This is a genomic window from Bradyrhizobium sp. 191, from assembly GCF_023100985.1.
Lineage (GTDB): Bacteria > Pseudomonadota > Alphaproteobacteria > Rhizobiales > Xanthobacteraceae > Bradyrhizobium > Bradyrhizobium diversitatis.
In genome coordinates this window covers 339,761-785,856 of the sequence record NZ_CP064692.1, presented here as the reverse complement: position 1 = coordinate 785,856, position 446,096 = coordinate 339,761, and the positions used below count along the sequence as shown (strand labels likewise).

Here is a 446,096-nt window from a genome sequence, read left to right as displayed (position 1 = left end):
TGACGCCGAGAAGGCCTTCACCGAGCTCGCCGCCACGGCTCCGTCCGGCTATCGCACCCTGGCGCGGCTGCGTGCCGCCGCCGAGGCCGCGAGCCGCGATCCCAAGGCCGCCGCGAAGATGTATGACGACATTGCCGCCGATCGCAGCGTCGGCGGGGAGTGGCAGGACCTGGCGAAGATCCGCGCCGCCGGCCTGCTGCTCGACAGCGCCAGCTACGCCGACATGCAGCAGCGGCTGGAGCCGTCCGCTGCGCCGAAGTCGACCTTCCGCCACAGCGCCCGTGAGATGCTGGCATTGTCGGCCTGGCGTAACAACGACTTGACCGCAGCCCGCAAATGGCTCGACGCGATTGACGGAGACGGCGAAACGCCGCCCGGCCTGCGCTCGCGCGCCGAGGCGCTCCAGGCCCTGCTGCCGCCCGTCGCCAAGAGCTGATGCCGGCCCTCTGACTTGAGACGAGAGACAAGATGCGCCGCACGCCACGCTTGATCGCAGCCGCCGTCCTGATCGCCTTCACGGGCGTGCTGGGCGGCTGCTCCAGCTTCGATCCAAGCGACATGCTCGACTTCCTCGACACCAAGAAGAAGCTGCCGGGCGACCGCAAGCCGGTCTTCCCGGAGGGCGTGCCGGGCCTCGAGCAGGGCGTGCCGAGGGAGCTGTACAAGGGCGCGCAGCAGCAGCCTGATCCGAACGCGCCTGCCGTCGCGGCTCTGCCCGCGGAGCCCCCGCCGGAACCCGCTAGGCCAGCGAAGGGGACCAAGGCGAAGCAGGCGAGGCAGCCAGCCGCAGCGGCGCCGGCTGAAGCGCCCGCCGGCGAGATCGACGGCGAGGCCCAGCCGGAGGCTGCGCCAGCCACGGCCGCTCCGCCGCCCAAGCACAAGATCGTCCGCAAGCGCACCACCGCACCGCCGCCGGATCAGCCCGTCCAGCAGGCGCAACCGGCCCAGACCACCCAGCAGCAATCGCAGAGTGCTTTCCCGGCGCCGCTGCCGAGTGGCAGCTTCTCGCGCTGATATTCTTCATTGCATTGACAGGCGCAGCCCCGGCAGCGCACGAATGACCGATGTCCTTCACAATCGCCATCATCGGCCGGCCCAATGTCGGCAAATCGACGCTGTTCAACCGCCTGGTTGGACAGAAGCTCGCGCTGGTCGATGACCTGCCGGGCGTCACCCGCGACCGCCGCGAAGGCGAGGCCAGGCTCGGCGACCTCCAGTTCACCATCATCGATACCGCCGGCCTCGACGAGGGCGCCAGGGGCTCGCTGACCGCGCGCATGCAGGAGCAGACCGAAACCGCGATCGCGCAAGCCGACGCGCTGTTCTTCGTCGTCGATGCCCGCATTGGTCTCACGCCCACCGATCGCGCCTTCGCCGATTTCGCCCGCAAAGCCAACAAGCCGGTGCTGCTGATCGCCAACAAGAGCGAAGGCAAGCATGGCGATGCCGGCGCGATGGAGGCCTTTGCGCTCGGCCTCGGCGATCCCATCCAGATCTCCGCCGAACATGGCGAGGGCATGGGCGAGCTCTATGACGCACTGGCCAAGCTGATGCCGGAGCCCGTTGACGAGGACGACGACGGCGAGGACGACGCGCCGATCTCGGAGGAGGAGGCCGCGACGCGTCCGATCCGGGTCGCCATCGTCGGCCGGCCCAATGCCGGCAAGTCGACGCTGATCAATCATCTGCTCGGCGAGGAGCGCTTGCTGACCAGCCCGGAGGCCGGCACCACGCGCGATTCCATCGCGGTCGAGATCAACTGGAAGGGCCGCGATTTTCGCGTCTTCGACACGGCAGGCCTGCGCCGGCGCTCGCGGATCGAGGAGAAGCTGGAGAAGCTCTCGGTCGCCGATGCGTTGCGCGCGGTGCGCTTTGCCGAGGTCGTCGTGCTGATGATGGACACGCAGAACCGCTTCGAGGAGCAGGACCTGCGCATCGCCGATCTCATCGAGCGCGAGGGCCGGGCGGTCGTGCTCGCCGTCAACAAATGGGACCTGATGGAGACCAAGGGCGGCGGCGCCATCTCGGGCCTGCGCCGCGATGCCGATCATTGGCTGCCTCAGCTCAAGGGCGTGCCGATCGTCGCCGTCTCGGGCCTGATGGGCGAGGGCATCGACCGCCTGATGCAGGCGATCCAGGACGCCTACGCGGTCTGGAACAGGCGCGTGCCCACCTCCGCGCTCAATCGCTGGTTCGAGCAGGCGGTCCAGGCCAATCCGCCGCCGGCGGTGTCCGGCCGCAGGCTGAAGCTGAACTACATCACGCAGAACAAGGCGCGCCCGCCGAGTTTCGTGCTGTTTTGCTCGCGCGCGGACGCGGTGCCGCAATCTTACTTGCGCTACCTCACCAATTCCATGCGCGAGACCTTCGATCTCCCGGGCACGCCGGTGCGGATCACGCTGCGCGAGAAGGCCAATCCCTTCGCGCACAAGCGCAAGCGGCCGTCGTGAGCGACGGCGCCGGCGAGGCGGTCGCGGCACGTGCTGCGCCGGCCCGGCGCGGCGCGGTCGCCTTCATCTTCGTCACCATCCTGCTCGACATGGTCGCGCTCGGCGTGATCATGCCGGTTCTGCCGAAGCTGATCGAGAGCTTCGTCGACAACGACACCGCACATGCGGCGCGCATCTTCGGCCTGTTCGGCACCGCCTGGGCCTTGATGCAGTTCGTGTTCTCGCCGGTGCTTGGCGCGCTGTCGGATCGTTTCGGCCGGCGGCCGGTTGTGCTGCTGTCGAATTTCGGGCTCGCGGCCGATTACGTCTTGATGGCGCTGGCGCCGTCGCTTGCGTGGCTGTTCATCGGCCGCGTGATCTCCGGCATCACCTCGGCGAGCATCTCGACCGCCTTTGCCTATATCGCCGACATCACGCCGCCGGAGCGGCGCGCGGCGATCTTCGGCAGGATTGGTGCGGCCTTCGGCGCCGGCTTCATCTTAGGGCCAGCGCTCGGCGGCCTGCTCGGCGATATCGATCCGCGCCTGCCGTTCTGGGCCTCGGCGGCCCTGAGCTTGGCCAATGCGCTCTATGGGCTCTTTGTCCTGCCGGAATCGCTCGCGCCCGACAAGCGCGCGCCGTTCCGCTGGAGGAATGCCAATCCGATCGGGGCGCTGCACCTGTTGCGATCCAACGCGGTGCTCGCCGCGTTGTCGGTCGTCAACTTCATCGCGCAGGTCGCGCATGTCGTGCTGCCCTCGGCGTTCGTGCTCTATGCGACCTATCGCTACGGCTGGGACTCCAAGACCGTGGGATTGACGCTAGCGATGGTCGGCATCTGCGCCATGGTGGTGCAGGGGCTCGCGATCGGGCCGATCGTGCGCGCGCTCGGCGAGCGGAACGCATTGTTGATGGGCCTGTGCTGCGGTGCGCTCGGCTTCGTGGTGTTGGGCGCTGCGCCGACCGGACCGCTGTCCTGGCTCGGCATTCCCATTCTGGCGCTGTGGGGCATCTCGGGTGCCGCCTCGCAATCGCTGATGACGCGGCTGGTCGCGCCCGATCAGCAGGGCCAGCTGCAGGGCGCGACCGCGAGCGTGCAGAGCGTGTCGCAGCTCGTCGGCCCGTTCCTGTTCACCCTGACGTTTTCGTATTTCATCGGCGCCAGCGCGCCGCTGCATCTGCCGGGCGCGCCGTTCCTGCTCGCAGCGGTGCTGATGGTGGTGTGCGTGGCGATCGCGGTGCGGACGCTGGGTGCGACGAAGACGGCCTGATTGTCCGTCATGGCCGGACTTGTCCCGGCCATCCACGTTCTTTCCCTCTGGCCTGAAACGTGGATGCCCGGGCCTTCGCCTCGCCGAAGCGGCTTCGGCCGCGCAGGCGGGACAAGCCCGGGCATGACGCCGTTAAGACCTTGCACGACCGCTACGCGGTCACTTCTTCACCAGCGGGCAGTCGCTGTCCTTGAGCGGCTTGGCCGCGTCTTCAGGCGCGATGGTGGCGACCAGCTTGTAATAGTCCCACGGGCCCTTCGACTCCTCGGGCTTCTTCACCTCGAACAGATAGGCCGGGATGAGGCGGCGTCCGTCCTGGCGCAGCGGTCCCTTGCCGAACAGCGGATCGTCGGTCGGCAGCTCCTTCATCTTGGCGACGACCTTGGCGCCGTCATGCGGATTGCTGCCGAGCGCGTCCATCGCCTTCAGGTAATGCAGGATCTCGGCATAGAGGCCCGCAACCGTCATCGAGGGCATCGAGCCCTTGGGCGAGACCTTCTGGAAGCGCTTCGACCATTCGCGGGTCTGGTCGTTGAGGTCCCAGTAGAACGACTCGGTGAAGGTCAGGCCCTGCGCGGTCTTCAGGCCGAGTGAGTGCACGTCGTTGATGAACAGCAGCAGCGCGGCGAGCTTCTGGCCGCCCTGGACGATGCCGAATTCGGCGGCCTGCTTGATCGCGTTGGTGGTGTCGCCGCCCGCATTGGCGAGGCCGATGATCTTGGCCTTGGAGGACTGCGCCTGGAGCAGGAACGAGGAGAAGTCCGCCGTGTTCAGCGGGTGCTTGACGCCGCCGAGCACCTTGCCGCCGGTGGCCGTGACCACCGCGCCGGTATCACGCTCCAGCGCGTGGCCGAAGGCATAATCCGCGGTGAGGAAGAACCAGCTATCGCCGCCCGCCTTGGTCAGCGCCTTGCCGGTGCCGTTGGCGAGCATGTAGGTGTCGTAGGTGAAGGACACGGTGTTGGGCGTGCAGGCCTTGCCGGTGAGGTCGGCGGTGGCGGCGCCCGAATTGAGCAGCACCGCGTTCTTTTCCTTGACGAGGTTGCTCACCGCGAGCGCAACGCCGGAGCTCGGCGTGTCCGCGATGGCGTCGACCTTGTCGGCATCGATCCACTGCCGGGCGATGTTGACGCCGATGTCGGGCTTGTTCTGGTGGTCGCCGGAGAGGACCTCGATGGTCCAGCCCTTGGCCTTGAGGCCGGAGTCTTCGACCGCCATCTTCACCGCCGCGACCGAATTCGGGCCGCCGATGTCGGCGTACAGGCTCGACATGTCGTTGAGCACGCCGATCTTGACGGTCTTGTCCTGGGCGTAGGCGGATGTGGCAAAACCGAAAGCGGCGCAGGCCAGAAGGGCCGCGGTGCGGCGTGCGAACGTCGTCGTCATGAAAGGTCTCCTCCAATGTCAAATATGCGGACGGCTCTCTTCCGGAGCCTTGTTTCCGGCTGATGGCTCTAGCCTGTCCCGCGGCCGGCGGCAATGCACCTAAAGCCGGATGACGCTGCGTCCTAGCGTCATCCGTCGGTTAACCTTTGGGCAAAATGCGTTGAGGCGCTAATCCAGCGCGTCCGTTGTCAGCTTGAATTTCCGGTGTCGACCACGGCGGTATAGACGTTACCCTTGACGTCATCGGCGTGGTGTCAATCAGGCCGGCGCGCGGAAACTCATCAGGGTGCGGGTCTTGTAGTCGTAGAACTTGCCGGTCTCGGTCCAGTCAGGGCCACACATCGGCACGATGAATTCTGCAACCTGCTCGGGCGTGTCGAGCGTCTCAGGATCCTCGCCCGGCATCAGCGTTGCGCGCATGCGCGTGCGGACCGGGCCGGGATTGAACAGATTGACGCGCAGCTTCGTATTCGCAGTCTCCTGCGCCCAGGCGCGGGCCAGCGTTTCCAGCGCGGCCTTGGACGCCGCATAGGGGCCGACATAGGCGGTCGCCTTGTTGGCGGCGCCGGAGGTGACGAACACGGCGCGCCCGGCATCGGACTGCCTCAGCAGCGGCTCCATGCAGCGGATCAACTGGAAATTCGCGGAGACGTTCACCGCCATCACGTCGTTGAAGGTCTTCAGCTCGATATGGCCGATCGGCGAGGATGGCCCAAGCACGCCGGCATTGCCGACGAGGATGTCGAGCTTGCCGTAACGTTCGTGCAGGCTGGCCCCCAGCCGCGCGATGCCGTCGGAATCGGTGAGGTTGAGCGGCACCAGGGTGGCGCTGCCGCCATCTTTCCGGATCTCGTCGTCGAGTTCTTCCAGCCCGCCCTGCGTCCGCGCCACCGCGACGATATGCGCGCCGGCTTTGGCGAGCGCGATCGCAGTGGCATAGCCGATGCCGCGCGAGGCGCCGGTGACGAGAGCGATTCGGTTGGCGAGGGGTTGTGTCATGGCGGGGTTTTACAGCCGTGGATGGCCGGGACAAGCCCCCATCCCGCCGTCATTCCGGGGCGGTCCGCAGGACCGAACCCGGAATCTCGAGATCCCGGGCTCGATGCTTCGCATCGCCCCGGGATGACGGCTCCGCCGTCAGCTCGCCTCGGCCAGCAGCGACAATTGCCGCGGCTGCGGCTCGGTCTGGGTCTGGTCGGTGAGGTGGGTCGGATAGGCGCCGGTGAAACAGTGGTCCGAGAATTTCGGGTTGGCGGGGTCGCGGCCGGGCTCGCCCATGGCGCGGTACATGCCGTCGATCGACAGGAAAGCGAGCGAGTCCGCGCCGATGATCTCGCGCATCTCCTCCAGCGAATGCGTCGCTGCGAGCAGGCCGCCGCGGTCGGGCAGGTCGATGCCGTAATAGTCTGGATAGAGGATCGGGGGCGAAGCGAGGCGGAAGTGGACTTCCTTGGCGCCGGCATCGCGCATCATGCGCACGATCTTCTTCGAGGTGGTGCCGCGCACCAGCGAGTCGTCGATCAGGATGATGCGCTTGCCCTCGATCGCGGCGCGGTTGGCCGAATGCTTCATGCGCACGCCGGATTCGCGGATGGCCTGCGTCGGCTGGATGAAGGTGCGGCCGACATAATGGTTGCGGATGATGCCGAGCTCGAACGGCACGCCGGAATGCTGGCTGTAGCCGACCGCGGCGGGCACGCCGGAATCCGGCACCGGCACGACGACGTCGATCGGCACGTGGCTCTCGCGCGCGAGCTGCGCACCGAAGGCCTTGCGCACCTCGTAGACCGAACGGCCGTGGACGATGGAGTCCGGCCGGGAGAAGTAGATGTATTCGAAGATGCAGGGACGCGGCGCCATCGGCGGGAACGGCTTGTGGATGTCCTGGCCGTTCTCGTCGAACACGATGACTTCGCCGGGCTCGATGTCGCGGACGAAGCGCGCGCCGATGATATCGAGCGCGCAGGTCTCGGAGGTCAGGATCGGACAGCCGTCGAGATCGCCGAGCACCAGCGGGCGGATGCCGCGCGGATCGCGCGCGCCGACCAGCTTCTTGTTGGTCAGCGAGACCAGCGCATAGGCGCCTTCGATCTCGCGCAGCGCGTCGATATAGCGCTCGATGAAGCGAGCGCGTTTGGAGCGCGCGACCAGGTGCAGGATCACCTCGGTGTCGGTGGTCGACTGCATCATCGCGCCATGCCGCACCAGCTCGCGGCGCAGCGTCAGGCCGTTGGTGAGGTTGCCGTTATGGGCGACGGCGAGACCGCCGGCATTGAGCTCGGCGAACAGCGGCTGCACGTTGCGCAGGATGGTGGCGCCGGTGGTGGAATAGCGGACATGGCCGACCGCGACATTGCCGGGCAGGCGGTCGATCACCTCGCGGCGGGAGAAGGTGTCGCCGACGAGGCCGAGGCGGCGTTCCGAGTGAAAGCGGCTGCCGTCGTAGGAGACGATGCCGGCGGCTTCCTGGCCGCGGTGCTGGAGGGCGTGAAGGCCGAGCGCGGTGATGGCGGCCGCATCGGGGTGACCGTAGATGCCGAACACGCCGCATTCCTCGCGCAGCGTATCCCCCTCCAGATCGTCCTGTAGCTCGATCGCTGCAGGCCCGGAGGGCCGGTTCAGGGCGAGATCGAATTGGGCGTCCTGGTCAGGGTGTCGCATCTCGTCCGCGCCTCTCTTTGGGCCTAAATCAACGCGCCGCAGGTTTCTCGATCAGCTTTTTCAGGCTGTCACGAGCAGGTTTACTGTATCCGTCGCCACTGCCCGAAGGCTGCTGCTCGGATTCAGCTTGGTCATCATCTGGTTTGTTTTTCTTGAATCTCTTCAAGATGGTGTTCTCGGGGTCGTCAGGCAAGAGGGCCATCAGCCAGTCCCCGGTTCCCTGGAGCACCACGCGGGACTTAGCCCCCGTGACCCAGTCCGGACGCTGCTTGTCCGGAACAAGCCAGGTGAAGAACAGGAAAGCGACCACGACGATCAAAAGGCCGCGAGCCAGGCCAAACAGGAAGCCGAGGGTGCGGTCCAGCGCGCCGATCCGCGAATCCAGGATCATGTCGGAGATCCGGACCGTGATCACGGAGACCACGACCAGGGTGCCCACGAACACGCCTGCGACGACGACCACGCTCGCGACCGTGTCGTTGTTGAAATAGGTCTTGGCGGTCGGCAGCAGCTTCGAGAACGAGTACAAGGTCACGATCGCCGCCGCGCCCCAGGCCGCAATCGACAGGATTTCGCGCATGAAGCCGCGGACCATCGCGAGCAGGCCCGAGATCAGCATCACACCGAGCAGGATCAGGTCGAGGAGTGTTACTGGCATCGGCTGGTCTGGTCCGCTCGTACTGTCAAAGGCGCTCAGCGAATCGGTGTTTGGCCGCTGCCCTAAAAGAAGGGCAGACGGCGTTCCCGGCAAGGCCGCAACCACGCAATCCCATGCTGCTTTTGTGACGGCTGTATAGCGGCGAGGGCCTCCGGCGTCACCTCCACCTAACCCTCTCCGCGGCGGAATCTTGCCGGTGTGGCATTTTTCTCTGCCGGGGCGTTCGATTCGCCTCGGCGGGAGCCCCGGGCGGCGATCTCGGCCACCAATGTCGTCAGGCTGTTCACCGCATTCAGCGACAATCCGGCATCGCCGGCGGTCTCGCCGCGTGCCGATTCGGGCAGCACGGCGCGCTGGAAGCCGAGTTTTGCCGCCTCCTTCAGCCGCGCCGGGGTCTGCGCCACCGGACGCACCACGCCGGAGAGCGAGATCTCGCCGAAATAAACGGCATCGGTGGGTAACTGCGCATTAACCAGGGACGACACCAGCGCCGCCGCGGCGGCGAGGTCGGCCGCGGGCTCGTGGATGCGCAGGCCGCCGGCGACGTTCAGATAGACGTCGTGGCCGGACAGCTTGACCCCGCAATGCGCCTCCAGCACCGCCAGCACCATCGAGAGCCGGCTCGGGTCCCAGCCGACCACGGCGCGGCGCGGGGTGCCGAGCGAGGTCGGCGCCACCAGCGCCTGCAATTCGACCAGGACGGGCCTTGTGCCCTCGATGCCCGCAAAGACTGCGGTGCCGGGCGTGCCGAGATCGCGCTCGGACAAGAACAGCTCGGAGGGGTTGGTGACCTCGCGCAGGCCGAGGCCGGTCATCTCGAACACGCCGATCTCGTCGGTCGGGCCGAAACGGTTCTTCACGGCCCGCAGGATGCGGAACTGCTGGGAGCCTTCGCCCTCGAACGACATCACCGCGTCGACCATGTGCTCGACGACGCGGGGGCCCGCGATCTGGCCGTCCTTGGTGACGTGGCCGACCAGGATGATGGCGGCGCCGGTCTTCTTCGCAAAGCGGATCAGCGCCTGCGCCGAGGCGCGCACCTGCGTCACGGTCCCGGGCGCCGATTCCACGGTGTCGGTCCACATGGTCTGGATCGAGTCGATCACGATCAGCCTGGGAACCGCGCCCTCCGATAGCGTCGAGACGATGTCCTCGACCGAGGTTTCGGCGGCCAGCTGCACCGGCGCATCCGACAGCCCGAGCCGCTCGGCGCGCAGGCGCACCTGGGCCACCGCCTCTTCGCCGGAGATGTAGACGACGCGATGGCCGGCGCGCGCCAAGAGGCTGGTTGCCTGCGTCAGCAGCGTCGACTTGCCGATTCCGGGATCGCCGCCGACCAGCAGCACCGAGCCGCGGACGAAGCCGCCGCCGGTGACGCGGTCGAGCTCGGTCATCCCTGAGGAGAGGCGCGGCGCATCCGGGCTTTTCCCGGCAAGGCTCTCCAGCGCAAACGTTCGGCCCTTGCGTTTGGAGCGGATCGATACCGGCACGCTGCCGCTGGTGTCTTCTTCCGCCAGCGTATTCCACTCGCCGCAGGACTCGCATTTGCCCTGCCAGCGGTTATAGGCCGCGCCGCAGTTCTGGCAGACGAAGGAGAGGGTGCTCTTGGCCATGGGGAAATAGCGGTCTCGGTGTAACGGGCGAGCAGTTCTTAGCACGAATAGGAGCTGCGAAGGCTGGGGTGCCGATGCATCCACCGCAAGCTTCAAGGGGTGACGTTAGCGCATGTCCAGATGCCGACGGGGCGCTCGAGGCCGCGAATGGTCTGGGCCGGCCGCTCGACGAGCGCTGCGAAATCGGTACTCGCGTGATTCGGTTCGGCGTGGGCCTGTTGTACCAGCGCGTCGCTGACGACGATAGCGCATCCGAATTCGCGGGTCAGCGCTTCGAGGCGGCTCGCCGCATTCACGGTGGTTCCGATCACGGCGAATTCGAGCCGGTTGAGGCCGATATCGCCCAGCACCACTTGCCCGTAGTGCAAGCCGACGCTGACCTGGATCGGCGGTTCGTTGCGATCGCTACGCTCTCTGTTCAACTTGGCGATCGAGGCGATCATGCCCCTCGCGCAACGCAAGGCGTTCAGCGCATCGGAATCGCCGACGAACGGCGTACCGAAAGTCGCCATGAGTCCATCCCCGAGATACTTGTCGAGCGTTCCGCCGTGCTGGAACACTTCCCGTTCCATTCGCTCATGGAATTGCCGCAGCGTCTCGATGACGTCCTTCGGGTCGCGTCCATCGGCATAGGCGGTGAATCCCACGATATCTGCAAACAGCACCGCGACGTCCTGCGTGCGGACCTTCGCGAGGGGCTCGTCATTGCCGGAGAGTTCATCGACCACATTGGGGGAGAAGTAACGCGCCAGATTGGCACGTTCGCGCTCGAGTCCGGCATGACTGATCAGGAGCGCATTGGAACGGCGCACCGCCAGCGCCAGGATAGCGGCGACGACGATGAACACGATCACTTGCTGGAAGCGCTCGCCGAAACCGATCGAGGAGGGGTCGAGGATGTTGAACATGCGAGTATCCGCACCGATCGCCTCCCTGACGCGCTCCGACAGCGCGGCATGGGTTTCCGGTTGCAGATAAGCCCAGCCGACGGCGATGGCCCAGAGTGCTCCGGTCCCCATGCCAATCGTGAGCACGGTTCGCCAGGAATAAGCGAGCGTGGCAGTGGCGAGGAAAATGAAGAAATAGATGAAGCTGTCGAATCGGAATTGCATTCCGATCGGCCAGTGAACGTTGCTCCAGGGATTGGGCACGACGCTAAGGAAGGCCAATAATGCCAGGTCGCAAAATATGAGGAAAAGTTCGGGACGCGAACGGCCGACCTTGCCGACCTTCAGTTGCGCCCAGCCGATGACGGCAAAGAAGCCAAGCATCAGGATGTAATAGACGACATCCCAGTTCGGGTTGATGAGCGACAGGGTAACGGCAGTAACCGCGAGCGCGACCCAGCGGGCCCGGACGGCCAGCAGCAGGCCATCACGCTTGCTGTCGGCAAGGGCAGATTCGGCGAATTTGAGGGTGTCTTGTTGGTGGTCGGTTCGCCCGGCCGCTTTGCTTCGGAGACTTGTGATATCGGCCGCTTCCGCCAGTACGCTCAAGACACATCTCCCCGGTCGAACATCAGATCGTGCGATCGTGCACGGAGCGTCGATCAACATGGCACGCCTGAGAACTCGCGGCCACCCAGCGATGGCTGAGGGCACGGAAGGGGATGCCTGATCGCCAACGCTTCGATTATCTCAATCCGACACGATAGATATACCGTTCATTAGCTCTGTGCCGCTGTGGCCGGGTTGATTTTGCAAAGTGTTAGCCGACGCGCGTCCAATCTCGGAACCGATCGGGTTGGGAATGGAAATGCCGAGATTCCGACGAATATTGCTTGCCGCGGGCATGGCCTGCAGCATTTTCGCGTATGCCGGCGGTAGCCTCGCCAAGCCCCTCGACATCGTCTTCGTCAATCCCGGCAAGACCGGCGAGGTCTACTGGGACATGGTCGCGCAGACCATGCAGGCGGCCGGCCGCAGGCTCGACGCGCATGTCGAGGTGCTGACCAGCGAGCGGAATTACCGCACCATGCAGGAGCTCGGTTTCGGCGTGGTGGCACGGCCCGACAAGCCCGATTTCCTCATCCTGTCGAACGAGGAGTCCGCCGCCGTCCCGATCCTGGAGGCGGCCGAGGCTGCGGGCGTCAAGACGCTGCTGCTCTCGAATACGCTGATCGGCGAGGATGCGGCGCGTCTTGGACCGCCGCGCGAGAAGCTCAAGACCTGGCTCGGCGACATCACGACCGATCTGCAGACTGCGGGTGCACGGATGGCCAATGCGCTGATCGGGGTGGCGCGTGCCGAGAAATCGCAGAGCCCCGACGGCAAGATCCACATTCTCGGAATCGGCGGCGACGAGATCACACCGGCCTCGATTGCCCGCAACGCCGGTCTCAAGCTGGCCGTGGATGCCGCGCCCGACGTCGTGGTGGACCGGCTGCTGTTCGCCAACTGGACGCAGTCGGAGGCCGAGCGGGTCACGGCGAATTATCTGGGCTGGGCTTCTCGCAAGGGAATCCGGCCCGCCGGCATATGGGCCGGCAACGATCCGATGGCGCTCGGCGCGCTCCGCGCGGCGATCGCTGCCGGCCTTGTGCCCGGTCGAAACATCCAGGTGGTGGGCCTCAACTGGTCGGAGGACGCGCTGCGCGAGATCAAGGCGGGTCGCCTGCTCCTGACCGACGGCGGGCATTTCCTGCTCGGCGGCTGGTCGATCGTTCTCCTGCGCGATTATGCTGATGGCTGCGATTTCGCAGCCGTTTCCCCCCACGTCGAGGTCAAGACGTCTGCGATCACGCGCGACAACCTCGCTTCGGTTGGCGACCTCGTCAGGACGCGTGCGTTCGACCGGATCGATTTTGCGCGGTTCCGTGCGAAGGCCGGACGCTGCGGCCAATATGACTTCTCCCTCGATGCGCTCATCTCGTCGCTGCCGCTTCCCGAAGGCGTTGCGGACTGATGCGGAAGGATGAGGCGGTGACGGAGCCGGATCGCAACGAGCAGGCGCCAGCACGCCTGGGCTCGGTCGTCCACGCGATGATCTGGGCCACCGTGCCCGTTCTGCTGCTGGTGCAACTGCTCGCCTCCGCCGGCGTCGAGGCATCGAGCTTCTGGTCGCAGGTCAGGCAGCTCGACGCCCGCATCGCCCGCGTCGCCGAGAGCCGGGCCGAGCTGATCGCCGAGCCGCTGTGGAAGATGCGTTACGACCAGGTCACCGGCGTGCTCAACGAGATCATGCACGACGAGACCATCGCCGCGGCGGCGGTCTATGACGATACCGGCGCCGCCATTGCCCGCGTGGTCGCGCGGGCCGAAGACCAGGCGGTCGCGGAAGTCTCGCGTCCGATCCACTACAGCAATGGCAACATGGCCGTTGAGGCCGGCCGCATCGCCATCGCTTATTCGCGTGCGACGCTGTACGCCGATGCGGGCAGCCGCCTGGTGCTGCTGCTGGTGGTCGGCCTGCTCGCGACGTTTGCGACCCTGATCGCCATGCGGATCTCCGCCAACATCTTCATCGGCCGGCCGCTGGCGGCCATGATGTCGGCGATACAGCGCAGCAAGCAGGATGGCCGCGCCTATCCGGCGGACGTCACGTCCTCGAACGAATTCGGCCAGCTCGCGCGTGCCTTCAACGCCATGCAGCACACGACGTCAGGCGCGCTGGACCGGCTCGGGCACATGGCGACGCACGATCCGCTCACGGGACTGCCGAACCGACGCTCCCTGACCGAGCGCCTGGCCGTCGCGAGCCGGGACGGAGGCTCGCCGGATACGCTGGTCGCGTTCTGCTTCATCGATCTCGACGACTTCAAGGGCGTCAACGACACCTTCGGTCACGAGGCCGGCGACAAGTTCCTGGTTCAGATTTCAGAGCGTCTTCGTAGTGCGGTCGAAGCGGAGGACTGGGTTGCCCGATTAGGCGGCGACGAGTTCGTCGTCATTCGTCCCGAGGTGAGCCACGAGCAGGCGGCGCAGGCATTCGCTCAGCATGTGCTGGAGGCCATTTCCGAGCCGATCCGCCTCCATGACAAGCAAGTGGTGCCGCGTGCCAGCATCGGCCTTGCCGTGCGCCGCGCCGACGATCCGGAGCTGTCGCATTTGCCGACGCTCGCCGACATCGCGCTCTATCATGCCAAGAGCAAGGCACCGGGCACGGTCGCCGTGCTGGACGAAGCGCTCCAGCGCGACTACCGTCGCCGCAGGGATCTCGAGCTCGCCATTCCCACCGGCTTCGCCGAGGGACAGTTCGAGGTCTGGTATCAGAGCCAGGTCGATCTCGAAACCCACGACATCGTCGGTCTGGAAGCGCTGATCCGCTGGCGCCATCCTGAACATGGCGTGATCGGCCCCGGCGAATTCCTGCCGCTGATCGAGCGCAGCGGCAACAACGCGCGGCTGACCCGCTACGTGCTGACCGATGCCTGCTGGGCCTTGCAACGGTTGGCCGCCGCCGGCAGGCCGCAGATCCGGATCGCGATCAATTTGCCGCCGTCCGAACTTGCCGACCATTCGCTCGCCGCCGAGCTGTGCGCGACCTGTGCGCGCTTCGACGTTCCGGCCTCATCTCTCGAGCTCGAGATCACCGAGGGGTCGCTGATCAACAACATCGCCAGCGCCTCCGAAACGCTGCATCGCCTGCGGCGCTTAGGTGCCACGATCGCGCTCGATGATTTCGGCACCGGCTACAGCTCGCTGGCTCACCTCAGGCGATTCCCGCTCGACAAGGTCAAGATCGACAAGGCATTCATCCGGGAGATTCCCGAGAGCGCGGAAGACAAGGCCATCGTCGGGGTGATCGCATCGCTCGCCGACACGCTGGGGCTGACCCTGGTCGCAGAGGGCATCGAGCGCGCCGAGCAGGCCGAGGCCATGCGTGACATGGGCGTGAGGTTCGGGCAGGGCTTCCTCTATCAGCGGCCGCAGCCGCTCGAGGTCCTGTTGCAATGGCTCAACAGGCAGTCGGCGGCGCCGAAACGCGGCGCCACCGGGAGCCCATCGGTCGCGCCGGAATTCGCCGCCTGAACGCGGCTGTCTTACGGCTGGGCCGCGCTCCAGAGCATCGAGAGCCCGGCTGCGATCATGATCGCATCCATCACCAGGCGGAACACGTCCGGCCTCAGATGCAGCACGAAGCGTTTTGCGATGAAGGCACCTGACATCAGCGAGGAGCCCGCGATCAGGCCCTTCACGAACACATCGCCCGTCAGCGCGCCGAAACGCTCGAAGGTCACTGATTTCGCGAAGTAGAGGCCGAGTGATGAGGCCGCTTCGGTGGCGAGGAAAGCGCCCTTGCTCAGCCCGTAAAACAGGAACAGCGGCACGCTGAGCGGGCCGGTCGAGACGACGATGCCTGTGAGATAGCCGATGACGGCGCCGCCGACGGCCAGATGCCAGAGATTGGCTTTGAGGTCATGCCGCGCCAGCCAGTGCCGCACCGGCACCATCGCGATCAGGAAGATACCGATGGCGAGATCGACGACGTGCGAGGGCAGCGCCAGCAATGTCCGCGCACCAAGCGCTGCGGCGGGAATGCCCGTGACCGAATAGGCCGCGCAGGCCCGCCAATCGACCTCACGCCACCAGGCCAGAATCCGCGAGAAGTTCGCCATCACGGAGGCGACCGCCATGATCGGCACGGCCTCCTTCGGCCCATAGGCATAGACCAGCACCGGCATCAGCATGATCGACGAGCCGGTGCCGACGATGCCTGAGATGGTGCCGGCGACGAGGCCGACGCTGAGGACGAAGAGAAAGGCCAAGACAGTCTCCACGAATCGGGAGAGTTTAGCCCTTGGCAGCGATACCGGCGATCCGCGCCGGGCGAGGGAACCTGTGCTTGCCGCGGGCTTTTCGAATTGCAATCATCGGTGCGAACCGGGATCATGATGCCGTGACCCTCACGTCTCTCAGAAGCAACGTGCGCGACCTTTACGAGGGTGCGACGTCGAGCGGCGTGCGCTTCCGCTATGCGCTGCTCGTCTTCGATATCGTGACGGTGCTGTTCATCATCGCAACCTCGTTCCTGCAGCCCAGTGAAATCATTGAAACGCTCGATGTCCTGTTCGGCGTCATGCTACTTGCCGACTTCTCGGCCCGGCTCCTCGTCGATCGGCATCCGTTTCGAAAATTCACTGAAATCGCAACGTGGGCCGACATGGTTGCGATCGTATCCTTCCTGGCGCCACTTGCCGGCGAGGCGGGCGGTTTTCTCCGGATCCTGCGAACCTTGGGGCTGCTTCGTGACTACCAGATGCTGGTGAGGTTGCGCATCGATTCTCCGTTCTTTCGTCGCAACGAAGACGTCATCTTCGCCGTCACGAACCTGGCAGTCTTCATATTCGTCATGACCGGGATCGTTTACGAGACCCAGAAATTTCGCAACGACGAGATCCGGAACTATGCCGACGCCCTGTATTTCACCGTCACGGCACTGACGACGACCGGCTTTGGCGACATCACCCTGTCGGGCACGGTCGGTCGCTTGATAACCGTCGTGATCATGATTTTCGGCGTAACGCTGTTCTTCAATCTCGCCCGCGCGCTCCTCAGTCCCAACAAGGTGCGATTTCCGTGTCCGGCTTGCGGGCTCCAGAGGCACGACGCCGATGCGGTGCATTGCAAGGCCTGTGGCAAGATCCTCAATATTCCCGATGAAGGGGCAACCTGAAGGGCTCTCACTGCCGGCGATGCGGGTGGACGTCTTTCGATGGTGACATCATGCCAGTGTTTTGCCCGACGGATCAATGTGTATTTCGGAATAGCCGCAAGTCATTGACCGGGCAGGGGGCGGCTACTGTGCATGGGGTTGTTTTTCACTTTTTTGCTTTGACCGTTCCGGTGCTGAAAGCAGCAGGGGCCGGCAACGACGATTTCGATCTGGATGCGGTGCCTGTAAACGTCATCGATGGCAGGAACTTGCGGTGAGGGTCACCGCAGCACCACCCATGCCGGCGCGTGATCGCTCGCGCCATCCTCGCCGCGGATCTTCCTGTCGACGCCGGCTCTTGCCAGACGCGGGGCGAGGGCAGGGCTGAGCAGGAGATGATCGAGCCGCAGCCCTGCGTCGCGCGGCCAGCGGTTTCGCTTGTAGTCCCAGAACGTGTAGATGCGCTGGCCCGGGTAGAGCTCGCGCACCGCGTCGCACCAGCCTTGTTCGACCAGCGATGCAAAGGCCGCGCGGCTCTTCGGCTGGATCAGCGCATCCTTGTCCCAGGAGCGCGTCGGGTAGATGTCGATCTCGGTTGGTGCGACGTTGTAGTCGCCGGCGAGCACCACGGGCAGATCCTGCTTGATGAACGTCTTGGCGTGGCGCTTGAGCCGCGCGAACCAGTCGAGCTTGTAGTCGAATTTCGGCCCCGGCTGCGGATTGCCGTTCGGCAGGTAGATGCTGGTGACGATGATGCCGCGCACGGCAGCTTCGATGTAGCGGGCTTCGAGATCGCCAGGTTTTCCCGGCAAGCGGTCGCGGGTGAGAATGGGCTCGGCATTGCGGGCAAGGATGGCGACGCCGTTCCATGTCTTCTGTCCACACCAGACCGCGCCGTAGCCGGCCTTTTCGATCGCAGCCGCCGGAAATTCGCCATCACTTGCCTTCAACTCTTGAAGCGCGACGACATCGGGCTTTGCGACGCGCATCCATGCCAACAGATTGGGCAGGCGGCGGTTGATGTTGTTGATGTTGAATGTCGCAATCTTCATGTAGAGCTACCGGCTCCTGCCTTCCGTCACCGGAGATACAATGTCCAGATTGAGCTTTGTTGCCATCGCACTCGTCGTCGCGTTCTCCGGAGGCGCATCGGCACAATCGTCCGATCCGCGCGGCGCGTGCAAGGCGGACTACGACAAATTCTGCGCCGGCATCGCGCCGGGCGGCGGCCGCGTCGTCGCCTGCCTCAACGGCAAGCGCGACCAGCTCAGCGACACCTGCAAGGCGGCGCTGGACAGCCGCAAGAAGTAAGTCAAGAAGTAAGTCAAGAAGTAAGTCTCGTGTCCCGGACGCGCGTAGCGCGAGCCGGGACCCAACAGAAGGCGACACAATGCACTGTTGAGATGTGGGCCCCGGCTCTGCAGCGCACTAAGCCGCGAAGTGCGGCGCTTCGCGCTGCGTCCGGGGCACGAGAGCATTGACTAGGACGGCAGCGGAGGCGGGGCAGCCGGCTGCTCGATCGGCGGTGGGGAAGGCGGCTGCCCGGCACTCGCCTCGGGCTCCGGCCTTGCCAGCGGCTCCACCACATCGCCGCCCTTGTAGACGCGCGCATAGCGGTGGCCGAGGCTGGTCAGCACCTCGTAGCCGATCGTGCCGAAATGGTGTGCGAGTTCGTCGACGGTGATGCCGTCGCCGAGCAGCGTGACCATGTGACCGCGCCGCGCCGCGTTCGGCGGCAGGTCGGTGATGTCGATGGCGATGAGGTCCATCGAGATGCGGCCCGCGATCGGGCAGCGCTTGCCGGCCACGATGACGTCGGCGCCGCGGGTGCCGTCATTGGAGCTGGCGGCACGGAAATAACCGTCGGCATAACCGACCGCGATGATCGCAAGTTTCGTCGGCCGCCGCGCGGTCCAGGTGCCGCCATAGCCGACGCTCTCGCCGCGCTCGATATTGCGGATTTGCACGATGCGCGCCTTGAGCTCGACCACCGGCTGCATGGGATTGTCGGCCTCCGGCGTCGGGTTGACGCCGTAGAGCGCAGCCCCTGGTCGGACCAGGTCGAACTGGAATGGCGCACCGAGGAAGATGCCGGAGGAATTCGCGAGGGCCGCCGGGACGCCCGTGAACTCGCTGGCAATGCTCCGAAAGGTCGCGAGCTGCTTGGCATTCATGGGGTTGTTGAGCTGCTCGGCCGAGACCAGATGGCTCATCACCAGCGTGATGCCGTGATCGCCGGCGTTGATGCGGGGGATGATGGCCTGCGCGTCCGCAAGCGTCAGGCCGAGCCGGTTCATGCCGGTGTCGATGTGAACAGCCGCGCCCCCGGTCCAGCCGCTGCGGCGGCAGAATACGTCCCATTCGGCGAGCTCGTTCAGATCGCCGATCACCGGACGGCAATTGAACTTGGCGTAGTGCTCGCCGGTGTTCTGGAAATAACCGCCGAGCACGTAGATCGTGGGCTCCGGCACGGCGGCGCGCACTTTGCGCGCCTCCTCGAGGGTGGCGACGAAGAAGGTCCTGCAGCCCGCTCTGCTCAGCGCCCGTGACACCTGCTCGGCGCCGCAGCCATAGGCGTCGGCCTTGATCACCGCAGAGCATTCGGCCGGCACCGCCGTCTTCTCGAGCTTGCGCCAATTGGCGATGATCGCATCGAGATCGACGGTCAGCACGCCGCCATAGGCCGCGAGCGCGGCAGCCTGATTGGCCTCCGCGGAGAGAAGGCCGGATTGCGAGAGGGTTTTCGGGTCGGACGCCATTGTCATGGCGCCGTTTTACGCAAGTGGCCGGTCCGGTTCAAGGAACTCAGTAGTCGTTGTCGCTGCGAGCCGGCAGCTGGCTGTCAGGCGCAAGATCGCCGAACCGCGTGACCGAGGCTTCGAACGCCAGATCGACGGTGCCGGTCGGGCCGTGGCGCTGCTTGCCGATGATGACCTCGGCCTTTCCGTGCGCAAGACTCATGTCGAGCTGCCACTTCTCGTGTTCAGGCGTGCCTGGGCGGGGCTCCTTCATCGCGAGGTAATATTCCTCGCGGTAAACGAACAGCACAACGTCGGCGTCCTGCTCGATCGATCCGGATTCGCGCAAGTCGGAGAGCTGCGGTCGCTTGTCGTCGCGGGATTCGACCTGGCGTGAGAGCTGGGACAGCGCGATCACGGGAACGTTGAGCTCCTTGGCGAGCGCTTTCAGGCTGGTGGTGATCTCCGTGATTTCCTGCACGCGGCTGTCACTGGCGCGCTTGCTCGAGCCCGAGAGCAGCTGGATGTAGTCGATCACGAGCAGATCGAGGCCCTTCTGGCGCTTCAGCCGGCGCGCCCGCGCCATCAGCTGCGCGATCGACAGACCGCCGGTGGCGTCGACATAGAACGGCAGCGATTGCAGCTCGATCGAGACCTCCCGGATCTTCTCGAAATCGGCTTCCGAGATGCCGCCGCGGCGGATGTGGGAGGAGGGAACGCCGGTGCGCTCGGCCACGATACGTGTGGCGAGCTGGTCGGCCGACATTTCGCAGGAGAAGAAGCCGATCACGCCGCCATTGGCAGCCTTCGTGGTGCCGTCGGCCTGGAGTTCCGGAACGTAGGCGCGTGCGACATTGTAGGCGATGTTGGTCGCGAGCGAGGTCTTGCCCATGCCGGGACGGCCCGCGACGATGATGAGGTCGGAGTGCTGCAGGCCGCCCATCTTGGTGTCGAGGTCGCGCATGCCCGTCGAGATGCCGGACAGTTTCCCGTCGCGCTGGAACGCCTTTGCCGCGAGATCGACCGCGACCGCCAACGCCTGCGAGAACTTCTGGAAACCGCCGTCATAGCGGCCGGATTCGGCGAGTTCATAAAGCTTGCGCTCGGCGTCCTCGATCTGCGCCCGTGGCTGGAAGTCGACCGGTGCGTCGTAGGCGACGTTGACCATGTCCTCGCCGATGCCGATCAGGTCGCGCCGCAACGAGAGGTCGTAGATGGTGCGGCCGTAGTCCTGGGCGTTGATGATGGTGGTAGCTTCGGCGGCGAGCCGCGCCAGATATTGTCCGATGGTCATGCCGCCGACATCGGTATCGGCTGGCAGGAACGTCTTCAGCGTGACGGGCGTCGCGATCTTGCCCATCCGGATCAGGCTGCCGGCGGTCTCGAAGATCGTCTGGTGCAGCGGTTCGAAGAAATGCTTCGCCTCCAGGAAGTCGGAGACGCGGTAGAAGGCGTCGTTGTTGACCAGGATCGCGCCCAGAAGGCTCTGTTCCGCCTCGATATTATGCGGCGCGCTCCGATAGGCGGGAGTCCCGGCATCGGGCGCGAGTTTGAGAACGTTCGAATCAGTCAGGGCCATGGTCGGAGGTGCTTAGCAATTTTCTTGGGCAGATGCGGGGCCGGGATAAAGCGCCGCCGCAGGCGAAAGCGGAAGCAAAAGCTGATCGCTATCAACCGCTCAGTTAAAATGGTGGATGATTAGCAGTCGCAGCATGCGCCGCGCTTGACGGATTTCCGCGGAACTCGCGCGGCGCGGCAGCGGCCGCGCCATCGAAAAATACTGAAACCCATGAACCCTATCGACTGGCGGGCAGACGTATTGAGAGCGCGCGAAATGACGCACGCTGGCCGCATTCGGCTCGGTTCAGACCAGCAGGAGGTAGACCAGCGCGACCAGGGCGGCCCCGACGCCGGTGACGATCAGGGCATAATCGGTGCGGAGGTCGTCCGGCACGTCGAATGAGGTTCGGGTCTCTTTGCTCATGGCGACGGTCTAAGACAGCCCCGACCAGACTTATGTGAAGCAGATCACATCTCCCCGGATTCTTTCGGGGATAATGCGGAACAGCCAGGCCGGCCGGGGATTGTCCTAACCCCCGCCAACAGGGACGTGAGGCAAGCGATGCAGCCAGAACGGCAGCACCAGAACTGGCGAAGCGAGGCTGGCAGCCGGCTTTGGCTGTCCGGGCTGATCGCGGCCATGGAGCACGCGGAACGGCCCGACGTCCGTCGCCAGCCGGTCGCACCCGAGATCCTGCTGCAGCTGCGCGCGCAACTGGCGCTGACGGCCTCTTCCCGGACCTCCCTGATGTCGACCCTGCGTCACTAGGACTTGGGGTCTATTCACCAGCCAGCTTGAGCCTGGGCATGGCCGAGGCCTCACGCGCCCGCAGCCGGGCTTCCTCCCGCTGGATGTAGTCGCGGGTCATCGGCACCACGCCCTGGCGACGGGTCAGCTGGATCTGGAAGTTCATCATGGCTTGCTTGCGGAACGTCATCTCGCAGGCCGCCAGATAGAACTCCCACATCAGGGCGAAGCGCTCGTCGTAGAGCTGCACCGCCTCCTCGCGCCGCGCCATGAAGCGCTCTCGCCAGGCCTTCAGCGTCTCGGCATAGTGCAGGCGCAGAATCTCGATGTCGCAGACCAAGAGGCCCGCCCGCTCGATCGCCGGCAGCACCTCCGACAGGGCGGGGATGTAGCCGCCGGGGAAGATGTATTTGGCGATCCAGGGATTGGTCGAGTCCGGGCCCTGCGAACGGCCGATCGCGTGCAGCAGGATGACGCCGTCCTCGCTCAGCAATTCGGCGCAGCGCTGAAAATAGGCATCGTAGAACCTTGCCCCGACATGTTCGAACATGCCGACCGAGACGATGCGGTCGAAGGTACCGTCAATGTCGCGATAATCCTGGAGCTGGAATCTGGCCGAGTCCGTCAGGCCCTTTTCGGCAGCGCGCGCATTGGCGACCTGCAACTGCTCGGTCGACAGCGTGATGCCGGTGAGGTCGGCGCCCGCGATCTCGGCGAGATAGAGCCCGAGGCCGCCCCAGCCGGAGCCGATGTCGAGCACGCGCTGGCCGTCCTTGATGAGGAGCTTCGCTGCAATGTGCCGCTTCTTGGCAAGCTGCGCGTCGTCGAGCGGCATCTCGGGCGTTTCGAAATAGGCGCAGCTATATTGCTTGTCGGCATCGAGAAAGAGCGAATAGAGCCGGCCGTCGAGATCGTAGTGATGGGCGACGTTGTGGCGGGCGCGGGTGCGGGGATTGAACTGCTTCAGGTGCCGCGTCAGGTAGCGCAGGTGCCACCACGGTTTAGCCCAGTGTGGCAATAGGTCGGGTTGATTGAGCAGGATCGCGAGGGCATCGGCTATGGTGCCGCGCTCGACCACGAACTCGCCGTCCATATAAGCCTCGCCGAGCCCGAGCTCGGGATTGATGAGGCTCTTCCGCTCCGCGTCCGCGGTAACGAAGCGCACCGCGACCGGCTCGCCGGAGCCGTCGCCGACGGTGAACTTCGATCCGCTTGAGCTGGTCACCGTCATCGACCCGCGCCGGATGAATTGAGACAGGAATCTGTGCAACAAACGGTCCATCGACATGTCCTCTCGAGCGAACCCGAAAGATGCGACTAACCCGGCCTTCACATCTGACGCCCAGGCGCCGCAACGGTTCCTATGCGTTTGCATCCAAATCTAGCGAGGCGGTTCCGGCTGCGCTATTGCGCTGTATTCAAAGCCGATATTCGAAAATGGCTTAATCACATCCTTGCGCGCGGAGCCTGCTTCCATTCGCAGCTTAATCGGTTAAAAGGTGACCGCCGCCGCGCCGGAGGCCGGCTGCATTCGCGGAATTCAATGGAGATGATGGGAATGTCGAGCCGAGCGCTCAGCCTCGCGACGGTATTGCTTCTGACCGGCTTCGGCGCGGCCGATACCGTTCTTGCGCAGGCGACGAACCTCGAGGCCGGCAAGACCCCGTCCCAGCTTTTCGCGCAGACCTGCAACGCCTGCCACAAGAGCCCGCGCGGACTCCTGAAGTCCGTCACGCCGAGCTCGTTGCCGGGATTCCTGCGCCAGCACTACACCACGAGCTCGGACATGGCGGGCGTCCTCGCCTCCTACCTGGTCTCCAACGGTGCCACCGACACCCGCTACCAGGCCAAGGACGGTAAGAAGGACGGCGCCAGGGAGAAGGAAGCCAACTCCGCTCCGGGCCAGTCGCCTGAGCATCAGGGCCGCCGCCACCGCTCGCAAGAGGCCGCCAGGCCGGAGGGCGAGGGTGCTACTCCGGCCCCCGAGGGCGCGCGCCAGAAGCGCGCGGCGCGACCCGCCGAGGAAGGTGCGACGCCGGAGGGACAGGCAGCGCCCGAGCCGCGCAAAGGCAAGCGGCGCGCCAAGCCGGGCACTGAGGAAGCTCCGAAGGTCGATGCCGCCGCGCCGGCGACCGAGGACAAGAAGAGCGAGCCAAAGCCTGAGGCCGTCAAGCCCGACAGCGTCAAGCCCGACAGCGTCAAGGCCGAGCCCGACAGCGGCAAGGCCTCCGACAAGCCCGTTGAGGCCAGGCCGGACAGTTCGAAGGTCGAGACGCGCGGCAGCGAAGCTCCGGCAATGCGACCCGACCCGGTCCCGCAGGTGGCGCCGGCTGCACCTGCCGCGGCAAAGCCCGCCGAACCAGCGTCGTCCAAGCCGGCGGACGAGGCCGCTTCCAAGCCGGCCGCGCCTGCAGCGAGCCCCGAGCCGGCGGCCAGGCCGCAGCAGGACCCGGCACCGCCCGCGACCGCTGCAGCCCCGCCGGCGCCGTCCGGCCCGCCGGTACCGCCGATCTCGCGCTAGATCCGCTACCTTCTCGCCGACATGCGGAGGCCGCTTTCAATGCGGTCTCCGCATCGCATTGACTACGACTAGAGTGCTACTCTAGAGTGATACTCTAAGGCGTCGATGGCTGCGAGCGTGCGAGACGATCTGTTGGCAGCCGGCCTGCTGGTGTTCGACCGCGTCGGCTTCGAAGCCGCGACGGTGGCCGCGATCCGCACCCGGGCCCGCGCCTCCAACGGCAGCTTCTTTCATGCCTTCGGTTCGAAGAAGGAGCTCGCCGGTGCGCTGCTCCTGGAGGTCTTGCGGCACTATCACGCCGCGGTGCTGGCCGCGCTCGATCCCGTGCCCGATGCGGAGCAGGGCATCGATCGCCTGATCCGGGCGCATCTCGACTGGGTCGTGACCAGCCGGCGCGAGGCGCGCTACCTCTTCGAGATTTCACGCAGCGAATGGGGCGAGGACGTGCGCGATGCCCAGCGCGCGCAGAACGCGCGGCTTGCCGAAGGCATCGAGCGCTGGCGGGCGCCGCTTGTTGCAGGCGGCGAGCTGCTGCCGATGACGCCGGTGATGTTCGTCAGCCAGCTCATCGGTCCGGCGCAGATCTTCTGCCGTGCCTTCCTGTCGGGGCGTGACCGCACCGATCCGCGCAGTGAGGCCGACACCCTGAGCGCTTGCGCCATTCGTGCGCTGAGGCCACTCGATCGCATCAACAAGCAATAGGGAGAGACCGCATGCGGGCCGAAGCTGATCCGGAATTCGCAGCCGTTGCCGAACGCATCCACGCCAATGTCGGCCGGCAGGGTTTCATGAACCTGGTGGGCGCCGAGCTCTCCGAATTGTCGCGCGGCACCTGCACCATCGCGGTGGAGCGCCGGCCGGAGCTGCTTCAGCAGCACGGCTTCTTCCATGGCGGCGTGACCGCCTTCCTGGTCGACAACGCCACGACGATCGCGGCCGCGACCTCGCGCGGCCAGGCGGCGCTGACGGCCGAATACAAGCTCAACCTGTTGTCGCCAGCGGTCGGTGAGAAGCTGATCTGCCGGGCAAAGGTGATCAAGCCGGGCCGACAGGTCGCTGTGGTTGCGGCCGACGTGTTCTGCGTCAGCGACGGAGTTGAGAAGCACACGGCAACCGCGCTGGCCTCGATCGCGATGCTGAGCGAGGATGTCGCCGGCAAAATGAAAAGCCCGGCCGCCTGAGGCGACCGGGCTTTCTTGTTCGTCATTCCGGGTTCGATGCTTCGCATCGCCCCGGAATGACGAGCTGGCGTACTTACTTCTCTTCCGCAGCCGGGGCCGGCTCGACTTCGTCGTGCTGGGCGTCCGGATCGAAGAACTCGCCGGCGGCGGCGATCGCCTCGGCAGCCGCATCGCGGTCCTCGTTGCGGGTCGAGATATCCTCGCCGCGGTTGATGCGCTCGGCCTCGTCCTGGCTGCGCGCGACCGTCACGGTGATCTCGACCTCGACCTCGGGGTGAACGGCGACGGTGATCGTGTGCTTGCCGATGGTCTTGATCGGCGCATCGAGCTGGATCTGCGGGCGAGCCAGCGAAACGCCATCGGCTTCGAACGCGATGACGATGTCACGCACGTTGACCGAGCCGAACAGCTGGCCGGCTTCCGACGCCTGGCGGATCACGATGATGTTCTTGCCTTCGATCTTCTCGGCGACCTTGGACGCCTCGGCCTTCGAGGCGAGGTTGCGGGCCTCGAGCTCGGCCTTCATGCCGTCATACTTGGCCCGGTTGTCGGCGGTGGCGCGCAGCGCCTTGCCGCGCTTGAGCAGGAAATTGCGGGCATAGCCGTCGCGAACCTTCACGACTTCGCCCATCTGGCCGAGCTTGTTGACGCGTTCCAGCAAAATGACTTCCATATTCGTTCTCCTCTTGAAGTGCTCTGTAGGTTTCAGTTTCGGGGTGACTTAAGGCGTTGGCAGTGGTGGCGGCTGCCGGCCGCGCAGGAAGCGCTCGCGAAAGCCGAACACGGCATCCGCAAGACCGAGGATGACCATCGCGAGCACGGGCCACCCGAACACGACGACGACAACGTAGGTCGAGCCGAGCCAGAATGTGCGGCTCTTCAGCGCGAGCGTCAGCGTATGCAGCACGGCGAAACCGGTCAGCGCATAGGCCATCATCAGCGCGGCCGTGGCGATCTGCGCGACGATGGCAAGCAGTCCGCCGGTGAAGCAGAAGGCCAGCGCGATGCAGAGCGCCACCAGGGTCATTGGCGGCAGTTCGGCCGCCATCAGATCCGGCCAGGGACGGCGCAGCCGGCCCGACGTCGCGGTCACCTTTGCGCTGAGCCAGAGGTTGAGAGTCAGCGTCATCATCGCGATGATCGTGGCGCCGGCCGGGACCATGCGCACCAGCGCGTCGACGAACTGGCTGGCTTCGCCCGAGGTTTGCGGGTCGGTGGTGCGGAGCAGGCGCATCAGCCCGCGCCGCAGCGTGCCGGTGATGGTCTCGGCGTCGCTGCCGAGCGTGAGCAGGGCGGCCATCGTGGTCAGTGTGGCGAAGCCTGCGATCCAGAGCAGGAGGCGGCCGACCGGATACCACTCGATCTCGGGGGCTGGCGCCGATTTGGCGGAGGCGGCGTCCGGCGCGAGACTTCCCACCGGCCGGCCGAGCAGGGCGAGATGGCCGAGCCACCAGGCCGGCAACGCGACGGTGACGGCGAAGGCGATGCAGTAGGGCAGGCCGAACAGGGCGCCGAGGCCGGTCGCAGCGGCAATGCCGCCGAGGCTGGCGCAAAGCGGTCCCCAGCCGATCGCGGCGACCATCAGCGGCAGCGGTGCGAGATAGAACAGGACGAGCGAGATCATCGCGCCCGAGATGATCGAGGCGAACATCAGGGCCGACGCGGCGCCGGCGATCAGGGCAATGAGTCCAAATGCCATCATCAGCTGTCCCGCTCCCTTCGAGCGGTTAGAGGCGTCGTTTGCCCCAACCATCGGCGACCGGACGACCCGGAAGCCTTATGAGTTCAGAAAGTCACGACCGGCGGCCCAGCGGCCGCCGGTCGAATTGGTCGTATCAGCGAATGACGTAGGGCAGGAGGCCCAGGAAGCGCGCGCGCTTGATGGCGCGGGCGAGTTCACGCTGCTTCTTTGCGGACACCGCCGTGATGCGGCTCGGCACGATCTTGCCGCGCTCGGAGACGTAACGCATCAGCAGCTTGGAGTCCTTGTAGTCGATCTTCGGCGCATTGGCACCCGTGAACGGGCAGCTCTTGCGACGACGGAAAAACGGGCGACGTGCACCAGCTTCAGCCATTGGTCTTACTCCCCATCCGTCGTGGTTTCAGCTTCGTCGCGCGGACGGCGCGGGCCGCGATCGCCGCGGAAACCACCCTCGCGGTCACCACGGAAGCCGCCTTCACGCTCGCCGCGGAAGCCACCGCCACGATCGTCACGCTCGCGATCGCGGTCGGCCTTGCGCATCATCGCGGACGGGCCTTCCTCGAGCTCCTCGACGCGGACGCTGAGATAGCGGATCACGTCTTCGCTGATGCGCTCCTGCCGCTCGATCTCGGCGATCGCCGCAGACGGCGCGTCGATGTTGAGCAGCACGAAGTGCGCCTTGCGGTTCTTGTTCATGCGGTAGGTAAGGGAGCGCACGCCCCAATTCTCGGTCTTGGTGATCTTGCCGCCGAGACCTTCGACGATACCGGTCATCTGCGCAGTCAGCTCTTCGACCTGCTGCGGGCTCGCGTCCTGGCGCGCAAGAAAAACATGCTCGTAAAGAGGCATGGACGTCCTTTCCTCATGTTGGCGCATCGCCCGGCGTCAAACCCTTAAGAGACCTTCGGAAAGGACTCTGGGATCAAGCTCAGAAGGCGGAAACACGGGACGACGGACCGACTGGCCCTGCCACACCAAAATCACGAATGATTTGCTGAGACCGTCCGTTCAGCTCCCGGCCGGGGTCTGCGGATGGGCGCCTTATACGGATTTTGGCTGGCTTTGCAAGGTTGGAGGGGCATTCTCAAGCCGAGCCGGGGGCCGCCCCTCCGACGGCAGCCAGACCCCATCCTCCGATACCAAAATTCGGCTTGATCTACTTGTTTGTATGACATACAAACAAGTCAGCGGAGATGATCCCATGGCGGAAACGTCGACTGATGAGCCGCTCGAGGCGGCGGGCGACCCCAAGCACGCCGCGCGTGCGACGCGTTCGGCCGGCCGCAAAATGCGGTCGCTGCTCCTGGATGCTGCGAGCCCGCTGTTTCGGGAGCGGGGGCTGTCCGGCACGGCAATCACCGACATCGCGGCTGCCGCGGACGCGTTCCCGAGCCAGATCACCTATTACTTCCGCACCAAGGAGGCGCTGTTCGTCGAATGCGCCTGCCGCGATCTGCTGTATCTGGCGCGTGCGGCCGAGCAGGCGGCGCTGAGGGCGCGCACGCCGCGGGAATATATCCACGCGCTGGCCGCGACGGTGACGGCGAGCGATTCGGTCGCTTTTTTCGCGGAAGCGCTGACATTGACGCGTCGTCGCCAGGATCTCGCACCGCTGGTCGAGCGGACCATCGAGCGCCTGCACGGTGAAGGCGCGCGCGCCTATGCTGGCCAGGTGGCGCGGCACGGCTGGCGCTCCCTGCGTGCGCCCGACGAAACCTCGCGGCGGTTCTGGGCCGTCGCCATCGGCGTCATTCTCGAAGGCTATGCCATGGGCCGTTCGCCCGAGGAGCTCTGCGCCGAGATGCTGCGCGTGCTGGGCGAGCAGGCGAAATCCACTGAAGACACCGGGCGCCTGCGTCTCGTCGAGGAGGCCGGCGCATCCAGCAATTCGAATGAGGAGGGTTAGGCCATGACCGCGCTTCGCATGCGTGCCCGCGATTTCCTGACCGACGATCAACTCGCCGACGTGCGCCAGCGCGTGACATGGAAAGGCGTGGCGCTGATCGCGCACGCCTGGACATTGATCATCGGTGCCATCGCCTTGGTCGCGTGGTGGCCCAATCCGATCACCTACGTCCTGGCCGTCGCCATCATCGGCTCGCGCCAGCTCGGCCTTGCGATCCTGATGCATGACGGTGCTCATGGCTGCCTGTCCGCCGACGAGAAGACCAATCTGGCGCTAAGCCAGTGGTTCTGCGCCTATCCGCTGTTTGCGGAGACGCGCAGCTACCGGCGCTATCACCTTCAGCACCATGCGCGCACCCAGCAGGAGGACGACCCCGATCTCGTGCTGTCGGCGCCGTTTCCGATCACCAGGCTGAGCTACCGCCGCAAGTTCATTCGCGACATCACCGGCCAGACTGGCTACCAGCAGCGCAAGGCGCAACTGCTCAACGCGCTTGGGCCAAAGGACTGGCCGTGGCGGCGGCGTGCGGCGCATTTCTGGGAGAAGCTTGGCCCGCAATGCATCGTCAACGCGATCATGTTTGCGGCGCTCGCTGCGGCTGGCGTGTGGTGGGCCTATCCGCTGCTATGGCTGGTGCCGCTCCTGACCTGGATGATGGTCATCACCCGCATTCGCAACATTGCAGAGCACGCCGTCGTCCCCGATAGCAGCGATCCCCTGCGCAACACCCGCACCACGCATGCCAATTTTCTCGAGCGCCTGTTCATCGCGCCGTATTACGTGAACTATCACCTCGAGCATCATCTGTTGTTCTACGTGCCCTGCTACAATCTGCCGAAGGTGCATCGCCTCCTCAGTGCGAGCCGGCACGCCGGCCGCATGGAAGTGCAGCCGAATTACGCGGCGGTGCTGCGGCTGGCGACGGCCAGGCCGAACCGCGAGGATCGGCCGGGACAACTCGTCAACAGTGCGCGCCGCGCGCAGTCCGGGGCGGACGTCGATGCCAACCAGACCGCCGGCGGGTTTTGAGGAGGCGCATTCCCCGTTGAATGCTGGTCGAAGCCCCCATCTCGGCTTGACAGTGCAGCCCCGGACGGTGTCTACGGCCCCCTTTGGAGCATGATCCGGAACCATGGCCTAAGGCCGTGCGCAATCGGCTGCCGGTTCTCGATAGGACCATGCCCGACAAGCAGGGAGCGCCGATGACGGCTGCATTCACATTTCCTGGGCAGGGTTCCCAGGCGGTCGGCATGGGCAAGGCCCTGGCCGACGCCTTTCCGGTGGCGCGCGCCGTATTCGACGAGGTCGATGCCGCGCTTGGCGAGAAGCTGACGGCCACCATCTGGGAAGGTCCGGCCGAAACCCTCCAGCTCACCGAGAACGCCCAGCCGGCGCTGATGGCGGTGTCCGTCGCCACGCTGCGCGTCCTGGAGGCCGAGGCTGGTTTTTCCGTGGGACGAGATGCCGCCTTCGTCGCAGGTCATTCGCTTGGTGAATATTCGGCGCTGGCCGCGGCCGGCAGCCTGACGGTTTCGGATACCGCCCGTCTGCTTCGCACGCGCGGTCTCGCAATGCAAAAGGCCGTCCCGGTCGGCGCCGGCGCGATGGCCGCGCTGCTCGGTCTCGACTATGAAGCCGCCATGGAGGTCGCCGGCGAGGCGGCGCAGGGGCAGGTCTGCCAGGCCGCCAACGACAATGGCGGCGGGCAGGTGGTGGTCTCGGGCGACAAGGCCGCGGTCGACCGCGCCGTCGAGATCGCCAAGGCCAAGGGCGCCAAGCGCGCGATGCTGCTGCCGGTGTCCGCGCCGTTCCATTGCAAGCTGATGCAGCCGGCTGCGGACGCCATGGCGGCCGCGCTGGCCGAGGTCACGATCAAGGCGCCGGCCGCGCCGCTGGTGTCGAACGTGCTGGCAAGCGCCATCACCGATCCCGACGAGATCCGCCGCCGCCTGGTCGAGCAGGTCACCGGCACGGTGCGCTGGCGTGAGTCGGTCGCTTACATGGCCGGGCAGGGCGTCACCCGCTTCTTCGAGATCGGCGCCGGCAAGGTGCTGACAGGTCTCGTCAAGCGCATCGCGGACGGTGCCGTGGGCGTTGCGGTCGGCGGTCCGAACGATATTGCCGCCGCCAGGGATGCATTGGCCGCTGCGAAGCAGGCTTGAAGCGCGATGAATGGTCGCCGCGCTTGAGTTCTCGAGTTGACGCATGATCTTTCCGGAAAACCGCTGCGCATTTTTCCGGGTCGTGCTTTGGAGGAGTTATCGATGTTCGATCTGACTGGCCGAAAGGCGCTCGTCACCGGCGCGACCGGCGGCATCGGCGGCGCGATCGCGCAGGCGCTGCACGCGCAGGGCGCCACCGTTGCGATATCGGGGACGCGGAAGGAAGTGCTGGACGAGCTTGCGGGCAAGCTCGGCGAGCGCGCCCATGTGCTGCCCTGCAATCTTTCCAAGGCCGACGAGGTCGAGGCGCTGGTGCCGGCTGCGGAAGCTGCGATGGGCCAGGTCGACATTCTCGTCGCCAACGCTGGCATCACGCGCGACAACCTCTTCGTGCAACTCCGTGACGAGGATTGGGATGAGGTCATCAATGTCAATCTGACCGCGACCTTCCGCCTGGCGCGCGCCGCAACCAAGCTGATGATGCGCAAGCGCTTCGGCCGCATCATCGCCATCACCTCGGTGGTCGGTGTCACCGGCAATCCGGGGCAGGGCAACTATACTGCGTCGAAGGCAGGCCTGATCGGCATGATCAAGACGCTGGGTGCCGAATATGCCAAGCGTGGCGTCACCGCGAACTGCATCGCGCCCGGCTTCATCAAGACGCCGATGACGGATGCGCTCAACGACAAGCAGCGTGAAACGATTCTAACCAAGGTTCCGGCCGCCCGCCTGGGTACGCCCGAAGACATTGCGGCAGCCGCGGTCTACCTGAGTTCGAACGAAGCATCCTATGTCACCGGGCAGACCATCCACGTCAACGGCGGCATGGCCATGATCTGACGCCTCGTGCCGCACTGCCGTCAAGGCGGTGCCGGATGCGGCAAACGGCCGTTTCCGGAGCGAAATGAGGCTTGTAGTCAAGGCAATTGAAGTATGATAACCGGACCTTCAACGGATGGGCAAAGAACGCCATTGCAGGTTTTTGAAACCCTGTATATTGGCGATGCGGAGCCTTTGGCCGTCGTTCGCCGGGCCTGCATCGGTTAGGATGGGCCAAATCAAGTTCGTAAGCGAAGGCAGTCAAACGACCACGACGGCTCGTATCGTCCCGGGGGGTCGGGTCTACAGGGAACAACACGAGGTTAAGCAATGAGTGACATTGGCGAGCGGGTTAAGAAGATCGTGGTCGAACACCTTGGTGTTGAGCCCGAGAAGGTTGTCGACAACGCGAGCTTCATCGACGACCTCGGCGCCGACAGTCTGGATACCGTCGAGCTGGTGATGGCGTTCGAGGAGGAATTCGGTTGCGAGATTCCGGACGACGCTGCGGAAACGATTCTCACCGTCGGCGACGCGACGAAGTTTCTCGAGAAGAACGCGAAGAGCTAAGCTCTTCATTTTCGCGGGGACAACATTGAAACCGGACGGGCCGCTTCGCAGCGGTCAGCCGGTTTCTTGTTATTGGCCGTGAGTCTTTCGATGCGGAGTTTTCGGATATGAGGCGGGTTGTCGTCACGGGTCTCGGCATGGTCTCGCCACTCGCCTGTGGCGTCGAGCCGACCTGGAAACGCATCCTCAACGGCGAAAGCGGTGCGCGCAGGATCGAGAGCTTCGATGTCTCCGATCTTCAGACCAAGATCGCCTGCACGGTCGTGCGCGGCGACGGGACCAACGGCAGCTTCAATCCCGACAAGTGGATGGAGCCGAAGGACCAGCGCAAGGTCGACGACTTCATCATCTTCGGCATGGCCGCGGCCGGCCAGGCGCTCGACGACGCCAACTGGCATCCCGAGACGGAAGAAGACAAGTGCGCGACCGGCACCATGATCGGGTCCGGCATCGGCGGCCTCAACGGCATCGCCGAAACCGCCATCCTCCTGAAGGAGCGTGGACCGCGCCGGGTGTCGCCGTTCTTCATTCCGGGCCGCCTGATCAATCTCGCCTCCGGCTACGTCTCGATCGCGCACGGGCTGAAGGGGCCGAACCATGCCGTGGTCACGGCCTGCTCGACCGGAGCGCATGCGGTCGGCGATGCTGCCCGCCTGATCGCACTCGGCGATGCCGATGTGATGGTCGCGGGCGGCGCCGAGTCGCCGATCAGCCGCATCGGCATTGCCGGCTTCAACGCTGCGCGCGCGCTCTCCACCGGTTTCAACGACACGCCCGAGAAGGCCTCGCGTCCCTACGACAAGGACCGCGATGGTTTCGTGATGGGCGAGGGCGCCGGCGTCCTCGTGCTGGAAGAGCTCGATCACGCCAGGCGCCGCGGCGCCAGGATCTACGCCGAGGTGATCGGCTATGGCCTCTCGGGCGACGCCTATCACATCACCTCGCCGTCGCCTGACGGCGATGGCGGCTTCCGCAGCATGTTGGCGGCGCTGAAGCGCGCGGGCCTCACGCCGTCCGATCTCGACTACATCAACGCGCACGGCACCTCGACGCCGCTCGGCGACGAGATCGAGCTCGGCGCGGTCGAGCGTCTGCTCGGCAATGCCGCTTCCAAGGTTGCGATGTCCTCGACCAAGTCGTCGACCGGCCATCTCCTCGGCGCGGCCGGTGCGATCGAAGCGATCTTCGCGATCCTCGCGATTCGCGATAACGTCGTGCCGCCAACGATCAACCTCGACAATCCCTCGGTCGAGACTGCGATTGATCTCGTGCCGCACAAGTCGAAGGAGCGTGAGGTCAACGTCACGTTATCGAACTCTTTTGGTTTTGGCGGTACCAATGCGTCGGTGATCTTCCGCCGCTTGGCCGGTTAGTTTGCGTTTGAGACGAAACCACCGTTTTGCCGCATTCGGCGATAGTCATGGACGTGGGCGCGTGCATTTTGGCAGGGCAAGCGATTGTCGGCCGCGATTGAACCGGCAGGATTCAGGTTGTCTCGATGAGTGAAAGGCCGCCCATTTCACCCCGGAGTCCGCGGGCAGCGCTCGAGCCCGAGCAGCTCCCGCCGCCGCCCAAGCGGTCGGACCGCGCGCGCAATCCGCTCGTGATCGTCGGCAACGCCATCATCACCCTTCTGCTGATCTCCATGCTGGGCGCCGGCGGCGTCTATTATTACGGCCGGCAGCTGCTCGAGGCACCCGGGCCGCTTACGGAGGACAAGATCGTCAACATCCCGCAGCGCGCGGGCAAGCGTGACATCGCCGAGACGCTGAACAGGGAAGGGGTGACCGACATCAATCCCTGGGTGTTCATCGCCAGCGTCGCCGCGTTGAAGGCGAGCTCGGACCTCAAGCCGGGCGAGTATTCGTTCCAGAAGAACGCGTCGCTGCGCGACGTCATCGCCACCATCGTCGAGGGCAAGGTGGTGCAGCATGCCGTCACGATTCCGGAAGGCCTGACCTCCGAGCAGATCGTGGCGCGGCTGTCCGACAACGACATCTTCACCGGCAGCGTGCGCGAGCTGCCGCGCGAAGGCACGCTGTTGCCGGAGACCTACAAGTTCCCCCGCGGCACACCGCGCGAGCAGGTGGTCCAGCGCATGCAGCAGGCGCACAAGCGCGTGCTGGCCGAGATCTGGGAGCGCCGCAATCCCGACATTCCGGTCAAGACGCCGGAACAGCTGGTCACGCTGGCGTCCATCGTCGAAAAGGAAACCGGCAAGCCCGACGAGCGCAGCCGGGTCGCCGCGGTGTTCGTCAACCGATTGAAGCAGAGGATCAAGCTGCAGTCCGATCCGACGATCATCTACGGCCTCGTCGGCGGCAAGGGCACGTTGGGCCGGCCGATCAAGCGCAGCGAGATCACGCAGCCCTCGCCCTACAACACCTATGTGATCGAGGGTCTGCCGCCGGGCCCGATCTCCAATCCCGGCCGGGCCTCGCTCGAGGCCGCTGCCAATCCGGCCCGCACCCGCGACCTCTATTTCGTCGCGGACGGCACCGGCGGGCATGCCTTCACCGAGACCTACGACGCGCATCAGAAGAACGTCGCGAAGCTCCGCGCGATGGAAAAGCAGATCCAGAACGACATGGTCGAGCCGGCCGAGGAGGCGCAGCCACCGGCGGCCAGCGCGCCGGCGGCCGCCGATACCCCGACCGCGACCACGCCGGCGCGGCCGAGCCAGCAGAAGAAACCGCCGGCCACTCGTCCCGCCAATCCTGCGCCGGCCCGGCAGGGCGCGGTGCAATCCTCTCCGCCGGTGGTCCAGCGCTAAAGCATGATCCGGAAAAGTGCGCAGCGGTTTTCCGAAAAGATCATGCTTAAACAACAACCTAAAGCGCGATGACGATTCATCCAATCGCATCGCGCTTTAGACTTGCGGGCCTTGCCTGCGGACATTGCGGATTCCACTTTCCGGCAAAATAGTCTTAAGATTCGCGTGGCTTGATAGCCTCGCGAATCCCGTGTTCCTGGAGAATCTGAACCGATGGCCTTGTCGTCCATGACCGGCTTTGCCCGAAGCCACGGCGCGAGCGGGCCGTACACGTTCGAATGGGAATTGAAGTCGGTCAACGCCAAGGGGTTTGACCTCAGGGTGCGGCTGCCGCAAGGCTTCGAGGAGCTGGAGGCCCATGCCAAGAAGCACGCCGGCGAGCTTCTGTCGCGCGGGACGGTCTATGCCAATCTCAACGTCAAGCGCACCAATGCGGCCGCCACGGTCCGCATCAACGAGGACGTGCTCAATGCGGTCCTCAAGGCCGCCGCGCTGATCTCCGGCAAGGTCGACGCGGTGGCGCCGAGCATCGACGGCCTGCTTGCCATCAAGGGCGTGGTCGAGATCGCCGAGCCCGAGGGCGACGAGGAGGAGGACAAGGCCGCGCGTGCCGCCGCGGCCGAAACCTTCGACAAGGCGCTCGCCGACCTCGTCGAGATGCGCAGGCGCGAGGGGATTTCGCTCGGGCAGATCCTGACCCAGCGTGTCGACGAGATCGAGCAGCTTGCGAGCAAGGCGGAAGCTGCGCCGGGCCGCAAGCCCGAGGCGATCAAGACCAGGCTCGCCGAGCAGATCGCAACCCTGCTCGACACCTCGGACCGGTTCGATTCCGACCGCCTGATGCAGGAGGCGATCCTGATCGCCACCAAGGCCGACATCCGCGAGGAGCTCGACCGCATCGCTTCCCACATCGCGCAAGCGCGCGAATTGATCGGCAAGGGCGGCCCGATCGGACGCAAGCTCGATTTCCTCGCGCAGGAGTTTCACCGCGAGGTCAACACCTGCTGCTCGAAGTCGAACGACATCGAGCTGACCAACACGGGGCTGGCCATGAAGAACGTGGTCGAGCAGTTCCGCGAGCAGGTCCAGAATCTGGAGTGATCGATGACGACGGGCGGTCACGGAACTGACGGTGTCGAGCGGCGCGGATTGATGTTCGTGCTGTCCTCGCCCTCGGGCGCGGGCAAGACGACACTGTCCCGGCTTCTGATCGAGCGGATGCCGGGCCTCAGGATGTCGGTCTCCGCCACCACGCGCGCCAAGCGCCCCGGCGAGGTCGACGGGCGCGACTATCTGTTCGTCGACAAGGCCAGGTTCGACGCCATGGTGAAGGGCGACGAGCTGCTGGAGTGGGCGACCGTGTTCGACAACAGCTACGGCACGCCGCGCGCGCCGGTCGAAGCGGCGCTGTCGGCCGGGCAGGACGTGTTGTTCGACATCGACTGGCAAGGCACGCAGCAGCTGCGCGAGAAGGCGCGCGCCGACGTCGTCAGCGTCTTCATCCTGCCGCCCTCGGCCAGCGATCTCGAGAAGCGCCTGCATTCGCGCGCACAGGATTCCGACGAGGTGATCCGCAAGCGCATGAGCCGCGCCAGCCACGAAATGAGCCACTGGGCCGAGTACGATTACATCGTGATCAACCACGACATCGACGAGGCCTTCGCCGAGGTGCAGTCGATCCTGAAGGCCGAACGTCTCAAGCGCGAGCGGCGGATCGGCCTCGTAGGCTTCGTGCGAAGTTTGCAAGGTCAGCTTCAAGGTTAGGCCGGGACAGGCGCGGTCCCTCCTTCGCCAGCTGTTCCAGCATCGTCGTGATGACGTCGACATCGACGGCATCGGCGTCACGGCCTGCCGGCGCGCCATCGTGGTCCTCGCCGATCTCGGCGGCGGGGAGCTGGGGAGCCGCGGCGACGGTCTCGATTTGCTTGCCGACCACCTTCATCTCGACCTTGTCGCTCTTGACCTCGACAGGGTCTGCGGCCATGGCGGCGGCCCGTTGCCTGCGCGCGTCGATCAGCTCGATCTCGCGGCCGATCGCGGCGAGTTTTGTCCCTCGTTGTTTCGGCTGCGGACGTACCGCATCGAAGTCGATGGGGTGCGGCGGCTGGGCGTCGGCCGGCGTTGAAGCGAGCCAGGGCGCACGGCTTCCGTCCTGGTCCTGCATCTCCGAATCGCGCCAATGTCCGTGACGGTCGGCGGATTGGAGGCGGACGCGCGGGCCGGCGAAGCGGTAGATCACGCTGCCGAGGATTCCGGCGAGCGCCAGCGCGCCGCCAACCACGAGCAGCAGCGTCTGGAGCGAGCCGGTCGGCTTGTCGGCCGTGCTGTCGGCCGCAGCGAGCGTCACCGGCGACGGGGATTTTGACGGCTTTGCGGCCGGCTGCGTGGGGGCTGCGACGACGGTTGGCGCCGGCGGAGCGGACGCTGTGGAGACATCGGGCCAGGGCGTAGCGGCGGCGGGTTGCTGCGCGTTGCCGTCCGCGGTCTGCTCCGCGGCTTGTTGGACCGGTGTTGCGGCGGGAGCTTGCGCGGGGGCGTTCGGCGTCTTCGGGGCGGCGCTGCTCCGCGGCGTCGGATATTCGGCGCGCGCGTCCTGCACAGCGTGTTGCTGCGGCGCCGGCGCATCTGCCGTCGGAGTATCGCTCGGAGCCTGCGCGGTCTGTGTTGTCTTTGCGCTGTCCTTGTCGCCGGCGGCACGCAGGTACCAGCATTGCCGCTTGGTGGTGCGTTCGAGGCGGTAGTACCAGTGCTGTCCCTGCGGCGCGGGGCCCTTTGGCGCTGCGAGGCAGTCGGAAGCTGTGCTGGCAGCGCTCGACGGAGCCGGCGCGTTCTGCGACACGGCAGCCAGCGGTGCGCCGGCAATGATGCCGCCAATAAGCGCAGATACGAATTTTGCGGTTCGGTTGGCCATGCTGGTCTCCCGGTTACGCATGACGCAACTCTCAACCAGCCCTTTCTCGTCAAAGAGTTGGGTGGCAATGAGCCGCAAATCCGGAGAGGATGTGGCTTGAATCGGGCCTGTGGCGCGATCGTTCCGCGGTGAGGTCAGGCTTTTTCGGCCTTACTGCTTGGCTGAAGTCCAGGTTCCGCCGCAGCCGTCGGAGCGACGCCACGTCCCGGACCCGCTGCGGCCGCCAAGACGGCCGGAGCCCGTGAAGGTCACGCCATCGCCTTGACCGACTGTCCTGACGGCGCCGGCGGGGCTGACGGTACCGCTGACCCCCTGGCCGATGACCTTGCCCGAGGAGACGACGACCGCACCGGACGTGGAGCCACCGCAGCCGACGCTGGTCACCACCCAGGCGCCGTCAAAGCCACCACCGCCACCGCCACCGCCTCGCCGGGACGACGAGCGCGGCTCTTCGGCCGGCTTGCTCCGGCGTGCGGACGGAGCCGGTTCGGCCGAGCGCTCCGAACGCGAGCCTGACAGCGACTTCTCGTCATTGCCGATCGAGCCGCCGGCGCTGCCGGATTGCGCGTACGCGGCTGACGAGGCGATGGCGAGGTTGAGGAGAAGGGCGAGGGCAGTCGTACGGATGACGGCATTGGGCATGAGAAAAAATCCAAACAAGAAAAATATATCAGCGGCCGGAGCCGTCGGCGCAGACGGATCCGATAATGCGGCAAGCTTTGCCAGCCTTGCCGCATTCGTCAAGCGCGGCGTCCCGGGCGCGCTGCACGCTGTCGCGCTGGACCAGCGACCACGACTTGTCGGAGATGGCGAAGGCGCCGCAGCTTCGGCCGTAGAACGAGAGCTCGATCGGGCATTTGGCGCCGGCGCAATTGCCACGCGCATCCGCGACCGAGGCACGCCGCGAGGCGTGATTCCACGACATGCCCCATTTGCTGCTGTCGGGCCCGTAGACGATCGAGCCCCAGGGCTTCAGATCCTCCATCTTGCGCATTCGCAGCAGCAGGCCTTCGGTTGCTTCACCGGTCGCGGCCATCGAAATCCGCTGCTGGAGTTTTGTGATCGCGCGCGTCAGGCCGTCGGGCGTGTCAGGATCGAAATTGAGCTCGTAGAGCCGCTCGCTCAGTTCACTGAGCAGCGCGGCATCGCGCAACGGCACGCGGTCGGGGTCGGCGCGCAGGCGCGCCGCGGGCAGGGGATCGGGCTGCATCGCCGCGACCTGCGGCGGCGGGCTTTGCGTCGGCGGCACGAAATAGAACGTGCCGTCGATCGGCGAGGACGACACCCAGGGCTGCTGCGCGCCCGCGGTGGCGCGTTTCACGGCAAGACCGACCTGGTTGAAGGTCTGAAACACGTCGAGGCCGGCGACCCGGATCGTGGTCGCCAGCGCCTTGGTATAGGGACTGTGGCCGTCGCTGCCGTCCTGGGCAACGTTGCCGGGCTGGGTCGCGTAGGAGATCAGCGTGCCCTCGGGCGCGCGCATCTGGGCCAGGCCGCCGTCCGAGGCGCGCAGGCCGCGTGAGCCAAAGGGGTTGTTGCGACACGCATCGAGGATCACGAGGTTAAGCCGCGTGCCGGAGCCCTGCATCTGGCGCAGCACGAGGTTGACATCGGTCATCTGGAAATCGACGTCGGCCTCGCGGGTCGGATTGGCGCCGACGGGCACGAGGTAGTTGGAGCCCGCCACCTGCACGCCGTGGCCGGCATAGTAGAACAGCGCGACGTCGGCGCCCTGGACCTGCCGGCCGAAGCTCTGCACCGCGAGGTCCATCGCGCCCTTGTCGAGATCGAGCTGCGCGCGTCCGCCGACCAGCGTGAAGCCGAGCGCGCCGAGCGTCTGCGCCATCAGGCTGGCGTCTCTCGACGGGTTGTCGAGCGGGGTGATGTTCCTGTAGGCGGAGTTGCCGACCACGAGCGCGATGCGCTTCTCGGCCGAGGCTCGAAGCGTCGTGGCAGCGAGCATGACGGCGACCAGCGCGGCCAACCCCAGGACGCGATTGAAAATCCTCGCGCGCATCAAAAATGCCTCAAAATAACGACGCCATCCTACCAGCCCGGCGCGCGGACGAAAAGCGGCGCGACATGCCGTGCGATGGCCCGATGGAGGCCAAAGGGCACATGGACACTGGCCTGCGACGACACCCGGACGCGGGGGACGCGTTCGCCTCGGCCGCCGCCTGTGACCGAAGCAGACGTTTCCTTCAGAGGGCAATCGTGCTTTCTGAAAAGTTCCGGTGTCGCCGACGCCTATGATCAGGCGGTGCTTGCGTTCATGGCGAAGCATTCGCGACTGCTCGTAGCCACCTGTGTTTCACGTCGTCTGGATCGTGCTTCAATGCGGTCCGCAGCTCAGCCGGAATGTGGCGAGGTGATCGAATGAAACGCCGCGAATTCATCACGCTTCTCGGAAGCACTGCTGCAGCATGGCCACTAACCTCGCGCGCGCAGCGACGCAAACCGAACGCGCGGGTCGGCGTGCTCTGGCATGCCGCCGACGCCAAGCAGGAAGAGGAATATCTGGTCGTCCTGATCAAGGCATTTCAGGAGCTTGGCTATTTCGACGGCAAGAATATTGAACTGGAGCACCGCTTTCCTGCCGAGCAACCTGAACGATTTCGCGCAATGGCGCAGGAACTTGCGGAAGGCAAAGTCGATGTGATCGTCGCTGTGACGGGACTTGGCGCCAGGGAGGCCAAACGAGCGACCAGCACGATCCCCATCGTGCTTGTCGCGGACCCGGATCCGGTCGGTCGTGGGCTCGTCGAGAGCCTCGCGCGTCCCGGTGGCAACGTGACCGGACTTTCACTGATGACCGTTGATCTCTCCGGCAAGCGGCTCGCGCTGTTCAGGGAAATCGTTCCGAAATTGACCCGCCTGGCCCTCGTGCTCGATCCGCGCGAGCCGTCTTCCAAGCCCACCGCCATCGCCAACGAAACAGCGGGGAGAGCTGCGGGATGCCTGATCAAAGTATTCGAAGTGACGACGGCGGATGAAATTGACCCGGCCTTTTCGGCCATTGCACGCGAGGGCTTTGATGGCGCATTTGCTGTTGGGCCGCCGATGTACAATGAACGGGTACAGGTGGGCGCCTCAGCCATGGCGCACAAGGTGCCGACAATTGCGTCAAACGCTGAACAGGTCCCTTACGGCCTGCTGCTTTCCTATGGACCGGATTTTCCCGATCATTTCCGGCGGGCGGTCGGCTATGTCGACAGGATCCTGAAAGGCGCAAAGCCCGGCGATCTGCCCATAGAGCAGCCCACGCGTCTCAAGCTGGTCATCAATCTGAAGACCGCGAAAGCACTCGGTCTCACCGTTTCGCATTCGCTGCTGGCCACGGCCGACCAGGTCATCGAGTGACGCCTCGGGAGTCCGGTTCCGGCCGACAGCGAACTGGCGAATCCCTCCCATGAATTCCGCTCATTGAGGCACGGCGGACTACATTTGCTCAGATTGAGTTCTTCGCATCTTGACCCGTTGCGGACCTCCGAGGGGTGGACCAAGGCCCGGCGCTTGGACGCCCCACTGCACACTCGGCACGCGCATCACGGATGGAAAGAGCAAGAGGCTATCGCCTTTGCGCAGTCGTTCGACGGAAGCATCGAAGTGATTTTCGACGTAGTGGATTACTTCGTTTTTTCCACCCGTGCGGGTTGTCGCGCAACGCGAGTTGCCGAAGAGCATTCCGTAACTCCATCACCGCAGTTTATGGTCCGTCGCGGACATTTTCTCAACGTTCGGCCGAGCCAGACAGGGCCGGCCGGCCGCGTGCATCCACGGGCGTGTGTCGTTCAGGGGCGAACGCGAATGATCGTATTTCCCTTGCGTCGCGTAGTCGGATTCAAGGCGGCAGCGGCGCCGTCGAGAGTCGAGACATTCCCGATGTTCGTCCGCAGTCGTCCATCCCGCACCCGCTGGACGATCTCACTCAGTTGGGCCCGGTCGGCCTCGACGACAAAGTCGACCGCCACACCGTCGGCGGGCCGTGCCTCGGCCGGCCCCACGATCGACACCAGCGTTCCTCCAGATCGAAGCAGGCCGACGGATCGCTTCTGGATGTCACCTCCGATAACATCGAACACCAGATCGACCTTGCCGACGTCGTTCAGGGCGTCGTTGTCGAGGTCGACGAACTCCTTAGCGCCGAAGTCGAGCACCGTCTGACGGTCGGCGGCGCGTCCGGTGCCGATGACGTGGGCGCCGGCCTCTCGTGCGAGTTGCGTCACCATCGAACCGACTGCGCCGGCCGCGCCGTGTGCGAGGACGCTCTGCCCCGCCTTGAGACGGCCGTGCTGGAACAGCCCTTGCCATGCGGTCAGGCCCGAGACTGGCAGGCTCGCGCCCACCGTGAAGTCGACGTCACCCGGTAGCGGCGCGAGGTTGCGTGCCTCGACCGCCACGTACTCGGCCAGCGTGCCGTCGCGGTACCAGTCTGTGAGGCCGAATACCCGCTGCCCCACCGATAATCCTGTAGTGCCATATCCGAGAGCGCTAACCACTCCAGCCAGATCGTGTCCTGGGATCGACGGTGTTCGGTCACGCTGGAGACGATCGGTCCAGGTCGAGGGCCACGTGAGCTCGGTCGGAACAAATCCCGACGCATGAACCTGAACAACGACCTCGTTTATCGATGCCATCGGATCGCGCCGGTTCACCAGCTTCAACCCGGCCGTTCCCGCGGCCTGTTCCGTTACGACGATCGCCTTCATGGGAATTATCTCCTCGGTCCTTGTCTCTTGGTGCAACTGTTGCAGCGAGCGGGAACGCGCCGGCTATCCACACGCCGCGGCGGCGTGGCAGTGTTGTCCGGGTGTCTGCGGTCTATTCGTCTGCATTGACCGGGGCTCCCAACTAAGACTGACTATCGGGATCGCTCCGGTCGTGGTTATAGCGAATAGATGCGTTGCGCCTCGTCACGAAAACAGTACCAAGATTGTGAATTTTGGCTGTACCAAGCGCGAGGGCTGCCCTCCGCGTCCGCTCTTGCCGGCTGCTCCCAATGGGCGTGACGCATCTTACGACGTCGCTCTCGCACAAGCGAAACTGCTGCACGCCCGGGAGCTCAGCTCCGTGGGAGGGGACTGAGTCCTTGCTCCCGATCAAGCGCCGTTCCACCTCGAAACTTCTCGCCTCCGCCGTCGTTGAATCGCGGCTGAGGAGCAGGCATGCCGGTCAAGGATCAGATCAAGAATTTTGCCAGGAAGCTCGTGGAGGAGCATCCCGACGCGGCGACGCTGCGGGCGCTGGTGCGGGCGCGGAAACCGACTGCCATCCATTTTCGCGACGATGGCATCGTGCCGAACAATCCGAAACTGCCGGCGCTGCTTTATCGCGGGGCGGTGAAGCTGAAGGGCCGGCGTTTTCCGCCCGAGGTCATCATCGACACGCTGTTCGCCACGAACGGCTGGGCCCGGTCGTGGCGCGACACCGTGTACGATTTCGTCCACTACCATTCGCAGATCCATGAAGTGATGGGCGTGGCGCGCGGCACGGCCAGGATCGAGTGCGGCGGCATCAAGGGTCGCATCCTCAATGTGAAAGCCGGTGACGTTCTGGTTCTACCCGCGGGCACGGGCCACCGGCTGATCGAGTCCGGCCGGGACTTTCTGGTCGTCGGAGCCTACCCGCAGGACGGCACGTACGACGAGTGCACCGACACGCGGGAGCGGACTGACGCGATCAAGCGCATCGCCAAGGTCCGCAAGCCGAAGACGGATCCTGTGCTGGGGGCCGGCGGTCCGCTGCTCAGACACTGGCGGCCGCATTCCTCGCGATCCTAGAGGGCGACCTGGCCAGCGCATCTTCGGCTTCCGCGGGAACGCCGGCGGCCTACGCGAGTTGCCGCACATGTCTCTCCCGAAGTCAAAGGGCTGGCTCACCGAGATCGGCGTCGCCACCTCGCGCCCGGCCGCGTTCGCCGTCTACGTGGTCTATGGCCTCGCCTGGATCACGCTGGGCAACGGACTCGAATGGCACTCGTTCGCGACGCTGGCGACATGGGGCATGACGCTGGTGATCCAGCGCGCCGAGCACCGCGACACCCAGGCGATTCACGCCAAGCTCGACGAGCTGCTCAAGGTGGCCGGCCGCGACCACGTCATGAAGGTCGACGACGAAGACGCCGAGGAGGTCGAATCCGAGCGGGAGGAGATTCGACGTACGAGCGCCTCGTGCGGCACTGCGCTCAGCACAGATAATCAGGCCTGAAATCCGCAAGCTTACGCAGTTCGTCGGGCTGCAGCAGTTCGATCTCGCTGCCCTCCCATGCAATCAGCCCGCGATGCCTCAGCTCCTGGATGGTACGATTGACGTGGACGCTCGAGAGCCCGCAGGCGTCCGCAACGTGCCGCTGGGTCATCGGAATCTGGAAACTGCCCTCCCTGACAAGGCCGACGACCTCCAGCCTTGCGGCAAGTTCGCAGATGAGATGCGCGACCTTGGGCAGCGCTGCCTGCGCGCCGAGGCGCGCGATCCATTGTCGCGAGATCGCCGCGTCGATCAGCGTCTCGCGCCAGAAGGCGCGGGTCAGGTGGATCGAGCCGTCGAGAAGCTGGCGCAGCTGGCTGTGCGCGACGGTGCCGACGATGGTCGAGCCGAGCCCGACGAGGTCCGCATCCAGCGGCGAGACCAGCAGCGTGTGCAGGCACGGCATGTCGCCGGGAACGTGGAAGGCGAGGATCTGGCTGCGATCGCCGACGATGCGGGCCTGGTAGAGGAAGCCGCTGACGACGAAGACGCAGCGTGAAGCGGTCTCACCCTGGCGCAGCACGATCTCGCCGTCCGCGACCTGGCGCAGCGTAGACGGCAAGCCTGCGATCTGCCGGCGTTCGTCCTCGGACAGGCCTTCGATCGCCTGGAGACGCGCGATGAACTTCGGATGCGGCATGAGCCTCGCGTGCTGCTTCAGACGTCTCGCGGCACCGACGCCGCGACGAAGCGCTGCGAGAGTTTTGCGAGGGTCCCGTCGGAGACCGGCGCGGAGCGGAACTCGCGGATGGCGCGGGCGAGTTCCTGATCGGACATTGGCCGGACCGGCTCTTTCAGCGTGCCAGCGACGATAGCACCGCAGATGCTGTCGAGGTGCTCGCTCGCATCTGATGTGAATAGCCTGCAGATGCGCTCCAGGATGGTCGTAGGGCTCATGAAGGGACGGCTCGTTCGCGGTCGAGGGGGACGGGTTGGATGCGACTTGGTACGGTGGCAAACCGGTCAGCAACCTGTGCTCTCGACACGCGTTCTAATCCGCTGAATGCAAGCCGGACGTATCATTTGATAGAACCGGCGCGATTTTTGGCGGCCCCATGGAAAAAGCCCACGACGTATTGATCCGGAACCTTTCCGAGCATACCGCTCTGGCAGAGGAGGACATCGCGGAAATCCGGGCGCTCACCTTCACGCTGCGCGATCTGGAGCCCAACGAGGATTTCATCCGTCAGGGCGACGAACCCGAACATTCGGTGCTGGTCGTCTCCGGCATGGTCGCGCGCTACCACCTGCTCGGGAGCGGGCGGCGGCAGTACCTGGCGTTCCATCTCACCGGCGACCTTCCGGATGCGCAGGGGCTGTTCATCGACCAGATGGACCACGGATTGAGCGCGCTGGGGCCGGCCTCAGTCGCCTTCATCCCGCATCGCGAATTGTTCATCGCCTTCCGGCAGCGGCCAACCTTTGCGCTGTCCGTGTGGCGCGAGACTTTGCTCGACGCGGCGATCTTTCGCGAGGCCATCACCAACAACAGCGCCCGGCCGATGCAGGCGCGCATGGCGCACCTGTTCTGCGAGCTGTTCTACCGCGCCCGCGCGGCGGATCTGGTCCGCGGCAATCGCTGCCGCGTGCCGATCAGCCTGGCCCAGCTCGGCGAGACGCTGGGCATGGCGATCGCGACGGTGAACCGTACGCTCGCCGACCTCAGGCGAAGCGGCGTCATGGATCTGCGCGAGGGGGAGCTGATCGTGCTGAAATGGCGCGAGTTGCAGCGGCTCGGAGATTTCAGTCCGGTCTATCTGCACCTGAAGCGGCAGTCGCCGCCGCTTGCGTGAGATGGAGGCATCAGCCCTCGGCGGCTGCCGCTGCGCCCCGCACCTCGTCGAAATACTTGTTCACCCAGTTGTTGCAACAGCAGGCTCTTGCTTCGAGTGCCGATGCGTCGAGGATCAGGATGGCGCCGCGGCGGGTCGCGAGGATGCGCCTCGCCTTGAACATCTGGATGACACGGCTGGCATAGCTGCGGGAGACGCCGAGCATGCCGGCGAGCTGCTCGTGGGTGAGAGGGATCTCGGCTCCGCCGATATGTTCCTGCGCGGACATGATCCACTTGGCGGCGCGCTGCTCGATCGAATGCGCAGCGTTGCAGGCCGCGGTCTGCAGCAGCTGCGCGAACTGGCAGTCGGCATAGCGCAAGAAGACCTCCTGGAGCGTTGCCGACCTCTGCTGCGCCTGCTCGAGCGCGCGCAGCGGCAGCCGGACCAGGGTGCCGCCGAGCTTCACGACGATGCGCGAATAGGCGAGCGAAGGCGTGCGGCCGGGGGAAATGCCCACCGCGCCCTCATGTCCCACCAGCAGGCTTTCGACCTCGCGATCGTCCTCGACCGGCACCGCAAAGGACACGAGCGCGGGACCGCAGGGGAAATGAACCGCTGCGACGTCGTCGCCGGCGTGATGCAGGATGTGGCTCGCCTCGAGTTCGACCGGCTGGAGGTACGGCGCGAGCAGTTCGAAGTCCTGGTGATTGAGCTGCCGGAGCAGATCGTTCTGGGGCCGACCGGTCACAATGTGTTCTCTTGGCGGGCCGGGAATCGGCGCCAGCGGGAAACCTACGTTTCCGCGGCGGAACCGACGGTTCCAAAGTGCACACAACGGACGTTCGGACGTGGAAAATTAGAGCACAGCGTCGCGGACTTCAGCGCAGGGCTATCGCTCATGAGATGTGGCTATGGGCACCGGCTGTCTCCACAGCGTCATGGCCGGGCATAACGACCTCTGCAATATTCAAATGCGATTGCCCTGGACTTCAGCGGGCTGGACGGCAGCGAGGATCGTCAGCCGCGGCGCGGTACGCGTCGATCGCCCTGTTGGCGAGCATCAATTGCCGGCGTTCACCGGTCCTGAGCTGCGCCTCGATCGCGTCGAGCAGGAAGTTCGCGCTCTCGTCCGGCGGACCGAGCTCGCCGCTCTTTTCCAGGCAGCTCCAGGCGATGAAGAATGCGCTTTCAACGGTGCAACGGATCGACATGCGCTGCCAACGCAGCGCAGCCGCAGGCGTTCCGTGCGGCGGGCCAGACTTGCGTCGTGCCCGCCGCGCTTCCGTCAGTTCTTCAGCACGATGCGGCCGACGACCTTGCCGGCACGCAATTCGTCGATCCATTTCTGGACGTCGCCCATCGGCTCCTCGCGCATTGGCGTCGGCTTGATCTTGCCCGCGCGCGCCAGAGCCATCAGCTCGTGGGCTTCGGCGAGCGTGCCCACCATGAAGCCCTCGATGGTCATGCGCTTGTAGACCCATTGCACCATGGGCAGCGTGAACTGGCCGCCCATCAGGCCGGAGACCACGATCTTGCCGCCGCGCGCGGCGACCGCAACCGCGAACGCCATCGACTTCTCGTTGCCGGCGAAATCGACGATCTCGTCGAAGCCGCCCTCGGTCTCCTTGAGGATGCGCTTGATGACGTCAGGCTCGGCCGGGTCATAGGCAAAGGCCGCGCCGTTCTTCAGCGCGGTCTCGCGCGCGGCCGGCGAGAGGTCGGCGACCGTGATCGGCTGCTTGAACATCGCCTGCGCGAACGACAGGCCCATCATGCCGACGCCGCCGAGGCCGATCAGCAGCAGGTTGCGCTGGCGCGGACGGTCGACCAGGCGCTTGAGCGCGCCGTAAGCGGTGACGCCGGAGCACATCAAGGTCGCGGCTTGGTTGACGGGAAGGGGATCGTAGTCGAGCAGGTATTTCGCGTCGGGCACCAGCACGTGGGTGGCAAAGCCGCCGTCGATGGAGACGCCGAGGAAGCGCTGCTTGACGCAGAGGTTCTCGTCGCCGTTCAGGCAATCGCGGCACTGGCCGCAGCCGATCCAGGGGAAGACGGCTTTCCTGGCACCGACGAGGCTGGCCGCGACATCCGGGCCGACTTCGTCGACGACGCCGGCGATCTCGTGGCCGAGCGTGAAAGGCAGCGTCATGCCGCGCGTGGTGTCGAGCTTCTTGCCGCCGCCGAGATCGGCATAGCCGTCCTGGATGTGCAGGTCGGAATGGCAGAGGCCGCAGCGCTCGATGCGCACCAGCACCTCGCGGCCCTGCGGCTTGGGCGTGTCCACGATGGTCTCGCACAGCGGCGCATCGAACTTGACCAGGGATTGCCGACGCATCAACGCCATATTCCTTCCTCCGAAATTCTGATTGTCAGGTTTCGCTGCGTATATCGGCCAATTCGCGCGCCATGGCAACAAAGCCTGGAATCGGGATGGTCTCGGCGCGCCGCGTCGCGTCGACGCCGGCCGCCTGCGCAAGCCGCGCGGGATCAACACCCAGTGATTTCAGGCTCTGCCGCAGCATCTTGCGGCGCTGCCCGAAGGCTGCGGCAGCGACCTGCTCGAGCAGTTTTCGGTCACATGGAAGCGGTTCTGCGCGCGGTATCAGGCGCACGACGGAGGAGGTGACCTTCGGCGGCGGCACGAAGGCGGACGGCGCAATGTCGAACAGGATCTTGGTCTCGCAGCGCCAGTTGGCGAGCACGCCGAGCCGGCCATAGGCCTCCTCGTCCTCGCGCGCCACGATGCGCTCGCCGACCTCGCGCTGGAACATCAGGACCATCATCTCGTACCAGGGCGGCCAGGGCTCGATGGTGAGCCAGTTGATGAGAAGCTGGGTCGCGATGTTGTAGGGCAGGTTGGCGACGATTTTGGCGCGTTCGCCTGAGAGCAGCGGGCGCGGATCGAACGTCATGGCGTCGCCATGCACGATCTCGAGCCGGCCGGGATAGCGCGCCGAAATATCCTGCAAGGCGGGGATCGCGCGCTCGTCATGCTCGATGGCGATGACGCGCCGGGCGCCGAGCGCGAGCAGCGCCCGCGTCAGCCCGCCCGGGCCGGGGCCGATCTCGACGATGGTCGCCTCGTCCAGCGGCGCAGCCGCGCGCGCTATGCGCGCGGTCAGGTTGAGGTCGAGCAGGAAGTTCTGGCCGAGCGATTTCCTGGCCGACAGCGCGTGCCGGCGAATGACCTCGCGCAGCGGCGGGAGGTCGTCGATCGCGCCCATCAGCTTTGGGAGGCGGCCATGCGGCGCGCAAGCCTGAGCGCCGCGATCAGGCTCGCCGGATTGGCCTTGGCCGTGCCGGCGATGTCGAAGGCGGTGCCGTGATCGGGCGAGGTGCGGATGAAGGGCAGGCCGAGGGTGACGTTGACGGCATCGTCGAAGGCGACCGTCTTGATCGGGATCAACGCCTGGTCGTGATACATGCAGACCGCACAATCATAGGTCTGTCGCGCAGCCTCGTGGAACATGGTGTCGGCGGGCAGCGGGCCCCTGGCTTCGATGCCCTCGTTGCGCAGCACCTTCAGCGCCGGGGCGATGACGGTCTGCTCCTCATGGCCGAGCGATCCGTCTTCGCCGGCATGCGGATTGAGGCCGGAGACCGCGATGCGCGGCCTTGCGATGCCGAAGCGGGATTTCAGTTCGGTGGCGACGATGCGGACGGTCGAGACGATCAGGGCGCTGGTGAGCTCTCCCAGCGCGTCGCGCATCGAGACGTGGATGGTCACGGGCACAACGGCGAGCTGTGGCGACCACAGCATCATCACCGGCTGCGGCACGCGGCCGTTCTCCGCGGCAAGCTCGGCGAGGAATTCGGTGTGGCCGGGATGACGGAATCCGGCGCGGTAGAGCACGCTCTTGGCGATCGGGTTGGTGACGACGGCGCCGGCGCGACCCGCGCGCACATCGACGACTGCCTGCCGGATCGAGGCGAGCGCGGCCGGCGCGCTGGATGCGTCGGGCTTGCCCGGCTCGGCGGTCGCGCGCTCGCCGGTCGCGACCACAGGCAGGGCATCAGTAAAGGCGGAAGCGGCCTCACTGGGGCTCAACGCGGCGATCCTGATATCGGCGCCGAGCGCCTTGGCGCGCTGCGCGATCAGCGCCTCGTCGCCGAGCAAGTAGAAGGCGGGCAGGTTCAGCTCACGGCGCCTGAGCCAGGCCGCGATCGTGATGTCCGGGCCGATGCCGGCGGGCTCTCCCAGGGTCAGGGCAAGGGGCTTGGCTGCGGACTCGGCTGCGGATTTGGCGGAAGGCTCTAGGAGGGACTTGGCCATCAGCGGTTGCGATATTCGATCATCGCGGCCTTGCGGAGGTCATCGAGATAGGCCTTCTGGGTCTTCTCGTACTTCTCCTGGTACATCTTCTCGCGGACCTCGCGCTTCTTCGGCGTGTCGATCATGGTCGGCTTGCGCGAGCACAGCACCACCATCTCGATGCCTGCCTTGGTCACCTCGGGCGCGGTCAGATGGCCGATCGGGGTGTCGTCGAGCACCTTGCGCAGCGGTTCGGGCAGCTCCGCGGTGGTCTTGGTGACGGTGTCGCGGATGGTGGCGTTCGGCGTCGAGCGGAACAGCGAATTGGCTTCCTCGCAGCTCCCGACGCGCGTGCGATAGGTCTCGGCTTCCTTCTTCCGCGTTTCCAGGAACGCAGCGGACGAGCCGCGGGGCACGATCAGCACGATCGGCTGCATCTTGTATTCGGTGCCCTCGACCTGAAGCTTCTCGCCGGTCTGGGCCTGCACGGCCTGCGCGACGTCGCGCTCGCCGACCTGGAGGCGCTCCTTGTAGCGGCCGCGCACCAGGCTGGTCCAGACCATCTCGGCCTTCATGCGGCCCTTCAGCGTCTCGGGTCGGACGCCCTTGGATTCGAGGGACTTGGTGAGCTGATCCGGCGTGATGCGCATGCGCTGCGCCATGCCTTCATAGGATTGGTTGATGTCGGAGACACCGGGGTCGACACCGTACTTCTTGCCCTCCTTGAGCTTCACCTTGTCGTCGATCAGCTCGTTGATGACCTCCTGCCGGCTTGGGGTCTTCTGCGTCGTCAGCTGGTCCAGCTTGGAGCGCTGCTCGATGTCGAAATCGGTGATCGGATCGCCGTTGACCATGACGACGATGTTCTGCGCGTGCGACGGCGAGGGCAGGCCGGTCAGCATCAGCCCCGCACCGAGGGCGAGAAGGAAGCGGAAGACAGTCGATGGGATCGTCATGATGTCGCTCGCAGGTCAACCGCGTCGTGATGAGGCATACGCGGCCGGCACTTCAAACCGTTCACTGGAGGCCGGTGGGACCGCTGGTCGTCGACGAGTTCGCCAGCGTGCGCAGGCCGATTTGGAACATGAACGCGTGGCTCAGCACGGGCGGTGCGGTGCCCGCCGAATAGCTATACGAAGTTACATAGTTCGCTGCCAGCACGAAGCAATCGTCGACATAGCCGGCCCCGACCACATACTGGTTGATCTTGTTGGCCTCGAGGTCCCAGCGCGCCGAGCCCGACACCACCCAGTTGGTCGCGATCTTCAGCGAGCCTGTGGTCAGGATGCCCTCGCGGCGGGTCAGATAGCCGAGCTCCGGCTGGGCCGCGTAGTTTCCGTACAGCATGCTGACCGACCAGCGATTGAAGTTGGCGCGGCCTTCCGCCTCGAAGCGCTGCACGTTCCAGGTCTGCTCGTCCATGCGGGAGCGGACGCTGAACGTGTAGGTGCTGTTGGGCGAATAGCTGGCGCCTGCGACGTAATCGGACCGCGGCTTGTCGAGGCCGGAATCGAGGCCGGTATTGATGGTGTCCTGGACCGCGAAGGAGTTCAGGCCGAACAGCTGGTAGGACTGGCCGAACAGCGCCTTGACGGCGCCGCCCTGGTCGAACTGCGTGGTGGACTGCACGCCGACATTGGCGCGGCCGCCGCCCTCGACGCGGTCGTAGCCGGAGAACTTGTCCACGCTGAACAGGTTCGAGGCGTCGAACACCATGCTCTGGGCGTCCTCGTTCGGCAGCTTGCCGGCATAGGTCTCGTTCGGGCGGATGATGATCTGCGCGATCGGCTCGACGGTGGTCGAGCCCCAGGGCTGGATGTTGATGAACGGATAGCGGTACTCCAGGCCTACGGTCGGCATCAGGCGGAACGCCTGGGTGTCGCCGACGGGCAGGTAGTTCGACACGCCGGGCTGGTTGGAGACCGAGGAGTTGATCGCGTCGGCGCGCAGGCTGGCGAACGGCGTCCAGATCTGGCCGAGCGGATCGGTGAAGGATTTGCGCCACTGCGCCTCCGCCGTGAGGCGGGTGTAGGTGCCGGGGAAGCCGCGCAGCAGGCACTGCGAGGGGGTACGGGCCAGCGGATCGGCCGACGCCGTGGTGCACAGGCTGCTGGTGTTGGCGACCGTCGTGATCGGATCGAACACCGCATCGTCACGCGACAGGTTCACGAAATTGGTCTTGTAGCTGAACTCGCCGCCGAACACCGGATAGTTGAGCACGTTGGAGTAGTCGATCACGGGATAGACGATCGGCACCTGGCTCTGGTTGCCCGAATAGCTCAGCCAGTACATCGTGCGCGCATCGAAGTAGCTGCGGTTGCCGACGCCGGTCAAATAGAGCTGCGACAGCGCTTCCGTCGGCAGCAGCAGGAACGAGCTGAGCGGGTCGCGGTACTGATAGAGCCGGTAGTCCGAGAAGAAATAATAGTCGGACATCAGGACGCCGTCCCAGCCCCAGACCCATTTGTCGTTCAATGCGAACTGACCCTTGGTGTCGATGGCGCCGCGGAAGTCGCGGTCGCCGGGCTGCCCGGCAAACGCTCCGGGATCGAGCTGGTTGATGCCGTACGCGCGGATCTGGTAGGCGCCGTCGATCAGGCGCTGTCGGAATTCGCCCTGCAGCAGCACGCCTTGCCGCGACAGGATGCGCGGGGTGAAGGTTGCGTCCATGTCGGGCGCGATCGCCCAATAATAGGGAACCTCGACGCCATAGCCCGTGTTGTCCGTGCCGGAAATATAACCCGGTATCAGGAAGCCGCTCTTCCGCTTCACGGTCGGGTCGGGCGTCGAGAAATAGGGCATGTAGGCGAGCGGCACGCCGAAGAATTCGAGCTGTGCGGTCTCGAAATACAGCATCTTCTCCTGCTGGTCGTGGATGATGCGCGCACCCTTGACCTGCCACAATGGCGGCTTCTTCGGATCGTCCTTGCACGGCGCGCAGGCCGTGTAGACGCCGTTCTCGAACACCGTGTAGTTGCCGCTGGAGCGGTCGGCGCGGCTCGCGGCCATGCGGGTCTGGTCGGCCGTGTCCACGCGCAGCGAATCGACGAAACCGTCGCGGTAATCGTCGGAGAGATCCAGGATCTCGGCATAGGTGATCTTGCCGTCGGCATCCGTCATGCGGATGTTGCCTTCGGCATGAAGCCGCTTGGTCTTCTGATCGTAGATGACCCTGTCGGCCTCGACGCTGGTGCCGTTGTAGAACAGCTGGACGTTACCGACCGCGGAGACGCGCGAATTGTTGTAGTCGTAGTCGACCTCGGTCGCCTGAACCAGCATCTGGTTGTCGTTGGCGACCCTCGGCGGCTTCGGACGCGGCGGCAGCGGATTGTAGGTGAAGCTCTGGGCGCTGGCCGGCGCCACGGTGGCAGCGCCGATCAGCCCGCCGAGCGAGGCGGCAGCGGCGACAGCGAGCAGGAGCCTGCGAATGGACCAGCCGCACCCGTCCGCACGCACCAACATGCGCCGCGTCAAACGAGACACGAGCCCTCGGTGGACGGCAGTCACTATCCGTCCTCCTGATAGAGCAAGGCCAAAAAGCCGGTGAGGCCGCCCACCACAACGGGCAACCACGCCGCAGCGATCGGATGCATCAACTCAGCCTTGCTCAAATCCTCAGTTACTTTCGACAGAACGTAGAGCAGAAAGCCTGCGCCCACGCCACTCAAAACCATCTTCTGCACGCCGCCCATCCGGAAGAAGCGCAACGACACGGAGGCCGCGAGCATCACCATGGCCGCAAGCAAAAACGGCTGTGCCAGAAGCTTCTGATACTGGAGTCGGTAACCGGCTGTCGCGAAGCCCGAGCTCTCGGAGGAGCGGATGTAGCTCGGTAGTTGCCAAAAAGACACAGTCTCGGGTGTGGAAAAGCTGTTGCGGACCTGCGCCTCGGTCAGCGTGGTGGGAATCTCCAGGCTGGCCTGCTCGATCGGCGGCGCGTCCAGCGAGAAGCGGCGGACGCCCTTGAACAGCCAACGGCCGGCCTCGAGCGTCGCCTCGCGCGCCTCGACCCGTTCCTTGAAGTGCTGGTCCGGGTCAAACCGGAACAGCGTGAGCCCCGTCAGCCGGATGCCCTGCTGCTCGCTCCGCGCCGCGTTGATGATGGTCTGGCCGTCGCTGGTCACCTGATTGAGCCAGAAGCCGGAGGCGTCCTGGATGCCGCCGCCGGGCGCCGAGCCGAACAGCTCGGCTTCCATGCGCTTGGAGGCTTCGCGCAAATTGGCCGACATCGGATTGTAGGCGACGGTGGCGATCACCCCGATCAAGAGTGCGCTGCCGAGCGCCGGCGAGATGAACTGCCATGCGGAGATGCCGGCGGCGCGCGCCACCACGAGCTCGAGCCGGCGGGAGAGGGCGAGATAGCAGGTCATGGCGCCGATCAGCATGCAGAACGGCGTCAGCTTCTCCAGCAGCTGCGGCACCCGGAACAGCGAGGTCTCGGCCACCATGATCGCGGAGGCGGAGGCGAGGCCCGAGGTCTTGCGCACCATCTCGATGTAGTCGACCAGCACCAGCAGCAGGAAGATGCTGGCGAACACGCCGAGCGCCGCCACCACGAAGCGGCCGGCGAAATAGCGCCCGAGTGTGTTGGTGAGCATGCTCATGCGGCGGCCGGGCGTCCGAACAGCCGCGCGATCCGTGCGTTCGACCTGTTGATGGCCTCCATCAGGCCAGGGGGCGGCTCGACCACGAGGCCGCCGACGATCATCCACAGCCCGACGCCGATGGCGCCCATGACCATCGCGTATTGGGCCAGCACCGCGCCTGGAGATTTCACCGCCATCACCGAGCAGGCGAAGCCGGCCATGCGCAGGCCGAACACCGCGATGATCGAGGAGCCGATCGAGAAATTGCGGCTCTGGCGGGTGGTGCGAGGCGCGCCCAGGAAGGCGAAGGTCAGTACCGCAAAGGCGAAGGGATAGATCGGCGCCAGGATGCTGTCGTGCAGGGCCGAGCGGAACTGGCCGGGAATCTGTTTGTAGACTGGATCGTCCTCGGACGGCGAGAACAGCTCCCAGAGATAGCGTTCGCGGATGCCGAGGGTGACGTCGCGGCCCTGGCCCGAGAACTTCGACATGTCGAAGCCGTAGCGGCCGAAGGCCACCAGCGCGGGATCGCGCTTGCCCGCCTCGAAGCGCTGCAGATTGCCGGTCTCCAGCACCAGGAACGAGCCGGTCTCGTTCTTCACGACCTCGCCATGCTCGGCCACGATCGAGACGCGCTCGTTGGGATCGCGGCGGTCGTCGATGAAGATGCCGGCGAGGATGCCGCCGGGCAGGCGCTCGCGGATCCGGATCGTGAGGTTCTTGTCGAGCTGGGCGAAGCGGCCGGGCTGGAGGATGTTGGTGAGCACGTCCGCGGTGATCTCGGCGTCCCATTGCTTGATCCGCCGCATGCCGTCGGGGGCGAGATAGGCCGCGATGAAGGCAACCAGCAGCGCCACCACGCAGGTGGCATAGAAGAACGGATAGAACAGCCGAAACGGCGAGAAGCCGGCGGCATTCATCACGATGATCTCGGAATCGGTCGCGAGCTTGTTGAGCGTGTGCGAGATCGCGATCATCAGCGCGATCGGCGAGATGATCAGGACCAGGGCCGGGATGACCAGGCTGGTGATGCCGAGGAAGGTGAGGATGGTCTGACCCTGGCTCGTCATCAGGTCGATGCCGCGCAACGCCTGCGTAATCCAGATCACGCCGGTGAGGCTGACCAGGACCAACGCAAACGACGCCAGCGTCGTGCGGAAAATATACCTATCGATCGACCCCATGCGCTACCGCACGAATCCCCATCAGCCCCGATGTCGACCAGAATTCCGGCTGTCCAACCAATCCCCCATCAGGGGATCCCCAAGGTTGGCCATCAGCTCTTCCGGTGGTTCACTTTCTCACTACCATCCCTTTGATCCGTCAACAAAATGGCTGCCCCGTGGCACCTTCAATATATGGTTAATATTTCGCTGGTTGTGGCCGGGCGGCCACGGCGGCGCTTGGCATCGGGCAGCCCGCTGGCCCATAGTAGGGCAAGCCCCAGTGAATCGCCGTTCAGCTTCGGCTGGGACCGGCACCGCCGAACGGCGAAAAGTTTCATGCATTAAAGGAGTTACCCATGTCCGATGCCATCAAGGTCGGCTTTGTCCCCTTGTCTGCCGCCCCCCGTGGCATCCTTGTGGTGTTCTGCGATGACGGCCTGAAGCTCGGCCCGGCGACGGCCAAGGCACTGGGCGGCGCTGTCGATCTTGTGAAGCGTGCGGCGGCCGCGGCCGCCTTCAAGGGCAAAAGCGGGGCAGCGCTGGACATTCTGGCGCCGGAGGGCGTGAAGGCGACCCGGCTGATCGTGATCGGCGCCGGCAAGGCGACCGGCCTGAAGGCGAACGATCTCCTCAAGTTCGGCGGGGTGGCCGCGAGCAAGCTGCCCTCCGGCACCAGCGCCATGACCATCATGGCGGAGCTGCCCGGCGGCGCGATGACGAGCGAGCAGGCGGTGGCGATCGCCTCGGGCCTTCGCTTACGCACTTACAAGTTCGACCGTTACAAGACGAAGAAGAAGGAGGGCGAGGAGGGCGGCACGCGCGCCGACGTCTCGCTTGCGGTGGGCGATGCCGGTGCTGCGAAGAAGGCGTTTGCCTCGGCCGGCCACGTCATCGACGGCGTGGTCATTGCGCGCGACCTCGTCAACGAGCCGCCGAACGTGCTTTTCCCCGAGGAGTTCGCGCGCCGCGCCGGTCAGCTCCGCAAGCTTGGCGTCAATGTCGAGGTGCTCGACGTCAAGGCGATGCAGAAGCTCGGCATGGGTGCGCTGCTCGGCGTCGGCCAGGGCTCGGCGCGGCCGAGCCGCACCGTGATCATGCGCTGGGACGGCGGCAAGAAAGGCGAGGCGCCGGTCGCTTTCGTCGGCAAGGGCGTCTGTTTCGACACCGGCGGCATTTCGATCAAGCCGGCCGGCAGCATGGAGGACATGAAGGGCGACATGGGAGGCGCGGCCTGCGTCGTCGGCCTGATGCATGCGCTCGCTGCGCGCAAGGCCAAGGTCAACGTGGTCGGCGCCATCGGCCTCGTCGAGAACATGCCCGACGGCAACGCCCAGCGGCCGGGCGACATCGTCACCTCGATGTCCGGTCAGACCATCGAGATCATCAATACCGACGCGGAGGGCCGCCTCGTTCTGGCCGACGTGCTCTGGTACGTCGCCAGGAAGGCGAAGCCGAAATTCATGGTGGACCTGGCGACGCTGACCGGCGCGATCATGGTGGCGCTCGGCACCGAGCACGCCGGCATGTTCTCCAACAATGACGAACTCGCCGACCGGCTGCTCGTGGCCGGCGTCGAGAGTGGGGAGAAGGTCTGGCGGATGCCGCTCGGCCCCGAATACGACAAGCTGATCGATTCCCAGTTTGCCGACATGAAGAACACCGGCGGCCGCCATGGCGGCTCGATCACCGCGGCGCAGTTCCTCCAGCGCTTCGTCGACGGCACGCCCTGGGCGCATCTCGACATCGCAGGCACCGCCATGGGCGCGCCGAAGACCGACATCAACCAGAGCTGGGGAAGCGGCTACGGCGTCCGCCTGCTCGATCGCCTGGTCTCCGACCACTACGAGCGCAAATGACCCGAGATGACTGAAGTATTGTTCTACCATCTCCAAAACATGACGGTGGAGAATGTGTTGCCGCCGCTTCTCGAGAAATCGCTCGAGCGCGGCTGGCGCGTCGTGGTGCAGTCGAGTTCGGAGGAACGCGCCGATGCGCTCGATTCGCATTTGTGGACCTATCGCGACGATTCCTTCCTGCCGCACGCGACGTGGCGGGTGAACGACGTCGCCGATCAGCCGATCGTGTTGGCGATCGAGGGGGGCAATCCCAACGGTGCCAATGTCCGCTTCCTGATCGACAATGCCGTACTGCCGGAGGACTCGCAGGGCTATGAGCGCATGGTCCTGCTGTTCGACGGCGACGATCCGGATGCGCTTGCGCTCGCCCGCGCGGCCTGGACCGATTGCAAGGCGCGGGGATTTGATGTCACCTACTGGCAGGCCGACGAGCGGGGCCGGTGGCAGAAGCGGAATTAGCGGCCGCCAGCAATTAATGATAATTTGCACTTTTCGGGCGATGCTGGCTTTTGTCACCTTCGTGCCGCAAAGGGATGTTGGGACAATCGCTTAGGGCTGGTCCTTCACGCGGGGAATTTGGTTTATCGTGCGACATCAAAAGCTTCCCGGCTCGCTCATGATTGCGTTGGCCGCCGTAGCACCGCTGCTCGCGGGCTGCTCGGGGACCGATCTGCTGTCGAAGGACGCAGAATGGTTCCAGAAGCCGGGGCGTCTCTTCATCAAGAACATCTCGATCGAATCGCCGCCGCTCACGCCTGACAAGCCGGTGGGAGCCGAGGACCTCGTCAGCGCCGACGGCGCCTGTCCGGGCATGGCGCCGCCTCCCGGGCCCGCCGACGCCAATGCGTCGACGACGACCCCCGCACCGATGGGCGGCACGGTCGCGCTCGGGCATACCGAATGCGACGTTGTGCGCGGCATCGGCGCGCCTTCGAACGTCAACCTGTCCACTGACGCCGTCGGCCGACGCGTCGCCGTCGTCACCTGGAGCACCGGTCCTCGCGCGGGCATCTACACCTTCACCTCCGGCCGCCTGTCCTCGATCGAGGGCAATCCCGAGCCGCAGCCGGTGCCGAGGGCGGCCAAGCCGAAGCCGAAGAAGGCGGCGACGTAAGGGCCGCGCGTCACGCGGCTTTTCGCCCTTTGATCGCCGTCGCCCAGGCGTGGACCGTGATCGCTCCTGTCGCGCTTGCCGGAAGTCTGTCCTGCAGCCGGCGTTTCAACTCGGCGCTCTCTGCATCGGACAGCTTTCCCACGACGCCGGTCGGACTGCTCACGACCATCGACAGCCAATAGTCGTCGAAGTTCACAAACGTCCGCTCGACGACGAGTTCGCGGGTTTCGACATCGCGGAGCCCCAGCTCTGCCCAGAGTGCCTTCAGGGCCGCAAAACGCGAGACATCCGCGCTCGGCGGGCGCGCCGTCGGCTGGCCCATGGCATCCAGTTCCTCCCACAAGGGCTGTGTCGGCGTGCCGCCGCGCGTGATGTCCCAGGTGTAGGACGCGACCATGCCGCCGGGCTTGGTCACGCGCACCAATTCGGCCGCACCCTTTTTGGGATCGGGCACGAAAAACAGCACCAGCGCCATGATAGCCGCATCGAAGCGCGCATCGTCATAGGGAAGCGCCAACGCATCGCCAACCGAAAGCTCGACCTGCTTCGCCGATATCCGCTGCTGTGCCGCTGCGATCTGAGCTTCGGACGGATCGATCGCGCTCACGTGCGAGGGAGCAGCTCCGGCGAGGATCATCTCCGTGAATGCGCCGTTTCCGCAGCCGACGTCGACCCATGACAGGTCTGGTCCCGGCGCCAGCCAATCCAGGAAAAGTGCCCCGGCCGATCGGCTCCAGGGTGCCATGAAGCGTTCGTAAGCCGCGCCGTCGGTGAACTTGATCGGTTCGGGTGTCGACATTGGAGCTATCCCTTCATCATTCCCTTGCTTGCAGATCGCTTGGGCTGGAAATCGGTTGGGCTGGAAATCGCTTGGGCAGAAAATGCCGATCGTCCTCGATCGTGGAGCCGGGTCATCCGCGATGCGCTGATGCAAATTCCGTCCAGCCTAATCCCAAATGCGCGGAAGCGACACGGGCCATTTGGTCGGCAGGCGCGGATGGTTCCCGAGCCATCGCCTCTCTGCCTCGCGTCGGACGCACGGACGGCCCTGCGGACACATCGCAGCGGGATCGATCGCGCTTGATCTGGATCATGGAGCTCTGTCGGCCATCAGTGCAGGCTGGAATAGTCCCCCGAGAGAAGGGGCTGCCGTCATGGCAACAGATTTCAGAGGATCATCCAGGGATCATTGACATGAGCAACCTCGCAAAGATTGAACGCGATCCGAATTACCAGGAGCTGGTGCGCCGACGTTCGTCGCTGGGCTGGCTGCTGTCGGCGATCATGCTTGTCATCTATTTCGGCTTCATCCTGCTGGTCGCCTACGCTCCCAAGTTTCTGGGAATACCGCTGGGCACCGGTGTGACGACGATCGGTATTCCGATTGGACTGTCCGTCATCGTGCTCGCCTTCGTGCTGACGGGCATCTACGTCCGCCAGGCGAACTCCAGCTACGACGTGCTCATCCGCAAAATCGTCGAGGAGAACCGCTCGTGAAGAAATTCACCTGGCTACCGGTCATTCTGCTCGCAAGCATTCCCACCATCGCGCTCGCGGCCGGCGCCGTCGAGGGCGGCTCGAAGCAGGCGACCAACTGGGCGGCGATCGGCATGTTCGTCGGGTTCGTCGGCCTGACGCTCGTCATCACCTATTGGGCCGCCAAGCGGACCGCGTCGGCTGCAGATTTCTACTCGGCCGGCGGCGGAATCACGGGATTCCAGAACGGACTTGCGATCGCAGGCGACTACATGTCGGCGGCGTCGTTCCTCGGCATATCGGGTCTCGTCTACACCTCCGGCTACGACGGCCTGATCTACTCCGTCGGCTGGCTCGTGGGATGGCCGATCGTCACCTTCCTGATCGCCGAGCAGTTGCGCAATCTCGGAAAGTTCACCTTTGCCGACGTCACTTCGTTTCGTTTAGGGCAGACCGAGATCCGGATCCTGGCGGCATGCGGCTCGCTGGTAACCGTTGCATTCTACCTGATCGCGCAGATGGTCGGGGCCGGCAAGCTGATCCAGCTGTTGTTCGGTCTCGATTACTGGATCGCGGTCGTCCTGGTCGGCGGCCTGATGATGATCTACGTGACGTTCGGTGGAATGAAGGCGACGACGTGGGTGCAGATCATCAAGGCGGTGCTGTTGCTCTCGGGGGCGACGTTCATGGCCGGCGCCGTTCTCTACAAGTTCGGGTTCAGTCCGGAAGCGCTGTTCGCCAAGGCAACGGAAGTGCATCCCAAGAAGCTCGCGATCATGGAGCCCGGCACCCTGATCTCCAATCCGCTCTCCGCTGTCTCGCTCGGCCTGGCGCTGATGTTCGGAACGGCGGGCCTGCCTCACATCCTGATGCGCTTCTTCACCGTGAAGGACGCCCAGGCCGCCCGCAAGTCGGTTTTCTACGCCACGGGTTTCATCGGCTATTTCTACATCCTGACCTTCATCATCGGCTTCGGCGCAATCACGCTGGTTTCGACCGATGCGATGTTCCTGGACGGGAGCATCCTCGAGAAGACCAAGAGCGGAATCGCGGCGATCAAGGGCGGCTCCAACATGGCGGCGATTCACCTCGCGAATGCCGTGGGTGGCAATCTGTTCCTTGGCTTCATTTCGGCCGTCGCCTTCGCCACGATCTTGGCCGTCGTATCAGGGCTGGCTCTGGCGGGGGCATCGTCCATCAGCCACGATCTCTACGGCATGGTGATCAAGGGCGGTAACGCGAATGAGCAGGACGAGATCCGCGTGTCGAAGATCGCGACACTGGTGCTTGGCGTACTTGCGATCGTCCTCGGCATCGTGTTCGAGAACCAGAACGTCGCCTTCATGGTCGGCCTTGCTTTCGCCATCGCGGCGTCCTGCAATTTCCCCGTGCTGGTGACGTCGATCTTCTGGAAGGGCCTGACGACTCGGGGAGCCGTGGTCGGCGGCTTCCTCGGTCTGATCAGCGCGGTCGTGGGCGTGGTGCTCTCGCCGGCAGTCTGGGAGGTGACGCTTGGCTTCGCCAAGGGCTCCGCTCCCATCAAGCTGGACAATCCGGCGCTGTTCTCGATGGCCATCGCCTTTGCGGGGATCTGGCTGGTCTCGATCCTGGATCGCAGCAAGCGTGCCGCGGTCGATCGCGACGGCTTTGATGCGCAATATGTCCGGTCCCAGACCGGTATCGGAGCTGCCTCGGCGACGGCTCACTGAACGAGGGTCCAAGGACACCGCTTCTGCACCGGCCGGGTCAGCTCGCCCCGCCGGTGCGGCTCGTTAGATGGTCGATCGTCGGGTGGATCGTCCGCATCTTCGAAAGGTCGAAATGCCGAAGGCGTTCGATATCAACAACCCGCCGTTCGATCGTCTGACGCCGAACGAGGCCGAGACGTTGCGGGCCGCGCTCGACATCGCCTACTTCAGTCCGGGAGAAGCGATCATCCGGCGGGACGCTCCGGCGGAGGCGCTCTATGTCGTGATCAAGGGCATCGTCGAGGAGCGGAGCGAGGTTGACCTGCTCGCATTGCTCGGCCCCAAGGACACGTTCGACAGTCGCGCGCTCGTTCACGATCACAACGGCCACCGGTTCATCGCCCGTGACGAGACGCTCTGCTACGTGATCCCCAGAAGGGTCGCCCTCGATCTGATCAGGGCAAATCCACGCTTTGCCGCGTTCTTTTACCGCGAGATATCCCAGAAGCTGGACGAGCTCGCCAACGACGAGGAGGCGCGACGTTACGGCTCCTTGATGCATGCCAAGGTCGGCGAATTGTTCCTGCATCCGCCGGTGTTTCTGGCTGCCAGCGATACGATCGAGACCGCCGGTCACCTGATGCGCGAGATCAACAGCAATGCGCTGTTCGTCCGGGACGGCGAGCGGATCGGCATCGTGACAGGCATGAATCTGTCCAAGGCCGTGGTGCTGCGGCGCCAGTCCATCCAGACTCCGGTCGGAACGCTCGCGAATTACGACATCGTGTCCTTGCGACGTGACGATTTCGTATCTTCGGCTCTCCTGTTGATGACGAAGCACAACAAGCGCAGGCTCGTCGTGCGCGAGGACGATGAATTCGTCGGAATTCTGGAGGAGATCGATCTTCTGGGATTTCTGGCCGGAAGCGCCCAGGTCACCGCCGGCCGCATCGACCGCGCCTCGAGCCCGCAGGACCTTGCCACCGCGGCGCGCGAGATCGAGACGCAAACGCGCGTGCTGCGGCGGCAGGGCGTCAAGGTGGAAGTCATTGCGGAGATCGTCTCCGATCTCAACCGGCGCCTCCTGTCGCGGTTGTTCGAGATGGTCGCGCCGGCCGAACTGCGCACCGGCAGCTGTCTGATCGTGATGGGAAGCGAGGGGCGGGGGGAGCAGACCGTACGGACCGACCAGGACAACGGCCTTATCCTGCCCGGTCCGGTGCAGGGTGAAGTCCTGGAGACGTTCCGTCACGAATTCTTCGCCGCGCTCCAGAGCTTCGGCTTTCTACCCTGTCCCGGCGACATCATGGTGCGCAACCCGGCATGGTCGAGGCCGCTCTCCGACTATCTCGCAGATCTGCGCCGCTGGATCGTGCTTCCCAGCCAGGACGGGCACATGAATGTGGCCATCATCTACGATGCGCAGGCGATCGCGGGCGATCAGCAATTGCTGGACGACGCCAAGTCGGCGCTGATCGACATGACCCGGGGCGAGCAGGCGTTCATGGCCCACTTTGCGCGCGCGGTCGACGCGTTCGAGACGCCGATCGGCCTCTTCAACAATCTGATCACGTCCGAGGGTACGGGAGACGCGCTCGACCTCAAGAAAGGTGGCATCTTTCCGATCGTGCACGGCGTTCGCAGTCTGGCGCTCGAACAGGGACTGCGCGAGACCTCCACCGACAAGCGCATCTCCCGGCTATGTGACCTCGGCGTGCTGCAAGCGGACTTTGGACGCGACCTGAAACAGGCCTTCCGTTTCCTGCTGATGCTTCGGCTCGACGGGCAGCTGGCCGCGTCCGCCGGCACATCGGGGACACTGGTGCGACCGGCGCAGCTGTCCAGCATGGAACGCCACCTTCTGCGCGATACGCTCCAGGTGGTGAAGAAGTTTCGCGAGATCGTCGGTCATCATTTCAAGCTCGGCATGTTCTAGAATGCTGCCTCGCGCGATCAAGCGGCTGTTGCACCAGGCGACCCTGAGCGACCAATCCTACCGCTTCATGTTCGGCCGTGCGCCTGACGACGAGTTCGTCGTCATCGATTGCGAGACCACCGGTCTGAACGTGCGAACGGACGACGTTGTCGCGATTGCCGCGATCAAGATCCGCGGCAACCGGATTGTGACCAGCGAGCGTTTCGAAGCCATCGTCCACCCTGACAGGGAGCTCGGGGCGGAGGCGATCAGAATTCACCATTTGCGCCGGTCCGACGTTGAAGCGGCGCCGATCGTCTGGAAGGTGCTGCCGAGCTTTCTGCACTTCATCGGGCCGCGCCCGTTGATCGGCTACTATGTCGATTTCGACATCGCCATGCTGAACAAGTACATCCTGCCGCTGGTAGGCATTGAGCTGCCCAACGAACGCATCGAAGTGTCGCGGCTTTACTATGACCGCAAATACGGCGACGCGCCGCCAAACACCTCGGTCGACCTGTCATTCGCCGCGATGCTGCGCGACCTCTGCATTCCGCCGCTCGGACAGCATGATGCCTTCAACGACGCATTGATGACCGCGATGATGTTCGTGCAGTTGCGCGACCTGACCCGGCGCGGCGCACGCATCGCGCGGCAACGCACCAGCCCGGTCTTCAATCCGACCGGGGCATGACACGGTGCCAGAGAGAGCTCGTCGCGAGCCTGCAGCTCAGGGCCCGCCGCTTTTCGCGCGTCGGCGGCGCGATCATGATCGTGATCGCCACACTGCCGATGAAGTCGCTTTCGTGATGGCCGCGCGGCCCGGAATGCGCTTTGATGGCGCCAACAACAATCCGGAGGAGACTATGCGGTTCATTGCCCTCGTATCGGCTCTGCTTCTGCCGTTTGGCGCGGCATTTGCCCAGGATTATCCGTCGAGAACCATCACCATGCTGGTGCCGTTCGCCGCCGGCGGACCGACCGACACCATCGCGCGTCTGACCGCGGCCGGCATGGCGAAATCCCTGGGACAGCAGGTCATCGTCGAGAACGCGACCGGCGCCGGCGGCACCATCGGCACGACCCGCGCCGCGCGCGCCCAGCCGGACGGCTACACGCTGCTGATCCATCATGTCGGCATCTCGACTGCCGCGACGCTCTACCGCAATCTCAGCTATGACACCAAGACGGCCTTTGCGCCGATCGGGCTCGTGACCAACGCGCCGATGACCATCATCGCGCGTCCCGATTTCCCGGCTGACACGCTCAAGGAACTGGTCGCCTACGCCCAGCAGCAGGGCGACAAGCTGACTTACGCCAATGCCGGGCTCGGCGCCGCATCACATCTGTGCGGCATGCTGTTCATGACGGCGATCCAGAAGCAGCTCACCACGGTGCCCTACAAGGGCAACGGTCCCATCATGAACGATCTGCTCGGCAAGCAGATCGATCTCACCTGCGATCAGGCCACCAACACCACCGGGCCGATCACGGCGAAGCAGGTCAAGGCCTACGCGATCACCACCAAGGAGCGGCTGAAGAGCCTGCCCGATCTGCCGACGGCCGACGAGGCCGGCCTCAAGGGTTTCGAACTCGGCGTCTGGCACGGGATCTATGCGCCCAAGGGCACACCGCCGGCAGTCGTTCAGAAGCTGACGGCGGCGCTCCAGGCCGCTCTTAAGGATCCCGCCTTGATCGCACGGTTCAATGACATCAACACCGAGCCGGTCCCGCAGGACAAGGCGACGCCCGAGGCGCTGGGTGCGATGCTGACGAGTGAGATCGACCGCTGGGCGCCGATCATCAAGGCAGCCGGGCAATACGCGGACTGAGCTAGCCCGTAAGAACATGCAGCTCAGTGACTTGTAGTTGGGTAATTTGTTACCTGTACTGTGCATGGGGTTGTTTTCGAGGTTTTGAATCTACCCCGCCGCCTCGTCGAACTGCGCGCTCGCCTCCAGCCATTGCTCCTCCGCGCGCGCCAGCGCGTCGGCGGCATTGGCGCGGGCCTTCGACAATTGCGCGGCCTGCTTGGGGTCGCGCGTAAAAATGTCGGGCAGGGCGAGCGCAGTGTCGATCTTCGTGATGATCTCGCTGACGCGGGCGATCTCGGCCTCGGCTTCCGCGATGCGCTTCTTCAGCGAGCCGCGATTGTCCGACCTTGGACGCTGCGGCTTCTCAGCCGGCACGCTGCGCTCGCGCGGGGCGTCCGCGTTGCGCGCCGACAGCACCAGGCGGCGGTATTCGTCGAGGTCGCCGTCGTAATTGGTCACGGTGCGGTCGGCGACGATCCAGAGACGATCGGCGCAGGCCTCGATCAGGTAGCGGTCGTGCGAGACCATGATCACCGCGCCGGGAAACTCGTTGATCGCTTCCGCCAGCGCGCCGCGGCTGTCGATGTCGAGATGGTTGGTCGGCTCGTCGAGGATGATCATGTTGGGGCCGAAGAAGGTCGCAAGACCCAGCAGCAGCCGCGCCTTCTCGCCGCCCGACAATTTGCCGGCCTTGGTGTCGGCGGCCTTGCCGGAGAAGCCGATCGCGCCGGCACGCGCGCGCACCTTGGCTTCGGGCGCATCGCCCATCAGCTTGCGGACGTGATCGTAGGCCGAGGCGTCCTCGTTGAGCTCGTCGAGCTGGTGCTGCGCGAAATAAGCGATCGACAGCTTGTCCGCGCGCGTCACCTTGCCCGAGAACGGCGCGAGGCGTCCGGCGAGCAGTTTGACCAGCGTCGACTTGCCGTTGCCGTTGGCGCCGAGCAACGCGATGCGGTCGTCATTGTCGATGCGCAGGGTGACGCGGTTCAGCACCGGGCTCGCCGGATCGTAGCCGACCGAGGCGTTGTCCACCGCGATGATCGGCGGCGACAGGATCTTCTCCGGCGCCGGGAAGCTGATCTCGCGCACGTCCTCGGTGACCAGCGCCGTGATCGGCTTCAGCCGCTCAAGCATCTTGACGCGCGATTGCGCCTGGCGCGCCTTGGAGGCCTTGGCCTTGAAGCGGTCGACGAAGGCCTGCAGGCGCGCACGCTCGGCCTCCTGGCGCCTGACCGCCTTCGCGTCGAGCAGCTCGCGCGCGGCGCGCTGCTCCTCGAACGAGGAATAGGTGCCCTTGTAGAGCGTGAGCTTGCCGCGCTCCAGGTGCAGGATCTGGTCGACTGAGCTTTCCAGCAGGTCGCGGTCGTGGCTGATCACGATCACCGTGCGCGGATAATGCGCGAGGTGGTCCTCCAGCCACAGCGTGCCTTCCAGGTCGAGGTAGTTGGTGGGCTCGTCGAGCAGCAGAAGGTCGGGGGCCGCGAACAGCGTCGCGGCGAGCGCGACGCGCATGCGCCAGCCGCCGGAGAATTCCGCGCAGGGGCGCAGCTGGTCGGCAGCCGAGAAGCCGAGGCCGGAGAGGATCGCGGCCGCACGGCTTGGCGCCGAATGTGCATCGATGTCGACGAGCCGGGTCTGGATCTCGGCGATCCGGTGCGGATCGGTCGCGTGCTCGGCCTCAGTGAGCAGCGCATCGCGTTCGAGATCGGCCTTGAGCACGACCGTGATTAGGCTTTCGGGGCCGTTCGGCGCCTCCTGCGCGAGGCTGCCGATGCGCCAGCGCGGCGGCAGGGTCACCGAGCCGTGTTCGGCCGCGAGCTCGCCGCGGATCACCTTGAACAGCGTCGACTTGCCGGTGCCGTTGCGCCCGACCAGGCCGACGCGTGATCCGGGCGTGATCTGCACGGAACTCTCGTCGATCAAAAGGCGTCCGGCGAGACGGATGGAGAGATCGGTGATGGACAGCATGCGGCCTTGTCACCGCAAGGCGCGTCGAACGCAACTCGTTTTTCCGTCAGTGCGGCTCCCGCTCGCGCCGCTGCAGCTCGTTCAGGAGCTGCTCGAGATGGGTCGGCAGGCGCGGCTCGGGCCGGAGGCTCTGCTGCAGCCGTTCGCCCACGGCATCGCAGATCGCGCGGCTGGTGCGCCGGTCGATCTGTTCGCTGTCATCGGCAAAAAGCCCAGCCATCGCAAGGTTCCGTGTTCTCGAACTAAGGACACCGTACCAAGTCATTGCCGGCCAAATGGTTTCGCTGGCTATGAGGAAAGCCGGGCATTCTCGTAAAAATTGTATGAGCGGTGCCTTGTACGCTCAAGGCAAAGCCCCGGCGAGGGAGCGCCGGGGCTTCTCCTGGAAGGTACCTGGGGGCTTGGGTACCCTCGGGAAGGTGCTGATGGGCTCAGTAGCAGCGGTTGATCAGCCGCCAGCGGGGTCCCCAGGGGGTCGGGACCAGCCGGCGCACATAGCAGCCGCCATAACCGTAGGAGACGGGGCCGCCGGCGTAGAAGCGCGGTCCGCCCCAGCCGTGGCCGTGGTGCCAGCCGCCGCCGTGCCAGCCCCGGCCGCCGTGCCAGTGCGCGGAGGCCGAGGTCGGTGCCAGCGCGGCACCCAGCGCGACCGCGGCGACGGCGGCAAGCGAAAGTTTCCTCCACATGGTGATCTCCTAAAGACTGCCGGCGCGGGGCTATCGCGCCGATGGTAAGGCCGCCGAAACGATCCGCCCGGTGATCAGGCTTCGGTTTCGATGGGGCCGACCTTACGCCGGTGAAGCTGAACCGATCCCTGACGGCGGTTTCAGATTGGGTTCATCTGGGTGAAATCGTTGTCATCCATGCTGGATTGGCAGCCGCCCCCGCGGCAAGCGCCGGTGCGGCCGTTTCGGCGGGTCGCTTGCCGTCCGGCAAAGGCGCCGATATAAGCCCCGCAACTCCGAACCGCCGCTTTCTTCTTCCCAAGGACAACATTATGGCCATCGAACGCACTTTCTCGATCATCAAGCCCGACGCGACCGAGCGTAACCTGACCGGTGCGGTCAACGCCGTGATCGAGAAGGCGGGCCTGCGTATCGTCGCGCAGAAGCGTATCCGCATGACCAAGGAGCAGGCCGAGACCTTCTACGCCGTCCACAAGGCGCGCCCGTTCTTCGGCGAGCTCGTCGCATTCATGACCTCCGGCCCGGTGGTGGTTCAGGTTCTGGAAGGCGAGGGCGCGATCGCCAAGTACCGCGAGGTGATGGGCGCGACCGATCCGGCCAAGGCCGCCGAGGGCACCGTCCGCAAGCTCTACGCAAAGTCGATCGGCGAGAACTCGGTGCACGGTTCGGATGCGCCGGAAACGGCCGCGATCGAAATCGCGCAGTTCTTCTCGGGCAACGAGATCGTCGGCTGATCGATCGGCCGACAGGTTAGGGACGACGGGCGAAAGGACTGATTGTGGACTGGCTTTGGCAGATCTTCGATCCCGCTACGATCGGGGCATTCTTCACCCAGTTCCGCAACGAGATGGCCGAACCGACCTTCTGGATTGCGGTCGGCAAGATCATCTGGATCAACATCCTGCTCTCCGGCGACAACGCGCTGGTGATTGCGCTCGCCTGCCGCGGTCTCTCGCCGCGCCACCGGCTCTGGGGCATGATCTTCGGCGCCGGCGCAGCGGTGATGCTGCGAATCATCTTCACCGGCATCGTCGCCACCCTGATGGGGTTGCCGTACCTCAAGCTCATCGGCGGTCTCGCGCTGATCGTGATCGCGGCCAAGCTGCTGGTACCGGAAAACGATGACGAGGACGACGTCGAGTCAGCCTCGCATCTGTGGCACGCCATCCAGATCGTCGTGGTCGCCGACATCGTCATGAGTCTCGACAACGTCATTGCGGTCGCCGCCGCGGCCAATGGCAGCGTGCCGCTCCTGATCCTCGGCCTCGCCATCAGCGTGCCGCTGATCGTCGCCGGCGCCGCGCTGATCATGGCGCTGCTCGCAAAGCTGCCGGTCCTGGTCTGGGCCGGTGCGGCGCTGCTCGGCTGGGTCGCGGGCGAGGTGATCGCGACCGACCCGGGCGTCGCGCCGAAGCTGCACACGCTGCTCGACGGCCCGCTGGGCACCTCGCTGGACAGCATGCTCGGCGCGCTGCGCATCCCGCCGCAGTTCGGACATGGCGGGGCAGGCGGCGAATATCTCTGTGCCATGCTCGGCGTCGTGGTCGTGCTGGTGGTCGGCTACATCTGGCGCCGACGCAGCCTGACCCAGGCAGCGCTCGAATCCTCCGAGCGCCACGCCAAGGCCTCGGCGGAGTGATGCTGCGGCTCTGATCGGCGCGGCCTTCCTCTCCGGCGATGAGAGGCGACCACATCACCGAGACGCGTGCCGCGTCGGCAGGACGCGAGCGATCACCGGCCACAGGTTCTTCGGCGCAGGCGCCCGAATCCCTCCATCGTTGCGTTCGTATGACCGGCGCGCATCGCGCTTCGCGGGAGCTCGCGTCGTGCGCGCGGACGTTGCGTGGAGAGTCGTCCTGCGCAACCCTCACGCGATTTAGATCTTGTCTCATTATAAACTACTGAGATTCAAGGGTACTTTCGTTGACTCGACGAAGGTTCCCACGGCACCTCGCCCCGACGTTCATGTTCATGAAATCGGAAGGTGCGATGTCGTCGAAAGTGCTTTGTCGTCCTTTTGCCGTTGTTGCCGCTCGCATCAAGACGCTTCTGACGTGCGCCAGCCCGAGAGCCTTCGCGATTTCCGTGGTCTCCATTGCCTTGTGCAGCGACGGCGTCCTGCACGGCACCAGCGCGCAGAGCGCCGCGCCCGAGGCGGCGGGGGGAAGCACGTTGCCGGCCGTGACCGTCACCGCCGACGCGCCGAAGCCGCGCGTGCGTCCACGGGCCAATCCAGTCAGGAGGGCGGGCCGCGGCGCGCCTGCGAATGATCGGGCCAAGTTGCAGGCGGAAGCGACCCCCACGGCTGCGAGGCCCGGCGCACTGCCGCCGACCTACGCAGGCGGGCAGGTGGCCCGCGGCGGACAGGTCGGCTTGCTGGGCAACAAGGATTTCATGGATACGCCGTTCAATATCACGAGCTACACGGCGAAGAAGATCGAAGATCAACAGGCCGTCACCGTCGCCGACGTCGTCAGCAACGATCCTTCGGTCCGTTTCACCGGCCAGGCCGGCGGCATCCTCGACTCCTTCTTCATCCGCGGCTTTCCGATCGGCGAGGGGAATGTCGGAGAGATTGCCTTCAACGGCGTCTATGGCGTTGCGCCGAACTATCGTGTGTTCACCGACTATGTCGAGCGCATCGAGATCATCAAGGGCCCGACTGCGCTGCTTTACGGCATGGCGCCAAACAGCAGCGTCGGCGGCACCATCAACATCGTTCCGAAGCGTGCAGGGGACGTCGACCTCACGCGGGTCACGACCGACTATGCGACGAGCACCCAGCTCGGCACCCATGTCGACGTGAGCCGACGGTTTGGCGAGAACCGCGAATTCGGCATTCGCGTCAACGGCAGCTATCACAATGGCGATACGCCGCTGGACAACCAGAGCCGGGAGGCGCATGTCGGCTCCGCGGCGTTCGACTATCGCGGCGAGAAATTCAGAGCCTCGCTCGACTTCATCGATCAGGAAGAAAAGTTCGACGCACCAACGAGGCCGTTCCTGGTCGCAACCGGCGTCGCCGTCCCGACGGCGCCGGTCGGGCGGCGCAATGTCACGCAGTCCTGGGAATGGGCCAAGGTTCACGACAACTCGCTGCTGGCGCGCGCCGAATACGATGTCACCGAGAGCGTGACGGTGTTCGCTGATGCCGGCGGCGGCAGGACCCAGGTCGATCGTCTGTTCGGCACGCCGACGATCCTGAACGCGGCGGGCAACACCACGTCGACCCCGGGGCGGTTCAAATTCGACATCGACAGGAATGTGGCCGACGCCGGCCTTCGCGCCCGGTTCGACACCGCGGCGATCAGTCACGCCGTGACCTTCCAGGGCAGCTATTACAAGGACGAGGTTTCGCGCGGCTCGGTGAACGGCACGCCGGTGCTCTCCAATATCTATGCGCCGATCGCTCGTCCCCAGCAGCTCGTTCCGGCTCCCGCGACCGTGCCGAAGCTGTCGGACACCGAGCTGACCGGTCTTGCGCTGGCCGATACCATGTCGGTTTTCCAGGAGCGGCTTCAGCTGACCGTCGGCGTCAGGCAACAGGGCGTCAAGTCGAACAACTACAACACCACCACGGGAGCCGTGACCTCCGCCTACGATCAGACGGCGTACACGCCGATGGTCGGCGTCGTCGTCAAGCCCTGGAGCCACGTTTCGCTCTACGCCAATTACATCGAGGGTCTCAGCAAAGGCGACATCGCACCGACGACGGCGAGCAATCAAGGCGAGGTCCTGGCGCCCTATTTCAGCAAGCAGAAGGAAGCAGGCGTCAAGGTCGATCTCGGCATGCTCGCCACCACGATCAGCCTGTTCGAGATCACCAAACCGTCGGGACAGCTGGGCCTCGACAAGATTTACCGGGCGGATGCCGAACAGCGCAATCGCGGCGTGGAATTCACCGTGTTCGGAGAAGTTCAGCCGGGCCTTCGAGTCCTCGGCGGCGTGACGCTGATCGACGCGGAGCTGACGAAGACCAGCACGCTCGCCAATCTAGGCAAGTCGCCGATCGGCGTGCCCCAGGTGCAGGCCAATCTGTCCACCGAATGGGACACCCCGTTCGCGCCAGGACTGACGCTGGTCGCAAACGCTGTCTATACCGGGTATCAGTATCTGGATGCGGCAAACGTGCAGGTCGTTCCCGCCTGGACTAGGCTCGATCTCGGCGCGCGCTATAGCACGCGCATCAACAACCGGCCCGTCACGCTGCGGGCCCTGGTCCAGAACGTGTTCGACACCAATTACTGGGCTGGCGTCGCAAGCTACTCGGCACTGGCGCAAGGGGCGCCGCGAACCCTGCTCTTGTCGATGTCGACGGATTTCTGAGGTGGTCTCAATAGATCGTGCCGAATTCGGCCACGGGAATCGTCCAATAGACGAGCTTGGTTCCGGCAAATGAGACCCGCAGCCGGTCGAGCAGGCTGCTGGCATCTCTCTCCGCCAGGATCATCTGCACGGTGGTCTGATCGGCGTGGCCCTTCACGCGTTCGGCGGCCGTCCGCAATCGAACGTCCGCGCCGTGACCCGCGCCGTGCGATGCGGTGAATCCCGAAACGAGGTCGGTCTGTTCGGCAACATAGTCGAACACCTCCTCGCGCAGCTGATGCGGCACAATCAGCGTGAGACAGACCGGCTGGTCGGTCATTTCGCCCCCTTCGACGTTCCGCCGTAGCGGCGATACAGGATCGGCAGGAGAATCAGGGTGAGCAGGGTGGAGGACAGCAGCCCTCCGATCACGACGACCGCGAGCGGCCGCTGCACTTCGGATCCTGGCCCGGACGCGAACAGCAGCGGGATCAAGCCCAGCGCGGTGATGCTCGCCGTCATCAGCACCGGACGAAGCCTGCGCATGGCACCTTCGACGACGATACGATCCTCGCTCAGGCCATGGGCCCGGAGTTGGTTGAAGTAGGACACCAGAACGACTCCATTGAGGACGGCGATGCCGAGCAGCGCGATGAATCCGACCGAGGCCGGCACCGACAGATACTCGCCCGTCAGGACCAGTGCGAAGACGCCCCCGATCAGGGCAAAGGGAATGTTGACCAGCACCAGCAAGGCCTGCCGGATGGCGCCGAATGTGGTGAAGAGCAGCAGGAAGATGAGACCGATCGCAACCGGGACCACGATGGACAGGCGTGCGGCGGCGCGTTGCTGGTTCTCGAACTGCCCGCCCCAGGTCAGCCGGTAGCCGATCGGGAGCGGAAGTTCGGTCGCAACCTTCTGGCGGGCCGCTTCGACGAAGCCGACCATGTCGCGGCCGCGGACGTTGGCGCGAACGACGCTCATGCGCGCGCCGTCTTCGCGGTCGATCTTCACCGGCCCGTCCACGCGCTGGATTCGCGCCACCTGCGACAGCGCGACATGCTGTCCGGACGCGAGCGTCAGCGGCAGGCTCGCCAGCAGCGTCGGCGCCTCCCTGGTCGTCTCGCTGCCGCGGACGAGAATGGGGGTGCGGCGGCCCTCCTCGAGCGCCGTGCCGATCGTTCGGCCCTCGATCTGGGTACGGAGCGAGTTCACGATGGAATCCACGGTCAGGCCGAGGCGGCCGGCCTCCATGCGATTGACCGCAACCGTGTAGTATTGAGCGCCTTCGTTCAGCGTGGTGTAGACGTCCTCGGCGCCGTCGATGCCGGACAGGATCGCCGACAGCTTGGCCGCGGCCTCGTTCAGCCTGGCAATGTCGGGCCCGAAGATCTTCACGGCGACGTCGCCACGCACGCCGCTGATCATCTCCTGCACGCGCATGTCGATGGGTTGGGTGAAGCTGAGCGAGATGCCCGGAAAGCCGGTGAGGACCTCGCGGAGCTTCTGCAGCAGAGCCTCGCGATTGTCGGTCTGCCTCTCGGCAGCGGGCTTGAGCACGAGGAACGTGTCGGTCTGGTTGGGCCCCATCGGATCGAGGCCGAGCTCGTCCGACCCGGTCCGCGCGACGATGCCGGCAATATCAGGCACGGCCAGAAGGGCCTTCTGTAGCCGGACATTCATCGCAAGCGACTCGTCGAGGTTGACGGACGGAAGCGTCTCCACGCTGACGATGACATCGCCTTCGTCCATCGTCGGCATGAAGGTCTTGCCGAGCCTGGTATAGGCGAATCCCGCGGCGATCAGGCCGACCAGCGCCGCGGCCATCACCTTGCGCTCGTTCTTCAGGGCCCAGTCCAACGCAGGCGCGTAGACCCGTTGCGCCGCACGAACCAGCACGGGATCGCGATGCGATCCGGACTTGAGTACATAGGAGGTCATGACCGGGATCACGGTGAGCGCCAGCAGCAGTGAACCGGTGAGCGCGAAGATGATGGCGAGCGCGACCGGGATGAACAGCTTCCCCTCCAATCCCTGCAGCGTCAGCAGGGGTATGAACACGATGATGATGATGAGAACGCCCGAGGCTACCGGTTCCAGGACTTCGCAAACCGAACGGTACACCAGGTGGATCAGCGGAGCAGCTTTGCCCGGTTCGTGCTTGCCGAGATTGCCGACGATGTTCTCGACCACGACGACCAGCGCGTCGATCAACATGCCGATTGCGATCGCAAGTCCGCCGAGGCTCATCAGGTTGGCTGACATCCCGACCACGCGCATGACGATCAATGCGAAGACGATGGCCAGCGGCAGGCTGAGAGCGATCACCAGCGAGGCCCGCCAGTTGCCGAGGAAAAGCAGCAGGAGAACGATGACAAGGGCGGTCGCCTCGCCGAGCGCCCGCACCACGGTGCCGACCGCGCGGTAGACCAGGTGGCTGCGGTCATAGAACACGTTGATGGAGACGCTTTTCGGCAGCGAGGGTTGCAGCTCCGCGAGCCGGGCGCGCACGTCGCGGACGAGCTGGCCGGCGTTGGCGCCGCGCAAGCCGAGGACGAGCCCCTCGACCGTCTCGCCGCTGCCGTCCGACGTGACTGCGCCATAGCGGGTCAGCGTTCCGACTTTGACGCTCGCCACGTCGTTGACCATGATGGGCACGCCCTCGCGGGTGTCAACGACGATCGCCTTGATGTCTTCGACCGATCGGATGCTGCCCTCGATCCGGACCAACGCGCTATCCTCGCCCTGGTTCACCCGTCCGGCACCGTCGTTGCGACTATTGGCTTCGATGGCGCGGCGAAACACGTCGTAGGAGATGCCGCGCGCGGCGAGCGCATCGTTGCGCGGCACGATCTCGAAGGCGCGGACGTAACCGCCGAGCGCATTGACGTCCGCAACGCCGGGGACCGTTCGCAGCGCGGGACGGATCACCCAATCCAGCAAGGTTCGGCGCTCGGCGAGCGAAAGCTCGGGACTGTCGATCGTGAACATGAACATCTCGCCGAGGGGGCTCGTGATCGGCGCAAGACCTCCGCTCACCCCCTCGGGGAAATCGCGCGCGATGTTCGACAACCGCTCCGATACCTGGTTGCGCGCCCAGTAGATGTCGGTGCCGTCCTCGAAATCGACGGTGATGTCGACCAGTGCATATTTCGTGGTCGAGCGAAGGACCTTCTTGTGCGGCAATCCGAGCAGTTCGAGCTCGACGGGGACCGTGATGCGCTGCTCGACCTCTTCGGGCGTCAGGCCCGGCGCCTTCATGATGATCTTCACCTGAACAGGAGAGACATCGGGAAACGCGTCGATCGGCAGGCCGGGCAGGAGGACGGCGCCGGCACCCACCAGCAGCAGCACACTCAGCAGAACGAACAATCGCTGTGAAAGCGCGAACGCAACCAGGCGCCGGAGCATCTATTGCCCCAGGCCCGAGAGAATGCCGCGAAGCGCCGAGATGCCGCCGATCGCGATCTCGTCCTGCTCCGTGATGGGACCGGACACCACGACATGGTCCTGGTCGTCCGCAACAAGCTTGACCGGGACCAGCCGGAAGCCACCGGCTGTGGCAACGAACACCGAGGTCCGTTCGCCCCGCCGGACCAGCCCATGATAGGGAATCTCCCACGCGCTTTCGCCGGCGGAGAGAAAGCCGATGCGGGCGGCGGCGGTCTGACCGGGATGCAGCTCTCCGTCGTTGGGGATTTCCGCACGAACCAAAATGGTCTGAGTTGCAGGGTCGATGGTCTCGGAGACCAGCACGACCTTGCCAGGGATGGAATAGCCCTCGATCTCGACTTTCGCGCCGGCGCGGATCGCGCGAATATTGGCTGCAGGAACCGCGATTTCCGCCCATAGCGGTGAGAGCCGCGCCAGCTTGACGAGCGGTGCGGATTGTTCGAGCCGCTGCCCCGGCGACACCGTGACCGCGACGACGGATGCGGTTTGCGGCGCATTGACCGTGAGTGTCGCGCTGATCGCCGCTTGCTGGGCGAGCCGAGAGATGGCTTCGTCGGACATCCCGCTCAGATGCAGCATCTGACGCCGCTCGGCGACCACGAGAGCGGCCTGGCGCGCTTCAGCCTGGCTGGCCTCCAGCGCGCGCTGCGGCACGGCCTTGCCCTCGAACAGATCGGCGTTGCGCTTCAGCTGCTGGCTGGCGAGATGCTCCTGGGCGATCGCGTGCAGGTAGTCGCGCTGCTGGGAGACGAAACTTGGGCTCTCCAGCGTGACGAGCGGTTGGCCGGCCGAGGCGTGGTCACCGCGCCCGACGAGGAGAGTGGCGACCATGCCGGCCACCGGCGCACTGACGACCCACATTTGCGGTGTGGGGATCACGATCTTGACCGGATAGGGCAGCGTCAGATCGGTCCGGATCGCGACCGGGTGGGTCACGCGCACTCCGAGATTGCGCGCCTGAGCATCGCTCAGCTTCAGCTCGTCCTGCGCCATCGATACGGAAGGCAACAAGCCGACCGCAACGGCGAGGAGTGTGCGAACGAACGCGCCCCCTGTCGAGGTGGGAAGGAGAGTATTGCGAAGGATTCGCATCAGGGATGTCCCACACCCACGGGCGGACGAAGCCCAGCCCGATTGCAGGTTTCGACTACTCCACCGGCGTTTTGGCGGGTTGATTTGCCTCAAGCGGGCCAGCCATCGTGGAAAGCCGCTCGCCGTTCGTGCAGCGTTTCGGTCACTCACGATGCACGCTTCCTTCCCGTGATCATCGCCTTCACCAGATTCTCGCTGTGCTCGAAGCTCGCCAACAGGACGCCAAGCACATGGACGACGACGAGGCCGATCGTGAGGTTGGCGAACGCCTCATGCATCTCCTCGACCCATTTTGCCCCCCAGAAGGTGCCGGTCGTCATCATGTAACCGGTGGAGCAGGTGACGATCAGCGTGACGATCAGCGCCACGACCATCGTGCCGCCGGCTGGATTGTGGCCGAGGTAACGCGGCGCCCTGAGCAACGCCACGTCGCGCATGTAGGCGAGTACCGCGCGCGGCGAGCGCACGAAATCGCTGAAGCGCGCATTGCGCGGCCCCACGAAGCCCCACGCGATCCGTAGCGCAAGCAATCCGGCAATCGTGTATCCGGCGGCGATATGGACGTTCTCGATCTCGTCACCCGTGGCATAAGCGAGCAGAAACAGCCCGACCAGCGACCAATGGAACACGCGCACGAAAGGGTCCCAGACCTTGACCGATGCCGGCGGCGTCTCGCCGCCGGCCTCGATCCCGTCGTTGATGGCGCTCATGGTGGCGCCCTCTACAGCTGGCCGACGATCTGGCCATTGGTCGGATCGACGAACAGTTCGACCCGGCTGCCGGACTTGTCGATCGCATAGAGTTCGCCACAGGCGTTCTTGAGCTTGGCCTTCTGAACCTTGTAGCCTTGGGCCTCGATCTTGGCCTGAAGTTCTTCGAGCGGCAGCCAGCGGGTTGCCGGGGCTGCCGTGCAGGGACGCCCGAGGCTGCCGGCATGAGCGGTCGCGGCGGCCGCGAGCAGGGCGCCGGCAGCTGCGGTGAAGATGGTGATCTTGCGCATGGTTCTCTCCGGTGTGCATGGCCCGGCCACATCATGCGGCAAGGCAATGCGTGGACACTGGCAGAAGCGCCCTGACCGCCGCCTGTTGATCCACGTCAGCGATCTGTCAGGTCGATTGCGGCATGCTTCATGGATGCAGCCGTCTCGCTTTCTGGAATTTCTCGCGGTGCCATTGCTGGTGGGAGTCCTGCTCCCGTCGGAGCCTGCGGCCGCAAGCGACCACGATAAAGGCGCGCCCGACGCAGTGCGCCACGCGGTCGAGGCAGGCGAGATCAAGTCACTCGCCGACATCCTCGCATCCGTCCGTGGCAAGCTGCCGGGCGAGGTTGCCGGCGTCGAAATAGAACGTGAGCGCGGCCGCTGGATCTATGAGTTTCGCCTCGTCGACGACAAGGGCCGCCTCTACGAAGCGTACGTGGACGCTCGTAGCGGCGAGATTGAACGCATCAAGGAGAAGTGATGCGGCTGCTGCTTGTGGAGGATGACCGACGGATCGCCGCCGATGTGGAGAGGGCGCTGCGCGCGGCCGGCTATGTCGTCGAAACCGTCCGCAACGGCGAGGAAGCCTGGTTCCGCGGTGACACCGAGGACTACGGCGCCGTCGTCCTGGATCTCGGCTTGCCCGGCATGGACGGTCTGGCGGTCCTCAAGCGCTGGCGCGCCAACGGAAGGTCGATGCCGGTGCTGATCCTGACGGCGCGAGGCAGCTGGGCCGAGCGCGTCGATGGGATCGACGCGGGCGCCGACGACTACCTGCCCAAGCCGTTTCGCATGGAGGAATTGCTGGCGCGGCTGCGCTCGATCGTGCGCCGCTCGGCGGGGCACGCCTCGCCACGGATCGTTGCGGGCGATGTCGAGCTCGACGAGCGTCAGATGAAGGTGACGTTGCGCGGCGTACCCGTCGCGTTGTCGCCGTTGGAATACCGCCTGATCGCCTTTCTCCTGCACCACCGCGGCCGCGTGGTGTCGCAGCAAGAACTCGACGAGAACGTTTATGGCCACGGCGAGGACCACGAGTCGAACGCGCTCGAGGTGCTGGTCGGCCGAGTGCGCAGGAAGCTCGGTGCCGACCTGATCGAGACGAGGCGCGGCTTCGGCTATCTGGTGCCGGAGATGCCGCCATGAGCTGGGGCTCGCTGCGGCTGCGACTGGTCGCCGGCGGACTTGCAGCTATCCTGATCGCGCTGACGATTGCCGGCGCGGGGCTGACGCTGCTGTTCGAACGCCACGTCACGCGCACCATCGGCGATGACCTCGACATCTATCTGAAGCAACTCGTCGCGGGTATTGACGCCGATGCGCGGGGCAAGCTGGTGGTGGGCCGGCCGCCGGCCGATCCGCGTTTTTCCGATCCGCTTTCGGGCTTGTACTGGCAGGTATCAGACGACGGTGGTCAGGTGCTGCGTTCGCGTTCGCTGTGGGACACGGCGTTGGACCTGCCGCAGGACGAGCCGTCGCCGAGCGAATTGCACCGTCATGTCATCCCCGGGCCGGCGAACGCACGGCTCCTGGTCAGTGAACGCCGCGTGCTGCTCACCGTCGGCGACCGCCGTGCGCCGGTGCGCGTCGTTGTGGCGGCCGATCTCGCTCGCGTGTCGGCCGCCGGCTCGCAATTCGCCAGGGAGCTGACGCTGGCGCTCGGCCTGCTGGGGCTGGTGCTGGCGGCGGCCACCTCGATCCAGGTCGGGCTGGGCTTACGTCCGCTCGACGCACTTCGCCGCGGCGTCGCGGAGGTCCGCTCCGGGCAACGCAAGCATCTTCCCGCTGATGTCCCTGCCGAGGTGACGCCTCTGGTGGAAGAGGTAAACAGCCTGATCGAGGCACAGGAACGCGAGATCGAGCGTTCGCGCAGCCGTGCCGCTGACCTGGCGCACGGGCTGAAGACGCCGCTCGCCGCACTCGCCGCCGATGTCGCGCTATTGCGCCGGCGAGGTGAGCAGGACGTCGCCCAGGCAATCGAAGCCGTCGGTGACACGATGAGCCGTCACGTCGACCGCGAGCTGGCACGCGCCCGGGCGCGGGGGACGGCACGACAGCGCGGCGGAATTTCCACGCCCCTTAGACCGCTCGTCGAGTCCCTGGTGCTTACGCTGGCGCGCACGCCCACTGCGCAGCGGCTCGAATTCAAGATCTGCATAACGGGCGAGCCGAGCGTGCCGCTCGATCGTACCGATCTGGCCGAAGTGCTCGGCAATCTCCTGGAAAATGCCGCCCGTCACGCCAAGAGCAAGGTGCGCATTGGCGCCGGTGCCACTGCGAATCCGGCGATCTCAGTCGAGGACGACGGGCCGGGAATCGCGTCCGCTGAACGCGCCCGCGTGCTCGAACGCGGTGTTAGGCTCGATGAGCGCGGCGAAGGCGCCGGCCTCGGCCTTGCGATCGTTCAGGACGTGCTCAGTGCCTATGGATGGCAGCTTGTTCTCGCCGATTCCGAACTCGGCGGACTGAAGGCCATCGTCGCGCCGCAGGACAGCCGACGCCTCGTCGCGTGACCAGCCTGCTTGTTGCGCGACCCCGACGGCCCGGCAGCGCCACTGTTTCTGTTCGTCAGCGCCTCACGATCGAGCCGGCACGGCCGATCAGGCGGGCGAGCTGGCGGAAGCGGCTGCCGACTCGGTCGGCGACGAGGTCTCCGAGCCGGTGCTCGAACACCAGCATCAATTTGCGGCCCTCGCTGCGGAAATGCGTGGCGGGCAGGACGCCCGGACGCGCCGCCGAGATCAGGTGGGCGACGCGGAATGCAGCGCCCAGCAGGCGCGCGCGCTCGAGCTGGGCTGGCGTCAACAGCTCCTGCATCGTGGTCGGCGGCTGGTTTTCCTCGCTCAGGCCGGCATAGCGATAGAACACGGACAGGCCGACGAAGGCGCGCTCGGTGTGGGTGATCGCGCCGAAATTGGCGTTGACGACCAGGCTGAGCGTCTGCTCGCCGCGATGGTCGGGATGCACGCGCCAGCCGATGTCGGACAGCAGGCACGCGGTGCGGCGCAGGCGGCGCTCCTCTTCGGTCTCGCGCAGCTTCACGACGCGCACAAGGCGGTCGGTCCAGGCGATCAGCTCGCGGGCGTGCTTCGCCGAGCGTGACAGCAACTGGTTCAGCTCCTCGGCCGCGCAGATCAGCCCGTCCTTGTTGCGTTCGGTCTCCGGCAGCTTCTCGTGCAGGAGGCCTTCGCGCACACCGAAGGTCGAAAACACAATGTTCTTCGGCTTTGCAACGCGGATGACGTGCTCGAGCACCAGCGCCGCATAGGTGAGGAGCGGGCGCCGCGCATCGGCGACGATCTCGATGTCGGCGAGCATGTCGGCGGCAGCGAGGCGCCGGAGACGGCGGGAGAAGTCGAGCGCCTCGGCGGCCGAAATCGAATAGCCGTGCATCACCTGGAGCGGATAGCCGCTCTGGATGATGTGGATGCGCGCGAGCGCGCGCCAGGTGCCGCCGACGGCATAAAAGGTGCGGCCGCGGCCCGCGGTGAGCTGCGGCACCTCGTCGAGCTCCTCGCGCACGATGCGATCGGCGCGCTTGAGCGATTTGTGCGCGAGGTCCTGAAGCGCGAGCCCGCCGAGCGGCAGCGTCACGCCGCTGCGCACGCTGTTCCTGCGCACGTCGATCAGCTCGAGCGAGCCGCCGCCGAGGTCGCCGACGATGCCGTCGGGAAGATGGATGCCGGAGATCACCCCGAGCGCCGACAGCCGAGCCTCGCGCGGGCCTGACAGGATCTCGATCTTCACCGCGCAGATGCGCTCGGCCTTGGCGATGAAGTCGGGGCCGTTGGAGGCGTCGCGGCAGGCCGCGGTCGCAATCGCGAACACGCGCCCGACCTGCATCACGCGGCACAATGCGCGGAAGCGCTTGAGCGAGGTCAGCGCCTTGTCGACGGCGTCGGGGGCGAGCAGACCCGTGCTCTGCACCTCGCGCCCGAGGCCGCACAGGGTCTTCTCGTTGAAGATCGGGATGAGGCTCCGCGTCAGTCCCTCGTAGACGACGAGACGGACCGAGTTGGAGCCGATGTCGATAACCGCGACGCTCGAGCCGCGCTTGCGCGGCCGCTTCACGTGGCAGATCCCCGATCAGGATGGATGACGTTCGTTCCGGCGCGTGAGACGACGCGGCGAGGATTCCTTGAGCGACTTTCCACGGCCAGACAGACTCGGATTTGTCATGAAGTAGTTGTGGACGTTGAAAGGCTCCTCGCCTTTCGCGGTCTTCATACGCGTTGACGACCCGTCCGGCAACAACTGCCAGCTCTGCTCATTGTCCTTCAGATTGGCGACCATGATCTGTTCGAGAACCTGCTGATGCACCGTTGGATTTTGCAGCGGGCACAGCACCTCGACGCGACGGTCGAGGTTGCGCGGCATCATGTCGGCGGACGAGATATACACAGCCGCTTTCGCGCTCGGCAGGCCCTGGCCCATGCCGAAGCAGTAGATTCGGCCATGTTCCAGGAAGCGCCCGATGATCGACTTGACCCGGATGTTCTCCGACAGGCCGGGGATGCCGGGCCTGAGGCAACAGATGCCGCGCACCACGAGCTCGACCTGGACGCCGGCCTGGGAGGCCTCGTAAAGCGCGTCGATGATGTCGGGGTCGACCAGCGCATTCATCTTCATCCAGACCGCGCCGGTCCGGCCGTGCCGCGCATGCGCGGTCTCACCCTGAATGTGCTCGATGATGCGCTTGCGCAAGGTCAGCGGCGACACCGCCATCTTCTCGAGGTCGCTGGGCGCGGCATAGCCGGTGATGAAATTGAACACGCGCGCGGCATCGCGGCCGATGGTCGGATCGGACGTAAAGTAAGAGAGGTCGGTGTAGATGCGCGCGGTGACCGGATGATAGTTGCCGGTGCCGGTATGGACGTAGGTCGTGAGGCTGCCGCCCTCGCGGCGCACCACCATCGAGAGTTTTGCGTGCGTCTTCAGTTCGAGGAAGCCGTAGACGACCTGCACGCCGGCGCGTTCGAGATCGCGCGCCCAGCGGATGTTGGCTTCTTCGTCGAACCGCGCCTTCAGCTCGATCAAGGCCGTGACCGATTTGCCGGCTTCGGCCGCTTCCGCGAGCGTGCGCACGATCGGCGAGTTGTTGGAGGTGCGGTAGAGCGTCTGCTTGATCGCGACGACATCAGGGTCGCGCGCGGCCTGCTGGAGGAACTGCACCACCACGTCGAAGGATTCGTAGGGGTGATGGACGACGAGGTCCTTCTGCCGGATCGCGGCAAAGATGTCGCCGCCATGCTCGCGCACGCGCTCGGGATGGCGCGGCACGTAAGGGGTGAATTCGAGGTCAGGCCGGTCGAGTCGCGTGAGCTGGGAGAGCTCGTTCATGGCGAGCACGCCGTCGACCAGGAACACCTCGTCATCGGCCGCCGACAGCGCATGCTGCACGAAGCTGCGTAGTTCCTCCGGCATCTTGGCGTCGATCTCGAGCCGGATCACGGATCCGCGCCGGCGGCGCTTCAGCGCGGTCTCGAACAGGCGGACGAGGTCCTCCGCCTCTTCCTCGATTTCAAGCTCGGAGTCGCGGATGATCCGGAAGGAGCCCTGGCCGTGCAGATTGTAGCCGGGGAACAGGCGGTTGATGAACAGGGCGGTCGCCTGCTCCAGCGAGATCAGGCGCACCGTGCCTTCGGCGGGCAGGCGGATGAAGCGGTCGATCTTGCCGGGCATGCGGATCAGCGCGTTCATCTGTTTGCCGTCGGCGGCGCGCGTGAGCTGGAGCGCGATGGTGAAACCGAGGCTCGGAATGAACGGGAAGGGGTGGGCCGGATCGATCGCGAGCGGCGTCAGCAGCGGGAAGACGTTGTTGAGGAAATAGTCCTCGATCCAGGTCCGTTCCGATTTGGAGACGTCCTTGCCGTCGACCAGCACGATGCCGACCTCGGCCAGCGTGCTGCGCAGGTCGCGCCAGATCGCCTGCTGGTCCGAGGCGAGCTGGGAGACGGTGCGGTTGATCAGGGCGAGCTGCTCCGACGGCGTCAGGCCGTCGGGGCTGCGTTCGGCAATGCCCTCGCGCACCTGGGCCTTGATGCCGGCGACGCGGACCATGAAGAACTCGTCGAGGTTATTCGCCGAGATCGACAGGAATCGCACCCGCTCCAGCACGGGGTGGTTGGGATTGACCGATTCCTCCAGGACGCGGCGGTTGAAATGCAGCCAGGACAGCTCGCGGTTGATGAACCTTTCGGGGCTGGATGCGATCGCCGGCAGGCCCTCGGCTTCCGGGGCTTTTTCTTTAATTTCAACGGCTTGCGCAGAGTCCATCAGAAGTCGGTCCATCCTGTCTCGCCTCACTTTGCGACTTATGCGCAAAACCCCGGGGAGCATGTGTTACAGCGATGACGTTTCGATGACATTGATGTTCCGCCGTTCCGCCGCGTCAAGCCGTTGCAGAAGGCGTCGGGCCTACGGGGCCGATCAGGGGTCCCGGAGCAGCTCGGCGGCGAGCGCCCGGGTCACGGGGCGGCCGAGCCGCAGGGCTTCGCTGTCGAGCAGCTCCACGGCCTGCCGGGCCGCGGCCGAGGACCGCTCCAGGCGGGTGGCGAGGTAGCCGACTACGCTCTCGTCCACGGTGAGCTGGCGGTCGGCGCAGAATTTGACGATGAGGCCGCGAAAGAGCTGGTCGTCGGGGGGCAGCAGCGCGACCACCGGAACGGCCCGCAGACGCGAGCGCAGGTCGCGAAGCTCGATCTCCAGCGCGGCCGGCACCTCGCGTCCGGTGAGGAGGACGTAGGCGCCGTCCTCGCGGGCGAGGTTCATCAGGTGAAAGAGGGCACGCTCGTCAAAATCCTTGGCCTTGAGATCTTCGACCACCAGCGCGCCGGTGGCGAGCGCGCCCGGAACGCCTGCCGCCGTCAGCGCATTGGCCGTGGTCGAGCGGGCGCCGGCTTCCTCGGCCCAGATCGCGGCGAGATGGCTCTTGCCGCTTCCTTCCGGGCCGGCCAGCCACATGATCCGGTTCGGCCATTCCGGCCAGCTGTCGATCAGGCCGAGACCGGCCGCATTGGCGGGGCCTTCGAGGAAGTTGTCCCGGCTGAGGCTCTCCGCATGCGGAAGCGCGAACGCCAATTGTCGGGGATGGACGCGGCCTGCCACGCTTGCTTTGCTCCATGCCGGCGCGCCGGCCCGTTTGAAGAGGTTCGACTTGATCGCGCGGGACTTGTTCGTGCGAGACTTGATCTTGTGAGACTTGGCCTTTTGCGGGGCCGCATCCCGGCTCATTTGGCCTCGATCGTGCTCATGTGCCGCAGCCACTCGACGAGATAGAGCGACACGGAGGAGAGCGTGAAGATCGTGACGAGGCCCATCAGGATGATATCATAAGGTGCCGGCTTGAAGCCGAAGGCAAGCGCTGCCAGCACCAGCGCCGCGAACGCCACCTGTGCCACGGTGTTGAGCTTGGATACCTTCGACGGCTTCATCTCGACCGGCCGGTCGAACAGCCAGGATACGATCACGGCGGCGACGATCATGATGTCGCGCGAGACCACCAGGATCACGATCCAGCGCGGGATCGCGCCCCAGATGCCGAGCGCCATGTAGATCGAGACCAGCAGTGCCTTGTCCGCGAGCGGATCGAGCAGGGCGCCGAGTTCGCTCGTCATGTTGAAGCGCTTGGCCAAAAAGCCGTCCACGGCATCGCTGATGCCGGCGATCAGGAAGACGGCGAAGGCGACCTCCATTTGGCTCGACACGATGGCCCAGACGATGATCGGGACCAGCATGATGCGGCCCAGGGTAATGATGTTCGGAATACTCACGAAAGCGCTTCCCGGCACCCGGTCTGACCTCGAATCCGGCCCCCGCGGGAGGCTGAACCGGTTGATATCTACATAGTATAGGCAGGAGCGCCATGCGAGCCATTGCGTGTCCCCGGAATTCGACGTAACCAGCCGCAAACCCACTGGAAATCGGGCATGACCGACCGCAAAAACGGCCTCACTTACGCCGATTCAGGCGTCGATATCGACGCGGGCAACCGCCTGGTCGACCTGATCAAGCCGATGGTGCGCGCCACCGCACGGCCGGGTGCCGACGCCGAGATCGGCGGCTTCGGTGGCCTGTTCGACCTCAAGGCGGCCGGCTTCAAGGATCCGGTCCTCGTGGCCGCGACAGACGGTGTCGGCACCAAGGTCAAGATCGCGATCGAGACCGGGCTGCATGGCGGCATCGGCATCGACCTCGTTGCCATGAGCGTCAACGACCTGGTGGTGCAGGGCGCCGAGCCGCTGTTTTTCCTGGACTATTTCGCCTGCGGCAAGCTCGATCCCGAGGCCACCGCCGCGATCGTCGCGGGCGTTGCGGAGGGGTGCCGCGAATCCGGCTGCGCCCTGATCGGCGGCGAGACCGCGGAGATGCCCGGTCTCTACAAGGACGGCGATTATGACCTCGGCGGCTTTGCCGTCGGCGCTGCGGAGCGCGGTACGCTGCTGCCGCGCAAGGACATCGCCGCAGGCGACGCCGTAATCGGTCTTGCTTCATCAGGCGTGCATTCCAACGGCTTCTCGCTGGTGCGCAAGATCGTGGAACAATCCGGTCTCGGCTTCGCGGCACAGGCGCCGTTCGCGCCCGTGATGACGCTCGGCGGCGCGCTGCTGACGCCGACGCGGCTCTACGTCAAATCCTGCCTGCGCGCGATCCGCGAGACCGGCGCGGTGAAGGGGCTTGCCCATATCACCGGCGGCGGCTTCACCGACAACATCCCGCGCGTGCTGCCGAAGGATCTGGGCGTCGGCATCGATCTGGCACGCCTGCCGGTGCTGCCGGTGTTCAAATGGCTGGCGGCGCAGGCCGGCATCGCCGAGCTGGAAATGTTGCGCACCTTCAATTGCGGCATCGGCATGATCGCGATCGTCGAGCCCGACAAGGTCGATGAGGTCGTCGAGGTCTTCACCGACGCCGGCGAAACCGTGGCGCAGCTCGGCACCGTGATCCCGGCCGAAGGCGAGAATCGCGTCGTCTATAACGGCCACCTCGATCTGGCGCTGTGATGAAGCGCCGCGTTGCCATCCTGATCTCCGGGCGCGGCTCCAACATGGCCGCGCTGATCAGGGCCGCCGCTGCCGCGGACTTTCCGGCGGAGATCTCGCTCGTCATTTCGAACAAGGCCGATGCGCTCGGACTGGAAAAGGCGAGGGCGAGCGGCGTCAACACGCTGGTGATCGAGAGCAAGCCGTTCGGCAAGGATCGCGCCGGCTTCGAGAAGGTGCTGCAGGCAGCGCTCGATCGGCACGGCATCGAGCTGATCTGTCTCGGCGGCTTCATGCGCCTGTTCACGGCCGAGTTCACGACGGCCTGGTACGGGCGGATGCTCAACATCCATCCCTCGCTGCTGCCGTCTTTCCCCGGCCTCGATCCGCACGGCCAGGCCTTGCGCGCTGGCGTCAAGCTGTCCGGCGCCACGGTGCATTTCGTCATCCCCGAGACCGATGCCGGCCCGATCGTGATGCAGGGCGCGGTGCCCGTCAGCGATCACGACACCGGGGATACGCTGTCGGAGCGCATCCTCGAAGTCGAGCACCGTATCTATCCCGAAGCGCTGCGGCTGCTCGCGACCGGCAAGGTCCGGATCGAAGGTGATGTCTGCAGGACGGAGGGCAGCGGGCCCTCGGAGAATTTTCTGGTTGCGCCGGTGGTGCGCTGAGCTGGGCACCTCAGGCTTACTCGACGTAACCTGCTTCCTCGCCATTGCGGACATATCCGTAGATGCGGAAACCCGCGGCCGTTTCCTTTCCGACAAACCGGATACGCTTCAGGATCGCGCGGACAAGTGTGCGCTGATGGGGCGCCGCAATAGATAGTTCAGCCCATTCCATCCAGTCCCATCCACCGCTGGTCCAGTGATAGAACCATTCGCCGTCCCACTGGCTCAGGTTTCCAGTTTCGAGGTTCTTGCAGCGAAATCTGGGTGGATCAGAAGACTTGAGGTTGAGTACAGCCTCGCGAAGCTCGCGCCATTTGGTATCATTCGCGACTGAGAAATAGTCTGACCGTTGCGCATCACTCAGTTCAAATCACGGTACTGAAAACGGCTCGAGCAACGATACGCCTATCGCCGCCATATCGGCAATGTTACGCGCAACGAGTGTCAGGCCGTGCACCTCGGCTGATCAAACACACCGTCAAACACGTCATCGGGAAGCTCGGAACCGAAGATGTCGAAGGCTGTCCTGACGTCGGGATTGAGGAGGGCTTTGACGAGCATTGATCGGAGCGCCGCGGCTCGCTCCGATTTGTCTCGCAGGGTCTCGGCCAATGCGCGGATGAGACTCGCGTCGTTCTTGGCTGCCTGCACTTCAACGCGCACCAAACCAACTGCCTCAGCACGGCGCCGATGGGTACGGGTGGCCTTTCGCTGGGATTTGGTTGTCACGAACTCATCTCAATCTCTGGTAATATAACCGGAAATTGACCTAGGGGCAATCGCGGGGTCATCGCCCCCAAACAAAATCCCCCGGCAGAGCCGGGGGCAACGTCATGATCTCTCGCTTGTCAAGCTCGAGAGAAATCAGGAGACCTTGAGGTTCTCCGCGGATGTCTTGCCGCGGTTCTCCACGAGGTCGAATTCAACCGCCTGGTTCTCGTTGAGGGTGGAGAGTCCAGCACGCTCGACGGCGGAGATATGGACGAATACGTCCTTGTCGCTGCCGTTCGGCTTGATGAACCCATAACCCTTGGTCGGGTTGAACCATTTGACGGTGCCCTTTTGCGGCATCGCTAGTCTCCTCCACTAGATAAAAAAGACGCGGCCGCTTTTCGCGTGCCACGCCACAAACGGGTTTTCCGGAAGCCTGTTCGAGTCTTGAGTCTCAATGTCGCGAAACGCACAGCAGAGCGGCCAATTCCGATTGTGTCCGATATTGCAACATGAAAATCGCGCGTTAGCAAGCAGAGTGCGAATTTCAAGTCCGGGGTGGGCACCGTCGTCTGCAATTTGCGACCTGTGGCCGCGGAACCACAATCGAGGGCAATAGCCTCGGAGACAGCAGGCCAACAGGTTGACCCTCCGTTGCAGTTCGGCACAAATCGCCACACGGCGCGAGCCGCTCGTGTTGCATTTTTGCGGGCCGCCTTTTGCTTTGGGATTTAGTCGTCATGCGCTGCACCTCGCAGCCGTCCGGGACACGGCAGACGATCGGCCCGGACCGCGTCCGCCGGATCGCGGCAGCGGTCGCCAACACGGTTGCAGCCATCGCGCTTGCGCTGGTCGTAACGATGTCGGCCGCGACATCCGTCCTCGCGCAAAGTCCGACACCCACTCCGACCCCGACACCCACGCCGACCCCGACGCCCACACCGTCGCCGACCCCGATCCCGATGCCGACCGCGATTAATTACGATCAGTCGGCCGGCAACAGCATGCTCAATTTCGGCTCGGGATTTCTGGAGCGGCTCGGCAACCAGGCCGCCAATGGTTTCAACCGGTCGTTCCGGACCAATCCCGGCGGCGGCGGTGCCTCCGCGAGCACGGAGGATCCGCGCTACCGTACCTGGTTCGAAGGCTACGGCATCTCGGTCCGCACCGAGGCGCAGGGCGATTTCGTCGGCGACAAGCGCAGGACGTTTGGGGGCGTCGCCGGCCTCGGCGCGCGGCTCGCGCCCGGCGTCAACATCGGCTTCTCCATCGACCAGAGCCACACCGACATCGACGTACCGCTCGCGCTCCAGTCGGCCACGCTCGACCTGACCCAGCTTGGCTTCAATGGTTCGGTCGACAAGGGTCCATGGACCTGGGCCTTTGCCGTGGTGCACGGTTTCGGCAAGGTCCGGTCCAGCCGCGATACCGGCCTTGGCCTTGCGACCGCCGGCTATCGCGCCGCGGTCGACGGCGCGCTGACCGAGATCAGCTATTACTGGACCAGGGACCAGATGCGCATCGTGCCCAAGGGCGCGCTCGAATATGTGCGCGCCACCAGTGCCGCGTTCCAGGAATCCGGCGGTCTCGATCCGCTCAGCGTCGGCTCGACGGCGCTCTCCCGTGCACGCGTGATGATCGGCGCCGAGATCGGCCGCTACTTCATCTTCGACCAGAAGATTCTGGACCTCTCGGCCTACGGCAAGCTCGTCGACAATTTCCACCAGGACCTGGGATCGATTCAGGTCAGCCTGGGCGCCCAGAGCATCGTGGTCCCCGGCATCGGCGAGAGCCGCTACGGCGCGGATGCCGGTGCCTCGGCTTCGCTCAGCCTGACCAGCGTGGCACGGCTTTACGTCAATTACGACGGCAAGTTCCGCAACGAGCTCACCTTGCACCAGGGCACTGTCGGCTTCGAATACAAATGGTGAGCTGAAGCTCGTCCACGCTCAGGTCGGTGTTGCCGCGACATAGCCCGCCAATCCAAACCCCTCGCGCGCGGCCGTCATCATCGGCACCAGCGCATTCGGATGGATGAACGCGTCGCGGAAGCAGGGATAGGTCCTGGCGTCGAAGATCTTCTTCAGCCAGTCGACCACAACCTTGTGACGCTCGGAGGTGCGGAACTCCCTGTGATAGGTGAGCCAGAGATCGGCGTGGTGGCTGACGCCGAGATCGACGGCAACGAGCGACGCACCGAGTGCGATCGACACCGTCGGCAGGAAGCCGATGCCGGCGCCGCGTTCGACGGCATAGAGCACGCCGACCGACGAATTGGTCTTGATCCCGACGATGCCCTCGAGCGAGTGCAGCCCGAGCACACGGGCATAGGCGCCGTCGTCGACCTGCGGCGCGCTCTGCTTGATGATGCGGTGGTTCTTCAATTCGGCGAGCGTTGTCGGCACGCCGTAGAGAGTCTCGTACTCCTTGGAGACGAAGGGATAGATGTGGAGACGGCCGAGCTTGGCGACGATCAGATCGGGATTGGTCGGCGGCTCGAGCTGGATCGCGATATCGGATTCGAGCCGCGCGACGTCGGCCTGCTCCATCGCGCAGCGCAGGTCGACCGTGATCTTGCGGTAGGTCTTCTGGAAGTCGATCAGTCGCGGCAGGATCCAGAAATTCCCGGGGCCTTCCGTCACCGCGACGCGCACGGTGCCCGAGGTGTCGTTCGACGATCGCGAGGCGCGGCGGAAGATGTTGAAGGCATGACGCTCCATATGCGCAACGTCGGCGATCATTGCGGTGCCTTCATCGCTGAGCGTGAGTCCGCTCTGGTCGCGCAGGAACAGCTTGCACCCGATCCTCTCTTCGAGCCGATCGACGCGGCGCATCAAGGTCGTGGAGGTGAGCCCGAGCTCTTCGGCCGCATTGCGGAAACTTTTATATTTTGCGCACGCTAAAAACAGCTTCAAATCGTCCCAGGACGCATCCAGGGCTTCTTCACGGTGCTGCATCATCGCAGCACCCCGGTGCAATAACTGCTGCATACTCCTGATCCCCAACCGCTAAGCTCGTCGTCATAGCGGGGCACGAAAGCCTCGAACGATAGAGGCGTGACATGAGTATGGAAAGGGGCCCGTTTGCCGCAAGGCACGATTTCGATGCCTTGCCGCTGAGCCCGGATGTCGACGTGCGCTGTGCGCAATTCTCCGAAATCGCCGCGCTTTCGGATATGGCGCATCGGCTGGTGCCGGGCGTGCAGATCGGCGCAGCGGAGCTTGCGAGGTACTTCACGTTCGATCCTCAGAGCATCCTGACGTTCAGCCGGAAGGGCAGCCTCGTCGGCGGCATGGCCTTCCTGTTTCTCAATGATCGCGGACACGATGCGCTGCTGCTCGACGAGATCTGCCTCACCGCGCCCGAGACGCGCCATCTCGCGTCGGCGGACGAAGACGTCGCGGCCATCTACATCTGGGCGATCGCGGCGACGGGTCGCGGCATCGCCGGTCTCGGCAAGGCCGCGGCTCATCTGCGGCAGATAAGGTTTCGCGGCGCGGATTGCTATGCGCAGCCGTCAACGGTGGCCGGACGCGACATCATGAAGGCGACGGGCTTTGCGCCTGTCCCGAGCTTCCAACCCGACCTTTGGTGCTACGAGCGTCCCTGGCATCGGCAGCCGATGCGCATGCCAGGCGCGATCATCCAATCAAGGAGCTTTGCAGATGCACGGTACTAGGATTCCTCTCGCCAAGCCCTGTTCCCGCGCCATCACCATCCGCCTCGCGCGCGATCCGAACGATCTCATGCTGGTGACCGCCATCCGCTCGGCGGTTTATCTCGCCGAGCAGGATTGTCCGTTCGAGGAGGAATTCGACGGCAACGACATGGTCGCCGCGCATTTCATCGGCTTCGTCGGCAACGAGCCTGCGGGCTGCCTGCGGGTGCGGTTCTTCGGCGATTTCGCCAAGGTGGAGCGGCTCGCGGTGCGTCACCAATATCGGCGCTCGCGCGTCTCGTTCAAGCTGGTGCAGGCCAGCGTCGACTATGTGAAGCGCAAGGGCTTTCGCAAGATCTACGGCCAGGCGCAGGACCGGCTGGTCGATTTCTGGGCCCATTTCGGCGCCAAGCCGCTCGGTCACAACCGCAAGATCACGTTCTCGGATTTCTCCTACACAGAAATGTTGCTGGAGATCGAGCCGGGTCCGGACGCCATCACGCTGGAGAGCGATCCCTATGTGATCATCCGTCCCGAGGGCGATTGGGACCGGCCGGGCGTGCTTGATGCCTCGGCGGGGCGGGCGGTGACCTCACCGCTGCGGGACCTCGCATTTGCCGACCGTTGAAACTGGTGCAGCTGCGCGCAACGAGATGCTGGCTTCCATGCATGATGATCCGCCGATACTGGTCTGTGCGGATCTTCAGGTCGAATATCTGACGCCGGGCCGTCGCCATGTCGTCCTCGACGCCGATGCGGTGACGGCGCGTTGCCTGGAACTCCTCACGCTGTGGCGCAGCAATTTGTGGCCGGTCATGCATCTGAAGCGTATCGCGCAAGCGGCCTGGTTCAATCCGGCATCCGGGCTGACCGATTGGATCGCGGAAACCAAGCCGCGGCCGGGGGAGATGACGTTCGAGCACCCGCTGCCGTCCGCCTACAGCTCGTCGCGGTTTGTAGACTACATGTCCAGTATCCGCACCACGCGCTGCATTCTGATCGGCTTTTCCCTAGACGAGACCATCCTGGCCACCGCCGTCGACGGGTTTCATCGCAGCCATCGCTACCAGGTCGTCACTGACGCCGCGGCCTGCCGGCAGCCGGGCACGGACGATGCCGCCGCCTACAGGCATGCGGTAGTGAATGTCATCGGAAACTTTGCTACAATGCAGTCCAGCGCCGAACTGATCAGAACCAGCGGCGCCGTTGCGGTGTAGGCGTCCGCAACCGGCGGATGGGGTGAGAGATTGTCACGGGGGGAGGAGCTCAAGGAGCTGGCGAGCGATCTGTCGCGTGCCGCCGAGAGGGCGCGCAGGCTTGGTCTGCCCACGACCCTCTACTTGCTCTCGATGGCGCTGGTGGAGGTGCGGGAAGCCAGTGCCGCCGCGGCCGACGACGAGGACGATGGCGACGACGGCGCGGCGTGAGAGCTGCCACCGTGCGGCTCTGTGATGTGCGGTCCTGTCATGTGCGGATTTGTGACATGCGGCTTTGTGCATCGCTGCTGAGCGTTTGCTGCCGACGAATTGGCGTTGCATGTTTTGCGCTGTCGCAATAGCCAAGGTACTTGCCATCAAGTGATGACGCCGGCTCTGCCTGCGACGTGACGCTTTCAAGGATCTTCGCAAATGTCCATGCTGCCCAATTCGCAAGAGGCCCGGGATGTAGCCTATCAGCTCCATCCCTACACCAACGCGCGCACGCATCAGCAGGCTGGCCCCCTCGTGATCGAGCGCGGCGAGGGGCCTTATGTCTTCGACGCGACGGGCAAGCGCTATTTCGAAGCGATGGCCGGCCTGTGGAGCGTCGGGCTCGGCTTCAACGAGAAGCGGCTGGTCGAGGCGGCGCACAAGCAGATGCAGGCGCTGCCGTTCTACCACACCTTCTCCGCCAAATCGCACGGGCCCTCGATCGACCTCGCCGAGAAGCTGGTCGCGCTCGCGCCTGTTACGATGAGCAAGGTGTTCTTCACCAATTCCGGCTCTGAGGCGAACGACACGGTGTTGAAGCTGATCGCCTATCGCTCCAACGCGCTCGGTCAGCCCCAGCGGAAGAAGGTGATCAGCCGCCTGCGTGCCTATCACGGAGTCACCATCGCCTCCGCGAGCCTCACCGGCCTTCCGAACAACCACCGCTCGTTCGACCTGCCGCTGCCGAACATCCTGCACACGGGCTCGCCGCATTTCTACAAGGACGGCGCCCCCGGCGAGAGCGAGGAGGATTTCGCGACGCGCCGCGCCGAGGAGCTCGATGCGCTGATCCAGAAGGAGGGGCCTGACACGATCGCCGCCTTCTTCGGTGAGCCGGTGATGGGAGCAGGCGGTGTCATCGTGCCGCCGGCGACCTATTGGGACAAGATCCAGAAGGTGTTGAAGAAGTACGACATCCTGCTGATCGCCGACGAGGTGATCTGCGGCTTCGGCCGCACCGGCAAGATGTTCGGCTGCGAGACCTATGGCATCAAGCCGGACGCGATCGTGGTCTCCAAGCAGATCACCTCGAGCTATTTCCCGCTGTCGGCGATCATCCTCAACGACCGCATGTTCGAGCCGATCGCGGACGAGAGCAACAAGATCGGCGTGCTCGGCCACGGCTTTACCGCGGGCGGCCATCCGGTCGGCTCGGCGATTGCGCTGGAGAACCTCAAGATCATCGAGGAGCGCGGCCTGGTCGCGCATGCCGCCGAGCTCGGCGGCTACATGCAGGGCAAGCTGCGGGAGCTGGCGAGCCACCCGCTGGTCGGCGAGGTCCGCGGCGTCGGCATGATCGCAGCGCTCGAGCTCGTGCTCGACAAGGGCCGCAAGACCGCCGCCAGCACGCCGGGCGCCGTGGGCGGCATCGCCAGCCGCATGCTCCAGGAGCGCGGTGTGATCTCGCGCAACATGCTGGATGCCATCGCCATCTGTCCGCCGCTGATCACGACCAAGGCCCAGATCGATGAGCTGGTCGGAGCGATCTCCGGCGTGCTGAATGACATGAAGGGCGAGGTGGCGAAGCTGACGCCGGCGTAAGGCTCTCTCCCCGTCATTGCGAGGAGCCCGCGCGAAATCGCGAAGCGATTTTGCGCTGGCGACGAAACAATTCAGACTGTCTCCGCGGAAAGACTCTGGATTGCTTCGCTTCGCTCGCAATGACGCTGCGGAAGCAGCCGACAGCTACGCCCGCTGCACCCCGATCACGCGGCCCTTCTCGATCGCCAGCGCCAGCTCGCCGCGCTTCAGTTTCAGCGCGGCATCGCCGAACAGCTCGCGGCGCCAGCCGCGCAAGGCCGGTACATCCGCTTCGTCGTCCGCCGCGATCTCTTCGAGATCGTCGACGGTCGCGATGACCTTGCTTGCGACCGCATGGCGCTCCGCGGTCATCCGCAGCAGCACCTTCAGCAGCTCGACGATGGCGGCGCCGTTGGAGTTGTTGCGCGGTTTCTCCAGCTTGGGCAGCTTGGTAAAGTCCCGCGCCAGCCCGCGCTCGACCGCGGCGATGATGTCCGCGCCCCATTTGGATTTCTCGAAGCCCTTCGGCACCGAGCGCAGATGGGCGAGCTTCTCGAGCGTGGTCGGCGCGTGGGTTGCGATGTCAGTGATCGCCTCGTCGCGCAGCACGCGGCCGCGCGGCACGTCGCGGCTCTGCGCCTCCTGCTCGCGCCAGGCCGCGATCTCCATCAGCACCGCGAGATCCTTGGGCTTGCGGACCCGCGTCTTCAGCCGCTCCCAAGCGCGCTCGGGGTGGAAGTCGTAGGTGCGGGGCGAGGTCAGGACCTCCATCTCGATGGAGACCCATTCGCTGCGGCGGCGCTTCTTCAGGTCGGCGTCGAGCGCGGCGAACACGTCGCGCAAATGGGTGACGTCGGAGACCGCGTAATGCATCTGCTCCTTGGTCAGCGGCCGGCGCGACCAGTCGGTGAAGCGGTGGGTCTTGTCCGGGCGGTGGCCGGTGACCTTCTCGACCAGCGCGTCATAGGCGATGCTGTCGCCGTAGCCGAGCACCATCGCAGCCACTTGGGTGTCGAACACCGGATGCGGGATGATATTGGCCTGGTGCCAGATGATCTCGATGTCCTGGCGGGCGGCGTGAAACACCTTCAGCACGCCTTCGTTGGCCATCAGCTCGAAGAACGGCTTGAGGTCGATCCCCTCGGCCAGGGTGTCGATGACAACGGCCTCCTCGGCGCTGGCCATCTGCACCACGCACAGCAGCGGGTAATAGGTGGTCTCGCGCAGAAACTCGGTATCGACGGTGATAACGGGGTGCTTGGCCAGCCGGCTGCAGGCAGCCGCGAGGTCAGCGGTGGTGGTAATCAAATCCATGAACGGCCCATGACACGTGATATCAGCCGTTCTGCCGAAAGTGCTGTGATGTCAAGGGGCTCGATGCGAATTCGAGCCTTGCTTTTGGGCCGGAGGCGCCATTTTCCGATGAAAATCCTATTCGTAGCGGACCCGCTGCGTGGATTTTCGCGCGCAGGGCAGCGCCACCACGAGGACGCACATGGCGACCAGAGCCAGTCCCAGGAACTCGATAACCAACAGATCCACGGCGAAACCTCCAGAAACATTGGTAGATTTGTCGGTGGCACGTTGAGGGTCTGTTAATTCTCGTGGTTACCGGCGGCGTGGGCAGCCGGATGGTGGACGGGGAGTTAATGGACAGACCCGCCCAAACGAATTCGGCGCCCCGCATGACGGAGCGCCGATGTTTGTTGCCGTTGTCGGCGGTCCTTACGGCAGCTTCAGCGAGGTCTCTGCGTTGTACGGCTTGAGCGTCTCGTCGGCGGCCTTCTGCGCGGCGGCGAGGGCTTCCTTCGGCTGCTTCTTGCCGTTCAGGACCAGCATCACCTCGTCCTCGAGGTTCTTGCGGACCGGCACGGTCTTGTAGGTCGCGAACCAGGGTTTTGCGACGTCGAGCTGCTCGACGGCGGTCTTCGCATCCGGGTTCTTGTTGAGGAAGTCGACCATGTCAGGCGTCTTGTAGGCGGCCATGTTCGGCGCGAAATAGCCGGTGGCGCGGCTCCACCAGGCGCTCTTCTCCGGCGAGGTCATCCACTTGATCAGCGTCCAGGCGGCCTTCTGCTTCTCCGCTTCGAGACCGGCCGGAACGATCAGCGAGGCGCCGCCGATCGGCACGGCGTTGCGGACGTTGCGCGGGATGAAGGCGACCTTGTAATTGAACTTGGCGTTGTCGCGCACGTAAGTGAGCGAGCCCGTCGACAGCATCATCATCGCGGCATTGCCGGAGATGAAGGAGGTGCTGACGGCAGGGCCGGGCGTCGCGCCGGGCGCGTGGACCTTGTGCTTGTAGACGAGGTCGTTCCACCAGGTGAGCGCACCGAGCATCGAGGGCGTGTCGTAATAGACCTCGCCGCCGAACTCCTCGTTGTAGTAGCGCCCGCCATTGCTCATGGTGAGCGTTTCCATCATCCAGCCGCAATAGTCGTAGGCGCAGGGGATCGCGATGCCCCATTGGGTCACCTTGTCGCCCTCGCGCTTGGTCAGCTTCTTGGCCCAGTCGGTGAGCTCGGCCCAGGTCTGCGGCGGCTTGTTCGGATCGAGGCCGGCTTCCTTGGCCTTGTCGGCGTTGATGTAGAGCAGCGGCGTCGAATTGTGGAACGGCACGCCGTAGACCGAGCGGTTGATCACGGCATTGCCCTGCAGCGCCGGGAAGAACTGGCCCAGGAATTTCTCCTTGGTGGTGCCGTCCGCAGCGATCAGGCTGTCGAGATTGGTGAGCTCGTTCTCGATCTGCATGTCGAGCAGGAAGTTCGCCGACATGATCACGGCAGCCGGCGGCTTGCCGGCCTTGATCGCGGCGCGCGTCTTGATCAGCGTGTCGTCATAGGAGCCGGTGTAGACCGCGGTCGCCTTGACGCCCGGATGGGTCTCGTTGAACTCCTTGATCAAGGTGCCCATGTCGCGGGCGAGCTTGCCGTCGACGGGGACGGGGAAGAACAGATCGATCTCGGTCGGGCCTTCGGCCATCGCCGGGACGGCGAGGGCGCCTGCCATGGTGCCTATCATGGCAAGGCCGAGCATGAGCCTGCGGGAGAACAGCATCGGACAATCTCCTATTTGATGCCTGAGGTGACGAAAGAGCTGATGAAGCGTTTCTGAAAGACCAGGAAGGTGAGGAGCAGCGGCGCGATCACCATCAGCGTGCCCGCGGCGATGGTGCCCCAGGCCTGCGTGCCTTCGGCGGTCTTGGTGAAGACCGAGAGTCCGACCGTGAGCGGCCGCTTGTCAGGCGAATTGATCACCATCAGCGGCCACAGGAAGTCGTTCCAGTGGCTGGTCACGGAGATGATGGCGAACGCGGAGAAGCTCGGCATCGACAGCGGCACGTAGATGTGGCGGATGCGCTGGAGCAGGCTGGCACCGTCGATCAGGGCGGCGTCTTCCAGCTCGGTCGGGATCGCTTCGAACGCCTGGCGCATCAGGAAGGTGCCGAAGGCGGAGGCGAAGAACGGCATCATCACGCCGGCGAGCGTGTCGTAGAGGCCGAGCTGCGCCACCAGCGACAGGTTCGGCACGATCAGCAGCACCGGCACCAGCATCAGCTGCATCAGGAACAGGTAGAAGATCACCGTCTTGCCGGCGAAGTCGAGGCGGGCGAAGGCAAAGCCCGCCAGCGTGATGGTGACGAACTGCACCAGCAGGATGCCGGTGCAGATGATCGTGGTGTTGAGCGTGTAGCGCGGGAAATCGCCGATCTCCCAGGCATCCCTGACATTGTCGAGCGTCGGCTTCAGGCTCGGCATCAGCTCGGCCATGGCGTTGATGCCGTCCGAGGCCGGGCGCAGCGTCGCCACGACCATCCACAGGAACGGGATCAGCCAGACCATCGCGAGCAGCACCGTCAGCAAAAAGCCGAGCTTCGGCGTGATCTCGCCCCTTGTGGCGAGCGGGGCGTCCTTCCAGAGCGTATCGATCAGCTTCATGACCCGCCCTCGCGGTTCGCCATGGTCCGGAAGGAGAGCGCGGTGAGGCCCATCAGCGCTGCCAGCGTCAGCAGCGTCGCCGCCGAGGCCTTGCCGATGTCGTAGTGCTCCACCGCCTGCTGGTAGATGTAGAACAGCACCAGATTGGTCGAATTTGACGGCCCGCCCTGGGTCATGACGAAGACGTGGTCGACCTGCGTCACGGCGTTGAGGATCGCGATGACGGTGACGAACAGGAAGGTGGGCTTGAGCTCCGGCAGGATGATGTGGCGCAGGCGCTGATATGGGCCCGCGCCGTCGAGATGCGCGGCTTCCATCACGTCCTCGGGTACGGCCTGGAGGCCGGCGAGGAAGAACAGCATGTAGTAGCCGGCGTTCTTCCAGATCGTGATGATCATGATCGCATAGAGCGCGATGTCGGGGTCTCCGAGCCAGTTCGGCAGCACCGGCAGCAGCCGGCCGATGTAGTAGTCGAGCAGGCCGACATTGGGCAGGAAGATGAACAGGAACAGCGCTGATGCCGCGACCATCGGAATCAGCACCGGCAGGAACAGCGCGGCGCGCAGCGCGCTGTTCACGGCATGGGTGCGCGCAAGCGCCAGCGCGAACAGCAGCGCGAGGGCGATGCTCGGCACCGCCGTGCCCACGGCGTAGATCAGGTTGTTGACGACGGCGCCGGTGAAGGCAGGATCGGCCAGCACCGATGCGATATTGTCGAGACCGACGAAGCGCAGCGGCGCCTTCGGCGTGGCGCGCTGATAGAGCGCATCGACGAGCACGCGGCCCATCGCGCCATAGGTGAACAGCGCGAGGAAGACCAGCGAAGGCAGCAGCAGCAGGTAGGCGGGCAACGAGGCTTTGAAGCGGTTGGAGAACCGCTTCAGGACGTGCAGACGCGGTGCCGCCGAAGTCGCGACCGGGAGAGCCGCGGGTTCAGCGAGGCTCATCTCATGGCGCTCGGAAATTGAGCGCGTAGTCGCGGCCGTCCACTCCCGCCGGTGGCTCGAAGGGGAAGCGCAGGCTGGTGTCGAGGAAGTCGTGGCTGTGCACGACGAGGTTCTCGTCGTCGATCAGCACGACGCCGTAGGCCGGCGGCTCGTGGCTGGCGAGGTGCGGCGCGCCCTGGTCGAGCTCGAACCAGACCTGGTGGTTGGTGCCGCGCAGGGTCGAGAACGGGATCCTGCCCCAGCTGCCGAAGATCGGCCGGTGCACATGGCCGAAGAAGAGATGGCGGATGCGCGCGCGATAAGGCGCGATCACCTCGGCGAATTCCGCGCTCTGCTTCAGCCCGATCTCATCCATCGCGTGCACGCCGACCGGGAACGGCGGATGGTGCATGAACACGACGAGCGGCATGTCCGCGGGCGCAGCCGCGAGCGTGCTCGCCAGCCAGCCGAGGCGCTTGGCACACATCTCGCCGGCATGGCTGGTCTCGTCCAGGGTGTCGATGAAGACGAACAGGCCGTGCTCGGTGGTGCGCGTGCCCTGGACGAAGCCGTTGGAATCGCGCGGCGCGGCCTTCAGCGCATCGAGGCAGGTGACGCGCTTGTCGTGATTGCCGACCATGGCGATGTAAGGCATCTTCAGCGCGGCCATCGCCTCGGCGAAATTGGCGTAGGATTCCGGCTCGCCCCAATGCGTGAGATCGCCGGTCACCACAGCAAACGCAGCGTCGGACTGATGCTTGTTGATGTCGGCGATCGCCGCATCCAGCCGGGCGCGGGGGTCGAGGCCATAGAGCGTCGAGCCGGGATTCGCGAGATGCGTGTCGGTGAGGTGGATGAATTTGAAGGGCATGGCGCGCTGTCGGAACGGTTGGAGGATGGACGTCTCCGGCAGACGACCCTGACAGGCGGTTAGAGCGCGTGTGTTTCAGTTTGATGACAGCGGTTCCGGCGTCCACAAGCGCCGATGTCGTAGGGTGGATTAGCGAAGCGTAATCCACCTCCTGTGAGCCAACTTCCAGTTGTGCTATTGATGGCTCATGTCCGACTATCGCCGCGCATTCGTCCCCGGTTCTTCACCGTAAACTTGCTCGATCGACGGAAGGGTCTTTTGATCGACCGGATCGAGATCCTGCGGGACGCGGTCGCAGCAACGCGCCGGAGCCATCCGTTCGAGATCGATGCGTTCGTGGTCCTGCCGGATCATCTGCACGCAATCTGGAAACTGCCGTCCGGTGACGCCGATTTTTCGGTGCGCTGGCGGTTGATCAAGACCCGTTTTGCCAAAGCACTTCCGGCGACGGAGCGGCTGAGCGCTGTTCGTTTCGCACGGAATGAACGCGGCATCTGGCAGCGGCGGTTCTGGGAGCATCTCATCCGCGACGAGGCCGACTATGCCCGCCACGTCGAGTATTGTTATTATAATCCCGTCAAGTACGGGCATGTGTCGCGGGTCTGCGAGTGGCCATACTCGTCGTTTCACCGTGACGTCCGCGCGGGATTGTTTCCCGAGGATTGGGGCGGTGACGTGAAGGCAGTCGGCGACTTCGGAGAACGGGCGTGATTGGTGCGACAGCTCGTAGGGTGGATTGGCGAAGCGCAATCCACCTCTTTCTAACCGCGTGTTGACAGAAATGGTGGATTACGCCTGCGGCTAATCCACCCTACGCACTGAGTTTGCGGCTACGTCCCGCAGAACGTCTGCAGCACCCGCTGGTCCGGCAGCGGCGGATCGGCGTAGGCCGCATATTCCGGCTGGTCGTCGAACGGCTTCGCCAGCACCTTCACCAGCTCCTCGAACGGCGCGTAATCGTCGTCGTTCACCGCCGCCTGGATCGCGGCTTCGACGCGGTGATTGCGCGGGATGAAGATTGGGTTGACGGCATGCATAGCGGCCTGCCGCTCGGCGGCGGTTTGCGGCTCCAGCGCGATGCGGGCGCGCCAGCGGGCGGCCCATTCGTCGAAGGCTGCGGGCTCCATGAACTGGGCGCGCACGTCGGCGGCGTCATCGCCGGCGGCCTCACCCAGCTTGCGGAAGGTGAGGGTGAAGTCGGCCTGGTTCTTGGCCATGGCATCCAGCAGGTCCTGGATCAGCGCATCGTCGCCGTCACGCTCCGTGAACAGGCCGACCTTCCTGCGCAGGCCGGCCTGATAGGCAGCGCTGAACGTGTCCGAGAAGGCGCCAAGAATGTCCTGGGCTTCCGCGACCGCCTTCTCCTGTTCGTCGGAGAACAGCGGCAGCAGGCATTCGGCGAGGCGCGTCAAATTCCACAGCGCGATGCGCGGCTGGTTGGCATAGGCGTAGCGGCCCATCTCGTCGATCGAGGAAAACACCTGCGCGGGGTTGTAGGCGTCCATGAAGGCGCAGGGGCCGTAGTCGATGGTCTCGCCTGATATCGACGTGTTGTCGGTGTTCATCACTCCGTGGATGAAGCCGACCAGCAGCCAGCGCGCCACGAGCTCGGCCTGGCGCGCGACGACGGCGGCAAGCAAATCGTGATAGGGGCGCTCGGCCTGGAGCAGGTCCGGATAGTGGCGGGTGATCACATGGTCGGCGAGCCGGCGCACCGCTTCGGTGTCCCGGCGGACGGCGAAGAACTGGAAGGTGCCGACGCGGATGTGGCTGGAGGCGATGCGGGTCAGCACAGCGCCGGGCAGCGCGGTCTCGCGGATGACGTGCTCGCCGGTGACGACGGCGGCAAGCGAGCGCGTGGTCGGGATGCCCAGCGCGTACATCGCTTCGCTGACGATGTATTCGCGCAGGACCGGACCCAGCGCGGCGCGGCCGTCGCCGCGGCGGGAGAACGGGGTGGGGCCAGACCCCTTGAGCTGGATGTCGCGGCGGATGCCGTTTTTGTCGATGACCTCGCCGAGCAGGATGGCGCGGCCGTCGCCGAGCTGGGGCACGAAATGCCCGAACTGGTGGCCGGCATAGGCCATGGCGATGGGATCGGCGCCGGCGGGAACCGTCTTGCCGGCCAGGATCTCGGCGCCCTCAGGGGTTTCCAGCAGGTCCGGATCCAGCCCGAGCTGGATTGCCAGCGGCCGGTTCAGCTTGATCAGCCGGGGGGCGGCGACCGGGGTCGGCGCGACGCGGGCAAAGAAGCTGTCCGGCAGCGCCGAATAGGAGTTCTGGAAGGGGAAATGTACCGTCATAGGCTCAAGATAGGGCTGGAACGCTTGATGGCAAAGGCTCGGCCCCTGAAAATGGGCACTTCCAGCTCAAAACAGGGCGTTCCCTTGGTTGCCGCCTTGGTCCTAGCGAGGTAAACCCTGCCGCAACTTCGGACCGGCCGTGACAGGCCGTTCGATTCGCATCCTCCGACATTGATTTTTGGGACGACCATGCATCGCTACCGGTCACATACATGCGGCGCGCTCCGCGAGAGCAACATCGGCGAGACGATCCGCCTCTCGGGCTGGGTCCATCGCGTTCGCGACCATGGCGGCGTGCTGTTCATCGACCTGCGCGACCATTACGGCCTGACCCAGTGCGTGGTCGACCCGGACTCGCCGGCGTTCTCGCTGGCCGAAAAGCTGCGCTCGGAATTCGTGGTCAAGATGGATGGCAAGGTCCGCCGTCGCCCCGAGGGCACCGACAATGACGATCTGCCGACCGGCAAGGTCGAGGTCTATGTCAGCGAGATCGAGGTGCTGGGCCCGGCCGGCGACCTGCCGCTGCCTGTCTTCGGCGACCAGGAATATCCCGAAGACATCAGGCTCAAATATCGCTTCCTGGACCTGCGTCGCGAAAAACTGCACCAGAACATCATGACGCGCGTCGAGATCATCAAGTCGATGCGCCGGCGCATGGAGGGGCAGGGCTTCTTCGAATTCAACACGCCGATCCTGACCGCGTCCTCGCCGGAAGGCGCACGCGACTTCCTGGTGCCCTCGCGCATTCATCCCGGCAAGTTCTACGCACTGCCGCAGGCGCCGCAGCAGTACAAGCAACTGCTGATGATGTCGGGCTTCGACCGCTATTTCCAGATCGCGCCCTGCTTCCGCGACGAGGACCCGCGCGCCGACCGTCTGCCCGGCGAATTCTACCAGCTCGACGTCGAGATGAGCTTTGTCACGCAGGAAGACGTGTTCGCGGCGATGGAGCCGGTGATCACCGGCGTGTTCGAGGAGTTCGCGAAGGGCAAGCCGGTCAGCAAGAACTGGCGCCGGATTCCGTTCGCCGAAGCCTTGCGCAAATACGGCAGCGACAAGCCGGATTTGCGCAATCCCATCGAGATGCAGGACGTCTCCGAGCACTTCCGCGGAAGCGGCTTCAAGGTGTTCGCGCGCATGCTCGAGGATCCCAAGAACCAGGTGTGGGCGATTCCGGCACAGGGCGGCGGCAGCCGGGCGTTCTGCGACCGCATGAATTCATGGGCGCAGGGCGAAGGCCAGCCCGGCCTCGGCTACATCATGTGGCGCGAGGGCGGCGAGGGCGCAGGCCCCCTTGCGAACAACATCGGGCCTGAGCGCACCGCGGCGATCCGCGTGCAACTCGGCGTGAAGGAGGGCGATGCCGCCTTCTTCGTCGCCGGTGATCCCGACAAGTTCTGGAAATTCTCAGGCCTTGCCCGCAACAAGGTCGGCGAGGAATTGAACCTCACCGACAAGGAGCGGTTCGAGCTCGCCTGGATCGTCGATTTCCCGATGTACGAGTACAACGAGGACGACAAGAAGGTCGACTTCTCGCACAACCCGTTCTCGATGCCGCAGGGCGGCCTGGAGGCGCTGAAGGGCCAGGATCCGCTGACCATCAAGGCGTTCCAGTACGACATCACCTGCAACGGCTACGAGATCGCCTCTGGCGGCATCCGCAACCATGTGCCGGAAGCCATGGTCAAGGCGTTCGAGATCGCAGGCTATGGCGAGCAGGAAGTGGTCGACCGCTTCGGCGGCATGTACCGCGCCTTCCAGTACGGCGCCCCGCCGCATGGCGGCATGGCCGCCGGCGTCGACCGCATCGTGATGCTGCTCTGTGGCACCACGAACTTGCGCGAGATCTCGCTATTCCCCATGAACCAGCAGGCCATGGACCTCCTGATGGGCGCCCCGTCGGAAGCCACGACGAAGCAGCTCCGCGAGCTGCACATCCGGGTGAACCTGCCGCAGAAGTGAGGCTTTCGCCTCTCCCCGCTTGCGGGTGAGGCCGCGTCGCATCGAAGATGCGGGGCGGTGAGGGGAATTCTCCGCGAGTCGATCTGGCTGATATTGGGTCCGCTCCCTCCACCGTCATTGCGAGCGAAGCGAAGCAATCCAGAATCGTTCCGCGGAGGGACTCTGGATTGCTTCGTCGCAAGGGCTCCTCGCAATGACGGGGAGGGACTTACGCCAGGCCAGCTGCCGCCTCTTCGCAGTGATAAGCGCCGCTACAGCCCCGTCGACGCCTCGATCCTGAACTGCGCCAGCGCGCTCTCCGGGTCGCTTTGCGAAAGCTGCATCAATTGCATCAGCGAGACCTTGGCGCGGGGCGTGAGCTTGATGGTCAGTGTCTGCCCCGACGTCTCGACGAAGCCGGCCAGCGCATCCACCGCCATCCTCACGTCGGCATTGGACGCCGCGATCCTCTCGCCTTGCGCCCGGATCGTCTGGACGATGGCGCTGCGCGCGGCGTCGCGGCTGACATTCTGCATGCGCGAGAACTGCGCGACGACGAGATCGACGACGCCGCTGTCGCGCAAGGAGAGCTCGATCGCACCGGTCTCGACCTGCGCCGCCTGACCCATCGCCTGCACTGGGTTGGTCGTGGTGAACAGGCCGCGCGGCACATTGGCGAGCGCGAAGCGGGCTTGCGCCTTGGCGAGGTCGCCGAGCTCGATGCTCGCCGGCGCGAGCGCGAACGCGCCGGACGATTCCGTCCAGGCGGCGCCGAGATCGAGGTCGATCGCGAGCTTGTCGACACCCGCCATGATCAGCGGCCGTAGCGCCGGATTGGCGGTATCCGTGGGCGTGACCATCTTCACGACCAGATTGGCCTTGCTGGGGATCGAGCCGACCAGCTGGCCCCAGTTCAGGCTGATTGTATCGATGGTAACGAATTGACGCGTGTTCTTGTATGGTGAGACGACGCCCTTGATCTCGGCGCCTTCGAGTACCCGGAACAGGCCCAGCATCTGGTCGGGCGAGGGCGGCTTTCCGGGACTGCTGAGACCGGAGGCCCAGCGCATGAAGTTCGGCATGCTGAAGGATTTGAGCGCGAAGCGCTCCATCTTGAACTGACCCTGCGGCGAGGGTGCATCGACGCCCTCGATTGCGAAGTCGCCCTGCCGGTAGCGGATCGCGTTGATCTTCCCGGTTCCCTGCGGTGTGCCGATCGAGGTCTTGCCGATCTCGGCCTTGCCGACGCGAATGCCGTCGTAGAATCCAGCGACCTTCTCCATCAGCTCGCGCGTTTGCGCCTGCGTTGGCGGGGTCGACTTGTCCTGCGGCAGCATGGCAAACATCTCGAACAAACGGAGCCTCGACGGCTGCACGTCGATGTCTTCCATGGCGAAGCCGTCGATATCCATACGCAGGCCCAGCGCGGACTTCAGCACATAAGGGCCGCTCGAGATTTGCCGGTAGACCCGGCGGTAGCTGTCGTCACCGCTCGCTTGTGGATCGAGTGCGGCGAGGATCGGGGTCGAGTCGAAATCGTTGACGATGAGGGTCGAGATCTCGCCAGTCAGCTTGTCCGCGTTGCCCGGCTGCGTCACGTTGATCGTGAAGGTGGCGCGGTCCGTCTTCATCGCATCGACCTTGCCGCGGCCGAGATTTTGCAGCGCGAGGCCGGAATAGAGCACTTCACCGCTGCCGCCGCTGCTGCCGGCGTCGAAATTGATGTTGATGGACGGGACCGTCACGGACGTTGCCGTCACGCTCGCGAACTGGACAAGCACGAACCGGTACGCGTCGATCAGAGAGCTCGATGTCGGTATGTTTTGAACGTGGAGGGAACCTGCATAGTCGCGCAGTGTCGTCTGCGGGACCTTGTAGGCCACTTTCAACTTGCCGGGGCCGACGTCGTCCAACGCAATCTCGACACCCGTGATGTCGATGCTGTCGGCCGAGAACCTGGCATCATCGATCAAGTGGACGCCTGTGCCCTTGATGCCGGCGATCTTGATCTTCGCCTGCGGCTGGTGGGCAGGCTCGACCGCGATGTCCTCGATCGTCAGCGTCCGGGTCGCGAACTCGAACGTGATCTTGCCATGGCTGGCCTTGCCGCCGCCCGCGCGCATCTGCTCGAAGGCTGCCTCGACCTCGCTGGTGGCCCGGTGCTGGACGTAGAGATTGAAGCCGAACCATCCGCCCGCGCCGAGCACGGCTGCCATGATCAGGCCGATCAGGATTCGCTTCATTCCCGGCTCCAGTTGCTCGTTCTACACCGCGCAACCTGCCATATTCGGCAAACGCCGCGCGGTCCAGGGAAAGCTATGGTTTTCAGACAGTTGACTGCGCGCCCTGTTGATGGGGTCGCAATCGGATGTTGCCACCGGGGCACCCGGCGTGCTTCATCCCGTTTCCATGACCCGGAAATACCGTTTCGCTTGGGCGGCAGCTCCGGATCATGCATTTTGATGCCGGTAACGTGAGGCGAGACTCCGCATGTCGTCCTATTCTGATGATCTCCACCAGGCGGCGCTGGCCTATCATCGTCTGCCGCGCCCCGGAAAGCTCGAGATTCAGGCAAGCAAGCCGCTCGCCAACCAGCGCGATCTTGCGCTCGCCTATTCTCCGGGCGTTGCCGCCGCCTGCACCGAGATCGCCAAGAACCCGGCCGAGGCGGCCACGCTCACCACCCGCGCCAACCTGGTCGCGGTGGTCTCCAACGGCACCGCGGTGCTCGGCCTCGGCAATATCGGCCCGCTGGCCTCCAAGCCGGTGATGGAAGGCAAGGCGGTCCTGTTCAAGAAATTCGCCGGCATCGATGTGTTCGACATCGAGATTGCCGCCGACACCATCGACCGTGTGGTCGAGACGGTGGCGGCGCTCGAGCCGACCTTCGGCGGCATCAATCTGGAAGACATCCGCGGACCGGAGTGTTTCGAGATCGAGACGCGCCTGAAGGAGCGCATGAAGATCCCGGTCTTCCATGACGACCAGCACGGCACCGCCATCATCGTCGCCGCGGCGATCACCAACGGCCTCAGGCTGAACGGCAAGAAGCTGTCGGAGGTCAAGATCGTGGCCTCGGGGGCAGGGGCCGCCGCGCTCGCTACGCTGAACCTGCTCGTCTCGATGGGCGCACAGCGGAAGAACATCTGGGTCTGGGACATCGACGGTCTCGTGCATGAGGGGCGCAACACCTCGATGGACCGCTGGAAGGCGGTCTATGCGCAGAAGACCGACAAGCGCACGCTCGCCGACGTCATCGGCGGCGCCGATATCTTCATCGGGCTCTCGGCACCCGGCGTGCTCAAGCCCGAGATGGCCAAGGCGATGGGTGACAAGCCCTTGATCATGGCGCTCGCCAATCCCGTGCCGGAGATCATGCCGGAAGAGGCGCGGAAGGCGCGCCCCGACGCCATGATCTGCACCGGCCGCTCGGACTATCCGAACCAGGTCAACAACGTCCTCTGCTTTCCCTTCATCTTCCGCGGCGCGCTCGACGTCGGCGCCACCGCGATCAACGAGGAGATGAAGCACGCCGCCGTCGAGGCCATCGCGCAGCTCGCGCGCGAGGCGCCGTCGGATGCGGTCGCGCAGGGTTTTGACACGGGCGAGACCCAAGGGTTCGGCCCGGGCTCGCTGATCCCGAGTCCGTTCGACCCGCGCCTGATTCTGCGCATCGCGCCGGCTGTCGCCAAGGCGGCGATGGAGTCGGGTGTCGCGACGCGACCCATCACCAATTTCGACGAGTACACCGCGCTGCTCGAGCGCTTCGCCTTCCGCTCCGGCCTCGTCATGAAGCCGATGTTCGCCAAGGCCAAGACCCAGCCGGTGCGGGTGATCTATGCCGAAGGCGAGGACGAACGCGTGCTGCGCGCGACGCAAGTCGTGCTGGAGGAGAACCTGGCGCGGCCGATCCTGGTCGGCCGTCCTTCTGTCGTGGAGGCGCGCATCAAGCGCTTCGGGCTCTCGATCCGCGCCGGCAAGGACTTCGACCTGGTCAATCCCGAGGACGATCCGCGCTACCGCTCCTATGTGCAGTCTTATGTCGAGGTCGCGGGCCGCCGCGGCGTCACGCCGGATGCCGCCCGCACGGTCGTGCGCACCAACAACACCGTGATCGCGGCGCTCGCGGTGACGCGTGGCGAGGCGGATGCCATGCTTTGCGGCGTCGAGGGCCGCTACATGAGCCATCTGCGCCATGTCCGCGAGATCATCGGCTTCTCGCCGGGGATCAGCGACTACGCGGCGCTTGCGCTGCTGATCACCAGCAAGGGCGCCTTCTTCATCGCCGACACGCAGGTTCGGCCCAACCCGAGCGCGGAAGAGCTCGCGGAGATCGCATCGCTCGCCGCGGTCCACGTGCAGCGCTTCAACATCAAGCCGAAGATCGCCTTCGTCTCGCACTCGGATTTCGGCAGCTACGACACCGAATCCTCGCGCAAGATGCGGCGGGCGACCCAGCTGTTGAAGGAGAAGCATCCGGAGATCGAGGCCGACGGCGAGATGCAGGGCGACACCGCACTCTCCGCCGCCGCGCGAAGGATGGTGCTGCCGCACTCCAAGCTGGAGGGCGAGGCCAACATCATGATCATGCCGACCCTCGACACCGCCAACGTCGCCTATCAGATGATCAAGTCGCTGGCGGACGCGCTCCCCGTCGGCCCGATCCTGGTCGGCCCGGCGCACCCCGCGCATATCCTGACGCCGTCGGTGACTGCGCGCGGCATCCTCAACATGACGGCTGTCGCCGTCGTCGAAGCCCAGGAGCGCGCGGCGAGGCAGCAGCCGACGTTGTTTACCTGAGACGGTCGCCGACGCTGCTTCGCCTCTCCCCGCGCGCGGGGAGAGGCCGGAATTTGCGACAGCAAATTCCGGGTGAGGGGGAGTCTCCGCGAATCCAGCTCTCACCGCGATTGCGGAAGCAGCCCCTCACCCCAACCCTCTCCCCGTAAGAACGGGGCGAGGGAGCGCAGCGCCCGAGCCTCTCGATCTCAATCTTTTCAAAACGGTTCTCCATTTCCCCGTTTGTAAACCGGCGCACGACTCTTCATAATCTCTTCAAGCGTTCCGTGCTGTAGCGCTTTGCCAAGAGGCCGATCATGCCAGCGTTCGTGACTTTCGGGCGAATCCTGTTCGCCGTGCTGTTCATCTACACGGGCGCGACCAAGCTCTTTGCCATCCAGGAGACTGCCGACTTCATCGCCACCAGGGTCGTGGTGCCTGATGTCATCGCGCCTTACGCCACGCAGGTCGAGACGGCGACGGCCATGACCACGCCGCAGCTGCTGGCGATCGCGGTCGGCGGACTCGAGGTCATCGCAGGGCTGATGATCGCGCTGAATTTCGGCGCGCGCTTCTTCGCGATGCTGCTGATCATCTACGTCGCCGTCGCGACCGTCCTGTTCTACGATTTCTGGAACCAGACCCCGCCGGACAACGCCAAGATGCTGGTCGACGCGCTCAAGAACCTGTCGATCATCGGCGCGCTCTGCATGATCATCGGCTACGGCCGCACCACGCGTCCGGCAGAGGCGGCCTACGGCGACGTGTAGCGATCAATGCGCCCTTGGGGGCGCGATCTCGCGCATCCAGCGGGAAATCGTTGCGCTGCTCGTTGCATCACCACCGATTGACATTCGTCGAGCGTCATGCGGGGCGCAAATTCGACCAGGGCGGTGAGATGTCCCGCCAGCAGCCTTGCGATCACGCTGCTGCCGGACAGGACCAGGCCGTGCAGGTCATCGACTCGCAAGAGATGGGTGCCGAACATCGGGCGCGGCACGACCAGCGTGACATTCTCGAAAGCCGTCGCCTTGGTCTCCAGAGTCTGGGCAAGGTCGAACAGGCAGATGTCGCCGGCGCGCACACGGATCGGCCGGGTGCCGGCGACCCCGTCGTAGCCACCCTTGAGATAGAGCTGGAGAATGATGTGGTCGACGCCGCTGCGCGCAATCGTTTCGGGGGTGCGGCGGAAACGCTGGCCGCTGGCACGGCTCAGCCCGATCAGCACCGGCCCCATGGCGTAGGAGCTGAGGTCGGCGCGAAACGGGACCGGTTCATCTGCGGCGAGCTCATCGACCTCGAACAGCGTGGCGACGGCTTCCCGCCACGCTGCGACGTTCGCCTCCGTCTCCATCTGATCGGCGCTGAAGCCGAATGCCGGCAGCAGGGACGATATCAGGGCGACATCATCATTCAATCCGGAGGCGTCCGTCGGACCTGTGGTCGTGCAGTCGTCGCTCATTCTGGCCGCGGTCAGTTTTGCGCTTTTGTCTCAGTCTATTTATGCGGTGTGTCTCAGTTGTCGGCTCGTATTGACGCCGCGCCTGGGACGTTGGCTATAGCGCCACGACCGCCGTCGGGGCCGATTATCAGGTCTCGGCAAATATGCTAGCCGGCTTTGCGCTGGCCGGCGGCGGGACCAATTTTAGCTCACAAAACCAGCAAGATACCAAATGGTATTCTGTTGCCGGTACTGTGCATGGGGTTGTTTTTCCAGTTTTGAGTTGGAGCCAGGCCGCGTCGCCGCTGTCGAGAGGTTAACCCGGCCGCCACGGGGTCACGGTCACCTCATGCGCCGCGTCGAGGAGATACGGCGCACCCGGCTTCATCCCGTGCGCAGCCAGCACCTCGTGAGGCGTCCGCTGGGGTACGCCGACGAAGCATCCCTCGCCGCCGGGCAGCCGCACATGCGGGGCCTCCGAGAGCCAGAACGTGTCGTAGCGGTCCATGAACAGGTCGAACACGAGTGGACCGCCGATGATGGCGATCATGCCGGAGGCGACGTCCGCGAAGGCGCAGGCCTCATCGAAGCTCGCGTGCTCAGGATTCCACAGCGTCGCATTCGGCATCTCCGGGTCGACGGTGAGGTCCCTGATCTTGCGGGTCAGGATCAGCCGCTTGCGCTTCGGCGAATTCGGCTGCTGCTCGTGCGAGTGCCGGCCATGCACGATCAGCGCGGCGCGATCGAGCGCCTGCTCGAAGAACAGCTTGTCGGCTTCGAACTTCAGGCTGTCGGGCATGACGCGATCGGCGTCGGCAAGCATGCCGTCCGCCGAGACGATGACGTAGCCTTCGATACGGAAAGACAACGGCCTTCTATTCGGAAACGGTCGTCACCACGGAATTGACCGGGCGCTGGCTCACCGTCGGCAGCTTGGCGTCCTTGAGCAGCTCCTGGTCGTATTCCGGCAGCGTCGATGCCGGGAACTTGGCGCGCATCGCCACCACCTTGTACCCGCCGGCCTTCAGCCGCTTGAGCAGCTCGGGCAGGGCCTCCGCGGTGTGCTTTTGGAAGTCGTGCATCAGGATGATGCCCTTGCCCTTGGTATCGAGCTTCTTCATCACGGTCTCAACCACCTTCTCGGGCTTGGAGGCCTTGAAGTCGAACGAGTCGATGTCGCAGGAGAAGATCGCGACATTGCGGTTGCCGAGATAGGTAACCATCTCCGGCGGATGCTGGAGCGCCGGAAAGCGGAAGAACGGCGAGGGCGAGATGCCGCCGAGCGCCCATCTCACGGCGCTGAAGCCCTTCTCGATCTCTTCCTTGCGCTGCGCTTCGGTGAGCTTCTTGTTGTTGAGGTTGGCGTGCGACCAGGTGTGAGCGCCGACGGTATGGCCGGCCGCGTAGACCTGCTTCAGGATCTCCGGCTCATAAGTCGCGTGCTTGCCGATGGAGAAGAAGATGCCGGTGGTGCACTCGTCGGCGAGCGCCTTCAGCACCGCGGGCGTGTTGCGCGGCCAGGGGCCGTCGTCGAAGGTCAGCACCACCTCCTTGTCGCGCAGGAAGTCGAGCTCCTTGAAATGCTCGAAGCCGAAGCCGGGACCGCCCGTGGTATCGATCTCGACGGTGCGGGCGACGCCGAGCGCGCCCGGCGTGTTGCAGGCCGCGCGCGCCGGCTGCGGCGGCTGCTTGGGCGGAGGCGGATTGACGAACCCTGCTGGCGCGGCGCCTGTCGCGGGAGCGGCGGCGGCCGGAGCCGTCGCGGGCGCCGATGCGACCGGCGTCGCCGCCGGTGCGGTTTGCGTCGCAGCTGCCGGCTTCGCGGCCGGTGTCTGCGACCATGCTGCGCCTGTCATCGCAACCGACATCGCGCCTGCCAGAATCAGTCCTGCCGCCACACGCATGGTGTTGTCCTCGAGATTGGCCCCGTTGTCCCGCCGCGGCTTTTCGCCTGCGGCAAAACCCATCCTGCCCAAACGATCCTAGCCTAGATGGTGGGCCATCGCCATTGCAACGGCTGTTTGACGCCCGGCCACAATTGTGCCCAGCCGGATGCGGCGCTTGCGTGAACTGTCGGCCAGCGCCCTGGCAATGTCCGTTTTGATTCGCGTGTCGGCCGGTTCGACCGCGGACGCAAAGATGTCGGCGATATAGCCGTCGCGGCCGATCAGGTATTTGTGGAAGTTCCACCTCGGAACTTCCTTCGGTCGCGCCTCGGCGGCCCATTTGTAGAATGGATGCGCTTTCGCTCCGACCACCACGGCCTTGGCCGTAACCGGGAAGGTAACACCATATTGGTGATGCGCGGTCTCCGTGATCTCGTTCGCGCCGCCGGGCTCCTGGGCCCCGAAGTCGTTGGAAGGTACGCCGATCACGGTGAGCCCGCGGGGACGGAATTCGTTCCATAGCTCTTGCAGGCCGGCATATTGCGGCGTGTAGCCACAGAGCGAGGCGGTGTTCACCACCAGCAGCGGTTTGCCGGTGAACGCGGCGAGGCGGATGTCGTCGCCAGACAATGCGGGGAAGGAGAAGGCGTAGGCCGAGATCCGGCTCATGCCGCCATCGGCGAAAGTGCGTGCTGCCGGCGCGATGGCGCCTGCAACCGTTGCGACGAGCATGGCCCTGCGATTCATCATGACGGCGTCCCCCGAAATGATCCGGGCAGCATGTTACCCCGCCGGCACGATCGGACTGCTCAACACCGCGTTATCGGGAGCGACGAAGCCTAGTACAGGCGGACGATGAAATCGGTGCCTTCGCCGGTCTCGCCCTGGTTGATGCCCTGGTCGGAGACGATGATCGAGCCGCCGGATGTCAGCATCTCGTTGATCCTCGCCATGGTCTCCGCGGGGATCGAGATGCGGTCGAGGGCCTCGGCCGGGCTGTCCGGCGTGACCACGGGCCTGACGGCGACGGGGATCACTGCGGCGCCACGCTGGCCGCGCGCGAGGCGGCTGTCGTCCGCGCGTGCCGCGGAACGGGCGGAGACGGGCAGCGACACCACCGACCAACGCAGCGAATTGGCATCGGCCTTGTCGACTTCGGCGGTGAAGACATGCGTGCCGAGCGGCCGGTCGCTCGCGGCGATCGTGACGGGGACCTCGAACAGCGGCGCAAAATTCTGCCGCACATAGAGCTTGGAATCCTTGCGGCTGATGAAGACGGCAATCTGGCCGGCCCGCTTGGGCGTTTCCGGTTTTGCAACTGGCGCCGGGTCAGCAACGCGGGTCTCGTCCTTCTTTGCGTCGGGCGAAGCAGTCATTGTCGGCGCCGTGGCCGGCGCATTGGGCGTCTTCGCGGAGTCCACCGCCTCCGTCTTGACCGGTTCGGCTTTGACCGCCTCGACCTTATCGGCGGGTTTGTCGTCGTGACCTGGCTTGATCGTACCGGATGCCTCGGCCGTCTTGGCCTTATCGGCCGGTGCGACGGCTTCCTGGCGTGCGGGCGCTCTGCCAGTGGTCACATCCGACATCACGGCGTGGCCGACCGACGCGCGCAGCTCGAGCATGCTGTCAGCGCTTGCAGTCTTCGTCTCCACGGGATTGGCTTCGGCGGCGCCCTTGTCGCCCTTCTCGCCGACCGTAGTCGTCTGCGGCTCGAGGCTCGCCACGGGTTGCGGCGGCACGCGCACGGAGGCGAGCAGGGGATGCGAGAAGCTGTGCGGCGTCATCTCGCCGGGCGCAACGATGACGCGCGCGCCCATCCTGGTCCAGTTCCACATCTTCACCGCGAACGACGTCGGCATGCGGATGCAGCCGTGCGAGGCCGGGTAACCCGGCAACACGCCGGCATGCATGGCGACGCCGGACCAGGTGATCCGCTGCATGTACGGCATCGGCGCGTCGCTATAGATGTTGGAGCGGTGGAATTTGTGCTTCTGGATGACGCTGAACACACCCATCGGCGTCGAATGACCCTTCATGCCGGTCGACACCGGGGATTCTGCGAACGCGCCCTTGCTGTCGTAGACCGTCACCTTCTGCCGGTCGATCGATACGACGATGACGAGCGGTCCTTGTGGCTTGGTGCCGGCTTCCTTCTCGGCGACTTCCTTCTTGCCGACTGTCTGGCGCTTCTGCGGCTTCTGGCGCAGTGGCTCGGGACGCTGCCGGACGTAATAGGAGCCGTCGGAATAATCCGTCCAATAGTAGAACGCCGCGTCTGCGTGGCTAGTCGTGCCGATCGCACCCGCCGCCGTCAAAATGGCGACCTGCCAAAGCCGCACCGACTTGGCGGAAGAACCCGACCCATTCACGCTATTCATCCTCGAATCCACAATTCCAAATCAGACGTTAGTCTCGCAAGGAGGATACGCGTTCACCAGCAGGGTGGTTCTGCGATCAGCTACTTTTGTCCAAGCCGTAGCAGAAAAGCCTCACGGAGCGGTAAACGGCGGCCGCGCCGGGCTGGCTGTCGTCTTCCTGTCGGGCCTTCGCGTTCCTACATTGCGGAGACGTGTTACCGGAGAACTTCATGTCATCTCGTTTCCCCGGTCTTTCGGGCATCCGCTTGAAAGGCCTCGCTTTATTCCTCCTGGCTCTAACTGCGCCAATGGCGTCGGCATCCGCCGCCGACGAGCCCGATCTGATCTTCCGCCGCTCGACCGTGTTCAAATGGATGAGCCCGAACGACAAGCTCGCGACCTATGGTCTCGACGATCCGGAAGTCGAGGGCGTCGCCTGTCATTTCACGGTGCCGGAGAAGGGGGGCTTCAAGGGGTGGCTGGGCCTTGCCGAGGAGGTCTCGGACATCTCGCTCGCCTGCCGCCAGGTCGCACCGATCAGGTTCAAGAACAAGATGGAGCAGGGCGACGACATGTTCCGCCAGCGGCGCTCGCTGTTCTTCAAGAAGATGCAGATCGTGCGCGGCTGCGACGCCAAGCGCAACGTGCTGGTCTACATGGTCTATTCGGACAAGCTGATCGAGGGGTCGCCCAAGAACTCGACCTCGACCGTGCCGATCATGCCGTGGGGACCGGCAGACGCGAACGTCCAGAAGTGCGGCGAGTTCTTCACTCAGTGACGCCCTAGCGTTCACTCAGTGACGCGCTTGCGTTCGCTCAAAGACGATCGCCCGGTTTCGCGAGATGCGAACCGGTCAGCCGCACGAACATCTGCGGTACAGCCTCGAAGCCGCGGCTCGATTGCAGCGCCATTTCGCCGGCGCTGCCGCGAACGGGGAGTTCGTCTCCGCGATCCCTCGGTGGATCCGCATCGCGCGGCGTTGCGCGATTTCCCGTCATCATGGCGGCCATTCCTCACGTGAACGCGCCCGATGAATCGGGCGTCTCGGTTTCGATGGCTTGGGTCGCGGCCGAACCGCGCCCGGTTCAATAGGATCGACCCGGCCCTCGTTTGCTGCCCCGTTCAGCAGAAAAACGTAAAATGCGTATGAAGCGCTTGAGGCGGGAGCATGACGGCGCCGGTGCAGGGGGCGTTTTCGGTGCTGGAGCCGGAACTTGCCGGGCCACTTTGAGCTGCACCCTGACCTCTCTGAAATGACTGGCATTTTCCGAAAATTGTTTCGTCGTCACGGACGGGACGAAACAATTCTCACGGCGACGAAACCATTTTCAGCTTTTCGCGCATCACGCGCGAAACCGCCCATGGTTATCAGCGTCACAACGACGACGGCGCACCGCCGGCTACCGAATTGGGATAAAAGATCATGCGCGCGCTCAGCTTCATCCTTGCTTTCGGTTTCGTGCTCGCCGGCTCCTCGTTCGCGGGGGCGCCTGACGGTAATCTCCCCGGTGTCGGGACCTTCCAGTACAGCGGCTCGCCCGTCACCATCACGCCAGCGCAGCCGATCGTGGTCGCCGCGCGCTTCTGACCGCACACAAGACAACAGCCGGCAAAGCCATCATGTTGCTTCGTCTCTGCGCCGCGGCGTTCGTGTCCCTTCTGACGGTCGGTTCCGTTCAGGCGCAGGTTCGCACACCCTCCCGGCTACCCGATCCACGCAGCGAATTCGTGCGCCAGTGCGCGCCGCGCATGCTCGGGCGCTGGGAGCATCCGGAAGCGGTTTGCAGCTGCCTCCACGACCATGCCGCCGCTGCCGTTGAGGACCGCGATCTGCGCGAGGCGCTGCTGCGCGGCATCACAGAGACCGGCGTGCCGACGATCGAGACCGATTGGGTACCTGTTTCCAAGCAGGGTGAGATCGGCCCGACCTTCACCAAGATCGCCAAACCGACCTTGCAGTGCATGTTCGATCCGGCGAAGTAGCTTCTCAGCTGATCATCTCGATTTCGGCCCGTGCCGCGGCACGCAGGATCTCGTGCGCGAGACACCCTTGTCCGTCATCTTGGCGCCGCGCACCTCCTTGACCTGACCGGCGGGGCAGGTTCCGTCATCCACGAGCACACGCTGACCGAGCTTCAGATCGACGATGTCCTGCTCGCGTCCGACGCTGCCAGCACCCGCGGTCGAGGCAAGCGCGGTGGCGATCAGGAGCGAACAGCAGGCGGTGCGAAGAAATGACATGACGGAAGCTCCCGGAATTGAAGCTGCAATGTAGGGGCCGGTCAGCGATTCTGATAGTGAAGCTTGGTCACGTCCGCCGTCCCGATCTGCTGTTCGCGCGCAAGGCCGAGCGCGATTCCCGCGCGAGCCGGTCGGCGGCCGCCACGAGTTGCGGAACTGCGTGCCCCGAAAATCCCAGCACGAATCCGGGCAGCGGACGCGCACGCGAATAAGTGTCGGCCAACAGCCAGCCCTCGGCGCCGGCCGCTCGTTTGGCCAGCGCTGCCACCGACAGGTCGACCGAAGGATCGAACCGGGCGACAAGATGCAGGCCCTGTGATGGCACCGGCACGGATAGAACGCCGTCGGACTTGGCCTCCAGCGTCTCGGCCAGCGCATCACGCGCCTCGCGATAGAGTTTTCGCACGCGCTTCAGGTTCGCGGCGAAGGCGCCGGAATTGAGCATGTCGGCCACCGCGCCTTCCATCAGCGTGCCGGGAAAGCGATCGAGCGCCGCGCGAGCTGCCGCCACGTCCGCGATCAGGCGTTCGGGCAGGGCGCAATAGCCGATGCGCAGGCCCGGAAACAGCGTCTTGGCAAACGTGCCCAGGTAGATCACGCGCTGGAGGCGATCGATGCCGGCGAGCGACATCAGCGGTGCGCCGTCATAGCGGAACTCGCTGTCGTAATCGTCCTCGAGCACGAAGGCGCCGGCCTGCCTTGCCCAGTCCAGAAGCTCGAGCCGCCGTGGCATCGACATCTGCACGCCAAGTGGAAATTGATGCGACGGTGTGACGTAGGCTGCGCGCGCGGACGGCGCCGCGATACGGCCGTTGGCGACACGCATCCCGTGCTCGTCGACGGGGACGGGTGCCGCGCGATAGCCGCAATGCGCGATGGTTTTTCGCGCGGCCGGATAGCCGGGGTCCTCGCACCACACCTGGTCGTTGGGCCTCAGGATCGCGCTCAGCACGATGCGCAGTGCGTGCAGCGTGCCCGACGTCAGCATGATCTGATCGGGATCGCAGCGCAGGCCGCGGGCCGACAGCAGATGATCGGCAATCGCCGCGCGGAGCTCGCGGCTGCCGCGGGGATCGCCATAATGCAGGTGCTCGGCCCCGAACGCACGCATGCGGCGGCCGACGAAGGCGCGAAAACGCTGCACCGCGCGCTCGTCGATGTGGGTGCAGCCGAGCGCGAACGCGCCTTGCCCGGGCGTTTCGACAACCACCTTCGGCTGATTCCGCTCGGCCACCCGCGCAGGGATTCGTGCGGCGACGAACGTTCCGGAGCCAACGGTTGCGTCGGCAAAGCCGTCGGCGATCAGACGCTCATACGCGGTGACGACGGCGTTGCGCCGGAAGCCGGTCTGCCTGGCCAGCGTCCGCGATGGCGGCAGCAGCTCGCCGGGCTTGACGAGGCCGGAGACGATCGTCTCGCACAGCGCCTGATAGAGCCGGTGCGCGGCGGACGCGCCGGCCGTGATGTGAGGCCCTGTGAGGTCGAGGGGAAGCTCGGTCTTGCCGGGCGCGGAGGAATTGGTTGGAATTTTTCGCATGGAATTGGAACTATCGCAGACCAAAAGCCCCGCTACAACTGCGCTGGAATTGTTCCAATCCGAGCGGGAGCGGCCGTGAGCCAGACTGAGACCTCAAATTCCTATCCGACGTCGGCGCGCAACCAGGTGAAGCGCCGGCATGACCGCGGCTTCTACGATCACGCCACGGTCCACCGCATCCTGGATGCCTCGATGCTGTGCCACGTCTCCTATGTGATCGACGGCCAGCCCTATTGCACGCCGACCTTCTTCTGGCGCGAGGGCACCAGGCTCTACTGGCACGGCTCGAGCGCCAGCCGCATGCTGCGCAATCAGACCAAGGGCGAGCGCGTCTGCCTGACGGTCGCCCATCTCGACAGCCTCGTGCTGGCGCGCTGCGGCTTCAACCATTCCGCCGATTACCGCGCAGTCATGGCATTCGGCACGGCCTATCTCGTCACCGACCCCGAGGAGAAGGAGCGGGCGGTGATCGCCATGGTCGACCGCTTCTTCCCGGATCGCACCGCCGGCCTGCGGCAGAGCACCGCGCAGGAGATCAAGGCGACGTCCTTCATCGCGATGGAGATCGAGGAAGCCTCGGCCAAGATCCGCGCCAAGGGTGTCGCTGACGACGACGAGGACTATGCGTTGCCGATCTATGCGGAGCGCATTCCGGTCCGCACCGTGCTCGGCGCTCCGGAGCCGTGCCCGCGCCTGCTCGACGGTGTGAGCCGGCCCGCGACGCTGAATGGCTATTCCGAAGGCCGGCTGCTCGAAGATGCATTGCGGGATGCTTATTTTGTGGAGTATCCGAACGGCTGAAATCGGCTAGTTTGCGCACTCCTTGAGAACCATTGAGATGCCTGGAGTTGCCCTGATGAATGCCGAAACGCAGCAGAGGATTCTTGACGCCGTCGACAGCGGCTTCGAAGCTCAGCTTGCAACCACCCGCGATTTCGTTGCGATCCCTTCGACCCGCGGGGCGGAGGGGCCGTGCCAGGACATGATCGGCGATCTCCTGCGGCAACGTGGCTACGAGGTCGACGATTGGCACATCAATGTCGACGATTTGAAGGATCTGCGCGGCTTCGGTCCGATCGAGCACGAATTTTCGAAGGCGCGTTCCGTGGTGGGCACTTACCGTCCCCAGACCAATGGCGGTAAATCGCTGATTCTGCAGGGGCACTGCGACGTGGTGCCGGCCGGCCCGCTGGAATTGTGGGATACGCCGCCATTCTCGCCGGTCATCAAGGACGGCAAGATGTTCGGCCGCGGCGCCTGCGACATGAAGTCGGGCACGATCGGTGCACTCTATGCGCTGGACGCGATCAAGGCCGCCGGCTTCAGGCCGACGGCGCGGATCCACTTCCAGTCCGTGATCGAGGAAGAGAGCACCGGCGTCGGCGCACTCTCGACCTTGCAGCGCGGCTATCGCGCGGATGCCTGCTTCATTCCGGAGCCGACCGGCGGCAAGATGGTGCGCTCGCAGGTTGGCGTGATCTGGTTTCGCCTGCGCGTGAAGGGCCATCCGACCCACGTTGCCTTCGCAGGTTCGGGCGCGAACGCGATCATGGCGGCGTATCACCTGATCCAGGCATTGCAGAAGCTCGAGATCGAATGGAATGAGCGCGCCAAGACCGATCGTCACTTCAAGACGCTCAACCATCCCATCAACTTCAACCCCGGCATCATCAAGGGCGGCGACTGGGCCTCGAGCGTGCCGGCCTGGTGCGACGTCGATTGCCGGATTGCGGTATTGCCGGGCTGGTCGATCGCCGATCACCAGAAGGAGATCATGGCTTGCGTCGCCGCCGCTTCGCGCAACCACCGCTTCCTCGCCAACAATCCGCCTGAGGTCGAATGGTCCGGCTTCCTGTCGGAGGGCTACGAGCTGACCGACGCGGCAGAGCCCGAGGCTGCGTTCGGCAGGGCGTTCAACAAGGTCTATGGCGGTATGCCGGAGGATCTCGTCTTCACCGCGCTGACCGACACGCGCTTCTATGGCCTCAACCACGGCATTCCGAGCTTGTGTTTCGGAGCCAGCGGAGGCGAGATGCATGGCTTCAACGAGTTCGTCGACCTGGAGTCGCTGAAGAAGACGACCAAGGCGATGGCGCTGTTCATTGCCGAATGGTGCGGCGTCGAGAAGGCTTAGGCCCTCCGCCGTCATTGCGAGGAGCCCTTGCGACGAAGCAATCCAGGCTGTTGCCGTGGAGGCAGACTGGATTGCTTCGCTGCGCTCGCAATGACGGATGATAGTCCTGTAAGGTGGACAAAGGCGTACTTGCGCCGTGCCCACCATCGTTTATCACCCGAATGAATTGGTGGGCACGCTCCCGCGTTACCTACCGTAGGGCGTCTCGTTAGGAGCGCCCAATGCCCAATCCACCGGCTCTCTATATCCTTTAAGCTTAAAATAAAGACTAGGATGCCGCCCCGACCGGTGGCAGACTGGCGCCCGGTCGCAAGACGAGTTCGCGGGAGTCACGATGCGCGATTGGGATGACGCCTATGCCAATTCGGCCCATATCCCGGGCGCGGACAAAATGCCGGCGCTGTGGGCGGAGCGGGCGGCGACGTACCGCGCCGGACTGACAGAGTTTCGTTCCGACATCGCCTATGGCGCCGGCGAGCGCCAGAAGCTCGACCTGGTCCTGCCCGACGGCGACAGCAAGGGCCTCGTCGTGTTCGTCCATGGCGGCTACTGGCTGCGCTTCGACAAATCGACCTGGACCGATCTCGCCGAAGGTGCGCGCCATCATGGCTGGACGGTGGCGCTGCCGAGCTACACGCTGGCGCCGGCCGCGCGCATCTCCGACATCACAGCCGAGATCGCCGCCGCGATCGCCAAGGCGGCCTCGCTGGTCGCAGGTCCGATTCGGCTCGCCGGCCATTCCGCCGGCGGCCATCTCGTCACCCGCATGCTGTGCGACGGCAGCCGCCTCGAGCCCGCCGTCTACAACCGCATCGCCGGCACGCTCTCGATCAGCGGCCTGCACGATCTGCGTCCGCTGCTGAAGACCAAGATGAACGAGACGCTGCGCATGACGATGGAGGAGGCGACGCTGGAAAGCGCCGTGCTGCATCTGCCGCGCGGGCATTCCCCTGTGACCGCCTGGGTCGGCGGCAGCGAGCGGCCCGAATTCATCCGCCAGTCCGATCTGATTGCCAATATCTGGACCGGCTTCGACGTGCCGACGCACCTCGTCATCGATCCCGGCCTCAACCATTTTACCGTGATCGACGGACTGAAGGATCCGTCGTCGCCGATCACCGCCCGCCTGATCGGCCTCGACTGACGAAGCATGGAAGATCGATCGAAAGGACTTGGCATGACGTCCAGCGATTACGATCCCACGAGCGAAGGCGCCGAGACCGATTTCGCACGGCGGATGTCCTACGGCGACTACCTTGCACTGGATGCGATCCTCGGCGCGCAGCACCCGCTGTCGGAGGCGCATGACGAGATGCTGTTCATCATCCAGCATCAGACCACGGAGCTCTGGATGCGGCTTGCCATCCACGAGCTCAGCGCCGCGCGTCGGGCCATCGCGAAAGACGAGGTGCAGCCCGCCATGAAGATGCTGGCGCGGATGTCGCGCATCTTCGAGCAGCTCAACGGCGCCTGGGACGTGCTGCGCACGATGACGCCCAGCGAATATACCCGCTTCCGCTCGCAGCTCGGGCAATCCTCGGGCTTCCAGTCGCGGCAATACCGGCTGATCGAATTTCTGCTTGGCAACCGCAACCACGCCATGCTGAAGCCGCACGCGCACGATGCGGAGACCACGAAGCTGCTCGAAGCGGAACTTGCAACGCCAAGCCTCTATGACGAGGTGTTGCGCCTCGCCGACCGCAACGGGCTCAAGATGCCTGCGGCAGTGCTGGCGCGCGATGTTCGCGAGACCCACAGCTTCAACGAGGGCGTGCTGCAGGCCTGGCGTATCGTCTACGAGGCGCCGGAGACGCACTGGATGCTCTACGAACTGGCCGAGAAGCTGGTCGATTTCGAGGACTATTTCCGGCGCTGGCGCTTCAACCATGTGACGACGGTCGAGCGCGTCATCGGATTCAAGCGCGGCACCGGCGGCACTGGCGGCGTCAGCTATCTCAAGCGCATGCTGGAGGTCGAACTGTTTCCCGAACTCTGGCGCGTGCGCACGATTCTGTAGGGGTGTCCATGACCCGGCTTCGCGTCTACGACGACACCAGGGCGCTGTTCCATTTGCCCGACGGCGTGATCTATCTCGACGGCAACTCGCTGGGTGCGCTGCCGCTGGGCGTTGCCGAGCGCGTTGGCCGCGTCATCACGGACGAGTGGGGCAACGAGCTGATCCGCGCCTGGAACACCGCGGGCTGGTACGCCCAGCCGCGTCATGTCGGCGACCGCATCGCGCTGCTGGTCGGCGCGGAAGCGGGCTCCGTGATGGTCGGTGACACGCTGTCGCTCAAGGTCTATCAGGCGCTCGCCGCCGCGCTCGACATGAACGCCTCGCGCAAGGTGATCCTGTCGGATACCGGCAATTTCCCGACCGACCTCTACATGGCCGAGGGCCTGATCGAAACGCTCGGGCGCGGCCATCAATTGCGCCTGGTGGCGCCGGAGGAGATCGAGACCGCGTTGTCGGAGGAGGTCGCGGTGCTCTACATCACCGAGGTTGACTACCGCACCGGCCGCCGTCACGACATGGCGAAGTTGACCACGAAAGCGCATGCCCTCGGCATCGTCACTGTCTGGGATCTCGCGCATTCCGCCGGCGCGCTGCCGGTCGATCTCGCCGGCAGCGGGGCCGATTTCGCCGCTGGGTGCACCTACAAATATCTCAATGCCGGTCCCGGCTCGCCGGCTTTCCTCTACGTCGCGCCGCGCCATGCCGATAGCGCGCGGGCCGCGCTGTCGGGCTGGATGGGTCATGCCAAGCCCTTTGCCTTCGAGCTTGCCTATGCCGCCGCCGGCGGCGTCGAGCGCATGCGCGTCGGCACTCCGCCGGTGCTGGCAATGGCGGCGCTGGAAGCCTCGCTCGACATCTGGGACCGCGTCGACCTCGCCGAGGTCCGCGCCCGCTCCCTGGCGCTCGGCGATCTCCTGATTGCCGAGGTCGAGCGCCGCTGTCCGTCCCTGAAGCTGGTGACGCCACGCGCTCATGAGCGCCGCGGCTCGCAGGTCTCCTTCGCATTCGAGGGCGGCTATGCCGCGATGCAGGCCCTGATCGCGCGTGGCGTCATCGGCGATTTCCGCGCGCCCGACATCATGAGATTCGGGATTACGCCGCTCTATGTCGGCGAGCGCGACGTTATGAAGGCGGCCGAGATCATCGAGGATGTCATCGTCGGCGATGTGTGGCGCCGGCCGGAGTACCAGGTCGTCAACGCGGTGACGTGAGGAAGGTCGCTTCCTCAGACGTCATTGCGAGGAGCGCTTGCGACGAAGCAATCCAGAATCCCTCCGCTGTGACACTGTGGATTGCGTCGCCTCGCGCGCATGACGGTAATAGATCTGGCGCGTTCATCCCCACAACGCCGCTACGATCGCATCGAGTCCGTCCGTCAGCGCCGCGGGTCCCGGCTGCAAAATCATCGCCGACTTGATCTCGACGATGCGATTGTCGCGCACGGCCGGGATGCCGCTCCATCCATCGCGCTGCTTGATGCGGGTGGGCACGACCTTCTTGCCGCACCAAGAGGCGAGGATGACGTCAGGTGCGGCCTCGCGCACCGCCTCTGTCGAAACGATGCGATCCTTTGCCGCCGGCCGATGCTTCAGTTCCGGGAAGACATCCATGCCGCCAGCGATCTCGATCAACTCGGAGACCCAGCCGATGCCCGAGATCAACGGATCATCCCATTCCTCGAAATAGACTTTTGGCGGCGGCGAGGGGCGGGGCGCTGCGGCGACTGCCGCAAGGCGCCGCTCGAAGCCTTGCGCGAGGTGTTCCGCGCACCCGGCGGCGCCGACCAGTGCACCCAGCGTGCGGATCATCGCCAGAATCCCGGCGATGTCGCGCTGGTTGAAGACGTGGACATCGATGCCGGCGCGGACGAGATCGGCCGCGATGCCGGCCTGGAGATCGGAGAATGCGAGCACGAGGTCCGGCTCCAATGCCAGGATCTTCGGGATGTCCGCTGAGACGAAAGCGGACACCCGTGGCTTCTCGCGCCGCACCTGCGGGGGCCGCACGGCGTAGCCGGAGACGCCGACGATACGGTCCTGCTCGCCGAGCAGATAGAGCGTCTCGACCGTCTCTTCGGTGAGACAGACGACGCGGCGGGGCGGGAAGTGGCGCATGGAGCGAGCATATGCGCAAACGCGGCTCATATGTCAGCACCGCCATTACCTCGGAGGTCATTGCTTTGCCGCGCGAAGCCATTCACGTTGAGACAACAATGAATTGGGAGGGCTTTTGATGACGCCGCTCGAGAAACTTAAAGCGATGAAGATGCCGTTCGCCGAGCTCAAGGGCGTCGAGTTCGTCGAGGCAGAGAAGGACCGCGTGGTGGCGCGGATGACGGTCCGGCCCGATCTCTGCACGCTTCACCACACCATCCATGGCGGGGCAGTGATGGCGCTCGCCGATTCCGTCGGCGCGGCGGCGACCGTGATCAATCTGCCCGAGGATGCCAAGGGCACGACCACGCTGGAGAGCAAGACCAATTTCATTGGCGGGGCCAAGGAGGGAACCACAGTCATCGCCACCGCCACTCCGGTTCATCGTGGCCGGCGGACCCAGATCTGGACCACCCGGCTGGAAACCGAGGATGGCAAGCTGGTTGCCGTAGTGACCCAGACGCAGCTGGTCCTGTAAGTCTACGGGAGTTTGATTTTATTAACGAATTAGTCGCTCCCGCTGCCTCTAACTTGGGCAGGTCTCCGTCTTGAAAATTATGGTGCGATGCACAATATAAGAGGCCTAGGGATTCGAACGCCTCCTCGAGGGACACCAAGAGGAGTTTCTGACGTGGTACTTGAAGAGACCGTCCGCACCGCTCCCGGCTATGTGCGGACCTTGATCCAGCAGGAAGAATTGCCGCTCCTGCGCGATCATCTGCTGAGGCTTGATGCCGGCAGTCGACACGACCGCTTCAACGGCTTTCTCGACGACAGCTTCATCGAGCGTTACGCCGCCCGCTGCGCCGAAGACGGCACCGTGATCGTGGCCTATATCGTCGATGGCGTGGTCCGTGGCGCGGCCGAGTTGCATCCGCCGGAGCATGATTGTTTGCCCGAAGTCGCCTTCAGCGTGGAAGCTTCCGCGCGCCGCCAGGGTGTCGGCACAGTGCTGTTCCGCCGCCTGATCGCGGAGGCGCGCTGGAAAGGCTATAAGCAGCTGCGCATCACGACGGGTGCCGAGAACCACGCGATGCGGGCGCTCGCCAGGAAGTTCGGGGCGCATCTGGCTTTCCGCCACGGCGAATCGACTGGTACGATCGACCTCGCGAGGACGCCTGAGGCCGAACTCGCCGATCTCGCGGCGTCGCCGTTCACGGCCGGGCGCGCTCTTCTCAGCTTCAACAGCACTTGCTGGAAGCTCATCTCAAGCATGTACGGCAGTCGCGCCGCATAGCCTGAAGGCACCGGACACGAATCAAAAAGCGGACCGGCACGGCCGGTCCGCTTTCGTATTCGGGGTGGTGAAATGAACGCTCAGGTGCCAGTGCGCTTGTCGTTGCCGAAACGGCGGACGACGCGGCGCTCGACCACCACGGAGCGCTGCGCGCCCTGTTCGCCAGCGATGACGCGCGTGGCCGTGATGCGGCTGTTGGTGCGGGCCTGCTTCTTCACCTCGGCCTGGACAACGTCGAGCGGCATTCCCATCAAGGCTGCGGCGATCTCGGCCTGCTGCGCCTGATCGTCGGTGATGCCGACGGCGGCGAAGATCGCCTCATCCAGGGTGGGCGGATCGTGGCGCACGCGCCGCGTGCCATATTTGGTGTTCCAGTCTGCGCTCATAACGGCCTCGTTTTGATGCCGGGATACCTAGTGCCCTGAATGTTGCATTGCAATATGGAATCGGCGTGGCAGCTCAGCTATGCACCGTTCGGGTGTCATGGCGGTGACACAGCACCTGCGACGACCCCCACACGTTGCTGAGGCCAGCGTTTCAGAGCTGCGTCTCCGGCTTCGGTGAGCCGGTAAATTCCCCGCTCAGTGCGTTCGAACCAGCCATACACATTGTTAAGCAAGATCTTGCCGGCATCGGGACAACGTTCCCGCAGCTCGCGCACGGGCTTCGGGCCTTCGGCGAGCGCCGACGCGCAGGCCAGTGCCTGCTGCCGATAGGCCGTCATGATCGGTGCGCGGGTGCTGCCGCCGAGCACGGGATCGCCCTGGCGCCGCTGATGCTCGGCGACGAGCCGCGAGCGCACCTTCGGCTCCCGGCGCGGCGCAGCGGTCGGCGGTTTCACCAGCACCTCGACCTGGCCGCGATCGGTCACCCCAAGCATGCCGAAGCCGAGACGGCGGCAGAGATTGCGGTAGCGCGCATCGCTCTCGCGTCCCTTGCCGCGCGCCGACATCTTGGCCGCGATCCAGACCTCGTCGCCGGCCGGCGCGCGGTCGACTGCCTGCAGGATCAGCTCGAGATTGAAGGCAAGCTTGAGCTCGCCGATGACCACGACCGGCGGATCGCCGGCGCTGAGACCGACGAGATCGCAGCCGCCGATCTCGCCCTTGACCGTGAAGCCAAGCTCTTCGAGGAAGCGTTTGACGGGCAGGTATAGCGCGGTTTCCAAGGCGGTTCCGATCGGAGAATCAGTTGCGGCTAGTCTAGTGCCTTCTCGCCTCTGATTGAATCAAGCCGGTGTTCGGACGATCAGATCAAAACGCAATCACACCCGACCACCTACCGGAATCAGCGCACCGGTGACGCCGCTCGCGGCGTCGCTGGCAAGGAACAGGATGACCTCGGCGAGTTCCTGCGGCGTCACCCATCTGGAGAAATCGGCCTTCGGCATGTCGGCGCGATTGGCCGCGGTGTCGATGATCGAGGGCAGCACGGCATTCACGGTGACCTTGCCCTTCCATTCGTTGGCGAGCGCCTCGGTGAGGCGATGCACGCCGGCCTTCGAGGCCGCATAGGGCCCCATGCCGCTGCCCGCCTGGAGCGCGCCCATCGCGCCGATATTGACGATGCGGCCGGCCTTGGACGCGGCGAGGTGCGGCAGCGCCGCGCGCGAGGCGTTGAGCGCGGTGAGCACGTTGAGCGCGTGCATGCGCTGCCACGTCTTGACGTCGCCGTCGCCGATGGTCTCGAAGGCGAAGCCGCCGGCAATGTTGATCAGCGCATCGAGCCGGCCGAATTGCTTTGCGGCCGTCTCAACGGCCGTCGTTGCCTGCGCCGGGTCGGACAGGTCGACGCCGCCGATCTCGATGCGGTCGGGCGTCGGGGGCACTTGCGAAGGCGCGTGATCGATGCCGGCCACGCGCGCGCCGCGCGCCAGCGCCGTCTCGGCGACCACCTTGCCGAGCGCGCCGAGTGCGCCCGTCACGAGAACCACTTTTCCGTGCACGTTGCTCTCCGTCGTTACCTCTTGCGCTCCGACATTGCGCGGGCCGAATTGGACTTGCAATGCCGGCGGCTTCAAGGCTGAATGAGTTCTGCAACCTTGAATAGCGTGAGGGTGTTGGTATGTCCGAAAGTCTGCCAGCCGTAGACATCCCGCAGGACATCATCGCGCTCAAATACCCGCTGCGACGCTTCTTTGAGGCTCTGCGCGGAGAAGGTCCGGCTCGCATCGTGGCGATGGGATCATCCTCAACGGCGGGACGTGCGGATGTCGTGCCTTACCCCGCCCGCCTGGAGATGTATTTGAGGCAGCACTACGCCGGCCCCTTGCCGAAGCTTCGCATCGACGTCCTGAACCGCGGCAAGGGCGGAGAGGAGGCGCCGACAGAACTCGATCGGTTCGACGCAGATATTTTCGCGGACCGGCCCGCGATGGTGCTTTGGCAGGTCGGGACCAACGCTGTCTTCCGCAAGAACGAGTTCAACTTTCAGCAGGTGCTGGACAGTATCGCCGAAGGCGTGCGCCGGCTGGGGCAGCATCCAATGGATGTTGTGTTGATTGATCCGCAATATGTCACCGCCATGCTCCGCGACGACAAGGCCGAGCTTTCGGAGCAGATGGTCTCGAAGATCCGGGAGATCGCGGAAGCTGCGAAGGTCAATGTGTTCCGACGTTGGGCCCTGATGCGGCATTGGCATGTGCAGAATGGCGTGCCATTCGACCAGATGGTCGATCCAACGGATCGGCCCGACATGCTTCACCAGAGTGACTGGAGCACGCTTGAGGTCTCCAAAGCCCTGTGTCAGGCGATCACCGACGCTGTCCCGCCGGGGACGTGGCTGACCGACCAAGCAACGTCCTGATCAGGCTTGCAGATAGCGCGCCTTCAGCGCGGCCCGCTCGGCTTCGCCGAGCTTGAGCCCGTCGCGCAGATAGGTTTCGAGATCGCCATACTCGCTGCCGACGGCCTCGAAGGCCGCAGCAAGATACGAGGTCTCCACGCTGCCGATGGCGTTGCGGACGTCCTCGGGCAGATCCGTGGCGGCCGTCGCATCGCGCTTGTAGTGACGGTTGGTCAAGAGGTAATCCTCGGCGATGATGTCGTCGGGCACGCCCAGCGCATGCAGGATCAGCGCGCTGGCGAAGCCGGTGCGGTCCTTGCCGGCGGTGCAGTGGATCACGAGCGGCGCGCGGTCTTCCAGCAAATGGCCGAACAGCGCACGAAAGCAGTGCGTGTTGTGGCGAACATAGTTCCGATAGGACTCGCGCATGAGCTCGAGCGCCACGGGCGCGGTGAGCGTGCCCCGGGTGAGCTCGGCGCGCAGCGCGGCGACGACGGTCGGCTCGATCGGCAGCGAATGCACCGTGATCTCGTTCACGACGCAGATGCCAGCTGCGCGCTCCTCCAGGCCACGGAAATCGAATGCGCTTCTGACGCCCAGCGCGCGGACGATCTCGACGTCGGCTGCGGTGAGCTGGCCGAGATGATTGGAGCGGAAGATGTGCCGCCAGCGCGTGATGCGGCCATCGGTGGTCGGATAGCCGCCGAGATCGCGAAAATTGCTGGCGCCTTGCAGGGCGAGATGGCGGGCAGGAGAGTCTGACATGAGATCAGCTTGGGTTATGTTCCATTGGACGCACGACGGGCGTTCTTAAGGGCTACTAGAGGGGGCGATCATGGGCTGCCACAAGGCCATTCTTTTGGCGGTCACCATGCTGGCGGGCGGAATTTGCCACGCGCCGCAGGCCGATGCGCAGACGTTCCGGACCTATCGCTGTGCCGATGGTACACGGTTCATCGTTGGTTTTTATGATGGCGACAAGCGCGCCTTTCTGCAGATCGACGGCGAGCCCGTAACGCTCGCGAAGCGGCTGGCGGTCTCTGGCGCGCGCTATTCGGGAGCCGGTATCACGCTGACCATCGGGAAGGCCGGGACCACCACGGTCAAGCATCTGAAGCGGCCGGTCACGGCCTGCGCGGTGATTTGATCGGCATGGTTCAGGCAGGAATCAAAAAGGGCCGAAACGCCGTTGTTTCGGCCCTTTTCAAACTGCCGCCGGGCGACTTCGAGAGCGCGGCGGTCTCAAACCAACGATAGGCATCAGCGATCCCATTTCGGCTTGGCTTCGTCGACCGCATCCTGGTGATACCAGCTGTCGCTGCAGATCGAGACGTTCGAGGGCAACGAGGCGTGATCGGCAGGAAGGCGGGTCTCGCCATAACGGCGTCCCCCGAGCGCCGCACGGCCGCCGACGGGGAATTGGTAGATCTTCGCAGATCCGTGACTAAGACCATTGTTCATCATTACGATTTCTCCTTGGTCGAAGCGCCTTGGCCTCCATGGTGCGCCCGACTCGTTCGATTGTGGTTACTGGAATCCCCATATCGGCCGGGCTTCCCGGATTGGAAAGTGCTGAAAAGAAAATCAGTTTTCGCCCAATTTGTGGGCAGGCAGCCTTCTGCATCGTCTAAGGCACGATCCCTCTGACCAACGCATGGGCCATTCCGAAGGTTGCGGTGCAGGGGGCGGATAGTTTGCGAAAATTGCCGGACGTTGATGCGCGTTTAGTCGGCAACTTCCGGGACGATGCTAGCTGCTCCAGAATCGGGCGTTTTCCGAGGAATTTTGCAGTGCAGCTTCACGTGAAGGTGCGCGGCTATGACGCACGGTGCCGTGAGTGGTTCGCCGGCGACGTGGGGAGATCGGCCGCGGTGGAAAACCGCCCGTACTGCGGCTTTTTGGCACGTAAAATGCTTGGGAAGCGCCGGCCGATGATGGCCGGGTACAAAACGTGCGGGGGCCTTCAGGCCCCCAACCTTTCGCATCATCTACAGAGAGGCTCAATGACCAAGTACAAGCTCGAGTACATCTGGCTCGACGGATATACGCCGACTCCGAATTTGCGCGGCAAAACTCAGATCAAGGAATTCGCGTCGTTCCCGACGCTCGAGCAGCTTCCGCTCTGGGGCTTCGATGGCTCCTCCACCATGCAGGCCGAAGGCCACAGCTCTGATTGCGTGCTGAAGCCGGTCGCGGTGTTTCCGGACGGCGCGCGCACCAACGGCGTGCTGGTGATGTGCGAAGTCATGATGCCGGACGGCAAGACCCCGCATCCGTCCAACAAGCGCGCCACCATCCTGGACGACGCCGGCGCCTGGTTCGGCTTCGAGCAGGAATACTTCTTCTACAAGAACGGCCGGCCGCTCGGTTTCCCCGAGGCCGGCTATCCGGCGCCGCAAGGTCCGTACTACACCGGCGTCGGCTATTCGAACGTCGGCGACGTCGCCCGCAAGATCGTCGAAGAGCATCTCGACCTCTGCCTGGCTGCCGGCATCAACCATGAAGGCATCAACGCGGAAGTCGCAAAGGGCCAGTGGGAATTCCAGATCTTCGGCAAGGGCTCCAAGAAGGCCGCTGACGAAATGTGGATGGCCCGCTACCTGATGCTGCGCCTGACCGAGAAGTACGGCATCGACATCGAATTCCACTGCAAGCCGCTCGGCGATACCGACTGGAACGGCTCGGGCATGCATGCGAACTTCTCGACCGAGTACATGCGGACGGTCGGCGGCAAGGAGTATTTCGAGGCGCTGATGGCCGCCTTCGACAAGAACCTGATGGACCACATCGCCGTCTACGGCCCGGACAACGACAAGCGTCTGACCGGCAAGCACGAGACCGCGCCGTGGAACAAGTTCAGCTACGGCGTTGCCGACCGCGGCGCGTCGATCCGCGTTCCGCACTCCTTCGTCAACAACGGCTACAAGGGCTATCTGGAAGACCGCCGTCCGAACTCGCAAGGCGACCCCTACCAGATCGCCTCGCAGATCCTGAAGACGATCGCGTCCGTGCCGACCGACAAGAAGGCCGCGGCCTAAGATCCTCCCGGCCCGGGCTGGGGGGCTGGCCCGGGTTGGTCTCAATCCGCCGGAGCTGCAAGGCTCCGGCGGATTTTTGCATTTGAATGACGGTCGTTTCCGTGTCTGCCGACCGCGGCTCCGCGAAACTTGTCCATTGCTGCCGAAAGCGGGATAGAGTGCTCCAGGATGCGGGCAGGGCCGGGGCACGGCTGGTGTTTGAAGGCTTCTACAAGGTGAGATTTCAGCTCGGCGATGCCATCGGCCGGAGCGTGATGCATGCCGGCAACGGCAAGATGCTCGGCGGCAATTCGGCCTTCGCTCATATCGGCACCTACGTGAAGACCGGCGAGGGCGTGGACGTCGTGATCAGCACCGTCCGCCATAACCCGGATCCGAGCTACCGCGCCATGGCGGGCACGGACGATGCGACCTTGATCGCGAAGGGCTGGGCGGACGGCGATCTCTATCGCTTCAAGGGTGAGCTGAAGGAGCTGCCCGGCGTGCCGTTCCAGTCGGTGATGACGCCGATCACGGATGACGAAGTACCGATCGCCGGCGGCGTCGGCGAGGCCGGCATCGCCGACGGCCTCTACTCGATCCATCTGCGGATGCTCGACGGTCTCGACGGAGGCCTCACCGGCGTGATGCTGCTCAACCAGGGCCGCATCCTCGGCGGCGACGCATCATTCCATTATCTCGGCAGCTACACCGCCGCGAACGGCCGCTGGAAGGGCCAGATTCTCAACCAGGAGCACACGCCGGCCAAGGACGATCCGATCTTCGGCGGCCACGAGGTCGGCATCGGCTTCTCCGGCAGCTACGATGCGGAGCACGCGGTGCTGGAGGCCACAGCGCTTGCCGGCAAGCGCAGCCTGCGCCTCACCGCCGCGCTGAAGCTGATGCATCGCGCCTGATCGCGCCAGGAACCGCGCATGGAAAATGTCCGCATGCTCTCGACGCTCGGCCTCATGGGCGCGATGCGCAGCCTGTCCTCGGCCTTCGAGACTGCAACCGGCATCCATGTCGATGCCGATTTCGCGCCGACCCTGGCGCTGCTGAAGCGGTTGCGCGAGGGCGAGGCCGCCGACCTCGTCATCCTCACCCGCGAAGGGCTCGACGAGATGATCGGCGAGGGGCGTGTGCTTGCCGAGAGCGCGGCCGATCTGGCGCGGTCCTTCGTCGGCATCGCCGTTCGGGCCGGGCACGCGCACCCCGACATCGGCAGCGAAGCGGCGCTGCGCACGACCCTGCTCGCAGCGCGGTCCGTCGCCTATTCGCGGCTCGGTGCGAGCGGCGTGTACTTCGCTGAGCTGATCGTGCGGATGGGGATCGCGGCGGAGATCAACGCCAGGGCCACCATCGTCGAGCAGGGATTTACGGCGGAGCGGCTCGTGACCGGCGAGGCGGACCTCGCCGTGCAGCAGATCAGCGAGCTGAAGCAGGTTGGCGGCATCGAGGTCGTCGGCCCGATTCCGCGCGATTTGCAGACGCCGGCCGTGTTCTCCGCCGGCCGCATGGCGAATGCGAAACATGCCGACGCCGCAGACCGGCTGCTGCGCTATCTGGCATCGCCTGATGTCGTGCCCGTGCTGCGCCAATCAGGACTCGAGCCTTGAATTTGCCGGGACGGGGACGCAACGTGACGACCATGCGGACTTACCTCCTTGCCATGCTGTTTGCGCTCGCCGTGCCCCTGACGGCGCAGGCGCAATCGGCCGACCTCGTTCTGTGCGACCGGGTCGCCGCCGATCCCAGCGATCCCGACAAGCCGGCCGACGTCAAGGGCGCGGCGGAGATTGCGGCCTCCGACATTGCGACCGCGGTCAGGTTCTGCAAGCAGGCCGCGCCATCCTCGCGGCGCGCGATGTTCGCGCTCGGCCGCGCCTATGCGGCCAACAGGCAGACGGCCGACGCGATCGCAGCCTGGCGCAAGGCCGCCGACAAGGGATCGAGCGCGGCCATGGTCGAACTCGGCGTGGCCTACGCCACCGGCGCGGGCGTTGCCAAGGACGAGGCGCAAGCGCGAAAGCTGTTCGAGAAGGCGGCGCAGGCCGGCAACCCCCGTGGCGTCAGCAATCTCGCCGCGCTCGGCGGCGCAGGTGGCGCCGCGCCGGCCGATCCCGCGCAGGCGCGCGCGCTGCTCGGCAAGGCTGCCGAGACCAACGCGGAAGCGCAGTACCAGCTCGGCCTGATGCTCTCCGAAGGCGCGGGCGGTGCGAAGGACGACGCCGCGGCGCGTGCGCTGTTCGAGAAGGCGGCGGCACAAAACCATCCCGGCGCATTGGAGCGGATGGGCGCCTTCGCGCAGGAAGGCCGCGGCGGGCCCAGGGACAAGGACGCCGCGAAGGCCTATTACGAGCGCGCTGCGGCGCTCGGCGACGAGGACGCGAAGAAGGCGCTGGAGCGCATTCGCTGTCCCTATGCGATCAAGGACAAGCAGGGCAAGCTCGTCACCACGCTGTGTTTCTGAGCAGAGCCGGGACCTGACGGAACCCGGCTCGCGCGTACGTCGTTGTCGTCCGGACAAAACGGAGCGCGATCATGATCCGCAAACTGGCATCGGGCGAATACCGCCTCTATTCACGCAAGGTGAATCCGAAGACCGGCAAGCGTCGCAATCTCGGCACGTTCAAGAGCCGTGCAGCCGCCGAGAAGCACGAGCGCGAGGTGCAGTACTTCAAGCGTCACTGACGCGTGAGGGCCTTTTCCGCGAGTCAGAGACAAAAGTCGAAAAACAACCCCATGCACAGTAGCCAAGCCGTTGAAATCACACGCATGCGGATTTTGCGAAGTCGATTTGACCCGTCGGGGCAAAACAGGGGCATAATGGCATCGTGGTGGACGTGCGTTCCGTGGCCGGTGCTGCGCGGAAAAGCCGGTGGCTTCAGTGCCGCGACGATGCTAGGTAGCCGACAATTGTTTTCCGATTTTGCGAGTTCAAGGCATTGCTGGACGGGCTCTACAAGGTTGAATACGGCGTCAACGACGGGTTTGGCCGCAGCATCATGTGCCTGCATGACGGCAAGATGCTGGGCGGCAATTCGGGCTTTGCGCATCTCGGCAGTTATGTCGAGCGTGACGGCGAGATCATCGCCCAGGTCATCACCGAGCGGCACAATCTGGACCCCAGCTACAAGCCGCTGATGGGAGCGGATGTCGCCTCGATCGCAGCGCGCGGCCGGCTCTACGGCAACCAGATCCGTCTCGAGGGCGGCGCGGACACCATGCCGGGCGCCAGGTTCTGGGCCAATCTCACGCGGCTCGACGACGAGGGGGGGCCGCCGAGCGGTGCGGTCGGGCCAGGCGGTATCGCCAACGGGCTCTACGGGATGAAGCTGAGCGCGCTGGACGGCATCGATGCTGGACTGTCCGGCGTGATGCTGCTGATCGACGGGCGCATCCTCGGCGGCGATGCGTTCTTCTACTATCTCGGCTCCTATTCCTCGGCGGACGGCCGGTGGAAGGGCGAGATGCTGAACCAGGAGCACACGCCGGCGAAAGGCGAGAACCCCGTGTTTGGCGGCTTCGAGGTCGGGATCGGCTTCTCCGGCACCTGCACGGCCGACAGCGGCGAGCTCGAAGGCATCGCGCTCGCGGGGAAGCGCAGCTTACGGCTTGCGGCGTCGCTCAAGCTGATGCGGCGGGCGTAGGACTGTTTCCCGGAATCAAGGATGCCTCACGCGTGGCCGGCGTGAATGGGCCCGGGGCTCCGGCAATTCGGAATCTGTTCTTACACGCCGGTGGTGACCCCAACGCGGCCGAGGCCTGGCAATTTGAGCGCCGGGCGCCGGATGTCGACGCCGAGCACGGCGCCGAAGAAATTGATCTCCAGGCCTTCGACCCAGCCGATCGAAAAGCCGATATATCCGGCAAGTGAAGCATAGATGCCTGTGCCGGACGCCGTTACGCCGAACCATCTGCCGGTATACGGGAAGTCCTTGCCGATCGCGGTCGGCGGCAGGACGGCTCGGAGCTCAGGGACGGAGTCGAGTGCGGCCTGCACGAAGGTGTTTGAATTGGGACCAGGCCAGACGCTGTAATCTCCATAGGATCGAAACCTGTAGTTTTCGATCACATCTCTGATCTTCGGGATCAGCGCCTCCGCGCGCGCTCCATCTACGGCCACAATGGTTTCCGGCGCAGCGCCGAACCACCGCCCGTCCGGAGCGAAGCCGTTGGTGCGGATCGGCTCGCCCCACGCCGTGTAGTCATACCGGGTGTAGGTCGCGGCATCCTTCTCTTTTACGACGATCCAGGTGTGAATTGCGAAGATGCTGCGCCATCTCACCGTTCTCGCCCCGAATACCCGTACGACGGCTTCGCGATGATCGGCCGCGGCGGCCAGAAGCCCCGCGCTCGACCGATCGGCCGTTTGCCAATTCTGGCGGCCATCGCCCAGCCAGAAATATCTCGCCGCTGATGCGGTAAGCGGTGCGATGACGAGGAACAGAAAGATGAGCAAGGGCTTCTTCAAGGGAGCGGTACGGCAGGGGCTTCGACGAAACTATATAGTTCGCATGAATGCCGCCGCCATAGCTGCTCCCATTGGTTCCCAACGCGCTTGTCAGCAGCGCCGGACGGGCACCCGAGATTAAGTCGTTGTTCCGCAACCGCACCAGCATTGGAGCGCGCCCATGGACATGAAGGAAGCCGCGGCCATGACGGAAGCCTCCGGGCTGACGGACGATCAGGGCGGCATACAGCAGGCTTCGAGCCCGCGGTCAGGTTCCGGAGAGCAAAGAGGCGCTTCCAGCCGGCAGCTCCACTCGCCCTCGTCGGATTCGGTGAAGCGATGGGCCGACCAGTTGCGCGAGGTGACAGTGAAGGCGCCTTTGGTGTCTTTGCTTGTTGCCTTTCTGGCCGGAGCATGGATCGCTCGCCGTCGATAGGAGCTGCGCGCTGCGCGATTTCATCACCAGGAACCCAGCGCTTTCGGAGCTGGCCGGAATCGGAGAGGACAAATGAGGCTTCTGGCGGCGGTCGTGACCATTCTTCTGGGCACCATTTCGTTCTCCATGGCGCAAAGCTCGGGAGGCTCTTCAGGCGGTTCTTCATCCGGCGGCGGCGCGAGTGCGGCTGGTTCGAGCGGCGCGGGCGGCTCGACGCTCTCGAATGGGACGACGCTCAGCGGAACAGGCGGTTCGCCAGGCCCCAACACGCTCAATGCAAAAAGCCGGGGAAGGACGGGCGCAAGACCCGGTGCTACCCCTTCTGATCAGGAAGGCGGTGGATCTCGACCGACCTACAACACGCCCGCCGCAAACGCTGCCATCCAGCAGCTCGGAAATACCAATACGGGCATCCTCAAGAAGTGACGATCATCAAGACCGGGCGGCGGCTCGACCACCAAGAGGTGGCTCATCGGGGGTTATAATCCCGAAAGCTGCGGTTTGAACGACGGTATTGCGGCCGGGTGGTGCGCTGGTCCCGGGCTTCCCCTGGAAGCCCGTATGGCCTATGACGCTGCAACGCAAAAATCCCCCCAAAAAGACCTCATGATCCGCCTCGACAACGTCAGCAAGCAAGCCGGCCACCAGATCCTGTTCATCGAAGCCTCCGCCGCCCTGAACAAGGGCGAGAAGATCGGCCTCGTCGGGCCGAACGGCGCCGGCAAGACCACATTGTTCCGGATGATCGCCGGCGAGGAGCTGCCTGACGAGGGGCAGGTCTCGACCGATCGCGGCATTACCATCGGTTATTTCAACCAGGACGTCGGCGAGATGAGCGGCCGCAGCGCGGTGGCCGAGGTGATGGATGGCGCCGGCCCCGTCAGCGAGGTTGCGGCCGAGCTGCGCGAGCTCGAGGCCGCGATGGCCGACCCTGAAAAGGCCGATCAGATGGACGAGATCATCGCGCGCTACGGCGAGGTGCAGCATCGTTTCGAGGAGTTGGACGGCTATGCACTCGATGGCCGTGCGCGCGAAGCGCTGTCCGGCCTCGGGTTCAGCCAGGAGATGATGGACGGCGACGTCGGAAAACTCTCCGGCGGCTGGAAGATGCGCGTGGCGCTGGCGCGTATTCTCCTGATGCGTCCCGACGTGATGCTGCTCGACGAGCCGAGCAACCATCTCGATCTCGAAAGCCTGATCTGGCTGGAAAAATTCCTGCACGATTACGAAGGCACGCTGCTGATGACCTCGCATGACCGCGAGTTCATCAACCGCGTCATCTCCAAGGTGATCGAGATCGACAGCGGCTCGCTCACCACCTACACCGGCAATTACGAGTTCTACGAGCAGCAGCGGGCGCAGAACGAGAAGCAGCAGCAGGCCCAGTTCGAGCGACAGCAGGCCATGCTGGCCAAGGAGATCAAGTTCATCGAGCGCTTCAAGGCGCGCGCCTCGCATGCAGCACAGGTGCAGAGCCGGGTGAAGAAGCTCGACAAGATCGAACGGGTCGAGCCGCCGCGCCGCCGCCAGAGCGTGGCGTTCGACTTTTTGCCGGCGCCGCGCTCGGGCGAGGACGTCGTGGCGCTCAAGAACGTGCACAAGGGCTATGGAGCTAAGCGCATCTATGATGGCCTCGACTTCATGATCCGCCGCAGGGAGCGCTGGTGCGTGATGGGCGTCAACGGCGCCGGCAAGTCGACGCTGCTCAAGCTGGTCGCCGGCGCGAGCGAGCCGGACCAGGGCACCGTGGCGCTCGGGGGCAGCGTCAAGATGGGCTATTTCGCCCAGCACGCGATGGACCTGCTCGACGGCGAGCAGACGGTGTTTGAGTCTCTCGAATATGCATTTCCGACCGCCGGGCAGGGCTCGTTGCGCGCGCTCGCCGGCTGCTTCGGCTTCTCTGGCGACGACGTCGAGAAGCGCTGCCGCGTGCTGTCCGGCGGCGAGAAGGCGCGCCTCGTGATGGCCAAGATGCTGTTCGATCCGCCGAACTTCCTGGTGCTGGACGAGCCGACCAACCATCTCGACCTCGCCACCAAGGAGATGCTGATCAACGCGCTGTCGGATTTCGAGGGCACCATGCTGTTCGTCTCGCATGACCGGCATTTTTTGGCGACGCTATCGAACCGGGTGCTGGAGCTGACGCCGGATGGCATCCACCAGTACGGCGGCGGCTACACGGAGTATGTCGCGCGCACCGGACAGGAGGCGCCGGGATTGCGGAGCTGATCCTGCCGATCCATTCCGGCGCCGACGGCCGGGCTCATCAAGTCGTTCGGCGCCGCGTTCGATTACCGTTTCAAGCGCGAGTAGCCTCTAATAGGCGAAGAACATCCGCTGAATTTCCTTGGTGTCGGTCGTCTTGGTCAACGCCAGCATCAGCAAAATGCGCGCCTTCTGGGGATTGAGCGTATCCGAGACGACGAAGTCGTGCTCATCGTCCTTGGCCTCGCCATTGCGCGCGACGATGCCGTTGCCGACACGGCTGCTACGAACGATCACCACTCCCTTCTTGCGGGCTTCGTCGAGCGCCGGCTCGACCGCGGGGCGGGCCAGGCTGCCGTCACCCACGCCGGCATGCACGACCCCCTTGGCGCCAGCGGCTACAAAAGCGTCGATCGCGACCCGGTTCATGTTGGCGTAGCCGTAGACGATGTCGACCTGCGGCAGAACATCGAGCTTGGACACGTCAAATTCGGAATCCGCCGTGTGCCGGCGGGTCGATTGCCGATAGAAATACGGCTTGTTGCCCTGCATGTAGCCGAGAAAGCCGAGTTCAGGCGTGCGAAAGGTGTCTGCCGTGGAGGTGTTGTTCTTGGTGACGTCGCGCGCGGCGTTGATCTGATCGTTGAGCGCGACGAGCACGCCCTTGCCGACGGCTTCTTCACTGCCTGCGAGGATCACCGCATTGAAGAGGTTGATCGGGCCGTCCGCGCTGATCGCGGTCGATGGGCGCATCGCACCGACGACGACCACAGGCTTCTTGCTCTTGACGACCAGATTCAGGAAATAGCTGGTTTCCTCGATCGTATCGGTCCCGTGCGTGATCACGATCCCGTCCACGTCGTCCTGCGCGAGCAGCGTATTGACCCGCTTGGCGAGCTTCAGCCAATAATCATTGTTCATATTCTCGCTGGCGATCTGGAAGACCTGCTCGCCCTTGACGTTGGCCACCGTTTTCAACTCGGGGACGGCGTTCAAGAGGGTCTCGATGCCCACCGTGGCTGCGGTATACCCGACGACGGTGGTGCTGCTCGCCCCGCTGCCGGCGATCGTGCCGCCGGTTGCGAGAACCACGACGTTGGGCAGGCCAGGGCCTCTTGCGTTGGCAACGTCAACAATCATGAGCAGCGTAAAGAGCACGCTCATCGTCGCCATCATGTGATCTCGCACGCGAAACTGCAACATCTCGCCCATCCTTTGCTGGAAGCCTCGTCGATGCCCCGGTTCACTCAGCGCGGCATGATCCGTCAGCCGCTGCGTTCTGTCTAGGGTCGCGGCGAGTTTGCTCCACGCGCTCGGCGCGTGTCGCACACTGGCGGCGGGGAGGCACAAAAAGCAAATGGCCGGGACATCTCGCGCGAAGACGCGCTTCTGCCCGGCCATGACGGCATTTCATTTGTGATGGCTTGCTGAAAAAGCCGGGAATGGACCGCGCGCTTACGCGCTGGTCTCGCACTTCTTCATGAAGCTGTTCTTGGCGGCACCGGCGAGCGGCTTGCCGTCGGAGCCGACTGCCTTGGGTGCGCAGGCATCCGCCTTGCACTTCTTCAGGAACGAGGTCTTGGCGGCGCCGGCCAGCGGCTTGCCGTCCTTGCCGATCGCTTTGCTCTCGCAGGTCTCTTGTGCGAATGCCGAGCCCGCTGCAAAGGCGGCAACGATCGCTGCGAGGAAAATCCGCTTCATCATGGGTGTCTCCTGAAACCAGAAATGGCCGGGAGATTGGAGCCGGGAATCATGGCGCAATCAAGCAGGATGAGCGGACGTCGTCCGGTCGACGTACCGATTTTTCGAGCGCGGTCGGCGGCGGCCCATCCTTGTTGCACTGCTCGCTGACCCCGTCGTGGGATGCTGCTAGCCTCGATCAGCTTAGCTGGATGGAGCATCGTCATGGACGCTACGATCTCGAAGGGCGCAGAGTCTGCCGACCGGCATTCCCACCTGGTTCGGCCCCAGGACATGGACTGGCAGAAGACCCGCTTTCCCGGCTGCGAGGCCAAGACGCTGCTGTTCGATCGCAGCACGGGCCTGATGACCGCCTTGATGCGCTTTGCGCCAGGATCGGTGCTGCCCGATCACGAGCATGTCGGCATCGAGCAGAGCTGGGTCATCGAAGGCGCGCTCGTCGACCAGGAGGGCCCGGCCAAGGGCATTGCCTGCAAGGCCGGCGAATTCATTTGGCGCGAGGCGGGCAGCCGCCACGCCGCCTGGTGTCCGGACGGCGCCTTGATCCTGGCGATCTTCCAGGTGCCGAACAAGTTCTTCGAAGCCGGCGGCCGCGTCGTCGACGCAGCCGGTCAGGATTGGGACGAGACCTGGGGGCATACCGGCGCGCAACAGGCATCTCGCGGCTAGCCCCCCTCAGGCGCCTCGCGCGAGCAACGCCTTGAAGTCGGCCCTCGCGCGCTGCGCTTCGGCGCGTGCGACGTCCGAGGCATCGCCCATGCCGAAATAGCCGTGGATCAGGCCGGGGCCCTCGTGGTGCTTGACGCGGACGCCGGCGGCCTCCAGGGCCCGCGCATAGGCGGCACCTTCGTCGCGCAAGGGATCGAACCAGGCGGTGGTCACGATGGCCGGCGCGACGCCCGCCAGTGAGGCGGCACGCAACGGCGAGGCGCGCCAGTCGGTGGCATGGCCGGGATCGGCGAGATAGTGGCCGCAGAACCATTCCATCGTCGCCCGCGTCAGAAAGTAGCCCTCGGCATTCTCCTCGCGGGAGGGATAACGCGCGTTCTCGCGCGCGTCCGCGTAGCTGCCGAGAACGTCGGTCACGGGATAGACCAGCATTTGCGCGGCGAGATTGATGCCGGCATCGCGGCAGGCGATCGCGGTGGTGGCTGCGAGATTGCCGCCGGCGCTGTCGCCGGCAACGCCGAAGCGCTTTGCGTCACCGCCAAATTCCGCGACGCGGCCAAACACGTCGCTCACCGCGGCGAAGGCGTCCTCGAAGGCGCCGGGAAAGCGCGTCTCGGGCGGGCGGCGATAGTCGACGGAGACGACGACCGCGCCGGTCTCGATCGCAAGGTTGCGCGCCTGCCGGTCGTGGGTTTCGAGATCGCCTGCAACCCAGCCGCCGCCATGGAAGAACACCACGGTCGGTGCCGGCGCGGTGCCGATCCGGTAGACCCGTGCAGGTAGCGGACCGGCGCCGCCTTTCACCCTGATATCCTCGACGCTATCGACCGGCGGCGGCGGAATGGCGGCACGTGAGGCAGCCAGTGCGCGCAAGGAATCGCGGGCGCTCTGTGGCGTCATGACCGTGGGATCGCGCATCGGCATGAGCGGAATGATCTGGGCGATGACGGGATCGAGCGGCGCGGCCATGACGGGTCCTCCAGGATTCTTGGTCTTGCTTGCGGGCCAGCATAGGTTTTGCGGGCCGCATCGGCAACCGGCCTGCGTCGCAACGCCGGACGAACGGGCAGGGAGGTTCACGAGGTGGAATTCGAGACGCTGGTCCAGTCGCGCCGCAGCGTGCGTGGCTTCAAGAACGAGCCGGTGCCGCGCGCGGTGATCGAGGCGATCATCGAGAGCGCCAAACGCGCGCCCTCGTCGATGAACACCCAGCCCTGGCATGTCCATGTGCTCACGGGCCATCCTCTGGAGGAGGTGCGTCGCCGCAACATGGCGGAGATGGCCGGCGGCGCCAAGGTCAAGCGCGACATCATCAGCCATGGCGAATACCAGGGCGTGCATCGCACCCGGCAGGTCGACATCGCCAAGAAGCTGTTCGGCGCGATGGGAATCGCGCGCGACGACAAGCCGATGCGGCAGGACTGGGTGCTGCGCGGCTTCCGCCAGTTCGACGCGCCGGTCTCGCTGGTGCTGACCTACGACCGCGTGCTCGATCCCGGCGCCGTCTGCCATTTCGATCTCGGCGCGCTCTGCTACGGCATCGTGCTCGCGGCGTGGGACCGCGGGCTCGGCTCGGTCATCAACGGGCAGGGCATCATGCGTTCCGACATCGTGCGCGAGGTCGCCGAGATTCCGGAGGACGAGGTCATCATGACCTGCGTCGCGATGGGCTATCCCGACGACGGCTTTGCCGCGAACGCGGTGCGTTCGGACCGCGAGCACAACCACCAGTTCGTGCGTTACGTGGGTTTTGCCGATTAGCACGACAGGAGGAGATTATTCTCTGGCGGAAATTTTTGGTGCGGAGTCCCAAGCGGCCTCTTGCAATCTCGAAGGTGCAGGAGGAACAATATGCGGACTGAGAGGTTTGTTGCTGGCGCGAGGGAATTGACATGCGGCGGCTGGCTAGCCTGGTTCGACGGTTCTTCGGTCCGCGACTCCGGCACAAGATCGATGACGATCCAAGTCTTCCTTTCACACCCGAAGAGTTCGGCCGGCTGATACGCAGCGGCCGGCACGAGGACATGAAGCTGCTGGCCGAGGGGCTGGCCTGCCGGTCCATCCCGCGCCGCGCCAGCCATCGCGCTACTCATTAGGCCGCGTTCGAGACCGGTCTGCCGCGCTCACCGCGTGAGCGCGACCTGCTTGAATGAGTGGACCAGCACCTTCTCCAGCTTCCCGTTCATCCCGCACAGAATATTGTAGGCGTCCGCGCGCGGCATGGTCGGCTTGTAGTGCCGGTGCTCGATCAGCGCCGCGAAGATGTCCGAGATCGTTAGAATTCGCACGATGTCGCCGATCCTCTCGGCGCAGAGCGCGTCGGGATAACCGCTCCCGTCGAGGTATTCGTGATGATGGCGAACGGCATCGAGTATCTCCGGCGAGATTCCGTCGTGTCCCTTGAGAAACTCGTAACCGGCGGCCGGATGCGTTTCGATCAGCGCGCGTTCGGCGGCATCAAGACGGCCCGGCTTGTCGAGGATGGCGAGTGGTATCTGCGCCTTGCCGATGTCGTGGAACATGGCAGCCGAGTAGAGACGTTCCAGGTCGGCTCTGCCGACGCCGAGGCTCAGTCCGAAGTCGATGGCAACGCCTGTCACGAGCAGGCAATGCTGATAGGTTCCTTCGTGATGGCGGCGCACCGTCATGAGCCACTCCGTCAGGCCATGCCGGGTGATACGGTCGGCAATCTGGCGACCGGCTTCCTTGGTGCCGTCGACGTCGAGCGGTTGGCCGAGGGTCACAGCCGTGAACATCGATGCGATCGCGGTCGCGGCGGTCTCGACGGCGTCGTCCGGTTGCGACGCGTCGCCTGACGAAGCGGATGGACCGTCGGCCGGATCGGCCAGCGCCGCCAGCAGCCTGGTCCGGCTGACCGTGCCGGGAAGGACCAGCGTCGCCCCGAGCGCGTAGGCTTGCGAGATGCAGACGTGGGAGGCGTGCTCGAGCAGGAAGATGCGCTTCCTGGCCTTCGCCAGCTTGCCGGCCCGCTTCTTGATCGCGGCGATGTTGTCGACGTCGCGCAGCTCCGCGCGGATGACGATGGCGGCCGGCGTCTGCGACAGCCTGGAATCGGCATCGAGTCGCTCGCCGGCAATGGTGAATTTCTCTTGGAGGATCGAGCAGACGCCCGAAAGCTTGTCGGACGTGTCGGCCAGCACATGCAGGAAGGGGCGATCGGTTCGTGTCTGACGGATACCGCCGTCACCATCGACCGGGCCGGATCTTGTTGGCGCGTGCTGCACGATCTGACCTACACTTTGCGACCGTATGAAAGTCAAACACCAGGTGGAATGTTCGAATCTATTTACCCTGAGCCGCGGTCTGCGCAGGCGCTGGTGCGCCTGCAGGCTTCTTCTTGCCGTCAGCCGTAACGAAGTGGACTCCAGCCGTGGTGCCGTCGATCCAGACCAGTTCGCAGCGCCGGTAGGCGAGGCCGGTCGACGACAGCAGCATGAAGAACTCCTTGGCCTGGAGCACGTCGAGTGTGCCCTCGACCTCGATCTTGGCGCCGCTTTGCGATACGTCCAGCAGGACGCAGCTGCGTCGCCAGGTCCCGTCCGAACCCATGAGATTGACCGGCTGCCTGTGGTCCATTTTCACACGAGCGGCTTTGCGACCGTCGAATTTCATCGGCTCATCCCCATCTTTGCGCCGCGATGTTCCCGACTGCTCTCCTTGGCACTTGCGGCAATTTCCCCCCAACGCACCGTCCACTGGCTGGTGGACAGGAGCAGTGTCTCAAAAATGTGCTGCGCGCGTTCGCGCTCGGCGAAGGAAAGCCTTCTGCCGCAGCGATTGCCCAAGATGGCCAACGTGGTCTGCCAGTTCAGCCGCGAGGCACGGCAGGCCATCACGAGACCCTCGCAATCGTCGTCGGTCATGACATGCTCGACGATTTCGATGGGAGCCCCCGAAAGCACCGATAGGGCCGTGACGAGGTTGGCGGTCTCGCCGCGGATGGCGAAGCGGTTCACCGTGGAATCGTTGAGCTTGCCGATGCGGTTGAGCGCAACGATCTCCGGCCGCGCGCCGGCATAGGCGGCCGCGCAGGGCAGCTTGGGGACGATTGGCGCGGCCGCTACCGCTTGAAGCGAGACGGTCGCCGTCGGCCCTGTGCCGGATTTCGGAGCCGGTGAGGCCGACAGCAACTTCCGCATGACCGTGTCGGGCGTGTCCGGCCTGAGTGCCAGCGCCTTCGTGAGCTCATCATCCGTCAGGCACTTCCCGACCAGCGCGGCGTAGGCGGCGTCCGAGAATCGTGCCTCCGTATTGGCGATCAGCGCAATAAGGACGCTGCGGAAGCCGCCTTCGATCAGCGTCTCGATCACCGGCGGATCGATCGGCGCGCGGGCGGCGATCGCGCATTGCTGCCGTTCGCCGCTCGAGGCCGCGATCGATTTGAGATCGGCGGTGGACAGTGACGGCGATCGCAGCAAGACGGGGCACGCCACCTCCGGATCGTGGTGAGAGGCGAGACGCCGCATGGTCTTCGGCGGAGCCACCGCGAGTTCCGCGAGTGCGGTGCTGAGCTCGATCAACGCACTGGCCTCAACCCGCTCCGTCAGCCGCAGCAGAACGCCGTCGACCACACTGGCGAGCAATTCCTGGGGCCGGTCGCGGCTGCTGGTGAGCAGCTGCATGATGCCGGAAAGAATGCGTGCGCAGCGGTCCAGCGGACACGTTGCGACCGCGTCCTCCAACTCGACCAGAACATCAGCAGGCGAATTTGCCGTCATGGCAGGGGCCTGAAATTCGAAATAACTTTGACGATCAAACGAGAGCTATTGCGCCTCAAAGTCGTTAATTTTGAATTTTAGATATCGAAGGTCAGGTAGCCTGGCACCATCACAGTGCGGGAAACGCTATCGAAATTCGGCGAGAGACAGACGTGGTCGCTTGTTCTTTCAACTGGCTCCTCGCCAATTTGTCAGGACACGTTAAGATTGATCCTTTCTAGGTAACGGAAAACCGAAGGGGAAACGAACCGGCGTCGCGGCCGGACGCACGTCTACGCCACGTCGCGTTTCATATTTCATGAACAGCATTGACGATGTGCCGAGACTGGCACTCAACACTTTTCGCTTTTCAGACGTCGACGAATTTCGAAGTGCGATACGCGGGCTGAATTTCGAATTCACGCCTTTCGTACGGAGGATTTCGGCTGAGCAGACAATCCTGTCGTTGCCCGGTTGCGACGTGAATTTGACGCGGACGTTTCCGCGAATGGTCGATGCACAGCTGGTCGAGAATTGCACGGCGGTCGGCTTCACGATGGACGACCTCGACGTGCCCGTTCGCTTCAATGGCTCGCAGCGCGCCCGACCGGTCGTGGTCATTGGCAGCGGCGGCGCCGCCTACACCACCGTTGAGGAGGTGCAGCGACAAATCGCCTCGGTGGTTTTCAGGCCGGAGGTGCGGGACCGCGGCTGGCCGGCCACGCTCTCGAGCTTCAAGATTTTTGAGGTCTCGGCGGCCGGCTTGTTCCGGCTGCGCACCGTGGTTCGTGAGGTGCTGGCCGAGGCGTCCGGCCCGGCCGAGGCGCCGGAGCTTTCGTTGAAGGGCGCGGCGATGAAGGAGTCCCTGCTCGGAGCCGTCGACGAGGCCTTCGAAAGCGTCGTCTCGGCCCGCTGGACCCTCGGCCCCAACGACGAGCGGAATTTCAGGATGTTCCAGGACATCCGCGCACTGCTGACCGAGGATTTGTCGCAGCCGATCTACAGCGATGAGATCGCGCGCAAGCTCGGGCTGTCCGTTCGCACCATGCACGACGTCGTCCGCCGCTATCGGGGCATGAGCCTGCACCGCTATTTGCGCCTGCGCCGGCTGTGGCTGGTGCGGCGGCAGCTTCTCGCCGGCGCCGATAGCGTCAAGGCGGTCGCGCTGGCGTTTGGCTTCTGGCATCTCAGCGATTTCTCCAGAAGCTACCGCGTCCAGTTCGGCGAGTCGCCGTCGCAAACGCTGGGCCGCGGTCGCGGACGATAGTCCGACAAATCGGGTAGGGACGAGCGCCGGTTTCGTGCTACCGTCCGGCCATGAGCAATCGCATTCTCGTTCTCTACGGTTCCTACCGTTCCGACCGCATGGGCATCCGCCTTGCGAATTTCGTCGTCGATCGGCTGCGCGGCCGCGGCGAGGAGGTCGAATTCATCGACGCCAAGGCAATCGGCCTGCCGATGCTGGACCGCATGTACAAGGAATATCCCAAGGGTTCGGCGCCCGAGGCGCTGGAGAAGCTGGCCGGGCAGATCCGCGGCGCCGACGGCTTCGTCTTCGTCACCGGCGAGTACAATTGGGGCATCCAGCCCGGCCTGAAGAATCTTACCGACCACTTCCTCGAAGAGTGGTTCTGGCGTCCGGCCGCGATCGTGAGTTATTCCGCCGGCCGACTGTCCGGCGCGCGCGCGGCGACGGCCTGGCACGGCACGCTGTCGGAGATGGGGATGGTGGTGGTGTCGAGCACCATCGGCGTCGGCCCGATCGCGCAGACATTGTCGGCGGAGGCCGAGCCGATCGGCGAGGGCGGCAAGGCGCTGGAGCGCTCGTTCCCCCGCTTTGCCGACGATCTCCTGTGGTGGATCGAGGCAGCGAAAGCGCAGCGGGCGCGGAAGGCGCCGCCGTACTAAAGCGCGATGCGACCGGGATGAACCGTCATCGCGCTTGAGGTTGTTGTTTCAGCATGAGCTGTTCGGAAAACCGCTGCGCGCTTTTCCGGATCATGCTTTAAGCGGTCCTGACCTCGCCGAGGAAGCGGTCGAACTGTCCGGCGAGATCGCGCGACTGCGTCGAGAGCTGCTCGGCGGCGCCCAGCACCTCCCTCGCGGCAGCTCCCGTGTCGTCGGCGGCGCGCTGCACGCCGGAGATGTTGCTGTTGACCTCCTGGGTGCCGCGGGCGGCCTCCTGGACGCTGCGGGCGATCTCCTTGGTAGCCGAGCCCTGCTCCTCGATCGCAGCGGCGATCGCGGTGCCGATCTGGTCGATCTCGCCGATGACGTCGGCGACGTTGCGGATCGCGGCCACGGTCTCGTCACTTGCCGTCTGGATCGCCGTGATCTGCTCGGAGATCTCGGTGGTGGCCTTGGCGGTCTGGCCGGCCAGCGACTTCACTTCGGAGGCGACCACGGCGAAGCCGCGGCCGGCATCGCCAGCGCGGGCGGCCTCGATGGTCGCGTTCAGCGCGAGCAGGTTGGTCTGTTCGGCGATGCTCTGGATCAGCGTGACGACGTCGCCGATCTTCTGGGCGCCCTCGGCGAGCGCGCGGGCGGTGTCGCCAGTGCGGCGCGCGTTGTCGACGGCACGGGCGGCGATCTCGGTGCTTTGGGCGACCTGACGGCCAATCTCCGCGATCGAGGAGGTCAGCTCTTCGGTGGCGCTGGCGACGGTCTGCACGTTGCTCGATGTCTGTTCGGAGGCGGCGGCGACCACCGCGGCCTGGCTGTTGGTCTGCGCCGCCGTCGAGGTCATCGACTGCGCGGTGCTTTCCATGGTCGCCGAGGCCTGGGACAGGCCGCCGACGAGCTCGGTGACCTTGGCCTCGAAGGCTCGCGTGAGGCTGTCGAGCGCCTGCGCGCGCCGCATCTTGCCGTCGTTCTCAGCCTGCTTCTCGGCGGCGAGCCGGTCGGCCCGGATCATGTTGTCCTTGAAGACCTGAACCGCCGCGGCCATCGCGCCGATCTCATCGGAGCGCTGGGCGCCGGGGATGTCGCCGGCAACGTCGCCATCGGCAAGCTGTGTCATGCGCGTCGTCAAGCCGACGATCGGGGCGCAGACGCGGCGGCGGACCATCACGATCAGGCCGGCGCTGGCGATCAGCACGGCGAGGAGAACGCCAAGGGCGATGATGAAGCTGGTGCGGGCGGCGGAAGATGCGCTGGCGAGAATCTGCTCGGCATTGTCGTAGAAGGCATCGCGAACGCCGATGATGGTGCCGAGGCCGCGCTGTGTCGCGGCGTAATAGGTGTCCATATCGTGCTCGTACTTGCCGGTGACGGCGCCGTCTTTCACCAGCTTGAGCTCGCGGCCGAATTCCTCGACATAGATCGCGTTGAACTTCTCCAGGGCCTCGGCGACGTTCGCAGGGGTTGACGGATTGCCGCGCAGTTCTTGCAGCGCCATCACGATCTGGTCGTTGCGGCCCTGTGAGCGGGCGATGTCGGCCTTTTCGGCGTCAGTCGCCGGTTTCTTGCCGCCGACGAGATTTTTGTGGAGGCTGGAATTGAAGCCGCCGACGTCCCGCAACGTCATGGCGATGTTGGCGTAGCTGGCCTGTCGGTAGGCATCGCCATTGAGGATCGCCATGCGGCGGACCTGCTCGTTGAGAAGCGCAGTCACACCTGCATTGAGCACGGCATTGTCGGCGACGATCTTCTTAGCCGCGTCCTTGCGGGCCTCCGCCGGTCCGGCGAGCGCCTTGTCGATGGCTTCGCGCAAGGCGGTGAATTTCGCATTGATCCCGTCGATATTGCTGCCGATGGTGCTGCCGTCCTCGAAGGAGCCGGGCAGCTCCTTGCGTCGTGCGTTCATCCTGTCGCGGGCGCCGTCGGTCTGCTTGCGCAATTTGTCCTGCTCAGTGAGCAGTGCCGGGTCGATACTCGCAGGGCCGTAGAGAATGTTGGTGGAAAAGCCGCGCTCCGGATTGAGATAGCGCGGGATATCGCTGACAGCGCGGACGATGGCCAGGCGGCCTTGCGCCTCGCCGACCCGTTCCATGGTCTGGTATTTCGTCACGGCGACGTAGACGGCGAGGCCGCCGCCGACGGTCGAGAGCGAGACGATGGCGCTGGTCAGGAGCGTACCGATTTTCATGATCTGTCCGGCAATGGCGTGCGACGAGAGTTAAATTTGCACGGACAATAGATACCCCGTGTTAATCTCGGGTTACGCCCCCGGCGGTAGGTTCAGCCGGATGCGCGGTCGAGCCGCGACAGGATCTCGAGCGTGGCGCCGTCGCGTTCACCAGCAAAATAACGGGCAATCGCCTGATCGAAGACGCGTTCGTCGGACACCGCGCCGAACAGAGTCATCGACGCGCGGAATTTGGCGTCATCAGGTGCGCCCAGGATCGCGTTGATGGTCCGGCCCTCGACGGCGAGCACGAGCCTCGTGCATTCGATCACGCGCGCCCCGAGGACGGGATGGGCGAGATAGGCCTCCGCCTCTGCGCGGGACCCGATGGCGTAGCGCTGCGACATGGCGCTGAAGCCGAGGCCTGCGACCTGCGGGAAGATGAACCACATCCAGTGAGTCTGCTTTCGACCCCGGGCCAGTTCGGCCTGGACCTCGCGATAGACCGGGTCCTGGGCCCGGACAAAGCGGTTGAGATCGAAGAGATCGGTCATTGGATACCTTTGGGAGGTTTTCCGGCCGCGATTATGCCTAACTTTTGGCTCCCAATGTGGTAGCTGGTATAGAGTCTCCGGGTGGGGGTGGGCACCCCCGGGGGTCGATTTTGGGGATCTGATGGTTTCCGACGCAGCAAACGCCGATAGGCTGTTGTCGCGCCGCCGTGTCGGGCGGGCCGAGACGATTTTACTGTCTGTGGCAGCGGTCGCGCTGGCGCTTGGCGCCGCCGCGTGGGTTTCTGACATCGGCGATTCGACTCCGCTGGTCTCCGCTGCGCTGCCGCCGGCCAATGCTTCTTCGTTCGAGGACCGTTTCGCGTCTGCTGCCGGCAGCCCGCCGGCGCGCGAGTTCGGCCTGCGGGCGCTTGAGCGCTCCGCGGTGAATGCGGTCCAGCTCAAGCTGCGAGATGCCAAGGAGATGCTCGCCCAGAAGCTCCAGGGCGACGACTGGCGCTCGATGCTGTCCGATGACGAGCAGTCTGCAGCCGAAGAGGCGAGGCCCTCGCAGCGTGCCGACGCCATCCCGATGCCGCGCTCGCGTCCGGTCCAGGCAGATCTGGCCGCCCAGATCGCCTCCAGCCAGGCCTATGCCGATACCGGTTCCAGGACCGACAACCGCAATTTCTTCGAAAAATTCACCGACAAGATCAAGCTGGCTTCGTTGACGCCGGATAGCGGGCTGCTGACAAAGGCGCCTGATCTAGCTTCCCTCGGCTACGACTCGCGAACCGCGGTCTACGACATCTCGGCCAAGGCGGTCTATCTGCCGAGCGGCGTTGCGCTGGAGGCCCATTCCGGCCTGGGTGCGCTGATGGACGACCCCGACCACGTCGACCGGCGGATGGTCGGCGCGACGCCGCCGGCGACCTACGACCTCAAGCCGCGCGAAAAGCTGTTCCACGGCGTCCGGGCACTGCGCATGACGCCGACTGAGGGCACCAGTGCGCTTGGGCGCGTCGGTCTGCTCACGCACAACTACCTGCTCGGGCCGCGCGGCGATTCCAACGGCTGCGTCTCGATCAAGGACTACGACCGTTTCCTGAAAGCCTACGACAATGGCGAGTTCAACCGCCTGGTCGTGGTGCCGAGCCTGCGCGGGACGGCCACCGCTTCGCAGCGCGCGAGCACCAATTCCTGACCTTGTCTGCGACGGCGGGGCTGCCGTTTCCCCTTCGTTAAGCCGTCCTCGCCCAGAAGCAGCCCATGAGTGATCCATCAAGTTCCGAAACCCCGCTGCGCACGACGTTCAAGATCAAGCTGAACGGTGACACGTTGGCGATCGCAACCGTCGGTCAGGCCTATCAATTCCTCACCAACTTCAAGTCGGTCGAGTGGATGGAATTTCGCTCCCTGCACGAGGACGCAGTCGCAGCCCTGGAAGGTGCCGCCGGTAACGCTATGCTGGCGGTGCAGGCGACCAACGCCGTGCGCGCGCTGTTCGTCAGCGCCAAGCTGCTCTGAGAGCTCCGTACGGGCCTTCTCCTCGCAACTTGAACTCCGCTATAGGAACGGGCAAACGGTCCGCGAAGGCCATCGCCACAAAACCATATGTTTGAAATCTACTTCCAGGGAGAGTCCACATCATGAAACGCCGTACATTCATCCAGGGCGGCGCGGTCGCCGGCGCGACGACGCTGGTTGCTGCACCTGCGATCGCGCAGAGCGCGCCCGAGATCAAATGGCGCCTGACCTCGAGCTTTCCGAGATCGCTCGACACCATCTACGGCACGGCGCAGACCTTCGCGAAATACGTCGCTGAGGCCACCGACAACAAATTCCAGATCCAGACCTTCTCGGCGGGCGAGCTCGTGCCCGGCCTCCAGGCGCTGGATGCCGTCAGCACCGCATCGGTGGAGATGGCGCAGACGCCGCTCTATTTCTACATCGGCAAGGAGCCGGCGCTGGCCTATGCCACCGGTGCGCCGTTCGGCATGAACCATCGCCATCAGGAGTCGTGGTGGCACTTCGGTGGCGGCGCCGCTCTCACCAACGAGGCGCTCAAGCCCTTCAAGGCGCACGCCATCCTGTGCGGCAATTCCGGCACCCAGATGGGCGGCTGGTTCCGCAAGGAGATCAAGACCGTCGACGATCTCAAGGGTCTCAAATTCCGCATCGCCGGCATGGGCGGCCACGTGCTGGCAAAGCTCGGGGTCGTCCCGCAGCAGATCGCGGGCGGCGATATCTATCCGGCGCTGGAGAAGGGCACGATCGACGCGGTCGAGTTCGTCGGTCCCTATGACGACGAGAAGCTCGGCTTCTACAAGGTCGCCAAATATTACTACTTCCCCGGCTGGTGGGAAGGCGGCGCCATGCTGCACATGATCGTCAATGACGAAAAGTGGAATTCGCTGCCCAAGCAATACCAGGCGATCGTCAACCAGGCGGGCGCGGCGGCCGGCGCCTGGATGCTCGAGAAGTACGACAGCGTCAATCCGGCCGCGCTGAAGCGGCTGATCGCGAGCGGCACGGAGCTGAAAGCGTTTCCGCAGCCGGTGCTGGAGGCCTGCTACAACGCCACCCAGGACCATCTGAACGAGCTCGCCGCCAAGAGCGACCTGTTCAAGCGGACCAAGGAGAGCCACGACGCGTATATGAAGGAGCTGCTCTTCTACACGCAGATCGCGGAGAACTTCTACGACAACTATCTGCTCAGCAAGATGCGCAACAAGAGCTGACGTAAGGGGCGCGGTGCCGCGATCGCGCCGCGCCCTCGTAGGGTGGGCAAAGGCGCACTTGCGCCGTGCCCACCATCACGTGCTTCACTTGCATTGGTGGGCACGCTCCGCTTTGCCCACCCTACGAGAATTTTCGTTTGGCGAATTACGCCGTCCCTAAGCCCAGCTTCGCATAGATGCGCCTTGCATAGGCGCCGAACGCGTCCGTCGTCTTCAGCGGAAGGTCGCGCGGAAAGGGCAGGTCGATCGCGAAATAGTCGGCCATCTTCGCCGGGCCCGCCGTCAGCACGGCGCAGTGCGAGGACAGGAACACGGCTTCCTGGATCGAATGCGTGACGAAGATGATGGTCTTGCCGCTCTCGCGCCAGATCCGCAGCATCTCCAGATTCATCTGCTCGCGCGTCAGCGCATCCAGTGCGCCGAACGGCTCGTCCATCAGGATCAGTTTCGGATCGTGGATGAAGGCGCGCGCGATCGCCGTGCGCTGCTGCATGCCGCCGGACAATTGTTGCGGATATTTCTGCTCGTAGCCGGAGAGCCCGACGAGGTTGAGAAGGTCGCGCGCCCGCTCGCGCGCGGCCTTCATCGGCAGGCCGACGATCTCGGCCGGCAGCAGCACGTTGTCCAGGATGGTCCGCCATTTCAGCAGCAATGCCTGCTGGAACACCATGCCGATATCGCGGGTCGGATCGAACGGGCTCGTGGCATTGCCTATCGTCACGGTGCCGCCGTCGGCGCCATGCAGGCCCGCCAGGATCTTCATCACCGTCGTCTTGCCGCAGCCGGACGGGCCGACCAGCGAGACGAGCTCACCTTCCTGCACGTCCATGGTGACGTCGGACACCGCCAGAAACTCGGTGCCGCCGCTGCGATAGACCTTTCGGACGCCTTGCAGGCTGATGAAGGGCTCTGAGCTCATGCCAGCCATTTGTTCAAATTCGCGGCGACGAAGGCATCGTCGCTGAGGTCGGCGTGCTCGCGGCAGACGCGATCGATCTCCTCCTTCTGGCCGGGGCTGAGACCCTCGTTTGGATCGAGGCACCACAAACCTTCCATCAGGCCCTGGCGCCGCAGCACCTCGTGGCAGCCGGCGATGCAGCCATGGAAATTGTTGGCGACGTCGAAGAAGGCGCTGTTGCAATCGGTGACGCGGGCATCGAGCGCCAGCAGGTCGGCGGGCACGGTGTCCTTGTGCCGCGCCGCCTTGCAGCGCTCGAACTGCTGGATGGCGCTCGCGGTCCAGACCGACCAGTGGCCGAGCAGGCCGCCCTTGAAATAGGTCCGCGTGGTGACGCCCTTGTCGCGGAGATCGAACGGCAGCATCAGGTCGAGCAGGATGTGGTCGTCATTGCCGGTGTAGAGCGCGACGCGGTCGAGCGCGCCGGCGGCCGCGACGCCGCGCAGAACATCGAGGGTACGGTAGCGGTTGAACGGTGCGATCTTGATCGCAATGACGTTGTCTATCGAGGCGAAGCGCTGCCAGAACCGGCTCGACAGGATGACGCCGCCCACGGCCGGCTGAAGGTAGAAGCCGACCAGCGGAATTTCGGCGGCCACGGCCGTGCAGTGCGCGATGATCTCGTCCTCGGAGGCGCTCTTCATCGCGGCGAGGCTGAGCAGGCCCGCGTGATAGCCGATGTCGCGTGCGGTGCGGGCCTCGGTGATCGCCTGGCTGGTTGGGCCGGCGAGGCCCGCGACCAACGCCAGCGGCCGCTGGGTCCAGTGTGCTGCGGTCTCCGCGGCGAGCTCGAGCACGGGACGGTAGAGGCCGACGTCGCGGATCGCGAATTGCGTAGTGTGCACACCGACGGCAAGGCCGCCCGAGCCGGCGTCGATGTAATAGCGCGTCAGCGCACGCTGATGAATCTTGTCGAGCTGTCGCTCGGCGGTGAGCGCGAGCGGATGCGCCGGCAGCACGGTGCCGTTGGCGATCAGCTTGCGGACGTCGCTATTGATCTGGCTGTGGTGCATGATGTCCTATCCGAATTCGGGGCCGGCGACGGCGAATGGCATTTCCTCGGCCATGGCGGTGGCGGGGCCGAGACGCATCCGCTGGAAGGGGCGTTCGATGGTCCAGCCGGACGCCGTCAGTCCGTCCAGGAATGCGGCTTGCGACGCGACGGCGTCGAGCAGGAGCGGTCCGTCCTGCGACCGCGCGATCGCGTCGACCAGGGTCAGCGCGACTGCGGTGTGATCGGCGAACAACGGGCCGATATGGCACGCGGCTCGGCCGTCCCGCACCAGCGCGATGGCGCCGTTCGCTGTGACGATGCGCGAGCCGGGTCGCTGTGCGAACGCCGAGAGCAGGGCGGTACGGTCGAGACCGGTCGCCCGCCGGTCCCGCGCGCGAAGTGCATCGAGCGTTGCGGCTGACGGAGCTTGCGCGGATCCGGACGTGGATTTCAACAGCTTCAGCCGGCGCAATTGCGAGGTCGGGGTGAAGCCGAGCGGGCCATAGACCCGGGCGCCGTCGGGCGTCGCATCGAGCCAGCACGTCAGCCTGTCCTTGCGCGCCGCCTCGAGGCAGGCATCGACGAGCCGCGTGGCAAGACCGCGGCGGCGATGGCTTGCCGTTACCAGCACCATGCTGATCCACGCATTGTTGCCGGAATAGGGCAGCAGCGCCGCAGTCGCGACCAGTCGCGCGCCGTCGTGGATGCCGAGGACGACTCCGTCGCGCAGGAAGATGCGCCAGTCTTCTTCGGTCTGGTTCCAGTGCGCTTCGGTCGAGAGCACAAGGCCAGCCGCGGCGTCCTCGACGCCGAGCCGGACGATGTGCGGACCGTCAGTAGCGACCATCGCGCACCTCGTATTTGGTGGGCTTGCCGAGGCTCGGCATGGCGCGAGAGACCCAATCCGCCGTCCAGGCGATCAGTTGCTCGGTGTCAACGACGGGCAGGCCGAACAGTTCGACCGCCTTCGACGTGTCGGTCAGCCACGCGGTCGGCACTTCCTTGCCCGTTAGCATCGGCGCGCGGCCGAATCTTGCGCCGAATTTTTGCGCGAGATCGCGGACCGCCAAAATCTCATGGCCGCTGACATTGATCGGCGAGGTCGGCGTCGTGCAATGCGCCAGGCAGCGCAGCGCCTGGGAGGACGCATCGCCCTGCCAGATGAAGTTGACATGGCCGAGGCTGACGTCGATCGGCGTGCCCGTCAGAACTTTCGTCGCGATGTCGTGCAGCACGCCATAGCGCATGTCGATCGCGTAGTTGAGGCGGAAAAGGCGCCCCGGCGTGCCGAACTTGCGCGAGAAATATTCGAACATGCGCTCGCGGCCGACGCAGGACTGGGCGTATTCGCCGGGCGGATTCGGCGCCATGTCCTCGCTCGAGCCTTTGCCGTCGACGGGGACGAACGGATAGATGCAGCCGGTCGAGAACGCCACGATGCGCGAGGAGGGGAAAGCCTGCGCGACCAGCGCCGGGACATGCGCGTTCATCGCCCAGGTCAGCGACAGATCGCCCTCGGCGCCGAACTTGCGGCCGGCCATGAAGACGATGTTCGGCGCTTTCGGCAGGGCCTGAATAGCCTTCTCGTCCATGAGGTCGCAGTTGATCGTCTCGACGCCGCGCGCGTGCAGCCAGTCCTTCACGCCGGCGTCGCTGAAGCGGGCGACGCCGATGATACGGCGATCCGGCGCGGCGGCCTTCGCAAGTCCTGCCAGCGTCGGGCCCATCTTGCCGGCGACGCCGAGGATCATGATGTCGCCCTCGACCTTCTTGAGATCGTCGATCAGGGCCTGGCTCGGCCGGCACAGGAGATCGTCGAGTGCAGCGGTGTCAGGGATGGTCTTCGGCAGCGTCTGGCGGGTGAGCAGCATGGATACGTCGTCCTTGGTCTTCAGGTCTGCCTGGTGTCGCCGACGACGAACATGCGTTCGAGGGCGAGCACCAGGCCGTAGAGAGCGACACCAAGCAGCGTCAGCAGCACGACTGCCATCACCATCGCGGGCGTGTCGAGCGAGGACTGCACCTGGATCATGAGGTAGCCGAGCCCGCGCTCGGAGGCGATGAACTCGCCGACGATGGCGCCGGCGACCGCGAGGATGGCGCCGACCTTCATGCCGGAGAAGATGTAAGGCAGCGATCCCGGCAGCTGGATCTTGCGGAACAGAGTCCAGCGCGAGCCGCGCAGCGATTTGACGAGATCGAGCAGGTCCGGCTCGACCTCGCGCAGGCCGCGCGCGGTGGTGAGCAGGATCGGGAAGAAGCAGATGCTGAAAGCGATCAGGATGTTCGGCACGATGCCGTAGGAGAACCAGACGATGAAGAGCGGGCCGAGCGCCACTTTCGGAATCATGTTCAGCGTGACGAACAGCGGCAGCAGCACGAGGCTGAGCAGCGGTGCCCAGCTGAAGATCACGGCGAGCGCGACGCCGACGAAGGCGCCGAGCGCGAAGCCGCCGAGGATCTCGACCGCCGTCACCAGCGTGTTGGCGCCCCAGGCATAGCCTGTGGTCCCCAACGTCTGAATTGTCGCAAGCGGGGAGGGCAGGATGAATTTCGGGACCTGGAAGGCGTCGACCGCGACCTGCCACAGCACGAGCACGGCGAGGTGCACGATCAGGATGATCGCAAAGCTGCGCGAGGTGCGTGCCCCGTCTCCTGCCACCGCCTGCTCCCTGTTGCCGACAGCCACCCTGCCGCGGGTCGCGAGCCTAGCCGGACTCGAGGGAAGTTTCAACCAATTGGTTGATTAGGGCCGGAGCGACTGGAGCACGAGGTCGGCGACGTGTCGGCGGCGGGCGCGCCGCTGGGCCCGGCTCGACAGGTCCTTGCCGAAGATCGCCGACAGCGTCGGCGTATTGGAGAAGAAGAAATAGCTGAGGCCCGCAATGGAGATGTAGAGCTGGACGGGATCGATCCCCTTGCGGAATACGCCAGATCGCACCCCCTCGTTGAGGATGTGGGAGACGCTTTTGACGAGCGGCGAGTGCATCGCCTCCAGCCGGGTCGAGCCGCGGACATGACGGGCGCCGCCGCGGTTCTCGTCGTTCAAAAGCACGATGAAATCAGGGTTTGCCGCCAGGTGATCGAACGATGCCTCGATCAGCTTGCGGATCGCCTTCTCCGGCGGCAGGCCTTCGAGATTGAGCCTGCGCTCCTGCTCGCGGATGTCCTCATAGACCCATTCGAGCACGGCGAGGTAGAGCGCGTCCTTGTCGCCGAAATAGTGGTAGACGAGTTGCTTGTTTACGCCGGCGCGCTCGGCGATCTCGTCGACACGGGCGCCCGCAAAGCCATGCCGGGCGAATTCCTGGCGTGCCGCGGTCAGGAGCTTCCTGCGGGTGGCGACGGGATCGCGGCGCTGCGGCACGGTGTCGCCAGATCGTTTTGCGGGCATTTCCAACCAAACAGTTGACAAGTGGAGGGCGGGCTTGTTGCATTGGTATCCTCACAAGGGGAGAGCGACAAGCCGGGTCGCGGCAACGAGGAGAGATGCGATGAAGCGTTTGCAGGCGGCGGGCTCGGCCCTGGTGTTGGCTCTCGGGCTCGGTGTGTCGGCGATGCCCGCGCATGCGGGAGAGGCCGTCAATCTGATCCTGAACTGGACGCCGACGGCCGACCACTCGCCGTATTACTACGCCAAGGCGCAGGGCTGGTACGAGAAGGCGGGCATCGACCTCACCATCGAGACCGGCAAGGGCTCCGGCGTCTCCGCGGCCAAGGTCGGCTCCGGCGGCTCGCCCTTCGGCGTCGCCGATCTCGCCACCATGCTGGTGGCCAAGAGCAAGGGCGCCGACACGGTCGCGGTGATGAGCGTCTATGCCAATACCGGCCAGACCTTCTACTGGCTGAAGAGCTATGGCGTGAACGGGGTGAAGGATTTCGCCGGGCACAAGATCGGCAACCCGCCCGGCGATGCCTCGCGCGTGATGTGGCCGGCCTTCGCCAAGGCGGCGGGGCTTGCGCCCGATTCCGTCGGCTTCGTCAATGTCGGACCGACCGCCAAGATCGCGGCACTGAAGAGCCACACCGTCGATATCATCAGCGACTTCTACAACGAGCACGACCTGAAGGTGATCGAGTTCGGCGGCGATCTCGGCTACGTCAACTGGAAGGACATCGGGCTCAACCCTTACGGCAATTCCTTGATCGTCAACGGCGCCTACTTGCAGAAGAACCCGAAGGTCGTCGAAGATGTCGTGCGCGTCACGCAGAAAGCCTTCGCGGCCTGCGTCGCCGACGTGGCCCCGTGCCTGAACGCGCTGCTCGAGCAGGTCTCGGGGCTTGACCGGGCCAATCAGGAACGGCAGTGGGAGCGCATCAAGTTTTTGATGACGGACGAGTTCACGACCACCAAGGGTCTCGGCTGGATCGACGGCGAGCGGATGAAGAAAGACTACGAACTGGTCCAGACCTATCTCGGCATGGAGAAGCCGTTCGACGTGACCACGGCGTTCACGACCAAGATGCTCGATCCGAACATCAAGATGGATGCGAGCAAGGTGAAGAAGTAGGGCGGTAGGCGTCGCCCGTTCTCCGCGCATGCCCCGGACGCAGCGCAGCGTCCCTTGACGGTGCGCTGCAGAGCCGGGGCCCATTTCACCGAGAGCACCATCCGCGCGGTCTGGGTCCCGGCTCTGCGCAGCAGCGTTACACGCTGCAGCGCGTCCGGGACACGAGAGCGAATCCCAGCCAGCCCGAGCCCCCAGCCTCCGTAACTCCATGGAGAATTAACCGGCTGTTAACCATATCCGCCGCATCGTTAACCATTCAATAACAGGGAACGAGTCGGCCGCTATGGAGGCTGCAGCAAAAGTCCAACGTCAAATGGTGCGCCTGCGCGGGCGCTCCTATGTGGCGTTCGTGTTTACGCCGACGGTTCCGGTCCAGGATTGGCTGCACGAGATCGACGCCACCATCGCGCGCTCGCCCGGCTTTTTCGCCGGTCGGCCCGTGGTGATCGACTTGTCGTCGGTCGATCTCAGCCAGGCCGGCATCGGCCATCTGCTCACCAGCCTTCAGGACCGCAACATTCGCGTGCTCGGCATCGAAGGGGTGGAGGAGGGCCGGCTGACCCCCATGATGCCGCCGCTCCTGTCGGGCGGGCGCAGCTGCGTGGTCGAGCCGAGCGCGCCGAAGAAGGCCGAGGTGAAGGCCGAGACCAAGCCGACCTCGCTGCTGCTCGAACACCCCGTGCGCTCGGGCCAGACCGTGATCTTCCCGGAAGGCGACGTCACCATTCTCGGCTCGGTCGGCTCCGGCGCCGAGGTCGTTGCCGGCGGCTCCATCCACGTCTACGGCGCGCTGCGCGGCCGCGCCATGGCGGGCGTGAACGGTCACACCAGCGCGCGCATCTATTGTCAGAAGATCGAGGCTGAACTGCTTGCAATTGACGGGTTTTACCAGACAGCGGACGACATCGACGCCGCCTTGCGCGGCAAGCCGGCGCAGGCCTGGCTACAGGGGAATACCATGCGAATTACAGCACTGAACTGACCAGCAAAGGAGACATTTCAGATGAGTAAGGTACTGGTCGTGACATCAGGCAAGGGCGGGGTCGGGAAGACCACGACGACCGCCGCGCTGGGAGCAGCGCTCGCGCAACGCGGCGACAAGGTCGTCGTCGTCGATTTCGACGTCGGCCTGCGCAATCTCGACCTCGTGATGGGCGCCGAACGCCGCGTGGTGTTCGATCTCATCAACGTGGTGCAGGGCGTTGCGAAGCTGCCGCAGGCGCTGATCCGCGACAAGCGGCTGGAGAATCTCTGGCTGCTGCCGGCCTCGCAAACCCGCGACAAGGACGCGTTGACGGAAGAGGGCGTCGGCAAGGTCATCGACGATCTGCGCAGCCGCTTCGACTGGGTGATCTGCGACAGCCCGGCCGGCATCGAGCGCGGCGCCTCCATGGCGATGCGCTTTGCCGACGAGGCCGTGATCGTCACCAATCCGGAAGTCTCCTCGGTGCGCGATTCCGACCGCATCATCGGCATGCTCGATTCCAAGACGGTGCGGGCCGAGAAGGGCGAGCGCGTCGAGAAGCACATCCTCATCACCCGCTACGATCCCTCGCGTGCCGCGCGCGGCGAGATGCTGACCATCGACGACATCCTCGAGATCCTGGCAACGCCATTGCTCGGCATCATCCCCGAGAGCCAGGACGTGTTGAAGGCGTCCAACGTCGGCACGCCGGTGACCTTGTCGAACGCGGATGGAGCGCCGGCGCGGGCCTATATGGACGCGGCCAAGCGCCTCTGCGGCGAGAACGTGACGATGCATGTTCCTGCCGAGCGCAGAGGTCTGATGGATCGCCTGCTGCGACGGAGGGCTGCATGAGCATGGGTCTGCTTCGACTTCTCCGCGGTAAGAAGGCCTCGGCACCCGTCGCGCGCGAACGGCTGCAGATCCTGCTTGCCCATGAGCGCGGAATGCGTGGCCAGCCGGATCTGCTCGGCGTGCTGCGTGAGGAAATTCTCGCCGTCGTGTCCAGGCACGTCACGCTGGATCCGACCAAGGTCATCGTGCGGCTCGAGCGCGGCGACGAGGTTTCGACCCTGGAGGTCGATATCGAGGTGCCGAACGATTTCGAGCGCAAGAAGGTGGCTGTCGCGTAGGGGGCGCGGCCGCGGACCTCCGTTTGGGGTGGGTGAGAAGGCGGTCCGCCGGGCATGGCGGGCCGCCTTTGTCTTGAGCTTGTCTTGGGCGGCTCACATCGACGGGACGGAACGAGCTCGGGGCCTCGATCGTTGTGAGACACCCGCGGTGGCAGTTGTGCGCTGCACCGCAGTTCCCTCAAGCGGGAGAGCGCCCATGATGTCCGAGGTCCAGGTTCATACCGTTGCCCGGCAGATGCTCGAACAGCACGGACTTGCTGCGATTGCGAAAGCCGCCGAGCAGGCCCGGGCCTGCGAGGGCCGCGGCGAGACCGACGAGGCCAGGGAATGGCGTCACATCGTGGACGCCATGAAGATCATGCGCGGCCCGCATCAGAGCTGACATTCGTAAGCGCGAGCGCCTTCAACGCTCCCCACGATCGCTGCCTTGCGGCGACGTGCGGTTCTGTGTCTGCGGCTGCCCGCGCTCGCCTGTCGCCTTGCAGGGGAGTGGCTCCCACGAGCCATCCGGCGCCTGCTGATAGGCACTGCACGAGGACGGGGTGGATTTTTCCTCGCCTTTTTGGGCGTCGGCATTCCTCGCCTGTGCGGGCGCGATCAGGACCGTGGCGGCCGCAATCGCGCCTGCGAAAACGAAATGGATACTCCGCATGAGGACCTCCTGTTCGAATTCGAAGAGGTCGCATGCTTTCGAGGATTGTGACGATTTTGGGCCGGGCCAGCGGTTCCGTCGCGGAGTGCTTAATGCGGCGAAAGCCAGGGCTCGCTAAAGCGCGATGCGAATAGGATGAATCGTCATCGCGCTTTAGGTTGTTGTCTAAGCATGATCTTTTCGGAAAACCGCTGCGCACTTTTCCGGATCATGCTTTAGCCGCCCTTGCTGCGGATCAGGCCGGCGAGGTTGGTCTTTTGGGCTTCGCACCAGCCGGGCATGCCGAGCCGGCGCTGGTCGAGGTCGGTAGCCTGGGTCGCGACCGCGACCTCGGCCATCAAGTCATCGTCCTGTTTCTCGCCCATCTTGCCGCCGGTGTGCATCCAGGCGATCGCTTTGCGCACCTTCTCGGTGGTGCCGTCGGGCAGGTGCATCTGCTGCGCCCTCTGCACGAGGTCCTGATAGACGAGGTCCGTGTTGGGGCACTCGACCTTGGCGGCGAAGGCCTGCAAGACCATCGTCACATAGGTCGACCGCGGCGGCGCGTCGCCAGCCTGGACCGGCGCAGCCAGCAGCAGCAACAGGCCCGTCATCAGAAAACCGGTGCGCATCCCTGGAACCTCCTCGTTTTTTTGGGAGGCTAGCGTCCGGCGCGCCGCTCCGCAATGGCGCGCTGCGCAATTGTCGTCGGTCCAGGCGGTGGGCTAACCTGCCGCTCCCCAGCCTCGGAGCACGACATGAGCCTGTTCAGCACGCCGTTCGATCCAGCACGCGACACCGCGCTCGTCACCGGCGCAGGCAATGGCATCGGCCGCGCGATCGCGCAGGCCCTGGTCGGTGAGGGCGTGCGGACCGTGTTTGCGGATGTGAGCGCGGAGCGGGTACATGCCGCGATCAGCGCCAGCGAGCAGCCCGCTCTGGCCGTGCCCTGGGTCGGCGATCTCGCCAGGCTCGAGGCCTGCGATGAGCTGCTGGCTGCCGCACACGCAGCGCTGGGCGAGGTCAGCCATTTCGTCCACAGCGCCTCGCCGCCGCGGCGCGAGGCCGATCATGCCCTCGCGGTCGATCGCAGGACCTGGCAGGAGATGCATGCCGTCAATCTCGATGCCGGCTTTCAACTGGGGCGTGAACTCGCAAAACGGCTGATCGCGGCGAAACGACCGGGCTCGTTCTTGTTTCTGACCTCGCTGCATGCGGGCACCCCGCGCAACCTGCCGCATTATTCGACGACGAAGGCGGGGCTGGCGATGCTGGTGAAGGAGTTGGCCAAGACGTTTGGCCGCCACGATATCCGCGTCAACGCGCTGGTGCCCGGCGCAATCGCGGCCGGCGGATTCGTTGCGGATCCCGCGCTGGCGCGGCACATTCCGCTCGGGCGTCTCGGCGAGGCCAAGGACCTCGTGCCGATGGCGCTCACGGTGCTGTCGAACAAGCTCTCCGCTTACGTCACCGGCGCGGCCTTCGTCGTCGACGGTGGGTTGTCGCTGACGAACTGGTTCGAGCCGCCGACGCTTGGAGAGTAAAGATCGTTCCGATTCCATCGGAACGAACTTTGGCGTCTTGGTTTGACGCGTTTCTCAACGCAACCCGGCATCCGCTTCGCTTGAAAGCGCTGTGCTTAGCAAAACGCTGTGCTTAGCGCTGCCAGGCCGGCACCGGATCGAGCGGTGTGCGATAGAGCTCGTTGTGATCGCGATCGGTGACGCGCACCGCGCAACCCTTCTGCTGCAGCTCCGGCTTCACCTGTGACAGCTCACACGCCAGTTGATCGGCGCGATCGGAGGCAACCTCGATGTCTTCGAGGATGATTCCCCCCTGGTTCTTGAACTCTTCACCAACCACGAGATCGAAATAGTAGTAGGGCATCTGAATTCCCCCGTGTGACGATCTGAGCTTCAGTGCAAGTCTCAACACATCCCGGATGATACCACTGAGTCGATAGTTGCCGAATGAACAGGCCGCGCAATCTCTGAGCTTATGGCGCAGAAATGATGTGCAGCATGTGGGCGCGTTAACATTTTATTAAATATGTCCGGGCGACCATGAGGCATGGAATTGCAGCAGAACCGGGCTCCGGGAACCGGCAGCTGCACGAGAAGGCCGGCGGCATAGATCCCGACGGCCTTTTCTCTTGATCGGAAGACGTGCAAGGCATCGCTTCCCGTAGTAGCCCGGACTCAACGCATTACATCGACTCGGACAGCGTGCGCGAGATCGCGACTAACGCAGCGGCATTGGCGGGCGCACGATAGGTCCATCGTCATCGGCAACGGCTTGCGTCGTCGTGGCCGGCGCAGCTGGCGGCGCGACCGCGGCGGCCTGCGATGGCGGCGGCGGAGGTGCGAGCGGCGCGGGCGAAGAGGCCGGCATGTAGTTCCGTGCCACGGCCGGTTTGGGCTTGCGAACCGGAGGCGCGGCAGGCTGCGGCGGAAGCGCAGCAGCGCGTGCGCGCGGATCGACCGGTGGCTTCGCTTCGGCTGCCGGCTTCGGTGCAGGCGGCTTCGCCATCTCACGCGCCATCTGCTCCTGCCCGGCCTTCAGCTCGGCGATGCTGGCCTTGAGCTGCTCGATCTGCTGCGCCATCGCGGCGAGATCGTGCGTCATCGATTGCACCGACTGCGTTGTGTCGACCGGCAGTGTCGCGGCAGGCGCGACTGCGGCAATTTGGGCGGCGGGCGGCGGCGCGGATTGGTTGGCCGATTGATCTGCCGTGGCTTCCACTGCGGCCGGTGGGGCCTGCGTGGCGGCGACCGGAGCGGTCTGCGACGTCGCAGGTAGCCACGAGGTCACAGGTAGCAACGAAGTCAGTGTCGGCGTCCATTCGGCCAGCATTTGCGTTGCCGTGTCGCCGTGCTTCTCCCAGGCGATGCTGGCGGCCACGCTGGCGCCGGCAAACAGGAACGCGACGGACGCACCGCGCAGCCACTTGCCGACCGAGGATCGCTTCTGCCTGACAGGAACGTCGCTGGACGTGACGCGGACAGCCGTGTCGACAAATGGTGCCGCGGCGGGCTTTCCGTAGACGACGTTGATGGTGGGCTCGGGCGCACGTGCCGGCTCCGGCGCGAACTTCGGCTCCAAAGTGAGCTTGGGCTCCGGAGTGAGCTTGGCCTCCGGGGTGAACCTGGGCTCCGGACGCGGCGCGATCTCCGGCGCCAGCGCAGGAGACGCGCTGGTGGGCCGGGAGGCCAGCACGATCTCGGGAGAGATCTGAACCGCGTCGTGAGGGTCGTTGTCCTTGACCGTGTCCTTCACGATCTCATCGACGATTTGCTTGGCATTCAGCGTCGCGAGCATCGCAACTCCTTTGAAGCCTGGTGTTTGAAGCCTAGGTCGTCCGCATTGGCGCGGCGCCGATCGGTTGAGGTGAGCCCATCCCGAGCCCCAGGGCGCACGAGTCCAGCCGGGTTTGACCAAAGCAAGGCGAGGGGATGGAGATGATGCGACGGTCTTCCGCCGTTTATGGTGATGGAACCCGGTTGATCGAACACGCGCACGTGTTCCTCTCCCGCCTTGTTTTCAGCGCGATTTTGGCGATATGTGGCGGTGCTGGGGGTGCTGCTATCCGCTATCGGGGGGCCGGCGGTGCCAAGATCTCTACTCGTTTTGTTCGTCGCAGCCTTGTTGCCGCTGGGCGGCTGCATGCAGACGACACTCTCGCCATCGACGGACGCGAGCATGACGCCGCGCGACCGTCAGTTGCTCGCGCATACGCCTTACGCTCAGGCGAAGGTGCCTGAGCAATATCTCCGCCATATCGTGGACTACCACCGCAAGGAACAGCCGGGCACGATCCTGGTCGATACCGATGCGCGCTATCTCTACTACGTGCTGCCCGAGGGCAAGGCGATCCGCTACGGCGTTGCGGTCGGCGAGGAAGCCATGGCGTTCTCCGGCGTCGCGCGGGTCGGCCGCCTGGCGGAGTGGCCGGACTGGGTTCCGACGGCGGACATCCAAGCGCGGCTCGGCCCGTATCCGGCGCGCGTTCCAGGCGGTCCCGCCAATCCGCTCGGCGCGCGGGGCATCTATCTGTATGTCGGCAACAAGGACACGCTCTACCGCATCCACGGCACGAACCAGCCCGAATATATCGGCCAGGCGATCTCGTCCGGCTGCATCCGGATGCGCAATGAGGACGTCATCGATCTCTACGACCGGGTAAAGCTCAATTCGACGGTCGTGGTGCTGCCGCCCGGGCAGAACGCGCAGGCCGAGACGGGTATGCGCTGGCGAAGCTGAGAGCTGTGCGAACGGTCGGTTCCGTCGCACAGGGTCGTCGGTGAGCCGGCGACGCTGCCGGGATGCGTTTTCCTACTCGGGCCGCGCGATCCGCCATTGCAGCGTCGTGGCATTGCCGTTGGCGTCGCCCGGCGCCTTGTCAGCGGGTGACGTGTAGAGCGGACGATAGCGGTAGGCCCACATCTTGCTGCCGTCGTCGCGGCTGATCACGGTGAAGTCGCCGACGGCCCTGGCGTCGGCCGTCGCGGCCAGCGGAACCCAGTTCTCGGTGCACTTACCGTTGCAATTCGAGGACTTTCCGGTGGTGTCGCGCTCGTAAATGTAAAGCGTCATGCCGTTGAGATCGACGAGCTTGCGACCCTGTTTGGTCAGGATCACCTTCGCTGGAGCCGTCGGCGCCTCGACCTTCGGCGGAGGAGGGTCGCCGCCCCCGTGGCCGCCTGCGACTGCATGACTGGTCGAGAGCGTCATGGCTGCCGCCATAACGAGGAACCTGAACATTCCGAACTCCGCCCCACAAAGTTAATCGCACGTTAAGTGCCCAATACGGCCGAGCTTAGCAGGCGAAGGTTAGTTCCTGGTTTCGTGCGCTGCGACAAATTCGGACGTGGTTTGGAGTTAGATTTGCGCATCGCGTTGCGGGGCGCGGCTGAGCTCGTTGCCGGCGGCGATGGCCTTGCGCAGCAGCCGCATCAGTTCCTCGCCCTCCTTCGCGCTGAGGCCGCCCAGCATGATGCGCTGCGCAGATTCGACGGCCGGCGTGATCTTGCGCAGCGTGCGCCGGCCTTCATCGGTGATTTGGAGCTCCCGCGCGCGGCGGTCGCGGCTGGAGGGGCGGCGCTCCGCGAGGCCCTTCTGGACGAGGCGATCGATCACGCCGGTGATGGTGGTGCGATCGTAGGCGATCAATCCGGCGAGCGTTACCTGGTCTAATCCCGGATTGGCCTTGATGGTCGCGAGCGCGGCGTACTGCACCGGCGTGAGATCGAAGCCGGCGTCTTCGACTTCGGCCAGGAACACCGCGACCGCGATCTGCTGGAAGCGGCGCGCCAGATGCCCGGGCATGTCGTTGTTGTCTTTCACCGACGTCTCCGCGGAGGCAGGGAGGTTTCGAGGGTCGTTGACAAGCATACTGATAGTCAGCATACTGAGCAATATCCAAATAGAAATTTGACGGGAGAGGTGCTCATGCAGTTCCATCTGAATGGATTTCAGCCGGGCGACCCCGAGATTGCCGATCCCGCCGAGCGTGTTCAGGCACCGGGCGCAACGGGCACCGTGCCTGACGAGGTTGATGTTCTCATCGTCGGCTGCGGACCTGCCGGTCTGACGCTGGCCGCCCAGCTTGCGCAGTTTCCTGACATCAAGACCTGCATCGTCGAGCAGAAGCCGGGCCGGCTGCTGGTCGGCCAGGCCGACGGCATCGCCTGCCGCACGATAGAGATGTTCCACGCCTATGGCTTCAGCGAGCGGGTGCTGAAGGAGGCCTATTGGGTCAACGAAACGACGTTCTGGAAGCCGGATGAGCTGACGCCGGAGAAGATCGCCCGCAGCGGCCGGGTTCAGGACGTCGAGGATGGGCTGTCGGAATTCCCGCACGTCATCCTCAACCAGGCGCGCATCCATGACTGTTTCCTCGACGTCATGCGCAGGTCGCCGGCGAAGCTCGAGCCGTATTACAGCCGACGCGTGCTTGATCTCCATGTCGATCCTGCTGCCGATCATGCCGTGAGCGTGCGCCTCGAACGCGTCGATGCCGCGCACGAGGGCAAGGTCGAGACCATCAGGGCGCGCTACGTCGTCGGCTGCGACGGCGCACGCAGCACGGTGCGCAAATCGATCGGGCGCGAGCTGCATGGCGATTCCGCCAACCACGCCTGGGGCGTGATGGACGTGCTGGCGGTGACGGATTTTCCGGACATCCGCTTCAAGTCGCTGGTCCAGTCGGCCAGGGACGGCAGCCTGCTGATCATTCCGCGTGAAGGCGGCTACATGGTCCGCATCTATGTCGAGCTCGCAAAACTCGATGTCGGCGAGCGCGTTGCGAGCCGCAACATCACCGCCGACGACGTGATCGCCAAGGCGCAGCGGATATTGAACCCGCATACACTCGAGGTGAAGGAGATCGCCTGGTGGTCGGTCTATGAGATCGGCCAGCGCCTGACCGACAAGTTCGACGACGTGCCGGAGACCGAGATCGACACGCGCCTGCCGCGCGTCTTCATCGCGGGCGATGCCTGCCATACGCACAGCCCGAAGGCGGGGCAGGGTATGAACGTCTCGATGCAGGATGCCTTCAATCTCGGCTGGAAGCTCGCCGGTGTCCTCCGGAGCCGGTGCGCCCCGAGCCTGCTGCATTCCTATTCGGCGGAGCGCCAGGCGGTCGCGAAAGAGCTGATCGATTTCGACCGCGAATGGGCGGGGATTCTCGCCTCGGCCGCCAAGGCGGGCGGCGCCGATGCCGCCAAAACGCAGGACTATTTCGTCAGGCATGGGCGCTATACCGCGGGCACGGCAACGCATTACAGACCATCGGTGCTCACCGGCGCGACTTCGCATCAGCACCTCGCGCAGGGCCTCGTCATCGGCAAGCGTTTCCATTCCGCGCCGGTGATCCGGCTGGCGGACGCCAAGCCGGTCCATCTCGGCCACGCCGCGCAGGCCGACGGCCGTTTCCGCATCTACGCGTTTTCGCCTGCGGAGGATCCTGCGGCTGCCGGCTCGGCCATCCGCGCGCTGTGCGGCTTCCTCACCGAGGCTCGGGAATCACCGTTGCGGCGATACACGCCTGTTGGCGCCGACGTCGACAGCGTGATCGACCTGCGTGCCGTCTTCCAGCAGGATCATCGTCAGCTTGCCGTCGCGGCGATGCCGTCGCTGCTGCTCCCGCGCAAGGGCCGCTATGGTCTGATCGACTACGAAAAGATGTTCTGCCCGGACCTGAAAGGGGGCCACGACGTTTTCGCAATGCGAGGGATCGATCGAAAGCGCGGCTGCATGGTCGTGGTGCGGCCCGACCAGTATGTCGCGAATGTGCTGCCGCTCGACGACTATGCCGGGCTTGCATCGTACTTCGACCGCTTCATGCTGAAGGTGATCTGACGCCCGGCGTCGAGTTCCCTGCACGTACAATTTAAGAAAGTTCTTCGCGGGCAGATTTCATCGATCGTAACATGTGTATCCAAAGATGCAGTCATCCACTCGGGGCAGCGGGGCACGGGAGGATGAAATGAGTCAGAGCCAGGCGGAGACGCGCCGTCAGCAGAATGTCGCTAAGCGGTCGATGACCAAGGAGGCCCAGCAGCTGGCCGGGTTGATTGCCGGACTGCGCAAGTCCCTCGAAGCGATCCACAAGGAACGGACGAGCACAAAGCTCAGCGGCGCCGAGATGGGTTTGCTCGACGAGCGCCGCAACAATCTATTGCTCACCATTGCAGCCCTCGATGACCGCCTCTCGGCGGTGCAGGGCCTGATCAATCTCGGCCGCCCCCACGTTATTCGCGTGCATTAGCGCCGATCCGGCGCGGCAGGATCGGCTCCGTTGCCGATGGCACGAGGCGTGCCCATACCGCCTGCGGATGGCATCAAATTGCCACGCTCCCGGCGAATTGCCGCCAAAACCCGCTGTCACGAGAAGGCTGGGTGCAGGGCGACGCTAGGGGATGCGAATTGGCCTACAAAATGGTCGCAGAACGCGACAACGAGAAGTACAGCTTCGCCCGCGAGAGCCGGTTGGTCATCGTGGCGAAGGCAAAGGTGTGGGCGAGCGAGGGATGGCGGGTCGTCATCACCGACCAGGACGGCAAGGCCTACGCGCCGCCCGAATTCGATCAGCAGTCGGCTGCGTGATCGCGAGACGGGGCGAGGGGACGACAGTTTAACGTCGTTGTTTCGACCTTGGCGCGGCCCGACTATGCCCCTGATGACTGTCGCAGCCGCCACCGTGCTGACGGTGACGGGTGCGGCCGCGCAAAATCTCGACGCGGGCAAATCGCCCGCGAAGCTCTTTGCCGACGGCTGCGCGACCTGCCATCGCAGTCCGCGCGGTCTCGCCAAGGGCCGCTTCAGCCTGACGCTGTCCTGGTTCCTGAAGGACCATTACTCAACCAGCACCGACTCGGCCAGGGCACTCGCCGCCTACCTCGTGTCGGTCGATGAATCGCCGCCCCGGGGCGCGGCCAAGCCTGGCGCAAAGCCGCCTCGATCCGCGCCGCGTCAGCCCAAGCCGGTGCAGAGCCAGTAGGCGGGCCGGCAACGGGCCGGCATCAACGCACCGTGGTCTCCGAGAACAGGTTAATGACCACGACCCCGGACACGATCAGCGCGATGCCGACGAAGGCTGCGGCGTCCAGGATCTGGCGGAACAGCACGAAGGAGACGGTGGCGGTCAGGATGATGCCGACCCCGCCCCAGATCGCATAGGCGATGCTCAACGGGATGACCCGGATCGCCACCGACAGCGCGTAGAACGAGGCGACGTAGAACAGCACCATCGCCAGCGTCGGCCAGGGACGGGTGAATTGCGCGGACTGCTGCAGGAACGCCGACGCGGTGACCTCGAACACGATGGCGAGGGCAAGAGCCGTATAGGCGTTGAAGACGGAGCTCATGCGGAGACCAGGCCGACGATGGCTGACATATGACGGCGCATACCACGCGGGGGTGACGTGCCTGCGACAGCTTGGAGCGTGGTGCAAAGGCTCTGCGGTCGGTCCGGATGACCAAGCCGCCGCGCGATGAATCGCGCAGCGGCTCCATGATACAGCGACGGTCGCGCGTGGCTTCAATCGATCCGCATCGAAAGCTCGACGTCCTCGGCGAAGGCCGTGGACATATAGCCGCTTCCGGGCTGGCGCATGCGGGAGAGATAGTCTGGGCTGTCGTCGGCGACGATGATCGCGCCCGGCTTGAGACGGTCTTCGAGCAGATCGAGCGTCATCCGAATCGCGGCGCTGAGGGATTGCCGGCAGCAGCGTTCGAAGGTTGATTGTTGTTCAGATTTCGGGGGATTATGGGTTAGCCTCGCCGCGTTCGTCATCCATTCATCGAGACCCCGCGCCATGCACGTTCTCCGCGCCCAGTTCCGCATCGAGACACAGCGCGCGCTGGAATTTGCCGCATCTCGCGGCTTCGGCGTGATCGTGGTGGCGGACGAGCGCGGGCCGCGGGCCTCGCACGTGCCATTCGTGCTGACCGAGCGCGGCGGGCACACTGTCGTGCAGATTCACTTCACCGCCAAAAATCCGCTTGTGGCGCTGGCCGATGGCAGCAGACGATTTCTGCTGATCGTTACCGGCGACGATGCCTATGTCTCCAACGACTGGTATGCCTCACGCGACAACGTCTCGACCTGGCTTTACGAAGCGGTGCACCTGTCGGGCGTGGCCCATCTGCGCGGGCTCGACGAGAACCGCGGGCACGGCGATGCGCTGCTCGCAATCTCCGAGGCGCGCTTGCCGAAAGAACCCTGGGACCTCGCGCAGATGGAGCCGGGCAAGCGTGAGAGCATGCTGGCTGCGATCCGCGTCGTCGATCTCGTGGTGGATGAGGTCGAAGGGCAGGCCAAGCTCAACCAGCACAAGAGCGATGCTGACCATGTCGCGGTCGCCGATCGATTGGCGCGGTCGGAGGAGTCGGGTCACCGGCGGCTGGCGCGCAAGATGCAGGCGCTGCGGCAGGGGCTTGGATACGAGATGCCGTAACGCTTGCCTCGCGCAACGTTTGACCTTACGGACCTTCCTCATGCTCGTCATCTCCATTCAGAGCCAGGTGGTCCACGGCCATGTCGGCAACAGCGCGGCCGCCTACGCCATGCAGGCGGAGGGCGTGAACGTTGCGGCGGTGCCGACGACGCTGCTGTCAAACCATCCGCGCTATCCGAGCCTGCGCGGGCGGGTGCTGGAGAGCGATCTCGTCGCCGATCTCCTGAGGGGCGTCGAGGAGCGCGGCCTCGTCGACGAGGCTGCGGTGCTCGTCACCGGCTATTTGGGCTCGCCGGGCAATGCTGCCGTGGTCGCCGATTTCGTCGAGCGGGCGCTCACGCGGAATGCGAAGCTCGTCTATCTCTGCGATCCCGTGATCGGCGATGACGGCCGCGTCTATGTCGCGGACGGCATCTTGGATGTGGTTCGGCACCGGTTGCTGCCGGCGGCGAACCTCACGACGCCGAACCAGTTCGAGCTCGAGCTGCTCTCCGGTCTCACCATTGCCGATGCCCAGGGACTCCGCGCGGCCTGCTCTACGCTCGCAGGGGTGGGCCGCATCGACGTGGTCGCCACCGGCTGCACGCTCGCTGACACGGCGGCGGGGCAGGTGGAGACGATCCTGTGCGCCGACGGGCGATTGTCGCGCTTTGCGACGCCGCGCCTGCCGATCCGTCCCTATGGCACCGGCGACCTCCTCACCGGACTGATCGCGGCGCATCTGGCCAAGGGCGAAGCGCTCGAGTCGGCCGTACGGCTTGCGGTCGACGCGATCTTCGCGGTGCTGGTGCGCACGCAGGACGCCGGCTCCGCCGAGATGCGGCTCGTGCCGCTGCCGACGCGCGGGCCTGACGCCTGATTGACGGTTCAGGTCGCGGGCTTGACGGCCGATTGCGCCGACTTCTGCTGCTTGGCCGAGCTCTTCTGCTCGCGTGCGGCGTGCGCCTTGGACGGCTTGGCGCTGGCGGCGGCCCGCGTCTTTTTCGGCTTGACGTTCGCGGCTTCCTTGCTGTCGGTCGCAACGCCGCGGCGCGAGATGTATTCCTTCCCGTCGATCGGGCCGACATGCGGCGGATCGCGGCCGAGATAGGGGCGGCCGATGCCGAACGCCTTGCCGTTGGCGTCAACCCACTTCCACAGGATCTCGGTCGAGACCCAGCGCTGCGCGCGGTTGTTGCCCTGCGTGCTGACGATGTCGGCCGCCATGCCGTGGCCATAACCGCCGCGCGTGCTGCCTCCGTGATAGGAGCGGTCGGAGGCAGCCTTGAGGCCGCTCGCGATCGACTGGCGATAGTCGTCGCGGAATGCGCTGGTGATGCCCGGCGACAGGCCGGCGGCTTCGGCTGCGAGCAGCGTGCGGAACAGCTTCTTCTTGAAACTCTTGTCCATGCCGCCGATGACGTAGTCCATCATCGACATGCCGGCGCGCTCGGCCGCCTTCGGATCCTTCCAGCCGAAGTCCTGATCGACCAGCTTCGTGAAGCTACGCATCACCGTGACCGTCTTGCCCTTGCGCTTGACGGTGACGGCGCGCCGCTCCTGAACCTTGATAGTGTCCTCCTTGGCGGTGCGCTGATAGAGCGCCCAGAGGTAGCGGTCGATGCAGGCCTCCATGACGAAGCATTCGTCGAGCACGGCGACGGTATCGGCCGGCGGAGATGGCTTGCTTGCGGGCGTGACGGGGCCGCTTGCGATTGCCGCAGGCGACAGTGCGTCCGTCGTCACGATCTCAGTGGGATCCGCGGATGCGAGCTTGACGGGCTCTGGCGCGGGAGCAGGGTCAGCCTCGCTGACGATGGCTACCGGTTCAGGCGAAATCTGCGGCGCGGGCGCCGCCTCTGTCGGCAGGATCAGTGCCGGGTCGGCCGAAGCGAGCTTGATGGCTAAGGCGAGCCCCTCCGGCATTTCCTGCGCGGTCGCCGCCGGGGCAGGCGCCGCAGCGACGGCGGCGGCGATGTCGGCGGTCAAGGCGATGCCGTCCTCGATCGTTGCAGCGCGCGGCACGTCGGCGAGGTCGAGGCGACTAACATCCTTGGCGCGCGAGACGGCAGCCGCATTGGCACCGCTGTTCTCGATGAGGGCAGGCGCATGGGCGGAGAGAGACAACACCAGCCAGCCGGCGAGAACGGCCGAGGGACACGACACCGCCACTAGAAGAGACCGCCGATCGTTCATGACCCCTGCCTCCAAACGGTTCCGTCCGAACCATCTTGTCCGAACAGTCATGATGCAAACAGTTGACGAAACAGTCTTGCACGGAAAGGCAACGCAGCTCGTCGATTGTTCGGGGGATGGTGTGGCGGCGCAATGGCGCAATCGGCGGCTGCGGGCTTTTCGCGGCGGGTGTTGCCGAGTTGCAACGCGAGGTTCCACGCGGTGCTTTGCCTGAGGCCGTGCCGCAACTTTGCGGACGCTGCTGCGTTGGAGGCGCCATGACGCATCCCACGCTTCGTCCCATGGACGCCTTCGATCCCACCGAGCCCGCCATCCTGCACGATCGTCTTTCGGACACGATCATCACCTGGACCGCCGATCAGGCCGATGACTATCGCTGTGCCAGCAGGCCCGCTGGGGACGGAACCGTAGCTTGGAAGACCTATCTCTTCGATGGCTGGGGCAACGTGCTGGGTGGCTGAGTACCGCACGGGGCAGAAGGCCATGTCGCGGCCAGCGTGATTCGGCCAACGCCCTGTACGCATTAGGCATATCGCCATGCATCGCGCGCGCTGTTGCGATGCAGCAAAACATGTCGCAATGCAGCAAGACGCGCCTAAATAGGCTCCGACCTTCACTCTCGGAGCATCACCATGAACAAGAAGACTTTGTCGATCGCCGCCGCCATCCTGACCATCGTGGGCGGCACCGCCGCCGTCGCCGCCGAGCTGCCGACCTATCAGGCCAACGGCCTGCCGGTTTCGCCGCTGCAGGTGCGCGTGCTCGGGGCTGCGCATGTCGAGCAGCAGGTCGCCGCGCCCGCCACGGTCGCCTCGGTCCACCAGGCGAAGGTGCTCAGCCCCCGCAAGGTGACGACCGCGGACGTCACCACGGGCGCGGCCCGCTAAGACTGAGGTCGCCTGAGGCAGATGGGTCTCGCGCAGAGCGAGATTTCACCGCCTCGTGCGGCCATTGACATGATGACGCCGCATGCGCATTGCGCGTGCGGCAATTGCGTTCTACGCGGCATCGTCGCGATGTCTGCGTGCCAGCCCTGCAGCCGCGTGGGTTGAGCGGCGTAGCGCGCCGACATATCGCTTGATCCATGGATCAGCGGACGAGCGGCGCTGACGCTCTCACTCAAAAGAACGACGCAGCGCCGGCACTGCTCGGCGTGGTCTGCGGCCTTGCCGCGGCGCTGTTCTGGGCGCTCGGCTTTGCCGCCACGCGGCACGGCCTCAAGATCGGCTTCACGCCGGTCGATCTCCTGGTGCATCGCTATGTCTGGTCGGGGATCGCGTTCCTGCCGCTGGTGTTGCGCGCCGGAATCTCCGATCTCTGCGGCATCGGCTGGAGCAGGGGCCTCGTGCTGATGGTGCTCGGCGGCCCCGTGATGTCGCTGATCTCCTACAGCGGCTTCCTGTTCGTGCCGCTCGGCCATGGCAGCGTGATCCAGCCCTCTTGCGCGACGCTCGGCGGGTTGCTGCTCGCGGCGGTCGTGCTGAAGGAGCGGATCTCCGCCTCGCGGCTTGCCGGCGCGCTCGTTATCGTCGGGGGCCTCGGCGTGATCGGCGCGGAATCGATCGGCCATATCGGGGCCGACGGCATTCAGGGTGATCTGATCTTCGTGCTCGCCGGGTTCATGTTCGCCGGCTTCGGCGCGATGCTGCGCCGCTGGCGCGTCTCGGCCGTGCCGGCCGCGCTCGTCATCAACGTGCTGTCGCTGCTGCTGGTGCCGGTCTACGTCGCCACGGTCGGCCTCGCCCATATTGCGGCAATCGGCGTGACCGAGAACGCGATCCAGGCGCTTGTGCAGGGCGTGCTTGCCGGCCCCGCCGCGCTCTATCTCTACGCCGTCTCGGTTCAGCGCCTCGGCGTTGCCCGCGCCGCGGTGTTTCCGGCCTGCGTGCCGGCGCTGACGCTGCTCACCGGCTGGCTGCTGCTCGGCGAGCCGCCGACGATGTTGCAGACGGCAGGCCTCGTGACGGTGCTGTGCGGGTTCTACCTGGCACAACGGCAAAGCTAGCGGATCTCAAGCCTTCCGCACGAACTCCGATTTCAGATTCATCGCGCCGATGCCGTCGATCTTGCAGGCGATGTTGTGGCCGTCGCTGGCGTCCTGCAGGCGGATGTTGCGCACCTTGGTGCCGCCCTTGACGACCGAGGACGAGCCCTTGATCTTGAGATCCTTGATCACGATGACGCTGTCGCCGTCGGCGAGCACGTTGCCGTTGGCATCGCGCACGCCGGCATCCCGCGCCGTGTCCGCGGCCGCTTCCGCCGTGCCGCTCCATTCATGGCCGCATTCCGGGCAGACCCAGAGATCGCGGTCCTGATAGGCGTGCTCGGAGCTGCAGGCCGGGCATTTCATCGTGTCGGTCATGTCTGTCTCGTCTCAACGGTTCGTTCGCGGCGCGACCGTAGAGGCGGGAACCGGGAAAGCAAGGAAAAGCTGCAAGCCGCACGGCAGGGCCTCGCCTGCCGGTGCGATATCACCGAAACAGCGCGACGAAGATCACGTAGAGCCAGCCCAGGATGCCGTGGATGATCGCCCACAGGATCGAATGGTTGTTGGTGTAGGAGATCGCGATGGCGAGCGCCGAGCCGAATCCCACGCCGTATTTCGCGCCCTCGACGCGGACGCCGTAATAGCGGTTGCCGTTCATGGTGATGTCTCCTGAATCGTCGGATGAGCGCCGAGCCTATGCGGTCGCCGTGATCCTGGCGAGCGGCATGATCAATCGACCGACGTCGCCCGCGCGGGATTGAGCTGCGTCAACGGCATTACGCGTTAGGGTCGTATCCTCTCGCCGAATGACCACCGGAGGCGAAGCGATGGACGACACGCTCAGAGCAAAAATCCAGGCCTTGCTGGACCAGCACCGCACGATGCGGATCGCAACCGTTCGCCCGGATGGCTGGCCGCAGGTGACGACCGTCGGCTACGCCAACATAGGCTTCACCATCTACTTCCTCTGCGGCATCGACAGCCAGAAGGCGCAGAACCTGTCCCGGGACGACCGCGTCTCGCTGGCGATCGACGACGACCCGGCGGAAGTGATGGAGATCACCGGCCTGTCCATGGCGGCGCGGGCGGTGGCCGTGACCGATCTGGCCGAAGCCGAGAAGGCGATCGCGCTGCTGATGGCGCGCTATCCCGAGCAGAAGGCCCTGGGCCTGACGGTGCCAAAGCCTTCCGAGGTGCGGCTGATCCGCCTCACGCCGACGGTGATCTCGCTGCTCGATTATTCCAAGGGATTTGGCCACACCGATCTCGTGACGTGCTGATGACGCGCGCGGTGGTCTGCGAAGACGAGCGGTCATCCGCTCCTCCCTTGACGCAGATCAACCCGGCCTTTCCTTGCAAATCTAGGTTCGATCGATGATTCAATCGCGGTGAGGTTTGGCGATGTCGCACACTGTTCGAATCTCCATCGGCATCGTCATCCTGATCGCCTTGTCGCTGCTGTTCCTCTTCAGCGTCGTCCACACCGCCGCGGGGGCCCCAAGGCCCGGCTCGCGCACGATCGCCGAAGGACAGCGCCTGGCGCAGGCGTGGTGCCAGTCGTGTCACGCGGTCGAGCGGCACATGACCGATTTCTTCGACGAAGCGCCGAGCTTCCAGGCCATCGCAGACCGGCAAGGCACCACCGCGCTGTCGCTCAAGGTGTTCTGGCGGACCAGCCATCGGAACATGCCGAACCTGGTGATCTCGCCGGAGCAGGCGGATGCGCTCTCGGCCTATATCCTCAGCCTCAAGAGCGAATGAGGGACCGGCCAAAGCACATCTTTGCGAAAACAACCCCATGCACAGTAGGCATGGCCATGGAATCGCTGGGGATTTGATCTGACTTCGGCGATACCGAATTTCGTTTGCGCCGTCGGGCAAAACAGGTGCATGATGTCACGGTGGAGTCCCCTCGACGTCCAGGCGCTCGATGCGTAGCCTCCGCCCGTAACGCGCGACGAGCCCGCCATGTCCTTCCTTCTCAACATCGACGTCCCCGACGTCGCCAAAGCCACGACCTTCTACACCGAAGCCTTCGGCCTGACGGTCGGCCGCCGCTTCGGCGCCGACTTCGTCGAGCTCAACGGCTGGCCGGCGCCGGTGTATCTCCTGACCAAGCAGGCCGGCACGATCGGCGCCGGCGGCGACCGCCGCCGCTACGAGCGGCATTGGACGCCCATGCATATCGACGTCGTCGTTGACGACGTCGACGCCGCCGTCGCGCGTGCGCTCAGTGCGGGTGCGATCCTCGAGGCGCCCGCGCGCGATGCGCCCTATGGCCGGATCGCGATGCTGGCCGATCCGTTCGGGCACGGGTTCTGTCTGCTGGCGTTCAGCGCGAGAGGGTATGACGCGTTGTTGGGGAGTTCGTAGTTCGCGACCGGGCTACGATCGCCAGCGGGACAGCGAAGCCAGAATCGGGGCGGCATGCCAAAGCAGGCGAAAAGCAAATCGACGAGGAAGCTGAAGACCTACCAGACCTCGCTCGGGTTCTACGATCAGGCGATCGCCGCGCCCTCGATGAAGGCAGCGCTGCAGGCCTGGGGCGCCAGCTCCAACCTGTTCCATCAGGGCGCGGCGAAGGAGACCGACGACCCCGACATCGTCGCGGCGACCATGGCGAAGCCGGGTGTCGTGCTCAGACGTCCGGTCGGCTCGGACGGCCCGTTCACCGAGAGTGCGGAGCTGCCGACCGATCTCGGCGAGGGCAAGTCCGAACGCAAGCCCAAGAGGTCGCCCAAGAGCAAATCCAGGAAGCGCACGGCCAGGACCGCAAGGAAACCGTCCCGCAAGATCGACGATCAGGCGGCGCGCAAGGCTGCGGCGGCATTCGAGAAGGAGGAACGGCGGCGCGAAGCCGAGCGAAGGAAAGAGGAGGCCGCCCGCGCCAGGGAACGCGCGCGCCGGGAGAAGGCTGTCGCGACAGCGCAGGCGGCGTTTGACAAAGCGAGGCGGGAGCACGAGGCGCGGGCGGAGGAGATCGAAGCCGAGCGGACCGCGCTCGACGAACGCGCCGAGGCCGAGCAGGACCGCTGGGACAAGCAGCGGATGAAGCTGGAGCAGGCGCTGCGCCGGGCGCGGGAGTAGCTTGCGCAGGCCGGGAGGGATTCCTTTACCACGCCATCCAGTCCCGGCCGAACCGCCGGACGTTTAGGAGTTGCGCCAAAGTTCTGCGGTATCCTCGCTGTGATTGCGGATGCGTCGGACACGCCGTGCGACGCCGCCGCACGATCACGGGATCTGTCATGAGCGATCATCGCGCCGCAGTCAGGCATCACACCTTGCGCACCGGCATCGTCGAATTCGACAACGGCACCGGCAGCACCGTCAGCGTGCCCTGTACGATTCGCGACGTCTCCGGCACCGGCGCGCGACTGCAACTCAACTCCTCGCTATGGGTCGCCGAAGCGTTCACGCTGGTTTTCGCGAGCGGCCTGCGCAAGGCCTGCCGCGTTGCCTGGCGCAAGGAGCGGCTGATCGGCAGCGCGTTTGCGGACGGCTATGCCAGCGTGGACGAGCAGGCCGCCATGATGACCGCGGGGGAACAGGCCCGGCACCGCCTCGGCATCGGCGCGCGCGTCAAGGCGGCGCGCGAAAAGCGCGACTACACGCAAGCCCAGCTCGCCGAGCGCCTCAGCGTGACGCCGGCGTTCGTGGTGCAGGCCGAGCAGGGCGAGGTAGACATTCCACTGTACCAGCTGATGCACATCGCCGATCTCTTGATGGTCGGCCTCGACGGGCTCGTGGCGGGCCCGGCGCCGGAGGAGGTGGATGCGGCGTAGGACGTCACGGTCCGTCGCCCGGTCTCGGTCCGTTCGCATTGCGCGCGCTGAAATGCCGTTCAAAAGCGGGCGTCTCGAAGGATGGCCGCAGAAAAACTCGCGCGAAATTTGCTTGCCTTGCCCGGCATCCTTTTGCACTCTCGCTGAGAAGGAGACCAACGCATGACAAAGATGACCGTCGCCTATGCGCTCGGAACGGCCCTGGTGCTCAGCCTCGCAACATCGGCTGCCGACGCAAAGCCGCGGAAGCAAGTGGTTCGCGCACCGCAGGAGCGGCTGATCGTCACGGCGCCGGTGCTGCGGCCGACGCCGTGGGACTACAACATCGTTCCGCGCTATCGCTATCGTCCCGAGGACGACAAGGTCGATCCCTACGGTCCGCCGCTGGTGCCGTCCTATGTTCGCTACGAGGGATGGCGCTGGCCGTATTGGTGGTAGAGCCGGGCCACGCGCGTGGTCTCGTAGCCCGGATGAGCGAAGCGATATCCGGGGTGATTCGGCAACGGAAGTCCCCGGATGTCGCTTCGCTCATCCGGGCTACGGCTAATCGCCGCCCTCCGCCGCAAGCCGCAGAAACTGCCGCTTCATCGCGTTGACCCTGGCGAGGTAACCCGCGACGAGGTGATCGCCGCAGCGCTCGCCGGCGAGCATCTGAAACTTGCGGCGCGCATAGGCCGTGGCGGGGCCTGCGCCGCAGAGATGGATGAAGGCGGCCAGATCCTGCTTCTGCGTCGCGTTTGCCTTGATATCGTCCGCGAGGGAGAGAACCAGCGCCATTTGGCGGTCGAGATACACCGAGGCCAGCTCGATGGCGTGGCTCGGGACCGCGCGGATGTAGAAGCTGGTGAAGCCGCAGCCGGTCTGCGTGACCGCGTTGCCGCGAACACAGAACCGCGCGGCCTCCGCGAAGGCCGGGTCGGTCATCTGGAACAGGCCGACCGCGCTTGAGGCGGGCCGGTAGATCGCCAGTGGATTGAAGCTCCATCGCCAGCGCCAATAGGTGCGCGCCACCGGATTGCCCGAGCTCTCGACCTGCGCCAGCGCGGCCAGCAATTCCGGCGGGATCGTCGCGGTGGAAGCTTTCCGGAATAGCGGACCGTAGCTCGCCCAAGTCTCCGCCGGCTCCTTGTCGAGGGCGTGGCCGACGAGGACGAACAGCTCAGTCGGCTTGCGGATCAACTGAAAGGCGATGTTCAGAAGCGCGACGGCCGCAAGCAGCACCGCCACGCTGCCTCCGATCCTGACCGTCCGCGGTGCGCGCGCGAACCTCCTTCGAACCCACCGAGCGCTCCGCCGGACGCTGCGAAGGCGGGAGAGGAGGCTCTTGCTTTTGGTTGGCATGGGCTGTGAGCGCGCAATCGCGGAGACTGTGGACCTGGTTGGCGCTGTCTACCACGTGAAGCGGGCCGCAGATCCCGCATTTGAGAGCGGCTTCCGCAGGCAATCCGCTTCCCTTATGCGAACGTCCCGGGTTGAGGGGATTTGCGGGGCGGCGAAGGTGTAGCCCGCGTCCCGCCCCGCTGCAGGCGGAGCGAGACGGTTACTTGGACCAACTCGCTCAGATCAGGAAGTCGGTCGCGTGCAAGCTCGCCGCCTGGACGCCGTCGAGCGTGATGGTGTCGTTCGCCGAGAGATGAATCACGGCATCGCCAGCGGTGTTGTCGCTGATCAGTTTCGACAGCGCCGCCCAGTCCGCAAACCCATAGTCTTGCACGTTGATCAGGTCGTGCTCGGTCACGGTACTGCCGACCGCCTTGTTGCCTTGATCGAAGTCGGTGACGAGATCGTTGCCGGAGCCGGTGTTGAAGACGAAGGTGTCGCTGTTGCCGCCGCCGGAAAGCTGGTCATCGCCGGCGCCGCCGTTGAGGATATCCCTGCCGCCGGTGATCGAGCCCGGCGTGGCTGGGGCATAGCTCGCGGCATCGCCATAGAGGTGATCGTAAGTTGCCCCGCCGGTGAGGATATCGTTACCGCCCTGGGCATTGCCGGACATGGTCCGCGCATCGCCGTAGAGCTCCGGGTGCGCAAACTGGATGGTGTCGATGCCATCGAATTCGAGCGTGAGAATGTCATCTCCCCCTCGAGCATTGTCGGTCAGCGAGGTCACCGAATCTCCGTAGCCAAATCCGCCGGTCATGACGACCTCGGTGCCTAAGGTGAAGGTGATGTTGTCATTGCCGCCATGCGCATCGCCGCCGATGGAGCCGATGGCATCGCCGCTGGCTGTCGCAAAGCCCTGCAGGGTGTCCACATCGATTGCGAGCGTGTCATTGCCGCCCTGCGCCGTGCCGGTCATGGAACCACCGGCATCGCCGGCGTACACGTGGTCGTAGCTTCGCCAGCCCACCGCGCTCGTGATGGTGTCGCTGCCGCCGTGCGAATTGCCGGACATGTCGCCGGCGACATCCCCGAAAACATGCACGTCGGTGTAAAGCGAGTCGGCCCCGACACTGATCGTGTCGTTGCCGCCCCTGGCGTCGTCGGTCATCGCCCCGGCGTCGCCGACCACGAGGAAGGCATTCCAGCCGTAGCTGCCAGTCACGGTCAGGGTGTCGTTGCCGCCGCGGGAGTGGCCATGCAGCGTCGTGTTGTCCTCGCCGAAGATCGTGACGTCCACTTCAGGCTGGGTGACGGTGACCGTCACGGTGTCGTTGCCGCCCCAGGCATCCGTGGCGGTCGGGAAATTCGGATCGCCGTAGAGGGTTTCGATTTGACCAAACTGGTCGAGCAGGACGTCGATGGTGTCGTTTGGCAGATATTGCATGGCGTAACTCCCATTTCGTTGCAATCTCCGATGTCGCCCCATGCGCCACGGAGCGACATCGCGGCTTTTCGATTCAGTTCCTCAGATGATGAAGTCGGTCGGATGCAGGTTCGCCGTCTTGACGCCGTCCAGCGTGATCGCATCATTGGCCGACAGGTGGATCACGGCATCGCCGGCGGTGTTGTCGCTGATCAGGCTCGACAGTGCCGCCCAGTCGGCAAAGCCGTAGTCTTGCACGTCGATCAGATCGTGCTCCGCCGCGGTGCTGCCGACGGCCCTGTTGCCCTGATCGAAGTCGTTGATCGTGTCGTTGCCGGAACCGGTGTTGAAGACGAAGAGGTCGCTGTTCCCCCCGCCCCACAGCTGGTCGTCGCCGGCTCCGCCGTTCAGCGTGTCGATGCCGCCGGTGATCGAGCCGGGCGATGCGGGTTCATAGGTCCGTGCATCGCCATACATGAAGTCCCGGCCGGCGCCGCCGTCGAGGATATCGTTGCCGCCCTGGGAATGACCCGCCATGACCGGCGCGTCGCCGAACACCGACGAGATCGCATCCGCGTACTGGCCGTCGATCTCGACGGTGAGGACATCGTCGCCGCCCTGGGCAAAATCCATCAGGGACGTCGACGAATCCCCCGACAGGGATGCGCCGGATATGGGGCTGTCGCCGTTCAGCGTGACGGTCAAGCTGTCGTTGCCGCCTTGCGCAAGGCCGCGCAGGGAACCGATGGCGTCGCCGCTGACCGTCGCCGCGCCGTCGATGGTGAGCACGCTGACATCGAGCGTGTCGTTGCCACCGTGCGAGGTGTCGATCATGGAGCCGCCGGCATCGCCCGCGAACAGGTTGGCGCCACCGCGCCACCCGATCGACCCGGTGATGTCGTCATTGCCGCCCTGCGCATTGCCCGACATGTCGCCCGCGACATCGCCGAAGGCCGAGACAGTGGTGTAGACCGTGCCATGGGCATCCGCGACGATGGTGTCGTTGCCGCCCCTGGCGTCGTCGATCATCGATTGGGTGTCGCCGACCACGAGGCCGGTGTTCCAGCCGCCGCCGATGTCGGCGATGAGCGTGTCATTGCCGCCTTGCGAGTGATCAAGCAGCATCGTGTGGTCATCGCCGAAGATCGTCAGGCGCGTATTGAGCTCCGTGACGGTGGCCGTCACGGTATCGTTGCCGCCCCAGACGTCCCTGGCTGCGGGAAAGCCGGGGTCTCCGTAGACGGTCTCGATCTGACCAAACTGGTCGAGGGTGACGTCGATGGTATCGTTCGGCAGATGCTGCATGGCGTAGCTCCCATTTCATTATCGGAAGCGGGCCTGACGCCTGCAGAGTTTCTTGCAAGTCGCGTTGTTGACCACGCTTCAGGGGAGAAATCTACCTTTGGTAGATGGCAGAGATTTGTAGGAATTCGGGAGAGAGTTTGGTGGCGTGCATGGAACCGCGGCAGCGTTCGTCGAGATCGCCACGGCAAGTTTGCGCGTCCCGTGAAGACGGCGAGGGTTAACACATTGGACATTTCTTTGCGGTCATTTTCACGACCTTAGTCAGCAAAGAGGCACCATGTCCGACATCACCATTCCCGGCGGCAAGATCCGTTCCTTCGTCGAGCGGATCGAGAACCTCGACAGCGAAATGCAGGAGTTGAGCGAGCAGAAGAAGGAAGTCTTCGCGGAAGCGAAGGGCGAGGGCTTCGACGTGAAGATCCTCAAGGAGATCATCAAGCTGCGCAAGGAAGACAAGAACGAGCGCGACGAGCGCGAAAGCCTGCTCGACCTCTACATGCGGGCGATGGAAACGGCCTCGCCGGAGCAGGCGAAGGCGGCGTGAGAGCATTGGGTTGATCGGTGAGGGAGAGATGGCCGCGATCGCTGGGATTGCGGCCGTCATGCGGTGGCAACCACGAAGAAGTGGAGCGCAGCAGAACCCACCGTCATTCCGGGGCGCGCGAAGCGCGAGCCCGGAATCCATTGCGCCACTCGTCGTGCCGATGGATTTTCGGGCTCGCGCCCAAGCGGGCGCGCCCCGGAATGACGGCGCAAAGGGTGTCTTCGTCGGAACGGCAGTGGCTCGTAGGATGGTTAGAGCGAAAGCGAGAACCCATCAATAGTCGTCGAGGAATGATCGGTTTCGCAAGGGCTCTGCCCATCCTACGAGCTGTTACCGTAATCATCGGTTCACCGATCCTGATCGAACAGTCGTGATCGGTGTTGCTTGCGGCACAGCGTAACTCGCCCTACGGGCTAAAAGTTCGCGCCCGACGCCATCAGCACGGCACCGGCGGCCATCAGAACGATTCCCGGCCAGTTCGATGCGATCCCAAGAAATCCCAGGCCGCGGCGAGGCGGCTCCAGCGTGCCGCGAACCGGTCGAGAGGAATCCCGACCGCTAAGGGGCCCCCGCCAAATCGTGGCGCGCAGCATGTACAGGAGTCCACCAAAGATGAGCAGCGCGCCAAGTCCCGTCAGGAACATTTTCGCCTCTCAACTTGTCACTGCCCACCCGTAACGGAGGCAGTACATTTCAAAGCAACAGCGGACGAATAAGTTCCGCTACTCAAGCGCCGCGGGATGGGTTGGGGCCTTGCAAGACCCTTCACTTTCGGCGCAGCAGTCGATGGGTATCACTTCCGCGCTCGCTCGCCGAGCTACGGTGGATAAGCCGCTCTATGCCTCACATCCTGGGGGCCGACCGTTGGCTCATTCCTGCCGGCTCTCGCTGGTGGGAGATCCCACATTCATGAAAATTCGTTCGAGAGGAACGGGGCGTTGGGTCCATTCGTTGCATTGCGGGGCTCTTGGGAGGAAGACGTCATGAAAGCAATGATCATTGCGCTTTCGGCTGCCGTTGTCATGGCTACAGCCCCAGCCGTGTTTGCTCAGGGTGTATCCAGCAAGACGCCAGGTCATGAGATGCAGCAAATAGGTTCCAAAAAGGGCGAGCCGGGCGCTTCCAGCTATGCTCTTGGGCATAAGAAGAAGCACGCCAAGTCCTCGAAGAGCACCGGCCCCGGTGCCTCGAGCTACGCTCCAGGACAAACCACAGGACAGACCACCGGCGCGAGCACGAGGCCGACCACCGGCTCGAAGTCAGGGTACTGAACTCCAGGCGGTCCTCAAGCGCGTAAGGTGGGTTAGCTCCGCGACGGCGCAAAGCGCAGTTCGCGTGGCGTAACCCACCTCGTTCATCCCGGCGCGCGGAACTGCCGTCAGTGACGCATCGCGCGGATTTCGAGCGTCGTCTGGGTGAGCCTGGCCACGAACCCCTCAAAATGCATGACCCTTTGTCTGGTCAATTGTTCATGCAACTCGGTGATCTTCTGGGATTCGGCGACAAACGAATCGCTCGCCTGCTTCGCGTACGCCATCTGAAGCTCAAACGCCTCGACGGGTGAACGCGCCGCCGCGAGCTTTCCCAGAAAGCTCCAGGCTTGCTCGAGCGACGTCCTGATGTAGTCGCTATAGGCGTCGGCAATTGCCTGCGTGCTGGCCTGGAAGGGTTCGACCGGCGCGACGGGCGGGCTTGCAGCGATCTCCATCCCGGGCGACTCGTCCGGCAAGGCTGCAGCCGAAGGTATCTCCCCACTGATCTCTCGGCCCGGCTTTTGCTCGGAATCTTGCCTGTTCTCCGCCGAGGCATCCGACAATAGATGCGCTGCACTTGCGCGTTGCTCGCCGGCCCCGGTCCGTTGTCCCGACTTCTTCTTACCGCCGCGCCGGCCGGATTTTCCCGTCGGCTTGTTGTCCACCGCACTCAACATTGCAAATGGCTCCCGAATATCGATGAAGCCGCGAGCCTCCGTCGCGTTTGCGCTGAAATCGCGATTGTGGGCTGTCGCTTGCGTGGCGGCCATGTGGTGAGATTTTGCCGCTGCATGTTTGATGCATCCGGCAAGAAGTCGCCGATCCTGATCGCTGCGGGATTGCCGTGGCGCACCGGCATCGAAATTCTGGCGCCGACAATCAATAGCGGCCGCCGCTGCCCTTTTGCTGGGTGATCCAGTCCGACAATGATTTGGGCTTCGATTTCGCAATCCGACCCGCTGATACCTTCGGAGCGTCGCGGAGGCCGTTCGTCGGACCGGTGCGCGGCGCTTGCGTTGCGATGACGCGCTGCGCGGCAGCCGACGATGCCTCCGCGGCTTCCTTCTCCAGGCGCAACTGTTTCAATCGCGCCATCTTGATGCGCTCCGCCTCGACTTCGGGTCGGTCGGCGAGCTGCGGCCTGTGTTGAGCAAGCTCGGCCGGGACCAGGACACCGAGAATGGTCGTCTCGCCGAGCGCCTTGCAGGCTTCGAGCCGATGCAGTCCCTCGACCAGAACGAGGCGGTCTCCGTCGCGCCGAACGGAAATGGGCGCCTGCTGTCCGATCTCCAGAATGCTTTCCGCGATCTCCCCGACGATCTCGGGCTTGATGGCCTTCTGCTTCGTGGGAACGAAGATCTTCTCGATCGGGAAGCTTTCCGGTTTGGGCATAATCTGACTCCGCTTCTACCGGGCCCGTCGGAACCCATGCCGGTTGGGTGGAGTTTAGGAGGGAAGGGCTCGACCGCAAGGGCAATTCGGAGGAATGCGGTGTGCACCTAATCGGGGGCGCATGCGAAAGTCGGCCGAAGTAGCCCAGATTCGGCGATAGCGAACGAATTTAGTGCACTGTCACCGTTTCCACGTTTCGGCGCGGCGCTCGGCCTACGCCGCGTGCTCCGTCGATCGGGTAACATCCCCACGTCCCGCAAGCAGGCCAGCGATGGAGATATCCTCGTCGAGCGCTTCCCAATGCAGCCCGACGCGGCTCAGCTCGACTCGGTCGCGCTCGTCAGGCGTTGCGTGCAGCAGGCGTGGAAACCACGCCAACGGAATTCCGAGCGTCCGGCCGTCCGACAGTTCGACCCACATCGTGTGTTCGTCAAAGCGAACGCTAGTTGCCGAAATGGTCATGCCAAGCCTTCAGGAGAAGATCGCGGTTGTCCTCGACGACGCCAGGATATTCGAAAGTTCCCGCGGATTGAAGCCATAACTATCGGCGATCGATACGGCCGGTTCGAGCCAGATCTTGGCATCCCGGCCGCCGCCCTTGACGTGAATATGCGCCGGCTCGGGCGGCTGCCCCTCGTTCGAGAAGAAGTAGTAGCGCAAGCCGCCCTGGCGTAATGCAACCGGCATCGATGCCTCCAGGCGGCTTGCGCTGTTGGTATCAGCTACACCCCGTCGTGCTGCCGCACGTATCGCACTTCATGCAGGTCCCATTCCTCACCAGCGTGAAGTTGCCGCACTCCGAGCACATCTCGCCCTCGTAGCCCTTGGCCTTGGCTTCGGCGCGGCGCTCGGCCTTGGTGGGGACGAGCGTTTGCGCGGTGCCGGCCTTGCTCCATTGGAGTTGCTCGAGCTTCTCCGTCGGCGACAGATCGTGGCTCGCTTCCTGCTTCAGGGCGACGGCGCCTTCGAGGGCGTCACTGAGGCGGGCGCTCGCGCCATGCGAGGCCATCGCCGTGACCTTGCTGCCGCCTGAGGGAGCGCTGTCGTTGCCTTGGCTGACCGCGGTCGAGCCGCCGCGCATCACGAACAAATTGTCGGTGCGGGAGCGGGTGAGGCCGCGCGAGACCAGCTTGGTCGCGTGGTGGCCGCTGTCCTCGTCCGGCTCCTTGCCTTCCTCGACGCCCTTGCCCAGCGCGTCGAAGCCCGTCTCGTTGGGATCGACGTGGGCGAGGTCGAAGCGGGAGAGGTAGCTCACCGCGAGTTCGCGGAAGACGTAGTCGAGGATCGAGGTCGCGTACTTGATGCTGTCGTTGCCCTGCACGGGGCCCGCCGGCTCGAAGCGGGTGAAGGTGAAGGCGTCGACATATTCGTCGAGCGGCACGCCGTATTGCAGGCCGAGCGACACCGCGATGGCGAAGTTGTTGATGAAGGAGCGGAGCGCCGCGCCTTCCTTGTGCATGTCGATGAAGATCTCGCCGAGACGGCCGTCGTCATATTCGCCGGTGCGCAAGTAGACCTTATGTCCGCCGACGACCGCCTTCTGGGTGTAGCCCTTGCGGCGGTCCGGCATCTTCTCGCGCTCGCGCATCACGATGATGCGCTCGACCAGCTTCTCGACGATCTTCTCCGAGACCTGGGCCGCGCGCGCGGCCATCGGCTTCTCGTAGAGGGTCTCGACCGCATCGTCCTCGTCCTCGTCGTCGCTGATGAGCTGCGAGTTGAGCGGCTGGGAGAGCTTGGAGCCGTCGCGATAGAGCGCGTTGGCCTTCAGGGCGAGCTTCCACGACAGCATGTAGGCGGACTTGCAGTCCTCCACCGTGGCGTCGTTCGGCATGTTGATGGTCTTGGAGATCGCGCCCGAGATGAAGGGCTGGCTAGCTGCCATCATGCGGATGTGGCTCTCGACCGAGAGGTACCGCTTGCCGATCTTGCCGCAGGGGTTGGCGCAGTCGAACACCGGATAGTGCTCGGCCTTGAGGTGCGGGGCACCTTCCACCGTCATCGCGCCGCAGATGTGGACGTTGGCCGCCTCGATCTCGCGTTTTGTAAATCCGACGGCCTGAAGGAGATCGAAGCCCGGCGCGGCAATGGCTTCAGCGCCAATGCCCAACTGGTCGCGAATAAAATCCTCGCCGAAGGTCCACTTGTTGAAGGCGAACTTGATGTCGAAGGCGGTCGGCAGGGCCTTCTCGACCTTGGCGATGGCCTCATCGGTGAAGCCCTTGGACTTCAGCGTGGTGACGTTGATGCCGGGGGCGTTCGCCAGCGAGCCGTGGCCGACGGCGTAGGCCTCGATCTCGGCGATCTCGCTCTCGCGATAGCCGAGCGCGCGCAGCGCGGCCGGCACGGCGCGGTTGATGATCTTGAAGTAGCCGCCGCCGGCGAGCTTCTTGAACTTCACCAGGGCGAAGTCGGGCTCGATGCCGGTGGTGTCGCAATCCATGACGAGGCCGATCGTGCCGGTCGGCGCGATGACAGTGGTCTGGGCGTTGCGATAGCCGTGCGTCTCGCCGAGCTCGAGCGCCGCATCCCAGGCCGCCTGGGCGTGGCTGACGAGGTCGGGCTGCGGGCAGGAGACGAGGTCGAGCGGCACCGGGTTGACGCTGAGCGCTTCATAGCCGTTGGACTGGCCGTGCGCGGCGCGGCGGTGGTTGCGGATCACGCGCAGCATGTGCTGAGCGTTCTTCTTGTAGCCGGGGAAGGTGCCGAGCTCGGAGGCGATCTCCGCCGAGGTCTTGTAGGTGATGCCGGTCATCACGGCGGTCAGCGCGCCGCAGAGCGCGCGGCCTTCCTTGCTGTCATAGGGCAGGCCCATGGTCATCAGGAGGCCGCCGATATTGGCGTAGCCGAGGCCGAGCGTGCGGAACTCGTAGGAGAGCTCGGCGATCGCCTTGGACGGGAACTGCGCCATCATGACGGAGATTTCCAGCACGATGGTCCAGAGCCGGCACAGGTGCTCGTAACCCTCGACGTCGAAGCGCTTGGTCTCGGTGTTGTAGAACGTCAGCAGGTTCGCCGAGGCGAGGTTGCACGCCGTGTCGTCCAGGAACATGTATTCCGAGCACGGATTGGAGGCGCGGATGTCGCCGGACGCCTTGCAGGTGTGCCAGTCGTTCATCGTGGTGTTGAAGTGCAGGCCCGGGTCGGCCGAGGCCCAGGCGGCGTAGCCGATCTTCTCCCAGAGGTCGCGCGCCTTCAGCGTCTTCGTCACCTTCTTGGAGGTGCGGGCGGTCAGATTCCAGTCGCCATCGGTTTCGACCGCGCGCAGGAAGTCGTCCCGCAGCGAGACCGAGTTGTTGGAGTTCTGGCCTGATACCGTGAGGTAGGCTTCGCTGTCCCAGTCGGTGTCGTAGGTGTCGAACTGGATGTCCTTGTAGCCCTGCTTGGCGAACTGGATGACGCGCTTGATGTAGTTGTCGGGCACGAGGCTGCGGCGCGCCAGCTTGATCTCGCGGCGCAGGGCAGGGTTCTTCTCGGGGTCGAAGCAATCGTCGCCCGAGCCTTCGCAGTTCACGCAGGCCTTCAGCACCGCCTTCAAGTGCTTCTGGTTGATCTTGGATCCCGTGACGAGGGCGGCGACCTTCTGCTCCTCCTTCACCTTCCAGTCGATATAGGTCTCGATGTCGGGGTGATCGACGTCGACCACGACCATCTTGGCGGCGCGGCGCGTGGTGCCGCCGCTCTTGATCGCACCCGCAGCGCGGTCGCCGATCTTGAGGAAGCTCATCAGGCCGGACGAGCGGCCGCCGCCGGAGAGCTTTTCGCCTTCGCCGCGCAGGCGCGAGAAGTTGGAGCCGGTGCCGGAGCCGTATTTGAACAGGCGGGCCTCGCGGACCCAGAGGTCCATGATGCCGCCCTCGTTGACGAGGTCGTCACCGACACCCTGGATGAAGCAGGCATGCGGCTGCGGATGCTCGTAGGCGGACTTGGACTTGGTCAGCTTGCCGGTGAAGGGGTCGACGTAATAATGGCCCTGGCCGGGGCCGTCGATGCCATAGGCCCAGTGCAGGCCGGTGTTGAACCATTGCGGCGAGTTCGGCGCGACCATCTGCATGGCGAGCATGTAGCGGAGCTCGTCGTAGAAGGCCTGGGCATCGTCGTCGGACGAGAAATACTTGCCCTTCCAGCCCCAATAGGTCCAGCAGCCGGCGAGGCGGTCGAACACCTGCTTGGCCGAGAGCTCGCTGACATAGCGCTCCTTCTCGGGGAGAGCGGCGAGGGCATCGGTGTCGGGCACGGAGCGCCAAAGGAAGGAGGGGACGGATTCCTCCTCGACCTTCTTCAGGCGCGCCGCAACGCCCGCTTTGCGGAAATATTTCTGGGCGAGCACGTCGGAGGCGACCTGCGACCACTCGGCCGGCACCTCGACATTCTCAAGCTTGAACACGACCGAGCCGTCGGGATTGCGAATCTCCGACGTGGTCAGGCGGAATTCGATTCCCGCATAAGGTGACTGTCCCGAAGTGGTGTGGCGCCGCTCAATCCGCATGGTCTTGCCCCGTCCTTAATCTTTGACCGGTCCCGCCCCTCGTTGAGGGCGTGCCGGGTCGACATTTCGTTTCGCGGCGCCTTCCGGCCGTCCGGCCTTCGGTCACCGCAGTTCAGCCGGTGGATCCGGCCCTGTTTTTTCCCGGCGCGACGTCGATGCGTGCATCGATCATCCCGCCGGCACGTCCACACCCATCCGCCCCCAAGGGGATGTGCGCGACATGCGTTCAACGCCCCACAACGCCGCTACTTCTCTCACTTCACGCAGGTGTCACTTCGGCACCACCGCGAAGTCTACCTTCCGAGCCTGTTGCCGGCCCGTTCCGGCGCCCCCGGGGAGTCCGCATGTCGAGGGCAGACAAGCCCTCATCCCGCTGCCTTCGTCTGGCTTGGCGGAGTGCAGTCTTGCGGACCCTTTGGGGGAGTGCCGGCGGGACGCAAACTCACTCGCGCCGAACGGACCGAAAGCTAGGACTCTCCGTTGCGCCCGTCAAGAACTAGTGCGAGTTCCTGAATCAAATACTAAATATGGTGGATTGTGGGGGATAACAGGGGTCTTCGCCGCGCCTGTTGTGGAGCCAAGTATCAGTGAGTCCTCAGAGATTCCCAACCGAAAAAATTCGTATCCGGCGAGCTGCGGAGGCTTCATCCCGCTGTTCACAGGGCAGGTATATTTTTCCGGACCGGGATTGCGCCAGGGGGACTCACGTAGCCCTACGGAAGGTGAGGGCAGGCATGCCCGCCGGGACGGTGGTTCGGCCCGCGAATCCGGGCCAAGCTGACCGCGAGATTTTGCCGGATTGCCCACATGCATGATTCGACTCGCCGGGATGCGCGGCCGCGCATCGCCCCGGCCGGCCTGATGTTCCTTGCGATCACCTCGATCGGCTGGGGCTTCAACTGGCCGGTGACGAAATTCCTGCTGGCCGAGCTGCCGCCGCTGACCCTGCGCGGGGTGACCGGCGTGCTCGGGGCGGTGCTGCTGGCGCTGCTCGCGGTGATGCGCCGGCAAAGCCTGCGGGTGGAGGGCGCGATCTGGCCGCGCCTGCTGACCGCGGCCGTGCTCAATGTCACCGGCTGGATGGTGCTGATGGGGCTGGCGCTGCTCTGGCTGCCGGCGAGCGAGGCGGCGCTGATCGCCTATACCATGCCGGTCTGGGCCTCCATCATCGCCTGGCCGGTGCTGGGGGAGCGGCCGACGGTCCTGCGTACGCTCGGGCTGGTGCTGGCCTTCGCGGGGCTCGCCTCGATCATGGGTGGCAACGGCTTTGCCGCCAGCGCTTCGAAGCTGCCGGGCATCATCATGGTGCTCGCCGGCGCATTCGGCTTCGCCCTCGGCACGGTGCTCTCGAAGAAATACCCGATTCACCTGCCGCCGCTCTCGGCGGCGGCCTGGCAGATCGGGATCGGCTGCCTGCCGATCTCGATCGTCGGCCTCCTGATCGAGACCACACATTTGTCCAACGTGACGCCGCTCGGCTGGTGGCTTCTGGTCTATTCGGTCGTCGGGCAGTTCTGCATCGCCTATGTCAGCTGGTTCGCGGCGCTGGCGCGCCTGCCGGCCTCCGTCGCCGCGATCGGGACCATGGCGGTGCCGGTCATCGGCGTCGTCGCCTCGGCGATCGCGCTGGGCGAGCCGCTCGGGGCAGGGCAGATCGCGGCGCTGGTCTTCACGCTGGCCGCCGTGGTGCTGGCGACGCGGTAGAAGCGTGATAAAGCCATTCCGCGCTAGGTGTCCGGACGCCGGGGTATCAGTGGTCCTGAAGCTCTTTCTCTCGCCCGCGTTGTGCCGAGCCCGGCGGTTTCCACGAGAGGTCAGCAGGTGCGACAGCAAAGACTTCGAGAGCCTGGTCGTAGCCTTTGATGTTCCGCTGTCCGAGCGATGCCAACGGAACGCTATCCCTTACCTTTCCAGCGATCGTGGGATCAGCCAGGATCTGCGCATCCTTCGCGAGATTGCAGAGCCGCGACGCCAAATTCACCACCGCTCCCATCGCCGTGTAGTCCAGCCGACCGTTATAGCCAACCGTGCCCACCGTTGCCGGTCCCATGGCAACGCCCACACCAAAGCCGATCGCGTGGCCGGCGTCACACCATCTGCCGGCAAGGGACTGCACCGTCATTTGCAAGTCGATCGCGAGTCGGACCGCTTGAGTTGCCGGCTGTTCGCATGCGATCGGGGCATTGACCAGGAGCATGACTCCGTCGCCATCAAAGCCGATGAGCGTTGCCTCGTGACGAGTCGTCACGGCGCCGACGGCCGCGTAGTACTCTCGCATGACGGCCATGATGACGTCGGGTTCGTTGCGCGTGGAGAACGCCGTGAAGCCGCGTAGGTCACCAAAAATGACGGCCACTTCACGTCGCCGCGCTTCGAGCAATTCATGAGAATGTTCGACCAATTCGGCGACCTGTGACGGCAAGAACTGCTTCAGCCGTTCGATCCGCGCAGATTTCTGCTGTGAGATCGCCAGTTCAGAAGCCATTTCATTGAAGCGCAACGCCAGTTGCTGAAACTCGTCACCGCTAAAGATCTTGATGCGATGCTCGAATTGTCCGGCTCTGATCCGCTCCACGCCCTCTTCCAGTTGCTTGATCGGGCCGGACATTCTGTGCGCGCGCCAATAGGCGAGCGACAGCGCGATAAGAACACCAAGGCCAATGAGGATTGAGGATCGCCACAGGGCCGCGCGAATTGATGCAAAGGCTTCCGATGTTGGCTGCATCGCGATCACCGTCCATCCCAAATCGGCAGCCTGAACGGATAGCGCCACTACCGGGTTGCCTCGCTCCCCGGTTATCACGGCCGCTCCGCTCGCCGCACTGACGAGATGCTTGATCCGGCCAAAACTGCTCGAACTGGCGCGGCCGCGCAGGACCCGACTGATATCGGGATGTGCGATCAGATGACCGGAATCATCGACAACTATGGCGTAGCCGGTCTCGCCAATTCTAATGGCTGCGATGACATCCCAGATCAGCTTCAGATTGACCTCGGCGATCGCAACCCCTGCGGCAGGCAGGCTCCCGGCAACCGCGACCCTCATATAGGGCTCTGAATCTCGCTGGTACTGAACCGGTCCGTACCAGACTTTGTTGCCGCGTGCGCCCAGAACAGCGGGATCCGTAGACATATCAATGCCGCGACCGGTCCTGTTCAGAAGCAGCCTGGAAACAAAGACCCGTTCGGTACCGGTCTCATCCAGAAGCGAAACCGAAACGATTGCAGGCACCTGCTGCAGGAGGCGCAAGGCATCGATCTTATGTTGCGCATCGTCTCCGGCAGACCAGGGAAGCTGCACCATCCAACCCAGCTGATCTCGGATGCCATCGGTGAACGCCTCGATCCTGTCGGACGCCGCGCGAGCATCGGCCTGCAGCACCGCGCTGATCTGGCGGCGCTGGTCTCGGTAACCGAAAGAAGCCTCGATCGCCGCGCCGAGTATCAGAGGCACCACCGCAGCGACAAACAACGTCGCGAAGTACTTGCAGAACAGCGAACGACGCGGAGGCATCGTACACGAAGAGGACTGCGCAGCACCGTCCGTCATGACTGTCTCAGGAGATCACCTTGCTGGCGCGAAACAGGATCGACGACACATCCAGGTCGATCCCCAGAAGCCTGGCTGTTTTCAGATTTACTGCCAGTTCAAACTTCTCGGGACGCATCACCGGAAGATCTGACGGATTTTCACCGCGCAGGATGCGATCGGCATAAGTGGCAAGCCGGAAATAGGTCGTGCGCTGGTTTGCCCCGTAACTCAAGAGACCTCCAGCGTCACAATATTCAGACCAGCCAAACATCGAAGGCAGCCGGTGCGCGATTGCAAGCTCCGCAATCCTCGCACGATGCACCAGCGTCACAGCATCGGGAAACACGAGGAGGGCATCCGCGTCCACCTTGGCGGCAGCCATCAACGCATTCTCGATTTCGCGAGCGCCGCAGAAGGGGACGTAGGCTGCATCAATCCCGAGATTCCGGCACGACTCCAAAGTCGCACGCCATTCCAGTGGCTCTCCCGGATGATCCGTGTTCGAGAGGACCGCCAGTTTTCGCAGCTTTGGATAAAGGTCCTTGAGCAGCTCGACGCGCTTTCCTGCCAGCTCGAGCGACAGGAATGTGCTGCCGGTGAAATTGGTGCCGGGGTGCGCAAGGCTCTTCACAACGCCCAGAGCGACGGGGTCACCGCTCAATGCAAACAGCACGGGGACGTCGGTGATTGCAGTCATGACACGTGTCGCCGGACCGCTCGAGACCACAAGGTCGACATCTCCTCGCAGCAACTCGGAGACGATCTTCCGCAGGGCCTGCGGATTTTCGGGGGCATAGTGCGTCTCGAAGGTTACCGTCCTGCCCTCAACGTAACCCAGCGCGCGCATTCCCTCGCGAAAGCCGTCCAGGAAGGGATCCGGTTCGGCCTGGGTCGAGACCCAGAAGATACGATGCAGCTTGGCTCCGCCCTGCGCCCGTGCGATCGCAGGCCATACCAGCCCTCCACCAATCAACAAGATGAACTCTCGTCTTTCCATGCGAGCACCTGTCGAAGCTGCGCCGTCAATTTCGGCCGCAGACCAAAATCGTAGCTGTGCATCTGCTGACTGCGCTCGGTATCGCGCTCCGCAAGCGGAATGTCGCGACACCGACTCCAACATTTGTCGCCGAGAGCACGCTCAGAGACTGGGCTGATGAGACGATTTGTCCTTGAGATGGGCTTGATTTTTGCTTGAGACCGACCGATCCGGATCGAAACGGCCCCACTCGCTGCATAGCGCCGTGTCGGAACACCTCTGGCGCGGGTCCGGGCGAACTACGGCGTCTCAAGAGGACAATTGGAACTCACATCCTGAGCCAGTGCCCTCGAACTCATCGATCGTGTGACTGCCGAGCGACTTCGGCAGTTCACGCGCTAGCTCGTCGCTATCCTTCCACCGTTCAGCGCCTTGCGGATCATCTCGGCGAGCTGGTTGCGGCGGTAGGGCTTGGTCAGCAGCATGACGCCGTCGTCGAGCTTGCCTTGATGGATGATCGCGTTGTCGGTGTAGCCGGAGGTGTAGAGCACCCTCACGCCCGGCCGGCGCCTGGCCACTTCTTCGGCGAGCTCGCGGCCGCTCATGCCGCCGGGAATGACGACGTCGGTGAACAGCAGATCGAACTTCTGGCCGGCCCCGATCAATTCCAGCGCGGCTTTGCCGTCGGGCGCGGCCACCGTCTTGTAGCCGAGGCTCTGGAGCTGGGTGGTGACGAAGTTGCGCACCAGCGGGTCGTCCTCGACCACGAAGATGGTCTCGGCGCCGCCTTCGGCCTGCGGCGCGATGCCGGCTGCCACCTCTGCCGTGCCTTCGCCCGGCGGCAGATAGAGCTTGATCGTGGTGCCGTGGCCTTCCTCGCTGTAAATCTTGATGTGTCCGCCGGACTGCTTGACGAAGCCGTAGACCATGGAGAGGCCGAGGCCGGATCCCTTGCCGACCTCCTTGGTGGTGAAGAACGGCTCGAACGCCTTCTGCTGGATCTCCACCGACATGCCGGTGCCGGTATCGCTGACCGCGAGCATGATATAGGGGCCGGGCGTCACGTCGGCATTGGCCTGCGCATAGGCCTCGTCCAGCACCACGCGGTGGGTCTCGAGCAGCAGCTTGCCGCCGTTCGGCATGGCATCGCGGGCGTTGATCGCCATGTTGAGCACCGCATTGGTCAGCCTGGACGGATCGATATGCGTCGTCATCGGCCCCTGTTCCAGCACGGTCTCGATCTGGATCTGCTCGCCGAGGGTGGGGCGCAGAAGCTTTGCGATGTCCGCTATCGCGGCGTTGATCTCGACGTTGCGCGGCTCGAGCGGCTGCCGGCGCGCAAACGCCAAGAGATGCTGGATCAGCTCGGCGCAGCGCTCGGCGGCGTCGTCGATCAGCCGTGCCGTGCGCTGGAGCTCGGGTTGGTCCTTCAGGCTCTCCACCAGCGTCTCGGTGTTGCCGGAGATGACGGTCAGCATGTTGTTGAAGTCGTGCGCGACGCCGCCGGTGAGCTTGCCGATCGCATCCAGCTTCTGCGACTGGTGCAGCTGCCGCTCGGTCTCGCGCGAGGTCGTGGCATCGTGATAGACCAGCACCGCGCCCGAAACATTGCCTTGCCCGTCCCGCATCGGCCGGCCGCTGATCATGAGATGGCGGGGAGCATCGCCGCTGTACGGGCGGACGATCATCTCCAGCTCTTCGAATTGCTCGCCGCGCAGCACGCGCGTCGATGGCAGCTCGTCGGCCTCGAGCGGCGTGACGCCGTCGCCGTGAAATACATCGGACAGCGCGCGCAGGTTGCTCAGGTTCATGCCGGCGCGATGCAACAGCATGCGCTCGGCGGCCGGATTGGACAGAAGGACATTGCCCTCGTCGTCGATGACCAGCACCGCCTCCGCCATGCTGCGAAACGTGCTCTGGAGCACGTTGACCGACAGGCGCAGCTCGTCATGCGCGGTGACCAGGTGCTCGGTCCGCTCCGCCACCGCCGCCTCGAGCGCCGTCTTGGCGGCCTGTGTTTGCTCGAGCGAGCTCTGGAGCTCACCCGTGGTTCGCCGGCTTTCGCGCATCACCAGTGCGACCAGGAGCAGGATCAGCACAGCGCCGGCGACGTCGATACCGAGCAGCGCGATGCCGGTGCGGCGCGAATCCCGGGATCGCTCGGCGAGCAGGCGCTCTTCCTCCGCGCTCAAGCGGTCGAGATTGGCCATCACCGTGTCCATGAGGCCGCGGCCCTCGGCCCTGCTGTTGAGCGCGGCAATGCCGGCCTGGTCGTTCTCGGCACGGAGGCGCATCGCCGTGGCGGCGATCTCCATCCGGCGCAGCGCCAGCGGCTCGGTGTCCTCCAGCAGCGCGACCTGATCGGGACTGTCGCGCACGTCGCGCTTGAGGTCGGCGAGGGCCGGCGCGATCCTGGCGTGCACCGCCTGGAAGTCATCGCTGAAGCCCGGGGTGCGATAGAGCTCGTAGCCGCGCGCAGCGCTCTCGGCGCGGCGCAGCAGCACGCGCAGATCCGAGATCTTCTTCTGCACCTGCGCGGTATGGTTGACCCATGCCGCGTCGGACCGCGACTTGACGTCGAGGGCGATCGAGGCCGCGGCGATGATCAGGAGGATGGCAAGTCCAGCACCGAAAATGACGCGCTGCGTTGGAATCAAGGGGCTTCTTTCTTGTCCTTCGGCTGTGCGCTCTCGCCTGCGCCGGCGAGGCATTCCCGGATCGTGGTCATCAGCGCTTCCGGCGTGAACGGCTTGCGCAGGCAGCGCGTTGCGCCAAGCTCCAGCGCCATGCGGAGAAAATCGGGAGAGGGCGATGCGGATGAGGCGAAGGCGTAGCCCGACATCGCGATCAGCGGAGTGGTCGGCGCGCGCTCGTGAAAGATGCGGATGGATTCGAAGCCGCGCATATGCGGCATGAAGATGTCAACCAGCATCACGTCGAAGGCCTGCGATTCCAGCGCAGCCAGTCCCGTTTCGCCGCCGTCGGCCAGCGTGACGTCGAAGCCCTGACGTTGCAGGAGGACCTCGATGGTCGCGCCGACCATCGGATCGTCATCAACCACGAGAACACGCGGCATGACACTTCCCAGGTGATCGAAGTCCCCACTGCCTTTGGTGATATCCGCGAATCGTATGTCCGGTCAATTTTGGATTGGTCCCCCAAGGATATGCACGGCGCAGTGCATAAAGGTCCGCTTGCCTCCGGCCGTCGGTGTCCTCGGACGGGCGAGCAGGACGGAAATCGAAGCGGGTGAGGATACGCCGGCCGCGAGAAAGGCGCCGCATCGCTGCGGCGCCTTCAGCCTCAGGCCTTGGCGGTCTGCTTACGGGCAGGGATGCCGCTGGCCGTCGTACCCGAGATAGGTGCCGGAAGCCGGGTCGTATGATTTGAAGCGCTGCGCGCAATAGGCAGAATCGCCGCCGCCATCCTGCACCACCGCGACCGACGGTTCGTCATAGTAGCTGCCGTAGTAGTAGGGATCATCGTAATAGCCGTAGCCGCCGCCGTAGCCGCCATAATAGGCATACGAGCCGAGGCCGCCAACTGCGACGCCGGTCGCGAAGCCCGGCCAGAAGCCGCCGCGACGATGATGATGCCAGTGACGGCCGCGCCAGTTGCTTCCACCGTGCCAGTTGCCCGCAGTTGCGACGCTGCGGGTGCCGCCGAAGGACGGCGAGAAGGACTGACGGGGCGTCGCGCCGGCTACGAAGCGGTCGCCGCTCGGACGCATCGGAGTGCCGGCCGCGAAACTGCCAGCGCTCGGACGCATTGCAGGGCCGGCGCCGAAACCGCCTCCGCTGGGACGTACCGCGGCGCCGGCCCCGAAATTGCCGCCACCGCCGCCAAACGCAGCGCCGCCGCCACCGCCACCCATGCGCGCGCCGCCACCGCCGCCACCGAAGTGAGCGCCGCCGCCACCGCCGCCGCCACCGCCGACATGGGCGCCGCCGCCGCCCCCGCCCACTCCGGGACGCTGGGCAAAGCTCGGTGTGGCAAAGGGAACAACCAGCGCCACCGCCGCGGCGGCACTCAAGATTTTCAGACTGCTCATAGTTAAACTCCTTTCCCGGAAAGCAAACCCTATGAAAGCGCGGGGGTTCCTTGGGATCACGCCGGTTTGCGCGCGAACGGAGCCTCTCGCGCGGCCGCTGTACCGGGCATGAATGAATCGCGACCGCTTTGCGGCAGGGGCCTGCTCGGTAGCCGGATTGGGGAGGAGACCCACGCACCTGCCGAACTGGACATTTCGTTGCCCGGATGGCATCAGGACCCGACGAAGCAGGGCCCTTGCCGCATGAAACAATTCTTCCTCAAGTTCTTCACCTGGTGGAATGGCCAGACTTTTGGCACCCAGCTCTGGACCAAGCGGTACGGGGAGCTGGTCGGCCAGGACGAGCAGGGCAACCGTTACTACCGCACCCGCGGCGGGGCGATCGATCCCACCCTCGGTTTTGAGCGGCGCTGGGTGATTTATAACGGCTACGCGGAGGCGAGCCGAATTCCGCCGTCCTGGCATGGCTGGATTCATCACGTCGTCGACGTGCCTCCGACCGAGGCCAATTACCAGCCGCGCGAGTGGGAAAAGCCGCACCAGCCGAACCTCACCGGCACGGCGAAGGCGTATCGTCCCTCCGGCTCCACGCTTGCCAGCGGCCGGCGTCCGAAGGCGACCGGCGACTACCAGCCCTGGACGCCCGGCTAGCCTTTTCACCCACCCGCGAACTGCCATCGTTCGAAGCGGATGCATATGCATCCGCGCCGCACTGCTGTGGACAACGGGAACAGCGGGGATGCCGCTCGCGCCGACGTTGCATTGACGCGGGCGATGCGGCTCAATGATCCCATCTTACGGTGATGGGAGACCATCGCGTTCGGTTCGGGCAACAGCTCGCGACTGTCCCGAAATGCAGCGGCCGCCGACCAGGACTCGATCGGGAGATAGGCCCCCGGTCTGGAAGCTCCGAAATCGCCCGATGTGAATGTGCAGCCGCCGTAAGACAGGAAGGGCCGCTCGGGAAACCGGGCGGCCTTTTTCTTTTGGGGGGCTTGCGAAGGTCTCGTGCCCCGGACGCAGCGCAGCGCTTCCCCGGCGATGCGAAGCGTCGTCCGGTTCAGCGGTGCGCTGCAGAGCCGGGGCCGATGTTGCAGCGGTCCGTGTGGCTTGCTGGGTCCCGGCTCTGCGCCGCATCGCTACGCGGTGCGGCGCGTCCGGGACACGAGAGTATCGGCCTGCGCTACATCACCCTTTCAGCCGCGCGCTTGACCGCTTCGAGCCGCCGCGCCTGGTTCTGTGCGCCGCGCTCCTTCAGCAACGCCTTCACCTCGGCGGAAGCGGTGTCCGGCGAGCCGGAATTGAACGGCGGGGCCGGATTGTATTCCATCTGGAGCTGGATCGCTTCCGCCGTCGTGCGATCGATCATGATCGATACCAGCGTCAGCGCGAAATCGATGCCGGCGGTGACGCCGCCGCCGGTGATGCGGTTGCGATCGATGCAGACGCGCGTCTTAGTCGGCGTCGCGCCGAACTGGGCGAGCATGTCCATCGCGCTCCAATGGGTGGCGGCGCGGTAGCCCTTCAACAGGCCTGCGGCGCCGAGCGCCAGCGAGCCCGTGCAGACCGAGGTGACGTATTTGGCGCCGTCGGCCTGTCTGCGCAGGAAGTCGAGCACCTCCTCGTCGTCGATCAGGTCGTTGGTGCCGGCGCCGCCGGGCACGCAGATCACGTCGAGTTGAGGGCAGTCCGCAAACGTCGTGGTCGGCGTCAGCGTCATCACGGAATCGCTCGGCACCGGTTCGATCCGCTTCCAGATCAGGTGCAGTTTTACGCCGGGAACCATGGCGAACACCTGCAGGGGACCGGTGAAGTCCAGCTGGGTGACGCGCGGAAACACCAAGAGACCAATCTGGAGCGGTGACGACATCGAAATATCCTCCAATTGCGAGCTTGACGCCGGCAGGATGTCATGGTGCCCTCCCGTCCGAAATGGCTTAATTCCCTCACTTTCGGACATATCGTTAGGAGTTGGCCCATGATCGGCATCCTGATCTTCCCGGATTTCCAGCTGCTCGATGCGGCAGGCCCGATCTCGGCGTTCGAGATCGCAGCGCGCTGCACCGGCAAGACGCCGGCCATCCGCGTACTGGCAGTCAAGCCGGGGCTCGTGCGCAGCTCATCCGGGGTCGAGATGATGGCGCGCGACTTCAAGGCGGCGAACGCGATCACGACGCTGGTGGTAGCCGGCGGCGTGGGCGTTGCCGATGCCGCGCGCTGCGAGGTCACGCGGGCCTTCTTGCAGCGGCTGGCAAAGCGTGGCGTTCGGGTCGCGAGCGTTTGCTCGGGCGCCTATGTGCTCGCCGAAGCGGGACTTCTCGACGGCCGCCGCGCCACCACGCATTGGGGGCGGACACGCGATTTCGTCGCGCGCTTTCCCAAGGTGAAGTTCGAGCCGGACCAGATCTTCACAAAGGACGACAATGTCTGGACCTCGGCAGGCATCTCCGCGGGCATCGATCTCGCGCTCGCGATGATCACCGAGGACCATGGCGAGGAGATCGCACAGCAGACCGCACGCCAGCTCGTGCTCTATCACCGCCGCAGCGGCGGCCAGTCGCAATTCTCCTCGCTGCTGGAGCTGAAGACGCCGAACGGGCGGTTCGGCGCACTGCTGTCCTGGGCACGTGAAAATCTCGACGCGCCGCTGACGGTGGAAGATCTCGCCGATCGCGCCGGCATGAGCGCTCGGCATTTTGCCCGTGCCTTTGCCGCCGAGACCGGCACGACGCCATCCAAGGCGATCGAGCGCCTGCGGCTCGAAGTCGCGCGCGAGCGCGTGCAGTCCTCGCGCGAGGCGATCGAGCTCGTTGCGGAAACGACCGGCTTCCGCGATCCCGAGCGAATGCGGCGCGCCTTCATCCGCGCCTTCGGCCAGCCGCCGCAGGCCCTGCGGCGCGCGGCGCGGGTGGGATAGGCGCGTACTCTTGAACTCGGCGCGCTGCGGAACGGTGACGTCCGCGTGCAAAAGCGGACCTCGACAATGCCTAGCGATCCGGCTTTTCGCGCACGATCGCGCCAGTCTTGGGGTCGGCATGGAATTCCATCTTCTGTCCGTTCTTGACGCCTTCGCCCTCCCACTGGCCATCGTCGGCTTCAAGCTTGGTGACCTCCGAATAGCCCGACTCCATGACTTTGGCTTTCACTTGCTCCATCGGCATCCAGTCGGGTCCGGGTTGATCGGCTCTCGCTGCCGAGCCCACGGCGAGCGAGCCGAGAACCAGAATTGTGGCAAACTTCATCGCGAACCTCCTTGCGGTGAGAGGCTTCAACGGGATCGCCGCGTTCGTGTTCCTCGACTGCGTCGGTGCGAATGAACAGTCGTAGCTCACGGGGCGGCATTCCTGAATTGATGAAGCGATTGCCTATGTCGCGCCATTCGCCGCCGCCCCGCCGGACGCATCTGCCCGTTCCGTCAAGCGCCGCGTGATCGGCATCAGCATGTAGGGCGCAAGATGTATCGGGAACTGCGTCATCGCGAAATAGAGCCAGGTGGCCGGCGGCAGCGCGCCGGCCGTCGCCGCCAGCATCAGGCCGAGATTGCGCTGTGACACCATCAGCCCAAGCGCAAGCGCGCGCTCATAGCCGATGCGGCGGAACAGCAGCGTGGTGATCGCGAGCAGTGTGAAATAGATCGCGAAGGACAGCAGCGCGAGGCCGATGGTGAACACCGGCTGGCTCACCAGCTCGCTCGCGACATCCCCCATGACTGCGGACGCGAACACAAACAGGATGATGATGTTGAAGCCATCGATCGGCCGCTTCCGGCGCTGGATCGCCTTCGCGCCGAAGATCCAGCGGACGACGGTCGCGGCCAGCAGGGATGCGGCGAGAATGCCGAGCAGCTTCAGGCCGAGTGCAAGCGGCGAGATGCTGAGCATTCCGTCGAGGAACAGGCCCGCGAACATCGACGCCGTGAAGGGAACGAGCGCGGTCGAGGTCACCAGCGTGACCAGCACCAAGGTGGCGTCGAGCCCCATCAGCGCGGCGAGCGCGGGCGAGGCCATCATCGGCGAGGCCATGCCCTGGAGCATCAGCGCGAGAGCAAGGCCGGGTGAGTGGCTCGTCAGTCCCGTTGCATGGGCGATCAATCCGACGATCAGCGGCACGCCGATCGTGGTCCAGGCCGTGGCGGCCGCGACCAGCGCCGGCCTGCGGAGATGGCCGTAGAGCGCGGCCAGATCGACCCGCATGAAGGAGATGCAGAGCAGAAGGAAGATCGCCTCGGTGACATAGGGGCGCAGCAGCGCGCCGAGCGGCGGCACCGCGACCGCGATGAAGACGACGGCTGCGACCGCGCGGGTGCCCTGGCTGCCGAGCCATGTCAGTCCGCGCAGCGGAAGAGCGAAGATGGGGCGAAGAACGGAAGGCATGCGGGAGGGGTCAGCCCAATCCCTTCAACCAGACGCCGATCTCGCTCACGGCGACGTTGGCCTGTCGCAACAGCTTGCCCATGGTGAAGAAGCCGTGGAACTGGCCGGGGAAGTGCTTGTAGGTGACGGGCACGCCGGCCTGCCTGAGGCGCTCGGCATATTCGTCGCCCTCGTCGCGCAAGGGATCGGCGCCGGCGGTCAGCACGTAGGCGGGGGGCAGGCCGGCAAGGTTCTGCGCGCGCGCCGGCGAGGCGCGCCAGTCGTGGATGTCGGCGGCGCCATTGAGGTAGTGGTCGCGAAACCAGCGGATCACCGAATGCGTCAGCAGCACGCTGGTCTCGGGCTCGCTATGGGAGGCGTGCGTCATGGCGAAATCGGTCGCCGGATAGATCAACACCTGACCCGCGAGCGCGGGGCCGCCAGCGTCACGCGCGGCGAGCGCCACGACCGCGGCGAGATTGCCGCCGGCGCTGTCGCCGCCGATCGACAGGCGCGAGGCGTCGACGCCGAGATCGCGCGCATGCGCGGCGATCCATCTGGTCGCTGCGATCGCGTCATCGGCGGCGGCGGGAAACTTGTGCTCGGGCGCGAGGCGGTAGTCGACTGAGATCACGATCAGTGCGCCTTCGGCCGCGAGCTGGCGGCAGACGACGTCGTGGGAGTCGAGATCGCCGATCACCCAGCCGCCGCCGTGGAAGAACACCAGCGCCGGCGACAGGCCGTCGTGCTGGCGCGGTTCCTTGGGCACGTAGAGACGGGCTGGGATCGCCCCGTGCGGTGCCGGTATCGCCAGCGGCGCGACGCGCGCGAGCTCCGGCGCGTCAGGATTGGTGGCAAACCGCGCCTGCGAATAATAGGCGCGTGCTTCGTCCGCGGTCAGGGTCTCGTAGGCGGGGCGGCCGGCCTCCTGGAAGGCCTTGTAGACGGCGGCTGCATCGGGATCGAGCACAACGGGCATGAAGGGGGACCTTGGAGTTTCCGGTTATCATTGGATGGTATTTTCGGGGCAACGCCCGCGTTCGGCCCTGGGAGGGCTCATGACTATCCCATCCGGGAGCTGGCCTGGCCAGACCGCGCCGGGAAGGGCAGGGATGCCGCCCTTCCCCCGCCGTATTCCCCGTGTTAACCGGAGGCCTGCGAGCGGCGGTATCCCCTGTAAAATGTCCAACGAGCCCGATTCGCTGTTGAAGCCGCGCGAGATGTTCAAAACCTTTTCCCTGACAGGCCTTGCGGCACTGCTGGCCGCCACCGCGCTGACCGTCGCGACGCCGGCCCAGGCGCAGATCGGCACGATCTTCTCGGATCCGCCGCCGCTGCGGCCGCCCGGAAGCATCCCGCGCGGCCAGCCGCAGCCGCAGGTCCCCGAGGACGACGAAGAGGTACCGGAGCTGCCGCCGCAGGGCCGCGTGCTGCCGTCGCGGCCGATGGCGCCGCCGCCCGGCCGCCAAGGTAACGTGATGCCGGGGCCGGTCGAGAGCCAGCCGCTGGCGCCGCCGCCCGGCTCGACCGTGGCGCCGCCAAACCAGCCGCCGTCCGCCGCGATCGCTCCGCCCAGTCCGCAAGGTGTGCCTGGTCAACGCCAGCCCCAGCAGAAGGGTGCGCCGGGCACGGTCCCGCAGACCCCGGCAAGCCTCCAGCCGGGCGACGAGGTCGTGACCGAGCCCCCGGCCCAGAAGATCGTGAACAAGAAGGCGACCTTCTCCGGCCTCGACAAGATCACCGGGCGCATCATCAATTTCGACGAGGAGATCGGCGAGACCGTCCAATTCGGCGCGCTCAGGGTCAAGACGGACGCCTGCTATACGCGGCCGGCGACGGAGGCCGCCAACACCGATGCCTTCGTCGAGGTCGACGAGATCACCTTGCAGGGCGAGGTGAAGCGCATCTTCTCGGGCTGGATGTATGCGGCAAGCCCGGGCCTGCACGGCGTCGAGCATCCGATCTACGACATCTGGCTGACCGACTGCAAAGAGCCGCAGCAGACCGTTGCGACCGCGGCACCGGATCCTGCGACCAAGCCCGCAGCTCCGCCGCCCGCGCAGAAGAAGGCTGCGCCCAAGCAGGCCGTGCAGCAGCGTCCGCCGCAGCCCTTGCCGCCACCGCCGCAGCAGCAACCGGCTCCGCCACCGCCGCCGCCGGAGCAGCGGCCAGGTCTGTTCGGTATCCCCGGGTTCGGCCGCTAAGATCGAGCCCCGCTGTCGATCATTGCCGCGAGGCGATGATCTCGAGCGCGCGTGCGCCGGGGATCGCTTCGCCGTCGGAGAGCCTCAGGAAATCGCCTGGTTCGCCCGCCAGCGCCTTGTCGAGCAGTGCCGTATAGCGTCGCCGCGAAATCTCGACCGCGCCGAAGCTCTTCAGATGCTCGGTGACATATTGGGTGTCGAGCAGCTCGAAGCCGCCATAGATGAGCCGCGCGACCAGATGCACCAGCGCGACCTTCGAGGCATCGCGCGCGGTGTGGAACATGCTCTCGCCGAAGAAGGCCCGTCCGAGGCTCACGCCGTACAGCCCGCCGACGAGGTCGTCGCCCTGCCAGGCCTCGACGCTGTGGCAATGGCCGAGCTCGAAGAGGCCGCCATAGAGGTCGCGGATGCGCTTGTTGATCCAGGTGTCCTCGCGTCCGGTCTGCGGCGCGGCGCAGCCGGCGATCGTCGCCTTGAAGGCGGTGTTGACGGTCACGCGAAAGGCGTCGGACCGTACGGTGCGCGCAAGCCGCGAGGCGACGCGAAAACCGTCGAGCGGGATGACGCCGCGCAATTCCGGCTCGACCCAGAACAGGGTCGGATCATCGGCGCTTTCCGCCATCGGGAAGATGCCGCAGGCATAAGCGCGCAGCAGCACGGCCGGCGTGATTTCAGACGGGGCGGAGTCGCGCGAAGTCATGGTTTGCCATCATAGCAGGATCGCAATGCGGTTGCGATGGGCGGCGCAACCGGGCGCGAGGTCAGCTCGCTGCGGCGGTGCCGGCCTTGACGGGGGCTGCGGGCACGCGGCCGAACTTCAGCACGACCCTGGTTCCGGAATGCGCGGGATCGCGCTCGACCGAGGCATCGAGCTTGGAAGCCATGGCGGCGACGATACGCTGGCCCATGCCGGTGGAGCGCGGATCGGCCTTGACGTTGTCGCCGACGCCATCGTCGCTGATCGAGAGCAGGAGATCGTCGCCCTGCGAGACCAGCTCGACATGGATCGGGCCGGCGCCGTCGGGATAGGCGTATTTCACCGCGTTCATCACCAGCTCGTTGACGATGATGCCGACGGCGACCGCGCGGTCCGGATCGATCTCGATCGGCTCGGCCTTCAGCGTCAGGCGCGACATCCGGTTACCTTCGGCCGAGCGGCGGAGATCCTCGAGCAGCGAGTCCAGATACTGGTTCAGGACCACGCTTTTCAGGTCCTGCGACGTGTAGAGGCGGCGGTGCACCTGCGCGACCGCGGCGACGCGGCCCATCGCATTGGTCAGTGCCGCCTTGACCTCGTCCTGCGCGGCGGAGCTCGCCTGAAGGTGCAGCAACGAGGCGATGATCTGGAGCGAATTGCCGACACGGTGGTTGACCTCGCGCAGCAGGAGCTCGCGTTCGGCGGCGAGCGCGGCGTAGCGGTCGCGCGAGGCGTGGATCTCGGCTTCGGCTTCCTCGCGCGCCCTCTGCAGCGCGGCCTGGCGCAGCGCGCCATCGGCGGCGACGTGGAGGAGCGGGATGAAGTCGCCCTGGACGTCCTTCACCAGATAGTCGGCCGCACCCGCCTTCAGCGCGGTGACCGCGATGCTGGAATCCTGCGAGGCGGTGACGAATACGACCGGCGGTGCGTCCGGGATCGCCATGATCTGCTCGAGCGTCTCCAGCCCGTCGAGGCCCGGCATGTACTGATCGAGTGCCACGACATCGATACCGCCTTCGGCGCCGGCGCGGCGGATGCGCTCGAGACCTTCCTCGCCGCTCGCGGCGTGAACGACCCTGTAGCCGCGCCGCGTCAGGCCGCGGTCGACCAGGCGCGCCAGCGCGTCGTCGTCGTCGATGTAGAGCAGTGTCGGCGTGGGCTGGTTCATGTGGCGGCGGGCGGGACCTGGATGACCGAGAAGAAGAGGCCGAGCTGCCGGATGGCATTGGCGAAATTCTCGTAGTTGACGGGCTTGGTGATGTAGACGTTGCAGCCCAGCTCGTAGCAGCGCTTGATTTCCTGGGAATCGTCCGTGGTGGTCAGCACCACCACGGGCGAGGCCTTCAGATATTTGTTCTCCTTGATCTGCTTCAGGATATCGATGCCGGTCATGTCGGGGAGGTTGAGATCGAGCAGGATCAAGAGCGCGTTGCCCTTCTGAACCAGTCCGGAGCGGTCTGCACCAAACAGGTGCATCATCGCGTCCGTGCCGTTCTGGAAGGAGACGATCTCGTTGTTGACGCCGGAGCGGCGGATGTTGCGCTCGATCAGGCGGGCGTGGCCCTCGTCGTCCTCGATCATGATGATGGTGACAGGCTGGGTCATCGATCTGTGTTCCGGTTGCTCACATTCCAGGCGATCGGCAGCGTGATCGTGAAGGTGCTGCCTGCGTTCAGTTCCGATGATACCGACATGGTGCCGCCGAGGCGACGCACAAGTGCACGGACATGCGCAAGACCGATGCCCTGGCCGGGCTTGTCCTGGGTTCCCGCGCGGCGGAACAGGTCAAATATCCGCTGGTGATCCTTCGGATCGATCCCGCGGCCGTTGTCGCTGATCTCGAAGATAGCGTAGCCGAGCTTGGTGCGCCCGCGGATTCGGATCTCGCCGGGCATGCCGGGTTTGAGATATTTGATCGCATTGTCGATCAGGTTCGAGAAGATCTGCTCGAGGGCGAGACGGTCGCTCACGAGGTCTGGCAGGGGCTCGAGGTGGATCTCGGCCTGCGCCTCAGCCGCCTGGTGCGCCAGCGTCGAGACGATGGCCTCGATCAGCTCGCGCGTGTCGATCTTCACCGGCTGGAATTCGCGCCGGCCCTCGCGCGTGAGGTTGAGAATGGCCGAGATCAGACGGTCCATCTTGGCGATCGACGTCTTGATGAAGCCGAGCGCTTCGGAAAAATCCTCCGAGAGCTGCTTGTCGGCGCCCTCGAGCGCGATCTCGCCCGGCCCGGCGGGGGCCAGCGGTGCTCCCTCCGCAGAGACATGAGCGAGGCTGCTCATGCGGCGGAAAATGTCGCCGCCGAGCTCCTCGAGTTCGCTGGTGAAGCCCATGATGTTGACGAGTGGCGAGCGCAGATCGTGGCTGACGATATAGGCGAAGCGCTGGATCTCGTCGTTGGCTTCGCGCAGGTCTGCCGTGCGTTCGTCGACGACGGCCTCTAGATTGACGTTGGCATCGCGCAGGCGTGCTTCGGCTTCGTCCCGGGCGCCAGCCGACCGCCGTACCAGCCAGATCGAGAGCATCGCCAGCACCACCACGAGGCCGGAGCCGATGCCGGTCATCGACGCGGCGAGGGTCTGGCTGTGGTCGGAGTTGGCAGTGCGGAGGCGGAACAGGCGCTCCTCCTCCTGGGCCATCGCGTTCGCGACGGTGGCGATCCTCGTCGTGGTGTCCTGGGCCGCGGCCTCACGCACCAGTGCCGCGGCCTTGTCCGGCTGGCCTTGCTGGATGAACACCATTTCCTGCGCGAATTGGCCGAGGCGGATTTCAATCGCCGCGCTCAGCTTTTCGACGTTCTCGCGCTGCCCGGGATTGTCGCCGCTCAGGCGCGTCAGCTTGTCGAGGGCGGGGATGATTGCCGCCACGGCCTTTTCATGGTCGACCCTGAAATTCTCCCCCTGCGTCAGGAGATAGCCGCGAACGCCGCTCTCGGCGCGCCGGATTTCGAGCAGCAGGGCGTTGATCTGGTTCTCCACCTCGATGGTGTGAACCACCCATTTGCTGTCTTCCCGCGCCTTGTTGACGAGATAGACGGAGCCGGCGCTGATCACCGTCAGCACCAAAAGGCCCGCCGCGAACAGCAGGATCTGCCAGAATGCGCGCCGTCGCTGGCCTTCAGCCGTCACGGCGGTTCACCTGTCTGCGCTCAATGAAGATCAAAACGCCCCCCCTTTGGAACTGGCCCCAACCGTCCAGAACGCGATTGGGGCCAAAGGGTTCCACAAGAGGAGGACTAACTCGCTTCAGGTTCCGGCTTGCCGGCGAGATACTGCTCCAGCCAGTGGATGTGGTAGTCGCCGTTGATGATGTCGTCTTCGCGCACCAGTGCACGGAACAGCGGCAGCGTGGTCTCGATGCCTTCGACCACCATCTCGTCCAGCGCCCGGCGCAGCCGCATCAGGCATTCGGCGCGGGTCTTGCCGTGCACGATCAGCTTGCCGACGAGTGAATCGTAATAAGGCGGGATCGTGTAGCCCTGATAGACGGCGGAATCGATCCGGACGCCGAGGCCGCCGGGCGGATGATATTGCATGATCCGGCCGGGTGAGGGGCGGAAGGTCTGCGGGTTCTCGGCATTGATGCGGCACTCGATCGCATGGCCGATGACCTGGATTTCGTCCTGCCTGGCGGGCAGGTCGCCGCCGGCGGCGATGCGGATCTGCTCCAGCACGAGGTCGATGTCGGTGATGCTCTCGGTGACGGGATGCTCGACCTGGATGCGGGTGTTCATCTCGATGAAGTAGAACTCGCCGTCCTCGAACAGGAACTCGATGGTGCCGACACCGAGATATTTCATCTCGCGCATCGCTTTGGCGCAGGTCTCGCCGATCCTGGCCCGCGCCGCGGCGGACAGTACGGGCGAGGGGCCTTCCTCCCAGACCTTCTGGTGCCGGCGCTGCAGCGAGCAGTCGCGCTCGCCGAGATGGATGGCGCCGCCGCGGCCGTCGCCGAGGATCTGGATCTCGATGTGGCGCGGCTTCTGGAGATATTTTTCAAGATAGACGGACGCATCGCCAAAGGCGGACCTGGCCTCGTTGGCCGCCGTCGACAGCGCCAGCTGGAGGTCGGCCTCGCTGTGCGCGACCTTCATGCCGCGGCCGCCGCCGCCGGCCGCCGCCTTCACCAGCACCGGGAAGCCGATCGCCTTGGCGATCGCCATCGCGTCGTCGTCGGGGCCGACCGCGCCATCGGAGCCGGGCACCACGGGAATGCCGAGGCGCTTCGCCGTCTTCTTGGCCTCGATCTTGTCGCCCATCAGGCGAATGTGCTCGGCCTTCGGGCCGATGAAATGCAGATTGTGCTCGGCGAGGATTTCCGCAAAGCGCGCGTTCTCGGAGAGAAAGCCGTAACCAGGATGCACGGCATCGGCGCCCGTGATCTCGCAGGCCGCGAGCAGCGCGGGCACGTTGAGATAGCTGTCCTTGGACGACGGCGGCCCGATGCAGACGCTCTCGTCCGACAGCCGAACATGCATGGCGTCGGCGTCGGCCGTGGAGTGCACGGCGACGGTCGCGATCCCGAGCTCCTTGCAGGCCCTGAGGATGCGAAGGGCGATCTCGCCGCGATTGGCTATGAGGATCTTGTCGAACATGTTGTCCTGCAGCGAATGGCGAGTGGCGAATGGCGAGTAGGGAAGGCTGACGCCATTCGCTATTCGCTATTCCCCATTCGCGTCACTCAATGATCACCAGCGGCTCGCCGTACTCGACCGGCTGGCCATCCTCGACCAGGATCTGCGTCACCGTGCCGGCGCGCGGCGAAGGGATCTGGTTCATCGTCTTCATGGCCTCGATGATCAGCAGCGTCTGGCCGACCGAGACCTTGGTGCCGACCTCGATGAACGGCTTGGCGCCCGGCTCCGGCGCCCAATAGGCGGTGCCGACCATCGGCGAAGTCACGGCGCCGGGATGCTTCGACAGATCGGAAGCGGCAGTGGCGGTCGCGGCCGCGCTTGCAGCCGCCGTCATGGCGGCAGGAGCGGCTGCCACTGGCAGCGGCATGGTCGCGGCCACGCTGATGTTGCGGGCGACGCGCAGGCGCAGCCCCGCCCGCTCGATCTCGATCTCGGTCAGGCTGGTCTCATCGAGCAGCAAGGCAAGCTCGCGGATGAGCGCCGAATCCTCGCTGGAAAACTTTGCGGCTGCTTTGTCGTCTGGCTGGCGCGCCATGTTGTTTGATCCGAATGTTCTGTTGGAAGGGAGCGTCAGGCGGTGGGCTTGATGCCGAGCTTGGCGGCAAGGCCCTGGATGGCGAGGCGATAGCCCTCGATGCCGAAACCGCAGAGCGAGGCGAAGGCCGCGCGTGCGGTGTAGGAATGGTGACGAAAACTCTCGCGGGCGTGGATGTTGGTCACGTGCACCTCGACCGTCGGGATCTGCACCGCGAGCAGTGCGTCGTGCAGCGCGATGGAGGTGTGGGAATAGCCGCCGGCATTGATGACGATGCCCTTCATCTTGTGCCGGTGCGCCTCATGGATGAAGTCGATCAGCTCGCCTTCGCGGTTGGACTGCCGGAAGTCGGCCTTCAGGCCGAAGGTCGCCGCTGTCTCCCGGCACAGCGCCTCGACGTCGGCCAGCGTCGCATGACCGTACTTTTCGGGCTCGCGCGTCCCCAGCATGTTGAGGTTCGGCCCGTTCAGGACGAGGATCGTGTCGGTTGCAGTTTCGGCCATTCCAATCCCGGAAAGAGGTGCTTCGGCGTGGCGGGGTTATAGGTAACAAAGCGCGTGAGGGGAAGCCTCGAAGGGCCTCAGGGGCGGGTTCAAGCACCTCACCCAGTGCGCAAAAACCTGTGCGGAAACTACGGAAATTGCTTGTTAACCAGTCCGAAGCATGGCTGCGGAACGAATGCAAAGGGGCGGGCATCGCTGCCCGCCCCGAGCTTGCCGGTATCCTGCCTCAGGCGTTCAGGACCGCCACGATCTCGTAGGTGTCCGGATTGATGATCACGATCTCATCGCGGACCAGGACGTACCTGTAGGTCCGCCACTCCGGATAAATGGTCACGACCCGCGACGGCAGGGCGTGCAGCGTAATGCCCTCGCGCGGGATGCGGGTGCCGACCGAGATCGAGAAGTTCACGTTCGTCACCGGAGCGACGCGCTGCTCGCGGATCACCGACGTGATCTGCGTCCGCTGCTCGGTCGAAAGCTTGGCAGCGGCGCCAGCCTGGCCGACAGTGGTCGAGCTCTGGCCCTGAGCATTCTGGTTCGTGCCGGTGCCCGGCCGGTTCTCGGCGTTGTTGGTCGAGGTGCCGCTCTTGCTGCCCTCAGCCTTCATGTCCTTCTGGTCCTTGCTGCCGGACTTGCTGGTGTCCTGGCTCATGCTCTTGGACTTGTCCTGCTGGGACTTGTCCATCTGGCCCTGCGCGCGATCATCGGTGCGCTGGCCCTTGGTGGCGCCGGCCTTGTCCTCGGCCGCGTTCTTGTTCATGGCGCCGCCCGGGCGCTCGTCCTTCATCGCACCGGACTTGTCTTCCGAGGCGCGATCGGACTTCATCGTGCTGGAGCCCCCGGCCTGACCGACGGTGCCCTTGTCATGGCTCATGGAGTCGCGCCCCATCGAGCCGCCGCGCTCTGCGGCGCCGCCGGAGGGCTGCAAGTGCTGCATCTGCTGCGAGCCACCGGCGCCGCCACCGCTGTCGCGGCCCATGCTGCCCTGTGCGTTTGCCAAACCGGTCCCCGCGACGAGTGCAGCTGCGGCAACCGAGATCATAAAGCGGTTCAACATTGAAATTCTCCTCACGTGTTTCCTGCGTCATTGCCCGCGCCGACAACGAAAGGAGATTTGAGTTGTTCCGGAACTTCGTCTGTTCCGCGGCATTTGTTTGTTGAACGCTGGATGAACGACTTTGCACGAAGACGCCAATGTTGGGCGCGCGAAAAAAGGGCCGGCTCTTCAGCCGGCCCTTTTGCATGCACGAGTTGCGAACGGCGCCTTCAGCAAGTCGCCTTAGCAGGTCGCCTTGCCGCAGCGGGCGATGCCGATCTTTTCCCTGAGGCCTTCGACGCCGACAGCGCCGATCACGATCTGCTTGCCGATGACGTAGCTCGGCGTGCCGTTCATGCCCATCGCTTCGGCAAGCTTGAAGTTCTCCTCGATGGTGGCGCGCACCTCGGGGCTGGCGATGTCCTTCTCGATTCGAGCGGTGTCGAGGCCGGCTTCCTTCGCCGCCTGAATCGCGCGCGCCTTGTCGGCGGCGCCGCGGCCACCGAGCAGCTTCTGGTGGAAGTCGAGATATTTCTTGCCGGTGGGATCCTGCATGCGCACCGCGACCGCGACCTGCGCCGCTTCGACCGAGCCCTGGCTCAGCACCGGAAACTCCTTCAGCACGACCTTCAGCTTCGGATCGCTCTTCATGATGGTCAGCATGTCGTCCATCGCGCGCTTGCAGTAGCCGCAATTGTAGTCGAAGAACTCGACGAAGGTGACGTCGCCGTCCTTGTTGCCGAGCACGACCTGGCGCGGCGAATTGAAGATCGCATCGGCATTCTGCGCGATGCTGGCCTCGTGCTTCTGCGTCTCGGCCGCGGCCTGACGCTTGCTGAGCTCGGCCATGGCCTCCTCGAGCACCTCGGGATGGCTGACGAGGTAGTTCTTGATGATGGTCTCGATGTCGGTGCGCTGGGCATCGGAGAAGCTGTCGGCCGACGCGGGCACGGCTGCGCCGAACATGGCGAGCGCGAACAATGCGGGAGCAAGCAGGCGCAGCGAAGGCATAGGTAAATCCTCTTATCCAAAGCAGGTTTCGATAAACGTCCCGGCGGACTTAAGCTCGGTGTCGTGACGTCGTGGTATCGGGCGTCGTTCGAGTTGCGTCAGTTGCGCGGCGGCTTCGCCGCCACGATGTCGTCGGCCTTGACCCATCCGGGCGTGCCGATGGCGAAACGGGTCTTCGCGCGCGTTGCAAGCTCGCGGGCGGTCTTGTTGTCGCCGCGCAAATAAGCGGCCTGGGCCGAGGCGAGATCGGCCTCGGCGTAGTCTCCCTTCCGGCCATAGGCCATTGCGAGCTGGGTATAACCGAGTGCCGCCTCGGGCTCTCGGGCCACCGCAGCGCGGAGAATCCGAACGGCATCGTCGGTGTAGGCTTTATTATCGGTTCCAACCAGAGCCTGCCCAAGTAACATCTCGATGAGGGGGGCGTTGTTCGAGAGCTGCGCTGCCTTGCGCAGGGGAGCGATCGCCTCCGCCGGCTTGCCGCTCTCCAAAAGCGCCTGGCCGCGCACCTCGTAGAAGTAGGGGTTGTTCGGCTGAACCTGGATCAGCGCGTCGATCTGAGTGAGCGCGCTGCGCAAATCCCCGTGCAGATAGGTGCTGATGGCGCGGGCATAGCGCGCCGGCAGGCTGTCGTTGGTCTGGGGATAGCGGCGGTACACCGTCTCCGGCCGCTCCATGAAGGCTGATATCTTGGCGCGGACCATGTCGTGCCGGAGCTGAAGCGCGGGATCGTCCTTCTTGTTCCAGTATGGGCTGGTGCCTGCGAATTCCTGGAGTGCGGCGACACGCTCGGCCGGCATCGGATGCGACTGGAGATAGGGATCGGCGCCGCGCGAAGCGAACAGGCTCTCGCTGGTGAAGCGCTTGAAGGTCTCGTACATGCCCTTCGGCGATTGCTGGGTCGCAGTCAGGAATTTCACGCCGGCGCGGTCGGCGTTCTCCTCCTGCTGGCGCTGGTAGGATAGCAGCGTACGGCGGATCATCTCCTGCGGAGCGGCGATCGCGGCCGCGCCGGCATTGGCCAGCCCGTTGTTGCCGGCGCTCGAGCTGCGGGTGCTGCCGGCGGCGATTGCGCCGGCGCCGAGCAGCATCGCGATGATCATCTGGGTCTGGGCCGTGGCAAGCTGCTCGCGCAGCTTGGACAGGTGACCGCCGGCCAGATGTCCGGTCTCGTGGGCGAGCACGCCGATGATCTGGTTCGGCGTCTCCGACTGGAGGATCGCGCCCCAATTGACGAAGATGCGGCGGCCGTCCGCGACGAACGCGTTGAACGAGCCGTCGTTGATGATCACCATCTGGATGTTCTGCTTCTCCAAACCCGCGACGCGCAGGATCGGACGGGTGTATTCGCGCAGCAGCTGCTCGGTCTCGGTGTCGCGCAGGACCGGCGGCCCCTTGGCTTGTGCCCGCGCGGCCGAGAACGGCGTCAGCGCGATGGCCGCGGCCGTGACGAGGGCGGTGAGAGCGGAGGCCTTCTGGCGCAATGCGATCCTGAGCAACATCGAGCGGTCTGGTCAAACGGTCTTGGTCAGCAGTTTCGTGATTGGTTTGGCGATTGGCGGCAGACCGGATCCGCGATATGCCCCTTGTGAGCCGTGCCCTTTATGAGCCGTACAATGCGGCCAGTCTGGGGCGCAAGTGCCCTGTATTCCGGACCGGACGGATCCGGTCCGCCAGCGAATAGCAGAAATCGATGCACGATGCGACCTTGAGGAACCGGTTGGGGCAGTGGCTCGAGCCCTCCCGCCGCAGCGATGTTCCCCCGTTCATGGTGATGGATGTCATGGCGGCGGCGGCCCGAATCGAGGCCTCCGGCGGTCATGTCATCCATATGGAGGTCGGCCAGCCCGCGGCCGGCGCGCCCAGGACCGCGATCGCCGCCGCCCATGCGGCGCTGGAGGCCGGACGGATCGATTATACCTCCGCGCTCGGCATCCCCAGTCTGCGCGAGCGCATCGCGCGCCATTATCGCGACACCTATGGCTGCGACGTCAGCCCCGAGCGGATCGTCGTGACCACCGGCTCCTCCGGCGGCTTCATCCTAGCCTTCCTGTCGATGTTCGAGCCCGGCGATCGCGTCGCCGTGACGGTGCCGGGCTATCCACCGTACCGTCATATTCTCACCGCGCTCGGCTGCGAGCCGGTGCTGATCGAAGCCACGAACGAGACGCGCCACGCGCTGACCGGTGAGGCGCTCATCGCCGCCCATCGCAAGGCGCCGCTGAAGGGCGTGCTGGTCGGCAGCCCCGCCAATCCAACGGGCACGATGATGTCCCGCGAAGCGCTCGCCGGCCTCATTGCGGCCGCGGAAGACGCAGGCATCCGCTTCATCTCGGATGAGATCTATCACGGGCTCGATTACGCGTTTCCAGCCGTGACGGCGGCGGCGCTGTCCGAGCACGCACTCGTGATCAATTCGTTCTCGAAGTATTTTTGCATGACGGGCTGGCGCGTCGGCTGGATGGTCGTGCCCGAGATCCTGGTGCGGCCGATCGAGCGGCTCCAACAGAACCTCTCGATCTCGGTGCCGTCGCTGTCGCAGATCGCGGCAGAGGCTGCCTTCGACGGCGCGGCCGAGATGGAGGAAATCAAACACGGCTATCAGGAAAACCGGCGTATCCTGATCGATGGATTGCCCAAGGCCGGACTGACGAGATTCCTGCCCGCCGACGGCGCCTTCTATCTTTACGCCGACGTCTCGGACTTCACCTCGGACAGTTTCGAGTTCGCCAAGCAAATGCTGGAGCAGGCACGCGTGGCGGCAACGCCCGGCGTCGATTTCGATCCCATCCATGGCCGTTCATTCATACGGTTTTCCTATGCCCGCTCGCTCGATGAGATGCGAGAGGCAGTTGACCGGATTGCTGAGTGGCTTAAATAACTGCCCCAGTTTTCTTCAGCCTTCCGGAGTTCAACTTGTCAGACCGTTCCGTCCCGTCCGCCGCTGCGCCACATTCCTCTCTCGCCGCTTTGATGTGGCCGACCCGGCCGGGCGAAGCCGTGGGCGCGCTGCGTGCCGTCGTGTTGATCGTTCTCGGCACCGCGTTGATGGCGCTGTCGGCCAAGGTGAACCTGCCGCTGCCCTATGTGCCGATGACGCTGCAGACGCTGGTGGTGCTGATGATCGGCGCCGCCTATGGCTGGCGGCTTGGCAGCGCAACCATGATTGCCTACCTCGCCGAGGGCGCGATCGGGCTGCCGGTGTTCGCCGGTCCCGTGGGTGGGATTGCTCCGCTGGTCGGCCCGACCGCGGGCTATCTGTTCGGTTTCGTGCTGGCTGCCTTCGTGACCGGCTGGCTCGCCGAGCGCGGCTGGGATCGCAGCGTGATGCTGCTGTTTGCGGCGATGGCCGTTGGCCATATCGCCATTCTGGCCGCCGGCTTCGGCTGGCTGGCTGTTGGCCTGGGTCTCGGCGCCGCCAAGGCCTGGCAGGTCGGCATCGTGCCGTTCATTGCGGCCTCATTGGTCAAGAATGCACTCGGCGCGGCCCTGATGCCGGCGGCGCGCCGGATCGTCGAGCGCCGCGGGTAAAGCGCGCTACAACCAGCAGTTCCAATTGACAGGGCCGGCCAAGTTGATCTTGGCTGGCCGGTGTTTTGAGGGGGAGTGAAACCATGACGACGACAACGATGGCGGGAGCGCCAGTCGCGCCGCCCGTCGCCAAGCCGTGGTACAAGGTCCTCTACGTCCAGGTGCTGATCGCGATCGTGCTCGGCGCCATCGTCGGCTGGCTGTGGCCGCAGGTCGCCACCAACGAATGGATCAAGGCGCTCGGCGACGGCTTCATCAAGCTGATCAAGATGGTGATCGCCCCGATCATCTTCTGCACCGTCGTTTCCGGCATCGCCCATATCCAGGACGCCAAGAAGGTCGGACGCATCGGCGTCAAGGCGCTGGTCTATTTCGAGGTCGTCTCGACCTTCGCGCTGGTGATCGGTCTCATCGTCGGCAATGTCGTCAAGCCGGGCTCCGGCTTCGGCAATGCGGCGGCGAACGAGGCGGCCGTTGCAGGCTACGCCAAGCAGGCCGCCGGCCAGAAGTCCGTCGACTTCGTGCTGCACATCATTCCCGACACCGTTGTCGGCGCCTTCGCGCAAGGCGAAATTCTGCAGGTGCTGCTGTTCGCGGTGCTGTTCGGCTTTGCTTTGATGAGCCTCGGCGAGCGCGGCCATACGATTCGCAGCTTCATCGACGATGCTGCGCACGCGGTGTTCGGTGTGATCTCGATCGTGATGCGCGCGGCGCCGATCGGTGCGTTCGGTGCGATGGCCTATACGATCGGCAAGTTCGGTACCGGCGCCATCCTGAACCTGGTCGGTCTCATCGCCACGTTCTATGTCACCGCGGCGCTGTTCGTGTTCGTCGTGCTCGGCCTGATCGCGCGGGTGGCAGGGTTCTCGATCTTCAAGTTCCTGGCCTACATCAAGGACGAGCTGCTGATCGTGCTCGGCACCTCGTCCTCGGAAAGCGCGCTGCCGTCCCTCATGGAGAAGCTGGAGCGGCTCGGCTGCTCCAAGTCGGTCGTCGGCCTCGTGGTGCCCACGGGTTACTCGTTCAATCTCGACGGCACCAACATCTACATGACGTTGGCGACCCTGTTCATCGCGCAGGCGCTCGGCGTCGATCTTTCCTTCGGCCAGCAGCTCACGATCCTGGTGGTGGCGATGCTGACCTCGAAGGGCGCCTCCGGCATCACCGGCGCGGGCTTCATCACGCTGGCGGCGACGCTCGCCGTCGTCGATCCACGCCTCGTGCCGGGCATGGCGATCGTGCTCGGCATCGACAAGTTCATGAGCGAGTGCCGCGCGCTGACCAATCTGTGCGGCAACGGCGTCGCCTGCGTGATCGTGGCCTGGTGGGAAGGCGAGCTCGACCGCGACAAGCTCAACGCCAACCTCGCCAAGCAGATCGATCCGACCGACATGGAGACGGCGATCACGACGGACTGATCTGCAAGCCGCGTCCGACGGCGCAGGCCGCGCCGTCAGATCTTGGAATGACAGGGCTGGTCGAGATCCTCGATCAGCATCCTCGATCAGCCGTTTTTCTATGGGACTAGAACCGCTCGGGCCGGTATGGCGTGGGGTCGACCGCCGGCGTCTCGCCGCTCATGATCTCGGCGAGCAGGCGGCCGGTCGCAGGTCCCAGCGTAAAGCCCTGATGACCATGGCCGAAGTTCATCCAGAGGCCGGGGTGGCGCGGGGCGCGGCCGAGCACCGGGAGCATGTCGGGCGTGCAGGGCCGCGTGCCGAACCACGGGTCCGGCTCGACCCGCTTGCCGAGGTCGATCAGTTCGCGTGCCGAGGCTTCGGCGCTGGCGAGCTGCACCGGTGTTGCCAGCGCATCCGGCCCCGTCAGCTCCGCTCCCGTCGTGATGCGAATGCCCTTGGCCATCGGACCCATGGCATAGCCGCCGGACTTGTCGATCAGCGGCAGGTCGAGCGACGCGCCGCCGCTGTAATGCATGTGGTAGCCGCGCTTGCGCACCAGCGGGATGCGATAGCCGAATTTGTGGAGGAGGTCGGGCGACCACGGCCCGAGCGTCACGACGGTGTCGGGCGCATCGAGGCGTCCGCTGTCGGTGTCGACCGACCAGCCGGTCGCGGTCTGCTGCAGCGACTGCGCATCACCGAGCACGATCGTGCCGCCGAGGCGCTCGAACAACTCGGCATAGGCAGTGACCAGAGCGCCGGGATCCGACACGGTCCAGGTGTCGAGCCAATGGATCGCGCCGGGGAGATCGTCGCGCAGGATCGGCTCGGCCTTGGCGAGTTCGCTGCCCGACAACACGCGAAAGTTCACGCCGAATTCGCGCTGATCCTCTTCCGCGGCCTTGATCGAGAGATCCAGTGAAGCGGGGTCGCGAAACAACGCTCGGTAGCCGGCACGGCGGATGAGATTGTCGGCATGCGCCTCGCGGATCAGGATGTCGTGCTCGGCCGTCGCGTAGGCGATCAGCCGTGCCCACGCCTCGATCGCCTCGCGATGCCGCTTCGGCGCCGAATGCCACCAGTAGCGAAGCAGGGGCTCGATGTGGAGATGGAGGGAGGAGAGGCTGTAGCGCACGTCGTTGGTGCGGCCGGTTGCGATCTTCAAGAGCGAGGCGAAGTCGCGCGGCATGGGATAGGGGCGCACCGCTTCCGCCTGGATCATCCCGGCATTGCCGTAGCTGGTCTCGCGGCCCGGCTCCCTGCGGTCGACGAGCGTGACGGACCAACCGCGCTGCTGCAGGTGCAGCGCCGCGCTCACACCGACCATGCCGCCGCCGAGAACTATTGCACGTCGCATCGAAACTGACCTCGCCAACCAAAAACCGCCCGGTTTGGCCGGGCGGTTTCGTGGATGTCCCTGTTATTCACCGCCGCCGAAGCGGCGCGACCACCAGCCGGCGCGGCGTGGGGCCGCCGGAGTTTCGCTTGTAGGCTCCGGCGCAGGCGCGGGTGCCGGCACGGGCGCAGCGACCGGTTCTTCGGTCACCTGCGCCACCGGCGTTGCCGGCTCGGGCTGGCTGTTCAGCAGGAAGCTCACCTTTTCACGGACGGTGGAGCGGCGCCGCGCGGCCTTGTCGCCGGCGGACTCCTCCTCTGACGTTGCCGTCATCGTGGCGGAAGCCGGCTCCGGCTGGGCCGGCGCCTCGGTCCGCACCTCGGCGCGCGGTTCGGGCTGCGCGATTTGCGGCTCGATGGCGTGCTCGGCCTGGATATGCTCGGCCTGTGCGATGGAGGGCGCAGGCTCGCTGCCGAAGCCGTCGAAATCAGCAACCGCGTCCGTCGCCTCCGACGGCTGACTGGCGCCGAGCTCGTCGCCGATGGAGCCGGCGAGACCTTCCTCGCCGCCACCGCGACGGCGGCGTCCGCCGCGGCGACCACGCCGACGCCGGCGCTCGCCGTTGCCCTGCTGCTCGCCACGGGCTGCCTGTTCCTCGCCTTCCTCGCCGTCCTGCTCGGACTCGGTATCGTCCTCACCTTCACCGGCCATCACGGCCGCTTCGGGAAGCGTGGGGGCGGTATCCTCGCGCAACTCGCCCTCGCGCTGGCTGCCGCGGCCGCGCCGGCGGCGCCGGCGCTTGCGGCGCTGGCCGTCCTGCTCGGAGGCTGCCTCGCCGGCAGCCTGCTCGTCAGCAAGACCTTCGGTCTCGTCGGTCTCGACCTCGGATTCGGTCTCCAGGTCGAAGCCATCCTCGTCGTCATAGGCTTCTTCGGCCTGTGGCGGCGGGCTCGCAGCCACTTGCGCAGCGAGCAGCGCCTTGGCCGCTTCGAGCGTATGCACCTGCTCGCCGCGGTCGATCACATATGCCTGCGGTCCGCTGACGGTGGGATCGGCGATGACCGACAGCGTGACCTTGAAGCTGTTCTCGAGGTCGCGCAGATGACCACGCTTGTGGTTCAGCACGTAGAGCGCGACGTCGGTGCGGGTGCGGACCACGAGATTGTGGGTCGCGCCCTTCATCAGGATCTCCTCGAGGCCGCGCAGCAGCTGCAGCGCCACGGAAGATACCGAGCGGACGTGGCCGGTGCCGCCGCAATGCGGGCACGGATCGGTCGAGCTCTCCAGCACGCTGGCGCGGATGCGCTGGCGCGACATCTCGAGCAGGCCGAAATGCGAGATGCGGCCGACCTGGATGCGCGCCCGATCCTGCCGGAGGCAATCGGACAGCTTGCGCTCAACCGCGCGGTTGTTGCGCTTCTCGTCCATGTCGATGAAGTCGATGACGATCAGGCCCGCGAGGTCGCGCAACCGGAGCTGGCGGGCGACCTCTTCGGCCGCTTCCAGATTGGTCTTGAGCGCGGTGTCCTCGATATGGTGCTCCCGCGTCGATCGTCCGGAGTTGACGTCGATCGAGACCAGCGCTTCGGTCTGGTTGATCACGATGTAGCCGCCGGAGCGCAGTTGCACGGTCGGCGAGAACATCGCGTCCAGCTGGCTCTCGACGCCCATGCGCGAGAACAGCGGCTGGCCGTCGCGATATTGCTTCACCGCGCCGACATTGGCGGGCATCAGCATCTTCATGAAATCGCGGGCTTCGCGGTAGCCGGATTCGCCGGCGACCTGAATCTCGTCGATTTCCTTGTTGTAGAGGTCGCGCAGCGAGCGCTTGATCAGCGAGCCTTCCTCGTAGACGAGGGTCGGGGCCTGCGACTTCAGCGTGAGGTCGCGCACCGTTTCCCACATCCGGATCAGATATTCGAAGTCGCGCTTGATCTCGGGCTTGGTGCGGGAAGCGCCTGCCGTGCGCAGGATGATGCCCATGCCCTCGGGCACGTCGAGATCCTGCACCACTTCCTTCAGGCGCGAACGATCCTGCGCGCTGGTGATCTTGCGGCTGATGCCGCCGCCGCGCGCGGTGTTGGGCATCAGCACGGCATAGCGGCCGGCGAGCGAGAGGTAGGTCGTCAGCGCCGCGCCCTTGTTGCCGCGCTCTTCCTTGACCACCTGCACCAGCATCACCTGGCGCCGCTTGATGACTTCCTGGATCTTGTACTGACGGCGCGGACGGAAGGTGCGCTCCGGCACTTCCTCCAGCACATCGTCGCCGCCGACGGATTCGACGACTTCCTCTTCGGCTTCCTCGCCGTCCTCGTCCTCGTCTTCGTCTTCTTCGCTGGTTGCTTCCGCAGCCTCGGCGGACGTCTCGGCATTCTCGCCGTCGGCGTACATCCCATCGGCCGGCTCGGCGGCCGATGTCACGGCCTCAGCCAGAGCTTCCGCATGCGCTTCAGGAATGTGGGCTTCGAAGGTTTGGGCATCCTGGGGCTCGGCAGCGGCCTCGGTCGCGACCACGGACTCGGCGCCGACGGCCGCAACGGGCGCGGGCGTCTCGTCGGCATGATCATGGTCGTGATGATCATGGTGGTGGTGATCGTGGTCGTGATGATCGCGCTGGTGATCGTGATCACGGGCGTGCTCGTCATCATGGGCATGATGATCGTCGTGATCATGCTCGCCATGAGCAGGTTCGCCCTGATCGTGGTCGTGGCCTTCGTGCTCGCCGCGGTGCTCGGCATGGGCGTGCAGATGCTCGCCCTCGTACGGCACGCCTTCCGTGTGCGGAGCTTCGCCCTCCGAGGGCTGGGCTGCGGGATCGGCGCCGACCTCGAGGCCTTCGACGATGTCGCTGCGCACGCGCTCGCCATGACCGCGGCGGCGGGCGTTGCGGTGGCGCGAACGGCGGCGGCCGTGCGAGCGGTTCTCGCTCTCTTCCTCGGCCTCGCGATGGGCCTGTTCCTCTGCCTCGATCAGCGCCTGCCGGTCGGCGACCGGGATCTGATAATAGTCGGGATGGATTTCGCTGAAGGCGAGGAAGCCGTGGCGATTGCCGCCATATTCGACGAAGGCGGCCTGGAGCGAGGGTTCGACCCTTGTGACCTTGGCGAGGTAGATATTCCCGCGCAGTTGCTTGCGTTGCGCCGTTTCGAAATCAAACTCTTCGACGCGATTGCCGCGGACCACGACGACCCGGGTCTCTTCCGGGTGGGTGGCATCGATCAACATCTTGTTGGGCATGTCTTAACTCTTGGCGGCGGCGGACGCGATAAACCATGGGCGCGTATCGCGCCGCCGGGTGACGCGACGGTCCACCTGATTCGGGGGTGAGGGGAAGGCCGAAACGCCGTCTCTCGCGCCTTGCCGAACCGGAAGCTTCAGGACCGTTGCGACGCGCGGGATTGTCACTCCGCAGCGTCGCGAATGGTCCTTCAGATTTCGTCGGCACAGTCTGGCGCATCAAGCGTCGGCCCGTATGAAACATTGGGCGGCGAGGCCGCCCTTCAATCAGTTGCTGCTGGCCAGGCACGGCGCGAGCGCGCTCGCCTTGGGGGATCACGAACCGCTCCCTTGGGATCAAGGGACCGGGTAATGGGTTACGCCGCCGTCAGAACCGTCTCGGTAAGATGAGTGGTAACCCGAGACCGTCCACCGCCGGTGCCTGACCCGCTCCACCTCGCTGCCGCGCACCGCGCTGGTCTTAGAGGGAAGCGGAAAACGCTGGAATCCCCAAATCTTGGGAGTTCCGGCGCAGCGCCGGGAGGCTGAATGCGACACAACCTGAAATATCGGCCGTCAGCATTCCGTACATACGAGGAATGAGCCATCCGTGCAAGGGAAGCGTCGCACGGCGGTCACAGTCGCCGAATTTCGCGCTTCTGTCATTAGGGAGCGATTAACCCTGTGGTTCTATTGCGTTAAGAGGGCTGCTCGGAGGCACGGAATCGGTGGCGAGCCGCACGAATCGACGGGTTTTGCTGGGAGGCGTGTTGCTGTGCACCGCGGCATTGCCGTGTGCTGATTCCTCGCGCCTCATTGCCGCGGAAAGCCAGCCGCAGCCCGTTGTTGCCGCAGCGAATTTTCCGGTGGCCTCGGCCGCCCGGCTGGCCGGCGATGGCAAGCAGACCCGCTTTATCCTCGACCTCGACCGGACCGTTACCTTCCGCACCGCCACGCTGGCCGACCCGTTCCGCGTGGTGGTGGACGTGCCGCAAGTGAATTTCCAGCTGCCCGCCGGCACCGGAAGCGGGGGACGGGGGCTGATCAAGGCGTTCCGCTATGGGCTGGTCATGCCCGGCGGCTCGCGAATCGTGTTCGACCTGACGGGGCCGGCAAAGATCGCCAATTCCTACGTGGTCGAAGCCGCCAACGGCCAGCCGGCCCGGCTCGTGCTCGAGCTGGAGGAAATCGAGCGCGCCGCCTTCGTGGCATCGCTTCCCCCTGAGAACCGTCCCGAGTTGCGGCCCGCGATCGCCGAGGCGCCGCCTGCCACGGTTCCCGCCAAGGCAACCGCGGATGCCACTCAGCAGAAGACCGACGACCGTCCGGTGGTCGTGATTGATCCCGGCCATGGCGGCATCGACAACGGCACGCAGTCGGGGGGCGAGAGCGAGAAGAACCTGGTGCTCGCGTTTGGCCTGGCACTCCGCGACAAGCTGGAAAAGGCCGGCAAATACCGCGTGGTGATGACGCGGGACGACGACACCTTCATCCCCCTCAGCGACCGGACCAAGATCGCCCGCAACCAGAAGGCGGCGTTGTTCGTCTCGATTCATGCCGATGCGCTGCCTCGTGCCGAGGGCGATGCACAGGGCGCGACGATCTATACGCTCTCAGATAAGGCGTCCGATGCCGAGGCCCAGCGGCTGGCGGATGCGGAGAACAGGGCCGATGCGATTGCCGGCTTCAACCTCGCGGAGGAGCCCAACGACGTCGCCGATATCCTGATCGACCTCACGCAGAGGGAAACCCGCACCTTTTCAAACCGTTTCGCCCGCCTTTTGATGGGTGAAATGAAGGCGACGGTACGGATGCACAAGCATCCCCTGAAGTCCGCCGGCTTCCGGGTGCTGAAGGCGCCGGACGTGCCCTCGGTGCTGGTCGAGATCGGTTATGTCTCCAATAAGGGGGATCTCGAGCATCTGGTCTCCGAGGGGTGGCGGTCGCGTGCCGTGGGCTCGATGGCGCAGGCGATCGACGGGTTTCTGACCAAGCGGATGGCCACGGCCGGAACTCCGAACTGAATGGGTTGATCCCGCCTGATCCAAAGGCCCTAGTTTGGCCACAGCGGACGCTCTATAAAAACCCCGCAGGGGGTCGGAATCGGCGAGAATCCTGCTCGGCAAGCGTCGGAAGTCCGGCACTGATGTGATTGCGTAGGCCGGCGAATTCGCGACGTGAGGTTGGCGGCCATTTGGGGTCGCCATGGGGCTGATACTGGGCTGATCCAGAGTTTGAACGGATAAACAGATAATGCGCTTGCTGGTGCGGTTCATGGGCTTCCTGTTCGCCGCGGGAACGGTGGTGTTCCTTGTCGGTGTCGGGGCCGTGGCAGGCCTGATCTGGCATTTCTCCAAGGACTTGCCGGACTACTCTCAGCTTCAGGATTACGAGCCGCCGGTGATGACCCGCGTGCACGCGGTCGACGGTTCGCTGCTTGGCGAATACGCCAAGGAGCGGCGGCTGTATCTGCCGATCCAGGCCGTGCCCAAGCTCGTGATCAACGCGTTCCTGGCCGCCGAGGACAAGAATTTCTACGAGCACGGCGGCATCGACTACACCGGCATGGCGCGCGCCGGATTGCTTTATCTGCAGAACTACGGCTCCAACCGCCGCCCGCAGGGTGCGTCCACCATCACCCAGCAGGTCGCCAAGAACTTCCTGCTGACCAACGAGGTCTCCTTCGCCCGCAAGATCAAGGAAGCCTTGCTGGCAATGCGCATCGAGAAAACCTACTCGAAGGACAAGATCCTCGAGCTGTACCTGAACGAAATCTACCTGGGCCTCGGCGCCTACGGCATCGCGGCCGCCTCGCTGGTTTATTTCGACAAGTCGGTGAACGAGCTGACCGTGGCCGAAGCGTCCTATCTGGCGGCGCTGCCGAAGATGCCGGCGACGCTGCATCCGGTCCGTAACCGCGACCGCGCCATCGAGCGCCGCAATTACGTGATCGACCGTCTGCTGGAGAACGGCTGGATCAAGCAGGCCGACGCCGACAAGGCGCGCAAGGAGCCGCTGGCCGTCACCAGCCGGTCCAACGGCGCCCACACCTTCGCCGGCGAATATTTCGCTGAGGAAGTCCGCCGCGACATCTTCGAACGCTATGGCGAGAAGAAGCTGTACGAAGGCGGCCTGTCGGTTCGCACCACGCTCGATCCGAAGATCCAGGTCATGGCGCGCAAGGCCATGGTCGCCGGCCTCGTGAACTACGACGAGCAGCAGGGCTATCGCGGCGCCATGAGCAAGCTCGATGTTTCGGGCGACTGGGGCGTGAAGCTCGCCGAGATCAAATCGCTCTCCGACATCTCGCCATGGCGCATGGCGGTGGTGCTGGAGACCAGCGACCAGTCGGCGCGCATCGGCTTCCAGCCGAGCCGCGAGCTCGGCGGCGCCATCAGCAAGCAGCGTGAGACTGGCATCGTCACTGTCGACGGCGTGCGCTGGGCGCGGGCCCTGCAGGGCGGCACGAAGGGCAAGACGCCGACGGCCGTGTCTCAGGTGCTTCAGCCCGGCGACGTGATCTATGCCGATCCGCTCTACAAGGACGGCCAGCCCGTCGAGGGCCAGTACCGGCTCCGCCAGATCCCGGAGGTCTCCGGCGCCATGGTGGTAATGGATCCCTGGACCGGCCGCGTGCTCGCGATGGTCGGCGGCTTCTCGTTCGACCAGAGTCAGTTCAATCGCGCCACGCAGGCCTATCGGCAGCCGGGTTCGTCGTTCAAGCCGATCGTCTATTCGGCCGCGCTCGACAACGGCTATACGCCCTCGACCGTCGTGCTCGATGCGCCCATCGAAATCGACCAGGGCCAGGGCGCCGGCGTGTGGCGGCCTGAAAACTTCTCCTCGGGCAAGTTCCAGGGACCGGTAACGCTGCGCAACGCGTTGCGGCAGTCGCTCAACACCGTGACGGTGCGCCTCGCGCAGGACATCGGCATGCCCCTGATCGGCGAATATGCCCGCCGCTTCGGCGTCTACGACGAGCTGCCGAACTATCTCTCCTATGCGCTCGGCGCCGGCGAGACCACGGCGATGCGCATGGTCACGGCTTACTCGATGCTCGCCAATGGCGGCCGCCGCGTGAAGCCGACGCTGATCGACCGCATCCAGGATCGCTACGGCCACACCATCTTCAAGCACGACCAGCGCGAATGCCGCGGCTGCGACGCGCCGGGCGGCTGGAAGAACCAGCCCGAGCCGCAGCTGATCGACCGCCGCGAGCAGGTGCTGGACTCCATGACCGCCTATCAGATCACCGAGCTGATGGAGGGCGTGGTGCAGGCCGGTACGGCCACGGTCATCAAGGACGTCGGCAAACCCGTCGCCGGCAAGACCGGCACCACCAACGAGGCCAAGGACGCCTGGTTCGTCGGCTTCTCGCCCGATATCGCCGTCGCCATCTACATGGGCTACGACAAGCCGCGTCCGCTGGGTCGGGGCAATGCCGCGACCGGCGGCCATCTGGCGGCTCCGATCGCGCGCGATTTCCTCAAGCTTGCGCTCGCCGACAAGCCGGCCGTTCCGTTCAAGGTGCCGGCCGGCATCAAGCTGGTCCGCGTCGTCGCCAAGACCGGCATGCGCGCGGGCCCCGGCGAGACGGGCGGGACCATCCTCGAAGCCTTCAAGCCGGGCACCGCGCCGCCGGACAATTATTCAGTCATCGGCGTTGCCGACGCCGACGGGCGCATGCCGGCGTCGCAGCAGCAGCAGCCGGATTCCGGCTTCTTCATGCGGCCAGGCACCGGCGGGCTGTACTAAGCATGATCCGGAAAAGTGCGCAGCGGTTTTCCGAAAAGATCAGGCTTAAACAACAACCTAAAGCGCGATGACGATTGATCCTACTCGCATCGCGCTTTAAGGCTCAGGACAACACAGACGATCGCGGTTCCGGCGGTTGCGCTTTGCAGCCGCCGCCGCTACATCCACAGCTCAATTGCTTGCGGAACCATTCCGCGAAACCAGAGAACGACATGCGCGCCGAAATCGAACGGTTGGTAGAAGAGATCAAGCAGTCAGTCGGGCTGCTGAGGAGGCATCTTTGACGTCGAGAAATCGACGGCGCGCCTCGCTGAGCTGAACAAGCTCGCAGAAGATCCCAACCTCTGGAACGATCCCCAGAAAGCCCAGAAGCTGATGCAGGAGCGCACCTCGCTCGAGGATGCGCTCTCGGGAATCGGCAAGGTCGAGCAGGAGCTCGAAGACGACATCGGCATGATCGAGCTCGGCGAGGCCGAGGGCGATGACGGTGTCGTCGGGGAAGCCGAAGCTGCGCTGAAGAACCTCAAGAAGGAAGTGGCGCGGCGCGAGCTCGAGGCGTTGTTGTCGGGCGAAGCCGACCGCTTCGATTCCTATCTCGAGGTTCATGCCGGCGCCGGCGGCACCGAGAGCCAGGACTGGGCGCAGATGCTGCTGCGCATGTACACGCGCTGGGCCGAAAACCACGGCTTCAAGGTTGAGTTCCTGGAAGAATCCGAGGGCGAAGAGGCCGGCATCAAATCCGCGACCATCCAGGTCTCCGGGCACAACGCCTATGGCTGGCTGAAGACGGAAGCCGGCGTGCATCGCCTGGTGCGCATCTCGCCGTTCGATTCCAACGCGCGGCGGCACACCTCGTTCTCGAGCGTGCAGGTCTTCCCCGTCATCGACGACAGCATCAAGATCGACATCAAGGAATCCGACGTCCGCACCGACACCATGCGGTCCGGCGGCGCCGGCGGCCAGCACGTCAACAAGACCGAATCCGCAGTGCGCCTGACGCACATTCCGACCGGCGTTGCCGTGGTCTGCCAGGCCGGACGCTCCCAGCACAAGAACCGGGCGCAGGCCTGGGACATGCTGCGCGCGCGGCTCTACGAGATGGAGCTGAAGAAGCGCGAGGAGAAGGCCGCCGCCGATCAGGCGGCCAAGACCGACATCGGCTGGGGCCACCAGATCCGCTCCTACGTGCTGCAGCCCTACCAGATGGTGAAGGATCTGCGCACGGGCGTGCAGACCTCCGACACCGCGGGCGTGCTCGATGGCGAGCTCGACGAGTTCATGGCCGCGACGCTGGCGCAGCGCGCCTTCGGCACCACGACCGGCGAGATCGAGGACGTGGACTAGCCATGCCCCGTGTCGCCTTCATCGGATTGGGGCGGATGGGTCACGGCATGGCCGGCCGCTATCTCGATGCCGGCTTCACGGTGACGCTGTGGAATCGCAGCAAGGCCAAGGCGGAAGACCTGATCGCGCGCGGCGCGCATTGGGCGACCTCGGCGGAGGACGCGGCGATCGATGCCAACGCGGTCGTGACCATGGTCGCCGACGACGAGGCCTCGCGCGCGGTCTGGCTCGGGCCCAAGGGCGCGGCCAAGACGGCGAAGGCCGGCACCATCGCGATCGAATGCTCCACCGTTTCCCATGACCACGCGCGCGAGATGGGCCGCGAGCTCAACGCGCGCGGGTTGATCTATATCGATTGCCCCGTGACGGGATTGCCGGACGCGGCGGCGGCCGGGAAGCTGACGCTGCTCGCCGGCGCCGATGCGGCCGATCTCGAGCGCGCGCGGCCCTATCTGACGCCAATCGGCTCGACCATCCGCCATTTCGGGCCGGTCGGCTCCGGCACGGTCTACAAGCTCATCAACAATCTCATGGGCGCGATCCAGATCGCCGGTCTCGCCGAGGGCCTTGCCATCGCCGAGCAGGCCGGGCTCGACATGAACCTCGTGCTGGAGTCGATCCAGGCGGGCGTGGCCGCAAGCCCGCAGGTCGCGCGTCACTCCAAGCGCATGGTCGCCCGCGATTTCTCCGGCGCGACCTTCACAGCGGCGCTGCGGCACAAGGATGCCGCTTACGCGGTGAAGCTCGCCGAAAGCCTCCTGGCCGACAAGCCGCTGGTCGCACGTGCCGCGGTCGAGGCCTACGCGCAGGCGGCGGCGAAGATGCCCGACGATGACGAAGGCAGGATGATCGAGCTGGTGTCGCGGCCGAAGACGCCGTAGCGGCTCGACGCGGGCATTTTCGATCGTCTGGTTCATCTTTGCGCATCGGCCTTGTGAACCTCTGTTTCATCGGAATTCGGGTGGCGCCGTCGATCGCGCCGGTCTAGGCGGACAGACTTGGCCGTCAAGGTGAGACGCATGCCCCCGAACGACAGCCGGATCGACGCACGAGACTGGTCGCTGCTCGCCGTGCTCTCCATCCTCTGGGGCGGCTCGTTCTTCTTCAACGGCGCTGCCTTACGGGAATTGCCACCGCTGACGCTGGTGTTGCTGCGCGTCGCGCTCGGCGCGGCCATTCTGCTGCCGCTGCTTCGCATGCAGGGCATCGGCTTTCCCATCGGAGCGACTGGCTGGAAGCCGTTCGTCGCGATCGGGCTGCTCAACAACGCCATCCCGTTCTCGCTGATCGTGATCGGCCAGACGTTCATCCCGAGCGGGCTGGCGTCGATCCTGAACGCGACCACGCCGCTGTTTGCGGTTCTCGTGATGGCAGCAGCGGGCGAGGAGGCGTTGCAGATGCGTCGCGTGGCCGGAGTGGCACTGGGGCTCTTCGGCGTGATCATCCTGCGCGGATGGGGCATCGAGGCAAGGCCGGGGCAGGGGCTCGGCATCCTCCTCTGCCTTGGCGGGGCCTTGAGCTACGGCTTTGCGGCACTGGCGGCGCGGCGGCTGCTGAAGGATTCCCCGCCTCTTGGAACGGCGACGTTCCAACTAATGGCGTCCACCGTGATGATGGCGATCATCGCCGGTGCGGTGGAGCAGCCCTGGCGTCTTCCGATGCCGAGCGTCACGACATGGCTTGCGGTGCTCGGCCTCGCCGGCCTGTCGACGGCGCTCGCCTACATCGTCTTCTTCCAGATCCTGCGGCGCTCCGGCGCGACCAATGTCATGCTGGTGACGCTGCTCATTCCCGTCACCGCCATCCTGCTGGGCTGGCTGGTGCTGGGTGAGCCGATCTCGATGCGCGAGATCGCTGGCGCGATCGTCATCGGCAGCGCGCTGCTGGTGATCGACGGACGTGCACTCGGCTTGCTGCGTAAGCTCTCGGCCGCCAGTCGCTTCTCTGGTTCTCGGGAGACCCGACGCTGCGAAACTAAAAAGCGCGAGCCTAACCCGCGCTGAGCCGCACGCCGGCGCGCAGGAATTTTTGCGGATCGACTGCTTCGCCCTCGATGCGGGTCTCATAGTGCAGGTGCGGACCGGTGGAGCGGCCGGTCGAGCCGACGAGGCCGACGACCTGGCCGATCTTCACGATCTCGCCGACCCTGACATTGATCTCGGAGAGATGGCCGTAGCGGGTCGACAACCCGTTGCCGTGGTCGACCTCGACCATGCGGCCATAGCCCCCGGACCAGCCCGCCGAGACCACCTTGCCGTTGGCGGTGACGCGAACGGGATCGCCGGAGGCGGCGCGGAAGTCGAGCCCGGTATGCATCGCGGGCCGCCCGAGGAAAGGATCGCTGCGCACGCCGAAGCCGGAGGTGAACTCGACCTCGCCGATGACGGGCTTGCGGTAAGGCACTAGCGCGAGCGTGCGGTTGAGACGGTCCATCTCGGCGCGCGTGGTGTTGATGCGATAGAGCTGCTTCTCGAACGGTCCGGCATTGGCCGTCAACTTGACCGGCACGAAAGGCCCGCCCATTGCGCTGCGCGGCACGGCAGCTTCGAGATGGGTGAGGTTCAGGCCGAGATCGCTGACCACGCCGCGCATGCGGCGCATGCGCGAATCCATGCTTTCCTCGACGGCGTTGAGCGCCGCCATCTGGCGCCGCTCGACCTGGTCGAGCGAGTTCGTGAGCCGGGCCAGCACGTTGTCGAAACCGTTGTTCCTGGCGAATTGGCTGGTCGGCGGCGCCACGACGGTCGGGGCGCGCGATTCGAGGCGCGCTTCGCGGTCCGGCGGCGCCACGAAGATGACGGTGTCGCTGATCGGCGACGGCTTCGGCGTGGCCTGGCTAGCATCGCCGCGCTGCGGGGCAGAGCGGGGAATCGAGCCGGTCACGTCGGGCATGGCTCCGAGCGCCGTGGCCCGGGACTCCAGCGCCGTTTGGCGCTTCATGATCTGGTCGAGCTTCTGGTCGAACTGCTCCTGGTCGAGCAATTGGCGGCTGGTGGCGCGGTCGACCTTGGCGCGCAGCTCGGCGATGCGGTCCTCATAGGCATATTGCATCTCGGCCTGGCGGGCGATCAGCCGGGTCAGGACGTCGTCACGGAACGCAAAATAGGTGGCCGTCGCGGCCGACCACAGCCCGAGCAGCACCACGGTGCCGACCACGATCCAGAATACCACAGGGCCGAAGCGGACCTGCTTGCCGGCATGGACGATGGTGTAGGCGTCGTCGGCGGCGGGCAGGGCAAGCGCGGTTACCGCCGCCGGGGCGGCCGGACGGCGATGGAGGATGCGTCCGTGGTCATGAGGATGATGTTGGGGGTAGTGCGAGTATTGGGCAGAACTTTTCGACATCGGCACTCCCGCGCCGGTCGGATGGGCTCCTTGCGGCTCAATTGCCGCAGCAATCTGGGCCGGTCATGGTTAATTTTGTGGAAACGGGAACGGGCGAATTCGAAGGACTGGTTAAAGGCTCCTTGCCGCCTCCAGCACCTCGTCGGCATGGCCGTCGACCCGGACATTGCGCCAGCTCCGGGCCACCCGGCCGTCGGGACCGATCAGTACCGTGGTGCGAAGAATTCCCAGGAAGCTTTTGCCATACATGGATTTTTGACCCCAGGCGCCATAGGCCTCCAGCATCTCATGTTTCTCATCCGAGATGAGGGGCACGCCGAGCTTGTGCTTGTCGCGGAATTTCTCCTGGGCCTTTAACGGATCGGCGGAGATGCCCAGCACGGCCGTGCCGGCGGCGGTGAAGGCGCCGGCCAGACGGGTGAAATCGATCGCCTCGCGGGTGCAGCCGGGCGTGTCGGCCCGGGGATAGAAGAACAGGACGAGCTTTCGCCCGGCATAGTCCGCCAGCGTGACCACGTCGCCGCCATCGCGGGGCAGGCGGAAGGCGGGGGCCTTCTGGCCCTCGACCGGGCCGGATTTCGCCTGAGCGGGTGGAGAGGCCGTTTTGGATGAATTTAACTGTTCCGACGCGGCCTTATGTGATCCTGCTTTTGCTATGGTCCCGGTTGATTTGCCTGCCGGTGTCCGCTGTGTTTTCGCGGACTTTGCTTGAGTCGGTGCCCGCGTTTTCGCGGTCTTCTTTTTGGCGGTCGAACTGCCGGAGGACGTTTTGGACGATTTCTTTCGGGATTTCTTGGACATACGCCTTCCTTTCGACGCTTTCGGCGGGTCAACCGAAGCGGTATTGCAGCTCTCGTCCGGCGTGCCGGAATCGCGCCCTCGGCTGGGCAAGTCTGACGACGCCGGAGTATGGTTACAAGGAATTCCACCGACCACCCCACTGCTCGTTGAACGCGCTCCCGGGGCGAAATGACGAACAGCAGGAATATACGAGGTATGGCGGCAGTGCCGGCGCAGGGAGCATCGCTTCCTGTGGCCGGCTGCGGTCCCGGCGGCGCTCAATCCTACGACGGGCGCCTGTATCGAGAAGCAATGGCAAGGAATACGTCGCCCCAGGACTACAACCGGGATTTCGATCGGCGCGGCGGCCAACATGAGCCGCAGGAATGGGACGACGCCGACTGGGATCCGGATCAGGAAGCGGCGGCGGGTCATCGCGCGCGGCGGCTGCTGGCGCGTTCCGGTTCGGGCTTTCATCGCTTCGGTGGCGGATTCGGCGGGTTGCGCCGCCGGCTGGGTGGTGGTCGCTGGCTGAAGCGCATCGCGGTGGTTCTCGGCACCCTGCTCGTCATCTTCGTCGGCTGTTTCGGCGCGCTGTGGTGGCGGCTTGGCGCCGGTCCCATCAATCTAGACATCGCAACGCCATGGCTGGCAGCCGCGATCGAGGACAATATCGGCCATGGCAACACGGTTGAGATCGGCGGTACCCAGATCGAGCGCGCCGGCCGGGTCCGCATCGCCGTCCGCATCCGAGACATCATCGTTCGCGATCGCGATCACGCCATCGTCGCCAGCGCGCCGAAGGCCGAGGTGAAACTGTCGGGTGCGGGTCTCCTGATGGGGCACCTGCGCGCCGAGAGCCTCAATCTCGTCGATGCCGAGCTCGCGATCCGCATCGCGCCCGATGGCACCGTCACCGTGTCGGCCGGCGACACCGCGAAGCCGCTCGCGACCGGCGTCGCGTCCAAGAAGGACGCCGGCCTGCCGCCGACATTCCCGCGTGGCGGTGTCCCGCCGCCGCCATTTGCGACCGCGCCTGCGAGCCCGGAGGTGTCGCAAGCCGCACCGCAGGCGACAGCGCAGAGCGGCATCCTCCAGGGCCTCGACTGGCTCGACAGTCTGAGCATGACCGGCCTCGACGGCCAGAACCTCAACGAGATCGGTCTGAAGAACGGCAACCTGGTCGTCGACGATCAGCAGCGCGGCAGCAAATGGTCGTTTGAGAACATCACGCTCAGCCTGCGCCGGCCGAGCCGCGGCGGCGTCGCGCTCAGCCTCGGCGAGGAGGGCGCGCGCCCGTGGATGCTGCGCGCCACGATCGGTCCCGCCGAGAACGGCGTGCGCTCCGTCGACATCAAGGCCGACAAGGTCTCGACCTCCAACATCCTGTTGGCGCTGCGGGTGAAGGACTTCACCTATACCGCCGACCTGCCGCTGACCGGCGAACTCAAGGGCGAGCTCGGCCGCGACGGCGTGCCGACCTTCTTCCGCGGCAAGATCGCCGTCGGCGCCGGCAACATCATCGACACCGACACGCCCGACTATCCGATGGCAATCGACTCGGCCGAGATCAATGTCGAGTGGGACGCCAACCGGCGCGTGCTGGTCGCTCCGTTCAAGATTCTCTCCGGCGCGAACCGCCTGACGCTGCTGGCTCATCTCGAGCCGCCCAACGGCACCACCAACGATTGGCAGCTCGGCTTCAGCGGCGGTTCGATTCTGCTCGGCGGCATCGACAACGAGCCGCCGCTCGTCTTCAACCGCATTGCGATCGGATTCCGCTTCGACACGGATCACAAGCGTCTCTTGCTGACGCAGGCGGACATCAGCAATGGCGAGATCGGCGTCGCCGGCACCGGTGCCATCGACTATTCCGGCGAGCCGCGGCTGACGCTGGGCTTTGCGGGAACGCCGATGTCGGCCTCGGCCTTGAAGCGGATGTGGCCGACGCTCATCGTCCCCGAACTGCGCGAATGGGTGATCGAACGGATCGAGCGCGGTACGCTCCAGCGCATCGAGATCGGCATCAATTCGCCGACGAAGAACCTCCCGCGCAGGGGCCCGCCGATTCCGGACGACGGCCTGTCGGTCAACATCGTGGCGAGCGGTGTCGCGGTCCGCCCCGTGGACGGCATGCCGGTGGTGCGCGATGCCGATTTGAAGGCGCGCGTGACCGGGCGCACTGCGACCGTGAACATCGGGCAGGGCGTTGCGGATACGCCCGCCGGCCGCAAGATCACGATCTCCGACTTCACCTTCGAGGTGCCGGACATGGCGCCCAAGCCGTCGCCGTCGCGAACCAAGTTTCGCGTCGACGGGCCGGTGCCCGCGGCCGCTGAAATGCTCGCCAATGATCGCCTGAGCGATCTGTCGTCGACCGTTGTCGATCCCAACACCAGCAAGGGGACGTTCTCGGCGAACATCCAGCTCGGCATGCCGGTCAAGGGCGAACTGACCAAGGCCGACACCACCTATGCCGTCACCGCCGACCTCAACGGCTTTGCCGCCGAGAAGCTGGTGATGAACCAGAAGCTGGAGGCCAACAACCTCAAGATTTCAGCCAACAACCAGGGCTATCAGGTCAAGGGCGACGTCAAGATCAACGGCCAGGCGGCCTCGCTCGATTATCGCAAGCCGGCCGAGGGCGACGCGGACGTCCGATTGCAGGCGACGCTGGACGATGCCAGCCGTGCGCGCCTGGGATTCGATCTGAGCCCCGCCGTCAGCGGATCGTTGCCGATCAAGCTCTCGGGCAAGATCGCAAGCGGCCCGGATCAGACGACCAAGCTCGGCGTCGAGGCCGACCTGACCTCGGTCAAGCTCGACAACATCCTTCCCGGCTGGGTCAAGCTGCCGGGCAAGTCGGCCAAGGCCGCCTTCAAGGTGGTGCCGACGGCGCAATCGACGCGATTCGAGGACATCGTCATCGAAGGTGGCGGAGCCTCGATCAAGGGCTCGCTCGAGATCGACGCGAACGGCGATCTCATGAACGCCAACTTCCCGACCTATGCGCCGTCCGACGGCGACAAGGCGTCGCTCAAAGTGGAGCGCAGCCAGGACGGCGTGGTGCGCGGCACCATGCGCGGCGACGTGTTCGACGGCCGCGGCTTCCTGAAGTCGGCGATCTCAGGCAATTCCAAGGACGACGGCAAGAGCAAGCTGAAGAACGTCGATTTCGACATCGACGTGAAGCTCGGTGCCGTCGCCGGATTCAACGGCGAGGCCATGCGCAGCGTCGATGCCAAGATGTCGAAACGCAACGGCGCCGTCAAAGCCTTCACGCTGAGCGGCAAGATCGGTCGCGACACACCGGTGGCAGCCGATCTGCGCGGCGGCCGCGCGCAGGGCAGCCGCGAGGTGATCTATCTGCAGACCAACGATGCCGGCGCGCTGCTGCGCTTCACCGACACCTACACCAAGGCGGTCGGCGGCCAGATGGTGGTGGCGATGGAGCCGCCGACCTCCGAGCCGAACACCGCGCGCGAGGGCCTGATCAATGTGCGCGACTTCACGGTGAAGGGCGAGGCGCAGCTCGAACGCGTTGCCGCCGGCGCGCCCAACGGCACCGGGAATGGCGTCTCTTTCAGCGCGCTTCGCGCCGAGTTCACGCGGCAGAACGGCGCGCTCACGGTCCGCGACGGCGTGGTCAAGGGGCCGATGATCGGGGCCACCATCGAGGGCTCGATCGACTATCCCGGCAACCAGGTGTGCATGAGCGGCACCTTCGTGCCGATGTACGGCGTCAACAACATCTTCGGCCAGATCCCGTTGTTCGGCATCTTCCTCGGCGGCGGCAACAACGAGGGGCTGATCGGCGTGACCTACGAGGTCGTCGGCACCCCGGCGGCCCCGGTGATGCGCGTCAATCCGATTTCGGCGATGGCCCCCGGCCTGTTCCGGAAGATCTTCGAGTTCAACACCGGCAAGCAGAACTCGCCGTTCGACGAATTCCCGTCGCAGTCCAATGACGGCTCGACGGGATCGACGCGCCAGCTGTCGAGCGGTTGCAGCCTCGCGCGGCGATAGCGGCGGAGCTCGTCTTAATTCGTCATTGATCAGATTCGATTGCAGCCACGAAGTAAGATGCGCTCCCTCTCCCGCTTGCGGGAGAGGGTTGGGGAGAGGGTGTCTCCGCGATGGGAAAATCCCCTAGAGGAGAAAGCCCTCACCCGCGCCGGAGCCTGTCATCGGGCGCGCCTTCGGCGCGACCCGGTGGGCGCGACCTCTCCCGCAACCGGGAGAGGTGAACGAGCGCTTACGCCGCGCGCACGCCCGCCAGGAAGGTCCCGACCTCGCCGGAGAGCTGCTCGGCCTGCTTGGAGAGGTTCGAGGCCGCGGCGAGCACCATGCCGGCGGCGTTGCCGGTCTCGTTGGCGGCGGTGGAGACGACACCGATATTGGTGGTGACCTCCTTGGTCGCCTCCGCCGTCTGCGAGACGCTGCGGGCGATCTCGGCGGTGGCTGCGCCTTGCTCCTCGATCGCCGCGCCGATCGAAGTGGCGATGCGGCTGACCTCCTCGATGGTGGCGGTGATGCCGCCGATGGCGTCCACCGCCTCCTTGGTCGCGCCCTGGATCTGGGCGATCTTGTCGCCGATCTCGCGGGTGGCCTCCGCAGTCTGGCTCGCCAGCGACTTCACCTCGGAGGCGACGACGGCAAAGCCGCGGCCGGCTTCACCGGCGCGGGCCGCCTCGATGGTGGCGTTGAGCGCGAGCAGGTTGGTCTGTGCCGCGATGCTGGAGATCAGCTCGGCGACGTGCTCGATCTGCTGGGCGCCGTCGGACAGTGCGCGCACGATGGTGTCGGTGCGGCGGGCACTGTCGACGGCACGGCCGGTGACCTCGGCGGATTGCGCGACCTGGCGGCTGATCTCGGTGATGGAGGAGGAGAGCTCTTCGGCGGCGGCCGCGACGGTCTGGACGCGCTGGCTGGCTTCGGTGGCGGCGGAGCCGACCACGGACGCACGGCGGTTGGTGCCTTCGGCGGTCGAGGACATCGACTTGGCGGTGGCCTCGAGCTCACCGGAGCCGGAGGCCATCAGGCCGACGAGCTGGCCGACGGAGGCATCGAAGCGGTCGGCGAGGGCGATCAGCGCCTCGCGCTTCTCCTGTTCGGTGCGCGTCTTGGTAGCGGCCTGTTCGGCCTCCAGCGCGCGCGCCGTCAAGGCCGTCTGGCGCAGGATCTCAAGGGTCTCGGCCATGCGGCCGATCTCGTCGCCGCGATCGGTCTCCTCGACGGGCTTGTCGATGGCGCCTTCGGAAATCTCCTGCATGCGATTCTTCTGGCGGTCGAGCGCGCCGAGCACGTCGTGGGCGATCAGCCAGGACAGCGCCGCCATCAGCAGCATCAGGCCGATGCCGATCGCACCGAGCTGCAGTGTTAGCGCGCGCACGTCGGCGTCGATGTCGTCGACGTAGAGGCCGTAGGCGATCGCGACGTTCCAGGGCGCAAAGTGGCGCGCGAACACCAGTTTGCGAACCGGAACGGTCTCGCCCGGACGCGGGAAGAGATAGGACAGGATCGCGCCTTCAGCCGCCTGCTTGGCCGTGCTGACCGTGGCATCGCCGATCACGATGCCATTGGCATCCTTGATCCCGTTGTTCTTGCCCTCGAGCTGAGGCGCGCCGCCGTTCATCATAACGGTTGAATCGGCGGTGTAGACGACGGGATAGCCCTGGCCACCGCCAAACTTCATCTGCCGGCCGCGCAGCTTGAACTGGGCTTGCGCATCGGCGAGCGTCATCTTGCCGGCGGTCACATCGTCCTGAAGCGATTGCGCGAAGCCGTGCAGCAGATCGACTGCCGTCTGCATCTGGCGTGCGCGATCTTCGAGCATGCGGGTCTTGCTGAGATAGCTCGACCCGACGATGAGAGCGGTGACGGTGAGCGCCGCGAGACAGACCATGCTGGCGAGCTTGGTGCGGATCTTCAGGTGACTGAGCAGCGACATGACGGCCTCGGGAACGGTTGTAGAATGCTTGTTCTCGCGCAGCCGTATCAGGAAATTCTTACCATTCCTGAACGGAGAAGATGGCGCGTTCAGGCGCAGCGCAATCTGCGCAGTCGTGGACAGGCATACGCAGGCGAACGGCCGGCGCTTGCGACGACGCATTCAAAAAAAATGGATCGTGCCCGTGTTCGCGGGATCCGCCGGGTTCGATCGAGGCATCGATTCGCCGATGCACGGCGTCGCGGTCGGACCGCCCCCAGATGCTGCGCAGCTTACGCTGCGCGCACACCTGACAGGAACGTTCCGACCTCGCCGGAGAGCTGCTCGGCCTGCTTGGAGAGGTTGCTCGCTGCAGCGAGCACCATGCCGGCGGCGTTGCCGGTCTCGTTGGCGGCGGTGGAGACGACACCGATATTGGTGGTGACTTCCTTGGTCGCCTCGGCGGTCTGCGAGACGCTGCGGGCGATCTCGGCCGTGGCTGCGCCTTGCTCCTCGATGGCAGCACCGATCGAGGTGGCGATGCGGCTGACCTCTTCGATGGTGGCGGTGATGCCGCCGATGGCGTCCACCGCCTCCTTGGTCGCGCCCTGGATCTGGGCGATCTTGTCGCCGATCTCGCGGGTGGCCTCCGCAGTCTGGCTCGCCAGCGACTTCACCTCGGAGGCGACGACGGCAAAGCCGCGGCCGGCTTCACCGGCGCGGGCCGCCTCGATGGTGGCGTTGAGCGCGAGCAGGTTGGTCTGTGCCGCGATGCTGGAGATCAGCTCGGCGACGTGCTCGATCTGCTGGGCGCCGTCGGACAGTGCGCGCACGATGGTGTCGGTGCGGCGGGCACTGTCGACGGCACGGCCGGTGACCTCGGCGGATTGCGCGACCTGGCGGCTGATCTCGGTGATGGAGGAGGAGAGCTCTTCGGCGGCGGCTGCGACGGTCTGGACGCGCTGGCTGGCTTCGGTGGCGGCGGAGCCGACCACGGACGCACGGCGGTTGGTGCCTTCGGCGGTCGAGGACATCGACTTGGCGGTGGCCTCGAGCTCACCGGAGCCGGAGGCCATCAGGCCGACGAGCTGGCCGACGGAGGCATCGAAGCGGTCGGCGAGGGCGATCAGCGCCTCGCGCTTCTCCTGTTCGGTGCGCGTCTTGGTAGCGGCCTGTTCGGCCTCCAGCGCGCGCGCCGTCAAGGCCGTCTGGCGCAGGATCTCAAGGGTCTCGGCCATGCGGCCGATCTCGTCGCCGCGATCGGTCTCCTCGACGGGCTTGTCGATGGCGCCTTCGGAGATCTCCTGCATGCGATTCTTCTGGCGGTCGAGCGCGCCGAGCACGTCGCGGGCGATCAGCCAGGACAGCGCCGCCATCAGCAGCATCAGGCCGACGCCGATTGCGCCGAGCTCCAGCGTCAGCGCGCGTACGTCGGCGTCGATGTCGTCGACATAGAGGCCGTAGCTGATGGTCACGTTCCAGGGCGCGAATTTGCGTGCGAATACGGTCTTGCGGACCGGCTCGGTCTGGCCGGGGCGGGGATAGAGATAGGAGGTGACGCCGCCCTGCGCGGTCTCGCTGCCGGCCTTGATGATGGCGTCGGCGATCAGCACACCGTTGGAATCCTTGGCACCGGTGATCTTGCCTTCGAGCTGCTGATTGGCGCCGTTCACGACGAGGGAGCCGTCCTGATTGTAGACCACCGGATAGCCCTGGTTGCCGTTGAAGTTCATGCGGCGGCCGCGCTGGTGGAACAGGCTCTTGGCCTCGGCCGGCGTCAGCTTGCCGGCGGTCACTTCGTCCTGGAGTGCCTGGGCGTAGTTGTAGAGGAGCTCGACGGCGGTCCGCATCTGCTGGACGCGGTCCTCCATCATGCGGCTCTTGCTGAGCACAGCCGATACGCCGATGATGGCCGTGACTGTGAGAGCCGCAAGGCAGACCATGCTGGCAAGCTTGGTGCGGATCTTCAAATGGCTCAGCAGCTTCATCACAGCCCCTACGGAATGATTGTTATTGCTCGCATGGGTAGCAGGAAGTTCTTACCAAACGTGAACATGCGCGCGCAGAACCGCGCCGCGCGAAAGCTGCCGTGCAACCGTCTGCGCAAGCCTTCAATCAAACCGACGACAGGCGTCGGTGCGGGCCAATCCGGATGCCGGAGAGAACTGGTCTTTCGCTTTGGCGGTCAGCCAGCCTGGCAGGAGCGCTCATGAATCGATTCGTTCACCGAATCATCATGTCCGTGCTGCTCGTGGCGGTCCTCGTTCTCATCTGGAACGTGCTGGGGACTCGCTGACCGGCACCGGCAGATCCGCCGGTGCCGTCTTGCTTTCAGGTTAACCGGCGAAGCGCGTCAGCGCCGCGCATAGGCGCCGCCTGCGTCGCTCTCCTTGCCCATCGCTGCATCGACGCTCACCGAGCCGCCGCCGGCCGCCGAGAGATAGAGACAGGCGAAGCAGAACAGGATCGCGGCGGTGCCGCCGTTCAGCAGCGGCAGGAGCACCGGCGTCTCGCCCTTGAACATGTGGCCCATGAAGTAGGCGAAGGCCATTTCACCCGAGAGGATGAACGCGGTGAGCCGCGTGAACAGGCCGAGGATCAGGAGCGCGCCGAGCGCGAGCTCGATCGCGCCGGCCGTCCAGATCAGCGGCGGAATGTTGGCGAAGTAGGGAAGCACCGGAAACTTGAACAGCTTGGCGACGCCGTACTGGAACAGCAAGAGGCCGGTGACGAAGCGAAACAGGCTCAGCAGAACCGGTTGAAAGCGAGAGAGATAAGGAAAGTCCATTGGTTTGCCCTCCATCCAATGCTGCGACTTGGATCGTATTCAGTTTCGTCTCGCAAGCCACCTACGATCAATTCCGCGCTGACATTTTTGTCATGTCGGACAAAACACCGCAGGCCCGGCCTTTCAGCCGCGCGCGATCCGCCATTTTTGCGCGTTCGCCTCGGGCTCGTACGTAATATCCCGGTGACGCCAAGGGATGCAGGTTACGTCGGGGAGACCTAATCCCGCAAGGCGGGGACGACCAGGAATGGAATCATTCCGAGGATCACGCTCGCAAGTGCGAAGACCAGCAGGAGATTGGAGCCGTGCGTTGCATCGTGAATCAGGCCGCCGCTCCATGAGCCGAAGGCCGAGCCTAAGCCGCTGCCGATCGAGATCGTGCCGAAGATGGTGCCGACGCGCTTGCCGCGAAAGATCTTCATCGCGGTGGCGGTGATCAGCGGTCCGCGGGAGCCCATCATGCTGCCGAAGCAGACGACGAAACCGGTGAGCAGGATGACGTTCGGATAGTACTGCAGCAGCCAGAGCAGAACGATGCCGAGGATCGAGATCGCGTAGCTGAGCAGCACCGACGGCCGGCGTCCGATCAGTCCGTCGAGCGCGGAGACGCCGAGCATGCCGAACACCAGCACGACGCCAGAGAAGCCCCAGGCGGTCGCAGCCTGGAGCGGTGGGAAGCCGGCGTCGATCAGATAGGCCACGATCTGCGCCGCGATGGAATACATGCCGACCGCAGTGAAGAAGAAGGTCGAGAACAGCGCCCAGAAGGCATGATGACGCATCGCGCTCACGAGCGTCCAGCCGCTGTCGACGAAGTCAGGATCGCTCTTCTTGGCGACGTGCGGTGAGCCGGCCGCGAACACCCGCCAGGGCAGGAGCAGCAGCGGCACCAGCAGCCCGAGCGCGGCGAGGCCGTAGACCTGATAGGTTTCGCGCCAGCCGAGATGATCGATCAGAAGCTGCGAGGCCGGAAGCAAGGCCAGCACGCCGCCGCCCATCGCCGAATAGACTACGGCCGTGGCGGTCGGCAGCCGCGGCCCGAACCAGCGGCCGAGCAGGATCGAGTTGGGTACAATGCCGATGAAGGCAACGCCGATGCCGAGGCAGATGCCGATCGACAGCTGGAATTGCCAGAGGGCTTGCGCATGGCTGGCGATCAGGAAGGCCGAACCGAGCAGGAGCAGCCCGAGCGCATAAACGATGCGCGGTCCGGAATGATCGAACAGGCGCCCGACCAGCGGTGCGGTCAGCCCGCTGACGAGCCAGGTCAGTGAATAGATCGAGACGGCCTGGGCACGGTCCCAGCCAAGATTTTCGGAGATCGGCTTGAGGAAGACGGTGAAGCTCTCGCTAAGCCCGCGCCCAAGAACCGCCAGCGTGAAGCACAGGCCGAGCACGACGAGAGCGGTGCGCGCCGCGGTCGGCCTGGTGCTTCCAGCTTGTTCCTTGCTCGCTTCCGCTGTCGTTTCTTTGGTCGCGTTCTGGTCCATTGCCGGTCAGGAGGCGCGCTTCGGCGCGACCTGACAAGCAGTGAAAAGCTCATACGCCTATGCAGGCTTGATGAGTACGTGCTTCTTCTTGCCGAAGGACAGCTTGATCACGCCTTCCGGAGTCAGATTGCCCGTCGACAGCGCCATCTTCTCGTCGGTAATTGGCGCGTCGTTGACGCGCAGGCCGCCGCCCTTGATCTGCCGTCGGGCTTCGCCGTTGGAGGCAACGAGGCCTGCCTTGACGAAGGCGTTGAGCACGCCGAGGCCGGCGTCCAGCTCGCCACGCGGAATTTCCACCGTCGGCAGGCTTTCGGCGAGCGCGCCTTCCTCGAAGGTGCGGCGCGCGGTCTCCGCCGCTTCGTTCGCGGCGTCGCGGCCGTGCAGCAGCGCGGTTGCCTCGGTCGCGAGGACCTTCTTGGCCTCGTTGATCTCCGAGCCGCCGAGCGCCTCGAGCTTCCTGATCTCGGCGATCGGCAGCGTCGTGAACAGCTTCAGGAACTTGCCGACATCGGCGTCCTCGGTGTTGCGCCAATATTGCCAGAAGTCATAGGGCGAGAACTGGTCGGCATTGAGCCACACCGCGCCTTGCGCGGTCTTGCCCATCTTGGCGCCCGACGCGGTCGTCAGCAGCGGCGTCGTCAGCGCGAACAGCTGGTGCGTGCCCATGCGGCGGCCGAGATCGACGCCCATGATGATGTTGCCCCACTGGTCCGAGCCGCCCATCTGGAGGCGGCAACCGGTGCGCTTGGCCAGCTCGACGAAGTCGTAGGCCTGGCAGACCATGTAGTTGAACTCGATGAAGCTCATCTCCTGCTCGCGCTCGAGACGCAGCCGCACGGAGTCCATGGTCAACATGCGGTTGACCGAGAAGTGCCGGCCGACGTCGCGCAGCATCTCGATCCAGTTCAGCCTGGTCAGCCACTCCGCATTGTCGAGCATGATGGCGTCGCTCTTGCCCTCGCCATAACGGAGCACCTTTGCGAACACGCCGCGGATCGATTCCTTGTTGGCCTCGATCTCGGCGACGGTGCGCATCGCGCGCGTCTCGTCCTTGCCGGATGGGTCGCCCACCATGGTGGTGCCGCCACCCATCAGCGTGATCGGCTTGTTGCCGGACTGCTGGAGCCAGTGCAGCATCATCATGGTCAGGTAATTGCCGATGTGCAGCGAGCGGGCGGTGCAATCGTAGCCGACATAGGCGATGGCCTCGCCCTTGGCGGCGAGCGCATCCAGCCCCTCGACATCGGAGCACTGGTGGATGAATCCTCGTTCCTGCAGGATATTGAGGAAATCCGATTTAAATGCAGTCATCTGTCGGCATGCCCAACAATTCTTGGTTTACTGTTTCGGGAGCAATTTAAGGGTCTTGCGTGGGAACCCGATTGGCCGCCCGCCACTTGGCGCGTTGGCATTATAAGATGTGTCCCTCTGGCACAAGATCGGCAGGCCAGGGCGGGTCTCTTGAGGACGCTGATCCATGATGTTGACGGCACTCGGTCTCATGAGCGGCACCTCGCTGGACGGGGTCGATGTCGCATTGATCGAAACCGACGGAAAACAGGTGAAGGCGTTCGGGCCGACCGGCTACCGAGCCTACAGCCCGGCCGAGCGCAACCTGCTGCGCCAGGCGCTGAGCGAGGCCGTGCATCTGCAGCAACGCGACGTCCGCCCGGGCATACTGGCCGATGCCGAGCGTGCGGTGACGCGGGCCCATGCCGAGGCGGTCACCGCCTTCCTCGCCCAGAACCGCATGAGACCGGAGGACATCGACATCGTCGGCTTCCACGGCCAGACCGTGCTGCACCGGCCCGAGAAGCGGCTGACGGTGCAGATCGGCGATGGGCCGGCACTGGCCAGGGCGATCCATATTCCCGTCATGTATGATTTCCGCGCGGCCGACGTCGAGGCCGGCGGGCAGGGCGCGCCCTTCGTGCCGGTCTACCACCGGGCGCTGGTCCAATCGCTGCAGCGCGAGGGGCCGATCGTCGTGGTCAACATCGGCGGGGTCTCCAACGTGACCTATATCGACGGCAACGAGGCGCTGATTGCCTGTGACACCGGCCCGGGCAATGCGCTGCTGGACGACTTCATGTACCGCACCATGAACCAGGCGTTCGATGCAGAAGGCAAATTCGCAGCGCTCGGCAAGGTGGACGAAGCCTGGATCGCGCGGGCACTGGAGCTGCCGTTCTTCGCGCTGCCGCCGCCGAAATCGCTCGACCGCAACGATTTTGCCGCCCTGAAGCTCGGCGACGTCGCGCCGGCCGATGGCGCTGCGACCCTGACCGCCTTCACCGCGGCGGCGATCGCCCGTGTCATCCCGTTGTTGCCACGGCGGCCACGGAGCTGGATCGTCTGCGGCGGTGGCGCCCGCAACCTCACCATGCTGCGGATGCTGCGGGAGCGGGTGGGGTCAGCCACGGTCGAGGCCGCCGAGACGCTCGGCTGGGCCTCCGATGCCATCGAGGCGCAGGCCTTCGGCTTCCTCGCCGTCCGCGGCATGAAAGGTCTGCCGTTGTCCTATCCGGCGACCACGGGCGTGCCGATGCCGATGACGGGTGGGGTCATGGCGCGGCCCTGAGATCGCGGCCAATTAATGCAGATGCATTGATCTTGACAAGTGCATGCAAATGCATCTAGATTGGATGCATCTGCATCTAGCCGCCGGGATGACGCCATGACCGCCTCGCTCAAACTGATCAGCCACAAGCTTTGTCCCTACGTGCAGCGCGCCGTGATCGCGCTCGAGGAGAAGGGCGTGCCGTTCGAGCGGATCGACATCGATCTCGCCAGCAAGCCCGACTGGTTCTTGAAGCTTTCGCCGCTCGGCAAGGTGCCGGTGCTGGTGGTGACGACGGAGAAGGGCGAGGTCGCGCTATTCGAGAGCAACGTGATCTGCGAGTACATCGAGGAGACGCAAGGCGGTGCGCGGCTGCATCCGGCGGATGCTCTCAAGCGGGCCGAGCATCGCGCCTGGATGGAGTTCGGCTCGGCGATCCTCGGCGATCTCTGGGGCGTGGAAACCACAAGCGATCCGGCGACCTTCGAGAACAAGCGTCAGGCGCTCGTTGCGAAATTTGCGCGCGTCGAGGCCGCGCTCGGCACAGGTCCCTTCTTTGCCGGCGGGGCGTTCAGTCTCGTCGACGCCGTGTTCGCGCCGATCTTCCGCTATTTCGATCTGTTCGACGAACTGACCGAGCACGGCATCTTCCGCGATGTGCCGAAAGTTCGTGCGTGGCGGGCCGAGCTCGCGAAACGTCCGAGTGTGCGCAGCGCCGTCGGCGCGGACTATCCGCAATTGCTGCGCGCCTTCCTCGTGCGGCACGACGCGCATCTGCTCAAGCTTGCGGCCTGAGCGCGCGCCGATGTCGCCGTGCTGATAGGGATCGTCGCGCTCAAGCTGGCTTGAGCTGCATCCTTCACCGCACGTTGGCGAGACGCATGTCCAAATACGCCGTGATGGTCTCCATCAAAGGCTCGAGCTTGGCGTCGAAGAAATGGTTGGCCCCGGGGATGATCTGCTGGTCGATCACGATGCCCTTCTGCGTCTTCAGCTTCTCGACCAGCGTGTTGACGTCCTTGGGCGGCACCACCGCGTCCTTCTCGCCATGCACGATCAGGCCCGACGACGGGCAGGGCGCGAGGAACGAGAAGTCGTAGAGGTTCGCGGGCGGCGCGATCGAGATGAAGCCTTCGACCTCGGGGCGGCGCATCAGGAGCTGCATGCCGATCCAGGCGCCGAAGGAGAAGCCTGCGACCCAGCAGGCGCGCGCTTCGGGATTGATGGTCTGCGCCCAGTCGAGCGCGGCGGCTGCATCCGACAATTCGCCGGTGCCGTGGTCGAACGAGCCCTGGCTGCGGCCGACGCCGCGGAAATTGAAGCGCAGCACCGAGAAGCCGCGATGCGCGAAGGCGTAGTAGCACTGGTACACGATCTGATGGTTCATCGTGCCGTGGAACTGCGGATGCGGATGCAGGATCATCGCGATCGGCGCGTTCTTCTGCTTGGCCGGGTGATAGCGGCCTTCGAGACGGCCCGCAGGGCCGGTAAAAATGACTTCAGGCATGGATGTCTCTGATTTAAGTCCCTTGGAGGTGATCCCTGCGCAATCAACCGACTGTGGCTCCATCAGCGTTGCGACCGACCGGAGCACGAATGAGGGTGGAGAGGCGCGCCCTCGGATGATGCGCGAGTGGCGCGCAGGTGAACTGACGCGCGCGTTCTAACACGAGGCAAGGGTCAAAAAGCAAGCTTCTTCGACATCTCTCAATGGGCTCAACAGCTTAGCCAGTCATGGCAGCGTCATCTTCGGCCTGTCGCCCCTGATCGGGACCTGCCCGAGTTCAACGGGAGAACGGCAGGAGCCGGCCGCGCTGCCACAGGGCAGCGCTCAACCAATTGGAATCACGACTGTTTCGCCGGTCGATCGTCGGTGGTGATTCCCGCCGGGGCGGTTCGACTTCCGAGCGAGGCGGCCGCCCGCCGGTAACGCCGGCTGCCGCCGAGCGTCTGGCCGTTGTCGAAGGCGAGCTCGAAGTCTCCTGAAGGCTTGAGGTCCACGCCGCGCACCCGGTCGAGATTGGCAAGCCTCGTCCGATGAACGCGGACGATGGAAAAACGCGCCAGCTCGCTTTCCGCGGCTGCCAGCGTGCCCCGAATGAGGTGCTGGGTGCCGTCGGCGAGGCTGTACTCGATGTAGTTACCGGCGGAGGCGACCCAGAGGATCTCGCGCGGCACCACGCGAATGCGGCTCGCGCCATCGCGCAGCCAGATCACATCCGGCGATGAAGCCTGTTGGGGGGGCGGTGGTGCCGGCGGAGCGGCCGCGGCGCTCTTCAGCTCGCGGCGGCTTTCGAGCAGCCAGATCGTGCCGGCGATCAGGACAGCCGCCACGGCATCCTTGCGGAATTCGTAAAGGACCGTCGCAAGCGAGAAACGGAAATCGTAGGCGCCTCCTGCGAGCCAGAGCGCAAGCTTCCGCACCCAGACCATGCCGCTGATGTGGAGCGCCGAAAAGCCGAGCAGGGTGATCGCCCCGATTGCTGCGCGGGCGGCAAGGCCGGGCGTTCGGCGCATGCGGCGGACCGCCAGCACCAGGATCGGCAGCAGCAGCAGGATGACGGCAATGCTCGACATCTCCCAGAACAGCCGCCGGCCGATGTCGTAGCTGTCGCCGCGCCAGGCCGCGTCCTGAGCGAACGAAAACGCGTTGACGATTCCTATCGCGAGCGCGACGGCCGCGATCGCTGCGAACATCATGCGGTCGCCGCCGCTGATCCCGAAAGGCCCGCGACTCGTCCCGGCCGCGGGCGGCTCGTCCCCCCGTGTCCGATTCTGATCCCAAACCGGCTCGACGCGCGCCGCCGGCGGAGCATTTTCGGTGTCAGCAGCCATGGCCCGGAAACCGCGTTCGTCGTCCCGTCAAGGAGCAGAATACCATGCCAACACCACAGCAATCCCAAAGCTCGGACAGGCGCATCGATCTGGACTGGGTGCGGATTTTAGCCTTTGGGCTGCTGATCTTCTACCACGTCGGCATGCTCTACGTGTCCTGGGGATTTCACATCAAGAGCGTGCACCGGCTCAGCTGGCTGGAACCGGTGATGCTGTTCCTCAACCCCTGGCGGCTGTCGCTGCTGTTTCTGGTGTCCGGGGTTGCCACGCGCTTCATGCTGGACAAGTCAAGTCTCGCCTCGATGGCCGGTGCACGGTCGGCGCGGCTCTTGATCCCGCTGATCTTCAGCATGCTCATCATCGTGCCGCCGCAGTCCTACCTCCAGATCGTCGAGAGCCTCGGCTATTCCGCGGGCTTTTTCGATTTCTACGCCCGGCACTATTTTGCCTTCGGGGCGCAGTTCTGTCCGAACCCCTGCATCGTGCTGCCGACCTGGAACCATCTCTGGTTCGTGGTCTATCTGTGGGTCTACACGATGGCCTTGCTGGGCGTGCTCGCGCTTTGGCCGGCCGGCGCCGACTGGCTTGGCCGCAAGCTGGCCGTCTTGCTCGCGGGACCGTGGCTCCTGATCGTGCCGTGCCTGCTGTATGTGGCTTGGCGTCTGGTGCTGTTCCCGGCCTTCCCGTCGACGCATGCGTTGTTCGGTGACTGGTACAACCACGCGGACCACGCCACGGCCTTCCTGATCGGTTTTCTCATGGCGAAGCAGGAAGGGATCTGGCGCAACGTCGAGGCCCGGCGCTGGGTGGCATTGGTCGCTGCGGCCGTCTGCTTCTCGGCCTTCATCCTGGTTCGGGCCGGTCTGTTTGCGCCATCGCCGGCGCTGAAGTGGGCCGCCGCCTCGGCCTATGGTGGCTACCAATGGCTCGCGATTGCAGCCGTGCTGGGCTTTGCGCGGCGCTACTTCACAGCCGACGGTCCCTTGCGTCGCTATCTGACCGACGCGATCTTCCCGTACTACATCGTGCATCAGACCGCGATCATCGTGATCGCGCATCAACTGCATGGCACCGGTATGCCGGCCGGGATCGAGGCGTTCATCGTTATTATTGGGACCGCACTCACATGTGTGACGACCTATGAAATCGTCCGGCGCATCGCCTGCCTGCGGCCGCTGTTCGGATTGCGGCCGGTGCCGCGGACGGTTCTCAGGACGGAGCGGCATAAGCCGGCCTGATGCGCTCCGTCCGGTTGGCCCGCTGGCAAAAGGTGTTAAGAGAGCGAGATGCCGACACGTGTCTATCTCGACTGGAACGCGACTACGCCGCTGCGCCCCGAGGCGCGGGCGGCGATGGTTGCGGCCTATGACCTCGTCGGCAATCCGTCATCGGTCCATGCCGAAGGGCGGGAGGCGCGACGGTTGGTCGAGGAGGCGCGCGCCGCGCTTGCGGCCGCAGTCGGCGCGCTGCCACGGAACGTTATCTTCACCTCCGCTGGAACCGAGGCCAATGCGCTGGCGCTCTCGCCGGGTCTGCGGGGGCCCTCGGGCGGCCCCGTCGAGCGGCTGCTGGTCTCGGCGGTCGAGCATGCTTCGGTGCTGGCCGGCGGCCGGTTCCCGCCGGACAGGATCGGCTTGATCCGGGTCACGCGCTCCGGCGTGGTCGACCTCGAGGATCTGAAGGCAGAGCTCAAGGACGGCCCGCCAGCTCTGGTTTCAATCATGGCCGCCAATAACGAGACCGGCGCGCTCCAGCCCGTCGCTGAGGCCGCAAGCGTCGCCCATCGGGCCGGCGGCCTCCTGCACGTCGATGCAATCCAGGTGCTTGGTAAAATCCCGTTCGATATCAATAAGGTAGGGGCAGACCTTGCCACCTTTTCTGCGCACAAGATCGGCGGCCCCAAGGGGGTCGGCGCATTGGTGATGGCCGAGGGGATCGTCGGCCTGGAGCCGGTGCTGCGGGGCGGCGGGCAGGAGCTCAGCCGTCGGGCCGGAACCGAGAATGTCGCGGGGGTCGCCGGCTTCGGGGCGGCGGTGAAAGCCGCGCTTCAGGCTCTACCGGAGGATGTGAAGCGCATGGCAACTCTTAGAAATCGTTTGGAAAATGGCCTGCGTGGCGTTGCCAGGGTGACGGTCTTCTCGGACGACGTGGAACGCTTGTCAAACACCTTGCTCTTCACCGCACCCGATCTGAAGGCCGAAACCGCCGTGATTGGCTTCGACCTGGAGGGGATCGCGGTCTCCTCCGGCTCCGCCTGCTCCTCTGGCAAGGTCCAGCCGTCCCACGTCCTGTCGGCCATGGGCTATGACCCCGCGGTCGCCCAGGGAGCGGTGCGGCTCAGTTTGGGCTGGTCCACGGGACCAGAAGACATCAATAGGGCGTTAGAGGCTTGGCGAAAGCTTGGTAATACCCTACTTAAGGGCTAAGCGACGAAACACGGCTCGAATGGTTCTAAGCCCGTGCTTTCCGCAGAGAAATATCGTAATACTCGACCGAGTTTGATCCACCGCGGTCCTTGAAACCGCGAGCGGAGGATGGAATGCCAGCCGTACAAGAGACGGTCGAGCGCGTGAAGCGCATCGACGTCGACCAGTATCGTTATGGGTTTGAGACCCTGATCGAGTCCGACAAGGCCCCCAAGGGTCTGTCGGAAGAAACCGTCAAGTTCATCTCCGAGAAGAAGAACGAGCCCGCCTGGATGCTGCAATGGCGGCTGGAAGCCTATCGGCGCTGGCTGACCATGACGGAGCCGACCTGGGCTAGGGTCGACTATCCCAAGATCGACTTCCAGGACCTCTATTACTACGCGGCGCCGAAGCCGAAGAAGACGATCTCCTCGCTCGACGAGATCGATCCGGAGATCCTCAAAACCTACGAGAAGCTCGGCATCCCCTTGCGGGAAGTCGCCATGCTCGAAGGCGTCGAGCCGAAGCCCGGCGAAGAGGACCCGGCCCGCCGCAAGATCGCGGTCGACGCGGTGTTCGATTCGGTCTCGGTTGCGACCACCTTCAAGGCCGAGCTGAAGAAGGCCGGCGTGATCTTCATGCCGATCTCGGAGGCGATCCGCGAGCATCCTGAACTGGTGCAGAAATATCTGGGATCGGTGGTGCCGACCTCGGACAATTTCTACGCGACGCTCAATTCGGCGGTGTTCTCCGACGGTTCGTTCGTCTACGTGCCGCCGGGCGTGCGCTGCCCGATGGAGCTGTCGACCTATTTCCGCATCAACGAGCGCAACACCGGCCAGTTCGAGCGCACGCTGATCATCGCCGACAAGGGCGCCTACGTCTCCTATCTCGAAGGCTGCACCGCGCCGCAGCGCGACGAGAACCAGCTGCACGCCGCCGTGGTCGAGCTCGTCGCCCATGACGACGCCGAGATCAAATATTCGACGGTGCAGAACTGGTATCCCGGCAATGCCGAAGGCAAGGGCGGTATCTACAATTTCGTCACCAAGCGTGGCGACTGCCGCGGCAACAATTCCAAGATCTCCTGGACCCAGGTCGAGACCGGGTCTGCGATCACCTGGAAATATCCGAGCTGCATCCTTCGCGGCGACAATTCCCGCGGCGAGTTCTACTCGATCGCGATCTCGAACGGCTATCAGCAGGTCGATAGCGGCACCAAGATGATCCATCTCGGCAAGAACACGACGAGCCGGATCATCTCCAAGGGCATCGCCGCCGGCAAGTCGCAGAACACCTATCGCGGCCTCGTCACGGCGCACCGGAAAGCCACCGGCGCGCGCAACTTCACGGCCTGCGATTCGCTGCTGATCGGCGACAAATGCGGCGCGCACACCGTGCCCTACATCGAGGCGAAGAACTCGTCGGCGACGTTCGAGCACGAGGCGACCACCTCGAAGATCTCCGAGGACGTGCTGTTCTACTGCATCCAGCGCGGGCTCAGCCAGGAAGAGGCGGTCGGCCTCGTCGTCAACGGCTTCGTCAAGGACGTGCTGCAGCAGCTGCCGATGGAATTCGCAGTGGAAGCGCAGAAGCTGATCTCGATCTCGCTGGAAGGGTCGGTCGGCTAGCTCGGACCTCATCCTGAGGAGGCCGCGCAGCGGCCGTCTCGAAGGATGGATACCGGAAAGATTGTTGGCCTCAATCCTTCGAGACGCGCCTTGCAGCGCTCCTCAGGATGAGGGGATAGATGGAAAAACATGATGGCTTTGCTTGAAGTGAAAGACCTCAAGGTTCGTGTCGAGGAGCGTGAGATCCTCCACGGGCTGACGCTGACCGTGAATGAAGGCGAGGTGCACGCGATCATGGGGCCGAACGGCTCCGGCAAGTCGACGCTCTCGCACGTCATCGCCGGCAAGCCCGGCTATGAAGTCACCGACGGTCAGATCCTGTTCAAGGGCGAGGATCTCCTGGAGATGGCGCCGGAGGAGCGCGCCGCGAAGGGCGTGTTCCTGGCATTTCAGTATCCGGTCGAGATTCCCGGCGTTGCCACCATGACCTTCCTGCGTACCGCGCTGAACGCGCAGCGCAAGGCGCGCGGCGAGAGCGAGTATTCGACGCCTGACTTCCTCAAGAAGGTCCGTGAAGTCTCGAAGTCGCTGAACATCCCGCAGGACATGCTCAAGCGCGGCGTCAATGTCGGATTCTCCGGCGGCGAGAAGAAGCGCAACGAGGTGCTGCAGATGGCGCTGTTCGAGCCGAGCCTGTGCATCCTCGACGAGATGGATTCCGGTCTCGACATCGACGCGCTGCGCATTGCGGCCGACGGCGTCAACGCGCTGCGCTCGCCGGGGCGCGCGATGGTCGTGATCACCCACTATCAGCGGCTGCTCAACTACATCGTGCCCGATTTCGTGCACGTGATGTCGAGAGGCCGTGTCGTGAAGAGCGGCGGCAAGGAGCTGGCGCTGGAGCTGGAGGCGTCCGGTTATGCCCAGTTCGAGGCCGCGTAAGGATTTTTGAAGATGAACGTTGCTGTGGCAAAGACCGGAGGCGGCCGTGCGGTGAGCGACCTGTTCGCCAGCGCCGAAGGCCGCTTGTCGGGATCGCCTGATGTGATCGCGGCGCGCCGCGAGGCGTTCGAGAGTTATGAGCGCCTCGGCCTGCCGCACCGCCGGATCGAGGAATGGAAATATACCGATCTGCGCGCCTTGGTCGGCGAGGTGCTACCGCTGGCGGCTGCACCCGATGCGGCCGCGCTGAAGCGCGCCTCGGACGCGGTGAAGGCGCATGCGATCGAAGGCGCCCGCAAGCTGGTGCTGGTCGACGGCGTGTTCGCGGCCGAACTCTCCGACGTGAAGGCGCTCGCATCCGAAGTGAGCCTCATGACGCTGCGGGAGGCGCTGCAGAAGGATGCCGGCGTCCTGAAGACCGTATCCACCGATGCCGTCATCGCGCTGAACGCGGCGCTGGCGACCGACGGCGTAGTGCTGTCGATTGCGGATGGTGCGCAGCTCTCTGCGCCGGTCCAGATCGTCCATGTGGCGACCGCCGCGTCGGTCTCGGTCTTCACTCGCTCGCAGGTGAAGGTCGGGAAGGGCGCCCGCGCCACCATCATCGAGAGTTTCGTCGCAGCCGGTGCAAAGACCTACCAGGTCAATGACGCCGTCATTATCGCGGTCGCCGACGACGCCGACGTCGCCCACATCCGTCTGATGGACGACGCGCCCGATGCGGTGAACATCACCTCGCAGTTCGTCACCGTGGGTGCCAACACCAAGCTCAATTTCTTCAACATGACCAGCGGCGCCGCGGTCAGCCGTTTGCAGGGCTTCATCACGCTGGCGGGCGAGGGCAGCGAGCTCTCCATCAACGGCGTGAACCTGTTGCAGAAGACCGAGCACGGCGACACCACGCTGGTGGTCGACCATGCCGTGCCGAACTGCGTCAGCCGCGAGATCTTCCGCGCCGTGATCGACGACCGCGCCCATTCGGTGTTCCAGGGCCGCATCATCGTCCGTCCGGACGCGCAGAAGACCGACGGCAAGATGATGACCCGCGCGCTGCTGCTCTCGGACGAGGCCGAGGCGGACAACAAGCCCGAGCTCGAGATCTTTGCCGACGACGTCTCCTGCGGCCACGGCGCCACCGCCGGCGCGCTGGACGACACCTTGTTGTTCTATCTCAAGGCGCGCGGCCTGCCGGAGAAGCAGGCCCAGGCGCTGCTGATCCAGGCCTTCGTGGGCGAGGCGATCGAGCAGATCGCCGACGATGGTTTGCGCGAGCATGTGATCGGCATGGCCGAGCGCTGGCTGGAGCGGCGATCATGAGCCCCCATCCGGCAGTCAAGAACGGCGCCTATGACGTCGCGCGCGTGCGCCAGGATTTCCCGGCGCTCGCTTTGCAGGTCTACGGCAAGAATCTGGTCTATCTCGACAACGCCGCCTCGGCCCAGAAGCCGCAGTCGGTGCTCGATCGCATGACGCAGGCCTATGCGAGCGAATACGCCAACGTGCATCGCGGCCTGCACTACCTCGCCAATGCCGCGACCGAAGCCTACGAGGGCGGCCGTACCAAGGTGGCGCAGTTCATCAACGCGCCGCGCACCGAAGAAGTGATCTTCACCCGCAACGCGACCGAGGCGATCAACCTGGTCGCGTCCTCGTGGGGTGGGCCGAATATCAAAGAGGGCGATGAGATCGTCATCTCGATCATGGAGCACCACTCCAACATCGTGCCGTGGCACTTCCTCAGGGAACGCCAGGGTGCCGTGATCAAATGGGCGCCGGTCGACGACGAGGGCAATTTCCTCATCGACGAGTTCGAGAAGCTGCTGACGCCGAAGACCCGACTTGTCGCGATCACGCAGATGTCGAATGCGCTCGGCACCATCGTGCCGGTCAAGGAGGTCGTGAGGATCGCCCACGCCCGCGGCATTCCCGTGCTCGTCGACGGCAGCCAGGGCGCGGTGCATCTGCCGGTCGACGTCCAGGACATCGGCTGCGACTTCTACGTCTTTACCGGTCACAAAGTGTATGGCCCGACCGGCATCGGCGTGCTCTGGGCCAAGTACGACCACCTCGTCGCGATGCGCCCCTACAATGGCGGCGGCGAGATGATCCGCGAGGTCTCGCGCGACATCGTCACCTATGGCGACCCGCCCCACAAGTTCGAGGCCGGCACCCCGCCCATCGTCGAGGCCGTCGGCCTTGGCGCCGCCATCGACTACGTCAATTCGATCGGCAAGGAGCGCATCGCCGCGCACGAGCACGATCTCACCACCTATGCCCAGGAGAAGCTGCGCGAGATCAACTCGCTGCGGCTGATCGGCACGGCGCGGGGCAAGGGCCCGGTGATCTCCTTCGAGCTCAAGGGCGCGCACGCCCACGACGTCGCGACCGTGATCGACCGCCAGGGCATCGCGGTACGCGCCGGCACCCATTGCGTGATGCCGCTTTTAGAGCGGTTCAACGTGACGGCGACATGCCGCGCCTCGTTCGGCATGTATAATACGCGGGAAGAAGTCGATCATCTGGCACAGGCGCTGCTGAAGGCGCGGGATTTGTTCGCATGAGTGACACGGCCGAAATCAAAGCCAATCCGATGGAGACCCACTCGGCGCTGCCGCCGGAGGAGACCGAGCGTCTGACCACCGAGATCATCGCCGGGCTCAAGACCGTCTTCGATCCAGAGATTCCGGCCGACATCTACGAGCTCGGCCTGATCTACAAGGTCGAGATCAAGGACGACCGCTCGGTCGACGTGCTGATGACGCTGACGACGCCGAACTGTCCGGCCGCCGGCGAACTGCCGACCATGGTCGAGAACGCGGTCGCCAGCGTCCCTGGCGTCGGCGTGGTCGACGTCAAGGTCGTCTGGGAGCCGCCGTGGTCGCCGGAACGCATGAGCGACGAGGCGCGGCTCGTGCTCAACATGTGGTGACGCCACCACCGGCATTGAATTCGCGCCGCAACGGACCACATCACTGATATGACCCAAATTTCGTCAGGCTCGACACCAGCATCCACCCCGAAGTCACGGCGGCCGCGCCCGCAGGTGATGCGGCTGACGGACGCCGCCGCCCAGCGCATCAGCGAGCTGACCCAGCGTGCCGATTCCGAGATCGTAGGTCTCCGCGTCGGCGTGAAGAATGGCGGCTGTGCCGGTCAGTCCTACACGGTCGAATACGCCCACGAGATCCGGCCGACCGACGAGGTCGTCGAGGACAAGGGCGTCAAGATCCTGGTCGATCCCAAGGCCGTGCTGTTCCTGCTCGGCACCGAGATGGACTACAAGGCCGACAAGATGCAGGCGCAGTTCGTCTTCAACAATCCCAACCAGGTCTCCGCCTGCGGCTGCGGCGAGTCGGTCGAGCTGCGTCCGGCCAAGATCGACGGGTAATTAGCTCAACTCTCCCGTCTCGTGTCCCGGACGCGCTGCAGCGTCATAGCGCGTCGAAGACGCGCGTAAACGCGCTTATGGCGCTGCTGCGCAGAGCCGGGACCCACGCTATACTTCCCGTCGCAGAGGGACTGGGCCCCGGCTCAGCAGCGCATCGCTACACGCTGCGCTGCGTCCGGGGCACGAGGGTGCGTATGGACCGCGAATTCCTGATCGACCTGTTCGCCGATTTTGGCCCCGTCACCATCCGCAAGATGTTCTCGGGCTACGGCATCTCCGCCGACGGCGTCAATTTCGCGCTGTCCCTGCGCGCCGGCCTGTTCTTCCGCGCCGACGAAACGACCATTCCGGACTTCGAGGCCGAAGGCTCAAAGCCGTTCCAGTATTCGACCCGCGCCAAAACCGTGGTGGTCAACTCCTACTGGGAACTGCCCGCTCGCCTGTTCGACGATTCCGCAGAGCTTGCACAATGGGCGAGGGCGGCCCTCGCCGCAGCCCAACGCGCCAAGGTGAAGAAGCGGCCTAAGGCGAAGAACGCGGCGAAAAAGACGGCGGCGAAGAAAGCGCAGCCGAGAAAGGCCGAGGCTAGGAAGCGGCGGACTGAGAAAGCTGGGACCGAGCGACGCGTCCGCCGCAGGTCGTAGCGCGGAGGCGGACCCGCCAATCAAGCCAAACTATGCTCCATTGTCGCCGTCATTCCGGGGCGCGGCGTAGCCGGGAGCCCGGAATCCATAACCACCATCGTGAGTATGGATTCCGGGCTCGCGCCCAAGAGGCGCGCCCCGGAATGACATCGATAAATGGATTGGGCCTCACGCCACGCGGCTGGGTGTCTCGGCCGCGTATTCCGGATCGGCTTCGCAGATCACGCGGTTGCGGCCATTGCGCTTGGCGGCGTAGAGGCAGGCATCCGCACGCTCGATCAGCGCGTCGGTGTCGTCGCCCTCCCTCAGCATGGAGACTCCGACGGAGATGGTGACGCGGCCGAGGATCTCGCCGGTCGATTTCTTCTTCAATTCCTTCGCCATCACGGCGCGACGGATGTGGTCGGCCACGGTGAGAGCCTGGCGCAGCGCGGTGTTCGGCAGCACGACCGCGAATTCCTCGCCGCCATAGCGTGCGGTGATATCCTGGCCCTTGATGGTCTGCTTCATCGAAAGGCCGACGAGCCGCAGCACCTGGTCGCCGGTGAGATGGCCGTAGGAATCGTTGAACGACTTGAAGTGATCGATGTCGAACAGCAGCAGCGAGAGCGGCTCGCCCGAGGCGAGCGCGTTCTGCACGGCCATGCCGATCATGCGGTCGAAATATTTGCGGTTGCCGAGGCCGGTGAGGGGATCGGTCAGGCTCTCGGCGCGAATCGCTTCCAGGCTCTGCTGGAGATTGCTGATCTCGTTCTTCGACAGCGTGAGCCGGTCTTCCAGCGCCTTGTTGGTCTCGCGCATCTCGCTGGTCGAGCGCAGCAGGGCCTCGACGATCGTCTTGAGCTGGTCGCGGCTCTTGGCCGACGACAGTTTCTCGGTCGCGCCCGACAGGCTGGCGTCGTAGGCGCTGGTCATGCCGAGCGCGTCGCCCAGGACCTTCATCACGTCGTCGATCTCGCCGATGACGCGCGCGCCGACCTTGTCGATGCGGTCGGTGGTCTTGATGTGGGAGAGATAGGTCTCGTAGATCTGCTCGAGATCGGCTTCGGTCAGCTTGCCGCTGCGCGCCAGCGTCTCGTTGATGATCTTGTTGAGCGGCGCGTTGTAGCCGGTGGCGTAGACGTACCAGATCTCGTAGTTGCGGGGAATTGCCGTCTGCCGAAGCGATCGGATCTGACCGAGCGCCACCTCGGCGAACGCCATCGTGCGTTCGTGTTCATCGAGCACCTTGATCACGGAACATACCCCACAGCGGCCGGCGCGCCCCCGACCGCAGCAATGCTTAAATTATGTTCGTAGGCTAACGGACGATCGTGAACGCCCCGTAAATATACGTTCACGAAGGTGTCTAATAAGGTGTGCCGCGGGTTTGCTCAACCGGAATCTCGAGCGCGTTGCGCTTCAGGCGCCGGCGGGCGAGCGTACCGGCCGCAGCAGAAACGCCGGCAGATGCGAGTGATCGCCCGGCTCGGTGTCGACTTCCCGCTGGCGGCGCGGTTCGGGACGGCCGATCGAGGGGACATGCGAGATGTTGGCTTGCTGGCGCGCTTCGTGACGCGGCTCCGCCCGGCGCTTGTCGTCAGACCGATGCCGTGATTCGGCGGGCTGTCGCGGCTCCGCAGGAGGCCTCGTTTCGGCAGCATGCCTTGCCTCGCCTCGCGCGTCGCGCGGCTCGTGGCTGCGCTCACGGTCGCGGCCGCGTTGCGGCTTGCCGCGGCCGCCGCGTGAACGTTCACGGCCGCGCTGCTCGCGCGGACGCTCGCTCGCATCGGATGCCTCGGCCGAGACTTCGTAATCGCCTTCGGCGCGCGGAATGCTCTGGCCGATCAGCTTTTCGATCGCCATCATCGACTTCTGGTCGAGTGGTGTCACGATCGAGATCGCGGTGCCGGTGCGGCCGGCGCGGCCGGTGCGGCCGATACGATGAACGTAGTCGTCGGCGTGATGGGGAACGTCGAAATTGAAGACGTGGCTGACTTCGGGAATATCGAGGCCGCGGGCGGCGACGTCGGAGGCGACGAGCAGCGGCAGCTCACCCTTTCGGAACTGTTCGAGTGCGGCCGTGCGGGCCGACTGGTCCATGTCGCCGTGCAGTGCGCCGACACTGAAGCCGTGCTTCTGAAGCGACTTGTGAACGATGGCGACCTCGCGCTTGCGATTGCAGAAGATGATCGCGTTCTTGAGGTCCTTGGCCTCGCGAAGCAGACGGCGAAGCAGCTCGCGCTTCTCATGCGCCTCGCGTCCGGCAGGTACCTGGGCTTGCGTGACGGTGACGGCGGTGGTGGCGGGCCTGGAGACCTCGATCTTCTGCGGATTGTGCAGGAAGGCTTCGGTGATGCGCCGGATTTCCGGGGGCATCGTTGCGGTGAAGAACAGGGTTTGCCGGGTGAAGGGGACGAGCTTGCAGACGCGCTCGATGTCGGGAATGAAGCCCATGTCCAGCATGCGGTCGGCCTCGTCGATGACGAGCAGCTCGACGCCGGTGAGCAGCAGGCCGCCGCGCTCGGTGTGGTCGAGCAGGCGGCCGGGGGTTGCGATCAGCACGTCGACGCCGCGCATCAGCTTGGCATCCTGATCGCCGAAGGAGACGCCGCCGATCAGGAGGGCGACGTTGAGTTTCTGGCCGGCGCCGTAGCGGTCGAAGTTTTCCTTCACCTGGGCCGCAAGCTCGCGGGTCGGCTCGAGGATCAGGGTGCGCGGCATGCGCGCCCGGGCTCTGCCCTTCTCGAGGATGGTGAGCATCGGCAGCACGAAGGCCGCGGTCTTGCCGGTGCCGGTCTGGGCGATGCCGAGCACATCCTTGCGTGCGAGGACGTGAGGGATCGCCTGTTCCTGGATGGGGGTGGGATTGGTGTAACCGGTGGCCGCCACTGCGGCGAGGACTTTTTCGGATAGTCCGAGATTTGAAAAGGACATTGAGCCTCTGGTCGAAACCGCCGTTCGGAATCGAGGGTAATTAAGGCTGTCGCGTTCCACCCCGAAACGGCGCGCTCTCGAAGAAGCTGGGGGTGCTGACTCACGCGAACAAAGCGCAAGGCTCAGGAATCGCTCGTCGATCTGAGCCGCGTCGCACTGGAACATAGGGGGGAATTGGCCAAAGTCAATGGAGCAGGCGCGGGAAGGCTCTAAAAAACCTGAGGTTTTTGCCCAAATCGCGGGCGCTGCTGGGATTTTCCGCTCTGCCCGCGGTCCGGCGGCAATCGCCGAACGACGGGCTAAAGGCCATCCGAACCCCTGGCCCGGAAGTCTCCGGGCGCCATGCCATAGGCGGCGTTGAAGACCCGGTAATAGGTCGCCAGGCTCTCGAAGCCGCAGGAGGCCGCGATGTCGGCGATCATCCGCTCCGGCGCCTCGCGCATCAGGCGGCGGCTCTGTTTCAGGCGCTCGTCGGTCAAGGTCTGCGAGAAGCTCTTCTCGGCTGTCTCGAACAGCATATGCAGGTGACGCACGGACACGCCGAGCAGGTCGGCCACCATGGCCGGCGTCAGGTTTGGGTTTTGCAGGTGGCGTGCGATCAGGCGCCGGGCCTGCGACAGGCGGGCCGTTCGCAGCGCGGCCTGGCCGCGCCGGCTGCCGGGCCGCACGATGCCGCGCTCGATCAGCGCCAGATGGGCCAAAGCTTGAACCAGGGAAGTCTGGACGAGAGGGGGCGCATCCGCGGCGGCAGCATCATCCGCGGCGGCCTCATCGAGGTCGGCAAAGCAGGCAGCGAGCAGGGGCGCCAGGGTCGGATCGTTGAACGTCCGGGGCGCAAGCTCGCGCATGCGCTTGTCCTGTGTCGGGATGCTGCTCACGGGAATCTTCAGGATCCGCAGGTGGAAGCCCCCGGCGCCCTGCGGCGCGGTGCGGTAAGGCAGGTCGGTATGGCTGGTGGCGAAGCTGCCGTTGGCGATCGAAAAGTCGCTTGTGCGCATGCCGCCGAACCAGCCGCCGCTGCCGAGCTGCTGGTAGACGCAGATTGCGTCACCCGGGGCGTTGGCGATGTCGGACGCGCTGCGCTCGACCGCGTAGGGCGAGGCCTTCAGCTCGACGAGGCCGGCCCCGCCAAGCTGGCGCAGCGAGAACTCGCCGAAGAAGTTCGTTCGCCGCTCGCGTTCGAGCTCGGCGGTAACGCCGAACAATCCCTTGGCGCGCACCTCGCGCCAATACTCGAAACGGTCGTGTGGCTCCACCTCGTCCGTACACCAGTGAAACATGGCTGCCCCTCGTTTCCGGCGAAATCGTTCAAGAAGAAGCAGATTCCAGCGCAATCTGCCATAGCCAGATCGAGGAATCGGGGGGCAGGCCCCTTGAACCGTCGTTGCCTCTGGGCCGACTATCACACAGCGGCAGGGGATCCCATGAACTGCTGTTCGAAGGAACCGGCGCAGGGCCGTTCTGCAGGGAAAATTTGCGATGACGCGTCGGCTTTTCGGAATTCTGGCGGCCCTTGGTCTTGCGGCGAGCCTGAGCGGCTTCGCAGCGCCTGCCCATGCCGAGAAGCGCGTCGCGCTCGTGGTCGGCAACAACGACTACAAGAACGTCCCGAAGCTGCTCAAGGCCGTCAACGACGCCCGCACCATGGGCGACACGCTGAAGCAGCTCGGCTTCTCGGTGATGGTCGCCGAGAACCAGAGCCGGCAGCAATTCTCGGAGACGCTGCTCGCCTTCGACAAGGCAATCGAGCCCGGCGACACCGCGTTCTTCTTCTACGCCGGCCATGGTTTCGAGATCGCCGGCCAGAACTACCTGCTGCCGACCGACGTGCCGGCGGCGACGGAAGGTCAGGAAGAGCTGGTGCGCGACGCCTCGATCCTGGCCGACCGCATCGTCGAGCGCCTTCAGAACAAGAAGGCGCGGACCTCGATCCTGGTGTTCGACGCCTGCCGCAACAACCCGTTCGAGCGCAAGGGCACCCGCGCGGTCGCCGGCGGCGGCGGGCTCGCGCCGATGACGCAGCTGCCCGAGGGCGTGTTCTCGGTGTTCTCGGCAGGACCTCGTCAGACCGCGCTCGATCGCCTGTCCAACGACGACGCCAATCCCAATTCGGTGTTCACGCGCACCTTCGCCAAGGAGCTGCTCAAGCCCGGCGAGAACCTGGTGCAGGTGGCGCAACGCACGCGCCGTGCCGTCAGCGAGATGGCCGACACGGTCAAGCACAGGCAGGTGCCGGTCTATTTCGATCAGATGGTCGACGACGTCTTCCTCAGCGGCATGGCGAAGGATGCGGCCGCGCGCCCGGCCGATCCACCGCCGCAGAAGCTTGCGGCACTGCCGCCGGTGTCGGTGCCACAGATGCCGAAGGAGGAGACCATCAACGCGCCGATCGCGAGCTTCTCGCGGCACAATGGCGGCTGGAGCGTGACGTTCTCCTTCGCCGATCCGACACTCGGCATTTCCTGGCGCATGGCCGGCAAGAGCGATTTCCGCGAGACCGGATTCATCGACACGCTCGATCCGCGCACGCGCAAGCGGATGCCGAACCCGTCGATCGAGCTGCCGCCGGATGCGCAGGCCGGCACCATCGAGGTCCGCTATGTCGATCAGTCCGGCGAGATGCAGGGACCGTTCCCGATCAGGTTCGATCCCGAGGCCGCGCTGATCCGCGACCAGCGCAAGATCCTCGACATGACCTCGACGAGCTGGCTGTCGTTCCGCGAGTTCAACGGGCTCCTGGTCTACTACACGCATCTCGTCTCCTACCGCTGCGCCATCCGCGAGGTGCGCATCGGCATCGACACCGCCGTGCCCAACCAGGTGCTGAAGATGCCGCCTTGCGACATGCGCGATCCCAGCGCGGTCACCGCCGGCATGCCGCTCTACATGAAGCTCGCGCCAAGCACGCAGTCCATCTCGGTGGAACTGACCTATCGCGACGGCAGCGTCTCGGAGATCAAGAGTTTTCGTAGCGCGAACCGCAGCAATCATTGACGCGCTGTTCGGCCTGACGCGATCGGCCTACGAAGTGGACGAACTTAAATCGGACAGGTCAAGGTGGAAGTGCTAGAGCCGGGGATGGCAAAGTTCATCATCGTCGCGGTCGTTACGACGCTTCCGGTTTTGGCCCAAACGACTCCCGTCCCCACAGCGCCGCCACTCACCGACCGTGAACGTGTCCAGGCGGACCGCGCGAAGGCCGCCGAGGATGAGAAGGTAGCTCCGATCACGCGACCCTGGGATCGCGACGCCGACGGCAAGCGCCCATGGGAACGGAAGTCGTCGAAGCCCTGAGGCAAGCGCACGTCGATCTCCGCGGAAGGAACAACTCCTTGGGCACCTGGATTGTCTGTCAAACCAGGGAGACGATCCATGATCCGCAAATCCATCTTCGTAATCACTGCTTGTGCTGCGCTGTCGACGGCCGCCTTTGCGCAAGGGGGAGGTGGTGGCGGAGGCGCTGGTGCGGGTGGCGGTGCCGGCGCGGGTACCGGTGGCGCCAGCGCGGGATCCGCGGCCAGCTCAGGCGCCGGAATGGGCACGTCATCCAGCAGCGCCAACTCGGGGCCATCGGCTCCCTCGGGAATGGGGACGCACGGCACCACGACCGGAGCGAACATCAATACCAACAACAGCCTGAACAATCCGAACGCTCAGCCCCCGACCGCGGCCGGCAAGACGCCCGCGGCGGCGCAAGCCGAGCGAAACGCGGGTGTCGGTCATGCGCCCAATGGGCTGCCGATCGGCAGTCCGGGCACCGGGACCAGCAATGAGGACCAGAAATAGTCATCCCGCTTTCAGGCAAAGGCCCGCGCACTGCGGGCCTTTTTGTCGGGGGCTTGGTGCTGCTGCGAACCAGTCGCGGCGGCTATGGCCGCAAATTGAAACTGCGTTCGGCCTGAATCGCGCTAGTATCGTCAGGGATATGTTGATCGATACTCACATCGCGGATCGCAGCGGCAATGACATCTGACAAACAGCCAAACCGCACCATGAAGGTCCGCTGCTGCGTCGTCGGCGGCGGGCCGGCCGGCATGATGCTCGGCTATCTGCTCGGGCGGTCCGGCATTGACGTGATCGTGCTGGAGAAGCATGCGGATTTCTTCCGCGACTTCCGCGGCGACACCGTGCATCCCTCGACGCTTCAGGTGATGGACGAGCTCGGCCTGATCGACGGCTTCCTGAAGCTGCCGCATCAGCGCTTGCAGAAGATGGACGGCTTGTTCGGCGGCACGCCGGTGCGCATCGCCGATCTCAGCCGGCTCCATACCAAATACCCCTTCATCGCCTTCATGCCGCAATGGGACTTCCTGAACTTCCTGCGCGAGGCCGGGCGGCGCTTTGCCTCGCTCGAGGTGATGATGAGCACGGAGGCGGTCGATCTGATCCGCCGCGGCGAGACCGTTGCCGGCGTGCGGGCGAAAACGCCTGACGGCATCATCGACATCGAGGCCGATCTCACCATTGCCTGCGACGGCCGGCATTCGACGGTGCGCGAGCGCGCCGGCCTCGAGGTCGAGGAGATCGGCGCGCCGATGGACGTGCTCTGGTTCCGCGCCGGCCGCAGACCCGACGAGACCGAGAACGTGTTCGCGCGGGTCGAGCCCGGCAAGATGATGATCACCTTCGACCGCGGCGACTATTGGCAATGCGCCTATGTCATCGCCAAGGGACAATACGAAGCGGTGAAGGCGAGGGGATTGCAGGCGTTGCTCGACGACGTCGTGCGCATGGCGCCGATCCTTCGATCCGGCATCACTGATGTGAAGAGCTTTGACGAGATCAAGCTGCTCACGGTCGCGATCAACCGCCTCAAGCGCTGGACGCAGCCGGGCCTGCTGTGCATCGGCGACGCCGCGCATGCGATGTCGCCGGTCGGCGGCGTCGGCGTCAATCTCGCCGTGCAGGACGCGGTCGCGACCGCCAATCTGCTGGCGGACAAGCTTCAGCGCGGCTGCCCGAGCGAGGACGAGCTCGATGCTATCAGGCGCCGACGCGAATTTCCGGTGAAGATGACGCAACGCATGCAGGTGATCGTGCAGAACAACATCATCAGCGGCGCCTTGCAGGGCGGCGATCGGCCGCTCAAAGTCCCTCTGGTCGTGCGCCTCGTCACCGCGCTGCCGTGGCTTCAGGGCATTCCGGCGCGCCTGCTTGCGCTCGGCGTGCGACCGGAGCACGTGCATTCGAGGGCCGCGCCTGCACCGTAACGCAGGAGCCGCCAGGGATAATGCCGCGTTAAATCGCGCGCCAAGCGTTGCGCGCGAGCAACAGCGCCAATGGATTCAGGGCGCGCTGCGTGCCAATCCGGCGTCTTAACTTTCTTGATTCAAATTTGAGTAAGACCTGCGTGTGACCGTGCGCCCATCAAAGGACACGGGGTATACCATGCGTAATAAATTGATTGCCGCCTTCGCCTGCACGACGGCTCTGGTTTCAACCGGCGCGGCCTCCGCCGCCGATCTCGGCGCGCGCTACACGAAGGCGCCCGCCTATGTCGAGCCGCTGTTCAACTGGACCGGCTTCTATGTCGGCGGCCATATCGGTGGCGCCTGGACCAACGAGCAGTTCACCAATAACGGGACCGGCGCGGCGTTCGGCGATCTTTCGCCGGGCGACAGCTTCCGTCAGCGCAACTCCGGTATCATGGGCGGCGCCCAGATCGGCTACAACTGGCAGGCCAACAACTACGTGTTCGGCATTGAGGGCACGATCTCCGGCCTCGACAACAAGGGTACGGTCGTCAACACCCTGTTTGGCGCCGGGGACGACGTGTTCTCCTGGCGCGCCAACGTGCTCGCGACCGTCGTCGGTCGCGCCGGCTTCGCCGTGCAGAACAACCTGTTCTACTTCAAGGGCGGCTATGCCGGCGTGAACAACCGTCTCTCGGTGACCGACACCGCTGGTGTGGCGACGGGTTCGGGCGAACAGACCCACTGGGCCAACGGCTGGATCGTCGGCGCCGGCTGGGAATACGGCGTCACCCGCAACTGGATCGTCGGCCTCGAATACAACTATGCGGCCTTCGGCAGCCAGACCTATCAGCTCGGCGGCACCTCGGGTAACTACACCTTCGATGCCAAGCCGCGCGACATCCAATGGGCCGTCGTGCGCGCGAGCTACAAGTTCGACGCACCGACCATTGGCCGCTACTGAGCACGTCGACGCAACGCGACCAACGATCAAGAAAAGCACTGCAAATTTCAAAAGCCCCGGCCTGGTCCGGGGCTTCCTTTTTGTGTCGTTTGATTGCGGGCAGGCGCGGCCTCAGGCCATCACCGAGAAGCCTCCGTCGACGGGGATCGCTGTGCCCGTGACGAAGTTCGAGGCGGGCGAGGCGAGGAACACGGCGATGCCGGCGAAGTCGTCGATGTCGCCCCAGCGCCCCGCAGGCGTGCGCGCCAGCACGCGCTCGTGCAGCCCTGACACCTGCTGCCGCGCGCCGCGGGTGAGGTCAGTGTCGATCCAGCCCGGCAGGATGGCGTTGACCTGGATGTTGTCGGGCGCCCAGGCGTTGGCGCAGGCGCGGGTGTACTGCACGATGCCGCCCTTGCTCGCGGCATAGGCCGTCGCGAAGCTCGCGCCGAAGATCGACATCATCGAACCGATATTGATCACCTTGCCGTTGCCGGACGCCTTCAGCGCCGGATAGGCCAGCTTCGAGCACACGAAGGCGCTGGTGAGGTTGGTGTCGATCACCTTGTTCCACTCGTCGAGCTCGAGCTCGTGCGGCGGCTTGCGGATGCTCATGCCGGCATTGTTGACGAGGACGTCGATGCGGCCGAGTTCCCCGACGACGCGCTCGATCATCGCAGCGACCGCCGCCTTGTCGGTCACGTCGGTGGCGATGGCGATCGCCCTCACGCCGCGCTGCCTGAGATCGGCGACGGCTGCGGCGGACTTGGTCTCGTTGCGTCCGACCACGGCGATATCGGCGCCGGCGTCGGCAAGGCCACGCGCCATGCCGAGGCCGATGCCACCATTGCCTCCCGTGACGATCGCGACCTTGCCGCGAAGATCGAACCGGCTGGATGTCATGCTTTCATTCCCTGGTTTATCTTATTGATGACTCTGCCAGATCAGCACCAGCCCGAAGCCGGCCATGGCAGCGCCATAGCCGGCCCATTGCAGCTGGTTGACCATGAAGCTCGATCGCGGCCACGGAACGGCGCCCGTGCCCTGTCCGATCCAGAGCAACCCGACGGCAGTCGCAAGCAGGCCTGCGACCAGCAGAAATCTGCGCATGGATTCCTCCCATCGGTCCGCTCCTGTCAGCGGTGCGACGATGAGGATCGCCGCGCCGCGAAAGCTTGAGCGCACACTAACCGTAGCTTCGGTGTGGATACAATGGCAGCACCGGCGCAAGCTGCCGGTGGGGAGGAAGCGTGTCCCTGGAAAGGCAATTCGCGGCTGGGCGATCGGCCGTGCCGATAGTCGGCGAGCGGAGCCCGGTTCGCCGTACAGGTCATTGCAAGCGAGCGTCGGTCACCCGGACCAAAACGAAAAAGCCCCGGCGATGCCGGGGCTTTGACGTTTGATCGTGAGATCGGATCAGTACTTCGCGACGACCGGACCGGTCCAGTTGAAGCGATAGACCAGCGAGGTCGAGATCGTCTGGTTCCAGCTGTTGGCTCGGATGCTGTTCACGCCGGTCGGCAGGCCCGTGGCATCGGAGATCTGATCCTGAGTCTTGGTATCGTAGAAGGCCGAACGGTACTCGGTCTTCATGAACCAGCCGGGCGAGGTGATGCCGAAGATGTTCAGGCTGTTCTCCACGCCGCCGCCGATGAACCAGCCGTGGCGATCGTAGCTGTTGAGGTGGACGCCAACGGGAGTGCCGCCCAGCGTCGTGAAGTTGGTCTGCCCGAAGTGAGCGCCCGAGTAACCGCCGTTCACGTAGGAGAGAACGTTCGGGGCGACCAGCCAACCGAGGCGAACACCCGCGGCCCAGGAGGTTTCCAGCTTCTGGTTGCCAGTGATGCCGAGGGTCGGATCCTGGATGGTGGCGCGAATGCTGCCGAACTGACCGTCGGCGAACACACCGGCGACCCAGGTGCCGCTGAACTGCCAGTCGTAGCCGGCGCCAACCGTGCCGAACCAGCCCGAGCCGCCTTGGCGCTGGGTGATCGTCAGCGGGGTGCCCGTGCCGGTGTCGACCACGCTCTGGTCGGCATTCGAGAGGCCGCCACCGCCACCGCCGAACACGTAGAAGCCGGTCCAGTTGGCGACGGGCGCAGGCATCGGGGCCTTCACGTAGGGACGGGCGCCAAGGTCAGCCGCCGAGGCCGCACCGGTCATCGCCGCAACCGCGGTCAGAGCGAGCAAAGTCTTCTTCATGTCAAATCCCCAACCTTGGTCTGTCGTAGCAGGCGCGAGCGCGCTGAAGTTCGTGTCATCTGATGATCGGACTATAGACGGTTCTCGCCGAAATGCTGTTGCCGGGCAGGCACAGTCGCCCGAAAACGCCGGTGCTGGAGTATTTCGAATGCTGCCGCTCGAATCCATAATATGTCATATATTTCAATGTATTATTTGGAGTCTCAAGACTTCGATTTCGGGTAACCTGTCGTTAGCAAATCCGGTTTTGTCCGAAATGGAGGCAATCCTCGCTCGGCGTTTGAGCTCCTGAGTCGACGGCCGAGTCGCCCGGTCCGGTGCGAGTCGTGTCGTCCACGCCGTGGCTGACTTGGAGGAGCCAAAAAGCAAGAAGCCCCAGCCGAGGCCGGGGCTGGTTTTCGAAGAAGCGGCGGCGCGGTACTTCGCCACCACCGGACCACCGAGCTTGTAGCTGGCGCGCCCGGCACGGACCAATGCCTCAGACGTCCAGCAGCTCTTCGCTGGCAAATTCGGCCTTGTCCGAGATGAAGGCGAAGCGCGCCTCGGCCTTGGTGCCCATCAGGCGCTCCACGGAATCCGCGGTGGTGTCGCGGTCGTCGGCGAGCAGGACCACCTTGAGCAGCGTCCGCTTGCTCGGATCCATGGTGGTCTCCTTGAGCTGCGCCGGCATCATCTCGCCGAGTCCTTTGAAGCGGTTCACCTCAACCTTGGCGTTGGCGTTGAACGCGGACTTGATCAGCTCGTCCTTGTGCTTGTCGTCGCGGGCATAGACCGATTTGGTGCCGTGCGTGAGCTTGTAGAGCGGCGGCACGGCGAGGAAGAGGTGGCCCTCGTCGATCAGCCGCGGCATCTGCCGATAGAAGAAGGTGATCAGGAGCGAGGCGATGTGCGCGCCGTCGACGTCGGCGTCGGTCATGATGATGATGCGCTGGTAGCGCAGATCCTCCTCGCGGTACTGCGCCAGCGTTCCGCAGCCGATCGCCTGCACGAGGTCGGAGAGCTGGGCGTTCGCCGTCAGCTTGTCCTTGCCGGCGGAAGCGACGTTGAGGATCTTGCCGCGCAGGGGCAGCACGGCCTGGGTCTTGCGGTCGCGCGCCTGCTTGGCGCTGCCGCCGGCCGAGTCACCCTCGACGATGAACAGCTCCGAGCCATCGGTGCCGGCGTCGGTGCAGTCGGCGAGCTTGCCGGGCAGGCGCAGCTTCTTGCCGGCGGTTTTTCGCGCGGTCTCTTTCTCTTGCCGCCGCCGCAACCGTTCTTCGGCGCGGTCGATCACGAAGTCGAGCAGCCGGTTGGCCATGTTCGGATTGCCCGAGAGCCAATGGTCGAACGGATCCTTCATCGCCTGCTCGACGATGCGCTGCGCCTCCGCAGTGGCGAGGCGATCCTTGGTCTGGCCCTGGAATTCCGGCTCGCGCACGAACACCGACAGCATCACGGCGGCGCCGACCATCACGTCTTCCGAGGTGACGGAGGCCGCGCGCTTGCCCTGACCGACGCGCTCGGCGTGATCCTTCAGGCCGCGCAAAAGGGCGCTGCGCAAGCCGGATTCGTGCGTTCCGCCATCCGGCGTCGGCACGGTGTTGGTGTAGGAGGAGAGGAATCCGTCGGCATCGGCGGTCCAGGCCACGGCCCATTCGCAGGCGCCATGCGCGCCGTTGCGGCCCGACTTGCCCGAGAAGATGTCGGGATGCACCAGCGTGTCGGCGTGGATCGCCGCGGCGAGATAATCCTTGAGGCCGCCGGGGAAGTGAAACGTCGCTTCCGCCGGCACGTCCTCGATGCCCTTGAGCAGTTCGGGCGCGCAGTTCCAGCGGATCTCGACGCCACCGAACAGATACGCCTTCGAGCGCGTCATCTTGAACAGGCGCTGCGGCTTGAACGCGGCCTTAGGCCCGAAAATATCGGTGTCGGGCTTGAAGCGCACGCGCGTGCCGCGGCGGTTGTTGATCTTGCCGAGGTCCTCGAGCTTGCCCTTCGGGTGGCCGCGCTCGAACGTCATGCGGTAGAGTTTCTGGCTGCGCGCGACCTCGACCTCGAGACGCGAGGAGAGGGCGTTCACCACGGAGATGCCGACGCCGTGCAGGCCGCCCGAGGTCTCGTAGACCTTGCTGTCGAACTTGCCGCCCGAATGCAGCGTGCACATGATGACTTCGAGCGCCGACTTCTTCGGGAATTTCGGATGAGGATCGATCGGGATGCCGCGGCCGTTGTCGGTCACGGTCAGGAACCCGTCCGCGCTGAGATCGACCTCGATGAAGGTCGCGTGCCCGGCGAGCGCCTCGTCCATCGAATTGTCGATGACTTCGGCGAACAGATGATGCAGCGCCTTCTCGTCGGTGCCGCCGATATACATGCCAGGCCGGCGACGTACCGGTTCCAGGCCTTCGAGCACCTCGATGTCGGCTGCCGTGTAATCGGCTTCCCCGCCGCTTCCGCGCGGCGCCGCCTTGGCGGCACGAGGTTTCGGCTCGTCGCCGCCGAAAAAGTCGTCTTTTGCTTTGGGCTTCAACTGCTTGGACATATATCTTGATGCGTCTTGAGGGCCGCAGGGGCGGCGAATCGGTTGCGCCGACTATGCCACTTCTGCCTTGGAAAGGTTACCGCGCCGGGGCTGGCGGTGTGGGTTGGGAGCTAATCCCGGCGATTTTACGCCGCAGGGCCCACAAGTTCCCGGCAATTTGACGGTTCGCCAAGTGTCATGTCGGGTTTTGTGACTTGATGTCACACAAGTCCTTGGCTTACCAGTCCTTTTCATCGAGCAGCACCTTGAGACGGGGCGGGAAGGCTATTTTTGATGGAGCAATTTGCGCACGCCCTGGCCGATTTCGTGCGCGTTCACCAGGCCTGGGCGGCACCGATCGTGTTTCTGCTCGCCTTCGGGGAGTCGCTTGCGTTCATCTCGTTGCTGGTTCCGGCCTGGGGCGCGCTGGTGGCCATCGGTGCGCTGATCGGGGCCAGCGGCATCAGTTTCTTTCCGGTCTGGATTGCCGGCGGCCTTGGCGCGGCGCTGGGCGACTGGGTCTCCTACTGGTTCGGCTACCGCTACAAGGAGAGGGTTGCCCAGATGTGGCCGCTCTCGCGCTATCCGGACCTGCTGCCCAGAGGCGAGGCTTTCGTGCGCAGCTGGGGCATACCCAGCATCTTCATCGGGCGCTTCTTCGGCCCCTTGCGCGCCTCCGTGCCGCTCGCGGCCGGCATCTTCGAGATGCCCTATTGGAGCTTCCAGGCCGCCAATTTCGTCTCGGCCCTGATCTGGTCGGCCGTGCTCCTGCTGTTCGGCGACGTGCTCGCCAAGATCATGGAATGGATCTGGCGAGTGATCTGACCGGGCACCGGGCCGCCCGGTCAGGGCGTCAGGAGAGGACTACAGCGATGCGTTCCAGATCGCGGGGATCCAGCGATAGCCGGAGCCGTCCTTTTCCTTCTCGACCCGGACGAGACCGGGGAAGGCGGCGTGGAAGGCCTGGATCGGCATCTTCTCGGCAATGGCCATATCGTAGAGCTTGCGCCGCGTTGCCTGTGCCAGAGGCTTGTCGACGTCGGAGGCGATGTTCCATTCGGGATGCTTCACGAACAGGAACGCTGCGCCCGCGGTGATATCCACCTGCACCAGCACCTTCTCGGCGCCGGAGGCGACGATGAAGGAATTGTGGCCCGGCGTGTGGCCGGGGCTCGCCACCGAGGTGATACCGGGCGCGACTTCCTTGCCGGCCTCATATTGTGTGACCTTGCGGCCCAGGGCATCGAACACGCGGCGGATATTCTTGAAATTGTTTTCGAGGATCGGATTGCCCATCCCCTTGCTCATCTCGCCGTCGTCCATCCAGAACTTCCATTCCACCGCCGGCACCATGATCTCGGCATTAGGGAAGGCAGGCTTGTTCTCGGCCGCCAGCAGGCCGTTGATGTGGTCGCCATGGAAGTGGGAGATGATGACGGTATCGACCGCCGCGCGGTCGATACCGGCGGCGGCGAGATTGTTTTGGAACTGGCCGACCTTGCCCTTCGTCTGCGTGAACTGGTCGGGACCGAGGCCGGTATCGATGACGACGAGCTTCGGGCCGGTGTTGACCACGACCGGGTTGAAGGTATGGGTGACCTTGTCGGCCGGCAGGTGGTGCTCGGCGAACACCTTGTTGATGTCGTCCTTGCTGGCGCCGGCGGCGTAATTGTCGGTCAGATTGACGGTCGCAACACCGTCGCAGACCACCGTGACCTGGTGGGTCCCGACATTGTAGCGATAGAAGCTCGCATTCTGCTTCTCGGCCGGGGGCGCGGCGGCGCTCGCGGGCGAAATCTTCACGAAAGGCAGGAGCGCCGATGCGGCGGCGCCGGCTAGCGTTGCGCGACGAGTAATCTCGGTCATGGTGATGTCCTGAGGCTGGGTGCGAACGGCTCGGGGCCGGCGAAGAGGTTGTGTCCCGCCGGTCGTTCTCGAAAACCCCTATTGCTAGTGGAAATTCCACGGCGGCCCGATGACATCTGTGCGCATCCTGCCGTCGCGCGTGCGGCATCCTGCCGTCCCACTGAACCGATTTGCTCTTGACCATGGAACCAGCTGGCCTTATAGCCGCGCGCCATGATCAACGCCGCGACCATCCTGTTCGCCCGTCGCCGCCGCCGCAGCTTTGCGGTTTGGGCGGTCGATCGCGTTTGAGATCATCGTCTTTGCCGCTGGACCCGATCCGCGGCATCCTCTCTCCTGTCAGCGCGATCTGATCCGGCGGCTCCCCCGAGGAGGCCCAGCAGGAGACCACGATGTACACGCCACCCTTTTTCAAGCAGGACCGCGCCGCGAGCCTGAAATTCGCCGAAGAGCGCGGCTTCGGGACCATGTGCGCCTTCGACGGCCACAAGCCCATCGCCTCGCCATTGCCGTTCTATCTGACTTACGGCGCCGACGGCACGCCGCAGGCCGCCTTTCATCTGGCCCGTCACAATCCGCTGCTAAAGCTGGCGGGCGGCGAGGCGTCGTGGCTGCTCGCGGTCAACGGCCCAGATGCCTATGTATCGCCGGACTGGTACGTCTCGCCGGATCAGGTTCCGACCTGGCTCTACCAGTCGGTGCATCTGAGCGGGCCGGTGCGGCTGCTGTCGGATGACGAGCTGTCGGTGCAGCTCGACACGCTCAGCGAAAAGTTCGAGAGCTGGCTGTTGCCGAAGAAGCCATGGACGTCGGGCAAGATGACCGCCGGGCGGTTCGAGGCGATGAAGAAGGCGATCGTGGGTCTGGTCATGACGGTTGAAGAGGTCGAGGGCAGCTTAAAGCTCAACCAGCACAAGTCGGACGCCGATTACACGGCGATCGCCAATGCGCTCGGCGCGCAAGCCCAGGCCGACGCCAGAGAGATCGCACAATTGATGCAGGACGTGAGGCCGGAGGCCTTCGTGAACGAAACCAACATGCTCGAAAGGAGCGCGCCATGAGCCTCACGGAAACCACGAAAGCCCCGGCCACGGGCGCGGCGAAGAAGCCTGCCACCGTCTTCGTCGATGGCGGTTCCGGCACCACCGGCCTCGGCATCAACGAGCGGCTGAAGCTCCAGAACGACGTCGTCGTGAAGACCATCGCCGACGACAAGCGCAAGGACCCCGCGGCCAAGAAGGCGCTGATGGAGGAGGTGGACCTCGTCATCCTCTGCCTGCCCGACGATGCCGCCAAGGAGACCGTTGCGCTGGTCGACAGCATGGGCGCCTCGGCGCCGAAGGTGCTGGACGCCTCGACCGCGTACCGGGTCGCGCCGGACTGGGCCTACGGCTTTCCCGAGCTGACGCCGGACCAGGCCGGCAAGATCAAGGCGGCGAAGAAGGTCTCGAATCCCGGCTGCTATCCGACCGGTGCGATCGCGCTGCTGCGGCCGATCGTCGATGCCGGCCTCCTGCCTCCGGACTATCCCGTCACCGTCAACGCGGTGAGCGGCTATTCCGGCGGCGGCAAGTCGATGATCGCGAGCTTCGAAGACGGCAGCGCGCCATCCTTCGAGCTCTACGGCCTCGGCTTCGAGCACAAGCATCTGCCGGAGATGCAGCTCTACTCCAACCTGACGCGGCGTCCGATCTTCATTCCCTCGGTCGGCAACTACCGGCAAGGCATGCTGGTCTCGGTGCCGCTGCAGCTCGACGCGCTGCCGGGCAAGACTGGCGGGGCCGACCTGCAGGCGGCGATGGCAAAGCGTTACGACGGTTCGAAATACGTCAAGGTGATGCCGCTGCAGAACGAGGCGACCAAGGCCGGCCGGCTCGAGCCGGAGGCGCTCAACGAGACCAACATGCTAGAGCTCTACGTCTTCGCCAGCGACAAGTACCATCAGGCACTGCTGGTTGCCCGGCTCGACAATCTCGGCAAGGGCGCATCGGGCGCTGCCGTACAGAACATGCGGCTGATGCTGGGTCTTGCCGACAAGTAGCTGATCGAGCGTTGCTCGCGAGGCCAACCCGGTGAAGGAAGCGACGCTGCAGCTTTCTACCCCGGCAAGACGATCCAATGACGCCTGGAAGGGACGCGTGATGAGCTCGAAGAAGATCGGCATTCTCGGCGCCTCCGGTTACACCGGGGCCGATGCGGTGCGCCTGTTGGCGCGGCATCCGGATGCCGAGATCGTCACGCTCACCGCCAATACCCACGCTGGCAAGTCGATGGGCGACGTGTTTCCGCATTTCTTCATGCTGAACCTGCCGAAACTGGTGGAATGGGAAAAGGTCGACTGGAGCAAGCTCGATGCGGTGTTCTGCGGGCTGCCGCACGGCACCACGCAGGAAATCATCGCCGCGGTCCTCAAGGCAAATCCCAAAATCAGGGTGCTCGACATGTCCGCCGATTTCAGGCTGCGGGACAAGAACACCTATGCGCAATGGTACGGCCACGAGCACCGGGCGCTCGAATTGCAGGCCGAAGCGGTTTATGGTCTGACCGAATTTTATCGCGAAAAGATCACGTCGGCGCGGCTGGTCGCCTGTCCCGGCTGCTATCCCACGGCCGCGCTGCTCGCGCTGGTGCCGCTTGCGAAGGCCAAACTGATCGACAGCGACGACATCGTCATTGACGCGAAATCGGGCGTCACCGGCGCCGGCCGCGGGCTGAAACAGAACACGTTGTTCAGCGAGGCGGGCGAGGGGCTGTCGCCCTATTCGGTCGGCACCCACCGGCACGCGCCCGAGATCGAGCAGGAGATCGGCGTCGCCACCGGTTCCGCGGTGACGATCAACTTCACGCCGCATCTTATTCCGATGGCGCGCGGCGAACTCTGCACGTCCTACGTCAAGCTCAACGGCGCGACACCGGACGATCTGCGAGCCGTGCTGGAGCAGGCTTATGCCAACGAGCCCTTCGTGCATGTTGCCAGCAAGGGCGTGCTGCCGCAGACCCAGAATGTGCGCGGCTCCAACTATGTGCAGATCGGCGTTGTCGCCGACCGGATCAAGAACCGGGCGATCGTGATTTCCACGCTCGACAATCTGGTGAAGGGGTCGGCCGGGCAGGCGATCCAGAACATGAACCTGATGTTCGGGCTGCCTGAGACGACGGGGCTGGAGCAGATCGCGCTGTTCCCATGACACGAGGTGCTGCGATGGACGAAGCGACCTTGCAATTCTACCGCGGCCATGCCGCGTCCTATGCTGGCTGGGCGAAGGCACCGTCGACGCGGCTGCTTGACTTCCTGGCCCTGCTGCCATCCGGCGGCGCGATCCTCGAGCTCGGCTGCGGCGCCGGCAATCATGCGGCGGTGATGCTGGCCGAAGGGTTTTCGGTGCGCGCGACCGACGGTTCGCCTGAAATGGCCGAGATTGCCTCGCAGCGGCTCGCTCATCCCGTCGAGACGATGCGGTTCGACCAACTGGACGCGCAGGAGGCCTATGACGGCGTCTGGGCCAGTGCCTGTCTCCTGCACGTCCCGCGCGACGAGCTTGCCGGCATCCTCGGGCGCATTCATCGTGCGCTCAAGCCTTCAGGCGTGTTCTACGCCAGCTACAAGATGGGCGAGGGTGACGGTCGCGACAGCCTCGATCGCTACTACAACTATCCGCCGCGCGAATGGCTCGAGGCGACTTACGCTGGCGCGGGTCCGTGGATCACGCTGTCAGCCGAAACCAACGTGATCCAGAGTTTCGACAAGACGCCGGCCAACATGCTGCATCTCGTCGTTCGCAAGGTCGCGGCCTGATCTCTAGACGATATTGAAGATTGCCAGCGCCAGCACGGCCTGCGCGAGGAAGCCGACGGTGAAGGCGAGGGTGCGGAACACCGGGATCCCGAGTGCATAGACGATCAGATGTGCGACGCGCGACCAGAAATAGACGGCGCAGGCGAGCACGGTCCATTTCGTGGAATAGTCGATCGCGTTCAGGATCAGCACCAGCGGGGCGAAGACGATGAGGTTCTCGACCGCGTTGTCATGCGCGAACATCAGCCGGTTCGCCCACTCCGCCTGCGGCTTGTCGCCGCGCGAGGGGTTGGCCATGGCACCGCTCAACCCGCGAACCTGGCAGCGGTTGATGGTGTAGGGAATCCAGAGGATTCCGGTCAGGATCACCGTCAGTGTCAGCCAGAACAATTCGCGCGTCATAGTCCGGTTCCCTCAGTCGTCGCGGTGCTGCAAGCGAGCTTATACAAGCGCGGGAGATTCCGCTATGCGCGAACCCTGACATAGCTGCCGGGTGCATCCTCGATCGGTGGGAATGCTTCGCTGCCGACCTCACGCGCGGGGACTTCCTCGGGATCGAGTTCGCCCAGCCACTCCCGCCAGTCCGTCCACCACGAGCCCTTGTGCTCCACGGCGCCCTTCATCCACTGCGCGATACTGACGTCCTTGACGTTGTCGTTGGTCCAGTACTGGTACTTGTTCAAGGCGGGCGGATTGACCACGCCGGCGATGTGGCCCGAGCCGGACAGGACATACTTCACCGGACCGCCGAAGAATTGCGAGCCGTACAGCACCGATTCGGCCGGCGCGATGTGGTCCTCGCGGGTGGCGAGATTGTAGACAGGCACTTTCACCTTGGACAGGTCGAGCAGGGTGTTGTCGAGCACCATCGTGCCGGTGGAGAGCCGGTTCTCCAGATAGCAATTGCGCAGGTAATAGGAATGGTTGGCTGCGGTCATCCGCGTCGCGTCCGAGTTCCAGTGCAACAGGTCGAACGCGCTCGGCTGCTGGCCCTTCAGATAGTTGCTGACGACATAAGACCAGATCAGGTCGTTGGAGCGCAGCATGTTGAAGGCCATCGCCATTTTCGAGCCTTCGAGCACGCCGGCGGCCTTCATGTCCTGCTCGAGCGCCGAGATCTGCTCCTCGTCGACGAACACGAGGAGATCGCCGGCATGGGTGAAGTCGATCTGGGCGGCGAAGAACGTCGCGGACGACACGCGCTGGCGGCGCTTCTCGGCGAGCCAGGCCAGCGTGGTCGCCAGCATGGTGCCGCCGACGCAATAGCCGGCGGTGTGCACCTTCATCTCGCCGGTGACCTTCTCGATCACGTCCATCGCCGTGAGCGGGCCCTCCTTCATGTAGGCTTCCCAGCTCTTGTTGCCGAGCCGCTTGTCGGGATTGACCCATGAGATCACGAACACGGTGATGCCCTGATCGACGCACCACTTGATGTAGGATTTCTCCGGCTTCAGATCGAGGATGTAGAACTTGTTGATCCAGGGCGGCACGATCAGGAGCGGCGTGCGCAGCACCTTCTCCGTGGTCGGAGCGTACTGGATCAGCTGCATGATCTCGTTCTGGTAGATCACCTTGCCCGGCGTCGTCGCCATGTTGACGCCGACGACGAGATTGTCCGGATCGGACTGGCGGATCTTCAGCATGCCCTTGCCGGCCGCGATGTCCTCGGCCAGCATCTTCAAGCCGCGCGCGAGGTTCTCGCCGCTGCTCGCCACCGTCTCGCGCAGCACCTCCGGATTGGTCAGCACGAAGTTGGATGGCGACAATGCGTTGATGACCTGCTGGATGTAGAACTCCGCCTTGCGGCGGGTCTGCGGATCGAGCCCTTCGGCATCGCGCACCAGCTCCTGCGCCCATTTGGTCGTGAGCAGATAGAGCTGCATGACGAAGTCGAAGAACTGGTTCGACTTCCATTCCGGATCGGCAAAGCGCTTGTCGCGCGGCGAGGGCGCGATTGCGGGTTGGGCGTCCTGACCGGCCATGCGGCGCACCGCCGAGCCCCAGAGGTCGAGATAGTCCTTCGCGAGCTTGGTCTGCAGATCGGAGGAGCGGGAGGTGTCCGACAGCCAGTATTCGGCGACCGACGTGAAGGTCCTGACGACCTCGGCAAGCTCGGCCGGCGGGCGGTCCTGCACCTCGCCGCTCTCGCGCGGCTTGAGATAGGCGGCGAGCGCCTTGCCGCCGCTCTCCATCGCCCGCGCGACATTCATCGCGAAGGCTTCCGCGTCGAACTTCGTCCCGGTTTTCGGCGTGTCGGTTGTGGCCATGCTCATGAGCAGAACAGTAACGATTCATTCCGTATTCGTCACCGCGAAGCTCGCATGTTTGACGTTAAACACTCTCGAAGATGTGTTGCACTGCGACAAATTTTCTTGGTTCCGTCACAATCGAGCCGCACCGCTCGTCTTGTTGGGCAAGGGCTTTTTTCGCTCGCACCATTTGGGCAGCAATGGTTTGAGCTTGGGCGCGGTCTTGGGTAAGGTTGCCCGGGGCCGTGCTTTGGGACGAGTAGGGGATTTCCCAAGTGTTGGCGTTATGGGACCTGCAAAAGACGCGGCCGATCTGCAGCGCGCTGCTGCTCGCGGCGTTCGCCCTCGGCGGATGCTCGAGCCAGCTCGCGGATCTGACGCCGGGGGATGCACAGCCGCATGTCAGGGAGCCCGGCACTTATCTGCCGGTGCATGACCTGCCGCCGGATCGCGATGAGGCGATCATCCCGCCGGACCGGCGCGCCAAGATCGAGGCCGAGCTCGCCGCGGCACGCGATCGCCAGGCGGTGGCCGCCAAGGACGCCAAATGAGGCGCAAGGTAATCGCTGGCGCCTCAGCCTTGCCGTGCTAAAAGATTTCGGTTCAGCCAGGAGTCAGGGCGAACGACTTCAATCCTCGTCGTCGATGGTTGCTCTAAGTATTTGATTTTGAGTGATTTTCGCGGTGAGCATGAGCGCCTTTTGAAGTGGCCCTCGTGGCCTGTCGATTCTGTCCTGACCGGTTGCCCGGAGCCCTAGAGAGCCATGGAAGAGTTTTACCGCATCCGCCGCCTGCCGCCTTACGTGTTCGAACAGGTCAACCGGGCCAAGGCAGCCGCGCGGAATGCCGGCGCCGACATCATCGACCTCGGCATGGGCAATCCGGATCTGCCGGCGCCGGCGCATGTGCTGGAGAAGCTGAAGGAGACGCTGGGCAAGCCGCGCACCGACCGCTACTCGGCCTCCCGCGGAATTCCCGGACTGCGCAGGGCCCAGGCCGCCTATTACGCCCGCCGCTTCGGCGTGAAGCTGAACCCGGACACTCAGGTGGTGGCGACGCTGGGCTCGAAAGAAGGTTTCGCCAACGTGGCGCAGGCGATCACCGCGCCCGGCGACGTCATCCTCTGTCCGAACCCGAGCTACCCGATTCACGCCTTCGGCTTCTTGATGGCGGGCGGCGTGATCCGCTCGGTGCCGTCGGAGCCGACGCCGCAATTCTTCGAGGCGGCGGAGCGGGCGATCGTGCATTCGATTCCGAAGCCGCTGGCGCTGGTCGTCTGCTATCCCTCGAACCCGACCGCCTATGTCGCGAGCCTCGATTTCTACAAGGACCTCGTCGCCTTCGCGAAGAAGCATGAGATCCTGATCCTGTCCGATCTCGCCTATGCCGAGGTCTATTTCGACGAGAACAACCCGCCGCCCTCGGTGCTCCAGGTGCCCGGCGCGATGGACGTCGCCGTCGAATTCACCTCGATGTCGAAGACGTATTCGATGGCCGGCTGGCGCATGGGCTTTGCGGTCGGCAATGAGCGCGTGATCGCGGCGCTCGCCCGCGTCAAATCATACCTCGACTACGGCGCGTTCACGCCGGTCCAGGTCGCGGCGACCGCGGCGCTGAACGGGCCGGACGATTGCATCAAGGAGATGCGCGACACCTACCGCAAGCGCCGCGACGCGCTGGTGGAATCGTTCGGGCGCGCCGGCTGGGAGATCCCGGCGCCGGAGGCCTCGATGTTCGCCTGGGTGCCGCTGCCGGAAGCCTTCCGCAGCGTCGGCAGCATGCAGTTCGCGACCCTGTTGGTGGAGAAATCCGGCGTTGCGGTCTCGCCCGGCGTCGGCTTCGGCGAGCATGGTGAAGGATATGTCCGCATCGCCATGGTGGAAAACGAGCAACGGATCAGGCAGGCCGCGCGCGGCGTGCGCCGCTTCCTTGAAAGCGGCATCGAAACGTTGCACAACGTCGTTCCGCTCGCCAATCGGCGTTGAGTTCTCTTCGGCAGGTTTTCTAAGTCACCATGGTTGCACCCCTGAAAGTGGGCATAGCGGGGCTCGGCACCGTGGGCGCCGAAGTTGTCCGTTTGATCGAAACGCAGGCGCGCGTGCTCGCGGGCCGCAGCGGCCGCGGCATCCGCGTCGTCGCCGTCACTGCGCGTTCGAAGGCGAAGAAGCGCGGCGTCGACCTGCGCGGCGTCGAATGGGCCAGGGATCCGATGGCGCTGGCCACCCATCCCGAGGTCGACTGCTTCGTCGAGCTGATGGGCGGCGCGGGCGATCCGGCGCTGTCGGCGGTGGAAGCCGCGCTGAGCGCCGGCAAGTCGGTGGTCACCGCCAACAAGGCGCTGCTGGCCAGGCATGGCCTCAAGCTCGCCAAGGCGGCCGAAAAGCACGGCGGCGCGCTGAATTTCGAGGCAGCGGTCGGCGCGGCGATCCCCGTCATCAAGACGTTACGCGAAGGTCTCGCTGGAACCGGCATCGACCGCGTCTACGGCATCCTCAACGGCACCTGCAACTACATCCTGACCCGGATGGAACAGGAAGGGCTGTCCTTCGCCGAATGCCTCAAGGACGCGCAGCGGCTCGGCTATGCCGAGGCCGATCCGTCCTTCGACGTCGACGGCCACGACACCGCGCAGAAGCTCGCCATCCTCGCCAGCCTCGCCTTCGGCACGAAAGTTGCTCAAAGTGCCGTGTATGTCGAAGGCATCTCATCCATCGCGCCGGAAGATCTGCGGGCGGCGGCCGATCTCGGCTATCGCGTCAAGCTGCTCGGCGTTGCGGTCCGCACCACCAAGGGCATCGAGCAGCGCGTGCATCCGACCATGGTGCCGAAATCATCCTCGATCGCACAGGTGATGGGTGTCACCAATGCGGTCACGATCGACGGCGAGGGCATTCCGCCGATCACGCTGGTCGGTCCCGGCGCTGGCGGGGCTGCGACGGCATCCGCCGTCGTCGCCGACATCGCCGACGTCGCGCGCGGCATCCGTGCCAATCCGTTCGGCCGGCCGATCTCGCAGCTGCGCGACACCAAGAAGGCGCCGATGGAGCGCCACGAGGGCGGCTATTACATCCGCCTGCTCGCGCGCGATTTCCCCGGCACCGCAGCCGCGATCGCGACGCGGCTGGCCGAGCAGAAGATTTCGATCGAGTCGATCGTGCAGCGTCATCCCAATGGCGGCGCTGCGCCCAGCGACGGCAAGGCGGTCCCGGTGCCCGTCATCCTGATCACCTATGCCACACACGAGGATGCCGTGCGCCGTGCGCTCGCCGCCGTGCAGAAGGACAAGGTAATCAGCGGGCGGCCGCAGGTCATCAGGATTGAGAAGAACTAGAGCATGACCTCGGAAAAGTGTTGAGCGGTTTTCCGGAAAGGTCATGCTCAAGCGATAAAACGGTTCGAACGAACTGTGGGTGTTACGAGTTGATGCGGACGGAGATTTCCGGCCCAAACGTTTCGAAGGAGTGAGCCGATGTCGACCCATATTGAAGTCCCCCCGCACGCCTTGCTCGAGCGCATTCTGACGCTGGAGATCGTGCGGGTGACGGAGCGGGCGGCGGTGTCCTCGGCGCGGCTGCGCGGGCACGGCAACGAGAAAGCGGCCGACCAGGCCGCCGTCGACGCCATGCGGCGCGAGCTCAACAAGCTGCCGATCCAGGGCACCATCGTGATCGGCGAGGGCGAGCGCGACGAGGCACCGATGCTCTATATCGGCGAGGAGGTCGGCCTCAAGACCGGACCCCAGGTCGACATCGCGGTCGACCCGCTCGAGGGCACCACGCTGTGCGCCAAGAACATGCCGGGCTCGATCGCCACCATGGCGATGGCCGACGGCGGCACGCTGCTGCACGCCCCCGACGTCTACATGCAGAAGCTCGCGATCGGCCCCGGCTACGACAAGGGCGTCGTCGATCTCGATGCCTCGCCGGCCGACAATGTCCGCCGCCTCGCGAAGGCCAAGGGCGTCAAGCCGGAACACATCACGGTGCTCGTGCTCGACCGGCCGCGCCATGCCGACATCATTTCGGGCGTGCGCTCGACCGGCGCCGCCGTGCGCCTGATCACCGACGGCGACGTCGCCGGCGTGATCCACTGCGCCGACCCCGACAACACCGGCGTCGACATGTATCTCGGCACGGGCGGTGCGCCGGAAGGCGTGCTCGCGGCCGTGGCACTGCGCTGCATCGGCGGCCAGATGCAGTGCCGCCTCATCCTCGATTCCGACGAGAAGCGCGAACGCGCCGCGAAGATGGGTGTCAACGACCCCAAGATGATCTACGGCATCGAGGACATGGCGCGCGGCGACTGCCTGTTCGCCGCCACCGGCGTCACCACGGGCTCGCTGCTGTCGGGCGTCAAGTTCCGCAAGGACGGCGTGATCGAGACCGAGACGGTGGTGATGCGCTCCGTCACCGGCACCGTGCGCTACATCAAGGCCGAGCATCGCGAGCTCGCGAAGTTCCATCTGGACTAAGCTGGCCCGCCCACGCGATCGTTCGGCTGGCTCAGCCAGACGTGGCCGGGACGGGTCCAACGTCCGCCCGCTACGGGCCGCGCAGCGGCGCTGGCACGAACAAGAACGCGTCGCACAAAGTCAGAGCGAGCTTGGCTGCTCCTTGAAGCAAGCCAACCTCCTCGGCCCACGGCTGGAGAATTGACCTCGCGGACGCCATGTCTCCGCCCGCGACCGCTCGGCGCGCTTTGGTGTCGGCCTCGGCATAGAGGTCGGTTGCGATCATGCCGGACAGCGCCTGCGAGAGGCCTTGATCGAAGCTCTCGAGGCGAACCTCCGATTGGTAGTGATCCGGCCTGAGCCTGATGTGGTTCTTCGCATCGGCAGGATCGAAAAGTCCGACCTTGCCCAGCATGATCAGCAGCGGATGATTCCGGGCGATTGCGGCGGGAATGATCGGGTAGGTCCTGCGTCTCCCCGATCGGTCATCGAGGGATGAGAATGAGACGACCGGCCCGATGTTGAAGCGCGAATTGCGGTGGAGCACCACGACGCGATGATCGATCTCGGAATCGGCTTCGAACACCTCGCCGCTCTTAATCCGTCCTCCAGGCCGGTTGCGATGAAGTAGGCCGAAAGCTGGGCGACACGGGCGGTGACGGTGTCTTGATCGAGCCCATCCACCTCGAACTCGATCTCTCTTCCAGTGAACGCCGACAGTCCGACTGTATAGGCTCCTATGGTTTTGCCGGAACGGTAGGGGACGATCTCCGTCCACAATGCGAACGGTTGATCTGGATAAGCCGCAAAGGCGCTGCGCGACCGCTCCAGCCACATCTCGGGCGAACGACCGACCTTTCCATCCCAGATGACGGCGACCACACCGGGCGTCGCTGCGAGCACTGCGCCTACAAGGGCGGTTGTGAGGAGCGTACGCTCGGCAAATCCCAGCTCTTTCGTTTCGGCATTGCTCTTGGCAGAGTCCATCACCGCGATGGCGAGGTGCGCGCGATGGCGTCCCGCGGCGCGGAAAGCTTCCGGCCATAGCCGAGAGGCTCGCTCCCAAAGTTGCTGATCAGAAGGCACCGGCTCCGGTACCAGGAAGATCGTCAGGGTGTGATTTCCGACGGGGATCAACATCGGACGAGTAGCGCCGTCGCTCAATACGGCGGCGCTGCGACTGCACTGCAAGTCGGGATGACGACCGCGTATTGACTGAATCAAGGCCTCCTGATCCGGGAGGCGGGCATCTTTGAGCAGAATGAATGCGAGAGGAATGGTTGCCATAGCAGATGGGTGCGCGTCCCAATTGGTCGAGGCAGTGACATTGCTCGCCCCAGACGAAGTTGATGTGGCGGACAACCGCTATTGTTGCATAGGAAGGAACATGCTTTAAAGCCTCGATCTGAACCCGGAGTCAGCCCGGCGCAGGAAAATCCGCGGAGCGAAACATGACACCACCATCCGATCACTCCGCCGTCAAAGCCCTCGTCTTCGACGTGTTCGGCACCGTCGTCGACTGGCGCACGAGTCTCATCGCCGACTTTATGTGGTGGGGCAAGCAGCGTGGCATCACCGCCGACTGGACCGCACTCGTCGATGGTTGGCGCGGCATGTACATGGCCTCGATGGACGACGTGCGCAAACACCCCGAGCGCGGCTATGTCATGCTGGATGATCTGCATCGTCGCTCGCTGGACAAGCTTGTCGAGAAGTTCGCCATCAAGGGGCTGACGGAAGCCGATCTCGATTATCTCACCAAGGGCTGGCACCGCCTGCACCCGTGGCCGGACAGCGTCGCCGGCCTGACCCGGCTCAAGTCCAAGTTCGTCATCGCGCCGCTGTCGAACGGCAACGTCGCGCTGCTCACCAACATGGCGAAGTTCGCCGGCCTGCCGTGGGACCTCATCCTGTCGGCCGAACTGTTCGAGCACTACAAGCCCGATCCCGAGACCTATCTCGGCGCAGCAAAGCTGCTTTGCCTCAAGCCGGAGGAGGTGATGATGGTCGCCGCCCACAACGGCGATCTCGCGGCCGCGCAGAAGAACGGGCTGAAGACGGCGTTCGTAGCACGGCCGACGGAATACGGTCCGCTGCAGAAGGTCGACTTCGAGGCGACCGGCAACTGGGACATCGTCGCGAAGGATTTTGGCGGGATCGCCGACAAATTGGGGTGCTAGGCAGCGCTTCCTGACGATGCCTTGTGGCCTGGCGTCGAGGCGACTGAAGGCCTGGAAGACCATGAGCAAGCCGGTCCCCGAGCGCTATCGACACCTCCGGACATTTGCATTCGGAGACAATTCGACGCTGGCGGACCAATTGGTCGAACTCGTCATCAAGGGCATCAAGACCGCGACATGCAGTACCGAAGACGAGCCGAACACCTCCACAGCCGGTGAGCGCTGGGTCGTGCTCGACGGGCGGGCGGAGCCGCGCTGCGTCATCGAAACCATCGACGTGACATATCGGCGCTTCAACGAGGTCGACGCAGCCTTTGCTCATGAGGAGGGAGAAGGTGACCGGAGCCTGGCCTTTTGGCGCCGCGCCCATCAAGGCTATTTCGGCAGGCTCGGACGATATAGCGATGACATGATGCTGATGTGCGAGCGCTTTCGCCTGGTCGAGGTCCTCGGCGATGACCAGTTGGATCGATAGCTACGAAGCTGCGATCAGCAGTTCGGGATTGCTCGGGGAACTGAGTGGATTCGATCCGCGCGTGGTTGGGACGCTGCCCTTGGGAATTTCGACGCCGACAAGCGACATCGATGTCGTGTGTCAGGTGCGCGACGCGGCAGTTTTCGCGGAGCTGGTGTGGCGACAGTACGGGGACTGTGACGGATTTGCTCTCTACCAATGGCGCTCCAGCCGGCGGCCGGTGGTCGCCCGTTTCGAATGGGGTGGCTGGCCCTTCGAACTGTTCGGAGATCCGAGACCGGTCGATCAGCAGGAGGGATGGCAGCACTTCGAGATCGAGCGGAGACTGCTCGCTCTCGACGATGGACGCCTGCGGAAGGCGGTGGTGGGGCACAAGGGACGCGGAATGAAGACGGAGCCTGCGTTTGCTGCCGTGCTCGGCATAGCAGGGGACCCTTATTCTGGATTGCTTGCATTGGGCCGTGAGACTGACGCCCAGCTGCGATCGCGCCTCGACCGCTTATAAAATCGCCTCGCCCAGCGAGGGCGCAGTCCGGACGGCGAGCGCCGCCCGGACCTGATCTGACGAGAGTTACAACGTCATCTGCATCGGCTCCGGATAGTAGCGGAAGCCATCTCCGGCCTTGGCGACATGGCCATAGCCCGGCCAGGCGAAGTGATAGGACATCACCGGGACCTTGTTGGCGGCCAGCATGGTCAGCAGCTTGACACGCGAGTCGGCCGCCTGCTTCGGGTCGGTGTCGTACGAGAACTCCATCCGCGGCCGCTCCAGCAGCAGCACCGAATGGTGCGAGAGGTCGCCGAGGAAGGCGAAGGATTTTCCCGCCGAAGAGACCATGAAGATGGTGTGACCGACGGTGTGGCCCGGTGCCGCGATCGCCTGCACGCCGGGCAGGAATTCCTGGCCGTCCTTGAAGAACACGATGCGGTCGCGAACCGGCAGCAGGTTCTTGCGGGCGTGGACGACGAAGTCCTTGGCCGCGCTGCCGAGCTTGCCCTCGTCGGTCCAGAAGTCGAAATCGGTCTGCGAGATGTAGACCTGCGCGTTCGGAAACAACGGCTTGCCGCCTTCGTCGACGATGCCGCCGATATGGTCGATATGGGCATGCGAGCAGACGACGGCGTCGATGTCGCCCGGCTTGATGCCGGCCTCGGTCATGCTCTTCTGCTGCCGGCCGGTGCTGGCGCCGAACATCTTTGAGCTGCCCATGCCGGTATCGAACAGGATCAGCTTGTCGCCGGTGTTCACGATCGGCGAGTTCTGCTCCAGCACGACGTTGTCCGGCGACAGGAAATTGTCGGCGAGCATCTTCTTGACCTCTTCCTTGGGAACGCCGGTGAAGGTCCCCGAGGGATCGCCAAGCGGCAGCGGCCCGTCGGATACGACGGTCACCTCGGCATCGCCGAGAATGAATCGGTGCCAGTAGGGCGTCTGCGTGCCGAGCTTGGGAGCCCGCGCCAGCGCGCTGCTGCCGAGCATGGCGCTGGCGCCGAGACCCGCCCCGAGTGCGAGCAGGGACCGACGAGAGACATCGATTGTCATGCGTTTCCTCCGCTTTAGTCTTTTATCTTGGTTATCTTGCGCCATTGTTCGCGCGGTTGCGACCGGCCTGATCAGCCATGTGGCCGGAGGCAGCCATGCTGCGCCTGTTACGACAAGCTAGCAAGTAGAATTGGTCGGCGGATGCATGCGACCGCGGAATTGCGCGTTACGCAATTCTCAGCGTGAGGTCCTTGCCTTCCGTCTCGGCAAAGCCCGCCTGCAGAACCTCTTCGCGCTTGTGACGCTGCTCTGCTGCTTGCAGCCGAAATGGCGGCGCGTCGCGGCCTCTGACGGCACGAACCGGTCCGGCGTTACTTCGCGATCGGCGTCGTTAGCTCCTTGTCGGTCGTGTCCACCACGAACACGGCCAGCAGCTTCGCGGGCTCGCTATTGCTGGCATTGGCGCTGACGGCGTGGCGGTCACCGGGCCTTTCAGAGAAGTTCTCTCCCTTGTGAAAGACCTTGGCCGGGCCATCATTGACCTGACTGCGGATCGCTCCTTCGAGGACCGTGGCATAGATGAAGGCGGACGGCGCGTGAATGTGGGCGGGCGAGGAGCCTCCGGGCCCGTACTCGACCAGCACGCCCTTCATGCTCTTGCCGGGGACATTAGGCAGCGCCTGGTCAAAGACGATCGTGACCTTGGCCAAGGGGGCGGCCGATTGGGCGGCGGTCTCTGCTGCATGGGCCGCCAGGAAGGATGCGGCATAAACCGCGGTTGCGATCAGCAATCTTCGCATGGGATTTCCCCTTCTTTGCCATTTCCATCGTGGTTGAGTCTGGCCGAGCCTTCAGAGGCTCGCGAGCCATGTTGCGAGCGGCGTTGTCCCCAGCCGCGCATCGCCGAGCGGGGTCAGCGACTTGTCGTCAATGAGGGCGCCGTAATAGGGCGCCTTCGGATCCCCCACCACTGGGCGGACATCGCGCGATGCCTTCAGGCGGCGTGCGATGAATTCATTGAAGGGGGCCTTCTCGGGGCCAGCGATATCGATCGTGCCGTTGAGCGGCTTGCCGGTTGCGACCTCCGCGAGCCGATCGACGACGTCGTCGGCCGCGATCGGCTGAAACTGGGCCGTGGGAACGACGATCTTGCCGTCGATCACGCCTGTCTCGGCGATGGCCCCGAGGAATTCGAAGAACTGGGTGGCGCGCACGATCGAGTAGGGGACCGAGGCGGACTTGATGATGGTTTCCTGCGCCAGCTTGGCACGGAAATAGGCGTTGTCGGGCGCGCGGTCGGTACCGACGATCGAGAGCGCCACGTGATGTTTCACGTCTGCTGCGGCCTCTGTCGCGCCGAGATTCCTGCTCGACCGCTGGAAGAACTCGAGCACGGCAGCCGGCTCCCAGGACGGCGCGTTGGCGACATCGACGACGACCTCCGCGCCCGCCAGCGCCGCGGCAAGGCCTTCGCCGGTCACGGCGTTCACGCCTGATTTCGGCGAGGCTGCCACCACCTCGTGGCCCTGTTGCTTGAGCTTCGCGACGAGCTTCGATCCGATCAAGCCGGTTCCGCCGATCACGACGATCTTCATGGCATGTCTCCTCGGTCTATCGGAGCGCGAGACGAACCAGGGGAGCTCGCGCTGTCACGTCGATCAACGTGATGCGAAGCGACTCTATGCGAGCCATGGCGCAGGCTCTTGCCTGTAACGGGCGAGCCTTGCCGGAAAATGCTTCAGAAGCTGGGCTGCGATATCACAAGATCGCAGCGGAAGGGATCAGTCCCTCATGCCGTGCACGCAACCTGTGATGATCTTAGATTGCCAGTGTTTTGCCCGACGTGTCAAAGCGTTTCGACGGACGAAAGACGGGGCGGCAGGGTGCCCTTGAGAAACACCAATGAAAACAACCCTCGAGCTACTGTGCATGGGGTTGTTTTCGAGGATTGGATCGGGTGGCCGAGAACGATCCGGTTTCGCGGACGGCCGCTGCTCGCCTCAGGCCCCGCAGACGATCACGCCATACCAGCCGAGGCCCCGATAGGTCTCGTAGCCGGGCGTCGCATGGAAGGCGACCATCGTGCCGGAGCGGTCCTGATAGAAGCCGGAACGCTGGCCATCCAGCGACAGCGAGATGCGCTCGCTGAGGATGCCCTGGCCATCGGAGGCCGCGATCACGCGAAAATTCGAGTCGACCAGCAGCACGCGGGCCTTGTCGCTGTCGCCGACGCGCACGCCCTGGACGATGGCGCGGGCCTGCGGCTCCCAGTCGAAATGGATGGCGAGCACGCCGATCGGCGCGCCATTGGCCTGGCCGCCGTCGCGGACGCTGGCGCAATAGGTCGCGACCTGCGCGTTGCCGAGCAGCGGCTGGTTCTCGACGTCGCCGGCGACATAGTCATCGCCGGAGCGCAAGGACCGTGCCTCGCGAAACCATCTGGTGTGGGCGACGTTCTGGCCGACGACGCGAAAGCGGTCGGCGCGGCCGTTGGCGATGACGTTGCCGTCGAGATCGCAGAGCCAGAGGTCGAGATAGACCGTGTAGGCCCCCAGGATCACGCCGAGGCGCTGCGAGGCATGGGAGACGGCCGCAGCCCCAGGCGAGGCCGCGCAATCGACCACGGCGGAATCGGTCGCCCACCAGCGCACGTCGCAGGTGCGCTCATAGAGATTGCGGTCGATCAGCTCGATGGCGTTGAGCGACAGATCGACCATGCGCTCGCCGCGCGAACGCTGGCTCATGCGCTCGATCGAGGAGACGAGATCGCCGGTGCGTTTCGTCAATTGGGTTTCGAGTTCGCGCGCGATGGTCTCGACCTGCTGGCCGACGCCGCGCACCTCCTGCGCCACCACCGCAAAGCCTGCGCCCTGCGCGCCTGCGCGCGAACTCTCGATCAGCGCGTTCAGCGCCAGCATCTTCATCTGATTGGTGATCTGCTGGATCGACTTGGTCTTGTCGATCGCGATCTGGTTGACCTCGGCAGTGAGGCGGTTGATCAGCGCGGAGATGTCGGAATCATCGTCCGTAGCTTCGGGGGCAATCGGCTTGGCTTTCAGACCCAGCGCAGCAGACATCGGGGAGCTTCCCTTGGCAATGAGGCCTGATCTGCAATGAACGGGGAACAACGACTTACAGATCGAATACGATTCTTTTTCGAAGATTCCGCCTAACGCCTGCTTAATTTGCTGTTCGGCGGAATGCCTAAATGGTAGTCACCCCGGCCGGCCGAACGGCCATCCACCGCTTTGTGCGTCCGGGCCGTTGCAAATCCCGGCCGATTGCCGGCCAATCCTCGGACAGCCAGTAACCGTGCGTCCGCGTGATCGCCTGGACCCCGAGCTCCCAACAAGTTGCATCCGCCATGACGCCGCCCGCCACCGCCTTGCCCGTCGAAGCGCCCCAGGCTTTCCTGGGCGTGGCACGTTCGCTGACCGACAAGCTCTGGCGCGACCGGCTGGACGGGCGCGGGGCGGCGCAGGCGCTCGCCATCGTGCAGCGGCACCAACTGCCGGAACTGCTGGCGCGGGTGCTGGCCGGCCGCGGGATTGATATCGACGCGGTGCTCGACTTTCTCGATCCGACCATCCGAAAGCTGCTGCCGGACCCGTTCACCGTGACGGAGATGGAAGCCGCCGCCAAGCGGATCGCCGATGCCGCGGCGAGGGGCGAGAAGGTCGCGATCTTCGGCGACTACGACGTCGACGGCGCCACCTCGGCGGCGCTGCTTGCCTGGCACCTGCGCCATTGCGGGCTCGATCCGCTGATCCATATTCCCGACCGGATATTCGAAGGCTACGGCCCCAATACCGAGGCGGTGCGGGCGCTTGCAGCAAAGGGCGCGACGCTGCTCGTGACCGTCGATTGCGGCACCACCAGCGTCGAGCCGCTCGCAGAAGCAAAACGTCTCGGCATGTCCGTGGTCGTGATCGACCACCACCAATGCGGGCTCGACCTTCCCGAAGTCGATGCGCTGGTCAATCCGAACCGCCCCGACGATCTCTCCGGCCTCGGTCATCTCGCCGCCGTCGGCCTCGTGCTGGTGACACTGGTCGCCGTCAACCGCGAACTGCGTCAGCGCGGCTTCTGGACCTCCGAGATGCCGGAGCCGGATCTGCTCGGCATGCTGCATCACGTCGCGCTCGGCACGGTCGCCGACGTGGCGCCGCTGATCGGTCTGAACCGCGCCTTCGTGGCCAAGGGCCTGATCGCGATGCGACGGCGCGACCATGTCGGGCATACCGCACTGATGGACGTGGCGCGGCTCAACGGCCCGCCGGAGGCCTGGCATCTCGGCTTCATGCTGGGGCCGCGCGTCAATGCCGGCGGCCGCATCGGCCGCGCCGATCTCGGCGTGCGGTTGCTGCTGGAGGGCGACAGCGTCGAGGCTGCGCGGATCGCGGCGGAGCTCGATCGTCTCAACAGCGAGCGCCGCGTCATCGAGCAGGCCGCCGAAGCCCAGGCCGAAGCCGAGGCACTGGCCTCGATCGGGCTGGAGGACAAGCTCGCCGTGATCGTCACGGCCTCGGAAGGCTGGCATCCCGGCGTGGTCGGCCTCGTCGCCTCCCGCCTGAAGGAGAAGTTCTCGCGGCCTGCCTTTGCCATTGCGCTGGAGCCCGGCGGCATCGGCACCGGCTCGGGCCGCTCGATCGCCGGCGTCGATCTCGGCAAGGCAGTGCGGCAGGCGGTCGCCGACGGCATCCTGCTCAAGGGCGGCGGGCATGCGATGGCCGCCGGCGTCACGCTGCGGAAAGAGAAGCTCGCCGAATTCCGCGCCTATGTCGAAAACGCGCTGGCACGCGATGTCGCAGAGGCGCGCCACGTCAACGAGCTCTATATCGACGGCGCGATCTCTGCACGTGCTGTGACGCCGGAGCTTGCGGCGACGCTCAACCGCGCCGGTCCCTTCGGCAGCGGCAATCCGGAGCCCGTGCTGGCACTGCCGGCGCACCAGCTCGTGTTCGCCGACGAGGTCGGGCAGGCGCATCTGCGCCTGCGTTTCAAGTCGGGCGACGGCGCCATGGTCAACGGCATCGCGTTCCGTTCGGTCGGCCAGAAGCTCGGCAATGCGCTGCTCGCCAATCGAGGCCAGCAGCTGCATGTCGCGGGCTCGCTCTCGGTCGACCGCTACCAGGGCGCCGAGCGCGTGCATTTCCGCGTCGTCGACGTCGCGCTACCCGATCAAGGGCCATCCGTGATTAGATGACGCATGATCCCTCGCGACAAACGCGGTACGCGTTTGCGCGGAGATCATGCGCAAGGATAACGCGCTCAAACAACAAAAAAGGGAGTGAACATGGCAGGACAGGTTGAGGGCAAGGTCGCGCTGGTGACCGGCGGCGCTTCCGGCATCGGAGAGGCCATCGTCGAGCTGTTCGCGCGCCAAGGCGCCGCGGTCGTCATCACCGATATCGACGAGCTGCGCGGCCCGGAACTCGCCAGGCGCGTCACCAAGGCCGGCGGAAAGGCGATCTTCCTGGAGCAGGACGTCACCAGCGAGGAGCGCTGGGTGGAGGTGGTCGCCGACATCGCCAAGCGCTACGGCCGGCTCGACATCATGGTCTCCAACGCCGGCATCGGCATCGCTGTGCCCTCGATCGTCGACATGACGCTTGCTGACTGGCGCAAGCAGAATGCGATCAATCTCGATGGCGTATTCCTCTCGGTCAAGCATTGCCTGCCCTTGATGCGCAAGACCGGCGGTGGCTCGATCGTCATGATGTCGTCGCTGGCGGGCTTGCGCGGCTCGCCCGGGTTGTCGGCCTATTCGGCGACCAAGGGCGGCGTGCGGTTGTTCGCCAAATCGATCGCGATGGAGTGCGCGGCGGCGGGCGACGGCATCCGCGTCAACTCGGTTCACCCCGGCATCATCGATACCCCGATCTGGGGCAAGATCCCGACCGGGGCGACCGGCGCCGGCCAGAACGCGCCGATCGATCCGGAGGAGCGCGCCAAGGTCGTCACGCCCCTCGGCCGCGCCGGCCACGCCGCGGAGATCGCCTCCGGCGTGCTGTATCTGGCGTCCGATGCCTCTCGCTATGTCACCGGCAGCGAGCTCGTCATCGACGGCGGCATGAACGCGGGCGGCGTGCCGCGGCGGGCCTGAGCCGCGCAGGGCAGGGCGGCGGTTGCAGGGGCTGACGCGCAGGCGCAGTCCCTGTACAAGGCTGACAGATCCCGACCGACAGAGGTGTCCTTCGCCATGGCGCATAGCCTTCACGCGTCCTCACCCGCGCCCGCTCCATTCCGCTCCAACCGGCCGGACCTCGCGACCGACGCGATCCGCACCGCGCGCGAGGATCTGGCCGCCTGCTTCCGCATGGCGGCGCGCAACGGTTTCGAGGAGGGCATCTGCAATCATTTCTCGGCCGTCGTACCCGGCCATGATGATCTGTTTCTCGTCAATCCCTACGGCTACGCTTTCCGCGAGCTGACCGCATCGAAGCTCCTGATCTGCGACTTCCACGGCAACGTGCTCGACGGCGAGGGTGTGCCGGAGGCGACCGCCTTCTACATCCATGCCGAGATGCACAGGCTGCTGCCGCGCGCCAAGGTCGCCTTCCACACCCACATGCCCTACGCCACGGCGCTGTCGATGACCGAGGGCGAGCCCCTGATCTGGGCCGGCCAGACCGCGCTGAAATTCTACGGCCGCACCGCGGTCGACCGCGAGTACAACGGTCTTGCACTCGACAACCGTGAAGGCGCGCGCATAGCCTCCGCCGTCGGCGATGCCGACATCGTCTTCATGAAGCATCACGGCGTGATGGTGCTGGCGCCGACCATCGCGGAGGCCTGGGACGATCTCTACTACCTTGAGCGCGCTGCCGAGGTTCAGGTGCTGGCGATGTCGACGGGGCGAAAGGTGTTGCCGGTCGATCCTGCGATTGCGGCCGCGACCTACAAGCAGATGCGCGAGGGAGATGCCGAATCCGCGCGGCTGCATCTTGCCGCGGTCCGCCGCCAGCTCGATGCGGAAGAGCCGCAATACAGGCACTGAGGCAGGCTGTCATTCCGGGGCGAGGCGAAGCCTCGAACCCGGAATCCAGAGATTGTGGCGCGAGATTCCGGGTTCTCGCTACGCGAGCTCCGCAATGACGGGGTACCTACGAGCCCTGCCGCAGCTTCGCCAGCACCTTCAGCCCACCATAACCATCCGCCGGCGTGATGCCGGCGCGCTGCTGAAAATCCTTCACCGCCTTCATCGTGTCGTTACCGACGCGTCCGTCGGTACCGCCGGTATCGAAGCCGGCCTTGGTCAGGCGCGTCTGCATCTCCTGCACCTCGGCCAGCGTCAGCGCACGCTCGGAGCCGGGGAAGGGCTGGATGAAGGGTGGCGCTCCCAGGCAGCGGTCGCCGAGATGGCAGATCGCCAGCGCATAGTTCATGGAAGGGTTATAGCTCTTCACCGAATAGAAATTCGGCCCGAGCAGGAAGGTCGGCCCGCCCGCAACCGGCGTCCACATCTGCGCGGATGCGTTCGGCTGCGGAAACGGCTGGCCGTCGGCGCGGGTGACGCCGGCCGCCTGCCAGGCCGCGTAGGTGCGGCTTCCGCTCATGCCGCCGGGTGCGCGCACCTCGTAGCCCCAATGCTCGCCGCGATGCCACTTGCCGCGGTTGACGAGATACTTCGCCGTCGAGCCCAGTGCGTCGTCGGGCTTGCCGAATGGCGACACTTTGCCGTCGCCGTCATAGTCGATGCCGACATTGAGCCAGACCTCCGGCATCCATTGCGAATGCCCCATCGCGCCGGCCCACGAGCCGCGCATCTCCTCGGGCGCGCTCCAGCCCTTGTCGACGATGCGCAGGGCGTTGATCAACTCGGTCTCCCAATAGGCCTTGCGGCGCGGCTCGTTCCAGGCGAGCGCGGCCAGCGAGGGAAACACCGGCCTCATGTGGTTCTGCTGCACCAGGGGATCGCCATAGGCGGACTCGACGCCCCACAGCGCCAGCAGCGTGCCGCGTTCGACGCCGAAATCGCGCTCGATGCGCGCAAGCAGCGCCTCGTTGTTCTTGAGCGCGATCTTGCCGTTGATGATGCGCCAGTCCGAGACGCGGCGGTTGATGTATTGCCAGAGCTGTTCGTTGAATTCCGGCTGGTTGCGCATCTGCTTGAATACGCTCATGTCCGGCTCGACCCGCCCCATCGCGCGCTGCCATGTCGCGGCTGAAATACCTTTCGCCATCGCGCGGGCGCGAAAGCTCTCGCGCCATTCGTCGAATCCCGGAGGCGCGGCGAAAGCGCGCGTCGGGACGGCGAGCAAGGGGGCTGCACCGAACGCCGATTGGAGCAGGGCGCGGCGAGTTGGACGAGGCGAGGAATCAGCGTGCGTCATGAGCGCATTCTAGCCGGAAACATGGCGCGTGTGAGTCGGTTCCTGGAACGGCGGCGATGTGAGAATTCTGCCTGATTGCGTCGGCGGTTCCCACCGGAACAAGTGTCGCACTCCCGCATTCCCTCCACACCAGGAAGGAGGAGAAGATGAGGAAATATCTGCTTGCCGCAGCCATGGTCACCGCCGTCGCAGCGCCTGTGTTCGCCGACGAGGTCGGCGTTCACGTCGGACCGGCCGGCGCAGGCGTAACGGTCGGCCAGTCGCACGAATATCGTGAGCGCGACCGCGACCACGACCGCACCACCGTCATCAGGGAACGCGAGCCTGCCGACCGCACCACGGTGATCAAGAAGGAAGATGAATTCGGCAACCGCAGCAAGACCGTCATTCACGACAACGACTGACGGAGCAGGGTCCCGGCTTGATGCCGGGGCCCTCCTTCGCACGATCGGCAAATCGAATCGGGGTCGAATGAAGATACGCACGCATGCGGAAAGCCACGTCGTCGAACTCGACGACGGATCGCAGTGGCAGATTTTCCCCGGCGATCTCGCGACCACGCTGAGCTGGAAGCCGGAAACCGAATTGCGTCTCGAGCGGAGCAGTGACCCGATGAGTTCGCACGTGCTGGTGAATACCGCCGATCAAAGCCGCGTGCGGGTGATCGCGGCGGACGAGACCTGGCCTGATGGCGAGGTCAAGAACGCGTTGAAGGGCGGATAGGCGCGCTGCTGCTGCGGCAGAGGCGGCAACCAACGTCTGCGAATGTCGGTGGCCTAGTCCCCCTGCAGATCCTTCGCGATTCCGGCAAGCCAGCGCCGTATCGTAGTTTCCGCCTTTGAATCCAGATCCCGAGCCAGGCGCTTCTCCAATTCGAGCACACGCTGCCGGCACGCGTTCAACAGCGTCGCGCCGCGCGGCGTCAGCGTCCATTGCAGGATGCGGCCGTGGACGGGATGAGGTGACATCACAATCGCGCCGTCGCGTTCGAGGTTGCGAATGATCACACCGACGGTCTGGGGCGTGAGGAAAGTGAGGCGGGCGACATCGGCCCCCGACAAGCCCGGATAGGCGTTGAGCATCGTCATTACCGCAAATTGCGGCGACGTCACGCCGAGATCGGCGAGAGTCCGTTCCATCGTCAGGCGAACCGCGGCATGGGCCTGACGCAGGAGATAGCCGAGATAGCCCTGCTCGCCGCGCTTGCCTTCGCCGGGAGCGGGAACACGCGTGGTGTCGCCGGCAGGCGCGGGTGCGTTGCGCACGTTTTTCAGCCTTGTGCTGGCAGCGGTCTTGCGTGTCATATAAGAGCTCTTATAAGATATAAACACACTTATAACATTCCGAGGTAAACGGCAATGTCACATGCCCGCAGCGAATACGAGGATTTCAAGAGGATCGCGCCGGACGTGTATGATCTGGTGCTTGCGCTGGGTCAGCTAGCGGCCAACGCAGGGCTCGACAAGCAGCTGCTCGAGCTCGTCAAGCTGCGCGCCTCGCAGATCAACGGCTGCGCCTTCTGTGTGCAGCACCACATCCTGCTGTCGGAACGGATCGGCGTTCCTGTCGACAAGCTTCATCTGGTCGCGGTCTGGCGCGAGGCGCCGATTTTTTCGCCGCGCGAGCGCGCGGCGCTGGCCTGGACCGAGGCGCTGACCTGTCTGCCCGATGGCGTCAGCGAGGAAGTCTACGCGGAAGCGTCTGGCGAATTCTCCGAGACGGAACTGACGTACCTGACGTCAGCGGTCGCCTCGATCAACGTCTGGAACCGTTTCGGCGCAGCGTTTCGCTGGACGCCGGCAAAGCGGCCGGTCGCAGCCGCTGCAGCTGCATCCTGAGGGGCAAGGGGAGGTCACGATGACAGCCATGAGCTTTTCTGCCGTGCAGTGCCCGATGCCGTCACGTTCAACGGCGCTTGCCGTCGTCGCAGGGCTCGCCTGCGCGCTTGCGATCGGCAAGGTGCTGCCGTTGACGATCGACAGTGTATCCGGAGTGCTGGCACCGCTCTGCGCCACGGCGGCGGAGAGCTCGCCGCTCGACAAGGTCGAGCCGATCGGGTCCTATGCGCTTCCGAACGTCCCGGGCAAGCGCGTGACCATCGTGCGCGTGTCCTACGGTCCCGGCGGATTTTCGCGGCCGCATCGTCACGCGGGCTCTGTCACCGCCTACATCACGAAGGGCGAGATCCGCTCGCAGCTCGGCGGCGGCCCGGTCGAGACCTTCGGCGTCGGCCAGTCCTTCTTCGAACCGCCGGGCTCGACGCATCTGGTCTCGGCCAATGCCAGTATGACGGAGCCGGCGGAGTTGATCGCTGTGTTCGTCGCAGACGAGGGCGCGCAACTGACGACGTTCATCGAGTAGCTGCACGCGCAATCCGCCACCGCATGTTCAGGCCGATCGCGATCGCCTCAACCGTTTCCATGCTGGTGCGAGACCGTATTCGACGGCCGGAATCGCAAGTCCGCCGACAAGCAGTCCAAGCGCGCCCGAGATGGCTGCCTCGACCGACCATTCGATGACGCCCGCAACGGAGGGAAGGAGGTGTGCGGCAGCCTCGGTGACGGCATGGACCGTGTGGCCGACCACGGGTGGGCCGTATTTTTCGATGCCGTGCAGGATGATGCCGCCGCCGACCCAGATCATGGCGGCGGTGCCGATGGTGCTCAGCACCGCCAGGAAGATGGGCATGCCGCGGACGAGCGCGCGTCCAAGCAAGCGGATTCCGCTGCCGATGATCGAGGTGCCGTCATAGCGCGCAAGGGCCATGCCGACATCGTCCGCCTTCACGATCAGGGCCACCACGCCGTAAACCCCGACGGTGATGCAGAGGCCGACCAGCGCCAGCACCAGCGCCTGCGTCCAGATGCTGCCCGCCGGGAGGGCCGCCAGCGTGATCGCCATGATCTCCGCCGACAGGATGAAGTCCGTCTTGATGGCGCTCGCGACCTTCTCGTCCTCGACCGACCGGGCATTCAACGCAATCGGCTGCAGCTGAGCTTCGTGGTGGTGCGCATGATGCGGCAGCACGGCTTCGAGCACCTTTTCGGCGCCCTCGTAGCAGAGAAAGGCTCCGCCCAGCATGAGCAGCGGCGTGACCGCGGCGGGAAGGAAGTAGCCAAGCAGCAGGGCAATGGGAAGCAGAATCAGCAATTTGTTGCGCAGCGATCCGGCCGCAATCTTGCCGACGATCGGCAGCTCGCGTTTCGAGGCAAAGCCGATGACGTAGTTCGGCGTGACGGCGGCGTCGTCGATGACCACGCCTGCCGCCTTCGTGCCCGCTTTGGCGGCCTGGCTCGCCACATCGTCGAGCGAAGCTGCTGCCACCTTTGCAATCGCCGCGACATCGTCGAGAAGACCGATCAGTCCGACACTCATGAACCGTGTCCCTTCTTCATTGAGCCGGCAGGTTTGCGCGATGACACGCTCTTGGGCCGCCCGGCATCGGGAGCGAGCAAGCCGTCAATTGTCCTCGCCGCTCGATCCCTCGCGCAGGTCCGGCTTGATCACATCCTCCGGCAGCGCATGGGCGACCGGCTGCGCCGTGCCTGCGATCTCCGGGCCGACTTCGCGGCCGCGGGCGCGGATCAGGCGCTCATAGGCCGAGACCAGCGTGACGTAGGGGCTGACCCAGATCCAGCCGTCGCGTGTGAACACCTGCACATCGAAATGCAGGTGCATCGACGTGCCGGCGGGATGGTCGAGATAGTTCGAGATCACACCGATCTTCTCGCCTTCGGTGACGATGCGGCCATTGAGCACGCCATCGGCGTTCAACGCGTGCGGGTTCATATGCATGTAGCGGAAACGGATGTGCTCGGTGCGGCTGTTGACTTGAAGTGTCGCGGCTTGGTCCTTGGCTCCGCGGATGACGATCGCGTCACGCACGGCGACGACGGCGCGCTGCTTGGGATCGCAGGGCTCGCGGCCTTCGCCGGGCGGCGGGCAGTCGGCGGCGCGGATGTCCTCGCCCTGGTGGCCGTAGCCTCCGCCACATTGCCACACTTCGAAACTGCGCGACTCGCAGAAATTGTCGCGCCAGGGATAGGCGGTCGGACCTTCACTCTTGTCGCGCCTGCCGTAGGATTGCGAGCGTACGAAGGCGGGCGCCTTGTCGAGGGGAAAGCGGATCTGGGCATAGGCCATCATATCGGGATGGCCGCCTTGCTTGCGGTAGCCGGTGTTCGGGATGATGTCGCCGCTCGGCCGGTAGCTGAAGTCCGGTGAACGTCCCGCGGGACGGTCGAGGACGTTGGAGGCAATGTCCATCAACGGCCGCATGCGCTGGCCACCGGCGATACGCAGGGCCTTCAAGAAGCGCTCGGCAACTGGATAGGCTTCCTTGCAGGCGAGCCGCCGCGGCTTGGCGATGCTGTCGAGGCACTGGATCGACACCACATAGGCGACGCCGAAGCGGGTGAAAGCGTAGCGCACATAGCCTTCCCGGATGAACTTGCGCAGGTCCGGGTAGGTTGCCGCGAGCGGCTTGACTGGCTCCCCCTTGCCGCCGGCTGGATCGGCGATGTCGTAGACGAGCGCCGAGCCCGTGATCTGCACCTCGACCGGCCTTGCGAATAGCCGGCTCGGCATACCCTCGCCGGCGCCGGGCTCCAACGAGAAGGTCGCGCTGTAGCCGGCCGGACCGGCATCGAACATGTCGACGGGATTGAAGTCGGCCTGGTAGCGCGACAGCGTGAGCGACGCAGGCGCGCCGCTGCGCTGCGCCTCGAGGTACGCGGCAGCGTCGAACGGCAGCAGCACGGGTACGGGACTTCGGGTGATGCCGGTGAAGAAGCGCGAGGAGATCGCGTTGAGCTGCACCAGCGCGGGCATCGCGCGCGGATCGTAGCGCGGGACCGAACGGCGGGGTGCAAAGATGAAGTCGCCCGCAATCTGCGGGCGACTGTTGATCTCGACACGGAGCTGGTCGAGCGCTGCGCGCCAGTCGACGCGCAGGGCCGTGAGCGAGGGGCCGCGGAATTCATCCGCAGCGACCGGCGCGGCAGCGAGGAGCGACAGCGACGCGAGGAGAAGCGGGACGAAGCGGAAATTCTTCCTGTCCACTGCCTCGCCCCCGGCGGTACCTGTTCCGATCCTCGATTGCCCGCTTAGTCCTTGGCGCGCTCGGCGTAGGAGCCGTCTTCGGTCATCACCACCACGCGGGTGCCGACCGTGATGTGCGGCGGAACCGTGGTGCGCACGCCGTTGGAGAGCACTGCGGGCTTGTAGGAGGAGGAGGCGGTCTGACCCTTGGTCACGGGCTCGGTATCGACCACTTCCAGCGTCACGCGCTGCGGCAGCGCGATCGACACCGGGTTGGTGTCGTGCATGGACAGCTTGACCGTCATGCTCTCCTGGAGATACGCGGCGGCGTCGCCGACGACGTCCTTCGAGACCTGGACCTGGTCGTAGGTCTCAGGGTTCATGAAGTGGTAGCCGTCGCCATCCTCATAGAGATAGGTGTAGTTGCGCTCTTCGATCGTGGCCTTTTCGACCTGGTCGGTGGTCTTGTAGCGTTCGGAGATCTTTACCCCGTCCGAGATTCGGCGCATTTCGATCTGGCTGACCGGGGTGCCCTTGCCGGGATGGATGTTCTCGGCGCTCACGACGACATAAAGCTTGCCGTCTTGCTCGATCACGTTGCCCTTGCGAATAGAACTGGCGATGACTCTCAAAGCTGTATTTCCTGCTTGCTTGGCCCGGCGAGGGCCAGGACGTGGTCAAATTGATGGGGGACTTGGGGCCTCAAATCGGACCTCGGCGCCCGTTTCGGGCCGCAACATACTGATTTTGCCGTTGGATGCCAGCACTTTGCTGCTGGCTGGAGCGGTCAGTTAATGGCCGGGGACAAGCCGATGTCGCCGTTCTGGTCGCCCGGCAGGCACCTCGACCGGCGGCCGTTCCTCCAGGCCAGGGGCGCGGTGACCGGAGCTTTACGGGCCCTTTTCGCCGAACAAGGCTTCATGGAGGTCGAAACCTCGGTCCTTCAGGTCTCCCCGGGCAACGAGACCCATCTGCACGCCCCCCGGACCGAGATCATGCGGCCCGACGGCAGTCGGGTCAGCCGATACCTGCGGACCTCGCCCGAATTCGCTTGCAAGAAGCTGCTGGCGGCGGGCGAGACGCGGATTTTCGAGTTCGCCCGGGTGTTTCGGGACCGCGAGCGCGGCGACCTGCATCTGCCCGAATTCACCATGCTGGAATGGTACCGGGCGGGTGCCCCCTATGATGCCATCATGACCGATTGTCTCCTCGTAATCGCTCGTGCGGCGCAGGCGACCGGCATCGGGACCTTTTCCTTTCGCGGCAGGACCGCCGATCCCTTCGCCGAGCCGGAACTCCTGACGGTCGCGGGTGCCTTCGAGCGCTTCGCCGGCATCGACCTGCTGTCGACAATTTCGGGTGGCGAGGGTAACCGTGACGCGCTCGCCGCGGCGGCCCGCGGCAAGGTCCGTGTGGCCGAGGATGACACATGGTCCGACATCTTCAGCAAGGTCCTGGTCGAGCATGTCGAGCCGCATCTCGGGCAGGGGCGTTTGACCATCCTGTTTGAATACCCATCTCCAGAGGCGGCGCTGGCGCGGGTGAAGGCGGACGCCCCGAGGGTCGCCGAGCGATTCGAGGTCTATGCGTGCGGCGTCGAGCTCGCCAACGGCTTTGGCGAACTGACCGATGCCGAGGAGCAGCGAAAACGCTTCACGGAATCGATGAGGGAGAAGCAGCGCCGCTACGGCGAAGCCTATCCGCTCGACGAGGACTTTCTGGCCGCGGTCGCCGTAATGCCGGAGGCGAGTGGTGTCGCACTCGGCTTCGACCGGCTGGTCATGCTGGCGAGCGGCGCAACACGAATTGATCAGGTGGTGTGGACACCGCCTGCGGATGAGAGATGACGAAGGCGAACCTTTTACGCACTCTGCGCGAGCCTGCCGAGCTCGTCGCCCAGGGTCTGGCCCCCGCGGCGGCGCTGCCGGCGCTCGAACGCGTTGCCGCGCGCTATGCCGTGGCGATCACGCCGGCGCTGATCGAGCTGATCGACACCAGCGATCCCGACGACCCCATCGCGCGACAATTCGTTCCCACCGCGGCCGAGCTGGACCTGAGGCCGGGCGAGAATGCCGATCCGATCGGCGACCACCCGCATTCGCCAGTTCCCGGGATCGTGCATCGCTATCCCGACCGCGTGTTGTTCAAGCTCGTTCACGTCTGCGCGGTCTATTGCCGATTCTGCTTCCGCCGCGAGATGGTGGGGCCCGGCAAGGAGAATGCGCTGTCGGACAGCGCTTATCGCGCGGCGATCGACTACATCCGGGCACACGACGAGATCTGGGAAGTGATTCTGACCGGTGGCGATCCCCTGATGCTGTCGCCGCGGCGGATGAGCGAGATCATGGCCGAACTGGCTGCGATCGATCACGTCAAGATCATCCGTCTTCACACCCGCGTACCGGTGGCCGAACCCGCGCGCGTCAGCGAGGAGATGGTTGCGGCATTGAAGGTCGCGGGCGCGACCACCTGGCTGGCAGTGCACGCCAACCACGCGCGCGAGCTGGCAGGGCCCGCACGTGCTGCCTGCGCACGGCTCGTCGACGCCGGAGTTCCCTTGGTGAGCCAGTCCGTGCTGTTGCGCGGCGTCAATGACAACATCGCCGCTCTGTCGGATTTGATGCGAGCTTTCGTCGAATGCCGAATCAAGCCCTACTATCTGCATCACGGCGATCTCGCGCCGGGCACCTCGCATCTGCGAACGACGCTGGCGGAGGGACAGGACCTGATGCGGCAGCTGCGCGGGCGGGTGTCAGGGCTATGTCAGCCGGACTATGTCATCGACATTCCCGGCGGCGCCGGCAAATCGCCGGTGGGGCCAGGTTACGTCCTGGCGCCGCAAAATACCGCACCCGATGCGGATGATGCGGGAGCCGAAACGCGCTATCGTATCGTCGATTATTGCGGCGACGTTCATCTTTACCCGCCCGAGACCTGAGTGGGGTGGAGAGCGCGCCGGTTTTGAGAATGGAGCACTGAGAATGAAGAAGATCATGGTGGCAGCATCGCTCGTGGTCTTGCTTTGTGGCGCGGCGGTTGCGCAGCCGAACGGCTCGAAGGGATCGACCTCCACCGGTGCAAGCCGTGGAACGGTGTGGCCGGCGCCCGTTGGTCACCGCCAGCCGCGTGCGGCTGACGTGCCGAGCGAGAAGAATCTGAGCGATCCGAACACCGCCGCGAACAAGGAAGATGCGGAGCTCGATCGCAAGATCAGGAGCATCTGCCGCGGCTGCTGATTGCTTTGACCTCTCCCCGTCGGGGAAGGTCAGGAGCGAGCCAACCTAAAGCGCGATACGATCAGGATGAATCGTCATCGCGCCTTAGGTTGTTGTTTAAGCATGATCTTTTCAGAGAACCGCTGCGCACTTTTCCGGATCATGCATTGGCCTCGTGATTTCTCAGGCCGATCGTTCATGCCGCCCGGCGTGCCGGGTGTTGCGACGGATCTCGACGGCGTCGGCGAGCTGCTCGAGCGCGCCTGCCGTGGTCGGCCAGTCGATGCAGCCGTCGGTGATGCTCTGGCCGTAGGTGAGCGGCTTGCCCGGCACCACGTCCTGGCGACCGGCGACGATGTTGCTCTCGACCATCGCGCCCATGATGCGGCTTTCGCCGCCCGAAATCTGACTGGCGATGTCGGCCATCACCAGCGGCTGGTTCTCCGGCTTCTTGCTCGAATTGGCGTGGCTTGCATCGACCATCACGAGCGGCGCGACGCCGGATTTGGTCAATTCGTTACAGGCGGCCGCAACGCTGGCCGCGTCGTAGTTGGGCCTGCTGCCGCCGCGCAGGATGATGTGGCAGTCCTCATTGCCCACGGTCGAGGCGATCGCCGAACGGCCGAGCTTCGTCACCGCCATGAAATGATGCGGATGCGAGGCCGACTTCACCGCGTCCGCGGCGATCCGCACGTTGCCGTCGGTGCCGTTCTTGAAACCGACCGGGCAGGACAGCCCCGAGGCTAGCTCGCGGTGGATCTGGCTCTCGGTCGTGCGCGCGCCGATCGCCGCCCACGAGACGAGGTCGGCGATGTATTGCGGCGTCGTCATGTCCAGGAATTCGGTGCCGGCGGGCAGACCGAGATTGTTCACGGCCGACAGCACGTTGCGCGCCAGCCGCAGGCCCTTGTTGATGTCGAAGCTGCCGTCGAGATTTGGGTCGTTGATCAGGCCCTTCCAGCCGACGGTGGTCCGCGGCTTCTCGAAATAGACCCGCATCACGATCTCGAGCTGGTCGGCAAGGTCCTCGCGCAAGCGCGCAAGGCGCTCGGCGTAGTCGAGTGCGGCCTCGGGATCATGCACCGAGCAGGGGCCGACCACGACCAGCAGGCGGTCGTCCTGGCCGCTCAGGATGGCGTGGATGGCATTGCGGGCGGCCATCACCACGCGCGTCGCGGTGAGCGTGCGCGGGACCTCTCGCATCACCTCTGCCGGCGTGCTCAGTTCTTTCAGTTCGCGGATACGAAGATCGTCGGTCGTGCTCAGCACGGCGGGCTCCTGTCTGTTTTAGAACCTGCCGGCCAATAAAAAAGCCGCCAGGTCTGGCGGCTTGTTCGGACGTTTGCTGCAATGTGTCAGATTGAGCGCGATCCTCCCGCCGCCAGCGAGCTGTCGTAGCTAAAATACCAAAAATAGCTGGTGGCGACGGTGATCATGGCAGGCCATATAGCCTGCCGCTGGCGGCTTGTCACCCCCCAATCGGCGCGTAGGGCGGCGAGGCGCCTCAGGTCTTGCTGTTGCGTGCCGCCATTGCCATGCCGATCAAGGTGGCGCCGCCGAACAGCAGGTTGATACCGACGAGCACGCCGATCGCCCAGTCCGCCGAGCTTGGCAGTCCCGTGATCACCATGAACGAGATCGCGATGTCGACGAGACCGGAGACCAGGAGCCACGACCAGCGGCCGCTCAGCTCGCGGCGGTGCTCCAGCGCGTACATGATGGTGGCGACGCCCTCCGCGAGGAAATAAGCGCCAAGCACGATGGTCAGCGTCAGTACGGCCTGCATCGGCCGGGCCAGCAGCAGCATGCCGGTGAGCACGGCCAGCGCGGCCGAGATCAGCGACCACCAGAAGCCCGGCGTGCTGCGCGCCCAATAGGTCGCGATCAGCCCGCCGATGCCGCCGATCAGGAACATCCAGCCGAGGAAGATCGCCGTCGCAAGACTTGCAAGCGGCGGGAGAACCAATGCAGCAACGCCGAGAACCACGAGCAGGATGCCCTCGAACAAGAAGGCCTTCCAATGCGTCTTGACCGCCTGGTTCATTGCGGATTGCAGCCGTGAAAATTCCTCAGGCGATGTCATGAAGTCCTCGATCTCGTCAGCAGCCCATGCCGCTCAATCTAGTATGTGTGCACCGCGCCTGCCATCGCGCGGCTCAGCCGCCGCCGGGCGCCGACGAAAAGCCTTCCGCGCTGGTGCGGATGCGGTTGCGGCCGAGAATGTAGATCGCCGTCGTGACAATCAGAAGCGCGAGGCCGAGCAGGATCGAGACGAAACCAATCGGAATCAGCGCCAGCGTCAGGTTACGCTCGGGATTGATCAGCCAGTGATGGATCGAGGTCAGCACGAAGGCGAGCCCCAGAAAGCCGATGCCGCCGCCGGCCAGCAGCAGCGCCCACATCCGGCGGAGCTGGCTGAGCCGCTCGCGCGCGACATCGGTCCGCGGCGCATGGTGGCGCGCGACGCGCCGGACCAGGCGGATGGCGAAAGCAATCGAGCCGAAGCCGACCAGGAGGCTCGCGGCGCCCAGCCACATCCGGAGCGTCGGATCGAGATCGGGCATGCGCTGGAGCGCCAGCAACGGGAAGTCGAAGGCCGAATGCAGCGCGAGCGGGGCGGCGAAGATCAGTAGCCGGCTGGAGAGGCGTGCCCAGTCGCGATGGCGGCGGTTGGCGCCCAGTGCCGTGCCTGCGCGCGCGATCGTCAGGTAGGCGCCCGCAATGATCCCGAGTGCGCCGTGGAAGGGCACGGTCAGCACGCTGCGCAGGGCGGCCAGCGAGCGCCACATCTCCGCGTGCTGGACCAGATAGGCGAGGTTCTCGTAGGCGGCGAAGCCGAGGCCGACCGCGGCGCCATAGACCACGGTGTCCATCGGATTGGAGAAGGTCCGCCGCTTGGTCGACGAAATCAGCACGATGGCGATCACCTTGACTGCCTCCTCAGGCAGCGCGACGCCGAAGATCGAATGCATGGCGAGCGCCGCCCAGGGGTCGTCGGGGGCTGCGACCATCTTGGCGAAGGGAGCGCGGGCGAGCCCCAGGAGCGAAATGCTGGCCGCGCCGAGCAGGAAGGCAGTCCAGACCTGGGCCGGCGGGCCAGGGCGTTCTTCGGCCGCGATGACAAGCCACAGCATCAGCAGCGCCGGGGCGATGGCCGCAGTTCCAATCACGGTGGGGAGCGCTTCGATCAGGTACATTGGCGCCGAAAATAGGTTCCCTTGATCCGCTTATCTACGTCGGCCGATGCGACCATGTGTCATGCGCCTGCTGTCCGCTCGCTGAACGCCGGCGACAGCTGCCGTTCATTCCCGTCGCCTGCGAAGCAGTAGAATACAAGCGCAATCAATTGCATGACAAAAAATGCTCGTCATCCATGGCAACGACCGTGCGTCGGATGTCGGGGCGGGATTGGCAAGCCAGATCAAGGAAATGCGCAGGTTTCTTCGATTCACTGCGCACCTGTCCGGGCAGCGGATCAGCGGGCAGTATGACCTCTCAAGGCAGCGCGCGGCGGCTTACTACTTGCGCTGCAGCGACTCGGCGGCCTCGAAGCCGTTCTTCAATGCGTGGTGAATGGCGGCGCGGCGCCGGGAGCGACGTCGAAGGCGCCGAGGTGGAATTCTTCGCCGATCGATGCGTCCGGATCGGCCGGTTGCGCCAGCAGGGTGAACGCAGCCTGTGGGTATCGCTTCCAGATCTCGATATCGCCGGCGGTGATGGTGAGCCAGCCGAACGTGTACATGTAGCGGCCGGGCTCGGTGACCCGGCCGACCCTGTCCCAAGTGATCTTATCGACTGTGATTTTATCAGCTGTGATCTTGTCGACTGCCATTCGGTCCCCCGAGCGCAAGTCTGCAGATGACGTCCGGCCCGAGGCACAGACCTACATAGGCTGAGACCGCATTTTGGCCGCGATAGGGCAGCGACGCGGTGGATCAGGCCGGCTGCGATGAGCGCACGATCAGGCGGACGAGGTCGTCCCGGGACTGCTTCTCGGCGAATTTGACCGCAAAGCCATGCGCGAATTTGCGGATCACCCGCCCGACGCAGGCGCCGACCGCAAGCGGGGTTCCGACCGGCGGATCGTACTCGGAGGACACCGCGACGCCGGCGGTCGAGACATCGATGATGAAGCAGGAATGAGTGCTCCCGTCCGCGAGGGTCAGGACGGTGTGCGAGACCTGCGGAACGAAGCGCGCGTCACGCCGTAGCTCGCGAACGCTGGCATCCTTCTGCTTCTTTTCGAGCCAGGTCAGCTTTTCCGACATCCAGGCGCGCCGCGCCCGCGTCATGTCGAGCTCGATCAGGAAGCCCGCCTTCAGTGTTGCGCTGATGGTGCACTGGAATTCGCCGAAATCCTGGAAGTAGGAGGTCACGCGCTCGCCGACCTTGCCGACGACAGGCACGTCCACGATCATGCGGAAGGGCGAGACGCGCTTGGTCCGGCAGGCGAAGCTGCGCAGCTTGCCCTCGCAATCGTACCAGCGGGAGAGCGAGTAGCTGCCGCTCACCGCAACGTCCACTGCCCGTTGCCTGAGGAACTCTTCGACGGACATGAGCGCCGATCTGTTTGGGATTCCGTGGGTTCCACGGCTAGCGGCGAAACTCTAAGCAATTGATACCGGCGAACATGAGCAGGGGTAAATTTCCGGTAAATGCGCAGACCGGAGTCGAGCGACGGCTCGCGGCGTAAGGTCGCAACACCCTCGCTGCGGAATCAAGCGGTGGCGATCAGACCAGCAGCGCCAGCAAGGGCCACCATGAGCAATCTCAGATGGTTGACCGCGGTGGTTCGCCAGCATGTCGCGCGCCCGTTCTGGATCGCTGGCTAACCTGCTAAAGGGGCGCCCGAAGGCCGAGGCTGAAGGACGCCGAGGCGTTCGCCCAAGCCGAGCGTGCCAAGTTGAAGGGGATCGGCTAAGAGAAAGCTGCCATGCGTAGAAAGCCAACCGACCCCGCTGCCTCACCAGCCCCAGACGCGGCGCTTCAATTTCGGATCGAGCGAATGGCCAGATGGGTTGGCAGGGTCACCGCTGTGCTGGTCCCACTGGTCACAATCGTCTCACTGGTCTTTTGGCGCCGACCGTGAACTCGACGGCTCATCTCCACCGGGTCTGCGTCTCGACATTGCGCCCGAGCATCGTACTGATCCTGGCGAAGATCCTGAACCACCTCACCCGAAGTCGCGTGTACGGGATTGTTCCTGGCTGCGGTGAGAACAGCCGGCCGTCCTTTTCCTTCCAGCGTCGCAGCTGCCACTGCATGTATCGCTTGTGAGCGACCCGATAGTAGTGCCCGAAAGTGGGTTGCATCGTCGCTATGGGAATCGCGTGGGCACGCAGGCACTCGGACAAGGCGATCTGCTCGATGGTGAGCTGCCGTGCGCCATGGTCGAGCACGGCGTCGATCCATGCTATGGCATCCTGCACCACCGGAAGATGCCGCTCCGGATCAACGGCCGTGAGCCCGCTGTTGTATTCAACGGCGAGCTTTGGATCGTAGCGATAGGGACCTGCATTCGGCAGACTGGTTGCGAACCCCGCGAGCTGGGGCATGGGATTGCGGCCGTGACGGCGATCGACGGCTACAGCACCGGATCTCAGCGAGGCCAACAGACGTTCGAAGAATCCCTCGCGGAAGAAGGTGTCGGTATCAGCCATGACGCAATAGTTCGTGCTGGTCTCCATTTCCGTCAGGAGGACGCATGGCTTGATGCGATGATGGTAGAGACCGTCGCGGGAAAACTCCGAAATCTTGCTGGAGATGTCGACCAGCCGAACCGGCAAATCCGCGTGGCGATATGGTTTGTCAGTGTAGACGACAACATCCAAAGGGAATCGGCGGCCCCAATACAGCAAGGTCGACAGACTGTACCTCAGCTCCAATTGGAGCCGCTCCATGTCGCCATACTCAACGTAGATGAACGTGAGCCCCCGGGCCGTCATCGCTGCGGATCCATAGATTGAAACCGCACCGGTAGCCGAGTTTCTGCGCAGAAACAATGTGTCCGCAGGCCGAGCGTCTGCTGCCGCCGCCTGATCTCCCGGTAAGCTTTGCGGGCCTTCTCTTGCACCTCCCGCATCTGCCTGCGCAGGTCGTTGATCAGCTCGGACCGGCTCTTGGCGTCCTGGGTCTTGTCGCCTGGTGGTCTGTCCAACCTGCCGACATCGCTATGACTTTGGGTGCTTTTTGGCGCTCCCTAGCGGAATCGAACCGCTCTCTCCACCGTGAAAGGGTGGCGTCCTAACCGATAGACGAAGGGAGCAAACGCAGGGCCCCGCCGCTTGCCGCGGCACGGCCACTGGCCGGCCGAACAGCGCCCGGCGGCTTGCAGCGGGCGAACGTATAGTGGCCTTTGCGCTCCCGGGCAAGCCGTTCGGGAACGGACTTTTGGCGCCCGTGGATAGCGCGGGCCGGGAGGCATCGGGGTCGATTTCAACGGTTTGTTAGGGTTCCCTGCGTAGCGCTGGAGCGGGAGATTTTCCAATGCCACCGCCGAAAAAGCGCGCCGCCCGCAAGCTGCTGTCGCAGCACGCCTGGATCACGCTCGACGGCGGCTTCGCCGCGCGGCATTGCCTGGTCCAGGACATCTCCGACACGGGCGCGAAAATCACGCTGGACGAGGACGCAAGCCAGCTTCCTGGCGTGATCCGGATGGCCTTCGCACGCGACGCGCGCACCGGGCGGAGCTGCCAGGTGGTCTGGCGCCGCGGCAAGTCGGCCGGCGTCAGGTTCATCTGATCGCGGACGCGAACGCCCCCGATGGCGCGCCCCACCGGTCCGGGCTACAAGGCGGCGATGCGTACGCTGCTCCTCATCCTGATCTCGTTGCTGGCCACGCCTGCGGCCGCGGCCGAGAGCCTCCGCCTCCCGCCTGCCGAACGGCAGCAAGCGGGCAACGCCCTGCCGTTGAAGAGCGCCGCCGGAAAGGCCAGGGCGGGCTCCTGCGCCTCCTACGGCCCGCGCTTCGTCATGGTCGAGGGCACCGGAACCTGCGTGAAGGTCGGTGGCTCGATCAGCATCGACACCAGCGTCAGGCGCTGAGACCCATGCCGGCGGACCTGCTGCGGCTCGACCTCATCGTTCCCATCATGATGTATTGCGCGCTGCTGTGGTGGGTCGGCCGCGGCCTGAGCTGGACGGCCCGGCTCGCGACCGCCGTGGTGACGCTGGTGCTCATCATCGCCGTCCTGCTGGTCGAGCGCGGCTGGCGCTAGGCCCACAACAAAACTGCGAAAACAACCCCATGCACAGTAGCCGTCAAGTGCTGCCGTGACGCCGGACGGTTGCGCCGGCACGACGATTCCTCGCGCGATCGCCGCAGCTTGCACCCTGCCGGCGCTCACGACATCGGCGGTGCGACGAATTGTGCAAATCCGGGCCGTTTGCCGAGCTCGGCGAGCCAGCGGGTGAGGTGCGGCTGCGCCGGCCGGCTGATGCCCTCGACCCCGAGCCAGCGCCGCGCATAGGACCCGATCGCGATGTCGGCCAGCGTGAACGCATCACCCTCGATGAAGCGGCGTGATGAGAGCAGGCGGTCGGCGATGGCCCAGACCTCGGCGGCGGCATCGGCATCGCGCTGCACCTGGATCATGTCGCGCTCGGCGGGCGCGGTGCGCACGATGCCCCAGAACACCGGGCGGTCGACCGGCTGCACGGTCGACAGCGTCCAGTCGAGCCAGCGGTCGACCGAGGCGCGCTGCTTGGGCGCCTCCGGGTAGATCGGCGTGCCGCTTCCATGCGCGAGGCAGAGATAGCGCATGATCGCGTTGGATTCCCACAGCACGAAGTCGCCCTCGACCAGCGTCGGGATCCGCGCGTTGGGATTCATCGTCAGATACTCGGCCTCGCGCGTCTTGCCGTATTGCATGCCGGCATCGATGCGCTCGTAGGCGAGGCCAAGCTCGGTCAGGCACCACAGCACCTTCTGCACGTTGACCGAATTGGCACGGCCCCAGATCGTCAGCTTGGTATCAGGCATGAAGCGTCTCCCCGCGTTGTCGCTTGCTGCGGGTGATAGCGGAATTCGCCGCTCGGAGCGATGCGCGATTGCGGCGCGCCCCTCATGCAAAAAGCTCCGCACGCGGCGGAGCTTTCATTGCAAAGTTCAACCTGACGCTCAGCGGCCGAAGAACAGCCACAACAGAATGATCACCGGGATCGGCACGCCAAGCATCCACAGCAACAGCCCTCTCGCCATCGCATCCTCCTCCAATTGCCTCACTGGAAGATGAACGCGGGCCGTGAGCGCTTGTTCCGCGCGCAGACCTACCAATGACCGGTGTTCGGCATCGAGGCCCACGGCTCCTGTGGCGGCTTCGGATCGCCCTTCTGCAACAGCTCGATCGAGTGCAGGTCCGGCGAGCGCACGAAGGCCATGTTGCCGTCGCGCGGGGGACGGTTGATGGTGACGCCGGCCTTCATCAGCTTCTCGCAAGTGGCATAGATGTCGTCGACCTCATAGGCGAGATGGCCGAAGAAGCGGTCCTCGCCGTAGGTCTCCTCGTCCCAATTCCAGGTGAGCTCGACCAGCGGCGCGCCGCGCGTCGGCGGCTGCTTCTTCAGCGCCTCGAGATCGTCCGCCGAGCACAGGAACACCAGTGTGAAGCGCCCCTTGTCGTTCTCGATCCGCCGCACCTCCTTCAAACCGAAAGCATCGACATAGAACTTCAGCGCGACATCGAGATTGCGCACGCGCAGCATGGTGTGGAGGTATCGCATGGTTGTTGCTCCCTGGGTGGCGGGGTTTTTGGGGCGGCGGTGCCGGCGGGTGTGAGATAGCAGGAAAAGGGGAGGAGGGGCAGAGGGCCGGTGCGGACGAGGGAAACACAATGAGCTTACTACAGGTGTCCACTCATTTCGGAGGAGGTTCAACAGGGCGTCAGTCAATTCCCTTCAGGGCGACGGGTCAGTGGCAGAGCCGGCGACGCATTAGCGCAGTAGGTCCATCTCGCGCCCAACCTGCAGGTTAAATTCCCATGTTTCACCGTGCTCCTTTAGCTGATGGTTCAACCATGGTGTCGCTTGCACGAATATCGGTGCCATCGAGCCTATCTGCAGCGGCGGCTTGAACCTTTCGAACCATTCGTTGAGCTGCTGCCGGTTTGATGGACACCGGGTTAAGCTAATCCTACCTTGCGCTCGAACTCAACCGGGCTGAGATAGCCGATGGTCGAGTGCCTGCGGGTGGTGTTGTAGAATCTTTCGATGTAGTCGAACACATCGGCTCGTGCCTCGTCTCTGGTCCTGTAGGTTTTGCTTTCCGTACGCTCGGTCTTGAGCGAGGAGAAGAAGCTTTCCATCGCCGCGTTGTCCCAGACGTTGCCGGATCGGCTCATGCTGCAAACGATGCCGTGGTCGGCCATCAGGCGCTGGAACTGCTCGCTTGTGTACTGGCTGCCCTGGTCGGAGTGATGCAACAGCGCATCCGGCTTGCCGCGTCGCCAGACGGCCATCAACAATGCGTCCGTCACGAGCTGTGCGGTCATGGCGGCACTCATCGACCAGCCCACCACCCGGCGCGAGAACAGGTCGATCACCGCCGCCACATAGAGCCAGCCTTCGGCCGTCCAGAGATAGGTGAAGTCGGCGATCCATTTCTGGTTCGGACGCTCGGCGGCGAACTGCCGGTCAAGGAGGTTCGCCGGTACGGTCTCAAGCTGTCGATCGCCGCTGTCCTTCGGCAAGCGTCGACGTCGCGGCCGCGCCCGCAAGCCTTGCAGCCGCATCAGCCGCTCAATCCGGTGCAGGCCACAATCCGCCCCTTCGGCGAGCAGGTCGCGCCACACCCGGCGTGCGCCATAGGTGCGGTCGCTGGCGGCGAAGCTGGCCTTGACCTTGCCGCCGAGCTCCTCGTCGCTGCGGGATCTGGCGCTGGGAGAGCGGTTGAGCCAGGCATGGAAGCCCGACCGCGATACTCCGAGCGCATCGCATAGCCATGCCACCGGCCAGATCGTCCGGTGCTTCGCGATGAAGACGAACTTCATGTCGCTTCCTTCGCGAAGAAGGCTGCGGCCTTTTTTAGGATGTCGCGCTCGGCCTTCAGCTTGGCGACCTCACGGCGCAGCCGCTCGATCTCCTGCTGCTCCGGCTTCATCTGGCCGTGACCGGGAAAGGCCTGCACCGGATCGGAGCCGAACTCTTTCACCCATTTGCGCAGAACGTTCTCATGGACATCCAGGTCGCGCCCGGCCTGCGCCACCGACACCCCACGCTCCCTAACCAGCTTGACCGCCTCGATCTTGAACTCGCGACTGAACTTCCGTCTCTTCATCGCCCACCTCCGGCTTCATGAAACACCTAATCTCGGTGTCCATCAAACCAGCAGCAGCTCAGTCCAGCACGGTGTTGCGGACGAGCACCTCCGGTACTTCCTTAAGGAAGCGAGCGGAGAGCATTGGCCGTTAAAGCTCAAGCGTATGGAATTCGCTAGCCCGGGGTTCACGGACTTTGCGGGGATCGGGAAAGTTGTCCGAGAAGTGCGATTGTTCGTAACTGATATCGTTGATCGCTTTATCGCGATACCAGATCGAGCGTTGGCCCGGGAGGATAAGCGGCAATCAGTTGTTGCGAAGAAAATAGCGAATGCTGAGAAACTAATGAAGCTGTCTGATAAAGCTGGGCTTGATCCACAAACACGCAACGAGTTGATAAGGCGCGCAATAGAAGTGGATCGTTATATTGAGGATAGGATCATCGAAGGGCGCATAACGTCGATACAGTCCGACCCCTCTTGACGAGAAACATTAAATTCTCGCTCTCGCGCGATCGCCAACTGACATGGTCATCCCCGCGGCACTTGAACCCCGTTAGAGGTGGTGCCGACTAAACGCCATGGCCGCACTCGTTGCAGAACTCCTGTTTGACCTCGTCAGAAGCATCGCTGCCAGCTGGCTGAGACAGGCCGCGGTGGCCATCTGTGCGCGGCTCGATACGAAGATCCACGGCCGTGCTGGACGCTTTGTCGTGGGTGGCCTTCTCGGGATCGCCGCCTATTTCTTCATTCCCGTCATCGCCGGCCTGGTGGGATTGTGATGCACTCCGTGACGATGAGCCTCATCATCGCATTCGCAATCGGGGCGTTCATGTCCTCAGCGCTCCTCGTCGCGGAGCCGCTGACCGACTTCGCGTTCCTCTCGCTGGAGTGGCCGGGCATCACCGCAGCTTATTTTTTCTGGGGAGCGGTCGGAGGATCCACCTTCCTCGGCATAGCCATCTCGTGGGGCGTGAATGCGCTGACCTACGGTCTGGGTGCATTCGTCATTCTCAGCGCCTTCAAGGCGCTGAGGGAAGCATGAAGCGCTGGCTCCGAGTGAGCAGCGCGAAGGCGGATCAGACCAGCGTCATGCCGCCTTCTCGTTACCCTTCGCGACGATCTCGACTTCGAAATAGCCCATGTCGCGGAGCTCGGCGGCCTTCTTCTCGGCCGCTTCCCTTGTGTCGCGCTTCAAAATGATCTGGCCCGCTCCGTCGCGGGCGCAAACGAAATAAGGCATTTTCGATTCCCAATTTCGTTTGCATACACATGGCTCCGGATTCCCGCAAGAATACGGGTCACCGCTCCAGCCCGGCCTTTTGCCGCATCTCCTCGATCAGCTCCGAGGCCTCGGCCTTGGTCAGTTCCTCCTCGGGCAAGTCCTGATGCGCCTGCTCGGCGAGGGTCTTGAGGTAGGATTCCTGGGCTCCCGTCATCGGGTCGTCCCCGGAGACCCAATCCTTTGGTTCCTTCCGGGTGTTGTCCGCCATCGAAAATCTCCTTTTCCGTCAAACGTCGGACTCGACTCTTCGTTCCGTTTTTGTTCTCATTGGCCATATCCAAATCGCGAGGGCTGAACATGCCGGACCTGGACTTTGTCAGGCGGGAGATCGAACGGATGCGCATCCAGATGGGCAGGCAGAGAAAAGAGATCCTGCAGCTGCAGCGGGCAGGCGTGGGGACGGCCTCGGCCGAAGCGCTGCTGTCGCGGATGGAGGCGAAGGTTGAAAGTCTGTGCGCCCAGCGTGACGCGCTGAGGAGCGCAGAGCCGCATCACAACAAGGGCAGGGTGCTCGGCGGGAGGAGATGGTGAGCAGGCGCTGGTTCGACGACGAGAGAGAGTTGTCGCCCTTCCTGACCGCGCTCGAGGACGTTCGTCGAAAGGCGACACGGGAAGGGTGGTGCTACGCCCACGTCCAGGCCATCATCGTGGCCATCGACCAGTACGCGGAGGCCGCAACAGGCAACCGCGAGTATTTTTTGAACAAGCCGGTTTCGATTGGCGACAGCCGGAAGGCCGCGGATATTCCGTGATCGGCTGCGCCCTCGTATCGTTGCTCGTGTATCGCATCGGGGCACGTCGCCGGTGTCGCCGCTCCCGTTACGACGGGGAGCACGCAGCAACGAAGCATGCGCGCTCGTCGTTGCGCCGATCAGCGTGGCGAGACCGAGGAGGAGGGCGCTGACCTGGTCCGACCGGGCGAAGCAACCTTCCTCGGCGGAGAAGTCCTTCGCGCTTTGCGGGACTTTGGACGTGCTTCGGGGGTGATCCCGTTCTGCTCGTCGAATTGCTTCAGCCAAGCCTGGATGTATCTGGGATCATCGGGACAAAGCCGTTCCAGCAAACGAAGGTTCTGCGCTCTGAATTCCACAAGGGTTTTCGGCATAACTCCTCCTCAAAAGCCTGCCCGCCGAAAAGGTGCTTCGGGAGGGAAGCCGGGTCAACGGCAAAGAGAGGCTTGAAATTCCGGGCGAGCCGATGCAGCGCGAGCGCGCCAAAAAGCGAAAACCCCGCCTGGGGGAAGCGGGGTTCTCTGTCGGGGGTGAAGCTTGGGGACGCTTCAACTGTAAGACGCGCGAGCCGGCGGAAAGTTCAAAAGAAAATCCACGGCCGGACTTGCCGGGCGAACGCATATGGCTTCATTCGCGAGCTGAGCGCGCGCCTCGTCGGTCGTGCCTTGCGGCGAGACCGGCACGTTCGCACCAGCGACCAAGGCGCGATGCGCCTGTGAATCGTCATCGCGCTTCAGGTCGTTGTTCAAGCATGATCTCCGCGCAAACGCGTCACGCGTTTGTCGCGAGGGAGAACCGCTGCGCACTTCTTCCGGATCGTGCTTCAGGCCGCAATCCGGTGGTCGACAGGTGTCGTCAGGAACTTGAGCGCTTCTGCATGTGCGAGGTCGGGAACGGCGATGGCGGTGTGGCTGTACATCGCATGCGTCCGCGACTTCGCAATCCCGTCCAGGATTTCGCGGCCCTTGATGACGTGGAGACCCATGCCTTCTTCAGCGGGGAAGATCGCCAGCACGACGTCGTAGGCCGCGATGACGGCCCTGAGCGCTTCGGCCTTGTCTTCGGCGACCTCGACAAAAATACGAACATCAGCCGCGAGTTCACGCAGCTCGTCAAAATCCAGCACTGTGGGGTACTCCAACGCAACAGACCTGATTGAAGCTTGGCCGCGTTAGGTTACCGAAGTGTCAACAACGCCGGCCGAGCCACAGGTTTCACGTGCAGGTGACCCGGCAGGCGGATCAAGAAGAGTCGCGACAGCGAAACCCCGCCTGGGGGCAGCGGGGCTCTCTGGTAGGGGAGGCTCAGGGACTTCAATCCTAAGGCGCGCCAGCCGCCGAATGGTCAAAAAGAGAGCGGGGATCGTTCACAGGAGGAAGGGAGTCCTTGCGAACCCGTGCTTGCGTTTTCGGCCTCGATGGGTTCTAAGCCCGGACACTTCATGACCTCTGGCATGAATCAGCAGCGCGCCCCCGCGGTCCGGCCGCGTCCTCTCCGGGAATTGCTCGCGCCCCCCATTCAAAGGAATTCAGACATGGCGAAGATGACGAAGACCCAATTGATCGATGCAATTGCCGAGGGCACGCAGCTTTCGAAGAACGACGTGAAGTCGGTGATCGAGTACATGGCGACGGTCGGCTACAAGGAGCTCAATGAGTCCGGTGAGTTCGTCATTCCCGGCTTCGTGAAGATGTCGGTCGTGAACAAGCCGGCGACCGAAGCGCGCATGGGCGTCAATCCCTTCACCAAGGAGCCGATGCAGTTTGCGGCGAAGCCCGCGAGCAAATCGGTCAAGGCCTCGCCGCTGAAGGTCGCCAAGGACGCCGTCTGAGGCGCAAGCGACTTTCGTTCTCACAGACCTCGCAGATCATCGCGTCTCCACGACGAAGCTCGCGATGCCGGCTTCCAAAGGGCCGAGCGGTTGCGCTGCACCGTTGCCGGCCCGCTGGATTTCAGCCGATCGATGCGCAAGGGCGAGGCTTCGCTTCGCTGGCATGCAATCCGCGCCCGTCGCCTTCAAGAGATCACACCGACTTCAAGAGAAAAGCCCCGCGCTTTCGCGCGGGGCTCTCTTGGCTGACGGCGTTGGGATTTCAGCGCCTGGCCGCCAACCGTATTTCAAACTTAAGGTTGAAAATCTAAAAAGCAACAGCGCCGCGGTGACGGAGTATGTTCGTCAGGCGGCGCTGCCGTGTGACTGGGCGCTGAAATCCCCAGCTTCCGTAAGTCTGTGCCGCTTAGAAAAGGTTCAACGCGAGGCCAGCGAAATTTAACCGGAGGGGCTGGACTTTTTGTTCTCTTTTTGTTCTAGTGCAGGTCGCCTTGGGAGACTTTTTAGGAGGTGACTCATGACTGTCGAAAAACAGCGCGAAGTGATCAGGCTCTGGAACGAGCTCAGGAAGCTCGAGGGGCCTGCCGCAGAAGAGCTCCGCATCCAGATCCTCGAATGCTTCTCCAAGAAGAAGACGAAGCGGGCGGCTTGATCAGCGTCGACGACACGCGGCAACCCGCGATCGCGCTCCGTCGGCTCGCGCTCGATATACCGCCGAAGAGTTTACCGCCGAAGAGTTTGGCGGCGAAGAGCTGTGCGGCCGAAGGTGCGAGAGTTCGCGAGCCTTCATCGATCGTTAGGATTCGCTCCGCACCGGTTTTCTCGACTCCGATTCGTTCTTCGAGAACGAAATGGAGTCGGATGCAGAACAGGGGGCGCCTCGCTGCGGCGATGCGCCCCGCAGTCAGAAAGAGACGGAGTGATGCCCGGGCCCCCCGCGCGTGGCTTCTCCGAAAGCGCGAGGCGAGGAAAGCGCCATGGATGCGCACTGCTCTGATCGATGTCGCAAAGCGTTTGTTAAGAACTGCTCCGCACCCATTTCTGCGATTCCGATTCGTTCTTCGAGAACGAAATGGAGTCGAAGCCGGAACAAAGTCGGCCGGTCTTTCGCCTGTCCCGACGGCAGAGGCGCCGCCTCTGATGTGCCTAACGAGTGCTTGCGCGGACGCCAATAACCCTATTCGGTTAGGTTAAAAGCCCAATCGCGTTGCGCTTGCCGCGGGGTGGGGTAGGTGTCTGGCAAGAAGCAAGAAGCGACTTTGCCAACAAGCAATTTTGTCATGACGCCTTTTTCGACGCCGTCCTTCCACCAAGGCGACCGGTACACCTACCGGCGCGTCGCCGTCGTCGGTACGCTGTTCTGTCTCGCTTTCGTGGTGATCAGCTTCTCGCTGCGGCCGCAGGCCGAGGACACGCGCGTGGCAGTCAAGGCCGACAGGCTGGTGCGCACGGCGGGCCAGGCGGCGCCCGCCAACTAAGGCGCGATGCGATTGGGATCAACTGTCATCGCGCTTCAGGTTGTTGTTTGGGCATGATCTCCGCGCAAACGCGTTCCGCGTTTGTCGCGAGGGAAAACCGCTGCGCACTTTTCCGGATCATGCTTTAGCGTTCGTCGCCGTAGATGCGATCGTCGGCCGGCGCCTGCGGGCAAGCGACGCCGCCGCGAGAGGCGAGCGCCACGAAGCCGGCATAGCCGGACAGGTTGAGCAAGACTTCGAGCCACGCGGGCATGTCGGACCTCTTTTCCTTCCGCTCAGCGTAAGGAAGGACTCAACGTCCGCGCGCAATCCTGGTTCCCTACTCCCGAAAGGAACTCAAACGGGAGAGGAGGGGTCGAGCCGGCGGCCAAGGACCGCGACGGATTTGCTCGACGGCTGCTCCTTCAGGAACTCGGCGATCGCCCGCGCCAGTTCGCCGTCCGTCATCGGCGTCGGCGGCGGGCGCAGTGTGCCGTCACCGAAGCTGCGGACGATCTCGTCGTAGTGCTGATCGTCGGATCTGGGAACCAATCTGCGGATACGGGCCAGCAAAGCGGCTAATGGCAAAAATTCCTCCTCGATCGTCCGCCCCGCTGGCAGCAATTGCGGTCTGCTGCCATTGGCTCCCGTTAACTGAAAAACCCCGCCAGCATCGCGGAGATACTGACGGGGTCTTCGTGCTGTTGCCTCAACCCGGATGGCGGAGGCTCCCGCACTTGGAAAACCAATTCGCGTCCGGCGATTTCGTTCCCCTCGCATCAACGCTTTTTGACCGCGCCGGGTTTCCGCGGGTTGCGCAACCATCGCGGGCGCTCGCGGTTATCCCGCGAAGACGCGAAGGAGAGGAGCATGAAGAAGACATTGGCAGTTCTGGCCACGATCGCGGCCGTCGGCGTGACCGCCGTCGCGGCGCCTGCGCCGGCCGAGGCGCGCGGTCGCGGCATCGGCCCGGGCCTCGCGTTCGGGCTTGCCGCCGGCGCCATCACCGCGGGCGCGGTCGCAGCCTCCCGACCGTATGGCTATTACGGTCCCGGTTACGGCTATTATGGCGGCCCGAGCTATTATTACGGGCCGGGTCCGTACGCCTATTACGGCGGCGGGCCGTACTACCGCCATCACCACTGGCGCCATTGGTAGCCGCCAATAGCGAAAAGCCCGGAGCGTTGCTCCGGGCTTTTTTCATTCGCAACTCCTCGCGCTTGCCTACGCGACGATGCTAGGGCCAGAGCGATGGCCGTTCCACCTTGCGGGCGTTCTCCAGCGTCGACACGAAGTATTCTTCGCGCTCGCGCTTGAACTTCTCTTGCGTAGCACGGAAGGCGGCGACCCGGGCGGCGATCTCATCGCGCTCGCGCGCTTTGCGTTCTTCGTCTTCGGTCATGTGAAATCCCCTCCACACCTGAGTATGTGCATATCTGAACTCAAGCGCTGCCGCCGCAATCACGTTGAGTCGCGTCAACACATCCATTGGCGCTCCTGAATGGGGCGTCAATGGGGAGGCGGCATTGCAGGATTGTGATAAGCGAAGACCGGGAGAAAAAGTTGCCGAGCGTGTTGCGTTCGCGCTTGATAAATACGTCAGCGATCTTGTCGCTTGTGCATATTGCTGTCAGGCCAAACGAGTCGGAGGCGCGATTGATCGCATCGGATCTTCAGAGCGGCGTCGAGCGGCTCGGCGACATGATCGCCGAGGCGAGGGCCATCGTGCCGTTCACCGGCGCCGGCATCTCGACCGAATGCGGCATTCCCGACTTCCGCTCGCCGGGCGGAATTTGGACGCGCAATCGTCCGATCCCGTTCGACGAATTCGTCGCGAGCCCGGAGGCGCGCGACGAATCCTGGCGCCGCCGCTTCGCGATGGAGGAGGTGTTTGCCGCAGCGAAGCCCGGCCGCGGCCATCGCGCGCTGGCCTCGCTTTACCGCGCCGGCAAGGTTCCCGCCGTGATCACCCAGAACATCGACAATCTGCACCAAGCCTCGGGCTTCGCCAGCGAGCACGTGGTTGAACTTCACGGAAATACCACTTATGCGCGCTGCATCGGATGTGGGCAGGCCTATCCGCTCGACTGGGTGAGGCGCCGTTTCGACGACGATGGCGCGGCGCCCAATTGCACGGCATGCGACGAGCCGGTGAAAACCGCCACGATCTCCTTCGGCCAGATGATGCCGGACGACGAAATGCAGCGCGCGACCGCGCTGTCGCAATCCTGCGACCTCTTCATCGCGATCGGTTCCTCGCTCGTGGTCTGGCCGGCCGCGGGTTTTCCGCTCATGGCCAAGCGCGCCGGTGCACGTCTGGTCATCATCAACCGCGAGCCGACCGAGCAGGATGACGTCGCCGACCTCGTCATCCATCACGACATCGGCGAGACGCTCGGTCCCTTCGTCGGCAATTGAGACGAATCAATTTGATTCGCTGCGATGCAAGCTGTTCATAGGTTCCGGCGAATCTCTTTTTTGTCTATGCCTCTCAACCGGGAGTGTTATCTTTTGAGTCGGAAGATTCGCGTCGCGTCGAGTTGAGAAGATTTTCAAAAGACGCGTGATTCGAGCGCCGCCAATGTGGCGGATGGCATGGCACTGTGGGGTCCGGGGTTATGGGGTCGTCGGACGGATTTGAGTCCAAGAAGCTTGGAGTTCCCGGGCAGGGAGTATCGCCTGGGCGGATGACGCCGGGCGAGCACGGCGGTGCCGGCCGCGACAGCGGGCTCAGCCCCTTCAGCGGGCTCGGCGAGGCCAGCGCCAATCTCGTCGAGGTCCATGGCGTCATCAAATGGTTCGATGCCTCCAAAGGCTATGGCTTCATCGTTCCCGACAATGGCTGGCCCGACGTGCTCCTGCACGTGACCGTGCTCAGGCGCGACGGCTTCCAGACCGCTTATGAAGGCGCCCGCATCGTCGTCGAGTGCATTCAGCGCACCAAGGGCTACCAGGCCTTCCGCGTGGTCTCGATGGACGAGTCGACCGCGATCCATCCGGCGCAGATGCTGCCGCCGCGCACCCACGTCACGGTCACTCCGACCAGCGGGCTGGAACGGGCCCAGGTCAAATGGTTCAACCGGCTGCGCGGTTTCGGCTTCCTGACCTGCGGCGAGGGCACGCCCGACATTTTCGTGCACATGGAGACCCTGCGCCGCTTCGGTATGACTGAACTCAGGCCGGGCCAGTATGTCCTGGTCCGCTTCGGGCCCGGCTCCAAGGGCATGATGGCGGCCGAGATCCATCCCGAGACTGGATCGCCGGGATTGCAGTCGCACTGAACACAACCAGTTCTCGCGATCGTGAGCAGAGGCGTGCCGGCTGGCCGGCGCGCCTCTTTCCTTTCCGGTGGCCGCCGCGTAAGGACTTGCCCAGTCCCCCACGCCTCGAGAGCCCCATGAATTCTGATCGAAAGGCCGCCCGGTCCGCTGCGCAGGGCTGGCTTGCCGCCATCCTCGTCATCATCGGCTGTGTCCTCGCCAGCGCGCCCGTCGGCGCCGCCAGCTTCCAGCCGCTCGAGATCGTCACCAAGAACGGCGTGCAGGTTTTCTCGGTGGAAATGGCGACGACCGAGGAGGAGAAGCAGGCCGGCCTGATGTATCGCAAGGAATTGGCGGACGGCAAAGGCATGCTGTTCGACTTCAATCCCGAGCAGGAGGTGTCGATGTGGATGAAGAACACGTACGTGTCGCTCGACATGATCTTCATCCGCGCCGACGGCCGCATCCTGCGCATCGCCGAGAACACCGAGCCGCTGTCGACCAAGATCATCTCGTCCCGAGGCCCGGCCCGGGCCGTGCTGGAGGTGGTGGCAGGAACGGCGCAGAAGTACGGCATCCGCCCCGGTGACCGCGTCGGCCACCCCCTGTTCGGCAGCAAATAGGGGCGGGCGAGGCGATTGCCCGGCCTTGCCGGGTCTTTTGGAAGCTTGCTGGCGCCTTCTGGAAGCTTGCTGGCGCCTTCTGAAGCTTGCTGGCGCCCTGGGAAGCGTGTATCGACGGGGCTCGCCGGACATTCGGGGTATAGCGCAGCCTGGTAGCGCGGCAGTTTTGGGTACTGCAGGTCGTTGGTTCGAATCCAGCTGCCCCGACCAGTCCCGACGTTGACCTCGTCGAACCTTTGGGCGTCGCCACCGACATATGTGTGTTGGGGATTTCAGCGCCCAATGCCTAACGGACGCCGCCAAGCGATGATATTGCGCTTGCGCGGCGTTGCGCTTTTCCGGCCGGGCCGGTCAGTTCGACGCGTGCCAGCCGGGCGGAAACGGCACCAGCGGCCAGATCGCCTCGTTGTCGTTGGCGGCGTTCGGCCGTTCTTGCGGCGGCGTCTTCACCACTGACGCTGGTGGCATCACTCGCAGCGCGAGGCGCAGAGATGCGCATTGCAGTTTCATTATTGTCATCCCGGCACGTCGATGATTTCCAAACGTCCGGTCGTTTTCAAAGTTCGACGTCAGCTGGAAAATCAACGTGCGTCTGAAACAGCGTTCGTTCTCAAATCACGTGCAGTCTAGAAAACTTGGCGCCGGCTTACAACCGGTCGCGCCGCTCCATCCCAAGAAGTAAGGTTGATCGGTTAGGTTAAAGGCGAGCGCTCGTTGCGGCCGTCCGGGTGGCTGTTATCAGATCTGTCCCGGCTCGCGATGGGCGGCCTTCGATCCGTGCGACCACAGGTCACGGTTCGCCGCGGCGCCCGCCGGTTGAGTTCTGCGCCAGCGAGTTCCGCCACATGTCTCTTGATCGCAACCTCAACACCATTGGTCCGCAGTCGAGCTGGACCGATATCTGGCACCTCTGGACGGTGATCGTGCCGCGCCGCTCCATCAATGGGCAGTTCGTGGTCGGCAAGGTCTGGCGCCGCCGCGACGGCCGCGACTGGATCTACAAGAAATTCACCGAGTTCGACGGCGAAGAGGCGGCCTGAAGCGCGGTGAGACCGGGACGAGACATCATCGCGCCCCGGGCTGTCGAGGCCGTGCAGTCCTAACCCGAGTGCCGCTCGCCTGTTGCCGAGCCCGGTGTCTGCACGCGCGGCAGCGGCATTTTGAAGTGACGCTTCGCATAGGCGACGATCTCGGCGTCCGAAGGATGATCGGCCGCTTCCACCGCGACGATCCGCTTGGCCAGATCGGGGGCGCTCGCGTGAATGTGGTCGGCAAGCTCCGTCTTCGCGCTCGCCGGACCGATGATGAGGATCTCGCCGGCATCGGCGACGGCTTTGGTCACCTCAGTGTAGAACGCCTTGTCGGGAGCTGCATGGCCGCTGCCGATCGCATTGGCCTTGTGATGAAGATGGCGTGTCGCCAGGTGCGGATGCAGCGTGATTTCGTCGGAGCCGCCGAGGCCGAAATGGAAGATCCTGGCCTGCGAGTGGTCGATCCATATCACGGCGTGGAAATGAGAAGGCATGGGTTCGGGCCTTGTGCGAGAGGAGTCCGCCCGCGGTCGGCGCGGCGGCGCGATGTCGCGGCGACATTATGCGGGACGGCGCCGCCTCTGTTGACCCAAGTCAATTCGATCCCGGCCCGACAAGCGGGGCAACGGAGGCCTCGCGCTCCGAAGGCGGCGCCCGCTCAGGCCGCCTTCGTCGCGGCTGCCCCCGGCTTCGGCGGTGGCGGCTTCAGCGGCTTGTCCTGCTTCTTCGACCACGAGATGTAATAGGCCACCGTCGTCATGATCGCGATGCCGGCGACGCTGACGAAGATCTGCGCTAGCAGCGAACCCGAGCTCATCGAGAGCTCGAAATGGCCGACGAACGACAGGAACACGCCGACGCAGAACACGGCGAGCGACTGCTGGCCGCAGACGATCAGGGGATCGAACACCCTCCATTCCAGCCCCGGCCACTCCTTCGGCACGAAGCGGATCACCAGGATCACGATCACCACGAAATGGAGGAAGCGATACGGCGCAAGGTTGGTCTTGTCATTCGGGTTGAAGGCCGAGAACAGCCATTCCGGGAACATGCCGCCGAGGGTGGGGAAGCGGCCGGCCATGGTCATGACCAGCGCGAATAGGAGATAGCCGAGGCAGAGCCACAGCGTGATCGGCGAATTGATCAGCGTCATCGAGCGCCGGGCCCCGCCCATCGCGCACCAGGCGCCGAACACGAACAGCACCTGCCAGCAATAGGGGTTGAAGTACCACTGGCCGGCCGGATAGGCCGTCAGGTTGAGGCCGTAATGGCGCGCGGCCAGCCACAGCACGATTGACAGGACCATCGTCAGGTCGGGCTTGCGCAGCATGAACCAGAGCACCGGCGGAAACAGGCCCATCAGCACGATGTACAGGGGCAGCACGTCGAGATTGAGCGGCTTGAAGCGCAGGAACAGGCCCTGGCGCAACGTCTCGGTGGCGTTGTCGACGAGGCCGGCGACGTTGAACTCGTTGATCATCTCGGAATCGCCGAAGCGCAACGCCAGATAACTGATCGACGCGATATAGATCACGAACAGGATGATGTGGGCGACATACAGCTGCCAGACTCGTTTGGTCAGCCGCGTGGCGCCGACGATGAAGCCGCGCTCCAGCATCATCCGCGCATAGACGAAGGAGGCGGTATAGCCAGAGATGAAGACGAACAGGTCGGCCGCGTCGGAAAAGCCGTAGTTGCGGGTCGTGATCCAGTTCACGACGTTGTCGGGGATATGGTCGAGAAAGATCGCCCAGTTCGCGACGCCGCGAAACAGGTCGAGCCGGAGATCGCGGCCCTTGTCGGGAAGCGTTGCACTGATGTTCAGGAAGGCCATGCGACGGGAGCTCTCGAAGAGATCGGATAGGCTGATGAGGCAGTGCCGCCGGGCGGAATCCCGGCGCCGAAGGCAGGTACGGAATTGTCACGGTGCAGCATAATGACTATACCGTTGGCGAGGGGCCGGGGAGCCGGAATCACCGATCAAGTCCCGATCGGTTTCTCTATACTATCCCTGAGGTTTCCACCAACTGCCACCGTGACGCATCGAAATCGAACGAACAGTCGAAGAGGCCCGGACCAGCCATGACCGCACGCATTTTCAAGCCTGCCAAGAACGCGATGCAATCCGGCCGGTCCAAGACGAAGGAATGGCAGCTCGATTACGAGCCGGAGCAGCCGCGCTCGGTCGAACCGCTGATGGGCTGGACGTCGTCCGGCGACATGAAGCAGCAGATCACGCTGCGCTTCCACAGCAAGGAAGAGGCTGTCGCCTATTGCGAGCGCAAGGGCATCGCCTATCAGGTCATCGAGCCCCAGGAATCGATCCGCCGGCCGGTCGCCTATGCCGACAATTTCTCGTTCCGCCGCGGAGAGCCCTGGACGCATTGAGGGGCGGGCGAGCTCTATCGGCACGTCATTGCCCGGGCTTGTCCCGGCATCCACGTTTTGGCCGCATGAGCTCGGCCTGCATGGTTCGAGACGCCCGCTTTGGCGGGCTCCTCACCATGAGGGTCTGATATCTTGCCGCGAAGCGTGACGTCATCCTGAGGGCCCGCCGGGGCGGGCGTCTCGAAGGATGGGCCGCAGGCAAGCTTCCCGCCACGCTTTTAGCCTCGGGGACGCTTAAGGTGGTTGGCATCAATTCCGCCACGTGCTTCGCTGCCTCGCGTGACGAGCTCATGGCGAGGCGGGGTATGGCGGAGCGTGACCAGCTCGACGGCGTCGATCTGAAGATCTTATCCGAGCTGCAGCAGGACGGGCGGGTGCGCAACAACGAACTGGCGCTGCGCGTCGGCGTGTCCGCGCCGAACTGCCTGCGGCGGTTGAAATCGTTGTTCAGCCGCGGCGTGATCCGGGCGGTGCGCGCCGTCATCGACGAGCGGCGGCTCGGTTATGAGGTGGTGTCGTTCGTCTCGATCCAGCTCGGCAGCCAGGCCCAGCCGGTGCTGGAGGCGTTCGAGAGCTCGATATCAGCGATCCCGCGCATTCAGCAGTGCTGGCGGATTTCGGGCGACACCGACTATCTGCTGAAATGCGTGGCGCCGAGCGTCGAAAGCATGCGCCAGCAGCTCCTGCATTTCGCGGCGATGCCGGATGTGAAGAACGTCCGCAGCTTCCCGGTGCTCGGCGTCGCCAAGGATGTGCCGCTGCCGTTGCAGGAGGTCGCCGCGGCGGCGCCGGCAGGATAGGATCGGAAATGCTCCCGTGCGGCCAAACCAGAATTTCATGCAATCCGAACAATGATACATGAGTCACTCACCTAACTGTGACATGTGAATTGGGAAGCCCTGCAATGCGCTGAGCCGTGATTGCCGGTTCCCCTGCGCCGCCTAGATGCGAGGGGCGACCCCTCAGCGTGTTGGCATGCCGAGGCCTCTTTTGTGGGACCCTGAAGCAGGAATAGACACCATGACATCGATTTCGAAGACGTTCGTCGCATCCGCTGCGACGCTGTTTGCATCCGCGTTTCTCATGATGACCGCACCGGCTGCCAAGGCCGATGACTTCTGCATCACCAACGGCGCGCAGGCCGCTCACGGCTGTGGCTATCCGACGATGGAAGCGTGCCGCGCCGCGGCGGGCGGTATCGGCGGCACCTGCTCGCAGAGCGGTGGTGCGAAGGCCTCGAACGACGCGTTCGCTCAGCAGCCGAAGCAGACCCGCTCGCGCAAGCTCCGGTCGGGCGGCCAGACCAACTCGAACTAACGTCGCCAGTCGAGACCGGTTCAGAGACGTTACGGCCTCCGAGATCCATCTCGGGGGCCGCAGTTCATGACGACCACGCAGCGCACGCGCTCGCTCACCGGTACCGGCCGCGAAACTCGCGCGGGGAGGTCCCGGTCCAGCTGCGGAAGGCGCGCGAAAAGCTCTTTTCGTTGCGGAAGCCGGCGATCTCCGCGATGCGCTTGATCGGCGTGCGGCCGCGCATCAGCTCCTGCTTGGCGAGCTCGAACTTCGCCTCTTCCTTGAGATCGCGCAGCGAGGTTGACTCCTCGCGCAGGCGCCGGTGCATGGTGCGGGTGGACAGCGCCAGCTCGCGCGCGACATCCTCGGCGCCGAGAATGCGCCCGCGCGCATTGCGGAGCACGCGGCGCACGCGCTCGACCAGCAGCCGGTCGCGCCGGTAGGGCAGCACGGTCAGCCGCAACGCGCCCTTGAGCATGTTGTCGAGATCGGCCGCGCTGCGCGTGAGCGGCAGCGACAGATAGTGCTTGTCGAAGACGATGCTGGCGCGGTTCGCATCGAAGCGGACGGCCCGGCAGAAGATGGTCGGATAGACCGAGACGTGGCCGGGCTGCGGGTAAGGGAATTCAGCCGCGCGGAGCGCGATCTGGGAATCGACGGCCCAGCACGAGAAGCCGAGCACGTAGCGGAACAGCGTGACCAGGCAGAACTCGCGGCAGGGCCCGAGGTCGCGTCGCTCACGGATCGAGACGACCGCGGTCTCGTCGCCGAGCTCGAGATCGAGCAGCACATCCTCGGTGACCAGGCGGTGATGCCGGCACCAGCGCTTGAGTGCGACCTCCAGCGTCGGCGCGGTGATCGAGGCACGGCACAGCATGCCATAGGTGCCCCAAGGCAGCCGCCGCGAGAACCAGCCGAGCGCCTCGTCGTCGAGCTCGCGCATGGCATGGCCCGCCAGCGCCTCGAATTGGGCGGCGGTGACTCGTCCGTCCGGAGAATTGAGCAGGTCCGGCGCGACCTGGCCCCGGTTCAATGCCTCCGCGGGATCGCGGCCGTATCGCTCATAGGCGGCGACCACGCCCCGGACGAAGGCGGCCGGAGTGACGGCGCGGCGCGGGATCGCGGTGGCGGCTTGAAAAGGCATCGGAAATCCCTCCTGAAAATCCTCGCCAAGTTTGGCGGAAAATGCAACCTTTTCGACTGCAAGAGGGCCGGGACCCCGCTAGGTTCGGACCCCAAAATACGGAGGAAATCGCCTTGAACATCCCGAGCATCGACTTCGATCTGGGCGAAGACATCGGCATGCTGCGCGACACGCTCCGCGCCTTCGTGGAGGCGGAGATCACCCCGCGCGCGGCCGAGATCGAGAAGGCCAACCTGTTCCCGGCAGACCTGTGGAAGCGCTTTGGCGATCTTGGCCTGCTCGGCATGACCGCGCCGGAGCAGTATGGCGGCTCCAACATGGGCTATCTCGCCCACATCGTCGCCATGGAGGAGATTTCGCGCGGCTCGGCTGCGGTCGGGCTGTCCTACGGCGCCCATTCCAACCTCTGCGTCAACCAGATCCGCCGCAACGGCAACGACGCCCAGCGGCAGCGCTATCTGCCGAAGCTGATCTCGGGTGAGTATGTAGGTGCGCTCGCGATGTCCGAGCCCGGCGCCGGCTCCGACGTCGTCTCGATGAAGCTGCGCGCCGACAAGCGCGGCGACCGCTACGTGCTCAACGGCTCCAAAATGTGGATCACCAATGGCGGCGATGCCGACGTGCTGGTGGTCTACGCCAAGACCGATCCGGAGGCCGGCCCGCGCGGCATGACCGCGTTCCTGATCGAGAAGGGTTTCAAGGGCTTCAGCCACGGCCAGCATCTCGACAAGCTCGGCATGCGCGGCTCCAACACCTATCCGCTGTTCTTCGACGAATGCGAGGTCCCAGAGGAGAACGTGCTCGGCAAGGTGGGCGAGGGCGTCAAGGTGCTGATGTCCGGCCTGGACTATGAGCGCGCGGTGCTCTCGGGCGGCCCGCTCGGGATCATGGCGGCCTGCATGGATGCGGTGGTGCCCTACATGCATGAGCGCAAGCAGTTCGGCCAGCCGATCGGCGATTTCCAGCTGATGCAGGGCAAGCTCGCCGACATGTATTCGACCTGGCAGGCCACGCGTGCCTATGTCTACGCCGTGGGCCGCGCCTGCGACCGCGCCGACCACGCGCGCAGCTTGCGCAAGGATGCGGCGGCTGCGATTCTCTATTCCGCGGAGAAGGCGACATGGATGGCGGGCGAGGCGATCCAGGCGCTCGGCGGGGTCGGCTATACCAGCGAATTCCCGGTCGGACGGCTCTGGCGCGACGCCAAGCTGTACGAGATCGGCGCCGGCACCTCGGAGGTTCGCCGCATGCTGATCGGCCGCGAGCTGATGGCCGAGACGGCTTAAACGTTCACCTCATTGGAATCACCATGCCGCTCCATTCCAGCATCGATCCGTCTTCATCCGACTTTGCGCGCAACTCCGAGGCCATGCGCGCGCTCGTCGCTGACTTGCGCGAAAAACTCAGCCAGGTCGCCGGCGGCGGCGGCGAGGTCTCGCGCAACCGCCACACCGCGCGCGGCAAGATGCTGGCGCGCCAGCGGGTCGATCTGCTGGTCGACCCCGGCACATCGTTCCTGGAGCTGTCGCCACTGGCGGCCTACGGTCTCTATGGCGGCGACGTGCATTCGGCAAGCGTCGTCACCGGCGTCGGGCGCATCGCGGGCCGTGAATGCGTCATCGTCGCCAATGATGCCACCATCAAGGGCGGCACCTATTATCCCATGACCGTGAAGAAGCATCTGCGGGCGCAGGACATCGCGCGGCAGAATAATCTTCCCTGCGTCTACATGGTCGACTCCGGCGGCGCCTTCCTGCCGCTGCAGGACGAGATCTTTCCCGACGAGCGTCACTTCGGTCGCATCTTCTACAACCAGGCGCAGATGTCGTCGCAGGGCATTCCGCAGATCGCGATCGTGATGGGCTCCTGCACCGCGGGCGGTGCCTATGTGCCGGCGATGTCCGACGAGAGCATCATCGTGCGCAACCAGGGCACCATCTTCCTCGGCGGCCCGCCGCTGGTGAAGGCCGCGACCGGCGAGGTCGTCAGCGCGGAAGAGCTCGGCGGTGCCGACGTGCATTCGCGACAATCCGGTGTGACCGATCACTATGCCCAGAACGATCCCCATGCGATCGGTATCGCGCGGCGCATCGTCGGCACGCTGAAGCCGCCGGTACGGCCGAACCTGAACATGCATCCGCCGCGCGATCCGCTGTTCGCGGCGGAGGAGATCTACGGCGTGGTGCCGGTCGACGGCAGAAAGCCGTTCGACGTGCGCGACATCATCGCGCGCGTGGTCGATGGCTCCGAGTTCGACGAGTTCAAGAAGCTCTACGGCACGACGCTGGTGTGCGGCTTCGCCCATATCTGGGGTTATCCGGTCGGCATCATCGCCAACAACGGCATCCTGTTCAGCGAGAGCTCGCTGAAGGGCGCGCATTTCATCGAGCTGTGCTGCCAGCGCGGCATTCCGCTGGTGTTCCTGCAGAACATCACCGGCTTCATGGTCGGCAAGAAATACGAGGCCGGCGGCATCGCGCGCGACGGCGCCAAGCTGGTGACGGCGGTGGCGACCGCCTCCGTGCCGAAATTCACCGTCGTGATCGGCGGCTCCTACGGTGCCGGCAATTACGGCATGTGCGGCCGCGCCTACTCGCCGCGCTTCCTCTGGATGTGGCCGAACGCGCGCATCTCGGTGATGGGCGGCGAGCAGGCCTCGATGGTGCTGAGCCAGGTCCGCCGCGACAACATCGAAGCCAAGGGCGAGAACTGGTCGAAGGAAGAGGAAGACAAATTCCGCGAGCCGATCCGTGCGCAGTATGAGAGCCAGGGGCACCCGTATTACGCGACCGCGCGCCTCTGGGACGACGGCGTGATCGACCCGGCCGACACCCGCCTCGTGCTCGGCCTTGGCCTCTCGGCCGCATCGAATGCGCCGATCGAACCGACGAAATTCGGCCTGTTCAGGATGTGATGCGATGGACCGCTCAAAGCTCTACCGGCGTTTTCGCACGCTCCTGATCGCCAACCGGGGCGAGATCGCCTGCCGCGTCATCCGCACCGCCCGCGCCATGGGCCTGCGAACGGTCGCTGTCTATTCCGAGGCCGACCGCGACGCGATGCATGTCGCGCTCGCGGACGAAGCCGTGCTGCTCGGTCCCGCCCGGGCCCGCGACAGCTATCTCAATGTCGAGCGGCTGATCGAGGCCGCGCGCAAGACCGGCGCCGAGGCTGTGCATCCCGGCTACGGCTTCCTGTCGGAGAACGCCGAGTTCGCGCAGGCCTGCCTTGAAGCGGGGCTCGTCTTCGTCGGCCCGACCGCCGGGATGATGAATGCGATGGGCTCGAAGTCCGGCTCGAAGGCGCTGATGGAGAAGGCCGGCGTGCCGCTGGTGCCTGGCTATCACGGCGAGGCCCAGGACGAGGCGACGCTTTCGAAGGCTGCGGACAGGATCGGTTTCCCCATCCTGGTGAAAGCGTCGGCCGGCGGCGGTGGCCGCGGCATGCGGATCGTGCGTTCGGCGGCAGAGCTTGGGCCCGCGATCGTCAGCGCCAAGCGCGAGGCTCTGGCGGCGTTCGGCGATGACCGCATGCTGATTGAGAAGTATGTCGACAATCCCCGGCATATCGAGGTGCAGGTGATCGGCGACAGCCACGGCAATCTGCTCTCGTTGTTCGAACGCGAATGCACGCTGCAGCGCCGGCACCAGAAGGTGATCGAGGAGGCGCCGTCGCCGACCCTCAACGCCGCGCAGCGCGAGACGGTCTGCGCCGCCGCGCGAAAGGCGGCCGGAGCGGTGAATTATGTCGGCGCCGGCACGATCGAGTTCGTCTCCGACGGCAGGGACGTGTTCTTCATCGAGATGAACACGCGCCTCCAGGTCGAGCATCCCGTGACCGAGCTGATATCAGGCATCGATCTCGTCGAGTGGCAACTGCGCGTCGCCTTCGGCGAGGCGCTGCCGCTGAAGCAGGACGAGATCCGGCTCAACGGCCATGCCGTCGAGGCGCGCGTCTATGCGGAGAATCCCACCAAGAACTTCATGCCGTCGGTCGGCAGGATCTCGACCTGGCGGCTGCCGGCGGAAGCCGGAGGCTTGCGCATCGATGCCGGCTATCGCGAGGGCGATAGTGTGTCGCCGTACTATGACGCCATGCTGGCCAAGATGATCGCCTGGGCGCCGACGCGGGATGTCGCGATCGAGCGGCTCAATCGCGGGCTGGAAGAGTCCGACGTCCGCGGCATCGTCACGAACATCCCGTTCCTGTCGGCGCTGATGACGCATCCGAAGGTGCGGGCGAATGCGATCGACACCGGCTTCATCGAGCGCGAGCTCGCGGTGCTGACGCGGGCCCCGCCGGCGCCCGGCGAGCTCGAGCTTTGCGCCGCGGTGGCTGCGATCCTCAATGATGAGCGACAGGCCGCAGGTGCGCAGGCGAATTCGCCCTGGCAGACCTTCGGCTGGCAGCCGGTCGGCCGCCGCCAGCGCAACTTTGCCTTCCGTGTCGGGCACGGGCCGGAGCAGAAGATCACGCTGAATTACGGGAGTGGCCCCGCGACGCTGGTGATCGGCGAACGCGAGCTGGCGTTCACGACCACGGCGAAGGAAGGCGGCTTCGACTTGACGCTGGACGGCGTCAAATCGCAGGTCGCAGCCGTGATCGACGGCCACGAGCTATATTTGCGCACGCGCAACGGTCGCTTCGACCTGCACTGGGTGGATCCGTTCGGCGGCGAGAGCGAGGAGCAGGCCGGCGAGGACAAGATTGCAGCGCCCTTGCCGGGCACGGTGGTTGCCGTGCTCGCCGTGGAGGGGGAGAGCCTCGAGAAGGGCGCGCCGATCCTGACCCTGGAAGTGATGAAGATGGAGCAGACGCTGCGTGCACCCTTTGCCGGCGTGCTGAAGTCGATCAAGTGCAAGGTCGGCGACATCGTCCAGGAGGGCGTCGAGCTCGCCGTGGTCGAGCCTTCCGGAGAGTGACATGAGCGATCCCGTCCGCATCATCGAAATGGGGCCGCGCGACGGTCTCCAGAACGAGAAGACGCCCGTCGGCGTCGAGGCCCGCATCGCCTTCGTCGAGGCGCTGGTCGCGGCCGGCCTCCATACGGTCGAAGTCGGCGCCTTCGTCTCGCCCAGGGCGATCCCGCAGATGGCAAGCTCCGATGCCGTGCTGCGCGGCGTCAGCCACATCAAGGGCGCCGAATTCCACGTGCTGGTGCCGAACGAGAAGGGCTATGACGCCGCGCGTGCCGCGGGCGCCGAAGTGGTCTCGGTGTTTGCGGCCGCCTCGGAAGGTTTTTCGCGCGCCAACATCAACTGCACGGTCGCGGAGTCGATCGAGCGCTTCAAGCCGGTGCTAGCGCGCGCCAAGGCCGATGGCGTCAAGGTGCGCGGCTATATTTCCTGCGTGCTCGGTTGCCCCTTCGACGGCGAGATCAAGCCGAAGGCGGTCGCCGATCTCGCCAGCACGTTGTTCGAGCTCGGCTGCTACGAGATTTCGCTCGGCGACACCATCGGGGTCGGCACGCCATCCAAGGCGAAGGAGATGCTGCGCGCGGTCAGTGCCAGCATCCCTCCCGCCAGGCTCGCGATGCATTTCCACGACACCTACGGCCAGGCGCTCGCCAACCTCTATGCCGGAATGGAAGAGGGCGTCCGCGTCATCGACGCCGCCGCCGGCGGCCTCGGCGGCTGCCCCTATGCGCCGGGCGCGACCGGCAACGTCGCGACCGAGGACGTCGTCTACATGCTCGAAGGCATGGGGATCAGGACCGGCGTCGACATGGAGAAGCTGCTGGCGGCCACCAACGCGATGAGCGGCGTGCTGGGCAAGCCGCCCGTGAGCCGCGTGGCGTCCGCGCTGAACGCCAAGAAGAATCGGGCGAGCTCGTAAAGCTTCGTAGGGTGGGTTAGCCCTGTGATCGCGCGAAGCGAAATCACTGGGCGTAACCTACCTCTTTGGTATCCGCGGAGACGAAAGTGGTGGGTTACGCCCAGCGACTGCGCTTTGCGCAGCCGCAGGTCTAACCCACCCTACGAAACCTGCGGTCAGGCCGCCTTCAGGCCGACATCCGGCAGGCGCGGCCGGTTCTTGAGCGCCTTGGCCATCATGGCCTCGACCTCGGCCTTTTCGTGCGGCAGCAGCGCCAGGCGGGGCGGGCGGGTCAGGGCGGTGCCGCGACCCATGATATGCTCGCAAAGCTTGATGCACTGGACGAGGTCCGGGCGGGCGTCGAGATGCAAGAGCGGCATGAACCATTCGTAGAGCGGCATCGCCTCGGCAAAGCGTCCCGCCTTGGCGAGGCGGAACAAGGTCTCGCCCTCGCGTGGGAAGGCGTTCGACATGCCGGAGACCCAGCCCACGGCGCCCATGGCGACGCTCTCGACGATGACGTCGTCCAGCCCTGCGAACAGCACGAAGCGGTCGCCGACCATGTTCCTGGTGTCGATGAAGCGCCGCGTGTCGCCCGAGGAATCCTTGAAGCAGACGACGGTCTCGACATCGGCGAGCGCGGCCAGGATGTCCGGGGTGACGTCGTTCTTGTAGATCGGCGGATTGTTGTAGAGCATCACCGGCAGGTCGGTCGCCGAGGCGACGGCGCGGAAATGCGCGGCGGTCTCGTGCGGCTTGGAGGAATAGACCAGCGCCGGCATCACCATCACGCCGTCGATGCCGATGCGTGCGGCTTCCTTGGCGGTCTCGACCGCAAAGGCCGTGGTGAATTCGGCGATGCCGCACAGCACCGGAACGCGGCCTTTCGCGACCGACTTCGCGGCTTCCATGATCGCGATCTTTTCCTTGCGCTCGAGCGAGGTGTTCTCGCCGACCGAACCGCAGACGATCAGGCCGGAAACGCCGTCGCGGATCAGTCCGTCCATGACCTTGGCGGTCGCCTCGATGTTGAGCGACAGATCGTCGTTGAACTGCGTGGTGACGGCCGGGAAGACGCCTTCCCAGGAGATACGTGGGCTCATTGCTTGGCTCCGATTGGAATTGGTGCCGGCGGATCGTTCGATCCGCCGGGCATTGACGTGAGGGCGATGGGTAGGGATCAGAGCGTCGCGCCGACCTTGCGCAGCTCGGCGAGGACGGGGGCCTTGGGCAGCCAGATCTTGTCGAATTCGGCGATCACGGCCTCGGTGTCCTTGGCGTCGACCTGGCGGATCGGGATCGGCGCGTTCTTGAAGTTCTGGATCAGCGTGGGCTCGTTGCCGGCGAGCTCGTCGATCTGCGCGTCCAGCGTCGTCTTGATCGTTTTCGTGATCAGCTCGCGGTCGGCGGCGGGCAGCGATTGCCAGACGCGGCCGGAAACGACGGCTGCCATCGGCATGAAGACCGCGTTCATCTGCAGGATCACTTTCGACACCTTGTCGAAGCGCTGGTTCCAGGAGAATTCGAGATCGGCCTCGAGGCCGTCGACCTGGCCGTTGGCCATGGCGTCGAACACCTGCGGCGTCGGGATCGGCGTCGGAGCTGCGCCGAGCGAGGAATAGAAATCGCGATAGACCGGCGTCGGATTGATGCGCAGCTTCATGCCCTTGATGTCGGCCAGCGAATTCAGGTCCTTGGAGGAAAACACCGCGCGCATGCCGGTGATGCCCCAGCCCAATCCAATCGTGCCGGTCTCCTGCGGCAACACCTCGAACAGCTTCACCGCCGCCGGATGTCGCACGAGCTTTGCGACCGAAGGCGTCGAGCGAACGATGTAGGGCGCGTTGATCGCGGCGATGTGCGGAACGCGTGAGCCGAGCTCGGCGGCCTGGATGAAGCCCATGTCGAGCGCGCCGGACTGCAATTGCTGCATCATCGCGGTCTCGTTGCCGAGCTGGCCGGAGTGGAACACGGTCAATGTCAGGCGGCCGTTGGTGGCGGACTTGAGATCCTCGCCGAATTTGAGCGCGGCCTTATTCCAGGAATGGCCGTTGGGCGTGATCAGGCCGAGGCGGAATTCCTTGGCCTGGGCGAGGGCAAGCGATGGGGCAAACACCGAGGCGGCGGCACTGGCGGCGAGAAAGCGGCGGCGTGAAAGCGACATGGTCGGGCTCCTATTGGATGGCCTATTTGACGAGGATCAGCGAGAGCGAGGGATAGAGCGAGAGCAGCACCAGTAGGACGCAGGAGATGACGAAGAAGGGCAGCGTCACCATGAACATCTTGCCGGGCTTGGCGCCGGTGACGGCGGCCGCGACGAAGAAGCAGAGCCCGACCGGCGGCGACAGCAGGCCGAGCACCAGGTTGATCACCACCACGACGCCGAACTGCCGGGGGTCGATGTGATAGATTTCGGTTGCCACCGGCAGCAGGATCGGCACGGTCATGATCAGCCCGGGAATGCCGTCGATCACCGTGCCGATCACCAGCAGGATCACGTTGCAGATCAGCATGAAGCTGACGGGGTCCTTGGCGACGGTCTGGATCCAGGCGGCGGTCTCCTGCGGCACCTTGCCGAAGATCAGGACCCAGGAGAACACGGCGGCGGCTGCGACCAGGAACAGCACGATCGCCGAATAGATGGCGCTACGCAGCATCATCTGCGGCAGCTGCGAGAACTGAAACTCCCTGGTCCAGTATTTTCCGACCAATGCCGCAGCGACCGCGCCGACGGCCGCCGATTCCGTGGCGTTGGCGAGGCCGCCGAGGATGGTGCCGACGATGACGATCGGGATCAGCAGCGTCGGCGAGGTCCGCAGGATCGTCATGACGCGCTGACGCGGGGTCTGGTAATCCGCGCGGGGGTAGTTGTAGACGTATCCCATCAGCGCGATGACGAGGCAGAACATCACGGTGAGAATGACGCCCGGCACGATGCCGGCGATCAGCATGTCGCTGACCGAGACCTGCGCCAGCACGCTATAGACCACGAACATCACCGACGGCGGGATGATCGGGCCGAGCATGCCGCCATAGGCGGTGAGGCCGGCGGCGAAGGTCTTATCGTAGCCCTTCTTTTCCATCTCCGGCACCATGATCTGGGCCATGATCGCGACCTGCGCCGTCGCGGATCCCAGGATCGAGGAGATGAACATGTTGGCGAGGATGTTGACGTAGGCGAGCCCGCCCTTGAGCGAACCGACGAAGGCCATCGCCATGTCGACGATGCGCCGCGTGATGCCTCCGCCGTTCATGATCTCGCCAATCAGAATGAAGAGCGGGATGGCGATCAGGCCGTAGCTGTCGACGCCGCCGAAGAGCTGGAGCGGGTAGGACTGGAACAGCACGGGGTTGCCGGATGCCGCGATGTAAACGAGGCCGGCAAGACACAGGCACAGGCCGATCGGCACGCCGACCAGCATGAATGCCATGAAGGCTGCTGACGTGATCATCAGTTGACCCCGTCCAGCTCGGAGAGCTGGAAGCCTTTCGGCGCGGTGCGCGGGACCAGTCCGAGATCTTCCAGCAGATTGGCGAGACCGTGAATGGTCATCGATACCGCGAAGATCGGCAGCGTCAGATAGAGCACCCAGGTCGGCCAGTTCAGCGTCTGGGTGCGCTCGGTGTAGAGGAAGTTGAAGGTTTCGGCGGCGAGCTTGCGCCCGTCGAAGCCGGCGCGGGCGAGGCCAACCGGGTCCATCCAGAGCACGCAGGTCACGATCAGGGCGACCCCGAACACGACGACCAGGCCGGTCGAGATCACCTTGGCGATCTTCTGGTGCCGCGGCGACAGCCGTTCCGTCAGCATCGTGACCGCGAAGTCGAGCCGCAGCCGCGTCATCGCGGAGGCGCCGATGAAGGTCAGCCAGACCACGCAATAGACCGCGGATTCATCGATCCAATAGATCGGGAAATGGGAGTAGCGGGTGACGACGTTCACCAGGATCAGTCCGGTGAGGAGGTACATCAGGCCCATCAGCGCGAGCCGTTCGCAGGCGAGCAGGGCACTCGACATCCGGACGATCGTACGTCGGAGGCTGAGTGCGCGCGTGGCCGGCATGGTCTGCTCGATCATGAAAGAGGCCTTAACCCCCGAAGAATTGTCGTGCGATTGCCAAATGTATAATTTATACATTTTTGGAGTCAAACGGAGTTTGCGGTCATTTCGGCGGCAGGGCGCGGTTTTACTGGGCACCTTGCTTTTGGAGCGCCTGGCTTTTGCCGGGCACCTCGACATGCAAGACAGGGACCGCGTCGGCCGAACGAGTCGGGAAGGACAACAGAAGGTCAGATGAAACAGCCTCTGAAGCATCGCACCCTGTCGGCTGCGATCGTCGATCAGCTCCGGCAGGCGATCCTCGACGGCACCTATCCGGCCGGATCGCAGCTGCGCCAGGACGCGCTTGGGGATGCTTACGGCGTCAGCCGCATCCCGGTGCGAGAGGCGCTGTTCCAGCTCGAGGCGGAAGGCCTGGTGCGGATCGTGCCGCAGAAGGGCGCCATCGTCTCCGAGCTGTCACTGGACGAGATCAACGACGTCTTCGACCTGCGCCGCATCCTGGAGCCGCGATTGCTGGCGCAGTCGGCGCCGCGCTTCGGCACGGAGGATTTCGAGGGACTCGACGACATCCACAAGAGCTTCGAGAAGGCGATCAAGGCGCGCAATGTCAGCGAATGGGGGCAGCTTAACGCCGACTTCCACATGGCGCTCTACGTGCACGCGCCGCAACCCCGCACGCGCGCGATCGTGCTGTCACTGCTGCAGACCAGCGACCGCTACACGCGTCTGCAGCTCTCCAACACCAAGGCGATGGGCATTGCCGAGAAGGAGCACGCCCAACTGATCGCGCTCTGCCGCGCAGGGAAGGTGGAGGAGGCCTGCCGCTTCCTGGAGCGGCACATCGAGGCTGTGCGGAAGGATTTGCTGCAGGTGGTGGCGAACGCGCCGAAGGGGCGGAGGAAGGAGAATTCGTAGGGTGAGTTAATCGAGCAGATGCGCGAAGCGCATCTGCTCGGCGTAACCCACCACTGTTCGTCTCCGCGAAAGCAGAAGAGGTGGGTTACGTCGCGCGGATTGCGCTTCGCGCATCCGCACAGCTAACCCACCCTGCGGCAGTTGCGATTGCGTCACCTGCTCCCGTCCGGCCCCATCACGAGATCCGGCAGCCAGGTCGAGATCCCCGGTACCAAGCACAGCAGCAGCACCGCGAGCATCATCAGCAGCACGAAGGGCAGGGTGCCCCAGATCACCTCGCGCAGGGGAATGTCCGGCGCGACGTTGCGGATGACGAAGATGTTGAGGCCGACGGGCGGGTGGATCAGCCCCATCTCCATCACGATGGTCATGACCACGCCGAACCAGATGATGTCGAAATTGGCGGCGCGGAGCGGCGGCAGGATGATCGGGGCGGTCATCAGGATGATCGACACCGGCGGCAGGAAGAAGCCGAGCACGACCACCATGACGAGGATCGCGAACAGCAGTTCCCAGCGCGGCAGGTGCATCGCGACGATGGATTCGGCGACCGATTGCGAGATGTGCAGATAGCTCATCACGTAGGAATAGAGCAGCGACATGCCGATGATCATCATCAGCATGGTCGATTCCCGGATCGTCGACTTCATGATGGGGGCAAGGTCGCTCGGTCGCCACACGCTGTAGATCGCGGCGATCAGCGCCAGCGCGAGCAGGCCGCCGAGCCCTGCGGTCTCCGACGGCGTGGCGTAGCCGCCATAGAGGGCGATCATGACACCGGTGAGCAGCAGCACGAACGGGATCACGCGCGGCAGTACGCTGAAGCGCTCGGCGAGCGTGTACTCGTCACGCTGCAGGATCGGAGCCTCCGGTCCGCCGTTCTTGTAGGCCGCTTCGGCCGCGGCATATTCCTGCCGGAAGCGGATCACGGCGTAGGCGCCGAACAGCGTGACCAGCAGGAGGCCGGGCCCGATGCCGGCCAGGAACAGCCGCCCCAGCGACTTTTCGGCCGCAACCGCAAACAGGATCATGGTGATCGAGGGCGGAAGCAGGATGCCGAGCGTGCCGCCGGCGGCGATAATCCCTGCGGCAAAGCCGCCGGAATAGCCGCGCTTGCGCATCTCGGGGATGCCGGCCGAGCCGATCGCCGAGCAGGTCGCGGGCGAGGAGCCCGCCATCGCCGCGAACAGCGCGCAGGCGAAGACGTTGGCGACGCCGAGGCCGCCGGGGACCCGGTGCAGCCAGGCGTGCAGCGCTGAATAGAGATCCTGGCCGGCGCGCGATTTGCCGATCGCGGCGCCCTTCAGAATGAAGAGCGGGATCGACAGCAGCGTGATCGAGGCCATTTCCTCGTAGACGTTCTGCGTGACCGTATCGAGCGAAGCCGAGGGCATGTAGATGCCCATGAACACGACCGCGACCGCGCCGAGCGCGAACGCAATCGGCATGCCCGAGAACATCACCAGCAGCGTCACGATGCCGTAAGCGACGCCGATACCGAAAACGCTCATGGCCGCTTGGCTCCGACGAATGGCAGCGCAAGCTGCACGAGGATCTGGATGCAGAGCAGGCTCATCCCGAGCGCCATCAGCGAATAGGGAATGGCGAGCGGCGGCGACCACATCGAGTTCGAGACCTGGCCGTCGACATAGGCCTCATGGGCCAATGTCCAGGATTTCCAGGTGAAGAAGGCGCAGAACAGGAACGTGGCGGCGTCGACCAGCCAGAGCCGGATCCGGTTCGCCAGCGGCGAGAGCAGCCCGACGAAGGCCTCGATGCCGATATGGCCGCGGTTCTGTTGCACGTAGGCCGCCGTCATGAAGGTCGCGCCGACCAGCAGGAACACGGCGGCCTCGTCCTGCCAGTAATTGGCGGCCTTGAACAGAGCGCGGCTGAGCACGCTGTAGCTCAGGATGGTGCAGGCCGCGACCAGCGCGATCGACGCGAACACCACGATGATGCTGTTGAGGACGGCGAGACCGCGATCGATCGCTGGCGCAAGGCCGGTCCCTGCGGCAGCGATCGTCTTGTCGTCGCGGTCCGGAAGCGGACCGTGACTCATGCCGCGACGTCGATGGCGAGCTTGAGCAGGTTTGCCGCGGTCGCCGTCTTGGCGCTGTAGTCCTTCCAGGCGGTGTCGCGGGCGATGTCCCGCCACTTGCCGACGGTCGCGGCGTCGAGCGCGGAGACCTTGGCGCCGGCCTTCTCGTAGACCTTGGCGACCTCGACATCGTCATCCTGTGCGCCCTTGCGGCCGAACGCTTCGAGCTCGGTACCGACCGCGAGCAAAATGTCTTGGTGGTTCGTCGGCAGCTTGTCGAAGATCGCCTTCGACATCATCAGGGGTTCGAGCATGAACCAGTAGGAGGCGCCCGCGCCCGAGGTCAGGGACTTCGCGACCTCTTCGAGGCGGAACGAGATCAGGCTGGTCGAGGAGGTAATGCCGGCATCGCAGGCGCCGGTCTGCATCGCCGCGTAGATTTCGTTGGAGGGGACCGACAGCACCGAAGCCCCGGCGGTCTGAAGCACCATGTCCATCTCGCGCGAGCCGCCACGCACCTTCATGCCCTTGGCATCTTCAGGCGCGACGATCGGCTTGGAGCGGCTGGCGACGCCGCCGGCCTGCCAGACCCAGGTGAGCAGGATGATGCCCTTGTCGGCGAGGAAATCGGTCAGCGCCTTGCCGACCGGCTCCTTCTTCCAGCGCAGGCCCTGGTCGTAGGTGGTCACGAGGCCCGGCATCAGGCCGATATTGGTCTCCGGCACCTCGCCGCCGGCATAGGGCATCGGATAGAGGCTGATATCGAGCGCGCCCTTGCGCATCGCGGAGAACTGCGCGTTGGTCTTGATCAGCGAGGAGTTCGGATAGATCTCGGCGGCAATGTCGCCATTGCTGCGCTTGCTGACCTCGGCGGCGAACATGCGGCAGAGCCGGTCGCGGAAATCGCCCTTGTCGATGGTACCGCCCGGGAATTGATGCGAGATCTTCAGCGTGGTCGCGGCGTGCGCCGTACCGGTGCCGAAGCGGAGGATGGCGGGCGCAGCGACGGCGGTCGCGAGCAGATGGCGGCGCGTGAGCATGGCGTGATTTCCTTGGACGATTCTTGTTTGTGTGATTTCGGTCTAGTCCTTCAGACCGGCAGGTAGGCCCATCCTAGCCGGTCGTCCACCCGATATTCTCTCATCTGATAGTTCGAGACCGAACGTCCGGGCAAGGGCTGGCCGTGCTGCACTGCACACTTCCTGGTTGCGAGCCCGGAAGTACGCCGAACGAGAGATAGGGGAAGGCTCACCGAAATTTGTCGGCGGCGGCGTAACAACGCCGACTGGTGACCCGTCAGGATGAATAGCGGCGTCCGTCGCTGACAAACTCCATCTCGAAGGGAAGTTGAACCATGACCATTCGCACCCGCATCGTGCTCGGCCTCTCGGCCGCCGCTCTCTCGCTCGGCCTCGCTTTTGCCCCGGCCGCCTTTGCTCAGGACAAGATGGGCAAGGATGACGGCATGATGAAGAAAGACACGATGTCCAAGGACGGCATGATGAAGAAGGACACCATGTCCAAGGACGACGGCATGAAGAAGGACCACATGTCGAAGGACGGCATGAAGAAAGACGACGGGATGATGAAGAAGAATTGATCTTCGTCGTCCTCGCGCGGCGCCTGCCCTGGGGCAGGCCGCGCACCCTCCAATTCCGGTGGCGGCCTCTCAGGCCGCCTCCGGAACTGTGCTTTGGTTCAAGTTCAATGGGGCGCTACGAGCGCACCTTGCTTGTTACTTGCGCTTCGCCTTGCGGGCGGCGTAGCGCGCGTCGCGTTTGGCCTTTTGCTCGGCTTCGAGCGCAGCCAGTCTCTCGGCGGCTTCCTGGGCCTCGCGCGCGATCCGTTCGGCTTCGGCCGCCTTGGCTTCTTCCTCGATGCGCTTCTGCTCGGCCTTCTCCGCCTCGCGCGCAGCCTTCGCCTCGGCGCGCTTGGCCGCGAGTGCCTCGCGTTCAGCACGGCGCGCAAGCACCGCCGGATCGTCGGGGCCCGGTTGCGATTTGAATTTGTTCAAAAGATTTTTGCGGGCTTCCTGCGCCGCCTTTTGCCGGTCCGTGAAGCCGGGTTCCCTGAATCCACTCATCTACGAGCCTTGTCTTCCTCGCTTTCGATCCTACATTCGTGCCTGTTGGTACGTCGGCTGGGCATAGCGGGCGCCACGCGACGCTGTAGCGTGTACATCGGCGCGCGTCGCGAAGCCACCCATAATCGCAGCCGATCAGGTCAACGAAAAATCGCCTCCCCCCGACGATCTCTCGTAGCCCGGAAAAACTGCTGAATTGTGATGTCCCTCATAAGGGAGCACGAGCGCGACGCCTAGCGTCCGCCCGGAACGAGACGGAGCACGGGCATGATGACCTTCCGACCGAGCCTGAAGGCGCTCGCAATTGCCTTCGTCCTGGCAGGAGTGACCGGCGCCGCAGTGCTGTTCGCGCGCCCGCAGCCGGTTGACAGTGCCGTGCTGGGCGCGGACTGGGAATGCAGCCAGACCGCATTCGTGCTCACGACCTGCGCACCGCGGGTCCAGCGGGCGATCCCGGCCATCGAAACCTCACGCAAGGACGCGACCCCGCCGCCCCGGGGCTGAATTCGGGCAGGCTGATCCGGATGTGACGCGACGCCGCAGAGGTGATAAAGCCGCCTCGCCAGCGCGATCAGGCGGCCATGTCCGAGTCCAAATCCGACCCCGGCGAGAAGCCGAATCCTCGCCCGAACAGTCGACCCCAGCGCCAGTCCGGGAACGACCGCCGTGGCGCGATCGCGGGATTGATCATCGCGATCGTGATTCTTGGCGTCGGCTGGTGGCTTGCCCGGGACCTCACCGCAGCCAGCAAGATGCAGGATTGCCTGATGTCCGGGCGAACCAACTGCAACGTGATTGAGCCGGCTCGCTAGAGGCGCTTCAGCGCGGCCCGCTGGGAGCCCGTCGAGGCCAAAAATAGCTGTGATCTTAATCATTTGTAACGGGACTTAGCCGATCAAGCAGGTCAGTTATGTCGGCCGGCATAAGCCTGGTGCGAGCGAATCGTCTATCGCGCAAGGAATGACGGCGAGCGAGAGAGCAGGGGGCGAGCACGCATGAGTGCGTCCAAACGCATGAAGATCATCATTCCAATGGTTTCGGCCGTGTCGTTGCTGGCGCTTTCGGCGCAGGCTCAGGACGCAAGGCCGACGAGGGATGCCGCTCCGCCGCCAGGCCGCCAGGGCGTGGGCGCGCCACCCCCGCCCAATCAGAACATGCGCAAAGGTCCTCCGCAGCAGGCGGCCCGGCCCACTGACCAGCCCCATGCGGGTCCCGGTCGGCACAATGCCGGCGGCCCGCCGCCGGGACGTCACGTCGCTCGCGGGCCCGCTCCGGAACGTGACTGGGGCGGACACACCTATCGCGGCAATCGCGCCTGGGAAGGCGGCCGCTGGCGTCATGAGGTCCGCAACGGACGCTCCGGCTGGTGGTGGGACGTTGGCGGCGTCTGGTATTATTATCCGCAGCGAATGGCTGGCCCGCCTGCCTACATTTCGGAGGACTATATCGACGACGTGCCGGTGGCCTATGGCCCGCCTCCCGTCGCCTACGCGCCACCACCTCCGCCTCCGCCACCGGCTGACCCCGGCGCCAGCGCACTCGGCGGCGCGATCGTCGGCGGCGTGCTGGGCGGCCTGATCTCGGGCAACGCAACAGGAGCCGCCGCGGGCGCGGTTCTCGGCGGCGCGACGGGCGCGATCGCCGGTGCCACCGCTGCATCCCAGCCCGGCTACTACTGGGCGCAGGGCACCTGCTACTACCGCTATCCGAACGGCCAATATGTGCAGGCCGATCCCCGGGCGTGCTACTGAGTTTTCCAAGCGGATTGAGTACGGAGGCGGGCCCAGGCCCGCCTCTTTTTTTGTGCGCCGGCTTCAAATGAGCGCTGGCGCTGGCGGCCGCCTCACGCAAGTCTCAAAAGAAAAATATCCGGATGATTCGCGGGGGATGTGGGACATGCTGGATGCCATCCAGATCAGCGTGGCGCTTTGGGCCATGATCGTTTGCGGCGGGATCAAACTCTCTCAGGCGCTGTCTTGCCTGTTCTAAAGCAATGGACGAGGACGATCGCTCGCCTCGCGCGTCAGGACACGAGCCAGCTGAAGAATGCCATCGTGGCCCAGACCAGGCTGCCGATCCAGGCGACCATCACCACGCCGATGGTGCCAAGATACGCGATGCCAAGCAGGTTGGAGCTATGTCGCTGCTTCGGGACGATGACTTCCGTGGCTGCTTTGCGTGTCATGGCCGGGCCTCATCCAAGAAGCGTCGAAGCGCTGTTTAGCGGAGATTGCCGGGGACAGGCTGTGACGTAGTTCACAGATCTGTCCGTGAGGCCTCAAAGCACCCCGCAATCATACGGACGAAATTGCCATGGGCTTGTCCAGATGACCGGCTAGGATCGCCCCATGTGCACCGAGTACGATCCACAGCACGAAGCCGAGGCCGCAATGAAGCGGGCCGCGGAGGCCGAAGGTGCCGACCGGCAGCGGCTGATCCAGCTGGCCCTGGCGTGGCATCAGCTCGTCCGCGATCCACACGATGAGCATGTCGACTCCTCATCGTCAGCCGGCCACATGGCTCGGATTGAATAGGGCGGCCGAATGAGAAAAACCCCGTGCTCGGGGGACAAGCACGGGGTCCTTCAAAGCCGACCGGGGTTGGCAGGTCGGCACCACTCGAGTCGGATGTGCAACGCCCTGCTTGCGCGTTCGTTCCGCATCGGTCCGCGGCGCTGAGCTCCTGCACGGCTCGCGCGCTTGGGGCGCAGGAACATTCGTTCCAGGGCAGCGTTGTGCGGCTATGACCGATCCCGAGCTACGCGCACAGTCTTTCGAGATCGCCTGGCGATATCTCGACCAGTCCGGCCTGCTCACGGGCGAGCACAAGGATTCCGCCCGCTTCATCTTGAACCGGATCGACCGCATGATGTTGCGTGGAGAGCGACGCAGGCTGTTGCTGTCGAATGCCGCGATCGATGCCTATCGGCTGCGGCCCGTGCTCGTGAGTGCATGACCGACCTGGCTGAACCGGTCATTAACGAATCCTCGGCCCCGCAATTTGCGATCGCGATTCGTGCTTTGCGAACGAAGCGGAGTCGGATCGTGAACAAACAAAAAGCCCCCGAAGGGGCTCAGTGTTTCAGCTCAGTGTTTCAGGCGGCTTCCGTCTTCGGTACGGCGTCGGCATTCACCGACAGCTTGACGATATCGCCTTCGACGGCACCGACATATTTCGTATCGATGTAGTGATGATGGTCCTTGTGACCTTCCGGGCTGTCCTTGCGCGTCAGCTTGATGCGATTGCCCTCGACGCGATCGACGGTGCCGACATGTGCGCCGTCCTTGCCGATGATCTTCATGTGCTCTCTGATGTCAGCCATGCTGTCCTCCTTGTGTGGATTCAACTGCGAGGACGCGCGTTCGTTGCAGCGGGCGCGTTGGACCCACGGCGTTTTCCGGACGTTGACGTCCCATCGGAACCGTCAAGAAGCGCATGGAGACCATTCGAGCCTATCTGGAGCGAAAGCACGAGGAACTCAGGCTGTTGAATGACTGCCTGAGAAGCCGGTTCGATCTGGCGTGTCCGCGTTCGGTCGACGAGGTCGTCAGGTCCAAATTCCAGATCACTGCCGCGCTGAGGGCGGAGCACGAGTTGCAGGAGTGGAAGGCGACGGAGACAGCGTGGTCGCATACGGCCGATCCCGTCAGCGGGCCGTTCGCGTTCAGTTACGACTACCAGCGGGCCGATCTCACGGTGCGCGGTCCTTCGTTCTATGAACTCGACTGGGGCTGCACGAGCACCGCGGTCTATACCGCCTCGGGCATGGCCGCGATCTCCGCCGTGCTGCTCGCCTCCGCGCAAATTGTCGAGAAGGCCGATGTCCTGGTGCTTCCAGGCTCCTATGGAGAGACGCTGGAGCTGATCCAGGGCTTCGTCCCGCATTTGCGGCTCGAGGTCTTGAAGCTGCCGCTGGGCGATGCGTTTGTTCCGGCAAACTCGCCGCGAATACTTCTGTTGGATTCCTGCTCCTTCGCCGGCGCTTTCGAGGCGGCGCTGCGCTGTGACGGCTCGGGCCTCGACCTCCTGGTTTTCGACACGACATGCTTCGCCGGCAGGTCAGGCCGCATCAGGCGTGTCCTGAGATGGGCCCGGCGATACGGAATCCCGCAGGTGTTGGTGCGAAGCCACAACAAGCTCGATTCGCTCGGAGCGGAATATGGCCGGCTCGGCTCAGCCGTTTTCGTGCAAGGGAACGAGCATCAGCAGCAGCGGGCAGGGGGCGTTGAATGGGCTCGTCTCGCGTCCGAAACGCGAAGCGCGGTGCGGCTGCTCGGCGGCGCGGCGTTGCCGGCGCATTTCCCGCCCTTTGCAGGCAGTGCGGCGTACTGGGCCCTCACGAAGAGGCGTGTCGCGGCGATCTTGCGCAACGGCCGCAGCACGGCTCGATATTTCGCCGCGAAGCTCCCGGCGCTCTCGGCCGAGCTTCATTTCACCCACGGTCTGTACGTGACCCTCCGGGGAAAGCGCGTGCTCGACGAGGCGGCAGCGCGGCAGGCGGCCGAAAAGATGAGCAGCGAATTGCGCGGGGAGGGCTTCCCCATCCGCCACGCCGGCAGCTTCGGCTTCGATTTCGCGGCGACCGAATGGTTTCACGATGCGACCACGGACCAATATAGCGTCCGGGTGGCGGTCCCGGATCTTCCGACGGAGCTTTGGAATGATCTGGCCGCCGCAATCGCGCGGTGGTGGATGGCGCATCAGAGGTGAAGGGTGAATGCGCGGCATCGGCGACAGCCGCGCCCCGCATCAATCGATCGCCAGGCAATGCTCCAGGGCGGGCCTCTCGTGGCCGCGACGCGCCCACTCCTCAACGGCAAAGGCAAGGTGGTGCTGGCCCGTCGCGGCGCCGACGATCGATGCCTGCGCCACCTTGATGGGCTTTGTAACCACATTGGTGTTCACGAGGCCTGCGTCAATCGCTAAGTACGACATCGCGACAATCGCCACCGCAGATGCGATCGCCATTCTCGTCCATTCGGGTTGAGGCATCGGGGTCCTTCTCGGGCACACTTCGCCCGGCGGATAGATAGGGCCGACGTGCTCGGTTGAAAGCCCGGAGCGGAGTGACCCACGCATTCGTGAAGGCCGGACAAATCAATGAACTGGCGATCCCGGCAGGACTCGAACCTGCAACCCGCGGAGTAGAAATCCGCTACTCTATCCAGTTGAGCTACGGGACCGTTTTGAGCCGCCTGGTCTGGGGGCTGGCCGTTCGTCTAACATGCCAATATGAAAAATCTGGTGTTTCGCCAAGCCTGAACCGAACCGTTTTCCTCAATGCCGCGACAAAGTGGAACAGTGGCGTGTCAGGGTGCCGGCTTGAGCGGCAGCGGACTGGACGATGGATCGCATCGCCGGGACCGCTGAGGAGCTTCCGGGACACCGCCGCTGGTCGACTGGTCCGGTATTGCTGCGCCATCAGGACGGCGTACGCGGCGGTATCTTGATCGGTCTCCTCTGGGCTTACCTTGCCATGGCGATTGCGACGATTTGCACCTTTGGTTCCATCGCCTTGAGTCCGTCACCTTTCCGCGCATCTCATGCGACAAGCGGCGTTCGTCCGCGATTTCCGGGAGTCCATCCATGATCGGTCTTGTTCGCGCCGTCACGATCTGCGCCGCGCTGGCGCTCGGCCTTGTCGCTGCGCAGGCCGCCGACAAGGCGTTCAAACGCGATGATCTCGCCGATTCCGCGATCAAGCTGGAGGCCCAGATCAAGAGCGAGGCGGGGCCAGTCGCCAAGTCCAGCGCGACGCTGCGCACGGATGCCGACGCCGCCTTCCGGCGCAATGATTACCGCACCGGGCTTTCGGTCCTCGGCCAGGTCGCGGCCACCATGCCGGACGATGCCGGCAACTGGCTGCGGCTCGCCAAGGTCATCTTCCAGATCTCGCCGAAGACTTCGAGCGAGCAGACTTTCCTGCTCGAGCGGGCCTCGACCGCCGCCTATATCGCCTATCAGCGCGCCGGAAACCCCGGCGAGGAGGCCGACGCGCTCGCTGTGCTCGGCAAGTCGCTGGCCGAACGAAAATTGTGGCGGCCGGCGCTGGATGCATTGCGGCTGTCGCTCGACATGCGTGAGGTCGCCGACGTCCGCGGTCAATATGAGAAGATGCGCGACGAGCACGGCTTCCGGCTGCTCGACTACACCGTGGACTCGGATTCGGCGAGCCCGCGGGCCTGCTTCCAGTTCTCGGAAGAGCTTGCCAAGCGGACCGACTTCGCGCCGTTCCTGGCGCTGGCGGGGCAGGACAAGCCGGCTCTGTCGGCAGAAGGCAAGCAGCTCTGCGTCGACGGGCTGAAGCACGGCGAGCGCTACAACATCAATCTGCGCGCCGGCCTGCCGTCCACGGTGAAGGAGGGCCTGCCGAAATCGGCCGAGTTCAACATCTATGTCCGCGACCGCAAGCCCTTCGTGCGCTTCACCAGCCGCGCCTATGTGCTTCCGCGGACCGGCCAGCGTGGCATTCCCGTGGTCAGCGTCAACACGCCCGCGGTCAACATCAACGTCTTCCGGATCGGCGACCGCAATCTGATCAACACGGTGGTCGACAGCGACTTCCAGAGGACGCTGTCGACATACCAGCTCTCCGATCTCGGCGACCAGCGCGGCGTCAAGGTCTGGTCCGGCGAGCTCGCGACCGCGATGACGCTGAACCAGGACGTCACCACCGCATTCCCGGTGGACCAGGCGCTCGGCGAGCTCCAGCCCGGCGTCTACGTGATGACCGCCGCGGCCAAGGGCCCGGGCTCGGACGACGAGTCCCAGCTCGCGACGCAATGGTTCATCGTCTCCGACCTCGGCGTCTCCGCCTATTCCGGCAATGACGGCATCCATGTCTTCGTGAACTCGCTGGCCTCGACCGATCCGGTCGGCAAGGCCGAGGTGCGGCTGGTTGCCCGCAACAACGAGATTTTGGCCACGCGCAAGACCGACGACAGCGGCCACGTGCTGTTCGAAGCAGGGCTCGCGCGCGGCGAGGGCGGCCTGTCGCCGGCGATGCTCACCGTCACCGGCGAGAAAGCCGACTATGCCTTCCTCAGCCTCAAGTCCTCCGCCTTCGATCTGTCCGACCGCGGCGTTTCGGGCCGTGCGGTGCCGGCCGGCGCCGACGCGTTCGTTTATGCCGAGCGCGGCGTCTACCGCTCCAGCGAGACCGTCTATCTGACCGCGCTGTTGCGTGACGGTCAGGGGAATGCCGTCACCGGCGGGCCGATGACGCTGGTGATCGAGCGTCCCGACGGCGTCGAATTCCGCCGCGCCGTGCTGGCCGACCAGGGCGCCGGTGGCCGCACGCTGGCCGTGCCCCTCAACTCGGCCGTCCCCACCGGAACGTGGCGGGTGCGCGCCTTCACGGATCCGAAGGGATCGTCCGTCGGCGAGACCACCTTCCTGGTCGAGGACTACGTCCCCGATCGGATCGAATTCGATTTGTCGACCAAGGACAAGCTGATCAAAGCTAATGCTCCAGTGGAGCTGAAGGCGGACGGCCATTTCCTCTATGGCGCGCCGGCTTCCGGCCTCCGGCTCGAAGGCGACATGCTGGTGGCGCCGGCGAGCGAGCGCCCCGGCTTTGCCGGCTATCAGTTCGGCGTCGACGACGAGGAGACCAGCTCGAACGAGCGCACGCCGCTCGAGAACCTGCCCGAGGCGGACGCCAACGGCGTTGCGACTTTCCCGGTCACGCTGGACAAGCAGCCGGCCTCGACCCGGCCGCAGGAGGCGCAGATCTTCATCCGCATGGTCGAGACCGGCGGCCGCGCCGTCGAGCGCAAGATCGTGCTGCCGGTCGCGCCCGTCGCGGCGCAGATCGGCATCAAGCCCCTGTTTGGCGACAAGAACGTTGCCGAGGGCGACAAGGCCGAGTTCGAAATCGTGTTCGTCTCGCCCGAGGGCAAGACGCTGCCACGCGACGGGCTGCGCTATGAGCTCCTGAAGATGGAGTCGCGCTACCAATGGTACCGCCAGAACAATTATTGGGAGTACGAGCCGGTCAAGTCGACCTCGCGCGTGGCCGACGGTGACGTCACGATCGCCGCCGACAAGCCATCGCGCATCTCGCTCAGCCCCCAGCCCGGCCGTTACAGGCTCGATGTGAAATCGAACGATGCCGACGGCCCGGTGACCTCGGTGCAGTTCGACGTCGGCTGGTATTCCGACGGCAGCGCCGACACGCCGGACCTGTTGGAGACCTCGATCGACAAGCCGCAATATGCCTCGGGTGACACCATGACGGTGTCGGTCAATGTCCGCAGCGCCGGCAAGCTGACCGTCAACGTGGTCGGCGACCGCCTCCTCACGACGCAGACCATCGATGTCAAGGAAGGCACCGCACAGGTGAAGCTCCCGGTCGGCAAGGACTGGGGCACCGGCGCCTACGTCGTGGCGACGCTGCGCCGTCCGCTCGATGCGGCGGCCCAGCGCATGCCGGGCCGCGCGATCGGGCTGAAATGGTTCGGCATCGACAAGCAGGCCCGGACGCTGCAGGTGAAGCTGACGCCGCCTTCGCTGATCCGGCCGAACTCGACGCTGAAGATCCCGGTCAAGCTCGACGGGCTCAATCCGGGCGAGGACGCCAAGGTGGTCATCGCCGCGGTCGATGTCGGCATCCTCAACCTCACCAATTACAGGCCGCCGGCGCCGGACGATTACTATCTCGGCCAGCGCCGCCTGAGCGCGGAGATCCGCGATCTCTACGGGCAACTCATCGACGGCATGTCGGGCACGCGCGGCCAGATCAAGTCCGGCGGCGACGCCGGCGCTGGTGAGCTCCAGGGCTCACCGCCCGCGCAAAAGCCGCTCGCGCTCTATTCGGGCATCGTCACGGTCGCCGCCGACGGCACGGCCGAAGTGAGCTTCGACATTCCGGAGTTCGCCGGCACCGCGCGCGTGATGGCGGTGGCGTGGACCGCCACGAAGCTCGGCCGCGCCAACACCGACGTCGTGATCCGCGATCCCGTGGTGCTGACCACGACCCTGCCGCGCTTCCTGCTCAACGGCGACCACGGTACGGTCAATCTCGAGATCGACAATGTCGAGGGCCAGGCTGGCGACTACGTCATCAACGTGAAGACGGGCGGCCCGGTGAAGATGACCGGCAATCCCGCGACCACCGTGAAGCTCGCCGCCAAGCAGCGCAACGCGTTCTCGCTCGCGATCGACGCGACTGCGGCGGGGCAGGCGACGCTGGATGTCGACATCCGGGGCCCGAATGGCCTCGCGCTGGCGCGCCACTATGCCTTCGACGTCAAGGCGGCGACGCAGGTGCTGGCACGGCGCTCGATCCGCACCCTGGCGAAAGGCGAGAGCCTGACGCTGACCTCGGACATGTTCTCCGACCTCGTGCCGGGCACCGGCAGCGTCTCGGTCTCGGCCAGCCTGTCCACCGCGCTCGATGCGGCGACGATCCTCAAGGCGCTCGATCGCTATCCCTATGGCTGCTCGGAGCAGATCACGAGCCGGGCCATGCCGCTGCTCTATGTCAACGATCTCGCCGCCGGCGCGCATCTCGCCATGGACACCGAGGTCGACCAGCGCATCCGCGACGCGATCGAGCGGTTGCTGGCCCGCCAGGGCTCGAACGGCTCCTTCGGCCTGTGGTCGGCGGGCGGCGACGATGCCTGGCTCGATGCTTACGTGACGGACTTCCTCACCCGCGCCCGCGAAAAGGGCTTTGCCGTGCCGGACGTGCTGTTCAAGACCGCGCTCGACCGCATCCGCAACTCCGTCGTCAATGCCGACGAGCCGGAGAAGGATGGCGGGCGCGATCTCGCCTATGGCCTCTACGTGCTGGCACGCAACGGCGCCGCGCCGATCGGCGATCTCCGCTATCTCGCCGACACCAAGCTGAACAATCTTGCGACGCCGATCGCAAAGTCGCAGCTTGCGGCAGCTCTTGCACTGGTCGGCGACCGCAATCGCGCCGAGCGGGTCTATGCTGCCGCGCTCGACAGCCTCGCGCCCAAGCCGGTGCTGGAGTTCGGCCGCACCGATTACGGTTCGCAGCTCCGCGATGCCGCAGCGCTTGTCTCGCTCGCCAGTGAAGGCAACGCGCCGAAAGCGACGTTGACGCAGGCAGTGTCGCGGGTCGAGTCCGCGCGCGGACTGACGCCCTACACCTCCACGCAGGAGAATGCGTGGCTGGTGCTGGCGGCGCGGGCATTGGCCAGGGAGAACCTCTCCATGGAAGTGGACGGCCAGCCGGTCAAGACCGCGCTCTACCGCAGCTACAAGGCGGACACGCTGAGCGGCAAGCCGCTGAAGATCACCAACACCGGCGATGCGCCTGTGCAGGCGGTGGTCTCGGTGTCGGGCTCGCCGGTGACGCCGGAGCCGGCGGCATCAAACGGCTTCAAGATCGAGCGCAGCTACTTCACGCTCGACGGCAAGCCGGCCGACATCAGCAAGGTCAAGCAGAACCAGCGCTTTGCGGTGGTGCTGAAGATCACCGAGGCCAAGCCGGAATACGGCCACATCATGGTGTCCGACTATCTGCCGGCGGGCCTGGAGATCGACAATCCCAAGCTGGTGTCCTCCGGCGACAGCGGCACGCTGGACTGGATCGAGGATGGCGAGGAGCCTGAGGATACCGAGTTCCGCGACGACCGCTTCACCGCGGCGGTCGACCGCGCCTCGGATTCCAAATCGGTGTTCACTGTCGCCTACGTCGTGCGCGCGGTCTCGCCCGGCAAATATGTGCTGCCGCAGGCCTATGTCGAGGATATGTATAATCCCTCGCGCTATGGGCGGACCGGCACGGGAACCGTCGAGGTGCGGGCGGCGAAGTGAGGTGGTGGGTTCGAACGTAAGCGGGATTGTATGAGCGACGCGGCGCCACATTCTCAGTCGTCATGCCCGGGCTTGTCCCGGGCATCCACGGACTTGGGCGCCACTGGCAAGAACGTGGATGGCCGGGACAAGCCCGGCCATGACGGAGTGCGGGGCAGGGGCCTTCGTGCTCTCTCCGACCTCGCGTTCACCCTCATCCTCGCCATCGCAGGTTTCGTCGGCTGGGTCTATTCGCTCGGTCCTCTCCCGTTCGACGAAGCGCGTCAGGTCTCCACCACCATCGTGGACCGCAACGGCAAGCTGCTGCGTGCCTATGCCATGGCCGACGGACGCTGGCGTCTGCCGGTCGATGCCAAGATCAACGTCGATCCGACCTATCTGAAACTGCTGTTCGCCTATGAGGACCAGCGCTTCTACGCCCACAACGGCCTCGATCCGCTGGCGCTGGCGCGCGCGGCGTTGCAGCTCGGAACGCGCGGCCACATCGTCTCGGGCGGCTCGACCATCACCATGCAGCTTGCGCGGCTGATGGAGCCGCGGCGGCAGCGCTCGCTTCATGCCAAGCTGCGGCAGATCGTGCGCGCGATCGAGCTGGAACGGACGCTGAGCAAGGAGCAGATCCTCGATCTCTATCTCGCGCTCGCGCCTTACGGCGGCAATCTCGAAGGCATCCGCGCGGCTTCCATCGCCTATCTCGGCAAGGAGCCGAAGCGGCTGTCGCTGGCGGAGGCCGCGCTGCTGGTCGCGTTGCCGCAATCGCCGGAAACGCGCCGGCTCGACCGCCACCCGGACGCGGCACGCAAGGCGCGCGACCGCGTGCTCGACCGCATGGTCGAGGAGCATGTGGTCAGCGCAGATGATGCCAGGCAGGCCAAGGCGGTGCCCGTGCCGAAGCTGCGCAAGCCGATGCCGATCCTGGCGCCGCATGCCTCGGACACCGCGCTTTCGACGGTCAAGGACGCGCCGGTCATCAAGCTCACGCTGGACGCGAACCTGCAGAAGGTGCTGGAGCCGCTGGCGCGCGACCGCGCCATCGCGCTCGGGCCGAACATCTCGGTCGGGATTATCGTCGTCGACAACGAAAGCGGCGACGTGCTCGCGCGGGTCGGCTCGGCTGATTATTTCGACGAGAGCCGGGCAGGGCAGGTCGACATGACCCGCGCCGTCCGCTCACCGGGCTCGACACTGAAACCCTTCATCTACGGGCTCGCCTTCGAGGACGGCTTTGTCCATCCCGACAGCCTGATCGACGACCGGCCGGTCCGCTTCGGCTCCTACGCGCCGGAGAATTTCGACATGACCTTCCAGGGCACGGTGCCGGTGAGGAAGGCGCTGCAATTGTCGCTGAACGTGCCGGCCATCGTGCTGCTCGACCGCGTCGGCTCCAGCCGCCTGACCTCGCGGCTGCGTCAAGCCGGCGGCAACCTGGTTCTGCCCAAGGACGAGACACCAGGGCTCGCCATGGGTCTCGGCGGCGTGGGCGTGACGCTCCAGGACCTCGCCCAGCTCTATGCGGGCTTCGCCCGCCTCGGCACCACCAAGCCGCTGCGTGAGGTCGTGACTGATCGGGACGACCGCGAGCCGCTCCGGCTGCTCGATCAGGTCGCGGCCTGGCAGGTCGGCAACGTATTGCTGGGAACGCCGCCGCCGGAGAACGCTGCCCACAACCGGATCGCATTCAAGACCGGCACGTCCTACGGCTATCGCGATGCCTGGTCGGTCGGCTTCGATGGCCGCATGACCATCGGCGTCTGGGTCGGCCGGCCCGACGGCGCCCCGGTTCCCGGCCTGATCGGGCGCGTCGCTGCCGCGCCGATCCTGTTCGACGCCTTTGCCAGGACCGGCAAGACGCTCGCCCCGTTGCCGAAGGCGCCCAGGGGAACCCTCGTGGCGGGCAACGCCAAGCTGCCGCTGCCCCTGAAGCGGTTCCGCCCGGTCGGGGAACTGGTGCGCACCGGGAGCGAACAGGCGCTGCACATTCAGTTTCCGCTCAACGGATCGCGGATCGATGTCGATCGATCAGGCAGCCGGGAGAACGCAGCCATGCCGGTCAAAGTCGCCGGCGGTGTGCTGCCCATGACGATCATGGTTAACGGCGCCGCGCTCGGCGAGATCGACGGCCGCCGCCAGCGGCTGATCGATCCGCCCGGACCGGGCTTTGCCCGGGTCACCGTGATCGACGCCACGGGCGCCGCGGACACAGTCGTCATTCGAATTCAATGACCCTGCCTCAAGCGGTTGTGGCGATGGCGGTTTCAGCGTAAGCGGAACCAATGGCCGAGACCTACCCAAGCCCCCGTTTTGGAGCACCCCGCGAGTCGAAATCACCCGCAAATCCGGGCAGTGGACTCGTGCGCATGCTCGACATCGTCACGGCCAGCCATGCGCGCGCGGTCGGCTTCCTGGTGCTGTGCGCGCTGCTGTTGTTCCTGCCGGGCTTCTTCACCATCCCGCCGATCGATCGCGACGAAGCGCGGTTCGCCCAGGCCACCAAGCAGATGGTCGAGAGCGGCGACTACGTCGATATCCGCTTTCAGGAGGACGTCCGCTACAAGAAGCCGGTCGGCATCTACTGGTTGCAATCGGCGACCGTCGAGGCTGCCTCGATGCTCAAGCTGCCGAAGGCCGAATTGCGCATCTGGGTCTACCGGCTGCCGTCGCTGATGGGCGCGATCGGCGCCGTGCTCATGACCTATTGGGCCGCGCTCGGCTTCGTCACGCGGCGTGCCGCCGTGCTGGCGGCGCTGATGATGTGCGCGTCCGTGCTGCTCGGCGTCGAGGCGCGCCTGGCCAAGACCGATGCCATGCTGCTGCTCTGCGTCGTCGCCGCGATGGGTGCGATGGCGCGGGCCTATCTGTCCTGGCAGCGCGCCGAGGACGAGACGCATCCGCCCTGGAGCTGGCCGGCGATCTTCTGGACCGCGCTCGCGGTGGGCGTCCTGATCAAGGGCCCGCTGATCCTGATGTTCGCAGGCCTGACCATCGTCGCGCTCGCGATCCAGGACCGTGACGCCTCCTGGCTGTGGAAGCTGAGGCCTGTCTGGGGCCTGATGTGGATGCTGGTGCTGGTGCTGCCCTGGTTCGTCGCGATCTTCTGGCGCGCGGGCGAGACCTTCTTCGCCGATTCCGTCGGCGGTGACATGCTGAGCAAGTTGGGTGCCCAGGAATCCCACGGCGCGCCGCCCGGACTGTACCTCGCGTTGTTCTGGATCACGTTCTGGCCGGGCGCACCGCTGGCGGCGATGGCGGCACCCGCGGTGTGGCGGGCGCGGCGCGAGCCCGGCGCGCAGTTCCTGCTGGCCTGGCTGATCCCGTCCTGGATTGTGTTCGAGGCCGTGCTGACCAAGCTGCCGCATTACGTGCTGCCGCTCTATCCGGCGATCGCGATCCTCACCGCAGGCGCGGTGGAGCGGCGCGTGCTGTCGCGTTCCTGGTTGATGCGCGGTTCGGCCTGGTGGTTCGCGATCCCCGCAGCCGCCTCGATCATCGCGGTCGTCGGGTCGGTGATTCTGACGCGGCAGCCGGCCTTCGTGGCCTGGCCGTTCATCGCGGCATCGCTGATCTTCGGCCTATTCGCCTGGTGGCTTTACGACAACAATCGTGCCGAACGCTCGCTGCTCAACGCGCTGGTCGCAGCCCTGATGCTGGCTGTGACGGTCTACGGCATCGTCCTGCCGTCGCTGACGCCGCTGTTTCCGAGCATCGAGATCGCGCGCGCGCTTCGCAACGTCACCTGCGTCGGACCGAAAGCCGCTGCGGCCGGTTATCACGAGCCGAGCCTCGTCTTCCTGGTGGGGACCCGGACCCTGCTCACCGACGGCTCCGGTGCGGCGGATTTCCTGCGGCAGGGCAGCTGCCGCTTCGCGCTGATCGAGCAGCGTTCGGAGCGCAGCTTCGTGCAGCGCGCCGAGGCGATCGGGCTGCGCTACAAGGTCGGCGCGCGCATCGACGGTTACAACTTCTCGCAAGGGCGCGCGATCTCGATCTCGATCTTCCGCTCGGAAGGCACCGAGTAGGATGCAGGTGCCGACCGACATTGCGCCGCGTGCCGGCTATCCCCGACAATTGCTCGCCGTGTCCCGGGGCGCGCTGGCGCAGCTCGTGCGGTCGCCCTCGCATTCGCGCCGGGCCGAGGCCGCTCGAAAGCTGGCGCGGCACTCGCTCTGGCTCAGCTTAGCGGGCGCAGCGCTGGTCATCGTGCTGATGGCCGGGTTCGATCAGACCGAGATCGAGCTGATGCCGCCGCGCGGCACGCCAACCCTGTGGCCGATCCGCATCCTCACCGATTTCGGCAAGGACGAGTATCTGCTGATCGTGCTGGGGGCTGCGCTGGTGGCTGTGGCGTTCGTTGCTGCCGGGCTGCACGGGACTCGCCGCGCGGTGCTGCTCGGCTTCGGCACGCGGCTTCAGTACTTATTTCTGTCTGTTGCCGTGTCGGCGCTTGTCGCTGAGATCCTGAAATATCTCATCGGCCGCGGCCGCCCGTTCGTCGGCGGCAAGGCCAATCCATTCAATTTCGTGCCGTTCGAGGGAACGGGGGCTTATGCCAGCCTGCCATCGGGACATGCAGTGGCCGCGTTCGCCCTGGCGTTTGCGGTCTCGGCGCTGTGGCCGCGCCTGCGGGTGTTCATGTTCACTTACGCAATCGTGATCCTGCTGACGCGCCTGGTGCTGCTCGCGCATCACCCCAGCGACGTCGTGGCCGGCGCCCTGGTCGGAATGGTCGGCGCCATGATGGTGCGTTACTGGTTCGCGGCCCGGCGGCTCGGCTTTGCCATCCGCGCCGACGGCACCATCGTGCCTCTTCCGGGAGCGGCCCGGGGTCGCCTCAAAAGGGTTGCCCACGGGGCATCCGCCCCATAAAAGCGGCTGCCTGCCGGGACCGCCGGTTCCCAAGGCGCAGGCCAAATCCAACCACGAGCCTCCTTTGTCGACGCCCCAGCCTTCGGTTTCCATCGTCGTTCCCGTGCGCAACGAAGCCGACAATATTGCGCCGCTGATCGCAGAGATCGGGGCGGCGCTCGATGGCCGCTGGGCCTATGAGATCATCTACGTCAACGATGGCTCCACCGACGCGACCGGCGAGCGGCTTGCCGCGATCATGAAGCAGCGGAGCAATCTGCGTCAGCTCCGTCATGCGCGGTCTGGCGGCCAATCAGCGGCTGTGCGCAGTGGTGTGCGTGCGGCGCGCGGGCAAATCGTGGCGACGCTCGACGGCGATGGCCAGAACAATCCCGTCTTCCTGCCGGACCTGATCGCGGCGGTCGAGAAAAGCGCGCGCGTCGGGCTGGCCGCCGGCCAGCGGGTCGGGCGCAAGGACACGGGCTTCAAGAAGTTCCAGTCGCGCGTGGCGAACGGCGTTCGCAACGCCATCCTGAAAGACGGCACGCGCGACACCGGCTGCGGACTGAAGGCGTTCCGGCGCGACGTCTTCCTGATGCTGCCCTATTTCGACGGGTTGCATCGCTTCCTGCCGGCGCTGGTGCGCCGCGAGGGCTACGAGATCGCCTATGTCGATGTGATCGACCGGCCGCGCCACTCCGGCGTATCGAACTACGGCTTCTTCGACCGGCTGTGGATCGGCATCATGGATCTCGCCGGGGTGTGGTGGCTGATCCGCCGCAAGAAGCCGACTCCTGAGGTGACCGAGGTGAACGCATGATCATTCAATACGGTCAGGCGCTGAGCAATTATCTCTACGACGTCTTCGTCGCCAAATTCGATCTCTGGCTCGCATTCGGGCTCGTCGCGCAATTGTTCTTCACCGCGCGCTTCCTGGTGCAGTGGATCGCGAGCGAGCGCGCCGGCAACAGCGTGGTGCCGATGGCGTTCTGGTTCTGCTCGATGGGCGGCGGGCTGATGACGCTGGTCTACGGCGTCGTGAAGCGCGAGCCGGTCATCATCCTCGGACAGTCGCTCGCGACCATCATCTACATCAGGAACATCATGCTGATCTGGAAGAACCGCGGCAGCGCTTCGAAGACGCTGGATCGCTGATCTAGCGCGGCAGCGCCGAGGCCGCGCCTGACGCGGGCAGGGTGGCTGTGTCCGCCTCGGTTCTGCGGTAGGGCTCGCCGGCTGCGTCGAGCACGGGATAGGCGACCGAGCAGATATGCGAGTGGATGCGGCGCAGGTCGCGCAGCACGTCCAGATGCAGCGACGTGGTCTCGATGGTTTCTGGGCGGCCCTCGCGCAGGCGGTCGAGATGCCGCTCGACCGCGGCAAGCTCGGTGTTGCGCAGCGCAGTTTTCTCCATCAGCAGCTTGCGCGCCTCGTTGGCGTCGCCCGACATGAAGACGCCGAATGCGATACGCAGCGAGTCCATCGTGCGCTTGTGGAAGGCGGCGAGCTCGTCGGCCCCTTCCGCCGAGAACTGGAAGCGCCGCTTGATCTTCTTGGTGGCGAGCTCGCTCAGGCTCTTGTCGATGATGTCGCCGATGTGCTCGAGGTTGATGGCGAAGGAGATGATCTCCATCGCGCGGCGTCCTTCGGTTTCGTCGAGGCTGCCCCGCATCAGCTTGGTCACGTAGAGCTTGATGGCCTCGTCGAGACCGTCGACGAGATTGTCCATCTTGGAGACCTGGTCGACCAGCGCACGGTCGCCGGTCATCATCGCGGCCATCACCTTGCGCAGCATCACCTCGACGAGATCGCCCATGCGCAACGTCTCGCGGGCGGCGTCAGCAAGCGCCAGGGACGGCGTCTCAAGCGCGGTCTCGTCGAGATAGCGCGGCCGGGCCGGGTCGGCCTCATGCACGCGATCCGGCAAAAGGCGGGTGAGCAGGCGCGACATGGTGTCGAGCAGGCCGATGAAGACGACGGCCGTGCCAAGGTTGAAGGCAATGTGGAAAGCCGCCGTCATCTTGGCGAGATCGGGCTGCCAGGCATGCATGTGCTCGGCGATCGCGCTCAGGAAGGGCAGGACGAGGGCGATCCCGACCACGCGGTTGACGAGATTGCCGACCGGCAGGCGATAGCTCGCGGGATCGTCACGCCTGGCGCCCTCGAACACGGGATTGATGGCGCTGCCGAGATTGGCCCCCAGCACCAGCGCCAGCGCCGCATCGGGCGAGATGAACTGCGAATAGGCCAGCGACATGATCAGCAGCACGCTGGCGACGCTCGAATGCACCGCCCAGGTGACGAGGGCGGCGATGACGATGCACAGGATCGGATCGCCCGTGATGGCCGACATCACGACGCGGACGCCGGGCGCGTTCTCCGCCGGCGCCAGCGTGTCGAGCAGGATGTGCAGCGAGAGCAGCATCAGGCCGAGGCCGATGCAGACGCGACCGATGTCCTTGATCCGCGAGCGCGGGCCGGAGCGGAAGGCGACGAGTCCGAGCACGAACAGGACCGGCGCAACGGCTGCGATGTTGAACGACAGCACCTGCACGATCAGCGTCGTGCCGACATTGGCTCCCAACATGATGGCGAGCGCAGCGGCGAGGCTGACGAGGCCCTCGGCCGCGAACGAGCTCGTGATCAGCGCCGTCGCCGTGCTGCTCTGAAGCAGCGCGGTGAGCCCGAGGCCGGCCGCGAATGCGCTGGCGCGATTGCTCAGCGCCTTGCCGAGCAGCCGCCGCAGGTCGGGACCGAAGGCGCGCAAAATGCCGCTGTGGACCATGTGCAGGCCCCACAGCAACAGGGCAACGCCGCCCATGAGATCGAGCAGAACCAACGTTCCCATGCTCCGTGTCCGGATTGGAGTCGATTGGCGAGGCTAACGCCAAACGGGAGCCGATCAAACCCTTTGTCGGCGCATCGGCGTTAACGTTTGCGGCAGCGGCGCGTTCCCGCGGCGCGCGATTGCGCGTCCGCCGGAGCGTGGCTGCCCTGTCCCGAGGCGCGTTGCCTCGCGAGCAGGCTCACATTGTCGCTTTCAGGGCAGCGAAGCCGCGATCGAGATCGGCCTTGAGATCATCGACGCTCTCGAGCCCGATGTGCAGACGCAGCGTCGGGCCGCCGGGCGCCCACTTGGTCGCGGTGCGATAGGCATCGCAATCGAAGGGGATCACGAGGCTCTCGAAGCCGCCCCAGGAGAAGCCCATGCCGAACAGCTTCAGCGTATCGAGCATGGTGTCGACCGCCTTCTGCGGCGCGGGCTTCAGCACGATGCTGAACAGGCCTGACGCACCGGTGAAGTCGCGCTTCCAGATCGCATGGCCGGGATCGGTTTCGAGCCCCGGATGCAGCACGCGCGCGACCTCGGGTCTGGCAGCGAGCCAGCGCGCCATGTCGAGCCCGGAGCGATGATGCTGCGCCAATCGCACCGACAGCGTGCGCAGTCCGCGCAGCGCCAGAAAGACGTCGTCGGGGCCCGCGCAGACGCCGAGCAGGCGGATGCCCTCGATGATCTGCGGCCAAGCCTTGGCATTGGCAGAAATCGTGCCGAACATGATATCGGAATGGCCGCCGATATATTTGGTGGCGGCCTGCATGCTGATGTCGACACCCTGCTCGAGCGAGCGGTGATAGAGCGGCGTCGCCCAGGTGTTGTCGTCGATGACGAGCGCGCCGCGCCCATGCGCGACCTCGGCGATGGCGCGGATGTCGGGCATCTCGAACGACTGCGAGCCCGGCGCCTCCACCAGCACCGCGCGGGTGTTGGGCTTGAACAGCTTGTCGATGCCGGCGCCGATCAGCGGATCGAAATAGGTGGTCTCGACGCCATAGCGGGCCAGCATGCCGTTGCAGAAATTGCGCGAAGGCCGGTAGACGTTATCGACGACCAGAATATGGTCGCCGGTCTTCAGTACCGAGAGCAGGGTGGTGGAGATCGCCGAAAGCCCGGAGGGCACGATGCCGACGCCGGCGCATTGCGGTCCCTCCAGCGCCATCAGCGTGTCCTGGAACGCCTTGGTCGTCGGGGTGCCGTGGCGGCCATACGTGAACTCGCCGCGATGGGCGTGCAGGTCCTCGGCGGTCGGATAGAGCACGGTCGAGCCGTGGAACACCGGCGGATTGACGAACCCCTTCTGCGCCTTGGTGTCGCGGCCGGAGGTGACCAGCCGGGTCTCGGCATGCTGCTGCTGGGGGTGCGAGGAATCCATGCGTCTGCTTTCAAAATCGCGTTTCCGCCGGGCGCGTTGCGCCCGCGGGCGGGCCGAAAGGCCGTCGTCGTTAATAACAGAACACAGAAGAGTCTCGTCAACCCCTTGACCCGGCAGGCCAGTCGTTCTGTGATGCGCGGGTGCTATTCAGTCGCCGCATGTTGAGGGGCCTGCCGCGACCTTCGATCCAATGTCTGACCGGACCTTGCGCCACAGCCGTAATGGCGGGCGCCTGCGGCGGGGATTAAGGTATGGCCTCCCGGGATCGGCGGGTGTTCGGCAAGTGTTCCAGCATGACTCTTGCAAGGCTAGCCCTGGTACGATTAGCCCTGGCAGAGATGACCCCACAGACAACATTATTCCTGATCTTGAGACGACCTTGAAAGGCCCAAAGCCCATGAAACGCGTAACCCTGGCTCTCACCCTTGCTCTCGCCGCCGGCCTCTCTGCCGAAGCCGCCGATGCGCAAACGCTCAAGACCGTCAAGGACCGGGGCATGCTGTCCTGCGGCGTCAGTCAGGGCTTGCCCGGCTTCTCCTCCCCGGATGACAAGGGCAACTGGACCGGCATCGACGTCGACGTCTGCCGCGCCATCGCGGGGGCGATCTTCAACGATCCGACCAAGGTCAAGTACGTGCCGCTGTCCGCCAAGGACCGCTTCACGGCGCTGCAATCCGGCGAGATCGACGTGCTCTCGCGCAACACCACCTGGACCATCTCGCGCGACACCTCGCTCGGCGCCAATTTCACCGGCGTGACCTATTATGACGGGCAGGGCTTCATGGTGAAGAAGTCCCTCAAGGTGAATTCGGCGCTCGAGCTCAACAGCGCATCGGTCTGCGTGCAGACCGGCACCACCACCGAGCAGAATCTCGCCGACTACTTCAAGGCCAACAACATGAAGTACGAGGTGATCGCGTTCGCCACCAACGACGAAACCGTCAAGGCCTACGAAGCCGGCCGTTGCGACGTCTTCACCACCGACCAGTCGGGCCTGTATGCCAATCGTCTGAAGCTCGCCAGTCCCAACGACCACATGGTGCTCCCCGAGATCATCTCGAAGGAACCGCTCGGTCCGATGGTGCGCCACGGCGACGACCAGTGGTTCGACATCGTGAAATGGACGCTGTTTGCGATGATCACCGCTGAAGAGCTCGGCGTCACCTCGAAGAACGTCGACGAGAAGGCGAAACTGGAAAATCCGGAACTGAAGCGCGTGCTCGGCAGCGATGGCAATTTCGGCGAACAGCTCGGTCTGACCAAGGATTGGGTGGTGCGGATCGTGAAGGCGGTCGGCAATTACGGCGAGGTGTTCGACCGCAACGTCGGCGCGGGCTCGCCGCTCGCCATCAATCGCGGTCTCAACAATCTCTGGAATAAAGGCGGTCTTCAGTACGCGCCGCCGATCCGCTGATCACCCGATCGGCCGGCAACGGCATGAGCACCGAGGCCCGAAAACCGCCGGCCCAGATTGCGCTGAAGATCCGGCGCATCCTGGGCGGCAAGGCAGGCTGGAACGGCGTTGCCGTCCAGTTCGCCTTCGCGGCGATCCTGGGCTGGATCGGCTATGAAATCGTCTCCAATGCCCGCGCCAACCTCGAGAACCAGCACATCGCCGCCGGCTTCGGCTTCCTCAGGAACAATGCCGGCTTCGACGTCAACCAGACCCTGATCCCCTATACCGGCTCGGACACGTTCCTGCGCGTGTTCGTCGTCGGGTTGCTGAACACGCTCGTCGTCTCGGTGGTGGGCATCGTCTTCGCCACCGTGATCGGCTTCATCGTCGCGCTGTGCCGGCTGTCGCCCAATTGGCTGCTGTCGCGCGTCGGCGAGATCTATGTCGAGGTCATCCGCAACCTGCCGGTGCTGTTCCAGATCCTGTTCTGGTACCTCGCGGTGCTCGCGGCCCTGCCCAATCCGCGGCAGAGCATTTCCCTGTTCGGCATCGCGTTCATCAGCAATCGAGGCCTCGTCGTTCCCAGCCCGATCGGTCAGAGCGGTCTCGTGCCGTTCCTGGCGATGCTGGTGTTCGGCATCGTGGCGTCACTGGCCCTGCGCTTCCATGCGCGGCGTGCGCTGTTCCAGGAAGGGCGCATGATCCGGATCTGGCCCTATGTGCTGGGCCTGCTGTTCGGGCTGCCAGTCGCGACCATGCTGGTGTTCGGCTTGCCCTTCACCTTCGAGCTGCCGCAGCTCAAGGGCTTCAACTTCGCGGGCGGCTCGCGGATCATCCCGGAATTCGTGGCGCTGACGGTGGCGCTGTCGTCCTATACCGCCGCCTTCATCGCCGAGATCGTGCGCGCCGGCATCCTGTCCGTTCACAAGGGACAGATGGAGGCGGGAGCCTCGCTCGGTCTCAGCCGAGGCGCCACGCTCCGCCTGATCGTCGTGCCGCAGGCCATGCGCGTCATCGTGCCGCCGCTGACCAACCAGTACCTCAATCTCACCAAGAACTCGTCGCTGGCGGTCGCGATCGGCTATCCCGACCTGGTGTCGGTGTTCGCCGGCACGTCGCTGAGCCAGACCGGGCAGGCGATCGAGATCATCGCGATGACGATGGGCATCTATCTCCTGATCTCGCTGCTCACCAGCGCCGTCATGAGCGTCTACGGTTGGCGCGTCAGCCGGAGCCTCGGCGCATGACCGATATCAGCTCAAGCAGCTTCGTCCGCCAGGACCTGCTCGCCGAGCGGCCCGCGCCGATCAAGACCACGGGCTTCATCGGCCTGGTGCGTACGCGCCTGTTCAACTCGCCGACCAATATCCTGCTCACGATCGTGGGCGCCTTGCTGCTCTGGTTCACCGTCATTCCCTCCGTCAGGTTCCTGATAGTCGATGCGGTCTGGAGCGGCCAGGACCGCACCGCGTGCCTCGCCGAGAACGCCGGCTTTGCTGTCGGTGCCTGCTGGCCCTACATCCAGGCGAAACTGCCGCAGCTCATCTACGGCTTCTATCCCGAGGCGGAGCGCTGGCGGGTCGACCTCACGATGTTGCTCGCGGTCGTGCTGCTGCTTCCGCTGCTCGTTCCGCGGCTGCCGGCGAAGGGTCTGAACGCGGGCCTGTTCTTCGTTGCCTTTCCGGTGGTCGCATTCTTCCTGCTGCACGGCGGCGGCATCAAGGGCTTCGGCCTGAGCTGGACGGCCGGCCTGCTGCAACTGTTCGACGAGAGCATCATCGGTGCCGGGCAGGCGCTCCTCAGTCTCAGCAAGACGTCCGCCATCGCACCGTTGCTGTGGGTTGTCGGAAGCCTCATCGTGCTGGTCGGCACGGCGATCTCCTGGCTGATCTTTCCGCTCACCTGGCTGCGCGACTATGTCCAGGTGATGGGGCAGCCGGTCTGGGCCGATTTCGGCATCACTGCCGCGATTGTCAGCCTGATCGCGTTCTTTCTTGCTGGCGGCATTCGCACCGGCGGGCGGGCTCTGGCATCCAGCATCGCCACCTTCATTGCCATCGCAATGGTCATCAAGCTGATGGGCCTGGACCGCGGCGGATTGCCGATCGTGACGACCAACCTATGGGGCGGCCTCCTGGTGACATTGGTGGTCTCCGTCACTGGCATCGTCACCTCGCTGCCGATCGGCATCGCGCTGGCACTCGGCCGCCGCTCCACCATTCCCTTGATCCGGATCTTCTCGATCGCCTTCATCGAGTTCTGGCGCGGCGTGCCGCTGATCACCGTGCTGTTCTTCGCCACCTACATGCTGCCCCTGTTCCTGCCCGGCAATTTCACCGTCGACGGCCTGGTCCGGGCGCTGATCGGCATCGCGCTGTTCACCGGCGCCTACCAGGCCGAGAACGTCCGCGGCGGCCTCGCTGCGATCCCGCGCGGGCAGGGCGAGGCGGCCGCCGCCCTCGGACTGTCGTGGTGGAAGACGACCTCGCTGATCGTGCTCCCGCAGGCGCTGCGTCACGTCATTCCGAACCTCGTCAACAGCTTCATCTCGCTGTTCAAGGACACCTCGCTGGTTTCGATCGTGGCACTGTTCGATCTCCTGGGCTCGCTTCGCGCCTCGTTCTCGGATCCGAAATGGTCGACGCCGTCGACCGCATTCACCGGCTTCGCCTTCGCCGGGATCATCTACTTCATCTTCTGCTTTGGAATGTCGCGCTACTCGCTGTTCGTCGAGCGCCGCCTCAACGCCCATCGCCGCAGCTGATCGAGGCCACCATGTCCGATCCCATCGTCAAGATTTCCGGCCTCAACAAATGGTACGGCGAATTCCATGTCCTGCGGGACATCGACCTAGCGGTCGCGAAGGGCGAGCGCATCGTGATCTGCGGGCCCTCGGGCTCCGGCAAGTCGACCTTGATCCGCTGCATCAATGCGCTGGAGGAATTCCAGGAGGGCGAGATCGTCGTCGACGGCATCGAGCTCGGTCCCAACCTCAAGCATGTCGATGCCGTGCGCCGCGAAGTCGGCATGGTGTTCCAGAGCTTCAATCTGTTCCCGCATCTGACCGTGCTCGACAATTGCACGCTGGCGCCGATCTGGGTCCGCAACATCCCCAAGAAGGACGCCGAGGCGACCGCGATGAAATTCCTGGAGCGTGTCAAGATCCCGCACCAGGCCAACAAGTTTCCGGGGCAGATGTCCGGCGGCCAGCAGCAGCGCGTCGCGATCGCCCGCGCGCTGACCATGAACCCGAAGGTGATGCTGTTCGACGAGCCGACCTCGGCGCTCGACCCCGAGATGGTCAAGGAGGTCCTCGACACCATGGTCGACCTCGCCGAGGAGGGCATGACCATGCTGGTCGTCACCCACGAGATGGGCTTTGCCCGCGAAGTGGCCAACCGCGTCGTGTTCATGGACGCCGGCCAGATCATCGAGGCCAACACGCCGAGAGAATTCTTCGCCGCCCCACGGCATGCCCGCACCAAACTGTTCCTGAGCCAGATCCTGCGGTGAGCCCCCGCAACCCGGCGGCCTCGCCGGTCTGACCGCCGCCGCAAGCTTGGCACCATGCGAATCAGCTCGTCTCTTTTCGGACCATCCTCCGGAGAGAAACCTTGCAGAGCAGTCTCGGCGCGCGCGCATACCAGAATGCGCGATTGCAGAAGAAGTTGAGGAAGCAGGCGGACGCCGTCATGTCCTTCGCGGTCGAGGCGCTCGGGCAGGGCAGACCTGCCGAGGCCGAGGAACTCTGCCGCGAGATTTTGAAAGAGGTTCCGGATCATTTCCACGCCACGCACCTGCTCGGCCTGCGCGCGTTCGACGGTGGCCGGCTCGATGAGGCGGAATTCCTGCTCGAGCGCGCGATTGCGCTCGACCCGCGTTCACCCGACGCCCATGGCAATCTCGGTGCCGTGTACTTCGCTCTCCAGAAATTTCAGGCCGCCCGCGCGTGCCAGGAGAAGGCGATTGCGCTGAAGCCGAATTGTCCGATCACCCTGACCAATCTCGGCAATACGCTGCTGCACATCGGTCTCGGCGAAGAGGCGATCGGACTGCACGACCGCGCGATCAGGCTGAAGCCGGACTATGCGGATGCATTTTGCAACCGCGGCATGGCGGAGCTGATGACCGGCAAATTCGAGCGCGCCAAAGAAAGCTTCGATCGCGCCCTATCGCTTCAGCCGCGCCACGCCGAGGCAATCGCCGGCAGGGGCATGGTGAGCCTCGAACTCAGGCACTTCAACGAGGCTGCCGCCGCGTTCGACGCAGCGCTCGCGATCAAGCCAGGGTCACCCAGGATTCTGCTGCAGCGCGGACGGCTCAATCTGAGCCTGTCCCGGCTGGAGCAGGCGGCAGCGGACCTCGATGCGGCGCTGACGCAATCGCCACGGCTCGAGGTCGCGCTGTGCTGGAGGGCGCAAATCGACATCCTCGTGGGGAGCACGGCGCAAGCGATGGCGGGCGTCAAGACGCTGCTCGAGGTCAATCCGCGCTCGGAGATGGGATTGGCGCTTCTTGCGGCTTGCCACGTGAACCAGGGAGACATCGCGACGGCGCTCGCGCATCTCGACGCGGCGCTGGAGATCGCGCCGGACTTTCCGGAGGCGATCGGATACAGGATTTTCGTGCTGGATTATCTGCCGCAAGCCGATTTCGTAGCCCAGCAGGCGGCCCGAAAGTACTGGTGGGATGCGATCGGCGCCAAATTGCCGAGAAGAATGCTTGCGCCGCGCAAGCTCGATCCGGACAGGCGGATCGTCATCGGCTATGTCGCGTCCGAATTCAGGCGCCACTCGGCAGCGTATTCGCTGTTGCCGGTGCTGCGCCATCATGATCACGCCAGGTTCAAGATCGTCTGCTATTCCTGCTGGCCGTTGCAGGATGAGATGACCGAACAGTTCAAGCCTTTGGCGGACGTCTGGGTCGATGCCGCGCAGCTTTCGGACGACGAACTGGCTAATCGTATCCAGGCCGATGGGATCGATATCCTGATCGACGTATCAGGACATACGACCGGCAGCCGGCTCCATGTCTTCGCGCGCAAGCCGGCCCCGATCCAGGTCACGGGCTTCGGACATGCCACCGGGACCGGCCTTCAGACCATGGACTATGTGCTCGCGGATCCGGTCTTCATTCCGCCATCCGCGCGCCATCTGCTGGCTGAGAAGGTTCACGATCTGCCGTGCCTGATCACGATCGATCCCATCCTGGATGCGCCGCCTTCTGAGCTCCCCATGCTCCGCAACGGCCATGTGACCTTCGGCGTGTTCAACCGCATCTTCAAGATCTCGGACGAGGCCATCGGTGTGTGGTCGAAGGTGATGCGCACGGTGACCCGATCGAAGATCATCATCAAGAACGGATTGCTGGACGATCCTATGCTGCGCGACCGCCTGATTGCGCGGTTCGTGGAGCAGGGCATCGCCGAGGACAACGTCGTCTGCATGGGCTCGACCGCGCGCGCCGAGCATCTGCAGGCCTTCGCGAAGGTCGACATCTCGCTGGATACCTTTCCGCAAAACGGCGGCATCAGCACCTGGGAATCGCTCTATGCCGGCGTTCCCGTCGTCGCCAAGCTCGGGAGCGGCGCCTCGTCGCGCGCCGGCGGGTCGATCGTCGCGGCCGTCGGTCTTGGAGACTGGGTCGCCGAGGATGACGACGGCTACGCCGCGATCGCATGCAAATATGCGGCGCAGCCAGCTCATCTGGCGAAACTGCGCGCAGAACTGCCGGCCCGGATCGCGGCCTCGCCCGCCGGCAACGTCGAGATCTACACGCGCGAGGTCGAGGCGGGGTATCGCCAGTTCTGGCGCCACTATTGCGCCGCGGCCTCGGAGGGCGGGGACCTAGCGTAGGCCGGGGGCCAGATCTCGCCCTGAGCACCGGGAAACCCCGGGGCCTCGCCGCTTCAGCCGACCGGGCGGCCTTGACGACGAATCAGCTAGACTCTCCGTGCGGCCATCCTTCGGAGAGCAACCTTGCAGAGCAGCGGCGCCGGCGCGCGCGCATTCCAGAACGCGCGATTGCAGAAGAAACTGATGAAGCAGGCGGACGCCGTCATCTCCGCCGCAGCGAGCGCCTATGGCCAGGGCCGGTACGCGGAGACCGAGGCGCTTTGCCGTGAGATCCTGAAGGCGCTTCCGGATCATTTCGATGCCACGCATTTGCTAGGCCTGTGCGCCCATGACGGCCGTCGCCTGGCGGAGGCGCAAGAGCTGCTCGAGCGTGCGATTGGGCTCGATCCGCGTTCGCACGAAGCCCACAGCAACCTCGCGACCGTCTACTTCGACCTGAAGAAATTCGAGGATGCGCGCAGGTGCCAAGAGAGGGCGATCGCGCTGAAGCCGAACTTCCCGCTCGCGCTGACCAATCTCGGCAATACCCTGCTGCACATGAAGCTCGCTGAGCAGGCCATCGAACTGCACGATCGCGCCATCAAGCTGAAGCCGGACTATGCCGATGCGTTCTGCAATCGGGGCATGGCCGAACTGATGATGGGTCAGTTGGATCGCGCCAGGGAGAGTTTCGACCGCGCTCTGTTGTTTCAGCCGCGTCACGCCGAAGCGATCGCCGGCAAGGGGATGCTGAGCGTCGAGCTCCGGCACTTCGACGAGGCCGAAGCCGCGCTCGCGGCGGGACTGGCGATCAAGCCCAATTCGGCGAGGATGCTGGCCCAGCGCGGACGGCTCAACTTCGATCTGTCGCGGCTGCCGCAGGCCGCCGCAGACTTCGATGCCGCGCTGGCGCAATCGCCCACGCTCGAGCTGGCGCTGCGCGGGAAGGCGCAAGTCAACATTCTCCTGGGGAATACGGCGAAGGCGATTTCGGCCGTCAAGACTCTGCTCGAGGAAAATCCGCGCTCCGAGATCGGCATGGCACTGCTGGCGTCGTGTCATGCGAGCCAGGGAGACATCGCGACGGCGCTTGAGCATCTGGACAAGGCGCTGGAACTCAGGCCGGACTATGCGGACGCCATCGAGCGCAAGATTTTCCTGCTGGACTATCTTTCCGAGGCTGGTTTTGCGGTCCAGCAGGCGGCGCGAAAGTCCTGGTGGGACGCGGTCGGTGCCAATTTGCCGCGAAGGACGCTCGCGCCACGGGAGCTCGATCCGGACAGGCGGATCGTGGTCGGATATGTCGCGTCCGAATTCAGGAACCACTCGGCCGCGCTCACTTTGTTGCCGGTGCTGCGCCATCATGATCACGCCAGGTTCGAGATCATCTGCTATTCCTGCTTTCCGTTGCCGGATGAGATGACCGAACGCTTCAAGCCTTTGGCGGACGTCTGGGTCGACGCCGGACAGCTCTCGGACGACGAGCTGGCCGATCGAATTCAGGCCGACAAGGTCGATGTGCTGATCGACGTATCAGGCCACACGACCGGCAACAGGCTCCATGTGTTTGCCCGGAAGCCCGCGCCCGTCCAGGTCACGGGTTTCGGACATGCCACCGGGACCGGCCTTCAGACCATGGACTACGTGCTCGCCGATCCGGTCTTCATTCCGCAATCGGCGCGCCATCTGTTGGCCGAGAAGGTTCACGATCTGCCGTGCCTGATCACGATCGAGCCCGTGCTGGACGTGCCGATGTCGGAGCTGCCCATGCTCCGCAACGGCCATGTGACCTTCGGCGTGTTCAACCGCATCTACAAGATCTCGGACGAAGCCATCCTTGTGTGGTCGAAGGTGATGCGCGAGGTGCCCGGATCGAAGATCATCATCAAGCACGGGCTGCTTGACGACCCCTTGCTGCGCGACAGCCTGGTGGCGCGGTTCGTGGCGCACGGCATCGCCGCTGAGAATATCACCTGCATGGGCTCCACCTCGCGCCACGAGCATCTGCTGGCCTTCGCGAAGGTGGACATCTCGCTGGATACCTTCCCGCAAAACGGCGGCATCAGTACTTGGGAATCGCTCTATGCCGGCGTTCCCGTCGTCGCCAAGCTCGGCAATGGCGCCTCGTCGCGCGCCGGAGGGTCGATCGTCGCGGCCGTCGGTCTGGAGGACTGGGTCGCTGAGGACGACGAAGGCTACGCCGCGATCGCATGCAAATATGCGGCGCAGTCCGCCCATCTGGCGAAGCTGCGCGCGGAACTGCCGGCCCGGATCGCAGCTTCGCCCGCCGGCAACGTCGAGATCTACACGCGCAAGGTCGAGGCGGGCTATCGGCAGTTCTGGCGCGACTATTGTGCCGCAGCCGCGGAACGCGGCGAGGTCGCATAAGTGGACCGAACCGGGGGCGCCTTGCGGACGCACGTCGGCGACGTGCGCCTTTCTGCGACGATCACACGAAGGGCGGCTTGATATTGCTGCGCTTCTCCAGCCACTCCGGCACCGGCAGGTTCTTGGCCCGCATGAAGTCCGCGTTGAACAGCTTGGACAGATAGCGGCTGCCGGAATCGCACAGCACGGTGACGATCGTCTTGCCGGGCCCGAGCTGCTTGGCAAGGCGGATCGCGCCGACCACGTTGATGCCTGTGGAACCGCCGAGGCACAGGCCTTCGTGCTGCAGCAGTTCGTAGATCGCGCTGACGGCTTCGGCATCGGGAATGAGATGGGTATCGTCGACCTTGGCTGTCTCGACGATCGCAGTGGAGCGGTTGAGGCCGATGCCCTCGGTGATCGAGCCGCCGGGCGTCGCCTTGGCCTCACCGGTCCTGAAATATTCGTACATGCCGGCGCCGTGCGGATCGGCGCAGGCGATGCGGACGTTCTTGCTCTTTTCTTTCAGGTAACGGCTGACGCCGGCCAGCGTGCCGCCGCTGCCGACCGAGCAGACGAAGCCGTCGACCTTGCCGCCGGTCTGCTCCCAGATCTCGGGGCCGGTGGATTCGTAATGCGCCTTGGCATTGTCGAGGTTGTTCCATTGATCGGCAAACAGTACGCCGTTTGGCTCGGTCTTGCGCAGCTCGTCGGCGAGCCGCCGGCCGACATGCTGGTAGTTGTTGGGATTGGCATAGGGCAGGGCCGGCACCTCGATCAGCTCGGCGCCGCACAGCTTCAAGAAATCCTTCTTTTCCTGGCTCTGCGTCTCCGGGATCACGATCAGGGTGCGGTAGCCGCGCGCGCTCGCCACGACCGCGAGCCCGATGCCGGTATTGCCGGCGGTTGCCTCCACCACGAGACCCCCGGGCTTGAGCTCGCCGCGCTTCTCAGCCTCCATGATCATCCATTTGCCGGCGCGGTCCTTGACCGACTGGCCCGGATTCATGAACTCGGCCTTGCCGAGAATGGTGCATCCGGTCAGTTCCGAGGCGCGCTTCAGCTTGATCAGCGGGGTGTTGCCGATGGCTTCGACAACGTCGTTTCGAATGGTCATGTCGGGGGAAATCACTGGCAAGGGGTTGATCAGCTTTGGCCAGAACCTAGTGCCTGGGAGGCCAAAGGGGAAGGCTTTTGCGCTGCGGCGAACCGGACCGAAACGCCCGCCCAAACAGTGATATTCCGAGCGGCGAGACCGGCGGTGATGCGCTCGGCCGCGAGGCGGGATACCGGTAGGAGGAAATCACTGAATGCCGTCGGGGGACGAAACGATAGCGCGCGTCATGAGCGGTCTTGCGATCAATTTTTTCCAGGGACGAGACAGGTCGAAATCGAGGAGCGTGGGCAGCGCGTGGAAAGCCGAGAAGTGTCGGCGCGATGGAGGGAATCGCTTTCGGCAAATTGACGGTCTTGTGATGTGCTTGGAAGGCACGACTGGGCCGAAGCTGCGTGGTGTGCAGTCAAATTGAAGCTTAGCAGCCGGTGTGGCAGCAATATCACATGAAATCTTGGTAAGCTTGATCGCGTTTCGCGACGTCACGTAGTGAGAGAAGTCTCTGCGAGACAGGCGCTTTTTGCATTCCTGTCAGTTTCGCGCCCGCTCGCTGGCACGGGTATCTCGCAACTGCGACACTGTCCCCCTGTTCCGTGCCCGGCTAGTATGAAGCTCGAGGTTCCGCAGAAAGCATCGCCTGTGAACGAGTTGCCGAAAGCCCCCCCACCGTCCTGCTGCGAATCGGCTAATCCCGCGGCGGGGTGGCGGCTCGATCTGCCCGGCGGGGGGTGGATGTGACACAACATGTTCCGGCGATCGCCATGTGGCGATCATTGCGCTCCGCGGCCTGGACGCGTCGTGCGGCGCGCTGGCTTGCGGTGCTGAGCCTCTCCACCGGTTCAGGCGCTTGCGTGCTGACGCAGGATCTGCCCGACCCCGCGCTCGATGTTCCCGCGCAATACAAATATGCCGGGAAAGGGGATGTGCCGCCGTCACTGGATTGGTGGCGCGGCTTCCGCTCAGCGGAGCTGACGCAGCTGATGGTGGAGGCGCAGACCGTCAACCTCGACATCGCCGCTGCCGTTTCGCGCATCGTCCAGGCCGATGCCCAGGCGCGGCAGGCGGGCGCGGCGCTGCTGCCGAGCCTGTCGACAGCCGGCTCGGAAACCTATTCGCGCACCTCGGGTTCGAGCGCTTCCGGTCTGTCCATCGGCGGGCGCGAGGTCGTCAATTATTCGGCCTCGCTCAGCGCGAGCTATCAGCTCGACTTCTGGGGCCAGAACCGCGACGCGCTGCAGACGGCGGAGGAGACCGCGAACGCCAATCGTTTCGATCGCGACACGGTCGCGCTGACGACGCTCGCCGCCGTCGCCAACGCCTATTTCCAGGTGCTTGCCTCGCAGGACCGCATCAGGACCTCACAGCGCAACATCGCGAGCGCGCAGCGCATCCTCGATGCGGTCCGGGAGCGCCGCAGGGCCGGCACCGGCACCGATCTCGACGTCGCCCAGCAGGAGAGCGTGCTGGCGAACCAGAAAGCCCTGGTGCCGCCGCTGCGCCAGACGTTGGACCAGAACGTCAACGCGCTCGCCGTGCTGGTCTCGCGCCCGCCGGAGAGCGTGCGCGTGCTCGGCGGCTCGCTGGACCGGATCACGATCCCACGCGTGACGCCCGGCCTGCCGTCGGAGCTGCTGACGCAGCGGCCGGACATCCGCCGGCAGGAGGCGCAGCTCGCCTCCGCCACCGCGAACATCGGCAATGCCCGCGCGCAGTTCTTTCCGACCATCCAGCTCACCGGCAATGGCGGCTACCAGAGCTCGGCGCTGGTCTCGCTGTTCCAGCCGCACGCGGCCTTCTTCCAGCTCGTTGGCAGCGCCACGCAGCCGATCTTCGACGGCGGCCGGATCCTCGGCAATTTCGAGTTTGCCAAGGCACGCCAGGACGAGCTGCTCCAGACCTACCGCAAGACCATCGTCCAGGCCTTTGCCGACGTCGACAATGCGCTGTTCTCGATCAGGCAGACCACGATCCGGCTGCAGTTGCAGCGCGACGTCGTGGCCGCCTCGCGCCGCGCCTTCGACCTGTCGGAGCAGCAATTGCGCGCCGGCACCGCCGACATCGTGACGGTGCTCAACACCCAGCTGACCCTGTTCCAGGCGGAAGACGTGCTGTCGCAGGCGCAACTCGCACGGCTTCTCGCCATCGTCAGCCTGTACCAGGCGCTCGGCGGTGGTTGGGAGCCGCGAATGGAGAAACCGGTCAATGCTCTTTAAGCCGGATACGAAGCAGGGCGCGGAAGAGGGGACGGCGAAAAAATCGCGCGGCCGCGGCTTCGTCATGACCCTGGTCACGCTCGCGATCCTGGGCGGCCTTGGCTATCTCGGCTGGATCGTCACGCATCAGCAACAGGCCAACAACCGCAACCAGCGTCCCGATCTGCCGGTGCCCGTGCTGGCGGCGAGCCCGCGCATCCAGGACGTGCCGGTCTATCTCGACGGCGTCGGGGCGATCCGCGCGCTCAACACCGTGACCGTGCGCTCGCAGGTCGACGGCAAGCTGATCGCCGTCAACTTCACGGAGGGCCAGGACGTCAAGAAGGGCGACGTGCTCGGCGAGATCGATCCGGCGATCTATCAGGCGCAGTACGACCAGGCGGTGGCCAAGAAGGCGCAGGACGAGGCCCAGCTCGCCAATCAGCGCATCGATCTCGCCCGCTACGAGCAGCTCGCCGCCTCCAATGCCGGCTCCAAGCAGCAGGCCGATACCCAGCGCGCGCTGGTGGCGCAGACCGAGGCGCTGGTGAAGGCCGACCAGGCCGCGATCGACAACGCGGCCGCGACGCTGAGCTACACCAAGATCGTGGCGCCGATCTCGGGCCGGGCCGGCCTGCGCCAGGTCGACCAGGGCAACATCGTCCATGCCTCCGACACCACGGGTCTCGTGGTGATCACGCAATTGCAGCCGATCGCGGTGTGGTTCAGCCTGCCGCAGCAGCAGATCATGCGCGTCAACGCGGCCGCGGCAAAGGGCACGCTCGCCGTCGATGTGTTCGGAAATGACGGCATTACCGTGATCGACACCGGCAAGCTCACCGGCATCGACAACCAGGTCGACCAGACCACCGGCACGCTCAAGCTCAAGGCGGAATTTCCGAACGCCCATTACCAGCTTTGGCCTGGCCAGTTCGTCAATGTCCGCCTCAAGGTCGAGACCTTGACGCAGGCGCTGGTGGTGCCGACCTCTGCGGTGCAGCGCGGTCCGATCGGGACCTTCAGCTACGTCATCGGCGAGGACAACATCGTCTCGGCCAAGCCCGTGACGGTGACCCAGCAGAACGAGCATGACGCCGTCATCGCCGGCGGCCTCTCGCCGAACGACAAGGTCGTCACCACGGGCTTTGCCAATCTGTCCGATGGCTCCAAGGTGATCGTGGGCCGCGACGACCAGACCCCGTCGGCCGATCTCGCGCCGCGGAAGCGCTCGCGCGGGCCGGACGCCCAGAAGAAGGAGGGTGCCAAAGAAGGCCCGAAGGACGGCCAGAAGGATTCGCAAGGCAAGGAGGGCGAATTCCGCGCCAAGCGGAAGAGCAGCGAAGGCGACCAGAAGGGACAGACCGGGCCGGCACCGGGGCCGGGAGCATCGGGAAGTGGAGCGAAGCAGCCATGATCCCGACAACAGCCGCCTGAGCGGCAGGCAGATCCCATGGGTGTCTCCGAACCCTTCATCAGACGGCCGATAGCGACCTCGCTGCTCGGCATCGCGCTCCTGATCGGCGGGCTGCTGGGCTATTTCGCGCTGCCGGTCTCGGCGCTGCCGCAGGTCGATTTCCCGACCGTGCAGGTGACGACGCAGCTTCCGGGCGCCAGCCCCGACGTGATCGCCTCGCTGATCACCGCGCCGCTGGAGCGGCAGCTCGGCCAGATCCCGTCGCTGTCGGCGATGAACTCGACCAGCTCGTTCGGCGTCAGCCAGATCTCGCTCCAGTTTGACCTCAACCGCGATATCGACGGCGCGACCCAGGACGTGCAGGCCGCCATCAATGCCGCGGCCGGCGTGCTGCCCAAGACGCTGCCTTATCCGCCGACCTACGCCAAGGTGAACCCAGCGGACGCGCCGGTGATGACGCTGGCGCTGCGCTCCGACACGATCTCGTTGCGCGTGATGAGCGACATCGCCGACACCATTCTGGCGCAGCGCTTGAGTCAGATTTCCGGCGTCGGACGGGTCTCGGTCCTCGGCGGGCTGAAGCCGGCCGTGCGCATCCAGGCCGATCTCGCGCGTCTTGCGGCCTACGGCATCGCCATGGAAGATCTGCGTACTGCGATCGCCAATGCCAATGTCTCGGGGCCGAAAGGCTCGCTCGACGGCGCGCAGCAATCCTACATCATCGCAGCCAACGACCAGATCGCCGCCGCCGACGCCTACAGGCCGGTCATCATCGCCTATCGCAACGGCTCGCCCGTCACCATCGGCGACGTCGCCCAGATCGTCGACGGCCTCGAGAACGACCGCACCGGCGGCTGGTACCAGGGCACGCCGGCCGTCATCATCGACATCCAGCGCCAGCCCGGCGCCAACGTCATCGACGTCGTCAGCCAGATCCGCACGGAAATCCCGAAAGTGCAGCGCGCGATCCCGGCCGGCGTCAACCTCACCATCGTCTCCGACCGCACCGTCACCATCCGCGCCTCGGTGCGCGACGTGCAGTTTACGTTGATCCTTGCCGTCGTGCTGGTGACGCTGGTGGTGTTGCTGTTCCTGCGCTCGCTGCGCGCCACGCTGATTGCCGGCGTCGCGCTGCCGCTGTCGCTGATCACGAGCTTCGGCATCATGTATTTTGCCGGCTTCAGCCTCGACAATCTTTCGCTGATGGCGCTCACGATCGGCACCGGCTTCGTCGTCGACGACGCCATCGTCATGATCGAGAACATCGTCCGCCACATGGAGAACGGTGACAGCGCAATGGAGGCTTCGCTGAAGGGCGCCAGCGAGATCGGCTTCACCGTGATCTCGCTGACGGTGTCGCTGATCGCGGTCTTCATTCCGCTGCTGTTCATGTCGGGTCTCGTCGGGCGCATGTTCCGGGAATTCGCGCTGACCTTGACGATCGCGGTCGTGACGTCGGCTGTGGTCTCGCTGACGCTGACGCCGATGATGTGCTCGCGCCTGCTCAAGCACGCCCATGAGGAGCTGGCGGTGCCAGGCTTGGCCGCGATCAGCCGCTTCATCGATCGCACGGTCGATGGCTATCACAGATCGCTTTTGTGGGTCCTGGAACGCCAGCGGGCCACGCTGGTCGTAACCTTCGCCACGCTGATTGCGACCCTCGTGCTCTATGTCGTCGCGCCAAAGGGGTTCCTCCCGCTGCAGGACACCGCCTCGATCACGGCGGTGACGGAGGCCGGGCCCGACGTGTCGTTTGCGGAGATGAAGAGACGGCAGGCCGAGGCGGCCGACGCCATCAGGGCCGACCCCGACGTGGTCGGCGTGGTCTCGGTGATCGGCGCGGGCTCGGTCAACCCGACCACCAATGTCGGCCGGCTCGTCATGAGCCTGAAGCCGCGCGGCGAGCGGCGTGACGACATCACGGGCGTCGTGGCCCGGCTGAAGGAGCGGGTATCAGGCATCCCCGGCATGACCATCTATTTCCAGCCGGTGCAGGACGTGCAGATCTCGACCCAGTCGAGCCGCTCGCAATACCAGTACACACTGACCGGCACCGATGCGACGCTGGTCTCGGAATGGGCGCGCAAGCTGGTTGCGGAGATGCGGCGCGATCCGTTGTTCCGGGACGTCTCCTCCGAGGCGCAGGAAGGCGGCCTGCGGGCCCAGCTCGATGTCGACCGTACCCGCGCCGGCCAGCTCGGCGTCAGCCTTCAGGCCATCACCGACACGCTCAACGACGCCTTCGCCCAGCGGCAGATCTCGACCATTTACGGGCAGGCCAACCAGTACCGCGTGGTGCTGGAGGCGCTGCCGATGTACCAGCGTGATCCCTCGATCCTGTCAAAGCTCTATCTGCCCGGCGCCGCCAGCACCACCGTCGGCGCGCCCAACGCGCAGGTGCCGCTGTCGGCCGTGGCGACGCTGAAGCGGACAACGGCGCCGCTCGCGATCTCGCACCAGGCGCAGTTCCCGTCCGTGTCGCTCAGCTTCAACCTCGCGCCGGGCGCGGCGCTCGGCGATGCCGTCGAGGCGGTGAAGACCATCGAGACCCGTATCGGCATGCCCAACAGCATCGTCGGCGTCTATGCCGGCGATGCCGCCGAATTCGCCAAGGCGCTCGCCGGACAGCCCTGGCTGCTGCTTGCTGCCGTGATCACCATCTACATCGTGCTGGGCGTGCTCTATGAGAGCTACATCCATCCGATCACGATCCTCTCGACACTGCCCTCGGCCGGCGTCGGTGCGATCCTGGCGCTGATGCTGTGCGGTCAGGATCTCTCGGTGATCGGCCTGATCGGCATCATCCTCCTGATGGGCATCGTCAAGAAGAACGCGATCATGATGATCGACTTCGCGCTGGAGGCCGAGCGCCGGCAGGGCATGTCGCCGAACGAGGCGATCGTGCAGGCGTGTCTCTTGCGCTTTCGTCCCATCATGATGACGACGCTGGCGGCGCTGTTCGGCGCGCTGCCGCTCGCGATCGAGAGCGGCACCGGCGCCGAGCTGCGCTTCCCGCTCGGCGTCTCCATCATCGGCGGCCTGCTGCTGAGCCAGCTCCTGACGCTCTACACCACCCCCGTGATCTATCTCGCGCTCGACCGCATCAACCGCCGCCTCGAGCAGGCGCTGCCGCCCGCCGAATCCGGCGGACCGCCGGTCGCCGGCGCGACCGAGGGGATGCAGTGATGGCGTCGATCTCGGAGCCCTTCATCCGCCGGCCGGTCGCGACCACGCTGCTGTCGATTGGGTTGTTCCTGCTGGGTGTCGTCGCCTACCATTTCCTTCCCGTCGCCTCGGTCCCGAACGTCGATTTCCCTGCCATTTTCGTCTCGGCCAGCCGGCCCGGCGCCGATCCGTCCGTGATGGCGGCCACGGTGGCTTCGCCACTGGAGCGGCGGCTGGGCGAGATCGCCGGCATCAACCAGATCACCTCGACCTCGACCCTCGGCACGACCAGCATCCAGCTCCAGTTCGACATCGGCCGCAACATCGACAAGGCGGCACGCGACGTGCAGGCGGCGATCAATGCCGCGATGGTCGACCTGCCGAGCGACCTGCCGACGCTGCCCCGCTTCCGCAAGGCGAACACGGCCGGCGCGCCGGTTTTCGTGCTGGCGCTGACCTCGAAGACGCTGTCGGCAAGCGCGATCTACGACGTCGCCGATACCGTGCTGGCGCAGCGCATCTCGCAGGTGCCGGGCGTCGGTGACGTCACCGTGTCCGGTGCCGACCAGCCGGCCGTGCGGGTGCAGCTCAACCCCGTGGCGCTGTCGAACGCCGGTATCGCCACCGACGACGTCCGGACCGCGATCATCAACGCCAACCCGCTCGGTCCGGTCGGCATTTTCGAAGGCGAACGCCAGAGCGAGACGCTGGCACTCAATCGGCAGATGCGCACCGCGAAAGAGTTCCGCGACATCATCATCAAGAGCTCCAACGGCAATTTCGTGCGGCTCTCGGACGTCGCCGACATCGAGGATTCCGTCCGCAACGCCCGCTCGATCGCCTGGTTCAACAAGCAGCCGGCGGTGCTGATCCAGATCACCAAGCAGGGCGATGCCAACGTCATCGACACCGTCGACAGGGTGAAGGCGCTGATCCCGGCGCTGAAGCAGTGGATACCGGCCGGCGTCGAGGTCTCCACTTTGGTCGACCGCACCGGCACGATCCGCGCCAGCGTGCTGGACATGCAGTGGACCCTGCTGGCGACCGCGTTCCTGGTGATGGCCGTGGTGTTCGTGTTCCTGCGACGGCTGACCCCGACGATCGCGGCCGGCATCTCGGTGCCGCTGGCGCTGGCCGGCACCTGCGCCGGCATGTGGGTCGCGGGCTTCTCGATTGACAATCTGTCGCTGATGGCGCTGGCGATTTCCGTCGGCTTCGTGGTCGACGACGCCATCGTCATGATCGAGAACATGTACCGCAACCTCGAGCATGGCATGCGGCCGTTCCGGGCGGCGCAAGAGGGCGCGAAGCAGATCGGCTTCACGGTGGTCTCGATCAGCCTGTCGCTGATCGCGGCGTTCACGCCGCTGATCTTCATGGACGGCATCGTCGGCCGGCTGCTGCGCGAGTTCTCGCTGACGCTGACCTTCGCCATCCTGGTCTCGACGCTGGTGTCGCTCACGGTCACGCCGATGATCTGCGCCCATTACATCCGGCAGACCACGTCAGGCACCGCGACCCTGTTCGACCGCGTCGTCGAAGGCTCGCTGTCGCGCCTCGTCGCCTTCTACGCCCGCACCTTGCGCACCGTGCTGGAGTTCCCGCTGCTGACGCTGCTGGTGTTCTTCGCCACCATCGCGCTCACGGTGACGCTCTACATCAAGGTCCCCAAGGGATATTTCCCGACGGACGATTCCGGTTTCATCATCGGCGCGACGCGCGCCTCGGCCGACATCTCGTTCCAGTCGATGCTCGGCCTGCAGCAGCGGCTGGCCGACATCGTGATGAAGGATCCGGCCGTGGCCGGCATCGGCTCGTCCGTCGGCGCTGGAGGCGGACCGGGGGGAGCGACCTCAAACCGCGGCATCATGTACATCAGCCTGAAGCCGCCTGAGGAGCGCGACCACGTCTCGACGCAGGTCGTGATCGACCGCCTCAGGCGGGCGCTATACCCCGTCCCCGGCATCCGGCTCTTCATGTTCGCCGCCCAGGACGTGCGCGCCGGCGGACGACAGAGCGATTCCGATTACCAGTACACGCTGACCAGCACCGATCTCGGCCTGTTGCAGAAATGGGCGCCGATCGTGGCCAAACGCATGGAGAGCGTGGAGGGCATCACCGACATCTCCAGCGATCGCGACCCCGGCGGGCTTCAGCTCACGCTTTCCATCGACCGCCAGAAAGCCTCGGCGCTCGGCGTCAGGGTCCAGGACATCGACAATGCGCTCAACAATGCATTCGCGCAGCGGCAGATCTCGATCATCTATACCCAGCGCAACCAATACATGATCGTGCTGGAGATCGACCCGAAATTCCAGGTCGATCCCTCCAACCTCGACCGCATCTATGTCGCCGGCGCGGGCGACGCCCAGGTGCCGCTCTCGGCCGTGGTGCATGCGACGCGCGGGCTCGCCGCGCTGGCGGTCTATCACTCGCAGTCGTTCCCTTCGACCACGGTATCGTTCAACCTGCTGCCGGACGTGCCGCTGCAGACCGCGACGCAGAACATCCAGCGCGCGGTCGAGGAATTGCACATGCCAGAGGGCATTCGCGGCAGCTTCGACGGCAATGCCGGAGACTTTGCCAGGACCAGCGGCCGTCAGCCGCTCCTGATCCTCGGCGCGCTGGTCGCGATGTATATCGTGCTGGGGGTGCTCTACGAGAGCCTTGCCCATCCGCTCACGATCATCTCGACACTGCCCTCGGCCGGGCTCGGCGCACTGCTCGCCCTGCAGATCACCAACACGCCGCTGACGGTGATCGCCTTCGTCGGCATCATCCTGCTCATCGGCATCGTCAAGAAGAACGGCATCATGATGGTCGACTTCGCGCTCGACGCCGAACGCCGGCGCGGCCTGTCCTCGGCAGAAGCGATCTTCGAGGCCTGCCAGGCGCGCTTCCGCCCGATCCTGATGACGACCATGGCGGCGCTGTTCGCCGGCATTCCGCTCGTAGTGGCGACCGGTCCCGGCACGGAGCTGCGCCGCCCGCTCGGCATCACCATCATCGGCGGCCTGTTCGTCTCGCAGATCCTGACGCTCTACACCACGCCCGTGATCTATCTTCTGATCGACCGCCTGCGGCGCCGTTCCGAGCCGCGTCCGCTGGCTGTACCGGCGGAATAGGTTGTTGAAGCGCCGCGCGAAGCGTATAGCGCGCCCATGTCGAACCCAGCAGATACGGCCGTTGCCGATCCCATTCCCGAATGCCCGCACTGCCAGAAGCCGATGCCGCTGTGCATCTGCGACAGCGTCACGCCGATCGAAAACCGGCTGTCGCTCCTGATCCTCCAGCATCCGCAGGAGCAGGACAGGGCGCTCGGCACCGCGCGGCTGCTTGCCAAGCACTTCGCCGATGCCACAGTGAGGGTCGGCCTGTCCTGGCCGAGCTTGTCCAAGGCGCTGGGGCGGCCGGTCGAGAACGCCTCGCACTGGGCCGTGCTCTACCTCGGCTCGGCGCGCGCGGCCGATCTCGAGGCCGAAGGTGAGATCGTCGCTCTCAACCGCAAGGGCGAGGTCGCGGAGAACCAGCGCGCGATCCTCGCCAAGCTCGAGGGCGTGGTGCTGCTCGACGGCACCTGGAGCCAGGCCAAGGCCTTGTGGTGGCGCAATCCGTGGATGCTCAAGTGCCAGCGCGTGATCCTCAATCCGGCGCACCCCTCGCGTTACGGACGTCTGCGCCGCGAGCCGCGCAGCGACGGGCTCTCGACCATCGAGGCTGCCGCGACGATCCTCGCGGGGCTCGAGCGGCGCCCTGACATCGCCGACACGCTGCATGCGAGTTTTGAGCGGTTGTTGACCCGATACCGCGAGGTCCAGGCCGAGATGCCGGAATTGGCGCCCAAACCTGCCCCGAAGGGCCACCGGCGCGACTTCCGGCGTCGCAAACGCGCCTGACTTCGATCCACACCGGAAGAGCCCGTTGTCGCCACGGTCGGACGAAGGCGGTTGCCTAAACGCTTCATCCCCTATATTGCTCCGCCCTTACGGGGCCACGTGGCGGAGTGGTTACGCAACGGTCTGCAAAACCGTGTACACCAGTTCAATTCTGGTCGTGGCCTCCATCGCAACCTTCTGATTTCCCAGGGCAAACTGTCATCACCGCGAGTTCCGCCGAACGCGCGGATGAGACTTGCTGCGCCTTGGCCACCGGGTTTGCCCGGGGGGGCGATTCAGGCCCGGTGGCATAGACTTCGCATCTGCGAAGAGATGCATTCAAAACCCTGAAGCTGGAGAGCACGTGGGCGAGATCGTCCGATTTGTTCCGAAATCCGAGCTGGAGCGGGCTCGCCTCATTCGCGAGGCTCGCGCGATCTATGACAGCATCTTTCCGCCGGCTGCACCCGACCCGGCGCCGCAGGACGGCGAGGAACGCGTCAAGAGTTGATCGTGGTCGCGCCCGGCCCGGGCTCGATAATGCCAAAGCGCCCGCGAGGGGGCCGCATCCGGTCAGGCAAAAGCGCCCTCAGCAGGCCGCATACCAGCCGTCGGGGAAGGGCAGGAGGGGCCAAGCGCCCTCGTTGTCGTTGGCGGCCTTTGGAGTCGTCCTGGGCGTCGCGTCGAAACTCCACGAGCGGGGCACGAATTCCTCCTCCGGCGTGGGAGCCTGATCCTCAAGGACCATGACGTCCCGGACGGCATCCAGCAGCAAGTTGAATTCGGCTTCGCTCATCACACCCTCCGGAACGCGGATGAAGCAATGTCGCAAAGCCGGCTTGTTTTCGGATTGACCCGATCGCTCGCATTTTAACGATCCGGCGATCGGGACCCGATTGGTTAGCGGTTCCTGAAAAAGTCCCGCGCGATTCCTATGTGCCGCCACGACATCGTTGGTGTGAAAGAGATCACATTCCCACTGGCTTATTTCTCCTGGCTCTTCGCACCAAAGTCGCCCGCGCAGGCCGGGCGGGCAGGGCAGGACAGGGCAGCGACGGGCCTGCACCCCTGACGTTTACCGCCTCTGCGCCGGCGAGAATGCCCAAACGTCCGCGCCATCACGACCTGCTTGCGCCGCAACCGGTCCAGCCTCAGCGAGGCCTGTCGCGCGGTGTTCGAGCAAGCTGGCGGGCTGAGTTGTGCGGCCTGTGGGTTTGTGCGCAGCAAGTACCTCGCACGGGCTCACGAATCCGGCATAGTGAGCCTGTGGATATGCTGCGGACAGGCTGTGTAGGGCCGGTGATTTGCTGCGGATGCCGACCGTAGATGCTTCTGTCCGGGGCCGCATCTCCATCGGTAAATGTCACATCTCTGTCAAATCACCTCACCAAATGATTCTCTGACCGGACAGTTTCGCTGTGGCAGCCGGGATCATTTGGCTCTCCCGAACTCGAAAATCCCGCCCCCGCGCCGCTTCATGGCTTGCGAACAGTTTTTGTGCAGCCGTTTGCTCAAACGCCGGGCGCACTCCATCCAATTTTTTGTACGTCCGCGGACAAGCTTTTCGCAGCGCACTCCCGCACCCTTCCGCCCCGATCACTGGACCATGGCAGGCGCCATGACATTTCGGAGGAACTGGCGAGATGGAGAAATCGGTTGGGCCCCAGGCGCGGCGGGGATTGGCGCGCGCATCATTGCCACGGCGCAAGCTCATGCTCGGCGCCGCCATTGCTTTCGGCCTCGTCGTCGCCACGCCGCTGAGCGCGCGGGCCGCAGCGCCCGCTGCCTGCGCCGCGCTTCAGGAAAAGTATCCGGACTGGAAGGGCAAGACGCTCGTCAACGCCATCAACCCGCACACGCCCGGCTATGAGACGATCGATCCCAAGGATCCCAGCAAGTATATCGGCTTCGACATCGATCTCGGCGAAGCCATCGGCGAATGTCTCGGCTTCAAGCTGACCTACAAGGCGGTGACGTTCGCGGCGCTCCTGACCACGCTCGCCGCGGGACAGGCCGACATCGTGATCTCCGACATCTACGCCACCAAGGAGCGCGCCAAGGCCGCCGACTTCATCACCTACTCGAAGGTGTTCGACGGCGTGCTGGTCGCCAAGGGCAATCCGAAAGGCATCAACGGCATCAACATGTCGCTGTGCGGCGCCGCTGCTGCCGAAAACACCGGCTATGTCGAGGTGCCCCTGATCCAGGCGTTGATCCCGGAGTGCAAGAAGGCCGGCAAGCCCGAACCGACCATCCAGCTCTACGACAACAACGCCAACTGCATTCAGGCCATCCTCGCCGGCCGTGCCGACACCTACATCAACGACGTCAACACCGTCGACAGCGCCGTTAAAGCCTATCCGGACAAGCTGGAGAAGGCGATCGCGGTGACGATCCCGTATTCCGTCGGCATCGCCGTGCCCAAGAACAAGCCGAAATTCCGCGACGCCGTGCTCGCCGCGCTGATCGAGGTGCAGAAGGCCGGCACGCACATGGAGCTTCTGAAGAAGCACGGGCTCGATGTGAACAACTTCATGGAGCCGGAAATTCTCACGGCCGACTGATGTCGCTGTTCCTCCACTACCTGAGCATGCCGTATCTGCTCGCGGGCATCGAGCTCACCCTCGAGGTGACTGCCCTCGGGCTCGGCGGCGGATTGATCCTCGGATTGATCCTCGCCGGAATGCAGCTCTCCCGCTTCTGGCCCCTGGCGGCGATCGCCAGGGCCTATACCGTGATCTTCCGCGGCACGCCGCTGATCCTTCAGATGGTGTTCGCCTACGACGCGCTGCCGCATATCGGCATCAAGCTGCCGGCGGTGCTGGCCGCCGGCCTCGCGCTCGCCTGCAACGAGGCGCCGTTCATCGCGGAGATGCTGCGCGCCGGCGTGCTCGGTGTCGACCGCGGGCAGCTGACGGCGGGGCAGGCCCTCGGCATGACGCCGTCAGTGCTGATGCGCAGGATCATCGCGCCGCAGGCCATCCGCACCATGATCCCGGCCTTCGGCAACGAGGCGGTGAGTGCGCTGAAGAATTCCTCGCTCGCCTCCGTCGTCGCGGTGCAGGAGCTGACCTTGCGCTCGACGCAGCTGGCGTCCTCGACCTTCGATTTCTTCTCGATCTTCTTCGCCTCGGGTCTGCTCTATCTCGTTCTGACCACGGCCATCAGCGTCATCCAGCTCTTCGTCGAATGGTGGCTCGATCTCGACCGCACCACGCGCCGCGAGCGCAAGCTCGCCGATTATCTGCCCTGGCGCCGCGTCGATCTGGTCTCCAAGGTCGAACTCGCCGATGCGACCGTCGCCGATCCCGAGCCCGCGCCAGCAGAGCTCGCGGCCACTCCGCCGCTGGCCCTGACCCGCGAGGAGCGCGCCCGCCGCGCCGCGACGATTGCGCGCAACAATATCGCGGTCGAAGTGAAGGACCTCACCAAGAGCTACGGCTCGCAGAAGGTGCTCGGCGGTCTCGACCTCACGGTGCGCATCGGTGAAGTGGTCGCGCTGCTCGGCCCCAGCGGCTCTGGCAAGAGCACGCTGCTTCGCTGCATCAACCACCTCGAGAACTGGGACGCCGGAACCGTGCGCGTCGGCGGCCGGCGCCTCGGCTTCAGCGAGAATGGCAAGCCGCTGTCGCCGCGGGCGATTGCCAATGAGCGCGCCAGCGTCGGCGTCGGCATGGTGTTCCAGCAGTTCAATCTGTTCGCGCATCTGTCGGCGAAGGAGAACATCGCCGGTCCCCTGCGCTGGGTTCACGGCATGACCCGCATCGACGCCGACCGCCGCGCGGCCGAGCTGCTCGACCGCGTCGGGCTCTCGCATCGCGCCCACACGCTGCCGCGGCATCTGTCCGGCGGCCAGCAGCAGCGCGTCGCCATCGCCCGCGCGCTGGCGCCGAACCCGAGCGTGCTGCTGCTGGACGAGCCGACCTCGGCGCTCGATCCGGAGCTGGTCAACGAGGTGCTGGAGGTGATCCGCCGACTCGCCATCGACGACGGCCTCACCATGATCATCTCGACGCACCAGATCCGTTTCGCTGACGAGGTCGCCGACCGTGTCGCCTTCCTGAGCGGCGGCGCGATCATCGAGGAGGGGCCGGCGCACGAGGTGCTCTCCAATCCCCGCAATCCGCTGACGGCGCGATTCCTCAGCGTGATGGAAGCCGACAAGACTCCGGAGGCGGTGCGATGAGCGGCGCATCCGCAAGGTTCAAGACTCCCGAAGAGGCCATCTGATGAAGCATGTCACGCTGCCGGTTTCGCCGAAAACCGTCCACTGGGGCTATTTCTCCAAGACAGTCGCGCCGGCCCTGACGCTGCGCTCAGGTGATCGCGCCACCATCGAGACACTGACCCATCATGCCAATGACGATTACGAGCGCATGATCCAGGGCGATCCCGGCGCCGAGAGCGTGTTCCAGTGGACGCGCGAGCACAAGGCTGTCGCGCGCCGCGGCTCCGGCCCGACGGAGGGCCCGTTCATTCGCGGCGCGGGCGAGGGGATCGGCGTGCATTTGCTCACCGGACCGGTCGCAATCGAAGGCGCCGAGCCCGGCGACATTCTGGAAGTGCGCATCCTCGACGTCCGGCCACGGCCGAGCTGCAGCGCCTGCCATGCCGGCCGCTGCTTCGGCTCCAACGTAGCAGCCAATTGGGGCTTTCACTATCACGACCTGATCGAGGAGCCGAAGCCGCGCGAGGTCGTCACCATCTTCGAGCTGGACACCTCCGGCGAGCCCTACGCGAAGGCGGTCTACAACTATGTCTGGACGCCACAGACCGACCCTGACGGCATCGTGCATCCGACCATCGACTATCCCGGCGTGCGCGTCGATCACGCCACCATCAGGAAGCGCGAGAACATCCTCTCCAGCGTGAAGGTGCCGGCGCGACTGCATTTCGGCACGATGGGCCTCGCGCCGTCGGAGGCCGATTTCGTCAGCTCGATCCCGCCGAGCTACACCGGCGGTAACATCGACGACTGGCGCATCGGAAAAGGCGCGCGGATGTTCTATCCGGTTGCCGTTCCCGGCGCCTATTTCTCGGTCGGCGATCCCCACGCCGCGCAGGGCGATAGCGAGCTCGGCGGCACCGCGATCGAGACCTCGCTGACCGGCGACTTCGAGTTCATCCTGCACAAGAAGGCCGACCTTGCCGGCACCAGCCTCGAAGGCCTCGACCACCCGATGCTGGAGACCGACCACGCCTGGTCGTTCTACGGCTTCACCTATCCGAACTATCTCGCCACGCTCGGCGCCGATGCACAAACCGAGATTGCCAATCACTCCAGTCTCGACCGTGCGATGCGCGATGCATTCAGAAAGCTCCGCCGCTTCCTGATGACTGTGCATCGCCTCAGCGAGGACGAGGCGATCTCGCTGATGTCGGTCGGGGCCGATTTCGGCGTCACCCAGGTCGTCGACGCCAATTGGGGCGTCCACGGCACGATCCGCAAGAACATCTTCCGGTGCGACTGAACCTCTCCCCTTCGTCATTCCGGGGCGACGCAACGCGTCGAACCCGGAATCCATCGCACCACCGTCTTCTGCGCGCAATGGATTCCGGGTTCGCACTTGCGCGCGCCCCGGAATGACGAAGGGGGATCGCCATACTCTAACACTTTGAAGAACAGTCCAATTCCCGGGTGAACACTTGACCAACGAACCTCGTCTTCGGCCCGTCGCTGCGACGGATGACCGCGTGCGTCTGGCACGGAGGTTGCTTCGATCGACTGCAATCTGGGTCGATCCGATGAGCTTCCGCCCGTTCACGAGCGAGTCCTACGCGCAAGACGACCGCCCGGAAGCCTGGCGGGACGTGCTGGCTGCGGTCGGCCTGCAGCCGGCGGGTGGCCATAGCGTATTGGACGGACACGCGACCGCATCGCACCGGCACGCCGCCGGTGTCGCGCTGACGCGCATGGCTGCGGGTGCGCAGAGCGTCGTTCCGCTCTCACGAGCAAGCGACGACCTTCCCATCGCGCTGATGCCGGTCGAGGACGGCATGGTGCTGAAGAGCGCCGGCAGTCATCGTATCGTTCCGGTCGGTCATCTCGTGCTGCTGCCGCGCAGCGGCGATTGGAGCATCGTGTTCCAGCGCGACATGCGCGCCATCGTGCTGTCGGTGACGTCGGAGGCGCTGCATGGCCGCCTTTCGGGCAAGCCGCGGCTCGGCGGGCCGCGCGTCGTTCCGCCCAGCGGCTTTGCCGACGTCTTCTCCCGTCTGCTCGATGCCACTGCACGGACGCTCGACACCCTGAGCGATCCGGAATGGAATTCGGTCGCGCAATCCTTCGTCGATCTGCTGCTGACGCTGGTGCATCAGCTGGCGTCCTCGGCCTCCGATGCTGGATCGAGCGCGACGCAGGCCGCGCTGCTGCACCGGATCTGCCAGACCATCGAGCGTCGCCTCGACGATCCCGATCTGGTGCCGGCGCGCGTCGCGCAGGCCGAGGGAATTTCCGAACGCTACCTGCAAAAGCTGTTCGAGACGGTCGGCGACAATTTCACCCACTACGTTCGCGAGCGCCGCCTCCAGCGCGCCTGGGCCGACCTATCCAACCCAGCCGAGGCGCATCGCTCGATCTCGGAGATCGCCTACGCCTACGGTTCTGGCGACTCCGCGCATTTCAGCCGCGCCTTCCGGCATCGCTTCGGCCTGCCGCCGCGCGAGTTTCGCCAGCAGGAGGCGGAGCGCGCGACGGCACAGCACGGCGTCGCCGGCCAGCGCGGCTGGCCGCAGGAGGCACTGGCGCAGCTTCGCGTCCATCAAAGCGTGGAGACGCGCAGCAGTGTCGCCTGCGCGGGCGCCGAGGCGCGCACGACCGCCGAACGCCGTCATCACCATCTGCCGGTCGAGGCCAGCCGCGTCCATTGGGGTTATTTCAGCCGCTCGCTGCCGCCGCAGATCGAGATCGCCTCGGGCGACACCATCACCATCGAGACGCTGACGCAGCACGCCTCCGACGATCCCGAGTTGATGATATCAGGCGATGCCGCCGCCGAAAGCGTGTTCGGCTGGACGCGGGACAGGAAGAACGTCGACCGCCGCGGCGCAGGGCCCATGGATGCCAGCGTGTTCGGCCGCGGTGCCGGCGAGGGCTTTGGCGTGCACATCTGCACCGGACCCGTCGCTGTGAAGGACGCCCAGCCAGGTGACGTGCTGGAGGTGCGCATCCTCGACATCGTGCCACGGACGAGCCGCAATCCGAACCATGCGGGCCGCGTGTTCGGCTCCTCGGTCGCGGCGTGGTGGGGCTATCACTACAACGAGTTTCTCGGCGGTCCGAAGCCGCGCGAAGCGGTTACCATCTACGAGATCTTCGACGACGCCGAGGTGCCGCACGCCCGTGCGCTCTATTCCTACCGCTGGGAGCCGCAGACCGATCCGTTTGGTGTCGTGCACACCACCTACGATTACCCCGGCGTTCCCGTCGCACCCGCCACGAACAAGCGCCGCCATGGCGTACTCGACGGCATCAAGATCCCCCTGCGTCCGCATTTCGGCGTGATCGCTGTGGCGCCGCGCGAGGTCGATTTCGTCGATTCCGTGCCGCCATCCTATTTCGGCGGCAATCTCGACAATTGGCGGCTGGGGAAGGGAGCAGCCGTGTATCTTCCGGTCTCCGTTCCCGGTGCGCTGCTGTCGGTCGGCGATCCCCATGCCGCGCAGGGCGACGGCGAGCTCAGCGGCACCGCAATCGAGTGCTCGATGACCGGTACCTTCGAGGTGATCCTGCACAAGAAGGCCGATCTCGCCGGCCAGCCCTTCGCCGATCTCTCTTACCCCCTGATCGAGACCGAGACCGATTGGGTGCTGACAGGCTTCAGCCACCCGAACTATCTCGCGGAGTTCGGCGCCCAAGGGCAGAGCGAAGTCTACGCCAAGTCCTCGCTCGACCTCGCCATGAAGGACGCGTTCCGCAAGATGCGGCGCTTCCTGATGAACGTCAAAGGCCTCAGCGAGGACGAGGCGATCGCGCTGATGTCGGCCGCCGTCGATTTCGGCGTGACGCAGGTGGTCGACGGCAATTGGGGCGTGCACGCCATCCTCAGCAAGCGCCTGTTTCAGGACGCATCTTGACAAGGACACCCAAGTGAAATTCCACATGATCAGCGGCGGACCGAAGCCGGTCGCGCCTTTCAGCCATGCGGTCGAGACCGATGGCTTCGTCTTCGTCACGGGCCAGATGCCGGACACGCCGCAGGCGCCGGGCGTGCTGCCCGAGGGCATCGTCGCGCAGACCCGCGCCGTGATGGAGAACCTGAAAGTGGTGCTCGCCGGCCTCGATCTCGGCCTCGAGCACGTCGTGATGACGCGCGTGTATCTGACCCGCTTCAAGGAGGACTATGCCGCAATGAACGAGACCTACCGCACGTTCTTCGCACCGGATCGCCTGCCGGCCCGCACCTGTGTCGGCGTCACCGGGCTTGCCTACGATGCGCTGATCGAAATCGATCTGGTATGCCGGCGGCCGTGATCAAGATGCAGCAGAGCTCGGGCGAGACGTTGCGAGCGTAGCGCAAGCATCCAGAACCCATCCTCGAAAGTCCCCGAAGGGAGGCCGTTCCAGACCTTCCTCAAGGCGCGTTGCGGATGATGACGAATTCGTCCTTTGCAAGCGCAAGCGGCTTTGTTATACGCAGCCGCGCGCGAACGAACGGTTCGCCTTTTCCTCGGTAGCTCAGCGGTAGAGCATCCGACTGTTAATCGGATGGTCGCTGGTTCGAATCCAGCCCGGGGAGCCAAATTTTGCCGACAATTCAGTGATTTACACCCGCATCCTAATGCGGCGAGCGATCTTCTTAGCCTGATTTTGGAGTACGGCCTCCGTAATCCAGCGTGGAATCACGCTTGAACAGATGTGTGCGCGGGCGCGGTGGCGCCATGCGGACGGCGCCAAATCGACTCAATTCAAATCGAGCATTGACCCGCCGGACATTTACGGAGCTTATTCCATGTCAGACATCCAGGCCGACCGTTCTCTCATGGCCCCCTCGATTCTGCCGGCCGACGTTCCCGAACTCAGCGACGACGAATGCATCGCCCGTCTGGCGCGCGCGGTCGAGACGCCGGATTCGGCACGGCTGGACGAGGTCGCCGCTCTGATCGGCCGCCTCGCGGTGGCGATCGAGTAGGACTGGTCGATCCTCCGATTGGGCAGTTGCGGAAGCCTTGGCCTGTCGGGGCCAACGGCCATGTTGCGTTTTGACCGAGCATGCTCCAAAGATGCCGCGAATTTCTTCCGCGGCATCGTCCGCATTGCAGGGTCCGCAAATGTCCGGTTTCTCGACCGCGCGCCAGAAAATGGTCGATGGCCAGGTGCGCACCAGTGACGTCACCGATCGTCGTGTTCTCGATGCCATGCTCACGGTTCCGCGCGAGGCCTTCGTGCCTGCCGCCCGGCAGGCGCTGGCCTATCTCGATCTCGACCTCGACGTGAGCGAAGGCGGCGCCAAGCGGTTCCTGATCAAGCCGGCGCTCACCGGCAAGCTGCTTCAGGCCGCCGAAATCGGCGAGGGCGACAGCGTGCTGGTCGTCGGCTGCGCCACGGGCTACCTCGCGGCGCTGACCGCCAAGCTTGCGCGGCAGGTCGCCGCGACCGAGTGCGATTCGGCCTTGGCCGCGAAAGCCAAGGATGCCTTCACCGCCCTGGGGCTTGCCAATGCTACCTGCCGGGCGGCGGCGTGCCCCGAAGGGGAACCTTCTGCCGCTCCCTATGACGTCATCGTCCTCAACGGAGCGGCCGAGGTGATGCCGGAAGCCCTGCTCGGGCAGCTGAAGGAGGGGGGGCGTCTGGTGGGGGTGTCGGCCGAATCCAGGCCGCCGCGGGCCTTGATCGTGACCCGTACCCACGGTGAATTCGGCCATCGGGCCCTGTTCGATGCCGCAGCCCCGGTCCTTCCCGGGCTGGAACGGGCCGCCGCCTTCGTGTTCTGACGGGCCAAAGCCCGCCAAAATCCCGTTCCGAATCAGAAGTGTGGCAGGGATGCTGCACGTGAAGAGTTTCCGCTGAGAACCACCCTCAGGTAGTTCCGTCGCGCTTGCCCCCGTCCTATGTTGCAGCGGGGCGATGACTCCTCGTAGACGGTAAACCCAGCTCGTGGGCACGGGGTGGGCGTTAGATGAACGGAATTTAAGGGATGCATGGGGTGAAGCTCTTCACCGGAGCTGCGGTTTCGGTCCTGCTGCTGGCGCTTGCCGGGCCGACGCCTGCCTTGGCGGAGACGATGGAAGGCGCGCTCGTGCGTGCCTATCAGGACAATCCGCAGCTCAACGCGCAGCGCGCCCAGGTGCGTGTGACCGACGAAAACGTGCCTCAGGCACTGTCCGGGTATCGCCCGAGAGTTTCGCTGACTGCGAGCGCCGGCTATCAATATCAGGACATATTGAGCGCGCCGGGCACTGGACCAATCAACGGGACGACCGTCCCCCGCAGCGCCGCCGTTACCATTCAGCAGTCTCTGTACAACGGCAACCAAACCGCCAACCGGGTTCGGGGCGCAGAGCATCAGGTCTCCGGCGCGCGCGAGGGGCTGCGCAATCTCGAGCAAAGTGTTCTGTTCTTGGCGGCGCAGACGTACATGGACTATCTGCGCGATTCGGCGACGGTCGAGGTCAACAAGAGCAACGTCCGGGTCCTCGAGCAGACGTTGAAGCAGACCCGCGACCGCTTCAACGTCGGCGAAGTCACTCGCACCGACGTGGCGCAATCGGAAGCGCAGTTGGCTGCAGGACGAACGTTGGAGCAGCAGTCTGAGGCCACGCTGACGGCGACGCGCGCGACCTATCGCCGTGTGATCGGCAACGACCCTGTCAACCTTGCGCCCGGCTCGCCGGTGGATCGTTTGCTGCCGCCGTCGCTGGCAAAAGCGGTCGAGCTTGCGCTTATTGAGAACCCGACAGTCACAGCAGCGATGTTCGGCATCGATGTCGCTTATATGAGCGTGAAGATCAATGAAGGCGCGCTGCTGCCGACGGTCACATTGCAAGCGACCGCCCAGCAGGCAAACGAACAGACTTTGATTCAAAACAGGGCGTTCAGCGCCTCTGCTGTCGCGCAAGCTTCGTGGCAGCTCTATGCGGGCGGCTCCGAATATTCCCTGATCCGGCAGTCCAAGGAGTCGCTGGCCCAGCAGCGTCTTACGCTTGATCAGACTCGTGACCAGGCTCGCGCTGACACCGCATCTGCCTGGGGCCTGCTCCAGGCATCCAAAGCGCAGGTGACGTCCGCACAAGCCCAGGTGACGGCATCCGAGATCGCGCTGAACGGTGTGCGCGAGGAGGCAAAGGCCGGGCAGCGCACCACGCTCGACGTTCTCAATGCGCAGCAGGCGCTGGTCAACGCCCGCATCAATCTCGTGAACGCGCAGCATGATCGCGTTGTGAATTCCTACAGGGTCCTCAGTACCGTTGGCCGCCTGTCGCCGCAGGTGCTTGGTCTGCGGACCACAACCTACGACCCCAGCGTTCACTATCATCAGGTACGCGACAGCTGGGCCGGCGTGCGTACGCCCGACGGACGCTGATCCTCCCAAAACGCGATGCGATCAGGATGAATCGCCATCGCGCTTTAGGTTTTTGTTCAAGCACGATCTTTTCGGAATACCTCTCCGGATCGTGCCTTGGTGATTCGGGCGACCTCGCCGACAGCCGAGGTCGACCGGTGCTTTGCTTGCAATCGTCAAAATCCCTGACATAGCCTTGCCAGAATAATGCGGGTCGATTCGGCCCCGCGTTGATGTCGTGTGCGTAATGCTTGAGTGCCGGCGCGGGGGCGCACCGCTGCACGTTGAGCCGTGATCTGGGGACAAGTCGGGCTGCCGCGACGAAAATGAGGGGCCTCCCGTCCGGAACCGGCCAATCCTGTCGTGCTTGGTGGTAAAACGACGCATGCGAGGGCGTTGATGATGTGGAGTCGGAGATGACGCAGCCTGCAAAGGTCACAGAACCCTCGATGGAGGAGATTCTGGCCTCGATCCGGCGCATCATTGCCGACGATGAGGCAAAGCCCCCGCCGGCTGAGGCCGCCCAGCTCGAGAAGGCCGCAGCGCCCGCGACGCCGCCGAAGCCGCAGGCAATGAACGACATCCCGCCATCCAAGGTCGCGCCCGCAAAATCTGCTGCCGAGAAGCCGGCGCCGCCAGTTGCGAAGCCGGCTCCGCCGCCGCCACCCGCGCCCGCGGCGGACGCCACCAACAACCAGGACGATATCGACGCGCTGCTGGCCGGGCTCGACGCGGCCACACCTGCGCCCGAGGTCCGCGCTCCCGAGCCAGAACCAGAACCCGATGTGCTCGAATTGACGGACGAGATGGCGGTGGATCCGACACCGCCTCCGCCGCCGCCCAGCTTCCGCAAGGTCGAGCCGCGCGACGATCTCGAATTCGCCGAATCGCCCCCGCCACGGCCTACACCGCCGCCGTCCTACGCGCCGGTGGACTTTGACGCCCCGCCGCTGCCGCCGCAGCAGCCGATCCTCGCGCAATCGACGGTCTCCGCGGTCGAATCCGCCTTCAACTCCCTGGCCCACACGGTGCTCAGCAGCAATGCACGGACGCTGGAGGACCTGGTCAAGGAGATGCTGCGGCCGATGCTGAAGTCCTGGCTCGACGACAACCTGCCGGGCCTCGTTGAACGCATCGTGAAGGCCGAAATCGAGCGGGTCTCGCGCGGCGGCCGCTGAGAAGGGCCATACGGCCCCGATATAGCCCCGCTCGTACGCCATATTGGGCTCGTCGACCGGGCCGGAAAACCCGTGCGCTGACGTTTTCGTTGACTTGGCCCACTCGCGCGGCTTTCTAGCTGCCCCATGATCGAGAAAAATTACCAGCCCGCCGATATCGAAGCCCGCATGTCCGTCGTGTGGGAAGATGGCCTTGCCTTCAAGGCCGGTCGCCCCGACCGGCGTGATGCCGTGCCCTTCACCATCGTGATCCCGCCGCCGAACGTGACGGGTTCGCTGCACATGGGCCACGCCCTCAACAATACGCTGCAGGACATCCTGTGCCGGTTCGAGCGCATGCGCGGCCGCGACGTGCTGTGGCAGCCCGGTACCGACCATGCCGGTATCGCCACCCAGATGGTGGTCGAGCGGCAGCTGATGGAGCGTCAGCAGCCCGGCCGCCGCGAGATGGGCCGCGCGAAGTTCCTCGAGCGGGTCTGGCAATGGAAGGCCGAGAGCGGCGACACCATCATCAACCAGCTCAAGCGGCTCGGCGCGTCCTGCGACTGGTCGCGCGAGCGCTTCACCATGGACGAGGGCCTGTCGAAAGCCGTCGTCAAGGTGTTCGTCGAACTGCACCGCGAGGGACTGATCTACAAGGACAAGCGGCTGGTGAACTGGGACACCAAGCTCTTGACCGCGATCTCGGATCTCGAGGTGCAGCAGACCGAGGTCAAAGGCCACCTCTGGTACCTGCGCTATCCGATCGAGGGCAAGAATTTCAACCCCGAAGATCCCTCGAGCTTCATCGTCGTCGCGACCACGCGTCCCGAGACCATGCTCGGCGATACCGGCGTTGCCGTGCATCCCGAGGATGAGCGCTATCAGAAGCTGATCGGCAAAAACGTCATCCTGCCGCTGGTCGGCCGCAAGATTGCGATCGTTGCCGACGAGTACTCCGATCCGGAGAAGGGCTCGGGCGCGGTGAAGGTGACGCCGGCGCACGACTTCAACGATTTCGAAGTCGGCAATCGCCACGGCTTGAGCCGGATCAGCGTGCTCGACAGGGAAGGTTGCCTCGATCTCCTCGACAACGAGGATTATCTGCGCGACTTGCCTGAAGGCGCCGCGCAGTTCGCCGAGGAGTTCCACAAGGTCGACCGCTTCGTCGCGCGCAAGCGCATCGTCGAGCGGCTGGAATCGTTCGGCTTCGTCGAGCGGATCGAGCCGCACACCCACATGGTGCCGCACGGCGACCGCTCGAACAGCGTGATCGAGCCCTATCTGACCGACCAATGGTATGTCGATGCCAAGACGCTGGCGAGACCTGCGATCGCCGCGGTTCGTTCGGGCGAAACGACGTTCGTGCCGAAGAACTGGGAAAAGACCTATTTCGACTGGATGGAGAACATCCAGCCCTGGTGCATCTCGCGCCAGCTCTGGTGGGGCCACCAGATCCCGGCCTGGTACGGACCTGACGGCAAGGTGTTCGTGGCCGAGACCGAGGAGGAGGCCGTCAGTCACGCGCTCGGCTATTACGTCGAGCAGGAAGTCATCACGGTCGAGCAGGGGCGCGAGATGGCGCTCGACCGCAACAAGCGCGAAGGCTTCATCACCCGCGACGAGGACGTGCTCGACACCTGGTTCTCCTCGGCGCTGTGGCCGTTCTCGACGCTCGGCTGGCCGGACGATACGCCCGAGGTGCAGCGCTATTACCCGACCAACGCGCTGGTGACGGGCTTCGACATCATCTTCTTCTGGGTCGCCCGCATGATGATGATGGGCCTGCACTTTATGAAGGAAGTGCCGTTCTCGACCGTTTACATCCACGCCCTCGTCCGCGACGAGAAGGGCGCCAAGATGTCGAAGTCGAAGGGCAACGTCATCGATCCGCTCAACCTGATCGACGAATACGGCGCGGACGCGCTGCGCTTCACGCTGGCGGCGATGGCGGCGCAGGGGCGCGACATCAAGCTCGCCACCAGCCGCGTCGAGGGCTATCGCAATTTCGCGACGAAGCTCTGGAACGCGTGTCGCTTCGCCGAGATGAACCACTGCGCTGTTCCTGAAGGGTTCGAGCCGGCGAACGCGAAGGAGACGCTAAACCGCTGGATTGCGCATGAGACTGCGCACACCACGCGTGAGGTGACCGAGGCGATCGAAGCCTATCGGTTCAACGACGCTGCGGGCAGCATCTATCGCTTCGTCTGGAACGTCTATTGCGACTGGTATGTCGAGCTTGCAAAGCCCGTGCTGCTCGGTCCGGACAGTCCCGCCAAGGACGAGACCCGCGCCATGGTCGCCTGGGCGCGCGATGAGATCCTGAAGCTGCTGCACCCCTTCATGCCCTTCATCACCGAGGAGCTGTGGGAGGTGACGGCCAATCGCGAGGGCCTGCTGGCATTGGCGCCGTGGCCGCTGAAGCAGGTCGAACCGACGCCGGAGCAACTCGCGATGCTCGCGGCGACGACGGGTCCGACCGATGCACTCGTTTCGCCGGCCTGGGTGCTGCCGATCTTCGATCATGCCGACTTCACCGATCCCGCGGCCGAGGCCGAGATTGGTTGGGTGATCGACCTCGTCACGCAGATCCGCTCGGTGCGCGCCGAGATGAACATCCCGCCGGCGACGCTGACGGCGTTGGTGCTCGCCGGCGCCTCGGCCAAGACCAGGGAGCGCGCGCCGCGCTGGACCGACGTCATCAAGCGCATGGCCCGGCTGTCGGACATTTCCTTCGCAGAACGTGCGCCTGACGGCGCGGTTCAGCTCCTGGTGCGCGGTGAGGTGGCTGCGCTGCCGCTGAAGGGCGTGATCGACGTTGCTGCCGAGCGTACGCGGCTCGACAAGGAGATCGGCAAGGCCGACGCCGACATCAAGCGCGCCGAGTCCAAGCTGGCGAACGAGAAGTTCGTCGCCAACGCGGCGGAGGAGGTCGTCGAGGAGGAGCGCGAAAAGCGCGAGGCCGCGCTGGCGCGCAAGGCCAAGCTGCTCGAGGCGCTGGAGCGGCTGAAGCAGGCGTCTTGATCTCGCTGTCATTCCGGGGCGATGCGTAGCATCGAACTCTGGTGCGCAATTGCGCACCTGAGAATCTCGAGGTTCCGGGTTCGCGTCTTCGACGCGCCCCGGAATGACGACTACTTCGGAAACGGCTTGCTCAAGAACTTCGAGCCTTTGAGGCCATAGCGCCATGGCAGCTCGACCGCCTTGGTGATGCCGATGCGGATGCCGGTTGCGACCTCGACCTCCTCGGTTCGCGCATGCAGCGCGATTGGCGGACGGTCCAGCGGCAGGGCGTTGTGCGCGATGGTGATGCCGAGCGCCTCGGTCAGCTTGCCCGGGCCCGAGCACAGCGCATGCGCATCCTGGAGATGCCGGCGCCGGCGCATCGCAGCCAGGCCGTGCGTCGGCTCCAGCGCGCGGATCAGCACGGCGCTGGCCGAGCCTTCCTCCTCGCAGACGAAGTTCACGCACCAGTGGATGCCGTAGGAGCGATAGACATAGGCAAAGCCGGGCGGGCCAAACATGACCTTGTTCCGCGGCGTCGGTCCGCGATAGGAGTGTGCGGCTGGGTCGGTATGATGATAGGCCTCGACTTCGACGATGATCCCGCCGACACCGTTGACCAGCATGGTCGCGCCGATCAGGTCGGGTGCGACCTCATGCACGCTGCGGCCGAAAAAGGTCCGCTTCAGCTGCTTGCCGAGCCGCGGTGTGGATGCGTTCGAGATTGGAGCCATTCGAGGTGAGAATCGCCTGAGAACAGAGCAGGATATTGCCCATATCTGCCATGTTCCCTGAAGCGGCGCGAGCCGGGTTGCGGCAGGCAGCCAGACCGATTAGGTAGGACCTGAACAGACCGGACACCCCATGGTCGTTATTGTCGATACCATCTCGAACCCGCTGCGCCCGCGCCACCCCGAAAAGGTGAACCGGCCTGATTCCGCTTCGCCGCCCAAGCCGGACTGGATCCGCGTGCGCGCGCCGAATACCCGCGGCTATGCCGACACCCGCAACATCGTACGGTCCAACGGCCTGCACACGGTGTGCGAGGAGGCCGGCTGCCCGAACATCGGCGAGTGCTGGGACAAGAAGCACGCGACCTTCATGATCATGGGTGACACCTGCACCCGCGCCTGCGCCTTCTGCAACGTTAAGACCGGCCTGCCCAATGCACTGGATGCGGCCGAGCCGCAGAACGTCGCCGAGGCGGTCGCCAAGCTCGGCCTCGCTCATGTCGTCATCACCTCCGTCGACCGCGACGACCTCGCCGACGGCGGCGCCGAGCACTTCGCCCAGACCATCCGCGCGATCCGGGCCGCGTGCCCCTCGACCACGATCGAGATCCTGACGCCGGACTTCCTGCGCAAGGAGGGGGCACTCGAGGTCGTCGTTGCGGCGAAGCCCGACGTGTTCAACCACAATCTCGAGACCGTGCCGTCGCGCTATCTCACGGTGCGGCCCGGCGCGCGCTATTTCCACTCGATCCGGCTGTTGCAGCGGGTCAAGGAGCTCGATCCCACCATCTTCACCAAGTCCGGGATCATGGTCGGTCTCGGCGAGGAGCGCCACGAGGTGCAGCAGGTGATGGACGATCTGCGTTCGGCCGAGGTCGACTTCCTGACCATCGGGCAATATCTCCAGCCGACCCGCAAGCACCATGCCGTGATGCGGTACGTGCCGCCGGACGAGTTTTCGTCTTACGAGAAGATCGCCTACACCAAGGGCTTCCTGATGGTGTCGGCGAGCCCGCTGACCCGCTCGTCGCATCATGCCGGCGAGGACTTTGCGAGACTGAAGGCCGCGCGGGCAGCTAACGCCCACTGAACCGATATGCCCCGTTTTTCCAGCAAGCGCCGTGTCAATCACAGCGCATCCGAGATGTTCGATCTGGTCGCCGACGTCGAGCGTTATCCGGAATTCGTGCCGCTGTGCAGCGCCCTGAAGGTTCGTCAGCGCATGGCAAAGCCCGACGGCACCGAGGTGCTGGTTGCCGACATGACGGTATCGTTCAAGCTGGTCAAGGAATCCTTCACCAGCCGGGTGACGCTCGACCGCGCCAATCTGAAGATCCTGGTCGAGTATCTGCAGGGTCCTTTCAGCAACCTCGAAAACCGCTGGACGTTCGAGCCCAAGGGCCAAGAGGGGGGTGAGGGCGTTTGCGATGTCGGATTCTTTCTCGCCTACGAGTTCAGGAGCCGCATGCTGGCGATGCTGATGGGCTCGATGTTCGACGCCGCGTTCGCGCGCTTCTCGACCGCGTTTGAAAAGCGCGCCGACGCGATCTACGGCCGGCCGAAGCTGGCATCGACGTAGGTTGGTAGCGCTCGTGTCCCGACGCGCTGCAATGCCGAGCATTGCTGCGCAGAGCGGGGACGCAGGTCTTGCAAGCAAAGCATGGGTTCCGCTCCGCAGCGCACCGCTAAAAGAGCACTGCGCCGCGTCCGGGGGCACGGGCGTCCCCCTCAATCCACCGCCTTCACGACGTCAGGCGGCATTGCTGCCTGCGTCCACCGCAGCTCACCCCGCGTGTCGTGACGATCGCGATACGCCCTCTGACCGGGATGAGGTGACGGACGGGTACGCCAAATCCGAACTTCGGTAAAGCGGAATATTTTCGCCGGCGCGGATTGACCTGCCGGCTGGGTGTCTTGCCCGACAGGCAGCACAAGGGCTGGTAGGGATGGGCTGTCACGCGCAAGCCTCTGGCGCACGATCGAGCAGTCAGACTTCGTGCGGGCCAAGGTGACCCGTGCGGTCCGGGCCAAAACGTAGAGCAGCGGCGGAACACCCCTTGCCCGCGAGCGGTACACCTGTAAGGGGTGTATTTACTAAGGAATTCAACTAGAATATGAGTCGGGCGCGGGGGCTTGCGGAGCTGGACGGGACAGATGGCGCGCTGGAAGCAATCGTGGAGCGAGGAAGACCTCAACCGACTCAGGGAGCTTGCAGGCACCAAGCCGATTACGACCATCGCGAGAGAGCTCGGACGGACCACGGGGACGGTGCTTGCGAAGGCGATCGAGCAAAAGCTCCCCGTCATGTGTCGTGTCGAGCGAGCGGCGCAATAACGAGATTCGCGATGAACCTGGAATTCCGGCCGGTCAGTACCCGAGTTTCACGTCGCTCCCACCCATGCGATGCCGCGTCGGGCGCTTGACGATTGGCTAGCCCCGAAGGGGATCATTTTCCACGACAGCGAGTTCTAACCGATTGCCTTGGTTGGAGCCGCCATGACCGTCAATTTCGACACGGTGAAAGCCTCGCTCGTTCTCTATGGGCTGAACGCGATCTACGCGATCCTGCTGCTCGCCATCGGCTGGTACCTGTCCAGCGCGATGCAGCGTTTCGTCGCGCGCGTCCTGAGCGTCACGCATCGCGTCGATCCGCTGGTGACGTTGTTCGTGGGCAGCCTCGCGCGCTATGGCGTGCTCGCGGTGGTCGGCATCGCCGTGCTGCAGCTCTTCGGCATCCAGACCGCGAGCCTCGTCGCCGTGCTGGGCGCCACATCTCTCGCCATTGGTCTGGCGTTGCAGGGTACGCTCTCCAATCTCGCTGCCGGCGTGATGCTGCTGTTGTTCCGGCCCTTTCGCATCGGCGACGACGTCGAGGTCACCGGCAAGGCGGGGAAGGTGAGGTCGCTGTCTCTGTTCATGACCGAACTCGTCGCGGCCGACAACACGCAGATCCTGCTGCCGAACGGACAGGTGTGGGGTGCCGCGATCGTCAACCACAGCGCCTATCCCGGCACCGGCGAGGTCAAGGTGGCGTTTCCGGTTCCGGCCGGCGCCGCTTCGGCGCTGGCCGATCGGATCCTGACGGAGCTGCGCAATGACTCCCGCATGGACGATCAGGCTGCGCCTGCCGTCAACATTTCCAGAGTGGTCGATGTCGCCAATCCGGCGTCGCCGATCGTGGAGTTGACGGTCAGCGCGAAGGCCAAGCCGTCACAGGTGGACGCGGTCAGGCAGTGCGTGCTGGATCACGCCAGCGCGCTGCTCGCGGCGTAGGCGTTTCGGCGGCGCAGATCTTTCAGCCTCGCGGCGAACGCGGCGGCCTGCGCTTCACCGCATGCCGGCGCGGCGAGCGGGTCACGCGCGGGCGCAGGCGGCTGGCGGCGGTGCGCTGCGGCTTGGCCGCGACTTGCGGGCCGCGGGCGAGCTCCATCAGCATCCGCAGCGCCTCGACCACCGAGCGGGCGCGCACGGCGCTGCGGCCGATCGCGCCAAAACGGTGCTCGCGATGGATGATGCGGCCGTCGCGCGCGGCGGCCGCGAAGTGCACGAGACCGACCGGCTTGCCGGGCGTGGCGCCGCCAGGGCCGGCGATGCCGGTGATGGCGACGGCGAGATCGACATCGGCACGCTCCAGCGCGCCGATTGCCATCGCAGTCGCGGTCTCCTTGCTGACGGCGCCGAAATTCGTCAGCGTGCTCGCTTCGACCCCCAACATCGCGCGCTTGGCGTCATTGGAATAGGTGACGAAGCCGCGGTCGATCACGTCGGAGGAACCGGGGATGTCAGTCAGCGCGCCGGCGACGAGGCCGCCGGTGCAGGATTCCGCAGTCGCGATCGTCAGCTTGCGCATCCGGCACAGATCGAGCAGCGAGCGGGAGAGGGCGCGTGCGTCGCTGCCGCCCATGGCTTACGCGCTCCATGTCTTTTCGTTGAACGGCAGGCGGATGGTGGCGCTCGCGGTGGCCGCGATGCCCTCCTCACGGCCGGTGAAGCCAAGGCGTTCGCTGGTCGTTGCCTTCACCGCGACGCGGGAGATATCGACGCCGGAGATCTCGGCGATGCGCGCGCGCATGGTGTCGCGCAAGGGACCGATCTTCGGCCGCTCGCAGATCAGCGTCACCTCGAGATTGGCGACGCGGCCGCCGCGCTGGGCGACGCGCTCGATGGCGTATTTCAGGAACTGGTCGGAGGAGGCGCCCTTCCATTTCGCATCGCTCGGCGGGAAGTGCGAGCCGATGTCGCCGTCGGCCAATGCCCCGAGGATGGCATCCACTAGGGCATGCAGGCCGACATCGCCGTCGGAATGGGCCAGGAACCCCTTGGTGTGCGGCACGCGCACGCCGCAGATCATGACATGGTCGCCTTCACCGAAAGCGTGCACGTCGTAGCCGGTGCCGGTCCTGATGTCGCCGAGCAGGGCAGCTAGGCGCGCTTCCTCGCGCACGAAATCCTCGGGAGTGGTGAGCTTCATATTGGCAACATCGCCCTCAAAGGTTGCGACCGTCAATCCCGCCCATTCGGCAATCGCGGCATCGTCGGTGAAATCAGAGCGCCCGTCCTTCGCCGCGCGACGATGCGCCTCGAGGATGACGTCGAAACGAAAGGATTGCGGCGTCTGCGCGATTCTGAGGCGCGCCCGGTCCGGCGTGTCCTCGACATTGCCGCCCTCGCCGGTGAGCTTGATGGTATCGGTGACGGGCACGACCGGGATCGCAGCGCCGGCGCGGCCCGCCGCTTCGATCGCGCGCGAGATCACGCCTGCCGAGACGAAGGGGCGGGCGGCATCGTGGATCAGCACGATGTCCGGCTTGTGCTTCGCCAGCGCTTCGAGGCCGGCGAGCACTGAGGCCTGACGGGTGGCGCCGCCATTGGTCGGCGGCTCGTGCCTCAGCCCTGTGACCGCTGCGGTGAACATAGCGCTGTCGTCGGGGTTCACCACCGGCTGCACCGCAGATACCTCCGGGTGGCGGCTGAACGCCTCCATGGCGCGGTAGATCACCGGCACACCGCCAATCTCGCGATATTGCTTGGGCCCGCCGGCGCCCGCACGCAGTCCACGCCCGGCTGCGACGAGAACGACTGCGGTGCGCTGTGATTTCGCCATAGGACTCAATTACTCAGTTGCTCATCAAGGAGTCGGGGAGGGGATTGCCGGCATGCCTCTAGCACGGCAGGCCCGCAAAAAAAGGGGGTTTCCCCGGATTGTGGGAAACAGCATTTTGCTGCACTGCACTTGAAAGATCTGCAGAACTGTCTAAACTGTAGGCATGACGCTTGACTGCACAAGAATTGTGCGCAAGATAGATCATGGCAGGCGCGATGAAGCGCTGCACAGTCAACGAGACCCCTGTGACCGGCTCGGCAGTATCCGGCTCTAAGCCGTTGAAAATAGGCGATATTGATATCGCCACCCCGGTCTTCCTGGCACCGATGTCGGGTGTGACTGACTCGCCCGTCCGCCGGCTGGCCGCCGAGCTTGGGGCGGGTCTCGTGGTGTCCGAAATGACCGCGAGCGATGAGCTCGCCAATGGCCACCGGATGTCCCGGTTGCGCTGCGAAGCCACCGGCATCGGCCCGCATGTAGTCCAGCTCGCCGGCTGCGAGACGCACTGGATGGCCGAAGGCGCCCGGATCGCCGAAGCCGAAGGCGCCGATATCATCGACGTCAACATGGGCTGTCCGGCCCGCCACGTCACCGGCGGCCAGTCCGGTTCAGCCTTGATGCGCGACCTTGACCATGCCGTCAGCCTGATCGATGCGACGATCGCTGCGGTGAAGGTGCCGGTGACGCTGAAGATGCGGCTCGGCTGGGACGACCAGACGCGCAACGCGCCGGAGCTGGCGCGGCGCGCGGAAGCAGCAGGCGTCGAGCTCGTCACCGTCCATGGCCGCACCCGCTGCCAGTTCTACAAGGGCGATGCCGACTGGGATGCGATCCGCGCCGTACGCGAGGCCATCTCGATCCCGCTCGTCGTCAATGGCGACATTACGTCTTACGAGAAGGCGCTCGCAGCATTGGAGGCCTCAGGCGCCGACGCCGTGATGATCGGCCGTGGTGCTCAGGGCCAGCCCTGGCTGCCCGGTCAGATCGGCCGCCGCCTGCAGGGCGGGGCCGAGGAGGCGACGCCTTCGCTCGAAACGCAGCTGCATTATGTCCGCACGCTCTATGATGGCGTCTGCGCGCTCTATGGCCTGCGCATCGGACTGAGGCATGCCCGCAAGCATCTGAGCTGGGCACTCGACGTCGCGGCGCAGGTGAGCCGTGCGCCGGCGGAGAAGCTGAAATCCTGGCGCCAGAAGATCCTGGTCTCTGAGGATCCGCGTCTCGTTCACAAGTCACTGCAAGATGCCTTCGACGACTTCGCATGGAGCGCTGCTGCATGAGCTCAGCCGCTGAACATCGTCGGCCCCTTCAGTCCGACAGCGACGCGATCCTGGACGCCTTGCCCAATCCCGTGCTCATGATCGGGCCGGACGGCAAGATCGTCGCCGCCAATATCGCGACCGAAGCCTTCTTCGAGATCTCGACGCAGTTCCTGAAGCGGCAGTCGCTGAAGGAGCTGGTGCCGTTCGGCAGCCCGTTGCTGGCGCTGATCGACCAGGTGCGCTCGTCGAATTCGCCGGTCAACGAATACAAGGTCGATCTCGGCACGCCGCGCATGGGCGGCGACCGCCAGGTCGATCTGCACGTGGCTCCTCTCACGGAGCGGCCCGGCCACATCGTGGTGATGCTCCAGGAGCGCAGCATTGCCGACAAGATGGACCGCCAGCTCACCCATCGCAGCGCCGCGCGTTCGGTGATCGCGCTCGCCGCGATGCTGGCGCACGAGATCAAGAATCCGCTGTCCGGCATCCGCGGCGCGGCGCAGCTTCTGGAGCAGCAGGCCTCGTCCGAGGACCGCATGCTGACGCGGCTGATCTGCGACGAGGCCGACCGCATCGTGACGCTGGTCGACCGCATGGAGGTGTTCGGCGACGAGCGCCCCGTGGTGCGCGGCCCCGTCAACATCCATTCGGTGCTCGACCATGTGAAGCGGCTGGCGCAGTCGGGCTTTGCCCGCAACATCCGCTTCGTCGAGGACTACGATCCCTCGCTGCCGCCGGTGCTGGCGAACCAGGATCAGCTGATTCAGGTGTTCCTCAACCTCGTGAAGAACGCCGCCGAAGCCCTGATCGACGTGCCGGACGCCGAGATCCAGCTCACCACCGCGTTCCGCCCCGGCGTGCGCCTGTCAGTTCCCGGTCAAAAATCCAGGGTATCCCTGCCGCTGGAATTCTGCGTGAAGGACAACGGACCAGGCGTGCCGGACGATCTTCTGCCCAATCTGTTCGATCCCTTCGTGACCACCAAGCAGACCGGCTCGGGTCTCGGCCTGGCGCTGGTCGCCAAGATCGTCGGCGATCACGGGGGCATCATCGAATGCGAATCTCAGCCGCGCAAGACCACCTTCCGCGTGCTGATGCCGATGTATTCCACATCGGTGAAACATGCCGATCAAAGCAGTCGCGCCGACTCTGCCGGTAAGTCGTCGCCTGCGTCACAGGGGGCAAAATGAGGATCAACGATGCCCGCAGGTAGCATTCTCGTAGCCGATGACGATACCGCCATCCGCACCGTACTCAATCAGGCTCTGTCCCGCGCCGGTTACGAGGTGCGGCTGACCGGCAATGCCGCAACGCTGTGGCGCTGGGTCAGCCAGGGCGAGGGCGACCTCGTCATCACCGACGTGGTGATGCCGGACGAAAACGCCTTCGACCTGTTGCCGCGGATCAAGAAGATGCGGCCGAATCTGCCCGTCATCGTCATGAGCGCGCAGAACACGTTCATGACGGCGATCCGCGCTTCCGAGCGCGGGGCCTACGAATATCTGCCCAAGCCCTTCGACCTCAAGGAGCTGATCGCCATCGTCGGTCGCGCGCTCGCCGAGCCGAAGGAGCGGACGTCGACGCCGGACGAAGATGCCGAGATGGAGGCGATCCCGCTGGTCGGCCGCTCGCCGGCGATGCAGGAAATCTACCGCGTGCTGGCGCGCCTGATGCAGACCGACCTCACCGTGATGATCACGGGCGAGTCCGGCACCGGCAAGGAACTGGTGGCGCGGGCGCTGCACGATTACGGCAAGCGCCGCAACGGCCCGTTCGTCGCGGTCAATATGGCGGCGATTCCGCGCGATCTCATCGAGTCCGAATTGTTCGGGCACGAGCGCGGGGCCTTCACCGGCGCGAACACCCGCGCCTCCGGCCGGTTCGAGCAGGCCGAGGGCGGCACGCTGTTCCTGGATGAGATCGGCGACATGCCGATGGAGGCGCAGACCCGCCTGCTGCGCGTGTTGCAGCAGGGCGAATACACGACGGTCGGCGGCCGCACGCCCATCAAGACGGACGTGCGCATCGTCGCGGCCTCCAACAAGGATCTGCGTGTCCTGATCCAGCAGGGCCTGTTTCGCGAAGACCTGTTCTTCCGCCTCAACGTCGTACCGTTGCGGCTGCCGCCCTTGCGCGAGCGCATCGAGGATCTGCCGGATCTCGTGCGGCACTTCTTCACGCTGGCCGAGAAGGATGGCCTGCCGCCGAAGAAGCTCGACACGCTGGCGCTGGAGCGGCTGAAGCAGCACCGCTGGCCCGGCAACGTGCGCGAGCTGGAAAATCTCGCCCGGCGCCTTGCCGCGCTCTATCCGCAGGACGTGATCACGGCCTCCGTCATCGATGGCGAGCTTGCGCCGCCCTCGGTCAGTCCGGGCGCCGCGGTCCAGCAGGGTGTCGACAATCTCGGCGGCGCGGTTGAGGCGTATCTGTCCTCGCACTTCCAGGGCTTCCCGAACGGCGTGCCGCCGCCCGGCCTCTATCACCGCATCCTCAAGGAGATCGAGGTGCCGCTGCTCACGGCCGCGCTGGCCGCCACCCGCGGCAACCAGATCCGTGCCGCCGACCTGCTCGGCCTCAACCGCAACACGCTGCGGAAGAAAATCCGGGATCTCGACATCCAGGTCTATCGGAGCGGGGGCTAGTCCCTCGAAGCGGACGGTAGCTCAGCTCCCCCTACCATGGTGGAGCTGAGCCTGTCCGAATCGCGCTGGCCGTTGTGGCTGACGCGGTGAGCAGAAGTCCCGACGGGACTGTAATGTTCCGCCCGCACATTCAAATTGATCATTCCAGCCGCAACGCGGCCATCACATCTATCTGACCAGTCCGCCGGGTGCTGGCACCACGCTCGCGAGATTCAGGAGCGGCTGCTGAAGACCGAGGCCGTTGACCAAGAGGTCGGCGGCCACGATCAGCAGCAGAACGGCCGAAACCATCGTCGCGAGAAAGATCCTATCCATGCGGATCAAGCCGGGATGGTGGGAATCCGTTCCGCCCAAACGGCATGTGCCTGTGGATTGCGCGGGTCCGCCATGGCGGACGCGCCGCGGAATTGTCGCAATTCGGCAACAATGTGGTACGAATACATCAGTATCCGCGCGTCCGCGGACCCGTTTTCAGCACCGCCATTGCCGGAATGACCAGCGCAGATACCTCGGCCGCACACTTTGACACGGCCCCAGCGGAAGAGCCCCGGCGTTGGTCGGTGCGCCGCTGGCTGGCACCCTTTGCCGTGGCGCTGGCGCTGCTGTCGGCCCTCCTGACCTTCCTGGTCCTGACGGGTCTGAGCACGATCGAGCCGACGCCCGGGGTGGTCCGCACATTCTATCTGATCAATGCCGCCACGATCCTGCTGCTGGTCGGGATCATCATCCGGGAACTCTGGCAGCTGATCCTGGCGCGGCGGCGGGGCAGGGCGGCGGCGCGTCTTCACGTCCAGATCGTCAGCCTGTTCTCGATCGTGGCGGTGCTGCCGGCGGTGCTGGTCTCCGTCGTTGCCAACGTCACCATCGAGCGCGGCCTCGACCGGTTGTTCTCCGGCCCGACCAAGGAGGTGATCCAGAACTCATTGACGATCGCGCGGGCCTATATGCAGGACCACGCGCAGCTGATCCGCGGCGACATTCTCGGCATGGCCAACGATATCGCGCACGCAAGGCCGCTCTACGACCAGGATCGCCGCTCGTTCCGGGAGATGCTGACGGCGAGTGCCGCCTCGCGCAATTTGCCGGGCGCGATGATCATCGACAAGAACACCAATATCCTGGAATCCGCCGACACCGGCATGCGGCTGGCTTATTCGCCGCCCGCGCCGGACTTCCTCAGCAACGTCAACGAGAACGAACCCGAGATCGCGGTCCTCCCGGACGCGAGCTTCGTCGCCGCGGTGATCCGCCTGCGCGCCTTCAACGACACCTTCCTCTATGTCGCCCGTCCGCTCGATCCGAACGTCGTCAATCAGCTCAAGCAGACCGAAGTCAGCGTCGCCGAATACGCCCAGATCGAGTCACGCCGCCTCGGCATCCAGGTCGCCTTCGCGCTGATGTTCGCGGTGATCGCGCTGACCATCCTGATGGCCTCGGTGCTGATCGGCCTCAACTTCGCCAACTCGCTGGTCTCGCCGATCCGGCGGCTGATGAACGCGGCCCATACGGTTTCGACCGGCGACCTCCATGTGAAGGTGCCGGTGCATCAGTCGGAAGGCGATCTCGCCCAGCTGGGCGAGACTTTCAACAAGATGACGCAGGAATTGCGCAGCCAGCGCGACGAACTGGTCAATGCCAGCGACCTCATCGACAGCCGCCGCCGTTTCATCGAGGCCGTGCTGTCCTCGGCGAGCGCCGGCATCATCGGCGTCGATGCGTCCGGCAGCGTCGGCATCCTCAATCGCTCGGCTGAGAAGCTGATCGGCCACTCCGAAGCGGAGACGCTGGGCCATCCGCTCTCGGACGTGCTGCCCGAGCTCGACGAGATGATGAAGACGGCGCGGGAAGGGACCCAGCGCCTGGTGCAGGGGCAGATCACCATCACCCGCGACGGTGCCGAGCGCAATCTGTCGGTCCGCGTCAGCGCCGAGAAGAACCAGCCGCACGACAGCTACATCATCACGCTCGACGACATCACCGAGCTGGTCTCGGCCCAGCGCACCTCGGCCTGGGGCGACGTGGCGCGCCGCATCGCTCACGAGATCAAGAACCCGCTGACGCCGATCCAGCTCTCCGCCGAGCGCATCCGCCGCAAGTTCGGCAAGTCCATCACCGAGGTCAAGGACAAGCAGATCTTCGACCAGTGCACCGACACCATCGTGCGCCAGGTCGACGACATCAGGCGCATGGTCGACGAGTTCTCGCGTTTTGCGCGGATGCCCAAACCAGTGATGGAAGGCGAGGACGTCGCCGACACCGTGCGTCAGGCGGTGTTCCTGATGAAGGTCGCCCATCCCGAAATCGATATCGAGGCCGAGTTCAAGGACGATCCGCTCCGCGCCCAGTTCGACCGGCGGCTGATCTCCCAGGCGGTCACCAACATCGTCAAGAACGCCACCGAGGCAATCGAGCAGGTCCCCCCCGAGGAGCTCGGCAAAGGCCGAATCGACGTCGTGGTGTCGCGCGAGGGCGACGACGTGCTGATCGACGTCATCGACAACGGTATCGGCCTGCCCAAGGTCGCGCGCTCGCGCCTGCTCGAGCCGTACGTCACCACGCGTGCCAAGGGCACGGGCCTGGGGCTGGCCATCGTCGGCCGCGTGCTGGAAGACCATGGCGGGCGGATCGAGCTGAAGGACGCCTCCGACTTCCGCGAAGGCCAGCGCGGCGCCTGGATGCGGATGCGCTTTGCGATCTCGGGGCAACCCGCGAAATCTGGGGGCGCCGAGCCAGCGCCCAGCGAAACAACCAAGCCGGAAAACAAGGCAGCGGTCACGGAATCCGTGAACAAATCCAGCAGCGAGCTGGAAACAAAAGAGCCGCCTGCCGGAACCAAAGAGCCGGCTGAAAAGACCAATGAATCAACGAAAATCGAAGCCTCAACGGGCAGCTGACAACACAGGCGCGATCCATGGCAAGTGAAATTCTGATTGTCGATGATGAGGCCGATATTCGGGATCTCGTTGCGGGCATTCTCGAAGACGAGGGGTTCGTGACCCGGACCGCACGCGACAGCGATACGGCGCTCGCCGAGATTGCCAATCGGCGGCCGCATCTGGTGTTTCTCGACATATGGCTGCAAGGCTCCAAGCTCGACGGCTTGCAGCTGCTGGAGCAGGTCAAGAAGGACAATGCCGATCTGCCGGTCGTGATGATCTCCGGCCACGGCAACATCGAGACCGCGGTCGCCGCAATCAAGCGCGGCGCTTACGATTTCATCGAGAAGCCGTTCAAGGCTGACCGGCTGATCCTGGTCGCGACCCGAGCGCTGGAGAACTCGCGACTCAAGCGCGAGGTCAAGGAGCTGAAGCAGCTCGCGCCGAGCGCGAGCCAGCTCGTCGGCCGCTCGCCCAGCATGAACCAGCTGCGCCAGACCATCGAGCGCGCGGCGAAGGCCAACAGCCGCATCCTGATCGTCGGCCCCGCCGGCGCCGGCAAGGAATTGACCGCTCGCACGCTGCATACGGCCTCGGGCCGCGCCGACGGTCCCTTCGTGGTGATCAACGCTGCGGCGATCACGCCCGAGCGCATGGAGCACGAGCTGTTCGGCATCGAGCAGTCCAATGGCGAGCAGCCGCGCAAGCCCGGTGCGCTCGAGGAAGCCCATGGCGGCACGCTGTTCATCGACGAAATCGCCGACATGCCGCGCGAGACCCAGAACAAGATCCTGCGCGTGCTGGTGGAGCAGTCGTTCCAGCGCGTCGGCGGTACCGCCAAGGTGCAGGTCGACGTGCGCATCATCTCCTCGACCGCGCGCAACCTGGAGGAGGAGATCGCGGCCGGCCGTTTCCGCGAGGACCTCTATCACCGGCTCTCGGTGGTGCCGATCCGCGTGCCCGCGCTGTCGGAGCGGCGCGAGGACATTCCGGAATTGATCGACTATTTCATGGAGCAGATTTCCGCCGGTAGCGGCCTTCCCAAGCGCCAGATCGGGCAGGACGCGATGGCGGTGCTGCAATCCCATGTTTGGCCCGGCAATGTGCGTCAGCTCCGCAACAACGTCGAGAGGGTGATGATTCTCGCGGCAGGCGGGCCGGAGGTCATCATCACGGCCGACATGTTGCCGCAGGACGTCGGCTCGATGGTGCCGGCGATGCCGACCAGCAACAATGGCGAGCACATCATGGGCTTGCCGCTGCGTGAGGCGCGCGAAGTGTTCGAGCGCGACTATTTAATTGCGCAGATAAGCCGTTTTTCAGGAAATATTTCTCGTACGGCCGAGTTCGTTGGCATGGAACGTTCGGCGTTGCACCGCAAATTGAAAGCGCTCGGCGTCGGCTAATGCGTTTTCGAGCGGGGTGGAGACCGGTTCGCGTCAAGAAGACGCGTCAAAACAATAGGCCAGCGCGCGACCTTGCGGCCAGGCGTCAGGAATAAGCGAGGAAGATCATCGATTTCCGTAGTTTTCCGGGACAATAGGGCGTGGCCTGCCGCGTGAAGCGGCTTGCCTAATATCCCGACCTGTCCTCTAATCGAACCGCTGTTCCTTCCGAGGGGGATCTCATGAGGGACAGCAACCGGGAGAGGCCCCGAACGTCACAAGAGGGCCGCAACCGGCGCAATAAAAAGAAACTCAAAGCGAGAAAAAAACAATGGCGGCAGACCGCGCACAAAACCTACAGGACACATTCCTTAATCACGTTCGCAAAACCAAGACGCCACTGACGATCTTTCTGGTCAACGGAGTGAAGCTCCAGGGCATCGTGACCTGGTTCGACAATTTCTGTTTGCTGCTGCGGCGCGACGGTCACTCGCAGCTGGTCTACAAGCATGCGATCTCGACCATCATGCCGGGCGCACCCATCCAGTTGTTCGAAGGCGGCGAGGATCAGCCGACTTGAGAGTGATCTGATTGGAACCCCGGAATTTCGACGGGGATGCCGACCGTCCGCGGTCGGCAGGGGCCAATACGGGGCGGGTGCTGGTCATCGGCCCCTATTTGCGGGTGCGTGCAGGGAATGCTGACGCGCAATCGGAAGGCCATGTCCTGCGCAACACCGAGGCCCGGCTCGACGAGGCCGCGGGCCTCGCGCGCGCGATCGATCTCGTCATTGCCGATGCCATCATCGCTCCGGTCAATCAGATTCGGCCCGCGACCTATATCGGCAAGGGCAAGGTCGAAGAGATCGCAGGGCTGATCAAGAGTCTGGAGGTCGAGCTCGTGGTGATGGATTGCGCGCTGGCGCCGATCCAGCAGCGCAATCTCGAGAAGGAATGGCAGGCCAAGGTGCTCGACCGCACCGGACTCATTCTGGAGATCTTCGGCCGCCGCGCCAAGACCAGGGAGGGCTCGCTCCAGGTCGAGCTTGCGCATCTCAACTACCAGCGCTCGCGCCTGGTGCGCTCATGGACCCATCTCGAACGCCAGCGCGGCGGTTTCGGCTTCATGGGCGGTCCTGGCGAGACGCAGATCGAGGCGGATCGCCGCCTGATTCAGGAGCGCATTTCCAAGCTCGAGAGCGAGCTGAAAAAGGTACAGGCGACGCGGCGTCTGCATCGCGCCGGCCGCCAGCGCGTACCGTATCGCGTCGTCGCGCTGGTTGGCTACACCAATGCCGGCAAATCGACGCTGTTCAACCGCCTGACCCGCGCCGACGTGCAGGCGGCCGACATGCTGTTTGCGACGCTCGACCCCACCTTGCGCGCACTCACTTTGCCGCATGGCGGCAAGGCGATGCTGTCGGACACCGTCGGCTTCATCTCCAATCTGCCGACCCAGCTCGTCGCCGCCTTCCGTGCCACGCTGGAGGAGGTGCTGGAGGCCGACGTCATCCTGCATGTCCGCGACATCTCGCATGAAGACGCCGAGGCGCAGCAGAGCGACGTCGATGCCGTTCTGCGTCAGCTCGGCATCAACCCCGATGATAGTGGCCGCATTATCGAAGTCTGGAACAAGATCGATCGGTACGATGCCGAGCAACGCGAAGAGCTGCTGAACATCGCCGCGCGCAGGCCGGAGGATCATCCGGCGATGCTGGTCTCCGCTGTGTCAGGCGAGGGCATCGATGCACTGCTCGCCGCGATCGAGGAACGCCTTGCCGCCAAGCGCACCACGCTCGATCTCTCCGTCGACGCCTCGGACGGTGCCGGCATCAGCTGGCTGCATCGTAACGCCGAGGTCCTGTCGAAGGAGCTGCACGACGGCCGCTTCGACATGACCGTGCGGGTGGACGAGACCAAGCGGGATATCGTGGTGAACAGGTTCGACGCCGTGCCGCATCACGCGACGTAGGTCCCGCCTCGTGAGTTGCACCAATTGCGTCCTCAACAGCGATGTCGTCCCGGACAAGCGTAAGCGCAGATCCGGGACCCATAGCCACAGGACGCCGTTTGGCGGAAGGCTCGTGGTTATCAGATTGCCGCTACAACCGCTCCCTGGGGTTATGGGTCCCGGATCTGCGCGCGCTTGAGGCGCGCTTGTCCGGGACGACAGTGAAGTTAGTTAGCCGCGAGCTTGATTCCGCTTCTCTGGTGCTGTCTCCTCACCCTTCGCCGCATTCCACAGCGCGTCCATCTCCGCCAGCGACGCCAGCTCAAGGGTCCGACCCTGCGCCTCCAGCGTCCGCTCGATATAGGCGAAGCGCCGCTCGAATTTCGCATTGGTCACGCGGAGCGCGGCCTCGGGATCGGCATCGACATGGCGGGCGAGGTTGACGAGCGCGAACATCAGGTCGCCGGTTTCCTCCGCCAGCTCCTGCTTGTCGTTGCGGTCGAGCGCGGCCTCGATCTCGTCGGCTTCCTCGCGGATCTTTTGCAAGACCGCGCGCGGGTCGTTCCAGTCGAAGCCGACGGTGGAGGCCTTGCGCTGCAGCTCCATGGCCCGGGTGAGCGCGGGCTGGCCGGCCTTCACACCTGACAGCAGCGATCTATGTGCCGGCGCGTCCTCCGGCGGCCGGCGCGCGGCGCGCTCGGCTTTCTCCTCGGCCTTGATGCGATCCCAGACCTCCTTGACGTGCGAGGAGGCGAGATTGCCGTCCTTGTCGGCAAAGACATGGGGGTGGCGGCGGATCATCTTGCGGGTGATGGCTTCGACGACGTCACCAAAATCGAACGCGTTCTGCTCGGAAGCCATCTGGGCGTGGTACACGACCTGGAGCAGGAGGTCGCCGAGCTCCTCGCGCAGATCGTCGAGATCACCGCGGGCGATGGCGTCGACCACCTCGTAGGCTTCCTCGATCGTGTAGGGCGCGATCGTCGCAAAATCCTGCTCGAGGTCCCAGGGGCAGCCGGTGACCGGCGTGCGCAGCGCCGCCATGATCTCGATCAGACGGGAAATCTCGCGGGAAGGGGTCATTGCGGGGCAGTCTCCTGGGTCCAGAGCCTTATGCCAAAGGCGGGCCGCCGATCCCAGTGCAAGCAGGCGGAACAGGCCGATTTCCACCGATTGGCGGGCACCTCACGCAATGCTAAAGCGCGGGCATGAGTGACGCATTTTCATCCGAGACCGCACTGGTGCTGTTCTCCGGCGGCCAGGATTCCACCACCTGCCTGGCCTGGGCGCTCAGCCGCTTTGCGCGCGTGGAGACACTGGGGTTCGATTACGGCCAGCGCCATGCCATCGAGCTCGCCTGCCGCGACCGCCTGTTCGAGGGTATCAAGGCGCTGCGGGCGGAATGGGCCGCAAAGCTCGGCGAGAGCCATACGCTGTCGATCCCGACGCTGGCGGCCGTGTCCGAGACCGCGCTGACACGCGACGTCGCGATCGCGATGGGGGCCGACGGCCTGCCCAATACGTTCGTGCCCGGCCGTAACCTCGTCTTCCTGACCTTCGCCGCGGCGCTGGCCTATCGACGCGGGATCAGCCACATCGTCGGGGGCATGTGCGAGACCGACTATTCCGGCTATCCCGATTGCCGCGACGAGACCATCCGCGCCATGCAGGCCGCGCTCTCACTCGGCATGGCCAGAAAGTTCGAGCTGCATACGCCCTTGATGTGGATCGACAAGGCCGCGACCTGGAAGCTCGCGCACGATCTCGGCGGCGAGGGGCTGGTCGACCTCATCCGCGAGCAGTCGCACACGTGCTATCTCGGCGAACGCGGCGCGCAGCACGATTGGGGCTACGGCTGCGGCGAGTGCCCCGCCTGCAGTTTGCGCGCGAAGGGGTGGCGGCAGTTCGTGGCGGGGAAGTAGCTCCGCCGCACGGCTCTCGTGCCCCGGACGCAGCGCAGCGCTTCTTCAGCGGTGCGCTGCAGAGCCGAGGCCCATGTTTCCGCACCGCCTCGTGTCGATCTGGATCCCGGCTCGGCGCTGCAACGTTTGCATGTTGCAGCTTGTCCGGGACACGAGAGTGAGCTGCGAGGCCTCACCTTGCTTCTTGGCAATGACGGGTGTGGCCGAGCTAGCCAAAATCCTCCGGCCTGAGCTCGATTGGCTTGCCGTGCGGTGTGCGATCGGCGGCGTGGTCCCAGGCGTCGCGATAGCGGTGCAGCGTTTCCGCGGAGGCGACGCCCTTGCGCGCGACGAGGCCTTCCAGTGTGGCGAGCCAGTGCAGATAGTAAGTCTCGCCCGTATCAGGATCGCCCGCCGCTTGCGCGCGCTTGATCTCGTCGGCGAGTGCGGCGGCCCATTCGGGCCAGGTGAACACGCCGCGCTCGTGCAAGGTCAGCGCCATGGCAAAGGCATGCGCCTCCCAAGGGGCGTGGAAGACAGGGCCGTCGTCATCGCGGGGAATGCTCGGTATGGCCGCCGTCGCGGCCGCAGCAAGCGTCGTGCTCATCACGCCGGGTCCAGATAGGGCTCGAATGCGTCGATCGAAACCTTTGTGGTCGGGTCAGCGTCGGGGCCCCAGAGTTCGCGGCCCTCGAACACCACGGTGTAGAGCCATTGCGGATTCTCGCCGCGCTCCATCGCCGCCGTGTCCGGAAACACGTGACAGCCATGGTTCAGCTCGACCACGCCGACATGGCCGCGCACGTAGCGCGGCAGCCGCGTGTGCGTCGCCGGATGAATATTCTTCGCCCTCACGCGGTCGCCGATGTTGAATTTCGCCGGCGCCGGGGCAGGGCGGTCGAACTTGCCGCGCACCATGATGCGTTCGACGTTCGCGAGATCGAACTTACCGTGCTTGAGTGCCCTTGCGGGCTGCATCGCATGGCCGGCGGCGACTTCCTCCCTGGTGAGGTAGCCCTTGTCGATCAGCATCTCCTCGAGACCGAGGAACCATTTCTTGTAGTAGGAGCTCGCGAGATAGACGTCCGGCGGCAGCGTCTCGCGGTAGAAGCGCGAGGTATCGATGTTGAAGGCGCCGGCAGCGCCCATCGCGCGCACCATGGCAAGCACACGCGCTTCCCAATCCGCGTGGAACATCGGCTCGTTGGGCTCGGGCTCGACCTTGCCGAACCCGTCCATGCCGCCCATGTCGTGCACGCCGTTCATGACGGGGCTCCAGGCTTCCGCGGAAAGCCGGTGCCGATCATGGAGTCGCGGGTGACGAGTTCGGCGAGCTGCTCCTCGCTCCAGCCCTCCGTGCCTGCAGGGCGCATCGGCAGCACGAGGAAGCGCGTCTCGGCGGTCGAATCCCACACCCGAATCTCCATGTCCTTGGGCAGGGTGACATCGAAATCGGCGAGCACGCCGCGCGGATCCTTCACGGCGCGGGAGCGGTAGGGCGCGGCCTTGTACCAGACCGGCGGCAGTCCCAGCATTTCCCAGGGGTAGCAGGAGCACAGCGTGCACACGACCATGTTGTGCCGCTCAGGCGTATTCTCGACCACGACGAGATGGTCGCCGACGCGGCTCACATAGCCGAGCGTGCCGATCGCCTTGCTGCCGTCCTCAAGCAGCGCCGTCTTGAACGCCGGATCGGTCCAGGCCTTGGCGACGACGCGCGCGCCATTATGAGGGCCGATCCTGGTCTCATAGGCCTGGATGATGGCATCGAGCGCGGCCGGCTCGACATAGCCTTTTTCGGTCAGGATCGTCTCGAGCGCGCGCACGCGCAGCTCGGTCTCCGACAGCTCGGAATGATCGTGGTGATGGTCGTGATCGTGGCTCATGGCGGCAAAGATATGCGCAATGGCCCAGGCCTGTCGAGTGTTCCTTGCATCGTGATCGGGTCCCATATTCGTGACGACAATTGTGCGCTAACATCGTTGAAAGCAGCGTGGAGATGATGGTGACGGACTACGTGAAGATCGAGAAGGGCCTTGGGCCCGAGGGCCGGATTGCGGTGGTCCGTTTCGACCGCAGCGACGGCATCAACGCACTCTCGCCGGAGGCATTGCGGCAGCTGACTGCGGCGGCGCGCAGTTTCGAGGATGACGCCGCGACGTCGGTCGTCGTCTTGACCGGCAGCTCGGGCGCGTTCAGCGCCGGCTTCGACCTCAAGGATGCGGAGGGACGTTCGCGCAAGGAGATGGATCTCGGCACGCTGCGGCGGCATCTCAAGCTCGGGCCGCGCCTGACGCACGCCTGGCAGGAGATGGAGCAAATCACGATCGGGGCGATCGAGGGCTTTTGCGTCGGCGGCGGGGTGGCCCTCGCCGTCGCGCTCGACTTTCGCATCATGGGCCGCAACGCGCATTTGCGCGTGCCCGAGATCGGGCTCGGCATGAACATGAGCTGGCAGAGCATCCCGCGCATGCTGCATCTGATCGGGCCGGCCCGCACCAAGCAGGCGGTCATATTGGCCGACCAGCGCATCAGCGCGGACGAGGCCTATGAATGGGGCCTGGTGGAACAGGTGACCGACCCCGGCCATGCCTTCGATGCGGCCATGGAGCTTGCCCGCAAGGTCGCCGCGCAGCCACCGCTCTCGGTCGCTATGACCAAGCTGACCGTCAACCGGCTCGCGCACGCGCTTGACGATCTCGCCAGCCACATGGATGTCGATCAGTTCGCGCTCGCCAGCCTGAGCGAGGATCACAAGGAGGGCGTCGAAGCATTCCTGGCCCGCCGAAAGCCACGCTTCAGGGGCCTGTAGATCGGGCGCGACGGGCCGATGATCCCGTCCGAAGATGAATTTTCTTCGCACGTGACGGATTGGGAAAACTTCGTCCAACTCCTCGCAAATATCTGACATTGCAACGAAGACTGGAAACGGCGATGGTGCGTGCTGCGGTGCAGCGCGCTTCACCCGGCCGGCATCGCAATTCCATCCCCGTCGCTCCCTGCGACCTGATTCCCGTACGTCCATGAGCGGCGCGGGCAAGCGAACTATTGTGCATGAAGGCCGTCTCCATGAACGCCTACCAATCGCTCGCAATCGGACAGCCGATCGAAAGGCTTGAAGCGATTCCTCCTGCCGTGGACGTGATGGTCCGTTTCGAGGACATCTCAAAAACCTATCCGGCCTATCGCGGCAAGCCCGGCGTCAACGCGCTGCAGAATATCGACTTTGCAATTCCGCGCGGTTCCATTACCGGCGTGATCGGCCGCTCCGGCGCGGGCAAGTCCAGCCTGGTTCGGCTGATCAACGGCCTGGAGAAGCCGTCCACGGGCCGCGTGATCGTCGACGGCAGTGACATCTCGGCGCTGACCGGCCGCGCGCTGCGGTTGGCCCAGCGCTCGATCGGCATGATCTTCCAGCACTTCAACCTGCTGTCGTCGCGCACCGCGGCCGACAACATCGCGCTGCCGCTCGAGATCGCCGGCTGGGCCAAGGCCGACATCAAGGCCCGCGTGACGGAGCTGCTCGCGCTCGTCGGCATCGCCGACAAGCACGACCGCTATCCGTCGGAACTCTCCGGCGGACAGAAGCAGCGGGTCGGCATTGCCCGCGCGCTGGCGACGCGGCCGAGCGTGCTTTTGTCGGACGAGGCGACCTCGGCGCTCGATCCCCAGACCACGCGCGCGATCCTCGATCTGCTCGCGAACATCAACCGCGAGCTCGGCGTGACGATCGTGCTGATCACCCACGAAATGTCCGTGGTACGCCAGCTCGCCAAGGAGGTCGTCGTGCTCGACGCTGGACATGTCGTCGAGAGCGGCCATGTCGCCGACATCTTCACCCATCCCAAGCATCCCATCACACAGTCCTTCCTGGCCGAGGTGATCGGCGACAGCCTGCCAGTGTCGCTGGCGAGCCGGATCTTGCCGGGGCCATCGGCCGGCGGCCACGCCGTGATCCGCATCGAGGTGCGTGGGGCAGGGGCCGGCGACACGCTGGTGGCGCGGCTCGCGCGCGAACTCGGCCGCGACGTGTCGCTGCTGTCGGCGCGCATCGACGAGATCGGCGGCCAGCATGTCGGCTCGCTCGTTCTCGGCATTCCTCTCGGTGTTTCCGGTGGCGCGGACGCGGTGACGCGGACGCTGGCCTTTCTGTCTCGACATCAATTCCCGGCGGAGCATCTCGGCTATGTCGCCTGAACTCATCAACCTGATCATCCAGGCGACCTTCGAGAGCCTGTACATGGTCGGCATCGCCGCGATGCTCGGCACCGCCTTCGGTCTGCCGCTCGGCGTCTTCCTCGCGACCAGCCGCAAAGGCGAGTTGTTCGCGGCACCCATCGTCAATCGCGTGCTCGGCATCGTCGTCAACGCGACGCGTTCCACACCGTTCATCATTCTCGTCGTCGCCATCATCCCGTTCACACGCCTCATTGCCGGCACCTCGATCGGATCGAGCGCCGCGATCGTGCCGCTGACCATTGCATCAACGCCGTTCATCGCGCGCCTGGTCGAAGCCGCGATCCGCGAGGTCGACGGTGGCCTGATCGAGACTGCGTCCTCGTTCGGGGCCTCGCCGCTCCAGATCGTGTTCAAGGTGCTGATCCCCGAGGCGCTGCCCGGCCTGTTGCTGGCGCTGACGCTCGCCGTGGTCAGCCTGCTCGGCTATTCCGCGATGGTGGGCGCGGTCGGCGGCGGAGGGCTTGGCGATCTCGGCATCCGCTACGGCTACCAGCGCTTCATGCCGGAGATGATGCTGGCCGTCGTCGTCGTGCTGATCGCACTGGTCCAGCTCGTCCAGAGCGCCGGCGACTATCTGGCGCGCCGGGTCAATCGCCGGCTGCGGCATCGCTGAACCGGATCACGCGGCACGCCTCGCGCGCCGCAGCGTCTCCGAGGGCAGCTCGGCGAAGTGGCGCTTGTAGTCGAGCGAGAACTGGCTGAAGTGCCAGAAGCCGTGCTGCACGGCGACGTCGTAGATGGATGTCCCAGCGCCGCCGGCGCGTTTCAGATCGCGCCGTACGCGGTTCAGCCGCATCGCACGCCAATAGTGCATCGGGCTCGTGCCCAAAACCGCCTGGAAGCAATAGCCGAGCTTGCGCGGACTGGCGCCGACCGCCTTGCAGACCTCCAGCAGCGACAGCGAATGGTTGCCGTTGCCGTGCATCAGCTCGCGCGCGCGATCGACGGTACGCTTGCGTGCGTTTGCGCTGCGGCCGGGATCGGTGGGGCGTGCGGTCGGCAGCATGTCCATGATCTCGACGAGGAGGGCGTCTTCGAGCGCCTGCCGGACGGCCGGATCTTCAAACTGTTCGGGCGCGGTCGCGATGGTCTCGTGAATGGCCTCAAGATGGGCTCGCAATCGTGCGACGGGCGCCCGCGCCACCTCGATCACCCGCAATTGGTGCCAGACTGCGCGCGGCAGATCGATATCGAGCCGGGCGGCGAGATCCCGGATCAGCGCCGCACTGGCGACGACACCGCGCAGCTCGAATGACTTCGGCGTGCATATATCGACCTCGGCGTCGACGCAGGCGATGACCTGGGCGCCTGCAACGCTGGCGCCGTTGCAATTGACCTCGCTGTCACCGCGCCAGGGTAGACCGATGCCAAAGCTGTCGGCGCCAAGCTGACCGTATTGGCGGACCTGCTGGCTGGTGATTTCGCGGAACACCTCGACCCGGGGCAGAGAAAGCTGGGTGAAGCTGCCTCGAAACGCCCCGGCGCTGATCTGGTCGTAACGCAGCCGCCAGCGGCCGAGCGCGGCGCAGTGCTCGTCAACATCCGTACTGCTCGCCTCAAGCAGGCCGGCAGCCGAGTCCTGAATCGGAGGAATTACGCTCAAGGCCATGATAATGCGTCGAAATTTGCAAGCCAAAATCAGCAATAAACGTGCCAAGACTGACACGGCGGACGGCCGAGTCCAGCAAAATATTGCCGGATTTCGATAACGCCCGATAGCGCCGCGGTGCAGATTTTCCTTCCAGCCGTTCCAACAGCGCAGTCGGGATGGCCTTGCGGAGGATCGAGATGCGACCGACCGACGTCATGCGCGGCAGCCCAGCCGCGCCCGAGACCCAGGTGACGCGTGCCAATTGGCGCAGCTATCCCGCGATACGCTGGGGCTTTACCCACACCCGGGAAGTGCTGCCGACCGCAGAAGTCCGCCGCTCGACGCATCCGACGCCGATTCAAACGGCGCCGCGCGAATTGTCAAAGCTCGGCTTCAAAGCGCCGGACGGCCAGCCGACGACGATCTCGGCCACGCTGCGTGAGACATTTGGCGATGCACTGCTGGTCATGCATCGGGGCACGCTGATCCATGAATGGTATGGCGACGGCATGAGCGCGACAACGCCGCATCTGATCTGCTCGATCAGCAAGTCGGTTGCCGGCACGCTCTGCGGCGTGCTGGCCGCGCGCGGCCTGCTCGATCCCGAGGCGAGGGTGGTGCGTTACGTGCCGGAGTTGGAGAATTCCGTCTACGGCAGCTGCACGGTCCGCAACGTGCTCGACATGGCCGTCGCCATCGAGTTCGATGAAGATTACGAGGACCCTGCCGGCGACGTCGCGCGTTACCGCTTCTCCTCGGGCTGGGATGTGCCGCCACCGGGTGTCGAGCCCAGCCACCAGCGCGCCTATCTCATGACCCTGCGCGGCACCGGCAAGCCGCACGGCAAGGTGTTCCACTATGTCTCAACCAACACCGAGGTTCTCGGCTGGGTGTATGAGCGCGCCTGTGGCATGCCTTACCCTCGCATCCTCTCCGAATATCTCTGGCAGCCGATGGGCGCGGAGGAGGACGGCTCCCTGACGCTCGACAGCCACGGCATGGGCCGCATCGCCGGCGGCCTGTCCGTCACTGCCCGCGATCTCATCCGCTTCGGCGAGATGATCCGCTGCCGCGGCGTGGTCGAGGGACGGCAGGTGGTGCCGGGCTGGTGGATCGACGACATCCACGAGAACGGCGATCCCAAGGCCTGGGCCGACGGCGACCTCGCCGATATCTTCCCGGGCGCGCGCTACCGCAGCAAATGGTACACAATCGATCCTTCGCGGTACGATCTCGCCGCGATCGGCATCCACGGCCAGTGGCTCTACATCGACGCGGCTTCCGACACTGTCATCGTCAAGCTCGCAACGCAGCCGAAGGCGATGGACGTTCCGCTCGACCATCGCTGGCTCGCTGCCTTCCGCGCCATCACCGCACATCTCGCCCCGCGCTGACTTCTGGACATCATCATGCTAGACCACGCCAAAGCCCGATCGCCCGCCCAGGCCGCCAACGCGCATGCGCTCGATCCTCTGACGACTGAGGAGATCAGGGCGGCCTGCACGCTGGTGCGTGCGGCCGCAAGCTCGCCGGAGCACTGCCGCTTCCCGACGGTACGGCTGGAAGAGCCGACCAAGCAGGAGCTGGCCGCGGGCGGAGCAGGGCGCCGTGCCTTCGTGCTGACACTTGACATCGCCAACGGCGAGGCCATCGAGCACATCGTCGATCTTGGCCGCGGCGAGATCGTCGATCGGAAGCTCCTCCCCAACCGCGACGTGCCCTATGGGCAGCCACCGGTGATGCTGGAAGAGTTCTTCAAGTGCGAGGCGGTGGTGAAAGCCGATCCCGGCTGGCGCGCTGCGATGCATCGGCGCGGGCTCAGCGATAGGGACATCGAGCTGGTCCAGGTCGATCCGTTCTCCTCGGGCTTCTTCGACATGGAATTCGAGCGCGGCGCGCGCATCGTACGCGCCGTCAGCTTTTTCCGCGAGCATCTGCAGGACAACGGTTATGCCCATCCGATCGAGGGCGTCGTCGCCGTGGTCGATCTGATCGGCGGCAAGGTCATCGATCTCACGGATGCAGATCCGATCGTACCGATCCCGCGCAAGAAGCGAAATTACGGCGCTCACGAAGTCACCAACCCGCGCACCGACATCAAGCCGCTGCATATCGAGCAGCCGGAGGGCGTGAGCTTCAAGGTCGACGGCTGGAAGGTCGATTGGCAGAAATGGAGCTTTCGCGTCGGATTCACGCCACGCGAGGGCCTCGTGCTGCATCAGCTCGCCTACCAGGACGGCGCGCGAAAACGGTCGCTGATCCACCGCGCCAGCGTCACTGAGATGGTCGTGCCTTATGCCGACCCGACCGCGAACCATTTCTGGAAGTCGGCGTTCGATGCCGGCGAATATGGCCTCGGCATGCTCGCGAACGCACTCGAACTTGGTTGCGACTGCCTCGGCAACATCCACTATTTCGACGTGCCGGCGGCCGACAACAAGGGCGAGCCCTTCGTCATGCAGAACGCCATCTGCATGCATGAAGAAGATTATGGAATCGCCTGGAAACACTACGAATTTCGCAACGGCCTGTTCGAGGTCCGCCGGTCCCGGCGGCTCGTGATCTCGTTCTTCGCGACCGTCGGCAACTACGACTACGGCTTCTACTGGTACCTCTACCAGGACGGCACGATCCAGTTGGAGACCAAGCTCACCGGCATCATCCAGACCGCGGCGGTGCCGCCTGGCGAGACTTACAAATGGGGCGGCATGGTCGATGACCAGCTGGGTGGACCGACGCATCAGCACTTCTTCAACGTCCGCCTGCATATGGATCTCGACGGCGGCGGCAATACCGTCACCGAGCACGAGTTCGTGCCGCGGCCCTGGGGCCACGACAATCCACACGGCAACGTGTTCGACACCACCACGCGCGTCCTGTCGCGTGAGCGTGACGCAGCGGCGATCGCCAACGGCGAGATCGGCCGCTTCTGGAAGATCAGCAATCCCAACGAGACCAACTCGGTCGGCAATGCTCCCGCCTATAAGCTCGTGGTCAATCCGAGCCCGCTGATGCTGGCGCAGGAGGGCAGCTATGTGCGCAAGCGCGGCGGCTTCGCCACGAAGCATGTCTGGGTGACTGCGTTCGATGCCAACGAGAAATACGCCAGCGGCGACTATCCCAACGTCCACGCCGGCGGCGACGGCTTGCCGCGCTACGCCGCGCAGAACCGCAACATCGAGAATACCGACATCGTGGTCTGGCACTCCTTCGGCCACACCCATGTCTGCAAACCCGAGGACTTTCCGATCATGCCGGTCGAATATGCCGGCTTCGTGCTCAAGCCGACCGGATTCTTCGCGGCCAATGCGGCCGGAGATATTCCACCGGACCGCAACAGACGCAGCGTGCTGGCCGGCACCGGGAAGGATGCCGGCAGCTCGTGCTGCCAAGAGCAATAGTCCGTCCGGTCAGAACGGATAATGCCGTGGCCCGGTCTGCACGGTGATCCAGCGCAGCTCGGTGAATTCGTCGATCGCCGCCTTGCCACCAAAGCGCCCGTAGCCCGATGCCTTGGTGCCGCCGAACGGCATCTGCGGTTCGTCGTGCACGGTCGGAGCATTGACGTGGCAGATGCCGGCCTCGATCCGCTTGGCAACACCGAGGGCGCGCGCAATGTCGCGACCGAATACCGCGGACGAGAGACCATATTCCGTGTCGTTGGCGACCCGCACGGCCTCGTCGATCCCGCTGACGCGGACGACGGTCACGACCGGACCAAAGCTCTCCTCGCCGTAGATGCGCATCGCCGGCGTGACGTGATCGACGATGGTGGCCGGCATGATGGTGCCGCTCCCGTGTCCGCCCGCCGCGAGCACCGCTCCCTTGGAGACGGCATCGTCGATCAGGCCCCTGACGCGATCGCAGGCAGCAGCACTGACGAGCGAGCCGAGCACGACATTTGCCTTGCTTGGATCGCCGAAAGGAAGCCCCTTTGCCTTGGCGGCGAACTTGGCGATGAAGGCGTCGGCGACCTTGTCGTCGACGACGATCCGCTCCGTCGACATGCAGATCTGCCCCTGGTTCATGAAGGCGCCGAAGGCAGCCGCGTTCACGGCCGCGTCGAGATCGGCGTCGTCGAGGATGACGAGCGGGGCCTTGCCGCCGAGCTCCAGCAGCGCGCGCTTCAGATGTTTGGCGCAAGCCAGCGCAATGAGGCGGCCGACCCGGGTCGAGCCGGTGAAGTTGACGCGGCGGATGGCAGGGTGCGCGATCAGTGCCTCGACGACGGCCTGCGCGTCCTCGGGCGCGTTGGTCACGACATTGACGACGCCGTCACCGAGACCAGCCTCGGAGAGGCAGCTTCCAATCAGGCGGTGCACGCCGGGGCTCATCTCGGAGGCCTTCAGCACCACGGTGTTCCCGCAGGCGAGCGGCATGGCGACTGAGCGGACGCCGAGGATGACCGGCGCGTTCCAGGGCGCAATGCCGAGCACCACACCGACCGGCTGGCGGAACGCCATGGCGAGATTGTCGGGCTTGTCGGTCGGAATGACCTCGCCGGATATCTGCGTCGTCATTGCCGCGGCTTCGCGGAGCATGCCCTCTGCAAGATGCGCGTTGAAGCCGGCCCAGCCCGCGGTGGCACCGGTCTCGGCCACCATCAGCGCGGTGAACTCCGCTGCCCGGCGCGCGAGGATGTCGGCGGCAGCGCTGAGCCGCTTGCGGCGCTCGGAGGGACCGAGCTGCGACCAAGCCGGAAAAGCCGCGGCCGCCGCGTCGGCAGCGCGCATCGCATCGTCGATCGAGGCCGCCGCCACGATGGATGCGATCTCGCCGGAAATCGGGTTGTGACGCTGGAAGGTGCGCTGATTGCTGGCCGACTGGTCCTTGCCGCCGATGAGAAGGTCGATTGCGTTCATGGAACTCTCCATGGGTTTCCGGGTGATATGGGTTGCTGGGTGACTATCTTGATGCAGCGCGCGCCTTGCCCAGATAGGCGCGCTGAATCTCGGGATCGTTCTTCATCGCGCTGGCCGGTCCGCTGCCGGCGTTGCGGCCGGACTCGATCAGGTAGACCCGATCGGCGAGATCGAGGCTTGCCCGGGCATTCTGCTCAACCAGCAGCACGCCGACGCCACCGGCGCGTATCTGCGTCAGCGCGCGAAAGACCTCGCGGCTGAGCAGGGGAGACAGCCCGAGCGAAGGCTCGTCGAGCAGAAGGAGACGCGGGTTCGACATCAAGGCGCGGCCGATCGCGACCATCTGCTGCTCGCCGCCGCTCATGGTGCGGACGGCCTGGGGCAGGCGCTCGGCCAAGCGCGGGAACAATTCCAGGGTTTTCGCGAGCCGGTCCGCTTCGCCCGCGCGCGCACGGGCCGGATAGGCGCCAAGCTGCAAGTTCTCGGCAACGGTCAGGTCACCAAACACGCCGCGTCCCTCCGGCACCAGGGCGATGCCGCGCTCCACAATGAGATGAGCCGGCAACTCGCCGATGTTTTCCCCCTCGAACCGGATGGTCGCCCCGAGGGCGGGCTTGATCAGACCGGCGATGCTCTTGAGCAAGGTCGACTTGCCGGCACCATTGGCACCGAGGATCGCGACGATCTCGCCCTGGGCGATGCCGAGCGTGACATCGGCCAGCGCCTGATGCTTGCCGTAGAAATGGGAGAGGGCGGCGACTTCAAGCATCGTCGTCTCCGAGATAGGCCGCGACGACCTTCGGATCGGCCAGCACCTCGTCCGGCGCGCCGCGCGCGATCACGCGGCCGGCGTTCATGACGATGCAATGGCCGCAGAGCGCGCGGATCGCATCCATGACATGCTCGACCATGATGATGGTCAGGCCGCGCTCGCGCAGTTTCGCGATCAGGGCGATGCCCGTTTCGAGCTCGCTCGGATTGAGGCCCGCCAGCCATTCGTCGAGCAGCACGAGGCGAGGCCGAAGCGCCAGCGCACGGGCAAGCTCCAGCCGCTTCTGGTCGATATAGGTCAATTCGCGCGCGAGCGTTTCATGCATGGTGCCGAGCCCGACCAGGTCGAGCAGCTCGCGTCCCGTCGTGTCGGAACCGTCCGACGTGGAGAACAGCCGCGCTGCCGCTACGTTCTCGGCGACGGTCAGGTCCGGCATCACACGCACCAGCTGGAACGTGCGCGCGAGGCCCAGGCGCGCAATCTGGTATGCCCGCAAACCGGTGAGGACGGTGCCACTGAACCGGATCGTGCCCGATGAGGGCTTCAAGGCGCCGGACAGCGTATTCAGCAGCGTCGTCTTGCCCGAGCCGTTCGGGCCGATGATGCCGATGATCTCGCCGGCTGCGACCGTGAAGCTGACGCCATCGACCGCGCGCAATCCGCTGAATGACTTGCTGACGCCTTCGACTGCGAGAAGCGGTGCCTTGTTCATCGTGCGCGCGAACGCTGCGGCGGGAGAACCCACCGGAATCCGCCAGCGCCCGGTCCTGAACAAGCCGATCACGCCATTCGGCAGCGCCAAGACGATGAGCACGAAGATGACGCCCAGCACGATGCTGAAATGGTTGGGCAGGGTCGCGGTCAGCACCTCGAACAGCAAGACCAGCGGAACGACGCCCAGCACAGGCCCGAACAGCGAGCCTGCGCCGCCCAGCAACGCCATGATCACGACCTGGAACGAGATCGTCGGATTGAAGGCGATCGCGGGATCGATATACGTCCAGCGCGGCGCCATCACCGCGCCGGTCATCGCCATGAATGTCGCGCTCAGAACGAAGACGCCGAGCTTGACCCGCGTGGCGTCGATGCCGGAATGGCTGGCCGCGGTTTCATCGGCGCCGATGGCGCGTAGCGCCAGCCCGTAGCGCGACCGCCCGAGCAGCCAGCCCACGAGAAACACGAGCGCGGTCAGGCCAAGGAGCTGCCAGTACAGGATGTCCTGTGTCACCGCGCTGAACAGGTAGCGGCCGACCGACTTGTGGATGTTGACCTCGTACCAGATCACAAGTTGCCGGATGAGCTCGGCGAGGCCGAACGAGAAGATCACGAAATAGATGCCGGACAGGCGGAGGGTGGAAAGCCCGGTGATGGCGGCGGTCAGCGCGCCGAGGCCGGCGGCGGCCAGCATCACGACGGGCCAGGGCATCGTCTCCCCAAGGGCGGCGGCCGTGTAGGCGCCGAGGCCGAAGAAGGCGACTGTCGCAAGCGAGACGTAGCGGGTGGGGCCTGAGAACATCGCCCAGGCGGTCGCCAGGATCGTGAAATAGAGAACACTGATGCCGAGCGCGAGATAATAGCCGTCGGCATACAGCGGATAGGCGGCGATGGCCGCGGCCGCGACGAGGCCGGCGCACCACAGCGACGTCCGGACGAGCCCCGTCACGACGCTGCTCTCCCGAACAGGCCGGTCGGCTTGATCAGCAGCACGCCGAGAAACAACGCATAGGTCGCAGCCAGCGTCAGGCCCGGATCGACCAGCCGGGCCACGGCGGTCTCGACCACGCCGAGCAGCAACCCCGCGACCAGCGCGCCCATGACGTTGCCGACGCCGCCCATGATGACGACGACCAGCGCCTTCATGGTGAAGACCACGCCCATGGCCGCATTGAAGGTGAGAAACATGCTGACGAGCACGCCACCGACGGCGACAAGGCCGCCGCCGAAGGCGAACGCAAGCCCCGACAAGGCCGCCACGTCGATCCCGACGAGGCGCGCCGCATTGGCGTCCACCGCGATGGCGCGGACCGCTGTGCCGATCCGCGTGCGGGTCAGGGCAAGATACACGGCGCCGCCGACCATGGTTGCGAACAGCAGCGCGACCAGGCGGTTGACCGCAAGGGTCGATCCCATGATCGTCAGCGGAATGGAGAGATAGCTATAGCTGTAGTACTGGCCGCCGAAGGCGACCAGCATGGCGCCCTGGATCACGAACAACACGCCGAAAGTGACGAGGATGCTGTCGATCTCCTGCGCGCCCCGGTCCTTGCCCCGCTGCATCAGCCGCTCCAGCAGGAAGCGATAGAGCAGCCAGTTCAGCACCATCGCGACCGGCACGGCCAGCAGCAGCGCCGCAAGCGGACTGAGACCCAGGCCTGTGTACAGCGAAAGTGCGCCAAAGGCGGCCGCGACCAGCGACTCGCCGTAGGACAGATTCATGATCCGCGCCACGCCGTATTGAAGCGTCAGCCCCAGCGCGATCAGCGCATACATGCCACCGAGCACCAGACCCGGCAGGACGATGTCGACAAGCAGCATGAGACGGCGTCCCCTCGGATCGAACGGCCGGCAGGCCTCGTGAAGCAAGGCCTGCCTGCCGGACTCACTGCCATTGCGCCTTGGGTACGACCGGCGCGCGTGCGCCCGGGAGCGAGGTTGGGGCGAGGCCGTAGAACTCGCCATTTTGCCATTGGCCGACGCTCCACACCTCCTGGAGCAGCCCGTCCTTCAGCTTGACCTTGCCGATGATGGTGTCGAACGTGCCCCCGCGGATTTCCGCCGCGACCGCGGCGCGATCGAGCTTGCCGACCTTCTCGATGGCCTGCTGCAGCACCTGCAAGCTCGCATAGGTGATCGAACTCGCCCAGCGATCGGGCTCCTTGCCGGTTGCGGCCTTGTGGCGCGCGAGATAGTCCTTGAGCTGCAGCGAGTCCGCGTTCCAGCCGCCAATCCCCATCACGCCGTCGCTGTTGGCGGCGAACTTGCCCTTGTAGAGCGGAAAGGCAGTACCGACGCCTACGTAGAAGATCTTCGGGTTGAACTTCAGCAGCTGGGCCTGTTCGGTCAGCGCAATCGTGTCAGGCGGATAGCTGAAGGCGATGAAGGCATCGGGCTTGGCGGCGATCGCATCGTTGAGCAAGGGCTGAAGGTCCTGCGACCCCATTGGATAGGTCTTGTCGTAGGCCAGGGTGAAGCCCGCCTTCTTGAAAGCCTCGCGGGCGGCCGTGGAGAGCTCGATGCCGAACTGGTCGGCGACGCTCACCATCGCGATGGTGCCGCCGATCTTGCTCTCGCGCTTGAGCCTGCCAAGCAGCTCGGCGAGCGCATCGGAGATCTGCGCCGAGGTGCCGAGCCAGAACGTCGCGTTCGACCAGCGCTTGGCCAGCTCCGGGGCCTTGTCGGTCACGGAGGTGACCGCGAGGTGCGGATAGCCGAGGCGGTTCAACGTCGGCCCCACGGCGAGATTGAGGCCAGTGCCCCAGGGCGGAAGAATGAAATCGACCTTGTCCTGGTTGGCGAGGCGCTCGATCGCCTTGACCGCTTCTTCCGAACTGCTGCGATCGTCGTACTCAACGACCTCGATCGGCAGCTTCTTGTCGCCGAGCTTGATGCCGCCCGCGGCGTTCACGTCCTTCACCCACAGCTCGTAGTTCGGCAGGGTGGTGATGCCGGCGCCGCCGGCATAGGGCCCGGTTTTGGAGATCGCATAGCCGATCCGGATCTTCTCCTGCGCATCGGCTGCGGACGTAAAGGTCCCCAGCGCCGTGGCGAAAGCCATCAGGCCAGTGACGCGCAGCAACGTTCGACGGCTCGCCGAAAACATGTCGATCCTCCCTCGTGTTCACTCAAGCGATTGTTCGCAACAATGAAAGTGGTCGCTTCCTCATCGTCCTGATTTCTTCGGCGCCGCTCGGAAGCCGGCCGCGATCGGGACTTGACCTAGCAAGCACTGTCGGTTTTGTTCGCACAATGGACAAATCCGGGGAAAGATTGGACGTTTCCGGTCCCATCGGTCAGGTGCGTCGAGCGGTCGCGGGCGTCCATCCGGTCGCAATCGCCGCACCGGCGGCATCGGCACCGGTCGGCGCCGCGTTGATCGGATCGCACTATGTTGCGAGACGCTGGATGCTTGGGTCGAAGGCGGCCCGGCCGTTCATCCATTTGCTTTGCCTTCATCGCGGCTCCGCTGCCGAGATCCGCCAGGCCGGTCAGGTGATCGCATTGACCGGGCCCGCTCTGATCTGGTTGCCGGCGGGCTCGGCCGAGTATTTGGAGATATCCGCCGGGGCGACTGCCGAGCTCTTGCAATTGCGCTCCGGCGTATGGCACCGCTTCCTGCCGCCATCGGCGGAGCCGGCCTATCTGGCCCTCGAAAGCGCCGCGGGCATCATGACATTGCCGGTCGAGCCCGAACTCGTGACGACGATGTCGCGTTCGATCGGAGCAATCGCAACCGAGATCGCATTGCCGACGCGCAGCGGTGCAGGGTCGATCATGTCGGCCGAGCTCACGCTGTGCGTGTTGCGCTTCTGGCGTCTCTTCGCCGGCAACAACGATCAGGATGACCAGGGCAGCAATGCGGACGTCTTGAGCCGCTTCCGCCGACTGCTCGAGGAGAGATATCACCAGCATCTGCGCGTCAGCGACTACGCCAATCTGCTCGGCATAACGGCGGACCGCCTGCACTCGCTGTGCAGTCGCGAACTCCAGCGATCGCCAAGCGAGTTGATCCAGCAGCGTGTCGTCAAGGAAGCCGCGGCGCGGCTGGAGGCCGGCACGGCCGCCGTCAAGCAGGTCGCGTTCGCGCTCGGCTTCAAGGACACTGCCTATTTCAGCCGCTTCTTCCGCAAGCACACCGGCGAGGCGCCCGGCATGTGGCGGCGACGCGTTGCTGCACGCGTGAGGGCGGGGCGATCAAGGCCAACGCTGAATTTCGCCGATTGGCCATGAGCCGCGATCGGTCGGCAGGAATTTGATCCCGATAGCACCGCTGACAGACACAGCACGCGTCGCCACAGAAACACTCCGAAATCAATCAGGTCAGATCGGGACGAAGGTTGCCCAGGGAAGGCAGGCAACGTCAGCCTGCCGATGAGCGCATTGGTCGCGCATGCTGCGCACTCGTCTGGAGAAATTCTAACGTTGTTCCTATCGCACTCCCAAACCGCCTGAGTTAGGGCGGGGCATCAAGAACAAAACCGGCGAAGCCGGCAGTGCGTGGGACTTTACGAGACGTGACAGACTTCCAGTTTCCTTTGCGTTCCGACACGCGTCGTCAACTGATTCAGGTGCTTTTCTTCGGTGCGGTCAGCACACTTGCTCTCACCGTGCCGTTCGGTTCCGCGCGAGCGCAGGCGCAGATTCCTGCTGTTACCGTGGAAGCGCCGGCAGAGCGCGCCCGTTCGGCGGCAATTGCTTCGTCGCGAAGGGCGGCGGCAACTCGCACCGCACGCGCCAATCGTCGCGCTCCGGCGCAGCAGGCCACCCCGACTCAGTCGGCATCATCGAACGGCGCCACGGGCGAACGCGCCAATGGACCGGTGCGTGGTTTCGTCGCGACAAGGAGCGGCACCGCCACCAAGACCGATACGCCCTTGATCGAGACGCCACAGTCGGTGTCCGTCATCACGACCGATCAGATCAGGAACCAGGGCGCGGTCTCGATCGGCGAGGCCCTGCGCTACACCGCCGGCGTCAGCGGTGACGTCAATGGCGGCTCGGACACCCGCTTCGGCGGACTCCAGATCCGCGGCTTCGACATGACCATGCCGGGCCTCTACGTCGACGGCTTGCGGATTCCGTCCAGCAACTACGTGCATTTCAACGGCCTCGATCCCTATGGCGCCGAACGCATCGAGGTGCTCAAGGGCCCGTCCTCCGCCATGTACGGCGGCAGCGGCACCGGCGGCGTCCTCAACTACGTGACCAAGCTGCCGACTGCGCAGCAGTTCGGCGAGGTTTCGATCTCTGGCGGCAGCTTCAACCGCTATCAGGGCCAGTTCGACATGGGCGGCCCCGCCAACAAGGAAGGCACGGTGCTGTGGCGTCTCACCGGCGTGGTTCGCGACGGCGAGACCCAGGTCGACTTCAGCAAGGACAATCGCGTCTTCATCGCGCCCGCCGTCACCTTCAAGCCGAACGAGGACACCACCATCACCTTGCTCGCCAACTATCAGCGCGATCGAGCAGGGTGGGGTCTCCAGTTCTTGCCGGCGTCGGGTACGGTGTGGCCGAACAACGGCCGCACCATTCCGGTCTCGTTCTTCGCGGGCGTGCCGAGCTTCGACGCGTTCAACACCGAGATCGCGACCGTCGGCTACCAGTTGGCGCACAACTTCACCGACAACATTACGTTCCGCCAGAACCTGCGCTACGCCTATCAGCACAACGAGGAAAAGGTGTTTTACGGCGGCGGCTATACCGACGAAGCCGCAGGGCAGCTCGCGCGCTATGGCAGTTACAGCAACTCCTACATCAACTCCTTTGCGGTGGACAATCAGCTCCAGGGCAAGTTCAACACCGGCATTTTCAGCCACACCACGCTGGTCGGCGTCGACTACCGCAACACGTCCTTCCGCGACACCGCTTATGGCGTGACGACCTCGTCTCCGACGATCAATGTCTTCAACCCGGTGTATAGCTACGACTATGCTGTGGACGGCGTGCCGAGCGACAAGACTGGCGTCAAGCAGTCGCAGGTCGGCCTCTATGCGCAGGATCAGATCAAGCTTGGCCGGCTCTCGTTCCAGCTCGGCGGCCGTCAGGATTTCGTGACGACGCAGGTCGATAACGGCATCGCCAACACGACGGTCGCGAAGGACGCTTCGGCCTTCACCGGGCGAGCCGCCGTCATGTACAATTTCGACAATGGCATCGCGCCCTATTTCAGCTACTCGGAATCGTTCCTGCCGCTGCTCGCGACCGGCTTTGGCGGACAGATGCTCAATCCCGAGACCGGCGTCCAGTACGAGGTCGGCGTCAAGTACCAGCCGATCGGCTGGAACGCGCTGTTTACCTTTGCCGCCTTCGACCTGACGCGCGACAACCTCGCGGTGTACGTGCCTGCAGCCACCTTTTACGAACAAATCGGGCAGGTGAAATCGCGCGGCATTGAGCTCGAAGGCACGATGTCGCTCGCCGACGGCTGGAACCTGCGCGCCGCCTATGCCTATGTCGATGCCATGGTCACGCAGGATCCGGTGAATGTCGGCAAGGCGCCGGTCACGGTGCCGCTCAACCGCGCTTCGTTGTGGAGCGACTATACGCTGCAGAGCGGGCCGCTCGCGGGCTTGCAGTTCGGCGGCGGAATCCGCTATGTCGGCGCGACCTGGGGCGATGAGGCCAACACCTTCAAGGTGGGTGCCTCGACCGTGCTGGACGCGCTGCTGGCCTACACCCATGACAATTGGCGGCTGTCGCTGAACGTGACCAACGTTGCCGACACGCGCTACGTCGCTGCGTGCTACAGCCTGGCGGGATGCTTCTATGCCGAGGGGCGCAAGGCGATCGGCAAGCTGACCTATCGCTGGTGAATTCGAACGGAAGACGGTCTGGCACCGGGGGCCGGACCGCTGGATGAGAGTGGAAGACGATGAGAGCGATATTCGGCAGGCTGCATCGCTGGGCGGGATTGCTCACGGCCGGATTCCTGTTCTTCTCCGGCATCACCGGCGCGATCATCTCCTGGGATCACGAGCTCGACGACGTCCTGAACAGCCATTTGTTCGATGTCTCAACGAAGGGCCCGGCCATTCCCTCGCTCGAGCTCGCCAAGATAATCGAGCAGCGCGATCCGCGTGCGCGCGTCGTCTACCTCTTCATGACGCCGGAGCAGGGCCATTCGCTGTGGTTCTTCGTCATGCCGCGGATCGATCCCGCCACCGGCAAGCGTTACCCGCTCGACTACAATCAGGTCTTCCTCGATCCCAACACCGGCGTGGAGCTCGGCCGGCGCTATTGGGGCGCGGTGTGGCCCGTCACGCGCGAGAATTTCGTCTCGTTTCTGTACAAGCTGCACTACACGATGCACATCCCGGAATTCTGGGGCAGCGACCGCTGGGGCATGCGCGTGCTCGGCATCATCGCCATCATCTGGACCATCGATTGCTTCGTCGGCTTCTATCTGACGCTGCCCTCGCGCCGGCGCGCCAAGGCGGCGCGGGCGCCCGAAGTCGCGCGCCAGCTCGAGCGCGGCTTCTGGGCGCGCTGGGCACCGGCCTGGACCATCAAGACCTCGGGCAGCGCCTACCGGATCAATTTCGACATCCATCGCGCCTTCAGCCTGTGGACCTGGGGCGTGCTGTTCATCATCGCCTTCACGGCGTTCTCGCTCAACCTCTATTTCGAGGTGTTCTCGCCGCTGATGAAGATGGTCTCGAACTACACCCCGACCCCCTACGAGCAGCGCCCCTATCGCGATCTCGACAATCCCATCGAGCCCAAGGTGACGTTCGCCGAGATCGCCGCCCGCGCGGCCGCCGACGGCAAGGCGCGAGGCTGGACCACCCCGGTCGGCGCGCTCAGCTACGGCCCGGCCCATGGCGTCTATGCCGCCGCCTTCTTCCATCCCGGCGATGATCACGGCGCCGGCGGCGTCGGCCCGGCGCAGCTCTATTACGACAGCGAGGACGGCCGCCCCATCGGCGAGCGACTGCCCTGGGTCGGCACCGCCGCCGACATCTTCGTGCAGGCGCAATTCCCGCTGCATTCGGGCCGCATCGTCGGGCTGTTCGGCCGCATCCTGATCTCGGTCATGGGCCTCGTCGTGGCGGCACTGTCGGTCACCGGCGTCGTGATCTGGTGGCGCAAGCGCCGCGCCCGCGTTCGCGCGCGCGAGACCGCCGCGATACGCCTGAACCGGCAGCAACTGACACCGGCAGAGTAGGCTCCGGCACTCCGCCGACGGATGAACCTTCCCGCACGGGCTCGGCTTCGCTTCCGAGAGCGACAAGATGCAAGCCCTGGTGACCACGACCGGGCTGCTCAAGCACTGGCTGCGCGAGCACCGCGAGGACGGCATGCCGCAGGAGAGAGATGCCGCGTTCAAGTCGGACCGCTTCTTACCATTACGCCATCCAGGACGCGGCCTTCGCCAGATATGCCGAGCTGCCGCTCACCAAGCCCGCATCCGCCAGTACCGCGGTCGCCGTGCAGGGCGTGCGCGGCAATGGCGGCCTCAAGGGACCACCGCATGAAATCGATGTCGTCGCCATCAAGGACGACAAGGTCTTCTTCATCGCCACATCGGACGCCGTGAAGACGGCTGAAATCCCGCCTGCGAGAAGCTCTGGAAGCAGATGATGGCCAGGAAGACCCCGCAGGACGCCATGGCCCGTGAAGACCAGGCGATGGACGTACCGAGTGCTTTGCCAAGGAAGCGCCAAGCCAGAGCTGGTTCGCAGCCGCCGTCAAGAAGGCGCAGAGCCAGCTGGATCTGCTGCCGCTGCGCTAGGCGCCGCAGCTCGAGCGTCTGGCGTACCCTCCGCCCGGACCTTCACGGGCAGGGCGGCCAGCTCAGCCGCTGTGGGTGGGCCGGCGGTGCTTTCGCCAGTGCAGCGAACCGCATCAAGGGGAAAAACATCAGGTTTTTGAATTTGTTAGGCCGACGCGGCCGCACCGATCTCCATGTTCGGAGGATGCGATCCGCGGGTTCCACTTGTGCTGGCCGAGGGTAGGCGAGATACTATGGCTGCGTATGATGGCTTGCGGTATCTGGTCTGGCACCAGCTGGAGACCGTGCTTGCTGTTCGGCAACGAGTTGGCTGCGATCGACGATGAATACGCAGACGCGCGACCGAAAAGGCGAACGTCATCGATTGACGGTGCTTTTCTCTGACTTGGTGGGATCCACCGCGCTGGGCAGAGACATCGAATCCGAGCACCTTTCCGAACTCCTGAGCCAACTGCGGCAAATCTGGCATCGGGCGGTGGCGAAGCACGGCGGTCGCATCATCAGAACGCAGGGAGACGGTGCCCTCGCTGTGTTCGGCTACCCCCTGTCAGGCGAAGATGACGGTCGTCGTGCTGCGGAGGCGGCACTCGATATTCACCAGTGGGTCGGGCAGTTGCGCCACGATGGCGTGTCCCCGGCTCTCATGCCGCTTCAAATGCATTCCGGTATCCACGCCGGCACCTTGCTCCTGACCGAGGGAGATATCGAGTCCGGCCGGTACGACCTGATCGGCGATGTCGTGAACACTGCGGCGCATCTGTCGCGCTACGCTGCGCCGGGGCAGATCCTTGCAAGCCTCGATGCCCTCGGTCCGCATGCAAATTTCTTCGAGCTCGGCGACCGCCTTCAGACATCGGGTGCAGCGGCCGGAATGCCGCAGGCGCGCGTGGTGCTGAGACGAAGTACGGCGACCCGCCGATTCGAGGCGACTTCTCGTCGCGGCCTGACGCCCTTTATTGGTCGCAACGAGGTCTTCAACTTTCTGACCGATTTTCTCAACCAGGCACATCCGACCAGGCAACGCTGCGTGGTCGTCGTCGGCAGCCCCGGGCTTGGGAAGACGCGCCTCCTGGAAGAAGTGTTGCGACACTGTGGTGCCGAACCCTTCAAGCTGCTGAGGGGCAACTGCGAAAGCTATGCCGGTGCCGAAGTCCTGCAACCGTTCCTGCAAATGCTGCGCGCCCACCTGGGGATCCGACCGGATGCATCTGTCGTCGAGGCCAACGAGATTGCCCGCGCCGGCCTGCAGCCATGGGCCTCCCACCTCGGCCCGCGTGCTGAATCGATCCTTGCACTGGCGTCGACCGGCGCCGATGCGCGCGGCGGCCGGATGACCGTCGATGGCGTGGTCGGTGACCTGCTCGGATTCTTTACCGTCTTGTCGGCACAGGGTCCATTGGTGCTGGTGATCGATGATTGGCAATGGTCCGATGACGCGAGCCGACAGTTGCTGGAGGCACTGTTGCAATTGCCCAATGGACCGCGCGTCATCCTCGCCAGCCGGCCACGCGACGACGAGACCGAGTGGATTGCCAACGCGCCGTCCCTGCAGCTGCAGCCGTTCCAGGGCCCGGAAACCGACCTTGCTGTGCGACGCTGGGTGCCCCAGGCAGATCCCTTCCTGGTGGCCCGTGTTCACAGCTATGCCGGCGGGGTGCCGTTGTTCATCGAGGAGCTGTGCCACTCGATCGCGGCCAACGATCCTCTTTCGTTCGAAATGCGCAGCAAGCAGGGATGGATCGCAACGCTGGTCGCCTCGCGACTGGCGCGCCTGCCGCCGGATGAGGTGAACGTCGTGCGCGCCGCGGCAGTCATTGGCAACACGGTGCCGCACGGGTTGCTGGTGTCGGCCTGCGGCAGCGAACCAGACCCGGCAATAGTGCGGGCGCTGGCCGACGCCGACTTTCTCTACGCTGATCCAGCGGGCGGCGTCCTACGCTTCAAACATGGCATCACGCGGGACGCCGTTTACGACACGATCGGTCTGCACGAGCGTCAGGCATTGCACAGACGCATCGAGGCCGCGTTGCTGGCACGATCCGAGCAGGCTGATCGCGAAGACACGCTGGAAGCCCTGGCCTACCACTCGCGCGGCGCGGGTCATTGGGAGAGCGCGGCCCATTATGCCGAGCGCGCCGGTGACAAGGCCATGGCAGCATTCGCGCTGGACC

The 446,096-nt window shown here is 64.9% G+C and carries 438 protein-coding genes, 5 tRNA genes and 3 pseudogenes (2 of these 446 running past the window's edge); 239 read left to right on the top strand and 207 right to left on the bottom strand.

Annotated elements, in window-relative coordinates:
• The 4 genes in view from IVB23_RS03760 to IVB23_RS03745 are tightly spaced (at most 50 nt apart) and all read left to right on the top strand, a layout consistent with a single transcriptional unit that may run on beyond the window.
• Nucleotides 1-436 carry the 3' portion of a tetratricopeptide repeat protein gene (locus tag IVB23_RS03760; protein ID WP_061876706.1) on the top strand. The gene continues 218 nt to the left of window position 1, outside the view, so only the last 436 of its 654 coding nucleotides appear in the window; its start codon lies beyond the left edge, outside the window; the stop codon is at nucleotides 434-436.
• 32 nt (nucleotides 437-468) lie between these two features.
• Entirely contained in the window at nucleotides 469-1,014 is a 546-nt protein-coding gene (locus tag IVB23_RS03755) for a hypothetical protein (RefSeq protein WP_061876705.1), read from the top strand.
• Nucleotides 1,015-1,064: 50 nt separating this feature from the next.
• Nucleotides 1,065-2,450, top strand: a complete 1,386-nt coding sequence (gene der, locus IVB23_RS03750; protein ID WP_247802488.1) for a ribosome biogenesis GTPase Der — start codon at nucleotides 1,065-1,067, stop codon at nucleotides 2,448-2,450.
• The gene (locus tag IVB23_RS03745) at nucleotides 2,447-3,700 is read left to right on the top strand and encodes a TCR/Tet family MFS transporter (protein WP_247802487.1); all 1,254 of its coding nucleotides are present in this window, start codon (nucleotides 2,447-2,449) and stop codon (nucleotides 3,698-3,700) included. The genes der and IVB23_RS03745 overlap by 4 nt, the downstream gene beginning before the upstream one ends.
• Nucleotides 3,701-3,859: 159 nt before the next feature.
• On the opposite strand, the gene IVB23_RS03740 is transcribed toward IVB23_RS03745, so the two are convergent.
• The 6 genes from IVB23_RS03740 to IVB23_RS03715 all read right to left on the bottom strand — a co-directional run bounded on the left by IVB23_RS03740 (nucleotide 3,860) and on the right by IVB23_RS03715 (nucleotide 11,514).
• Nucleotides 3,860-5,086: an ABC transporter substrate-binding protein gene (locus tag IVB23_RS03740; protein WP_197966712.1), complete on the bottom strand. Its 1,227-nt coding sequence runs from the start codon at nucleotides 5,084-5,086 to the stop codon at nucleotides 3,860-3,862.
• A gap of 258 nt (nucleotides 5,087-5,344) precedes the next feature.
• The gene (locus IVB23_RS03735) at nucleotides 5,345-6,085 is read right to left on the bottom strand and encodes an SDR family NAD(P)-dependent oxidoreductase (RefSeq protein ID WP_247802486.1); all 741 of its coding nucleotides are present in this window, start codon (nucleotides 6,083-6,085) and stop codon (nucleotides 5,345-5,347) included.
• A 138-nt stretch (nucleotides 6,086-6,223) separates the two neighbouring features.
• Nucleotides 6,224-7,747 carry an amidophosphoribosyltransferase gene (gene purF, locus IVB23_RS03730; protein WP_061876700.1) on the bottom strand — a complete coding sequence of 508 codons (1,524 nt, stop codon included), beginning with the start codon at nucleotides 7,745-7,747 and terminating at the stop codon, nucleotides 6,224-6,226.
• Nucleotides 7,748-7,775: 28 nt separating this feature from the next.
• Entirely contained in the window at nucleotides 7,776-8,405 is a 630-nt protein-coding gene (locus IVB23_RS03725; RefSeq protein WP_018317599.1) for a CvpA family protein, read from the bottom strand.
• Nucleotides 8,406-8,572: 167 nt separating this feature from the next.
• Nucleotides 8,573-10,018, bottom strand: a complete 1,446-nt coding sequence (radA, locus tag IVB23_RS03720) for a DNA repair protein RadA (RefSeq protein ID WP_061876698.1) — start codon at nucleotides 10,016-10,018, stop codon at nucleotides 8,573-8,575.
• Nucleotides 10,019-10,110: 92 nt separating this feature from the next.
• On the bottom strand, nucleotides 10,111-11,514 hold the full coding sequence (locus tag IVB23_RS03715; RefSeq protein ID WP_247802485.1) for an adenylate/guanylate cyclase domain-containing protein: 1,404 nt from the start codon (nucleotides 11,512-11,514) through the stop codon (nucleotides 10,111-10,113).
• 295 nt (nucleotides 11,515-11,809) lie between these two features.
• On the opposite strand from IVB23_RS03715, the gene IVB23_RS03710 reads away from it, so the two are divergent.
• Together IVB23_RS03710 and IVB23_RS03705 are read left to right on the top strand one after the other, a co-directional pair.
• Nucleotides 11,810-12,922, top strand: coding sequence for an ABC transporter substrate-binding protein (locus IVB23_RS03710; RefSeq protein WP_247804749.1), 1,113 nt, complete (start codon nucleotides 11,810-11,812; stop codon nucleotides 12,920-12,922).
• Nucleotides 12,922-14,988: a bifunctional diguanylate cyclase/phosphodiesterase gene (locus IVB23_RS03705; protein ID WP_247802484.1), complete on the top strand. Its 2,067-nt coding sequence runs from the start codon at nucleotides 12,922-12,924 to the stop codon at nucleotides 14,986-14,988. Before IVB23_RS03710 ends, IVB23_RS03705 begins: the two co-directional genes overlap by 1 nt.
• An 11-nt stretch (nucleotides 14,989-14,999) precedes the next feature.
• Here IVB23_RS03705 and IVB23_RS03700 read toward each other — a convergent pair whose 3' ends face one another.
• Nucleotides 15,000-15,725, bottom strand: a complete 726-nt coding sequence (locus tag IVB23_RS03700) for a sulfite exporter TauE/SafE family protein (RefSeq protein ID WP_247802483.1) — start codon at nucleotides 15,723-15,725, stop codon at nucleotides 15,000-15,002.
• A 131-nt stretch (nucleotides 15,726-15,856) separates the two neighbouring features.
• Between IVB23_RS03700 and IVB23_RS03695 the strand changes: the two genes are divergently transcribed.
• Both IVB23_RS03695 and IVB23_RS03690 read left to right on the top strand, forming a co-directional pair.
• Complete coding sequence (locus IVB23_RS03695; RefSeq protein ID WP_061876695.1) at nucleotides 15,857-16,633, top strand: potassium channel family protein; 777 nt, start codon at nucleotides 15,857-15,859, stop codon at nucleotides 16,631-16,633.
• A 50-nt stretch (nucleotides 16,634-16,683) separates the two neighbouring features.
• The gene (locus IVB23_RS03690; RefSeq protein WP_247802482.1) at nucleotides 16,684-16,890 is read left to right on the top strand and encodes a hypothetical protein; all 207 of its coding nucleotides are present in this window, start codon (nucleotides 16,684-16,686) and stop codon (nucleotides 16,888-16,890) included.
• Between the two features lie 3 nt (nucleotides 16,891-16,893).
• On the opposite strand, the gene IVB23_RS03685 is transcribed toward IVB23_RS03690, so the two are convergent.
• On the bottom strand, nucleotides 16,894-17,664 hold the full coding sequence (locus IVB23_RS03685) for an exodeoxyribonuclease III (protein WP_247802481.1): 771 nt from the start codon (nucleotides 17,662-17,664) through the stop codon (nucleotides 16,894-16,896).
• A gap of 40 nt (nucleotides 17,665-17,704) precedes the next feature.
• On the opposite strand from IVB23_RS03685, the gene IVB23_RS03680 reads away from it, so the two are divergent.
• The gene (locus IVB23_RS03680) at nucleotides 17,705-17,923 is read left to right on the top strand and encodes a cysteine rich repeat-containing protein (RefSeq protein WP_247802480.1); all 219 of its coding nucleotides are present in this window, start codon (nucleotides 17,705-17,707) and stop codon (nucleotides 17,921-17,923) included.
• A gap of 170 nt (nucleotides 17,924-18,093) precedes the next feature.
• Here the strand turns inward: IVB23_RS03680 and alr are convergent, their stop codons facing one another.
• Nucleotides 18,094-19,371 (bottom strand): alanine racemase, encoded by a 1,278-nt coding sequence (alr, locus tag IVB23_RS03675; RefSeq protein WP_247804747.1) that lies wholly within the window; start codon nucleotides 19,369-19,371, stop codon nucleotides 18,094-18,096.
• Between the two features lie 46 nt (nucleotides 19,372-19,417).
• A complete protein-coding gene (locus IVB23_RS03670; RefSeq protein WP_061876691.1) occupies nucleotides 19,418-20,929 on the bottom strand; it encodes a replicative DNA helicase in 1,512 nt (503 codons plus the stop codon).
• Nucleotides 20,930-21,472: 543 nt separating this feature from the next.
• Between IVB23_RS03670 and IVB23_RS03665 the strand changes: the two genes are divergently transcribed.
• On the top strand, nucleotides 21,473-21,679 hold the full coding sequence (locus IVB23_RS03665; RefSeq protein ID WP_028178053.1) for a hypothetical protein: 207 nt from the start codon (nucleotides 21,473-21,475) through the stop codon (nucleotides 21,677-21,679).
• A 10-nt stretch (nucleotides 21,680-21,689) separates the two neighbouring features.
• Here IVB23_RS03665 and IVB23_RS03660 read toward each other — a convergent pair whose 3' ends face one another.
• Entirely contained in the window at nucleotides 21,690-22,940 is a 1,251-nt protein-coding gene (locus tag IVB23_RS03660) for a cyclopropane-fatty-acyl-phospholipid synthase family protein (protein WP_247802479.1), read from the bottom strand.
• Between the two features lie 276 nt (nucleotides 22,941-23,216).
• On the opposite strand from IVB23_RS03660, the gene IVB23_RS03655 reads away from it, so the two are divergent.
• From IVB23_RS03655 to IVB23_RS03645, 3 genes are all read left to right on the top strand, one after another.
• Nucleotides 23,217-24,179, top strand: coding sequence for a hypothetical protein (locus IVB23_RS03655; protein ID WP_247802478.1), 963 nt, complete (start codon nucleotides 23,217-23,219; stop codon nucleotides 24,177-24,179).
• A 105-nt stretch (nucleotides 24,180-24,284) separates the two neighbouring features.
• Nucleotides 24,285-24,881 carry a TetR/AcrR family transcriptional regulator gene (locus tag IVB23_RS03650; protein WP_247802477.1) on the top strand — a complete coding sequence of 199 codons (597 nt, stop codon included), beginning with the start codon at nucleotides 24,285-24,287 and terminating at the stop codon, nucleotides 24,879-24,881.
• An 11-nt stretch (nucleotides 24,882-24,892) separates the two neighbouring features.
• Complete coding sequence (locus IVB23_RS03645) at nucleotides 24,893-25,360, top strand: PaaI family thioesterase (protein WP_061876689.1); 468 nt, start codon at nucleotides 24,893-24,895, stop codon at nucleotides 25,358-25,360.
• 73 nt (nucleotides 25,361-25,433) lie between these two features.
• On the opposite strand, the gene rplI is transcribed toward IVB23_RS03645, so the two are convergent.
• From rplI to rpsF, 4 genes are all read right to left on the bottom strand, one after another.
• On the bottom strand, nucleotides 25,434-26,033 hold the full coding sequence (rplI, locus tag IVB23_RS03640) for a 50S ribosomal protein L9 (RefSeq protein WP_194387725.1): 600 nt from the start codon (nucleotides 26,031-26,033) through the stop codon (nucleotides 25,434-25,436).
• A 48-nt stretch (nucleotides 26,034-26,081) separates the two neighbouring features.
• On the bottom strand, nucleotides 26,082-27,062 hold the full coding sequence (locus IVB23_RS03635; protein WP_197966702.1) for a DUF2232 domain-containing protein: 981 nt from the start codon (nucleotides 27,060-27,062) through the stop codon (nucleotides 26,082-26,084).
• Between the two features lie 133 nt (nucleotides 27,063-27,195).
• On the bottom strand, nucleotides 27,196-27,435 hold the full coding sequence (gene rpsR / locus IVB23_RS03630; RefSeq protein ID WP_007592020.1) for a 30S ribosomal protein S18: 240 nt from the start codon (nucleotides 27,433-27,435) through the stop codon (nucleotides 27,196-27,198).
• Between the two features lie 5 nt (nucleotides 27,436-27,440).
• Nucleotides 27,441-27,911 (bottom strand): 30S ribosomal protein S6, encoded by a 471-nt coding sequence (gene rpsF / locus IVB23_RS03625; protein WP_061876686.1) that lies wholly within the window; start codon nucleotides 27,909-27,911, stop codon nucleotides 27,441-27,443.
• Between the two features lie 352 nt (nucleotides 27,912-28,263).
• Between rpsF and IVB23_RS03620 the strand changes: the two genes are divergently transcribed.
• The 9 genes from IVB23_RS03620 to gmk all read left to right on the top strand — a co-directional run bounded on the left by IVB23_RS03620 (nucleotide 28,264) and on the right by gmk (nucleotide 37,056).
• On the top strand, nucleotides 28,264-28,968 hold the full coding sequence (locus IVB23_RS03620) for a TetR/AcrR family transcriptional regulator C-terminal domain-containing protein (protein ID WP_061876685.1): 705 nt from the start codon (nucleotides 28,264-28,266) through the stop codon (nucleotides 28,966-28,968).
• Nucleotides 28,969-28,971: 3 nt separating this feature from the next.
• The gene (locus IVB23_RS03615) at nucleotides 28,972-29,997 is read left to right on the top strand and encodes a fatty acid desaturase family protein (protein ID WP_247802476.1); all 1,026 of its coding nucleotides are present in this window, start codon (nucleotides 28,972-28,974) and stop codon (nucleotides 29,995-29,997) included.
• A 173-nt stretch (nucleotides 29,998-30,170) separates the two neighbouring features.
• On the top strand, nucleotides 30,171-31,130 hold the full coding sequence (fabD, locus tag IVB23_RS03610) for an ACP S-malonyltransferase (protein ID WP_131871544.1): 960 nt from the start codon (nucleotides 30,171-30,173) through the stop codon (nucleotides 31,128-31,130).
• 102 nt (nucleotides 31,131-31,232) lie between these two features.
• Complete coding sequence (fabG, locus tag IVB23_RS03605) at nucleotides 31,233-31,970, top strand: 3-oxoacyl-[acyl-carrier-protein] reductase (RefSeq protein ID WP_027574176.1); 738 nt, start codon at nucleotides 31,233-31,235, stop codon at nucleotides 31,968-31,970.
• 309 nt (nucleotides 31,971-32,279) lie between these two features.
• On the top strand, nucleotides 32,280-32,519 hold the full coding sequence (locus IVB23_RS03600; protein ID WP_008551805.1) for an acyl carrier protein: 240 nt from the start codon (nucleotides 32,280-32,282) through the stop codon (nucleotides 32,517-32,519).
• A 107-nt stretch (nucleotides 32,520-32,626) separates the two neighbouring features.
• A complete protein-coding gene (gene fabF, locus IVB23_RS03595) occupies nucleotides 32,627-33,892 on the top strand; it encodes a beta-ketoacyl-ACP synthase II (RefSeq protein ID WP_061876682.1) in 1,266 nt (421 codons plus the stop codon).
• Nucleotides 33,893-34,017: 125 nt separating this feature from the next.
• Nucleotides 34,018-35,292: an endolytic transglycosylase MltG gene (mltG, locus tag IVB23_RS03590; RefSeq protein ID WP_247802475.1), complete on the top strand. Its 1,275-nt coding sequence runs from the start codon at nucleotides 34,018-34,020 to the stop codon at nucleotides 35,290-35,292.
• 213 nt (nucleotides 35,293-35,505) lie between these two features.
• Nucleotides 35,506-36,393 carry a YicC/YloC family endoribonuclease gene (locus IVB23_RS03585; protein WP_061876680.1) on the top strand — a complete coding sequence of 296 codons (888 nt, stop codon included), beginning with the start codon at nucleotides 35,506-35,508 and terminating at the stop codon, nucleotides 36,391-36,393.
• Nucleotides 36,394-36,396: 3 nt separating this feature from the next.
• Nucleotides 36,397-37,056: a guanylate kinase gene (gene gmk, locus IVB23_RS03580; RefSeq protein WP_061876679.1), complete on the top strand. Its 660-nt coding sequence runs from the start codon at nucleotides 36,397-36,399 to the stop codon at nucleotides 37,054-37,056.
• Here gmk and IVB23_RS03575 read toward each other — a convergent pair.
• The 3 genes from IVB23_RS03575 to IVB23_RS03565 all read right to left on the bottom strand — a co-directional run bounded on the left by IVB23_RS03575 (nucleotide 36,989) and on the right by IVB23_RS03565 (nucleotide 40,220).
• Nucleotides 36,989-38,203, bottom strand: coding sequence for a hypothetical protein (locus tag IVB23_RS03575; RefSeq protein WP_247802474.1), 1,215 nt, complete (start codon nucleotides 38,201-38,203; stop codon nucleotides 36,989-36,991). The genes gmk and IVB23_RS03575 overlap by 68 nt on opposite strands.
• 150 nt (nucleotides 38,204-38,353) lie before the next feature.
• Complete coding sequence (locus tag IVB23_RS03570; protein ID WP_061876677.1) at nucleotides 38,354-38,845, bottom strand: hypothetical protein; 492 nt, start codon at nucleotides 38,843-38,845, stop codon at nucleotides 38,354-38,356.
• Nucleotides 38,846-38,873: 28 nt separating this feature from the next.
• Entirely contained in the window at nucleotides 38,874-40,220 is a 1,347-nt protein-coding gene (locus tag IVB23_RS03565) for a caspase family protein (RefSeq protein WP_247802473.1), read from the bottom strand.
• Between the two features lie 359 nt (nucleotides 40,221-40,579).
• Between IVB23_RS03565 and IVB23_RS03560 the strand changes: the two genes are divergently transcribed.
• A complete protein-coding gene (locus tag IVB23_RS03560) occupies nucleotides 40,580-41,563 on the top strand; it encodes an ABC transporter substrate-binding protein (RefSeq protein WP_247802472.1) in 984 nt (327 codons plus the stop codon).
• Nucleotides 41,564-41,994: 431 nt separating this feature from the next.
• On the opposite strand, the gene IVB23_RS03555 is transcribed toward IVB23_RS03560, so the two are convergent.
• Entirely contained in the window at nucleotides 41,995-42,912 is a 918-nt protein-coding gene (locus IVB23_RS03555; protein ID WP_247802471.1) for an NADP-dependent oxidoreductase, read from the bottom strand.
• Nucleotides 42,913-43,368: 456 nt separating this feature from the next.
• On the opposite strand from IVB23_RS03555, the gene IVB23_RS03550 reads away from it, so the two are divergent.
• Both IVB23_RS03550 and IVB23_RS03545 read left to right on the top strand, forming a co-directional pair.
• On the top strand, nucleotides 43,369-43,983 hold the full coding sequence (locus IVB23_RS03550) for a cupin (protein ID WP_061876673.1): 615 nt from the start codon (nucleotides 43,369-43,371) through the stop codon (nucleotides 43,981-43,983).
• Nucleotides 43,984-44,050: 67 nt separating this feature from the next.
• Nucleotides 44,051-44,410, top strand: coding sequence for a low affinity iron permease family protein (locus IVB23_RS03545; protein WP_247802470.1), 360 nt, complete (start codon nucleotides 44,051-44,053; stop codon nucleotides 44,408-44,410).
• Here IVB23_RS03545 and IVB23_RS03540 read toward each other — a convergent pair.
• Nucleotides 44,388-45,089, bottom strand: a complete 702-nt coding sequence (locus tag IVB23_RS03540; RefSeq protein ID WP_061876671.1) for a Crp/Fnr family transcriptional regulator — start codon at nucleotides 45,087-45,089, stop codon at nucleotides 44,388-44,390. The two genes, IVB23_RS03545 and IVB23_RS03540, sit on opposite strands and share 23 nt — an antisense overlap.
• A gap of 17 nt (nucleotides 45,090-45,106) precedes the next feature.
• Nucleotides 45,107-45,346: a hypothetical protein gene (locus IVB23_RS03535; protein WP_247802469.1), complete on the bottom strand. Its 240-nt coding sequence runs from the start codon at nucleotides 45,344-45,346 to the stop codon at nucleotides 45,107-45,109.
• 158 nt (nucleotides 45,347-45,504) lie between these two features.
• Here IVB23_RS03535 and IVB23_RS03530 point away from each other — a divergent pair, with 158 nt between their 5' ends.
• On the top strand, nucleotides 45,505-46,242 hold the full coding sequence (locus IVB23_RS03530) for a Crp/Fnr family transcriptional regulator (protein WP_061876669.1): 738 nt from the start codon (nucleotides 45,505-45,507) through the stop codon (nucleotides 46,240-46,242).
• A 10-nt stretch (nucleotides 46,243-46,252) separates the two neighbouring features.
• Here the strand turns inward: IVB23_RS03530 and IVB23_RS03525 are convergent, their stop codons facing one another.
• From IVB23_RS03525 to lptF, 9 genes are all read right to left on the bottom strand, one after another.
• Nucleotides 46,253-46,972: a Crp/Fnr family transcriptional regulator gene (locus IVB23_RS03525; protein WP_197966689.1), complete on the bottom strand. Its 720-nt coding sequence runs from the start codon at nucleotides 46,970-46,972 to the stop codon at nucleotides 46,253-46,255.
• A 241-nt stretch (nucleotides 46,973-47,213) separates the two neighbouring features.
• The gene (locus IVB23_RS03520; protein ID WP_061876467.1) at nucleotides 47,214-47,435 is read right to left on the bottom strand and encodes a hypothetical protein; all 222 of its coding nucleotides are present in this window, start codon (nucleotides 47,433-47,435) and stop codon (nucleotides 47,214-47,216) included.
• Between the two features lie 74 nt (nucleotides 47,436-47,509).
• Nucleotides 47,510-48,568 carry an alcohol dehydrogenase gene (locus tag IVB23_RS03515; protein WP_061876468.1) on the bottom strand — a complete coding sequence of 353 codons (1,059 nt, stop codon included), beginning with the start codon at nucleotides 48,566-48,568 and terminating at the stop codon, nucleotides 47,510-47,512.
• Between the two features lie 25 nt (nucleotides 48,569-48,593).
• Nucleotides 48,594-49,448, bottom strand: a complete 855-nt coding sequence (rsmA, locus tag IVB23_RS03510; RefSeq protein WP_061876469.1) for a 16S rRNA (adenine(1518)-N(6)/adenine(1519)-N(6))-dimethyltransferase RsmA — start codon at nucleotides 49,446-49,448, stop codon at nucleotides 48,594-48,596.
• Nucleotides 49,448-50,497, bottom strand: coding sequence for a 4-hydroxythreonine-4-phosphate dehydrogenase PdxA (gene pdxA / locus IVB23_RS03505; RefSeq protein WP_247802468.1), 1,050 nt, complete (start codon nucleotides 50,495-50,497; stop codon nucleotides 49,448-49,450). Before pdxA ends, rsmA begins: the two co-directional genes overlap by 1 nt.
• A complete protein-coding gene (locus IVB23_RS03500) occupies nucleotides 50,497-51,432 on the bottom strand; it encodes a SurA N-terminal domain-containing protein (protein WP_197966686.1) in 936 nt (311 codons plus the stop codon). The genes pdxA and IVB23_RS03500 overlap by 1 nt, the downstream gene beginning before the upstream one ends.
• A 61-nt stretch (nucleotides 51,433-51,493) precedes the next feature.
• Nucleotides 51,494-53,938 (bottom strand): LPS-assembly protein LptD, encoded by a 2,445-nt coding sequence (locus IVB23_RS03495; RefSeq protein ID WP_247802467.1) that lies wholly within the window; start codon nucleotides 53,936-53,938, stop codon nucleotides 51,494-51,496.
• A gap of 44 nt (nucleotides 53,939-53,982) precedes the next feature.
• Entirely contained in the window at nucleotides 53,983-55,080 is a 1,098-nt protein-coding gene (gene lptG, locus IVB23_RS03490) for an LPS export ABC transporter permease LptG (protein ID WP_028178692.1), read from the bottom strand.
• The gene (gene lptF, locus IVB23_RS03485; protein WP_061876473.1) at nucleotides 55,077-56,246 is read right to left on the bottom strand and encodes an LPS export ABC transporter permease LptF; all 1,170 of its coding nucleotides are present in this window, start codon (nucleotides 56,244-56,246) and stop codon (nucleotides 55,077-55,079) included. Before lptF ends, lptG begins: the two co-directional genes overlap by 4 nt.
• A gap of 338 nt (nucleotides 56,247-56,584) precedes the next feature.
• On the opposite strand from lptF, the gene IVB23_RS03480 reads away from it, so the two are divergent.
• The 3 genes from IVB23_RS03480 to IVB23_RS03470 all read left to right on the top strand — a co-directional run bounded on the left by IVB23_RS03480 (nucleotide 56,585) and on the right by IVB23_RS03470 (nucleotide 59,198).
• The gene (locus IVB23_RS03480; protein ID WP_247802466.1) at nucleotides 56,585-58,084 is read left to right on the top strand and encodes a leucyl aminopeptidase; all 1,500 of its coding nucleotides are present in this window, start codon (nucleotides 56,585-56,587) and stop codon (nucleotides 58,082-58,084) included.
• Nucleotides 58,085-58,090: 6 nt separating this feature from the next.
• Nucleotides 58,091-58,543 (top strand): DNA polymerase III subunit chi, encoded by a 453-nt coding sequence (locus IVB23_RS03475; protein ID WP_061876475.1) that lies wholly within the window; start codon nucleotides 58,091-58,093, stop codon nucleotides 58,541-58,543.
• A 166-nt stretch (nucleotides 58,544-58,709) separates the two neighbouring features.
• Nucleotides 58,710-59,198 carry a hypothetical protein gene (locus IVB23_RS03470; RefSeq protein WP_082821883.1) on the top strand — a complete coding sequence of 163 codons (489 nt, stop codon included), beginning with the start codon at nucleotides 58,710-58,712 and terminating at the stop codon, nucleotides 59,196-59,198.
• Between the two features lie 10 nt (nucleotides 59,199-59,208).
• Here IVB23_RS03470 and IVB23_RS03465 read toward each other — a convergent pair whose 3' ends face one another.
• Nucleotides 59,209-60,132, bottom strand: coding sequence for a class I SAM-dependent methyltransferase (locus IVB23_RS03465; RefSeq protein ID WP_247802465.1), 924 nt, complete (start codon nucleotides 60,130-60,132; stop codon nucleotides 59,209-59,211).
• 260 nt (nucleotides 60,133-60,392) lie between these two features.
• On the opposite strand from IVB23_RS03465, the gene IVB23_RS03460 reads away from it, so the two are divergent.
• From IVB23_RS03460 to IVB23_RS03440, 5 genes are all read left to right on the top strand, one after another.
• A complete protein-coding gene (locus tag IVB23_RS03460; protein WP_131871568.1) occupies nucleotides 60,393-60,695 on the top strand; it encodes a DUF485 domain-containing protein in 303 nt (100 codons plus the stop codon).
• A 23-nt stretch (nucleotides 60,696-60,718) separates the two neighbouring features.
• Nucleotides 60,719-62,383, top strand: a complete 1,665-nt coding sequence (locus IVB23_RS03455) for a cation acetate symporter (protein ID WP_247804745.1) — start codon at nucleotides 60,719-60,721, stop codon at nucleotides 62,381-62,383.
• Nucleotides 62,384-62,495: 112 nt separating this feature from the next.
• Nucleotides 62,496-64,298, top strand: a complete 1,803-nt coding sequence (locus IVB23_RS03450) for a putative nucleotidyltransferase substrate binding domain-containing protein (RefSeq protein WP_247802464.1) — start codon at nucleotides 62,496-62,498, stop codon at nucleotides 64,296-64,298.
• Between the two features lies 1 nt (nucleotide 64,299).
• Nucleotides 64,300-64,971: a 3'-5' exonuclease gene (locus IVB23_RS03445; RefSeq protein WP_247802463.1), complete on the top strand. Its 672-nt coding sequence runs from the start codon at nucleotides 64,300-64,302 to the stop codon at nucleotides 64,969-64,971.
• 172 nt (nucleotides 64,972-65,143) lie between these two features.
• Nucleotides 65,144-66,109 (top strand): tripartite tricarboxylate transporter substrate-binding protein, encoded by a 966-nt coding sequence (locus IVB23_RS03440; RefSeq protein ID WP_197966682.1) that lies wholly within the window; start codon nucleotides 65,144-65,146, stop codon nucleotides 66,107-66,109.
• 90 nt (nucleotides 66,110-66,199) lie between these two features.
• Here the strand turns inward: IVB23_RS03440 and IVB23_RS03435 are convergent, their stop codons facing one another.
• From IVB23_RS03435 to IVB23_RS03425, 3 genes are all read right to left on the bottom strand, one after another.
• Nucleotides 66,200-68,059: an ABC-F family ATP-binding cassette domain-containing protein gene (locus tag IVB23_RS03435; protein WP_247802462.1), complete on the bottom strand. Its 1,860-nt coding sequence runs from the start codon at nucleotides 68,057-68,059 to the stop codon at nucleotides 66,200-66,202.
• A gap of 46 nt (nucleotides 68,060-68,105) precedes the next feature.
• On the bottom strand, nucleotides 68,106-68,279 hold the full coding sequence (locus IVB23_RS03430; RefSeq protein ID WP_247802461.1) for a hypothetical protein: 174 nt from the start codon (nucleotides 68,277-68,279) through the stop codon (nucleotides 68,106-68,108).
• A 211-nt stretch (nucleotides 68,280-68,490) separates the two neighbouring features.
• Nucleotides 68,491-68,745 (bottom strand): hypothetical protein, encoded by a 255-nt coding sequence (locus IVB23_RS03425; RefSeq protein ID WP_028178706.1) that lies wholly within the window; start codon nucleotides 68,743-68,745, stop codon nucleotides 68,491-68,493.
• 311 nt (nucleotides 68,746-69,056) lie between these two features.
• On the opposite strand from IVB23_RS03425, the gene ndk reads away from it, so the two are divergent.
• The 3 genes from ndk (at nucleotide 69,057) to IVB23_RS03410 (ending at nucleotide 73,071) form a co-directional block, all read left to right on the top strand.
• Entirely contained in the window at nucleotides 69,057-69,479 is a 423-nt protein-coding gene (gene ndk, locus IVB23_RS03420) for a nucleoside-diphosphate kinase (protein WP_035670008.1), read from the top strand.
• 44 nt (nucleotides 69,480-69,523) lie between these two features.
• Complete coding sequence (locus IVB23_RS03415) at nucleotides 69,524-70,384, top strand: TerC family protein (RefSeq protein ID WP_061876481.1); 861 nt, start codon at nucleotides 69,524-69,526, stop codon at nucleotides 70,382-70,384.
• Between the two features lie 755 nt (nucleotides 70,385-71,139).
• Nucleotides 71,140-73,071, top strand: coding sequence for a TonB-dependent receptor (locus IVB23_RS03410; protein WP_247804744.1), 1,932 nt, complete (start codon nucleotides 71,140-71,142; stop codon nucleotides 73,069-73,071).
• 7 nt (nucleotides 73,072-73,078) lie between these two features.
• On the opposite strand, the gene IVB23_RS03405 is transcribed toward IVB23_RS03410, so the two are convergent.
• The 5 genes from IVB23_RS03405 to IVB23_RS03385 all read right to left on the bottom strand — a co-directional run bounded on the left by IVB23_RS03405 (nucleotide 73,079) and on the right by IVB23_RS03385 (nucleotide 78,595).
• Nucleotides 73,079-73,390 carry a DUF3240 family protein gene (locus IVB23_RS03405; RefSeq protein WP_247802460.1) on the bottom strand — a complete coding sequence of 104 codons (312 nt, stop codon included), beginning with the start codon at nucleotides 73,388-73,390 and terminating at the stop codon, nucleotides 73,079-73,081.
• Entirely contained in the window at nucleotides 73,387-76,461 is a 3,075-nt protein-coding gene (locus IVB23_RS03400; RefSeq protein ID WP_247802459.1) for a CusA/CzcA family heavy metal efflux RND transporter, read from the bottom strand. Before IVB23_RS03400 ends, IVB23_RS03405 begins: the two co-directional genes overlap by 4 nt.
• Nucleotides 76,462-77,496 carry an efflux RND transporter periplasmic adaptor subunit gene (locus IVB23_RS03395; protein ID WP_247804742.1) on the bottom strand — a complete coding sequence of 345 codons (1,035 nt, stop codon included), beginning with the start codon at nucleotides 77,494-77,496 and terminating at the stop codon, nucleotides 76,462-76,464. It lies immediately after the preceding gene.
• A 245-nt stretch (nucleotides 77,497-77,741) separates the two neighbouring features.
• The gene (locus IVB23_RS03390; protein ID WP_061876483.1) at nucleotides 77,742-78,305 is read right to left on the bottom strand and encodes a cytochrome b/b6 domain-containing protein; all 564 of its coding nucleotides are present in this window, start codon (nucleotides 78,303-78,305) and stop codon (nucleotides 77,742-77,744) included.
• Between the two features lie 11 nt (nucleotides 78,306-78,316).
• Nucleotides 78,317-78,595, bottom strand: a complete 279-nt coding sequence (locus IVB23_RS03385) for a PepSY domain-containing protein (RefSeq protein WP_061876484.1) — start codon at nucleotides 78,593-78,595, stop codon at nucleotides 78,317-78,319.
• A gap of 172 nt (nucleotides 78,596-78,767) precedes the next feature.
• Here IVB23_RS03385 and IVB23_RS03380 point away from each other — a divergent pair, with 172 nt between their 5' ends.
• The 3 genes from IVB23_RS03380 to IVB23_RS03370 are packed head-to-tail and all read left to right on the top strand — an operon-like array spanning nucleotide 78,768 to nucleotide 81,087.
• Complete coding sequence (locus IVB23_RS03380) at nucleotides 78,768-79,055, top strand: PepSY domain-containing protein (RefSeq protein WP_246515465.1); 288 nt, start codon at nucleotides 78,768-78,770, stop codon at nucleotides 79,053-79,055.
• Nucleotides 79,055-79,720: a response regulator transcription factor gene (locus IVB23_RS03375; protein WP_197966769.1), complete on the top strand. Its 666-nt coding sequence runs from the start codon at nucleotides 79,055-79,057 to the stop codon at nucleotides 79,718-79,720. Before IVB23_RS03380 ends, IVB23_RS03375 begins: the two co-directional genes overlap by 1 nt.
• A complete protein-coding gene (locus IVB23_RS03370; protein WP_247802458.1) occupies nucleotides 79,717-81,087 on the top strand; it encodes a sensor histidine kinase in 1,371 nt (456 codons plus the stop codon). The genes IVB23_RS03375 and IVB23_RS03370 overlap by 4 nt, the downstream gene beginning before the upstream one ends.
• Nucleotides 81,088-81,142: 55 nt before the next feature.
• Here the strand turns inward: IVB23_RS03370 and ppx are convergent, their stop codons facing one another.
• The 4 genes from ppx to IVB23_RS03350 form a co-directional block, all read right to left on the bottom strand.
• Nucleotides 81,143-82,645 (bottom strand): exopolyphosphatase, encoded by a 1,503-nt coding sequence (ppx, locus tag IVB23_RS03365; RefSeq protein ID WP_061876488.1) that lies wholly within the window; start codon nucleotides 82,643-82,645, stop codon nucleotides 81,143-81,145.
• 15 nt (nucleotides 82,646-82,660) lie between these two features.
• Nucleotides 82,661-84,850, bottom strand: coding sequence for an RNA degradosome polyphosphate kinase (locus IVB23_RS03360; protein ID WP_247804741.1), 2,190 nt, complete (start codon nucleotides 84,848-84,850; stop codon nucleotides 82,661-82,663).
• 153 nt (nucleotides 84,851-85,003) lie between these two features.
• Nucleotides 85,004-85,681, bottom strand: a complete 678-nt coding sequence (locus tag IVB23_RS03355; protein WP_061876616.1) for a DnaA/Hda family protein — start codon at nucleotides 85,679-85,681, stop codon at nucleotides 85,004-85,006.
• 122 nt (nucleotides 85,682-85,803) lie between these two features.
• Nucleotides 85,804-86,346: a CDP-alcohol phosphatidyltransferase family protein gene (locus tag IVB23_RS03350; RefSeq protein WP_028180509.1), complete on the bottom strand. Its 543-nt coding sequence runs from the start codon at nucleotides 86,344-86,346 to the stop codon at nucleotides 85,804-85,806.
• Between the two features lie 156 nt (nucleotides 86,347-86,502).
• Here IVB23_RS03350 and purM point away from each other — a divergent pair, with 156 nt between their 5' ends.
• The gene (purM, locus tag IVB23_RS03345; protein WP_061876489.1) at nucleotides 86,503-87,576 is read left to right on the top strand and encodes a phosphoribosylformylglycinamidine cyclo-ligase; all 1,074 of its coding nucleotides are present in this window, start codon (nucleotides 86,503-86,505) and stop codon (nucleotides 87,574-87,576) included.
• Nucleotides 87,576-88,229: a phosphoribosylglycinamide formyltransferase gene (gene purN, locus IVB23_RS03340; protein ID WP_197966672.1), complete on the top strand. Its 654-nt coding sequence runs from the start codon at nucleotides 87,576-87,578 to the stop codon at nucleotides 88,227-88,229. The genes purM and purN overlap by 1 nt, the downstream gene beginning before the upstream one ends.
• Nucleotides 88,230-88,245: 16 nt before the next feature.
• Here the strand turns inward: purN and IVB23_RS39410 are convergent, their stop codons facing one another.
• The 3 genes from IVB23_RS39410 to IVB23_RS03325 form a co-directional block, all read right to left on the bottom strand.
• A complete protein-coding gene (locus IVB23_RS39410) occupies nucleotides 88,246-88,593 on the bottom strand; it encodes a DUF6678 family protein (protein ID WP_346659151.1) in 348 nt (115 codons plus the stop codon).
• An 80-nt stretch (nucleotides 88,594-88,673) separates the two neighbouring features.
• Nucleotides 88,674-88,958 (bottom strand): hypothetical protein, encoded by a 285-nt coding sequence (locus IVB23_RS03330; RefSeq protein WP_247802456.1) that lies wholly within the window; start codon nucleotides 88,956-88,958, stop codon nucleotides 88,674-88,676.
• 135 nt (nucleotides 88,959-89,093) lie between these two features.
• On the bottom strand, nucleotides 89,094-89,300 hold the full coding sequence (locus IVB23_RS03325; protein WP_028180514.1) for a cold-shock protein: 207 nt from the start codon (nucleotides 89,298-89,300) through the stop codon (nucleotides 89,094-89,096).
• 380 nt (nucleotides 89,301-89,680) lie between these two features.
• Here IVB23_RS03325 and IVB23_RS03320 point away from each other — a divergent pair, with 380 nt between their 5' ends.
• Nucleotides 89,681-90,871 carry an autotransporter outer membrane beta-barrel domain-containing protein gene (locus IVB23_RS03320; protein WP_247802455.1) on the top strand — a complete coding sequence of 397 codons (1,191 nt, stop codon included), beginning with the start codon at nucleotides 89,681-89,683 and terminating at the stop codon, nucleotides 90,869-90,871.
• An 18-nt stretch (nucleotides 90,872-90,889) separates the two neighbouring features.
• Here IVB23_RS03320 and IVB23_RS03315 read toward each other — a convergent pair whose 3' ends face one another.
• Entirely contained in the window at nucleotides 90,890-91,930 is a 1,041-nt protein-coding gene (locus IVB23_RS03315) for a LysR family transcriptional regulator (protein WP_061876493.1), read from the bottom strand.
• A 71-nt stretch (nucleotides 91,931-92,001) separates the two neighbouring features.
• On the opposite strand from IVB23_RS03315, the gene IVB23_RS03310 reads away from it, so the two are divergent.
• From IVB23_RS03310 to IVB23_RS03290, 5 genes are all read left to right on the top strand, one after another.
• Complete coding sequence (locus tag IVB23_RS03310; protein WP_061876494.1) at nucleotides 92,002-92,619, top strand: hypothetical protein; 618 nt, start codon at nucleotides 92,002-92,004, stop codon at nucleotides 92,617-92,619.
• Nucleotides 92,606-93,226 carry a GNAT family N-acetyltransferase gene (locus IVB23_RS03305; RefSeq protein ID WP_061876495.1) on the top strand — a complete coding sequence of 207 codons (621 nt, stop codon included), beginning with the start codon at nucleotides 92,606-92,608 and terminating at the stop codon, nucleotides 93,224-93,226. The genes IVB23_RS03310 and IVB23_RS03305 overlap by 14 nt, the downstream gene beginning before the upstream one ends.
• Nucleotides 93,227-93,251: 25 nt before the next feature.
• Nucleotides 93,252-93,815: an isochorismatase family protein gene (locus IVB23_RS03300; RefSeq protein ID WP_247804739.1), complete on the top strand. Its 564-nt coding sequence runs from the start codon at nucleotides 93,252-93,254 to the stop codon at nucleotides 93,813-93,815.
• A gap of 30 nt (nucleotides 93,816-93,845) precedes the next feature.
• Nucleotides 93,846-94,025: a hypothetical protein gene (locus IVB23_RS03295; RefSeq protein WP_061876497.1), complete on the top strand. Its 180-nt coding sequence runs from the start codon at nucleotides 93,846-93,848 to the stop codon at nucleotides 94,023-94,025.
• 201 nt (nucleotides 94,026-94,226) lie between these two features.
• A complete protein-coding gene (locus IVB23_RS03290; RefSeq protein WP_247802454.1) occupies nucleotides 94,227-95,609 on the top strand; it encodes an aspartate aminotransferase family protein in 1,383 nt (460 codons plus the stop codon).
• A gap of 144 nt (nucleotides 95,610-95,753) precedes the next feature.
• Here IVB23_RS03290 and rnd read toward each other — a convergent pair whose 3' ends face one another.
• The 5 genes from rnd to IVB23_RS03265 all read right to left on the bottom strand — a co-directional run bounded on the left by rnd (nucleotide 95,754) and on the right by IVB23_RS03265 (nucleotide 101,323).
• Nucleotides 95,754-96,902: a ribonuclease D gene (gene rnd / locus IVB23_RS03285; protein ID WP_061876499.1), complete on the bottom strand. Its 1,149-nt coding sequence runs from the start codon at nucleotides 96,900-96,902 to the stop codon at nucleotides 95,754-95,756.
• 411 nt (nucleotides 96,903-97,313) lie between these two features.
• Entirely contained in the window at nucleotides 97,314-98,645 is a 1,332-nt protein-coding gene (locus tag IVB23_RS03280; RefSeq protein WP_247802453.1) for an ABC transporter substrate-binding protein, read from the bottom strand.
• An 11-nt stretch (nucleotides 98,646-98,656) separates the two neighbouring features.
• Nucleotides 98,657-99,526 (bottom strand): carbohydrate ABC transporter permease, encoded by an 870-nt coding sequence (locus IVB23_RS03275; RefSeq protein WP_247802452.1) that lies wholly within the window; start codon nucleotides 99,524-99,526, stop codon nucleotides 98,657-98,659.
• Nucleotides 99,523-100,473 carry a sugar ABC transporter permease gene (locus tag IVB23_RS03270; protein ID WP_061876502.1) on the bottom strand — a complete coding sequence of 317 codons (951 nt, stop codon included), beginning with the start codon at nucleotides 100,471-100,473 and terminating at the stop codon, nucleotides 99,523-99,525. Before IVB23_RS03270 ends, IVB23_RS03275 begins: the two co-directional genes overlap by 4 nt.
• Nucleotide 100,474: 1 nt before the next feature.
• Nucleotides 100,475-101,323 carry a phosphodiesterase gene (locus tag IVB23_RS03265; protein ID WP_247802451.1) on the bottom strand — a complete coding sequence of 283 codons (849 nt, stop codon included), beginning with the start codon at nucleotides 101,321-101,323 and terminating at the stop codon, nucleotides 100,475-100,477.
• Nucleotides 101,324-101,510: 187 nt separating this feature from the next.
• Here IVB23_RS03265 and IVB23_RS03260 point away from each other — a divergent pair.
• Nucleotides 101,511-102,034: pseudogene (locus IVB23_RS03260) on the top strand (transposase).
• A 119-nt stretch (nucleotides 102,035-102,153) separates the two neighbouring features.
• Here IVB23_RS03260 and IVB23_RS03255 read toward each other — a convergent pair.
• A complete protein-coding gene (locus IVB23_RS03255; protein ID WP_247802450.1) occupies nucleotides 102,154-103,626 on the bottom strand; it encodes a protein adenylyltransferase SelO in 1,473 nt (490 codons plus the stop codon).
• Nucleotides 103,627-103,815: 189 nt separating this feature from the next.
• Between IVB23_RS03255 and aspS the strand changes: the two genes are divergently transcribed.
• Nucleotides 103,816-105,588: an aspartate--tRNA ligase gene (aspS, locus tag IVB23_RS03250; protein ID WP_247802449.1), complete on the top strand. Its 1,773-nt coding sequence runs from the start codon at nucleotides 103,816-103,818 to the stop codon at nucleotides 105,586-105,588.
• 251 nt (nucleotides 105,589-105,839) lie between these two features.
• Here the strand turns inward: aspS and IVB23_RS03245 are convergent, their stop codons facing one another.
• Nucleotides 105,840-107,810: a hypothetical protein gene (locus IVB23_RS03245; protein WP_247802448.1), complete on the bottom strand. Its 1,971-nt coding sequence runs from the start codon at nucleotides 107,808-107,810 to the stop codon at nucleotides 105,840-105,842.
• Between the two features lie 247 nt (nucleotides 107,811-108,057).
• On the opposite strand from IVB23_RS03245, the gene IVB23_RS03240 reads away from it, so the two are divergent.
• The gene (locus tag IVB23_RS03240) at nucleotides 108,058-110,367 is read left to right on the top strand and encodes an NADP-dependent malic enzyme (RefSeq protein WP_247802447.1); all 2,310 of its coding nucleotides are present in this window, start codon (nucleotides 108,058-108,060) and stop codon (nucleotides 110,365-110,367) included.
• A 296-nt stretch (nucleotides 110,368-110,663) separates the two neighbouring features.
• Complete coding sequence (locus tag IVB23_RS03235) at nucleotides 110,664-111,116, top strand: DoxX family membrane protein (RefSeq protein ID WP_197966661.1); 453 nt, start codon at nucleotides 110,664-110,666, stop codon at nucleotides 111,114-111,116.
• On the opposite strand, the gene IVB23_RS03230 is transcribed toward IVB23_RS03235, so the two are convergent.
• The 5 genes from IVB23_RS03230 to IVB23_RS03210 form a co-directional block, all read right to left on the bottom strand.
• Nucleotides 111,101-111,808, bottom strand: coding sequence for a hypothetical protein (locus tag IVB23_RS03230; RefSeq protein ID WP_346659133.1), 708 nt, complete (start codon nucleotides 111,806-111,808; stop codon nucleotides 111,101-111,103). The two genes, IVB23_RS03235 and IVB23_RS03230, sit on opposite strands and share 16 nt — an antisense overlap.
• 295 nt (nucleotides 111,809-112,103) lie before the next feature.
• The gene (locus tag IVB23_RS03225; RefSeq protein ID WP_247802446.1) at nucleotides 112,104-112,655 is read right to left on the bottom strand and encodes a dihydrofolate reductase; all 552 of its coding nucleotides are present in this window, start codon (nucleotides 112,653-112,655) and stop codon (nucleotides 112,104-112,106) included.
• A 7-nt stretch (nucleotides 112,656-112,662) separates the two neighbouring features.
• Nucleotides 112,663-113,691 (bottom strand): polysaccharide deacetylase family protein, encoded by a 1,029-nt coding sequence (locus IVB23_RS03220; RefSeq protein ID WP_247804737.1) that lies wholly within the window; start codon nucleotides 113,689-113,691, stop codon nucleotides 112,663-112,665.
• Between the two features lie 78 nt (nucleotides 113,692-113,769).
• Nucleotides 113,770-114,423, bottom strand: coding sequence for a glutathione peroxidase (locus IVB23_RS03215; RefSeq protein ID WP_247802445.1), 654 nt, complete (start codon nucleotides 114,421-114,423; stop codon nucleotides 113,770-113,772).
• 89 nt (nucleotides 114,424-114,512) lie between these two features.
• On the bottom strand, nucleotides 114,513-116,051 hold the full coding sequence (locus IVB23_RS03210) for a L,D-transpeptidase family protein (protein WP_247802444.1): 1,539 nt from the start codon (nucleotides 116,049-116,051) through the stop codon (nucleotides 114,513-114,515).
• 209 nt (nucleotides 116,052-116,260) lie between these two features.
• On the opposite strand from IVB23_RS03210, the gene IVB23_RS03205 reads away from it, so the two are divergent.
• Nucleotides 116,261-116,809, top strand: a complete 549-nt coding sequence (locus IVB23_RS03205) for a CreA family protein (RefSeq protein ID WP_061876517.1) — start codon at nucleotides 116,261-116,263, stop codon at nucleotides 116,807-116,809.
• 37 nt (nucleotides 116,810-116,846) lie between these two features.
• On the opposite strand, the gene IVB23_RS03200 is transcribed toward IVB23_RS03205, so the two are convergent.
• Nucleotides 116,847-117,041 carry a hypothetical protein gene (locus IVB23_RS03200; protein WP_156504640.1) on the bottom strand — a complete coding sequence of 65 codons (195 nt, stop codon included), beginning with the start codon at nucleotides 117,039-117,041 and terminating at the stop codon, nucleotides 116,847-116,849.
• A 413-nt stretch (nucleotides 117,042-117,454) separates the two neighbouring features.
• Between IVB23_RS03200 and IVB23_RS03195 the strand changes: the two genes are divergently transcribed.
• Entirely contained in the window at nucleotides 117,455-117,619 is a 165-nt protein-coding gene (locus tag IVB23_RS03195) for a hypothetical protein (RefSeq protein ID WP_165936172.1), read from the top strand.
• A gap of 32 nt (nucleotides 117,620-117,651) precedes the next feature.
• Nucleotides 117,652-118,014 (top strand): hypothetical protein, encoded by a 363-nt coding sequence (locus IVB23_RS03190; RefSeq protein WP_061876518.1) that lies wholly within the window; start codon nucleotides 117,652-117,654, stop codon nucleotides 118,012-118,014.
• Between the two features lie 12 nt (nucleotides 118,015-118,026).
• Here the strand turns inward: IVB23_RS03190 and IVB23_RS03185 are convergent, their stop codons facing one another.
• Together IVB23_RS03185 and IVB23_RS03180 are read right to left on the bottom strand one after the other, a co-directional pair.
• Nucleotides 118,027-118,272: a DUF6719 family protein gene (locus IVB23_RS03185; RefSeq protein ID WP_247802443.1), complete on the bottom strand. Its 246-nt coding sequence runs from the start codon at nucleotides 118,270-118,272 to the stop codon at nucleotides 118,027-118,029.
• Nucleotides 118,273-118,339: 67 nt separating this feature from the next.
• Complete coding sequence (locus IVB23_RS03180) at nucleotides 118,340-119,809, bottom strand: PLP-dependent aminotransferase family protein (RefSeq protein WP_247802442.1); 1,470 nt, start codon at nucleotides 119,807-119,809, stop codon at nucleotides 118,340-118,342.
• 75 nt (nucleotides 119,810-119,884) lie between these two features.
• On the opposite strand from IVB23_RS03180, the gene IVB23_RS03175 reads away from it, so the two are divergent.
• The 5 genes from IVB23_RS03175 to kynU all read left to right on the top strand — a co-directional run bounded on the left by IVB23_RS03175 (nucleotide 119,885) and on the right by kynU (nucleotide 125,171).
• Nucleotides 119,885-120,610, top strand: coding sequence for a pyridoxamine 5'-phosphate oxidase family protein (locus tag IVB23_RS03175; RefSeq protein WP_247802441.1), 726 nt, complete (start codon nucleotides 119,885-119,887; stop codon nucleotides 120,608-120,610).
• A 55-nt stretch (nucleotides 120,611-120,665) separates the two neighbouring features.
• On the top strand, nucleotides 120,666-121,943 hold the full coding sequence (locus tag IVB23_RS03170) for an ArgE/DapE family deacylase (protein ID WP_247802440.1): 1,278 nt from the start codon (nucleotides 120,666-120,668) through the stop codon (nucleotides 121,941-121,943).
• A 334-nt stretch (nucleotides 121,944-122,277) separates the two neighbouring features.
• A complete protein-coding gene (locus IVB23_RS03165) occupies nucleotides 122,278-123,087 on the top strand; it encodes an alpha/beta hydrolase (RefSeq protein WP_247802439.1) in 810 nt (269 codons plus the stop codon).
• Between the two features lie 33 nt (nucleotides 123,088-123,120).
• Nucleotides 123,121-123,960, top strand: coding sequence for a tryptophan 2,3-dioxygenase (gene kynA, locus IVB23_RS03160; RefSeq protein WP_028180727.1), 840 nt, complete (start codon nucleotides 123,121-123,123; stop codon nucleotides 123,958-123,960).
• Between the two features lie 8 nt (nucleotides 123,961-123,968).
• Nucleotides 123,969-125,171 (top strand): kynureninase, encoded by a 1,203-nt coding sequence (gene kynU / locus IVB23_RS03155; protein WP_247802438.1) that lies wholly within the window; start codon nucleotides 123,969-123,971, stop codon nucleotides 125,169-125,171.
• Between the two features lie 123 nt (nucleotides 125,172-125,294).
• Here kynU and IVB23_RS03150 read toward each other — a convergent pair whose 3' ends face one another.
• A complete protein-coding gene (locus IVB23_RS03150) occupies nucleotides 125,295-126,074 on the bottom strand; it encodes a cobalamin-binding protein (protein ID WP_247802437.1) in 780 nt (259 codons plus the stop codon).
• Between the two features lie 118 nt (nucleotides 126,075-126,192).
• Here IVB23_RS03150 and IVB23_RS03145 point away from each other — a divergent pair, with 118 nt between their 5' ends.
• Nucleotides 126,193-126,591 (top strand): PaaI family thioesterase, encoded by a 399-nt coding sequence (locus IVB23_RS03145; protein ID WP_028182077.1) that lies wholly within the window; start codon nucleotides 126,193-126,195, stop codon nucleotides 126,589-126,591.
• A gap of 153 nt (nucleotides 126,592-126,744) precedes the next feature.
• A complete protein-coding gene (locus IVB23_RS03140; protein ID WP_061876526.1) occupies nucleotides 126,745-127,350 on the top strand; it encodes a GNAT family N-acetyltransferase in 606 nt (201 codons plus the stop codon).
• 80 nt (nucleotides 127,351-127,430) lie between these two features.
• Here IVB23_RS03140 and IVB23_RS03135 read toward each other — a convergent pair whose 3' ends face one another.
• The 3 genes from IVB23_RS03135 to IVB23_RS03125 all read right to left on the bottom strand — a co-directional run bounded on the left by IVB23_RS03135 (nucleotide 127,431) and on the right by IVB23_RS03125 (nucleotide 129,295).
• The gene (locus IVB23_RS03135; protein ID WP_028182079.1) at nucleotides 127,431-127,736 is read right to left on the bottom strand and encodes a hypothetical protein; all 306 of its coding nucleotides are present in this window, start codon (nucleotides 127,734-127,736) and stop codon (nucleotides 127,431-127,433) included.
• 95 nt (nucleotides 127,737-127,831) lie between these two features.
• Nucleotides 127,832-128,518 carry a DUF2161 family putative PD-(D/E)XK-type phosphodiesterase gene (locus IVB23_RS03130; RefSeq protein ID WP_061876527.1) on the bottom strand — a complete coding sequence of 229 codons (687 nt, stop codon included), beginning with the start codon at nucleotides 128,516-128,518 and terminating at the stop codon, nucleotides 127,832-127,834.
• A gap of 96 nt (nucleotides 128,519-128,614) precedes the next feature.
• Nucleotides 128,615-129,295 (bottom strand): SDR family oxidoreductase, encoded by a 681-nt coding sequence (locus IVB23_RS03125; protein ID WP_247802436.1) that lies wholly within the window; start codon nucleotides 129,293-129,295, stop codon nucleotides 128,615-128,617.
• A 119-nt stretch (nucleotides 129,296-129,414) separates the two neighbouring features.
• Here IVB23_RS03125 and IVB23_RS03120 point away from each other — a divergent pair, with 119 nt between their 5' ends.
• On the top strand, nucleotides 129,415-130,155 hold the full coding sequence (locus IVB23_RS03120) for an SGNH/GDSL hydrolase family protein (RefSeq protein ID WP_061876528.1): 741 nt from the start codon (nucleotides 129,415-129,417) through the stop codon (nucleotides 130,153-130,155).
• On the opposite strand, the gene IVB23_RS03115 is transcribed toward IVB23_RS03120, so the two are convergent.
• Nucleotides 130,156-130,899 carry a tyrosine-protein phosphatase gene (locus tag IVB23_RS03115; protein ID WP_061876529.1) on the bottom strand — a complete coding sequence of 248 codons (744 nt, stop codon included), beginning with the start codon at nucleotides 130,897-130,899 and terminating at the stop codon, nucleotides 130,156-130,158.
• Nucleotides 130,900-130,969: 70 nt separating this feature from the next.
• Between IVB23_RS03115 and IVB23_RS03110 the strand changes: the two genes are divergently transcribed.
• Complete coding sequence (locus IVB23_RS03110; protein ID WP_061876530.1) at nucleotides 130,970-131,281, top strand: MliC family protein; 312 nt, start codon at nucleotides 130,970-130,972, stop codon at nucleotides 131,279-131,281.
• 113 nt (nucleotides 131,282-131,394) lie between these two features.
• Here IVB23_RS03110 and IVB23_RS03105 read toward each other — a convergent pair whose 3' ends face one another.
• The gene (locus tag IVB23_RS03105; protein WP_061876531.1) at nucleotides 131,395-131,598 is read right to left on the bottom strand and encodes a DUF2735 domain-containing protein; all 204 of its coding nucleotides are present in this window, start codon (nucleotides 131,596-131,598) and stop codon (nucleotides 131,395-131,397) included.
• 539 nt (nucleotides 131,599-132,137) lie between these two features.
• Between IVB23_RS03105 and IVB23_RS03100 the strand changes: the two genes are divergently transcribed.
• The 6 genes from IVB23_RS03100 to IVB23_RS03075 all read left to right on the top strand — a co-directional run bounded on the left by IVB23_RS03100 (nucleotide 132,138) and on the right by IVB23_RS03075 (nucleotide 136,804).
• The gene (locus tag IVB23_RS03100) at nucleotides 132,138-133,172 is read left to right on the top strand and encodes a glutamine synthetase beta-grasp domain-containing protein (protein WP_061876532.1); all 1,035 of its coding nucleotides are present in this window, start codon (nucleotides 132,138-132,140) and stop codon (nucleotides 133,170-133,172) included.
• Between the two features lie 194 nt (nucleotides 133,173-133,366).
• Nucleotides 133,367-134,068: a GrlR family regulatory protein gene (locus IVB23_RS03095; RefSeq protein WP_247804735.1), complete on the top strand. Its 702-nt coding sequence runs from the start codon at nucleotides 133,367-133,369 to the stop codon at nucleotides 134,066-134,068.
• An 18-nt stretch (nucleotides 134,069-134,086) separates the two neighbouring features.
• On the top strand, nucleotides 134,087-134,770 hold the full coding sequence (locus IVB23_RS03090) for a substrate-binding domain-containing protein (RefSeq protein WP_247802435.1): 684 nt from the start codon (nucleotides 134,087-134,089) through the stop codon (nucleotides 134,768-134,770).
• Nucleotides 134,771-134,802: 32 nt separating this feature from the next.
• Nucleotides 134,803-135,624 carry a tetratricopeptide repeat protein gene (locus tag IVB23_RS03085; RefSeq protein WP_247802434.1) on the top strand — a complete coding sequence of 274 codons (822 nt, stop codon included), beginning with the start codon at nucleotides 134,803-134,805 and terminating at the stop codon, nucleotides 135,622-135,624.
• Between the two features lie 71 nt (nucleotides 135,625-135,695).
• Complete coding sequence (locus tag IVB23_RS03080) at nucleotides 135,696-135,845, top strand: hypothetical protein (protein ID WP_007609497.1); 150 nt, start codon at nucleotides 135,696-135,698, stop codon at nucleotides 135,843-135,845.
• 254 nt (nucleotides 135,846-136,099) lie between these two features.
• The gene (locus IVB23_RS03075; protein WP_061876535.1) at nucleotides 136,100-136,804 is read left to right on the top strand and encodes a GrlR family regulatory protein; all 705 of its coding nucleotides are present in this window, start codon (nucleotides 136,100-136,102) and stop codon (nucleotides 136,802-136,804) included.
• 80 nt (nucleotides 136,805-136,884) lie between these two features.
• Here the strand turns inward: IVB23_RS03075 and IVB23_RS03070 are convergent, their stop codons facing one another.
• Nucleotides 136,885-137,616 carry a DUF3750 domain-containing protein gene (locus IVB23_RS03070; protein ID WP_061876622.1) on the bottom strand — a complete coding sequence of 244 codons (732 nt, stop codon included), beginning with the start codon at nucleotides 137,614-137,616 and terminating at the stop codon, nucleotides 136,885-136,887.
• Between the two features lie 172 nt (nucleotides 137,617-137,788).
• Here IVB23_RS03070 and IVB23_RS03065 point away from each other — a divergent pair, with 172 nt between their 5' ends.
• From IVB23_RS03065 to IVB23_RS03055, 3 genes are all read left to right on the top strand, one after another.
• Entirely contained in the window at nucleotides 137,789-138,043 is a 255-nt protein-coding gene (locus IVB23_RS03065; protein ID WP_247802433.1) for a hypothetical protein, read from the top strand.
• A gap of 72 nt (nucleotides 138,044-138,115) precedes the next feature.
• Nucleotides 138,116-138,469 carry a hypothetical protein gene (locus IVB23_RS03060; protein WP_197967893.1) on the top strand — a complete coding sequence of 118 codons (354 nt, stop codon included), beginning with the start codon at nucleotides 138,116-138,118 and terminating at the stop codon, nucleotides 138,467-138,469.
• Between the two features lie 180 nt (nucleotides 138,470-138,649).
• Nucleotides 138,650-140,272 (top strand): ABC-F family ATP-binding cassette domain-containing protein, encoded by a 1,623-nt coding sequence (locus IVB23_RS03055; protein WP_061876537.1) that lies wholly within the window; start codon nucleotides 138,650-138,652, stop codon nucleotides 140,270-140,272.
• A gap of 87 nt (nucleotides 140,273-140,359) precedes the next feature.
• Here the strand turns inward: IVB23_RS03055 and IVB23_RS03050 are convergent, their stop codons facing one another.
• The gene (locus IVB23_RS03050) at nucleotides 140,360-141,649 is read right to left on the bottom strand and encodes a type II asparaginase (RefSeq protein ID WP_276578562.1); all 1,290 of its coding nucleotides are present in this window, start codon (nucleotides 141,647-141,649) and stop codon (nucleotides 140,360-140,362) included.
• Nucleotides 141,650-141,703: 54 nt separating this feature from the next.
• The gene (locus IVB23_RS03045; protein WP_061876538.1) at nucleotides 141,704-141,952 is read right to left on the bottom strand and encodes a hypothetical protein; all 249 of its coding nucleotides are present in this window, start codon (nucleotides 141,950-141,952) and stop codon (nucleotides 141,704-141,706) included.
• A gap of 201 nt (nucleotides 141,953-142,153) precedes the next feature.
• Between IVB23_RS03045 and IVB23_RS03040 the strand changes: the two genes are divergently transcribed.
• The gene (locus tag IVB23_RS03040) at nucleotides 142,154-142,618 is read left to right on the top strand and encodes a cupin domain-containing protein (protein ID WP_061876539.1); all 465 of its coding nucleotides are present in this window, start codon (nucleotides 142,154-142,156) and stop codon (nucleotides 142,616-142,618) included.
• A gap of 6 nt (nucleotides 142,619-142,624) precedes the next feature.
• On the opposite strand, the gene IVB23_RS03035 is transcribed toward IVB23_RS03040, so the two are convergent.
• Entirely contained in the window at nucleotides 142,625-143,587 is a 963-nt protein-coding gene (locus IVB23_RS03035; protein WP_247802432.1) for an alpha/beta hydrolase, read from the bottom strand.
• Between the two features lie 114 nt (nucleotides 143,588-143,701).
• Here IVB23_RS03035 and IVB23_RS03030 point away from each other — a divergent pair, with 114 nt between their 5' ends.
• The gene (locus IVB23_RS03030) at nucleotides 143,702-144,379 is read left to right on the top strand and encodes a nitroreductase (RefSeq protein ID WP_074447943.1); all 678 of its coding nucleotides are present in this window, start codon (nucleotides 143,702-143,704) and stop codon (nucleotides 144,377-144,379) included.
• A gap of 131 nt (nucleotides 144,380-144,510) precedes the next feature.
• A complete protein-coding gene (locus tag IVB23_RS03025) occupies nucleotides 144,511-144,714 on the top strand; it encodes a hypothetical protein (protein WP_061876542.1) in 204 nt (67 codons plus the stop codon).
• 27 nt (nucleotides 144,715-144,741) lie between these two features.
• On the opposite strand, the gene IVB23_RS03020 is transcribed toward IVB23_RS03025, so the two are convergent.
• From IVB23_RS03020 to IVB23_RS03010, 3 genes are read right to left on the bottom strand one after another with little or no spacing between them, the layout of a single operon-like run.
• Entirely contained in the window at nucleotides 144,742-145,863 is a 1,122-nt protein-coding gene (locus IVB23_RS03020) for an HD domain-containing phosphohydrolase (protein ID WP_247802431.1), read from the bottom strand.
• Nucleotides 145,864-145,921: 58 nt separating this feature from the next.
• Nucleotides 145,922-146,251 (bottom strand): PilZ domain-containing protein, encoded by a 330-nt coding sequence (locus IVB23_RS03015; RefSeq protein WP_061876544.1) that lies wholly within the window; start codon nucleotides 146,249-146,251, stop codon nucleotides 145,922-145,924.
• Entirely contained in the window at nucleotides 146,248-147,357 is a 1,110-nt protein-coding gene (locus tag IVB23_RS03010; protein WP_247802430.1) for a DUF2336 domain-containing protein, read from the bottom strand. The genes IVB23_RS03015 and IVB23_RS03010 overlap by 4 nt, the downstream gene beginning before the upstream one ends.
• 298 nt (nucleotides 147,358-147,655) lie before the next feature.
• Here IVB23_RS03010 and IVB23_RS03005 point away from each other — a divergent pair, with 298 nt between their 5' ends.
• The gene (locus IVB23_RS03005) at nucleotides 147,656-148,603 is read left to right on the top strand and encodes an AraC family transcriptional regulator (RefSeq protein ID WP_247802429.1); all 948 of its coding nucleotides are present in this window, start codon (nucleotides 147,656-147,658) and stop codon (nucleotides 148,601-148,603) included.
• A gap of 50 nt (nucleotides 148,604-148,653) precedes the next feature.
• A complete protein-coding gene (locus IVB23_RS03000; RefSeq protein WP_061876547.1) occupies nucleotides 148,654-149,244 on the top strand; it encodes an NAD(P)H-dependent oxidoreductase in 591 nt (196 codons plus the stop codon).
• A 97-nt stretch (nucleotides 149,245-149,341) separates the two neighbouring features.
• Here IVB23_RS03000 and IVB23_RS02995 read toward each other — a convergent pair whose 3' ends face one another.
• Both IVB23_RS02995 and IVB23_RS02990 read right to left on the bottom strand, forming a co-directional pair.
• Nucleotides 149,342-151,423: a methyl-accepting chemotaxis protein gene (locus IVB23_RS02995; RefSeq protein WP_247802428.1), complete on the bottom strand. Its 2,082-nt coding sequence runs from the start codon at nucleotides 151,421-151,423 to the stop codon at nucleotides 149,342-149,344.
• Between the two features lie 92 nt (nucleotides 151,424-151,515).
• Entirely contained in the window at nucleotides 151,516-151,956 is a 441-nt protein-coding gene (locus tag IVB23_RS02990) for a DUF1810 domain-containing protein (protein WP_247802427.1), read from the bottom strand.
• A 121-nt stretch (nucleotides 151,957-152,077) separates the two neighbouring features.
• Here IVB23_RS02990 and IVB23_RS02985 point away from each other — a divergent pair, with 121 nt between their 5' ends.
• The 3 genes from IVB23_RS02985 to IVB23_RS02975 all read left to right on the top strand — a co-directional run bounded on the left by IVB23_RS02985 (nucleotide 152,078) and on the right by IVB23_RS02975 (nucleotide 154,634).
• Entirely contained in the window at nucleotides 152,078-153,097 is a 1,020-nt protein-coding gene (locus IVB23_RS02985; RefSeq protein ID WP_247802426.1) for a DUF2778 domain-containing protein, read from the top strand.
• A 65-nt stretch (nucleotides 153,098-153,162) separates the two neighbouring features.
• On the top strand, nucleotides 153,163-153,420 hold the full coding sequence (locus IVB23_RS02980) for a hypothetical protein (protein ID WP_024338019.1): 258 nt from the start codon (nucleotides 153,163-153,165) through the stop codon (nucleotides 153,418-153,420).
• Between the two features lie 122 nt (nucleotides 153,421-153,542).
• On the top strand, nucleotides 153,543-154,634 hold the full coding sequence (locus IVB23_RS02975) for a substrate-binding domain-containing protein (RefSeq protein ID WP_061876550.1): 1,092 nt from the start codon (nucleotides 153,543-153,545) through the stop codon (nucleotides 154,632-154,634).
• A gap of 145 nt (nucleotides 154,635-154,779) precedes the next feature.
• Here IVB23_RS02975 and IVB23_RS02970 read toward each other — a convergent pair whose 3' ends face one another.
• The 6 genes from IVB23_RS02970 to IVB23_RS02945 all read right to left on the bottom strand — a co-directional run bounded on the left by IVB23_RS02970 (nucleotide 154,780) and on the right by IVB23_RS02945 (nucleotide 159,980).
• Nucleotides 154,780-155,562 (bottom strand): ABC transporter ATP-binding protein, encoded by a 783-nt coding sequence (locus IVB23_RS02970; RefSeq protein WP_061876551.1) that lies wholly within the window; start codon nucleotides 155,560-155,562, stop codon nucleotides 154,780-154,782.
• Complete coding sequence (locus tag IVB23_RS02965) at nucleotides 155,550-156,605, bottom strand: dihydrodipicolinate synthase family protein (protein ID WP_061876552.1); 1,056 nt, start codon at nucleotides 156,603-156,605, stop codon at nucleotides 155,550-155,552. The genes IVB23_RS02970 and IVB23_RS02965 overlap by 13 nt, the downstream gene beginning before the upstream one ends.
• A gap of 6 nt (nucleotides 156,606-156,611) precedes the next feature.
• Nucleotides 156,612-157,433 carry a GNAT family N-acetyltransferase gene (locus IVB23_RS02960; RefSeq protein WP_247802425.1) on the bottom strand — a complete coding sequence of 274 codons (822 nt, stop codon included), beginning with the start codon at nucleotides 157,431-157,433 and terminating at the stop codon, nucleotides 156,612-156,614.
• Entirely contained in the window at nucleotides 157,420-158,457 is a 1,038-nt protein-coding gene (locus IVB23_RS02955) for an NAD(P)-dependent oxidoreductase (protein ID WP_247802424.1), read from the bottom strand. Before IVB23_RS02955 ends, IVB23_RS02960 begins: the two co-directional genes overlap by 14 nt.
• Before the next feature lie 20 nt (nucleotides 158,458-158,477).
• The gene (locus IVB23_RS02950) at nucleotides 158,478-159,248 is read right to left on the bottom strand and encodes an ABC transporter permease (RefSeq protein ID WP_197967908.1); all 771 of its coding nucleotides are present in this window, start codon (nucleotides 159,246-159,248) and stop codon (nucleotides 158,478-158,480) included.
• Between the two features lie 84 nt (nucleotides 159,249-159,332).
• Nucleotides 159,333-159,980: a TetR/AcrR family transcriptional regulator gene (locus IVB23_RS02945; RefSeq protein ID WP_028180814.1), complete on the bottom strand. Its 648-nt coding sequence runs from the start codon at nucleotides 159,978-159,980 to the stop codon at nucleotides 159,333-159,335.
• A 100-nt stretch (nucleotides 159,981-160,080) separates the two neighbouring features.
• Here IVB23_RS02945 and IVB23_RS02940 point away from each other — a divergent pair, with 100 nt between their 5' ends.
• The 5 genes from IVB23_RS02940 to IVB23_RS02920 all read left to right on the top strand — a co-directional run bounded on the left by IVB23_RS02940 (nucleotide 160,081) and on the right by IVB23_RS02920 (nucleotide 163,576).
• Nucleotides 160,081-161,097, top strand: coding sequence for an ABC transporter substrate-binding protein (locus tag IVB23_RS02940; RefSeq protein ID WP_247802422.1), 1,017 nt, complete (start codon nucleotides 160,081-160,083; stop codon nucleotides 161,095-161,097).
• 283 nt (nucleotides 161,098-161,380) lie between these two features.
• The gene (gene minC / locus IVB23_RS02935; protein WP_197967911.1) at nucleotides 161,381-162,079 is read left to right on the top strand and encodes a septum site-determining protein MinC; all 699 of its coding nucleotides are present in this window, start codon (nucleotides 161,381-161,383) and stop codon (nucleotides 162,077-162,079) included.
• A 21-nt stretch (nucleotides 162,080-162,100) separates the two neighbouring features.
• A complete protein-coding gene (minD, locus tag IVB23_RS02930; protein ID WP_061876558.1) occupies nucleotides 162,101-162,916 on the top strand; it encodes a septum site-determining protein MinD in 816 nt (271 codons plus the stop codon).
• Nucleotides 162,913-163,194: a cell division topological specificity factor MinE gene (gene minE / locus IVB23_RS02925; RefSeq protein ID WP_025035955.1), complete on the top strand. Its 282-nt coding sequence runs from the start codon at nucleotides 162,913-162,915 to the stop codon at nucleotides 163,192-163,194. The genes minD and minE overlap by 4 nt, the downstream gene beginning before the upstream one ends.
• A 196-nt stretch (nucleotides 163,195-163,390) precedes the next feature.
• The gene (locus IVB23_RS02920; protein WP_061876559.1) at nucleotides 163,391-163,576 is read left to right on the top strand and encodes a hypothetical protein; all 186 of its coding nucleotides are present in this window, start codon (nucleotides 163,391-163,393) and stop codon (nucleotides 163,574-163,576) included.
• A 21-nt stretch (nucleotides 163,577-163,597) separates the two neighbouring features.
• Here IVB23_RS02920 and IVB23_RS02915 read toward each other — a convergent pair whose 3' ends face one another.
• Both IVB23_RS02915 and IVB23_RS02910 read right to left on the bottom strand, forming a co-directional pair.
• Nucleotides 163,598-163,846 carry a hypothetical protein gene (locus tag IVB23_RS02915; protein ID WP_061876560.1) on the bottom strand — a complete coding sequence of 83 codons (249 nt, stop codon included), beginning with the start codon at nucleotides 163,844-163,846 and terminating at the stop codon, nucleotides 163,598-163,600.
• Between the two features lie 215 nt (nucleotides 163,847-164,061).
• Nucleotides 164,062-164,457, bottom strand: a complete 396-nt coding sequence (locus IVB23_RS02910) for a hypothetical protein (protein WP_061876561.1) — start codon at nucleotides 164,455-164,457, stop codon at nucleotides 164,062-164,064.
• A 126-nt stretch (nucleotides 164,458-164,583) separates the two neighbouring features.
• On the opposite strand from IVB23_RS02910, the gene IVB23_RS02905 reads away from it, so the two are divergent.
• Entirely contained in the window at nucleotides 164,584-165,369 is a 786-nt protein-coding gene (locus tag IVB23_RS02905) for an SDR family oxidoreductase (RefSeq protein ID WP_061876562.1), read from the top strand.
• Between the two features lie 112 nt (nucleotides 165,370-165,481).
• Here IVB23_RS02905 and IVB23_RS02900 read toward each other — a convergent pair whose 3' ends face one another.
• Nucleotides 165,482-165,712, bottom strand: a complete 231-nt coding sequence (locus IVB23_RS02900) for a hypothetical protein (protein WP_025035960.1) — start codon at nucleotides 165,710-165,712, stop codon at nucleotides 165,482-165,484.
• Nucleotides 165,713-166,066: 354 nt separating this feature from the next.
• Entirely contained in the window at nucleotides 166,067-167,143 is a 1,077-nt protein-coding gene (locus IVB23_RS02895) for a hypothetical protein (RefSeq protein ID WP_247802421.1), read from the bottom strand.
• A gap of 345 nt (nucleotides 167,144-167,488) precedes the next feature.
• Between IVB23_RS02895 and IVB23_RS02890 the strand changes: the two genes are divergently transcribed.
• Nucleotides 167,489-168,085, top strand: a complete 597-nt coding sequence (locus IVB23_RS02890; protein WP_165935844.1) for a L,D-transpeptidase — start codon at nucleotides 167,489-167,491, stop codon at nucleotides 168,083-168,085.
• Nucleotides 168,086-168,157: 72 nt separating this feature from the next.
• On the opposite strand, the gene IVB23_RS02885 is transcribed toward IVB23_RS02890, so the two are convergent.
• Both IVB23_RS02885 and IVB23_RS02880 read right to left on the bottom strand, forming a co-directional pair.
• Entirely contained in the window at nucleotides 168,158-168,586 is a 429-nt protein-coding gene (locus IVB23_RS02885) for a hypothetical protein (RefSeq protein WP_061876564.1), read from the bottom strand.
• A 117-nt stretch (nucleotides 168,587-168,703) separates the two neighbouring features.
• A complete protein-coding gene (locus tag IVB23_RS02880) occupies nucleotides 168,704-169,168 on the bottom strand; it encodes a MarR family transcriptional regulator (protein ID WP_061876627.1) in 465 nt (154 codons plus the stop codon).
• Between the two features lie 105 nt (nucleotides 169,169-169,273).
• On the opposite strand from IVB23_RS02880, the gene IVB23_RS02875 reads away from it, so the two are divergent.
• The 4 genes from IVB23_RS02875 to IVB23_RS02860 all read left to right on the top strand — a co-directional run bounded on the left by IVB23_RS02875 (nucleotide 169,274) and on the right by IVB23_RS02860 (nucleotide 172,328).
• A complete protein-coding gene (locus IVB23_RS02875; RefSeq protein ID WP_247802420.1) occupies nucleotides 169,274-171,187 on the top strand; it encodes an FAD-binding monooxygenase in 1,914 nt (637 codons plus the stop codon).
• Between the two features lie 181 nt (nucleotides 171,188-171,368).
• On the top strand, nucleotides 171,369-171,596 hold the full coding sequence (locus tag IVB23_RS02870; RefSeq protein ID WP_244430140.1) for a hypothetical protein: 228 nt from the start codon (nucleotides 171,369-171,371) through the stop codon (nucleotides 171,594-171,596).
• Nucleotides 171,597-171,727: 131 nt separating this feature from the next.
• Nucleotides 171,728-171,934, top strand: a complete 207-nt coding sequence (locus tag IVB23_RS02865) for a hypothetical protein (protein ID WP_028179791.1) — start codon at nucleotides 171,728-171,730, stop codon at nucleotides 171,932-171,934.
• A gap of 73 nt (nucleotides 171,935-172,007) precedes the next feature.
• A complete protein-coding gene (locus IVB23_RS02860; protein WP_061876628.1) occupies nucleotides 172,008-172,328 on the top strand; it encodes a hypothetical protein in 321 nt (106 codons plus the stop codon).
• A gap of 22 nt (nucleotides 172,329-172,350) precedes the next feature.
• Here the strand turns inward: IVB23_RS02860 and IVB23_RS02855 are convergent, their stop codons facing one another.
• Together IVB23_RS02855 and IVB23_RS02850 are read right to left on the bottom strand one after the other, a co-directional pair.
• A complete protein-coding gene (locus tag IVB23_RS02855; protein ID WP_028179789.1) occupies nucleotides 172,351-172,695 on the bottom strand; it encodes a multidrug efflux SMR transporter in 345 nt (114 codons plus the stop codon).
• A gap of 173 nt (nucleotides 172,696-172,868) precedes the next feature.
• Nucleotides 172,869-173,018, bottom strand: a pseudogene (locus tag IVB23_RS02850) (O-methyltransferase); the annotation flags it as partial.
• 127 nt (nucleotides 173,019-173,145) lie between these two features.
• Between IVB23_RS02850 and IVB23_RS02845 the strand changes: the two are divergent.
• Together IVB23_RS02845 and pdxY are read left to right on the top strand one after the other, a co-directional pair.
• Nucleotides 173,146-173,787 (top strand): FMN-binding negative transcriptional regulator, encoded by a 642-nt coding sequence (locus IVB23_RS02845; RefSeq protein WP_197967916.1) that lies wholly within the window; start codon nucleotides 173,146-173,148, stop codon nucleotides 173,785-173,787.
• Nucleotides 173,788-173,827: 40 nt separating this feature from the next.
• Nucleotides 173,828-174,646: a pyridoxal kinase gene (gene pdxY / locus IVB23_RS02840; RefSeq protein WP_247802419.1), complete on the top strand. Its 819-nt coding sequence runs from the start codon at nucleotides 173,828-173,830 to the stop codon at nucleotides 174,644-174,646.
• An 8-nt stretch (nucleotides 174,647-174,654) separates the two neighbouring features.
• On the opposite strand, the gene IVB23_RS02835 is transcribed toward pdxY, so the two are convergent.
• Nucleotides 174,655-175,962 carry a hypothetical protein gene (locus IVB23_RS02835; protein WP_247802418.1) on the bottom strand — a complete coding sequence of 436 codons (1,308 nt, stop codon included), beginning with the start codon at nucleotides 175,960-175,962 and terminating at the stop codon, nucleotides 174,655-174,657.
• Between the two features lie 257 nt (nucleotides 175,963-176,219).
• Between IVB23_RS02835 and IVB23_RS02830 the strand changes: the two genes are divergently transcribed.
• The 3 genes from IVB23_RS02830 to IVB23_RS02820 all read left to right on the top strand — a co-directional run bounded on the left by IVB23_RS02830 (nucleotide 176,220) and on the right by IVB23_RS02820 (nucleotide 177,967).
• On the top strand, nucleotides 176,220-176,423 hold the full coding sequence (locus IVB23_RS02830; protein ID WP_247802417.1) for a hypothetical protein: 204 nt from the start codon (nucleotides 176,220-176,222) through the stop codon (nucleotides 176,421-176,423).
• A gap of 171 nt (nucleotides 176,424-176,594) precedes the next feature.
• A complete protein-coding gene (locus IVB23_RS02825; protein ID WP_247802416.1) occupies nucleotides 176,595-176,849 on the top strand; it encodes a hypothetical protein in 255 nt (84 codons plus the stop codon).
• A 197-nt stretch (nucleotides 176,850-177,046) separates the two neighbouring features.
• Entirely contained in the window at nucleotides 177,047-177,967 is a 921-nt protein-coding gene (locus tag IVB23_RS02820; protein ID WP_061876570.1) for a DMT family transporter, read from the top strand.
• A gap of 6 nt (nucleotides 177,968-177,973) precedes the next feature.
• On the opposite strand, the gene IVB23_RS02815 is transcribed toward IVB23_RS02820, so the two are convergent.
• Nucleotides 177,974-178,324, bottom strand: a complete 351-nt coding sequence (locus IVB23_RS02815) for a zinc ribbon domain-containing protein YjdM (protein WP_247802415.1) — start codon at nucleotides 178,322-178,324, stop codon at nucleotides 177,974-177,976.
• 109 nt (nucleotides 178,325-178,433) lie between these two features.
• On the bottom strand, nucleotides 178,434-178,607 hold the full coding sequence (locus tag IVB23_RS02810) for a hypothetical protein (protein ID WP_018644642.1): 174 nt from the start codon (nucleotides 178,605-178,607) through the stop codon (nucleotides 178,434-178,436).
• Between the two features lie 169 nt (nucleotides 178,608-178,776).
• On the opposite strand from IVB23_RS02810, the gene IVB23_RS02805 reads away from it, so the two are divergent.
• The 6 genes from IVB23_RS02805 (at nucleotide 178,777) to IVB23_RS02780 (ending at nucleotide 182,169) form a co-directional block, all read left to right on the top strand.
• The gene (locus IVB23_RS02805) at nucleotides 178,777-179,229 is read left to right on the top strand and encodes a pyridoxamine 5'-phosphate oxidase family protein (protein WP_247802414.1); all 453 of its coding nucleotides are present in this window, start codon (nucleotides 178,777-178,779) and stop codon (nucleotides 179,227-179,229) included.
• A 121-nt stretch (nucleotides 179,230-179,350) separates the two neighbouring features.
• On the top strand, nucleotides 179,351-179,710 hold the full coding sequence (locus tag IVB23_RS02800; protein WP_247802413.1) for a cytochrome c: 360 nt from the start codon (nucleotides 179,351-179,353) through the stop codon (nucleotides 179,708-179,710).
• A gap of 207 nt (nucleotides 179,711-179,917) precedes the next feature.
• A complete protein-coding gene (locus IVB23_RS02795) occupies nucleotides 179,918-180,322 on the top strand; it encodes a VOC family protein (RefSeq protein ID WP_197967923.1) in 405 nt (134 codons plus the stop codon).
• A 54-nt stretch (nucleotides 180,323-180,376) separates the two neighbouring features.
• A complete protein-coding gene (locus tag IVB23_RS02790; protein ID WP_247802412.1) occupies nucleotides 180,377-181,036 on the top strand; it encodes a cell envelope biogenesis protein TolA in 660 nt (219 codons plus the stop codon).
• 158 nt (nucleotides 181,037-181,194) lie between these two features.
• Nucleotides 181,195-181,731, top strand: a complete 537-nt coding sequence (locus tag IVB23_RS02785) for a helix-turn-helix domain-containing protein (protein ID WP_247802411.1) — start codon at nucleotides 181,195-181,197, stop codon at nucleotides 181,729-181,731.
• Between the two features lie 162 nt (nucleotides 181,732-181,893).
• Nucleotides 181,894-182,169 (top strand): hypothetical protein, encoded by a 276-nt coding sequence (locus IVB23_RS02780; protein ID WP_061876575.1) that lies wholly within the window; start codon nucleotides 181,894-181,896, stop codon nucleotides 182,167-182,169.
• A gap of 105 nt (nucleotides 182,170-182,274) precedes the next feature.
• Here IVB23_RS02780 and IVB23_RS02775 read toward each other — a convergent pair whose 3' ends face one another.
• The 3 genes from IVB23_RS02775 to IVB23_RS02765 form a co-directional block, all read right to left on the bottom strand.
• Complete coding sequence (locus tag IVB23_RS02775; RefSeq protein WP_247802410.1) at nucleotides 182,275-183,072, bottom strand: transglycosylase SLT domain-containing protein; 798 nt, start codon at nucleotides 183,070-183,072, stop codon at nucleotides 182,275-182,277.
• A gap of 217 nt (nucleotides 183,073-183,289) precedes the next feature.
• Entirely contained in the window at nucleotides 183,290-184,495 is a 1,206-nt protein-coding gene (locus tag IVB23_RS02770) for a hypothetical protein (protein WP_247802409.1), read from the bottom strand.
• An 81-nt stretch (nucleotides 184,496-184,576) separates the two neighbouring features.
• Nucleotides 184,577-185,779: a hypothetical protein gene (locus IVB23_RS02765; RefSeq protein WP_247802408.1), complete on the bottom strand. Its 1,203-nt coding sequence runs from the start codon at nucleotides 185,777-185,779 to the stop codon at nucleotides 184,577-184,579.
• A 277-nt stretch (nucleotides 185,780-186,056) separates the two neighbouring features.
• On the opposite strand from IVB23_RS02765, the gene IVB23_RS02760 reads away from it, so the two are divergent.
• The gene (locus tag IVB23_RS02760) at nucleotides 186,057-186,323 is read left to right on the top strand and encodes a DUF2312 domain-containing protein (RefSeq protein WP_025575662.1); all 267 of its coding nucleotides are present in this window, start codon (nucleotides 186,057-186,059) and stop codon (nucleotides 186,321-186,323) included.
• Nucleotides 186,324-186,736: 413 nt separating this feature from the next.
• Here the strand turns inward: IVB23_RS02760 and IVB23_RS02755 are convergent, their stop codons facing one another.
• On the bottom strand, nucleotides 186,737-186,967 hold the full coding sequence (locus tag IVB23_RS02755; RefSeq protein WP_061876578.1) for a hypothetical protein: 231 nt from the start codon (nucleotides 186,965-186,967) through the stop codon (nucleotides 186,737-186,739).
• Between the two features lie 339 nt (nucleotides 186,968-187,306).
• Between IVB23_RS02755 and IVB23_RS02750 the strand changes: the two genes are divergently transcribed.
• A complete protein-coding gene (locus tag IVB23_RS02750; protein WP_247802407.1) occupies nucleotides 187,307-187,594 on the top strand; it encodes a hypothetical protein in 288 nt (95 codons plus the stop codon).
• Nucleotides 187,595-187,701: 107 nt separating this feature from the next.
• On the opposite strand, the gene IVB23_RS02745 is transcribed toward IVB23_RS02750, so the two are convergent.
• The 5 genes from IVB23_RS02745 to IVB23_RS02725 form a co-directional block, all read right to left on the bottom strand.
• Entirely contained in the window at nucleotides 187,702-188,346 is a 645-nt protein-coding gene (locus tag IVB23_RS02745) for a phasin family protein (protein WP_197967930.1), read from the bottom strand.
• Nucleotides 188,347-188,455: 109 nt separating this feature from the next.
• On the bottom strand, nucleotides 188,456-188,968 hold the full coding sequence (locus tag IVB23_RS02740; RefSeq protein ID WP_247802406.1) for a ParB N-terminal domain-containing protein: 513 nt from the start codon (nucleotides 188,966-188,968) through the stop codon (nucleotides 188,456-188,458).
• A gap of 213 nt (nucleotides 188,969-189,181) precedes the next feature.
• Nucleotides 189,182-189,430, bottom strand: a complete 249-nt coding sequence (locus IVB23_RS02735; RefSeq protein ID WP_061876581.1) for a DUF2442 domain-containing protein — start codon at nucleotides 189,428-189,430, stop codon at nucleotides 189,182-189,184.
• Nucleotides 189,431-189,439: 9 nt separating this feature from the next.
• Nucleotides 189,440-189,655 (bottom strand): DUF4160 domain-containing protein, encoded by a 216-nt coding sequence (locus IVB23_RS02730; RefSeq protein ID WP_246515699.1) that lies wholly within the window; start codon nucleotides 189,653-189,655, stop codon nucleotides 189,440-189,442.
• A 31-nt stretch (nucleotides 189,656-189,686) separates the two neighbouring features.
• Nucleotides 189,687-193,457, bottom strand: coding sequence for a vitamin B12-dependent ribonucleotide reductase (locus IVB23_RS02725; protein WP_247802405.1), 3,771 nt, complete (start codon nucleotides 193,455-193,457; stop codon nucleotides 189,687-189,689).
• A gap of 807 nt (nucleotides 193,458-194,264) precedes the next feature.
• Here IVB23_RS02725 and IVB23_RS02720 point away from each other — a divergent pair.
• Nucleotides 194,265-195,161: a DMT family transporter gene (locus tag IVB23_RS02720; protein ID WP_061876584.1), complete on the top strand. Its 897-nt coding sequence runs from the start codon at nucleotides 194,265-194,267 to the stop codon at nucleotides 195,159-195,161.
• A gap of 46 nt (nucleotides 195,162-195,207) precedes the next feature.
• Here the strand turns inward: IVB23_RS02720 and IVB23_RS02715 are convergent, their stop codons facing one another.
• The 5 genes from IVB23_RS02715 to IVB23_RS02695 all read right to left on the bottom strand — a co-directional run bounded on the left by IVB23_RS02715 (nucleotide 195,208) and on the right by IVB23_RS02695 (nucleotide 202,016).
• Nucleotides 195,208-197,007, bottom strand: a complete 1,800-nt coding sequence (locus IVB23_RS02715; protein ID WP_247802404.1) for an adenylate/guanylate cyclase domain-containing protein — start codon at nucleotides 197,005-197,007, stop codon at nucleotides 195,208-195,210.
• Between the two features lie 7 nt (nucleotides 197,008-197,014).
• The gene (locus IVB23_RS02710) at nucleotides 197,015-197,986 is read right to left on the bottom strand and encodes an ABC transporter substrate-binding protein (protein WP_247802403.1); all 972 of its coding nucleotides are present in this window, start codon (nucleotides 197,984-197,986) and stop codon (nucleotides 197,015-197,017) included.
• A 377-nt stretch (nucleotides 197,987-198,363) separates the two neighbouring features.
• A complete protein-coding gene (locus IVB23_RS02705; protein WP_247802402.1) occupies nucleotides 198,364-200,622 on the bottom strand; it encodes a CHASE3 domain-containing protein in 2,259 nt (752 codons plus the stop codon).
• Nucleotides 200,619-201,041: a response regulator gene (locus tag IVB23_RS02700; RefSeq protein ID WP_061876588.1), complete on the bottom strand. Its 423-nt coding sequence runs from the start codon at nucleotides 201,039-201,041 to the stop codon at nucleotides 200,619-200,621. The genes IVB23_RS02705 and IVB23_RS02700 overlap by 4 nt, the downstream gene beginning before the upstream one ends.
• 246 nt (nucleotides 201,042-201,287) lie before the next feature.
• Complete coding sequence (locus IVB23_RS02695; RefSeq protein ID WP_061876589.1) at nucleotides 201,288-202,016, bottom strand: BA14K family protein; 729 nt, start codon at nucleotides 202,014-202,016, stop codon at nucleotides 201,288-201,290.
• 243 nt (nucleotides 202,017-202,259) lie between these two features.
• Here IVB23_RS02695 and IVB23_RS02690 point away from each other — a divergent pair, with 243 nt between their 5' ends.
• Complete coding sequence (locus IVB23_RS02690) at nucleotides 202,260-202,667, top strand: NADH:ubiquinone oxidoreductase subunit NDUFA12 (RefSeq protein WP_061876590.1); 408 nt, start codon at nucleotides 202,260-202,262, stop codon at nucleotides 202,665-202,667.
• 532 nt (nucleotides 202,668-203,199) lie between these two features.
• Here IVB23_RS02690 and IVB23_RS02685 read toward each other — a convergent pair.
• Complete coding sequence (locus IVB23_RS02685; RefSeq protein WP_197967935.1) at nucleotides 203,200-203,886, bottom strand: DJ-1/PfpI family protein; 687 nt, start codon at nucleotides 203,884-203,886, stop codon at nucleotides 203,200-203,202.
• A gap of 108 nt (nucleotides 203,887-203,994) precedes the next feature.
• On the opposite strand from IVB23_RS02685, the gene IVB23_RS02680 reads away from it, so the two are divergent.
• Complete coding sequence (locus IVB23_RS02680; protein ID WP_247802401.1) at nucleotides 203,995-204,933, top strand: GlxA family transcriptional regulator; 939 nt, start codon at nucleotides 203,995-203,997, stop codon at nucleotides 204,931-204,933.
• 70 nt (nucleotides 204,934-205,003) lie between these two features.
• Here the strand turns inward: IVB23_RS02680 and IVB23_RS02675 are convergent, their stop codons facing one another.
• From IVB23_RS02675 to IVB23_RS02665, 3 genes are all read right to left on the bottom strand, one after another.
• Nucleotides 205,004-205,258, bottom strand: coding sequence for a PepSY domain-containing protein (locus IVB23_RS02675; protein WP_239623380.1), 255 nt, complete (start codon nucleotides 205,256-205,258; stop codon nucleotides 205,004-205,006).
• A gap of 123 nt (nucleotides 205,259-205,381) precedes the next feature.
• Nucleotides 205,382-206,389, bottom strand: coding sequence for a Na+-dependent transporter (locus IVB23_RS02670; protein ID WP_247802400.1), 1,008 nt, complete (start codon nucleotides 206,387-206,389; stop codon nucleotides 205,382-205,384).
• Between the two features lie 10 nt (nucleotides 206,390-206,399).
• Nucleotides 206,400-207,347 carry an alpha/beta hydrolase gene (locus IVB23_RS02665; protein WP_247802399.1) on the bottom strand — a complete coding sequence of 316 codons (948 nt, stop codon included), beginning with the start codon at nucleotides 207,345-207,347 and terminating at the stop codon, nucleotides 206,400-206,402.
• 202 nt (nucleotides 207,348-207,549) lie between these two features.
• Here IVB23_RS02665 and IVB23_RS02660 point away from each other — a divergent pair, with 202 nt between their 5' ends.
• Nucleotides 207,550-208,572 carry a DUF2155 domain-containing protein gene (locus tag IVB23_RS02660; RefSeq protein WP_247802398.1) on the top strand — a complete coding sequence of 341 codons (1,023 nt, stop codon included), beginning with the start codon at nucleotides 207,550-207,552 and terminating at the stop codon, nucleotides 208,570-208,572.
• A gap of 19 nt (nucleotides 208,573-208,591) precedes the next feature.
• Here IVB23_RS02660 and aat read toward each other — a convergent pair whose 3' ends face one another.
• The 10 genes from aat to IVB23_RS02610 form a co-directional block, all read right to left on the bottom strand.
• Nucleotides 208,592-209,272: a leucyl/phenylalanyl-tRNA--protein transferase gene (gene aat, locus IVB23_RS02655; protein WP_061876596.1), complete on the bottom strand. Its 681-nt coding sequence runs from the start codon at nucleotides 209,270-209,272 to the stop codon at nucleotides 208,592-208,594.
• A 61-nt stretch (nucleotides 209,273-209,333) separates the two neighbouring features.
• A complete protein-coding gene (locus IVB23_RS02650; protein WP_061876597.1) occupies nucleotides 209,334-210,437 on the bottom strand; it encodes a histidine kinase dimerization/phosphoacceptor domain -containing protein in 1,104 nt (367 codons plus the stop codon).
• Nucleotides 210,434-210,874, bottom strand: a complete 441-nt coding sequence (locus tag IVB23_RS02645; RefSeq protein WP_028177209.1) for a response regulator — start codon at nucleotides 210,872-210,874, stop codon at nucleotides 210,434-210,436. The genes IVB23_RS02650 and IVB23_RS02645 overlap by 4 nt, the downstream gene beginning before the upstream one ends.
• A complete protein-coding gene (locus tag IVB23_RS02640; protein ID WP_197967942.1) occupies nucleotides 210,871-212,397 on the bottom strand; it encodes a CHASE3 domain-containing protein in 1,527 nt (508 codons plus the stop codon). Before IVB23_RS02640 ends, IVB23_RS02645 begins: the two co-directional genes overlap by 4 nt.
• 107 nt (nucleotides 212,398-212,504) lie before the next feature.
• Complete coding sequence (accC, locus tag IVB23_RS02635; protein ID WP_197967943.1) at nucleotides 212,505-213,863, bottom strand: acetyl-CoA carboxylase biotin carboxylase subunit; 1,359 nt, start codon at nucleotides 213,861-213,863, stop codon at nucleotides 212,505-212,507.
• Between the two features lie 82 nt (nucleotides 213,864-213,945).
• On the bottom strand, nucleotides 213,946-214,440 hold the full coding sequence (gene accB / locus IVB23_RS02630) for an acetyl-CoA carboxylase biotin carboxyl carrier protein (RefSeq protein WP_061876600.1): 495 nt from the start codon (nucleotides 214,438-214,440) through the stop codon (nucleotides 213,946-213,948).
• Between the two features lie 35 nt (nucleotides 214,441-214,475).
• Complete coding sequence (gene aroQ / locus IVB23_RS02625) at nucleotides 214,476-214,943, bottom strand: type II 3-dehydroquinate dehydratase (protein ID WP_247802397.1); 468 nt, start codon at nucleotides 214,941-214,943, stop codon at nucleotides 214,476-214,478.
• Nucleotides 214,944-215,169: 226 nt separating this feature from the next.
• Nucleotides 215,170-216,000 (bottom strand): DUF1236 domain-containing protein, encoded by an 831-nt coding sequence (locus IVB23_RS02620; RefSeq protein WP_247802396.1) that lies wholly within the window; start codon nucleotides 215,998-216,000, stop codon nucleotides 215,170-215,172.
• A gap of 222 nt (nucleotides 216,001-216,222) precedes the next feature.
• A complete protein-coding gene (locus IVB23_RS02615) occupies nucleotides 216,223-216,990 on the bottom strand; it encodes a DsbA family protein (RefSeq protein WP_247802395.1) in 768 nt (255 codons plus the stop codon).
• 98 nt (nucleotides 216,991-217,088) lie between these two features.
• The gene (locus IVB23_RS02610; protein ID WP_061876604.1) at nucleotides 217,089-218,489 is read right to left on the bottom strand and encodes a M48 family metalloprotease; all 1,401 of its coding nucleotides are present in this window, start codon (nucleotides 218,487-218,489) and stop codon (nucleotides 217,089-217,091) included.
• Nucleotides 218,490-218,680: 191 nt separating this feature from the next.
• On the opposite strand from IVB23_RS02610, the gene IVB23_RS02605 reads away from it, so the two are divergent.
• From IVB23_RS02605 to IVB23_RS02595, 3 genes are all read left to right on the top strand, one after another.
• Nucleotides 218,681-219,868: an aminotransferase class I/II-fold pyridoxal phosphate-dependent enzyme gene (locus IVB23_RS02605; RefSeq protein ID WP_247802394.1), complete on the top strand. Its 1,188-nt coding sequence runs from the start codon at nucleotides 218,681-218,683 to the stop codon at nucleotides 219,866-219,868.
• A gap of 92 nt (nucleotides 219,869-219,960) precedes the next feature.
• Nucleotides 219,961-220,518 (top strand): biotin transporter BioY, encoded by a 558-nt coding sequence (locus IVB23_RS02600; RefSeq protein WP_247804733.1) that lies wholly within the window; start codon nucleotides 219,961-219,963, stop codon nucleotides 220,516-220,518.
• Between the two features lie 83 nt (nucleotides 220,519-220,601).
• Nucleotides 220,602-221,936 carry a dicarboxylate/amino acid:cation symporter gene (locus IVB23_RS02595; RefSeq protein ID WP_247802393.1) on the top strand — a complete coding sequence of 445 codons (1,335 nt, stop codon included), beginning with the start codon at nucleotides 220,602-220,604 and terminating at the stop codon, nucleotides 221,934-221,936.
• Between the two features lie 106 nt (nucleotides 221,937-222,042).
• Here the strand turns inward: IVB23_RS02595 and IVB23_RS02590 are convergent, their stop codons facing one another.
• Complete coding sequence (locus IVB23_RS02590) at nucleotides 222,043-223,275, bottom strand: FAD-dependent oxidoreductase (protein ID WP_247802392.1); 1,233 nt, start codon at nucleotides 223,273-223,275, stop codon at nucleotides 222,043-222,045.
• A 63-nt stretch (nucleotides 223,276-223,338) separates the two neighbouring features.
• Nucleotides 223,339-225,675 (bottom strand): ribonuclease E/G, encoded by a 2,337-nt coding sequence (locus IVB23_RS02585; protein ID WP_276578561.1) that lies wholly within the window; start codon nucleotides 225,673-225,675, stop codon nucleotides 223,339-223,341.
• Between the two features lie 21 nt (nucleotides 225,676-225,696).
• Between IVB23_RS02585 and IVB23_RS39385 the strand changes: the two genes are divergently transcribed.
• The 6 genes from IVB23_RS39385 (at nucleotide 225,697) to IVB23_RS02560 (ending at nucleotide 234,572) form a co-directional block, all read left to right on the top strand.
• On the top strand, nucleotides 225,697-226,581 hold the full coding sequence (locus IVB23_RS39385) for a hypothetical protein (RefSeq protein ID WP_276578560.1): 885 nt from the start codon (nucleotides 225,697-225,699) through the stop codon (nucleotides 226,579-226,581).
• Between the two features lie 617 nt (nucleotides 226,582-227,198).
• Complete coding sequence (locus IVB23_RS02580; RefSeq protein ID WP_247802390.1) at nucleotides 227,199-228,494, top strand: N-acetylmuramoyl-L-alanine amidase; 1,296 nt, start codon at nucleotides 227,199-227,201, stop codon at nucleotides 228,492-228,494.
• Nucleotides 228,495-228,723: 229 nt separating this feature from the next.
• Nucleotides 228,724-231,225 (top strand): penicillin-binding protein 1A, encoded by a 2,502-nt coding sequence (locus IVB23_RS02575; RefSeq protein ID WP_028177224.1) that lies wholly within the window; start codon nucleotides 228,724-228,726, stop codon nucleotides 231,223-231,225.
• A 212-nt stretch (nucleotides 231,226-231,437) separates the two neighbouring features.
• A protein-coding gene (gene prfB, locus IVB23_RS02570) for a peptide chain release factor 2 (RefSeq protein WP_156505456.1) occupies nucleotides 231,438-232,569 on the top strand; the annotation gives its coding sequence in 2 pieces (ribosomal slippage) (nucleotides 231,438-231,506 and nucleotides 231,508-232,569; 1,131 coding nt in all).
• A gap of 2 nt (nucleotides 232,570-232,571) precedes the next feature.
• Nucleotides 232,572-233,450, top strand: a complete 879-nt coding sequence (locus IVB23_RS02565; RefSeq protein ID WP_247802389.1) for an NAD(P)-dependent oxidoreductase — start codon at nucleotides 232,572-232,574, stop codon at nucleotides 233,448-233,450.
• Between the two features lie 138 nt (nucleotides 233,451-233,588).
• Nucleotides 233,589-234,572, top strand: coding sequence for a DMT family transporter (locus tag IVB23_RS02560; RefSeq protein WP_247802388.1), 984 nt, complete (start codon nucleotides 233,589-233,591; stop codon nucleotides 234,570-234,572).
• On the opposite strand, the gene IVB23_RS02555 is transcribed toward IVB23_RS02560, so the two are convergent.
• Nucleotides 234,559-235,914, bottom strand: coding sequence for a M23 family metallopeptidase (locus IVB23_RS02555; RefSeq protein WP_197488802.1), 1,356 nt, complete (start codon nucleotides 235,912-235,914; stop codon nucleotides 234,559-234,561). The two genes, IVB23_RS02560 and IVB23_RS02555, sit on opposite strands and share 14 nt — an antisense overlap.
• Before the next feature lie 111 nt (nucleotides 235,915-236,025).
• A complete protein-coding gene (locus tag IVB23_RS02550; protein WP_247802387.1) occupies nucleotides 236,026-236,715 on the bottom strand; it encodes a redoxin domain-containing protein in 690 nt (229 codons plus the stop codon).
• Nucleotides 236,716-236,910: 195 nt separating this feature from the next.
• Between IVB23_RS02550 and IVB23_RS02545 the strand changes: the two genes are divergently transcribed.
• On the top strand, nucleotides 236,911-240,720 hold the full coding sequence (locus tag IVB23_RS02545; RefSeq protein WP_247802386.1) for a DUF3971 domain-containing protein: 3,810 nt from the start codon (nucleotides 236,911-236,913) through the stop codon (nucleotides 240,718-240,720).
• A 229-nt stretch (nucleotides 240,721-240,949) separates the two neighbouring features.
• Here the strand turns inward: IVB23_RS02545 and IVB23_RS02540 are convergent, their stop codons facing one another.
• The 5 genes from IVB23_RS02540 to tyrS form a co-directional block, all read right to left on the bottom strand.
• Entirely contained in the window at nucleotides 240,950-242,644 is a 1,695-nt protein-coding gene (locus tag IVB23_RS02540; protein WP_247802385.1) for a methyl-accepting chemotaxis protein, read from the bottom strand.
• A gap of 272 nt (nucleotides 242,645-242,916) precedes the next feature.
• The gene (locus tag IVB23_RS02535; RefSeq protein WP_247802384.1) at nucleotides 242,917-244,611 is read right to left on the bottom strand and encodes a methyl-accepting chemotaxis protein; all 1,695 of its coding nucleotides are present in this window, start codon (nucleotides 244,609-244,611) and stop codon (nucleotides 242,917-242,919) included.
• Nucleotides 244,612-244,976: 365 nt separating this feature from the next.
• Nucleotides 244,977-245,411, bottom strand: a complete 435-nt coding sequence (locus IVB23_RS02530) for a DoxX family protein (protein WP_247802383.1) — start codon at nucleotides 245,409-245,411, stop codon at nucleotides 244,977-244,979.
• Nucleotides 245,412-245,629: 218 nt separating this feature from the next.
• On the bottom strand, nucleotides 245,630-246,901 hold the full coding sequence (locus IVB23_RS02525; RefSeq protein WP_247802382.1) for an MFS transporter: 1,272 nt from the start codon (nucleotides 246,899-246,901) through the stop codon (nucleotides 245,630-245,632).
• Nucleotides 246,902-246,958: 57 nt separating this feature from the next.
• A complete protein-coding gene (tyrS, locus tag IVB23_RS02520) occupies nucleotides 246,959-248,212 on the bottom strand; it encodes a tyrosine--tRNA ligase (RefSeq protein WP_197969575.1) in 1,254 nt (417 codons plus the stop codon).
• Between the two features lie 166 nt (nucleotides 248,213-248,378).
• Here tyrS and IVB23_RS02515 point away from each other — a divergent pair, with 166 nt between their 5' ends.
• Nucleotides 248,379-249,482 carry an anhydro-N-acetylmuramic acid kinase gene (locus tag IVB23_RS02515; protein WP_247802381.1) on the top strand — a complete coding sequence of 368 codons (1,104 nt, stop codon included), beginning with the start codon at nucleotides 248,379-248,381 and terminating at the stop codon, nucleotides 249,480-249,482.
• 96 nt (nucleotides 249,483-249,578) lie between these two features.
• A complete protein-coding gene (locus tag IVB23_RS02510) occupies nucleotides 249,579-250,256 on the top strand; it encodes a glutathione S-transferase family protein (protein ID WP_247802380.1) in 678 nt (225 codons plus the stop codon).
• Between the two features lie 64 nt (nucleotides 250,257-250,320).
• Here IVB23_RS02510 and IVB23_RS02505 read toward each other — a convergent pair whose 3' ends face one another.
• Together IVB23_RS02505 and IVB23_RS02500 are read right to left on the bottom strand one after the other, a co-directional pair.
• On the bottom strand, nucleotides 250,321-250,968 hold the full coding sequence (locus tag IVB23_RS02505) for an alpha/beta hydrolase (protein ID WP_024337874.1): 648 nt from the start codon (nucleotides 250,966-250,968) through the stop codon (nucleotides 250,321-250,323).
• A gap of 338 nt (nucleotides 250,969-251,306) precedes the next feature.
• Nucleotides 251,307-252,161 (bottom strand): LytTR family DNA-binding domain-containing protein, encoded by an 855-nt coding sequence (locus IVB23_RS02500; RefSeq protein WP_247802379.1) that lies wholly within the window; start codon nucleotides 252,159-252,161, stop codon nucleotides 251,307-251,309.
• Nucleotides 252,162-252,340: 179 nt separating this feature from the next.
• On the opposite strand from IVB23_RS02500, the gene IVB23_RS02495 reads away from it, so the two are divergent.
• The 9 genes from IVB23_RS02495 (at nucleotide 252,341) to IVB23_RS02455 (ending at nucleotide 261,246) form a co-directional block, all read left to right on the top strand.
• Entirely contained in the window at nucleotides 252,341-253,534 is a 1,194-nt protein-coding gene (locus tag IVB23_RS02495; protein ID WP_247802378.1) for an acyltransferase family protein, read from the top strand.
• A gap of 48 nt (nucleotides 253,535-253,582) precedes the next feature.
• A complete protein-coding gene (locus tag IVB23_RS02490; protein ID WP_247802377.1) occupies nucleotides 253,583-254,722 on the top strand; it encodes a cysteine desulfurase family protein in 1,140 nt (379 codons plus the stop codon).
• A 113-nt stretch (nucleotides 254,723-254,835) separates the two neighbouring features.
• Nucleotides 254,836-256,332 (top strand): Fe-S cluster assembly protein SufB, encoded by a 1,497-nt coding sequence (gene sufB, locus IVB23_RS02485; protein ID WP_061880359.1) that lies wholly within the window; start codon nucleotides 254,836-254,838, stop codon nucleotides 256,330-256,332.
• Nucleotides 256,333-256,464: 132 nt separating this feature from the next.
• Nucleotides 256,465-257,214 (top strand): Fe-S cluster assembly ATPase SufC, encoded by a 750-nt coding sequence (sufC, locus tag IVB23_RS02480; RefSeq protein WP_061880417.1) that lies wholly within the window; start codon nucleotides 256,465-256,467, stop codon nucleotides 257,212-257,214.
• Nucleotides 257,215-257,226: 12 nt separating this feature from the next.
• A complete protein-coding gene (sufD, locus tag IVB23_RS02475; protein ID WP_197969572.1) occupies nucleotides 257,227-258,531 on the top strand; it encodes a Fe-S cluster assembly protein SufD in 1,305 nt (434 codons plus the stop codon).
• Nucleotides 258,528-259,775: a cysteine desulfurase gene (locus IVB23_RS02470; RefSeq protein ID WP_061880361.1), complete on the top strand. Its 1,248-nt coding sequence runs from the start codon at nucleotides 258,528-258,530 to the stop codon at nucleotides 259,773-259,775. Before sufD ends, IVB23_RS02470 begins: the two co-directional genes overlap by 4 nt.
• Nucleotides 259,772-260,143 carry an SUF system Fe-S cluster assembly protein gene (locus IVB23_RS02465; protein WP_028177247.1) on the top strand — a complete coding sequence of 124 codons (372 nt, stop codon included), beginning with the start codon at nucleotides 259,772-259,774 and terminating at the stop codon, nucleotides 260,141-260,143. The genes IVB23_RS02470 and IVB23_RS02465 overlap by 4 nt, the downstream gene beginning before the upstream one ends.
• 117 nt (nucleotides 260,144-260,260) lie before the next feature.
• A complete protein-coding gene (locus IVB23_RS02460; protein WP_061880362.1) occupies nucleotides 260,261-260,602 on the top strand; it encodes an iron-sulfur cluster assembly accessory protein in 342 nt (113 codons plus the stop codon).
• A gap of 194 nt (nucleotides 260,603-260,796) precedes the next feature.
• Entirely contained in the window at nucleotides 260,797-261,246 is a 450-nt protein-coding gene (locus IVB23_RS02455; RefSeq protein ID WP_247802376.1) for a TfoX/Sxy family protein, read from the top strand.
• Nucleotides 261,247-261,414: 168 nt separating this feature from the next.
• Here the strand turns inward: IVB23_RS02455 and IVB23_RS02450 are convergent, their stop codons facing one another.
• From IVB23_RS02450 to IVB23_RS02440, 3 genes are all read right to left on the bottom strand, one after another.
• Complete coding sequence (locus tag IVB23_RS02450; protein WP_061880365.1) at nucleotides 261,415-262,482, bottom strand: GGDEF domain-containing protein; 1,068 nt, start codon at nucleotides 262,480-262,482, stop codon at nucleotides 261,415-261,417.
• A 165-nt stretch (nucleotides 262,483-262,647) separates the two neighbouring features.
• Nucleotides 262,648-264,162 carry a DEAD/DEAH box helicase gene (locus tag IVB23_RS02445; RefSeq protein ID WP_247802375.1) on the bottom strand — a complete coding sequence of 505 codons (1,515 nt, stop codon included), beginning with the start codon at nucleotides 264,160-264,162 and terminating at the stop codon, nucleotides 262,648-262,650.
• 299 nt (nucleotides 264,163-264,461) lie between these two features.
• Nucleotides 264,462-265,442 carry a helix-turn-helix domain-containing protein gene (locus tag IVB23_RS02440; protein WP_247802374.1) on the bottom strand — a complete coding sequence of 327 codons (981 nt, stop codon included), beginning with the start codon at nucleotides 265,440-265,442 and terminating at the stop codon, nucleotides 264,462-264,464.
• A gap of 199 nt (nucleotides 265,443-265,641) precedes the next feature.
• On the opposite strand from IVB23_RS02440, the gene IVB23_RS02435 reads away from it, so the two are divergent.
• The 5 genes from IVB23_RS02435 (at nucleotide 265,642) to IVB23_RS02415 (ending at nucleotide 270,318) form a co-directional block, all read left to right on the top strand.
• Nucleotides 265,642-267,156 carry a caspase family protein gene (locus IVB23_RS02435; protein ID WP_247802373.1) on the top strand — a complete coding sequence of 505 codons (1,515 nt, stop codon included), beginning with the start codon at nucleotides 265,642-265,644 and terminating at the stop codon, nucleotides 267,154-267,156.
• An 84-nt stretch (nucleotides 267,157-267,240) separates the two neighbouring features.
• Complete coding sequence (locus tag IVB23_RS02430; protein WP_061880369.1) at nucleotides 267,241-267,456, top strand: hypothetical protein; 216 nt, start codon at nucleotides 267,241-267,243, stop codon at nucleotides 267,454-267,456.
• Between the two features lie 78 nt (nucleotides 267,457-267,534).
• Nucleotides 267,535-267,948: a hypothetical protein gene (locus IVB23_RS02425; RefSeq protein ID WP_063816666.1), complete on the top strand. Its 414-nt coding sequence runs from the start codon at nucleotides 267,535-267,537 to the stop codon at nucleotides 267,946-267,948.
• 176 nt (nucleotides 267,949-268,124) lie between these two features.
• Nucleotides 268,125-269,372, top strand: coding sequence for an FAD-dependent oxidoreductase (locus IVB23_RS02420; protein ID WP_197488729.1), 1,248 nt, complete (start codon nucleotides 268,125-268,127; stop codon nucleotides 269,370-269,372).
• Nucleotides 269,373-269,550: 178 nt separating this feature from the next.
• Nucleotides 269,551-270,318, top strand: a complete 768-nt coding sequence (locus IVB23_RS02415; protein ID WP_247802372.1) for an outer membrane beta-barrel protein — start codon at nucleotides 269,551-269,553, stop codon at nucleotides 270,316-270,318.
• Between the two features lie 111 nt (nucleotides 270,319-270,429).
• Here the strand turns inward: IVB23_RS02415 and IVB23_RS02410 are convergent, their stop codons facing one another.
• From IVB23_RS02410 to parE, 4 genes are all read right to left on the bottom strand, one after another.
• A complete protein-coding gene (locus IVB23_RS02410; protein WP_061880372.1) occupies nucleotides 270,430-271,200 on the bottom strand; it encodes a glucose 1-dehydrogenase in 771 nt (256 codons plus the stop codon).
• Nucleotides 271,201-271,221: 21 nt separating this feature from the next.
• Nucleotides 271,222-271,407: a hypothetical protein gene (locus IVB23_RS02405; RefSeq protein WP_028177579.1), complete on the bottom strand. Its 186-nt coding sequence runs from the start codon at nucleotides 271,405-271,407 to the stop codon at nucleotides 271,222-271,224.
• Nucleotides 271,408-271,713: 306 nt separating this feature from the next.
• Nucleotides 271,714-272,499: an outer membrane beta-barrel protein gene (locus IVB23_RS02400; protein ID WP_061880373.1), complete on the bottom strand. Its 786-nt coding sequence runs from the start codon at nucleotides 272,497-272,499 to the stop codon at nucleotides 271,714-271,716.
• Between the two features lie 478 nt (nucleotides 272,500-272,977).
• Nucleotides 272,978-275,020 (bottom strand): DNA topoisomerase IV subunit B, encoded by a 2,043-nt coding sequence (gene parE, locus IVB23_RS02395; protein ID WP_061880374.1) that lies wholly within the window; start codon nucleotides 275,018-275,020, stop codon nucleotides 272,978-272,980.
• Between the two features lie 273 nt (nucleotides 275,021-275,293).
• Here parE and IVB23_RS02390 point away from each other — a divergent pair, with 273 nt between their 5' ends.
• Entirely contained in the window at nucleotides 275,294-275,824 is a 531-nt protein-coding gene (locus tag IVB23_RS02390; RefSeq protein WP_028177576.1) for a DedA family protein, read from the top strand.
• A gap of 39 nt (nucleotides 275,825-275,863) precedes the next feature.
• Here the strand turns inward: IVB23_RS02390 and IVB23_RS02385 are convergent, their stop codons facing one another.
• Nucleotides 275,864-276,865 carry an MBL fold metallo-hydrolase gene (locus tag IVB23_RS02385; RefSeq protein ID WP_197968546.1) on the bottom strand — a complete coding sequence of 334 codons (1,002 nt, stop codon included), beginning with the start codon at nucleotides 276,863-276,865 and terminating at the stop codon, nucleotides 275,864-275,866.
• A 392-nt stretch (nucleotides 276,866-277,257) separates the two neighbouring features.
• Between IVB23_RS02385 and IVB23_RS02380 the strand changes: the two genes are divergently transcribed.
• The 4 genes from IVB23_RS02380 to IVB23_RS02365 all read left to right on the top strand — a co-directional run bounded on the left by IVB23_RS02380 (nucleotide 277,258) and on the right by IVB23_RS02365 (nucleotide 280,661).
• Nucleotides 277,258-277,926, top strand: coding sequence for an FMN-binding negative transcriptional regulator (locus IVB23_RS02380; protein ID WP_247802371.1), 669 nt, complete (start codon nucleotides 277,258-277,260; stop codon nucleotides 277,924-277,926).
• The gene (argC, locus tag IVB23_RS02375) at nucleotides 277,923-278,906 is read left to right on the top strand and encodes an N-acetyl-gamma-glutamyl-phosphate reductase (RefSeq protein WP_247802370.1); all 984 of its coding nucleotides are present in this window, start codon (nucleotides 277,923-277,925) and stop codon (nucleotides 278,904-278,906) included. The genes IVB23_RS02380 and argC (IVB23_RS02375) overlap by 4 nt, the downstream gene beginning before the upstream one ends.
• A gap of 100 nt (nucleotides 278,907-279,006) precedes the next feature.
• Nucleotides 279,007-280,053, top strand: coding sequence for an N-acetyl-gamma-glutamyl-phosphate reductase (gene argC, locus IVB23_RS02370; RefSeq protein ID WP_247802369.1), 1,047 nt, complete (start codon nucleotides 279,007-279,009; stop codon nucleotides 280,051-280,053).
• A 14-nt stretch (nucleotides 280,054-280,067) separates the two neighbouring features.
• Complete coding sequence (locus IVB23_RS02365) at nucleotides 280,068-280,661, top strand: class I SAM-dependent methyltransferase (protein ID WP_247802368.1); 594 nt, start codon at nucleotides 280,068-280,070, stop codon at nucleotides 280,659-280,661.
• 3 nt (nucleotides 280,662-280,664) lie between these two features.
• Here IVB23_RS02365 and IVB23_RS02360 read toward each other — a convergent pair whose 3' ends face one another.
• A complete protein-coding gene (locus IVB23_RS02360) occupies nucleotides 280,665-281,063 on the bottom strand; it encodes an MAPEG family protein (RefSeq protein ID WP_061880380.1) in 399 nt (132 codons plus the stop codon).
• A 62-nt stretch (nucleotides 281,064-281,125) separates the two neighbouring features.
• Nucleotides 281,126-282,934, bottom strand: a complete 1,809-nt coding sequence (gene phaC, locus IVB23_RS02355; protein ID WP_061880381.1) for a class I poly(R)-hydroxyalkanoic acid synthase — start codon at nucleotides 282,932-282,934, stop codon at nucleotides 281,126-281,128.
• Between the two features lie 251 nt (nucleotides 282,935-283,185).
• Here phaC and IVB23_RS02350 point away from each other — a divergent pair, with 251 nt between their 5' ends.
• From IVB23_RS02350 to glpX, 4 genes are all read left to right on the top strand, one after another.
• Nucleotides 283,186-283,461 (top strand): hypothetical protein, encoded by a 276-nt coding sequence (locus IVB23_RS02350; protein ID WP_061880382.1) that lies wholly within the window; start codon nucleotides 283,186-283,188, stop codon nucleotides 283,459-283,461.
• Nucleotides 283,462-283,674: 213 nt separating this feature from the next.
• Nucleotides 283,675-284,895 (top strand): LL-diaminopimelate aminotransferase, encoded by a 1,221-nt coding sequence (locus tag IVB23_RS02345; protein WP_247802367.1) that lies wholly within the window; start codon nucleotides 283,675-283,677, stop codon nucleotides 284,893-284,895.
• Nucleotides 284,896-284,924: 29 nt separating this feature from the next.
• Nucleotides 284,925-286,241, top strand: coding sequence for a homoserine dehydrogenase (locus IVB23_RS02340; RefSeq protein ID WP_061880384.1), 1,317 nt, complete (start codon nucleotides 284,925-284,927; stop codon nucleotides 286,239-286,241).
• Between the two features lie 138 nt (nucleotides 286,242-286,379).
• On the top strand, nucleotides 286,380-287,381 hold the full coding sequence (gene glpX / locus IVB23_RS02335) for a class II fructose-bisphosphatase (protein ID WP_061880385.1): 1,002 nt from the start codon (nucleotides 286,380-286,382) through the stop codon (nucleotides 287,379-287,381).
• A 70-nt stretch (nucleotides 287,382-287,451) separates the two neighbouring features.
• On the opposite strand, the gene IVB23_RS02330 is transcribed toward glpX, so the two are convergent.
• Nucleotides 287,452-287,775 carry a hypothetical protein gene (locus IVB23_RS02330; RefSeq protein WP_247802366.1) on the bottom strand — a complete coding sequence of 108 codons (324 nt, stop codon included), beginning with the start codon at nucleotides 287,773-287,775 and terminating at the stop codon, nucleotides 287,452-287,454.
• A gap of 2 nt (nucleotides 287,776-287,777) precedes the next feature.
• Nucleotides 287,778-288,647 (bottom strand): hypothetical protein, encoded by an 870-nt coding sequence (locus tag IVB23_RS02325; RefSeq protein ID WP_247802365.1) that lies wholly within the window; start codon nucleotides 288,645-288,647, stop codon nucleotides 287,778-287,780.
• 164 nt (nucleotides 288,648-288,811) lie between these two features.
• Between IVB23_RS02325 and IVB23_RS02320 the strand changes: the two genes are divergently transcribed.
• The 3 genes from IVB23_RS02320 to IVB23_RS02310 all read left to right on the top strand — a co-directional run bounded on the left by IVB23_RS02320 (nucleotide 288,812) and on the right by IVB23_RS02310 (nucleotide 290,520).
• Nucleotides 288,812-289,540, top strand: coding sequence for a haloacid dehalogenase type II (locus tag IVB23_RS02320; protein WP_247802364.1), 729 nt, complete (start codon nucleotides 288,812-288,814; stop codon nucleotides 289,538-289,540).
• Nucleotides 289,541-289,601: 61 nt separating this feature from the next.
• Nucleotides 289,602-290,015 carry an ASCH domain-containing protein gene (locus tag IVB23_RS02315; RefSeq protein ID WP_061880420.1) on the top strand — a complete coding sequence of 138 codons (414 nt, stop codon included), beginning with the start codon at nucleotides 289,602-289,604 and terminating at the stop codon, nucleotides 290,013-290,015.
• The gene (locus IVB23_RS02310) at nucleotides 289,996-290,520 is read left to right on the top strand and encodes a DUF4269 domain-containing protein (RefSeq protein WP_247802363.1); all 525 of its coding nucleotides are present in this window, start codon (nucleotides 289,996-289,998) and stop codon (nucleotides 290,518-290,520) included. Before IVB23_RS02315 ends, IVB23_RS02310 begins: the two co-directional genes overlap by 20 nt.
• A gap of 66 nt (nucleotides 290,521-290,586) precedes the next feature.
• On the opposite strand, the gene IVB23_RS02305 is transcribed toward IVB23_RS02310, so the two are convergent.
• The 4 genes from IVB23_RS02305 to IVB23_RS02290 form a co-directional block, all read right to left on the bottom strand.
• Nucleotides 290,587-291,558, bottom strand: coding sequence for an MBL fold metallo-hydrolase (locus IVB23_RS02305; protein WP_197968538.1), 972 nt, complete (start codon nucleotides 291,556-291,558; stop codon nucleotides 290,587-290,589).
• A 311-nt stretch (nucleotides 291,559-291,869) separates the two neighbouring features.
• Nucleotides 291,870-292,298: a cupin domain-containing protein gene (locus IVB23_RS02300; RefSeq protein WP_131868518.1), complete on the bottom strand. Its 429-nt coding sequence runs from the start codon at nucleotides 292,296-292,298 to the stop codon at nucleotides 291,870-291,872.
• Between the two features lie 51 nt (nucleotides 292,299-292,349).
• Nucleotides 292,350-293,093 (bottom strand): SDR family oxidoreductase, encoded by a 744-nt coding sequence (locus IVB23_RS02295; protein WP_197968537.1) that lies wholly within the window; start codon nucleotides 293,091-293,093, stop codon nucleotides 292,350-292,352.
• Between the two features lie 405 nt (nucleotides 293,094-293,498).
• On the bottom strand, nucleotides 293,499-294,575 hold the full coding sequence (locus IVB23_RS02290) for a methyl-accepting chemotaxis protein (RefSeq protein ID WP_028177558.1): 1,077 nt from the start codon (nucleotides 294,573-294,575) through the stop codon (nucleotides 293,499-293,501).
• A gap of 287 nt (nucleotides 294,576-294,862) precedes the next feature.
• Between IVB23_RS02290 and recJ the strand changes: the two genes are divergently transcribed.
• The 3 genes from recJ to IVB23_RS02275 all read left to right on the top strand — a co-directional run bounded on the left by recJ (nucleotide 294,863) and on the right by IVB23_RS02275 (nucleotide 298,498).
• Entirely contained in the window at nucleotides 294,863-296,704 is a 1,842-nt protein-coding gene (gene recJ / locus IVB23_RS02285; protein ID WP_247802362.1) for a single-stranded-DNA-specific exonuclease RecJ, read from the top strand.
• Nucleotides 296,705-296,794: 90 nt separating this feature from the next.
• Nucleotides 296,795-297,604, top strand: a complete 810-nt coding sequence (locus IVB23_RS02280; RefSeq protein ID WP_247802361.1) for a glucose 1-dehydrogenase — start codon at nucleotides 296,795-296,797, stop codon at nucleotides 297,602-297,604.
• 96 nt (nucleotides 297,605-297,700) lie between these two features.
• Nucleotides 297,701-298,498, top strand: a complete 798-nt coding sequence (locus IVB23_RS02275; RefSeq protein ID WP_061880394.1) for an aldolase — start codon at nucleotides 297,701-297,703, stop codon at nucleotides 298,496-298,498.
• A 106-nt stretch (nucleotides 298,499-298,604) separates the two neighbouring features.
• Here IVB23_RS02275 and IVB23_RS02270 read toward each other — a convergent pair whose 3' ends face one another.
• Entirely contained in the window at nucleotides 298,605-299,834 is a 1,230-nt protein-coding gene (locus tag IVB23_RS02270) for a lytic murein transglycosylase (RefSeq protein WP_247802360.1), read from the bottom strand.
• A gap of 146 nt (nucleotides 299,835-299,980) precedes the next feature.
• Here IVB23_RS02270 and IVB23_RS02265 point away from each other — a divergent pair, with 146 nt between their 5' ends.
• Nucleotides 299,981-300,238 carry a hypothetical protein gene (locus IVB23_RS02265; protein WP_131868524.1) on the top strand — a complete coding sequence of 86 codons (258 nt, stop codon included), beginning with the start codon at nucleotides 299,981-299,983 and terminating at the stop codon, nucleotides 300,236-300,238.
• Between the two features lie 67 nt (nucleotides 300,239-300,305).
• Nucleotides 300,306-300,557: a hypothetical protein gene (locus tag IVB23_RS02260; RefSeq protein ID WP_061880397.1), complete on the top strand. Its 252-nt coding sequence runs from the start codon at nucleotides 300,306-300,308 to the stop codon at nucleotides 300,555-300,557.
• Between the two features lie 53 nt (nucleotides 300,558-300,610).
• Here the strand turns inward: IVB23_RS02260 and IVB23_RS02255 are convergent, their stop codons facing one another.
• Complete coding sequence (locus IVB23_RS02255; RefSeq protein WP_061880398.1) at nucleotides 300,611-301,138, bottom strand: MarR family transcriptional regulator; 528 nt, start codon at nucleotides 301,136-301,138, stop codon at nucleotides 300,611-300,613.
• A gap of 54 nt (nucleotides 301,139-301,192) precedes the next feature.
• Here IVB23_RS02255 and IVB23_RS02250 point away from each other — a divergent pair, with 54 nt between their 5' ends.
• Together IVB23_RS02250 and IVB23_RS02245 are read left to right on the top strand one after the other, a co-directional pair.
• Nucleotides 301,193-301,672, top strand: coding sequence for a carboxymuconolactone decarboxylase family protein (locus tag IVB23_RS02250; protein ID WP_247802359.1), 480 nt, complete (start codon nucleotides 301,193-301,195; stop codon nucleotides 301,670-301,672).
• A gap of 19 nt (nucleotides 301,673-301,691) precedes the next feature.
• On the top strand, nucleotides 301,692-302,195 hold the full coding sequence (locus IVB23_RS02245; RefSeq protein WP_197968531.1) for a cupin domain-containing protein: 504 nt from the start codon (nucleotides 301,692-301,694) through the stop codon (nucleotides 302,193-302,195).
• A 27-nt stretch (nucleotides 302,196-302,222) separates the two neighbouring features.
• On the opposite strand, the gene IVB23_RS02240 is transcribed toward IVB23_RS02245, so the two are convergent.
• The 3 genes from IVB23_RS02240 to efp all read right to left on the bottom strand — a co-directional run bounded on the left by IVB23_RS02240 (nucleotide 302,223) and on the right by efp (nucleotide 305,506).
• Complete coding sequence (locus IVB23_RS02240; RefSeq protein WP_061880401.1) at nucleotides 302,223-303,209, bottom strand: DUF808 domain-containing protein; 987 nt, start codon at nucleotides 303,207-303,209, stop codon at nucleotides 302,223-302,225.
• Between the two features lie 84 nt (nucleotides 303,210-303,293).
• The gene (locus IVB23_RS02235; RefSeq protein ID WP_247802358.1) at nucleotides 303,294-304,895 is read right to left on the bottom strand and encodes a M23 family peptidase; all 1,602 of its coding nucleotides are present in this window, start codon (nucleotides 304,893-304,895) and stop codon (nucleotides 303,294-303,296) included.
• Between the two features lie 44 nt (nucleotides 304,896-304,939).
• Complete coding sequence (efp, locus tag IVB23_RS02230) at nucleotides 304,940-305,506, bottom strand: elongation factor P (RefSeq protein ID WP_028177546.1); 567 nt, start codon at nucleotides 305,504-305,506, stop codon at nucleotides 304,940-304,942.
• Between the two features lie 162 nt (nucleotides 305,507-305,668).
• Between efp and epmA the strand changes: the two genes are divergently transcribed.
• The 3 genes from epmA to IVB23_RS02215 are packed head-to-tail and all read left to right on the top strand — an operon-like array spanning nucleotide 305,669 to nucleotide 308,110.
• Nucleotides 305,669-306,721 (top strand): EF-P lysine aminoacylase EpmA, encoded by a 1,053-nt coding sequence (gene epmA / locus IVB23_RS02225; protein WP_247802357.1) that lies wholly within the window; start codon nucleotides 305,669-305,671, stop codon nucleotides 306,719-306,721.
• Complete coding sequence (locus IVB23_RS02220) at nucleotides 306,718-307,812, top strand: lysine-2,3-aminomutase-like protein (protein WP_247802356.1); 1,095 nt, start codon at nucleotides 306,718-306,720, stop codon at nucleotides 307,810-307,812. The genes epmA and IVB23_RS02220 overlap by 4 nt, the downstream gene beginning before the upstream one ends.
• Nucleotides 307,813-307,855: 43 nt before the next feature.
• Nucleotides 307,856-308,110: a hypothetical protein gene (locus IVB23_RS02215; protein WP_061880405.1), complete on the top strand. Its 255-nt coding sequence runs from the start codon at nucleotides 307,856-307,858 to the stop codon at nucleotides 308,108-308,110.
• Between the two features lie 162 nt (nucleotides 308,111-308,272).
• Here IVB23_RS02215 and IVB23_RS02210 read toward each other — a convergent pair whose 3' ends face one another.
• From IVB23_RS02210 to IVB23_RS02200, 3 genes are all read right to left on the bottom strand, one after another.
• Nucleotides 308,273-309,358: a 3-deoxy-7-phosphoheptulonate synthase gene (locus IVB23_RS02210; protein WP_276578559.1), complete on the bottom strand. Its 1,086-nt coding sequence runs from the start codon at nucleotides 309,356-309,358 to the stop codon at nucleotides 308,273-308,275.
• Nucleotides 309,359-309,593: 235 nt separating this feature from the next.
• Complete coding sequence (locus IVB23_RS02205) at nucleotides 309,594-310,172, bottom strand: HdeD family acid-resistance protein (protein WP_061880407.1); 579 nt, start codon at nucleotides 310,170-310,172, stop codon at nucleotides 309,594-309,596.
• 73 nt (nucleotides 310,173-310,245) lie between these two features.
• Nucleotides 310,246-311,286, bottom strand: coding sequence for a PrsW family glutamic-type intramembrane protease (locus tag IVB23_RS02200; RefSeq protein ID WP_028177540.1), 1,041 nt, complete (start codon nucleotides 311,284-311,286; stop codon nucleotides 310,246-310,248).
• Nucleotides 311,287-311,449: 163 nt separating this feature from the next.
• On the opposite strand from IVB23_RS02200, the gene IVB23_RS02195 reads away from it, so the two are divergent.
• Complete coding sequence (locus tag IVB23_RS02195) at nucleotides 311,450-311,662, top strand: hypothetical protein (RefSeq protein WP_247802355.1); 213 nt, start codon at nucleotides 311,450-311,452, stop codon at nucleotides 311,660-311,662.
• Here IVB23_RS02195 and IVB23_RS02190 read toward each other — a convergent pair.
• From IVB23_RS02190 to IVB23_RS02175, 4 genes are all read right to left on the bottom strand, one after another.
• Entirely contained in the window at nucleotides 311,649-311,921 is a 273-nt protein-coding gene (locus IVB23_RS02190) for a hypothetical protein (protein ID WP_061880409.1), read from the bottom strand. The two genes, IVB23_RS02195 and IVB23_RS02190, sit on opposite strands and share 14 nt — an antisense overlap.
• Nucleotides 311,922-312,024: 103 nt before the next feature.
• Nucleotides 312,025-312,645 carry a PilZ domain-containing protein gene (locus tag IVB23_RS02185; RefSeq protein ID WP_061880410.1) on the bottom strand — a complete coding sequence of 207 codons (621 nt, stop codon included), beginning with the start codon at nucleotides 312,643-312,645 and terminating at the stop codon, nucleotides 312,025-312,027.
• A 543-nt stretch (nucleotides 312,646-313,188) separates the two neighbouring features.
• Nucleotides 313,189-314,034, bottom strand: coding sequence for a hypothetical protein (locus tag IVB23_RS02180; RefSeq protein ID WP_061880411.1), 846 nt, complete (start codon nucleotides 314,032-314,034; stop codon nucleotides 313,189-313,191).
• A 245-nt stretch (nucleotides 314,035-314,279) separates the two neighbouring features.
• Nucleotides 314,280-314,354, bottom strand: a tRNA-Glu gene (locus tag IVB23_RS02175).
• 221 nt (nucleotides 314,355-314,575) lie between these two features.
• On the opposite strand from IVB23_RS02175, the gene IVB23_RS02170 reads away from it, so the two are divergent.
• Genes IVB23_RS02170 through IVB23_RS02160 form a run of 3 tightly spaced genes read left to right on the top strand, consistent with a single transcriptional unit; the run spans nucleotide 314,576 to nucleotide 315,306 of the window.
• Nucleotides 314,576-314,830, top strand: coding sequence for a PilZ domain-containing protein (locus IVB23_RS02170; protein ID WP_061880412.1), 255 nt, complete (start codon nucleotides 314,576-314,578; stop codon nucleotides 314,828-314,830).
• Between the two features lie 57 nt (nucleotides 314,831-314,887).
• Nucleotides 314,888-315,133, top strand: a complete 246-nt coding sequence (locus IVB23_RS02165) for a hypothetical protein (RefSeq protein ID WP_197968552.1) — start codon at nucleotides 314,888-314,890, stop codon at nucleotides 315,131-315,133.
• Between the two features lie 5 nt (nucleotides 315,134-315,138).
• A complete protein-coding gene (locus IVB23_RS02160; protein ID WP_035678397.1) occupies nucleotides 315,139-315,306 on the top strand; it encodes a hypothetical protein in 168 nt (55 codons plus the stop codon).
• A gap of 125 nt (nucleotides 315,307-315,431) precedes the next feature.
• Here the strand turns inward: IVB23_RS02160 and IVB23_RS02155 are convergent, their stop codons facing one another.
• From IVB23_RS02155 to IVB23_RS02145, 3 genes are all read right to left on the bottom strand, one after another.
• Nucleotides 315,432-316,070 carry a glutathione S-transferase gene (locus tag IVB23_RS02155; protein ID WP_247802354.1) on the bottom strand — a complete coding sequence of 213 codons (639 nt, stop codon included), beginning with the start codon at nucleotides 316,068-316,070 and terminating at the stop codon, nucleotides 315,432-315,434.
• A gap of 287 nt (nucleotides 316,071-316,357) precedes the next feature.
• Nucleotides 316,358-316,810: a VOC family protein gene (locus tag IVB23_RS02150; protein WP_028136582.1), complete on the bottom strand. Its 453-nt coding sequence runs from the start codon at nucleotides 316,808-316,810 to the stop codon at nucleotides 316,358-316,360.
• Between the two features lie 398 nt (nucleotides 316,811-317,208).
• Nucleotides 317,209-318,362 (bottom strand): IS3 family transposase gene (locus IVB23_RS02145; RefSeq protein ID WP_247800703.1). Its coding sequence is split into 2 segments (ribosomal slippage): nucleotides 317,209-318,113 and nucleotides 318,113-318,362, totalling 1,155 coding nucleotides; the frame shifts between segments, so codons are not numbered across the junction.
• A gap of 560 nt (nucleotides 318,363-318,922) precedes the next feature.
• Here IVB23_RS02145 and IVB23_RS02140 point away from each other — a divergent pair.
• A complete protein-coding gene (locus tag IVB23_RS02140) occupies nucleotides 318,923-319,123 on the top strand; it encodes a hypothetical protein (RefSeq protein ID WP_061881889.1) in 201 nt (66 codons plus the stop codon).
• Complete coding sequence (locus IVB23_RS02135; protein ID WP_247802353.1) at nucleotides 319,123-319,386, top strand: hypothetical protein; 264 nt, start codon at nucleotides 319,123-319,125, stop codon at nucleotides 319,384-319,386. The genes IVB23_RS02140 and IVB23_RS02135 overlap by 1 nt, the downstream gene beginning before the upstream one ends.
• 45 nt (nucleotides 319,387-319,431) lie before the next feature.
• Here the strand turns inward: IVB23_RS02135 and IVB23_RS02130 are convergent, their stop codons facing one another.
• Nucleotides 319,432-319,584 (bottom strand): hypothetical protein, encoded by a 153-nt coding sequence (locus IVB23_RS02130; protein WP_156505331.1) that lies wholly within the window; start codon nucleotides 319,582-319,584, stop codon nucleotides 319,432-319,434.
• A gap of 58 nt (nucleotides 319,585-319,642) precedes the next feature.
• Nucleotides 319,643-319,834, bottom strand: a complete 192-nt coding sequence (locus tag IVB23_RS02125; RefSeq protein ID WP_061881887.1) for a DUF3072 domain-containing protein — start codon at nucleotides 319,832-319,834, stop codon at nucleotides 319,643-319,645.
• Nucleotides 319,835-319,923: 89 nt separating this feature from the next.
• Here IVB23_RS02125 and IVB23_RS02120 point away from each other — a divergent pair, with 89 nt between their 5' ends.
• Entirely contained in the window at nucleotides 319,924-320,157 is a 234-nt protein-coding gene (locus IVB23_RS02120; RefSeq protein ID WP_061881886.1) for a hypothetical protein, read from the top strand.
• Complete coding sequence (locus IVB23_RS02115; protein WP_028182153.1) at nucleotides 320,151-320,378, top strand: hypothetical protein; 228 nt, start codon at nucleotides 320,151-320,153, stop codon at nucleotides 320,376-320,378. Before IVB23_RS02120 ends, IVB23_RS02115 begins: the two co-directional genes overlap by 7 nt.
• A 527-nt stretch (nucleotides 320,379-320,905) precedes the next feature.
• On the opposite strand, the gene IVB23_RS02110 is transcribed toward IVB23_RS02115, so the two are convergent.
• Both IVB23_RS02110 and IVB23_RS02105 read right to left on the bottom strand, forming a co-directional pair.
• Nucleotides 320,906-321,106 (bottom strand): hypothetical protein, encoded by a 201-nt coding sequence (locus IVB23_RS02110; protein WP_247802352.1) that lies wholly within the window; start codon nucleotides 321,104-321,106, stop codon nucleotides 320,906-320,908.
• Nucleotides 321,107-321,180: 74 nt separating this feature from the next.
• A complete protein-coding gene (locus IVB23_RS02105) occupies nucleotides 321,181-321,483 on the bottom strand; it encodes a hypothetical protein (RefSeq protein WP_061881885.1) in 303 nt (100 codons plus the stop codon).
• Between the two features lie 408 nt (nucleotides 321,484-321,891).
• Between IVB23_RS02105 and IVB23_RS02100 the strand changes: the two genes are divergently transcribed.
• The 3 genes from IVB23_RS02100 (at nucleotide 321,892) to IVB23_RS02095 (ending at nucleotide 323,666) form a co-directional block, all read left to right on the top strand.
• Nucleotides 321,892-322,188 (top strand): HU family DNA-binding protein, encoded by a 297-nt coding sequence (locus tag IVB23_RS02100; RefSeq protein WP_018323108.1) that lies wholly within the window; start codon nucleotides 321,892-321,894, stop codon nucleotides 322,186-322,188.
• Between the two features lie 517 nt (nucleotides 322,189-322,705).
• Entirely contained in the window at nucleotides 322,706-322,840 is a 135-nt protein-coding gene (locus IVB23_RS39330; protein WP_256469073.1) for a hypothetical protein, read from the top strand.
• 628 nt (nucleotides 322,841-323,468) lie between these two features.
• Complete coding sequence (locus IVB23_RS02095; RefSeq protein ID WP_061881884.1) at nucleotides 323,469-323,666, top strand: hypothetical protein; 198 nt, start codon at nucleotides 323,469-323,471, stop codon at nucleotides 323,664-323,666.
• Nucleotides 323,667-323,790: 124 nt separating this feature from the next.
• Here the strand turns inward: IVB23_RS02095 and IVB23_RS39325 are convergent, their stop codons facing one another.
• Nucleotides 323,791-323,919: a hypothetical protein gene (locus IVB23_RS39325; RefSeq protein ID WP_061881883.1), complete on the bottom strand. Its 129-nt coding sequence runs from the start codon at nucleotides 323,917-323,919 to the stop codon at nucleotides 323,791-323,793.
• Nucleotides 323,920-324,002: 83 nt separating this feature from the next.
• Nucleotides 324,003-324,269 carry a hypothetical protein gene (locus IVB23_RS02090; protein WP_247802351.1) on the bottom strand — a complete coding sequence of 89 codons (267 nt, stop codon included), beginning with the start codon at nucleotides 324,267-324,269 and terminating at the stop codon, nucleotides 324,003-324,005.
• Between the two features lie 246 nt (nucleotides 324,270-324,515).
• On the opposite strand from IVB23_RS02090, the gene IVB23_RS02085 reads away from it, so the two are divergent.
• Entirely contained in the window at nucleotides 324,516-324,803 is a 288-nt protein-coding gene (locus IVB23_RS02085; protein ID WP_028176458.1) for a hypothetical protein, read from the top strand.
• A gap of 79 nt (nucleotides 324,804-324,882) precedes the next feature.
• On the opposite strand, the gene IVB23_RS02080 is transcribed toward IVB23_RS02085, so the two are convergent.
• Nucleotides 324,883-325,047 carry a hypothetical protein gene (locus IVB23_RS02080; RefSeq protein ID WP_162832225.1) on the bottom strand — a complete coding sequence of 55 codons (165 nt, stop codon included), beginning with the start codon at nucleotides 325,045-325,047 and terminating at the stop codon, nucleotides 324,883-324,885.
• A 254-nt stretch (nucleotides 325,048-325,301) separates the two neighbouring features.
• Here IVB23_RS02080 and IVB23_RS02075 point away from each other — a divergent pair, with 254 nt between their 5' ends.
• From IVB23_RS02075 to IVB23_RS02060, 4 genes are all read left to right on the top strand, one after another.
• Nucleotides 325,302-326,063 carry an NAD-dependent protein deacetylase gene (locus tag IVB23_RS02075; RefSeq protein WP_247802350.1) on the top strand — a complete coding sequence of 254 codons (762 nt, stop codon included), beginning with the start codon at nucleotides 325,302-325,304 and terminating at the stop codon, nucleotides 326,061-326,063.
• A 200-nt stretch (nucleotides 326,064-326,263) separates the two neighbouring features.
• Nucleotides 326,264-326,926, top strand: a complete 663-nt coding sequence (locus tag IVB23_RS02070; RefSeq protein ID WP_061881880.1) for a cold-shock protein — start codon at nucleotides 326,264-326,266, stop codon at nucleotides 326,924-326,926.
• A gap of 116 nt (nucleotides 326,927-327,042) precedes the next feature.
• Nucleotides 327,043-327,528, top strand: coding sequence for a DUF192 domain-containing protein (locus IVB23_RS02065; RefSeq protein ID WP_247802349.1), 486 nt, complete (start codon nucleotides 327,043-327,045; stop codon nucleotides 327,526-327,528).
• 133 nt (nucleotides 327,529-327,661) lie between these two features.
• Nucleotides 327,662-327,738, top strand: a tRNA-Pro gene (locus IVB23_RS02060).
• A gap of 141 nt (nucleotides 327,739-327,879) precedes the next feature.
• On the opposite strand, the gene IVB23_RS02055 is transcribed toward IVB23_RS02060, so the two are convergent.
• On the bottom strand, nucleotides 327,880-328,038 hold the full coding sequence (locus IVB23_RS02055; RefSeq protein WP_197488755.1) for a hypothetical protein: 159 nt from the start codon (nucleotides 328,036-328,038) through the stop codon (nucleotides 327,880-327,882).
• A gap of 335 nt (nucleotides 328,039-328,373) precedes the next feature.
• Here IVB23_RS02055 and IVB23_RS02050 point away from each other — a divergent pair, with 335 nt between their 5' ends.
• Entirely contained in the window at nucleotides 328,374-328,568 is a 195-nt protein-coding gene (locus IVB23_RS02050) for a hypothetical protein (RefSeq protein ID WP_247802348.1), read from the top strand.
• A gap of 59 nt (nucleotides 328,569-328,627) precedes the next feature.
• Here IVB23_RS02050 and IVB23_RS02045 read toward each other — a convergent pair whose 3' ends face one another.
• Both IVB23_RS02045 and IVB23_RS02040 read right to left on the bottom strand, forming a co-directional pair.
• The gene (locus tag IVB23_RS02045; RefSeq protein ID WP_197968512.1) at nucleotides 328,628-329,053 is read right to left on the bottom strand and encodes a translational machinery protein; all 426 of its coding nucleotides are present in this window, start codon (nucleotides 329,051-329,053) and stop codon (nucleotides 328,628-328,630) included.
• Between the two features lie 164 nt (nucleotides 329,054-329,217).
• Complete coding sequence (locus IVB23_RS02040) at nucleotides 329,218-330,393, bottom strand: OpgC domain-containing protein (RefSeq protein ID WP_061881494.1); 1,176 nt, start codon at nucleotides 330,391-330,393, stop codon at nucleotides 329,218-329,220.
• 248 nt (nucleotides 330,394-330,641) lie between these two features.
• On the opposite strand from IVB23_RS02040, the gene IVB23_RS02035 reads away from it, so the two are divergent.
• From IVB23_RS02035 to IVB23_RS02025, 3 genes are all read left to right on the top strand, one after another.
• Entirely contained in the window at nucleotides 330,642-330,947 is a 306-nt protein-coding gene (locus tag IVB23_RS02035) for an ETC complex I subunit (RefSeq protein WP_008567648.1), read from the top strand.
• Nucleotides 330,948-331,252: 305 nt separating this feature from the next.
• Nucleotides 331,253-331,747, top strand: a complete 495-nt coding sequence (locus IVB23_RS02030; protein ID WP_247802347.1) for an Lrp/AsnC family transcriptional regulator — start codon at nucleotides 331,253-331,255, stop codon at nucleotides 331,745-331,747.
• Nucleotides 331,748-331,967: 220 nt separating this feature from the next.
• On the top strand, nucleotides 331,968-332,264 hold the full coding sequence (locus IVB23_RS02025; protein WP_247802346.1) for a DUF3551 domain-containing protein: 297 nt from the start codon (nucleotides 331,968-331,970) through the stop codon (nucleotides 332,262-332,264).
• Nucleotides 332,265-332,358: 94 nt separating this feature from the next.
• Here the strand turns inward: IVB23_RS02025 and IVB23_RS02020 are convergent, their stop codons facing one another.
• The gene (locus IVB23_RS02020) at nucleotides 332,359-333,387 is read right to left on the bottom strand and encodes an AraC family transcriptional regulator (protein ID WP_247802345.1); all 1,029 of its coding nucleotides are present in this window, start codon (nucleotides 333,385-333,387) and stop codon (nucleotides 332,359-332,361) included.
• A gap of 113 nt (nucleotides 333,388-333,500) precedes the next feature.
• On the opposite strand from IVB23_RS02020, the gene IVB23_RS02015 reads away from it, so the two are divergent.
• The 4 genes from IVB23_RS02015 to IVB23_RS02000 are packed head-to-tail and all read left to right on the top strand — an operon-like array spanning nucleotide 333,501 to nucleotide 339,222.
• Complete coding sequence (locus tag IVB23_RS02015; RefSeq protein ID WP_247802344.1) at nucleotides 333,501-334,673, top strand: isovaleryl-CoA dehydrogenase; 1,173 nt, start codon at nucleotides 333,501-333,503, stop codon at nucleotides 334,671-334,673.
• 23 nt (nucleotides 334,674-334,696) lie between these two features.
• Entirely contained in the window at nucleotides 334,697-336,301 is a 1,605-nt protein-coding gene (locus IVB23_RS02010; protein ID WP_247802343.1) for a carboxyl transferase domain-containing protein, read from the top strand.
• 4 nt (nucleotides 336,302-336,305) lie between these two features.
• Entirely contained in the window at nucleotides 336,306-338,309 is a 2,004-nt protein-coding gene (locus IVB23_RS02005) for an acetyl/propionyl/methylcrotonyl-CoA carboxylase subunit alpha (protein ID WP_247802342.1), read from the top strand.
• A 1-nt stretch (nucleotide 338,310) separates the two neighbouring features.
• Nucleotides 338,311-339,222: a hydroxymethylglutaryl-CoA lyase gene (locus IVB23_RS02000; protein ID WP_247802341.1), complete on the top strand. Its 912-nt coding sequence runs from the start codon at nucleotides 338,311-338,313 to the stop codon at nucleotides 339,220-339,222.
• A 155-nt stretch (nucleotides 339,223-339,377) separates the two neighbouring features.
• Here IVB23_RS02000 and IVB23_RS01995 read toward each other — a convergent pair whose 3' ends face one another.
• From IVB23_RS01995 to IVB23_RS01980, 4 genes are all read right to left on the bottom strand, one after another.
• Nucleotides 339,378-340,304, bottom strand: coding sequence for a dihydrodipicolinate synthase family protein (locus IVB23_RS01995; protein ID WP_061881502.1), 927 nt, complete (start codon nucleotides 340,302-340,304; stop codon nucleotides 339,378-339,380).
• Between the two features lie 77 nt (nucleotides 340,305-340,381).
• Nucleotides 340,382-341,365 (bottom strand): TRAP transporter substrate-binding protein, encoded by a 984-nt coding sequence (locus IVB23_RS01990; protein ID WP_061881503.1) that lies wholly within the window; start codon nucleotides 341,363-341,365, stop codon nucleotides 340,382-340,384.
• Between the two features lie 22 nt (nucleotides 341,366-341,387).
• Nucleotides 341,388-342,653 (bottom strand): TRAP transporter large permease, encoded by a 1,266-nt coding sequence (locus tag IVB23_RS01985; protein WP_247802340.1) that lies wholly within the window; start codon nucleotides 342,651-342,653, stop codon nucleotides 341,388-341,390.
• A complete protein-coding gene (locus IVB23_RS01980; RefSeq protein ID WP_061881562.1) occupies nucleotides 342,653-343,261 on the bottom strand; it encodes a TRAP transporter small permease in 609 nt (202 codons plus the stop codon). The genes IVB23_RS01985 and IVB23_RS01980 overlap by 1 nt, the downstream gene beginning before the upstream one ends.
• A gap of 231 nt (nucleotides 343,262-343,492) precedes the next feature.
• Here IVB23_RS01980 and IVB23_RS01975 point away from each other — a divergent pair, with 231 nt between their 5' ends.
• The gene (locus tag IVB23_RS01975; RefSeq protein ID WP_247802339.1) at nucleotides 343,493-344,176 is read left to right on the top strand and encodes a GntR family transcriptional regulator; all 684 of its coding nucleotides are present in this window, start codon (nucleotides 343,493-343,495) and stop codon (nucleotides 344,174-344,176) included.
• A gap of 152 nt (nucleotides 344,177-344,328) precedes the next feature.
• On the opposite strand, the gene IVB23_RS01970 is transcribed toward IVB23_RS01975, so the two are convergent.
• From IVB23_RS01970 to dctP, 3 genes are read right to left on the bottom strand one after another with little or no spacing between them, the layout of a single operon-like run.
• Nucleotides 344,329-345,687: a TRAP transporter large permease gene (locus tag IVB23_RS01970; RefSeq protein ID WP_126257748.1), complete on the bottom strand. Its 1,359-nt coding sequence runs from the start codon at nucleotides 345,685-345,687 to the stop codon at nucleotides 344,329-344,331.
• Nucleotides 345,684-346,238, bottom strand: coding sequence for a TRAP transporter small permease (locus tag IVB23_RS01965; protein WP_028176438.1), 555 nt, complete (start codon nucleotides 346,236-346,238; stop codon nucleotides 345,684-345,686). The genes IVB23_RS01970 and IVB23_RS01965 overlap by 4 nt, the downstream gene beginning before the upstream one ends.
• A complete protein-coding gene (dctP, locus tag IVB23_RS01960; RefSeq protein ID WP_247802338.1) occupies nucleotides 346,235-347,257 on the bottom strand; it encodes a TRAP transporter substrate-binding protein DctP in 1,023 nt (340 codons plus the stop codon). The genes IVB23_RS01965 and dctP overlap by 4 nt, the downstream gene beginning before the upstream one ends.
• Nucleotides 347,258-347,571: 314 nt before the next feature.
• Here dctP and IVB23_RS01955 point away from each other — a divergent pair, with 314 nt between their 5' ends.
• Nucleotides 347,572-347,817 carry a pentapeptide MXKDX repeat protein gene (locus IVB23_RS01955; RefSeq protein WP_028176436.1) on the top strand — a complete coding sequence of 82 codons (246 nt, stop codon included), beginning with the start codon at nucleotides 347,572-347,574 and terminating at the stop codon, nucleotides 347,815-347,817.
• A gap of 135 nt (nucleotides 347,818-347,952) precedes the next feature.
• Here IVB23_RS01955 and IVB23_RS01950 read toward each other — a convergent pair whose 3' ends face one another.
• Nucleotides 347,953-348,300 carry a DUF6481 family protein gene (locus IVB23_RS01950; protein WP_061881510.1) on the bottom strand — a complete coding sequence of 116 codons (348 nt, stop codon included), beginning with the start codon at nucleotides 348,298-348,300 and terminating at the stop codon, nucleotides 347,953-347,955.
• A gap of 267 nt (nucleotides 348,301-348,567) precedes the next feature.
• Between IVB23_RS01950 and IVB23_RS01945 the strand changes: the two genes are divergently transcribed.
• The 3 genes from IVB23_RS01945 (at nucleotide 348,568) to IVB23_RS01935 (ending at nucleotide 350,051) form a co-directional block, all read left to right on the top strand.
• Nucleotides 348,568-348,804: a hypothetical protein gene (locus tag IVB23_RS01945; protein ID WP_061881511.1), complete on the top strand. Its 237-nt coding sequence runs from the start codon at nucleotides 348,568-348,570 to the stop codon at nucleotides 348,802-348,804.
• 77 nt (nucleotides 348,805-348,881) lie between these two features.
• Complete coding sequence (locus tag IVB23_RS01940; protein ID WP_061881512.1) at nucleotides 348,882-349,112, top strand: hypothetical protein; 231 nt, start codon at nucleotides 348,882-348,884, stop codon at nucleotides 349,110-349,112.
• Between the two features lie 183 nt (nucleotides 349,113-349,295).
• Nucleotides 349,296-350,051 (top strand): hypothetical protein, encoded by a 756-nt coding sequence (locus IVB23_RS01935; protein ID WP_061881513.1) that lies wholly within the window; start codon nucleotides 349,296-349,298, stop codon nucleotides 350,049-350,051.
• A gap of 272 nt (nucleotides 350,052-350,323) precedes the next feature.
• Here IVB23_RS01935 and IVB23_RS01930 read toward each other — a convergent pair whose 3' ends face one another.
• Together IVB23_RS01930 and IVB23_RS01925 are read right to left on the bottom strand one after the other, a co-directional pair.
• Nucleotides 350,324-350,485: a hypothetical protein gene (locus tag IVB23_RS01930; protein ID WP_028176431.1), complete on the bottom strand. Its 162-nt coding sequence runs from the start codon at nucleotides 350,483-350,485 to the stop codon at nucleotides 350,324-350,326.
• Nucleotides 350,486-350,594: 109 nt separating this feature from the next.
• Nucleotides 350,595-350,789, bottom strand: a complete 195-nt coding sequence (locus tag IVB23_RS01925) for a hypothetical protein (protein ID WP_247802337.1) — start codon at nucleotides 350,787-350,789, stop codon at nucleotides 350,595-350,597.
• 253 nt (nucleotides 350,790-351,042) lie between these two features.
• Between IVB23_RS01925 and IVB23_RS01920 the strand changes: the two genes are divergently transcribed.
• Nucleotides 351,043-351,255 (top strand): hypothetical protein, encoded by a 213-nt coding sequence (locus IVB23_RS01920; RefSeq protein WP_061881515.1) that lies wholly within the window; start codon nucleotides 351,043-351,045, stop codon nucleotides 351,253-351,255.
• Between the two features lie 139 nt (nucleotides 351,256-351,394).
• On the opposite strand, the gene IVB23_RS01915 is transcribed toward IVB23_RS01920, so the two are convergent.
• Nucleotides 351,395-351,622 carry a DUF2171 domain-containing protein gene (locus IVB23_RS01915; RefSeq protein WP_028176428.1) on the bottom strand — a complete coding sequence of 76 codons (228 nt, stop codon included), beginning with the start codon at nucleotides 351,620-351,622 and terminating at the stop codon, nucleotides 351,395-351,397.
• A gap of 113 nt (nucleotides 351,623-351,735) precedes the next feature.
• Here IVB23_RS01915 and IVB23_RS01910 point away from each other — a divergent pair, with 113 nt between their 5' ends.
• Nucleotides 351,736-353,010 carry a hypothetical protein gene (locus IVB23_RS01910; RefSeq protein WP_197969359.1) on the top strand — a complete coding sequence of 425 codons (1,275 nt, stop codon included), beginning with the start codon at nucleotides 351,736-351,738 and terminating at the stop codon, nucleotides 353,008-353,010.
• A 39-nt stretch (nucleotides 353,011-353,049) separates the two neighbouring features.
• Here the strand turns inward: IVB23_RS01910 and IVB23_RS01905 are convergent, their stop codons facing one another.
• On the bottom strand, nucleotides 353,050-353,292 hold the full coding sequence (locus tag IVB23_RS01905; protein WP_247802336.1) for a hypothetical protein: 243 nt from the start codon (nucleotides 353,290-353,292) through the stop codon (nucleotides 353,050-353,052).
• Nucleotides 353,293-353,406: 114 nt separating this feature from the next.
• Nucleotides 353,407-353,483 (bottom strand) — tRNA-Arg (locus tag IVB23_RS01900).
• 403 nt (nucleotides 353,484-353,886) lie between these two features.
• Here IVB23_RS01900 and IVB23_RS01895 point away from each other — a divergent pair.
• The 6 genes from IVB23_RS01895 (at nucleotide 353,887) to IVB23_RS01870 (ending at nucleotide 365,088) form a co-directional block, all read left to right on the top strand.
• Complete coding sequence (locus tag IVB23_RS01895; protein ID WP_247802335.1) at nucleotides 353,887-359,091, top strand: alpha-2-macroglobulin; 5,205 nt, start codon at nucleotides 353,887-353,889, stop codon at nucleotides 359,089-359,091.
• Nucleotides 359,092-359,121: 30 nt separating this feature from the next.
• Nucleotides 359,122-361,314, top strand: coding sequence for a penicillin-binding protein 1C (gene pbpC, locus IVB23_RS01890; RefSeq protein ID WP_247802334.1), 2,193 nt, complete (start codon nucleotides 359,122-359,124; stop codon nucleotides 361,312-361,314).
• 50 nt (nucleotides 361,315-361,364) lie between these two features.
• Nucleotides 361,365-363,107 (top strand): glycosyltransferase family 39 protein, encoded by a 1,743-nt coding sequence (locus tag IVB23_RS01885; protein ID WP_197969363.1) that lies wholly within the window; start codon nucleotides 361,365-361,367, stop codon nucleotides 363,105-363,107.
• 1 nt (nucleotide 363,108) lies between these two features.
• A complete protein-coding gene (locus tag IVB23_RS01880) occupies nucleotides 363,109-363,954 on the top strand; it encodes a phosphatase PAP2 family protein (RefSeq protein ID WP_197969364.1) in 846 nt (281 codons plus the stop codon).
• Between the two features lie 64 nt (nucleotides 363,955-364,018).
• Nucleotides 364,019-364,753: a glycosyltransferase family 2 protein gene (locus IVB23_RS01875; RefSeq protein WP_247802333.1), complete on the top strand. Its 735-nt coding sequence runs from the start codon at nucleotides 364,019-364,021 to the stop codon at nucleotides 364,751-364,753.
• Nucleotides 364,750-365,088, top strand: a complete 339-nt coding sequence (locus tag IVB23_RS01870) for a lipid-A-disaccharide synthase N-terminal domain-containing protein (protein ID WP_247802332.1) — start codon at nucleotides 364,750-364,752, stop codon at nucleotides 365,086-365,088. The genes IVB23_RS01875 and IVB23_RS01870 overlap by 4 nt, the downstream gene beginning before the upstream one ends.
• A 1-nt stretch (nucleotide 365,089) precedes the next feature.
• Here the strand turns inward: IVB23_RS01870 and IVB23_RS01865 are convergent, their stop codons facing one another.
• Nucleotides 365,090-366,781, bottom strand: a complete 1,692-nt coding sequence (locus IVB23_RS01865; RefSeq protein ID WP_247802331.1) for a Na/Pi cotransporter family protein — start codon at nucleotides 366,779-366,781, stop codon at nucleotides 365,090-365,092.
• A gap of 178 nt (nucleotides 366,782-366,959) precedes the next feature.
• On the bottom strand, nucleotides 366,960-368,144 hold the full coding sequence (metC, locus tag IVB23_RS01860) for a cystathionine beta-lyase (protein WP_061881545.1): 1,185 nt from the start codon (nucleotides 368,142-368,144) through the stop codon (nucleotides 366,960-366,962).
• 397 nt (nucleotides 368,145-368,541) lie between these two features.
• Here metC and IVB23_RS01855 point away from each other — a divergent pair, with 397 nt between their 5' ends.
• The 6 genes from IVB23_RS01855 to IVB23_RS01830 all read left to right on the top strand — a co-directional run bounded on the left by IVB23_RS01855 (nucleotide 368,542) and on the right by IVB23_RS01830 (nucleotide 377,762).
• On the top strand, nucleotides 368,542-369,558 hold the full coding sequence (locus IVB23_RS01855; protein ID WP_061881546.1) for an amino acid ABC transporter substrate-binding protein: 1,017 nt from the start codon (nucleotides 368,542-368,544) through the stop codon (nucleotides 369,556-369,558).
• Nucleotides 369,559-369,581: 23 nt separating this feature from the next.
• Nucleotides 369,582-370,787, top strand: coding sequence for an ABC transporter permease subunit (locus tag IVB23_RS01850; protein WP_247802330.1), 1,206 nt, complete (start codon nucleotides 369,582-369,584; stop codon nucleotides 370,785-370,787).
• Entirely contained in the window at nucleotides 370,784-372,304 is a 1,521-nt protein-coding gene (locus tag IVB23_RS01845) for an amino acid ABC transporter permease (protein ID WP_247802329.1), read from the top strand. Before IVB23_RS01850 ends, IVB23_RS01845 begins: the two co-directional genes overlap by 4 nt.
• A gap of 11 nt (nucleotides 372,305-372,315) precedes the next feature.
• Nucleotides 372,316-373,053, top strand: coding sequence for an amino acid ABC transporter ATP-binding protein (locus IVB23_RS01840; RefSeq protein WP_131868609.1), 738 nt, complete (start codon nucleotides 372,316-372,318; stop codon nucleotides 373,051-373,053).
• Between the two features lie 101 nt (nucleotides 373,054-373,154).
• Entirely contained in the window at nucleotides 373,155-375,395 is a 2,241-nt protein-coding gene (locus IVB23_RS01835) for a tetratricopeptide repeat protein (RefSeq protein ID WP_247802328.1), read from the top strand.
• A 123-nt stretch (nucleotides 375,396-375,518) separates the two neighbouring features.
• Nucleotides 375,519-377,762, top strand: coding sequence for a tetratricopeptide repeat protein (locus IVB23_RS01830; RefSeq protein ID WP_247802327.1), 2,244 nt, complete (start codon nucleotides 375,519-375,521; stop codon nucleotides 377,760-377,762).
• 61 nt (nucleotides 377,763-377,823) lie between these two features.
• Here IVB23_RS01830 and IVB23_RS01825 read toward each other — a convergent pair whose 3' ends face one another.
• Entirely contained in the window at nucleotides 377,824-378,858 is a 1,035-nt protein-coding gene (locus IVB23_RS01825) for a cysteine synthase A (protein WP_247802326.1), read from the bottom strand.
• Between the two features lie 758 nt (nucleotides 378,859-379,616).
• Between IVB23_RS01825 and IVB23_RS01820 the strand changes: the two genes are divergently transcribed.
• The 7 genes from IVB23_RS01820 to IVB23_RS01790 all read left to right on the top strand — a co-directional run bounded on the left by IVB23_RS01820 (nucleotide 379,617) and on the right by IVB23_RS01790 (nucleotide 390,012).
• Nucleotides 379,617-381,068, top strand: coding sequence for an efflux transporter outer membrane subunit (locus tag IVB23_RS01820; protein WP_247802325.1), 1,452 nt, complete (start codon nucleotides 379,617-379,619; stop codon nucleotides 381,066-381,068).
• Complete coding sequence (locus IVB23_RS01815) at nucleotides 381,058-382,461, top strand: efflux RND transporter periplasmic adaptor subunit (RefSeq protein ID WP_247802324.1); 1,404 nt, start codon at nucleotides 381,058-381,060, stop codon at nucleotides 382,459-382,461. Before IVB23_RS01820 ends, IVB23_RS01815 begins: the two co-directional genes overlap by 11 nt.
• A gap of 36 nt (nucleotides 382,462-382,497) precedes the next feature.
• Nucleotides 382,498-385,647, top strand: a complete 3,150-nt coding sequence (locus tag IVB23_RS01810; RefSeq protein WP_247802323.1) for an efflux RND transporter permease subunit — start codon at nucleotides 382,498-382,500, stop codon at nucleotides 385,645-385,647.
• Nucleotides 385,647-388,751 (top strand): efflux RND transporter permease subunit, encoded by a 3,105-nt coding sequence (locus tag IVB23_RS01805; protein WP_247802322.1) that lies wholly within the window; start codon nucleotides 385,647-385,649, stop codon nucleotides 388,749-388,751. The genes IVB23_RS01810 and IVB23_RS01805 overlap by 1 nt, the downstream gene beginning before the upstream one ends.
• A 36-nt stretch (nucleotides 388,752-388,787) precedes the next feature.
• Complete coding sequence (locus IVB23_RS01800) at nucleotides 388,788-389,522, top strand: tRNA-uridine aminocarboxypropyltransferase (RefSeq protein WP_247802321.1); 735 nt, start codon at nucleotides 388,788-388,790, stop codon at nucleotides 389,520-389,522.
• Nucleotides 389,523-389,615: 93 nt separating this feature from the next.
• Nucleotides 389,616-389,689 (top strand) — tRNA-Cys (locus IVB23_RS01795).
• A 176-nt stretch (nucleotides 389,690-389,865) separates the two neighbouring features.
• Entirely contained in the window at nucleotides 389,866-390,012 is a 147-nt protein-coding gene (locus IVB23_RS01790) for a hypothetical protein (RefSeq protein ID WP_247802320.1), read from the top strand.
• Between the two features lie 78 nt (nucleotides 390,013-390,090).
• Here IVB23_RS01790 and IVB23_RS01785 read toward each other — a convergent pair whose 3' ends face one another.
• Nucleotides 390,091-390,297, bottom strand: coding sequence for a hypothetical protein (locus tag IVB23_RS01785; RefSeq protein ID WP_247802319.1), 207 nt, complete (start codon nucleotides 390,295-390,297; stop codon nucleotides 390,091-390,093).
• Nucleotides 390,298-391,144: 847 nt separating this feature from the next.
• On the opposite strand from IVB23_RS01785, the gene IVB23_RS01780 reads away from it, so the two are divergent.
• The 11 genes from IVB23_RS01780 to IVB23_RS01730 all read left to right on the top strand — a co-directional run bounded on the left by IVB23_RS01780 (nucleotide 391,145) and on the right by IVB23_RS01730 (nucleotide 405,183).
• Nucleotides 391,145-392,065, top strand: coding sequence for an ABC transporter substrate-binding protein (locus tag IVB23_RS01780; RefSeq protein ID WP_247802318.1), 921 nt, complete (start codon nucleotides 391,145-391,147; stop codon nucleotides 392,063-392,065).
• Complete coding sequence (locus IVB23_RS01775; RefSeq protein ID WP_247802317.1) at nucleotides 392,065-393,687, top strand: amino acid ABC transporter permease/ATP-binding protein; 1,623 nt, start codon at nucleotides 392,065-392,067, stop codon at nucleotides 393,685-393,687. Before IVB23_RS01780 ends, IVB23_RS01775 begins: the two co-directional genes overlap by 1 nt.
• 43 nt (nucleotides 393,688-393,730) lie before the next feature.
• Nucleotides 393,731-394,972 carry an acetamidase/formamidase family protein gene (locus IVB23_RS01770; RefSeq protein ID WP_061881556.1) on the top strand — a complete coding sequence of 414 codons (1,242 nt, stop codon included), beginning with the start codon at nucleotides 393,731-393,733 and terminating at the stop codon, nucleotides 394,970-394,972.
• 274 nt (nucleotides 394,973-395,246) lie between these two features.
• The gene (locus IVB23_RS01765) at nucleotides 395,247-397,577 is read left to right on the top strand and encodes an acetamidase/formamidase family protein (RefSeq protein ID WP_247804731.1); all 2,331 of its coding nucleotides are present in this window, start codon (nucleotides 395,247-395,249) and stop codon (nucleotides 397,575-397,577) included.
• Between the two features lie 13 nt (nucleotides 397,578-397,590).
• Nucleotides 397,591-397,974, top strand: a complete 384-nt coding sequence (locus tag IVB23_RS01760; RefSeq protein ID WP_061881558.1) for a RidA family protein — start codon at nucleotides 397,591-397,593, stop codon at nucleotides 397,972-397,974.
• A gap of 193 nt (nucleotides 397,975-398,167) precedes the next feature.
• A tRNA-Asn gene (locus tag IVB23_RS01755) sits at nucleotides 398,168-398,242 on the top strand.
• Nucleotides 398,243-398,452: 210 nt separating this feature from the next.
• Complete coding sequence (locus tag IVB23_RS01750; RefSeq protein WP_061881570.1) at nucleotides 398,453-398,632, top strand: hypothetical protein; 180 nt, start codon at nucleotides 398,453-398,455, stop codon at nucleotides 398,630-398,632.
• Nucleotides 398,633-398,771: 139 nt separating this feature from the next.
• Nucleotides 398,772-399,434, top strand: coding sequence for a protein-L-isoaspartate O-methyltransferase (locus IVB23_RS01745; RefSeq protein WP_247802316.1), 663 nt, complete (start codon nucleotides 398,772-398,774; stop codon nucleotides 399,432-399,434).
• Between the two features lie 203 nt (nucleotides 399,435-399,637).
• Nucleotides 399,638-401,023, top strand: a complete 1,386-nt coding sequence (locus IVB23_RS01740; RefSeq protein WP_247802315.1) for a TolC family outer membrane protein — start codon at nucleotides 399,638-399,640, stop codon at nucleotides 401,021-401,023.
• Between the two features lie 395 nt (nucleotides 401,024-401,418).
• The gene (locus IVB23_RS01735; RefSeq protein ID WP_247802314.1) at nucleotides 401,419-402,180 is read left to right on the top strand and encodes a DUF2497 domain-containing protein; all 762 of its coding nucleotides are present in this window, start codon (nucleotides 401,419-401,421) and stop codon (nucleotides 402,178-402,180) included.
• A gap of 126 nt (nucleotides 402,181-402,306) precedes the next feature.
• Nucleotides 402,307-405,183 carry a valine--tRNA ligase gene (locus tag IVB23_RS01730; RefSeq protein ID WP_247802313.1) on the top strand — a complete coding sequence of 959 codons (2,877 nt, stop codon included), beginning with the start codon at nucleotides 402,307-402,309 and terminating at the stop codon, nucleotides 405,181-405,183.
• Nucleotides 405,184-405,293: 110 nt separating this feature from the next.
• Here IVB23_RS01730 and IVB23_RS01725 read toward each other — a convergent pair whose 3' ends face one another.
• Entirely contained in the window at nucleotides 405,294-405,896 is a 603-nt protein-coding gene (locus tag IVB23_RS01725) for a DNA-3-methyladenine glycosylase (RefSeq protein WP_247802312.1), read from the bottom strand.
• Between the two features lie 130 nt (nucleotides 405,897-406,026).
• Here IVB23_RS01725 and lipA point away from each other — a divergent pair, with 130 nt between their 5' ends.
• The 3 genes from lipA to IVB23_RS01710 all read left to right on the top strand — a co-directional run bounded on the left by lipA (nucleotide 406,027) and on the right by IVB23_RS01710 (nucleotide 409,166).
• Nucleotides 406,027-406,983, top strand: coding sequence for a lipoyl synthase (lipA, locus tag IVB23_RS01720; RefSeq protein WP_247802311.1), 957 nt, complete (start codon nucleotides 406,027-406,029; stop codon nucleotides 406,981-406,983).
• Between the two features lie 6 nt (nucleotides 406,984-406,989).
• Entirely contained in the window at nucleotides 406,990-407,472 is a 483-nt protein-coding gene (locus IVB23_RS01715) for a type II toxin-antitoxin system RatA family toxin (RefSeq protein WP_197966238.1), read from the top strand.
• A gap of 917 nt (nucleotides 407,473-408,389) precedes the next feature.
• A complete protein-coding gene (locus IVB23_RS01710; protein WP_247802310.1) occupies nucleotides 408,390-409,166 on the top strand; it encodes a mechanosensitive ion channel domain-containing protein in 777 nt (258 codons plus the stop codon).
• A 22-nt stretch (nucleotides 409,167-409,188) separates the two neighbouring features.
• Here the strand turns inward: IVB23_RS01710 and IVB23_RS01705 are convergent, their stop codons facing one another.
• Together IVB23_RS01705 and IVB23_RS01700 are read right to left on the bottom strand one after the other, a co-directional pair.
• A complete protein-coding gene (locus IVB23_RS01705) occupies nucleotides 409,189-409,797 on the bottom strand; it encodes a CinA family protein (protein WP_061881577.1) in 609 nt (202 codons plus the stop codon).
• A gap of 3 nt (nucleotides 409,798-409,800) precedes the next feature.
• A complete protein-coding gene (locus tag IVB23_RS01700; protein ID WP_197966239.1) occupies nucleotides 409,801-410,997 on the bottom strand; it encodes a bifunctional 2-C-methyl-D-erythritol 4-phosphate cytidylyltransferase/2-C-methyl-D-erythritol 2,4-cyclodiphosphate synthase in 1,197 nt (398 codons plus the stop codon).
• A 278-nt stretch (nucleotides 410,998-411,275) separates the two neighbouring features.
• Between IVB23_RS01700 and dusB the strand changes: the two genes are divergently transcribed.
• The 3 genes from dusB to ntrC are packed head-to-tail and all read left to right on the top strand — an operon-like array spanning nucleotide 411,276 to nucleotide 414,901.
• Complete coding sequence (dusB, locus tag IVB23_RS01695; RefSeq protein ID WP_247804729.1) at nucleotides 411,276-412,277, top strand: tRNA dihydrouridine synthase DusB; 1,002 nt, start codon at nucleotides 411,276-411,278, stop codon at nucleotides 412,275-412,277.
• A complete protein-coding gene (locus IVB23_RS01690) occupies nucleotides 412,274-413,449 on the top strand; it encodes a nitrogen regulation protein NR(II) (RefSeq protein WP_028179545.1) in 1,176 nt (391 codons plus the stop codon). The genes dusB and IVB23_RS01690 overlap by 4 nt, the downstream gene beginning before the upstream one ends.
• Nucleotides 413,450-413,458: 9 nt before the next feature.
• Nucleotides 413,459-414,901 carry a nitrogen regulation protein NR(I) gene (gene ntrC, locus IVB23_RS01685; protein WP_025036261.1) on the top strand — a complete coding sequence of 481 codons (1,443 nt, stop codon included), beginning with the start codon at nucleotides 413,459-413,461 and terminating at the stop codon, nucleotides 414,899-414,901.
• Nucleotides 414,902-415,069: 168 nt separating this feature from the next.
• On the opposite strand, the gene IVB23_RS01680 is transcribed toward ntrC, so the two are convergent.
• The gene (locus IVB23_RS01680) at nucleotides 415,070-415,216 is read right to left on the bottom strand and encodes a hypothetical protein (RefSeq protein ID WP_197488759.1); all 147 of its coding nucleotides are present in this window, start codon (nucleotides 415,214-415,216) and stop codon (nucleotides 415,070-415,072) included.
• A gap of 176 nt (nucleotides 415,217-415,392) precedes the next feature.
• Here IVB23_RS01680 and IVB23_RS01675 point away from each other — a divergent pair, with 176 nt between their 5' ends.
• The 4 genes from IVB23_RS01675 (at nucleotide 415,393) to hflX (ending at nucleotide 421,133) form a co-directional block, all read left to right on the top strand.
• Nucleotides 415,393-417,795 (top strand): PAS domain-containing sensor histidine kinase, encoded by a 2,403-nt coding sequence (locus IVB23_RS01675; RefSeq protein WP_247802309.1) that lies wholly within the window; start codon nucleotides 415,393-415,395, stop codon nucleotides 417,793-417,795.
• Nucleotides 417,796-417,812: 17 nt separating this feature from the next.
• Nucleotides 417,813-419,183, top strand: coding sequence for a sigma-54 dependent transcriptional regulator (locus tag IVB23_RS01670; RefSeq protein ID WP_028136496.1), 1,371 nt, complete (start codon nucleotides 417,813-417,815; stop codon nucleotides 419,181-419,183).
• Nucleotides 419,184-419,493: 310 nt separating this feature from the next.
• On the top strand, nucleotides 419,494-419,742 hold the full coding sequence (gene hfq / locus IVB23_RS01665; protein ID WP_028179548.1) for an RNA chaperone Hfq: 249 nt from the start codon (nucleotides 419,494-419,496) through the stop codon (nucleotides 419,740-419,742).
• A gap of 11 nt (nucleotides 419,743-419,753) precedes the next feature.
• Nucleotides 419,754-421,133, top strand: coding sequence for a GTPase HflX (gene hflX, locus IVB23_RS01660; RefSeq protein ID WP_061881582.1), 1,380 nt, complete (start codon nucleotides 419,754-419,756; stop codon nucleotides 421,131-421,133).
• A 210-nt stretch (nucleotides 421,134-421,343) separates the two neighbouring features.
• Here the strand turns inward: hflX and mazG are convergent, their stop codons facing one another.
• The gene (mazG, locus tag IVB23_RS01655) at nucleotides 421,344-422,195 is read right to left on the bottom strand and encodes a nucleoside triphosphate pyrophosphohydrolase (RefSeq protein WP_247802308.1); all 852 of its coding nucleotides are present in this window, start codon (nucleotides 422,193-422,195) and stop codon (nucleotides 421,344-421,346) included.
• Nucleotides 422,196-422,320: 125 nt separating this feature from the next.
• Here mazG and queC point away from each other — a divergent pair, with 125 nt between their 5' ends.
• Nucleotides 422,321-423,034, top strand: a complete 714-nt coding sequence (gene queC / locus IVB23_RS01650) for a 7-cyano-7-deazaguanine synthase QueC (RefSeq protein ID WP_061881584.1) — start codon at nucleotides 422,321-422,323, stop codon at nucleotides 423,032-423,034.
• A 208-nt stretch (nucleotides 423,035-423,242) separates the two neighbouring features.
• On the opposite strand, the gene IVB23_RS01645 is transcribed toward queC, so the two are convergent.
• From IVB23_RS01645 to nthA, 3 genes are read right to left on the bottom strand one after another with little or no spacing between them, the layout of a single operon-like run.
• Nucleotides 423,243-423,620: a nitrile hydratase accessory protein gene (locus IVB23_RS01645; protein WP_247802307.1), complete on the bottom strand. Its 378-nt coding sequence runs from the start codon at nucleotides 423,618-423,620 to the stop codon at nucleotides 423,243-423,245.
• A complete protein-coding gene (nthB, locus tag IVB23_RS01640; protein ID WP_061881586.1) occupies nucleotides 423,620-424,279 on the bottom strand; it encodes a nitrile hydratase subunit beta in 660 nt (219 codons plus the stop codon). Before nthB ends, IVB23_RS01645 begins: the two co-directional genes overlap by 1 nt.
• Entirely contained in the window at nucleotides 424,276-424,899 is a 624-nt protein-coding gene (nthA, locus tag IVB23_RS01635) for a nitrile hydratase subunit alpha (protein WP_197966244.1), read from the bottom strand. Before nthA ends, nthB begins: the two co-directional genes overlap by 4 nt.
• A 119-nt stretch (nucleotides 424,900-425,018) precedes the next feature.
• On the opposite strand from nthA, the gene IVB23_RS01630 reads away from it, so the two are divergent.
• From IVB23_RS01630 to IVB23_RS01620, 3 genes are all read left to right on the top strand, one after another.
• Nucleotides 425,019-425,825, top strand: a complete 807-nt coding sequence (locus IVB23_RS01630) for an enoyl-CoA hydratase/isomerase family protein (protein ID WP_061881841.1) — start codon at nucleotides 425,019-425,021, stop codon at nucleotides 425,823-425,825.
• 242 nt (nucleotides 425,826-426,067) lie between these two features.
• Nucleotides 426,068-427,210 carry a methionine ABC transporter ATP-binding protein gene (locus IVB23_RS01625; protein ID WP_247802306.1) on the top strand — a complete coding sequence of 381 codons (1,143 nt, stop codon included), beginning with the start codon at nucleotides 426,068-426,070 and terminating at the stop codon, nucleotides 427,208-427,210.
• Nucleotides 427,200-427,865 carry a methionine ABC transporter permease gene (locus IVB23_RS01620; protein ID WP_061881587.1) on the top strand — a complete coding sequence of 222 codons (666 nt, stop codon included), beginning with the start codon at nucleotides 427,200-427,202 and terminating at the stop codon, nucleotides 427,863-427,865. Before IVB23_RS01625 ends, IVB23_RS01620 begins: the two co-directional genes overlap by 11 nt.
• A gap of 6 nt (nucleotides 427,866-427,871) precedes the next feature.
• Here IVB23_RS01620 and IVB23_RS01615 read toward each other — a convergent pair whose 3' ends face one another.
• Nucleotides 427,872-428,861 carry a helix-turn-helix domain-containing protein gene (locus IVB23_RS01615; protein ID WP_247802305.1) on the bottom strand — a complete coding sequence of 330 codons (990 nt, stop codon included), beginning with the start codon at nucleotides 428,859-428,861 and terminating at the stop codon, nucleotides 427,872-427,874.
• Nucleotides 428,809-429,060: a hypothetical protein gene (locus IVB23_RS01610; protein WP_197488761.1), complete on the bottom strand. Its 252-nt coding sequence runs from the start codon at nucleotides 429,058-429,060 to the stop codon at nucleotides 428,809-428,811. Before IVB23_RS01610 ends, IVB23_RS01615 begins: the two co-directional genes overlap by 53 nt.
• Here IVB23_RS01610 and IVB23_RS01605 point away from each other — a divergent pair.
• Nucleotides 429,041-430,237, top strand: coding sequence for a serine hydrolase (locus tag IVB23_RS01605; RefSeq protein ID WP_247802304.1), 1,197 nt, complete (start codon nucleotides 429,041-429,043; stop codon nucleotides 430,235-430,237). The two genes, IVB23_RS01610 and IVB23_RS01605, sit on opposite strands and share 20 nt — an antisense overlap.
• A gap of 15 nt (nucleotides 430,238-430,252) precedes the next feature.
• Nucleotides 430,253-432,244 (top strand): primary-amine oxidase, encoded by a 1,992-nt coding sequence (locus IVB23_RS01600; RefSeq protein ID WP_247802303.1) that lies wholly within the window; start codon nucleotides 430,253-430,255, stop codon nucleotides 432,242-432,244.
• Nucleotides 432,245-432,253: 9 nt separating this feature from the next.
• Here the strand turns inward: IVB23_RS01600 and IVB23_RS01595 are convergent, their stop codons facing one another.
• The 5 genes from IVB23_RS01595 to IVB23_RS01575 form a co-directional block, all read right to left on the bottom strand.
• The gene (locus IVB23_RS01595) at nucleotides 432,254-433,705 is read right to left on the bottom strand and encodes an aldehyde dehydrogenase (protein ID WP_247802302.1); all 1,452 of its coding nucleotides are present in this window, start codon (nucleotides 433,703-433,705) and stop codon (nucleotides 432,254-432,256) included.
• Between the two features lie 43 nt (nucleotides 433,706-433,748).
• Complete coding sequence (locus IVB23_RS01590; RefSeq protein WP_197966249.1) at nucleotides 433,749-434,474, bottom strand: ABC transporter ATP-binding protein; 726 nt, start codon at nucleotides 434,472-434,474, stop codon at nucleotides 433,749-433,751.
• Nucleotides 434,467-436,140, bottom strand: coding sequence for a branched-chain amino acid ABC transporter ATP-binding protein/permease (locus tag IVB23_RS01585; protein WP_247802301.1), 1,674 nt, complete (start codon nucleotides 436,138-436,140; stop codon nucleotides 434,467-434,469). Before IVB23_RS01585 ends, IVB23_RS01590 begins: the two co-directional genes overlap by 8 nt.
• Nucleotides 436,137-437,012 (bottom strand): branched-chain amino acid ABC transporter permease, encoded by an 876-nt coding sequence (locus IVB23_RS01580; protein ID WP_197966250.1) that lies wholly within the window; start codon nucleotides 437,010-437,012, stop codon nucleotides 436,137-436,139. The genes IVB23_RS01585 and IVB23_RS01580 overlap by 4 nt, the downstream gene beginning before the upstream one ends.
• A gap of 64 nt (nucleotides 437,013-437,076) precedes the next feature.
• On the bottom strand, nucleotides 437,077-438,297 hold the full coding sequence (locus tag IVB23_RS01575; RefSeq protein ID WP_247802300.1) for an amino acid ABC transporter substrate-binding protein: 1,221 nt from the start codon (nucleotides 438,295-438,297) through the stop codon (nucleotides 437,077-437,079).
• Between the two features lie 302 nt (nucleotides 438,298-438,599).
• Between IVB23_RS01575 and IVB23_RS01570 the strand changes: the two genes are divergently transcribed.
• From IVB23_RS01570 to IVB23_RS01550, 5 genes and pseudogenes are all read left to right on the top strand, one after another.
• Nucleotides 438,600-439,424 carry a helix-turn-helix domain-containing protein gene (locus tag IVB23_RS01570; protein WP_246515380.1) on the top strand — a complete coding sequence of 275 codons (825 nt, stop codon included), beginning with the start codon at nucleotides 438,600-438,602 and terminating at the stop codon, nucleotides 439,422-439,424.
• 590 nt (nucleotides 439,425-440,014) lie between these two features.
• Nucleotides 440,015-442,006, top strand: a complete 1,992-nt coding sequence (locus IVB23_RS01565) for a TonB-dependent siderophore receptor (RefSeq protein WP_247802299.1) — start codon at nucleotides 440,015-440,017, stop codon at nucleotides 442,004-442,006.
• A 59-nt stretch (nucleotides 442,007-442,065) separates the two neighbouring features.
• A complete protein-coding gene (gene fsrB, locus IVB23_RS01560) occupies nucleotides 442,066-443,358 on the top strand; it encodes a siderophore utilization protein FsrB (protein WP_247802298.1) in 1,293 nt (430 codons plus the stop codon).
• Between the two features lie 37 nt (nucleotides 443,359-443,395).
• Nucleotides 443,396-443,925, top strand: a pseudogene (locus IVB23_RS01555) (hypothetical protein); the annotation flags it as partial.
• Between the two features lie 322 nt (nucleotides 443,926-444,247).
• On the top strand, nucleotides 444,248-446,096 hold the 5' portion of the coding sequence (locus IVB23_RS01550) for an adenylate/guanylate cyclase domain-containing protein (RefSeq protein WP_247802297.1). Its footprint extends 1,265 nt past the window's final position; the window shows 1,849 of its 3,114 coding nt (coding positions 1-1,849); it begins with the start codon at nucleotides 444,248-444,250; the stop codon falls past the right edge of the window.

Coding starts and splice junctions, on each gene's coding strand:
- phaC (WP_061880381.1), bottom strand. CDS start 282,934: ATGAGCATGGCCACAACCGACACGCCGAAAACCGGGACGAAGTTCGAC.
- IVB23_RS01705 (WP_061881577.1), bottom strand. CDS start 409,797: ATGGGCGGCAGCGACGCACGCGCCCTCTCCCGCTCGCTGCTCGATCTG.
- IVB23_RS01820 (WP_247802325.1), top strand. CDS start 379,617: ATGTGGCGATCATTGCGCTCCGCGGCCTGGACGCGTCGTGCGGCGCGC.
- IVB23_RS02890 (WP_165935844.1), top strand. CDS start 167,489: ATGCAGACGACACTCTCGCCATCGACGGACGCGAGCATGACGCCGCGC.
- IVB23_RS03055 (WP_061876537.1), top strand. CDS start 138,650: ATGATCCGCCTCGACAACGTCAGCAAGCAAGCCGGCCACCAGATCCTG.
- IVB23_RS03310 (WP_061876494.1), top strand. CDS start 92,002: ATGAGTATGGAAAGGGGCCCGTTTGCCGCAAGGCACGATTTCGATGCC.
- IVB23_RS03145 (WP_028182077.1), top strand. CDS start 126,193: ATGACGCCGCTCGAGAAACTTAAAGCGATGAAGATGCCGTTCGCCGAG.
- IVB23_RS03115 (WP_061876529.1), bottom strand. CDS start 130,899: ATGTCAGACTCTCCTGCCCGCCATCTCGCCCTGCAAGGCGCCAGCAAT.
- IVB23_RS03280 (WP_247802453.1), bottom strand. CDS start 98,645: ATGCTGTTCTCCCGCAGGCTCATGCTCGGCCTTGCCATGATAGGCACC.
- IVB23_RS03035 (WP_247802432.1), bottom strand. CDS start 143,587: ATGGCCGCGCCGCTCGATCCCGTCATCGCCCAGATCATTCCGCTCATG.
- queC (WP_061881584.1), top strand. CDS start 422,321: ATGAGTGACGCATTTTCATCCGAGACCGCACTGGTGCTGTTCTCCGGC.
- metC (WP_061881545.1), bottom strand. CDS start 368,144: ATGGATTCCTCGCACCCCCAGCAGCAGCATGCCGAGACCCGGCTGGTC.
- mazG (WP_247802308.1), bottom strand. CDS start 422,195: ATGACCCCTTCCCGCGAGATTTCCCGTCTGATCGAGATCATGGCGGCG.
- IVB23_RS03560 (WP_247802472.1), top strand. CDS start 40,580: ATGAAACGCCGCGAATTCATCACGCTTCTCGGAAGCACTGCTGCAGCA.
- IVB23_RS01645 (WP_247802307.1), bottom strand. CDS start 423,620: ATGAGCACGACGCTTGCTGCGGCCGCGACGGCGGCCATACCGAGCATT.
- IVB23_RS03520 (WP_061876467.1), bottom strand. CDS start 47,435: ATGTCGATCCGTTGCACCGTTGAAAGCGCATTCTTCATCGCCTGGAGC.
- IVB23_RS02010 (WP_247802343.1), top strand. CDS start 334,697: ATGCCGCTCCATTCCAGCATCGATCCGTCTTCATCCGACTTTGCGCGC.
- IVB23_RS39385 (WP_276578560.1), top strand. CDS start 225,697: ATGCGCTTCAGGAATGTGGGCTTCGAAGGTTTGGGCATCCTGGGGCTC.
- IVB23_RS02750 (WP_247802407.1), top strand. CDS start 187,307: ATGAAAGCAATGATCATTGCGCTTTCGGCTGCCGTTGTCATGGCTACA.
- IVB23_RS01775 (WP_247802317.1), top strand. CDS start 392,065: ATGTCGCTGTTCCTCCACTACCTGAGCATGCCGTATCTGCTCGCGGGC.
- IVB23_RS03710 (WP_247804749.1), top strand. CDS start 11,810: ATGGCCTGCAGCATTTTCGCGTATGCCGGCGGTAGCCTCGCCAAGCCC.
- IVB23_RS03515 (WP_061876468.1), bottom strand. CDS start 48,568: ATGGCGTTGATGCGTCGGCAATCCCTGGTCAAGTTCGATGCGCCGCTG.
- IVB23_RS03320 (WP_247802455.1), top strand. CDS start 89,681: ATGCGCTGCACCTCGCAGCCGTCCGGGACACGGCAGACGATCGGCCCG.
- IVB23_RS02115 (WP_028182153.1), top strand. CDS start 320,151: ATGGTGAGCAGGCGCTGGTTCGACGACGAGAGAGAGTTGTCGCCCTTC.
- IVB23_RS03190 (WP_061876518.1), top strand. CDS start 117,652: ATGTTGCTTCGTCTCTGCGCCGCGGCGTTCGTGTCCCTTCTGACGGTC.
- IVB23_RS02270 (WP_247802360.1), bottom strand. CDS start 299,834: ATGACGCACGCTGATTCCTCGCCTCGTCCAACTCGCCGCGCCCTGCTC.
- IVB23_RS01580 (WP_197966250.1), bottom strand. CDS start 437,012: ATGCTGCTTGTCGACATCGTCCTGCCGGGTCTGGTGCTCGGTGGCATG.
- IVB23_RS03275 (WP_247802452.1), bottom strand. CDS start 99,526: ATGAAGCTGATCGATACGCTCTGGAAGGACGCCCCGCTCGCCACAAGG.
- IVB23_RS02215 (WP_061880405.1), top strand. CDS start 307,856: ATGAAGAAGATCATGGTGGCAGCATCGCTCGTGGTCTTGCTTTGTGGC.
- purN (WP_197966672.1), top strand. CDS start 87,576: ATGAAGCGCCGCGTTGCCATCCTGATCTCCGGGCGCGGCTCCAACATG.
- rsmA (WP_061876469.1), bottom strand. CDS start 49,448: ATGGGCGCGATCGACGACCTCCCGCCGCTGCGCGAGGTCATTCGCCGG.
- IVB23_RS03740 (WP_197966712.1), bottom strand. CDS start 5,086: ATGACGACGACGTTCGCACGCCGCACCGCGGCCCTTCTGGCCTGCGCC.
- IVB23_RS02325 (WP_247802365.1), bottom strand. CDS start 288,647: ATGGCAACCATTCCTCTCGCATTCATTCTGCTCAAAGATGCCCGCCTC.
- IVB23_RS02535 (WP_247802384.1), bottom strand. CDS start 244,611: ATGAAGCTGCTGAGCCATTTGAAGATCCGCACCAAGCTTGCCAGCATG.
- IVB23_RS02975 (WP_061876550.1), top strand. CDS start 153,543: ATGAAACGCCGTACATTCATCCAGGGCGGCGCGGTCGCCGGCGCGACG.
- IVB23_RS02605 (WP_247802394.1), top strand. CDS start 218,681: ATGCACGATGCGACCTTGAGGAACCGGTTGGGGCAGTGGCTCGAGCCC.
- IVB23_RS02250 (WP_247802359.1), top strand. CDS start 301,193: ATGTCACATGCCCGCAGCGAATACGAGGATTTCAAGAGGATCGCGCCG.
- IVB23_RS03085 (WP_247802434.1), top strand. CDS start 134,803: ATGCGGACTTACCTCCTTGCCATGCTGTTTGCGCTCGCCGTGCCCCTG.
- IVB23_RS02510 (WP_247802380.1), top strand. CDS start 249,579: ATGACCGCCTCGCTCAAACTGATCAGCCACAAGCTTTGTCCCTACGTG.
- IVB23_RS03555 (WP_247802471.1), bottom strand. CDS start 42,912: ATGAAGGCGATCGTCGTAACGGAACAGGCCGCGGGAACGGCCGGGTTG.
- IVB23_RS01935 (WP_061881513.1), top strand. CDS start 349,296: ATGAGTGCGTCCAAACGCATGAAGATCATCATTCCAATGGTTTCGGCC.
- IVB23_RS01905 (WP_247802336.1), bottom strand. CDS start 353,292: ATGCCTCAACCCGAATGGACGAGAATGGCGATCGCATCTGCGGTGGCG.
- IVB23_RS03755 (WP_061876705.1), top strand. CDS start 469: ATGCGCCGCACGCCACGCTTGATCGCAGCCGCCGTCCTGATCGCCTTC.
- IVB23_RS03655 (WP_247802478.1), top strand. CDS start 23,217: ATGTCGAGCCGAGCGCTCAGCCTCGCGACGGTATTGCTTCTGACCGGC.
- IVB23_RS03065 (WP_247802433.1), top strand. CDS start 137,789: ATGGACATGAAGGAAGCCGCGGCCATGACGGAAGCCTCCGGGCTGACG.
- IVB23_RS02420 (WP_197488729.1), top strand. CDS start 268,125: ATGACATCTGACAAACAGCCAAACCGCACCATGAAGGTCCGCTGCTGC.
- IVB23_RS03220 (WP_247804737.1), bottom strand. CDS start 113,691: ATGCGTGTGGCGGCAGGACTGATTCTGGCAGGCGCGATGTCGGTTGCG.
- recJ (WP_247802362.1), top strand. CDS start 294,863: ATGACGCCGCCCGCCACCGCCTTGCCCGTCGAAGCGCCCCAGGCTTTC.
- IVB23_RS01865 (WP_247802331.1), bottom strand. CDS start 366,781: ATGGGAACGTTGGTTCTGCTCGATCTCATGGGCGGCGTTGCCCTGTTG.
- IVB23_RS03620 (WP_061876685.1), top strand. CDS start 28,264: ATGGCGGAAACGTCGACTGATGAGCCGCTCGAGGCGGCGGGCGACCCC.
- epmA (WP_247802357.1), top strand. CDS start 305,669: ATGGCCGGGGACAAGCCGATGTCGCCGTTCTGGTCGCCCGGCAGGCAC.
- IVB23_RS02455 (WP_247802376.1), top strand. CDS start 260,797: ATGGACCGCGAATTCCTGATCGACCTGTTCGCCGATTTTGGCCCCGTC.
- IVB23_RS03180 (WP_247802442.1), bottom strand. CDS start 119,809: ATGCGAAAAATTCCAACCAATTCCTCCGCGCCCGGCAAGACCGAGCTT.
- IVB23_RS03040 (WP_061876539.1), top strand. CDS start 142,154: ATGGACGCTACGATCTCGAAGGGCGCAGAGTCTGCCGACCGGCATTCC.
- IVB23_RS01850 (WP_247802330.1), top strand. CDS start 369,582: ATGAGCACCGAGGCCCGAAAACCGCCGGCCCAGATTGCGCTGAAGATC.
- IVB23_RS02620 (WP_247802396.1), bottom strand. CDS start 216,000: ATGTTGAACCGCTTTATGATCTCGGTTGCCGCAGCTGCACTCGTCGCG.
- IVB23_RS02965 (WP_061876552.1), bottom strand. CDS start 156,605: ATGCACCACAGCCAGATCAATAGCGACGTCCGCAAGCTGATCGCCAAC.
- IVB23_RS01800 (WP_247802321.1), top strand. CDS start 388,788: ATGTCGAACCCAGCAGATACGGCCGTTGCCGATCCCATTCCCGAATGC.
- IVB23_RS03705 (WP_247802484.1), top strand. CDS start 12,922: ATGCGGAAGGATGAGGCGGTGACGGAGCCGGATCGCAACGAGCAGGCG.
- IVB23_RS01915 (WP_028176428.1), bottom strand. CDS start 351,622: ATGGCTGACATCAGAGAGCACATGAAGATCATCGGCAAGGACGGCGCA.
- minC (WP_197967911.1), top strand. CDS start 161,381: ATGGAGGCTGCAGCAAAAGTCCAACGTCAAATGGTGCGCCTGCGCGGG.
- IVB23_RS02000 (WP_247802341.1), top strand. CDS start 338,311: ATGAGCGATCCCGTCCGCATCATCGAAATGGGGCCGCGCGACGGTCTC.
- IVB23_RS02700 (WP_061876588.1), bottom strand. CDS start 201,041: ATGCCGCGTGTTCTCGTGGTTGATGACGATCCGATGGTCGGCGCGACC.
- IVB23_RS01620 (WP_061881587.1), top strand. CDS start 427,200: ATGTCGCCTGAACTCATCAACCTGATCATCCAGGCGACCTTCGAGAGC.
- IVB23_RS03370 (WP_247802458.1), top strand. CDS start 79,717: ATGAGCTGGGGCTCGCTGCGGCTGCGACTGGTCGCCGGCGGACTTGCA.
- IVB23_RS02165 (WP_197968552.1), top strand. CDS start 314,888: ATGCGTACGCTGCTCCTCATCCTGATCTCGTTGCTGGCCACGCCTGCG.
- minE (WP_025035955.1), top strand. CDS start 162,913: ATGAGCATGGGTCTGCTTCGACTTCTCCGCGGTAAGAAGGCCTCGGCA.
- IVB23_RS03635 (WP_197966702.1), bottom strand. CDS start 27,062: ATGATGGCATTTGGACTCATTGCCCTGATCGCCGGCGCCGCGTCGGCC.
- IVB23_RS02125 (WP_061881887.1), bottom strand. CDS start 319,834: ATGGCGGACAACACCCGGAAGGAACCAAAGGATTGGGTCTCCGGGGAC.
- IVB23_RS02240 (WP_061880401.1), bottom strand. CDS start 303,209: ATGAGTGTCGGACTGATCGGTCTTCTCGACGATGTCGCGGCGATTGCA.
- IVB23_RS02170 (WP_061880412.1), top strand. CDS start 314,576: ATGCCACCGCCGAAAAAGCGCGCCGCCCGCAAGCTGCTGTCGCAGCAC.
- IVB23_RS03685 (WP_247802481.1), bottom strand. CDS start 17,664: ATGAAGATTGCGACATTCAACATCAACAACATCAACCGCCGCCTGCCC.
- IVB23_RS01870 (WP_247802332.1), top strand. CDS start 364,750: ATGATCATTCAATACGGTCAGGCGCTGAGCAATTATCTCTACGACGTC.
- nthA (WP_197966244.1), bottom strand. CDS start 424,899: ATGAGCCACGATCACGACCATCACCACGATCATTCCGAGCTGTCGGAG.
- IVB23_RS03105 (WP_061876531.1), bottom strand. CDS start 131,598: ATGATGAACAATGGTCTTAGTCACGGATCTGCGAAGATCTACCAATTC.
- IVB23_RS01805 (WP_247802322.1), top strand. CDS start 385,647: ATGGCGTCGATCTCGGAGCCCTTCATCCGCCGGCCGGTCGCGACCACG.
- IVB23_RS02140 (WP_061881889.1), top strand. CDS start 318,923: ATGGCCGCACTCGTTGCAGAACTCCTGTTTGACCTCGTCAGAAGCATC.
- kynU (WP_247802438.1), top strand. CDS start 123,969: ATGACCCGGCTTCGCGTCTACGACGACACCAGGGCGCTGTTCCATTTG.
- IVB23_RS03170 (WP_247802440.1), top strand. CDS start 120,666: ATGAATGCCGAAACGCAGCAGAGGATTCTTGACGCCGTCGACAGCGGC.
- IVB23_RS03435 (WP_247802462.1), bottom strand. CDS start 68,059: ATGCTGTCCATCACCGATCTCTCCATCCGTCTCGCCGGACGCCTTTTG.
- aat (WP_061876596.1), bottom strand. CDS start 209,272: ATGACTTCGCGCGACTCCGCCCCGTCTGAAATCACGCCGGCCGTGCTG.
- IVB23_RS02380 (WP_247802371.1), top strand. CDS start 277,258: ATGTACACGCCACCCTTTTTCAAGCAGGACCGCGCCGCGAGCCTGAAA.
- IVB23_RS02410 (WP_061880372.1), bottom strand. CDS start 271,200: ATGACATCCAGCCGGTTCGATCTTCGCGGCAAGGTCGCGATCGTCACG.
- IVB23_RS02695 (WP_061876589.1), bottom strand. CDS start 202,016: ATGAGCAGTCTGAAAATCTTGAGTGCCGCCGCGGCGGTGGCGCTGGTT.
- IVB23_RS02155 (WP_247802354.1), bottom strand. CDS start 316,070: ATGCCTGATACCAAGCTGACGATCTGGGGCCGTGCCAATTCGGTCAAC.
- IVB23_RS01745 (WP_247802316.1), top strand. CDS start 398,772: ATGTCCGGTTTCTCGACCGCGCGCCAGAAAATGGTCGATGGCCAGGTG.
- IVB23_RS03615 (WP_247802476.1), top strand. CDS start 28,972: ATGACCGCGCTTCGCATGCGTGCCCGCGATTTCCTGACCGACGATCAA.
- tyrS (WP_197969575.1), bottom strand. CDS start 248,212: ATGACTGCATTTAAATCGGATTTCCTCAATATCCTGCAGGAACGAGGA.
- IVB23_RS02885 (WP_061876564.1), bottom strand. CDS start 168,586: ATGTTCAGGTTCCTCGTTATGGCGGCAGCCATGACGCTCTCGACCAGT.
- IVB23_RS01575 (WP_247802300.1), bottom strand. CDS start 438,297: ATGTTTTCGGCGAGCCGTCGAACGTTGCTGCGCGTCACTGGCCTGATG.
- IVB23_RS02440 (WP_247802374.1), bottom strand. CDS start 265,442: ATGTTTCACTGGTGTACGGACGAGGTGGAGCCACACGACCGTTTCGAG.
- IVB23_RS03375 (WP_197966769.1), top strand. CDS start 79,055: ATGCGGCTGCTGCTTGTGGAGGATGACCGACGGATCGCCGCCGATGTG.
- IVB23_RS02875 (WP_247802420.1), top strand. CDS start 169,274: ATGCAGTTCCATCTGAATGGATTTCAGCCGGGCGACCCCGAGATTGCC.
- lptG (WP_028178692.1), bottom strand. CDS start 55,080: ATGAGCATGCTCACCAACACACTCGGGCGCTATTTCGCCGGCCGCTTC.
- IVB23_RS03495 (WP_247802467.1), bottom strand. CDS start 53,938: ATGTTGGTGCGTGCGGACGGGTGCGGCTGGTCCATTCGCAGGCTCCTG.
- IVB23_RS01600 (WP_247802303.1), top strand. CDS start 430,253: ATGCTAGACCACGCCAAAGCCCGATCGCCCGCCCAGGCCGCCAACGCG.
- IVB23_RS02575 (WP_028177224.1), top strand. CDS start 228,724: ATGCGCTTGCTGGTGCGGTTCATGGGCTTCCTGTTCGCCGCGGGAACG.
- IVB23_RS03500 (WP_197966686.1), bottom strand. CDS start 51,432: ATGACGATCCCATCGACTGTCTTCCGCTTCCTTCTCGCCCTCGGTGCG.
- IVB23_RS01740 (WP_247802315.1), top strand. CDS start 399,638: ATGCATGGGGTGAAGCTCTTCACCGGAGCTGCGGTTTCGGTCCTGCTG.
- radA (WP_061876698.1), bottom strand. CDS start 10,018: ATGGCCAAGAGCACCCTCTCCTTCGTCTGCCAGAACTGCGGCGCGGCC.
- IVB23_RS01690 (WP_028179545.1), top strand. CDS start 412,274: ATGAGCTCAGCCGCTGAACATCGTCGGCCCCTTCAGTCCGACAGCGAC.
- IVB23_RS03565 (WP_247802473.1), bottom strand. CDS start 40,220: ATGCGCGCGAGGATTTTCAATCGCGTCCTGGGGTTGGCCGCGCTGGTC.
- IVB23_RS02675 (WP_239623380.1), bottom strand. CDS start 205,258: ATGAAGTTTGCCACAATTCTGGTTCTCGGCTCGCTCGCCGTGGGCTCG.
- IVB23_RS03120 (WP_061876528.1), top strand. CDS start 129,415: ATGTCCGAAAGTCTGCCAGCCGTAGACATCCCGCAGGACATCATCGCG.
- IVB23_RS01990 (WP_061881503.1), bottom strand. CDS start 341,365: ATGTCGCTTTCACGCCGCCGCTTTCTCGCCGCCAGTGCCGCCGCCTCG.
- IVB23_RS03425 (WP_028178706.1), bottom strand. CDS start 68,745: ATGTGGAGGAAACTTTCGCTTGCCGCCGTCGCCGCGGTCGCGCTGGGT.
- hfq (WP_028179548.1), top strand. CDS start 419,494: ATGGCGGCAGACCGCGCACAAAACCTACAGGACACATTCCTTAATCAC.
- sufD (WP_197969572.1), top strand. CDS start 257,227: ATGAACGTTGCTGTGGCAAAGACCGGAGGCGGCCGTGCGGTGAGCGAC.
- IVB23_RS03670 (WP_061876691.1), bottom strand. CDS start 20,929: ATGGCCCTGACTGATTCGAACGTTCTCAAACTCGCGCCCGATGCCGGG.
- mltG (WP_247802475.1), top strand. CDS start 34,018: ATGAGTGAAAGGCCGCCCATTTCACCCCGGAGTCCGCGGGCAGCGCTC.
- IVB23_RS03230 (WP_346659133.1), bottom strand. CDS start 111,808: ATGAGCGACGACTGCACGACCACAGGTCCGACGGACGCCTCCGGATTG.
- IVB23_RS02595 (WP_247802393.1), top strand. CDS start 220,602: ATGACGACGACAACGATGGCGGGAGCGCCAGTCGCGCCGCCCGTCGCC.
- IVB23_RS01700 (WP_197966239.1), bottom strand. CDS start 410,997: ATGGCGAAATCACAGCGCACCGCAGTCGTTCTCGTCGCAGCCGGGCGT.
- der (WP_247802488.1), top strand. CDS start 1,065: ATGTCCTTCACAATCGCCATCATCGGCCGGCCCAATGTCGGCAAATCG.
- IVB23_RS03570 (WP_061876677.1), bottom strand. CDS start 38,845: ATGCCCAATGCCGTCATCCGTACGACTGCCCTCGCCCTTCTCCTCAAC.
- IVB23_RS02070 (WP_061881880.1), top strand. CDS start 326,264: ATGGGGTCGTCGGACGGATTTGAGTCCAAGAAGCTTGGAGTTCCCGGG.
- IVB23_RS02745 (WP_197967930.1), bottom strand. CDS start 188,346: ATGGCCGCCACGCAAGCGACAGCCCACAATCGCGATTTCAGCGCAAAC.
- IVB23_RS02970 (WP_061876551.1), bottom strand. CDS start 155,562: ATGGCTGGCATGAGCTCAGAGCCCTTCATCAGCCTGCAAGGCGTCCGA.
- fabD (WP_131871544.1), top strand. CDS start 30,171: ATGACGGCTGCATTCACATTTCCTGGGCAGGGTTCCCAGGCGGTCGGC.
- IVB23_RS02990 (WP_247802427.1), bottom strand. CDS start 151,956: ATGACCGATCTCTTCGATCTCAACCGCTTTGTCCGGGCCCAGGACCCG.
- IVB23_RS02855 (WP_028179789.1), bottom strand. CDS start 172,695: ATGAGCTCCGTCTTCAACGCCTATACGGCTCTTGCCCTCGCCATCGTG.
- IVB23_RS01610 (WP_197488761.1), bottom strand. CDS start 429,060: ATGACGTCGGTCGGTCGCATCTCGATCCTCCGCAAGGCCATCCCGACT.
- purF (WP_061876700.1), bottom strand. CDS start 7,747: ATGCGACACCCTGACCAGGACGCCCAATTCGATCTCGCCCTGAACCGG.
- IVB23_RS02135 (WP_247802353.1), top strand. CDS start 319,123: ATGCACTCCGTGACGATGAGCCTCATCATCGCATTCGCAATCGGGGCG.
- aroQ (WP_247802397.1), bottom strand. CDS start 214,943: ATGGCCGAAACTGCAACCGACACGATCCTCGTCCTGAACGGGCCGAAC.
- IVB23_RS02780 (WP_061876575.1), top strand. CDS start 181,894: ATGACAAAGATGACCGTCGCCTATGCGCTCGGAACGGCCCTGGTGCTC.
- IVB23_RS03255 (WP_247802450.1), bottom strand. CDS start 103,626: ATGACGGTACATTTCCCCTTCCAGAACTCCTATTCGGCGCTGCCGGAC.
- IVB23_RS03195 (WP_165936172.1), top strand. CDS start 117,455: ATGCGCGCGCTCAGCTTCATCCTTGCTTTCGGTTTCGTGCTCGCCGGC.
- IVB23_RS02530 (WP_247802383.1), bottom strand. CDS start 245,411: ATGGACTTTCCTTATCTCTCTCGCTTTCAACCGGTTCTGCTGAGCCTG.
- IVB23_RS02245 (WP_197968531.1), top strand. CDS start 301,692: ATGACAGCCATGAGCTTTTCTGCCGTGCAGTGCCCGATGCCGTCACGT.
- IVB23_RS02315 (WP_061880420.1), top strand. CDS start 289,602: ATGAGCAAGCCGGTCCCCGAGCGCTATCGACACCTCCGGACATTTGCA.
- argC (WP_247802370.1), top strand. CDS start 277,923: ATGAGCCTCACGGAAACCACGAAAGCCCCGGCCACGGGCGCGGCGAAG.
- IVB23_RS01895 (WP_247802335.1), top strand. CDS start 353,887: ATGATCGGTCTTGTTCGCGCCGTCACGATCTGCGCCGCGCTGGCGCTC.
- sufC (WP_061880417.1), top strand. CDS start 256,465: ATGGCTTTGCTTGAAGTGAAAGACCTCAAGGTTCGTGTCGAGGAGCGT.
- IVB23_RS02470 (WP_061880361.1), top strand. CDS start 258,528: ATGAGCCCCCATCCGGCAGTCAAGAACGGCGCCTATGACGTCGCGCGC.
- IVB23_RS03235 (WP_197966661.1), top strand. CDS start 110,664: ATGCCAGCGTTCGTGACTTTCGGGCGAATCCTGTTCGCCGTGCTGTTC.
- IVB23_RS01815 (WP_247802324.1), top strand. CDS start 381,058: ATGCTCTTTAAGCCGGATACGAAGCAGGGCGCGGAAGAGGGGACGGCG.
- IVB23_RS03410 (WP_247804744.1), top strand. CDS start 71,140: ATGGATACGCCGTTCAATATCACGAGCTACACGGCGAAGAAGATCGAA.
- IVB23_RS03015 (WP_061876544.1), bottom strand. CDS start 146,251: ATGAAATTCGACGGTCGCAAAGCCGCTCGTGTGAAAATGGACCACAGG.
- IVB23_RS03460 (WP_131871568.1), top strand. CDS start 60,393: ATGAGCAACCTCGCAAAGATTGAACGCGATCCGAATTACCAGGAGCTG.
- IVB23_RS02100 (WP_018323108.1), top strand. CDS start 321,892: ATGGCGAAGATGACGAAGACCCAATTGATCGATGCAATTGCCGAGGGC.
- IVB23_RS02995 (WP_247802428.1), bottom strand. CDS start 151,423: ATGAAAATCGGTACGCTCCTGACCAGCGCCATCGTCTCGCTCTCGACC.
- pdxY (WP_247802419.1), top strand. CDS start 173,828: ATGCTCGTCATCTCCATTCAGAGCCAGGTGGTCCACGGCCATGTCGGC.
- IVB23_RS02265 (WP_131868524.1), top strand. CDS start 299,981: ATGAGGAAATATCTGCTTGCCGCAGCCATGGTCACCGCCGTCGCAGCG.
- IVB23_RS03430 (WP_247802461.1), bottom strand. CDS start 68,279: ATGGCTGGGCTTTTTGCCGATGACAGCGAACAGATCGACCGGCGCACC.
- IVB23_RS02900 (WP_025035960.1), bottom strand. CDS start 165,712: ATGCCCTACTACTATTTCGATCTCGTGGTTGGTGAAGAGTTCAAGAAC.
- IVB23_RS03150 (WP_247802437.1), bottom strand. CDS start 126,074: ATGCGCCACTTCCCGCCCCGCCGCGTCGTCTGTCTCACCGAAGAGACG.
- IVB23_RS01810 (WP_247802323.1), top strand. CDS start 382,498: ATGGGTGTCTCCGAACCCTTCATCAGACGGCCGATAGCGACCTCGCTG.
- IVB23_RS03045 (WP_061876538.1), bottom strand. CDS start 141,952: ATGATGAAGCGGATTTTCCTCGCAGCGATCGTTGCCGCCTTTGCAGCG.
- IVB23_RS03025 (WP_061876542.1), top strand. CDS start 144,511: ATGCGGCGGCTGGCTAGCCTGGTTCGACGGTTCTTCGGTCCGCGACTC.
- IVB23_RS02515 (WP_247802381.1), top strand. CDS start 248,379: ATGATGTTGACGGCACTCGGTCTCATGAGCGGCACCTCGCTGGACGGG.
- IVB23_RS03540 (WP_061876671.1), bottom strand. CDS start 45,089: ATGCCGCATCCGAAGTTCATCGCGCGTCTCCAGGCGATCGAAGGCCTG.
- IVB23_RS03550 (WP_061876673.1), top strand. CDS start 43,369: ATGCCGGTCAAGGATCAGATCAAGAATTTTGCCAGGAAGCTCGTGGAG.
- IVB23_RS02415 (WP_247802372.1), top strand. CDS start 269,551: ATGCGTAATAAATTGATTGCCGCCTTCGCCTGCACGACGGCTCTGGTT.
- IVB23_RS02870 (WP_244430140.1), top strand. CDS start 171,369: ATGACCAAGGAGGCCCAGCAGCTGGCCGGGTTGATTGCCGGACTGCGC.
- IVB23_RS01590 (WP_197966249.1), bottom strand. CDS start 434,474: ATGCTTGAAGTCGCCGCCCTCTCCCATTTCTACGGCAAGCATCAGGCG.
- IVB23_RS02590 (WP_247802392.1), bottom strand. CDS start 223,275: ATGCGACGTGCAATAGTTCTCGGCGGCGGCATGGTCGGTGTGAGCGCG.
- IVB23_RS02685 (WP_197967935.1), bottom strand. CDS start 203,886: ATGTCGTCACCGCTCCAGATTGGTCTCTTGGTGTTTCCGCGCGTCACC.
- fabG (WP_027574176.1), top strand. CDS start 31,233: ATGTTCGATCTGACTGGCCGAAAGGCGCTCGTCACCGGCGCGACCGGC.
- IVB23_RS03385 (WP_061876484.1), bottom strand. CDS start 78,595: ATGCGCAAGATCACCATCTTCACCGCAGCTGCCGGCGCCCTGCTCGCG.
- IVB23_RS02005 (WP_247802342.1), top strand. CDS start 336,306: ATGGACCGCTCAAAGCTCTACCGGCGTTTTCGCACGCTCCTGATCGCC.
- IVB23_RS02255 (WP_061880398.1), bottom strand. CDS start 301,138: ATGACACGCAAGACCGCTGCCAGCACAAGGCTGAAAAACGTGCGCAAC.
- IVB23_RS39330 (WP_256469073.1), top strand. CDS start 322,706: ATGACTGTCGAAAAACAGCGCGAAGTGATCAGGCTCTGGAACGAGCTC.
- IVB23_RS03535 (WP_247802469.1), bottom strand. CDS start 45,346: ATGAGCCCTACGACCATCCTGGAGCGCATCTGCAGGCTATTCACATCA.
- gmk (WP_061876679.1), top strand. CDS start 36,397: ATGACGACGGGCGGTCACGGAACTGACGGTGTCGAGCGGCGCGGATTG.
- IVB23_RS02120 (WP_061881886.1), top strand. CDS start 319,924: ATGCCGGACCTGGACTTTGTCAGGCGGGAGATCGAACGGATGCGCATC.
- IVB23_RS01670 (WP_028136496.1), top strand. CDS start 417,813: ATGGCAAGTGAAATTCTGATTGTCGATGATGAGGCCGATATTCGGGAT.
- kynA (WP_028180727.1), top strand. CDS start 123,121: ATGACGTCCAGCGATTACGATCCCACGAGCGAAGGCGCCGAGACCGAT.
- IVB23_RS02130 (WP_156505331.1), bottom strand. CDS start 319,584: ATGCCTTATTTCGTTTGCGCCCGCGACGGAGCGGGCCAGATCATTTTG.
- IVB23_RS01955 (WP_028176436.1), top strand. CDS start 347,572: ATGACCATTCGCACCCGCATCGTGCTCGGCCTCTCGGCCGCCGCTCTC.
- IVB23_RS01965 (WP_028176438.1), bottom strand. CDS start 346,238: ATGAGTCACGGTCCGCTTCCGGACCGCGACGACAAGACGATCGCTGCC.
- rpsF (WP_061876686.1), bottom strand. CDS start 27,911: ATGCCTCTTTACGAGCATGTTTTTCTTGCGCGCCAGGACGCGAGCCCG.
- IVB23_RS01970 (WP_126257748.1), bottom strand. CDS start 345,687: ATGAGCGTTTTCGGTATCGGCGTCGCTTACGGCATCGTGACGCTGCTG.
- IVB23_RS02795 (WP_197967923.1), top strand. CDS start 179,918: ATGTCCTTCCTTCTCAACATCGACGTCCCCGACGTCGCCAAAGCCACG.
- IVB23_RS02550 (WP_247802387.1), bottom strand. CDS start 236,715: ATGTCCAAGAAATCCCGAAAGAAATCGTCCAAAACGTCCTCCGGCAGT.
- IVB23_RS01595 (WP_247802302.1), bottom strand. CDS start 433,705: ATGAACGCAATCGACCTTCTCATCGGCGGCAAGGACCAGTCGGCCAGC.
- IVB23_RS02740 (WP_247802406.1), bottom strand. CDS start 188,968: ATGCCCAAACCGGAAAGCTTCCCGATCGAGAAGATCTTCGTTCCCACG.
- IVB23_RS02755 (WP_061876578.1), bottom strand. CDS start 186,967: ATGTTCCTGACGGGACTTGGCGCGCTGCTCATCTTTGGTGGACTCCTG.
- IVB23_RS02040 (WP_061881494.1), bottom strand. CDS start 330,393: ATGGCCTTCCTGAACATCAGTGCAACGCTTCCCGACAAGGGCCGCGAT.
- IVB23_RS01675 (WP_247802309.1), top strand. CDS start 415,393: ATGACCAGCGCAGATACCTCGGCCGCACACTTTGACACGGCCCCAGCG.
- IVB23_RS02800 (WP_247802413.1), top strand. CDS start 179,351: ATGTCGCACACTGTTCGAATCTCCATCGGCATCGTCATCCTGATCGCC.
- IVB23_RS02760 (WP_025575662.1), top strand. CDS start 186,057: ATGTCCGACATCACCATTCCCGGCGGCAAGATCCGTTCCTTCGTCGAG.
- IVB23_RS02525 (WP_247802382.1), bottom strand. CDS start 246,901: ATGGACCAGAACGCGACCAAAGAAACGACAGCGGAAGCGAGCAAGGAA.
- IVB23_RS03090 (WP_247802435.1), top strand. CDS start 134,087: ATGGAAAATGTCCGCATGCTCTCGACGCTCGGCCTCATGGGCGCGATG.
- pdxA (WP_247802468.1), bottom strand. CDS start 50,497: ATGGCCAAGTCCCTCCTAGAGCCTTCCGCCAAATCCGCAGCCGAGTCC.
- IVB23_RS03690 (WP_247802482.1), top strand. CDS start 16,684: ATGCCAGTGTTTTGCCCGACGGATCAATGTGTATTTCGGAATAGCCGC.
- nthB (WP_061881586.1), bottom strand. CDS start 424,279: ATGAACGGCGTGCACGACATGGGCGGCATGGACGGGTTCGGCAAGGTC.
- rpsR (WP_007592020.1), bottom strand. CDS start 27,435: ATGGCTGAAGCTGGTGCACGTCGCCCGTTTTTCCGTCGTCGCAAGAGC.
- IVB23_RS03480 (WP_247802466.1), top strand. CDS start 56,585: ATGTCCGATGCCATCAAGGTCGGCTTTGTCCCCTTGTCTGCCGCCCCC.
- IVB23_RS02905 (WP_061876562.1), top strand. CDS start 164,584: ATGAGCCTGTTCAGCACGCCGTTCGATCCAGCACGCGACACCGCGCTC.
- IVB23_RS02425 (WP_063816666.1), top strand. CDS start 267,535: ATGATCCGCAAATCCATCTTCGTAATCACTGCTTGTGCTGCGCTGTCG.
- rplI (WP_194387725.1), bottom strand. CDS start 26,033: ATGGAAGTCATTTTGCTGGAACGCGTCAACAAGCTCGGCCAGATGGGC.
- IVB23_RS03585 (WP_061876680.1), top strand. CDS start 35,506: ATGGCCTTGTCGTCCATGACCGGCTTTGCCCGAAGCCACGGCGCGAGC.
- IVB23_RS01730 (WP_247802313.1), top strand. CDS start 402,307: ATGATCGAGAAAAATTACCAGCCCGCCGATATCGAAGCCCGCATGTCC.
- IVB23_RS02910 (WP_061876561.1), bottom strand. CDS start 164,457: ATGCGCACCGGTTTTCTGATGACGGGCCTGTTGCTGCTGCTGGCTGCG.
- IVB23_RS02730 (WP_246515699.1), bottom strand. CDS start 189,655: ATGCCGGTTGCATTACGCCAGGGCGGCTTGCGCTACTACTTCTTCTCG.
- alr (WP_247804747.1), bottom strand. CDS start 19,371: ATGGCGTCCGACCCGAAAACCCTCTCGCAATCCGGCCTTCTCTCCGCG.
- IVB23_RS02945 (WP_028180814.1), bottom strand. CDS start 159,980: ATGCCCGCAAAACGATCTGGCGACACCGTGCCGCAGCGCCGCGATCCC.
- IVB23_RS02160 (WP_035678397.1), top strand. CDS start 315,139: ATGCCGGCGGACCTGCTGCGGCTCGACCTCATCGTTCCCATCATGATG.
- IVB23_RS03735 (WP_247802486.1), bottom strand. CDS start 6,085: ATGACACAACCCCTCGCCAACCGAATCGCTCTCGTCACCGGCGCCTCG.
- IVB23_RS01715 (WP_197966238.1), top strand. CDS start 406,990: ATGCCCCGTTTTTCCAGCAAGCGCCGTGTCAATCACAGCGCATCCGAG.
- IVB23_RS02045 (WP_197968512.1), bottom strand. CDS start 329,053: ATGCCTTCTCATTTCCACGCCGTGATATGGATCGACCACTCGCAGGCC.
- lipA (WP_247802311.1), top strand. CDS start 406,027: ATGGTCGTTATTGTCGATACCATCTCGAACCCGCTGCGCCCGCGCCAC.
- IVB23_RS02305 (WP_197968538.1), bottom strand. CDS start 291,558: ATGACAATCGATGTCTCTCGTCGGTCCCTGCTCGCACTCGGGGCGGGT.
- IVB23_RS02860 (WP_061876628.1), top strand. CDS start 172,008: ATGACTGTCGCAGCCGCCACCGTGCTGACGGTGACGGGTGCGGCCGCG.
- IVB23_RS02365 (WP_247802368.1), top strand. CDS start 280,068: ATGGACGAAGCGACCTTGCAATTCTACCGCGGCCATGCCGCGTCCTAT.
- IVB23_RS02275 (WP_061880394.1), top strand. CDS start 297,701: ATGGCGCATAGCCTTCACGCGTCCTCACCCGCGCCCGCTCCATTCCGC.
- IVB23_RS01950 (WP_061881510.1), bottom strand. CDS start 348,300: ATGAGTGGATTCAGGGAACCCGGCTTCACGGACCGGCAAAAGGCGGCG.
- IVB23_RS02610 (WP_061876604.1), bottom strand. CDS start 218,489: ATGTTGCTCAGGATCGCATTGCGCCAGAAGGCCTCCGCTCTCACCGCC.
- IVB23_RS03680 (WP_247802480.1), top strand. CDS start 17,705: ATGTCCAGATTGAGCTTTGTTGCCATCGCACTCGTCGTCGCGTTCTCC.
- IVB23_RS02180 (WP_061880411.1), bottom strand. CDS start 314,034: ATGACGGCCCGGGGGCTCACGTTCATCTACGTTGAGTATGGCGACATG.
- IVB23_RS02205 (WP_061880407.1), bottom strand. CDS start 310,172: ATGACATCGCCTGAGGAATTTTCACGGCTGCAATCCGCAATGAACCAG.
- IVB23_RS02460 (WP_061880362.1), top strand. CDS start 260,261: ATGCGGCTGACGGACGCCGCCGCCCAGCGCATCAGCGAGCTGACCCAG.
- IVB23_RS02190 (WP_061880409.1), bottom strand. CDS start 311,921: ATGGCAGTCGACAAGATCACAGCTGATAAAATCACAGTCGATAAGATC.
- IVB23_RS02560 (WP_247802388.1), top strand. CDS start 233,589: ATGCCCCCGAACGACAGCCGGATCGACGCACGAGACTGGTCGCTGCTC.
- IVB23_RS03200 (WP_156504640.1), bottom strand. CDS start 117,041: ATGGCCGCCATGATGACGGGAAATCGCGCAACGCCGCGCGATGCGGAT.
- minD (WP_061876558.1), top strand. CDS start 162,101: ATGAGTAAGGTACTGGTCGTGACATCAGGCAAGGGCGGGGTCGGGAAG.
- IVB23_RS02565 (WP_247802389.1), top strand. CDS start 232,572: ATGCCCCGTGTCGCCTTCATCGGATTGGGGCGGATGGGTCACGGCATG.
- IVB23_RS03210 (WP_247802444.1), bottom strand. CDS start 116,051: ATGAATAGCGTGAATGGGTCGGGTTCTTCCGCCAAGTCGGTGCGGCTT.
- IVB23_RS02505 (WP_024337874.1), bottom strand. CDS start 250,968: ATGCCTGAAGTCATTTTTACCGGCCCTGCGGGCCGTCTCGAAGGCCGC.
- IVB23_RS02080 (WP_162832225.1), bottom strand. CDS start 325,047: ATGACCGAAGACGAAGAACGCAAAGCGCGCGAGCGCGATGAGATCGCC.
- IVB23_RS03360 (WP_247804741.1), bottom strand. CDS start 84,850: ATGGACTCTGCGCAAGCCGTTGAAATTAAAGAAAAAGCCCCGGAAGCC.
- IVB23_RS03445 (WP_247802463.1), top strand. CDS start 64,300: ATGCTGCCTCGCGCGATCAAGCGGCTGTTGCACCAGGCGACCCTGAGC.
- IVB23_RS02025 (WP_247802346.1), top strand. CDS start 331,968: ATGACATCGATTTCGAAGACGTTCGTCGCATCCGCTGCGACGCTGTTT.
- IVB23_RS02330 (WP_247802366.1), bottom strand. CDS start 287,775: ATGCTGGGCAAGGTCGGACTTTTCGATCCTGCCGATGCGAAGAACCAC.
- IVB23_RS02825 (WP_247802416.1), top strand. CDS start 176,595: ATGAACAAGAAGACTTTGTCGATCGCCGCCGCCATCCTGACCATCGTG.
- pbpC (WP_247802334.1), top strand. CDS start 359,122: ATGAGCGACGCGGCGCCACATTCTCAGTCGTCATGCCCGGGCTTGTCC.
- IVB23_RS02720 (WP_061876584.1), top strand. CDS start 194,265: ATGCATGATTCGACTCGCCGGGATGCGCGGCCGCGCATCGCCCCGGCC.
- IVB23_RS02195 (WP_247802355.1), top strand. CDS start 311,450: ATGCTCGTCATCCATGGCAACGACCGTGCGTCGGATGTCGGGGCGGGA.
- IVB23_RS03265 (WP_247802451.1), bottom strand. CDS start 101,323: ATGCCCTTCAAATTCATCCACCTCACCGACACGCATCTCGCGAATCCC.
- IVB23_RS02490 (WP_247802377.1), top strand. CDS start 253,583: ATGCCGACACGTGTCTATCTCGACTGGAACGCGACTACGCCGCTGCGC.
- IVB23_RS03600 (WP_008551805.1), top strand. CDS start 32,280: ATGAGTGACATTGGCGAGCGGGTTAAGAAGATCGTGGTCGAACACCTT.
- IVB23_RS02670 (WP_247802400.1), bottom strand. CDS start 206,389: ATGCCTTCCGTTCTTCGCCCCATCTTCGCTCTTCCGCTGCGCGGACTG.
- IVB23_RS02095 (WP_061881884.1), top strand. CDS start 323,469: ATGACGCCTTTTTCGACGCCGTCCTTCCACCAAGGCGACCGGTACACC.
- IVB23_RS02555 (WP_197488802.1), bottom strand. CDS start 235,914: ATGTCGAAAAGTTCTGCCCAATACTCGCACTACCCCCAACATCATCCT.
- accB (WP_061876600.1), bottom strand. CDS start 214,440: ATGGCGCGCCAGCCAGACGACAAAGCAGCCGCAAAGTTTTCCAGCGAG.
- IVB23_RS01605 (WP_247802304.1), top strand. CDS start 429,041: ATGCGACCGACCGACGTCATGCGCGGCAGCCCAGCCGCGCCCGAGACC.
- IVB23_RS03005 (WP_247802429.1), top strand. CDS start 147,656: ATGAACAGCATTGACGATGTGCCGAGACTGGCACTCAACACTTTTCGC.
- IVB23_RS03390 (WP_061876483.1), bottom strand. CDS start 78,305: ATGAGCGCCATCAACGACGGGATCGAGGCCGGCGGCGAGACGCCGCCG.
- IVB23_RS03395 (WP_247804742.1), bottom strand. CDS start 77,496: ATGGCGCAGGACGAGCTGAAGCTGAGCGATGCTCAGGCGCGCAATCTC.
- IVB23_RS03545 (WP_247802470.1), top strand. CDS start 44,051: ATGTCTCTCCCGAAGTCAAAGGGCTGGCTCACCGAGATCGGCGTCGCC.
- IVB23_RS01885 (WP_197969363.1), top strand. CDS start 361,365: ATGGCCGAGACCTACCCAAGCCCCCGTTTTGGAGCACCCCGCGAGTCG.
- IVB23_RS03400 (WP_247802459.1), bottom strand. CDS start 76,461: ATGCTCCGGCGCCTGGTTGCGTTCGCGCTTTCACAGCGATTGTTCGTT.
- IVB23_RS01615 (WP_247802305.1), bottom strand. CDS start 428,861: ATGGCCTTGAGCGTAATTCCTCCGATTCAGGACTCGGCTGCCGGCCTG.
- IVB23_RS02810 (WP_018644642.1), bottom strand. CDS start 178,607: ATGAACGGCAACCGCTATTACGGCGTCCGCGTCGAGGGCGCGAAATAC.
- IVB23_RS02765 (WP_247802408.1), bottom strand. CDS start 185,779: ATGCAGCATCTGCCGAACGATACCATCGACGTCACCCTCGACCAGTTT.
- dctP (WP_247802338.1), bottom strand. CDS start 347,257: ATGCTCACGCGCCGCCATCTGCTCGCGACCGCCGTCGCTGCGCCCGCC.
- IVB23_RS02300 (WP_131868518.1), bottom strand. CDS start 292,298: ATGCGAAGATTGCTGATCGCAACCGCGGTTTATGCCGCATCCTTCCTG.
- IVB23_RS02465 (WP_028177247.1), top strand. CDS start 259,772: ATGAGTGACACGGCCGAAATCAAAGCCAATCCGATGGAGACCCACTCG.
- IVB23_RS02185 (WP_061880410.1), bottom strand. CDS start 312,645: ATGTCCGTCGAAGAGTTCCTCAGGCAACGGGCAGTGGACGTTGCGGTG.
- IVB23_RS03530 (WP_061876669.1), top strand. CDS start 45,505: ATGGAAAAAGCCCACGACGTATTGATCCGGAACCTTTCCGAGCATACC.
- IVB23_RS01570 (WP_246515380.1), top strand. CDS start 438,600: ATGCTTGGGTCGAAGGCGGCCCGGCCGTTCATCCATTTGCTTTGCCTT.
- IVB23_RS02065 (WP_247802349.1), top strand. CDS start 327,043: ATGAATTCTGATCGAAAGGCCGCCCGGTCCGCTGCGCAGGGCTGGCTT.
- IVB23_RS03050 (WP_276578562.1), bottom strand. CDS start 141,649: ATGGCCGGGCAGAAGCGCGTCTTCGCGCGAGATGTCCCGGCCATTTGC.
- IVB23_RS03135 (WP_028182079.1), bottom strand. CDS start 127,736: ATGAGCGCAGACTGGAACACCAAATATGGCACGCGGCGCGTGCGCCAC.
- IVB23_RS03645 (WP_061876689.1), top strand. CDS start 24,893: ATGCGGGCCGAAGCTGATCCGGAATTCGCAGCCGTTGCCGAACGCATC.
- ntrC (WP_025036261.1), top strand. CDS start 413,459: ATGCCCGCAGGTAGCATTCTCGTAGCCGATGACGATACCGCCATCCGC.
- parE (WP_061880374.1), bottom strand. CDS start 275,020: ATGTCCAAGCAGTTGAAGCCCAAAGCAAAAGACGACTTTTTCGGCGGC.
- IVB23_RS01855 (WP_061881546.1), top strand. CDS start 368,542: ATGAAACGCGTAACCCTGGCTCTCACCCTTGCTCTCGCCGCCGGCCTC.
- IVB23_RS02320 (WP_247802364.1), top strand. CDS start 288,812: ATGACACCACCATCCGATCACTCCGCCGTCAAAGCCCTCGTCTTCGAC.
- IVB23_RS02360 (WP_061880380.1), bottom strand. CDS start 281,063: ATGACGCGCGAATTGTTCTGGCTGACACTGACGGTGATCCTGACCGGA.
- IVB23_RS03440 (WP_197966682.1), top strand. CDS start 65,144: ATGCGGTTCATTGCCCTCGTATCGGCTCTGCTTCTGCCGTTTGGCGCG.
- IVB23_RS01925 (WP_247802337.1), bottom strand. CDS start 350,789: ATGCTCATCGTGTGGATCGCGGACGAGCTGATGCCACGCCAGGGCCAG.
- IVB23_RS02545 (WP_247802386.1), top strand. CDS start 236,911: ATGGCGGCAGTGCCGGCGCAGGGAGCATCGCTTCCTGTGGCCGGCTGC.
- IVB23_RS03660 (WP_247802479.1), bottom strand. CDS start 22,940: ATGGACCGTTTGTTGCACAGATTCCTGTCTCAATTCATCCGGCGCGGG.
- IVB23_RS01825 (WP_247802326.1), bottom strand. CDS start 378,858: ATGACCATTCGAAACGACGTTGTCGAAGCCATCGGCAACACCCCGCTG.
- IVB23_RS02220 (WP_247802356.1), top strand. CDS start 306,718: ATGACGAAGGCGAACCTTTTACGCACTCTGCGCGAGCCTGCCGAGCTC.
- IVB23_RS02345 (WP_247802367.1), top strand. CDS start 283,675: ATGGAAGAGTTTTACCGCATCCGCCGCCTGCCGCCTTACGTGTTCGAA.
- IVB23_RS02445 (WP_247802375.1), bottom strand. CDS start 264,162: ATGTCCTTTTCAAATCTCGGACTATCCGAAAAAGTCCTCGCCGCAGTG.
- IVB23_RS02385 (WP_197968546.1), bottom strand. CDS start 276,865: ATGACCGAGATTACTCGTCGCGCAACGCTAGCCGGCGCCGCCGCATCG.
- IVB23_RS02435 (WP_247802373.1), top strand. CDS start 265,642: ATGACGCGTCGGCTTTTCGGAATTCTGGCGGCCCTTGGTCTTGCGGCG.
- IVB23_RS02050 (WP_247802348.1), top strand. CDS start 328,374: ATGTCTCTTGATCGCAACCTCAACACCATTGGTCCGCAGTCGAGCTGG.
- IVB23_RS03100 (WP_061876532.1), top strand. CDS start 132,138: ATGACCAAGTACAAGCTCGAGTACATCTGGCTCGACGGATATACGCCG.
- IVB23_RS02200 (WP_028177540.1), bottom strand. CDS start 311,286: ATGTACCTGATCGAAGCGCTCCCCACCGTGATTGGAACTGCGGCCATC.
- IVB23_RS02030 (WP_247802347.1), top strand. CDS start 331,253: ATGGCGGAGCGTGACCAGCTCGACGGCGTCGATCTGAAGATCTTATCC.
- IVB23_RS02830 (WP_247802417.1), top strand. CDS start 176,220: ATGACGCATCCCACGCTTCGTCCCATGGACGCCTTCGATCCCACCGAG.
- IVB23_RS02815 (WP_247802415.1), bottom strand. CDS start 178,324: ATGACCGACACGATGAAATGCCCGGCCTGCAGCTCCGAGCACGCCTAT.
- IVB23_RS03325 (WP_028180514.1), bottom strand. CDS start 89,300: ATGCCGCAAAAGGGCACCGTCAAATGGTTCAACCCGACCAAGGGTTAT.
- IVB23_RS02985 (WP_247802426.1), top strand. CDS start 152,078: ATGGTTTCCGACGCAGCAAACGCCGATAGGCTGTTGTCGCGCCGCCGT.
- fabF (WP_061876682.1), top strand. CDS start 32,627: ATGAGGCGGGTTGTCGTCACGGGTCTCGGCATGGTCTCGCCACTCGCC.
- sufB (WP_061880359.1), top strand. CDS start 254,836: ATGCCAGCCGTACAAGAGACGGTCGAGCGCGTGAAGCGCATCGACGTC.
- IVB23_RS02260 (WP_061880397.1), top strand. CDS start 300,306: ATGAAGATACGCACGCATGCGGAAAGCCACGTCGTCGAACTCGACGAC.
- rnd (WP_061876499.1), bottom strand. CDS start 96,902: ATGGATTTGATTACCACCACCGCTGACCTCGCGGCTGCCTGCAGCCGG.
- IVB23_RS02495 (WP_247802378.1), top strand. CDS start 252,341: ATGCCAACACCACAGCAATCCCAAAGCTCGGACAGGCGCATCGATCTG.
- IVB23_RS02500 (WP_247802379.1), bottom strand. CDS start 252,161: ATGATGTTCGCAGCGATCGCGGCCGTCGCGCTCGCGATAGGAATCGTC.
- IVB23_RS03185 (WP_247802443.1), bottom strand. CDS start 118,272: ATGTCATTTCTTCGCACCGCCTGCTGTTCGCTCCTGATCGCCACCGCG.
- accC (WP_197967943.1), bottom strand. CDS start 213,863: ATGTTCGACAAGATCCTCATAGCCAATCGCGGCGAGATCGCCCTTCGC.
- IVB23_RS03450 (WP_247802464.1), top strand. CDS start 62,496: ATGCCGAAGGCGTTCGATATCAACAACCCGCCGTTCGATCGTCTGACG.
- IVB23_RS01940 (WP_061881512.1), top strand. CDS start 348,882: ATGTCCGAGTCCAAATCCGACCCCGGCGAGAAGCCGAATCCTCGCCCG.
- IVB23_RS03270 (WP_061876502.1), bottom strand. CDS start 100,473: ATGAGCCTCGCTGAACCCGCGGCTCTCCCGGTCGCGACTTCGGCGGCA.
- IVB23_RS02690 (WP_061876590.1), top strand. CDS start 202,260: ATGAAACAATTCTTCCTCAAGTTCTTCACCTGGTGGAATGGCCAGACT.
- IVB23_RS02650 (WP_061876597.1), bottom strand. CDS start 210,437: ATGAACCAGCCCACGCCGACACTGCTCTACATCGACGACGACGACGCG.
- IVB23_RS03010 (WP_247802430.1), bottom strand. CDS start 147,357: ATGACGGCAAATTCGCCTGCTGATGTTCTGGTCGAGTTGGAGGACGCG.
- IVB23_RS03475 (WP_061876475.1), top strand. CDS start 58,091: ATGACTGAAGTATTGTTCTACCATCTCCAAAACATGACGGTGGAGAAT.
- IVB23_RS02735 (WP_061876581.1), bottom strand. CDS start 189,430: ATGACCATTTCGGCAACTAGCGTTCGCTTTGACGAACACACGATGTGG.
- IVB23_RS39325 (WP_061881883.1), bottom strand. CDS start 323,919: ATGCCCGCGTGGCTCGAAGTCTTGCTCAACCTGTCCGGCTATGCCGGC.
- IVB23_RS02310 (WP_247802363.1), top strand. CDS start 289,996: ATGACCAGTTGGATCGATAGCTACGAAGCTGCGATCAGCAGTTCGGGA.
- IVB23_RS01920 (WP_061881515.1), top strand. CDS start 351,043: ATGACCGATCCCGAGCTACGCGCACAGTCTTTCGAGATCGCCTGGCGA.
- IVB23_RS02600 (WP_247804733.1), top strand. CDS start 219,961: ATGTGGCCGACCCGGCCGGGCGAAGCCGTGGGCGCGCTGCGTGCCGTC.
- IVB23_RS01985 (WP_247802340.1), bottom strand. CDS start 342,653: ATGATCACGTCAGCAGCCTTCATGGCATTCATGCTGGTCGGCGTGCCG.
- IVB23_RS02680 (WP_247802401.1), top strand. CDS start 203,995: ATGATCGGCATCCTGATCTTCCCGGATTTCCAGCTGCTCGATGCGGCA.
- IVB23_RS02660 (WP_247802398.1), top strand. CDS start 207,550: ATGTCCAACGAGCCCGATTCGCTGTTGAAGCCGCGCGAGATGTTCAAA.
- IVB23_RS03000 (WP_061876547.1), top strand. CDS start 148,654: ATGAGCAATCGCATTCTCGTTCTCTACGGTTCCTACCGTTCCGACCGC.
- IVB23_RS02615 (WP_247802395.1), bottom strand. CDS start 216,990: ATGCCTTCGCTGCGCCTGCTTGCTCCCGCATTGTTCGCGCTCGCCATG.
- IVB23_RS02150 (WP_028136582.1), bottom strand. CDS start 316,810: ATGCGATACCTCCACACCATGCTGCGCGTGCGCAATCTCGATGTCGCG.
- aspS (WP_247802449.1), top strand. CDS start 103,816: ATGCATCGCTACCGGTCACATACATGCGGCGCGCTCCGCGAGAGCAAC.
- IVB23_RS01845 (WP_247802329.1), top strand. CDS start 370,784: ATGACCGATATCAGCTCAAGCAGCTTCGTCCGCCAGGACCTGCTCGCC.
- IVB23_RS03405 (WP_247802460.1), bottom strand. CDS start 73,390: ATGACCGACCAGCCGGTCTGTCTCACGCTGATTGTGCCGCATCAGCTG.
- IVB23_RS02405 (WP_028177579.1), bottom strand. CDS start 271,407: ATGCGCAGATTTCTGCTGGTCGCAGGCCTGCTTGCGACTGCCGTCGGG.
- IVB23_RS01840 (WP_131868609.1), top strand. CDS start 372,316: ATGTCCGATCCCATCGTCAAGATTTCCGGCCTCAACAAATGGTACGGC.
- IVB23_RS03205 (WP_061876517.1), top strand. CDS start 116,261: ATGTCATCTCGTTTCCCCGGTCTTTCGGGCATCCGCTTGAAAGGCCTC.
- IVB23_RS02400 (WP_061880373.1), bottom strand. CDS start 272,499: ATGAAGAAGACTTTGCTCGCTCTGACCGCGGTTGCGGCGATGACCGGT.
- IVB23_RS03165 (WP_247802439.1), top strand. CDS start 122,278: ATGCGCGATTGGGATGACGCCTATGCCAATTCGGCCCATATCCCGGGC.
- IVB23_RS02295 (WP_197968537.1), bottom strand. CDS start 293,093: ATGAAGATCGTCGTGATCGGCGGAACCGGCTTGATCGGATCGAAGCTC.
- IVB23_RS02020 (WP_247802345.1), bottom strand. CDS start 333,387: ATGCCTTTTCAAGCCGCCACCGCGATCCCGCGCCGCGCCGTCACTCCG.
- IVB23_RS02085 (WP_028176458.1), top strand. CDS start 324,516: ATGAAGAAGACATTGGCAGTTCTGGCCACGATCGCGGCCGTCGGCGTG.
- IVB23_RS02845 (WP_197967916.1), top strand. CDS start 173,146: ATGCACGTTCTCCGCGCCCAGTTCCGCATCGAGACACAGCGCGCGCTG.
- IVB23_RS03290 (WP_247802454.1), top strand. CDS start 94,227: ATGTCCATGCTGCCCAATTCGCAAGAGGCCCGGGATGTAGCCTATCAG.
- IVB23_RS02920 (WP_061876559.1), top strand. CDS start 163,391: ATGATGTCCGAGGTCCAGGTTCATACCGTTGCCCGGCAGATGCTCGAA.
- IVB23_RS01680 (WP_197488759.1), bottom strand. CDS start 415,216: ATGGATAGGATCTTTCTCGCGACGATGGTTTCGGCCGTTCTGCTGCTG.
- IVB23_RS02960 (WP_247802425.1), bottom strand. CDS start 157,433: ATGGTCGCTACTGACGGTCCGCACATCGTCCGGCTCGGCGTCGAGGAC.
- IVB23_RS01750 (WP_061881570.1), top strand. CDS start 398,453: ATGTCAGACATCCAGGCCGACCGTTCTCTCATGGCCCCCTCGATTCTG.
- IVB23_RS01735 (WP_247802314.1), top strand. CDS start 401,419: ATGACGCAGCCTGCAAAGGTCACAGAACCCTCGATGGAGGAGATTCTG.
- IVB23_RS03665 (WP_028178053.1), top strand. CDS start 21,473: ATGCAGCCAGAACGGCAGCACCAGAACTGGCGAAGCGAGGCTGGCAGC.
- IVB23_RS02715 (WP_247802404.1), bottom strand. CDS start 197,007: ATGACGGACGGTGCTGCGCAGTCCTCTTCGTGTACGATGCCTCCGCGT.
- IVB23_RS01770 (WP_061881556.1), top strand. CDS start 393,731: ATGAAGCATGTCACGCTGCCGGTTTCGCCGAAAACCGTCCACTGGGGC.
- IVB23_RS01710 (WP_247802310.1), top strand. CDS start 408,390: ATGACCGTCAATTTCGACACGGTGAAAGCCTCGCTCGTTCTCTATGGG.
- IVB23_RS03110 (WP_061876530.1), top strand. CDS start 130,970: ATGGGCTGCCACAAGGCCATTCTTTTGGCGGTCACCATGCTGGCGGGC.
- IVB23_RS01780 (WP_247802318.1), top strand. CDS start 391,145: ATGGAGAAATCGGTTGGGCCCCAGGCGCGGCGGGGATTGGCGCGCGCA.
- IVB23_RS01910 (WP_197969359.1), top strand. CDS start 351,736: ATGGAGACCATTCGAGCCTATCTGGAGCGAAAGCACGAGGAACTCAGG.
- IVB23_RS02775 (WP_247802410.1), bottom strand. CDS start 183,072: ATGCCAACCAAAAGCAAGAGCCTCCTCTCCCGCCTTCGCAGCGTCCGG.
- IVB23_RS02915 (WP_061876560.1), bottom strand. CDS start 163,846: ATGCGGAGTATCCATTTCGTTTTCGCAGGCGCGATTGCGGCCGCCACG.
- IVB23_RS02725 (WP_247802405.1), bottom strand. CDS start 193,457: ATGCGGATTGAGCGGCGCCACACCACTTCGGGACAGTCACCTTATGCG.
- IVB23_RS02790 (WP_247802412.1), top strand. CDS start 180,377: ATGCCAAAGCAGGCGAAAAGCAAATCGACGAGGAAGCTGAAGACCTAC.
- IVB23_RS02280 (WP_247802361.1), top strand. CDS start 296,795: ATGGCAGGACAGGTTGAGGGCAAGGTCGCGCTGGTGACCGGCGGCGCT.
- IVB23_RS02940 (WP_247802422.1), top strand. CDS start 160,081: ATGAAGCGTTTGCAGGCGGCGGGCTCGGCCCTGGTGTTGGCTCTCGGG.
- IVB23_RS03300 (WP_247804739.1), top strand. CDS start 93,252: ATGCTGGCTTCCATGCATGATGATCCGCCGATACTGGTCTGTGCGGAT.
- IVB23_RS03315 (WP_061876493.1), bottom strand. CDS start 91,930: ATGCAGCAGTTATTGCACCGGGGTGCTGCGATGATGCAGCACCGTGAA.
- IVB23_RS01785 (WP_247802319.1), bottom strand. CDS start 390,297: ATGAGCGAAGCCGAATTCAACTTGCTGCTGGATGCCGTCCGGGACGTC.
- IVB23_RS03575 (WP_247802474.1), bottom strand. CDS start 38,203: ATGGCCAACCGAACCGCAAAATTCGTATCTGCGCTTATTGGCGGCATC.
- IVB23_RS02820 (WP_061876570.1), top strand. CDS start 177,047: ATGGATCAGCGGACGAGCGGCGCTGACGCTCTCACTCAAAAGAACGAC.
- IVB23_RS02955 (WP_247802424.1), bottom strand. CDS start 158,457: ATGCTGCTCACCCGCCAGACGCTGCCGAAGACCATCCCTGACACCGCT.
- IVB23_RS02835 (WP_247802418.1), bottom strand. CDS start 175,962: ATGAACGATCGGCGGTCTCTTCTAGTGGCGGTGTCGTGTCCCTCGGCC.
- IVB23_RS01625 (WP_247802306.1), top strand. CDS start 426,068: ATGAAGGCCGTCTCCATGAACGCCTACCAATCGCTCGCAATCGGACAG.
- IVB23_RS01725 (WP_247802312.1), bottom strand. CDS start 405,896: ATGGCTCCAATCTCGAACGCATCCACACCGCGGCTCGGCAAGCAGCTG.
- IVB23_RS02290 (WP_028177558.1), bottom strand. CDS start 294,575: ATGTCTGCTGCGCTGGGTCTGAAAGCCAAGCCGATTGCCCCCGAAGCT.
- IVB23_RS02035 (WP_008567648.1), top strand. CDS start 330,642: ATGACCGCACGCATTTTCAAGCCTGCCAAGAACGCGATGCAATCCGGC.
- IVB23_RS02980 (WP_024338019.1), top strand. CDS start 153,163: ATGAGTGATCCATCAAGTTCCGAAACCCCGCTGCGCACGACGTTCAAG.
- IVB23_RS01995 (WP_061881502.1), bottom strand. CDS start 340,304: ATGAGCCCACGTATCTCCTGGGAAGGCGTCTTCCCGGCCGTCACCACG.
- IVB23_RS03240 (WP_247802447.1), top strand. CDS start 108,058: ATGTCGTCCTATTCTGATGATCTCCACCAGGCGGCGCTGGCCTATCAT.
- IVB23_RS03080 (WP_007609497.1), top strand. CDS start 135,696: ATGATCCGCAAACTGGCATCGGGCGAATACCGCCTCTATTCACGCAAG.
- IVB23_RS01930 (WP_028176431.1), bottom strand. CDS start 350,485: ATGACACGCAAAGCAGCCACGGAAGTCATCGTCCCGAAGCAGCGACAT.
- IVB23_RS03725 (WP_018317599.1), bottom strand. CDS start 8,405: ATGCCAGTAACACTCCTCGACCTGATCCTGCTCGGTGTGATGCTGATC.
- ndk (WP_035670008.1), top strand. CDS start 69,057: ATGGCCATCGAACGCACTTTCTCGATCATCAAGCCCGACGCGACCGAG.
- IVB23_RS01765 (WP_247804731.1), top strand. CDS start 395,247: ATGAGCTTCCGCCCGTTCACGAGCGAGTCCTACGCGCAAGACGACCGC.
- IVB23_RS02665 (WP_247802399.1), bottom strand. CDS start 207,347: ATGCCCGTTGTGCTCGATCCCGATGCAGCCGCCGTCTACAAGGCCTTC.
- IVB23_RS03305 (WP_061876495.1), top strand. CDS start 92,606: ATGCACGGTACTAGGATTCCTCTCGCCAAGCCCTGTTCCCGCGCCATC.
- IVB23_RS03650 (WP_247802477.1), top strand. CDS start 24,285: ATGGCTGCGAGCGTGCGAGACGATCTGTTGGCAGCCGGCCTGCTGGTG.
- IVB23_RS02055 (WP_197488755.1), bottom strand. CDS start 328,038: ATGAAACTGCAATGCGCATCTCTGCGCCTCGCGCTGCGAGTGATGCCA.
- glpX (WP_061880385.1), top strand. CDS start 286,380: ATGTCGACCCATATTGAAGTCCCCCCGCACGCCTTGCTCGAGCGCATT.
- IVB23_RS01975 (WP_247802339.1), top strand. CDS start 343,493: ATGAAACAGCCTCTGAAGCATCGCACCCTGTCGGCTGCGATCGTCGAT.
- IVB23_RS02805 (WP_247802414.1), top strand. CDS start 178,777: ATGGACGACACGCTCAGAGCAAAAATCCAGGCCTTGCTGGACCAGCAC.
- IVB23_RS03215 (WP_247802445.1), bottom strand. CDS start 114,423: ATGATGAATCGCAGGGCCATGCTCGTCGCAACGGTTGCAGGCGCCATC.
- IVB23_RS01880 (WP_197969364.1), top strand. CDS start 363,109: ATGCAGGTGCCGACCGACATTGCGCCGCGTGCCGGCTATCCCCGACAA.
- IVB23_RS02645 (WP_028177209.1), bottom strand. CDS start 210,874: ATGACCCAGCCTGTCACCATCATCATGATCGAGGACGACGAGGGCCAC.
- IVB23_RS02770 (WP_247802409.1), bottom strand. CDS start 184,495: ATGCAATATCTGCCAAACGACACCATCGACGTCCTGCTCGACCAGTTT.
- IVB23_RS02540 (WP_247802385.1), bottom strand. CDS start 242,644: ATGTCGCTGCTCAGTCACCTGAAGATCCGCACCAAGCTCGCCAGCATG.
- IVB23_RS02710 (WP_247802403.1), bottom strand. CDS start 197,986: ATGGAAAGACGAGAGTTCATCTTGTTGATTGGTGGAGGGCTGGTATGG.
- fsrB (WP_247802298.1), top strand. CDS start 442,066: ATGAGAGCGATATTCGGCAGGCTGCATCGCTGGGCGGGATTGCTCACG.
- IVB23_RS02785 (WP_247802411.1), top strand. CDS start 181,195: ATGAGCGATCATCGCGCCGCAGTCAGGCATCACACCTTGCGCACCGGC.
- IVB23_RS01980 (WP_061881562.1), bottom strand. CDS start 343,261: ATGCCGGCCACGCGCGCACTCAGCCTCCGACGTACGATCGTCCGGATG.
- lptF (WP_061876473.1), bottom strand. CDS start 56,246: ATGGGGTCGATCGATAGGTATATTTTCCGCACGACGCTGGCGTCGTTT.
- purM (WP_061876489.1), top strand. CDS start 86,503: ATGACCGACCGCAAAAACGGCCTCACTTACGCCGATTCAGGCGTCGAT.
- IVB23_RS03245 (WP_247802448.1), bottom strand. CDS start 107,810: ATGAAGCGAATCCTGATCGGCCTGATCATGGCAGCCGTGCTCGGCGCG.
- argC (WP_247802369.1), top strand. CDS start 279,007: ATGAGCTCGAAGAAGATCGGCATTCTCGGCGCCTCCGGTTACACCGGG.
- IVB23_RS01945 (WP_061881511.1), top strand. CDS start 348,568: ATGATGACCTTCCGACCGAGCCTGAAGGCGCTCGCAATTGCCTTCGTC.
- IVB23_RS03060 (WP_197967893.1), top strand. CDS start 138,116: ATGAGGCTTCTGGCGGCGGTCGTGACCATTCTTCTGGGCACCATTTCG.
- IVB23_RS02895 (WP_247802421.1), bottom strand. CDS start 167,143: ATGCTCGCGACGCTGAATGCCAAGCAAATCGTCGATGAGATCGTGAAG.
- IVB23_RS02340 (WP_061880384.1), top strand. CDS start 284,925: ATGGTTGCACCCCTGAAAGTGGGCATAGCGGGGCTCGGCACCGTGGGC.
- IVB23_RS02430 (WP_061880369.1), top strand. CDS start 267,241: ATGGCAAAGTTCATCATCGTCGCGGTCGTTACGACGCTTCCGGTTTTG.
- IVB23_RS02390 (WP_028177576.1), top strand. CDS start 275,294: ATGGAGCAATTTGCGCACGCCCTGGCCGATTTCGTGCGCGTTCACCAG.